The organism is Paenibacillus sp. ClWae2A (genome assembly GCF_032452295.1).
Taxonomy (GTDB): domain Bacteria; phylum Bacillota; class Bacilli; order Paenibacillales; family Paenibacillaceae; genus Paenibacillus.
The window spans coordinates 634388-1095760 of sequence record NZ_JAULSQ010000002.1; the positions used below are offsets into that span (position 1 = coordinate 634388).

The following is a 461373-nucleotide window of genomic DNA, read 5'->3' on the forward strand; positions in this document are numbered from 1 at the left end:
TCCCCATTGCCACTACACTGGCTGGTGTGAACATGAGCCTGACACCGGGAGGTGTAAGGGAATTGCACTGGCATCAACAATCCGAGTGGGCCTACATGATCTGGGGAACGGCAAGAATCACTTCAGTAGATCAGAACGGACGTAATTTTATTGCGGATGTGGGACCTGGCGATCTCTGGTTTTTCCCCAAAGGTCTGCCCCATTCCATTCAGGGACTGGAGGATGGTTGTGAATTTCTGCTTGTGTTTGATGACGGGTCCTTCTCCGATCTGAATACGTTATCCATATCCGATTGGTTTGCCCATACCCCACCAGAGGTATTGTCCGTCAATTTCGGCGTGCCCGAATCCGCTTTTCAGTCAATGCCGAAGGAACAGGTGTACATTTTCCAAGATACTGTCCCAGGTTCCATCGAGAGCCAGGAAGTTCAGTCGCCATATGGCACCGTTCCTCTCACATTCAAACACCGATTGCTGGCCCAGGAACCACTCATTACTCCCGGCGGAAGTGTCCGGATCGTAGACTCCACCAACTTCCCCATCTCAACTACCGTTGCAGCCGCACTCGTGGAGATCCGACCTGGCGCCATGCGTGAACTGCACTGGCATCCTAATGCAGATGAATGGCAATACTATCTGACAGGACAAGGAAGAATGACCGTGTTTGGAGGCAATGGCATTGCACGTACATTTGACTATCGGGCTGGAGATGTCGGATATGTTCCTGTCGCAATGGGACACTATATACAGAATACCGGTACAGACACTTTATGGTTTTTGGAGATATTCCGAAGTGATCGATTCGAGGATGTATCGCTGAATCAGTGGATGGCGTTAACTCCTCGGGATCTGGTCCGTGACAATCTAAATGCACCACCTGAGTTGCTCGATGCCCTGCGTAAAGTGAAATGGCCTGTCGTTTAATTTAGTATGCACCTCTATCATTTGTGCTGAAATGGGAAGTGACACACGTGAAGAAGTAGGACCGTCTGAACCGTCACTTTGATTATAAATATGCAAAATAAAACAAGCAGATCTACCATTTCAAGGTAATTTGCCTGTTTTATTTTTTATCAGCATTCATCCATTAACTCTTTCATAAAACTGCTCATCTATATGTTTTTTTTACCTAATCAGACATGAGCCGGTTTAATCGCTTGGATATACACACTTTCTCCTTCGAAGCTGTCGAGTTTCCCGTTCGTTGTTACTTCAAAATTAAAAAAATTTCTGATGATGGACGGTGCACTCAACATACTTGCTTCAAGTTCCCCTCTCTCCCGTTCCGGCAGAGCCGCACGGTTACACCATTCTTCAAACTTAAAACGCTTCTGGAAGGAAACCATCGTTTCCATTCGGAAGCTGGCATACTCCAGCATATGAATCCATTCCGTCTTGCGCCATGCTCGAACATGGCTTGCATCCCGGCACTTCTCCACTTCATTGTAAAACTGGTCATTCTCATCACGTTCAGGTGCCACGTTGTCAATGAATAACAACCTTCCACCGGGCTTCATAACTCGTAATGCCTCATGAACAAACGAAGAAACGTCCGGAAAATGGTGAGCAGCGATTCGGCAGGTCACAAGGTCAAAGACATCATCATCGAATGGCAGCTTCTCTGCATCCTCGGCTACAAAATCTACATTACCGTGTCCATTCCCCTTAATAAATTGTTCAGCCACCTGAAGCATTTCTTCTGTTAGATCGAGGGCTGTCACCCGCTGAACAAGTGGAGCCAAAGCATTGGCGACATGCCCTCCTCCAGTGGCGATATCCAGCACGTTCATATCCGGAGTGGCTTGAGATGAAGCCACGAGCAACGCGAGATCATCACCTTTGGCATGCCCCGCACTCGTCACGTATTTTCCTGCATTTTTCGCAAATTGCTTCTGCACCTGACTTTTGATTACATCAGACATTCCAATTCCTCCTGCATAAGTTTCATCAGACGAAACATAGTTTCAAAATATAATTATATTTATTTTACCACATATGAATGTAAAAGCTAAATAAGCATTTTACACAAATTCAGAAGCAACTTTCCACTACCTGACGACAAAGCTGAAATAAAAAAACATCCCCCAAGTGAATTTCACCCAGGAGATGTTACTTATATTTGTTACTTCACGATCGTTGGTGACTTCTTCCACAAGCCCAGAATCAGACCGGAGATCACAGAACCAATTGCAACAGCGAGCAGGAACAATAATGCGTGGTTCGCCAGTGCTGCAACAAAGATCCCGCCATGCGGAGCTGGTACATTAATGTGCCACAGTTGTGTCAATCCGCCAGCAACAGCGGAACCCAGAATACAAGAAGTCAATACACGCAATGGATCAGCCGCAGCAAATGGAATTGCACCTTCTGTAATGAAAGAGAATCCAAGTACATAGTTAGTCAGGCCTGATTTGCGTTCTTGCTCTGTAAATTTGGATTTGAAGAACGTTGTTGCAAGTGCAATCGCCAGAGGAGGCACCATACCGCCTGCCATAACCGCTGCCATCCATGCACCGTCTGTGTTACCACTTGATGTGAATACGCCGATAGCGAACGTGTAAGCCGCTTTGTTGAACGGTCCACCCATATCGATGGACATCATGCCGCCAAGCAGCAAGCCCAGCAATACTGCATTACCTGTACCCAGATTACCAAGTGCATCTACAAGCCATGTGTTCAGGGAACCAAAAATCGGATCAAAGACGTAGAAACTGATGGCACCCACGATCAGCAAACCAAATACCGGATACAACAAGATTGGTTTCAAGCCATCAATCGCTTTTGGCAATCCTTTGAACAACTTACGAAGACCAATAACAACATAACCCGCCAGGAAACCGGCAGCCAAACCACCAAGGAAACCGGCGTTTGAGTTAACCGCCATCAATCCACCGACCATACCAGGCATCAGGGCAGGGCGATCACCAATACTCATCGCGATAAATCCGGCAAGTACCGGAATCAGGAAGTGGAACGCACCTGTTCCGCCACCAATCGTTTGAAGCAACTGCACAATCGGATTTTCAGGACTAGCAATCTGCTCGAACAAGAAGGAAATCGCTAGCAGGATACCGCCACCTACAACAAACGGCAGCATATGCGAGATACCATTCATCAGATCTTTATAGATTTTGCTACCTACACTGATCTTGCCATCGCTTGCTCCCTCTTCCTGGGCATTTCCGCCTTGGCTGCGATAGATCGGTGCATCGCCGTTAACAGCTTTACGAATCAGCTCTTCGGGTTTACGAATTCCATCGCTCACCGGTCTTTGCAATACCGGTTTGCCATCGAAACGTGCCATCTCCACATTTTTGTCTGCGGCAACGATAACCCCTTTAGCACGAGCGATCTCGTCAGCAGTGAGAACATTCTGTGCTCCTTCAGAGCCGTTAGTCTCTACTCGAATATTGATGCCCATTTCCTGAGCTTTCTTTTTAAGTGCATCTTCAGCCATAAACGTATGAGCAATACCGGTTGGGCAGGCTGTAACCGCAACAACAAAATCTTCCGAATTTGCATTACCTACAATCACACCAGAAGTATTCTGTTGCTGACCAGTAGTAGAAGTGGACGCGGCATTTGCTTCTTTTTCAGCTTTTGCTTTTTCTTTGGCTGCTTCCTTCTCAGCTGCTTCTGCCTGTTTGGCATCAAACAATGCACTAACTTCCGCAGGTGTATCTGTACTCATCAATTGTGAGATGAAATCGCTATCAATCAACAACCTGGAAAGAGCTGCAAGCGTACGCAGATGGGTATTACCTGCGCCTTCTGGAGCCGCAATCATGAAGAACACATGAGCTGGCTGATCATCCAACGCTTCAAAATCAAGCCCTTTTCTACTCTTGGCAAATACAACCGTTGGTTCATTCACTGCTGTTGTTTTGGCATGTGGCATCGCAATTCCGCCACCGATACCCGTGCTGGACTCAGCTTCTCTTTTATAGATCATTTCCTTGAACAGGACGGGATCATTAATTCGTCCGCTTCGGTTCAGGCTTGCAATTAGTTCATCAATAGCCTCATCTTTGGTTGTGGCTTGCAGGTCCATGATCATCGTTTCCTGGATCATCAAGTCTGTTATTCTCATCTTGGTACACTCCCTTAAGTTCAGTCGGCCTGCATAGGCAGGCCTCACTACATTACAATTACAATGAAAACCTTTTATATGGCCGTTAGACTAGATCGCTGTAATGGTTACTTGATTGCGTAATTCATCAATCAGTTCACGTGTTGCCAGATCATCCGAGAACGCAGTCGCGCTTCCAGATGCAACCCCTGTGCGGAAAGCTTCCAGCAGATCACCGCTCTGTACATAGGTACCTACGAATCCGCCAATCATGGAGTCACCGGCACCGACCGAGTTTTTAACGATACCTTTCGGAACATTTGCATGATGAACTTCCGCTTTGGTAATGAATAGTGCACCCTCGCCTGCCATGGAGATCAACACATGTTTAGCACCAGCTTCCAGCAACTTACGCCCGTATAACACCAGTTCCTCACGTGTCTCAATCGTTACACCGAACAGTTCAGCCAGTTCATGATGATTTGGCTTCACCAGCAATGGTGCATGTTCAAGAGCTTCCATTAACGCAGGGCCAGTTGTATCAATCACAAATTCGGCACCCGTTTGCTTGCAGACTTTAATCAGACGATCATAAAAATCCGTTCCAAGTGACGGTGGTACACTTCCGGAGAGAATGACAATATCTCCTTTTTGCAATGAAGACAATTTGTGAAGCAACTGCTCTGCCTCTTCTGCACTTATCGCAGGTCCAAGACCATTAATCTCTGTCTCTTCTCCATGCTTCAGCTTGATGTTAATGCGAGTATCGTCTGCAATTGTGACAAAGTCTGTCCGGATATTATCTTCTTGCAACTTGTCATTAATGAATCGTCCTGTGAATCCACCAAGAAAACCAATGGCCGTGTTATCTGCTCCAAGTTGATTCAGTATGCGAGAGACATTAATGCCTTTGCCGCCAGGGAGCTTCAAGTCCCGATTCATTCGATTCAATCCGCCAAGCTTCAGCTCATCCACTTCCACGATATAATCAATGGACGGGTTAAGTGTTATCGTATATATCATCGTTATCCCTCAATTATTTTAGTTTTCTGTGCGATTCCAGGCCGCCAGTGTTCTGGCATCTGCTCGGTAATCAAATCGGCCTCCTCCAAATCAAACAATTTGGCAAAAGTAATTTCCCCTATTTTGCTGGAATCAGCCAGCACATAAGATTTTCCCGACAATTGATGTGCACGCCTTTTAATCAAGGCTTCCTCCGGATCCGGTGTTGTATACCCCATTTCGGGATCAACTCCGTTGCTTCCAAGAAAACATTTATCAAAACGGAAATTATCCATGTTCTGTAATGCGATACTGCCAATGACTGCTTTTGTATGAATTTTCATCATACCTCCGAGCAAATAACTGCGAATACGCTTGCTTACCAAAGCTTCAACATGTGAAAGTCCGTTGGTAACAACCGTTACGTCTTTTGCTTCAATAAAAGGAATCATGGCTAACGTTGTTGTTCCTGCATCCAGATAAATGCATTCGCCATTTTCGATCTCCTGTGCAGCCAAACGGGCAATCATTGTTTTCTGTTGAATGTTTTTGAACGTTTTTTCTTCCATTCCCGGTTCTAGCGTTTTTTCATTCACCAGTGCGGCACCGCCGTGGATGCGTTTGAGCATCTGACGACTCTCCAGATCGATCAAGTCACGCCTAATCGTTGATTCAGAAGCACCCAACACATCAACAAGCTCTTGCAATTTCACAATTCCCTGTAAATGTAAGCGCTCTATAATTGCAGCATATCGTTCTTCAGTCAGCATCTTCATTCCTCCAACTGCTTCTATAGTATCATAAACTCCTCAAAAAACAACCACTTTCATTCAAAATAATTTAAAAACCTTCAAAAATTTGCATCGTTCGACTTATTTTCTTGTCCAATTGTCCCTTTCCCTAGCCCCTAAACACGCATCTGATAATCTAGTCCCTATTTTATCGAAGGTGGTGACCTGATGACAGATCGTCCACACAAACGGCGAAAACCCTGTGCCCTACATCAGAAAAAGAAAGTCTCCTCTCCTCGCTTTGGATGGATATCCTCCAATTGGAGCGGCTATGCTCGTACAGGAAAACAGAACCAATACCGCCGAATCTCAGCAGAATGGACTGTCCCCTATGTTCTACCTAGTACACGTAACACATATTCATCCGCATGGATTGGAATTGATGGCTTCGAGAACGGCAGTCTGATTCAGACCGGAACCGGTCACGACTGGATTCAAGGCAAGCCCAGCTATTATGCCTGGTGGGAGATCCTGCCTGACGCGGAGACCATCATACCACATCCCGTTTCCCCAGGTCATCGCATTCGAGCAGTCATCGCCAAATTAACACGCAAAACCTGGTGCATAACCCTTTCTAATCTAACGCTGGGCTGGACCTTCCGCACCATTCAGTATTATTCGGGTCCGCAGTCCTCTACGGAATGGATTGTTGAAGCCCCCACTGTAGGAAGCTCCATCGCCTCCATGGCACGAATTACCCCCGTAACCTTCAACATGTGCCGCCTGAATGGACGCTCTCCTGCTTTTTGTACCTCTCAAAAAGGGATCATGATCCAAGGACGGCGTATCATCTCGATCCCTGGCGCCCCTAATCGGTGTAAGGATGGATTTACAGTACGTCGCAACACTTGAGTATTTAACGCTCAAACGGAGTACTTACTCCATGTTCTTAAAGTTGGTATTCCGTGCCCTTTGTATCTCCATTAAAAATCCTGCAGCCTCCAGCGCTTCAAGCGCGGCGTTGCAGGATTTTGCTTTTCATGGGAACTGCATGACGTTTATGACTCTACAACCATCGCATCCGGTTTGGGTTTAAGCCATTTGCCATCCTCATTAATAAAAGCCCCCTTGAAACGGCCCATCTCCAATTGTTCAATCAGCCTCTCCTCGTCCATGACCAGAATCTCAGCCAATTGCCCCGAGGTGTAATAATGAGCGGGATTGTAATCGAGCAGCACAGGAACAGACGTATCATATAGTTCTTTGATCAGATTCTCAAAGGAATGCCGACCCAGATTCTCCATGTCTCTATAAAACTGCAAATGTTGGGACACCATATTACGGAAAGATTTATTCTCCAGATGCATCCACAATGTATTGCAGGCCTGAACACTCATATGATTTTGTTCCACATCGTAAAATTGAACTTCTTCAATCTTCATGTATTTCTCTTGAAATGCAACGATCTTAATCAAAGGTACATTTCGTTTACGTGACGCTTTCTTCAGATGGGCTCTAAATTGCTCATAGTTCATTTCATTCATCTATTATCCCTGCCTTTAACATGTTCCAACCGACATTTTACAACAAATTAAAGGCAAGTGTAACCTTCATCATCTGAAAAACAAAAAAACGTCCAGCATCAGATGCCACACGTTCACAATATTATGGAGTTCGATTACTCAGCGAGAGCACCACTTTTCACCCAAGTAGCGGTAAATTCCTGTTCTTCATACGCATAAAAATTTTGCAAAATAACCTCCCGATCATCAAGGAACAGCTGATCTGCTATGGCAGTGACCAGTTTGGGCACCGCACTCTTGGTCCCTGATATTGCCGATGCGGACAGACCACAGCTGGCAAGTGCAGAGTAGTTGAATACAAACAGTCCATGCAACTGCTCCTCACCCTGCTCACTTCTACTAGTCATCGCAAACCCTGAACTCAGGTATGGATGTGCGTCCAGCAATGCATTGCGATGCTCTGGCGGAGCCTGATAACAGTCCTCCCAACGCGCGATGTATGGCTCCACGATCCTCAGTTCAGGACGGAGTGCCGGATCACTAAGCAGACCTGTACTAATAATTAAAAAATCAAACGTAAATGCTCCCTGTGCGGTATGCACAATCGCGCCTTGGTCTGTTGCTTCTACACTCAGCCAAGGCGAATTCAAATGCAGTTCGAATCCAGGCCAGGCTGCCGCACGATTAAACGTATCGTTGGTTGGCGGTTGATTGAATTTGAAGAAATGAGAGATCACTTCATATTTATCAGCAACCGGAAGAGCGTGGTATCGCTCAATCATACCGGATTGTTCCATCTGACGAATGGGATTAACACTTGGCAGTTGTTCCCGCCGTACAAATACATGGGCTTCCGCCACACCCGTGGCAAGCGCATAACTAGCATTATCAAAAGCAGAAGCACCGCCACCAAGCACTGCAACCCGTTTACCTTTTAAGCGTTCAAAATCAATCGCTTCTGACGTATGGGCATACCGATCCCGAGGTAATCTATCCGCAATCATGGATGGCACATGCCACTCTCCACCACCCTGTATTCCTGTAGCAAACACTACTTTGCGAGCAAGTATGACATCCATCTGAGTTCCTGCCTTGTTCACATGAAGTCGATGTATTCCGTTCTCTGTTGGCTCAACCAGCGTCAATTTCACCTCATTAAGTACAGGCAGATTCAGCACTTCCCGATACCAGCGCAAATAATTCATCCAGGCTCCACGCGGGATCTTGTCTACCTCTTCCCAACCTTCGGGCCCAACCTGTGCTTCCCACCATGAGCGAAAGGTTAACGAGGGGATCCCCAGATCGATGGAAGTCAGATGCTTGGGTGTACGCAAAGTTACCATACGCGCATAAGTCTCCCAGGGACCTTCAAGCCCTGATGCATTCTCGTCAATGACAACAATATTGGAGATCCGTTCCCGTAGAAGTCCAAATGCCGCCCCTAATCCACTCTGTCCCCCGCCCACAATGACAACATCATAGACATGACCATCTGCATGTTCTCTCGGGCGTACCCAGCTGGCGCCCCCAAATGACAAATAATCCAGATCATTCTTCACACGTTCATTCAAAGCTTCCAGGCTCATGATTCATCAACCCTTTCGAGATACATATATGAACTAGTCTTTCTTTGATTATTCGATGTAAGATTATTGTCAGTTATATTGAGGGAAATTGTACTTTTACCTTGTATTTCTGAGATATATTAGCGTTATTATATGAGTTATCGGGGATGATTTGAAGTTCGCGGTAGCTTTATTGTCATCAACACTAAAAATATCTAACATGCTTGTTAATCTGAACGAAACACCTAACTGGATTATTGATGCAGTTCCTGCTAAACGGATGATTTGCAGAAAATAAAAAAAAGACAGACCAAGATGTAACCTTGGTCTGTCTTCAAAAAGGGAATGCTATTGGCCGGCCTGTTCACGGCGCTGCAATTTTTCATTGGTTAATTTCTCAGGGGTCACATCATGACCCAGTGGGTCCACAACGGATACTGCCAACATGGTTGTCAGCACCTGACCTCGAATAGCCTGCAAATATTGTTTTCTAAGCTCCTGCTGCTCGCTTTGTTCTGCTATTGTCAAACCGACGCTGCTGCGTTGTTTTCGACTTAATTCATTAATGCGTCCCAAAATAGGAATCATGAAATCCACCTCACTTGTTAGTCCACTTTCCAAAAGATATTTCGAATATCTTCAAACTAACTTATTACAACTTTACGAATTTGTCCATAGGCGCAATCCGTTGAGAAGTTTTTAGGTGATCTCATGCACAGACCAAACAATACCATTCGTAGCACCACTGCCCAGGTTCAACGTAATCGTCAGCCCGTTTGCAGCATAGAACAGTCCAATCACATCTCCCGCATTCAATGCCACCTCTACCGCCAAAGTAACTGAACTGCTCCCCAAGACTGCCCGTAGTGTAAGCAATGTAACGGCTACATTCAAGATAGGCAACAAACCACTAACCAGAGTTGTAACTGTCGGTGATGTTCTCTGGACAAGAAAGGCAGGGTTAACTCCAGCACCCAGTGATAAGGCGATCGCTGCGGTCGTTGCATAATTGATCGTGGCCACAATGGAATATCTTCCTGTTACCGGGACGGTATAGTTTCCTGTGGTTGCATTGAAGTTGGCATTACCGTAATAAGGACTCGTCGTTGTCCAGTTGGTTAATTGTGCGCTCGTTGCTGTCGAAAGTGTAGCCAGGAAGGCCGAGAACCCTTGTGTTGCAAAGTTAGGCCCGGTTGGGCCCGTAGCTCCAGTCGCACCTGTGTCACCGGTTGCCCCTGTAATACCTGTCGCTCCTGTGGCTCCCGTAGCCCCGGTTGCACTCGTTACGCCGGTGGCCCCTGTAATTCCGTTAGCCCCAGTTGGGCCAGTTGGGCCTGTCGGACCTGTGATTCCGACTGTCCCTGTTGCACCTGTGGCTCCTGTACTCCCGGCTGTTCCAGTTACCCCAGTGGCACCAGTCGCACCCGTGATGCCTGCTGTTCCGGTGATTCCCGTAACTCCTGTTGAACCGGTACTTCCTGTGGCTCCTGTAAGACCAGTCGCTCCTGCAACTCCGGTTGTTCCTGTGGTGCCCGTTGCACCTGTAGTTCCAGTTGTCCCGGTTACACCGGTAAGTCCGTTAGTACCCGTAACTCCCGTTGTACCTGTAGTTCCTGTCTCACCAGATACACCTGTGGGCCCCGTCTCACCTGTGGCACCAGTTGCTCCAGTAACACCTGTGATACCCGTACTTCCCGTTGCTCCAGTCGTACCCGTGCCCCCAGCTATACCCGTTTCCCCTGTGAACCCAGTGGCTCCGGTCGCACCGGTTGGTCCCGTAACACCAGTTAAGCCAGTCGTACCGGTTGTCCCTGTAGCACCTGTAAATCCAGTTACGCCAGTACTTCCAGTAGCACCAGTCGTGCCGGTACTACCTGTCGTGCCGGTTGTGCCTGTTTCCCCGGTGAACCCGGTTATGCCAGTGGCACCAGTTGGTCCCGTTACACCTGTCGTACCTGTAACCCCTGTTAGACCTGTTTCACCAGTGGTTCCGGTCGTACCTGTTGTACCCGTAACTCCCGTTGCTCCTGTTACCCCAGTGGCTCCAGTAACACCAGTAGTTCCGCTTATACCAGTAATTCCTGTGGTACCTGTACTTCCTGTTGTTCCAGTCGCACCTGTACTGCCCGTAAATCCAGTAATACCGGTCGTACCGGTCGTACCGGTTGCGCCAGTGATTCCTGTGGTACCCGTACTCCCCGCTGCTCCTGTTACCCCAGTCAGTCCTGACACACCAGTCGTACCTGTGACTCCAGTTATGCCAGTCGTACCGGTTGTTCCTGTTTCGCCTGTTTCACCAGAAATACCTGTGGGACCGGTTGTCCCTGTAGCACCTGTAAATCCAGTTACTCCAGTAATTCCGGTAGCACCGGTACTTCCAGTAGATCCAGCCACACCTGTGTTGCCCGTAATGCCAGTAAATCCGGTCGCCCCAGTCGTTCCTGTAATCCCTGTTAGACCTGTTTGCCCAGTGGCTCCGGTCGTCCCGGTGGGTCCCGTTAGACCAGTCGTTCCAGTAACTCCTGTTTCACCAGTACTTCCTGCAGCACCGGTCGCGCCTGTGATGCCCGTGGGTCCTGTTACTCCAGTTAATCCCGTAACACCAGTTGGGCCAATATTTCCTGTTAGACCCGTTTCCCCTGTGACACCAGTTACGCCAGTCAGTCCGGTAATCCCTGTGGTACCCGTAATACCCGTAACTCCAGTTAGACCAGTCGTGCCGGTTGGTCCTGTTGCGCCGGTGACCCCGGTTACACCTGTAGCCCCTGTTTCGCCAGTTGAACCAGTAGCTCCGGTGGGCCCCGTAATGCCGGTTGTACCCGTATTTCCCGTTGCTCCTGTATTTCCAGTGGTACCAGTGATGCCAGTAATACCTGTCGATCCTGTGAATCCTGTTAGCCCCGTCTCTCCAGTTGCGCCAGTAGTTCCTGTCGTTCCAGTAATTCCCATAACACCAGTCGCGCCTGTGCCCCCTGTTAGGCCCGTTGCTCCAGTAACTCCCGTGGTTCCCGTTATACCTGTGGCTCCGGTCACACCAGTGGTACCCGTAACGCCAGTTAATCCTGTCGTACCTGTTGATCCTGTTTCGCCAGTGACTCCGGTTGTGCCGGTTACACCGGTGGGTCCCGTTAGACCAGTATCTCCTGTCGCTCCGGTGAGTCCTGTCACACCAGTCGTGCCTGTGGCACCTGTTAGACCCGTTTCTCCAGTGGCTCCTGTAGCACCTGTACTGCCTGTAAATCCAGTAATTCCTGAAGCACCAGTATTTCCAGTAGCTCCCGTCTCACCAGTTAATCCAGTTGCCCCCGTAGTGCCTGTTGTTCCAGAAGTACCCGTGCTTCCTGTAGCACCTGTAATTCCGGTGGTACCTGTTGGTCCTATTTCACCAGTGGCCCCAGTGAGTCCTGTCACACCAGTCGTACCTGTGACACCGGTAGTGCCAGTAACACCAGTTGCTCCAGTATTTCCCGTGAGGCCTGCAATTCCAGTAGATCCGGTTACACCCGTAACGCCAGTTAATCCGGACGTACCCGTTGATCCTGTTTCACCAGTATTACCTGTTATTCCAGTACTTCCTGTAGTGCCGGTTGTTCCTGTTTCGCCAGTGACCCCGGTGGGTCCCGTTAGACCAGTCGTACCTGTAACTCCTGTTAGCCCCGCCTCACCAGTACTTCCTGTCGCTCCGGTGAATCCTGTCAAACCAGTCGTGCCGGTTGGCCCTGTTGTACCAGTAATTCCCGTAGCTCCTGTAGCGCCAGTGATGCCTGCCGTGCCTGTTTCGCCAGTCGCTCCGGTCACACCAGTGATTCCAGTAGTTCCGGTTATACCCGTAATGCCAGTAACTCCCGTAGTTCCAGTAGACCCGATCCCTCCAGTGGGTCCTGTCATACCAGTCGTACCTGTAATTCCCGTTAGACCCGTTTCGCCAGTGGCACCAGTTGCACCGGTGATCCCTGTCGTGCCGGTTATGCCAGTATTTCCAGTTGGACCCGTACTTCCAGTTGCCCCTGTCGCCCCAGTAAATCCTGTAGCACCTGTAACTCCGGTGATACCTGTTTCTCCAGTAGATCCAGTCAAACCTGTCTCACCAGTTGGGCCGGTCGTACCTGTAATCCCCGTCTCCCCAGTGGCACCAGTTACTCCGGTCGCGCCAGTGGGACCAGTGACACCAGTTGCACCTGTAGTTCCCGTTACACCAGTCGGTCCTGTGACCCCTGTTATACCCGTTTCTCCAGTGACTCCGATTATACCAGTCGCACCTGTTGCTCCAGTAACACCTGTAGTTCCACTTATACCAGTAATTCCCGTGGTTCCTGTTACTCCAGTTAATCCCGTAACACCAGTTGGGCCAGTAGTTCCTGTTAGACCCATTTCCCCTGTGACTCCAGTTACACCAGTTGTGCCGGTTACGCCAGTAACTCCGGTTGGTCCCATGCTTCCTGTTGCTCCAATCGCACCCGTGATACCCGTAGTTCCCGTTGCTCCAGTGGCACCTGTGCTTCCCGTAATACCTGTTGTGCCCGTTATGCCACTAGTACCGGTTGGTCCCGTTACACCAGTGTTCCCTGTTAGACCGGTCTCCCCAGTAACACCAGTGGTTCCGGTAATGCCAGTTGGTCCAGCCGCACCTGTAATTCCCGTTTCTCCAGTTGCACCGGTCGGTCCTGTCACACCAGTCGGTCCAGTAACTCCAGTTATTCCTGTTTCACCGGTTGGACCCGTAAAACCAGTTACTCCCGTGATGCCCGTAAATCCGGTGTCACCCGTTGGTCCTGTATTTCCCGTCAGACCTGTAGCTCCGGTCGCACCCGTAATTCCCGTCGTTCCGGTTATACCAGTCACTCCCGTTAGTCCTGTGATTCCTGTTGCACCCGTAGCTCCTGTGAACCCTGTTTCTCCAGTTATACCTGTCGTTCCGGTATTTCCTGTAACTCCCGTCACACCAGTCGTGCCTGTGATCCCTGTTAGGCCCTTTTCTCCAGTGGCACCAGTTGCTCCGGTCGCACCTGTACTGCCCGTAAATCCAGTAATCCCTGAAGCACCCGTATTTCCAGTAGCTCCCGTAACGCCAGTGATACCTGTCGTCCCTATTTCGCCAGTGGCTCCCGTCACACCAGTTAATCCGGTTGCCCCAGTAGTGCCTGTTGTTCCAGAAGTACCAGTGCTTCCTGTAACCCCAGTCTCACCCGTGATACCTGTTACACCCGTCGCTCCAGTCTCACCATTTACTCCGGTTGTTCCAGCTGTTCCCGTGGTGCCTGTAGTTCCAGTTGTGCCTGTTACACCGGTCGCGCCGGTGATGCCCATGGGTCCTGTTTCTCCAGTTAAACCTGTGGTTCCGGTAATGCCAGTTGAACCAGTAGTCCCGGTGAGTCCTGTAGCACCTGTAACCCCCGTAGTTCCCGTTTCTCCAGTAAATCCAATCAAACCTGTCTCACCGGTTGTGCCAGTCGTACCTGTAATTCCTGTTTCTCCAGTAGCCCCGATTGGACCAGTCACACCAGTCGGACCTGTACCCCCTGTTAGACCTGCTTCTCCAGTGGCACCAGTTGCTCCAATCGCACCTGTACTGCCGGTAAATCCAGTATTACCTGTCGCACCGGTTACTCCAGTCGTTCCTGTTGTACCCGCAATTCCAGTAACTCCTGTGATTCCAGTTTCGCCAGTGACTCCACTTATACCAGTGGCACCAGTTGCTCCAGTCGCACCTGTACTGCCCGTAAATCCAGTAACCCCCGAAGCACCCGTATTTCCAGTGGCTCCCGTCTCACCAGTTAATCCAGTTGTCCCCGTAGTGCCCGTTGCTCCAGAAGTACCAGTACTTCCTGTAACCCCGGTCTCACCCGTGATACCTGTTAGACCCGTCGCTCCGGTCGTACCAGTAAATCCTATCGTTCCTGTGCTACCTGTTTCTCCAGTAATACCAGTTGCGCCAGTCGTGCCGGTGACACCAGTTGGACCTGTGACTCCTGTTAGACCCGTCTCACCAGTACTTCCAGTAGATCCGGTTACACCCGTAACACCAGTAACTCCCGTAGACCCGATCGCCCCAGTAAATCCTGTAGCGCCTGTAACTCCGGTGATTCCTGTCTCACCGGTTGGGCCGGGCGGTCCCGTTACACCAGTCGTACCTGTAATCCCTGTTAGACCTGCTTCTCCAGTGGCACCAGTTGCTCCAATCGCACCTGTACTGCCGGTAAATCCAGTAATACCTGTCGCACCGGTTACTCCAGTCGTTCCTGTTGTACCCGCAATTCCAGCAACTCCCGTTATTCCTGTTACACCGGTTGGACCTGTCGTTCCAGTGGACCCAATTGAACCTGTAAAACCAGTTACTCCTGTCACACCTGTGATGCCCGTAAATCCATTGGCACCAGTCGGACCTGTAATTCCCGTCGCTCCAGTCACGCCAGTGATCCCTGTGAATCCGGTAATACCGGTTATGCCAGTTGGTCCTGTTGAGCCCGTTACTCCCGTGAATCCTGTCTCACCAGTAGATCCAGTTAGTCCCATCACACCTATTCCAGTTGGACCTGTGAATCCTGTACTTCCTGTAAAGCCCGTTATACCAGTATTTCCTGTAGCACCGGTCACGCCTGTAACACCAAATCCGGTAATTCCAGTTGCTCCTGTGCTTCCTGTAGTTCCAGTTGCTCCCGCCTCACCCGTTGGACCGGTCGTACCTGTAAATCCTGTAGTTCCAGTCACACCTGTGGTGCCCATCAGTCCGATAGCTCCTGTTGCACCTGTGACTCCAGTTATTCCGGTACTTCCCGTGATTCCAGTTGCTCCAGTCCGTCCTGTTAAACCGGTTGCTCTCCATATGCGGGGATACTCGGGATACCCAGGATCTTCGGTTAACCCAGTGGCACCTGTTGCTCCAGTGAATCCTCTCATTCCCCGATAACCCCGTGGGCCGCGAAGGAAAGGAATCCTGTGGCTTTTCTTTTTTTTGCATTTACGTCTGCTTTTCTTATAAGACTTACTCTTCTTCTTTTGGATAGAGTGCTTTTTTGATTTTTTTGCTTTCCGTTTACCTGTACTAATTGAGGAAATTTTGCGTTTCCTTTTGGATATACCGCTCACAAGAGAATCCCCCCTCCTTGTACACCACGTCAAATCCCCGCATTTTACAATAGTACACTCTATGCCCGGGACTAGCTTTGTGCGCCCCCTATTCAATATACCTATGAAACCACCATTGTTAGTGATCAATCAATTACTTTTCTCTAAAAATATATTCCTATCTACTCCCCCTGCAACTCCTTAATCGTCAACGCAATTCCTTCTTCAAAAGACGTTGCAACAACTGGGCCAATCCGGTCCTCATACTTCTTTCTACTCAAGACCAGCGGTTCCTCGGTCAGATATAACATTTCTACAATTTCTTTCATAATGGGTACACCCAGTCCAATCAACGACAATCCTACTTTTCCTAACGCCAGCACAGGTTTGCTTCTTCCCGCAGCCTTCTGTGCCAATCGCACGATGTCATGACCCGAGATGATCCCCGATCCAGGAATGTTCCAATTCTGTCCATACGTCATCTCTCTGCTTGCCAGTTCCACCACCATGACGGCAGCATCCGGTAAATAGATGTACTCTCTGGGTACCTTCATATTTCCGATAAAAAAAGCCATCTTGCCTTTTGCTATCGCTTCAAGGGTTGAACCCAGATAGGAAGCCTGATTAGCCGATGGGCCATAATAATCTGGCAAGCGAACGATCATCACCTGAGCTCTGCTCCATCTCGTGCTGAATAACATCTGTTCATAGGCAAGTCGTGTCTTGCCTTTGTGGGTATGTGGCCGCTTCGGATGTTCTTCCGTTACCTCGTTCATTTGTCTTCTGCCATAGGGGTAGATTCCATCTATTACAACCACGTTAAGACCCAAGTGTTCTGCCGCCGCCATGACGGATTCGCCAAGTGGAATCAGCCTGCTCTCCATCTCGTTATACGGGACGTTCGCACAGTGAAAAATGACATCGCATTCCTGGGTAGCAGCAATAATATCATCCGGCCGAAATGCATCTCCCACTGCGATTAACAGGTGATCCGGTGATCCCAACTTTACCGCAAGTTGCTCCAGTTTTTGACGGGAGCGCCCAAATGCAATTGTAAAAATGCCTCTTCTAATCAATTCTTCCGTAATTGCTGCACCTGTGCCACCTGTAGCTCCAATAACAATAGCTCTTTTCATCGTATATCGACCTCTTTCATCCATTTAGTTATTGATCAATCACTTACTAAAAAACAATATAAACCATAATTAGTGATTGATCAATAACTAAAATTTAAAAAGGGACTTTACCTCCCTCTCTATCGTTCCTTCAACTCCGGCATATCCAGAGCATTAGATACATTACACAACATCCCGATCGCCAGAAAAATCATGGTTCTTTTCAATGGTTCAGCAATGCCTGCAACTGTGAAAGCTTCCAGAACCATACTTCGTACATCACTAATGCCTTTTTGCATGGCCTGACGAATGACTTCTTCCCGAATCGTTTGCGCCTGCATCTGAAGCAAGATTTCGCTCTTATGCGATTCCAGAATCTTATCATAGGCTTCGATGAGATCATTTTCCAACTGATCTGGCGTCGCCGTCTCCACCACAATTCGAAATGAATCAATCACCCGTGTCCATGAGACCTCAATTGCAGTTAATAATAAAGCTTCTTTTGTTTTGAAAAAACGAAATATATACGGCTGTGAGATCTGTGCCCGTTCAGCTACCTGGGCTGTAGTCGCACGATAATAGCCAATTTCCGCAAAGACGTCAATTGCTGCAGAGATAATATCATTTCGCCGGTTGACCGACGCTGCTGTATCTTTAGCCATGATAATTGGTCCTCCAATAGTTAGTGATTAATTGATCAATAGCTTGTAGTATAACGAATACTATCCCTCAATGCAAAGGGTATTGTGACCCTGTACAAAGCCAACAAACCCGCAGACGCTGGCTCAAGCCGCTGCAGGTTGTGTAGCTTGTCAATCATAGATTCTATCCACTGGAAACCGAAGAGAACATGGATTGTCTGAAACTGATTCGTACCATGCGGTACAAGAGTGTCTGTTCACTGCTGGAGAAGTTTACGCAATCGGGATTCCGAATCCAGCTTCGGACAACTATTACAATACCCATGTGTATGACTTCCGTTTCCAACCAGATAAGCCAAACAACAATATCGGCGTATCAGGAACGGAGGTCCCTGCCACCCGGAATGTTCGAAGCGCTGCAGCTCATTGGCAAATGTACATGCATTATCGTTTTGCCGATCCAGCCAGAGGCTTTGATCTTCTTGAATCTTTGCAAGCCGTTCATCTGTCTTCCAAATGCTCTGATCATTGATCATACGTGCATACAATTGTTGCACATTATGGGCAACCAGAGACCACATGACCTTATCGCTCGCTCTTGTAGCGACGGCTACCGCTCGCAGGACAGGTTCCAGATGTAGCAGCACTCTTTTCTTGAGCAAGCCACTCTCTGACCTGCGCTGAACAGGATCTTCACCCTCCAGAGAGGTTCTCTCCAGCAGAGTCTCATATCGCATGCCACCTGCACCATTCAATTCAAACCGCACATCATCGTCTGCAACGCTAAGTATAGTATCGTATAGACTGAATGCTGAAATTACGGACATCACGAATACGGAGTAACGTTTGGCAAAAAGTGTACCGACGGCCGCACTTCCTTTGCCGCCCAGTTGAAGCCCTTGCTGCATAGCCTGTTCACGCAATATCAAGTTTCGTTTCTCTTCATTCAGCAGATCCTTCACACGGAAAGGATACTTGGAATCATCGCAGTCCACTTGGATCGTCGTCACAAAAAATTGCTGTAACACTTCCGACATCTCTGAATAATCATGTCTTGGATAATGTCTCATCTATTGAATCATCTCTTCAACTTCGTTGATAATCTCGCTTCGCCCAATCGCTCCCCAGCCCTTAAACAACCAGAACGAGTCTGTCGTATAGACCTGATCTGCACCGACAGCCGGCACTCCCTTCCAGAGTGAGCTTGCATTGATGTTGTTTAAATACTCATCGGCATTCGGGTCAACCTCAAGAACTACGAAATTAGCATCGATATCCGCGATTTTCTCCATGGACAGGTCCTCACGTTGTTCGGCAGGTGTCACAGTCGTTGGCACAAATCCAAGATCATGATACAAAAGTGTGTTGGTTGGATGTCCTTTTGCCGCGTAAATTTGTAAGGTCTTCTCTCTTACACGCAGATAAGCCAACTTTTTTTGATCCAGTTGTTCGATCTTCGCTTTTAATTGCTTCGCCTGCTGCTCTACCTCGGCTATCTTTTCTTTTGCCAGATCCACTTTGTTGTACATCCCGGCAATGGTCAACAGATCCTGTGTCCAATATGTTGTATCATCAACATAATCCAGCCATTCAGTACCAAGTACAATCGTCGGAGCGATTTTCTCCAACTGATCATACGTACTCTCCGCAGTTCGACTCTCAATAACGATGACATCCGGATCAATCTGAAGGATAGCCTCCAGGTTAGGACTGTCTGCGGACCCTACCGTTGGAATGCCGGCAAGCTGATCTGCAAAGTAAGGCAAATAATCTCCTCCGTAACGAACTTCTACATTAACGCCTGCTGGTTTCTCACCAATCGTCAACATGTGATCGATGTAAGCAGCAGATAATACCACCATACGCTCTATCTTTTGCGGTATAACCGCTGTTCCTTTAAGATGCTCAATCGTTTGTGTACCACTCTCTTCCACAGGTGTATCCTGTTGCGGAGGCGTTGCTTCTGTTACTTCTGATGCCTTGCTACATGCCGTCAGAACGAGCACAAGCAGGGCCAACAGTATCATCGTTGTTGCTCTCTGTCTTACCATTTGTAGTAAATCCCCTCTACTATTTAATAATAATAATCATTATCACTATAGTAGGGAAAAGCATACAGGCTTACCATGGATTATTCCACTCTCTTCTCTTGCACAATATCACCGTAAGGTAACCCCAAGTTGCTCTGCCACATATCGCATGGCCCACATGCGTCCGGTGGGACCCAGCGTTTTGAAGAAAATATCTCCTGCATTATATACATGGCCTTCTTGAACAGCCTTTAATGCCAACCATGCACTGGATTGCTGCAATTGCCCCAGTTGGGCACGTGCCTCTTCTGTCGGGTCGACCATTACAAACACATGATCCGCGTCGTATAACTGCAAATCGCAAACTTTGCTCTCTACAGCCCACTGTTGTTCCGGAAAATCACGAGGCAAATAAAATCCCAGATCATCATACAATAGGGCCCCTGTCTGGTTGTTCAATCCATACATTCGGTAGAAATGAGAAGTCACCCGGATGAACATGGCACTCTGTTTCCCCCACCTCGATTGAATGCGTCCTCGAAGAACCCGGCTCAGTTCAGCATGTTGTTCTATCCACTGTACAGCCTGTTCGGTGCGGCCCATAATGTCCGCCATATACAGAAGCCTCTCCCCAAAATGGTTGGTGTGCTCTAGCATGGTGGTAGGCGCGATACGATTCAGGGAGTCATTTGGCTCCAAACGATCACTTGTAATGATCAGGTCCGGTTGGACTCGCCTCAAATCATCATAGTTCTGATTGAAGCTATCCAGAATAAGTCCCTGATGACTGTGTGCTTGAAGCGCAGGTATGGCAACATGACGAGCCACCCTCTGACCATAAGATAAAGCGGATACTGGCCTCAAACCGAGCGTTATCACATAATCGTCCAACCCGTAATACAAGGTGGCAATGCGATTCACTTTATTTTTCATATATAACGTTGGGGCGATTCCCTCATTTTTCTTGAAGACTCTGCTGAAATAGTGCTCGTCCTTATAACCCACTTGCTCCGCAATTTCCTTGATTTTATCTGAAGAAAATAACAGTTGCTTGGCCTTTGCCATACGTAGTTTCAGTATATATTCAATCGGGGTCATATTTAATTGTCGTTTGAATGTTCTTATAAAATGATTCACACTAAGCCCTGCCATGCGGGCCATCTGATCAATTCGAATGTCTTCCCTATACTGATGCGTCATATAATCAAGTGCCAGATCCATCGCCGCTACAGGGGGAGTTGCTTCTTTCACGTGCATCATTAATTGAATCAACAACTGATGCAAAAGATGTTTCCTGCGCGTCTTTTCCAGACTCGTAAACGAGTGTTTTCCACTCATCAGGGTATCCATCATCTCCTGAATATCACGTGTATTGGAAGGAACATTAAGTTTGCCCGTCACAGGGAGATCAAATGCCTCGGTATGCCAAGCATTCTTACGCCGGGTAAGTATAACACAGGAAAATAAAATGATCTGATATCGGACAGGTGCTTCCTTATCCGTCTGAAACTCCACATGCATTCCTGGCTTCAACAAAAACCACTCGTCTTGAGACACCGTATGTACAATGTTATCCATAGACAAAGATCCCTTGCCAGCGATGACCCTGCAAATGGCGAACCTTTTCCAGATCCGACGCTGAACAGCCCCCGGATTGCTGGAGTAATGGCAGACGTGGACAGCAGAGAAATGTAGTTGCTCCAGTCGTTTGATCCAATCATTTTCCTCCATGCTCACGTCCCCTCCCTGTCATGATCCGATTCTCTATGAACTGATTACACTCTATTTTTTAGCTCCCAATAGTAAATTCTTTATACTATCCAACTGCAACTCCAGTGAATAGGGATCTTCCATGACGAACTCATCCTCTGTTCCATCCAAGGAACCATAGGCGTAGACTTGTCCTTTCTGTACAGCTGGCAGACGTTTCCAAACCTCGCTGTTCAGGATCTCTTTGGCGTCTTCACTACCCGAACCATATAAGAAGATATGATCCCCCATATACTCAGGCAGTACTTCAAGAGAAATCGTCTCGAATCCATCCTTCATATCGAGTGCTTGTTGAGTTGGAGGCAGTTGCAGCATCTCATAGATGGTGGAACTACCATAGTTCCCGCCTTCCGCACCAAGTACATACAACGCTTTGTATCCTATTTGTATGATGGATACGGTCTCGCCTTCTTTAATCACACCATCGATCTGCTTCTTAGTCTCTTTGATATTCTCTTCATATGTCGTGATCCATTGCTCTGCTTCCTTCTCTTTACCAAAAACACCAGCAATCCGGCGCAGCTTTTCCAGTGGGCCAGAAGTTTTATCGCCTTCCCAATAAGGTAAAAAGACGGTCGTTGCAATTTTTTCGTAATCCTCAATATTTTTATCAATGGAACCGATGATCAGATCCGGCTCAAGTGACACTAACTTCTCCAGATTCATCGGGAACTCTCCTCCCAAATCCTCAATTCCCGCTATAACATCTGCAGCAATGCCAGACTTTTCAATCCATCCTTCGTTCAGCATAAATGTTCTTACACCAACCGGTACAATGCCCAGTTTCAGCAGGTACCCCATATATTGATCTGAAGCAACACGCTGCGGATTGGCCGGAATTACCACATCTCCCCTCATTGTAGAGACGGTCCGCGTCTCCGGCTGTGCAGTCGATTTCCCTGCCTCCGTTGCCTGGTTATCCGATTGTGTAGTAGCCGGATTGGTCCCTGTTTGCGTACCACTTGCAGACGGTGCCGGACTGGAACAGGCCGTGAGCAATAGCGTGAGACACAACATCATGCTTAGTGCTGTCATTTTGAATTTTCCTTGCATTATTAATTCCCCTCCAACGTTATTTTGATATTGATAATCAATATCATTATATAGATGGGAATATGGAGAATGAAGGGCATTTTCTTGCATTACACTGGGCAAATCTTGCTTGTTGTTCAATACCAATGTCTGTTTCGACTTGTTTAACCGTTGGCTTACTCCTTTTTTGTAGCGAATTGGAGAAAGCCCTTTTATTTTTTTGAAGCTCCGGCTCAGTGAATGTGCATCCGGATAGCCGACCTGTTCTGCAATCTGTTGCAGCGTAGCACTGGTATGCACCAGAAGATGTGCGGCCCTCTCCATTCGAATCTGTCCAAGATACTGGATGGGACTGATGTTTAACTTTTGTTTGAACAGCCTCGACAAGTGCCCCACACTGCATTCCATTGCTTCTGCCATTCCGTCAAGAGCTATGGGCTCATGGAGATGAGCATTCATATATTCAATAGCCTGTGTGACCGTATCCGGTTTATATGGCTGAATGGATTGTTCGTGTAAGTCTGTCAATAAAAAATATACCCATTGATGAAATAAGGTTTTGGCATGTAACTTTGCAAGCTTAGTAGACTGCTCCCACTCCTGCTTCAATTCCTCCATACACTGATACATGTGCAGCGGACGGGTTGGTACGAGTGCATATTGGTCCTGGAACGGACGTTCATGGTCCATCAGATGCTGAATTTCCATCCCACAGGGCAAGGCTAGAATGGCTTTGTACAAAATCATATAATACGCCACGCCCGAATCCGTCTCCATGTTTAAATACGCCTGCTTGCCTCCATGAATGATGTGGAATCCCTCCACGATGTATCTGTGTTGATCCATTCGTATCCGTGCACTTCCGTCGGTGATATATAGATAGGTACTCGCTGGTAGTTGATAATTCTTCAGATTCTCCCCAGGATGCAAAGCGTTTTGGCGTACATCCAGTATTTTGACAAAAACATGATTCCACAACCTGATGTGATCATTCAAATTCATATCCGCTATACTTTCCCTCCCGCCATACTACATCGACATACATTCTTGCTGCTGTTATGAACTGCCTGTTATTTTCGCTCGTTATGTACATTTCATTTTATTATAAATTAGTTGATAACAATTCTCAATAACATAAACAATCGATATTAACTTATCCATTTGGACATCCTATACAGACGACAATGCTTATGCACCGGGATAATACAGGTATAATCATCCTCTTCTTCAGAACCTGTTGCAAAATCATAAAAGGCATGATATATTAATTGAGCCATCAATGATTGACGCATCAAATATTGATACCTCAATGATCGAGAGCATCCAAATAATCATTAGGCAATGGCATTGTATACTGCAACTTTAATTATTGGTTAACATACGCCGTTGTTCATGATTCAGATTCACCCGGGAGGTCTAGTCATGACACGTATTGTTTCCAAAGAAGAACAGATCATCAATCTGCTGAACGTGCTGGGCAACAAAATTAGTCCCAAGTTCGAACGCTGTACGGGTATCAGTTCCTCTCGCTTTGAAATTCTGCATGAGCTGGATCAGGTAGATGAGATTAACCAATCCATGCTGCAGAAAATCATTAACATTGATAGTGCTGCAATTACACGCCACTTGAAACAGCTTGAGGCGGACCTGATGGTTACAAGACGTAAAAACCCCGATGATAATCGGGTAACTTTTGTTCGTCTGACGGACCACGGTCGGAAGCAGATTGAAGGCTACAAAGCAGAGAAGACCAATTTTATCAACCAGATTTTACAGGATTTCAGTGAAGACGAAGTTCAGTCACTCGCCGATTTCCTGGAACGTATGCAGAACAATTTCTAAACCCATATATAGAGGAGAGATCCATTCATGAGTACAATTCAAAGCAAATTCCAAAAAACCAATGATTTTAACGAAATTACCTACGGTCGCCGTTCTGTTAAACTTTACGATCCTGAAGTGAAAATCAGCCGTGAAGAAATGACTGAAATTCTGTCAGAAGCTTCACGTGCACCATCTTCAATCAATCTGCAGCCTTGGCGTTTTCTGGTTGTAGACACAGCTGAAGGTAAAGAAAAACTTGCTCCACTTGCAAGATTTAATCAAAATCAAGTTTTGACTTCCTCCGCAGTCATTGGTGTATTCATTGATATGAAAAACGCGGAACATATGGAAGAAATTTTTGGTAAAGCTGTAGAACTCGGTTATATGCCACAAGAAGTAAAAGATATGCAACTATCCAAAGTATTGCCTTATTATGAAAGTATGCCTGCTTCCGCTATTCGCGAAGTTAATATGATCGACGCTGGACTTGCTTCCATGCAATTAATGCTTGTAGCACGTGCTCACGGTTATGATACTAACCCAATCGGTGGTTACGAAAAAGATCAAATTGCAGAAGCATTTGGCATGGACAAAGAGCGTTATCAAGCGGTTATGCTGATCTCTATCGGTAAATCGGCTAAAGAAGGTCACCCTTCCTACCGTTTGCCAGTAGAAACAATCACAACTTGGGCATAATATCAGGGACGGTTTCCCTGTAAGTCACGATTATATTGGTCAATAAGCATACATTCTTAACATATTCCAAACAAACACTCTATGGAGGTTTTACAATATGATTATCATTCACGCTCATCTGCAAGTTAAACCAGACCAAGAGCAAGCATTCCTCGCAGCTGCGAAAGAACTGATCGCTGCAACACGTCAAGAAGAAGGTAACATCAGCTACGATTTGGCAAAAAGCACAGAACGCGAACAACAATACACGATGATCGAGTTGTGGAAAGATGAAGCTGCTACAGCTTCCCACAACACAAGCGCGCATTTCCAAGCTTTTGTTCAACAAGCAGCAGCATTCATGGCCGCTCCAATGAACGTTGAAGTATTTGCTGGAGAACAAGTTAAAGCTTAATAGCTCAATGACTCGCATGAGTAATGACATGTAAAGAAGCCGCTCTTGGTCATATGACCGAGGGCGGTTTTTATACGAACATACATACCAAAAAAACACGCCAATTAAGGCGTGTTTTTTCACTCATTGAAGAGGCATTTCACAAGTGAACATGAACTACACGATCCGAGCCGGAGTGATACTTTGCGGATTGTTGAACACATTTTTCGGGTCATACTTGGCTTTGACTCTCCGAAGTCTGGCATAGTTGGCTCCATAGTACACTGGACCGGAATTTTTGATCCCTTGGTCTGGAACGTTGATATAGGAACCCACGATGTATGGTTGCAATTTTTTGCGGGTATTACGAGCGAGTGCGATATTTTTGGCGGCATGGGATGGTTTGAGCCACGTACTGGTCCATTCCACATAGAACTTCTCTTTACGCCAGAAGAAGGCGGTTGATCTAGGTGATTTGCGACTTACTGCTCCGCCCCAGTTGAGAAAATAGAACCCGCCTGGCCCCTCTTCCAAGTTCTCCAAAAATGCGCGCATCGATTTGATGGCTTTGTCAGGGAATGGTTTCTGTCCAAAACCGGACGAGAACTGGTTACTGTACCTTTGAGTCTCAATCGGATCAGGAAGCAATAAGAACTTCACAACTTCTGTGTAAGGTAACAAACGAACAATGGAACTTGTCGGCGTGCCGACACTCGTAATCGGCTGCAATAGACGAAGAGCCTCTGTTTTTGACCCTAGGAAAAGCCCCTCCATGACAACATTGCCACCCTTTTTCGGTCCGATGGACAACTCGCTGCCCAGTCTTGTATCAACAGAGGGAGCCCACCTCTGCCATACTTTGAGCACCTTTTCGAATTGAGCCCAAGGCCAGGTGATTTTAAATACAGTCGCCTTCGCTGGAGCACGGCGCACTTTGAATTTGTAGCGGGTGTAGACTCCGAAGTTACCACCGCCTCCTCCCCGCGAGGCCCAAAAGAGATCCGAATTACGATTTTTATTAGCCCGAATCACTTTTCCTTTGGCATCCACCATCTCTACCTCAAGCAGGTTATCACTGATGAGACCGATGGTACGCTGGAGAGGCCCAATTCCCCCACCTAATGTAATTCCACCGATCCCTACAGTAGGGCTGTCACCAAAAGGAGCTATGAAACCTTGCTTGGCAAGGGTATTCGCAATTCTTCCCACTCGGTTTCCTGTTCCAACAACAACCGTTCCATTTTTCTTATCAAGCTTGATGGAATTCAGATCACTCACATCAATCACGATACCGCCATTCACCTGTGAAAGGTTCACTTCAAGCGCGTGTCTGCCGCTCCGCGGTCTGATCGGAACATTGTTCTCACGGGCCCATCGGATAGCGTTGGATACATCCTTCGTCCGTTGGGCAAAAACAAAAACTTTGGGATATCTGTCCGTATGCGGGTCCCAGTTCTTACGCGCCGCTTCATATCCTGGATCACCTTTGTAAATAACCCGTCCGGTAAGCTTTGTTGATGATTTCACACGTCCCACTCCCTGCCGAATAATTGTCCTACAGCCTCTGCTGCATCAAGCACTTTATACTGTATGACGGACATTCGCGGAAGGAATGGGCTGGTGCCTTAATTTAAAGGTTCGCGTTTCAGAAGAAGCAAAAAGGGATTTTCCTCTCAGGCCACAGAACAGCCTTGAGGAAAATCCCGTTTATCTCGAAACTAGTCGCTGCCCGAATCGGAATCAATTCTGATTAACTTGCGCGTTTCCTGTTCTTTTTCACCATACCAGACGAGCACGTCGGCAAATAAATCCATGATGCGACAAAAGTTCTGCTTATCTGCTTCTGAAATCTGATCTGCATACTTGAAAATCTCATCAAAGCAAAGTTCCCTTACAAATTCGGTATACTTCGTATATACCTCGCGTCCTTTTGCTGAAGGTTTGACGTAGATGTCTTTGCGGTTACCGCTTAAATGAAATTTTTCGAGCAGCCCTTTTTCCGTCAGATTCTTCACGTTCTTGGAAAATGTACTGCGGCTTACACCCAGGCGTGCAGCCATCTCCGACATCTTCTCTTCCTTGTCCTCGGCTTCCAGAATGTATTCCAGCGTCTGAATCTGTGAAGCCGAGAACATCATGTCTGTACCATAGCTTCGCTGCAACTTGTAAGTGTTTGAGTACGCATTACCGTATTTGATAATTTTCTCAATCAGTTCCCGATGGTTGCCCATCCAATCTAATTTCATGCGTAATCCCTTTCATATTCAGATTCTCTCTCTTACTCTACTGAAATCAGATCCGTTTTTCAATCCATGTAATTGCTTCTTCAATAACATCATCACGAGTCGGTTCATTAAAGATCTCATGCATCAGATGAGCATAAATTTTGAGTGTTTTATCCGTTGAAGCGATATCGCCGTAAAAGTCACGGGAATCCTTTTCGCTGACCAGCCCGTCATTGGCCCCATGCAGAACAAGTACGGGATCTGTAAACTGCTTGGCGTTCTCCTTGAGCCATGTTATGCCATTTCCCAAGCTGTTAAATAAATCTACTGAGATCTGCTTTTCAACCAGTGGGTCATTCGCGTAAGCGGATACAACTGCGGGATCACTACATACGCCGCTGCCCAGCTCATTCGGGAAATACGTGCCTGTAGGAAGATCCATCGGCAGTTCTCCGGCAACTTTTGTATTGTAACGAGTGAGAGCTCCGGATAGCACGATGCCTTTGACCTTGCCTGGATATTTCGTTCCAAAGGACGAGGTTGCAAAACCGCCCATACTATGCCCGATAACAAACAGCGGAAGATCGCCGCTCTCTTGCAATGCCGCCTCAACAATGAAATGAACATCTTCAATAAGATGATCAAATTCTTTATAGAACGTACGCTGTCCCTCGGATCTGGCATGACCGCGATGATCGAAGCGATACACGCTAAACCCGCGCTGATTCAGCTTCTCTGTCAAATAATCGTAGCGCCCTGCATGCTCAGCTAGTCCGTGAACAATAACTACGGCTGCCTTCGCATCACTAACTAAATTCTTACTAGAATATAGCCGAGTACCGTCAAAGGATTCGATTGTTGTTTCAATTATACTCATAATATTTCCCATCCCTCTCGCTACGCTCAAGCACCAAACAGTTGAAATCCTTTAGCACAGGGCGTTTATTAAGAATGAAGTCCTTGTAATTATATCTGATAAGAACAATATAGTTTCTTATAGAAACAATATTATCACCGTCGGCACCCCTTGTCTATATTTAATTAAAGCGTTTACATAAAAAGTATGTCATACCTTTGGTATCATCCCTGATCTGCTGTATCGAGTCGATTTACAGCTACTTGCACGCACGCAGATTAAGCTACGCATTCGTTACCTGAACAATCCATAACGAAAAAAACGCCATAATATATTTCGAAATGACGTCTTTTTCGTTATGGTACCTAGAGGATCGAACCCCTGACCTCAACACTGTCAGCGGATCGATACTCTTCTGATCGTTAACAGAAATGCGGAGAAAGTCATCTGTGTCATCAGGCAACAATTTTATGCTCTACCACCCTGTAAACAACGGCTTCGGACCCACATGCGTAGGAAAGAGGGGCAACACTTCCTCTGCCAACTCCTGAATCACCTCAGCAGGAGGCCGACTCGAAAAATGAATGCCTAGTGCAGCATGATTAACTCCCACCGCTCGCCATTCCTCCAAAAGCTGAATCAAACCTGCCCGACCTGTACGTAATATGTATCCGCCACGAAGCGGTGTTCGCGGATAATTGACATCTTCCACCAGATCAATCCATTCGTTGGTCATATGCGGCTTGAACATGCCATTAGGTATTTTTTCACGCCAGGCACTAATCTTATGGCCAAGCATCTGAGGACCGGATTCGTTTGCCGTTGCTTCGGGATACGTGAGCCAGCCGTCACTGTTCTCCGCAATCCAATCTAAAGACTGCCTGCTTGAGCCTGTCACAACGAGCGGAATGCCACCGGCTGCGGGCTTCGGGAGCAATTCAAGCCCTTTCAATTGACCAAGAGAAGATTGAATTGCGCCAGTTCTATCCTGTATAAGCTCACGAAAAAACTCCACCGTCTCCCGGAATCGCACATCACGATGCTCCCCATCAATCCCATAAGCCGGAAACTCAGCAGGTCGGTCGCCAGAAGCAATCCCTAACACAAGTCGTCCGCCCGAAAGTACATCAATGGATGCAGCTGCCTTGGCTAAATCAATCGGATGACGAAGCGTGAAGATCGCGCTTCCTGTTACCAAGGATACGTTTTTGGTCCTTGCAGCAAGATAGGCAAGATAAACAAATGGATCGAATACTTGCCCGGCATCTTGGAATCCAGGATCAAATAGCGGAACATCACGCACCCACACGGATGCAAAATGTTGTTGGTCGATGATATCCACCAGGTCTGCCTGCCCCCTCAGAACATCCATGTTACCTGAATAAAATCTAAGCGGTAGAAATAGGCCTATTGTCAATTGATCAGGGGCAAACATACGCCGGAAACCGGGATGATTATTAAATGCACCCACATTCAGTGCGGATTGTTGACCTCTCTCCATTTGTCCAATGGAGTCTGTTTTTTTATCCAATTCAAGTCTCCTCCTAAAGCAATGGTGATCCCCGCCTTTGAGTGTTGTTCCCAACCAGACAGGACGTGATATAATTGTAATCGTCCATTGACCCCATAAGTAGTGCCAAAACTAAACTATATTATAGGGTCAGTTTACAAAACAATAGGAGGTTATAGATGATAGATTTAACCTTATTGCTGAAGAGAGAGTCTGAAGAACCTTTATACACCCAGCTATATCAATATATTAAGAAGGAAATTATGAACGGAAAGTTGCCAGCCCAGACACGGCTTCCATCCATTCGTTCGCTGTCTGCACACTTACATATTAGTCGTAATACCGTTGAGCTGGCCTATCAACAGTTATTGGCAGAAGGTTATGTGCTAAGCAAACCAAGAAGTGGCCTATACGTTATGGACCTGCAATTGGATACCTTGCCCTCATCTCCTCATATTCGTAAACAAGGGTCGGAAGATCACGCACTGGCACATCCAACGATTCAGTACGATTTTCGATATGGTGATGTGGATGCTGAGCATTTTCCACTTGCTACTTGGCGTAAGTTATCCAATCTAAGCTTACAGCAGAACCATCAGGCCATATTTTCATATGGTGATCCTCTTGGAGAGCCCGGACTTCGAATGGAAATTGCCAAGTACCTGCATGGATCAAGAGGCGTGAATTGCTCACCAGATCAGATCATGATTGGTGCTGGCGTTCAATATCTACTCGCTGTGTTATCTGGATTATTAGGATCCGATAACCGCAGCATAGCGATGGAGGAGCCTGGCTATGACGGTGCTCGGACGATTTTTCAACATCATGGTCTACAACTTAGACCGATTCCGCTAGAAACCGATGGCCTTCATATTCAGCAGCTCTATGAGAGCCAGTCCCGCATCGTGTATATTACACCGTCTCACCAGTTCCCCTATGGGATGGTCATGCCTCTCCACAAGAGAATGCAATTACTGAAATGGGCAGCAGACCAAAATGGCATTATTATTGAGGACGATTACGATAGCGAGTTCAGATACGTTGGCAAACCGATACCTTCCTTGCAGAGTCTGGATAGCCATCAACGTACGGTATACCTGGGGACTTTCTCGAAATGCCTGCTCCCTTCATTACGTATTGCCTACATGGTTATGCCTAAAAACCTGCTAGAGCTTCATAATGAGCAAAACTACCGCCTGTATGATCAGACCGTTTCACGTTTTCACCAGAATACACTAGAGCTGTTTATGAGAAATGGTCATTGGGAAGCCCACATTCGCAAAATGCGCAAAGTATACCGACAAAAGCAATCCATACTGATTTCAACGATTCAGCAGCTTATGGGCTCTAACGTTACAATCATTGGTCAGGATGCAGGACTTCACATTTTACTGCGTGTACATAACGGAATGGATGAACACAAGCTGATTGCTACTGCTGAGAAGGAAGGTGTCCATGTCTACCCGGTATCCCCCTTTTGGACGCAACCAGTTCAAGCGGAGCAATCCATGGTTCAGATTGGTTTTGGTGGATTGAGTATTGAGGATATTACGGAAGGCGTATATGCCCTTCACCGGGCTTGGTTTGGGGTCTGAGAACATTCGTGTGACCACGACCACAAAACCAAACCATTTTCACATCAAAAAACCCGCTTAACACTCAAAAATCCTTGTGTTAGGCGGGTTCTTTACATATGGAAAACCTGGAGTAATCTATATTTCTTATTTTACATTCTAATCATTCATCTCATCAACAGCAGTCTTACCAGCGATTCGCCCGAAAGTAAATATGTCAGTCAAGGCATTACCACCTAAACGGTTGCCTGCATGTATACCTCCTGCAACTTCCCCAGCAGCATACAGATGTGCAATCGGCTGACCGTTTTCATCCAATACGCGAGTTTGGGTGTCGATCTTAATTCCGCCCATGGTATGATGAACCGCCGGTTTTCTAGGCGTAGCATAGAATGGAGACTTCTCGACTTTTAAGCTAAACGTATCCTTATGGAACTCCGGATCAAAGCCCGCATCCACATAAGAGTTATACTTATCAATCGTAGTTCTAAGAACCTGAGGGTCCATATTGATTTTTACTGCCAGTTCTTCTATCGTATCGGCTCTGAACAAGGTACCTGCTTCGACTTGACGGTCTATCTTTTCCTGGCTTGTGTTCGCTGCCGTTTTCTTGATCTCGTCATCCGCAATCAGGTAAAATAAACTTCCCTGCTCGATAGCTGCTTTCGTTAAGACATCTCGTCCAGAGAATTCATTAACAAATCGTTCTCCCTTTTTATTCACAATGACAAAGTTTTCAGGCGGTACTTGCAGTCCACTGAAGAGTTCGCCAGTTTCCGGATCGGCAACCGGCATCATTTGAGTAAAGCCCATGCCTGTCAGTGCTGCTCCTGCACTCTTACCAAGCGATATTCCATCACCAGTCATCGCATAGGAATTTGTTGTTTTGATATCATCGTCAATATGGCTCCAGTACGTGTTGTATTCCTTGAGCATCTGTGTATTTGCACCAAAACCACCACTAGCAAGAACAACCGCTTTAGCATGAATGGTAATTTTCTGTCCGTTAACTCCGGTTGCGATGACACCTGTTATTTTTCCATCTTCGATGATCAGTTGTTTGACCGGGCTATCCGTAATAATTTTTCCTCTATTCTCTTCTACATATTTGCTAAGTGCAATGATAAAGGCAGAGCCATAACTTTTGACTGGTTTATGACCACGGCGCCAAAGGGCACCTACTGGAGCAAACACGATGCTTTTATCATATTCAACCCCGATATCCTCAAGCCACTTTACACTTTCCAAGGCACGGTCTGTAAGTACTTTGACCAGATCGTATTGTCCATAGATCATGCTCCCATTCAGGTCTGTTCGTTTGCCCCCGAAATACGTTTGCATTCTGTGAAGAAGTGGGGAGTCGAATAAATAAGCCTTTTCTGTGCCGAACTTATCCTGATAGACTGCAAACTCTTCTTTCAGAGCATGAAAATCATCGATATATTCCGGATGGATCAAGCTCTCATCGGTACTTAATAAATTCTCAATCGTCTGTCTTTCTCCTGGATTCTCAGTGAACTGTTGTTGCCATACAGGATCTGCAGCATTGACAGGACCACCTGAACGGATCGTATTTCCCCCAACAGCAGGATATTTCTCAAGTACAATCGCACTTGCTCCTTGTTGTAAAGCTGTGGCAGCAGCACTGAGTCCTGCGCCACCTCCACCTACAACGACCACATCGCAAGTGTATTCTTCGTCATCTTTCATCTGGCTGCTAGCAGGTTTTGGACGTCTTTTCAGAATATCCGGGTTAACTCCGGCAAGCTTAACCGCTTTGGATACACCGTTAATCACAGCGTTACTCGTTTCAGAAGCACCTGAGAGAGCATCTACATTCAGCGTCTGTCCCTCAATGATTTTATTCGGAATTCTTATAAATACAACATCGGCGATGCCTTCGGTTTCACCCTTCGAATCGATATCGATGCTTTCAATTCTATTTTCACTAAAGGATACCTTCATCGGAAGATTGCCACTGTGACCTATGGCATTGATCTCATACACACCGGGTCTATAGGTAAACTCCTCTTCTTCGTTGAGCTGATTTGAAATTCTGGCAAACCGAAGGAACCGCAGGAAACATGTTTCCAGGAAATCGATCGTTCCTTCATTGTTCAGGCTACCTGATTCGTCAAATGCTTGATGTGCGCTGCCAAGCAAAAATTCATACCCTGGCATCACATTAGCTTCGACACCTGGTGCATCCAGGATTTGACGAAGATGTAGCTGTGCACGCGAGGAACCTTGTGTTCCCTGTGATGCACCAATGATCATCACGGGTTTGCCAGCCAGCGGATGGATTTCAAAGCTCAACCATTCCAGCAGGCTTTTAAGGGATGAAGGGATGGAATGGTTATATTCTGGAGTCGCAATAATGACACCATCACTTGCCATAATTTTTTCATTAAACGATTGTATAATTGCACTGTTTGTTTGGTTATCGGACTGATTAAACATCGGAACATCTGTAATATCGAGGATTTCAATAGCTGCTCTGGACTCAAAATGCTTTTGTATGAATTGAAGCAGCTTGCGATTATACGATTTCTTTGCATTTGTGCCAACGATCGCTATGATTTTCATTGTGATTAGCCCCCTACTCTTGCCAGGAAAATTTTTTCGTTTTTTTCTTCAACGTTCGTTTTGATAACAGTTCCGTAGTGATCTCCGTAAACAAAACAAACTCATTGAAGATTTCGTCAAGCTCCGCTACTTTGTCAGCGTCAATGAGATTACCACTGCTATCAAATGCACGCTGTGATTTTCCCAAAAGAAACTCGCTGCTAGGCATCATTCTCGCACCAAGCTCAGGCGAATCCAGGATTTGTCTAAGATGCGCTTGTGCCCTTGAAGAACCGAGTGCACCATGTGAAGCACCCACAATCAGAACCGGCTTGTCTTTCAAGGTTTGAGTGGTATAACTGATCCACTCCAGCGCACTTTTTAACACGGCAGGGATCGCATGATCATACTCAGGAGTAGCGATAATGACACCTTTCGCTCTAGAGATTTGATCTAATAAGTCTTGCACCTTCACAGGAATATCAACATCGGCATCCTCTAATTCATCTTTTTCAATAAAAGCAGGCAAATCCTTAATTTCAAACAAGTCAATCTGGGCTTCACTAGCAAAATGCTTCTGCATAAATTGAAGTAGCGTGCGGTTGGTTGAACCATCTGAATTTGTGCCTACGATAGCTAAATAGTTCATCATAATCCCCTCTCTGTCATTCAAGATGATGTTCGTAAATGTCAGAATCGTTCTTTCGGCATAACTCTAACATATCAAAGCTCAAATGATCTAATAGTTATTCATTGCAGTTTGATAACTAATTTGTTATAATCACCTCAAATTCAAAGTTTGTTACTTTTTTCACAAATGGTGAGGAACATGTCTAAGTTAGAATCTCAAGATATCTTGTGTTACATTGACAGCCTATTGAAATACAGTAACTATAGCAGGGCTGCCCATTCCCTTTACATATCTCAGCCCTACCTCACTAAGGTTATCAAGAAAATCGAAAGTGAGTTGGGCTGTGAGCTAATCACTCGCAACAAACTTCCGTACCGATTAACGGAGCAGGGGAAAATATATTATCAATACCTAACGTCACTCGAACATAGCTACGCCAAGCTTATGAGGGAAATCTCATATGTATCGGATATGGGCATTAAAGTGTTACGGATCGGCATTCTGCCCAGCCTCGGTGCGTACTTAACGCCCCTTTTTTTACCAGCTTTTCTGGAGCTTCATCCTGCTTATAAAATTAATCTTGTCGAGGATTTACCTGAAAAAAATGAGAAACGTCTCCAAAATAATGAGTTGGACTTCTGGATCGGGCAAAATTCAAGCAGTATCTCCCCTAACTTGAACTCGTTTAACTGGGGCAGGCACAGTTACCAGGCCATCATTCCACGTTGCTGCGAATTATATCAAGAGAATGTTGCAATCATCCCGGAGGGCACGATTGAGATTAGCACCATTTTGAATCAACAGCTTATTCTAACGTCCAAGGGTTCGGCAATCCGAAAACAGATTGATCAATTGCTCAGTGTCTACAAGATACAGCCCAATATCGTGATGGAGAGCAAAGAAATCTACACGGTACTAAAGCTGGCAAAGCATAATTTAGGTCTGACCTTTGTGCCTGAAAGTATCCATATCAAGGAGTGCCCTTCGGAATACAACATCTATCCAATCCCTGTAGAGAAGATGAGTCTGGATTATTTTATAGCCCATCATGGAGAAAAAAAGCTGAATAGCGTGGATCATGACCTCATCCATACTTTTCTCAATCACGGACAACAATGCGCGATATAGGAGGCTATCATGAAACCTTTTACGAGAACGATACCGCTCATGGGAACGAACATATCCCTCTATATCGAGGGGACAGATGCTGAAGAGCTTGCCGAGGAAGCCGTGAATATGCTCGTCCGTTATGAACAAGTGTTTAGTGCCAACAGTGAGCAATCGCAGCTTGCCATGTTAAAAAAAGAAGCCGCATCACATCCGCTTAGAGTAGACAAGGAACTGTATGATCTTATTAAGATAGGCAAAGAACACAGCCTGAACGAAGATTCTTTTTTGAATATTGCGATAGGCCCTTTAATTAAATTGTGGAAAATTGGTTTCCGCGAGGCACATGTGCCGAAGGATACAGACATTAAAGCGGTGCTGGAGCTCTTGAATCCGGAGCATATACAGCTTGACGATGAACTGCAAACGGTTCGTTTATTCAAAAAGGGCATGGAGATCGACCTTGGAGCGATTGCTAAAGGTTATTTTGCTGATCAAGTTATGGCATTTTTCAAGAAAAATGGAGCTACGTCCGCTATGGTAGATATGGGTGGCAATGTTCTGGTTCATGGTGATTCCCCCACCGGGTCCAATCACTGGAAAGTTGGAATCCAAAATCCCTTTTTACCAAGAGGGAATGCAGCAGCACTCGTTAGTATACGGGAGCAATCCGTTGTTACATCAGGAATATACGAGAGAGTTTTAGAGAAGGAAGGGCAGCAATACCATCATATATTCAGCAGTAAAACTGGCTATCCCATTGAAAGTAATATCGCTTCATTGACCATTATTGCAGAACAATCGCTGGATTGTGACATCTATACGACAGAATTGTTCGGGTTAGATGCGGTATCCATTATTCATAAAGTAAATGCAATGAAACATATTGAGGCGGCTGTCATCACGACCGATGGAAATCTGGCCTATACCGATAATCTTAGGGGAAGAATTGAGCCCGTGAACAGACCTACGACATAAGTGGATATCATCTTTCCTCCTACTCACTGATCAAACAGATAAAAAAGTGGACGGAAAAAGTTCTTCCGCCCAACTTTATTATCTGAGTGAATCAATAGCAACTGCCTTATACTTAACGTGTCTACATCAAACCCAACAAATTATAGATCATCACTGCTGCTTCTGCACGGCTAGCATTCTTCTTCGGTGCAAACTCATCATTACCTACACCGTTTATTATGCCTGCTCCATGTATTGCCTCTACCGCTTGCTTCGCATAACTTGCGATGTTTGCTTCATCCTTGAAGGCTGTAGCTTCACCACTTGTTAACGCTAGTTGCTTCATTTGGATCGCCTTGTATACCATAACCGCCATATCTTCTCGTGTAATGTTCTCATGAACTCCGAATCGTCCATCTGGTTTCCCGTTCACAATCCCCAGCTTCTGCGCGGTTGCGATATTTCCATGGTACCATTCTCCTTGCTTCACATCATTAAAACTTGTCGTTGCGCTCTCATCCGATAGCTCAAACATATTCATCAGCATGGTGATGAATTCTGCTCTTGTCACTTGACCCTTCGGATTAAACTCGCCGTCGCCTACACCCTTCACAATGCCTCTTGCTCCCAATGCTGAGATCGCATCCTTCGCCCAGTCTTGGGTCACATCCTTAAAGCTCGTTGCAACATACGCTATCGTATACTTGCTTAGATACGTTGGCTTGAACTCTACTTTTCCTGTCGCTGCATTGTATTTACCATTCGTCACCACTCTTAGCTCTCCGTTGTCCTTCACATCGTATACGACGACGTTGTTTGGATTTTCGCCAGCCTTTAGTGTATATGGCAATTCAATCACGAGATCATCTCTGCCATCAAACTCTGTAAGTTTCTTACCATCCATCGTTAGCTCGATATCGTATACGACCTCACCGTTCAGCTGAGCTTGTGCATTAGCTGGCAAGTGATTAGCTACGATTTTCTTAATCGACAATTCTAACGTTTTCCCAGCACTTGTTCCTGTTCCAAGCCGTTCGGTTGCCACGGTTACGACTGCAGAGCCTGTGTTGATCTCAATGCGATCTACCGTAGAAGATCCACTTGTTAAGCGCGCATCTACTGCTAGCTCAATCGTTAGCCCGTTCAAGCTTGCATCAGCTTCAACTCGCACCTGTAGCTTACCGCCTGTCGTTTGATCAAGCGCACGCTTCATTGTATCTGCACTTAACTTCACTTCAGAAGTACCGCTCTCATTTACAACTGGTTTAATATTTATTTGGCCGTTGTCCATGACCACTGGCTCATTTCCACCTGGAGCTGTTGGTACTGAAGGTGCAGAGATGTTACCGTCACCGCCACCATTTCCATTCCCACTGCTTGGTGCTTGTGGTGTTCCATCAACCGATGGCGTTACCTTTACCGTAGCGCTCGATGATAAACCACCATCGACTGTAGTTACTGTAATGCTTGCTGTTCCTGTTGCCACTGCTGTTACTCGACCTGTCGCACTTACAGTAGCAACAGCTGTATTGCTTGAGCTCCATGTTACTGCTTTTTTCGTTGCATTAGCTGGTGCTACCGTAGCTGTCAATTGCCCTGATTGACCTTCTACAATTGATAACGTCGTTTTGTCCAAGCTAATACCGCTAACGGGTACGGTCTTTCCGTTGAGTGCATCATACTCACTTTGTGTAATTGGAATTACCGTTCCGTGACGCGGACTAGCTGGTAAGTTGTAGTTAGAAGATAATGTCCAGACACCTGATGCAAGATTGGTTGTCTCAAATGGAACATAACCTCTTCCACCAAACTCATCTACGAATAAATACCATTTTTCCTCGGTATTCGATTTGAAGATCGTTGGACCCTCGACCCATTTGATGTTACCAACGCCTTGATTAATCATCTTGAAGGTTGGATCTAAGATCGAGTTACCCACCTCTTGGAAGATCATCTTGCCAAATGGAGCAGAAGCTCCGTTGTCTTGCTCATCCTTCGTAAAGCGATACACTTTTCCTTCATGCTCAATCATCGTTGTGTCAATGATGGAATATCCATAATCCAGATATACTTGCGGTTCCGTAAACGTATAGAAATCTCTTGTCTTGCTATACATCATTTTTTGATATGCACTGCCCGTATGGGATGCATCATCAAACATTCTTGATGCCCAGAATACGATATATTCCCCCGTTGTCTTGTCGTACATAATTTCTGGTGCCCATGTATTACCCGCTTCTTCCGGTGCAACCTCTACCATGCGTTGATCTGTCCAGTTGACTAAATCATTCGATTCCCAAACCATAATGGAACGACTGCCCCATGTCTGTGCTCTACCCCAGTTACCATTGCCGTTAATTTTCAGATCGGTAGCGATCATGTAGAACTTGTCACCTTCAGGCGAACGAATAATGAACGGATCACGTACCCCTTTCTCCCCTAAGGTAGAGGTCAACACAGGTTTACCATCATTCAATTCTCGCCAGTTCAACGGATCATTGCCGTTACTTAGTGCAAAGTAAACTTGCTCGCCTGTTGCAGTACCTTCTCCAGTGAAATATGTGAAAAAGTATCCCGCATAATTTTCATCAGCAGGCCGTTCCTTCACCTTCGCAATGAATTCCTTCGTAGTGGATGCTGCATTTAATGTAATTGTAGCTGTAAGCTTCACGTCTACATTTCCACTACCGTGTGCCGGACGTTTTACTTCTCCAGTAACTGAAACGACGTTCGGTTGAGCAGAAGCCCAAGTAATGGTTGTTCCGTATAGTCCAGATGCTAGTAGTGTTATATGACCTCTTACATCATTAATGTTATGAACGACTAGTGCTGCTTTTGCTTCATCTACAGAAGTGGCATCGCTCGGCAATGCCTTAACCATCAACGTAAAGGTTTTGTTAACTGTCTCTGTACCATCTGTAAATACTGCTGTTAACGTTACAACTTGATCGCCAGTTGCGTTCGCTGGTCTAGTTACGGCACCTGTAGTTGAGATTACATTCCCCTTATCCGAAGTCCAGCTTATTGTTGTGCCATAAGCACCTGATGTTGGCAAAGTTACATTGCTTATAATCTCATCTTTTGATGTATTCGAGGCAAGAAGATCATCAATCGTTAATTTCTCTGTCGCAGCCGATACAAGCATGCCCTCCAGTAAAGCAATCTTCTGATCTGCCTGAGCCTTAAGTGATTTAATATCCGCAACAGTCATAGCACCATCATAGATTTGGAAGTCTGCAATCAACCCGCCGAAGTATGGATCATCTGTATAGAATGACTTACCAATGTTTCCACTACTGCCTGAAGTATTTTTTATTTGTTCTAATGTCATTCCATTCGTAGAGCCTGATGCAACAGGAACTCCATCAATATAAAGCGTTAGTGTACCATCTGTACCTGAAACAACCGTCGTAACGACTTTCCATTCATTATTCTTTAAGCCCGTGGTCGAAGCTGAAGACTCATTATTCCAGGCATTCGTCGCGATACCCAACCGGGCTAGACCGTTAGCATTATAACGTGGTGTGAAATACGTATAGTGCATATTATTGTTTGGTCTTCCTAATGCATATAACCACTCCGCAGCGTTTTTACCGCTCCAGTTCACAATGGATGAAACGGTCATATCCGTTAATCCATCGAGAACTCCTTGTGGCAGCTCAACATAGGAGTTAGTTGTGCCACCAGTAAAGCTTAGTACACCCGCATCTTGTTTACTAATCCATTCTGCTTTAGACGGATTCATCCATTTTCCGTTAAACTTTCCTGTTTGGTCAACAACCGTCGCACCATCGATATCATTCATATCGTAGTGGAGAATGAGTTCTGCCCCAGACGGCTGCTCTACTGGAGGAGTAACGTCTTCATTAGCTAAAGTTGCAATCTCTTCAACAGATAATGCACGATTATAGATACGGAAATCATCCAGTTTACCATCAAATAGATTATGAGAGCTGTTTCTCGATTTACCAATATAATTCATCGTTGTTTCCAGTAACATTCTCGGCTCCACGTTAAATGTCGAGCTACGCTTAACCTCTTGACCATTCACATACAATACGGCATCAAATTCATCCATTGTAATGGCAACATGCTGCCATGTCTTCGCTGGTAATAGTCCAGCATTTCTCACTGCATATTTATAATCTGATCCTAGTTTCGTGCTGTCATTGCTAAATTTCTCTGTAAAAGGGGTTACGACAGCAAACTCCAGACTACCTGTATCCCCTTGTGTACTCAAATACATGGTGTTGCGGTTAACCTGTCTGCCTGTTTCGGAAGCAAAATCAAATATTCTTTGATTGGCCTGATTTCGGTCCATTTGAACCCATGTAGAGAAAGTAGCCTTCTCCAGATTCAAGGATTGAATCAGGTGATCTGGTAGCTTCACATATCCTGTTGATCCATTAAGCTCTAATGCACCACCCGTTTTACCGATACGATCCTCTTCATTAATCGTTGCTCCACCTACGAGTGTTGCGTGATGACCATTGCCAGAAATGTCATTCACCGTTGTACCATTCACTGTATTTGCATCGAATGAGTAATGTACAACCGGGTCTGTTGATGGTGACGGACCTTTCCATGCATACTTCTCTTGCAAAGCATCATACTCTGCACGTGAGATTGGAATTACCGTCCCGTGTCGTGGTCCTGGCGGCAGTGCATATTGATCACTACTTATTACATTGTTCATATATTGCGTGCTACTATCCAGATCTGTTGTATGACGTACATGATATGGCCATGAATCAAGGAACAGATACCATTTGTCCTTATGAATATCCTTAAAAATCGTTTGCCCTTCGTTGTTTCCATTATTTCCGATCAAGCCAAGTTTATTGTTACGTGTACCCGGAACAGCGTCGTATTGAAGGCCGTTAGCTGCTATTTTGTCCTTGTCATAATAAAAAGTGGGTGCTTTCTCCACATACACTTTGGTATTCACTTCTGATTTGGTGAATCGGTATAACATATCATTATGCTCAATGAACGTCGTATCAATGGTCGGAAGTGACTCATCAATCATGACCTTGGGCTCAGAAAAGGTGTAGAAATCTCGTGTTGTGGCGTAGTACATCACATTGTACTGACCTTCCGGTCTTCCGTTATAGTCACCATATGTCTCTGTGTTTTTCATCGATGATGCCCAAAACACGATATACTCTCCAGTTACCGGATCATAGATCGCTTCTGGCGCCCACGTATTTCCTCCCGTTTTAGGAGCCACCTTGATCATTCGCTGCTCACTCCAATTTACGAGATCCTCTGACTCCCATACCATCATGTAATGACTGCCTGTCATTTGAGCTTGATCGAAATTTGTACTTTCACCCATTTTCAAATCGGTTGCCAGCATATAGAATTTATCACCTTCTGCTGACCGAATAACGAATGGATCACGAAGTCCCTTTTCTCCCATATCGGATTGAAGAATCGACTTTCCATTATTCAGCGCTTTCCAGAACAATGGATCTTCAGCTGTAGCGAAGGATATCTCTTCACCACCCTCATACTCACCTGTAAAGTAAGCAAAGAAGTAAGCATCAGGCTTTACTGGCGCAGCTGCTTGTTTAATTGTAACGTTAAACGTAAGCTCTTTAGAAGCTGCACCATTCGTAATAGTAGCGATTAGCGTAACGGGTATATCCGTAGCTTGACGGCTAACCCAGCCTAACTGTGTAGCGTTACCAGCCGCTTCAGCCGTTCCTTTAACAACCTCCGGCCTGCTGGATGTCCATGTAATGGTGGAGCCTTGTTCACCTGTAGTGACAAGACGTAAGTTCCCTTTAACATTGTCCACATTGTAGATCTCTAATTGTTCAGCGTCTAAATCAACCTTCTGCTGATCATCGAATTGCTTCAAGATCGTAACAGGGAATATAGCTGTAGTCGATACGCCTTGATACGTTAAAGTAGCCGTAAGCTCTGCCTGAACATCACTGGATTGTGCATTTGGACGTTCTACAGTGCCACTGTCAGAAATGACCGTAGGATGACTGGAATTCCAAGTAATGCTCACGCCGTTTTTACCGCTTGTCGGTAATGTAACGTTTCTCGTTATCTTATCAGTGCTCTTATCGCCTTCACCTAAGTAACGACTGATGTTAAGTTGATTCGCTGCATCATCAACAGTGAGTTGACGTATTTTTGAGATGCGAGTTGCTCCCTCTTGTTGATATAACTCGCCTACTTCTTGCTCCGTCAACGCGCGATCATATACTCGAAAATCAGCTACGCTACCTTGAAGATACGGATCGTTTGAGAAGATTGACTTACCGATAAAACCAGAGAACGGAGTATCCGAATTAATAATCTCTGACAGCTTTAGTCCCTTCGCATTACCTGAAGCAACCTTAACTCCATCTACGAATAACGTTATCCTATTGCTAGCTTCGGACAAGGACACCGTTACATGCTTCCACTGTCCACCGATCAAGTTTGAGTTTGCGCCACCTGCAACTAATGCTTCGTTCGGCCAGCCATTTTTGGAGATACCTGTAGCGATCATATTACCTGATCCACTACCGTGACGTGGGGTTACAAAAAAATATTTGTTCGTTTCCGGCGTTAACACCGTACCCAAACCGAAAATCCAGCGATTCGTACCATCATTCGTCCAGTTCACGATGGAAGATACGGTAATCTCATTCAGACCTTGTAATAGATCCAGTCCATTGGAGCCCTTGGGAATCTCAACATAACCACTATTCGATGTAGAGCCTCCACCATTGAAGGAAATAAAGCCAACTTCACTATTGGAAATGAATTGTCCATTGTTTGGATTTCTAAATATTCCATCAAATGTAACTGCCTTGTTGGCAACATCCTTTAGTACGAGTTGACCGTCTACTTCGGCAGTCATTTTCATGTTGTAATGAAGAATAAGATCATCTTTGAGTGATTTTCCCTTAACGGTAACGGCTGATGTAGCTGTAAACTCTCCATCTTCAGTCTGTACCGTAATTGTGGCATTACCATCACTAACCGCTGTAACTTTACCCGTTGAATTGACAACCGCTACACTGGAATCACTAGATGTCCAGATAACTCTTTTATTGGTTGCATTTGAAGGTGAAATTGTAGCCACTAATGTCTCGCTGTCCCCCATGGATAAACGAAGTTCAGATTCATTAAGAGAAACCTCCTTAACGGCAACCTGCTCCACAGTAGCACCTTTAGGTAGTAAGGTAACCACGAACTCCTTCGTTGCCTGGCTTCCACCTAAAGAAATGGTTGCAGTTAGCGTCACTTGTTGCTCCATCTCTCGTAAAAACACTTCCCCGGTTGGACTTATCGCACTTTCATCACTGGAAGTCCATGATATCATTGCGCCATTCTTATCTTCAGTAGGCAGTACAAGAGATTCAGTAACTGCCGATATATCACCTAACGTTAGCTCTACTTTGCCTTGTTGTACTTGCTTTTCATTCAATGATTGTTCATATACTACAGCGATATCCTCACTATTGAGTGCTTCTCCATAAATTCTTAAATCTTGAAAGCTGCCCGCAAAAGTAGCATCCCCCAAATAATTGGAGCGACCGATGTAAGCTTGCAAATCCGTACCAAAGCTTGCTGTTGTTTTCTCTTTGGCGGTCGTGCCTATACTTACACCGTTAATGTAACCTGTAATAGAGCGTTCTGTAATAACCGTTGTATAGTGAACCCATTGACCTTTGTACTGTGACGTAGAAGTGCCTGATACCCCTACCTCAGTCGTCCAAGGCTGGTCAACATTATTGCTATTCGTAAATACGGACTTAAAATCACCACTTGAATTCGATGGATTAAACATCCAGTAATTCGTTGGCAAGTTATTGCCAGCGGCTGGCGTACCGTAGAATAATGCTGAGTAGTTCCCACTCCCCGTGTTGCTCTTGATCCATACAGATATCGTTGTATTTTCTTGATGATCAAACAAACCCGTAGGAAGCTGAACGTAGTTCGTATTACTATCTGTTCCCCCAGGTAGAGTGAGACCATCGTTGTACGTAATATTTCCTACGGCCGTTCCATGCTTTTCATTACCTGATATATCCTGTACATCCTCAAGCAATGGATAATGTGCCAACATCGTTGGTGTTATTGTGTCCGCTGAAGCTTGATTGGTAAATGGCAGAACAAGACTAAAACAGCTACTAAAGGTCAAAAGAAAAGCTAACATTATGATTGATATTCGCTTCCGCATAGCATTCTCCCCTTCGGTTAATATTCAGAAGCATACAACCCCTTCTCACCTTTAAAACTAGACCACCTCGCTCAAGGAAATAGAGAAGCGCCTCAAAAAGAATGCGCTTACATTTCTTCTCATATTACGTATTCAAGACTTTCAATTCAATGTACTATCTTGTTAATAATGTGGATTTTTTTATTGCAATTTGAAATTGATGCAGACTGCAACACTATCTCCATACTTCGAAGTAATCGTTTTCATTTGTAAATATACGCTAGGTTTAAATTAAAGGATTGAAGCCCTGATAAACATAATATATATAGTTGGGCGCTTGTAAAACGCTTCCAAATATGGTGCAGGTGAAACCATGAGCGCACCGGATCAAAAAATAAGGAGGATTGCAATCTATGCCAAAACGATTTAGAAAAATGCTCGCGTTCCTTTGCTGCTTGGTCATGGTGGCCTCACTAATGCCTACGAGCTACGCTGCCGACAATGACAACATCGAGAGCTCAGCAGAAGCGAATGAAACATCGACCGCCATTTTTGGAACTCCCGAACTCGGGTCAAACGATCCCCTCTGGGACCAAACCATGGAGCATCACATCAACAAAAGCACAGTACCCACCGACCCCAGACCCCATGCCACGGGCACAGCCAGAATCCTTTGGGATCATGATTACCTGTATGCCCGCGTAGTTGTACATGACAGTAATCTATATCAGGGAGCTGGTGGAGATCACCGATACGACAGTCTGGAGTTTTATGTTGGCACCGGAACCGGAGGCTCAAACCAATGGCGCGTCAGCGCGACGGGCGTGTTTTCAGGGCAGGCCGCTCCGGGCAGAGCTGCGTGGACCCAGATCACGGAAACCGGATATATTGTGGAGATGAGAATACCCAAAAGAACCTTGACCTTGGAGGAGGGCAAGCTTACCTTTGAGGTCTATATCAATAACTCGACAGAAAACGGTGCTGATCGCTATGAAGTCGTTTCCAGTTTTGGAGATCCGGACGCGGCTTATACCAGCTCTGATTCATTTACAGACAGCCTGCAGCTCATTTCAGCCAATGAAGTCGACACCAGATTTTCAATCACCGCCACTGCGGGACCGGGCGGCTCTATCATGTCCAACTCACCCGGCGATGTTCTCAGAGTTGATCGGGGCTCTAACAAAGACATTACGTTTACCCCTGATTACGGCAAAATTGTAGATACTGTAACGGTAGACGGCGAGACCGTGACTCTCTCTGCTGGCACGTATACCTTTTCGAATATTGAGACTAACCATACCATTCATGTGACATTCAAAAATGATCCGGACGCGGGGATACTTCCCTTTATCGTGTGGAATGACAACTTCGCCAGTGGCGAGTACACAACGGCTGTTATCATTGATTTAGGCGAGGGGAAGTCGGCGTTAGGCTCCACGCTTAATCCGGACTTGTTTGCCTTATCGGCTAGGAACACGACCCTGAACGGCGAAGCAGTGACCTTTGAAGGACCACGCAAAATCACAAGGGTGTACGCTAATGACGAGCCAAAGGTACGCGGCTATGTGGGGCAGGTTAGCAATTCACCAGATTATCAGGACGGACTGGCGAGCGGTCGTTACATCGTTGTTGAGTCTGAGTTTTATTCAGAGAGCGGCGGCAATACAACGCTGGATGGCAGCAGTAACTCGACAAAGCAGGTTTACACCGTTGTCCAAAAAGGTGAAATCGTACTGACAGAAGGAAATCCGCTTCACAATGTGGTTTTTGAACAGGAAAAGGTTGTTAATCCAATCCTCGATAAGTTCACAACTTTCACGGACAATTCGGTCAATCGCTCGCTCTACCTTCACAAGGGTGAAGACGGTAACGTGATGAAAGGATTGCCGCTGTATGTTTATACTCACGGCATGTCACGCGGTGGCACAAACGCTGCGACAGACCAAAAAGCGGCGATGAAATCAGCCAACGGCTCAGTCGCTCTAATGAAAAAGATGGAGCAAAATCCCGATAAGTACGCCAGCCATGTACTGAATATTTCCTATAATGGCGTATCTGTTCCCTCAACAGAGAATGTTAAGAAGATCATAGACGCCTTGATTTCCAGCGGCGAAGTAGACCCTAACCGTGTTTACGCGGCGGGCTTCTCCTGGGGCGGCCAGTATACAAACAACTTAGTTAACAGCTACCCTGGCTTCTTCGCTGCCGCCGCACCTATGGCCCCGGTAAGCGGTTCACCGAACGCAAAGGACAATGACGCTCACAACAACCTAGCCTATTGGATGTTTTTAAATGCTCATAATGTTGGAGGCTACCAGACTAACCTCAATAACTTCATTAATAACAATATGCCGAAAATGATCAACGCAAGGGCTTCACGCTTTGAGAGTAATGAGGCTCTTACGTGGCCCTACAATCAATTTGATCAGCCGAATCTGAGGCCTAATCCTGCCAATACACCTGTTCTGGCTGATTATATAGCGCATGAAGTGGAAGCAGCGGTTCTTTACAATCAGATCACAATGGGAACTTGGAGTATAGCGCCTACGGCGCAGTCCTCTAACTTGCCAGCTTGGAACAACGACTACACAGATGTATTTGATTGGATGTTCGCGCAGAGAAAACCGGTCGTACCCGGTACGCCGAGCAACTTCAATGCGACAGCGGGTGACGGACAGGTCACATTGAGCTGGACTTCTCCTGCTGACGATGGTGGCAGCGCGATATTGGCCTACAAGGTATGGTATGGCAATGTAACACCGATTGCATTGGATGCGGCGGAGACCAAATATACCTTCAAGAACCTGACAAACGGCCAAAATTACAGCTTCAAAATCGTTGCGGTGAACGCGAAGGGAGACGGCGCGGAGATCAGTGCAACGGCGATGCCGACGAAGACGACTCCTACCGTACCTGGTTCTGGTGGTACTACGGGCAACAACGGTAATACAAGCAACAGTGGTAATACACACAACACCAACAATACGAACACCGGGACAGACGCTGGAATGTCGAAGTCGACCTACACAGTGAATACCCCGAAGGATAAACCCGCTGTCACAGACAAAAATGGAAACACCACCCTGCCCGGCGGCGGCAAGATTTTGACCAAGGGCGGAATGGAAATCACGGTACCTGAAGGCACATCGATAGACTCATACGGTAAGGTGACCATTCCGGCGGACAAGAGCGCCCAAGTGACACTCCCAAGCAGCAACAGCACAGTGACCATTCCGGGCGGCTCGACGATCGCGAGCGACGGTACGATCACAGTAGGCGGCAAAGACGCGCATGTGAACCTGCCAAACGGTAATCAAGTGCATATCCACGGGGGATCGAAGATACGGAGTGGCGGCGCGGTTGTGGTAGGACTGAGCGGCGCAAGAGTTGGCTTAGACAACGGCATGTCGCTGAACATCCGTGAGGGTACGGAGCTGGCGTTTGATGACTCCATCCCACTAGGCTTCCTCGTGATATCAGGCAATCCTTTCAGGGATGCCAACATGGACGACTGGTTCTACAACGATATAAATTTCGCCTACACATACGATCTTTTCAACGGCACGACGTCCACAACGTTCTCACCGGGCAACGCAATGACGCGTGCAATGTTCGTGCAGGTACTGGCCAATCTTGAGAACGTAAACCTCTCCAGCTACACAAGTTCCCGCTTTAACGACGTGACGGACGGACAATGGTACACCGCGGCAGCCGAGTGGGCGGCCGAAAAAGGCATAGTCAACGGTACAAACACAGACATGTTTGATCCCAATTCACCGATGACGCGCGAGCAGATGCTGGTAATACTGTACAACTACATGAAGTACAAGGGCTATGAGCTACCTGAAAGCCACTCTAAATCCTTCACGGACGAGAGTGAGATCAGCTCTTGGGCGTTGGAGCCCGTTCAGGCGCTACAAGGCATCGGCATTGTATTAGGCAAGCCGGATAATCGTTTTGCTCCCCAAGCCACCGCCACCCGCGCCGAAGTAGCCACGATCTTTGTAAGGTTCGTCGAATATCTGGCTAACTGAAAGCGTATACAGAATTAAGGTGACACCTCCCGGTTGGACAATATCCAGCCGGAAGGGTCTCCTTGTTTTCAAATTTCAATTTTTTGATAACTCCACGGTCAGGACTTTAAACCCTCGATTTTTGACATCTAGAATATTCGTCCCCAAGCTTGTCCCCAAGTCCAAAAATTCTACTTAATTAATGCATGTTCTGATTTATTTCACCACAAAAAAACGCCATCACATATCGTGATGGCGTTCTTAAAGTATGGAGCCTAGGGGGATCGAACCCCTGACCTCATCGCTGCCAGCGATGCGCTCTCCCAGCTGAGCTAAGGCCCCAGGATATGAAATAGATAACTTGTCCAGCGCTGCTACGTTCCACAGGCGACTCCTATATCATATAAAATCCAGCTTTCGCTGTCAATCACTTTCTCAAGATCCAAAGTGATTGGAGAAGAACAACCGATTTCTCTGGTACACACGGACTGGAACTCCAGACTGCTCTTCTCCCTTTCCCCACTTCACTAATCCTCCAGATTGTCTTTGGACAACAGGGATTTCAGTTCTTTCATGAACATATTGATATCTTTGAACTGACGGTATACCGACGCAAAACGGACATACGCGACTTCATCGACTGGAAACAACTGTTCCATCAATAGCTCACCAATCTGGCGACTCTCCACTTCAGCATCAGCTGTATTACGCAGAGATTTCTCCACTTCAGATACCATCATCTCCAGCGTCTCTACGGAGACTGGACGTTTCTCACAGGCACGAATAAGCCCGCGGAGAATCTTGTCCCGGCTGAACTCTTCCCGGCTGCCATCTTTCTTAATAACAATCAGTGGAGTCTCCTCAATCATCTCAAACGTTGTAAATCTTCGGGCACACTGCTCACACTCACGGCGACGACGAATGGATTTTGCTTCGTTGGCCGGACGCGAATCAAGCACTTTGGTACCCATATAACCGCAATAAGGACACTTCAAAACAGATCACTTCCCACGTTTTACTTTTTACCACATATTCCCTGTACTGATTTTGTAATGAAAAACGCATTGCCGACACATAATACTTTTACCAACCCGCGAGGAGGTGAACAGCAATGGCACAAAGCAATGGTAACTCCAACAACCTGGTGGTAACTAAAGCTTCCGCAGCACTCGAGCAAATGAAATATGAAGTTGCTCAAGAACTCGGAATCAGCATCCCACAAGACGGATACCAAGGTAACATGACTTCTTACGAGAACGGTTCGATCGGTGGATACATCACGAAGCGTCTGGTAACAATTGCAGAACAGCAATTGGCAGGTCAATACCAATAATATCTGCATCGTAATACGCTACACAGAGGAGCATGGAGCGGCCGGTGAACAACCGGCCTGCTCTGTGCTTTTACTTATATACTTAGAACGTATTATAGATCTTTACATACTGATTATAATAGTAAATGACTCTTTGTACATAGTGACGCGTCTCACCAAACGGAATATCTTTCACTGTATCGAACGAGCCATCCCACACACCATCTCTAAGCCAACTGTTCACTTTGCCTGGGCCCGCATTATAGGCAGCGATCATAACTGCTTCATTGCCACCGAATTGATCGGACAGATTCCGCAGATACCAGGTACCTAACTGAATATTGCGTTCAGGCTCGTGCTTCAATTCCTCCAGCGAAGTGTCGGGAATTTTGGCTTGTTCCAGTATCCAGTTGGCCGTATCAGGCATCAGTTGCATGAGCCCAATGGCGCCTCGTTTGGATTCCTTGCTTGTCTTAAAATTGGTCTCCACCTTGATAATGGAAGCAATTAGAAACGGATCAACCTCATAGCTCTGAGATTGGGCACGGATCTCTTCCTTATAATGTATGGGATAGAACCATGCCATCCAGTTTGTATTCAGAAATAACACCAGTACAAAGGAAACAAACATCAACAGCAATACACGTTTCTTACGCAATATTCTCATAACAAACCCTTACGCTGTAGATATGAGTCAATTTGCTGTTCCGTCGCAGGCCATAAGCCGCTGTTATCGATGACAATGTCTGCCAGCTGTTTTTTGCGCTCAATATCCATCTGTACATCCATTCGAGCCTCAGCCTGTGCTGCAGTCATTCCATCCCGACCCATCAAGCGATCTCGTTGCACCGATCTCGGGACATATACAACCATGACTTCCTCGAAACCGTCCTCCAGACCTGATTCGTAGAGCAAAGGAATATCAGACACCACAAGTTTATGCGGATGTTGCAACGCGTATGCAGCAGCCCGTTCGCGCATCTCTTTTCGGATCGCCGGATGTGTGATGGCCTCCAATGCCTTTCGTTCCTCTGGTTGTTCGAAAACAATACTTCCGAGCTTTTTCCGATCCAGTGTTCCATCTTCGTTCAGTATGGCTTGTCCAAACCGCTTAACAGCGGCGGCCAACACGGGATGCCCGGGCATCATAACTTCCCGGGCAATAACGTCTGCATCGATGAGCAACGCTCCCTTACTGGCGAGATAGGCGGAAACACTGCTTTTGCCTGTCGCGATCCCGCCGGTTAAGCCTATATTCATCGTTTCACCTCATAACAACTTCATTATTCCCATAATCATTAACAATAGCGCTGGCAATACAGACAGTCTTCGCATCCAGCGCAGAGCTGAGAATCGTAGGCCAACCTTCATGCCGAGTGACAGAAAAGCCCCACTAAACAGTGCAATAATGAGTGCTGTCCATAGTGTAGGGAATCCCAGAAGTGCCGCTCCCAAACCTGCTCCAAACGCATCCAGAGACAGGGCAATACCCAGCCACATCGCTTCCTGGGCAGATATACTGCCCGAGTTATCCATATCCGCCTTGGAGGGACTGCGAAGGATCTGAATGACAACGCCAAGTTTACGCAGTTCCAATGTAAATACCATTCGTTCCAGTGATCCACTTGAAGCCGACTGTTCCAGATCCAGTGCAAGCACCTGATTTCTGCCCTTTGAATCCGACAGTCTCTCTTGTGCTTCTCCCACTCCAGTTACCTTTGCTTCTGTTCCCTCACCCATTCCAGTGTCTGTTTCCAGCTGTTCTTTGCCTTGCTTTCGAATTAGTTGCAACAGTGACCATGCACCAATACCAATCAATATAACGGCTCCCACGATCGAAGCGATATCCGGTGACACCACATGGGACAACAACACACCTACTTGCATCGACAAGGCAATAACCAATCCCGAACAGATCGAAATAACAGCGATAGATAACAGGGGAATCTTAGTCCTCCGTAACCCATATGTAATCCCGACTCCAAAACCATCTAAACTAAGCGCCAAAGCAAGCGCCAGCAATGAAATAAAATGATGCAGCACCCCGACTCCTCCTCTGTGCGGTACTCGTGCCAACTGAAGATGCCAGTATGGGTATACGCCCGCTTATTTCTGCCATATCAGTATATGGAGGGAGGAATCCAAGGGTGCTATGATTTCATCATTTCGTTCATTCAGTTCATGTTACAGCAGCTGACAGTTCGGACAAAAATGCGTGCCACGGCCACCAACCACCGTTTTTTCAATTAACGTACCACAAGTTGTACAAGGTTCTGATTTGCGTCCATAGATTTTCAGTTGATGCTGGAACATCCCCATCTCACCCTGTCCATTCACATAGGACTTGATGGAAGATCCACCTGCATTCACTGCATCTTGCAACGTAGCCACAATCGCTTCATGCAGCACCGTTAACTGAGCTTCGGTCAGTGTCTTGGCGATGGTCTCGGGATGGATACCTGCGCGAAATAGAGCCTCGTCCACATAAATATTCCCGATGCCAACCACATATGCCTGATTTAAAAGCACAGCCTTGATTTTGGTTGTACGCTTGCCAACCGCCTCGCGGAATGCAGTTACCGTAAAGGCTGGATCAAGCGGCTCCAGTCCCAGCTTCAGCAAAGGTTTGGACACCAGTTCCTCACCTGCATTAAACAAATGCATCGTACCGAACTGACGCACGTCCTTATAACGCAATTCCGTACCATCATTAAAATGGAAGATCACATGTGTATGTTTCTCCACATCTTCATGCTGCTCGTACACACCGTACCTTCCTTCCATCCGCAGATGGGAGACTAGCACCAGCCCGTCCAGCAAAATACGCAAAAACTTGCCGCGGCGCTCCACCCCAATGACGGTATGTCCCGCGAGTTCCATTGCAAATGCATCTATGTCGTCCGGCCGCTGAATAATCCGCGGCAAGCTAACGGTAACATGATCAATCGTTTTGCCCACAATAAGTTGATTCAATGTTCTTCTGACTGTTTCGACTTCCGGTAATTCCGGCATGATGTTCTCACCTCCCCTATATTATAACGGAAGATGGCGCTCAGCGGGACCCTTTTCTTATATCTCAAACATGGAAGGGCCTATTGTAAAATACCGGAAAAACCGCGCAACACTTGATTTATTTCGCTTCGTACCAGTTATCACCAAAGCTGACTTCTGCTTTCAGCGGAACCGACAGTTCCAATGCTTTTTCCATAACTGAAGGGACTAACTCTTTCATCAGTTCCAATTCATCCGCAGGCACTTCGAATACAAGCTCATCGTGCACCTGAAGCAACATACGGCTCTTCAACTTGCGTTCCCGCAGCGCTTCATCCATCTGTACCATGGCCAGCTTGATGATATCAGCCGCAGTTCCCTGAATCGGTGTATTCATCGCGGTACGCTCTGCGAAGGAACGCAGATTGAAGTTACTGGCGTTAATCTCTGGCAGGTAGCGACGTCGTTCCAACAGCGTTTTGACATAACCATCCTGGCGAGCTTCCTTCACAATGTCATCCATATATCGGCGGACACCCTGGAATACTTCAAAATACTGGTCAATAAACTGCGCGGCCTCTTTACGCGTAATATGCAGGTTCTGGGACAAACCATAATCACTTATTCCATAAACGATACCAAAGTTAACTGCCTTGGCGGAACGACGCATATCTCCATCCACATCCTCAGGCTTCACGCCAAATACATCCGAAGCGGTCTTTGTATGAATATCCATATCGTTGACAAAAGCTTCCTTCAAGCGCTCATCGTCCGAAATGTGGGCCAGTACACGCAGTTCAATCTGGGAATAGTCTGCTGCCAAAATGGACCATCCGGGCTCGGAAGGAACAAATACCTTCCGGATTTTGCGACCTTCCTCCATCCGAATCGGAATGTTCTGCAAGTTCGGGAATTGACTGCTAAGTCGTCCCGTTGCAGCAATGGTCTGACGATAATACGTATGCACCTTGCCATCCCGATCGGATATCTCTTTGAGTAATCCTTCCACATAAGTGGATTGCAGCTTGGCAAGCTGACGATATTGCAGAATATGCTTGACCACATCATTATAAGGAGCCAATTTCTCCAATACTTCCGCATCTGTGGAATAACCCGTTTTGGTTTTCTTCACTACCGGCAAGCCCAGTCTATCAAATAAAATCTCACCCAGTTGCTTCGGTGAATTCAGATTAAATTCCGTTCCTGACAGCTTGTAGATCTCAGCCATCAACCTGCTGATCTGTTCTTCAAACTCACTGCCCAAAGCCTGTAGATCGGCTGTATTGGCCTTAATGCCCTGTTTCTCCATGTCCGCCAATATGCGTGACAACGGCATCTCCAGTTCATGGAACAGCGAATTCATCTCATCCGTTTCCAACACCTGCTCCTGAAGTGGAATAATGGCTGCGACAGCAGCAGCTTTGCGGCATAGGAAATCACCCAAGATCTCTACTTCCGGCACCTTGTACTTGGCCCCTTTGCCCATAACCGTGTCATCCTCCACAAGTGATGGCAGACCATACTTGGTCGTGAGTCCACTAATCGTCTGGTTGGATTCCGTTGGATCAAGCAAATAAGCTGCCAGTTGTACATCAAATGACGCACCAGCGAATTCAATGCCATGCGCATGCAGGGCCAGATCTACACGATGAAGATCATACCCGCGCTTGGGCTGCTCTGAATTACCAAGCCATGCCCGCACTGGAGCCGCAGCCTCGGAATGAAGCAATTCGGGAGATATGAACGTATACGTTCCAGCAGAACCTACAGCTAGTCCAATCAATTTTGCTTGGTGCGGGTTATCCCCATGTGTCTCCACGTGGAGGACATCAATGGAATCCAGTGAACTGAAAAGCTCACTGATGTTGTCTTCTGTTGCAATGAAAGACTCCACTTCGGCAGCAGGGACCGCTTCCTGTTCAGAACCAATGCTGCCACTGAACGACAGACGTTCGAGCAAGGATTTGAATTCAAGCTTAGCTAGTGCAGGGCCAGCATGTTCTTCTTTTAATCCAGCAAATTGCATATCCTCCCACGTCTGCTCCAGCGGAACTTCCCGGTGAATCGTCGCGAGTTGTTTGCTCATCCGGGCATCTTCGGCATGGGCCTCGATCTTTTCTTTCATCTTGCCTTTCAGCTCACTTGTGCCGTTCAGCACATCCTCTACCGATCCGAACTGGTGCAGCAGCTTCAAAGCTGTTTTCTCACCAACCCCGGGAATACCCGGAATATTATCGGACGCATCGCCCATCAGACCCTTGAGATCAATAATTTGCAGCGGCGTCAGACCATAACGCTCCTTAATCTGAGCAGGATCATACAGTTCAATATCGGTTACCCCTTTGCGCGTCAGCCCGATATGTACATGTTCGGAGGCGAGCTGCAGCATATCTTTGTCACCCGATACAACGAGCATCTGTCTGCCCGCTTCATCCGCGCGTTTGGTTAACGTTCCGATGATGTCATCCGCTTCGAATCCAGCGAGCTCAAACTGAGCGATGCCAAGTCCTTTCAGCAGTTCTTTGAGCAAAGGGAATTGCTCTGACAACTCTGGTGGTGTTTTCTCCCGTCCACCCTTGTATTCCTGATACCCTTCGTGGCGGAACGTGGTTTTGCCTGCATCAAATGCAACCATGACATGTGTAGGCTTATGCTCTTCAAGCAGTCTCAGCAGCATCGTGGTGAAGCCATATACCGCATTGGTATGCAGACCTTTCGAGTTGGTCAGAGGCGGCATTGCAAAAAACGCCCTGTAAATAATGCTATTTCCATCTATGAGAATAAACTTGTCCATTCCAGCACCTCGCGTATTATATGGTCAACCTCTTCAAATTACATCTACTCTCATGATACCATACCCACCTGTCACATCAAAAAGAATAGCCTCTTTCACTTCATATTTAATCGCAAAAAAGAACCTTCTCCACAGACAGCTGTACACAGCCTACCTGAGAGAAAGTCCTTTTCCATTCATATGATTGTATTACTTAATCAGTACTGATTCCCCAATTCCAAATCAATACTCTTCTATTGATTCAGATCTGGACGTTTACCTGTCACCAGGTATACCGTGCTCTCACCAATGTTGGTTGCATGATCGCCAATCCGTTCAATGTAACGTCCAACCATCATTAATAGCATAGCCTGAGAAGCCTGATTCGGGTGCTCTGTCATTAACGTGTAGAGATCACTGATCATGTGGCTATACAGTTGATCGACCTGATCGTCCGTCTGAGCCATTTTATAGGCCAGATCTGTGTTTTCTTTCAGGAAAGATTCGATGGATTCATCGATCATGGATTTCACAATTTCTGCCATTTGCGGGATATCCACCAAAGGTTTAATCAGCTTCTGTCCATCCATCCGGAGTGTCACCTTCGCCACGTCGAGAGCAAGATCTCCCATACGCTCCAGATCACTGGAGATTTTGAATGCCACGATAATACGTCTGAGATCCTTTGCCACCGGCTGTTGTGTGATGATCAGTTTGGAGCCAAGTTCCATAATTTTGTCTTCAAGGGCATTCAGATTCGCATCATTCTTGATGATGACCTGAGCTTTCTCGGCGTTCATCGTTTGTAAACTCTCAATAGCACCATCCAATGCTGCTCCTACATGTTCACCCATTTGTTTGAGCAAGGTACGCAGCTCTTCAAGCTCCTGATCAAATTCTTTTCTGCGAATCATAGATTTCATGTCCTCCTTATCCATCATCTCCGGGTATGCCGGGATCATTCCAATTCAGCTCGCTTAACCGAACCTTCCAGATATATAATCCTCGGTCCGGGAATCTTGCGGTGTGGAGAATAACGTCTCCGTATCAGCTGCCTCCACCACTTCACCATTCAGGAAAAATACCGTGCGTCCAGATACCCGTGCCGCTTGGTGCATATTGTGGGTAACCATAACGATCGTGTACTTGTGATGCAATTCCTTCACTAACTCCTCAATCTTCAATGTGGAGATTGGGTCGAGTGCAGACGTTGCTTCATCCATCAGCAGAACGTCAGGCTGTACAGCCAGCGCCCGTGCAATACAGAGACGCTGTTGTTGTCCGCCGGACAAACTAAGTGCCGACTTTTTCAATACATCCTTCACTTCATCCCACAGTGCAGCATGGACAAGACTTTGTTCCACCAACTGGTCCAGTTCAGCCTTTTGGGTTACCCCGTGCAAGCGCGGTCCATAAGCGACGTTATCGTATATGGATTTTGGAAAAGGATTCGGTTGTTGGAACACCATGCCCACTCGTTTGCGCAGTGTCTCCACTTCAATCTCATTACTGTAAATGTCAGAGCCATTCAGCATAACCTGTCCTTCCACACGAACACCCGGAATCATGTCATTCATCCGGTTTAACGTTCGAAGCAATGTCGATTTACCACAACCTGACGGCCCGATGAACGCAGTAACGTTTTTTTCCGGCAGATCCATCGATATATTTTTAAGCGCGTGATGCGTATCATAGTATAAATTAAGATTTTCAATGTGAATGAGGTCCTTCATGGATGTTCACTTCTCCTTCGCTGCAGGGACACGAAAACTCCCTTTACGTTGAGACCGATGCTGATAATCTGTCATCGCTGCTCGGCCATCTTTAATATCCTACCCTTTCATTGTAAAAATAGTATCACTTTCATGTTAACGGAATGTAAAAAAGACATCCTTAACCTTCATGATCTGCTTGATGGATCAATCTGATTGCTGATGTCTGCCTTATTGACTACTTTATATTACTCACTATTCGAAACCATCTCATCCAGCTTCGTACGAATGTGCTCTGCAACTTCTCCAGCTTTCCCGCCTTCCATAGCGATCTCCTCTGCTATACGAGACAAATCTCTCACCGCACTGTTCAGTTGTCGGAACGTTGCTCCCCCTGCGGTGACATGTACCGAACTGTCGTCAATCTCCGCTCCGCTTGCCTTAACCAGTTCAACAGTCTGAAGGGTCAATCCACCAATATTCTCTAACAATGAAGACATGTTCCCCGCAACGTCACGGGTCTGTTTTGCGAGCGCTCGAATCTCGCCTGCAACAATCTGAAAACCTCGTCCATATTCACCGGCATGAGCTGCTTCGATGGAAGCATTCAGGGCGAGGAGACCACTTTGATCTGCCAGGGAGCGAATGGATTGTGCCATGCCTGAACCTGTTTTGATCGAATTCAGCATGTGATCCGCATGTTGACCTTGACTCTCCATATGCTGATTTACCCGGTTATAGGAAGCATCAACGTGTTTCAAACTCTCTTCACCCTGCTTGGACAATGCCATGATCTCACGGGCCTCATGAACGGTCTGATTCGCTGCATGCACCAGCTTGGTGACCGCATCGTTGATTCTGGATATCTCCTGTCTGCTCTCGGACACCGTACGTACCCGTTCTGCCGAAGAAGCCTGTTGCAATCTGCGGGAGAGCGACATTACGTCACGCATCGTCAGCACACCAAGCAGTATGCCTTGGTCCGTAACCAGCAGACAATCGTAGAAATGCTGTTCATTCCGTCCAAGTGCGATATCAATAATCGTTGAGGCTTCCATATGAATATCTGCTATAACCGGAGATGTATTCACTACTTGTATGACTGGCTTACGGTAGAACAGATCTGCGGCAAAACGGCCATTTAACATGCGATATAACGTCTCTCGCATTAACAATCCAGTAGGTTTCATCTGCTCATCACACAGTACAATACATGGGTGCTCCTGATCTTGATTCATCATCGTCGCAGCTTCTCCACAGGTCGTATGGACCCCCGCGACAGGTACCTGACGATAATAGTCTTGCAAATGGATTACTGGTTCTTCAGCAACAACCGTTACTTCACTATGCTTCATTTCGGATGTTATTAATTCTTCACTATGTAAAACAACATGAGGCTGGTCAGGTTTCACTTCGAGCAACATGGGCATAAATGCGCAATCTCCTTTACGTATTAGCTCCGTCTTGAGATAGATTATGTAGGTATAAAGTATCACCCAGATAAGTCCATGCTACTCCCTCTACGTAAAGTAAAATCCTCCTTTATGTTAAACGAACGTAAAATAAAACTCCCCGATCATTGCTAACTTGAATGATGGGGAGTTTTTCTTTTGACAACCAATTTATAACCTACACCACGAATGGAATCAATGTGAACCGATTCCGGGTCCAGCTCCAGCTTTTTACGTAATGAGCTGACGTGTACGTCCACCGTTCGTTGACCTCCAATATAATCGAAGCCCCACACAGCGTTCATCAGATCATCCCTTGTTAGTACCACACCCGGCTTTTTGGCCAAATATAGAAGTACTTCGAACTCTTTTGGACGAAGGCTGATGGATTGTCCGCCCAGTGTCACTTCATATTTCAAAGGATAGATCTCCAGCTCTCCCAGAATAATTCGTGAGCCATCTTTGTCCTCAAGCTGTGGTAAATCTTCGCCATTGGAATAACGTCTTAATACCGCATCCACTCGGGCTAATAACTCAGATACACCAAATGGTTTGGTAATATAATCATCGGCACCCGATTTCAGTCCCTGTACAACCTCGGCTTCACCGTTCTTGGCCGTCAGAATGATAACCGGTGTACTGACACCCTGTATTCTTAATTTGTTCAGAATGTCCAGACCATTCATGCCCGGAAGCATCAAATCCAGCAAAATGAGATCAAATTCCTGGGACAAGGCCCGATCATATCCTGCAGATCCATGATCCTCTGCCGTAACGTCGTAACCTTCCTGTGTCAGGTTATACGTGAGTAATCTTGATAATGTAGGTTCATCTTCAATAACTAGTAAACGCTGTGCCATGATACCCCTTCTCTCTTCATAGGTTGTCTGTTGCCACAACACTTTTTATATCATAGCACTAATTTGTTAACGCGGTGTAAAACAATACACACTTTTTACATTTTGATACCAGAAGCCTACATCTCTTCATCCTGAATGAATGGAAGGATAACCCGGAACGTTGTTCCCATGCCCAGTTCACTCTCTACAGACAGTTTGCCATGATGCAATTCCACCAGATGTTTAACGATGGAAAGTCCAAGGCCCGTGCCCCCTGAATTACGGGATCTGCCTTTATCCACGCGATAGAACCGTTCGAAGATTCGCGGCAGATCTTTTTTCGGTATGCCAATGCCTGTATCCGACACCGCAAAGACCACTTCATCATCGTTATCCATCGTTACCTGTAACTTCACTCGTCCACCATCCGGGGTATAGTTGATTCCGTTCGATAACAGGTTGATAAATATCTGCTTCATCTTGTCCTCATCCGCTTCAATGTACAGTTCCTCCGGAACATGCATTTCGAGACGAATCTGCTTTTTCTCCGCCACTTTGGACAAGGTGCCCAGCACCATTTCGAAGAAAGAGTGTACATGAACAGGTGAACATTGCAGCGGCGCACGTTTAGATTCAATTTTGGATAACTCCAGAATATCCCCAATTAATCGGTTAAGTCGATCTCCTTCATCATAGATGATTTTCAGGAATGAGCGTTCCGTCTCCTTATCCTGTACCCCTCCACTGAGCAACGTTTCGGCAAAACCTTTGACCGCAGCAACAGGTGTCTTGAGCTCATGAGATACATTTGCGACAAACTCACTGCGCATCGACTCCAATCGGCGAATCGCCGTCACGTCCTGCAACAGGAACAACATGCCTCGATACCCGCCATCATCTTCGGACATCGGTACTCCATCAAGACGGATCAGTTTTTCCTCCGGGTTAAACACACTCACTTCTTCATGCATCCGTTCTTTCAGTGCAACACTCTCTTCAATGGTACGTGTTAATTCGTAGTGTCTTTTCAATTCAGTATAAGGTTTACCCGTAACTTTTCCTGCCTGAATACCCAGCATACGCTCCGCTTCCCGATTGACCAGTGCAATGGATTGCCCTGCGTCGATCATGACAATGCCGCCCGTCATATTCGCGAGGACACTCTGTAGCAATGCTTCATTATCCCGAATCGTCTTCAGTTGGGACTGCAAGCTGTCTGCCATTCCGTTGATCGCAAGCCCCAGCTGTCCAATCTCATCTCTACGCGTTACATCAACTCTGGCATCGTATTCCAGCTTGGTGATCCGATGAGCTACTTTTGTAATATGCTCAATCGGGGAGGTTAATCCGCGTGCAACCCGATAACTGACAAATGCGACAATTAAGAACAATAGCCCAAGTGCAGCAAACATAATCATCCAACCACGTTGAAGACCCTGATCAACCGCATGCAGACTCATGGAAAGGCGAATGTAGCCATCAAATTTGCCACTCGGCATTTCAATCATGTCACTTTGATCCGAATTAACAGGTAGCGCTACATACAACATGTCCTGTCCCAATGTTTCACTGTAACGTATGGACTGCCCGTATCCATCCCCTACCGCACCCTTGATTTCTTCCCGGTTCAAGTGATTATCCATCGATGCTGGATTACTCTCGGAATCTCCAATAACCGTGCCGTCTTTATTGATGAAGGTTACCCGGGAATCCGTCAGACGATCCAGTTCCAGCGCCCGATCAGAATAATACTTTCGTGTGGCTTCAGAGGTTGGATCACTTGCATCATGGAATGGAAAAGTGGCTTTGAGCAAATTAATTTCGCGCACCATGGTTTGCTCCAATGCGGTTATATGCGTAGTCTTAAACACTCTGCCCATCGTATATCCAGCCACAATGACGGATACACCAATCAGCACCATCATAATGATGGCAAGGCGAATTCGGAACGGTCTCATCTATCTCTTCCTTTATGATCAGATTAATATTTAATGAATATGCCTATATTGAATCCAGTTCAATTCGGTCCCCACGGGTACCCGGATTGGAAATCACGAGAAACTCCACTTCTTCTTCGCTCTGATTCATCATCTGATGCGGCATTCCGGGTGCAATCTCTATTCCTTCATGGGTTTCCAGCACAAACGTCTCTCCATCAAGTTCCATACATGCTTCACCGCTGAGGATGAAAAAAAACTGACGGCTTACCGAATGATAATGTCGTATTTCAGCCGTTCCTGCGGGCATTCGTTCATGAATAATGCTCAGTGTTTCATTTTGAACAAGGTGCCAGCCATCGCAATGCCCACCCCATATATAATGCGCTGCATTCTGTTTGCTCATTTTCATATGACTTGCCCCTCCGAGTATAATTGCTCGATCTATCATATCACAGATTAGAGAGTTTCCAGTCAGACAAGGCTAATAATAAAATATCATAGTTGTATCAACAGAGATGCCGACTTTTGTAAACAGTGCTAAACCGCTTCTTTGACTTATACATCCCCCTGATATCAAAAAGGCGCACCGCTCAGCCATGCTGAAAGCGATACGCCTATCTATAATCAAGCCTATACAAACTAAACCTTCTTAACGTATTATCCGTTAACCACTTCGCCGCCATTCACATGTATCACCTGTCCGCTCACATACGAGGAATCATCTGAAGCAAGATATACATAGGCTGGAGCCAGTTCATCCGGTTGTCCCGGCCGCTTCATCGGTTGCGTTGCACCGAACTCACTTACCTTTTTCTCATCAAAAGTGGATGGAATGAGCGGTGTCCAGATCGGCCCTGGCGCAACGGCATTAACACGAATTCCCTTCTCAATCACATTCATCGATAAAGAACGTGTAAACGAAGTGATTGCTCCTTTGGTAGAGGAATAGTCAAGCAGGGTCGGGCTGCCGCGATAGGCTGTGATGGAGGTTGTATTAATAATCGTACTGCCTTTCTTCAGATGTGGCAGGGCTGCCTGCGTCACATAGAACATGCCGAAGATATTGGTACGGAATGTTCGCTCCAGTTGTTCGGGCGTAATATCCTCCAGATTCTGCTGCGGGTGCTGTTCTGCAGCGTTATTCACGACAATGTCCAGCTTGCCCAGTTCATCCACTGTCTGCTGAACCGACTTCTTCGCAAAGGCATCATCACCAATATCCCCGGCAATCAAAATGCACTTGCGTCCTTCTTGCTCGACCTGTCGCTTCGTTTCCTTGGCATCTTCGTGCTCGCTTAGGTATACAATCGCGACATCCGCGCCTTCCTTGGCATACGTTACAGCAACAGCACGTCCAATTCCGCTGTCTCCCCCTGTAATGAGTGCCACCTTATCCGTCAGTTTGCCTGCTGCCTTATATTCCGGCTTCTCAAACTCCGGTCTGGGATGCATCTCCGATTCAATTCCGGGGCGTTGATCCTGGTGCTGTGCTGGCATGGTTTTTTGATTTTGTTGTGTATTGGTTGACATCTAACATTCTCCTCTCAAAATGTGAACATGTTTGGATTACAGAAGACATGGACTCTAACTGTAACCTTCCTTGTCTTTCGTTCTCTGAAAAAGTCTCATTCTGTAGGATGGCATGAACAGTTCAGATTATTCTTCTGCGATGAACAGCAACTTTACCCTCAGTGTGCTGTCTCTAATCGTTATTTACCACTTCCTATGGATATCAAACAAACCAATTGCATCACTACTTGTTTTATAGAGAATTCGAAATTTATTCGAAATTAGACTGTTTCATGATACAAAGTGTATTCCTATGCTGCTTGGGCTGATGTACAATGTACAGTATACTGATGTGTTTTAACTCTCATTTTTACTGGTATAATCATCCTAACCTAACATGGAGACCTGACAATGGAATCGCATATTAATTCATATATAACACTCGTAGCCACTTCAGCCGTGCTGAATGTCTTTTTGTGTTTATATACCTATTTCAGAAGATCCGAGATCCCCAGTTCCAGAATATTCATTCTCTACACAGCAGCACTCTCCATATACACTTTTGGTTATGCAATTGAGCTGGCCAGCAACACGTTGGAGCAGATGAAGTTTTGGACCACCGTGGAGTATATAGGCATGCCCTTCTCCGCTTCTCTTGGTCTCATGTTGATGATAAAGTACACAGGAAAAACATTATCCAAAAAGGTAACTGCCGCATTGTTTGTAATCCCTTCCATTACACTAGGTATGGTTGCAACCAATGACTTTCATCATCTTTTTTATAAAAAAGTATGGTTGAGAGAAGATAGTCCCGTTCCTCTGATGGATATCGCAGTGGGTCAATGGTATGTTGTACACGGTGCATTTACATTCTCCTGTCTGTTATGTGCCTGTCTCATTCTGATTGGACAATGGAGACACACCAAGAAGATGTATCGTCGTCAATTACTTACTCTGATTACTTCACAGATTATTCCTATGGTCGCTGCTTTTCTGTACTTGCTTGGTTTGACTCCTGGCGGAATGGACCCCGTACCCGTACTCATGTGTATCACATCTGCCATGTATATCTGGGCCATCCTATCCTCTCGTCTCCTCACCATCGTGCCCATCGCCAAAGACAGTATTTTCGAGAGCATGCGTGAAGGTGTTATTGTACTGGATAGTTCCAATCGACTGGTCGATTACAACAGATCTCTGCGTGACATGTTGCCAGAGCTTAATACAACCATGATTGGTCAACTCTTGGATGACATCTGGCTTAATCTTGCTGGAGAGACGTTTCCCGTTGATTACAACAAGGAAGGATTGCAAACCGATCTGTACTGGCAGTTAAACGGAGAGACCGTCTGTTATCAGGTCAGGACATCTTACGTGTATAACAAGGATGCACAGACTGTGGGCAGTCTAATTATGCTAATCGATATAACGGAACAACGCTTCTTGCAAGAACAGCTGAAACAACTGGCTTATTTCGATGGTCTGACCAAAATCTATAATCGCACTCAATTTTTGCATAGAGGACGGGAGATTTTGAGTGAAGCTCATCCTAATCTAAAGCCTGTATCATTTATTTTATTTGATATTGATTACTTCAAACGTATTAACGATACCTACGGGCATGATGTTGGCGATCAGGCCATTATTCATGTTGTCTCTGTATGTAATCGATATTTAAGCCCTGAGATGTTGTTCGCCCGTTATGGAGGAGAAGAGTTTGTCATCGCTCTTCCCAATACCTCGCTTCAAGAAGCCGAGAATCTTGCAGAGCAACTGAGAGTTGCCTTGTTGAATGCCCCCCTGGATGTTAAGGGAGTGCCTATTACGCTGACCTCAAGCTTTGGTATTGCCCAGTACAATGGAGGGACGGATTCGCTGGAGTCCTTGTTGCGCGACGCTGATACTGCCTTGTACGAATCCAAGCGCAATGGTCGAAATGCAGTGCGTGCATATACTGTGAGCACAACCTGACCAATGTAGACCGTGTCTAATGGAACATGCATGATCTTATGTATAGTTGTGATCCCTATAGTTCCAATTCAAATAAACCGAGGACTGCTGATTTCATCTTGGAAATAACAAAAAATAGACAGCCTATAAGGCTGTCTATTTTTGTTTGTTTCAACGTAACACCATCTTACATATCATTCGGACTTGTCCTAATGACGTCTGCAAACGCTTAACCAACCACTACTAATACATCTTTGTAGGCTGGATTAACCGTACAGAACACACTTAGATCACCTGATTATTCACCATCAGGTATACCATGATTAGCAAGAATACAGCCAGAAGTGTACTGAACATACGGATCTTGCTTTGCTCAGGACCCACATCACGCTTATTTTTCACACCTTCTGCAGCGAGTCGCAACGGTTTACCCATAATTCCTCCAATAGCCGCAATAGCCAAGAGCAGAACAACAACGACAGCCATCCAGAGATGAGAATACTCGCCTTTTGTCATCAAGTAACCACCAGTAAGAAGTTGGATTACAAGTCCATACTGTGCGACTTTGTTCAAAGAACGAAGCGAAGCAAAGGCTCCCTCTTGTGCTGCAGCATTCAAGGTACGGATTTTACCGACCACAAATGGCAGAATCAAATAGAATCCCATCGCCAGTGCTCCAACAATATGGAGCAGATACATAATCATTGTCAAAATTTTCATCCTCCTCAACATTTTCGGTGTGCTATACATCACATCCCATTATACTGGGGAACTTATCCAAAGAAAAGAAAACCTCCGGGTTTACCGGAGGTTTTCTTTTAGCTTCTGTTCAAAAAGTTTTCAAACTTACAGGTTTACTACCGAAATGACGTTGCGAACCGAGTCAGCAGATTTATCCAATCCTGCTTTTTCTTCCGCAGTCAGGTCAAGTTCGAATATTTTCTCAATGCCGTTACCACCCAGAATGGTTGGTACACCGAGGAACAGATCATGATAGCCATATTCACCTTCAAGATAAGCGATCACTGGAATGATACGTTTCTTGTCCTTCAAAATCGCTTCAGTCATCTGAACAAGTGAAGCAGCCGGTGCGTAATATGCACTGCCGTTACCAAGCAGATTGACAATCTCACCACCGCCAACACGGGTGCGCTGAACAATGGATTCGATCCGGTCTGCCGGAATCAGGGTATCGATTGGGATGCCCCCCACGCTCGAATAACGAACGAGAGGCACCATATCGTCTCCGTGACCACCAAGAACGAATCCACGAACATCTTCAACAGATACGTTCAACTCTTGCGCAATGAAGGTACAATAACGTGCTGTATCCAGAACACCTGACTGACCAATAACACGGTTTTTAGGAAAACCAAGGGTCTGATAAGCTGCATAAGTCATCGCATCCACCGGGTTGCTTAGAATAATGACGATGGAATCAGGGCAATATTTTTTCACATTTTCACAAACGGACTTCACAATACCCGCATTCGTATTGACCAGATCGTCGCGGCTCATACCCGGTTTACGGGCGATACCAGCGGTGATGATTACAATCTCAGAACCTGCAGTATCTTCGTAGTTGGAAGTACCCACGATATGACTGTCAAATCCTTGAACAGGACTTGCTTCCATCATATCGAGTGCTTTCCCCTTCGTCGGGTTCTCCAGTTGAGGAATATCAACCAGCACAACATCCCCGAGTTCTTTTTGGGCAAGCATTAATGCGGTCGTAGCACCGGTAAAACCGGCGCCGACTACTGTGATTTTTTTGCGCTGAATAGTCAAGATTCACATCTCCCCTTACAGGTTTTTAATGATTTGATCCGCGAATTCAGAACATTTCACTTCAGTAGCGCCGTCCATCAGACGTGCAAAGTCATACGTTACTGTTTTATTGTTAATAGATGTTTCCATACCTTTGTAGATCAGGTTAGCTGCTTCTTGCCATCCCAAGTGCTCAAGCAACATTACTCCGGACAGAATAACGGAACCAGGGTTCACGACATCTTTGTCCGCGTATTTAGGTGCAGTACCGTGAGTTGCTTCGAAGATAGCATGTCCTGTTACGTAGTTGATGTTCGCTCCAGGAGCGATACCAATTCCGCCAACTTGCGCTGCAAGTGCATCGGACAGATAGTCACCGTTCAGGTTCAATGTTGCGATAACATCAAATTCGCCTGGACGAGTCAATACTTGTTGCAGAGCGATATCAGCAATCGCATCTTTTACGATGATTTTACCAGTATCTTCAGCGGCTTTTTGTGCTGCATTCGCTGCATCTGTACCTTCGTTTTCTTTGATGATGTCATATTGTGCCCAAGTGAATACTTTGTCAGCGAACTCATCTTCAGCCACTTCGTATCCCCAGTTTTTGAAGGCACCTTCGGTAAATTTCATGATATTACCTTTGTGTACCAACGTAACACTCTTACGATTATGATCAATTGCGTATTGGATTGCTGCACGTACCAAACGCTTGGAACCTTCGGAAGAAACTGGTTTGATACCGATACCGGAAGTTTCAGGGAAACGGATTTTGTTAGCACCCATCTCCTGTTGCAGGAACTGGATCACTTTTTTCACTTCTTCAGAACCTTCAGCATACTCGATTCCTGCATAGATATCTTCCGTATTCTCACGGAAAATGACCATATCTACCAACTCAGGACGTTTTACCGGAGAAGGTACACCGTCAAAATAACGAACAGGACGCAAGCAAGTGTACAGGTCAAGCTCTTGACGCAGGGCTACGTTCAGGGAACGAATACCGCCACCGATTGGCGTAGTCAATGGTCCTTTGATCGCTACGATATACTCACGAATGGCTTCCAGTGTATCATTCGGCAACCACTCACCGTATGTATCGAATGCTTTTTGTCCAGCAAACACTTCATACCATGCGATTTTTTTGTTGCCATCATAAGCTTTTTCAACAGCTGCATCCAATACACGTTTGGAAGCTTTCCAGATATCACGGCCTGTACCGTCACCTTCGATAAATGGAATAATCGGATTACTAGGTACTTGAAGTGTACCGTTATCAATTTGGATTTTTTCGCCTTCAGTTGGGTGAGCAAATTTTTCTAATTTCATAGTTAAAATTCCTCCTAGGTTTCGTATATGCAGTATTCATCATACCACTAGTCTTGTTGAGAGAAGGGTCCTGAGAGCTTAAGCCAGTAAAGCCTCTGCTTTCCAACCCTTCACCTCGTCCATATTATTATACTGTTTTTGCGGCTATTAGCGAAGTTCAATAGAAACGTATTTCTGTTCTGTAGGACCAGTGTACTCCGCACGTGGACGAATGATGCGATTGTCCGCAAGCTGTTCCAAAATATGCGCAGTCCATCCAGATACCCGGCTGATGGCAAAGATCGGAGTGAACAATTCCTGTTCGATCTCCAGTTGGGTATATACAGAAGCAGAATAGAAGTCTACGTTAGGCTTCAGTCCTTTTTGTCCTGTTACCAGTTCTTCGATCTTCACAGACATATCATACAAGCGCGTATCATTGTTCATCTCGCCAAGTTCCTTGGACATCTTCTGTAAATGTTTGGCGCGTGGATCACCGTTTTTGTACACCCGATGTCCAAAGCCCATGATCTTTTCACGATTATTCAGTTTTTCCTGAATTGCCGCTTCAAGACGATCAGGCGTACCAATCTCATTCAACATTTTCATAACGGCTTCATTAGCACCGCCATGCAGTGGTCCCTTCAGTGCGCCAATGGCGGAAGTTACACCGGAATAGATATCCGACAGCGTAGCAACCGTTACACGAGCTGCAAATGTCGAAGCGTTTAACTCGTGATCTGCATGCAGGACAAGGGCTTGATCCAATGCTTTCACTGCGGTCTCGGATGGTTCTTCACCAGTCATCATATATAAAAAGTTCTCTGCGATGGAAGCGCCTTCTTTTGGAGCCACAGGTTCTTTGCCCTGACGGATACGGGCGATGGCTGCCACAATCGTTGGCAACTGTGCTTGCAACTTAACCGCTTTGTTCTCATTCGCTTCCGTTGTCATCTCATCTGCTTGCTCGTCGTACAGTGCAAGTGCAGAGACAGCGGAACGAAGTGCTGCCATGGTACTGACGTTTTTCGGATACAGTTGGATTTGTGCAATCAACTCGCTCGGAATCGGCGCGTAATCGCTCAGGCTTTTACGAAGGGATTTCAGTTCATCCGTTGTTGGCAATTTACCAAACCACAACAAATAGGCAACTTCTTCAAAGCTGGCATGTTCAGCCAAATCGTCGATATCGTAACCACGGTATGTGAGCACACCGTCTACAATAGAACTGATCGAAGAGGTTGTTGCAACGATGCCTTCCAGACCTTTGGTAGCTGTCATATTACATCTCTCCTTTAATAAGCGAAATCAGGAACCATTCCAGAGTGACATATAAGTGCCAAAATGCACCTATTCTCTTTTTGTAAACATTTTCATTTTAAAATTAACAAATATTTCAAAATACGGTTTTCCTATCTGTCAATCAGTATTTACTTATAACATCATACTGGATTTTGTCGTTTATGTGAACATGATGAGAGTTCATTCGCACATCAAACTTCTTTATCGGACCGATAAAGCATTTTTGAAAGCATTTACAAAAACAAGATTGACATTTAATGTTTTTTAACCAATCTTGTCGTATGTAGAACTTTCTATTGCTATATTCTGTAATACTAAGGCATACTCTAGGCAAAAGAAAGAATCCCGGTAGAGCTAGTTCAAAAGTCAGCTTTTGAACTAGCTCTGGTAACATCCCGGCGTTTCAAAACCTTGTAAATGCTCTATATTAATTAAGATAGCCATCTATTTCTAATACTGCTTCATGGATCATACATAGGTCGGCTTAATTGAAATAAGGAGAGTTGATGCTTGGATAGAATAATAATGAAACGCATGCTCCGCGGCTTATGGGTTATCATTGCGACCATTCTGATCGCCGTTGCCATATACTTGCTGTTCCCGCTTCTGTACCCTTTTGCGATTGCCTGGATTATCGCCTATGCCATGAATCCATTAGTGAGTCTGCTTCAGCATCGAGCACGATTCCCCCGCTGGCTGGCTGTGACTATTTCATTGATCCTTTATTTTGGAGCCATTGCAGTGGTACTGTCTGCGGCGATTACCCGCATGGTAAAAGAAGTCATTTCACTTACGACAAGCTTTGATCTTCATGTTGATGAGATTAAGGACACGTTTGTACGCTGGACCCAAAATGACACCATTCAAAGTTTGACTGCGCAGATCAATGAATTTTACAAGGAAAATCCCAACTACCAGGAAACCATCAACAGCAATATTAGTAAAACGACCGAAACGGTAGGTACAGCATTGACCGATCTGGTCACCGGATTTTTTAATATGATCCTGAGTCTCCTGACCTCCCTGCCGAACATGGGCGCGGTATTAATCGTTGTGTTGTTGTCTACGTTCTTCATTAGCAAAAGCTGGACCCGGCATAGCATTACCGTATCGGGCTGGGTGCCCTCTTCCATTCGCAAGCCAATATCAGACATATGGACTGACCTGAAGAAGGCATTGTTTGGGTATGTAAGAGCACAATTGATCATGATCTCGATTACAGCACTATTCGTCATGATTGGACTGCTAATATTGCAAGTCAATTCAGCCTTCACCATCGCTCTGATGATTGGTCTGGTCGATCTGCTTCCTTATCTGGGTGTCGGTCTGGTCATGGTGCCTTGGGCTGCATACCTGTTTATGAATGGGGATCTGTATCTGGGCATTGGCATTAGTATTATCTATCTGATCTTACTGATCGCCCGTCAGATTATTGAACCGAAGGTACTTGCAAGTAGTGTAGGGCTCGACCCACTCGCCACGCTGGTTGGCATGTTTGTGGGTTTGAAGTTGTTCGGTGTTCTGGGCTTGATTATTGGCCCTGTCAGTCTCGTGATCCTCGATGCGTTCAATCGGGCTAACGTATTACGCGACCTCAGAACGTATATCATCAACGGCCGTGTCCGATGAGGCATTAACTCTTATGAACACACAGGAAAAATAAAAAAAGGCTTCGTTCAACAGAAATCATCTGCTGAGCGGAGCCTTTTCCATTTTGCTTAACTACTGGTGTTTCATTTCGGACGACGATAAAACGTAATTTTGCCACTTTTCATTTTTTTCTCCAGCCACCCCAGGAAGAACAGACGGTAAACCGGACGTGTTAATGGAAATACCAGTGTAAACCCGATCAGATCCGTCACAAAACCTGGAATCAAGAGCAAGAACCCACCGACAAAAATAAAAAGACCATCGACCATTTTTCTTCCAGGTACCTTGCCACGCTCCATTTCGGATTTGGCGTCCACAAGTACTTTTCGCCCTTCAAACTGCAACATTGCTATACCAATCAAGGACGTGAGAATCATGAGAAGCAATGTCTTTCCGGCTCCGATCCAGTCACTCATCAGAATAAAACCAAATAATTCAATCACCGGAATGATTAAGAGTAAAGCCCACATCCATTTTCGCATTGACGTATTACCCCTTTCCCGAAAGCCACACCTTTTCAAGCGCGCTGTATAGCTCAGAAGCTGCCTTATCCAGCCGAACTGGCTTCCAGTCCCCATTCACCCATACATGCTGGGTAGAACCTGTAACTAGCCGCTCACCGGGAAGTGATTCATCAGCTGACCAAACCCGTTCTCCAATCGCCATATGCTCATCAGGTTCTTCAGACATGCGTCTTATGTCATACTCATAGTTCAGTCGAAGACCACTAAATGCAGCAATACGGGTGAAAATGATAATCTCATCATCACATCGGGCAGGCTTGTGATACTTCACATCCAGTCCGGTTACGGGAAGCAGTAACCCCTGTTCCTCCATTTTACGATATGTATACCCCATTTGGCGAATCATCTCAGTTCGACCGATTTCAAACCAATTCAAATAGTTCGCGTGGTAGACCACGCCCATCTGGTCACTTTCTTGATAGCGTACACGAAGACGTGCCGCATACCAGCTACCGTTGATCTGTTCTCGCACGTTATCGGCCTCCTTCGCTCTACCATTCATACGTGTTACATCGTTGTAAAGTGTCAATAAGATGGAAAAAAAGCAACGGGACAATAAAGCCCCATTGCTTCTTTCCTGTTGCTTCTCCATCCAAGACGCTATTAAGCGTTGTTTGGAATTTGGCTTACTTTAATCAGGTTGGTAGAACCGGAACGACCCAAAGGTACACCTGCTGTGATCACAACCAGGTCTCCTTCTTTAACAAGTCCGGATTTTACGCCGCCTTCAATTGCGTTTTCGAACAAAGCATCCGTGGAATCAACCAGTCTTCCTTTGACAGGAGTTACACCCCAAGCCAGAGCCAAACGACGGGAAGTTCTGTCTTCCGTAGTCACAGCGATGATTGGAGATTCTGGACGATACTTGGAAATCATGCGTGCAGTGTGTCCTGATTCAGTTGAAGTGATGATCGCTTTTGCGTTCAAATCTTGAGCTGAGAGGGCAACCGATTGGCTGATTGCTTCTGTAACTGTTGTTTGTTGAGCAACACGCTGTTTCAGATACAGCTCTTGGTAAGGCAGAGCAGATTCTGCTTTTTCAGCAATACGGGACATGGTCAGAACGGATTCAACCGGGTATTTACCCGCAGCTGTCTCACCAGACAACATGATTGCGTCCGTACCATCGAAGATTGCATTCGCCACGTCACTTGCTTCCGCACGTGTTGGACGCGGGTTACGTTGCATGGAATCCAGCATTTGTGTAGCTGTGATAACCGGTTTACCTGCAACGTTACATTTTTCGATCATGCGTTTTTGTACCAATGGTACTTCTTCCGCAGGAATCTCAACACCCAGGTCTCCACGAGCAACCATCAGGCCGTCAGACACTTCAAGGATTTCATCGAGGTTATCGACACCTTGTTGGTTTTCGATTTTGGAGATGATTTGGATATGTCCAGCATTGTGTTTTTCAAGCAATTCACGAATCTCAAGTACGTCACTTGCTTTACGTACAAAAGAAGCCGCGATGAAATCGACACCTTGCTCAATACCAAATACGATATCGTTAGCGTCTTTTTCAGTGATACCCGGCAGAGAAATGGCAACGCCCGGAACGTTAACACCTTTTTTGCTTTTGATCGATCCGCCGTTAACGATACGGCATTTGATCTCGGTGCCTTGCACTTCCACCACGGTCAGTCCGATCAGACCGTCGTCGATCAGAATTGTTGATCCCGGTTCAACATCATTCGGAAGATCTGTATACGTAATGGAAAGGCGTTCTTTGGTGCCCAGAATTTCTTCTGTTGTCAAAGTGATGTACTCGTCTTGAACCAATTCAATCGGTTCAACTTCGAGTTTACCTGTCCGAATTTCCGGTCCTTTGGTGTCCAGCAAGATCGCTACTGTTTTGTTCAACTCTTCGCATGCTTGGCGAATCGCAACGATCCGTCCGCCGTGCTCATCGAAATCACCGTGGGAGAAGTTCAGACGGGCCACATTCATACCGGCCATAATCAATTTTTTGGTGTTCTCCAGAGATTCACTGGATGGACCAATGGTACATACAATTTTCGTTTTGCGCATTTTGGGTTTCCTCCGATTTTAAAGGTATTACTCTTTATCTATTTTTCTTTTTCCAACTATTAAATTTACTATACTTTTGCTCATTTGTATAGGAAATTCGTCACATTATTCAGCATTTCCCGACAAATTACTCGCTACATCGACTTCTACAAGCTCTTGAGGAGCTTCAATGGATGCTTGAGGTTCAAACGTGACCGATCCAATTTTACGGAATTTCTCATAACGATCTTGCTTCAGCTGATCCCCGCTCCAACCCTTCATCTCGTCGAGATGACGGACCAAAGCTTCACTGATGAAAGCAGCAGACGCTTCATAATCCCGATGAGCACCGCCGCGTGGCTCAGGGACGATCTCTTCAATGACTTCCATCTCCAGCAGGTCTTTGGCTGTTATTTTCATCGCTTCAGCCGCCTGATCTGCCTTGGATGCATCCTTCCAGAGAATCGAAGCAGCGCCGTTCGGAGAGATTGCAGAATAGATCGCATGTTCCAGCATCAACACACGATTACCCACAGCCATAGCGAGGGCACCGCCGCTTCCACCTTCGCCGATGACCACAACAATAACAGGAACCGAAAGCTTCGCCATTTCCATCAGGTTGCGAGCAATTGCTTCCGATTGACCTCTCTCTTCTGCAGTATTACCCGGATACGCCCCTTTAGTATCAATAAACGTAATAATAGGACGGCCAAATTTGTTCGCTTGTTTCATCAGACGAAGTCCTTTTCGGAAACCTTCTGGATGAGCGCTGCCGAAAAAGCGGGCGATATTATCCTTCGTGTCTTTCCCCCGCTGTTGTCCGATTACCGTTACGGTCTTTCCATTCAATTTGGCAAGCCCGCCAACAACCGCAAGATCGTCTCCGAACATGCGATCACCGTGCAGCTCAATGAAGTCCGTAAATATCAGCTGGATCAGATCTAACGCCGTTGGGCGTTGCTGATGCCGGGCCAGATGCATCTTCTGAGCTGCCGTTATGCCAGTGTAGATCTCTTCTTCAAGTCTATGGTAACGTTCTTCCAGGCGGGCAATCTCGTCCGTGAAGTCGATCCCTTTTTCCTGTCCAAACTGTACGAGTTCATCAATCTTTTTGCGCATCTCAACCAGAGGCGCTTCATATGGCAACTCACCCGCCATTTAGACCCCTCCTTTTTCACTATGCATATCCAGAAGCTTGCCAAGAGTGGCCCGAAGTTCTTTCCGGTGGACAACCATGTCCAACTGACCGTGTTGCATATTAAATTCAGCCGTCTGGAAATCATCAGGTAACTTCTGACGGATGGTCTGTTCAATAACGATTCTGCCGGCAAAACCAAATACAGCGCCAGGTTCGGCAATATTAATATCGCCCAAGCTAGCAAAACTTGCCGAGACTCCACCTGTCGTTGGATCTGTAATGACCGAAATGTACAGCCCGCCCTGTTCATCCAAACGGGATAAAGCTGCGCTTGTTTTGGCCATTTGCATGAGGCTGAGAATACTCTCCTGCATCCGGGCACCACCTGATGTGGAGAAAATAATCAATGGCAAGCGCTTCTCTGTTGCATGCTCAATGGCACGGGTAATTTTCTCTCCTACAACAGAACCCATGCTGCCTGTGAAGAAATCAAAGCTCATGACAGCCACAACTACAGGCAGGCCCTCAATGGTTCCTTCCCCTGTAATTACCGCTTCCTTCAGGCCCGATTTCAGACGCTGTTGTTCCAATTTGTTGCTATATCCAGGAAAGCCAAGCGGATCAACCGATATCATATCAGCGTCAAACTCAACAAATCCTTGATCATCAAGTACCATACCAATACGCTCCATAGCGTTAAGACGCATATGGTAACCGCAGGCAGGACATACTTTCAGATTTTTCTCCAATTCCTTGCTATATTGAATGGTGCCGCATTTGCTGCACTTGTTCATAAGCCCTTCAGGTATTTCACGTTTTGGGCGTTCTAGGACTTCCTGGCCTTCGCCGGGAAGTGCACGCTCGGAAGGTATGGTAGCGTACTTCCGTTTCTTCTGGAATATATCTTTGAACACAACTACACCTCTCCAGCCGTTGATTTGATGGCCGCAACCTGCAGAACGCTGCTTGTGGCAGCTTCATCCGCGTGCTACGGTAAACCGCTTACGACCCACACGCTGCCATGGGCCTTGTCCAGCATTCACAACAAAAAAATCCGCCGGTACAGGGCAAGGATCAGCGGCTTCTGTCAGCACGATTGATGTTACCTGCAATAACCGAAAGATTGTTGCGCCGATGTTTGAATCTATCTTGGTAGGGTCTCCGGGAGCAACCAGGTCGGTCCTTGTCCTAACAAAAAAAGAAGGAAGGACAGCAGCATACAATACATGCAAGTCGATTCCTCTCTCCGCTTACGCGATTAGTCCCTTATGTACCGATGGTACTTCTTCATCTGCCAAGGCACGTCGATGTCGAACGAATCAGGAATGCAGAATGGAATTCAGCACTTCCTGGACCTCTTCCAATTCCCCAGAAGGGACGCGAATCTCAAATTGCTGCTTGGATAAACTGATGGGACGGGTCTGTACCAGAAAACCTTCTTCCGAAAGCTTGGTCTTGATCTTGTCCGCAACCTTTGCTGTCGGTGCAATGTAAATCACCGTCCACATGCCTTGTCCGCCCCCTAAGCTAATGTTCAGAGCCCGTATATTGGACTAATGATAACATACCTCACTTTTTTTCTGCAAGAAAGGGTTCGGGACCTTTGGGGAGAATTTGGGATCATGAGGGACATTTGTCCCCCACGAATAACTCATATGGTTGACGAAATCTTCTTGTTGATACCTCTTCCATAAGCAGCCCCAAGCTTATCAGGGCAGCATCAGCCGCCCTTGAAGACCTTCACATGGGTCATTAGATTGACCATAACAGACATGCATGGAAATACAGGGGGTTAAAGGTCTGAGGGGTATTTTTTGGCTTTAATATTTTTGTGTGCAATCCGGGCAGAAGCCGCAGCGGCCACCCCTGCGACCAGATCATCCAAAAAGACATGAATGGCTGTTGTGTGTTCGTTCAAATCATGAATTACACCTATTTTTTCTTTATCCAGGTAACCAAAGCTGGTTAAACCGATCATACCATACACATGAGTAATGCCAAGGGCCAGAGTCTCGTCCACTCCATACAGGGATTCATCCGCTTCCATAATAGCTTGTAACGGTTGGGGCAAGAGTCGTTTCTCCGCAAGTTCGTCGAGAGCAATACCGGTATAGAGCGTATATTGCACCTCTCGTTTCTGCAGAACGGATTTCACGCTGGTTACACAGTCGTCCAAGGTCAGTTCGGGGTGGTACCCTTTTTGCAGACGGTATACAATTGCGGCAATTGCATCAATCCGTACACCCCGCCGGGCCAGCATGGCTTCTACGATTTCATATGACATATCTCGACCTCCCGCATCAATCCCCCGAGGACCGCGAGGTCCTTCGGTGTTCTCAAGTGTATGCAGCAACCTGTTAAAATGTTCATAAAATGTGCGGATGGTTTAGACAAGTCGCACCCTGGACATGTTGCAGGATTGTACATTCAGCGCTGCACTGTAATGGGTCTGCAATTCGTTTATTTACACTATTCCGTCTGGAAACCGGGCTAAAACAATTACAAAAAAACCTGTTCAGCATTTAGCCAAACAGGTTTCATACTATGGATAAGTGCTATCACTTACGGGACAGCCCCTTATTTAATTTTGACTGTGCCTTCACCCAGCATTTTCTCCATATCGGAGAACAAGGTTGGTGATGGCTTAATCCGGTAGGCATCACTCAGCGCAAGCAGCTTCTGCTGCTGCTCATAGAAGAGCACCGTCGCCACAGGTCCGGGATGCTCCTGAAGCAGCTGCTTCAGACGAGCCAGAAGCTCAGGCTTTTCCGCATGCGGGGCAATCTTCACGAACACCCGCTGCTCCACGGCCCGCGGTTCGCGGCTCTGCTCCGGGCTGCCAGCCGCTTCAGCGGCACCGCCCGGCCGGGAAGCCGCCGCCGTGGCTGCGCCCGTACCCGCCGCATCGCTGCGCGTCGCTGCCGAGCCTTGGCTCCCGCTGCTACGCATAGCGGAAACATCCCCGCCTGCGCTGCTGCGCTGCGCTTCGGCTCCTGCGCCCGCTGGTCGCCGCGGCGAAGCCGCCTGCGCCGGGCGCGAAGAGCTGCCGCTACCGGGCTTGACGCGCCGGTCACGGCTGCGCAGCTGCTGCTCCAGTGCCGCCGGTGACAACGGCACCACTTCCTCAGCCAGCAGCTTAAACCCTTCGTCCTGCTGCTGCACTTTGGCACGCACGACGAGCAGTTCACCTTTCCCGACATGCTGCTGGCTACGCCGCCATACCTCGGGAAAGAGAACGACTTCACAGCGTTCAATCTGGTCTTCCAGCTCCATGAACGCCATAGCCTTGCCCTGTTTCGTCGTAATCGACTTCACAGACACAACCATACCCGCGGCGACGGTCATCGTGTCGTCTGCCGCCTCGGTCAGCTCCATGATCCGGTCAGCCCCACTCGATTCCAGCACATCTTCATAGTCATCCAGCGGATGCCCGGAAAGATACAAGCCTAACAACTCACGCTCTAGCTCCAGTTGCTGCCCTGAGGAATAAGGAGGAATTTCCGGGTATTCAATCTCCCAGTTTGGCGTCTCAACAAAGTCGAACAATTGAATTTGCAGATCCTCACGTTCCTTGCGCCATTTCAGCGCCGCTTCAACAGTCTCATCCAGCATCGCCAGCAATTGGGCCCGATGCCCAGGTAATGTGTCAAAAGCTCCGGCCTGGATCAGCGATTCAATCACACGTTTGTTGCATACACGCAGATCCACACGACGACAAAAATCGAGCAGACTGTCGAATGGTCTCTCCTGCCTTACGATCATAATGCTTTCCATTGCCTGGGTACCGACATTTTTCACAGCGGCCAGACCAAATCGTATTGCACCCGTTAATTTTTCCTCATCCTCGCGCGAGGAAGACGCTTCTTGTCCTTCGTCATTACCATTTTCCAATGAAGAAGCCGCCACCAATCCCGCTTCCTTCCGGTTGTCGGATGCCTCAGGCATCGATGTCGCTGCCTGCCACTCATATCCGCCACTGTCCTCTTCCGGTCCAGGACCGGGGTCATCCGGCAGAGGTGCTTCACCATATTCTGCTTGTCCCGAATGCCCATCATGCTCATGAACGCGATCTTCCCTGAAGGAACTCCCGTTACCGTTCGCAGCATGTTCTTCAGCCGAGCTTCCGGGGTTACTCTCTGCATCTGCTCCCGCAATCTGCTTCGATACCTTACTCTGATCTCCGGTTCCTGCGCTGCCGGACGGCACAAATACAGGCGTAAACAGAATACCGCTCTCATTCACATCCGGCGGAAGCACCTCCATATCCATCCGCCGGCATTCCACCACGTACTCTGCCACTTTCCGATGACTGCCCATCACAGCTGTTAACATGGATGCCATAAAATGAACCGGATAATGTGCCTTCAGATAAGCCGTCTGGAACGCAAGTACACCATATGCCGCGGCATGAGCACGCGGGAAACCATAGTTGGCAAACTTGACGATCATATCATAGACCAGGTCTGCCTCTTCTTCGCTATACCCTTGTTTCAGACTACCCTGTACAAAGTGTCCTCGCTCCAGATCCAGCACTTCCCGTTTCTTCTTGGAGACCGCTCTGCGAAGCAAATCTGCCTCACCCAGCGAGAAACCCGCCATCCGAGAGGCTATCTGCATGATCTGTTCCTGATACACGATGATGCCGTACGTATCTTTCAGGATAGGCTCCAGATCCACATGGGGGTAATCCACTTCAATCTGTCCATGCTTGCCCTGAATGTATTTCGATATGAACTCCATCGGACCCGGACGGTACAAGGCAAGTACAGAGATGACATCTTCAAAACTACTTGGCTTCATCTCTTTCAGCACACGGCGTACCCCGGCAGATTCCAGTTGGAATATGCCCATCGTGTCCCCTCGCCCAAGCATCTCGTACGTTAACGCATCATCATCGGGAATAAGACGGAAGTCCGGAATTTCTCCATGTTCCCCAATCCAGCGTACACACCGCTCAATGATCGAGAGGGTACGCAGACCCAAAAAGTCCATCTTAAGCAACCCGATCGACTCCAGGTTTTCCATGGAATACTGGGTTAACGCCGTCCCTTCACTGCCCTCCTGAAGTGGCACCGCATCGGTCAGAGGGTCACGGGAGATAACCACTCCCGCTGCATGCGTCGAAGCATGACGTGGCATACCCTCGACCTTCATCGCCATATCCAGCAGTTCACGCGTCTTGGGCTTGGTTTCATACAGCGCCTTCAGCTCAGGAGTAGCTTCCATGGCCCGCTCGATGTTAATGCCGAGCTGCGCTGGAATCAGCTTTGCAGCCTTGTCCACTTCGCCGTAAGGCACATTTAGTGCCCGCCCGACATCACGTACGGCCGCCCGAGCAGCCATCGTTCCAAACGTAATAATCTGAGCGACATGGGCTTTGCCATATTTATGCGAGACATAATCAATGACCTCATCCCGCCGTTCATCGCTGAAGTCAATATCAATATCCGGCATGGAGATCCGCTCGGGATTCAGGAACCGTTCGAAGAGCAGGTTGTATTTCATCGGATCAACATCCGTGATGTGCAACGTGTACGCAACCAGACTTCCTGCCGAAGACCCCCGGCCTGGTCCAGTAACAATGCCTTGTTTATGCGCATAGGCGATAAAATCCCAGACAATCAAAAAATAATCCGAGAAACCCATGCTGTCGATCACTCCGAGTTCATACGCCAGGCGTTGTTCCAGTTCGGATCGAAGCTCCGCGTCTGTCCAACGTGTGGACTGCGCGTAACGCTCCTCCATGCCTTCTTCGCACAGCTGACGCAGATACGCCGAAGGGCTTAGTCCATCAGGAAGCGGTCTATATTCCGGCAAAATCGATTTGCCAAATTCCAGCTTCAACTCACAAGACTCCGCAATGCGGACGGTGTTCGCCAGAGCTTCCGGTACATGAGGAAACAGACGAGCCATCTCTTCTTCACTTTTCAGATAGAGCTGATTGGTTCCAATTCGGAGCCGATTCTCATCATCCACGGTCTTGCCCGTTCCGATACAGATCAGCACATCCTGAAGCTCAGCATCCTCTTCCGACAGATAATGCGCATCATTGGTTGCTACAAGCGGAATCTCCAGCTCGGCCGCCAGTTTGATCAACTGCGGATTTACCCTTTTTTGCTCGGAAAGCCCATGATCCTGAAGTTCCAGATAGAAGTCGGCACCAAAGATATTTTTGTAGCGTAACGCCGCACGTCTTGCCTCTTCTTCTCGTCCATGCAGCAGATGCTGTGGTACTTCACCACCCAGACACGCACTTAGACAGATAATTCCCTCGTGATGGGCAGCCAGACTTTCCATATCTACACGGGGTTTGTAATGAAAACCCTCGAGATGTCCAATCGAGCACAATTTCATCAGATTACGGTAACCCGTCATATTTTTGGCCAGCAAAATCAAATGATGAATCGGTTGATCCTTGCGGCTTCCCCGCTCTTTGCGGGACCCTGCTGTCATGTATGCCTCGCAACCTATAATCGGCTTGATGCCTCGCTCCATACATGCTTTATAAAAAGGAATTGCACCATACATCACGCCATGGTCAGTCAGCGCAAGTGTCGTCATTCCGAGATCTGCAGCCTTATTCACGAGATCCGGAATACGCGCAGCGCCGTCCAGCAAACTGTATTCGCTATGAACGTGCAAATGCACAAAAGAACTCATGTTTTTTTCTTCCTTTCGCCGCAGATAGTCGCAGCATCGATCTTCTGATCCGTCTGCTACCCTATCTATCTCATATATATGAATTAAATAAATAAAAAAATGGAATCACCTATTAAAATTCGTGACAACCTCTTAAAAGGAGACTTTATTATTCTATTTTATCATAACGTTCGGGGGCACGCCCATACAATAGAAGTACAAGCCGCTCCCCCTGTGACAGACCGAAGACAGGAGGTGTGCTGCTAGGTCTGAAAGGGGTGTTGCCAGTGAGCACATTTTTGTCCAAAGCCATTCTTGATTTCTTTATTGCGTTTGGAATCGTGCTGGGCGGCGCGATGATCGGAGGTATTGGAGCGGTGATCTCTCTTCAGCCTCCGACACAGACGATGCTCGATATTTCTGGAAAAATAAAGATATGGGCACTCGCAGCCGCTGTAGGCGGCACAATAGATCCCATGCGTGTCATCGAAAGCAATTTCCTGGATGGTAACCTGTCTCCGGCGGTCAAACAGATCCTGTATCTGATCTCTGCTTTTATGGGCGCACATATGGGAACGGAACTCGTGAAATGGGTGTGCGGCGGAGGCCGGAGCTAATATGAGACAGGAACAGCGTTCATGAGAGTTCCGCCATTTTCTCGTTACCGCCCGCTGATGCGAATGACCGCTGTGTTTGTTCTGGGAATGATCGCTGGATGTGTCGTCTACAACGGCGTATTTCACCTGAGTTACAATGCGTTGTGGCTGAACAATCAGGAACTGCAGCTTCAGCTGCATCAGAATGAGGAGGATATCAAAACGCTGAAAAAATACAGTAAACGCCAAACCGTTATCAAGGAAATCAAGGTCCGTGCAGAAGAATCGGATAAGGGGCCAGACGAAGCTTCTCTGAAAGTGATGTTACAGAAGCTCGGAGACGAACTCGAGGTACTTCGGGGCAGAGACGTATTCAACATCGACGAATACAGCAAAATGACGCGAATCATGCTGAATCAGAAAGTGTACTCGGTCAGGGAAAAGGAATACACCATCCAGGTCAAAACGATGCTGGTTATGGAAGGCGTACTGCAAGTTTGGGTACAGATTCGCATGCACGTTCCTGCGTAACAGCAAAAAACTGCCCTTGTCTGCATCTCTGCATGGTACAATAAGGGCAGTAAATGCTTTCCAGAAAAGGAGCTGCGTCTTTGTGTTCATTGATGTACTCAAATATGCTCTAATCGCCATCTTTGCTGTTGCCATGGTTTTTGCAGCGTTGAACAGCATTCGTTCACACAGAAGTTCGGATGCCGCTAGCGCCGGTCTGTACCGTTCGTGGACGAATATCTGGATGGGTGGCATGCTTGTCGTGCTTGCACTGATCCTGATGTTTGTCTTCACGGGCTCCACTTTATCTGTGGTTGTGGAAGCTCTATTTCTGATTATGGGTGCGTACAATGTATTTGCCGGAATACGTAACCGCAGTTATTATGCCCGGCTTCAACAACGGTCCAATAATGGATCAGGTAAAACCTCTGGACAATCTGCATAATTCGTTGAAGTGTTATTGTTGTGTCCGCAAAAAGAGAGTACTTCCCTTCATTAAGCGAAGCCAGAACCGCGCGACAGCGCAACCCGGCAGAGCTTCTCGATCAGGGAGTACTCTCTTTGTTTATGCCCAAGGCAACGTACCCTGCTAGGCATGGTCAATCGACTGCAATGTCATTACCGCTTTGCATACTACACTGCCTTCACGGCTAACCACAATGTCCATTTTGCACGTTCGACGACTGGTTTCCAGAATTAACGGTCGAACCAAGATCTGATCCTCAATCTGTACCGGTCGAACAAAATACGTCGTTACATTATCCACCACATGGTCGTTCCCTGTAACATCCCACGCAGCCCGCCGGCCAGCCTGGGTCATCACATTCAACAGAACACCTTCGGAGATCGTACCCAGATCCGTTGCCATCTGAGGAATGATGAATCCGTGAAATAACAATTCGTTCTGTTCACCGCGCTCCTCGGCAAACCCGTTCCAGATCAGATGATCAAACGTCTCTCCCAGTTGTGGCTGCTTCTGTGCATCCCGCATGGCCTGAAGCACTTCCTTGCGTGTGACGGACGCAATCAGTTTGCGGTTCCGATCCACGATTGGCAGAAAATCGATGCCTTCCCAGGTCATAATCTGGGCAGCAGAAGCAAGAGATGTCTGCAATGAGGCCGTAATCGGGCGGCGTATCACACATTTCTCAATACTTTGATCTTCTTTCAGTTCACTAACATCCTTCAGACTCACAATCCCGATGACCCGGTTCCATTCATCCACGACTGGAAAGCGATGTTCACCCGTCTCCGAAACCAACATATGAAAATCTGCGGCTGAACTGGTCACCTTCAATACCTGCAAGCGAGGTTTCTGACCAATGATATCCTCAACAAGCATAATTTTTTTCTTAATCAGCCGGTCGAAGATCGCACGGTTAATCATTGAAGCCACCGTGAATGTATCATGTCTGGATGAAATAATCGGTAGCCCAAGCTCATCAGCCATAATTCTTACTTCACGACTTGTCCCAAAACCACCCGTAATCAACACACCCGCTCCCTGTTCGAGGGCAAGTGAGTGAGCATCTTCACGGTTACCCACAATCAACAAACTCCCAGCATCAATATAACGGGCCATTGCCTGTTCTTTCATCGCCCCAATCACATACTTGTGCAGCGGTTTGGCGAGCCCTTCGTTCCCCCCCAGCACATGGCCCTCTACAATGGTCACGACATCAGCAAAGGTCAACTGTTCCGACATGCCCCGAGGTCTCTTCTCGATCCGCACCGTTCCAATTCGTTCCTTGGTCACGACCAGTCCGAAGTTCTCCGCCTCTTTCACCGCACGATACGCTGTCCCTTCACTTACACCCAGCTCCCGCGCAAGTCCACGTACTGATATTTTACTGCCAACCTTCAGTTGTTCAATATGTTGAAGTAACTGTTCATGCTTCGTTACGTTCTCTTCCTGTCCGTCCAACTGTACCACCCCCGAAGATGCATCTGTACTATACTGTATCTATTATAACACGGCTTTAGGAAAATAACCCCACCCCTGCCCCATTCTCATAGGCAAGTTCGCCATCTGAATTTAATCATCCGACTAACCTCTAATTCGGTATGTACCAAAAAAGACCGGACCCCTTGTGTCAAGGGATTCCGATCTTTCATGTTGGATCTCATTCTGTATCTTATACAGACTCGCTCCGCTCCTGCTTGTCCAGCAGTTTCATCTCCCACTGCCGCAGCTTCGCCCGGCGAACGGCTTCCAGTGCACGCTTCTTTTCTTCATCCACACCGAGAATAAAATGCAGATGTGCACCAACGATTAATAAGGAGAACAGCACCCATACGATGCCAAAAATATTAACCCAGTCCATTCCTCCAGCAAAGGAAATCCGCGGCAGTGCAATGACCAGCATCGACAACGCAATAAGCAGATAGATTACATGTTTTGCTTTTTTCAACCTCTTCACCATTCACAGCTCCTTCGTTCTTGATCGACTCTATATGTCTAGTCTATGAACGATACGGAGCTAATATGAAAGGTTCAGGTAAAAAAACAAGACAACCTTTTAGTACGTGTTTATCCTTCGTAATCAAAAGTGGACTTTTTGAACTACCTTTTTACGCTTCAGCGCCACCATACAGATGACCCAGGCTGTCAGCAATAATTTTGTTCACGTCTTCAATAATGACACTGAGGCGACGCTCCGCGTCAAACAAACGACGGATGTTCAGATTCAAACTCAGCACTTCAAACAGTTTCTCCATTTTCTCCATTTCATCCGGAGCTGGCATATCCCCGCTCATCATACGTTGTTGCAATTCCATTTGTTGATCACGAAAGTTATCCAGCATTGCTTTTGCATCCGGATCAGCTTCAATCAGCTTCATCGCGGAAGTAATCTCTTCCACCTCGCTGCTTTCTCTCAGTGCTTTGGCCAAATCATTGGCTTTGTCATAAATGTTCACTATTATTCCTCCTCAGATTGGTTTGTTCATCCGTGTTAATACACGCTTTTCTCTCCTGTCAAACAAGGGAGATCTGAAACAGGCCATCGATAACCTGCCTCGAATCAAATGCATTTAATCCATATGGGTCAATCACCAAGGGTTATATGTCCTCATATGATGAAGCACATGCCATGTTCAGATGCCGTTCAACTTCGAGATCAGACATCAAGTTGCCGCCCGGAAGGAGATCCGTGATGTCCACTAAAAAAGTAACGATTCAGGTTACCGGCTCGGGCATCCTGCAGGACGACGTCATCATGCTGGGCGAAGGGGTGCTCAAGGCGCTTAAAATCCCTTCAGGAAGGCCGCTTCAGCTGCAATTTGGCTCTTTCCGCCGCGAAGTCACTGTTATTCCGGTACCAAAGTATGACGGGCTGCGCATCAATCAGACAGTTGCCAGCAAGACCGGTCTCGTTCCACGTTCGGTCCTGAGGGTATCCTATCGTTCAGCCAGCCGTACGCTTCGCCTTGGACCCTACATCAGTGTACTGGTTAGCCAGGATTATCCCGATCAGCCCGATCGGCCCTTTGGCTCCATCACGATGTTCTGTCAAGAACTGGTGAACGCCTGCCGTAAGCGAGGCGCCTATGTATCCTTTTTCACACCGGAGGATATTGGAGCGGTAACGGGTTATATGAAAGGCTGGGTGTATGATGACGGCTGGAAAAAGACTGTTCTGCCTGTAGCAGACGTCGTCAATAACCGGCTAACGTCCCGCAAGCTTGAGAACAAACCTAGCGTACAGCATTTTATGAAAGAAGTAAAATCGCTCTACGGCACACAAACCTTCAATGAAAAGTTTCTGGACAAAAACGAAGTATTTGACGCACTCAAGTCCATTTCAACGCTTAAACGAGTTCTTCCCGAGTCTCATTTGCTCAAGACGTCCACCATGCTCAAGACGATGTGCAACCGACATCCGGTTGTATTTCTGAAGCCCGTACGCGGTTCTTTGGGCAAAGGGATCATCCGGGTCTCACGTCAGACTGACGGAAGCTTCCTCACTCTGGCGACTGGCGTCGGAGGTACCCGGAAACAAACGTATACTTCTCTGGATAAACTGTATGCCAGTATGTCTGGGAAAATGAAAACAACGCGTTATCAGATCCAACAAGGGCTGACTCTCATTGACAACAGTGGCAGACCCGTGGATTTCCGTGCGCTCGTGCAAAAGAACCGTACAGGTAAATGGAGTGTAACCTCCATCGTCGCCCGGATTGCGGGCGGAAGTCACTACGTATCCAACCTGGCACGGGGTGGAAGTCTCAGCACCGTCAAGGATGCTGTTGCCAAGACACAGTTGTCTGGATCTGCCAAAGCTTCCGCGTATGCAGGATTGCACACCGCAGCACTGGATATCGCAAAAGGGATCGAGAGTGCCATCCCTGCTCATTTTGGTGAACTTGGTATTGATCTGGCCCTGGACACCACTGGGCGCGTATGGCTGCTCGAAGTTAACTCCAAACCATCCAAAAATGATAATACACCACTGAGTGAGAGCAAGATCCGCCCTTCCGTCAAAGCCATGCTCGAATATTCTACGTACCTGGCGGGTTTTTGAAAAGTTATTCCCTATAGGAAACAAATCTGATAGAGGAGAGGTGCAGCGTAATGTTTCCAACATCTCAGACCAAGACACTGGCCATTCTGGTACGTGCAACCGAAGGCTCACCTCCCTTTACGGATGAACTTTTCTGCCGACGTCTCAGTTTGGGGAGCATGCAATACGCCCTTCAGATTATTGTGATCCCGATATCGAATGATGCAGTCCATCTCCCTCTTCAATGGGGATATACCTATCATCAAGGGAAGTGGAATTCGGTACCTGTTCCTGCAGTCGACCTCATTATGGATCGTTGTCTTCGCCCTATCCCCAGGAAAGTCAGACAACAGCTTAAGGAATGGATACCAACCAACGGCACAGATCAACACCGTTATTGGTCTGCTTCCCTTCCAGGAAAATGGGAGGTACATCGTGTGTTGTCCCGAAATCCTGAATTGCGGTCACAACTTGCTCCCACAACCCGGATCGGATCGCATATTCCTTGGGAAACATGGCTGGACCGTTGGCCCAGAGGACTATTCTTCAAACCGGTAGCCGGAACTCATGGCAAAAATACCTTTCGCCTGTCTCGAGGAGCGACCCCATCAACATGGATCGTGGAGGGTCGTAACGCAGACAATGAACCCTTTTTTCTTACATTCAATCATACACAGAACGTATCTTCCTGGCTGGCATTACATCAGGCTGAGCGTAAGATGATCGTGCAGCCCTATCTGGAGCTTAGCCATCATGGAAGAGCATTCGATATACGGGCTCTAATGCAAAAGAATGGGCAAGGTCGCTGGAAACTTACCGGATGTATGGTACGAGAAGGACCCGAAGGTTCACTCACGTCCAATCTTCACGGTGGGGGTAAAGCATACCCTGCCCATGCATATCTGCTCCAGCGATATGGAACGATTCGTACAGAAGCTCTGCTGAAGCACATCCGGCAGACTGCTACGCTTATTCCCACCCTGCTGGAGAGCCGTTTCGGCAGACTAGCCGAATTGGGGCTTGATTTCGGAGCAGATGCAGAAGGCCAACTCTGGCTAATTGAAGTCAACTCCAAACCAGGCCGCACCTCATTTGCAGAAGCGGGCGACCGACGCATGCATACCCTGACTTATACCCGGCCGCTTGCCTATGCCCGTTATCTGTTGCAACAACATGTTCTCACGGACGTCATTCGTCCAATGAAATTGCCGAATACATCCAGCAAAGCTGGCCTGAAACCCATCCCGATTCACGGCGGCTGAGGCCCGCAGCGCCCGCTTGCCATGGAGCCCAAGGATCTTTTCAGGATAGGAGGATAAATCATGAGTTTGACCTTTTGCAATCTGCATTTCACCAAGCAACCGGATAAAGTGGTTTATGTATCCAACGCTTTAATGAAGAGCCTCAACCTGTCCGGCAAAAAAACGGTGCACCTTCGCTTCGGGCGTGACCGGGTGCCTGCAACGATCAAACCAATCAAAAAAGCAGGTAAACATCTGTATCTCGCTTCAGGTATCCGTAATATGATGAACGTTCCCAAACGGGGCAGTATTTATCTCCGGAATTTGCAAAATGATGAGGTCCAGTTAGGTCCACTGATCGGCGTACTCTCTGATGGGCCTGCGACGAGCACTAATCCATTCGGTTCCCGTACTGGTTTCATCAAACAGTTACTCCGTGAAGGCAGCCGAAAATCCTATATTTATGCCTTTACTCCCCGGGATATCAATTGGCAGAATGAGACGGTATCCGGTTTTTTTCTGAATGAAAACGGAAGCTTTACCCGCAAAACGGTACCTCTGCCCGATGTGGTCTACAACCGGTTACCGAGCCGACGTTCAGATTTCTCACCAGCCATCAACCAACTGCGGGACCGATTTGTTCGTCGGAAAATTCCGTTCTTTAACTGGAGCTTCTTCAACAAATCGGATATCTATACATTGCTGGAGAATGAACCGGTAGCAGGACGTTATATTCCTGAATCAATTACCAATCCATCCATTGAACAGATGAAGGAAATGTTGGAACGCCATCAGTTCGTCTATTATAAGCCTACTGCAGGAAGTCTGGGGAACGGGATCTACCGCCTGACTTATTCGCCCAAACGTGGATATTTCGCACGTTACCGCAAAAAAGGCGGTAATGCACTCCTGCGTTTTGGGTCCTTCAACAGTCTGATGCGCATGCTTCAGGGAAGACATGGCAAACAGCTTCGCGGATATGTAGTTCAGCAGGGAATACGTTTAATTGAGATTGATGAATGTCCAATTGATTTCCGTTTTCACATGCACAAAAATGGTAACAATCAATGGGTTGTTGTCGGGATTGGAGCCAAAAAGGCAGGACGTGGCAGCGTCACAACACACATCAAAAATGGCGGCTCCCTAATGACTCCTGAGCAGGCGCTCAGTCGCAACTTCGGCGATCGTGCGGGAGAAGTTCTTCAACATGCCAAATCCGTCGCTATTACACTGGCCCAGGCGATTGAAACCCAGCACCAGCATCTGATTGGTGAGATTGGCTTTGATCTGGGCATTGATCAGGAGGAACATGTATGGATGTTCGAAGCGAACGCCAAACCCGGGCGCTCCATTTTCCGTCACCCTTCACTCCGGGTGGAGGGAAAATCGTCGGTGGAGCACATCTTGGAACACTGCCTGTATTTGAGCAAGTTCCGGAAGAAGGAAGAAATTTGATGAGCCTTCATGATGATTTCAAACCTGTCATTGCTGTTTTGACCATGCATGATAAACAGCGCATGTTCAGGGGAAATCATCAAAATTTTCAGGATATCTTACAGACAGGCGAGAGCATGGGATACGTGGTGTACATTGTGACTGTGCGGGATCTGAACGTGAGTGGTCCCACCGTGATAGGTTACACGTACAACAAGGGGAGTGGAAAGTGGGTTTCACAGCCTTTCCCCCTTCCCCATGTTCTGTACAATCGTATTCCAAACCGGGAAGACGAAGGAAAACCTTCCGTTCAGCGCAAAATTGACGAATGCATGCAAGCAGGAATCGAACTGTATAACCCATTCTTTTTCAACAAATGGGATCTGTTCGAATGGCTTAAGAAGTCCAAATCGACTCAGCAACTGATCCCTTATACTCGGCGGATGCGAAGTGCTTCTTCTCTGGGTGCCGTTCTACGGACGTATCCCTATCTGTACCTTAAACCCGAGAGCGGCAAAGCTGGCAAAGGAATCATGATGCTTAAATTCCAGGAAAAAGAACGGCTTCCCTATCGACTCAAAATACAAACCACACGTAGAAGCACGACCTATAAAGCATCTACACTTGCCAAGTTATGGGCACGAATTCGCAAAGAAACCGGACATACGCCCTATATCATGCAACAAGGCATTGAGCTGGCATCCTCTCGTAAACGCCCCTTTGATTTGCGTGTTCTTGTACAAAAGAACACCAAGGGCCAATGGAGCGTAACCGGTGTAGGAGCAAGACTTGCTGGCTCCCGCAGCATTACAACCCATGTGCCGCGCGGTGGGAGCGTAGAAGACCCCGAGAAGCTGCTGACCGAGCTTTTTGGCGAAGAAATGTCAACAAACCTGATGAAACGTGTGAAATCCACTTCATTAATGATCGCAAGACAGGTAGAACGGGGATCAGGTTACACGCTCGGAGAAATGTCCATGGATCTGGGCATTGATGACCTGGGGGAACTCTGGTTCTTCGAAGCCAATGCAAAGCCCATGAAGTTTGATGAACCACAGATCAGACGCCGGTCATTGGAACGTATATTTCACTATAGCGCTTATCTTGCCCGTCAGTCCAAACGATGATAGACAGGAATACTGCAAAAAGAAGGTGATTGTTTGTGTCCTCACCTGTTCTGGGCATTATGACGTTGTACTTAAATGAACATCGCGCTCTTGAAGAACGAAGCGTATATCGCAGAATGATTCTTGAAGGGCGCAAGCGGGGACTCGATATCTATGTATTCACACCAGCCGACGTACACCCCGGCGGCAAACAAATTGAAGCCATGGTTTTTCATGAAGGTAAAGGCTGGTCCAGGGAGTGGCGATCATTCCCGGACCTGATCTTTGATCGCTGCCGGATTCAGCGTAACCGAAGGTTCCAGCAATTGCTTGCTTTTCGTGAGAAATATGGGCATCTGCTCTTTCTGAACAGGCCACTGCGCAATAAGTGGACCATCCACCAGACCCTTTTGCAAAAAGCCAACTTTCGTGAACACCTGCCGGAAACCGCCCTATTTCAGGATATGTCCGATGTAAACCGGATGCTCAAAGTGTCTTCTCTGGTCTATCTCAAACCCATTAATGGAACAGGCGGACGTGGTATTCTGCGCATTGAACGCAGCAATAACGAGGCTAATACGGTGCTTGTTCAGGGGCGGGATCAGAAGCGTCGTATCATCACTCCACGTAAAGTTCATTTATCACGACTTGGCTCGTTGCTCCAGCACTGGAACATGAAAGACAAGTATCTTGTACAAAAGGGCATTCAACTTCAGCTTCCGAATGGACGTGTGCATGATTACCGCATGCTGGTTCAGAAGAACGGTGAAGGACAATGGGAGCTTACTGGATGTGCCGGACGCATGGGTGCAGAAAAAAGCGTAACCTCCAATCTGCATGGCGGCGGTCAGGCAATAGCGATGGACCGACTCATGAAGCAATGGATCGAAGATGACGACCTCCGGGAAGAAATTAACATGACTGCAGAGAAATTCGGCATTGATGTTGCTTCGTTTCTGGAAGATACGTATGGGGACCTATGTGAGTTGGCACTGGATTTGGCGATTGACAGAAGCGGGCGTATCTACCTTCTTGAAGTCAACCCCAAACCTGCACGTGAAGTATTCGCTCGCATCGGGGAGCGGGATATCTACTATAAAGCCATCACTCAGCCGCTGGAGTACGCCTTATGGGTATATCGCAACAGACCTTCCGGAATAGCCAGAAAGCCAGCCATTCCCGGGCCCGTTACGCAAAAATCACCCAGAGTAAAAAGAAAAAGGAAAGCCAAGTGAGTGGATTAGAAAAAGCAGGAGTATATGTTCGCCAAGTGCGAGCATCTGCTCCTGCTTCACTGTTTTTTTATTTCTGCTCTTTCGTCCATTGCAACGTGTCATTGTCAATCACAATATACCCTTTTTCCTGACCATGCACATAAGATAATGCCAATCTCATCAGGTCAGGTTCTAGTTGGCATGTGGTTACACGTGTAACCTGGTCTGTGTGATCCGCGGGCAGGCACAACGTCAGAATCCCCACTTTACCCGAGAAATCAGTCTTGCCCTGGATGACCGATGTTTCCAACTTGGAACCATATACCTCAGATACCCAGCCGGGCTGCTCCGTCAACTCGAAGGCTCCCTTCCAGATGCCTGCCGTAACCCATTGCATCGTCAGCGTTATGGAAGATGCCTCATAGCTCATATCCGCCGTCATTTCTCCGGCTTCATTCATTCTCAACACAATATCCGCTTGCGGATGCAGGTGAAAACGTTGTTCCAGAGTATGCTCTGCTTCTGCCTCCAGCCAATCCACAATTAGTAGTATAGGGATCTCCACCCCTGCCAGCATCCAACGACGATGTGTAACTGGATCTGGCAAATGCGTATATCCATCCTGTGAAGCATCAATGAAATGATAGCTATCATTACTCTCCCAACGTAGCGTTGTGGACTGAGCCTCGGGTTCACCCCATTGCTGTGTGGTGAGATAAGGTGTCTGATCCAGACCATCCACCGTGACGGTATTGTGCGCCCGCGTACTTTTGAAATACCGCCTCCATTCCCCTTCTTCATACGTGTAACGTCCGGTGTCCGTGAAGAAAAGCTGATTCTTCCACATCCACTCCACATTCAGCGCGTCCGCATGTCCGTGCGCTCCGCCCATGGCAGCCGCATCAAAAAAAAGATATTGATACTTGTCCCTCATGACATAATATCCTGTCTGCGGAAAAGCCCGACTCGACAAAGCAGGAGAAGCAGCAGCCTGTAGTCTGAGGCATCGCTCATATTTCTCCACACCCAGCAACCAGAGACACTCCGAGCTATCCGTTCCGCGAGCCATCAAATCATCATCGTCCAGAATCGCTCCAAGCAGGGTCAGTCGTTGTCGTCCATCGCCAACCCAATCCGAATCACCAATACCGGTAGACTGATGATCTGGTCGGATCAGCGCCTCAGTAAATGCAGCCATTTGGCGTAAACAGCGGGCATACCATGCCGAGAAAGGATGTCCTGAAATCTCGCCTAACCGATAAGGCGTGCCAAACATTTCGATGCTGGCATTGTGGTAATGTGTTGTCAGTTCAACCTGTATCCCTTCTTCACCCAACTGGTGCAGCAAACACAGCTCAAGACGTTCCATCGCCACTTGACGCCAGTATGCACTTCGCGGATGTTGGTGGTAGAACGTAGCAATCATGAACAAGCCTTGCATATGCATAATGGCATGATTGATTTCCGTGCTGCCGAGGTAACGGGTTAAAAACTCGGCGTGCTCGTCCAGACCTTGTCGAAACTCCGCCTGAAAGCCTACGTCTAGCAGTGGACTTGCTTCCATATATTTATATGCCGATATCCAGGACTGCACACGTAGCCCTGTCTCCAGCAGGCGCCACGGTCCGGGTTTTTGAAAGAACACGGCCTCGTCGTAAACCAGATTTACAGGCACAGGGTTTTGCTGTCTCCAGCTACGGAAGTGGTCAATAAATGCTGTTACATATAGCGGATTGCCCTTCATCAGATACGCCTTGCCCAGATCGAGCATATGCCAGTGTCGATTGATGCCCCATGTGAACTCCAGATCATTGGTCGGGTTGTGAAGCCAGTCCACAGGTGTCCCCATCGGAATCCAGCGATTCAGATCGTTGGTATAAGGAACGATAAATTCATTCAGGATGGCACGATTGGCAATCGTGAGCGAATTTCGGGCTTCTTCCGGAAAATGTTTTTCATAATATTGGGCAGCCCGTTGCAGATCCGTTGCCGAAAGGTAAAAATCGCTCATTGGGATGCCTCAAGGAAATCCTGACGGAACGGGGTAAACACATCCAGAATGACTGAGTCCTCCAGTGCCTTGACCCCATGCGGGACGTTAAAACCGGCATAAAAGCTGTCCCCTGCTTTTAAAATGTGAGTTTCTTCGCCGACCTGAACCTCAAAGCTGCCTTTGACGATATAACTGACCTGTTCATGCGCATCATGGGAGTGAACTTCTCCAATGCCCCCTTTAGCAAAGGTAACCTCCACCATCATTAATGTACCGCCCATACCCAAAATCTTGCGGGAACTCGTTTCGTTCATGATATATGCATCGGTAGGCTCATGATTAATAATCATTTTGCTTTTCCCCTTTCCTTGTGAATAAGCGACCGAAGTGATTAAACCACGGCCGCTACGAACGTTAATTAGTCTTCTGTGGACAATTTACCCTGAAGCTTGGAAGAATCAAACGATGGATCAGCAGTTATGTTGGTCAGCCCTGCCGCTTTGGTTTTCTCCAGAGCTGCATTGTATCTCGTATCCAGATCCTTAATTACATTATCGAGATCGCCACCCGTGAATACATAGATGGAGAATGCATCACTCCATTTATTTCCTTCCAGTGAACTCTCGGTCACCACACTTGGATTTGCCGGGAAGATGGCATCATAACGTTTGGGCAGGAAACCTTCAATGCCCGGAATGCTTGGTTTTTTACCAGAGCTTAGTACAGCAGGAATCAGTGAAATCCCATATCCTTTTTCGTAATACTCACTCTGAAGATCAGTGCTGTACACATACTCCATAAACTTCCATGCCGCTTCCTTGTTGGCAGAATCTGCATTGATGCCGATGTAGGAACCCCCGATGACTTGCGAAGCGCCCTTGATTGTTCCATCATTTGTTGGCACAGGAGCCGCTGCCCAATTTTCTTTTGTAGGGAACTGATCTTTATATACACCTGGTTCACCGGAGTGGTTAATGTACATTCCGATTTTGCCTTGAGCAAACTGGGCTCTGAGCGGATCGATGTCCAGACTTTCAACTCCTGGCAGCATGCTGCCATCCTGATTCATCTGACGAAGCGCCATTGCGATATCCTTGTACATCCCAAAATCAAATTGGCCTGTCTTGTAGTTGTAACCATCAATACCCACATTATTGCTTGCACCTGCAATCGTATTGGCGGCTCTCCAGAAGCCGCTGCTGCTCTTGAACGGGCTGGCAAAGCCATAGATGCCTTCACTTTTACCAACTTCGGTAATTTTTTTGGCATCCGCAACCATCTCAGCCAACGTTTTTGGCGGACTCTCGATCCCTGCCTTTTTGAAAATATCCTTGTTATACACAAGCCGCCAGACCTGCCCTGTATTGGGGAGGGAATATATTTTTCCATCAATCGTGTTTTTATTTTCAATCAAGCTGTCTTTAAACACGGCCTTCATCTCATCACTCATGTAGCCATCGATCGGGGCGAGATACCCCTTCTGATAATACGTCTGAAAATCATTAACTTGCAGCACATCGGGTGCCTGCTTGCTGGCAAAAGCAATATCGACCGCCTGTGGATAGTTGTCCCCCATTACGGTCATCTCCACTTCAATGTTGTCCTTGTTCGTCTGGTTGAACTCATCGATCTTGGATTTCATAAAATCAGCATCATGGCGGTCCGGTGTCCAATATATGATTTTGGTTTTCCCTCCGGCATTCTCCCCGCTGGTCCCCGATTCGCTATTTGCCGAAGTACCACTGTCAGCAGAACAACCTGCCAAACTTAGCGCCAGCAATGCACTTAGCGTAGTCACCGTCCACTTTTTAACCATTGATATGCCCCCTTATGCTTGTCTGGACAACCCGTTTGGTTATCCGTTAACGTAATGATAATCGCTCCGCTTTCATGGAGGTGAGGGACATTCTGACTTTGCATGGTGGGACAAATGACGATCCGTATCGGTTTCAGTTCTCATACATTTGTCGGAAGCAGGTTGGCGTCATTCCGCAATATTTCTTGAACAAACCGCTGAAATAAGGCCTGTCCTCATAACCCAGCCTCTGGCAGATCTCTTGCACCTGTACACCTGCAACCAGCAACTCTTTTGCCTTTTCCATCCTCATCTTAGTAATATATTGAATCGGCGTTATGCCCGTTTCCTTTTTGAAGGCATTGGCAAAGTAACTCGGACTTAAATGCACGGATTGGGCACAGGCATGCAGCGTCAGATTTTCTGCAAGATTCAGACTGATATATTCCTGCGCCTTGCTAATCGCCTGCTTGACATCGGTGAGTCGTTTTTTGTCCATAATCTCGCAACCCATACTGCTAAAATGTTTGATATATCCCCTCCAGCCCTCAAACGTCAAGGAACGCATCGCCTCAAGCACTGTCAGGTCGGCCTCCAGACGCAAGCGTTCCTCTGCTGTAATCTCATCACAAAAGGCACGGTAGATGGCAAAAGCCAGTCCTGACAGCAAACGAATCATCGTGAGCGGCTCGGGAAAACCTTCGGAAACCTGCCATTCTTCGAGAATTTCATCAATGATGCGGTGACAGGTGCTCTCATTACCACATTTCAGTGCGTAAAAAAGCTCTTTCTCCTTCTCCAAAGGATATACCGGAGCCACACAGGCCTGATTCTCCAGTTCAGCATACTGGAGGATGCAATTTCCTTCACTGTAAAAACGATAGGATATCGCCTGATCTGCATGTGCGTAGGACGTCCAGATTTCCTGTGGTCTGCGGGCAATCGTACCAACACCAATTGAGACTGTTTTTTTGCTGAATCGCTCCACATTTTGGCGGCATTGCTCCAGTAGCTCAGAGACGTCGATCTGGCTTGGTGTGTTAAATATGGCTGCAAGCCGGTATCGGTTTTCCCGTAAAACAACGCCCTTGGTATAGCGGTTTAAGGTTTCTCCCACAATATTTTGGACCGCAAAAGGAACGATTTCGGCATCCAGATGCATCGTGTATCCATATCGCGTATAACCATCCACCTCGATGACCATGACGAGAAGATTGGATGAATCGAGATCAATATGCAGCTCGTTCCAGCGACTTTCATTCAGGAATCCCCCGATTTCATGACGCAACAAGCCCAGTAGATAGCTGTGACGCTCATACTGGCTGCTGCTCTCCACCTTCTGCTCCAACTGTTCCAACTGTTTGCACTGTGCCTGTTCTTCCTTAATCACCTGTCTTACCTTCAACACCGCACCGAGGATTTCTTCAGGGGTAAACGGTTTGAGCAAATAATCGGATGCACCCAGTTTGATGGCCTCCTGTGCATATTGGAAATCCGAATAACCACTGATAAAAATAAATTTGGCTCGCAGTCCGGCATCCAATGCCCGCTTCATTAGCTCCAGCCCGCTCAGCTTGGGCATCCTGATATCACTAATCACGATGTCGGGTTGCTGCTCCAGCAACAAGGACCAACCGCGCTCTCCATTGCTCGCCGTGCCTACAATCCGAACCTGATGATCTTCCCACGGAATAGTTGAAGATATGCCCTTTACAACTGCCTGGATATCATCCATAACACACATCGTCAATTGGCCCATACTGCCCCTCCTCAGGTGATCGGAATCGTGATAACAACCGTTGTTCCTACATCTGTACTGCTATGAAACACAATCGTGGCCACATCCCCATAGTGCAGGCTTAATCTTCCATGGAGATTGGATAGGGCATAACCCTTGCGTCCCCCGTCAGGAACATCCTCAGCATAGATACTGGCTACATCCATACCACATCCATTGTCAGCCACCTCCAGCCGTAGTGTGTCACCCTGACGATCAATGCGGATCAGGATAACGCCCAAATCTTCTTTGTCATTGAATCCATGCAGGATGGAATTCTCGACCAAGGGCTGAAGCAATATTTTTAAAATATCAACAGCGTAACAAGAGGGGTCCCCTACCTCAATCCGATAAACGAACAGATCCTCGTAACATTTTTGCTGAAGCTGCATGTATTGTTCGACATGTTTGATCTCCTGCTCCACACTGGTGATGTCTTTCCCATCATTCAGTCCCAGACGGAATAACAAGGATAAGGAGACGATCATCTCACTTACATCCTTCTTCTCTCCACTTTCACTTTTCCAGAACATCGTATTAAGCGTATTGTAGAGGAAATGAGGATCAACCTGCGCCTGGAGCGCCTTGACTTCAAATCGCCGTTTGTCTTGCTCCGTTGTCCGTACTTCTTCAAACAGAATCTGAATCTGGTCCAACATCCGATTGAAACGATGCCCTACAGCGCTGACTTCATCGTCATACTTGCTGCGAAACCGTACATCCAGGTCATTGGACTCCACCTCAACCATCAGGCGTCGCAGTTTGTTCAGTGGCTTCAGCAGAGCGGAGGCCACCAGACTGGACAACCCGAGTGCAAGCAAAATGCAAAACAACATGATCAGGATGATCAGCCAGCGTATCTTTTGGAGGGGGGACAACAAGTCAGCCTTGGACTGTACACTTACCATGACCCAATCCTCGTTCATCGACAATGCCGAATAGTTAACAAGCATGTCCTCCCCCTGATCGTTCCTGTAGGTGAAATCCCCAGCATCTCCACGACTAAACTGTTGGGTGAAGTCAGGCTCCATAATGAAATCGTAATTTCGGGACCTGGGCCGAATGACTTCATTTCCGTTTTTGTGCAGCAAAAACAGTTGAATCTGGTTATTCATGAGATCCTGCGTCAGAATGTCCCGCATCGCCTCTTCCTTCATATTGACGACCATATATACATTCGAATAGGTATGATTATCGATCACAATGGGTTTGAGCAACAGAGATAACACATTTCCTTGGGATTGGAATAATTGACTCTGATGTGAACCAAACCACATCGTATTCCAGCCTTGCAGCTTCACGTAGCGTCCGTATTCCCTGTTGAACGAGTTATTACGACTAGGAAAGTCTTTGGTCGAGAAAAAATCACCGATGGGTGTTGTCAGATATGCGGTATCAATCAATGGCTCTACGAGCTTCAATTGAGCAAACGATGTTTGCAGCAGCGAGAGATTCTGATAATAATGAGATGTGTTATTTTTTCCCACGTCCTTCATGACCTGGGTGAACGTTTCATTGAGCATAAAAGAAAAAGAGGATACAACAATGTGCCTTAGATGTTCATCCATAACCTGCACTGATTTGTTCAGAATACTTTGTTTCAGTTCAAGTGCATTCTGCTCAATGCTTCGTGCAGCAAAGAGATAAGAGCATATCCCGGTCACACTGATGCATAAGACCACGAGAAAAATGTACAGCAGCTGTATTCTTTTTTTCAGGGACATTTTATAAAAGTCGAATATCATCGGCGCTCGCTCCTTGAACACGGCTTGGCCCGTCCGCTGTGAATTAAAATGAGTATAGCACAGTGGAATAACCCGTAAAACCGTTTCCATGATTGTGCTCACGCCTATCCTTTCACAGCTCCCAAGGTCACCTGCATGAATGATTTGTTGGCAAAAATATAAACGATGAGCAGCGGCAAAATGGATAGACAGGCTCCGGCCATCATCAGTTGAACCTCAGCAGCAGCTCCGATGCCATATCGCAGATTAGCCAGCCCAACGGGCAAAGTCTGCAAGTCCGGATTGCTCATGGTGAACACAAAAGGAAGAATATATTCATTCCAAGAACTCTGGAATACACCCAGACCTGCAACGGCGAGTCCGGGGCGCAGGAGCGGAAGAATAATTCGCCAGTAGGTGGTGAAAAAATTACAGCCATCAATCATCGCCGCTTCATCCAGTTCGCGCGGGATGCTCTTGAAGAAACCAATGAGAATAAAGTATGTGGCAGCGTGTGCGCTGATCAATATAATAATAACGCCCCACAACGTGGTATTCAGCCCCAGCTTGACCATGAGGTCAAATTGCGGACGCAGCACAACCGCGCCTATGGAAATAAACAGAGTAGATGCCATGAGCAGGGTGTACCCCTTTTTCCCTTTGAAATTCACTCGATCCACAGCGTAGGCTGACATCGAAGCTACCAGCAGCGTGCCAACTGTTGTACTGATGCTAACAAACAAGCTGTTCATCGTAAAACCCGAAAAATTGGCGGTTTTCCAAGCCTGAGCATAGTTGGAGAACTGCCAATTTTTCGGCCAGATGGTAGCTCCTCCGGTCAATTCCTGGTTCGTTTTGAAGGAACCGAGTAATACAAGTATGATGGGGAAAAGCGACAGCAGAGCGATAGCGATCAAAAACAGCCAAAGTACCGTTCGTTTAGTCCAGCGAATGAGTTGGGGAGACCCTGAGGGCGCAAGCACGTTTTGAGTCATCATCGTTTCCTCCTGATAATTTATACGTGTTCAAACAGTCTGTTTTTCAGTACCGAGAAGATGGAATGAAGCTAGAAATGGAGTAGCAGAGCGTAGGGAAAACTACGTGAGCAACGGACATTTCGGCTGAATTTCATATTCGATGCTGATGATGCTGCTAAGCATGATTCGTAATCAAAAGCGGACTTTTTGAACAACCTTTTAATAGACATCGTTGAGCTTTTTGGATATCTGGAAGTAAATAAGCGTCACAGCCCCCACGATGAGAGCCGTTGTGAAACCGACCGCACTGCCATAACCGAGCTGCTGGAGTGATTGTGTGTCAGCCGACACGGGAAACAACAGTTTGAACAAGTACAGATACATCACCTCTGTTTTGCCATACGGCCCCCCTTCGGTCAGCACCATAATACTCTCGTAACCTTTCAGCGCCGTGGTAATCGCCAGCATGATGATCATCTGCAGGACAGGACCCAGCAACGGAATCGTTACATTCCGCAGTTTCTGAAACTCACTCGCTCCATCCAGCGATGCCGCCTCATAAAGCTCTTCAGGAATGCTCTGAAGTCCCGCAATGAACAACAACATATAGTTGCCCACAGCCCCCCAGATGGCGATGATAATGGTCGTCAGCATGGCATGCTCAGCCCCCAGCCAGCTAATGGATTCGGAGATCACATGATACTTGAGCAGCAATTGGTTCAATATTCCGTTATAGGAGTTGAAAATAATAAAGAATACAATCGCCATGACCGAAGCGCTAAAAATAGTGGGAAGATAATAGATCGCCCTAAAGAGGGATCGCCCTCTCCATTTGCGATTCAGAATAATCGCCAAAGTTAACGACAGTGGAATCGTAACGACGAGTTTGCCCAGGGCATACACACCCGTGTTGCCTACAGAATCCCAGAATTGCCCGTCACGCAAAATCCGTCCAAAATTATCAAGCCCGATGAAGACAGGCGTCCCGATGCCTTGATAATCATACAACATGTAACGCAGCGCCCATAACAGAGGATAGATCCCAAATACAAGAGTTAGAAAAAGACTGGGAAAGATGAACATATAGGCATGTACTTTGGATGGTTTCACCAGAATCGGACCCCCTATAGCTTTTGAATGAAGTATAGAGGGAATATGAAGGAAAGCGGGATAGGGAAATCAACTTTCTACAGGGGAGAATGTGACTGCATGACCAAACAAAAAAACCTGTATTCAACGAATTTCCGTTGAGTCTACAGGTTCATATCATGTGGTTCGTAATCTTAAATCTCAGTATACGTATGCAGCGTAGAGGCTACTCTGCTTCCTCATACAGACGCAGCAGTTCTGTAAAATCAGAGATGAGCACATCTGAGCCTGCAAGCTCCTCATCACGACCGAACCCGGCATAGGCACAGCCAATGACCGCCTGACCGTTCATTTTACCAGCTTCCACATCAGAAGAGCGATCCCCTACCATCCATGCGTCCTGAATACGATGTTTCTCAAGCAGGATCTGCACCAGATTAATCTTGGAGGGAGTCTTGTACTGGCCTGCACTGTATACCCCTTCAAAGAAAGGCATAATCTCGTGTGCAAACGCCACACCCTTCACATAGTCCTCCAGCCCGTTACTTGCGACAAAAAGTCGCACTCCTTGTTGTTTTAATGCTTGCAGCGTTTCTTTCACCCCAGGATACAATTGAGAACTTCCTTGATCAAGCCCCTCAATCTCCAGCTGAAGCAGCAGTTCGTCTGCACGGCGATGTGCCGCTTCCGATGCCTCAGGCATAACCACTTTCCATATATCTTCGAGCAACATGCCCAAACTTCCCAGCATCCGTTCCTCGGGTGGAGTTTCTCCTTCAAAATGCCCTTCGGCACGCAATGTATCAAATAGTTGCTGGTAAGCTGGCAACAACAGGGTCTCTGTCTGGAACAGCGTACCATCCATGTCAAAAATCATCGCTTCCGGTTTGAGCAAAACCTTCTCTTCATTCATGTCCAATGTTCCTTTCGGATTGGGATATTGTATATGTAATTGGAATCGTTCCCTTCCCATGATAAACATAACGTTTGAACGTGTAAACCAACCAATGTAAAAGATCATCAACCCCAACCTTATACAACATCAACCAAACATTATATTGTAGTTCAACAAACTATATACAAAAGAAGTTTCTTTACGTATAATACTAAAAAATAGTGCTTTAGACACCTAATCTAAAGACCTACAATTATCACATTTCCGGTTTTTTCGACAACTACATATACCCCATAGAGAGGAATAACAAACATGAAAAAGCGAAAGACCTTTAAGATTTTTTATAAGATCGGATTAGGATATTTACTTGTACTGGCTGTACTGGCTGGTTGCATCCTGCTGATTCAGAACAGCACAAGTCAGCTCCAACGGGAACTGGATTTTCTGGTCGATCACGATATGAGGGTACATGCCCTCACCTATGAACTCGAAAGAAACATGGTAGATATGGAAACAGGTCAACGCGGTTACATCATCACGGGTCAGGACAATTACCTCGATCCTTACACCCAGGGAAAAGAGCAACTTATTACACTCAGAGATGAACTTGCGGCTTTAATTTCGGATAATCCGGCTCAACTTGCACTTTTGGAAGACATACATACTACTATGGAGAACTGGGTCCAGGTCGCTGGTGAACCTGTGGTCGCCCTTCGCCAAGCAAATAATACGCAGGCCATTCGAGATTTTTTCGCAGATGATCCAGGTAAAAGAGACATGGACCAGATTCGCACTGCTCTCGATACGTTTCGAACCAACGAGCATACGTTAACCGATAACCGTACAGAAGCGCTGAAGCAAAAAAACACACTACTGAACTTGGAACTGTATGGGGCACTTATCGTTGTGGCCATTATCTCGTTCATCACTGCATTGGTCCTGTCACGTGCCATTGTTAGAAACATTCGTACCGTGAAGCAGGCATTAAATGACATCGGTTCTTCCAATGGTGACCTGACACTGAGAATCGCTACACCAATGAAAGACGAAACCCGTGAACTCGCGGAGGCAGCCAATACAATGCTCACTGGTTTGCAGCAAATGATGCTGGACGTTCAGAGCAATGCCATGATTCTGAGCACAGCTTCGGATCGATTGGATAAAGGGGTTGCCGATAGCCATCTTGCAGGAAAAGAAGTTGCCACTGCCATGGAACGCGTGGCTGAAGGCGTTGATGAACAGGTTGCTCTTACGCAAACCATGGTAGCTGCGATGCAACAATCCCTCAACGGGCTTAATCGTGTCGCCTCCTCGGCAAGTGACGTGGCAGGCCGTGCAGTTCGTACCGAATCCATTGCCGTGGATGGGCAACAGCGCATTGATAATGCTGTAGGTAAAATGAGTTCAATTGAGCAATCCTTCCTCTCTGTACAGGAAGCCATTAATGAAATTTCGAAGATGTCTGATCAAGTGATCAACATTGCAGATTCAATGTCGGGTATTGCAAGACAAACCAATCTGCTTGCACTTAACGCCGGAATTGAAGCTGCCCGCGCTGGGGAAAATGGACGCGGCTTCGCTGTCGTTGCCGCGGAAATCCGTAATCTTGCAGACCAAAGTGCAACATCAGCCAAAGAGATTACAAGTATATTGGAAACCGTGGTAACAGGTGTTCAAAGTACGGTGCAGGTGGTTGATGAGAGCACTCTACATGTGAATGAAGGATTGCGGACCATTGAGGATGCAGGTAATGCTTTTTCAACCATTACTCAGCATATTCATAACCTCAGTGGTGAAATTCTGGAGGTATCTGCTGTTGTCGAAGAGTTAACTTCCGGTAGTGAGGCTGTGATGAAGTCCATCAATGGAGTATCGGCTGTTGTGGAAGATACTGCATCAGCCACGGAAGAAGTATCTGCGATGACGGAGGAACAACTTGCTTCTCTGCAGGAAATGTCTGACACGTCCAAGCAGTTGAATGAAATGTCCGATGCACTTGATCATCTGGTTAAGCGATTCAAGCTGGCGTGACCTGAATCAACATACCGATAAAATTTCTATATAGCTATATCCTGCGCACATATTAAAGGAAAGAAGCATCGCAGACAGGCACACTTGGGCCACTGCGATGCTTCTTTGTTCTATGGAGAGTTGATCCATGAAGAGCTACAACGGGTACCTCTATATCAGAAACTCTTATCTCGATTGTTCCCTGTTCCGCAACGCTTCAAGCACCAACTGTGCCTGATACCCATCGTTAAAATCATATATCTTAGCTGGTCTGCCTTGTATACGGGCAATGACATGTTTAAGAACCGGCAATTCACTGGCGGATTCAAGCACTTCTACTGGAGACAGTGGTTGCCCCACCAGACCCGTCTTCAATTCTTCCCAATTTTCCAGAGCAATTGTGCCTTTTGTGCCGTACACCACCATGGATACACGTTCTTCCCCCGCAAATTGAGAGATGCCATTTAGCTGAATTCGAGTCCCGTCTTCCAGTTCCATTGCAGCCTGTACTTCTAGTTCACAGTCTCCATTCTCAGGATATTGAACCTGAGTACTCACTACCCGGATGGCACCAAACACCTTTTGAATCATATGAATCCAGTGAATCCCCACTTCAAGAATAAATCCACCTTGTTCCCGGCTCGTAATCCATGCATTCTGTTGCCATGATCGTGGCCACTGCGGGAATTGCAAAATCAAATCTATTTTGCGAATCGCCCCTACAGTACCCTGCTCGATCATCTCTTGCAACTTCAGCACGGAAGGTTCATGCGGCATAGAGAAATGGATGGCATGAACAACGCCCGCCTGCTGCGCTGCATCCAGCATCTCTTTGGCTTCTTCTACACTATTGGCAAGCGGTTTCTCGCAGAACACATGAATTTTGCGCTCCAGCGCTTCCATGACAACCGGATAATGAAATTTCGGCGGAACTGCAATATACAACAGATCAATCTGATGTTCATTCATCAATTGCTTGTAATCCGTATACGTCCTAACTCCCCGATTAGAAGCTGCAAAAGACGCCAAACCTTCCTCATTCGCATCACACACCGCTACAATCTCAATCTTTGTATCCATCTTTGTATTCTCGATTAGATGAACCATATGTAATCCCATTTTACCCAGACCAATCAGAGCCATCTTGATGACTGCCATTCCATCCCCTCCCAATTCCTTTCCAGTATAGCAGAAAGCAAAGAATTGCGAATGCGATGCATTGATACGAAAAAAAATAAAGCTCTAGCTTTCAAGTCGCTATTAGTGGCTGAAATTCATCATTTACAGTCATTATTTTACATTATTTGTAACTTCGTTGCGATTGGGTAATTCGTTTCAGGTATATATAACCAATTATTTTTACTTTATCCAGCAACACTTAAAGCGTTACCAACTTAAGAATCAGGAATTTAGACTCACAAAAACAGGTTGACAAAAAACCACAAAAAAAGATACTCTTCCTAATAACAATGAATATTTCCTCTTACAACCTTAGACAGTAACTTGCATTCAACAAATGGAATATGCGTATGGTTCTAATAACCTATTTCATGAAGCGAGGTGTCCTGCATGAGAACAGTTGCGGACTATTTGGCAGAAACTCTGCGTAATCTAGGCGTTACTCATGTCTTTGGTATTATTGGTAAATCCATCTGTCCTGCTGTCCTGAAAATGGTGGATTACGGATTAGAGTTCATTCCAGGCCGTCATGAATCCAGCTCAGGTTTTGCCGCATCCGGTTATGCATTACAGACAGGTAAGCTCGGCGTTGCCTTTGCCACATCCGGCCCAGGCGGAACCAATCTGCTTACTGCAGCAGCCCATGCAAAGGCCAACAATCTGCCTGTACTGTTTATTACGGGTCATCAATCCATTCAGGAACTGGGGCTCCCCCAGTGTCAGGATTCCTCTTCCTATCTGGCTGATCTGGCCGAGATGTTCAGGCCTGCCACGTTATTCAGCAAACTGGTTGAGCGTGGAGATCACTTCGGCACACTACTGAATCATGCCCTCTCCCTTGCACTCGGCCCCAATAAAGGCCCTGTTCACCTTTGTCTACCTTTTGACGTACAGACTGAATTGTTATCTCAATGCCGGATTGTCATTCCCGAACCCGAACCTCTATTTAGCCTATCTAATCTGAATCGCATTCTTCCTCTCATTCAACAATCCAACCGTCCCTTAATTATTGCTGGTAAAGGTGTAAGTCGCGCCAGAGCCCATGATGAATTGCTTCAATTGGCCGAATCGTTTAACATTCCCGTCATTACTACTCCTGGCGGAAAAGGAGCGATTGCGTGGGACCATCCCCTGTACCATGGACCTTGTGGTGTTGGAGGTTTCCCGCATGCAGACGACATGCTGAACCAAAGTGACCTCTATATCGTACTCGGTTCACGTCTGAGTGACATGACCATCTGCAATCTGAAGCCTGATCATCATCCGGCACACCTCATTCAATTTGACGCTGATCCTACATTTGTAGGCAAGATTCTGAGCGCTCAAACCTTACATATCACCGGTGATTTGAAGGATAACCTGCAATATTTGCTGGGCACATTAGAAGACCTCCCTACTCCTGTGAGAAGCACGCCACCCATGGATTACACTGTCCCTTTACCAGATCTCCCCCAACTGTCTCTGGCTTCTGTGCTAGATGGAATGAGCGATCTGCTTCCGTATGATCATAAGCTGTTTGTTGATGATGGCAGCCATGGATTTCATGCGGTTCAGCGATATAAAGTCAAGAAACCAGGCAGCTTTGTTTTTGACGCTTACTTTGCCTGCATGGGGAACGCCATTGGTATGGCGATAGGTGCAAAGGCCGCTTCACCTGAAGAGACCGTTGTATGTATCACCGGGGATGGATGTTTCATGATGCTGGGGACGGAGATCAATACTGCGGTATGCAACAATTTGAATGTCATTTTCATTGTTGTTAACAACAAACAACTGGACATGGCACTCAAAGGAATGGAAAAAACAACAGGCAGAATTGATGGCACATTATATGAAGTTCCTATGGATGCAGCCAAATTTGCCGAATCTCTCGGTGCGGTTGCATTTCGAGCAGAGACCCTTGCTGAGTTCTCATCTGCGCTGAACACAGCCCAGACGTTGAATCAGGTAACTGTTATTGAGCTTCTGACCGATCGAGATGAAATTCCACCCACGGCTCACCGCACCGTAACTTTGAATTAGGAGGAGCAGATCATGAGTGAACATGTAGCTCAGGGACTAGACCGTTTCGCGAAACTATCTGGTGAGTATGGCGCAAGAGCCCTCGCACCCATCAAAGAACATTTTCCCGAATTGTCGGAATTTATTATGGGTACGGCATACGGGGATATTTTTCAGCGCACTACGATTACGGATCAATGGAAGGAAGTTGCTATCATCTCTTCGTTGATCACCCAAGGACAGTATGAACAATTAGGGGTGCATTACACAATGGCGCTGAGCGTGGGAGTGACAGTGGATCAACTCAAGGGAATATTGCTGCATCTGGCACCATGTGTGGGTGCTCCACGCATTATAAGTGCATTTAATATTTTGCTTGCCACCTTGGACGAAATACAGTAATTCACTTTTCTACATTTTTATACATGATTCGACTTTTTTATTGATCTTTTTACATTCCTACCTTTATAATATGGTTAAATTATCCTTCGAACCAGCTCGCATCTTAGAAGCTTTCAGCAGAGGTCCTATGAGGCTGTGTATTCATTAGCGGGATAGCCTTAACTCATTTAAAGGAGAGAGATCAAGCATGGGAAATTTCATTCTTAAGACTGACGTTCCGAACAAGGTGTTAAACATTGAACTGGAGGGTTCTTTCTCTCAAGAAGACGGTTTGCGTTCCATCTCGGCCTATCAGGATACGATCGCTCCTCTTAACACCAAGGAGTATGACCTGAACATCGATTGCAAAAAGTTGAATGTTACTGCGCCGGAGATTGTTCCTCTTCTGGAAGGCTGCCTTCAAATGTTCAAAAAAGATGAATATAAAAAAGTCGTGTTGACCCTCGAGAACAACGCGATTCTAAAAATGCAATTGTCCCGACTTGGTCGGTCTGTTGGCCTGGACAATCTCGAAATCATATCTACCGTTACCACTTAATAAACCAGGCGGACAAGCTGTGAATTCACCCTTCCGCTCAAGAGGAGAATGAAGATGGCCGGAATTCGTATTGTAGATATCGATATCTATCATCCAGCAACCAAGGTGCACAATGATTTTTATATTGAACATTTTGATGCAAGAGGTGTAGATATTCGTGGATTGTTACAGGCACTTGGTCGTGATACACGTTATAAAATTGACAACGATGACGAAAACTCACTAAGCATGGCCTTTGAGGCAGCCAGTAATCTACTGGAGAAAACCGGACTCACCGGTGCAGATATTGATCTGATTGCTTATGCAAGCCAAACGCCAGAATACATCTTTCCTACGAATTCCTTGATGATTCATCGCCTGATTAACGGGGCTTCTCACACGATCTGTATTGACAGTAACGCCAACTGTGCAGGCATGACTGCTGCTTTCGAACAGGTTAGCCGGCAGATGCTGGGCAATCCTCGAATTCGCCGGGCCTTAATCATCGGCTCGGATTACGTGGCTCCTCACGCCAGTCCCGATGATCCCGTGTACTTCGCCAATTTTGGTGATGCAGCAGCGGCGGTTATTGTAGAGCGGGATGAACACGCTGTCGGTTTCATTGATTCCATCTATCAGACGGATACCTGCGTGTATGGTAATTCTCTTTTTCCTGCAGAAGGCTTGGCGAAATTGGGCAAAACGGGTGTAGATGCGGGTGCCTTTCATGTGAAATTCATCCCATTTGATGATTCCATCTGTGTAGATGCTGCTTCCGAGTCCATTCGTACCTTGCTGACACGTAACGAGATTGGACCAGATGAGATCAAAGCCGCCTGCTTCTCCCAGCTATCCATTAGTAACATTCGGGCTGTATCCGAGAACGTTGGCATTGGTGATGATATTGCCGTCTATATCGGAGATGAGTTCGGCTATACCTCAACCAGCAGTCCGTTCATCGCATTTCATCGAGCGGTTACAACCGGTCAGATTCAGCGTGGTGACAAAGTGTTGTTCTGGACCGTTGGAGCCGGGTGGCAAAATGTTGCCATGGTGGTTGAGTATTAGGCCTTAATTCGCCAAAATAATAACCAGGACGATCCCTTTTCTTTCAAAATGGGTCGTCTTTTTTATTAGAAAGCAATCCAAATTTCAGCACATACACTTCTTCTAGCTCACCATTTCTTCAAAACAAAAAGCAGCCCTCACCGGACTGCCAGGTTCCTATTTCCACCTGTTCAAAAAATCTTCTTCGTATCCCGATCGTCTTTCAGAATCTCCACGGCCTCCCGGAAACGTAAGGAATGCACGATCTCCCGTTCCCGCAGAAACTTCAGACTATCCTGCAGATCCACGTCATCAGTCAGGTCGATTAACCATTGATATGTAGCTCGGGCTTTCTCTTCTGCTGCAATATCCTCGTACAGATCCGCGATTGGATCTCCCTTCGAAGCAATGTATGCTGCCGTAAAAGGTACACCTGAGGAATTCGTGTAAAATAAGGCAGAATCGCGCTGAGCATAGTTAGGCCCAAGTCCTGCTTCTTCCAGTTGCTCCACCGACGCGTCCTTTGTTAACTTGTAGATCATGGTGGCAATCATTTCCAAGTGGGCGAATTCTTCTGCACATCGTAGTTATCTATCATAGAAGAATAAAATCCACTGCCAAGCATATCTATTTTATGACCTTGCCGCCGAAGGGAGCATTATTGATGAGTATGAATATTCGTGGACCAAAAGGATCTAAAGTTCGTTTTGTGAATAGAGGTGGATGGGATGGTGAGTACGAACGAGCTGCTGAAGTTTTAGAACACGGGAAAGTTTATACGATCAAAAGAATTAATGTTTATCAATCTTCTTCTGAAGTTTTTCTTGAAGGAATCAATGAAGGATTCAACACTATATTCTTCGAGGATGTTTACGAGACTGAGGATGGAATCGATTATGGACGTATCAGAGAACTGACGAATGTTCCATTTACTGAGTATGTTAAAGATAAAATAAAGGCCGCATTAGCTTGGAGAATATTGGAGCACTGCTTTATATCGGTAGATGACTTTGGCTGTGATCCGAATGATCCAGATGCCGATGAGCCTGATGCTCCTGTAATAGTAGTCGATGTTAAAGTTCGCGGAGCGCTATATACTTTCTGGTACAACACCGATTCAAGAGAGTATAATCATTCGATTCTTGGTGAAGATGTCGTGAACAGATATCTTGCGATCACCAAAGGACATCGACCCGATCTTCCTGGTGTTTATGTCTATAATCCTACAGAAGAATAATCATAAGAAAAGAGACCGGACAATTGAACCGGTCTCTTCCTATTTATATGCTTGCTTTTATGATCTCTTCTATCTTAATCCAACTATAATCCTCGTCACCACGTTCAATTTTAACTCTCCTGTTTGGTTTGTCAATTGATGTAATGACACCCCGCAGCTCCTCGTCATCAAATGGGCTGAACACAGTTAACGTTACTGATCTGCATTCCTGGTACGATTCAAAGATAGCTTCTTCAATGAGCTGGATTCCTTGTTCATCCAACACCGGCTTTCCTCGTCTTTTTTGCAGTTCCATCTCAGCCAAATACGCCTCTCGGTGTTCGGGCAAAATCATTCTGGAACCTTCGTAAACGCCGTTCGCCGTCAATTTGCTTGCCACGTTGCACTCCTCCTTAATATTGGGTCCAGTAACTTAAATCGTTTGACTGCGCCTGTGGCGGTACCTTAGGAAGCTTAGGCTTTTCCGCTTCACGTTCCCAGCCTTCCAGGATAACAAGATTGCTGGTGTCAGACCTGTCTTCCCAATGTATGTACTCCGCTTTAATTAGAGCATCAAGAGCAGCCATAACATCCTGCTTACCCTTACCCGTCTTAACCGTAAGTTCATGAATTGTCGGTAATCGTCTGCGACCGCTACTGTAATTAAACAAGATCCTCAAGATCTTACGTTCGTAATCCGTTAACATGTTTATGCCCCCTGTGCTGTCGTCATGATCGGATGGCATGCCAGTAAACCGGATTCCTTAAATGTCCGCGGCTGCCCTGACAATAGATCATCAGCTTTGATCATCCCGGATCGTATGCTTTTGACCTGGATACGACGTTTCGTGATCTTTCCGCTTTGATCCTCATAAATGATTTCAACTAACCAACCCAAGTATTTCACTGGCATGTTCATCCCTCCAATAAGAACGTTTGTTTGTATTATATGCGAATGTACGTTCGTTATTCAACATGAAAAAAGCTCCATCCGCAGATTTACTGCAAGATGAAGCTTTTCCAAAACCCTTCAAAGTCAAAATTCGTTGCTTTGATACGCTTATAAGTATTTTTGTAAAGATAGGTAAGGTGTCATTTTCACAGCATTTCTTAACAGTTCGATAACACCCTTAGTATGTGCTATTCTCGGATTTGGAGATAGAATTGGGACTAAGTCATCAACCAGTTCTTCCAATGTAGGAATTTTCACAGATGGATCTTTCTCGGCCGCAAGATTTGCTCGAACACATAATTTTAATACATTCTTAATTGAATTATACTGATCAACGTTTAGTTCATTTGCAATCACCCAATCCCACAATCGATATTCCTCGGGATCTACAGCAATTTGCCGTAGGAGCGTAACGTATAGTTCCAATCTTTCCACTTTCTCTTCTAGTGATTCGTTTGGCATAGTATTATATTACTCCTTTTTATAAGAACAACATTACTACATTAGCAATTCTATTAGCCACTGAACTGCTAATAGATCCTTGAGCTACGCCCATAATAGCTTGTACAATGGCATTTTGAACTTGTTCTTCAACCGCATCACCTAAAGAAGCTAAGAAATCCAATTCATTAGTAATATTCCAACTTGCTTCATCCCAGGCATCTTTCAGTTTATCGCCAGGTAAGAGATCACGAATTGTATCCGAGTTATTCTTTACGAATTTGGACAATGCCTTAATTGTAGCGGCTGCAACCTTTGCCTTACCTTGAATTTCAACATTATCGTTACCAGGGGCTGCATTAATAGTTTCATTTACAATAGGATTTACTGAAGGCGTTGAAATAGTAGTTTCAATATCAGTAATGATTTTTTCTTGTGGCAAACTAGAAGCAAAGGCACCGACCGATGTTCCTACCATCATAACACTAGATAATGCGAAAGCAACTCCAACTTTCCACGCTTTGTTCAACAAAAATATCACTCCTTAATTGGGATTATGTTACATTTTTTATAATATATCAATTCACACACTCTATCAACCACATATTGTAAATAATTGTGTATATTTTGTTAAAATGGAAATGTATTCTTTTCTATATCACGCAAAAAAAAGGAACAACTGGATTACTCCTGCTGTTCCTTTTTATATTCAATCAATTGCGTTATATCGGTAAGTTCTAATGCCACCATGATTTTATTCAAGTTCTCAGGTGACCAAGCTTTGGACTTGTTTTCGGCCATATCAGATACAGTATTCCATCTGATTCCTGTCATGCTGCTTATCTGTCGAGGATTCAGCCCTCGTTCATTCATAAGTTCATTTAATCTCAACCTAATCATCGTTATCACCTCAAAAAGATCATACACCATAACACGAAACATTTCAACGATTATCGTTGACATTCAACGAATTTCGTTGTATAATTATAAATGTAAGGAGGTGAACAACAGCAATGAAAACATTGGATTGGGTCTTGCTCCTAACAGCTATAGCAAACATGACGACGGCCATCGTCAATATGCTAAGTACCACCGCTAAGAGCAAGAAAAAGAAAAAAGGAACCAAACGACGCGCACCACGCAAACGTTAAAAGTTCCCGAGTAGGCGGCTAACACAGCGCCTGCTCACCCCAATCTTATCATAAACGGCAATTAAATTTCCACTAGGAGGGCTTAGGATGTACATTGCAATCTGGACCATCGCATTAGGTGGGCTTGTCATCTCAGTCATTGCTTTAATACTGTCGGTCTTGAATTTCAGAAAATAACAGAAGGGTTGGATTGGGGATGACTTTACCTTGGAAGTATAACAACGCAGGAGACATCACATACATTTATGTGAATGGGGCAAATAAGTATTATCAAGCGGTCCGGATAGTCAAACGTCTACTGGGGCGCAAGGCTACCGCTGAGCTGCAGACAAATAAGAGCCGGACACGCTGCTTGATAAAAATATATATGTAAACAAAAAAAGGCACTGCCAGCGTTATGCCAGCAGTGCCTTTTTTTTGTTTACATATATTTCTTAGTTAGGAGAAACAAATCCACTACTATTAAAATTCTTTCGATAGTAGGTTGTTTTTCCACTAGTACTAGATAAATTCCATCCCGCTTGAATTATCTTGTCTACACCTAAATTCAAACCTGTGGATTTTTCATTAGTGACTGCAGTCTCTGAATATCCACTGAAGCTTATCTGTAATCTAGTTTCTGATTGCAATGTGCCTTTAACATAGTTTTTAACGATAGTAAAAGTTCCGCCGCTGTAAGGGGCTAAGTAGCCCGTATCTGGATATACTTTCTTAAACACTCTACCTATAGATCCGCCAAATTGGACCTCTTGTAGCTGAACAAGAATCCCAGCTTTCGCCTTTACACCAGCACCCAAATCAATAATTGCAGCATATTCAGCATCGTAGGTTTGGTTTATTCCATTAGCACGTGTCTCTGACTTTGATGATGTTTTTTCTGGAAACTCTTTACGAACCTCACTGTAACTTTTCCCAGTAGCCTCAGCATATTTCACTAGAAATTCTTCTGGCGAAAGTCTTGTAACTTCCCAATCAACTACCTGGCTATTAAGGTCCAGAATAATTGATTCAGGAGAAGTAGTTGTGTCCTGAATTACAGGATCAGCTGTGGAAACACCTGCAAGTAATGTGGATGCAGCCAAAATTGCTGAGAGTGCGAGTCCTGTTTTCTTCATCTGTAAAGCACGCCCTTTGCTGTAATTTTAGAATAGGAATAATTTCTCTAATCTCCTATCAGTTTACTACGATTTCCTTCTTTTGGGAAGACTTTTTTGGGAAATTATTGAACTTTATCTTTTTATAAGGAAATACAAACCCATATAATATCAACAAATACAAATATATAAACAAAAAAAAGACACTGCCAGCGTTATGCCAGCAGTGTCTTTTTACCGATGCTATCGGATTTAATTACATTAAAATCCAAATCCATCTTTACTTCAACTTTTTATTGTTTCTTTTATGATTGGATATTCATCGTAAGTTCGACCGTCAAGTATACGACCATGACGATGCTTCTGTACCCCGCCCCATTGTTTAAAGAAAAAGGCTGTTTCTTGTTCAACGCATTGATCTCTAATGCTGAGTGCCCACTCTTCCTCCATTGGTCTAGCCTTAGGTCCAGACTCTCCTCCAACAATTACCCAATCAATACCTTGTAAATTTAGATTATCAATTGATCCAAGTAGTGGCTCGCAGGATAGAAATTTAATAGCTGCAGGGGTTTGTCGTAAATGATCGATCCTATCTAGAACCTTATCATTCTCAACACTTACCCCCTGCCATATGTTATCAGTCCAATTAAGCTGAGGCGCTAGTTCCATTAAACGTGAAGAACGTTTAGTTAGAACTTGAAAAGTGTGCCATGAAGCTTCATTCATCGTATTGAAAACTGCTTTAATAAATTCATCTGGTACATCTTTATGAAACATGTCAGACATTGAATTCACAAAAATTTTCCTTGGTTTTTTCCACTTTAGTGGGGCTTCAATTAAATCATGATGTAAAGTCACATTAAATCCGTTTAAATATCGAGGATTCCCCATGGCTTCTAGCCTTCTGGCCATCGCAAGGGCGTAACAGTTTCTACAGCCTTCTGATACCTTAGTACACCCAGTCACTGGGTTCCAAGTAGCTTCAGTCCATTCTATATGTGAATTACTTGCCATAAAATCACTCCCTTATAACAACATTATAACACAGAACATATGTTCTGATTGAGTTAAATTAGGGAAATTGAATAATTGTACCAGATGGATAGCTGTTTTTTTTCTTTCTTGAAGACGAAACAATTCTAATTTCAGCATTTTTCTCCATCGGTATCAGTATCGGCTTCTTATAATGTGTAGTCTTAAAAGGAGTGCTGCACAGTACAAAATCTTCAATTTCATCAACACTCACAGTCATACCACTGAATTTTTCACAAATAAGCACTTTAAGGTAAGCATAATCCGGTTCAACATTAAAGAGCACTCCCTGCTTAGGATTTGTGGAATCAGAAAATGTATATCTTCCCCCAGCATCTACGGACCACATAGCATCTTTCATTTTAGATAGACCAGTCTTATGATTTGTACCATAGAACAAAAAATATTTTGTGGATTTCCTTTTACCCTTCATTTCGAATGACCTAACATATTGTGCTGCATTATTAACTAACTGCTCTTGATATAATCCGTGGATGCGCTCCCTACGTTGCTCTGGTTCACAATCCAAATCAAGTTCCTTCCAATCTTCGTTTCCAAACAGCTTGGTCATAACTGCTTCTTGACCATTACGTTTTATAAATCTATTTATAAATTCATACATGAAATTGATGAATACTTCGCATTTAGGATTATCCATCAATTTTTGAATCAATTCAAAAGACAAATTGTAGCCAAAAGGGTCAACAAACAAAAATGCGGGAGCTAATTGAGCCTTGCTTTTCTCAAGCTCCTTTAGAATATCAGTCGCTGTATCCTCGAAATTTAAATTAATTACTTGAGGTTTAATTTTTTTATGTATTTCCATTGAATCTATTTTTTCTTCGAGATGAATAGCTCGATCGGTATCTTCTTCAATAAAGATCATCACAATCTCTTGAATTGCAGGCTTATTAGAAGTCCGTTTTTCGCTTGTCTCCAAATATTGAATCGCTTCCTTTATGGCAATAATTGGAGAACCATCTTCTCCGTTATCATATTGTCCTGGCCCAGCGTAACCATCAAGAAATAAAATCCTTGAGTTGTACTGACCCATAATTGGAAACCAAGCTCTAAGATAATTCCGTAAAATGATGTGTTTTGCTTCAGTATGTGGTTCCAGTTCCCACAGTGTTGTTTTAGGCTGACTCATGTATGACCCTCCAGTTCTCAACTGTAATGCACTAGAGGTACTTCTATGCAAATAAATCCAATTCCTTCCAAACATATGTTCTAATTATAACTCAATCCCTGATGAATAGGGATTGAGTTCATTCACTGGACCTTACCCCTCTGTTTCAATCTTCTTCAGTCGCTCATCCATATCAGCCACGTCTCCGTTAATCCCTGCAATAAGCTTCAGGATATTTTTCCTTAGCCGATTAATGACTGCTGCTGTTTCTTCCCTCGTGATTTGCGCCCCTGGACGCGTCCCGTCAAAATACCCATTGGCTGTAACTTCTGCCCATGCCGCTTCTGCCCATTTACTCGGCATATTGATATCTCTTACCGTCACTGGCTTGTCCTCCTTAACAGGCGTTTGCCCATAGTAATTAATTAAGTATTGTGTCGGCTCCACAACTCCCGCTTCTGTGGCAGTGTAACCAAACTGAGGTGTGCAAGCTTTCCGCACTTCATAATGAAGGTGTGCCCCACTACTGATGCCTGTGCTGCCTTGCTTACCGATCAGTTGACCACGCTTTACTTGTTGGCCAACTTTTACGCCTGCAGCTGATAAATGGGCGTAAACGTGCAGATAACCTTTGTCGTCCTTGATGGCCACAACTATTCCATAATTTCCGAAGCCGGATCCGGACACACCCAATTTAGCATGGATGACCTCTCCAGCCACAAAAGCATAGATGGGGCCGTCTGCTGGTGTGACAACGAGATCCACACCTCTGTGAAACTTGTTAACCCCGCTCACTGGATGCTTCCGCATTCCAAATGGACTTGTGAGTCGGTACCCTTCAAATGGATTACTCATGTCTTGCTTCCTTCCGTATCGTTTCTTCAAATCCGATAGGCTGCCGTTGAATTCATTCAGATCCACATTGCCACTGATCCCCAGCACCTTACCTGAATCGCTGTATTGCCATATGGTCCAGGTCTTCCAAGATGGCTGATCATCCGGGACACGAGTGTTGCTGTAACGTGCAATCCAAAGATCATAACCGGACAAGCCAGTATCAAAATTGCTTGCAAATGAGTTGCCCGTATAGATGATCGGTTTGATCCCTGTCAGCCGCTCCAGCTCAGTCAAGAAAGCTTTGGCCACAATGTTAATCTGTGCCTTGCTGATCCCCTCAGGATTGTTCTCGTAGTCCATCACAGGCGGTAACTGCAAGGCTTTTGCCCCGCCAATCTCCTCGAGGGATTTTGCATAATGAGCTGCCTCGGCTTTTGCTACAGTTGCTGTTGTGGCCTTCAGGAAATGATACGTACCCACCAACAACCCAGCCGACAAGGCACCTTTAACGTTGGCCACAAAATTCGGATCAGTGTATGTTTGGCCTTCCGTGGCCTTGATGAACACAAATTCTCGCTTGTCCGCTTTCACCTGCAGCCAATCAATCTTGCCCTGGTAACGGGAAACATCAATGCCTTGAACATTGTTCTCCTTACGTGCTTGCACCTGTACCATCTCCTTTATCGTTGTCGTTTCCACCTTTTCCCTTCAGCACTTCGATTGCTTGCTTGATCACGTTTGGAATAGGCGCTCCCATTTTCCCGCCATTTTCAGTGATAGAAATTAGCTCATTCGCAATGTAGAAGAATGCCACCGTATCCCTGAATAAGTGGCCATCACCAAGGATGCCATCCACCAAGTGACCGACAGCCACCATCGCAAAAATAAAGACCTTCCGGGCAATACCGATAAGGCCAATTTTGCTTTTTAATCCTCCAATAGATCCGGCTGCCACAACACCCGTCAAATAATCCAAAATAACGAAGAACAGTAATACTCCCAACACTCCAGACCAACCCCCAAATAAATAAGACACTAACCAGCTCCCTAAGGCCAAAACCCATTTCCCCACGTTCTCCAAAATCATATCCCCCATCTATTTATTATGAAATCCTCTGACCACTCCACGCACAAATAAACACGATCCAAATTCGGATGTGCTGAATTCACTATATTCATTTGACTTATATCACCCCTCTCACAACGTCACACCCTTTCCCCCTTGTTTCTATCTCTCTACGCCGCTACACATTTTTTTCTTGAAGATGAGCAAACATGATTCCTTAATACGAAACTTAATTGCTCATCCCAATAATATATATTTATATGTGCCAGACATTAATTGGTTGTTACTTATAACGTCTGATAGGTAGAATCTTTTATTAAAGTCCCTAGCACCGTGACCCGTGGCAGTAGTACCATTGTAAATGTGGGTGTGGTAATTGTTTGTCATATCAAAAGAACTACCGTTAACTGCTATCACCAAGTTATATTCGTTCATAATCAAAATAGCCATTTTCGGGTCGAAATTTGGGGATGGTATGGTCACACTTATGCTTGTTCCTGAAACCACCGTAGAAACTGATCCAGTCAAAAAATTAGTGAACGAACTTAAATCGATTCCATCCAGCCCGTAATTATCCAATGAGTAACTATCTATCCCTGACATTACGTCACCTCTTTACCGCTGATGACAATAGCTATTGCGTTGGTAGGATTGCAAGATATGCGTATCACTTCCCCAGCAAGCATTATCTGATCCAAAAACGGGATGGTTACCGTGTCATTAGCTTTAATTTCGTGATTATATATTACGTTTGTAAAACCTAATGTCATTGTAAACTTGGCTGCGGCACCTGATTGATTGCACAAAGTCACCGCTTTTACCATGGCCATTGTACCAGATGGAACCGTGTAAGCATTTATCTCCGATAGCGATACCGACCCCTTAAAAAATCTCTTTGCTACTACCGCCATCTATAACGCCCCCCATAGGTTTTCTGTTGTCATAATTTCATACAGCGCCAAATCATCACCCTCGGCGCTGTACGGCACATCTGCTGAACCCTCCGAAAGTTTGATTCGTGAGATTACTTTATTCGTGACTGGCGAAGGACCAGAAGCAAGCAATCGAATTTTAACGCTGTATACCCCCGCTGGAATTGTAACCGCTGATGACTTGCGATGCCACCCTGTGTTTCTGTCTGGTATTAGCGTAAGTATTACATCGTTTGTTATTGCATTCGTCACATCTAAACGCAAGGCATCGGTAGTCATGTTTAACGTGTTGAAGATACCTTGAAACCTGTGAACTCCAGGAATGACGTTTATAGTTTCTGAAAGCAAAATGGCAAATGCTCCGTCTTGTAAGGTTGAACTAAACACAAAAAACTTTACGCCTGAACCAGAAGCAGTCCAAAGGTTACTCGTGCTGTTCGTCCAAAAGTCCATTCCGAGGTGTGCGGCTGAATTCTTTACAAGGTTGGGTGTAGTAGCTCCGATGATGGGTTTTACCGCTGCGGCGGCATACCCCTGGGCGCTTTCGTCAGCTTGGTTCAGCATTTCTTCAAGTTCTGCTCTTGTAGGTACTTTCTTCCACGCACCCCATCCGAAATAGTAGTTTCTTTGGAACACCTCTAAGTTGCCAGGCTGGAAGGTGGTCAGGGTTTGCAACACTCCCGCATGCGGCTCGACTGTCAAGTGAAACGCCTCTCCTGTTGGGGAATTAAGCAAGGTTTCTACGGTAGCATTAGCAGGGCAATAATAGTTGCCCTCTTCCATATAGGTATTAAGGTCTTCTCCCGCAGGAATGACAATCGATTTTTTAATAAACCCATCATGCAGCCCGTTAATTTCCTCTCCGATCGCATTCATATCATCAGGCTTAACTTTGTCACTTATCTTCCAATCTGTTTTTGCCATCAGTCTGTAGCCTCCTCTATTTCAAACGTCTCCAGCATCAGCGTGTCCGATATAACGGGCAAATTGACTGGCTTCGAGCTCACTCGGATATTCGGACCTTTAACCTCAATCAAAGTGACCATGGACACGTCCGCAGCAGGAATCAAAAAGTTAACCGCAACTGTTGATTCCGTGACCGCTTTTTCTGAAAAGTTGGTTATCTCATATACCCCATTGATGACTACCTTAGTGATACGGGAGTTCAAATGTGCGGCCAATTCGTTCAATATTTCTTGATCGATCATAAGACCACCTCCGGACCTAAATCAGCGAATGTCTTTTCACCGAGTTCCCAACCATCGTCCAAACCATAATTCCAAGACACATCTCTTTTGGTAGTCGTGTGCTTAACACTGATCCGATGCCGTAAGGATGTGTTTTGTTGGTATACCATGTTCGCAGGCTTCACCGTTTGGATCGTATGCTGAACCTCCTTGAACAAGTTGGCATTTTCGATATTCGTTGTGACCAATAGCAAGAACTCTGCTGGCTTTACCGTCACAACGGCCATACCCGGACCGATCAACCGATCGAACTGAGCCTGAAGCCAACGTTGTGTGAACGGCGGTTTGGTCGATTGACGGTTAATGATACGGCGGCGGCGGAAATCCAATGACTCTGTAGTGGGGTCCGCCTGGATGCGAAGCATCTTTTCTCTACGGCGTATTGCCGTCGAGCTGGCTTTCATAATGAACATGTCATTGCGCTGTCGCAAGACCCCGGCAGCAATGTTATCCAACTCCATTTCCTGCGCCATAAGCAGAGCTGTCATTTGCTTACTGTCCACATAATACGACGGTAAATACTCTTGTAATCTACTCACTCAGTATCACCGTGCCTTTCTCCGGTATCAGTTCAACTCCAAAAATGATGTTTGTTGTAGATCCGTTTAACTGTGTACCAATGACATCTACAACGCCGGAAACGGTCAGTATGCGCGATTCGAGTGGCGCAACTCGTATAATCAATGGCGCCTCAGTTTCCCATGATTGACGTAAAGCAAGGAGGTAAGCATTGATCACTTCTTCAACGTCCTGCTGTACTTGTCCGATTGTTGTATCGCCATCTAGTGTCAATGTGGTTGTAATGTTGATCGTGAACCAGGTAACCCCATCTATCGTTACGGTATGGCCGATTGGAGCTAATCCGAGCCCTTGTCCTGCAAAAGCCACCGGATCAACGAGTTCTTGCAACTGATTGATCAAAGCCGTTGAAGGTGGAACATTCCCGGTTGCCATTATCGTTGCTTTGACGGAGCCTCCCCCTTGCCAAACTGGAGTGATCCGCACTGCTCCAACCCCATCCAAGGCTCTAATCATCTGCCGGTAATCAGCAACATTACCGCCAAAAGGTTGTTCATTAATTTCAACAAAAAAGCGTTCACGTAGCTGATCGTCCGTTTCTTCGTCTTCCCCAGGTACCAGGATGTCGCTCAGGGTTGCCGACGCTAAATCGTTAATGTACTCCATTGGTAGCAACGAACCGAATGGGGCATTTCCCAAGACTCCCGCAGTTTCGGAAGTCACTTTGTACACGCCTTGTGAAACTCTTTCGGTGACTGAGTAATTCAAATCCTCAATAAAAAAGCGGCTGCCGATGGTTACATCAATACCTGCTCCATTCGAATCCAAAAACGTGCCTTTTCGAACTGCAAACGTTGCTTGCTTCCGATTAACCCCCCATTCAGCCGCTCCTTCAGTAAGGTATTCTCCCGTTGCTGTATCGACGTTGTATAAGTCGTCACCGGCAGATAAATCGATGTACATCTGAGCGAATTCAGCTGCTGCAGGTGCTAATGAATCATAAATAATACTTCCAGGGCGCTTGTCCAAATCATCAGGTACCCTATCAAGCATCCTTTGCAAGATGGCTTCATATTCGTATTCTTCTGTATCAAACACTACCGACCACCTCCGTTAGCCGCAGATCCCCTTCGTTTGTGACAACGGTGAATGTGACCGTCGCACTGTCGCCCTGCTGCTCGATATCAAAATCCTTTACCTCGCTGATTCGCTCATCGTAAATCAATGCCTCAGTGATAACCCTTGGCAGTTCCGATGCTACAAAACCCGCACTTGTCGCTAGGCCCACAACAGTATCAGATTCGGCCCCGTAGGAATCGGGATATATGACATGCTCAAATCGGATCGTCCGGATGGCTTTGATGACAAATTGCTTCATCGCATCCAGCCCATCTATAGCTCTGCCAATCTCGCCAGTAGCTGGGTCAAAAGAATAAGTCCGTGTCGGTTGGATCTCAGAACTGAAGAGATCTGGCACTTGAATATTCAAATCAGGAGTCAGCGCCATATTTCACCAACCTTTCTGCGATATAAAAAGACTGACCGCCTTGAAAGCTCATGACTAATACTTTTTCTCCCGCCTGCAGCTCATCGACGAATTTAATCACACCCGAAAAAGTGCCCTCACCTGATATTTTCCCATCCCCTGAATAATCCGAGGTTTGAAGGACCCCTTCTATCTCAAAGTCACCTTCCAATTCAACCTCACGTTCGTAGGATGTGAGACGTTCCGATACTGACAGCATTTCCGCTGGTATCGGGTTCTTGGTGTCCAACCCTATTTGGATACTCAGTCCAGGCGGCGGTGTTAATACTGTGGCTTCAAGCAATTGAACAGGACCGGCTGCTTCCATTGCGGCTACTGCAGCTTTCTTGATAATGTCCAACATGTCATCACCCCAAAATTTCCTTGCGAAGTTGTTCCGCAAACTCTTTGTCCTCATCTTCCTTACTCTTTTTCTTGCCATCTTTCTTCTTGGACTTGTCCTTATCTTTGTCAGAATCGCTTTCTTCCGGTTCAACAGTCACATCGATATCTGGCAGATCATCGGTCTTAGTCAACGTAAGAGACATCATATGTTCGTTACTGCTAAAGGAATGGTTATCCTCATCAACATAAAAAGCCCGGCTTACGCCGAGCTCTTTGGCTATTACATATACTGCAGATCCAGAGATCACAGGTGCGATACCGAGCGCATCGATGCTGAAGGTCTCGCCTATCTTGCCTTTCTCCATCATCATGGACGTTGCGCGCTGCATCAGCTGAGCCTTGTTCAGCTCGTCGGACACTTCCTCGTAATATTGGAGTGTACCGAACCGCTTTTTAGTCGTTGGGTTATCCACCTTCGCAATGTGAGTAGCACTGACTTTTTTCTTTTGGACCGTTTCCTTCTTACCCTTTTTGACCTTGGTTTCAATGGTCGTATTAGTTGTAGACGTCAATTTAACTTGGGTATAGGTATCCTCAATCGACTGCGCGAATGAATAATCCACCAGGTTAGCCCCGTCCTCGATCACCCATTTATGTGCGAGATCCACGCGCTTGGTCAGATGAAGCTTGCCCTTCTCGGAATACAAGTAGTATTTAACGCGGGTATGCTTATATGTCAGGCTTATTGCAGTCAAGATCATATCGAACAACGTCCCCTGAAGAATGCGGGTAAGCTTATGCGGCGTGTCTGCAATCTTGCCGATCGGGATGCCGAAATCACCACAAATACGCCGGACTATCTCACCCAACGTTTTCCCGGTAAATACATATTTGTCCTCAGATTTGGTAAGGTACACTAGATCGTCATAGGCTGTTAAAGCCAGGCTGCCACTCTTGGTGCGATCCTTGGTAAAAACAGTTCCTCGGAAAAGTTCCTCACCTTTCCACTTGAATAACAACTGATCCCCCACATCCACTGGCTGTTTTCGATGCATCCCACGCGTCGTGGATAAGATAGTCGCCGTAAGGGTTCGGGGGGCTTTCAACTTTTGGCCAGACCATTCCACATCCTGAACAGGCAACTCATACGTTCCATTGCTTCTAACAACAAACAGATCCATCATTTCAGCTTCAGCCCCTGCCCTGGCTTAATAGAGTATGGCGCTTTGATTTTGTTCAGTTCAGCAAGCTTCTGCCACGTTGTTCCGTTTGCTTGTGCGATCTTCCATAAGCTGTCGCCAGACTTCACCGTGTAACTAGCTGGTGTCGTCTTTGTACTTGGTCGTGCCGCCGTGCTGCTCGTGGTCACCTTCGTACTTCCATTACTGCCCTTTTTGGAGGTATCAAGCTTACGAATCGTCACGAATTTGTATTCTCTAAGAGATAAGTCATAATAAATCGTTTCGACGTCCCCGCCTTCTTCCCGGTGCACAAAGTCTTCAACCGTTGCCGCGAAATTCCAAGCGGTACCAGAGACAAGGAAACGGATTGGTTTGCTTGATGCCTTCCACTTTTCAATCATGGCTACTGCCTGTTTAGGATTTGGAATGTCCTCATATTCGCAATATGGCCCCCAAGTAGCGGGAAAGAAGCTACTGAACTCGAACGTCTTAAGAACCGGATCATTGATTATGGCAACTTCACCGATCCCTGCCACGTCAACGGTCGTCGTTTGGCTAGCGTTACCGATTGTAATATCCGGCGGATTGACTGGCAGGCGCAACCGCTCAGCGTTGTTGTTCCATGATAGCCAAATTTCACGACTCCGACTCATACGAATTGCACCCCCTGTGGTCCAAGATTATGTTCGTCTTCCAATTCCTTTTTAATGATTTTAACAACTTGTCTTGCATCCATCTCATTGTGATAGTGGTTGTCACCTGTAATATTAATACTGATTGGAGCTGCTGCAGGTGAAGCAGTTTGACTTCCTCCGGATGCCGCCATTCCACGGATCAGATCAGCTTCTTCTCGTGGCAGAACGGTTTCACCTTTGTGCAAGGTAGCAGGAAAATTATCAAAAGGAACATCCGATATCCCTTTAGCAAATTTATTTTTGGTGTAAGCTTCAAGGAGATTGGGCAATCCTGATTCGTGAGCAACTTGGGAAACCGTCTTGTTTGTGTCTCGCATTGCTTGAGTCTCCATAAGTCCGATTTCTGGTACGTTAAAACCAATAGATCCACCGCCTAACATTTCCGGCATTGGTATGTTAAGTTTGTTCAGTTGCCGGATCATCCAGTTAATTCGTTCCAGAATCCAGTTAACACCACGTGCAACAATATCTTTTGCTCCTTCAAAGGCCGATGAAACAATACTCTTAATCGTATCCCAGTTCTTCCAAGCTGCCCAGAGCAAACCAAGTGCAGTTATAACCCATCCGATGACAGGTATAAACCGCACCAACCCACCAGCTACACGACCGATCCAAGGCAAGAATGGTTTTGCCCAATTGAGCACTTTTACAAAACCTTTGCCCAACCAAAGCAAGGCACTTCCTACCCATTTCAACACACTCCATACGACCTTGAGCACCTTCCATAATCCCTTAAATACCGGACTCGCTACTTTGAATACCTGATATCCTTTCGCAGTACCGTAAACACCTAAAAATGCAGCACCGACCACTTTCAGGATGGGCAACAATGTATCCCAGTTTTCAATCACCCATTGGATGCCTTTGGACAACCCATTGGCAAGCTCGCCCGACAGTTCAGCTACACTTTCTGTAAACTTGGCTATCGATTTTTGTCCTTCGGGTGAGGATGCCCATTTGTTGAGTTCCACAAAAGCCGGAGTCACAGCGGTAATCACTGCTTGCCCGATCGTCTTGAGTGTCTTGCCGAGGGCACGACTTGCATCGTTGATAGGTGTCATCGGATTGTTTTCCCGCATCGATGTGAATTGTTTCTCCAGTTCTTTGCTGGCATCGATTGGCTCATTGATAGCACGAGCTGCGGCCAGTACAGGCTCCTTGATATCTTCATATTTGGTACCGAGTAGTTCTGTCGCATACAAGGCACGTTGGGCTTCGCTCGGAATTTTGGACAAGGCGGTAGCAAATTCAAACATTACTTTTTCACCGGATAACGTTCCCGCATCCATAGACTTGTAAAGTTCCCTGGTGCGAGCCTTGCCGAGCACTTTAGCCATAGCTGTAATTTGATTGTCCGTCAATTCATTCCTACGAATGTTGAATTCACGGAACATATCTGCAGGTTCATCGAAATTCCGGCCACCAGCTTGAACGGCCGCGACAAATGCCGAACCTACCTGACCCATGTTAAGCTGCAAGTCCTTAAACGTAGAACTGTATTCATTGATCGTATCCAGGTAATCATCGTACTGATCTCCCGCGTTTTTAAGCACGTACGCGGACACATCCCCTATCTCGCCCATGCTTCCCATTTGATTCTTATATGCCGATGCAAAAGCACGATCAACCTCAGGTATGTCTTTACCGTACAACTGCGCAAACATGGCTGATGTTCTGGCGGCTTCTTGAAGCGCCTTGCCCTGCAGATTAGTCTGCTGAGCGAAATCAACGAGAGACTGAGCAACCCCAGAACGTTCGGTGCCGATGTTTTCGCCATAATAAATTTGATCCGTCATAGATGTAACCTGAGGTTGGCTGATACCGCTGATTGCTGATGCCCGTGCGTCGGTCTCAAATGCGTTTGCACCTTGTGCAAGGATGGCGGTACCACCGACTGCTGCCCCCAAGCTAAACATACGGTTTTGGATCCCCGCTGCGGCACTCTCGATACGAGCCATAGCACGAGTAGCCAAGTCTTTCACTTTCACAACTACTGTCGCAGTAATAGCTCCCACTCGAAGGGCTAAAGCACGCACCTTATGTAACGCACGGGTAGCCACGTCACGCACCTTTGTTTGCAAAGTCACTCTCATACTGTTAAGGTTACGGGCCAATGAACGCAACCGCGTCAGTCCTCTGGTTGCAGCATCACGTAAACGAGTGCGCAGAGTTGCTGTATACGATCCGAGTGCCGTTGCAAGTGAACGAATACGGGTTAACCCCCGTGTTGCCAGATCCCTCAGTTTGGTTCCGACAACTACCGCTCTCCGATGAATCGAATCTCCTAAACGACGTATGCGTACAAGTCCCCGGGTCGCCATATCTCTCAAATGTGTCCTCAATACAGCTCTGCGCCATCTAAGATAAGCCATGGTTGCCCTGATCCGAACCAATCCGGCTGATGCTTCGTCACGCAATCGTGTACTGATTACAGCAACCAGGCGACTTATACGCGGTACTCGTGCGGCTAAATCATTAAGGGCTCTAGTAGCCCAGTCTCTGACACGAGCTGCAACCGTTACTGGCCTTCGACGAATATCTTCAGCTAAGCGTCTGAGCCGTGCTAAACCTCGACTGGCCCGATCTCGGATAGCTGTCCGAATAACCGTGGCACGCCGATTTAGATAGTTTTGCAGATCCCTGATTCGATTGAGCCCCCGCGTTGCATTATCACGTAGCCGAGTTTGAATAATCGCTCTGGTACGCGACAACGATTCAACCCGCCGTTGCACTTGGTTTATAGTATCCCTCAGTCGCTGAAAATTTCCGCCCATCTGCCTAACCCGATTGCTTATACGATCTCGGATATCAAACAACGCCGTTAACGTTGCCATTCACATCTTCCTTCCTACGCAAAAAAGGGGGCCCATCGGCCCCTTACTTACGTTTCTTATTTTCTCGTTCTTGATCAGTAAGATACTGATCGATTGAGCCATAAATAAAAGCCCGATGGTACGGGTCCATTACCCATAGATCCTGCGGCAAGATGTGAAGCTTATGCAGGGCATAGTGAGCATACACGGCATCCCGATCACCGGACTTGATTAGTTTTTTACGTCATCGATAAGCTCATCTTCGGACTCGTCAAAACCATTGATCCGATTAGATTCCTGCATCCATTCCATGTATTCACCACCAACGGACAGGACAGCCTTAGCCAAATCAACTGGATCGGTCAGGCCGTATGACTTGAGCAATTCTGCATCTCTAAAGTCAGGGTACAATGTTGATTCAATGGCAATTCGGAGGGATAACCGTTTGCCGTCAAGCTTTTCGCCAACTTTCTTACCCTTCTTAATTTCCGGCTTGGTGCATTCCGTTTCCAACTCGTCAATCCGGGTTGTCCCCAAGGCCTTCATGATAAACGGGATAACCTTTCCCTTTTCATCTTTATAACGCTGAGTGATAATGACTTCCTCTTCTTTAACCTCAGCTGCCTGCCCTTTCATGAAAAACGCCATATTCTTACTCATTGTTCAATCTCTCCACTTCAATTTAAATTTTGTTAGCCCAATGTCGGGGCAGTAAATGTATTTGGCATATCAACATCGTCAAACGTGAAACTCACCTCTTCATCCAACGCATCTGCCTCGGTGTCCAATTTGGCAATAACCACGCTGTCCAAGTTAACGCCTTTAAGCACCACGGTTTGTGCCCCGATGCTGGATGTTGGGTCATCATTCGTGATTTGGATATCAAAATACGTATCCCTACCATTTTTCATATATTCCATCATCAGCTCACGGTACCTGGATGTTGTGTAGTAAATAGTCATCGACCCCGAACCAGACCAGCCTGTCGCCTTGTGTTGTACACCACGACGACCAAGTGTCTTAATCTCAGCCTTCTGTTTCTCCACTGTGGCTTCAAGTGTCTTCACATAGAACATTTCTTCTGCAACACCGTTGATCGTGGCAAAAGCACGTCCTTCCTGCCCCGAGATGGCATCCTGTGCTTTAAGGAATCCCATAGATTACTTCACCCGCACTCTCATATAGATTTTCTCGATACTATCCACTGGTTGAATGTCCAGTTCGACGAATATAGCATCCTTGGCTTCCCCAGCCAGAACAGACACATCCGTTTGACTATTGAAATTCTGGATAGCGCCGAATCCCTGATAGCTGTTTACAATGTTGGTCAAGGCAGAACGGAACAAATTGCGACCATCTGCGGAATTGTCCGTTTTGCCAATATAGTATTGTTCGAATGTATCCTTGAAATCGTTAGCTAAGCCATCCAGCACCCGGATAACTCGGTTTTTGGAGCGCTCTGCCCCCTTGGTCAGGGTATACGTCCGGAAGGTGTTAATGTCTTGTTCCACAACGGCACGCCCCCGGCTTGCCGTGAACAGGAATTCCCCACGCAACAGTGCCTCTTCGATCTGGCTGTTGGTATACTTCACATCAACATCCACTGCATCGTCATAGGCAGCATAAGTCAGAGACTGGCTAACCGCAGCTCCGGCCGTTGCACCGGCAACCCAAGCAACAGCTTTCACCTGGTCAATCACAGTCTGATCGGACAATACAACGCCGTTTTTGACACTGATCACGCCCTCATAGTCGGCTGTAGGGTAGTTCGGTACCACCAGTTGAATCTTCTTACCTTCATTCTCTCGCTGCCGCTTAACAAAAGCGGTGTAAATAGCCTTCAGTGTCATCTCATCCGACATTAGACCCACCGTGTTGAAGTCAGTCACCTCAAGCAATTCCAGGTATCCGGTGTGATCAGCATTGGTTACTGCACCATCGGTACCTCCTGTGAGCGGAACACCTGCGGAAGCAGTGAGATCCTTGTCTGCTCCGGATGCTGCGAATGTTACCCAAGCGTTTTTGATGAGTCCATCGATGTCGGAAACAGTCTGCTTGTCCTGTTCTGCGCCAGCGACCAACGTGGAAACGTCGAATTTAGTCGTATCATCAATATTGGCTTGAATGACAATGGTGATGTCGTTACCCCTCACACCCCCATGAATACCCGTCACTCTCAAGTTACCGCTTGTAGCCGTTGCCTTAACTCCTTCGTTCAGGCGATAGAGCAATAACTTCTGCGCACGTTTCAACGTCTCGCGAACGGGCAACATCTCGGGCGCTGTGATGTCATATCCAAGCGCGTCAAAGGGATCTGCCCCAGCTTCCACGGTTACCAGTTGTTTGGACGGCCCCCAACTCAGTGGTATCGCCATGGTCACCGTACCACGCTCTCCGAGGGCGGTTGTTACAGTGCCCACAGATTCAAAATTCATATATACGCCTGGGCGTACTTTGTTTTGTCTTGTCCAAATTCCTCCGGCCATTAGAGCACCTCCCTTGATTTAAATGCATTCATCTGTCGTAGGACTTCTTCATGCGTGTACGTCTGGCCATCTTGCAACAAAGCCACAAGCACGTCCTTTTGGGCATTGCTATAACGGCTCGACTGCAAGAACTGTTCCTTGCTGAAGCGAGGTTCTGCAGGTGCGGCCTTGGCCGCCTTCGTAGTACGTTCTTCTTTCACATCACTCATGATTTCACCGCCTAATTCCTTGATTTAAAAACAAAGAGCCCATCTTCTCGTATTCCACCCGGTTGTACCGATACCGGGAAGTCCACGTAAAAGTGAGCTGTGCAACACCTTCGTCTATGATGCGAGAATCCATTTTGCGGAGTCGCATGTATTTCCCCGTGTTACGGCCATCCTCATCGATGATGGGAATAACCATACGAGATTGCCTGATTGTCTGAGCGATTTGTTCAGCTGCGTCAGCCGCTTGTTCATCCGTCTTGGCGAATACCTTACCCGCCAATGAACGATCCACTCTGTACGAACTGATGGAGCTGGGCGCGTCCGCGGTAATCGGCTGCGGGAAATAAAGAGACGGTACAGCAAAGTCCTGCGGCATGCGATCGGTGTAAACTTGAACGGGGTGTATCCGAAAGCAAGCCGCCATGATCGATCCCACATCACTATTCACCGTCTTCGTCCCCCTCGTCTATTAGCACGTCGGCCTCTTGGTAAAGCATCAAGCCATTCCTGCAGGCGACGTTCCAATGAAGATTCAAACAATCTTTCGAAGATAAGAAGAGCAGTATCCCAGTAATGTGTGCCTTCGACCCATTGGCGCCTGAGCATCATCCCTGTGTTTGCTCCTGCATCGTAATCAAATCGATCACCGTGCCAACGTCCAGGTACCCACCGTTGTTCCACACCTTCTTTAGTTGTCCAATGGCCGTCATTAACGAATTGGGCATACTCCAGATTGGTACCGACCTCAAGCCGTAACCCACCGGAAGACATTGACCAAACGTTATCACCATCGCCTCTGTCAAAGCTGTTAAGCAGCCGCCGAGTGTCTACCGTCTTCGTCCGGATGATCTCATCCTGAATCAACTCAAGAAACTCGAACCCCATTGCATCAAGCCAAAGAGCATATTCCTGTCGCAACCCACCGTTGGCTGCCTGATCTAAACCGCTAATCAATTCATTAAGCCCGCGGATCTCCGCACGGTTCCTGCTCATAGGTTAGCCCTCCTTGTTGCTGTGACTTCCCAATGATGCCCCCGGAGATCCCGGGGCACCTGCAGCGTCAACTCCACACCATTCCATACCACCTTGTCATTCACCCGAACATCAGTGTCTGGGAGAAAATGAACAAGGAAGGAATGCAGGATCTCGTTGTTCGGTTCAGCCTGATTGATTGACTGGCCTTTCTCCACGAACCAACACGACACATCTATTGCGTCCGGTACCGATCCATATTTAAGTTCAGGTGCAGCCGGCACACCAAAACGGCCAGGTCCCGCGCTTAACTGCATATGGTAAATATCGCATCGATCCGTAAGCATATCTTCATAACTCATAACAATCGCATCCTCATGTTGACGTTCCCCTGCACCGGCTGCGCTTTGAATTTACGCAACATGGCCAGGATAGACGCCTTACTGATAATCTGGCCGTTGTCCAAGGTGTATGAATAACCGCCAATGCTTTCCGACTTGATCCCCTTGGCAATCGACTCATCACCGTTAACCAGGGCATAGTATTGTCCCAACTGTATGAGGGCCAGCCGAGCTTCAGGTGGCAGAACGGGATAAAGGGTCGAATCACTGAAATCGTGACCGACCTCTTCGAACACTTCTGTTTCAGCCTGCAGGATATCCATCTGAAGCAACTGCGGAGCTCTCGCTTTGACCTTCTTGAACACCGTGTAATCAATGATTTCCTGCGGTGTGATTAGGGCCATAGACTATTCCTTCCGGACAGAGAACAACGCATTATTCGCAAGTCGTGCATACAAACTCTCCGTTACCTCTTTTTCCTCGTCCACCTTAAAGACGATACCACCCACATCAAACGTCTTCCCCCGTACAAGAGTGGCAAAATACTGTGTGTTAGTATTAGAGGTTACGGGTTCGCTTGCAGGTTTATCAGATGCTTTGTCTTCCTTCTTTCCAGTCTGACCTTCAAGATCAAGGGACGCTTGTTCGGCGGAAGTGCCCTGACTATTCTGATCCTCAGCATCTTTCACTGTGTTGTTCTTAGCTCCTGCCATGATTAATTACCTTCCTTTCAAAATTGAATTTTATATTAAGCTTTGATGTGAATGATCTTAGCTGTTGCGTCTTCTTCTTCCAACTGAACATCAATTTTAGCTGTCAGAACAATGATGAACACACGGCGTGAAATATCCTTGTCTACTTCAACTTGGAGTTTACGGTTCATACCGACAACAATATTTTTGGGATGCGTAAGAATGGCATCAGTCACATCGGTATAAGCAACAGGAGAAGTCACATTGTACGGTTGCAACATAGCGATTCCGTTGACTGGAACTCCATATGCATTAACCAGTCGACCTCCATCCAAGCTTTGATCACCACCGGATGTTTGACGATTGGCGAAACTGTCCCTCCAGTCAAGTTCAACACCAGTGTTTGTGTAGTACCTCCAATCCGCAGGGTTGCGCAGATACTGGTTAGGCACCGCTTTGATTCCTCGCTTGAAAATCTCCTTGGCAATTGCTTCCCCTTCGGCATCGACGATATGAGAAGATACTTTCTTACGCACACCATCAATCAAAGCAAGATACTCATCGCTTGAAGCGGTATCGCCGTTGATGATCAGTTCCTCCAAATCAAGCGCTGCGCGATCGGCCAGCAAGTTCATGATTGTCGTCCGGATGTTATCGCCTTCGATGTTGTTCTCAATCGTGTCGTACGAGATATTGATCTCAGCAATGACTTCCTGTGTGTTCAACTTGATCGTACCTGTGGTCGGTTTGGTGCGTTGTCCCTCTGTGAGCGCTGTTCCTTCTACGCCTGGACGCAAAATACGTTGACCGAAACCAATTTTCTCGATCTTCTGGCTGTCGGAATTCATTGGAACTGTACGAGCGCTGTTCAAGATAGTAGGTGCCGCAATCATACGGCGGTAAAAGGCATTGAATTGCTGTTCATTCATTCGTCCACCGGAAGCCAAATCGGCGAGGGTCATAGTTGCTTTTTCAATAATGGATCTGTTGGTTGTCATGGATACATCAATCTCCCTTGTTATTTAAATGTTTAGTTGTGATTAGAACAAGCCTTTGTAGGGATCATTGTCATCGTGATCAGCCTTATGAATAGACTCGCCTTGACGGGATAGGCCACGGGCTTTTTCGACCGTTTCCAGACGAGATTCAATCGGCGCTAAAGCTTCCTTAAGAACGTCCTTCAATTGATCGGCAATACCGCCTTCAGGCTCAGGTGTTGGTGTAGTCCCTTCAGGATTGTCACCTTCGCCCTTCTCCAACTTGTCCAATCGATCAGTAACCGGAGCAAGTGCACTCTTTACGATCTCCGCAATGTCTTCTTTCTTCACTTCTTCGTCCCCCTCATCGTCCTGCTCGTCATCTGCAGGCACTGTTTTGTTTTTCAAATCGGTTAGTGCAGCAATGGCATCATCGATATGCTTCATGTTGCCGTCGGAAATCTTCTTGCCTGCCTTAACAATGCTTTCAGGTGGTTTACCAATGGCTTTTGCAATATCCTCTTGGATCAACACTTCTTGGGCAATTGTAATGAAGTCTTGGAGTGCTTCGCGGATCGTTTCAGGATCGCGTTCTACTTCACTGTTCCAATCGTCCCAATTGAAGATGACACTATTGAGTGCATCCTGTGCCGCCCAAAATTCACGACGGCGACGATCACGTTCATATTTTTCAGCCACTTCGCCTTTAGCAATCTTCTCAGTGCTTCCACCCGTGAAGAATGCTTTCATGGTACGAAAAAAGCCCATAGCTTCGTCATCCGACTTGGCCACAGGCTCCTGGTCTTGCTTTTCGATTGCTTCTGCGGTCCCGGCCATCGAATATCCGGTAATTTCCCCGCTCTGGATTTGTTCCCAAATCTCATCACTTGCTTTCGTAACGAGTACCCACGACCCTTTAAGGATAGTCTCGTCACCCAATTCAAAATCTACAGGAGCAATATAGCACTCCACTACATCACCGACACCTGGATCAAAATCATGCTGCGTGTCCATAACTGCGCCCTTCGCAATTGCGAGATTGCTCATGAACCCATGAACAGCCTTTTCAATCTCAGCTGCGGTCATCATATCACCATGTGTATCTTCAGCTCCTGGCTCATACACCACACCATATACAAGCTTATTCGCGTCTTCTGCCTTTGCAATCAGCCTGACTTGCTTCTGGAAATCCGGCTTCTTAGCGGATTTAGTAAGGAAGAACCGTTTTTGGTTCGCGCCCTTATCAACATAACTTATATGCGTGATATCCACGTTGGTTAATTCTCTTGGCATTTTCTTTGTTCACCTCCTCTCAGAATTACTGTTTTTGTAGTCATTGGACAAGTATATTGAAAGCCGCCAGGCACCAACGATACATCAACGTTCTCGTGATCCCATAAACATGATGGACAATCAATGATTTTCACGTTCAGTCCTCCAATTCATCCAGAACTTGCTGCCGGATAGCTTCCTTTTCCTCCGGTGAAAGTCCTAATATTTTTTTATCAGTCACAGGAGACATCACGCACTTGCATCCAATGCGCTCCCCTGGAGGGAGCTTCGGATCGCGGGGATAATCTCCGCTATGACCATTTACATCAAATGGATCATCTACCGGCACCTCATCGCCATCCATCTTTACGTGAGCTTCCCGCGGGTTATTGTTCTTGCTCCCACTATGCCGCCAGCGCTTGGCAACGACTGACGGGCTTTGCTTGTACGCTTCCCACTGGCTCCGACTCGATGCTGCAAGTATTTCAGTCTGTGCAGTGACCCGAGCACGTTCACGATCAAACTGCGGAAGATCCTTGATCCGCTGCACGGCCTGCTGAACAGATTCGCCCTCATCGACTGCTGTGATCAGGGCTTCCTCTACTGCTTTATGTGAGTTGAGGGCCATAATCTTACCAAGATCCTCGCCCCATTCCTTAATCCATTTGGTCGTGCGTCCTGATAGGGTTTTAAAAGAAACGTCCTTATCGATGGCAAACATCATGTCGGCCACCAGATCGGTGATAGTCAGTGTCAAAAAGACAGAAGCTTCAATCCCCAACAGTTCAGCAAGCTCGTCCGCTGCAAACAGATCATTCATGACAAAATTGATGATGGTATCCAGTGTTTCGTCTTTTGCCACGAACGTATTGATCCCATCGACAAAATACTTGCGCTGACCACGTAACAGCTTAGCAACGGCCGATTCAAAGTCTTCCACGTAGTCCGGGACCTTCTGGAGTCCTGGGAAATCCGGGATATCCTCTGTGATGTCACCTTCCTCAGCTTTGACGATGGTTGCAATCGATGTCAGCAAACGGTCAATTGGTTCCACGTTGCATTCCCTCCAGTACGTCCCGCAAGTCCTTCAGCACGTTGACGATCTCAGACGATGGTGAAGCCCCCTTCTGCAAAGCAATCGGGAATGTACTGCCTGTCTGCTGTTGTCTAAGAGACAACGGTATTTTGGCTCCCTCGTCTTCGAAGGGTTCAACCGTTTTGCCAAGGATCTTGCCCACATCATCCCGAACATCATTCGGGGACACACCACCGATCTGATTATAAACAGTCAACATCTTGGCTTTGTCTTCGCTGTCCGAAATGTCCGGACCTTCGAAGAAGACTTCGACGTGCTGAAGGTTGTACGGTTCAAGCAATACGTTATTCAAAATGAAAGCCAGGCTTTCGCGTTCAGGTTGGAAAACCTGTTCCTCCGTGATTTCTCGTGCCTTATCTGCTGTAGCCCGATTAAAGTCACGGCTGCGGCCAACGAAGATATCCGGCAGCCTGAATGCGGATTGCTGTTTCATACGCGAGTTGTCGTCGTAAGTCTGAAATAAGGCATCTCCTTGAAGAATGTCGGCCAAGGATTTCATTTCAATATCAACCTTGGTCTTTTCATCCTCAGTAATCCCTTCGTCCAATCCTTCCACTTCGAGGACCAACCATTTATGCGCATGATCAACACCGTTCAGATTGCTTGCATATTCTTCGAGTTGCTTCACGCTCTCGTCTGTTAGCAATCCGTTTTTGACAAGTATGGCCATTGGCACATGGCGGCCTTGATCAAAATAGTTCAGATTCAGGATTTCCGCCTTACGACTCCCCGACATATGCGGCGACTGGCTAATCCATCGTGGTTCGCCATATGCTCCGCTGCCAATTTTGAGGTGCAGGATTTCGTTTGCTTCTTCTTCAGGCGGAATATCGTCGCCATACTGGCCTGTCTTCCAGGACATTTTACGCGGATCACCAAATGCCTTGAACCAAACCTTAGAACCATTTATCTCTTGCAGATACCTACGGAATTTCTTTTTTCGCTTGAATTGCTTGCTATTACGCCATATGGTCACTTCCACCGGATCGCCAAGCTTGGATACCTTGACATACTCCGGTTCCATGTTTTCAGCTTCAGCAGGAAGGCCAGTTCCATCACGGATAATTTCGATGTACCCGTTCCCCGTTTGTTCACGGTGCACAATTGCTTCGGCCCATACGTCCTTGAAGGGCTTATCAAAATTGAAGAACTGTAGGATATCCTTGACACGTTCCCACTCCGCTTTCATTTCAAATGTTTCATCGACCTTGGTATCATCCTCTTTGTACTGTAGACCAAACCCGAAACCAGCGATATTTTGTTTGTATGCATCAACACATTGGGGGATTACAGTACTCTCCTTACTCATCTCGATCAAATCAACCGGACGATAGAGTGGTTCAATCATATCCCCAAAGGCGTTAGTTTCATCCTTGATCGCTGTGGAGGTGCTGCTCTTGCTGACTGAAGTAGATTTAATTATTCGTGCGTTGACCTTTCGCATGCTTTCTCCCTTCTACCGACCTCGGCTCGGGCGTTCTCGCTTTGGCCGCGGTGTCGGTGCGTTCTCTCTTTCGGAACGTCGTTGCTTCGCACGTTGCATCAGGTAATCCGTATGGACACCATACCGCCGTGCATCACATGTATGGTCGTTCTGCTTAATGGGCTTGTCTTCACCGCGCTGAGCGGCTTTATTATCCCAAATGTAAGAAACCAACTCTTTGAGTGAGTTGGAGTTGTCGGCAGAAATATAAAGTTCGTTGTTCTGAAATCGATTGGAAACAGTTTGTATGCCATCCAACACGGCGTTTACAGCCGCGCGAATATGCCCTATGCCTCTGCGCTTCAGCTCAATGATGAAAGCTTTGGCGCTTGGGTCAATGAATATTGCATACTCATCACCATCAGCAAAACCTTGAAGGTCATCGGCATATTCGCTGTTCGTCTTCTCTCCCTTTAACTTGATGTCGTGGTAATACTCATCCAACTCATAATAAACATCACCCAGGACCCCGTATTTAAGGAATGTGGTCGGGTTGTTGGCCCCGTAGTCAACACAAAGGAACTTACGATCAAACTTTGTAGGAAACCACTCACGCGGTTTCTTGTGGAGCTTGTCGCTGAACTTGGAGAATATAACGCCCTCAGCCATAACCCACAGTCCAAGAATAAAACGGTCATAGAATATCCCCGTGTACATCCTCCGGTACCGATCCCGAACACGTTCGGACAGTGATAGGTTATCCTCCATCGTAAAGTGAAGATGAACGGCACGCTTAACGATCAGGTTGTCCAGCCATTCCACCTTGAACCAGTGGTACGGACCTGCAGGGTTACAGTTAAACCACATCTTTGCATCTTCAACCGAACAACGGGCAGTTGCCTGATCCACGAAGGACTTCGGCATCAGGGCTACCTCATCAAAGAACATGCCCGCCAAGGTGATACCTTGAATCAATTCTTGTGAACGTTCGTCCTTACCCCCAAAGAGGAAAAACTGGTTGCTTACAAGACCACGGGATACAGTCAGAACGTTATCTGTCTTGTTGTCATGCACCTGGTACCCACGACTGGACAACATCCTTTTAAGTGGACCAACAACGTTACGGCGCAACGCACCGATCGTCTTTCCTGCCATACCAAATTGCTCAGACCGGAACGTTTCCGTTGCCCAAACGATGTATGAAAAGGACATGGCCACTGTCTTGCCGGCACGAACCGACCCGTCGCAAATGATGGCATCCATATCATGATGAGGGCTTTCAGGCATCCACCATGTCAGGACTTGGACTTGCTTATCAGAGAAAGGCTGCCACTTGAAAGGTGAAGGTTTAAGCTTCAGTGTTGCCATCTTTAGCCCACACCTCCGCAGCTCGTCCCCTCAGAGCATCCATAAAGCCGTCATCCTCAACTTTATCCGGTTCAGTACCGCCGCGTTTGATCATCAGCTCATGTTTCAGCATCTCAATCCGGACGCGTTTCTCTTCGTCCAGGAGTCTGGCCTTCATCTCAATTGCCTTTAGCTTCTGAGTCTGCACACGGGTTAACGCTTCTTCAAGTGAAATGATGTCATCGATTACGCGGAAGGTCTTTTCTTCTACCTGAGATTCGACCAGCTCCGTTCGTGTCACAGGAATGGTCTTCGTTTTACCCGTCATTTCATCATGAACCGTCATGGCTTCCTTGATTGATTTGAGCTCGTAAAGAACACGCCGTTCCCTCTCGGTCAGACCGTCGGTCAGTCTCTTGATCCGAAGCAACATCCTACGTTCGCGGATCTCAAACTTCATTATGGCTTCATCAGCCTGTAGAATCGGGTCAGTATCAATCAGATCGATGAGATCCAGCTCGTCATCTTCCAAAGCATCAAGCCAAATGGTTTCATACTCACCTGTGGTTACGGCTTTCTTATTCCCATACGGTCCACCGTTGCCGCCTTTATTGCCGACAGCACGTTTATTCCCTGGCGGTGCTCCCCCGCGATTCCCAACAGCGTTCTTGTTACCTTTTGGGGGTCCTCTTCGTTTGGTAACGTTACTAATCGTTTCAATGGTAACGTTACTATTCAATTCAGACGCCCAACTGTCCTGAGACTTCCACTTGCGAATCTGTGTTTCCCCAACAGAAAGAGCGGCTGCGATGTCCTTTAGCTTCATCGTCCCGCCACTCTCCAGCCACATCAGTTTTGCCTTGTCCCGCTCGGGACTTCTCTCTCTGGCCATCTACATTCATCACCACCCCCAACAATTGAAATGACATTTCATACAGAGTTATTTTTCAATCGGTTCACCATCAATAAAAATCATGTCTCCTTCGATCGGTTCAGGATTACCAATGGTCATGTAAGGACCGAGTCTTTGCATGAGATCCCATATTTGAAACCTGGTATACCCATCAGAATCCACTTTCTCTACATATGGCCCTACGCCTTTGCCGCCCCGACTAAGGATGTATCGGTTTAATTCTTCTCGTTGATCCTTCAGGAGTTGTTTTCCATAAGAAGTAAGCTTGACTTTGACTTGGTCATTGAAGTTAGTTTTAAAGTCCATGCCGTCACATCCCCTATTTCACTACAGTGTACTCAGATTCGAATTCAGCCTGCTTCATATGTTTCAGCGTCCCGGCTGCGTCCTTAACAATGTAATCCCCGACAAGCACCACCAAAGGTTTCAACGGGTCAACGATCACTCGAAGCTCTACAACATTACCGGCCAGATTGATCGAAATGGGAAACTGAACAAACGCGAAGATCTCATCTGTATGTGTCGAGCTGTTTCCTTCGAACTGAATGGCCGTAGCCGGAATGATCTTTTGATAGCTTTTAACGGACATATTGCACCTCCTAATCCTGATTAACTATCACAGTCGCCGCACCGGTAAACTCATATATCCGACCATCAACCACAATCGCAAACTCTTGTTGCGGTTCGACCGTGAAAGTATCCACGCCAAGTCGCCGAGACAGTTCCTCGCTCAAGTCCTTCGTGGTAAAAGGAATAACCCCTTCTCTTTCGCCTGTAATTACCGATTGTTCGCCCACTACTTCCCATTCGTTTGAGAAGAGTTCAATATTTGTTTCCTTCCATGGTACACGACCAAAGCGGCTTTCCACATAAAGGTACGGTGCTGTCATCTTGCTGTGATCATCTGGATACTGTGCCCGAACCACCACGTCCGGCTGCCATTGTGGCAACCTCATCCCTCTACCTATCTTTGCTTGCTCAAGCGCTTGTCCAAAATTCATCGTTATCACCCTTTCGTTGAATTAAAAAGACGACCTACATGAGATCGTCCTGCTGAAGCTTGATATCCAATTCGATGAGACGTTCCAGATCCTGAACGGTCTGCATCTTTATATTTCCAGCCTGCAGGTCTTTGACCCACTGGGCAATAGATGCCTTAACGATTTTACGGTACTGTTCCTTGCTCTCAAGGATACCCTCGGCGACTTCGAGTTCATGCTGCAACAAAACTTCATCTTGTGTTCTCATGTGTAATCCCCGACTTTCCGTTATGATGGAAAACGAGATAGCGGATGTCTGCAAAATGCCGCGCGCGGCGGGCCGCTATCTCAGCCGGGGGATACCCTGGGTGATGGGGAGGACGTTACAGCGTCCTCCTTTTTATTTTGGATACGGTTTGTGCAAAGGCAGGATCTTACGCCGCATCTTCTTGTTCAACGGCATCAGGTACTTGTGTTTACCCTCAGTCCGGTACAATTCGGCATTGGCATCCAAGTTGTTCCTGATCCAATCGATGCGTTGACTGCCGGTACCGTACTTGCTGTGAATCGATTTGGGATGTGTCTTCTTGCCACGAATGATGAAATAATGTTCCCCGTCCGTCTTCCCCTCATAGATCCAGTTCGTAGCCTGATAGATCCCGCCGTGATGCTTTTGCTCAACGTCGGCATAACTAACGATCAACTCCACATTGGGAGATTGCTCCTTCAAGAACCGGATCGCTTTGGCAAGGATCTCCGATACAAATGATTGATGCTTGGTTAAGGCAACCCGTGTCAACTCACAGCATTCACGCTGCGTCAGACCATATGGAGAACCGATATTCTGAGTCGCCCCACGGCTGAATATAACCACACCGATAAATTGGCCATCTTCCCATGCTCCCACCTTCACCGACTTTCCTGCGGGCAAACTGCGGCTATAGTGGAAGTTCTCACAAGAAAACTTCGCTGCTGCATGTGTCGCCCAATCCACTTTTAAATCAATCATGTTCGAATTCCTCATTGCAGTGCGGACAAGTCACCAGCTTTGAACTCAATACCCCCAAATCGCCTTGATCCTCGGAAGTACCCGCATCGAAGTTCGGGATCTCGATCTCACCAAGCATCTGTTTCAGGTCCACATCATCGAACCCGGACAAAGAAATATCCACGCCTTCCTGTTGCAGCTCAACAAGCAACTGCGATAGGGCATCTTCATCCCAAACGCCTGATACCTTATTCAAAGCGATGTTTAACAGCTTCTCCTGCTGATCGTCCAGATCCACCACGGATACCTGCAACTCAGTGTGGCCCAGCTCGTTGACCATGATCTTATACCGTTGATGGCCGCCGACCATGTTCCCTGTGCGTTCGTTCCAGACAATCGGCTCAACATAACCGAATTCCTCTATGCTGCGGCGAAGCTTCTCATATTCCAGATCCCCGGGCTGAAGGTCAACACGGGGGTTGTAGGCTGCTGCATTAATCTGATCGATTGGCACGATTCTGATGTTCATTTCTATCACCTCAAAGTTTTTTTCACTATGACCGCAACTGGAACGGGGTATAGACCGATTGTTACTCCGACAAAACACTAGGAGGAACATCCACTATGACAAATGAAATGATTTATGAACTCTTACACACTCTACTGAGCGACACATTGCCCGATCTACTCATCGCAGTTAAGGTTTATTTCTGGTATCTCGGGCAACGAGAGATTACAAGAAGAATGAAGAAATAAAAAAGGACCAGCATCATAGCTCGTCCTCGTTGATTATATTCAGGTGTATTAAAGAACTGCCTTTACGGCTAACCATAGTGCATCGCGAAGTTCCGTGTGAACGAACACACTGGTTAATCTTCCTCCAGAGAAAACGAATTTAGGAATACCCCAGCGTTCAAAATTCCGCTCAACACTATGTTCTAGACTGAATTTACTTTGAGCCTTGGATCGAATAATAGCGATCATTTGCCCAATTGATAGCAAAGGCAATGCTTCACCAGTATTGAAGTCTTCAAGAAAGTCCCTTTCCCCCGTGTTAATGAAAGGCCCTTCATACTTCAATCCATCGTCATACTTGTACAAGACGACGTAAAGGTCGAACCTGCCCGGGTTGATTGCATACCACCATGCCCTAAGACGATCTTTCTGATCTTGCGATAACTCTTCCAACTGTTCAATCGTGATTAGCTGCTCCAAATTGGACACCATCCTTTTGGGCAATAATACCATAGAATTGTGTTGAGTTGGTTTCACCGATTGGCCGACCATCATATGCATGCGTAGGCTCATTCAGACGCTGTTCTCCGCTCTTCTAAACGCTTATCCCTGCAAACGGACGTTCTCATGCTGATACGCTTAAAACAGCTTATACTGCGTTAAGAACAGCAAACTCCCCGAAATAGAAAGAGGCCGCACGGTTATATGCCGCAGCAGCCTCTTCTTTACTATTAAAGTATCCCAAATGCTTGTATTTTCGATTAATGCCGATAAAAGCTCTCCATCGTTTATCTCGTTTATGCCAAGATACGCCCTTGAGACCAGAAGTATTATCGTCAGGAGCTCCTTCCCTATTCTGAGAATTTTGAGCTTTGGTAGCTATTCGCAGATTGCTTCTCCTGTTGTCCAGCGTGTCATGATTAATATGATCAACGCACATATCTGATGGAGGGTCTAAAATCCATCTGTGTAATTGTACTGACTTTGAGTTGCTTTTGTTTCTGGGCAAGTTTCCATGCACATAAAATCTGCCTTGTTTACTTTCGTTCAAATACCATGTGCCCGTAAAACTGTTTACTCTTGCGTAATCTTGCACAGAAACGAAAAAGGAATGAACGTCTCCATTCTTACGTGTGATAAACACCTCAATATATTCACCGTGATTAAGGAATTTATTTTTCACGAAATAATCCCTCCCTGATCCGTATACATCTTGGCATCATACAAAATTGCTTAACTCCATCCCAGTTACCATAGGGACAACCTTTGCACTTCTCCGGCTGCTTGTTAGGGCGAATGCGTATCTTCTTTCGTCTTCTGCTGATCACTTCAATTCCTCCAATAAAAAAAGCCGATCCAGTGAAGGAACGACTTTGGCTGTGATATGTACGATAATGGCTAATCGAATTACGTTTTATGGCTATAAAATGACGCTTTTGGCGATTTGTGTGACGCTTTTAAAAGATTGGCGTCCGTACCCGTCCGCAGCAAATGCGCTTCGCTCTTTGCTTTAAATGCATACGTACTATGTAACTATAGAGGAAGAACAAGACCATTTTACTGAAGCTACCAACAGCGGGTCAAGGAACAGAAAACGGGTGAGTCCCGATGAACTGGAACAAACCCATCGTTTCCTGCTGATTGCTTGCTATTTCGCATTTGAACCATATCGAGCATTACCTCGACATGATCATGTCGTTGAAACTGACGAAATGATCAGTCAATACTCTTAGCTTCCAATGTAACCAGTGCCAACAACGCTGTGGATTTAGATTGTAATAAAAAAGCACGCGCTTCTGGAAAATCCTCAGACACTAAAGGGCCGAATGTATCTTCTTCGCGAACACGATTTATTTCCTTAATTTCTGCATCAATATCAGCAATATGATTCATGATCAATTCTCTCGACATCCAAAGCACTCCTGTATTGAGAGTTAGAAAAAGGCGAGAAGAGGAACGCCCCAGTCATATGCCGCTATTGCAGCTGTGCGTTTCATTCTCGCCCGATTTCCACATTACCAATATACCAGGGAAAAATGGTCAAGTGGTGTTCATAATTCCTCAATCCACACCACGTTTTCCCCACTTTGTCGTCAGAATTGTTGTTTGATGTAATCATAGAATCCTGTGAGCTTCAAAGAGTTAGCAATCGATACGATTCCGGCTTCAATGCGGCGGTCCACGGTACTGGCTGCCACACCCTTTCTCATAAAGAGAATGGTTTCCTTTCGGGTATAACCCTTAATGAAACGAATTTCAATTGCTTCCTTCTCTTCAGGATCAATTACTTGACTATGAGCTCTACGAATAAGAGCGGTAAAAATCTCATATTGTGAGTAAACCCATTTTTGTTTATCTTGCAGAATCACGGCATTCGCAGTCTTGTCAGCATGCAGATCTGTCTGATCGATGCGACGGGCTACTTCCCCGTCAACTGCTACCTGTTCCATTTCTTTCTGATGATTCTCAAAGTCTTCCATGAACAAACACATCATTTTATATTTATCGAGGTAGAATTCCGCGCTCTGGATCTCCTCTTTTGATGCCTTTGCAAAGAGTTCTGTTTGTTCCCAAAGTCCTCCCCATGCCATCGCCATCCCCCTCATTCCCCTTTATCCTGTGATATACTAATAAGAGGAATGAGGAAATAACATCCACTACATCCCCCGCCTGGCCGCCAAGCTCGCGGGGGATATTTATTATACTGAAATAACTTCGTTGCAGAACTCGTCCCACTCCGCTTCACATTCTTCAACGGACCAGCCGTTTACCAGGTCTTGCGGATATCCGTACTCCAAAAGCAATGTCCTAAAATCTCGCTCCAATTACCATTCACCCCCGCGTTTATAGTACCTACTGTTTCCGTTATGCTGTTGTGGTGCAGTTACCGCCTTTTGCAGCTTGTCAGGCCGTTTAGGTGGATGCTCAGCCCCGATTGCTTTCAAATGATTCGCTATCTGCTCCGGTGTCCATGTTGTCTTTTCTACTTTGCGGTAATCTACCATTAGGAAATCCTCCCCGTTTGAATGCCTTCCTGCAGATCGGCCAGCAAGTTATATACAGCCCCATCATGCGTTTTCTCAATGCTTTGATCTTGAATCCATTTCAGGATACCCGCTTGAGTTACAACCTTTGGCCGTTTGCCCTTCTTGGTCAATGCCAGGGTGCGAACCCCTCCTGCTGTATGTGTAAGGTATCCCTTACGAATGAGCGTGTTAATGTGTGCATGAATAGTAGAAGATGACGATAACATAAGTGCTTCAGCAGTCTCCCTGATCGTAGGAGCATAACCGTTGTCTTCAATGAATAGTCGAATATAGTCATAGACTTCCTTTTGCCGACGGCTGAGGGTTTTCTCTAAAGTTGCTTTCGTAGTCATCCTGCTTCCTCCCAGTTCCATAAACTCAATTGGCCTTTCGCTGGCACCGGCTCCTGCAGCTGAACAACGTCGTCGAGCTGCCAGGCGAATCTTCCGTCACTGTAGTCTCCAAAATGGTATTCGTCGGGCATGTATCCACCCCATGTAAGAAACCTGCCAGTATCAGTACTCACACGTTCTATCAATCCCCCGTTCTTAAACGGATGGTTTATAGCCCATACATCATTGAGCACAGCTTTTGCAATCACTGCTCCTGTAGTCAGATCCCGCCAATCGTTAATACCATGTTTCAGCAGCGCTTCGCGGATTTGTGGGATCAGGCAAGCTTCTTTATCCACCTTTTGCCCTGCGTGAATAGCAAGCGGCCCCCGATGTTTCGTCGCCCAGCTCCGTGTCTCCAATGTCTTGACTCCCAAGGCTACCAGTGTGGCCCAAGGCTGAATAATCGTGACTGCCTTCATTGGTTTTTCGATCCTTTCTGGCCCCGAGTTAGGCTATCGATTGCTTTCCAATCAATCAAACTCACTAACACTTTCAAATTTTTGGCGATAGCACGGAAAGCGAAGTTGTCCTTAGGTGATCCGGCTTGATCAATTTCTTTACACAGGTTTTTTGCTGCCATTAAAGGGATGCCATATTCACGGATCGTTGTCCATGCATCTCTAAGCTCCTTGCGGAGTCGCCCCGCTTCACCGTGCAGATCAATCACGTTCTGATCAGAGTATTCTCCAGCATCCACCCATTCTTCGAATTCTTCTGACGACATACCTAACATATAGGTGATTGCGTCTTGATCTGGGTTACTCATGACTCCTCATCCTTTCTCGTATCATTTAACTTCCATTCATACAGTTTACCGAATCGATCCAGATCCGGGCTCCATCTATCAGCGACAACATCCTTCAGCCGATCATATATAACGCGGTAGTCGATTACCTTACCCATGTGAATCCTTTATAATGGTCCTCGATCAGATAAGCCCGGCCCTTCGGAACAAAGTTACTTGACTCAACGCGTAGTGGTCCAACGCTTGTCTCAACTGATCCTTGTTTCACCAGTTCCGTACCTGCGGCACACACCATTTTGATCCGATCGATGCGGCAGCCGGTTCGAATTAACGGTGCAAGTTTCTGATCGATTAACCGGATAACTTCAGGTGAGATGGCCATGTCTATTAACCTTCCTCAGCTTCTGCCCGGAGCGCATCCGGGTCAGGATTATCCGTATACAGTGCTTCCAACGCATGGTGTACCTCCGATACTGTCACACCGTGAATCTGTGCGACTTCCTGGACCTCAGCAGCCGCTTCGTCCTTTTCCCACTCTAATCCCAAGGTGCACAAAGCGTAGTAAATGAGTCTGTATTCCAGTGAGTCGTACTGATATAACATGGTCATCCTCCTAAAATAGTGATAATTGGACCGTCTCGCGCGGCCTGTGTGGTATCAATTGTTCTCCGTACTTTGTCATCCATTCCTCGACACTCAATCGTCTGTTCCATTTATCACGCGGTATCCACGAGGTGTTGTCTCCCTGCACCACCGCACTGTATGGCTCAAACCATTCCGGGCGTATCATGCCCAGCAAGTGGACCTGTGCACGTATAGGATTAAGCAGCAGACTGTCCAGGTATCGCATACGCTCATCGTCTCTCATGCGGACCATGCCACCGATACATACCAGCCCATTCCGTTGTAGCAAACTCACGTCTCCGCCAGGTTGCAAGATCGGTACCGGATTATAGCCGCGCCGCCTCATGTCCTGCAAATACCAAGCGGTTGCCGCAGGGTCGCCTATCTCGTCATATTGCATATAGGTGTGTCGGGACTTAGCATGCCGATCCAGATAAGCCCGATATCCTTGATACGAAATGCAGTCCTCGCTAAACGTCCCTGGGTCCCAAATAACCGTTCTGTGTCGCAGGTATGGCTCAAGCCAGCTTGGATATTTCCGCAGGAGTGTGGCGCTCAGGAGCCAGTAAGGTACGCCGCTGGCCTGTTCTGCTAGGTGCTTTCTGTTTACTCCAGCAACGTAGATTATGCGTCGCATTATTGTTTGTACCATTCAGGCAACTGCAGTACATTAATGGCCTTAGTCAGCAGATCCTTGTCGAACCATCCGAAGTGACATTCATGAACGGGGATGCCCAACTTGAAAGCCAATATGCTGTATGCCTGGCGGCGTTTTACCTTCTTGCCTTTCCAAGCGGGATCGAATAATGAATGACATTTCTTCTTGAGCTGCCGCAACTCTTTGTTGGCCAGCCGACCCAAAGGGATATCGGTTCCAGTGTGAACACCCACATAAGCATCACAGCCGGTGCATTTGTACACTCGGCCGTTACCATACTCCTTACCGTAAATGACTGCGTTGCTGGTATAGATAACGTCACTGCTGCAGTAAGAGCACGTGACGGGTATCGGATAACTGTCGATTCTCATTTCCTATTACGCCTCCGATCTGAAATCTTCTTAATGATGTCTGCCATGATTACACCAGTCCTGGTTAACTCAGCGTCTTTATGAATCAGCCCTCTTTTATTCATGATTGCGAGTTGGCCACGAGACACCAGAACTAAATTATCCGGATCCAGATTACTCCGATTCCCATCACCGAAAAGGACAGCATGACCTTCCGGGACTTCGCGTCCATAGTGTTTTTCCCAAACGATCAAGTGTTTTCTACGCCACTTATTGGGATCAGCAATCTTTATTTCCGCGTATCCATCGGCAGTGACTCTCTCAGATCCAACCTTCAGGTAATTAGAAGGTCGATGTCCTTTCTTGAATGAAGTAGGATTGCCACCAACGTTATATAGTCCCTTTGTTCCTTTAATTAATGGGACATGACCAACTTGGAATCGACAATCCAATCCACTTAATAAATAATGATTCTTTTTATACGTCTTCATTTGCTTTGCAGTGATCTGCAGATCGAACTTTTCATTGACTAGATCAGCGAGTTCCTGATTTTGTCGGCCCTCAACATTTTTTTCGATGAATTCTTTTTGTTCTCGTGTGAACAAACCTTCATCGCCAGTTGTACGTTTACGTGGGACGTTACTTTTAATCTTGTGATTAGCTTTAAAAGATTTTATCTGACCTGCTGAAACCTCAATACCAAACTCAGCTTGAAATAATTCAGCAATTTCAGAGTTATATCTACCCTGTGCGATATCATGAATAAATTTCTTCTGCTCAGGGGTGTACCACACCATCAGTTTTCACCTTTAAGCATTGCAGGAACAATAGTGTTAGCATTCATCCGATCATCAGCAAGTTTTGCAGCTTCCAGAACAAGAGATCCATTTGCAATAATTTGAGAAGCTACACTCGTAACTGCTTTGGCTCGGGTGATTTCTTCATTGAGTTTTTCACCGGTTATATCCTCATCGCTGAGGCGTTCAAGCTGGGCGAACAAGTGATTTTGCAAATCTCCCAATGTATTTTTCATGTGATTACCCCTTCCTTAGCGTGGAACCCGTTTAATTCGAACGTGCAAACCATCCAGCGGAATATGCTTGGTAGCAAGTAAAAAGTAATCAGATCCGTTATGTTCAATTCGGGTCGCTACCCACCGACGAATGTCTCCATCTACATCCAAATATTCAACGTTTGAGGTAGTCGCAAGCTCAAACCCATTTAATGCATATCGTCCGTTCGCCTGTTTACGCAAAAAGCCCTGGTCTCTCACTTCCGCGAATGCTTGGGTCAACACCCTAGCAGCGTCAGCCATAAGATCACCCGCCCGATAAAACATTCCACGTTGATATTGTTCTTCTGGATCGTTCCGGTCGTAATGATTAGACCATTCTTCCTCCATGTCTTTAATTTGTTTAAAAACATGTTGCATACGAGGAAGCAACTCCTCCAACTCTGCTTGAATCTGATATTTCTTAACGGATTCTTTCATTGATATCGCCCTTTCTTGATGAATTTGAGATCATACGTTCTGTTTGATGCATGCAACTGGTCACCCCGGCCAACGTTCGACCGGGGGTTGATGCTGTATGAAAGATGCTTAAACCGCTACGCCATCCTGCATCATTTTAGTAACGCGCTTTTTGTAGGCGTTGAACTTGGAACTGATCTGCGAACTTGGGATGTTCATTTCTTTTGAGATTTCCAACCATGTCTTGCCCTCTACCTTCCGTTGCTGAAGGAGTGCAGGGAAATCGGCAGGGGAATCAGCCAGTTTGATATCATCAAAGATCGGGCGCTGAGCAAGGATGAACTGTTCAAGTTTCTCCTTATCGATCTCAGCAGGTGCACTATCTTTGTCACTTGCAGGAGGATCTTCATTCCCGTCATGTTGAGGATCTGCTTGCGGCTCTTGATCACCTTCTGAACCATCAGAAGAACTAAAGTCCATTTCTTTCGTACCGGACTGATCATCGCCGCCATCCTTCATCCAGTCTGGAATGTCATTGTTATCGTTATCACCGTAAGGATCATTTGGATCGGTACCAGGATCATCGGCGCCTGTCGGTGGAACAGTTGGCTTGTCGTCACCTTCTCCCGTTGGCTGCTCTTGATCAATAGGCGCTTCAGCTGGTCCAAACAACTGAGCCTGATTCTCGTCCTGATCAGGTGCAGAACCCGGCTTCTCGATCTGTGTTACTACACCGGATGAATCAGTTGTTACGCGGCGCCCACTGTTCCAAGTGTTGTACATTGGGTCATTCTCTTCATCATCGAAGTCAAACGCTCCTTGCGGATCACCCAGGTAAACCATGATCTCTTTTTCTTGCATCTTCGCTAAAGCAGATAATCTTGATTCAACTGCAGCAAGAGGGATGAGCAACTTGATTGTTACATCCTTTGTACCAACACTGATTCCTTTTGCTACCTCTGCCGAAAATTTCACCATTCCATTTGTCATGTCTATGCAACTCCTTTGATATGTTTTTGATAATAAGCCCAGCACAAGGCTAAAGCGTCGGATGGATCGTACAAGCGAGTTTGAAAGTCCCCAACTTTGTACGTTCCCTTTGGATCATTTTTCTTGTAGTAAACGGGTATAGCAATTTCGTCTAAATCAAGGTCGAATAACATTTGCATTTCAACCGCAACCGTTTCTTTATCTGCATTTCCTTTGCCTGTGAACATCTTCAGTTCGGAAGGACGTATCTCAGCAATTCGAACGCGATTATGGAGTGCAGCCAATGTAACCATGGAATACGCACCAACCAAAGCGATTACGCTATTCGCATTTTTGAAATGTACGGGGCGTTCCAAAATCACGACATCAGGTTTGTGAGATCGAATCATGTCGTAGTTGTCCTGGTAAATGGCGTTCAAGACCTTGGGCATCGGTATTTTGGAATAATCCTTTAAACCGAAATCAATTGGTTTGCCCTTCGTCATCGTTGCCCATCCCGCATAGTTGGTCCCGTGATCAATGCCCATAATCTTCATCGTCTGGCACGCTTCCTTTCCTTCCTTCGTTGTTTCGCTGGCAGCATGTCACGCTTAATGACAAATACCTCAGCCAACTTACGACCGTCATCACCGCGCACGGTATAACTCAAATGTGTCTGATGGTGCGGATCAATCAGCTTTCGCACGTCGCACCTCCAGTTCCGACGATTGCATCAAACTCAACGATCCCTTCGTTGAGCTCAGTTTGATCAATCCCCGAAAATTCTGCCTGCAGCTCATCCCGATCAGGAACCTGTCCTGTATTCATGAACCGATGTCTCATGTACTCTGACACCGACCATCTGGTATAAGGACTGCCCATCAAGTGCGCACCTTGTACGGCCGCAACATGCCATCGATCTTGTCCAGCAACCAGCGTTTCCCCGAATGCTTGTTCAGCAGTACAACACCTTCAGACGTTTCCCGCTCAGACAACCAGTTTTCCAACGTTACGCCTGGTCTGGCCTTAAGCAGATCAATTTTTTGTTTCTTGGTAAGCCGTTTACCTTGCTTCATGCTCGTTCCCTCCTTACGCCCATTGGCGTTTTTCTATATCTTCAGGCTCCGGTGGCGTTGGGCCATAGTTGTGCTTCCGCTCATAGTTCACGAATTTATTGAATTGTTTCAGGAAGACCAGTTCAACGGTGCCTACTGGGCCATTCCGCTGTTTACCGATGATGATCTCGATGATGTTCTTCTTCTCGGTCTCCTGGTTATAGTAGTCATCCCGGTACAGGAACGCTACGATGTCGGCATCTTGCTCGATCGAACCCGATTCCCGCAAGTCACTCATCATGGGACGTTTATCCTGGCGTTGTTCAACCGCTCGGCTGAGCTGGGACAATGCAACAACCGGAACATCCAATTCACGAGCCAATTGCTTCAAAGTCCTTGAAATCTCGGAAACTTCTTGCTGTCGATTCTCAGAACCTTTTCCCTGACGACCTGCGATGAGCTGAAGATAGTCGATGACGATCATCCCCAGTCCTTCCTGCTTTTTAAGGCGGCGACACTTCGCACGGATCTCGTGAACAGTAATACCTGGCGAATCGTCGATACGAATATTTGTTGCACCTAGGATTCCGACTGCTTCAGCAAACTTTGTCCAATCGCCTGAAGCAAAATCGCCCATCCTCATGTTACTCGCGTCGATGTTCCCTTCGGCACACACCATCCGCTGAACAAGCTGAGCTGCTGACATTTCTAAGCTGAATATAGCTACAGGTTCGGTATTCCGAATGGCCACGTTCTGGGCAATGTTCAGAGCGAAAGCCGTTTTACCTACTGATGGTCGAGCAGCAACAATAATCAAATCACTCTTTTGCAATCCGGCTGTGATACTGTCCAAATCGGTAAAGCCTGTTTGAATACCTGTGACTGTACCGTTCTTAAAGTTGTCAAAACGAACCTCAGCAGATTCCACAACTTCGATCAACACATTTTCAATGCGCTTAAAATCCTGTTTTGGTGCTGCTCGATCAGTTAATTTGTTCTGTGCTTGTTGAACGCTGGACATTAACTGCGACAGTTCGGTTCCAGCAGCTGCTTGCTGTATCAGAAGCATATTAGTCCGGATCAGATCCCTGCGAACTGCCATATCCTGAAGCTGTTCGAAGTAATAACCGGCATTTGCGGCAGTCGGTACTCCCCCCGCCAACTTAGCAAGGTAACTCACTCCACCGATGTCATCCAGTTCACCTTTATCCTTCAGGCTTTCCGTTACTGTAACCAGATCGATCGGATTTTGCCTTTCAGCTAATCCTGCAATCGTTTTGTAAATTAGGCTATGGGCCTTATCGTAAAACGCATCTGCAGTGAGTATCTCTGCATGTTCCAAAGCTTCCACTGACTTCAGTATCAATGCACCCAGGGCAGCCTGTTCAAACTGCATACTGTAGGGAAGGTTATTTTCTATGTCGAAGCTTTGCAAGTAACTCATCCTTCCATCCCGGCGGCGGCGGGCAAGCCTTAAGAGCCGCTGCTTCTCTCTCCGCAAAATATGTTTCTGTTAAATCTCGCATCCGTTCACGTTCAATCTGTTCGCCAAGTCTTCCGCGGATCTCCGAGATGGTCGGCGGCCACTTTATAGTCTTGATATGCTGATCCAAGTTTTGAATAGCTGCTTCATACGGAAAATCTTGAAGATGCTTGTAGTGGCGATCCACATTCTCTTCACTGTCATCGAAAGTCGGGTATTCGTCGGTGATCGCCATGAACAATCGAATAACATCAGCCTTTTCCACGGGCTTCCTCCTCCCTCAGCCTTTGTTCTAAACTGTCCCTCTTTTGCTGCCTTAACGGTTGTTGTCTCCGACCACTCGGTACAGAACCTGTTGTAACTGAAGAACCTTTCCTTGCTTCGAAAGCATCGTCCAACGCTTTGGCTGCTTCAAATGTTTTGGCCCCAGACCTCAGATAATCTCCAAGGATCTTGGTAATAAGGGTGAACCTGTATCCTGAAGCAGCCAATGCCGCACGTTCCATCGCCCGTATAACCACAGCCTCGTCCATGTGGTCCTCATCGATGTAAACGATAAGTTGCTGTGCTTGGAATGGATTGCACTCGAATCCAAACACTCGCTTGTGAGCTGAGTAAAATGATTCATACTCCGGATCAGGTGGACGATCAATTTGATTTCCGTCTGCAGTAGCAGATGATGAAGCAGAAGAAGAAAGAAGAAGATCTTTTAATACAGGGTCTAAAATTTGTTCCACTTTTCGTTCTACTTGCGGAAAGTGGTTTAATTTTTGTTCCACTTTCTCACCTACCCCGTCAAAGTGGTCTAAATTCTGTTCCACTTCCTGCCCTACTTCGTCTGAGTAGCTATTGAAGTGGTTCAATTTTTGTTCCACTCCGACACCCAACAAGTCGAATTCGACGCTGTAATCTCCTTTTGATTGCCCTCTTGGTGGTTGAATGTAAGCAATCAATCCTGCATCAACGAGCTTTTTTCGATGAGCATTTAGCGTACCTTTGTTCGTAATTCCCGTTTGAACCATGAGATCCTTATTGGTCATTTTCCATGCCTTACGCCACCCAAGCTTTGCACTGCGTCGCCATAAGGCAATCATTATTGCTATCCCTTCAGGACCAAACTCTTCCGGCCCGCCAATGGCTTCAAATTGTTCCAGAAGCCCGGAAAGGGTCGGTCTGGCTGTCTCGGTCACTTGCGTCTCCCCCTCCCGTAGCAGCCGTGATTTCAGTTCCTACACCAATGTTATTTCTGTTGAACAGCGTAAACAGCGACATCGAACTTACTTTCATTGCCCGTTATCTCTTGAATAACGGTTTGAATTCCGCGACCGAAATGAGTAACTAAATCATTAATGGCTTGCGGCATATGAACCGGATCTGACGACGCTGCCGCCTGTGCCCCCAACGAGAAAGCAACGTCTCTTAAATGGGACTGGAGAACCTCCGGCCCTTCCATCGCGGCGTCTTCAAACATTTGTTGCAACTGGTTGAAGACTGCCTTTCTGCTCTGTTTAGTTGTCATATCGCACGCTCCCTATCATCACGTAAATAAATGTGCGGGTACTTCGCACGAACAACCAGCCATCCAGGATAGCCTCGTGCGAAGTAATCCCGAACCTCTTGCTTGAAAAGCGCAGGATCTGAATCCATCAGTCGCCATATCCGATCACCGATCATACTGCGTAGAAGCGGCTGATCGGTGATGGAATCTATTTGGCTCATTATTCAAATTCGACCTGTTCAGATCCACCATCGCCTTGTTGAGCAGGTGGTGGATCGTCAGTACCTGCAGGTGGGGTGATATCGATGAACGATTCATCCGAAGGTGTAATATCTTTCCTTGTGGTTTCGTCCTGCGTTACAGCAGAAGCAATCTCCACGCTGATCGGCAACCATTTCCATCCGGAACGAACGACCGTCTTTTTGCACATTTCCGTATAATCCGTGACCCAGGGGCCGTTATTCGATGCCTTGGAACGTTTCCGGTGCGCCTCAATCTCGCTGATCGGCATGTAATGGATGAAATGACCGCCGTCATTGAACTTGGCGACCATGTAAGCTCCGACTACCTTACCTGACTCAGTTGGCTTTTCATCTTTCCTCAGGAACCAAGGAACGTGTTTTAGATTCTCTTCAAGACCATATATCAACTCTATGAAGTCATTTTCATAGACTTCATGCGCGGAAATGGATTGAATATTACCAGAACGCCGGGCCAAATCGATCATGCCTTTATAACCGATAATGAACGTGGCTTCCTTGCCGTAAGGAATGATGTAGCAATGACCAATCAGTCCTGGCTCAAGTCCTAACTGAGCCGATTGCATAACTGCGGCCATCAGTGAAGGAATTGAACATTCCAAAAGCTTTGGATTTGTCCGGATTGTAGTGAGTGCGATACGACTTAAACGCTCAATGTTCATATGCTTCGGCATTGCTTCAGCAATCTGAGATTCCATTTTCTTCAGATAGGCGGCAATGGTTTGCGATGGATTAACAGCAGGAGCATTGTTCGCCCCCGCTGCCTTATTCTGCAATTTCCCTTCGAGTGATGCTCCGTTTGCTCGTGCCATAGGGCCTCCTTATTTCACCAGGAACCGTCTTGAAGACGAGGTGTTTGAGTATTTTTCATATAGATCAGGTTGCTCTTTCTTCAATCGTTTACTGTCAATCCGAGAAGTATCATTCGACTTCCAGGACAACAAAGTGTCACCGTTATGGATAGCCAGCTCATTCTCGCCCATGATTGATTTCAACTCGTTTTCATACCGTTTGACCTGTTCCGTAGCAACAGCAGCTTCTTCTTTTGCCGCCTGAAGCTGACGAACGATGCCGGCTTGCTTATCATCCAAGATGACTTCACTTGATGGCGCGGATATGGGGTAAAGCTGATTCAACAGATTTGCTGAAGCGTCACTCCCATCAATCATTGGCGGAATACCAGGCACGACATGCCGGTTCCAAAATTCATCCTCAATCTGCACAAGTGAGTCAATGATCTTGTCATTGCGTTCGACCAGCTTGTATTGGAAACGTTGACCACCGATAAGAACCGCAAAGTACCCGTAATCCACGCCAAGAACAGCCATGTAATGCTGCAGTTGGATCGCGTACTCATCAGGAACCTGATCGTCTTCCCACTCACCGAGTTTGTAGGCGCTGGCCGTTTTACACTCCAGGATGCCGAGTCCACGACCACCTTTATCCAAGATCAAGCGGTCCACGTTACCAAGCATGAATTTATGTTCAGGATGCTGATAAAGCTTGTTGCTACGCTGAACCCTTAGTCCGGTTTGGATCGTGAACTCTCTTGCTACAACGTCTTCGAGCACATTGCCCCAATAGGCTGCTTCTCCAGCTTCATCCGCTTCGATTTGACCTGTCTTATCCAGAAACACTCCAACGGGTGATTTATAACGGTTCAAGCCAGCGACAGCAGATGCATCCGAACCACCGATACCTTTCCGGCGGATCTTCAACCATTCTTCTCGGGCCATGTTCTTTGTACTGGCTGCAATATTCATTGCCATGTTCGTTCCTCCCTCATATAAAATCATGAATGCTCATACCCCTATCAGCGAGTTCTTCGTGAATCGTGGGATAATCAGAATCGTGTTCCTCAGAACATTCACTTTCCTGGGACTCAAGCAATTCAGACATGCGCATCCTCCTTGTTTGGCACGGCCACCCATGGTAAGATGACCGTGTATCCATATTTAGTTGTGAAAGATCAGTGATGACCGCGGCCTAGGCGGTCATTTTTTCGTTGTCTGGAACTGGTCCATCTTCTGCGATCGTCTTCCAATCAACAATCACCGGAGCGTTCTCAACATTAGAAATCAGTTCCCCATCTTCATCCAAAACGTGATATTCCGAATGAACATGATCCTCGTATTCCAAACTCATGTTCTTAATCTCAATGACCTCGCGGCCGTCGATCTCGGTACCGACTTCAAACACACGAGTCGGGTTGCTTACAACGGTAAGCCGATGAATAATTTGCACGGGTTGTCCTCCTTACTCATTTTCTAATTCCTCAATACGGTCATTGGCTTTGTCCAACTCTTCCTCAATCTCTTCCGCAGCATCCTTTGCATCATCGATGTCGCGAATGATTTCATAGAGTCCGTTGCCGGCAAATGAAGATAAATTTTCAAGAATTTCTGAGGTGGAACGAGTTTTATCATCAATACCATCTTCCAACTTTCTCAACGCATCAACGATATCGCTCAGTAACTCGCTAGGTTTCTTCATTGTTTGTCCTCCCTTCAAATGTTTGTGTGGCAGAGTACCACCGCGAGAGCCGCCATTTTCCCAACCAATCGACCCAGTGAGCCGTCAATCGAACCCCTCAGGCGGTTACGTGGCTAATGGCGCAAACCAGACTTTAGTCTTATCCTTTTGTAGAGGGAGCCAACAAAGTCTAAAAATGTAACCCTCGCGCTAATACTCTGTGATGCGTCAGCCGCATCTCACCGCCAACGGAACGGGAGTTGGTTATGAAACCCGTCCCGCAAGCAGTGAGACAAGGCCGACAATGGCCTGTCCATAACTTGTATCGTTAAATCTTCTCAATCTCCGCCACAGCCTGCGCCATGTATTCCGGCGGCAGCTCACGCAAACTTGAAGCAGCGTTCTGCCAGCGGTGAAAGATCATTTCCCGCTCTTGCCAAATGGATTCGAAATCCGTTCCCTGAACCGATCCATTGAAGGACATCACAGCCGCCGTATTCTCACGTAAGGCCTTGGCTGATTCTGTATAGTTAATGATGATTTGGATATATAATTGATCTTTCATACTGATTCCCCCTTGCGCTTTGACTCGGGAGACGATAAAATGAGCAGCAGAAGAGACTTTAAGCGAGTTCTCAACGTGAGTGTCCGCCCTGCCAGGCGGGCATTTTCTATTTCTACTTCCGCGAACCGGATCATCCGGTTAAGATATTCCTCTGCATTATTCATCTTCCCAGGCAACATTCTTTCAGGCTGCTTCCGAATCAGTTTCAAGTTGTGCTTCGAGTTTTTTCCAGCCTGCAATGCTTCATATGCCAACTGTTCACGAGACATTCAATCAACCTCATTTCATATATTTTTTAGCCTTTAGCTCGGCCCGATGCTCTTTCCAGATCCCGAACCAAGAGAACGAATACTCTTTGCACAGCACGGCTGCAAAGTGCGTGAGCGCCGTTATCGCTTCGACCGTCTCCATCAGCAACCGCTTCATGATGACTCGATCAGCTTCCGTGAGTTGATCACCCGTCTTACTGATCGGCACCTCCGAAGTCAAAGCAAGAACTTCCTTCATTTCCTCTACCGTTTTGAAAAGTACACTTGCTCTATGTAAATCCACGTTGTCTAACCAGGGCGTTATCGCACCGCCAGTTACTTCTTCCTGAGCAGCCAAGTACAGCCTTGGATCGTCGAATGCGACCGCTGCTTGCATAGCCATACCCTTCGGAGCTTGCCGCTTACCGCTCTCAACTTTTGCAATCGATGAACGATCAAGCAGCAACCTCTCCGAAAACTCTTCTTGCGTCATCCCATGTTCCTTGCGGTATTCATGCAAGATGTTCCCAATCGTCAATACATTCAGCTCCCTCAGTATCAATTAGAGGGATTTGGGACAAAATGACTCACAACCTCAGTTGTTATGTGACATAATCTAGGGTTAGTATTAGGTTGCAAGGTCTTCCCCAGATCCCTTCATTGCCCGCCAGCCGGTACAGCTCGGCGGGTTTCTTGTATCCTGCGAATCATTGCTTCAGCGTCCTTCTTGAGTCGCTTAAGCTCTCGTTGAGATATCAGATGTGGATTCTTACATTGAATTTCGAGTGACAACGTGTAATCAATTGCTTGATCTACCGTCATTTTCTTCAGTTCGGATCGGATGGCGACGGCAGATATGAAGCATGCTCGTGATGTGGGTTTGATCCAATGGAATCGCATATGCTTGTCCTCCGTTGGAAGCCTAATCGGCTTCGCTTTTCTGGTTTCGCAAAATATCCCAACCTACTTCGTGCATTTGCTTGATCACTTTAGCGATTTGGCTAGGTGTTTGTGCAATGAAGTCATCACAGATATGAACAGTGGTTTCTCCAAATTGGTAGGTCTCAACAACATTTCCTGCTGGCAACTCTTTAATTTGGATCGACATCGGCATATCCCTCCCAGGATTATGTTTATGCGTATCGAGTTGTGGGACAGCCATTGTAATTTTGCCTCCTTACTAGATAAATTGGTTTAATCAGCTAGCACCTTTTCTTTTTGTACACTCAGCTTGTACTCTTAGGCCAAAAAAAAGAGTGTTAATATCTTCACCCAGAATTTCAGATATTCTGAAAGCATCAGAAAGGGTTGGATTTGAATAACCATTCTCCCAGTTACTAACGCTTGCTTTAGAATATCCAAGCTGAGAAGCTAATTCTTCCTGTGTTAAGCCCTTTTTCCGCCGGGCATTCATTAAGGCTTCGTTCTTCATGTTTTCACCTCATTTGTACACTAATCTTGTACTTGTTGTCTTGATTATAAAGTACAAGAATGGTGTATGTCAACACAAAAATACAATATTGGTGTACATAATTTATTTAAATCGATAATAAAGGTACAATATACTTGTACCTTAACGTTAGGAGGTAAGCATGTGTTCCATGGAGATCGTCTGGCGTCTCAAAGAAAAAGCAAACGACTAACTCAAGAAGAGTTAGCCGTCAAAATCAATCTTACTAAGGCTGCGGTCAGTAACTATGAAAATGGTCATAGTACCCCATCCAATGAAACATTAGTTGCAATAGCTGATGCCCTTGATGTTGATACTGACTATTTATTAGGAAGAACTGAAGTTCCGAGAGAAGAGTTATTATCATCAAAGCCTGACCTTGCTGAAGAGACGACAGAGTATGTAATTAAGGAATTAGTTGAGAAATACAAAATTGATTTAACCGATTCGAACAAAAGGGATACCTTGGAGAAAATGATTAAATTGGTTTATGAGGATCTTTGATTATTTATTGATTTTATTAATTGCTCTTTAATGAAGAGATAAATTTCAACTGATTTTTCCTTTTTAAGTTCGATAACCAAGGAAGTATGTTTTTTAAATTCATCATTCATAGGTGTCACTTCCGTTCTTATTTTCTCTAAAATGCGAACATGTGTTTCTCTTTAGCATAATACTAACATGTGTTCGTATGTTTGGTAAATGCTTTCCACAGAACAAATTAAGTCAATTATTTAAGGAGTAGCGCGATGCGGTATGAACCGGATCGTTGCCGCTTAAAAGAATGGTATAAAAGGAAACGAATTTCGCAACGTGATTTGCATATTATCACTGGTATTGCTGAAAGCCAGTTAAGTCAATATGCGAACAACAATCAAACAATGACATTGGGTACAGCACATACTATTGCCAAGGCAATGAAGCTACATGGCCCCCAAGCGTTGTATACGTGGCGCAAAATCCTAGATAGTGATTAGTTCTTTTAAGCTGCAGCGGAGGAATCTTTCCTCCCGATCCGGATAAAACTTTATTAGGTAGTAAAGTTTTATGGACTCATCTTTGCTACTTTTAAGATAGATCACCCCTAACCTGTAACATCTTATGTTATAGACTTATAGTCCTGATATTATCATGGAGTAATCGCAAATACTGTCGAATAAAAATTGACCGTTCATCCCTAGTGAACGGTCAAAGTCCTTTGAATTTATACACATTTCGGCGTGTTACTTTCACACCCTCTGATTTATGATTTTTGTCGAAATATAGCGTATGATTTTCTTCACAAAATGTCCATATTTTATCGGTGTTTACAATAGCCGATTTTGAAGCTTTCTCAAAGCCAAATGGGGCAAATAAGCGTTCGTATTCAGTCAAGTTTCTTAAAGGTCTCCCTCGTCTAGTTTTTGTTCTTATCTCAATCTCATCATCTTGTACAACAATGGCCACAATCTCATCTAAGCTTACAACTATAATATTGCCCTTTGGGCTCATTATTGGTAGCAACACCATCACCTCGTGTCTATCATGTGCGGAGTGGTGTTCATATATACATAGATAAGCTAAAACACGAGAGGGGATCACGAGCATGAAAAAAGGTTTGCAAATCTTTATTTTTTTAGGCGTCTTGCTTCTTATTGCAGCGTGTAGTAATGGGGGTTCCATAACTGCTGATGACGTTATTTCGAAACTGAATGCGGCAAGTGTGGAAGCGGAAAATCCGGAGAAGGTCACTCAAGACAGCACCATTAAGTTAAATCCCGAGGACGGCGAAATAGTTAGGTTTAAAATACCTTCGATGAATGGTTCTTCCATATCTGAAGGATCTGGAGAGAATGGCCTTGTCTATAAGGATGCACCCTCAGGACACGTCTTTATTCTCAAAAACAACGATGATCTTGTTGAATTACAGAAATTTTACGAAGAAATGGGACAAACATCTGAAATGTTCCGTTCATGGACTTATGTAAAAGATAATATGCTTCTTCAGATGCCCGGTGGAGTTACTGAAGAACAGTTCAACGAATACAAAAAAGTCATAGACTCCATATAATTTAGACATCAACAATAGCTACAGTTCAAAAGGCTCAATAATAGGTAGCTTAGCAAACGTTCATATGGATGGTGGTTAATTTGAAAGATGAAGTTCGTAAAGGTGTAAACGAAGCTAAAGAAAGTGAAAGCGGAGCAAATTGGTTGTTTTTCGAAATATTTATCTTATCTATAGTTTTCGGAATTTATTATACATCTTGGTGGGTATTTGGTGGAGTTATCTTAGGTACCATGATCGGATTAATGATAAAACCCCTTCGAATCGTAATATTAGTTTTACTGTCATTGGCCTGTGGATTTGTCGGTTGGATAATTGGTCATTGGTTCGACAGTACGCCTGCAAGTGTTGTACTCGCAATTCTGTTCGCACTGGCTGCTGGTGGAGCACATCTTTGGGCGAACCAGTGGCTAGAAGACAATTCGTAGAACTAGCACTTTTCAAGCCCTTCGGGGCTTTTCTTTCACATCGAAAAACGAACACATGTACTGATTCATATTTAGCCATAATCAGCATATATAACAATTAAGGAGGCTTGGCCATGTCAGACGAACTATATGCAAAACTAACATCAAAACTTCAAGGTCGTTTTTGTATGTACCTAAGGAAGTCTAGGGCAGACATGGAAGCTGAAAACCGCGGCGAAGGTGAAACATTAGCAAGGCATGAAAGGAATTTATTTGATCTTGCTAAACGGCTAAAAATAAACATTTCTGAAGTCTTCAGAGAGATCGTTTCAGGTGAAACAATAGCACAACGTCCCGTTATCCAAAATGTTCTTCATCAAGTTGAAGAAGGGCTATGGGATGGTGTACTAGTCATGGAGATCGAACGATTGGCGCGTGGCGATACCATCGATCAGGGTATCATTGCCCAAACCTTTAAATATGCCGGTACTAAGATCATAACACCTATGAAAACATATGATCCCGATAATGAATTTGATGAAGAATACTTTGAATTTGGTTTGTTTATGTCCCGCCGCGAATATAAGACAATAAATCGCAGACAACAAACAGGGCGTAGAGATTCTATTTCAGAGGGTAAATTTATTGGTAACATTGCTCCCTATGGTTACAAACGTCTAAAGCTTTTAGCCGAAAAAGGATGGACACTGGAGCCGCATCCCGATCAGGCTCCAATCATTAAAATGATATTCGATATGTATGTTAACCAGGGAGTAGGTACCGGATTAATTGCCAAAAAGCTGAATCAGATGTCAGTTCCTACATTAAAGAATAGCCAATGGACCGTTGCGACTATTAATGGTATGATTCGCAACCCTGTCTACTATGGAGTAATTGCTTGGCGTAGACGACCTGAGAAGAAAACCAGAAAGAACGGAGTTCTGCAGCGTTCCCGCCCTCGTGTGGACAGTAGCGAGTGGCTAGTTGCTGAAGGAAAACATGAAGGTTTAGTGAGCAAAGATACTTGGGATCGCGCTCAACATATCTTAAAAAGTCGTTCGCACCCTCCCGCACCTGCAGGAGTCATTACCAATCCACTCGCTGGAATTATCCGCTGCGGGGTATGTGGCAGATTAATGGTTCGTCGTCCATATAGTAATAATGCTCGTCCAGCAGGTTTGATGTGTCCTTATCCCACTTGTGATAATGTCAGTTCCCCAGTGGCCATTGTTGAAGATAGGATCTTGGAGGGATTACGGACTTGGCTGGAGAACTATAGAGCACAGTGGACCGATCATAAACCTGAGAATGACGAAGAGGAATCGAGTTTAAGCATCAAGGAACAGATCGTAAAGGATCTCGAAAAAAAAATGCATGAATTGCACGAACAGAATAATAATCTGCACGATTTGCTAGAAAAGAAAATTTATACGGTTGAAACATACCTTGAGAGATCTCAAACACTTGCTCAAAGGATTGGAGAAACGGAGGAAAGCATTAAGGTGGCTTTAGGGGAAATGGACTTGGAGAAAAGAAGACAAACCGCCAGGGTGGATATCATCCCGAACGTAGAACATGTTTTAGATACCTATTCGCAAACAGAAGATCCAGCACAACAAAATAAATTATTGAAATCAGTCCTTGAAATGGCTGTTTATAATAAAACAATAAAAGGCCACTGGTCAAGACCGGAAGCCGTAAACATTTTCGATCTTAAATTATTCCCTAAACTCCCCCGAGTTTAGGGCTTATAATTGATAACTATAATGTACTGATTCTTCTGTGCCAATATCATTTAATAGCCCGATAATTTTATCCGGAATTGTATACCGCTGGTTCAAGTAACGCAGAGCTGCCGCCAGCTCACCATCCGCTCCTCCATATTGTTCAGCCAGCAATTTTGCCATATGAGGATCACATTTGCTAACCCGAACAGGATACTGCAACTTTTTCTCATACACCCACATGCAGAGCCCTCCTTTTTGAATCAAATCGAAATTGCTGGCGTATTCCCCGAGTCCCCGGCGTGACAATGTTGCACGGAAACCCGAGGGGATTGTTTCACACTTGCCATGGCCACGGTGTCTGTGACCACTCCCATGGATATTTGGAGAATGCATGACCAAAATTCATCAGCGGTCCGTACAATTGTTGAAATTCATGTGCAACTCTCATGCGCTCCTGACTGAATTTGTTGTACTGTTCAATACTCTGAAAATCACCCGGATGGGTGTCCAGATACAGGTTCAGCTCAACTAATACAAAGTCCAGTGCCTGGAGCTCCTCTAACAGCTCATAATACCTTGCATCACAGGCTTTGGGCATTTCAGGCTCCATCCGATTCCACCTTCCTCCCTTTCGATCTCGCTGGTGTATAAGGGCTGTATAATGCAGGCCACAACGTTCCGATTCTTAAGGCTTCCGCCGGGCTGTACTGCGGCCAGCCCATAGGCTGAAATGGAATAAATAATTGCGGAGGAACCAGATACGTTCGAATCTCTACAGGCGGACAAGGATCAAACGGCCCCACAAACGGGACGTAAGCACGAAGCTGCGGATCTTTCACAGAACAACTCTCCTTTCTCAATGTTTACATGCATCCAACATACATTTCAAACGCTTGCTTCCCGTCTCTATATCCATATGTTTCAGGTCGGTAAGTTAATCCCCTTTTAGCGGACACATCAAAAAAACCTCTGAAAGTCCACCACAAAGGGCGGTACTTTCAGAGGTCTGTTTGAGGTCTGTTTATTTTGTTGACTGATCTTCCGAATTTATGTCTTGAGGGACAGATTGCTTGTACACTCGAACCCGGGTAATTCGCAAGCGAGTGGATTCTTCCACTTCAAAAACGTACCCATTCAGCTCCTGCGTTTTTCCCTTGGCTGGATTGCCCCCAAGCTCTTTAAACAACCATCCACCGATGGTATCCACTTCTTCATCCTCAATGATGGCTCCGGTCCACTTATGAACTTCTTCAATAAGCGAACGACCATCAATGGAAAAGGAATCCCCACTGCGTTCCATATGCGGACGCTCATCCTCAAACTCGTCATACAAGTCTCCAACGATCTCTTCCAGAATTTCTTCCGCAGTCAGCAATCCAGCTGTGCCGCCATATTCATCCACAACCAGCGTCATCTGAGAATGTTTCTTCTGCATCAGACGCAGCACATGGCTGATTTCCATGGATTCAGGAACGTTTAAGATTGGACGGACGAGTGAAGCCAGATCATGTTGTTGCTCCGGTTTAGCCAAGAGCAAATCGGTGATGTGTATAAATCCAATGATTTCATCCTTGTCTTCTACGGCTACGGGATACCGGGAATGTTTGGTTGCATTAATGATCTCCAGGTTCTCTTCCAAAGACATATGCGTGTACAGACAATCCATGTCTGTACGTGGCAGCATCACTTCACGTGCCAGCATATCGGAGAAATCAAAGATGTTGTCCATCAGTTTGATCTCATCTTTATCGATGACACCACTTTTGGCACTCTGCTTCATCAGAATACGAAGTTCATCTTCCGAGTGAGCTTCTCCTTCACTGGCAGGTTCGATACCCGCCAGACGCAGCAATGCATTGGCCGATACATTCAGTACCCAGATGAACGGGAAGAAGATTTTGTAGAACAACAGCAAGGGCGCAGATAAGAACAATGCCACGCCGTCTGTTTTTTGAATTGCCAACGATTTAGGCGCAAGCTCACCCAGCACAATATGCAGAAACGTAATGATACAAAAACCGATAATGACCGACACGGTCGAAATAAGCCCTGTATCTCCTACTCCAAGTTTAAACATGAGTGGCTCAACGAGCAATTCGGAGATGGCCGGTTCTCCCAGCCACCCGAGTCCAAGCGATGTCAGCGTAATCCCGAACTGAGTTGCCGATAGATAGGAATCCAGTTTACTATTCACCTTCAGAGCGTAACCAGCCATACGATTTCCTTCACTCTGCAATTGAGTTAAGCGTGTCTGCCTTACTTTCACAAGTGAAAATTCTGCTGCGACAAATACGCCATTCAAAAATACGAGCAAAAAGACACAGACCAGATTAAATACCAGCTGCCCAAGATGAAATTCGGTATGAATATCCAAGTAGAAACTCCCCTTTTCTATCTATTTCAGGAATACACCTGGAATATCAACGTGTGATTGCCTTTCTAGATTTGAAATCCACACCTTTGTAATACATATCTGCTACCAGCAGATTTGGTCCGCAACAGGATGCAATATCGCAATGGCAATTGACCGTTTGATTCAACGGATGTTCAGCTGACCATTCATGGAACACATCATCCAGTTTACGATCACGAATGTTGCCAAATGCCGGGATATCCGCAAAATCCGTCACATACACATTTCCCGTGAACATGTTGACGTTAACGCGGTTGCGTCCGTCTGGATCGTTACGTACCGTCACATTTGGTTCGCTGTATAATCGGTTGATCAGTTCCCGATCCTGTTCTGCTGCACTGCATGCGAAGAATGGCAGGGTTCCAAATAACATCCACATATCTTTGTCACGCACATCAAGCAAACGATGAATCGCTGCTCTCATATGGTCCAGTGATAAGACCGGCAGTGACGAAGCAAAGTTCGAATTATACATCGGATGCACTTCATGACGGACACAGCCCATCTCACGAATCAATTGGTGAATACCATCCAGCTTGTCGTGCGTACGGAAGTTAATCATGGACTCGGCGGAGATAAACATGCCTGCTTCACTTAATTTGCGGGAATTTTCAATCATTTTCTCGTACATCTTCACCGCTACTTCACGTTTCACAGGTCTGCCACTATTCGCAAATCCGACTTGATGGAAATCGTCAGCATTCAGGTAATTGAATGAGATATGCATAACGTCCAGATAAGGTAAAAGTTGCTCATACCGGCTGATATCCAGCGTTAAATTCGAATTGATCTGGGAACGAATTCCACGTTCCTTGGCATATTTGAGCAGTGGGATAATCATCTCATCCACTGTTTTCTGGCTAAAGCTTGGCTCGCCCCCCGTCAGACTAATCGTCTGCAGATGCTCCACTTCATCCAATCGTTTCAGCATCAGAGGGAGCGGAAGAGCCGGCGCTTCACGCATCGTAAGCATATCTCCCACGGCACAATGCTCACACCTCATGTTGCACAGATGTGTCACGGTCATTTCTACACTGGTCAGCACATGGCGTCCATATGTACGCAGAGAGCCGATCGGATCCCACGGATCATTGGTCGGCGATAAAGGCATCGGTTGTACCGATCCTGAGTTTAGCATGGTCATTGTTCTTCACCTTATTCCTTTTATTAACCTAAAAAGTTTTATTTACATCATACCTTGTGTTTCTCTTTTTGGAGTTATCTTTTATCATAGCACAATTTTGAATGCTCCGGCATACGTAGACCCTGTCCATTACATGACAAAAAACGCTCAGGCAACTCTGGACCGAATCACAAAACGGCCCTGATATTACGACATGAGCGCTAATCATCTTCAAGTTGTTCAGCTTTCCACCTGTTCACTTTGGGGCACTGACGGTGTATCCTCCACACCCTCTACACCTGTAATCATTACAGACAGAGCTGTCAGCAAGTTAATTTCATAAGGCGAAGATAAAGTATGGCCGTCCGCATCTTTGAGAACACGGATAAGCGGACGTTGAGGAACACGTGAATGAATTGATGCAACTACCCCCACCTCTCCTGTACTGAGCTTGACTGAAAGACCTACTGGGTATATCGCTACACAATCCCTGAACTTCTCCAGCATCCATTGTTCATACAGGGTCCCTGAACCGGTATACAGCACCTCGACCGCCTGATGCGGCAGCAAGGCTTGCTTGTACACCCGATTTGTCGTCATGGCATCATACGAATCAGCAAGCGCAATCCATTTGGCATATTCATGAATTTCCTTGTCTTTCAAACCAAAGGGATATCCACTGCCATCAATTCGTTCATGGTGCTGCAATGCACAATGCGCAGATAGAAGTGGTATGCCTGGTTCATCTTTGAGAATACGGTGTCCATATGTAGTGTGCTGCTGAATGATTTTGAATTCCTCGTCACTCAATCTGGAGGGTTTATGCAGGATTTCTGGTGCAATCTGTGTTTTGCCGATATCATGCAACAAAGCGCCCAGACCAATTTCCATTAATTGCTGGCGTGTGTAACCCGAAGCGACACCAAGAACCAGCGTGTACACACATACATTCAGAGAATGGTTATACAGGTCAAAATCACTGGAGTTCATGTCCATCAGCATAATCATGGCTTCCTTCTGACTGCCGATGTCTTCCAGAATGGCATTCATCACACCACTAAGAGCTTTACCGAAATGAGGAATCCGACTTTTTGTTTTCAGTCCTGACATACTCTGAAATTGCTGTTTGATCTCTGCCAGTGCCTTTCTCCTGGTCTCTTCCTGCAACATATCAGGAACGATGATATCCTCTGTCGCAGCATCTTTAATATACACATAACCGACTCCGAGATCCTTAAGGCGTCCAATCAATCGAATGGTTAGCTCTACATCCTCACTAAGTAATACAAGGCCTTCTTCACTATAAATACGTTTCCCCAGCTTCATGCCAGGCTGCAATAAGTTTATATGTACTAAACGCACAGCCTATCCTCTCCCGCTCCGTAGATGTAATTACCACTAGCCGCCGCTTCAGCAGAAGGCAAGTACTTTTAATTTAGCTTTGATTCCAGCGGGCTCGCAGGCTGTCGTCCAGAGCCCCTGGTCGTTTTATTTCCGTTTCCAGCAAATCGCGTATGAATTCCGGAAGATGATAGAGCGTACGGGTTCCATGAGCCAGAGGAGGATACCCCACATTGAACGTAAACATGTCCAGTGTTCCAACGATATACTCACATTGTTCGTCCATAGGCTCCCCATTGATGGATATGGTCTGGATCTTCTCATAGGCTGGCGCATCTGGATTGTAATGAACTTCCATTCCGTCCATACATAACGTGCCTAGAATCTGACCACGAAAACCAAATCCCACAATGGGCTTACCTGAAAACTCGTCCAACAAGGACTGCTCAAGTGCTTCACGAATATGACTTCCTCTCAAGCATATTGTACAAGCATTTATAGGAGATGGACATAGGGAATGCAACATTCCTTTTGTAATATTACCTTGTGGAAGATCTCCGAGAAGCTGACCTGCATTTACCAGAGACAACTGGGCCCCCGTGAAATGACGAACAGCTTGTGCAAGCAATGTTGCAAACGGGGATTCCCGGTCATACGCGATGGGCAGCACCCGATCGGTTATCACTGCCGTCTGATTCAGTGTCCTTTCGGCTTCCGTACGATTCGTAGCGATTGCCAGAGCAACCTGATCATCCAGTAATATACTCTTGGCAGCCACACAACCGCTACTTACCAGTTGGAGAGGTTTTCCCACACTTGTTCGTTCCAGAACCACTTTCCCAAGCCATTGGCCAAATTTTCCAGCTGCGCCCAGCACGGTCTGACCAATGACTAATGGTTCTTCGAGAACATGATGGGTATGTCCACCGAGAATAACATCAATTCCAGTAATCTGCTCCGCCAGTCTCCGATCTGTCGATAGTCCCAGATGTGAAAGAATAACCACCACATCCACTTCATCACGTAATGCTTCCACTTGAGCTCTCAGTGAATCCACAGGGTCCAGAACATCCCACCCGAGCAGTTCGTAAAACGTGGTGAAAGGGGCGGTTGCCCCCAGCAGACCAACGCGAAATGGACCTTTCTCCACAATCAGAGAAGGTTTCATCCACACTGGCGGAAGGCCAGTATCTTGCTCCACAACATTGCCGCATACCACAGGACACAGAAGTCCAGCGTAGGACTGCGCGAGCTGATCTGGCGTAAAGGTTAGTCCTTCGTTGTTACCGATTGTAATGGCATCGTAGCCCGTCAGGTTAATAACATCAACATTAGCCGTACCCAGTGTTCCTTCTGTTTCAACGGCCATGCGGTCCATATGATCGCCGATATCCAATACAAGGAAGTTGCCACCTTGGTCACGTTCCTCATTGATCATAGCGGCGATGGTGCTCATGGAGCCGAAGTGGCTATGGATGTCATTGGTGTGTAGAATCGTTAACGTTTGCTTCTCCCTGGTGCTCATCACACCGCCTCCCCTGCTCTTCAATAAACGTTCATTCTTCTAATGGATAAGCATAACATTTTCCGCGTCGTTATGATATATTTAAAGGGTTTAGAGACCAAGAAGAGGTGAGTCATATCTATGAAATTGACAATTCAACTATTTGCAGGCATTGCAGAACGTTTAAATACATCCCTTCTGGAGTTTGAGTACATTGGAGACCTTCCAACCGCTGCTGATTTAAAAGAAAAACTGAGTCTGGCCTATCCCGAAGCAGCTTCTCAGATAAAGACATCCTTTTTGGCAGTTAACCAGCAGTACGCTCCTGCCGATACTATACTTAGCTCAGAAGATGAACTTGCGTTGATCCCTCCCGTCTCTGGAGGTGATGGTACGGATATATCCGATGAGAAGCTTCGCTCTACCGTTGCTGAGCATCGGACTGAAGATGGCTTATTTCTGATTACAGAGTCCACCTTGTCTGTGGAAGCAACAACGGCGCTAGTGATTACCCCGAATCACGGGGCAGCTCTTACTTTTGTAGGTACGACTCGTGAAATGACTGGTGAACAGCGCACCGTCCATCTTGAATATGAGGCCTATGTGCCGATGGCTCTTTCTCAGATGGCGGTCATTGGTGTGGAAATCTCCGACCGCTGGCCTGGTGTGTTATGTGCAATCAGTCACCGAATCGGCAAAGTGGATGTGGCAGAGATTAGTGTAGTCATTGCCGTTTCCTCGCCTCATCGCAACGACTGTTATGATGCAAGTCGTTACGCCATTGAGAGACTCAAACAGACCGTTCCGATCTGGAAAAAGGAAATTTGGGAAGATGGATCTGAATGGAAGGGACACCAATTAGGACCATGGAACCCTATGAAGAACTAAACAATGAGCCTTTACACCTTTTTAGACAGAGTGGGTTAATAGTAAATAAGTCGTTGTCAACCCATTTTTTTCTTGTTATTATAATCATATGTGTCGATATTAGTCGAGAAAAGGTGGTTTATACGTGAGAGTGCATGTTACTGATCTTAAACCGGGTGACCTGTTAAAAAATGATGTATACAACAGTTCGGGTCTCCACATGCTGATGAAAGGTTCCACCCTCAGTGAAGATGACCTATCCAAACTGCTGCAACATGGAATCGAGTACGCAGATGTAGAACACACAACATCCGACCTACACTCTGATGCACAAACCTTACCTTCCGATCAAACCCGTCTGTTAACTAACTTGTTTAACGATACGATCAAAGGTACTGAATCTCTATTTCAACAAGCGATGGAGAAGGGTTTTATTGATGAGACACAGGTCGATGAGATTTTGTTCACCCTAACAGAACAGTTGGAAAAACAAAAAGATGTTGTCTCCTTGTTGCTTATGCTGGACGGGGATAGCGATTATACGTACAACCATTCTTTGCAAGTCGGAATGCTCGCTTTTTATATTGCCGGCTGGATGGGTTATAACCCCGAGGAATGTCTAACGGTAGCCAAAGCAGGATATCTTCATGATATCGGCAAGTCCAAGATTCCTTCTGAAATGTTACATAAACCTGGTAAATTGACCACGGAAGAATTTGACGAAATGAAGAAACACACATTCTATGGGTACGATATCATTAAAGAATCCACGCAGGATGAAATTCTGGCAACAGTTGCACTTCAGCATCATGAGCGCGAGGATGGAAGTGGTTATCCTCATGGACTGCGAGGAGACGAGATCCACCCATATGCCCGTATAACTGCTGTAGCAGACGTTTACAGCGCCATGACGACGAATCGGGTGTACCAGACCAAACAGGAACTGATCTCTGTTCTGTGTGAACTGTACAGCCTCAGCTTCGGTCAGTTAAATGGTGAAGCAACACAGGAGCTGATCAAGCACATGCTGCCTAATTTTATCGGTAAAAGGGTTCTGCTCACCACGGGTCAGACGGGACTCATTGTCATGAATAATCCTGCGGATTATTTCCGACCACTCGTTCAGACCTCTACCTCCTTTATCGATTTAGCGAAAGAAAGAGATATTGCTATCGTTGAAATTTATGTACAGTAATTGTGTAACAAGGCTATCTGTTCATTTTACACAGCACACAATATGGATACGAAGCAACAAACAGGAAGTAGCTTGAATAACCAACTCATAGGTTGGCATATGACAAAAGGGAAGCCGTAATCGGCTTCCCTTTTGTCTATTCCGATTCGATTATGTTGGATTACACGCAGAATGCTTTTGTGATGATAACCAACAGAATGAACAGTACCAAGATTGCACCAGTGTTTGTGAACATATTGTATCCGCCTACTCCGCCTACTCCGCCTACGTTGCCCCCACAGCCATATCCTACTTCGCTCATGTGATTGCCTCCTCTTCATCAGGTATACCCTAACATATGACGTTTCCGGTGGAATGAACCGGGCGAACAGGCAACATTCGATAAATGGTTGTCTGCCTGCATCTATCTGAGTGGATCAGCCTTTTGCGACTCCCTGTTCTTTACAGGGATCTATATGTCGGAGCCCGAATGAACCTGAATGCCTTTTTCCTTGCGGTACATGATAACAAGTAATCTCCAAAATTCATAACTGCCTTTGTCGTTCATAATAAACGGTCGATAATAATCGAACGCTTGCTGTGCCCATGCGGGACAATCCATATTGGAGAGTTGCTCCTGTTGCTGAATCCATCCCCCTTGAATCTCCAGCGTTTTCTGCATGGCTTCAAACATTTTCTTCTGCTCAGTGGTCATTGGCGGAGCCTCCTGTTCCTGAGATGCAGTTCCGAATTCGGCTTGTAAATACGCACCCGGTTCCGTCACACCATCTTCGCTGGCTGTATACCCGTAAGAGGGTGCACTTGTTTTACGAATCTCATAATGTACATGCGGGCCTGTACTCTGACCCGTGCTTCCCTGATTACCGATAAGCTGGCCTCGCTTCACCCGCTGACCAACGGTTACGGCAACACGCGAAAGGTGAGCATAACAATGCAAGTAGCCACGATGATCTTGAAGGGCAACTGTAAGCCCGTAACCGCCGAATCCGGAGCCTGTAACTCCCTCGGAAGCAAAACGTACCCTACCCTCCATAAAGGCATAGACGGGGCCATTCCAGGGCTCTGTCACGAGATCAATTCCGCGGTGAAATGTCTGTCCACCATGAATAGGATGAATTCGATAGCCGAATGAACTTGTAATCCGATAGCCCTCGAAAGGTTTTACGCTCATACACTCACATCCTTTTCTATCATTAAATGCTTAAATCTATGAAATGGCTTGTGCTATTGGACTTATTTTATTCCACAAAAATACCGCTCAGAATATCATTAGGGAAACCTTATGGTCTCTCTCCAACGTATATTCCAAGCGGCGCGCTATGTTAATATGATTGCTCTATCAGTTATATATACTATGTTTTTATGTCAACCACTACACTATCCTAATTCAGAGGTCTGTATATGACCCCTAGCTGATCCAGTTCCTGTCCTGCTCTTCCATAAAATCCGGCTATATACCACCCTGCTGGTGCCTCAAGTTTAATTTGATCCGATGTCTTTTGTCCGCCTTCAATCTTATTTCCAAGATTGGTCGACAACTCCACGTAAAAGATCCGTTTATCTCCATTTCGTGTCCCCTGACCAATGGTTGCCTGGGTTAAGTACTCTCCGTCTGCCAAGTTAAGTGTGGCAATGTTTGATTGACCACCATGCGTCAGGTTCGTTCCATCCCTGTACAATGTCGAAATACCGTCTACACGGTTGCCCGAGTTAAGCACCACTGAGCTAGGTCTGGCATCGGGAATCTGATTCAGATCATTAAAGCCAGTCCCCCCGGACCCTCCGATTGTTGAACTTAGTTGGTACTGAGAAGATGTGCTGTACACGAATTCCGCTGTAATTGGATAATGATCAGATAATTGCTTCCCACTCGGGTCAACAAACGTTTGATTTTCTAACCGATAGCTCTGTGCATTAAGGGACAATGCTTTACTTCCGCGATACAAAATTTTGTCCACTATCTCATAGTTTAGTCCATTTAAATTGGTTGCATCCATAAGGGCGTCTCCATCAGCCGGAATACTCCCACCTCGAATCAAATCGATCCACGGATCTCTTAAACCATTCTCAGACATGAGCAACTCTATATTGTCAGCGGCACGGGTGTACCGTGTATTGGTATCCCCGAATACAATAACTGCGTTCCCGTCCGAGTGCTCCTTGATGTAATTGGAGAGTTGTCTGATATTATCTCGTCTGGCCTCAAGTGATTTATCATCGCTACCTGCGTCCGCATGCAAGTTGTACACGTCCACTTTCACCTGAGGTGCGATCTCATATGTAGCTGCTGTAAATCCTTTTGGAGTCAATTCATCACTTCCATTGTCAAAAACACCAGATCGCTTATCCCAGGTAATACGCTTCAAGTCACGGAATGGATATTTGGACAGACTGTTCAACCCACTACCAAAACCCGCAATTCCGCTTGTTGTCGTCAAATACGGCAGAGTGACTTGGGATATCAGCTCATTATGATAATTAAAATCCTCTTGTACATTAATGATGTCATAGTCATTTAATTTCGGGGAAATCTGAACGGTGTACTCCTTGGGGTTGGAACTGGATACCAGGTCTGGAAGACCACCTACATTGTAACTAAGTACGTTGAATGTACCAGATACCGTTCCACCTTCTGCTGCACTTGCCGTTGATAAAAATAACGGAGAGCTCGTAAAGGCAACAACAGCAGACAATACCAAGGCTGCTCCTTTTTTGACTATACTTCTTCGCATCATATACCTCCTTATATTTAAATCTATTCAAATATATGTAACATTCATTAATGGAAGAATAAATCCGTTCTATTCATTTGTATAATCCAATATTTCAGTCAGACATATCTGACACACCGATCCCACATACCACTTACTCATCGTCTTGTTTGGGCAACAAAAAAAAGATCAAGGGAATCTCTCCCTTGATCTTTCTTATATTCATAAGCGATCAACTGAACCCTACACCGCTTAACATCAGCAGCCATGTTCAGCTTTACGGCTTCGAAAGGCGCTGCATTGGATTAACCAATGGAGCCCTCCATTTCGAATTTGATCAATCTATTCATCTCAACGGCGTATTCCATTGGCAATTCCTTTGTGAATGGCTCAATGAAGCCCATGATAATCATCTGTGTTGCTTCTGCATCAGTCAGACCGCGACTCATCAGGTAGAAGAGTTGATCCTCGGACACTTTGGATACTGTAGCTTCATGCTCCAGCATGATGTTATCATTCATGATTTCATTGTAAGGAATTGTATCCGATGTGGACTCATTATCGAGAATGAGTGTATCACACTTGATGTTGGATTTCGCGCCCTCAGCTTGACGTCCAAAGGAAGCCAAACCACGGTACGTTACTTTACCACCATGTTTACTGATGGACTTCGATACGATCGTAGATGTTGTATCCGGAGCCAAGTGGATCATTTTCGCACCTGCATCCTGATGCTGGTTTTTACCAGCTACAGCGATGGAGAGTACGGAACCTTTAGCTCCACGGCCTTTCAGTACAACCGCTGGATATTTCATCGTCAGTTTGGAACCGATGTTACCATCGACCCATTCCATCGTTGCATTTTCTTCTGCAACCGCACGTTTCGTAACGAGGTTGTAGATGTTTGGTGCCCAGTTTTGAATCGTTGTGTAACGAACACGGGCATTTTTCTTACAGATGATCTCAACGACCGCACTATGCAGTGAGTTCGTGCTGTAGATTGGAGCTGTACAGCCCTCTACATAGTGAACGAAGCTGTCTTCGTCCGCAATGATGAGTGTACGCTCGAATTGTCCCATATTCTCGGAGTTGATCCGGAAGTAGGCTTGCAGAGGCACTTCACATTTAACGCCCTTAGGCACATAGATGAAGCTTCCTCCGGACCATACCGCACTATTCAATGCAGCAAATTTGTTATCTGCAGGCGGAATAACTGTAGCAAAATATTCACGCAGGATTTCCGGATGCTCTCTAAGAGCCGTATCCGTATCCATGAAGATTACACCTTGGTCTTCCAATTCCTTTTGCATGTTGTGGTATACAACCTCGGACTCATACTGAGCCGATACACCTGCAAGGAACTTTTGCTCTGCTTCAGGGATGCCCAATTTATCAAAGGTTTCCTTGATTTCAGAAGGAACCTCTTCCCATGTTTTCCCTTGTTTTTCAGAAGCACGTACATAGTACTGAATTTCATTGAAATCCAATCCGTCGAGATCTCCGCCCCATTTCGGCATAGGCATCTTTTCGAATTGTTTCAAGGATTTCAAACGGAATTCCAACATCCATTCCGGTTCATTCTTAATCTTGGAAATCTCGGTAACCACTTCTGCAGTCAGACCTTTACCGGTTTGAAAGATGGATTTGTGCTCGTCGCGAAAACCATATTTGTACTCTTCCATTTCTGGTGCTTTTTTAGCCATCTTGCTCTACCTCCCTATCGTTATTGTACTTTGTTCTCTTCGTCAATCCCTTTGCGTAATGCATTCCAGGCCAGAGTGGCACATTTGATGCGTGCAGGGAACTTGTTCACACCGGATAGGGCTTCGAGATCTTCATAATCGTCGAAATCGACTTCTTCACCTTTCATCAGTGAGGAAAAACGGTTAGCGATATCGAGTGCCTGTTCCATCGTTTTGCCTTTGACGGCCTCTGTCATCATCGATGCAGAGGACATGCTGATGGAGCAGCCTTCACCCGTATATTTGGCTTCCTGAACGATTCCGTCTTTCAGCAAAATTTGCAGTGAAATCCGGTCGCCGCACGTTGGATTGTTCAAATTCACCGTGACAGCGTCATTATCAAATGTTCCGCGGTTACGCGGGTTTTTGTAGTGGTCCATTATAACACGTCTGTACAGATCATCAAGTTGCATCGCCAAAATACTCCTTTGTCTGGATTAAGGCGCTGACAAGCCGATCTACATCTTGTTCGTTATTGTATAGATAGAAGCTGGCACGAGCTGTTGAGCTAACTTCAAGCCAGCGCATTAGCGGTTGACAGCAATGGTGTCCGGCACGAATGGCTACGCCACTCGCATCCAGCACGGTTGCCACATCATGCGGATGAACATCCCCTAGATTAAAAGTAACTACACCCACATGCCGTTTCGCTGGGCCATAGATGGTTAACCCATCGATCTCGGTCAGACGTTCTGTTGCATAAGCTGCCAGTACACTCTCATGATGTGCAATCTCATCCATACCAATCTGCTCCAGAAAATCAATGGCTGCTCCCAACCCTACCGCACCTGCGATAATCGGGGTTCCGCCCTCGAACTTCCAGGGAAGTTCTTTCCAGTTGGATTCGTACAGACCCACATCATCAATCATTTCACCGCCGAACTCAATGGGCTCCATGGACTCCAGCAGCGCCTTTTTGCCGTAGAGTGCACCGATTCCAGTTGGTCCGCACATTTTATGACCGGATAATGCATAGAAATCACAGTCCAGATCCTGAACATCCACCTTCATGTGAGGTGTGCTTTGTGCGCCATCAACAACGATGACAGCACCATTGCGGTGTGCAATTTCAGCAATTTGTTTCACAGGATGGATCAGACCCATAACATTGGATACATAAGCGATTGCTACAATTTTAGTATTGTTCGTAATCGTCTTCTCGACATCAGCCAATTCAATATGACCGTCAGGCTGAAGCGGGATGTATTTCAATGTTGCACCTGTCTCCTTGGCAACTTGCTGCCAAGGAATCAGATTACTATGATGCTCCATTTGCGTGATAACAATTTCATCGCCTTCTTTGCAATTGGCGCGGGCATATGATGAAGCCACCAGATTCAGGGCTGTCGTTGTCCCACGAGTAAAGATAATCTCCTCTGTACGACGGGCATTGATAAACTTGGCTACCTTCTCACGTGCGCCTTCGTAAGCGTCGGTTGCACGGCTTCCAAGGGTATGAACACCGCGATGTACGTTGGAGTTCTCATACTCATAATAATGTTTGACTGCTTCGATCACAGCACGAGGCTTCTGTGAAGTCGCAGCACTATCTAAATATACGAGCGGGTGTCCGTTAATTTCCTGGTGGAGGATCGGGAACTGCTCGCGAATGGACGGGTTCATTGTCCCAGCTTCTTCTCAATCAGGGACTGCAATTGGGTGCGCAGTGCTTCCAGAGGAATATCCGCCACCACCGGAGCCAGGAAGCCATAGATGATCAGGCGTTCGGCATCCGTACGGTTAATTCCGCGCGACATCAAGTAATGAATCTGCTCGGCATTGACTTGACCAACAGAAGCCGCGTGACCTGCTGTTACATCATCCTCGTCAATCAGAAGGATTGGATTGGCGTCTCCACGTGCTTTAGGGCTCAGCATCAACACTTTCTCTGTCTGCTGTCCATCAGCTTTGGTAGCGCCTTTCTCAATCTTCGTGATCCCGTTGATGATTGCAGAAGCTTCTTCACGCATAACTGCACGTGTAATCATCTGACTTGGTGTATTCTTGCCGAAGTGACGAGCTTCTGTGGTGTAGTTGATTTTCTGTGAACCGGAACCTACAGCGATGACTTTGGAATCGGAACTTGATCCATTGCCTTTCAGCACAGTCATCGTGTTGCTCGCTGTATCGCCATTGTTCATTTCGCCTACAATCCACTCGATGGAAGCATCATTCTCCAACACTGCACGACGGAATGAAACATCAGTTACATTCACACTCAGTTGATGAACCGATGCGAAACGTACTTTAGCACCCGATTTTGCGAATACTTCCACAACACCATTATGGAAAACAGGTGCGGACAATTCGCCAGATACATAGTTATCCACATAAGTTACCGAACTGTTTGCTTCTGCAACCACAAGCACGTGAGGTGCAAACGTTGCAGATGCGTCATCCGTAAGCAACACTGCTTGCAGTGGTACTTCGATTTCGACATTTTTCGGAACATACAGGAAGACCCCGCCATTCCAAAGTGCCGCATGCAATGCAGCGAGGGAATGCTCATCGGCTTTCACCGCTGTGTTCAGATATGGTTTTACCAGATCGCCATGTTCGCGAACCGCTGTAGCCAGATCCGTGAAGATAACTCCTTTTGCTGCCAGATCAGCAGACACTTTAGAGTATACTGTACCGGAATTGCGCTGGATAACCAGACTGCCTTCAGCTTGATCCTGAACCAGATCTTTGATAGAAGCAGGTACTTCTGTCAAAGAAGAAATAGCTTCACTTGCTTTATATGTTCCGTACTCGCTGACATTCCAGCGTTCGATTTTTTGTTTTTCCAGTTTAGGAAGCGCAAGCCCACTCGCAAGCTTCAAAGCTTCGAGCCGCTGTTCGGTCAACCAGCCGGGTTCATTGTTGCTTTCCGACAAGGCGCGAAGCGCTTCAGATTCAACCGGAAGAATTGTTTGTGTAGTCATTGATTAATCCTCCTCCGTTTTGTCTTTACGCTTCTTGACCTACAGTTTCGTCTGTAATTCCCAGCTCTTCTTTAACCCAGTCATATCCTTCAGCTTCCAGACGGTGTGCCAGTTCAGGTCCGCCGGATTTCACGATACGACCTTGCATCATAACGTGTACGTAGTCAGGAGTAATGTAGTTAAGCAGGCGTTGATAGTGAGTGATGATCAAGAAACCACGATCTTCGCTCTTCATTGCATTTACACCGTTTGCCACGATTTTCAGAGCATCGATGTCCAGACCGGAGTCAATTTCATCAAGTACTACGATTTTCGGATCAAGCAGCATCATTTGCAGAATTTCGTTACGTTTTTTCTCACCACCGGAGAAACCTTCATTCAGGTAACGGTGAGCGAACTCAGGATTCATGTCGAGTTCTTTCATTTTACCTTCCATTTGACGAATGAATTTGATCAGGGAGATCTCGTTACCTTCGCCGCGACGTGCGTTAATTGCACTACGCAAGAAGTCGGAGTTTGTAACACCTGCAATTTCACTTGGGTATTGCATAGCCAGGAATAGACCTGCACGTGCACGCTCATCTACTGCCATGTCCAATACATCTTCACCATCAAGTGTAATTGTACCGTCAGTTACTTCATATTTCGGATGGCCCATTAATGCAGAAGCCAGAGTTGATTTACCTGTACCGTTCGGACCCATGATAGCGTGGATTTCTCCACCTTTCATTTCCAGGTTGATGCCTTTCAGGATTTCCTTACCTTCGATCGTAGCTTTCAGACCTTCAATGACGAAATTCGTAGCCATGTGTATTGTTTCCCTCCATTGATTAAATTGATGTTTGTCGAAAACGAAAAAGCGCCTATTATATCTGAACAGGGCTTCCCCTGAATTTCTCCTGTACTCGAATCTCAAAGCAAGAACACTTTAGAATAATTCTAAACTGATTCTCAATGATAATCAAGTTATTTCCTAAGAGTGTATATTCCTTGCAGGAAACATTATTCTTTTTGATTCTATAATAAATACCAGATTGAATCAAATGAGAAAACATCTCCCGCCGAGATAGACAGTGAGAAAAATCACAGAAAATGAAGCTTTTATCGTATCTGCTACACACTAATCTAAAAAAGGACTTATCCATATTATGGACAAGCCCCTTCATTAATAATATTACAATTTGAGCATCTCGTTAATCTTCTGTACCTGTTTGTCAAAATCCGCAACGTCCACCACCGGCGTCATTTCGCGCGGCACCAGACCATTCGGAATAGAAATCCATGAACGACAACCATTATATTCAGGCAGTACGGGGATCTCCATCGGTTCTTTCAAAAGGTACACACGTAAAATCAATACATGGAGCGGATCTTTCCGTTTCCATTTCAAACGGTCTTCGGCAAAATCCGCTGTCCACATATGAAAGTCAAGAAGTCGATCCAGCATCTCCTGATCTCGTATCTCCAGATCCTGCGTTACTTCGGCATATGCAGTAATACGGATTGTCGAAGCTTCGGGCACCCATTCGGCCAGTGATTCTTCAACATAGGATTGATCCGAGGACTTAATCAGTTCTTTACGCTGATGTTCATAAGTCGGATACAGGTAAAACGCCGGACTTTTCAGCTCAAAATGTCGGGTTTCCTCTACAATCCCACCTTTGCGCATCACCATAATTTGGCGACCCGTTTCCAGTGCTTTGATTGCAGAAGCCCATTCTTTTAAAGCCGGTATCGTTGGTTCTAACATAAGCGGTTCCCTCCCCTATCGTTCTTGTCAGCAGTATAGACGCTCAGGGCATTTCTGACAACAGATCGGGGAGCAGAAAGCTTACGTAAGAGACCCAGTTGTAGTAGAAAAAATCTTGGCTATATTAACCCAGGAAAGAGCGAAGCATCCACATGTGTTTCTCAAGGTCAGCTTTAAAGCCTGTCAGCATATCGGATGTTGGTTGATCTTCAGCTGCATCTGCAACTTCGATACCTTCCTGATATTCATTCGAAAGTGTAGCGAAGTCCTCGATCAGGTTTTGCACCATTGTTTTTGCGTCTTCGCCACCTGCTGCTTCCTGGATAGAGGAAAGCTCCAGATACTCTTTCATTGTAGCCGCTGGGCTACCTTTTAGCGTAAGGATACGCTCTGCAATTTCATCCATTTGTACTGTAACTTCGTTGTAGAACTCTTCGAATTTTACATGCAACGTGAAGAAGTTAGGTCCTTTAACGTACCAGTGATAGTTATGGATTTTAACATACAATACGTTCAGGTTAGCAACCTGACGATTAAGTACTTGTTCCACCGATTTTGCTTGATCTGTTTTGTTTTTTGTAGCCATATTAATCCCATCCTTTTATTTAAAATTAGTCTGTCATGCCGTGGTAAGCAGGTTGTCCTGCAATGCATAACAGAGAGTTAATAATGTGTCACCACATGTAGCGGAGAGGCTTGCTAACGGCGTTTCTCTTAACCGTCCGGCCTATTTGTTTTTACCCTTGAACCGGAAGTTCGAATCAGGATCGACTTGACTTGTCTCAAAAAAAAGTTCAAAAACCGCGCTATTTCCGATATACTGACATATACCAAGCAAAGAAGTGGGTTTTCCTGTTTCTTCATATATATGGAGGTGGCACCTTTGTCCCAATATCGCCCGTTTACCCCCCAGGATGCAATTGAACTGGCCAAAACATTACCGGGTCCATTTGCGGCAGATGCGAATCTGGATTGTCACGAGATCGGCGACGGCAATCTGAATTTGGTTTTCCACATCACGGATCAGAACTCCGATAAAAGTATCATTATCAAACAGGCGCTTCCTTATGCGAAAGTGGTTGGAGAATCATGGCCACTGTCTCTGGTACGTGCCCGCATTGAACGTGAAATTCTTCAGGAAGAGTATCGTCTGTGTCCAGGGATGGTACCTGAAGTGTATCATTACGATGATGACCTCGCGTTAACGGTTATGGAAGATTTGAGTGATCATGTGATCATGCGCAAAGGCCTGATCGAAGGTGTTTCCTATCCTCTTTTTGCACAACATATTGGTGAATTCATGGCAAGAACGCTGTTCTTCACATCCGACTTGGGCATGGATCAGCAATTGAAGAAGGAACAACAGGGCAGATTCATTAATCCGGACCAATGCAAAATAACGGAGGATCTGATCTTTGATGAACCCTACCGGATCGCTGAGAAAAATAATTATGATGCTTCCATTGAAGATGAGGCTGAAGCCCTTCGCACAGATGGAGAGCTTCACCTTGAAGTGGCCTTGCTGCGGGAAAAATTCCTGACACATGGGCAGGCACTGCTTCATGGAGATCTGCATACAGGCAGTATTTTTGTTACACCTGAATCAACCAAAGTCATTGATCCCGAATTTGCATATTACGGCCCCATGGGATTCGATGTCGGTGCAGTCCTCGCGAATCTGCTCTTGAATTACGCATCCCTTCCAGGATGGATTCAGGATGAGACTGCTTTGCGTGAGCGTGAAACGCTTTTGCTGAATATGGTTCGTGATGTATGGAGTGAATTCGAATCTCGTTTCCGGGCCCTCTGGGTTAATGACCTGATTGATCCGATGGCTAAAGCGCCAGGGTACCAGGATCTGTATGTGCAACAATTGTTCAGAGATTCGATCGGCTTCGCAGGTGCCAAAATGGTTCGTCGTATCGTGGGACTCGCTCACGTGGCGGATATAGATACCATTCCAAATGCGACTGAACGTGAACATGCTCAGCGTAAAGCATTGTCCATTGGTAAAGCATTGATCAAGAACAATCGTCGCTTGAATACCATCGGCGAAGTGCTGGATATTGTATCTACAGCTGTTACTACTACTAAGGCTTAACATAAGGAACGGAGGAACCATCCATGACAACCCCTGAATATCAGCCTCTGTCCTCTCTCATCTGGAAAAAGGATAAGCTTGAAATGCTTGACCAGCGTCTGCTGCCCGAAACGATCCTCATGTTGAAACTGTATACACCCGAGGAAGTATGGGAATCCATCCACTCCATGAAAGTACGCGGTGCTCCAGCGATTGGTATTGCTGCTGCATTTGGTGTTGTATTAGGTGCCAAATCATACGATGGAACAACCATTCAAGGTTGGTTGGATCACGTAAAATCCATATGTGCTCATCTCGCTACTTCCCGTCCAACAGCGGTGAACCTGTTCTGGGCGCTGGATCGCATGATGCAAAGAGCAAATGTGGTCGTTGAATCCGGTCTGAGCCTGGAAGAGGGCAATGCTGCTCTTGAATTAGAAGCTCTGTTGATTCAGAAGGAAGATGAAGAAGTATGCCGCATGATCGGCGAGAATGCACTGCCATTGTTCGAAGATGGCATGGGAGTTCTCACTCACTGTAATGCAGGTGGACTAGCTACAGCGAAATATGGTACGGCAACCGCTCCAATGTATCTTGCACAGGAACGTGGCATTCACCTGAAAGTATTTGCAGACGAGACTCGTCCTGTACTTCAAGGTGCACGCCTGACTGCATTTGAGCTACAGCAGGCTGGCATTGACGTTACGCTGCTCTGTGATAACATGGCAGGCATGGTCATGTCCAAAGGTTGGATTCAAGCCGTTATCGTCGGAACAGACCGTGTTGCAGCGAACGGTGACGTAGCTAACAAGATCGGAACCTACAGCGTGGCCGTGCTTGCCAAGGCTCACAATATTCCGTTCTATGTAGCAAGCCCATTGTCAACCATCGACTTGTCTACTCCATCCGGAGACCTGATTCCCATTGAGGAACGTGCTGCGGAGGAAGTGACCGAAGGATTTGGCAAACGTACAGCACCGCAAGGTGTTAAAGTATACAATCCGGCATTTGATGTAACGCCTAACGAATATGTAACAGCTATTATCACGGAAAAAGGCGTTGTTCGCGCACCTTTCCAAGAAAATCTGGCTGCCTTGTTCGCGAAGGAAGAAGCTTAATTTAATGAGAAGCGTTCGTGTGTATAGAGGTGGGAGCTACGATGTGCCAGGCTCTGTATTACGACGTTAAATAAGGGCTTCCCATATGGGGAGCCCTTTTGTTAGTGCTTAGATCATTTTCAACAAAGCCTCTACACCCGTCATACCAACCGTAATGCCTATGGCCTCGGCTTCTGTTGTCACCGACTCCATAGGTGCATGCAACAATTGCTCCAGTGTACGCACACCAACCGCCCGAGCCGCAATAATTTTGCGATCCCCGAGCTTCTCATTAAGTAATCCCACGTCGAGTGCTCCGCACATGATATATCCTTTGGATGTGTTAATGGTCAACAACGTTGTTTTGGGCAGCTTGACTTCTACCCCAACCAATACATGTTCTCCAACTACAATAGGCTCCATCGTCACCATAATTTCCCGATCCACCTCCTCTTCCACAGGTCACGATAATTGTATGCCTCATTCTGGATTGTCGTGTGGACACCTGCCGTGTTTGAGAAAATGTAGGTACTTACAGTTCGGATACAATGTTGGTAATTCTCTTCGCAGACTTAGATAGGAGGGATATGCTTAATTCGAAAATAAAAAGCTACCTCAGAAATGAGGCAGCTCCTTCACTGATTTAACCTACACTTTACATAGAATCCATTAGTTCATCGATATCAAAGTCCAGAGAGTTGTCGCTGTAGATTACTCGATTAATTAAGAAGCTTCCAAAGATAGAGAGGGAAAGACTAATATGTGTTTTTTTCTTATCTACTATCCAATAGCATTGGTAGCTTATCTTTCCAGCAGCCAAATCTTTCTCTTCGCCTTCATATGGAGTAACACGCTTGCCGCTCCGATTAAGAATGTCTCTGTTGTTAATAGATCCCTCATATGTATCAAAGAGATCTCGCTTTAAACTGAAATATTCACTAATCAAGTCCCTTGTAGTTCCATTTGTATTGTTTGGGTCAAACACATACATTGCACGGACTAATTTGTTTTTGTAAAACAAGTAATACAAATTCGCATTCTTCCTAAATCCTTTTGTTTTATAAACTAAGTAGGTGAAATCTTTACTCTTTACTGTTTCCAATATCTTTGATTTTTCTTTCTTTTTAACCTGATTAACAGTCATGCCCCAATTTACGTTTTTGAAATCATACTTAGTAGCTGCTGTCGCTGGTGCGGGTGCATATGTAGTTGAAATGATACATATTAATAAGGCTAAAAACGATAAAACCAACTTCTTCATACGTAGACCTCGTTTCCTAAATTATGGAATCATCATACCATGCCAAAAGGAGTAGGTCTATAGGATTAGATGTCAGAGATTACAACGCAGAGAATAAACTCCATACTAAAAAGCCACCTCACCCAAGGTGAGTCAAATCAGGCCTACCTTAAAACGTATGCTCATCATTCTTTAATCGCCTTATCTCTGTTAACTCTCTTCTAATTCCCAGTACACGTCTATGAAGTGCACTTCGATCTATTGATTCAGCTACCGTCTGTTTGAACTGGACATCCAATTCACTTAATTGCTCCTGAGCTAGTTTCTTTTTATGTAGTACTTGAAGTTTTTTAGTTTCAGGCTTGATACGCTTCAATCTCTTCTGCTTCATAATCTGTTCAAATACGCTGTCCTCTTGACGCATGGTCTTCATTCCTTAATATGTGATGAACATATTGTATCATAACGAGAAGACGACTGTTACACAATAAAGTACAGATGCTTAGAGTTGAGCAAGAGCCTAAACGCAAAAAAAAGAGGGCCAATGCCCTCTTTGATGATGTACTCATTTTATAGAATGTAAAAATAGGCTTGATTCCCTGGACTCTTCACAATCACTGTGGTCACTAAATCACTGGCATCCCGTTTACGGATACTTGCGATTGAATCTAACTCCTCATTCGCAATAACTCTTGGTAGGATATACGCGGCCAGATCAGGCTTCGAAATTGTCAGTTCAGTAGCCATATCGAAAATCTGTCTCACATCTACCGTAGAATGCATATCCTTCCACTCTCTTACCTGAAGATAACCATCCAAGTATTCTCTTTCCTTGATACTAATATGTGCATTCAAGACATCTGCATACTTGACTTCAATGCTGGAAAGCACATCAGGTCTGGAGATATACAGCTGTCCAGGCTGTTCTTCCAAATAAGGAATCTCAAGAGTGCCTGCCCTCTCATCATGATCTAATGCTCTGACTTGAAGAACACTATTCAGATCAGGCTTATTAACCTTAATCTCCGAAATCACAGTCGAATCACCGTCGTACATGACCGTAAGCAAAGACCCCAACGTCGAAGTTGCTTTTATATAATTGGAGACTTCCAATGAAGCATGAAGATCAGGTATGGATACAATTAAACTAGTCTCCCGTCCATCATCGAACAACTGTGATATCGTTAACGTACTGACCAGAGACATTTGTCTATCTACCGTAATAACTGAAGGAAAGTCAGGATGAGACACTGTGATTTCTACAGTTTTTTCGTCGTCCAGACCTGTTCTAACGGCAAGATTACCGTCTGTATCCTTAGTTGTTCGTATAGCAGTAATGAACTGCGAATGAAGCTCGGGCTTAGAAACGGCAACCCATGTTTCCTTCTCTTCCGTCCTACTCTCAGCAATAGAAATGTTCGAATCCAGTTCCGCATCTATACGTTTAGCTATTGTCAGATCTACATCCAGGTCCGGACGGCTGACTGCGATTACTTGAGGTATATCATGATGCATGTGATCCTCATAACGGTGGACGTACAACTGAGATTTGAGCCAGTCCAGCCCAATATCACTGTGTACAACTAACGTTGAAGCTATATCCTTGCGACCTGCACCATAAATAAAAATTTCACTTTCAATTTCGGTTCGACCGATGGAATAGATTTGAGAAGTGATATATCTAATCTGCAAAACAGGTGGTTTGGAAGACTCACGAGTGTTGAAATAAATCGGTGTGTTACCGCTAGACTGAATAATCATTCCTACATTCGAAAGAATACCTTCTCTCCACATTTGGAGTAATGCCATCATATCAAACTCAACATAACGTTCAGTCGTATCGATGATATAACTGGACGATAAGAGCTGAATGGACTGAGGTCTGTTCGCATACGTAATCCCGTACTCACGCCACAGTGTATCAGGCTGATGCAGCTCAATGTGTGCTTCAGGTGCCAGGGTTCCTGTGTAATATAACCTCAATTTAGCTTCTTCCAGATATAACAGATCAGGTATTCTGGTATCCAGATCACCGAAATGTATAAATGATTCGAATTGCTCCATCTCGTCTCTGCCGATCATCATACGCTGTGTATCACCAAAGTTGAGCGTCTGCAAGTGAGTTTGACTTCGTGTGGTTGCATCAGCAACAGGCTTCAGGTTAACAGTCACACGCGGTGCTTCCAGTAATTCATATTTGCCGTGTGCACGGTTATGTGGTCGAACGTACAACATGCCTTCAAGATCAACTTTGGATGCCGCTTGAATGGTTGCGCTCAGATCTCCTTGCGACCTGTACATCACATATAGCGAATTGCTTAATTCCTCTGACCGTCTGACACGTACGGATACATTGGAGACGATCTCGCTAATTTTTCTTGTAGCAGCTATTAGGACCGAAGGCAGTTCTTCATCCACCTGATTGTACAGAATATACTTTGCTGTAAAACGATTTTCTGGACTTTTAATATGTATATAACTATCTAATAGAGTCTCCCCGTTATTAATTCCACTCACTTCCTGTCTCATTGTATTGAGAGCTACACCCGGTCTGCTGTGACCTTCATTTCAAAATTACCATTAGGATTCGGCTTGGCATGAATATCCGTTGCGATACGAATATAAAAATCGATGCTATCCTCAGGTTGAATCAGACCATAGGTCAGATAATCGATCGGAAGAAACGGATCGGCCTGTCTGGATAATTGGACTTCAACACCATCCGTTTCGAATTTCTTATCCATCTCCAGGTAAACATGATCCACAGCATATCCAAGCAAGTTTTTGATTCTAACTTTCTTTGTTAACGTCGTCTGTCCAGCAATGATCACCCCATAATCAAGTTGTTTTAAAATACCGCCAAAGGTATCTGACAGAAAGTCTCCCGACTCATCCATAAACATTAATCCTGAGTACGATCCGATAAACTTGGTTTCCCAGGAGTCTACGGCACCCCAATAGTCCTGAAATTCAACCTTCAATATATTCTCTACGCCAAAATTAACATTTCTCTCGTCAATATTGAGTTCAATATTGAATGGTGAAGCTGCTAGTCGCGTAAAATTGCCATCCGCCGGATAATACGTTTTACCGTTCAGCAACACGCGGTACTTAACCTTGCCCTGATCTGCATCATCCAGCACACCTGTAAGTTTGTTACCAGAAAAGGTCAGGTCGATTGTGGCTGTGGTGTTTAACAGTTGCAGTGACATATCTCTAATCTCCACTGCATGTCGTGGTGCATCAACGACCATCTTCACTTCGTCAAGCGAGTAGCTGTTTTCATAATGCTTACTACTCTCGAAGTAATAGGCGATTCGTGTTAAAGCTATTAGATCCTTTTCAGGGATGGCGTTGAGTGTGTCCAGATTCATTCCTTTTCTTTTGAATAAGGTTGTATCCTGGATATCCAGATCAAGCCACTTGTTGAAACGGTATGTCTTCCATGTGAGCCCCGAATCGAACGAAGCAGCCATTCTTAATATACCTTCCGGACTGTTCTCCGTTACTTTCGTAGCGACAACCTTTTTCACGTCTCCATATAACGCTATGTCTGTTGGTTGCACAATTAATTGTTCAAACGGTAGCGCGTCATACGTTAGCATCATGTCCCGATTACCGGCAATAACCTCTTCATCATTCGTCCACGTAACCACGTCAAAATCTCCCTCAAGTTCATCCAATGGGGAGTAGTTGGCCGTGATATTCAGTTCCGCTGAAGTTTTGGATGGATCATCCGTGTAGTATAGAACATCCACACTATCACCCAACTCGTCGTAGAGGGTAAACGGTTCGGTTTCGATTGTAATCGTTGATTCGGTTTGGTTCGGGTCATCAGTGTATTCAATGATTTTAATCTCTTTATCTTCCCATTCTTCGGCTAGGGTGAAGGGGTCAGTTTCAATTGTAACCACTGATTCTGTTGCCGTTGGATCATCAGTATAATACAGTACTTCAATATCCTTGTCTGCCCACTCCTCTTCAAGAGTAAAAGGATTGGTTTCGATGTTGAAGAATGCTTCTGTTTTTGTGATGTCATCCGTATAGTAGCATAGTTCCACTTCTCCTTGAAGTTGTGACCATGCGGATTCAGGTATGATAGAGATGTCTTTAATGCCATTATTCAAATACTGCTGTTCTGTAGGTGAGTCTAAACTGACTATACTCCAAGTATTATTATCAAATGACTTATATCCTTGATTATCTTTTACAAGTGTACTTTTGAAGATTAGTTCAATATCAACAGAAAACACTTTTGACGCTCCATTAGCTGTGTTGGAAGCAATAAGTCTATAGTCTACATCATCAGTACTAAAATAAATGTTATACGACTTACCAAAAGTAGTATTAGACCAGTCAGTTAATTCAAGTGCGAAAGATCCAATGTATTCGAATTTGAAAATATAATATCCTTTTCCACCTCCATTATAGTATGGAGGTTCGGAGGTACTCGTAAATAACAAGCCCATATTTGCTACTCTTTGATCCATATTATGACTATATATATTACTCAAATCTAATGGGAGATATTGACCAGAAGATTTAGATTTGAGTTTTACATTCCAAACCAATCCTATACCGCCATTGTTTAAAGCCTCAGTCTTAATGTAAAAAGCCATTACTTCATCTCCTTTCTAAATTCTAAATCAAACAATCATTTTACATAACTATGTGATTGATGCTTTCTTGATTGGTGTTTTTGATGTATCTATTTTTTGCTTGAAGACTTTTCCCGAACCTAATATGCTGGTGTTGCTGTTCTGAAAAGAACGTTCACTTAACTCGAAATGCATATCGATTTCATCTCTCACGTTATGCCCATAACTCAAGAAATTTGATTCTGACATAGTATCTAAAAACTTCATTTTTGGTTGTTCTAATATTTCGTACATTAACAATTCTGCAACCTGTATTAAACTACCGCCATTATTACTATTTATATTAATTCTATATATCTTAAAACTGGCTGTATTTTTGAATGAGAAGCTTCTAACCTCTCCAACTGTCCAATTCGTCTGATTTTCTTGCTCATCTAAAATCGTCCATTTTACCCCATCATTCGAACCTTCAAATGTCCATGATTTAGAATTGTTTTCAGCGGTATATCCAAGCAATGAATACTTCCCAATAACTCTAGACTGAGTAAACTCATACTGTAAAGTTATTGGAAAAGATGCTGTTGCATACCATGTCCCACCAATATCTCCGTCAAATGCTCTATAAGGAAATGATGGGTTATTCGTGTTACTTGCACTTGCGATACCAGAAGGAGCAGTATTAGATGTCATCTGTGGAATGACAGTATTGTCGCTATATTTTAAGGTTGAAACTGAATAATACTTATCTTCTGATGAAATCAAGAATTTATTAACATAGCCGACCCCAAACATTTTCAATTCATTTATTACAACTTGCGCCCCCCTATTGTTAGCTGACCAGTTTAACCTATATGTTTTGTAACTTTTAACTTTCTTGTATTCAATAATATATTCTTTATCTGTATTTGGAGTTGTCCATATTTGATTAGATTGTGTATCGAGAACAGTCCAACTAACACCATCATTAGACCCTTCAAAAGTCCAGTTTTTAGGCATTTGGGGGAAATAAGTTGCAGATAAACTTCTAACAATGTACTTTCCAATTCTAGCAGAGTTCACAAATTCATATCCAAGATGTCCAACACTACCATTCCCACTCATGAATCCATAGGTATCAGAATTATCGAATGCCATAAACGCACCATTCAGATTAAAACTACTTGCAAAAGCCTTGCCGCTTGGAGCGGTATCTGATGTCATTTTGGGTATTAAATTTTCTGTGTAATTCATCTAGTTATCCTTCCCCTCTCAAAAAAGAAGAAATAGAACACGTCATTTAGATGTGCCCTATTTCTTTACCCTAATATAATTTTTTTTGCTCTATGCTTTGACCTATCGATTTTTTGCCTGAAGAGTTTGCCTGATCCTAGTGCTGTATTCTGATTAACAACAAACTTCTTAATGGCAATAAAGTCTTCCAATTTAATCTCCAGTGCCTTGTTCATACCATGCCCTAAATAAATAGCTTCTGACACTGGCATTTCATACATCTTCATACTTCTCTCCATCATTTTTACTTGAGCGATAGCAAGATATACTGTATTACCGTTATTGCTAGAGACATTGATTCTGTATGATTTATACGCTTTGGCGTTTTTAAACTCAAACGTTCTCACCTCAGTGTAAAATACCCAGTTTGTCTGATTGACTCTTTTGTCTAAAACAATCCAATTTAATCCGTCATCGCTTCCCTCAAAAGTCCAGTCTTTAGGTTGTGCTCCATTAGAAAATCCTGATGCTGTCATAGAGTAAACATTAATAACACGAGGTTCGTTGAAGTCATATCTTAGCCACCCTGTTACTTCTCCCTGCCTTCCAACCCAATACAGTGTACTTGTGCCACTAAATGATTGCCATGGCTGGAAATCAGTTGCGGTATAATAGCTACTTGCACTTGCAACTCCAGATGGTGCATTATTAGATGTCATGACAGGGATGAGGTTTTTTGTTGGATCAGTTGTTTCGAAGCTGTAATACTTATCTTCAGATGAAATCAAGAATTTATCATAATAAACCAACTCAAACATATCAATCTCACTCAATTGAATCCTTTCGGTGTCATCTTTCGTGGTCACTATATTGAGTCTATAAAACTTATATTTAATGGTGTTCGAAAATACATACTCCTGAATCAAGCCTGATGTCCAATTTGTGATGTTTGTTCGACTATCTAAAACACTCCAATTCTGATTGTCATCACTTCCTTCGAATGTCCATTGTTTTGGTGCGCCATTAATTGTACCTGTCGCTCTTAGAGAGTATTTGGAAATTACAATTGGTAAATCAAACTCATATTTAGCCCAACCACTCTTAAATTGTGCTTGCCAATAGGTTCCTGTATTTTTATCGAATACTCTATAGGCAAGGTTTAAGTAATTATCAGCAAATGTGCTCACACTAGCTTTTCCATTTGACCCTGTGTTAGATGTCATTGACGAAGGAAGCGCACTACTATCTTTTATATACCCCATACAACCATCTCCTTCCAAAAACAAAATAGAACACACCATATAGATGTGTTCCTCATAAATTTAGCCAAGCGTAATTTTATCTACTCGGCGTTTTGACATATCAACTGTGTGTTCAAAGGTTTTGCCTGAGCCAAGCACAGTATTTCCTTTTTTTAAATTTTTCTTTGTTTTTAAAATTTGATTGAAATCATTTAAATCTCCTACACCACGATTCAAAAAATCTGTTTCGGTTTCGGACTCCATTTGAACTAGATAAGATGGTTTCATTTCAAACATTTGAAGTTCATAGATACATGGTAATGCTACACCATTGCTGAGCACAGTAATATAGAGTCTATAATAAATATAAGATTTTCTATTCGGAATAACATAATCCAATACACCACTAGCCCCTCCAACAATTGAGTGAAGAGTGTCATAGTTAACACCATCATTACTTCCTTGAAATTCATAGTTACGAGGATAATAAGTTGTGTTTGTAACATAAAGCCTGTACTTTACTATCACTTTTGGTTTTATGAATTTATATCCTATCCACTTTGGCATAGTAGTAGGTAGAGTGTTGTTCCCCCATCCATTAGTTAAACTTCCATCGAATGATTCCCATCCGATAGTAGAACTTCCATTAGGTGTGTTACTGACAAGCACCTCACCTTCTGGAGTTGTATTGCTAGTCATTTTAGGTATGGAAGTTGTTTCTTGAATTCCATCGTTTAGAATAGAATAATACTTATCACCTGATGAAAGTAAGATTTTATGTTTAATGTCATAGTGCAGATATCCTTGTGGGACTTGATAGGAGAATGCTTTTCTTTTAAATCTAGCAGTTGCAGTTGATGGTATACCAGTTCCTGTTGGGTTTCCGTAAAAAGGATAAACTGTTCCAAGAGATTTAACGTCAGTGAATGCTACTCCTTGTGTGACACCGTTCTTCCAAAACTCAATTGTTCCAGCATCCATATCTAGTAGTGCGCTTATGACATCTCCTGAACCAAAAGTGGCTCCATAAGAAGTACCCGAAGTTCCTCCCCACTTTGCCGCGCCACTAAAGTAACCTCTATGATTCACGGTATTCCATATCTGTCCACCTGTTGTAATGCTAGTTACACCTACTATTGCACCCGCACTTTGAACTAACACCTCCCAGTACCATTTGCCTGAAGACACTCCATTACCCGTTGCTATGGTAGATTGTAAATGAGTAGGTAGTGTAGCAGTTAAATCATTGTCGCTTAAAGATACACTAGTAAATGATCTCCATGATATACTCATATCTTTATCAGTGCCCCCTATCTATATGAAGTCATTATAAAAAAACAAAAAGAAGTAAAGCTTGTATGCTCTACTTCACACTTACATTTATTACTTCAAAGTACTTCTTCAGATCAATACTTCCTTTGTACATCTTGCCCGATCCTAGCGATCCATTGGCAGTCATAGTCTGAGCGAAAACTTCGTTTTTTCTATCTAATACAGATAGATCATTCATTCCGTCATTAATAAAAGTGTCTTCTGATGGTAAGGTTGCTGAAATTGTATTCCAAGTTAAAGCTTCCGTTTGGTGTTTCTTATACGCTCCATCATGATGGATGAACGATCTGATCATTGGAAGAATTTCAATCGCCATTAATGGTCTAAATCCAGTAGCAGTTGCCGCCGCAACATAAGAGGTTGGATTATATCCACTTGCTCCTACATTGCCACTTGCACCTCGCCCAGTTCTGTTAGCCGAACCAGCGGTATTAGTTGTGGAAGTCCACGAAGATCCACCACTATAATTCCACACGTTGTCGTCACCAGCAATGATCGTTCCATTCAGTCTTGAGTTTACAATGTACATATCCCACTCGTTATCTTTGTCACTAGAATTAATACCGCCAGTAGGGAGTCGAAGAAATGATAAGTCTACACTTGGCATTGAGTCTTCTTCGATCAATTGAAACATGTCAACTGCCATCGTTCGAACGTATGCTCCACCATTATTTGCATTGAATACTAGGCGACATGTTTTATAAGTATCTTTATTCGTGAACACATACTCCCGATATTCCCCTGTTGACCACGCTGGTTGATTTGTTTTGGTGTCAAGCACAGTCCAATTAGTTCCATCATTAGATCCTTCGAATCTCCAACTCTTAGCACTATCCGTACTTGCATTAGAATTCGGTCCTTTTATGCCATATTTATTAATAACTGTTGGTTGTGGGAATGTATAGCTAATCCAAGCTCCGTTCCACTTATTACTCTCCATGAGCCATCCTGCATCTGCGGTGTTTTTATCAAATGCCTTCCATGCTTCAAGGGATGCACTGTAAGTTGTGCTTGCCGCCGCTACACCTTGGGGAGTAGTATTGGATGTCATTGCTGGAATCATGCTCACATAGTATCCTTTCTTCGGGAGCGGAACTCCACTACCAGAAGCAATACCGCTTGCATTTAACGTATCCCAACTAATACTATGCTGAATGTTTCGATCTGCAATAAGTTTCAATTGACCAGCACGATTTTTGTCTACACAAATAAAATACAAGTCTCCACCTGCACCAGCAGAAGTTGTAATAAATGGCGCTGTCTCTTGACCAAAGAACGCAAAATTCCCCACCACTCCATTATTTGTAGAGTAGTAACAGCGAATCCGTTTGCCAATAGTGAGATCTATCGGATCAGTTACTTCATCAGGATGAAACATTCGTCCATCAAGGTCAATGTCTACAGCATCTATTCTGATGTTTTTGGCTTCAGGAGAATATATTTCAATTGTGTGAAGAGAATCTTCAAGCCCCGTTTTTTCGAAAACAAGAACTTGATTTATAGACGAACTACTATAAAAAGAAACATCGTAAGGAGTACCATCAATAGATATTTTTCCAATAGTGGTTGAGTCTGAATGAGTCATAGTTATCAATCTGAGCTTAGTTCCTTTAAATGTAAAGATAACTTTCTTGTTAACTGTATTATTGGAAGCACTGAATGAATTGTTGTAGGAGCCAGCTTGTCCCGTAGGGTATCTTAACCATCCATCATATATTATCTCTGAACTTGAATCGTCATATCTCTTCCACCCCTCATCTGGTGTAGTCAATTGCATTCCAATAGGTCTTACCATAAATCCATTTTCACCAATATCAACAGCATCAATATGAAAATTTCCTGTACCACTAACTTTCTTAACTATAATTTCATGAATCCCATTAGTTAAACCAAATTTTTCAAATGCGATCCTTTGAGGTTGATATTGAATAGAAGAAGATGTAGTTGATAAATTAATATATTCAACAACTCCATCGATACTAACTTCAACATTTGTATCATACGCACTACCATACTCTGCAATAAGTCTAAGCTTGTCTCCTGCAAAGGAAAATATTATATAATTCCCAACTACATTACTATACTTAACAGAACCACCTTCAAATACTCGCCCTGTACTATTCGCTACCGATTTCCAATCTGTTCCAAAAAACTGTACGGAACTATCCGTATCATACCTCCTCCACCCACTTTCGGGTGCTGATACTTCGGATCCAACAGATCTTACTAAGCGTCCATCTGAATCAATATCAATAGCATCCAGACCGAAAGCGGCGGCTCCAGCGTCAGGGACTCCGTAAAAACCGAAAATCTTTACGGTATGTGTTCCGTAAGGAAGACCGATCTTTTCATATACAAACGTCTGTGCTTGATTTGTGGCAGTTCTCGCTGTAAATGTCTCAACATTACCATCAATAGAAGCAGACACGCTCTGTGCTCTACTTGTGTTGGTGGTTGAAGAGATAATCCTCACCTTAGTCCCTACGAAAGAGAAAACCACTTCCCCTACAGAAGATCCATTTGCATTATATGAGGTTTTCCCTTCATATGTACCCGTAACGGCATGGTTTCTTTGAGTAAATCCTGTGTAGCTTATGAATGGCTCAGCATCATCATACCTTTTCCAATCTACATCTGGTGCTGTTAAAACAACTCCAGTACTTCTAGTCATATATCCGTCTTCGCCTACATCAATTGCATCAAGGATTAACGTTTTGCTGTCTACTGTTTTAATTTGAACAACATGTTTGTCTTGGGACAGGTCAATTTTTTCGAAGACCAAAGCCTTCGTTCTTGAAGTTGTTGAGTCTTCATTGATTATTCCAACATTTATTCCATCAATAATAACTTGAACTGTTGTCGTTCTACCTGAATACAAGCCACCAATAATTCTTATTTTTGTTCCATAGAAAGTAAAACTCATTGTTGATCCACTGGTCGATGTATACTTTGCACTTCCATTATAGTTTCCAGCAAGTGTTTCTGTTGACCATGTACCTATGTACACAATCATGTCATTCGTATCATCGTACCTCTTCCATCCACTTTCAGGATTATTTAATTGATCTCCTAATACTGCCATTTACTACACCTCCCTATATTCAAATACTGGACGAAATCCCCAAGTGGCATAAGAACCACCACTTGCAGAGTAGTTTATGTCACTCCACTGCGCTCTGGTATTGCTACCTCTACCAATGCGCTGATTATTGGATGCTGTTGTAGTCGAATTTCCAGCCTTGTCTCTCCATGTGCCATAATTCGGTGTTTCTTTGCACCAGCTATAGTTGCTTAAATAATGAATAACATCATCTAAACTTTTTCCTGATAATATCTTTGCTACAGGAAAATTAATGAGATACTTATCCCACTCGTTGATTGCGGGAAATGCTCCAAATCCTAAATCAGTGTTCGACTTATTTCCACTTGAGTCTGCATACAATACACCGCCACTTAAAGAGCGAATCGAACCCGATTCAAATGCAACGCCTTCTATCCAATTTTTAGAGTTGAGTTGATCCCATGTGATGGAGTTGAAAATCATTCTATCGGAAATGAGCAACCCCTTGTCTACCTTAATGAAGTAAAACGTTCCACCTACTCCTGCTGTAGTACCTAAGCCATCTAAGGGTATTTCTCCACTACTCAAAGGAGCGCCTGATCCAAAATTATACACAACAGTATTTCCTATTGTGCTCCCTCTGATTGCACCACATTTGATATAATCCCCAATCTTCATATCCTCCACACGCTCTCTCAACTGCCCTGTTGTGGCTGGAACTGCCATAAAATCACCCCTTACTCACTCTGATTCTATCTACTTTCTTAAATTTCGCTTTTTCAACCTTTTGACGTAATACCATCCCTGCTGGAGTATCCGATGCTCGTTCCATATTCAATTGATATATTCTCTTCAAGCCTAGTGAACCCGAATCGCTTTCAACAAAGGAGTTGTTGTATTTCCCGTTCTCTTTAAAATCATCTATGTAGAAATTCGAATATTCCTTCTCAGCAAAAATCTCAATTTTCACCTTGGCATACTTGGCAGGAGATTTAGGAGCAGTCACATCTACTACAACTTCCTCATACGCCCCCCACTCAAACCCATCCTCAGATGTACTCCAGTAAATCTTGTATTCTGCGCCCCCCGCAACATCTACCTTTGCAGCCACACCTTTAAATGATGCGATCTTATCCTGAATTCGAATCGCGGTGGACCCCCAAGATCCAGTAGCAGGATAGATTGAATTCCCGTCCGCATCATGACCCAGTTCTCTTAATTTCAACCTCTGATCCTCAACTATCGTATCTTTAAAAACACCTACAGATAGATCTATATCTAGTGCAATTTCTTGAATTTCCATATTCTCACCACCTATCTCATCTCAAAATCCAGCTCGACGAATGTCCCAGTTAATGATCCCCGCATGATTTGCCTTCAGAGGGGCTATGATTCGATCAATGACAAACCCATTTTTACGAATAACGAGTTGCCCAGGCAAGTCCAGGTTAGAAGAAATTTTTATTTGAAAGAATACAGATTCCTTTAGAGGCAGGGAACAAACGCATTGGAAATTAATTTGTGCATCATTCAGGTTCATTGTTTTTTTGTAACCAAAGTTAAAACATTCAATCGTATTTCTGAAAGCCCCTGAATTCCCTTGCCCTGAAAATCCAGCCATATTCGCTTCTGAGGATCCATTTTTGAATTGGATGATGTCATTGTATACAAACGTTCTCCCGGTTAAAGGGTACTCCTGCTCCTCACATTCATAAGATATGGAGTAACGATCAGCATTAATGTGGAAGACCCCATTGGCAACATTGTAATAAACTTGGGATCCTTGACCCATCAATCCGAATAACACCAACTTCTCTTTGTTGATGTCATAAAAGCGGTGTGGATGTTGTGTCTGAAGATCATACTCACTCAGATACGTTCCATCATAATAATCTGCAATCCATATATAAGCTTGAGATACAGGTGAACGAGAGTACTGTTTCTGACCTAAAATCACAGTTTTTCCTCCTCATAGATAAATAAAAAGACAGGCTATAATAGCCTGTCTGCATCATTAACTTTTCTTAAACGTACCGATAGGAGATACGTTTCTTGAACTCTTGTTTACCACTACGAGCATTCAAGGGTACTTCGCATTGAATAGACAGCGTTACATAGTTACCTGCGGCGTCTTCTTGATTTCCATTATTATTGACTCCCAAAATCTCTTTCGCTCCCGGTACTAGCGGTGTTGCATAAGGTGTTCCTGAATAATCCACCGTGGTTTTGCCCGTAGTTCCAATAGGCTTCGAAAAGTCCTTGCCTACACGAGAGCTCTCTTCATCCAAATCGTTCTCCCCAAGTGAGTCCACTTGCACATGAAACCAGTTGTTTTTAACAGCTTCAATATCGTATTTAACCGTATCACCAGTGCCCCCATCCATATCCCGCGTTGTAAAGGTGCAGTCCTCCATTTTGGACACATCTGTCGCACCGCCTTTGTTGTTCCACACATTAAAAATACGAATTTCACTTTTGGTATCTGCATCAATAACACCATAATCAAACGGTGCTACAATCTCCTTGCTATGTGTTGCGTCCATCCATGTAATAATTGGTTGTGTCATTATAATCAATCTCCTTTTTTTTATGTTCGTATGGTTAATTGAATTGTAAGATGTTGAATATCAAGTCCTGCTTTGATAATTTGAATCCGAAATAAATCCCCTGCCGAAACTTGTTTGCTACTAAACTTCGCCTTTTTGTTGTCAACATGAGCTAGTGCATTAAACTCCAATGGAGAGTCCATAATATCCACCCAGTGGATTAGATCTCTGGATTTCTCAATTCTGATCTCTGTTTCTGTTTCTCCATAGACACCACAAAAACCCTTCACATCCAGGATCTCCCCATGAAATGGGAAAGGAGCTACAACCCCTATGACTTCCTTAAAGACATAAGACTCTTTGCAGAATACAATTACACGGTCTTGGACTTCCAGTGGAATTTCGTTTAACTTCAAATGCTCCGCTACACTCATTAAGCCATCTCTATACGGATTAACTACCTGCAAATTCTGGCCAAATATATCAATTTCAATCCAGTTGTTTCCATCATAACGATATCTTTTGCCATCCTTGTAGGTTTGGACCGTCCAGCCTGTCTCAGGAAAAGGATAGGTGTCCCGCAGTTCACGAAGATCCGATACCGGACCTTTATACACGAGTCGAGTCGTTTTATAGGCATCTTTGGCTCGATTAGCAGCTTCTAACGCTTCATCTGCTGCCTGGTTGGCATGATCCGTGGCACGCCGGGCTTGCCCTGTCTGGTCTATGGATTGCTGAATGACTTCTTCTACTCGTTCCATCGCCAGCTGCGTCTCATCCAGCTTACGCTGTGATTCTTCTATAAAATCTTGCAATGTTTTGATAACATCCGGATTACGTGTAATCATTGCATAGATTCGTGAAGCAGGATACATAATGAGTCCTCTACCTTTATAGCGACATAGATGAACCCTCCCTTCTTGTGAAGGGTGAAATTGAATGGTACCCATGCCATAATGAACAAGAAACTCATTCTCTGCCAACTTTTGTTTTTTCTCGTATACATGTTGGTCAATCTCAACAAAACCACTAATAACAACCTTATCGGTAGATGAAGGGATTTCAAGTAAAGTGATCATGCTATTAATAACAGGTAACGAATCTGTCCGATCCACAAATGGATCTACTGCATCCCCCTTGCGGGCAATAATTGTGAGGGGATCATTATACTGCATATGTGTATGTAAATTTGACAATAGTTCACCTCCTTTCGTTCAATACTCAGTTTGTATATACATTGCTGCTTCCAGTCGTGATTCGGGCCGAAGTCCCCAATGATGTGGTAACTGTTGAATCGACACTGCCAATGGCTTTAGCTCCTGCAAATACAGTCGTACTCCCTGATGCAACTCTTCCCTGTCCACTGCCCGATGTTGCGGGTCGTATGTTAATATATCTTGTTGAACCATTACTCGTTGGTACAGCAGGACTTGCGGTCCATGTATCTGGAGAAGGGTCGTTCACACATGTAACTGCCCGTCCGTTCACATATACCGTTGAGTTGGATGCTGTCCCCGATGAGGTTATGACTGCATTGGTGCTTCCACTACCAGCTGATGTCCAGTAGCCTCCCCATTCTGTAGGAACCCAATTTTCAATGTCGTATGTAACATGCCCACTTTTACTTGTCTGACTTACACTTGAACCGTTATAAGCTACTCCAGTCATATAACCTCCTACTGTAACAACTTGAATTGATATCTGAACTGGATTCGTGCATCTCCACGAACACGCAAAATATTTTTCCCCACAGACAAACTTAGAAATTGATCGTTAAAATCCTTATATCTATACGTTACGGGAAGAGAGGATTCTATATGTTGTCTCTCGTTATCCACATACACTTCCTCATCATGCACCAGATTCTTGAAACGAAACACTTCAGCATGCTGAGACTGATTGTCAATCTGAAAATCACCGTTCCCTTGCTTGTGAATCCAAATTTCAGGCTTACAGACCTGATCTCCTTTATTGAACAGCACAAGAACTGGTTCAAAAGAAAAAGTGATTTCTTTCAATTCCGGTGATTTACTCAAGTCACTTGTATCAAACAAGACACGATACATAAAATGGTGCTGATCGACCACTGTGTCTTCATTCAGTCCAGGTACAATTCCATCATTAATGCACGTTTCCCAAGAACTCCATTCCATTCCATCCATTGAATTTCTCGTCTGTACGGTAATTCTGGAACTCTCCGAACTAGCTTCACTAACCCAACTCACCCGACTTAACACGCCTCCCGATTCAATAGGAATCTGAATTGGACGAGATTCATAATGACCTTTCTGATGTGTTACTGACAGCCAATTAGCCATATAAACACCTACTCAATCTTCCCAAAAGGTCGAAACCAGGCAGCTGAACCGATTTCTTTCCATTTTGCGATTCGATGGGTGGACCAGACTGCATTCTTGTCATACGTTGTTGTTCCATCAATCGTAGTCCATATTGGCTCTTGATCACCGGACTCTCCTGCCTGGATACATATGTAGTATCTGCCGTTATCTATTGAAGGCAGCACCATATCATTTTTCTGATACAGAGTGGTTGAAGCCCATTGACTCGTTGCCCGAATATCCTGAAATTCAGACCCTTCTGATATTGGGAAAACAGGTTCCCGATAACCGGAGTAACCGGACTGGATGCATTGATACACATGGCCATTATCCACCGTTGGTACGATGTAATCTCCATTTTTGTAAGGTTGCACACTCTCCCATTTGGGAGCAGCTTTCCCCGTACGTGTGTTTACCCAGCCGTAATAACTGCCATATACGCAGTTGGCATTACGTAATGTCGCATTTTGCAGGTAGTCTCCGCGAATAGGGATGTCTGTTACAAAGTCATCGGATATCTGGTCTAACTTTTGAAAGTTTTCACCCAAATCTCGAATGGTGTTCTCTATCTCATCTGTAAATGCTGGTATTTTTAATTGAAGCTTGGATGTATTTGTTGACATAATTCTCTCCTTTCCGAATTCAGTTCAGTTCAGTCCAATCCATGTTGTATGTTTAGGGTAATCGCTCCATTTGGGTCGGTTCGTATTTAGGGTGAGATGACCTTCTGAATTCACAATCACCGATTTGGAATCTATCCCTGTTTGAAAAGTCGGTTTCCACTCATAGATCCGGTCTTTCCATTCATACGTTCGCGTTGTCATTACCGGGGAGTAGGCATACGGTGAATCACACCTGAACGTCAATGTAATGTAACCTTGCCTCAGTCCATTGTGTATAAGTGTTGCTTCATCTACTACGAGTGCATAAAAAATCCTTTCAGGGTTCACTCCTTCCTCGGTAGTAAATGTTAATTCCTGATAATAGTCATGCTGCGTTAACCATCTCGCCACTTCCCTGATCTTGTCTGAGTCCCAACTCTCTTCAAATGCAAAAGAGACCGAGAATTGCAGCGGTTCAACCTCAGTTCTCATAAAATAAGGTTGATCCCTTCCCTTGATTTTCTCTTCCACAATACTCCGGGTAGGAGCAAAGCTTTCTTCCAACATACCACTGCTAAGATTGACGTTAATGATGCCAAAATCCACAGATTTTTGGCCTGCATACGAAAAATATAGTGCATCCCGAATGGTTATCGTAATCACCTCCTTTCCAGATCTACTGTTAATTCAGGTCTATACGTTGGCCGTTAACTTTAATATTGCGATTAGCTTTGATTTCAATATCACCATCGTTTTTCATATGAATGGTTGAACCAGCTTCTGTTTTGAAAATAATTTCTTTACCACTTACTTCAACTGGTCCCGATTCAGACTCCATAATCACTTTGTCATCCATGAATTTCAGACTTCTTCCTCTTCCATTGGATTGTGCCGAATATAACAGTTCGAGGGACCCGTTGGGTTTGGTTATTAGACCTTTGCCATATTGCCTTGCGTCTCCCTCACCCATACTGATAATCGGATAGGCTGTCTGTCCATCCCCTTCAAAATACAGCTTCATTTTGGTCTTGTCCGTCATTCCATAGACCATCACTGGCCAGTTGGTTACATCCGTTGTCATTTCACCGGATTGACTGGTATTACGCCAATATAACTTACGCCCATCCGATAACGCTTTATGCGTACCCGTTCCCGCCTCAACCATACTCGTCAGAAAGGTTAACTCTTTCCCTTCAATCTTGATGTAGTTGGACCATCCTTGTACTGCTGCGCGCGTCAAAGTCGAAACTTTGCCAGAAACGATTGAACTTATGAAACCATCCTCTGCCGTAACCATCGTTGCTGCGATCAGTTCTGCATCGATCGCTCCCGCACCCACAATGTCCCATTGATTCATGAATATCTTACGTTGCTCCGAATCAATCAACAGCGTGTTTTGATTATCCGTTATCTTCAGCTTTTTAAATTTGGCAGTACCATCCATGGCAATGGACGCAACAGCATCTTCAAACTCTTCTGCGCCAGCCCAGAATCCTTTCAATGGGAACATTTTCATCACACCGGCCCCATCTCGCAAGGTTAATGATGATCCTTCGATCTGGCCATCTTTGAACAAAGAGTTTTGAATCTCTGCTGAATCTGCATACAGTTTATTCATCCAGACATTACCGTAATAATCCGCATGAAAAGGAGCCCTCGCCCATACACTGGACCCGAGAGCCAAACCATTTTTATCTATTGTAAAGACCTGATCATCCACGCCAGCTTTGACAAACAGATCACCATCAAGCGAAGTGCCGAACGTTTTGTCTGCAATTCCGTTACGAAAACGTTCGATGATGAATCCTTCATCCGCTGTCATAGAAACCCGATTAACTTTGGTCGTATCATTACAGTTAGATGAACCGTACCGGTTCAGGAAAAATCCAAAACGATCCGGTTGCTCCGAGAGCAACCCGAGCTTAACGACTTCACGTCCACAACGGTCATCAATCATCAATCTGGACCCCTCAATGGTAAACACACCTGTTGTATCCCCTATCACAACTCGCTGACCCAGAATGATCTTGCCTAGCACCATTTCAGCAATCAGTCCATCTGCTGTAATGGCCGTTTCATATTTCAGCCCCCCTGATCGTGTAAGGCCCAATGCACCGTTTGTCAAACGTAGAAAACGTAATGGATCATCCGGATCAGTAATGGTAATCCCCTTGTTGTTAATATCCACTGTGTTATTAATGGACATATTAATTTCATTCGTAACCTTATTCCAGAATCGGTCAAACAGCTTACTCATATCGGATGAATCAACGACAGCTTGACCCCATTTTGTCTTATTGGTATCAACAATGATCGAGGTATTCTTGGTTTCATTTAGAAACTTCTCAATTCGGGTAGATTCATCATTTACATTTTTGATGTTGGATAACGTTAGACTGATGGAAGATGAATCATAGTTATATTGAATCTCACTGATACGGGCGGTCACACCAATACCAACTGATTCATATTTCACGTTTACATAATCCCCCAGATTGAGTTTATCCCAATTAAGCTGCTCCTCCACAATCTCCAGAAAGTTAACAATGTCTATATCCACAGATAGTTGAGGTACCTGCAGTTCCCTGAATTTTTCAAGAGCTGCCTCGTACAGATCCTTTTCATCAATGTACTTGTCTTCATTAAATTCTCGTTCAATAACAAAGTAGTTGAGCTCCTGTAATTGCTCTGAGGAAAAGTTGTTCTCTGCCGTTAATAAGGTCTGTAGCTGTGTAATTTGTTGCTTAACCGCTATAATCTTGCTATTCAGGTTTGAGATTTCGACCTCTTTCAGGGAGATTTGGTTCTTTTTCTGATCCAAACTATATCGATCCACAATGATAGCTTCATTGGAAGAGGTATCGTATTCACCAAGGCTTATGGTGTTTACCTGAATGAAGCAACTTGCTGCACCCCCGTTTAAACTTACCGTAACCGAATCAGTTCCCTTAGATCTGGTTAGCATCGTCCATTTTCCAGATACTGTATTGACCCATGTTCCATTCACTGAAATGGATACTCCAGCAGCAGGCTCAAGTCGTATCATGACAGCATATGCATAATCTGAGTTAAGTTGAAACGTTCGAGATGAGTTGCCCGAATGAGTATATTTTTCAAAAAACATTTTATCAGCAAACTGTTGGGAAAGTGTCACTTCCTCCAAAACAGCCTCGTCGTTTTGCAACTTGTTCAGATCAATCTGTAATGGAATCAGATCCTTTTCATACTGTTGGAGTTGATCCAGATACTGATTGAATTTCTCCTTGTTAGACTCAACCAAGTTATTGTAATCAAGTAAAGCATGGCACAGTCCATCAGACATCCAAAGACTTGAGGTAATGACTTCACGAGAAGAATCGCGTTCAAACGGATACAACCAGTAGCCAAAATTCTCAATATAATTCTGTCCTGTAGGATTCACTTTCTGAATTCCTAAACCATCTCTGCCACTGGCATATAATCTCGTAACCATTTCCTCAGCACTTGTCTCGCGATTCATGCTTTTTAACAATTTCCCATAACCCACGGTGAGTCCTCGATTAATTCCAGTCAGTTCTGGCTTGGTCATACTGATTAGTCGTTTTTCTGTATTAAAATGAACAATCGCGTTATATGTCTCTGCTACCGAGAATACAGCCTCAAGCGCACTGTTAGATGAAAAATCGAATGTCCTGTAACTTAATTTAAAATCGGCGTCCAGATAATCAATGTTCCAAAGCGTGTTGGCCAGCAGTTCCGTCAACACTTGTTCTGCATGATACGATTCTGCAAAATAACTATGGATACGCTTGTCTGACAATTCCCTGGCTAGAGAGTAACAACGGACGTTTAGCATGTCCGCATCACCCAGATCATCCCCTAGGCTATTCACCGTAAACCACTCTATCTTGGTACCTTGCACCATTTTTATTAAATATCGTTCTTTGATCAGATCTACATTTTTGTTTCTGTGCAAGACATGGGCAATATCCAGCTGGTACGGTATAGAGAATGATAACTCGCTAACATCATTTAAGCGAATACTCATGGAGTCATGACAAATCTCACTCAATTTGCTAATGATCTCCCGATTCGGTTTTGCTAAAAAATATTGGGGCTGTATAGGTTTTCTAAGATAATCTATAACACCTGGCAATGGCTTCACTCCTTTCTGCAAATATAAAAAGGAAGGGCTTCTGCCCTTCCCTAAATGGTTCTCCACTTTAATTTGTTATTCAACGCTTCTTCGAATTTCCCAAGCAAGTTCATTCCGGTATCGTTATCTTTAGCCATAATTTCAACTTTATCAATCTGGATCCGGTTATCCGTATTTCCGGCAACTCTATTCTCAGAAATTTTAAATGTACTGAAATCAAGACCGGTCTTGATTCGATCTGTGATCCCCCGAACAACATCTACAATCTTCAGAAGATTGGATGTATCCGATTGATTCAGAATCAACTCTTTCTCATGGGCAAGCAGGAATTTTCCTCCTGCAAACGACGGAGTCATACCACCAGTATTCGCTGAAAAGATATTTAGCTTAGCCAGTTCCGCAAAGCTGTTGTCAGGAAATTTATATTTGTCCCGGTATCCTTGGTTCTCCTCTTGTAGTTTTTTGAAATCCTTCTCCAGTTGCTGATATTTATAAGAGTCTGTATTATATAAAGCCATTTCTTTCCGGATTTTTTCAGCTTGATCCTTATTACTCAAATAATGTGTCCATGCTTTTCTTGTTTCCATCGTGCCTTGAATTTTAAATTCATTGGCTGATCCACTATTATTGTTACCCTGTGATCCTGAATCGGATGATGAATAGTCTCCTGCTTTAAATTTCCCTATGCCTTCCATCGATTGCTGAAAGTTGTACGTCATGTTCTGCATTTCTTGAGAGGTTTCAAATGCATGCTGCTTAATGCTAGCAAATAATTCGTTATACCTGTCTCCTATTTCGATTAATTTTGCACTGACGACTGCAGCATCGTTACTCATCAATCCTTGCTTCAAATCATAAAAATACTTTTGGTCCTCAAGGATGTCCTTGTAGTAACGTTCTGTTTTCTTCTTCTCATCATCCAGATTAGCTAGCGTTGTCTCATGAAGATCGCTATCTTCTTCTTTTAGCTTATCTGTGTAGTTCTTATGATCATCAAGTTGGTCCTGTAGTCCCTGCTTAACAAGCTCTCTTTCACGATCACGTTCGTACTTAGCGATTTCTTCATCTACGGTTGAGAGTTGCTCTGTCAGATCTTTTCGTTTTGCCTTAGCCTCCATGGAGTTATCCAAAGACAAAACGTTAAGTTTGTCCACAATTTTCTGACGTTCGTTCTTTTTCTTGGTCAACTCTTCCTCATAATCGACAGAAGAATTTTCACGATCCAGTGCTTTTAGCCGTGCATTAATGTGCGTTTCGAACTTCTTCTGCTCATCATCCAGATGTTTATTTCGCTCTTTATGACGTTCGTCTTCAGCTTTCCGCTGCTCATCAATTGCATCGATAGCAAAGTCGCGTTGCTGCTCAATGACTTTTTTGAAATCTTCAATAATTTTGTCTGCGGCATTTTCACGCAAGGCTTTTAATCTCTCATTTACGTCACTCATAGCTGAATTGTTGTCTATTAGCGCTATGTTTAAATCTTTCAGCGTATTGGTATATTTAACGGTCTGATCAGCGTTTAATTTGCCACCTGAAAGCAGGTGCTCTACATATTTAATCTCTGCTTCTGTGATACGGTTCTTCTCTTGTAGAACAGGAAGCTGGCTTGCAAGTTCCTTATTATATTCTGCAGATCCTTCCGTCATGGTCTTCAATTTTGCATTTGAAAGAGAAACTAGATGATCTTGTTCCGAAAGCTTGTCATTATAACTTCCGATATATGAATCTATCACTTTCTCTCTTTTAGCATAAATTTGAGATTCATCCTCTACGTTATTTGATTCCAGGTCTGCAATTTGCTTATTATACGTTTCTGAAGTTATTTTCTTATCTTTAAGCAGTTGCTTAATCTTGGCTATCTCTTGCTCTCTCAATTTAATTTGTTGACCAACATAACTAATTTGTGATTGTTCTTCTTTGCGCCATTCCTCAGAATTAATGTATAACATGGATTGTTTACTTGTAGATTTTGCGATCTTTGTCTGTACTTTATCGATTGCCAATTCGTAATATTCAGCCCAGGAATCGATTAGCTTGTACCGATTATCCATTTGTAGGTTAGAAATATCTTTTAATTCTTTCTGCTTCTCTTCTACTGCTTTATTCTTTTCATCTAACGTCGCTGGTACAATTACGGACGTATTACCTGTACTTTTTGGGGTGGATGATTCAGAGTTTATAGATGCTACTCCCGAAATAGAAGCATAGTTATTAAGAACATTGGGAACGTACTTTTTCGTCTCCGAAAAAGGAATATTATGTATTTCACCATTCTCAATCCACTTATTTACATTTCCGGGACCCGCATTATACGCAGCCAGAGCATGTTCAACATTACCTTTATACATTTTTAGAAGATCCGAAAAGTATTTGGTTCCCCCTTTAATATTCTGTTCAGGATCAAAACTATTTTTTACCCCTAATCCTTTGGCTGTAGGAGGCATTAACTGCATAAGTCCTGATGCTCCTACCGGAGACATGGCATTAGGCTTGAATCTGCTCTCTGTTTGTATAATTGCCGCAATCATATTCGGGTCGACCTTATACTGCTCAGCATACTTGTTAATATAGTTAGCATATTTTCCTGCGTAACTACCTGTTGTTTTCGCTGCAGTAAAAACGCTCTCAGATGTTGCATCTTCTGATTGCTTGGTTGTTTTTATTTTGGTAGATACTAATTTCTCCGGGTTCTGTATACCTTTCTCAATAAGGTTTTTCTTCTGTTCGAGTAAAGAGTTTTCTTCCATCAATGATTTTCGATATGCAGCTGAACTGGTTTCCATATTCTTTTGTCTGTTGTGCAGATCATCCAAGGATTTATCTACACCTTGAATTTGTTTCTGAAGTTCGGTCAGAACCTCAGTGGTTTCTGTATATGTGTTATTGGCTTGTTTGGCGGAGTTTGCAGCCTTATCAGACGACCCCGCATTTTTCTCATTACTAATACCCAATAAGTCTACTGAATCAGTTAACTTATTTATACTAGCCCTTGCATCAAAAGAACGTTCCAAAAGTTCATTAAAAGGAGCTATAAGTTTCTGAAGCTCCTTTTCGGACTGATTTAGTACTGCTTGATTTTCTATTCCCTTTCCTGTGTAATCTTCAACTTCAACGTCTGCAGCAAGTGTTAACCTTACCTGAGCTTTGGCAGCATTTAATTTTGCAAGTGTCGTGAGAGCATCAATCTCGATGCCCCAAGCTCTCAATTTACCCACGAGTGCTTGGTTATTATTGATCAATTCCTGCTGTGAAAGCACCCCTAACGTTTTAATATAATCTACTTTTGTTTTCTTCAAGCTCTCCAAGGCCGATTTCTCAATTGTATAGCCATCTTTTGTTTGTTTCACATGCTTAGCAAGTTCGGGATACTTGAGAATTAATGCATTCATCTCATCTGCAGACAGAGACTGCCCCTTGGATAGGTCATGAATAACAGAGTTCAATTTGCCAATCTCCGAGGTAACACTATTGACCTCACTGGTAAATTTACTTAAATCGGTATTTACCTTGATAGGTTCCTCTAAAGGTGCTAAATTAATCTCCGCGATTGCTTGATTAACTTTATTTAACGTATCTATAGTCATATCACCAACGTTAGGCAACTGCTGTAGAAAGGTCATTGCTTCTTCAGGTGTTTTAAATTCTTGATTCTGTAGGGCATTGAATATTTCTTTTGCATCTTCTTTGATCTCAAAAGCTGTAGCTTCACTCTGTGCTGCCATTTCAACATAGATATCGACAAACTTTCGGGTTGACGCCTTAACCTCGGTCCCTTCTGCTTCTTGTAGATCTATGTAGCTCTGATAAGCTACTTTGATTGCATCAGATTTGATATTAATATCTTTTTGGAACTCTTGGTTTAGTTGATCTAGTTTCGCTTTCTCACTTTCGAATTTATTGGCACCAAATTCTACATTGTACACCGTTTGATCGTAATCAGCTTTACTATAATTCTCTGGTCCTATTTGATTATAATATTTCAACAACTTTAGTTGTTTATTGTAGTTAACATCAATTGTCTCTACTAAATTCTCTTTATCGTTAATTTTTTCTTTATTACCAGCTAATCTTCCCTCAATGTCCCTTGACTGTTTATTATATGCCAATTCAGCCTTGAATCTTTCGTTCTCAATTTCTGTTTCTAGTTGTTCAATTTTCCCTTTGATTGCATCTGTATTCTCACTCAGAGATTTGGTCTGACCATTAAGTGACTGAGTTGTAATACCGTATCTGGTAGACAATTCACTTTCAAGTTGAACAAGCCTTGTTTTTTCTTCATAATTAAGCGATGCCTGGTTTGAGAGTTCCTCATACTCTACTGACAATGATTTCAAACCATTGAGGTCGTATACCTTCTGATTCAACGCTTCTGTTTTATCAGAAAAATCCTCGGTGGCTTGAGTCGCGTTTGAGAACTTATTCATTAACCACTCTAAACCGGTACCGATTAGCGCAAACACAAGTCCTACACCAGTGCTAGCTAGTAATGCCTTAAAAGAATTTTTTAATATAGTAAGACTCATGCTCAACGCTTTGGTACCCGCACTCGCTGCAATAGTTGCAGCAGGAATTCCCATCAAACCGAGAATAGCCTTCGCAATCTCCACTACCAAAATTCGTAAAGACGCGCTTAACAAACCTACGGCCATGCCTAAGAGACCAAATAATGCAAAGCTGCTATTTAGTTGTGCCATCCAGTTCAGTAAACCGGTAACAAGTGAAGTAATGGTGATAATGCTGTCTGATACCAATGCGTTACCCAGTGCAAGTGTGAGTGACTCCCAAGCGGTCTGCATATTTTGAATTCGTGCGCCGAGTGACCCCATATATTGCTCATTATCTTTCATTGCCGCCCCTTGTGAATGAAGGGCAGATTCCGATGCATTCACGGATGTTTGCCAGTTCTGCATCAGGGCTGTAAACATTGTTGTTTGATTCAGTGCAGTCAATTTGGTAGCCGTGTTTTGTTGCTCCGCTTTTGTTAGCTGATTCCATTTCCCTGCCAGTTCATCGAGTACCGTAATCACATCTTTATTGGCACTGGATATCCCCACCGCTTGAAGTGCTCCGGTAGACGGATCGTCCGAGGCAACTTTGGAATAGATCATGTTCAGTCCTCGTCCTACGATATCTCCACTTTCTCGAGTTATACTACTAATAGCTGTTGTATTGCCTAGCACTTGCTCCATCGAAACACCAAATAACTTGGCTGCTGCACCAGCTGATGTTAATGATAATGCCAAATCCTTACTTGACACACTGTAGATCCCACTAACCTGTTTAAGCTGATCTGCTATCCCTATACTCTTAGTAGCTTCAATGTTAAAAGCAGTCATTGCCCCAGTTAAAGTGTTAACCGATTCTTCTGGCGTCAAATTAGATATATTCTGAAGCACACTTGCAGCTTTCCCTAAACTTAGCGTTTCTGATTGGTCAAAACCGCGGTTGGCAAAGCCGATTAAATTCCCGTTCACCTCAGACATGCTACGTCCCGTAGATTGAGCAATATTGATACTACCATCCAACATTCGCTCTTCATTGAATGACTTCCCTATTGTTCGTTCTAACTGATTCATCTGACCATCAATTTGAATGATGGATTGAACTGCTTTCCTTAAGACATCCATGGGCTGAATCAATGAGGTTACATTTCTCATCCATCCCCCAGCCATCGTTGAGGCACCCTGCATAACTTCACCCAAGGTTTTGATTTCTCCACCTGCTGCAGAAGACGAGCGCGTAGTTGCTTTAAGCTGCTCATTGACTCTAGCTAAATGCTCCGCAGATGCTTTATAACCAACCGTAGACATGGATGAGTTAAGCGTTAGCATCTCATTGCTTAGTGATCTTAACCCATTGGATACCGTTCCATTCAAACTGTATTTTTGACTTGCCTGAGCGATTCTTTCTTCTGTTTCCTTAATGGAATTACGCAAGTTTGTATCCATTTTTGCATTCTGTTGTAGCGCTTGCTGATGTGCTCGATCTTTGGACTCGTTGTTTCGGCTTGTTTGCTGTTCCAAAGCTCTGCGCGTGGCCTGTTCTTCACTGAGAATGATTTCACGTTGCTGGTTCAAACGGTTTTGTTGATTAAGGATACGTTGCTGTTGACCTACACGCTCCATCACTTTATCGTAATTTCTTACTTCACCGTCATTATTGGTATTCACTGTAAGAAGTTGACCTGCATCATTTTTATATGTTTTAGAGTAACCGGTAATTTCACCTAATTGATTTTTGTTTGCTTTACTCTTGGTCACTGTATAGCCTTCTAGTTCTTGTTCCAGACGTTTAATGGATTTGCGTTGTTTCTCATAAGCTGCTGTCTCAGCATCCGTCATATGGCGCTGACGTTCTTGAATCGTCTGAATACGTTTATATTCATCCATTGAACTTTGCATCATCAATTGATTCTGAACCATGGTACGATTCAATCTGTTCATGCCCTCTGCATAAGAGTTCATTCCTTGCACAAAACTTTGATCAAAATCCACTTTGACCTCAAGTTTGCTCATTTTATTTGAAAGTTCTCGAAGGGCCTTATTAAGATCTGTAATTACTTGATTGGTATTTATATTCAAATCCAGTTCATTTTGCATTCATGCATCACTCCTCTTATAACAAAAAGGAGCAATTCAATGAATTGCCCCTATTGTGCGTATTGTTCGAACTGTTCACACAGTTGGTCGTAGACATCCGCTGTTTCTCCCTCCAACTGCAATGAACAACTTTGCAGGATTCGGTACATCGCTTGTAACATTGGCATACGTTCAGCATTTGACTCGATCATCACTTGTTCTTCCAGTAACTCCTGCAATTCTGTTTGAAGTATTAGTGAGTCTCGTGGAACCATGCTGCCGTTTCTCATGACAAAACTGCCGTCTTCATTCTTTAACATGTGTTGATCTTTCAGCTCTTCCATTTCTTCATGAAAATGCTGATAGTGTTCAACCAATAGTTTTTTAAACCGAGTCCGTATACGGCTTTCCTTGGCTTCCAGCTTGAGCTGGTGAAGGAATACAATGTGTTTTTCCAGATTTGCTTTCAAAAACACTAACATGAGTATTCTCCTTTTATAGATGTATTTCGTTAAATAATCTCATCTGTTGATTGCTGTGCACGTGTCAAGGCCAACTCAGATACCATTACTGCCATTTTCTCTTGCAATGCCTTAAACTGTTCTTCAAGCTTTCTAAGTTCCACATCCGGGAACTGTATTAGTACTTCTTCCATAATTCCGTTATCTAGCAACATGTTGGTCACCTTGATGAGTTTCTCCACATCCAGCTTTCTAGGAATCGGAAGATCTGAGAATTCTTTTAGAAGAAGTGTGTTATACAACCCAACTGTATCTTTGATAACTTGATCCGTAACATCTGTTTTCTGTCTAAGTTGATCGATTAGAGATAAATAATTGGTGTTCACATTATCAATTAGCGATTTCCGAAAAAAGGTGTGAATCTGGACTTCATACTGTTGGTCTGTTACATAAATCGTTTTGCGCTGATTGTTTTTTGCATCTAGCGTACTTAAAGCTGCCGCCGTTAATTTTTTTGTTTTTGTCGTAGTCAATATGATCACTCCTGATTCTGATTTAATGGTCCGATTAACATGAGAACTCCCTGATATTACGGCTCTGTACTTGAGCAAATTATTAATGATATCAGGCGAAACATAGAAAAAGCCGCATGATCATGAATGAAGACACGCAACATTTCAAGCATATGACGAGGTGATATAATTCTGTAAAATGCTCAAGCTACTTGGGATAATCACAGAAAAGAGCTGAACCAATGCTTGGTCCAGCCCCATCCTTGCATCTAAGTTTTAGTCTTCCAGTACGTCGATAACAACCATGGCTTTGGAATGCGTATCCTTCAGCACTTCACAAGTAAATGTAAATGGTTGCGGATCGCCCGTTGATGCCATACCAATCGAGAATCCAGGCATTACTTTCAGTTTAGGAATAGTGTACACAGCCTCTACGTCGAAGCCATCTTCATTCTTCCAATTCGTCGTACCTTCAAGAAGGTATGTTCCTGGGAACACATCCGAAGCAACCGTCATACTTTGCGTAGTATCTGGCGCTGCATAGTAATAATCAGCAATAACTTTATCTCCCTCATTGAGAGTGACTTCTGTAAATGTCACAGTAGTACCTGTAATAGGAGAGGCGGTGAGTTTGGCATCCATAGATGACCCGTTTGATGTTTTGAAGAAATGCGCCAACTTGGATGTAAGTGGGGCATGACTAAGTTTGACTTCTCCTGTCTTACTCACTTCAAGAACCTCTTTTTTATGCACAGGTTTGGTTCCTTTTACAAATTTAGATCCTGTAAGAACAGCGAGAGATTCTTTGGAGATCAACGCATCTTCCATTGTCATGGTTACATCTTTCTCGGAATCCCAGCCAATTAGCTTCGGATGCCCTTTTCCACCACGTGCATATACGGTCTGTCCAGCAAACTCCATCGACGATGTCGTCAAACTTTCCAAATAAACGACCGGTTCCCCAGTCTTAACATCTTTCAATACTACATCCAAAATTTCACGTGATCCATATCTGCTCATAAAAAAATACCTCCGATAGTTTTATATAGTTTAATTTGATTAGTAACTCTGCTTGTTAATTTAATGGAGAAATCCAATGTTTTAACTTGATACTTTTGGAATCCGCCCCATGCAATAAAGCCTGAATGTTAACTTCATAATCATCTAATAGCTTCATGCGATTAAACTGATCATTGAATTGAAAGAAATTCAGATCAAATACATTAAGAATGTTGATTCCATTGGCGTTAGAACTCAAGATGGATATCAAATCGGTAAAAGTTAAAGCGTTCTCGGACGATGAACTTTCTTTTAATTCACGCACTCTGCGTTTTCGTGCAAGCATCTTTTCTCTTAATGCACTTGCTCGCTCATTGAGTGGATTGAAATCATCATCCTGCTTAGTCACTACACAATGTTGAATTTGAATGATTTTGACGATATGTTCCAGATCCGAATAGGACAAGCTGATGTCACCAGCCATAATACATGAATCCGAATAACTGAATTGAATGGCAACGTTAAGAAAATAATGAAAGGCATTCAGATAAGTAGCAACCAAGCTTTCGTTCCTGCTGTACAATAGTAGTTCAATCAACGCACCATCATACTCTTTCAGTGAAAGCGATGGATAAATGTCCTCTATCCTAAGACTGACCAGATTTAGCTTTTCATTAAAGTTCTCATATCCTTCTTCAACGATTGCATTCAGTGACTTGGGAAAAATATTTAGACCCTGAAATACGATAGGCTTGTTAGCCAGCGTTCTTAATTTGATGTACTGTACATTCATCAAGCAAAATCCAGCATGCGATAGGCAATGCTATCCCCATAGTAGTTAGAGTTTATATCCAGAACATCCATCTTATAAAACTCCAATCGTCCCAAGCCTAAATCTAGATTCTTGGCGAAAAGTTCATCAATTTTACTGATAATATAATCCGTACGTAACAGCTCACTATTGGACTGACATAGCTGACGATGAGTGTACACATTAAAACACAGAATGCCCGCTTTATACTGATGCTGAACAGGTAGAATATTCTCAAGCGAGATAGAAACTACAGTTTTCAGTACATCTTCATTTTCACCGGGAATGCACCGGTGCGGGAAAATCCGTTTGTATATGTATTGTTTCGGATCAACTACAATGGATTGTTCTAGATAGTCCGCTGTATCATAAGCAACAGCCTTCATCAGATCCTTTGACGTCAGCAACTTGTCAATAATCTTTTCTCTCGTGCTACTTAATTGAATGAATGTGGATCGAACCATACAACACCTTCTTTTTTGAGTAATGGAGCAGCCCTGACTTGTGTCTGCTTAAAATAACTTTTGACAGAGCAACTAGGATTCATTTCCAATTAACGTCCCCCTTCTACCTAAATGGTAAGTAGACAGCAAAGGTCCCTTCATGAGAGTCTTTTCCCTTGACTATCACTAAACACTCTCTTGAACAAACGTGGAAACCCTTGGTGTGACTGGCTTAGAGGTTATTCTCTAATGAAGCGCAGACCAGAAAATAAAAAAAGCAAACCATGATCAATACGATCATGATTTGCTTCAGAAACTGCTCATTCAGACAAATGCAAGGTAAGTACGCCCCGCTTGATGATATCCAGCTTTCTTGCAGTCCTTACAATACTTCATTCGATTGGACTTGGCCAACATGCGTTTTCCACAGATGGTACAGACCTTAATATTCTCGCCTTTCCATCGTAGGTACTCTAACACGAAATCATCGAAACGCTCCAAATAAAAAGCAACGTTATCATTCTCGCAAGCAAACTGCACTTGTACATTTGTGGAATCAACTCGCTTGCTTCCTATGAGATAACCCTGTTGAATCAGTTTATACACCAGCAGCCCTTGATCCTTTTTACTAACTGCCATTTGACTATCACTGTATACTTCTCTCAAATCATTATTAACCCAATACGTACTATTTTCGTTTATAAGATTGTTGATTTTGCTATATACCAGCATTACAAATGCTAATTTTTCTAGTCTTATGCTTTTTAATGCTTTGATCTTCTGGAGTTCATCAACCGTTATCGGTATTTTATTAATTTCGATCATTGTACTTTTCTGATCTTCTTTTCTCTTTTTTATCCAGTTTATGGTCTGACTGATGACACGTGTTAGATACGTATCCCATTGAACAGTATTATAATCTGGATAGTGTTGAGCCATAAATTGGTCTAATAACATATGAACTTCATGCTCGCTCTTCCCTTGTTCAAATTTATATTTGACCAGACATGCCAACGTTTTGGTTGGCTTCTTATCCATTTTCCCATGTGCAATTGCTTGCTCGGCATGATGACGTTCATTAAGAATGATTTTCAAGACGCTGCTCCTTCACATGCATTTGGGTCATTTTAAAGGTTTTTCCCGCGTACTCAATATCGCCGTCCGGGTCTCTAACCGGATAATGGATGATGTGATCATTGCTGAGCAACAGATTGCGAATAATTTGATCCCCCGAAACATCCCATACAAATTGCTTTGATTTCTCCGTATTTCGATAACACATGTCCACAATCATATTGCACAGATCTTCTTCGTTATTACAGATCTCCAGCGCCTGCTCCTTGAAACGTGAAACAAACAACTGCCATCGGGCAGATCTTTCTTCCTTTTTCACCTTGCTTTTGCGCAGATTGGTCATATAGCTACGCAGCTCTTCGTTATGCATCTGATATAATCGTTGAATCTCTTTATAACGAGCTCGGGAGTATTTCTTGGTACTCATTAATATCGTATGATCAAACGAACTTGCGGTCTGTTTTAACTTTAACTTGTTGAACTCGTCTTCCACTTGATGGCATAACCGGTTCATCACAGATGGTGCTGTGGATACAGGCATTCTCTGTTCATACTGTGCCAGGAACTGTTCCTGATCCGGAGATAGCTCCTTTTTCGAATACAATTCATCAACAGTCATGCCAAATAACTGCAAGCACTTTTGACTCGTTTTTTCTACATAGGTGGTATATTCTTTTTTCTGTTCCGGGTCATTGTATATGAAAAAATAAGGCTTCTTGTGTGCTACCATTTTCAAGGCAGACTCGTCCTTTACCGCAGCGCGAATATCATACCAGTGCTTCGGCATTTTTTTACATTCAATCCCTTTGGCCTGGTCAATGGCATTTTGTTGATAATGCTGACCACATTGAATTCGGTACATCATTTCCTGATATTCTGCACTATGCTTCTCATAATTGGCTAATACATCAAACATTGATGTGATTTTGTTGGTTGTAAAACCGATGAGATCACCGAAACTGTCTTTGTTGGCCTGGATTAGATCCTTCTCATCCGGAACTTTTGGGGCTGAAGTTTTCTGTACACATACAATCGCATCAAGCTCCTGAATTGCCCCAAGAATCGTTTGGTTGTCTGTAGTTAGGACCTGATCACTATCCATATCTGCACCATTTAAAGAATGCGTCGTCGTATCCCATGAATTTAAGATCGTGACCGTGTTCATATAACGATACCAATGCTGTATCTCATCTGTATTTCGAAAACGAAGCACCTTGATATTGTTATGACAAGTCATCGGAGCTCTGAAGCAAGCTACGCGGTCCACATGGCGTTCATTCCAATATCTGGAGTAGAACTCTCCTGAATTCAGCAATCCTGTTAAAGGCAAGCCAAATATGCTCTGACACAATGTATAGGGATCGCCAGATATAATGCTGAAATTTCCTTTCACTCTTAGAACTCCGATCTTGGCTTCATTCATTCGCTTACGTATTAAGGTATGAATTTTGCTTCGCACAAAAGGATCATCTATAAGTCGTGGGTCTACCATCAGCCCTTTAATATAATCATCCGGACTATTTCTATAATCGTTCTCATGGATGTGAATTCCTTTGAGAAATAACAGTGCCTTGCGACAGTCTTCACCTAGCACATCTTTAATCGAGTCTACCGTGGGACGAATAAGTTCACCAATCTCGTTATCATCCAATTGGAGCGACTGAATAAACTGGTAGTTTAAATGACGCTCATCCTCCAGTTCTTTGGGTGTAACCTTCGTTACGCTGAACGTGTAGCCATAATAACTGCAACATAACAGGTAATCGTCGATACTGTTATACGAGCTCCATAGTTTGAGCATGGACGTTGTGATGATCAGGTCTACCTCTCGAATATCCACAGGATTACCCCAGGCATCATCCACCATATACTTTCCTGCAATTCGATCAGCAAATTCGTGATAATCAAATGTAAAGACCATCCCTTTACAGAAGCTATTACGGATACAGAAGCCACTCGGGATATATGCATGCCCCAATTCGGTTGCCCATCGTTCACTAAGTGCAGGAGAGATCAGACCAAATCCGTCACTCATATTCATCTGAATAGGCTCATTTTTCCTACTCTCAATGCGAGGGTATTCTGTCTCGGTATCATCAATCTGAATAATATCTGCGCCAAATTCGGTTATGCAATCCTGAACAACCAATACACGTTCGGGATGTGACACAGGCGTGCTTGTACTGCATGCCAGGGCCTTATATGCCTCCAGTTTGGCAGGAACCAGCTCTTTATTGGGATCTCTGCCGTTATTCAATCTTTTCTCCAACAGCGGATGAATATCCTCACTCACATAGATGACCGTCGAACTTTTGGCTCCACCTGTCGTAGCCAATAACCGCTTATATTTTTTGCCGTTGACAGAGAAGGCTTTCGATGAATTCAGCCGGTCATAGTCTTTATTATTTTCAATGACCACCAGCAAGTAATCATCGGCAAATTTCAATTTTTTCAGTTCTTCATGCAATTTCTTCATTGTTCTTTTATGTTCAGAATTGGTTTTCAAGGCTTTTAATCGCTCTATTTCCAGCTTGATTCTAGCCAGATCTTGTTCCCTCTCCTTGTAGCCTCGAATACGATCTATAAAACGAAACACCTGATGGTTTCCAATAGAAGCCACTTCTCCATTCACTGTCGCTTCTTGATAAGTAAGATGCAGATCATAATCCGCTTTTCTAATTCTGGAAGATGTAATTTTATAAACGTATCTCAATCGATCCTGATATGCATTGCCCATTCCCGATTCCCCCTGTTGCTTCCTGTCCTGATTAAATAAATTATAGATTAGACCCGCACGACTGGCGCAGGCAAACAAGACGATCAGGGGATGAAAAAAGAAGAATATTTGTTCTATTCTGGGGAGAAATTAAGGGGCACTCCGGGACTAAATTCATTTCGTTTCGGTATATTTCTGCGTCTCGAGCACTATGATAATTTCCTTTTTAATGATATAGTGTATTGAAGCGTTTTTTTGAGCTGACATACTTTTTAACGGGGCTGGGATGAATGAAAGAAACCTTATCCAATCAAGAGGACATCGGCTTTTTATTTAATGTCGATATACTTATTAAGAGCCGCTCAAATGCATTGGCACTGCAGTCCCTGTTGGAGTTCATAAACAAAGAAGAACAAATTGCGGACTTTCGGATTCAATCCGGCATAGAGCTAGGCAAAATTATTGAAGCGACACTCCAGTCCAAGAAGGACTCCTTCGTCACACTTCACAACGAACGCAAAAAATCACAAGCCAACGCAGCACAGAAGGCGTCCACTGCAACTCAGACACCTGCCTCACCTGATCCAGTTAAAACACAGAATCAGCAAGAAAAACCGGTTAGCGAGAAAAAGCCTGCCACCCAAACATCCAATGTTTCCGATGGAAACTCGTTTGACGCGTGGATTGACACGCTCATTAAAGAGAACAAACTCACCCGTATTGTTGTCAATAACAAGAACGGCAAACATCAGAGCATTCCTTGCCGTATTTTGAATTTTGATCGAGATACCAGTGTGGTGAGCATCTACCATGTCGATGAAAAACAGGTGTATACGTTCCGAACCAATGAAATCGATGAGTTCCTGTAACTAACTTCATCGGATTAAAACAAAAAGCAACTTGCAATAGAATGACGTGACATTCTAACGCAAGTTGCTTTTTTAGTTCAATGGTTCATGTAGGCTTGAACCCTCCGAGATTCGTTCGGACCGATCAGGAGCGATCCTTACCTCGCTGCCATACATCTAATGCCAATAACAACCATCCAGCAATGAAGGCTACCCCACCAATTGGTGTGATTGCGCCCAGAATCTTGATACCAGAAATACTAAGCACATACAAACTGCCCGAGAACACGATAATCCCGATAAACAACAGACGCGCTGCCCACTTCAGTTTTGTCGATGCTCCAAGTTGACCAGCCGTCAAGCCAATAATGAGCAAGGCCAATGCATGAATCATGTGATATTGCACACCCGTCTCATATGTAGCTATGGCCGCCGGCCCAATCGTATCCTTGAGCATGTGAGCACCAAACGCGCCGATCGCCACCGATAGCATGGTCATTACAGCTCCAAGCATCATCCATCTTCGTTGCATGTAAGTTCTCTCCCTTAATTCAACTACAATTCACTCCTATTATTGTAGCGAATCCACTCTTCCTTTACCAGTCGGGACAGAGCTTCAAAGATCATATGTCTGTTTATACTTAATAGTCCTATCCCTACCCTATTAATTGTAGGAAACAAGCGTAAATCCTTGATTTTTATCGATATTTATGGAAGAGTAAACAGGTATGTAATCGTTGTATTTTAAGTGCAAGTTCAAAAAGATTGGTTTTCAGTACCGAGTTTGAACAACCTCTAAAAGGAGAATCATTACTCATCGATTAGGTTAATAACACTCAGTACGATGATTAAGGGAGGCAAGTCAACATTATGGATAATCGCGATTCCTATAATTCAGGTTATAACAACACGGATCAGAACCCTGGCCATGCAGATCCATACAATAACAACAGTTACGACGCATACCCGCCAGATCATGAGAGGCAACCAATGGTACCACTGAAACATTCCGGACCTGGAATCGCCAGCTTTGTCATTGGGTTGGTTGCAATCTTGGGTTATATTCTGATATTCTTTATTGCCACCATGGCTGTAAACGAATCCATCGGAGTTCTCACCCCGTTGCAAACAGAAGAGATCGCCTTGCATCCAGCAGTGGTTCTGGCTTCATTAGCCATTCTGGTCTGCCTGATTCTCAATCTGGCCGGAGGCATCGTCGGAATTATCGGTCTTGTTCTCAAGAATCGAAAGAAAGTTTTTGCCATTATCGGAACCCTATTAAATGGGATCATGATTCTGGTATTCGTTGGACTTATCTTGGTAGGCATGACGCTGATGTAACGCTTTGCATCAGCGTCATGTTTCCTTATAATTAAAATGAATGGGTTTACACATAAGTATAATCTATATTTTTTGCCAAAATCATTGTTTTCAAAGGAGATTGACATGTCACGAATCAAAATTTTTGCGGATAGCACAAGTGATCTGGCTCCAGAATGGATCCAGCAGCACGATATCGGTATCATCCCCTTATATGTCGTGTTCGGTGAAGAATCACTGAAAGACGGCGCTGAGATTAAGCCTGAACAGCTATATGAACGTGTCAGCCAAGATGGGCGTCTTCCCAAAACAGCTGCACCTTCCCCCGCTGATTTCATAACGGCATTTCAACCTTACATAGATCAAGGGGATGAGATTCTATATATCAGCTTATCTTCTGAACTTTCCTCTACCTATCAAAATGCACGACTAGCGAGTTCCGAGTTCCCGGAAGGTCGAATTTCGGTTATTGACTCACAGAATCTCTCATCAGGAATTGCGCTGATGGTGATGAAAGCGGTACATGCTGCTGATAAAGGGCAAAACTTGCCTCAGATTACACACCTGATTGAGGCGATGAAATCAAATGTACGCACGGAGTTTGTCATCGATACACTGGAGTATCTGCATAAAGGCGGACGCTGTTCGGGCATGCAGAACCTGATTGGAAGCCTGTTGAAGATTCGTCCTGTCATCCGGGTAACAGATGGCAAGATGGCACCTGCCTATAAAGTGCGCGGAAAACGGGAAAAAGCTCTGGAACAAATGCTGAATAATACACTCAGCCAGAAGGATCAGATCGATCCAGACCTGCTGATTGTTGTGCACACTATGGCTGAAGAGGATGCGCTTGACTTGCAGAAGTCTTTGCAGGAACAAACGGGTGCCCGAGTTGAACTAACCACTGCTGGTTGTGTAGTATGCAGTCATTGCGGCCCGAAAACGATTGGAATCATCTACAACACTGTTTTATAGTATTACACGCAACATCGGATCGTATGACCCAATTCTTTCTTCTGTATCTGTATGTGGTTACATCCATTACTTGCACTGGCATACCGATACAACTAAAGAGGGCATTCCGAGCTTAATCGCTCAGGATGCCCTTTAATATGTTGCTAAACTTTTGAATGTCCTACATTGGTCCATTGTTCATTACGATACAGATCAATAATTTTTGGTCCGCAGATCATCCAGACTTTTAAATGCATAACCTTGCTTGCGTGCCTCATCAATAATGGAAGCTAGTGCTTCCGTGTTGTCTTTGGATACTGAATGAAGCAAAATGACAGCCCCCGGATGAAGTTGCTTCAGTACCTCTTGATGAGCATATTGTGCACCACGCTGCACATTAGTATCCCAATCTTTATAAGCAACAGACCAGAACACGTTCACATACCCTTGAGCATGACTCTCCGCAAGCGTGCGATTGTTAAAGATCCCGCGTGGTGGACGTAGAAAGGTCGCTTGTTGACCCGTCAGCCGATTAACCTCCGACTTAACCTTCTCAAGTTCCTCTCTAAGTTTTTCATTGGAGATGCGGGTCATATCCGGATGACTCCATGAATGATTACCGACAATATGACCTTCAGCCGCCATACGTTTGACCAACTCAGGCTGATCTTTCAGATAATGACCTGTCACAAAAAAAGCAGCTGGCACCTTCTTGGTACGCAAAACATCCAGTATGGCAGGTGTGAATCCATTCTCATACCCGTTATCAAACGTGAGATACAATTCCTTCTGTTTTGTATCTCCCAGGAAAATGGCATCGTTATGTTGTAAGATCGATTTAAAGCCTTCCTGATCAATGGAGGGCAGCTGACCGTTTTGACTTTTTTTGAAGCCAAAGTGATACGCTCCGGTAACCGGTGATGCTTCAGTCTGTGCCGGTACCATACTGATGGATAACAGTCCCAACAGTATATATAGAACCATTCGCTTCATTCTATCCGCTCCTGTTCCTGAAAAATTCGGTTAGTCGTTTGCACACACGAACACCTTCAGGTAATATGCCACAGGAACGGCTAATGTATGTAAATCATTAACGATCGAAACGTTTATTTTCAGGTTGTGGCGGAGATTGATGGAACAATTCAAGTAAGGTCTGAGGTTTGCCACTGGAAGCAAGCCATTCCCTCACGGTCTGTATGGCACGGGTCTGTCCATCTCCCCGATCACGCCATGTAAGCAGCTCGATAACTTTGATAATCAAGGCAGACATATTGTGATTATCCAGTTCAGACCGCTCTGCCCTCAGCTTGTGATACAAAGCCTCCTGTTCCCAATCCAGCAGAATCTCATCACCGATGGTTGGCTTCAAGAGCGTATACGCTCTGTCACAACCTTTACAACGCACCGTGCTGACCTGTTCATCTATAAATTCCGCTCGGACATCCTGCTGGCAATCCGGGCATTTGAATCCAACTTGTATGTTTTGTATGTTTTTGTTCATGACATTGTTCCTCCTGCGATGTGAGCATTTGCATCATTCGATGTAAAACACTCCTTGGATATATGCATAATTCTTATGTATGTACTACATCTTTACCCGATATTTTGTCGATTCACGCTTATTTTGAAGAAATCTGTAAGGTGCTATAATCTTGTAAATATGTTAAAATATCATACATATCATGGTAGGGAAAAGGCGGGATACTCATGTCGAAGGAAGAGCGTAATATAACCTGGCAATCATCCAGCATCAACAGACAAGACCGGGAGAAGCATAATGGACACCGTAGTCGTGCCATATGGTTTACCGGGTTATCAGGTGCAGGAAAGTCATCCCTTGCATTTGCCCTGGAGCAGTACCTCTACGACAAAGGCGTACGCTGTTATGTTCTAGACGGGGATAATGTACGTCATGGACTGAACCGTGATCTCGGTTTTACAGCAGGGGATCGTCAAGAAAATCTGCGGCGAATTGGTGAAGTATCGAAGTTGATGGTAGATGCCGGGTTGTTTGTCCTTTCGGCTTTTATCTCCCCTCATGAACAGGATCGGGAGATGGTTAGACAGTTATTTGAACCAGATGATTTCATTGAAATCTATGTGCGCTGTTCAATTCAAGAATGTGAGCGGCGTGATCCCAAGGGGCTGTACAAAAAAGCACGCAACGGTGACATCCCGCATTTCACAGGCATCTCCGCCCCCTATGATGTACCACAATCTCCTTCATTTATTATTGATACAGAGCAATCCTCCATCGAGGAAGCCGTGCAAGAGATCGTACAACATTTGGAACAGATCGGCGCTCTTCAGCTTCCGCGCCCTTCCAATACAGAACTGGTCCACTAATTCTTGCTCATTATATTAACCTGCTTACATGAAAGGCGCGCCCATCGTGGCGCGCCTCTTTGCGTGATATCATTGCTGGTTATACCATCGATAAATGAATAAATAGAAGAAGATACACATGCTCTATCATCGCGTTTGAACGTCTTCGGATGTCCACTCATTTACTGCCCCACAACATCCGCTTGCATGTTAAGAAGCTTTCTGAACGTCCCTACCGGATCAGTAGATAACTGTTGATACCCGCCCTCTTGAATCACCCGACCTTCATCGAGAACAATTACACGATCTGCCGTCCGAATCGTAGACAATCGGTGTGCAATCACGATAATGGTCACATGGCCTTTCAATCGTTCCAACGCCTCATGAATGTACTGTTCATTCTCACTGTCGAGCGCACTTGTTGCTTCATCCAGTACCAATACCGAAGGATTACGCAGCATGGCCCGAGCAAGCACCAATCGCTGACGTTCGCCCCCGGATAGACGAATACCCCGATCACCAATGATCGTATCCAGACCCTGAGGCAACTTCCGTACAAAAGCCGCAGAGGAGGAAAACTGTAAAGCCTGCCACATCTGTTCTTCACTTGCATTCGGATCAACCAGACGCAGATTCTCACGAATACTCGTATGAAACAGGAATGGGTCCTGGGAGACATATCCGATAGAACTTCGCCAGCTCAATAATCGTTCTTCTGACAGAGGAACACCGTCTATCAAAATACGACCACTCTCGGGCCTGACAAGGCCCATAATCAGATCTATCAGCGTGCTCTTGCCTGCTCCGGATTTACCTACAATTGCAGTCATCCCCCTTGCTGGAATCGAAGCTTGCACATTTCTCAATGAGTAAGCATCACTTCCCTCATAGCGATAGCAGACATCCTCACACGTGATAGATTCCTTCAGTTCCATAGGTTGAATCCCTTCAGTTCTACCATCTCCTGCCGAAGCAATCTCTTCACTAATCTCACGACTCTTCGCCGTCTGCGCTTGCAGTTCTCTTACCACCCGAAACGCAGGCAGCATGGAGCTGATGTACTCCAGATTGGACTGAATCGCCGTAAATCTTGGCCATAAGCGGGAAAAGATAAGGATAATGAGAAGCAGACTTGCGGGTGGCACCGTCATTACACGGAGAGAAAGATAGATGAATGCCGCAATAATGATTGCCGCGGACATCCGGTGAATCAGCTGTGTTCCACTGTTCAATTGGCTAAACTGAATGACATTGCGTTCAATCTGTTTACACATGCGCTCGAACCAGTTCATGTGTGAGCGCTCAAGCATGTTGCTCTTAATATCCTTAATTCCGTTAAAATGCTCGGTAATGCCGTTATAATAACTTTGCGAGAATTCAGAGGTCTGATCCCCGATCTGCTTGGCCCGCTTGACGAATTTTCTCAAGACAATAAATAATAACAATCCACAGAACAGCACAAGTGCTGTCAATTTGGCGGATAACCAAAAGGCAAGACCAATCTGTATCCCCGTAAAGATCAGGGAGGCTGCCATTTGCAGCATAATACTCGTTCCTTGGCTCACACGTGCAAGCTCAGTCGTTAATATATGGTTAAAATCGGATTTTCGTTTTTGGAGAAAAAATGACCATTGCGCCATAATAATGGCACCATAGGTTTCCATTCGCAGCGTGCGTACAAATTGCTGCTGGATTCGAGTATTGCGGATCGTCTGAAGACGCTGCATCCAGGCCTGTCCGGAGACAATCAAGACAAAGGTGAACAGTACAAGTAACAACTGGCTATTTTCAGAAAAACGATTTAACAATTCTCCAACCCAGGGAATGTTAAATCCTGTGAAGCCCATCTCAAATATGCCGATCAGACTCAGCATCGGAACAAGCATGTAGATGCCGATCCCTTCCATGAGACTGATACAGATCATCCCTAGCAGATTCCAATATAAAATGGGCCCCGTGACATGATGCAACTTTCGCATGAAATACTTTAATTCCGAGATCATACTTTACCCCTCTCCGTCACCGTATACCTTTTAATTCGCCGCCAGAACCAGAGAAACGGACGTAACGGAAAGTACAGAAAAAACAAAGAACGCGGAAGCGGCAGTTGATCCACATCCCATGTACTTGGATATAAACGTTCAATAAAGAAAAACCATTTCTGTTTCGTACTTCGAAGTTTAAACAGATACGATGGATAAGACTTCATATCAGCTGGACTTTCCAGCATGTCGTTCATGAACTTTGCGCCTTCGTTGGCTAATCGCTTGCCTGTACGGTCACTCAAGGACATCAAGGACATGTACTCTACATCCAGCGGTGTATTCAGCAGATTTGAGGCCAAGTGAAGAGCCTGTGAACCAATGGATAAACGTCCCTCTGCTTTCAGACGTCTCTCTACTTTCTTCACATCGAGTGGCATGCTTCGAATCATCTGATCAATATCCAGCAACCAGCGCAGTCTGAACCAGCCATGACGTGCTCCATGGGTTACCAAATAAGCCCAAAGATCTTCTTGTTCAAGCATACGGACAGGTGTCTGTGTGTATGAACTGAACCGGCTACGTTTCCACAGCAATTCGAAATCCGTTTCTTTCCCCGAATCCGGGTTCAAACGCCAATGGATCTCTACTTGAGTCCTTTTGACCGGATGGATGTAACAGATATGATGTTCCCGCCATTTCCAGCTGCGAACTGTGGGTGCCCGCTCCCCTTCCTTGGATATGTAACCGAGGGTAGCCAGAATGCCTTCAGCCGCTTCCACATCATCGAACGGAATCAGGATATCCAAGTCTTTGGAGGTTCGCATCGATACATCCCCATAAAGATCATGGGCCAGCGCTGGCCCCTTCAACGTAATATTGCGGATACCGTGTTCCCGGAAAGCTCCACACACTTGCTCCAATTCAGCTGTTAGATGTAACATGCGGAACGTATTGACCGTATATTGTTGTCTCAGACTCTCCATAACATCTGCAGGAATGATCACAGAGTTCAATTCTTTCATTTTCAAATAAAGGACAGAGTATAAGCGGTGATGATAGACCAGCCGCAGAAAGAGCTGCCAATCCGTTCCTTGCAAACACGACTTGAGTTCTTCAGGGGATAGAGCCGTCAGATCACCTCTAATCATGCTCAAAATCAGCTTAAGCTCCTTCGGAAACCCTGATGAATAGAGTTCACTTTCATGTATCATAGACAATCTCCCCAGATCCCTTCTCCGGACACCGTTTGCCAAACACGCCGACAACCGTATATTGGTCCATAGTATCAGCTCCGGTCACGATCAATTTACCACTTCGCAGCCAGGCATGAGCCATCATATGTCCTTGCTTATTCCGCGCGGTCCCCATGTATAACGTACTCTCTATCTTGCGTCGCTCAAGCATCTTCATCCCGGCAATCGCCATTACAAGGCAGCGGCTTTCCCATAACGTATATTTGCTGGCGAGCGAAATCGCTTTGGAAATACTCCGTATAGCGATTACATCGCTGCGGTCGAGTCCGGTCATCGGTGTTTCGACCATGGGCGTCCCCAGACCGGGTGCGATTTTGGCAAATGGCATAGTCTTCAGGATTCGCGCCCAACCCAGGAGGACATAAGCTTCCCAGACCAGTCGGCGCATCGCGCGCGGAAGGGAGAAATAACCCTTTATTTTTCGCAGCATCATTCTACACTCCGCGAGTAACGTCGATTAATCCTTCACGGGACAGATGTTCCAGGAATTGCACCACCTGCTCACGACATACATCTGGCTCAATCTCATACTCTGCAGCGAGTACCTCAACCAGTTCACCCAGCGTGCGTTCCTCTGCGATCAGATCCCAGATTCGTCCACCAGTACTCCCGAGATTATAGTATTTTCCAGAGTTAATGCTCATCATGACTTTCTCACTGCCCATATCACTGACCAGATTGCCTTCCTTCCGGGTTACCCGGTCTTCCACATTCATCGGCGTAGTCGCTGTCATTGTCCTGTATGCACTCCTTTTCGTATATGATCTATGATCCGATCCACCATCTCAAATGCTGTAAACTCAGCACCCGTTCTAGTAATTCTGCTGACTTCGATACTCGCGGATAACCGTGAAACAGTCTCGAACAGCCATTGTGCCAGACCTTGCCTGGAAACGAGTCCACCACGAAACGTATGAGAACACAGCATGTGAAGACGTTCCAATCCCGTAACTTCGTTCAGTTGAATTGGTTTCTTCAATTCTTCCGGCCTCGGATCAAGTTCAAATACCCCTGCAAGCGGAACAGACCTATCATGAAAATAATGCTGGACAGGTATCGCGTATTTCGTAATCTCCGCATGAACCGTTGCATAATCTTGTTCCTTCATGCCAAAACCCTCCAAACTGGGCTGCCACAGCTTTTGCTGTGGATATCCCGGCGATACGATCGCTCTCCCCCCCGCATCCCAGGTCAGTGCGACAACATCATCGGTGAGAAGCGGGTATCCGCGTGATGCGAGTGCAGCCGACAACGTCGATTTACCTGCCCCCGAATGTCCGACAAATGCGTAAGCCCAGCCATCAATAACAACTGCACTACCATGTAGCGGAAGAATGCCACGTTGCATCATAATCACGGCCATACACGTGCCCAGGATGAATAATCTGACCTTTTTCTCATCTGCACCCGGTATAGGGGATACGACAATGCGCTTTCCTTGCTCCATTAGAAACAGACCTGTATCTTCGATTTTGAAAAAAAGGCTGCCCTCTCGTGCCACAAAGTTATCGTTGCCTACATCCCAGCTCCCCCACAACGGGGACAGATCTGAAGACTCGATGTGCACATCCACGACATCAAAATCAGTCTCCGCATCCTTGGATGCGATCTGTAGTTCAGGCATTCGGATTTGGCTCGACCAGCGCAGACCATACGCTACATAATGCACAGGCAACAATGAACGACGCCTCCTTCGTAATAAAATGGAAAAAAACCTTATATTCATGTTGCTCAATATAAGGGCGGAGGCGAAAGCTGGATTGGTTCCATTTCCGCCCTTTAAGTATGATGACACTTCATAATTGACACTTCATAATACTTAACAACTTAAGAAGTTGTTGGATCGTACAGATCCGCATCGTGAACGGTTACCCAGTCAATTTGTCTGTAGCCCGTACCGGCCATCGTTTGATTGACTTCCAACACTTCAAGAGTTGGTGCTTGCCATTCCTTTTTTTCCATTTGCATCGTATTCACCTCCTTTTCGCCCTTCTAAGTATGATGGCGCATGTTAAAGCTTTCTAACTAACTCCGTAGAGATCAGCATCGTGAACCGTAACCCAGTCGATATGTTTGTAACCTACGCCCTCCATTGTTTGGTTGACTTCCAATACTTCCAATGCTGGTGCTTGCCATTCCTTTTTTTCCATTTGCATCGTTATTCACCTCCTATCATGAATCAAATGCATGAAGAATCCGGGCCCACAGTTCACCTGGCTATATCAAAATTTCCGAATGAACCGATAGACGATCAGGCTATGCATCATCAATCGCAGATCTGGATGAGAAGCAAGCTCCGGTCTCGGGCTCGGAAAATTGGCCAGGGCAGACTTGATGCGCTCCGTGTTTAATATGCCGGCTACCCGGCTATCAGAGCATAACTCACGTAATTCGGCCGTGAAGGCACCCCAATTGGGAATCATTCGGTGCAACCAATCCGCAGGCTGAACTCCTCGCACACGCTGATTTAATCTCACTTTATCAGGTAGCTCCGGTGAAGTAGCCCGGCGAATTAACGCGCGGTCCGTTCCTTGATTGACACACTGCTCAATCGGTACGGACAGGCAGAATCGAATGACTCTTACATCACTTGTCGGGTCACGTTCCCAAGCCCGATAACGGAGGGAACATTTTGTCGCTACAGCACCATTCTTGTTCGCAATGGCCAGGTTATTGAATTTCTCGGCACGGACCTTAAGTGCATCCGCCTGGGCACCGCCTTGCAGAACAATAATGGATTTGAGTCGTTCCAGTACACCCGTTCTTTGCGCAAAATCAGGATGGATCAATTGCACGGACGCGGCCTGGCTGGCTCCTTTGGACTGAGCCTTGAACCATTCCGGATATGCCTTTCTCCCTGTGATCTTGGCTATACGGGAGAAGGGCATGCCTGTTCGTTCACTATACTGCTGCATCTCACGGAACCAGCGGTACCAGCGGCCACTTTTCAGTAGGCTGGCGTAATAATCCAGAGCCGGTCCCCAGGAAATGGTGAAATTACCACGTGCGCCTGTGAGCAGGATGCCCGCATCTTGCTGGCTCGCTTTTTCATAGAATCCGCGAATCCAGAATGAATTTTCAAAGTATTTATAAGGCATCTCCATAATGTCGAGCCAGGTATCTACTTCACTAAGTGGACTTCTGCCTTCAAAATCAAGGTAGTTCTCCGTGATATTGCCGACGTGATTAATGGTTGAACGTATGAAAGGTCGTTCGTCTGCGAGCAACGTTTTCGACGTATAATCTGTGAAATCCGGTACGGGAACATAACTGTAGGCCTGCAGCCGTTTGCCCTGACTTCTCAGTGTTCCGGAAGCAAAACCAACCACGGCTCCCGAGTCCAGTCCTCCACTTAATGCAGCAGCCACCTGCCTGTGCGTTCGCAATCGTGATCCAACCGCCTGCCCAAAAACCTCCCGAAACGCTTCTACATACTCACCATCGGATTTAAGCCTTAGAGGTTCCACTTCATTCCAGCGATGATATTGCTTCAGCTCCAGTCTCCCATCCCGGAAGACAAGTGTATGTGCAGAAGGCAGCTGGCTTATTCCCCGATATACAGTTGAATTGATATCTGCTGAATCATGCATGTCGGGAATGGCAAGGAATTCGGACAGCCAGGTCTCATCAAGTTCTTTATGTACCCCTTCAAGCCCGAGCAACGGATTCATGAGTGTGCAGAAAGCAAATCGTGAACCATCATGTCGGTAATAAAAAGCTCTCATGCCTGTAATGTCTCTGGCTGCATACAGTTTGCGATTCCGCTCATCCCATATGGCGAATACAAAATCTCCCAGCAATCGGACAGCTACATCGTCTCCCCAGCGCTGATAGGCACGCAAGATCAGTTCACTATCCGCCAACATAGCCAGTTCAGCTCTGGATATCTGTAATTGATCTGCCAGTTGTTCCCGATTATCCAGAATGGCATCTGCCGTGATCGTCAGGCCACTTTCCTCATCATATAAAGGTAATTTCTCGCTCACCGATTCTGGTGTAATCCATTGGGCATGACAGCTGAGGAACGCCTCATTGCCTTTCCACACCCCTGTTGTATCCGCAGGGACATGCCCCAGGCTTGCATACAAGCGCCAGCTGTCTTCCCATAGCGCCTGCTGACCATCGTTGTGAACAATTCCTGCTATGGCGCTCATGACTTGCCCCCCCGTAGAATCTTGCGCTGTGAAGCCCAGGCGCTGATCTGATGACCAAATGGTACCCATGATTTGATACGCTGTATTTTGCTTTGAGCAGAAGCCAGCTGGACTTTCAAGCGTTCTCGCTCACTGTAACCCCGTTCCAGACGATGATCTGCTGCCCGTAATGCGGCTTGCAGCTGTCTGATCGTTACCAGTGCAGCTAGCGTCGGGTCTGTCTTTTCCGGTTCTTCGACAACTTGTTCATTAAGATTCCCATGCGGATCATGAACGATAGAACCTGCCGGCTGCATTTGGTATTGCGGTTGCCACTGGCAACCGGTCGCTGCTGTCAACTGATGCGTGATTCGGTCGATGACCTCTTGATCGGGATTTGCATCATAATGTACACCCGTCCATTGTTCGGCTTCTGCGAGCTGTTCACTGTATCCCATCCGGTGGAAAAGATCAGCCCCCATCACACGGCAATACAGTTCTACTTCATGCGGTTCTAATATGTTTTTCCAGTTGTTAACAGAACCCTGATGTGCCTCTTGATGCGAAGAGAGAAATGGATCACCCACGCCCATACTGTAGAACATGTCAGACTTGGCACTGTCCAGAAACTGTCCATACTGCTCCATACCCTGTTCATATCGAATTCCCAGAAACGCGCATAGTTTCTCAAGTTCTTCCTGAGGATTGGTAACCAATCGTTCATATTGCAATTCATACGCGTTGGAATGAGGTTTGGCAAAATAATCATTCAAGCGGAGCATCCCAAGTGTGAGATCAACGGATTTCATATTTAGTTTGGGGCTCTGCAGACTATGAATCAGGTCGAATCCTTCTCCTGTGTGGCGGTTTACCTTTTTGAATGATGCAGCTATGGCCAGAGGATTACGCTGGAGATGAATACGCTTGGACTGAGGGAACAGGCGATCCAGCCATTCAAGCATGTAATAGTACCGTGGAGATTTATCAACGATGAAGTCTGCTCCACTGCCTTCCAGGAATCCATTGTAGATCTCAAGAGCAAAACTTCTGCATGCCTTTTCGAAGACATCCTCGGATACCATGGCATTGTAGAACTGACGAATGATGGAGCTGCCACCATAAGCGCGTGAATCAGCCTTGGGCAAATCGACAAGATTCATCAGAAACCACATTTCCTGGGTGGCAAATATGCGACTGTGATTTTGCAGCATTACGGTGGATAAGGAACTACCACTGCGGGGAACACATAGTAAAAAAACAAGTCCGTTACCTTGAGCGTCGATCAATGGCAGCCTCTCCTCTGTTCATTAATATAAATGTTAGCCGGGATAGACCAGACTCTACCTTTGTGTTTGGCAAAACGAGTAATACGCACGCTATAGGTCAGCATTTTGCCATATTCCGTCGGAAGCTTACCCGGAAATGAAGCAAAACACATGGTTACATTCGACAACTCTCAGATACAGTATGTATTCATAGTTTTACTCTATGATACAAAATGTATCATGTCAATCTTTTATTTTCACCTTTTCATAAATTCTTACTCTTTCACTGTATTCTGATGTCAGTCTTTTCATCACTTACCCTGATCAATCTTGATCAAGATCCACAAACACGAATAAGCTTCAGACATGTTCTGTGAGGAACAATGCCTGAAGCCATAACTAATTTATGGAGATGCCTAGCATAAAAACCGATGAAAAACCACCCAGTAAACCTTACATTTGAACTTTTCCCAGCAGAGCTCCGGTGCTCCCATTTTGTTCTTCTTCCTGATCTGCCTGTGTAACATCCTGCATTCCCTTCTGTACGTTCACGGTTAACAATACAGCAATTCCCGCTACGAAAAAGAAAATGAGGGACAGAATACCCCAACGTGTGGAACCCGTGATCTGTCCGACATAACCAAACACAAATGGACCAAAGATCGAAGAGAATTTGCCTGTAATATTCACAAAGCCAAAATACTCTCCTGTTCTGCCAGCTGGCATCAGATTGCTAAACAGGGAACGAGCTGTGGATTGACTCACACCCTGCACAACACCAACCAACCCGGCGAGCAAATAGAAGTGAATGGCTTGTGTCATGAAATAACCAAGAATCACGATACATATGTATACAGATAAACTAAAGATCAATACCCGCTTCGCTCCCCAGCGCTGTGCCCAGGCTCCCAGTAACAATGTGCATGGGAAACCGATGAATTGCGTCAACATTAGCGCGAGCATCAAGTCGGATGTACCTATGCCTATACTTGTCCCATAGATCGTCGCCATCAGAATGATGGTATTAATGCCGTCATTAAAAAACCAGAAAGCCACCAGCATGCGGATTAACTGGGGAAAACGCCGCATCTGACGAAAGGTTTGTCGCAGTCTGCGCACGCCCACCGCAGCATATCCTTTCCACGTTTCGGGCAGATCCGTTGATGCAGGCCGTCTAGGAGCATGGCGAAAGATCGGTATCGAGAACAGCAACCACCACAACGAGACGGAGATAAAAGCAAGTCTTGTGCCTGCCAGTGTACTGCTCATCCCAAACCAGCCCGGTTGCTGAATCATTAGTAGGTTCACCGCAAGCAGTAAACCTCCTCCAATATAACCATAGGCATAACCTTTGGAGGATATCATGTCTCTTCGTTCCACAGGTACCAGATCCGGCAGCATTGCATCATAAAAGGTATTGCCACCTGCAAAACCAATCGTAGACATGACCAGTAAGGCAGAGGCAAGGAACCAGTCCCCTTCACCGATTGCGCTGAATCCCAATGTGGCAAGGACGCCTATAATTGCAAATACACGCAGGAAGTCGCCTTTCCGTCCTGACAAATCAGCCAGCGTGCCTAGCAACGGTGTTAACAGAGCTACGCACAACATGCCAATGGAGTGCGTATAGGCCAGGTAGGAGGCGGCGGTATCCGTATCCAGCGTTGCTGCAGCCACCGAAGCATAGAATACAGGCAGTACTGCGGCCAGTACAGTTGTCGCATAAGCCGAGTTGGCCCAATCATACATAATCCAAGCCTTGATCGCCTTTTTATTCACATAAATCCTTCCTTTTCATGCATCTCTATATTAGTGCGAGTTCAACAAGTCTAATTGGACTTTTAAACGACCTCTATTAGATGCCAGATCGATGTCTTTCTCCTATTGTAAAGGAAGGATATCACACTTGTTCACTGTTTCTGTAAAAAAAGGAGCAGTTCTGTTCTTACGACTCACCTTGCCTCCGAGGTGAACTTGCGTAATTGTATCATTTTATATCCACTCTCATCACATATCGTCCTCGCCCGTGAATATACTTAATTACCGACAGGCCAAACTGTGCCGCGTAATCAATGGGGGGTGCCTACATGTCAAATTCACACCAGCCTTACTCGTTCGTCGTGTCGAAGGAAGATTGGTCGCTTCACCGCAAAGGGTACCAGGACCAACAGCGCCATCAGCAAAAGGTGAAAGATGTCATCAAGCAGAATCTGCCTGATCTGATTACGGAAGAAAACATCATCATGTCTGATGGAAAACAAATCATCAAGGTACCAATCCGCAGTCTGGATGAGTACCGTTTTGTGTATAACTACCAGAAGCAAAAACATGTCGGTCAAGGAGACGGTGACAGTCAGGTCGGAGACGTCATCGGTCGTGATCCCTCTGCTTCGCAGAAACCCGGCAAAGGTGAAAAAGCTGGCGATCAGCCTGGTCATGATATTGTAGAAGCCGAAGTTAGTATTGAGGAATTGGAAGATATGCTATTCGCTGAGCTCGAATTACCCGATCTGAAGCAGAAAGATAAAGACCTGATTGAGACACATACGGTAGTTTTCAACGATATTCGCAAAAAAGGCATGCAGTCCAATATTGACAAGAAACGTACCATTCTGGAGAATCTGCGTCGCAATGCAACGACCGGTACGCCAGGCATCCATCACATCAGTCCGGATGACCTGCGCTACAAGACATGGGAAGACAAAATCATTCCACAATCCAATGCAGTTATCATTGCCATGATGGATACATCCGGGTCCATGGGTTCGTTTGAGAAATACTGCGCGCGCAGCTTTTTCTTCTGGATGACCCGTTTTCTACGCCGTCAGTATGAGAAAGTCGAGATTGTTTTCCTCGCCCATCATACGGAAGCCAAGGAAGTTACCGAAGAAGAATTCTTTACCCGTGGCGAGAGCGGAGGCACCATTTGCTCCTCTGTATATATGAAGGCGCTGGATATTATTGACAGCCGTTATCCACCTTCAAGTTACAACATCTACCCTTTCCACTTCTCTGACGGGGATAATCTAACCTCGGATAATGAACGCTGTGTGAAGCTGATCGGTGAGTTAATGAAGCGTAGCAACATGTTTGGATACGGCGAGGTGAATCAGTACAACCGCAGCAGCACACTGATGTCGGCTTACCGTCATATCAAGATGGATCAGTTCATGTATTATGTGATCAAAGAAAAAGGCGAAGTGTACAAAGCTTTGCGCAGCTTTTTCCAGAAAAGGGAAGGAGGCAGCGTTAGATGACAGATGAGATCCGCGACCTTGAATACGCTATTGCCGAGATTATGGAGATTGCCAATGGTTTTGGCCTGGATTATTACCCCATGCGGTACGAAATCTGCCCATCGGATATTATTTATACATTTGGAGCTTATGGCATGCCGACCAGATTCAGTCACTGGAGCTTCGGCAAAACATTTCATAAGATGAAAATGCAATACGATTTTGGACTCAGCAAAATTTATGAGCTTGTGATCAACTCCAACCCTTGTTATGCCTTCCTGCTGGACGGCAATTCCCTGATCCAGAACAAATTGATCGTAGCCCACGTATTGGCCCACTGCGATTTTTTCAAAAACAATGCCCGCTTCTCCAAATCCAACCGTAATATGGTCGAAAGCATGGCTGCTACGGCGGATCGGATCAGCAATTATGAGATGGAATATGGAACGGAAGCCGTTGAAGCATTTATCGATGCCGTGATCGCAATTCAGGAACATGTGGACCCACAACTGATTAAACCCCGCCATTTGGACAAACAACGCTATATGGAAATGAAAATGCGAGAGCAGCGCGGTGAGAAAGCACCACGGCCGGAAGGTCGCTATGATGATCTGTGGTCACTTGATGATGTGCAGACGGAAGAAGCACCCGTCGAAGGTATTCAGGTCCATCACTTTCCGCCTGAACCGGAGAAGGATGTCATGTGGTTTATTCAGGAATTCTCGGAAGTGTTGACCGACTGGCAGCGGGATATCATGAGTATGATGCGTGAGGAGATGTTATATTTCTGGCCACAGATGGAAACCAAAATCATGAATGAAGGCTGGGCATCTTACTGGCATCAACGCATTATACGAGAACTCGATCTGAATAGTGAGGATACGATCGAATTTGCCAAACTCAACTCTTCCGTGGTGCAGCCATCCAAACAAAGTCTGAATCCGTATTATTTGGGACTGAAGATTTTCGAGGATATTGAACGGCGCTGGGATAACCCCACCCGTGAAGAACAGGAACGTTGGGGCCGCAAACCAGGGCAAGGTCGTGCCAAAATGTTCGAGGTTCGTGAATTCGATTCCGATACCTCTTTTATCCGCAATTACATGACCAAACAATTAACCGAGGATCTCGACCTCTACGTATTTGAGAAAAAAGGGCCGGACTGGAAAATCACCGACAAGTCCTGGGAGAACATACGGGATCAGCTCGTATTTTCACGTGTCAACGGAGGCTCCCCTTATCTGGTTGTGCAAGATGCTGACTATCTGCGGACCGGTGAACTCGTACTCAAACATCAATATGAGGGCATCGAGCTGGATCTGAAATATATGGAACGCACCCTGCCTTATCTGTATCGCCTCTGGGGGCGTACGGTACATGTGGAGACACGTGTCGAGGATAAACCGATCTGGTTTACGTATGACGGCAAGAAGCACCACCGCAAGTTTTTGTAAGGTTTTCGATTAACATTATTGGAAACGAAAATAATAACTGCTCGTATCATGGATGAGATTAATGATTAATAAAAGATAAGGCACAAAAAAAGCGGCAAGTTCCCGATATACACGGGAACTTGCCGCTTGGCATTTCATAATTAATATTTAAAATTACGTTTCATCGCACCATGCTTTACTGAAGTGATTACATATCGCTCACCGTTGTCCAACAGCTTGTAAGACACAACGTATCGACCCACGAAACAATAGTAGGTGTTGCGGTACTCACGAGACGGCAGCATTGTTCCCATAGTAACAATCTTCTCTTCAACACGGCGAATGAGATTAATTTTGTATCACCAGTTCAATCAAGTCATCTGTTGAATACAGCTTGCCTTGTTTAATGTCTTTCTCGGAAGCTTCAATCATTTGCCGTATCTCCGGATCGGAGTCTAGCTCATCCACCGGGTTATAGACTTCATATTCCAGACCGGCAATACGAATGAATTCCTTATGATCCTTCTCATAGGATTCAATGACAGTGCCATCAGGAGCCTTAAGACTAAAGTTCATCCTTCGCAACCTCCTTTGATGATTATCGCTAAACTGCTAAATAGAACTTCCACCTGAATTATAGCATACAACCCTGTTGCATCTCAGCCATCAATCTTAGGATTACTTTGAATTATTCACTCTGATTATACCGTTGGTGTACCATTACCCTGCAAGCGCAGCGGTACAAAAAAATCATGCTCCACTTCACTTGCCGGCAGTGGACGACTGAAATAATATCCCTGAATCTCCCGGCAGTCATTCTGCATCAGAATATCCAGTTGGCCTTTCGTCTCAATGCCTTCGGCAATCACTTCCATCTTGAGATTCTGTGCCATCGATATAATGGTCGCCACAATCGCCTGATCGCTGTGACTCTCTGTAATGTCCGTCACAAATGACCGATCAATCTTAAGCTTGTGAATCGGGAAATGCTTCAGATAACTCAGTGAACTGTATCCTGTACCGAAATCATCCAGGCTGATCTTGACACCTAGTGCTGTAAGTTCATTCAGAATCGCGGTGGATACCGTTGCATCCATCATCATGCTCTCTGTTATTTCCAGTTCAAGATATCGAGCACCCAGCCCTGTTTCCAAGAGTGCATTCTTGACCTGTTCTACCAAGTTGGATTGGTGGAACTGCTGGCTGGACAAGTTAACCGATACCGGAATGAGTGGTCCGCCACTGGCATGCCAGAGTTTCATCTGCCTGCATGCTTCCCGCAGCGTCCAGTTGCCAATCTCATAGATCATGCCTGTCTCTTCTGCAAGCGGGATAAACACATTGGGTGCGAGTAGACCTTTGAGTGGATGATTCCAACGAATAAGAGCCTCCACACCAATCATACGGCTATCTTCGGTACGAATCTGTGGTTGATAGTACAGGACCATCTCATCGCGTTCCAACGCTTTACGAAGATAACCCTCCAGCTCAATGCGTTCATAAAGTTCCGAATCCAGTTGGGCGGTGTAGAATTGGAAACCATTCTTGCCGTTTTTCTTGACTTCATACATGGCGGAGTCCGCATGTTTCAGCAAAGCATCCACGCCCACTCCATGATCCGGATACATCGCAATTCCAATGCTGGCGGTCACGTAAAAGTCATTTTCCTTCAGTCGATAAGGTAACTGAATGGCCTCAACAATCTGTTTTGCAAGTTCTGACACTCGTACTTCTGTCGCTTGATCCTGGGTCACAACGAGTGTGAACTCGTCACCGCCCATCCGGGCCAGCATGACATTCTCCATAGCCAAGGGATCAGAAGCTTCTATAGCTTTCATGATCCGGCTGCTGACTTCTCTTAGAAATACATCTCCAATAGAATGTCCCAGTGAGTCATTAATCATCTTGAACCGGTCTATATCCATCACCATAACGGCAAAAGTATTCCCTTTTTCTTCTGAATCTTGAATCGTACAAGCCAGCACATCATCCAACTTGCGCCGATTGGGCAGCCCTGTCAACGGATCATGCAAAGCTTGGTGACGAATATTCTCCTGAGCCTGCTTCTCCTCCGTAATGTCTTTGATCAAAATGTGACTTCCCACATGTTTACCATCAATGACAACAGGAACTACAACAATACTAAGATCCAGAAGTTCACCCTGTACGTCTCTCATCTTGGCCATGTAGTGTGCCTGCTCCAGCCCATGATCATCCCAATCGATGGAATCGAATTCGCCGATCCACTCTATATCGATTTGCTGAGCGATCTCATCAATGGAACGATCCATGACCACTTTTTCAGGATATCCGGTGATTGTTGTTACAGCGGCGTTAATCCCTTTGATGATACCTTCCTTGTTCACTGAAATAATCGCATCCGAATGGTTATGATACAGAGCCTGATACCATTGCTCATTCTCATGAATCCGTCGATCTTTCTGTGACATTCGCTGATTGATAAATATGCCAAACAACGTCAAGCCCAAAGCAATAAATGTGCCCGATGCGATCAAGTAGGCGAGAATGCCTGGCTCAATCTGCATTCCTGAACTTGCCATCGAGCCATGTGAATGATGGAAATGTGCGGCTGACATCCCGGTGTAATGCATGCCAGAGATTCCAACACCCATAATGAGACCGCTGCCCATCTTGTAAACCCAGGTATGTCTTGATTGATCATAGCGGAAGAAAAACATGAGCCACAATGCCGCAAATGAAGCAAGTGCTGCAATCAGAATGGATAACACCACTCTGCCTGGTTCATACGTAACCGGAGTCGACATCGCTGCCATTCCCACATAATGCATCGAGCTGATCCCTGCTGTCATCAGTACTCCAGCAATCATGAGCTTGCTTATCCTGCCCGATTGTCTACCCGCAAGGTTCAAGGCCACCCCCGATGCGACAATAGCAAGTAGAACAGATAAAACAACCTTACCGGTGGAATAGGAGACTTGCGTAGGCAGAACAAAAGCCAGCATACCTACGAAATGCATGGACCAGATTCCCAGCCCCATCGAGACTGCACCGCAGGTAAGCCATACATTCCGCGCTATCCCGCTAGCCTGACTTACACGGCCTGCAAGGTCAAGGGCTGCGTATGAAGCTAACGATGCAATAATATAGGATAAAATAACAAGTTCTAAGTTGTACGTACCATGTAGGTGCTCCACTCACTCTGTCCTTTCAACCGGGAAATGCCTCATATGTATGCAAAAATGTAAAAAAGAAGCGAGTGCGCTGTCTGGATGACAGGCACTCCCTCCGCATCATTTGACTCGTGACCACAGACTTAGTTGAAGCCGTTGTCATACATTGGAACCCGTTTATTTGAATGTATATAGTCTAAACGTCCCAGCCTTTAAAATCAACACTTATTTCCAGAAATACGATGGTTGAATAGCTAACATTCTCATATTCTAATTCACAACGGAATATTCTATTTGCGAGTCAGTAACAGACTGCCAAAACCGGAAGTATCTTGATAAGAATTACCTGATGAATCACTCCAGATGGACACACTGCTTCGCTTGCCATCTCCCGCGCCATCATCATTAACTTGAAGGTCAAACCCAATCCATCTTTGCCCTTCAGCACGAACGCTGTCCAGTGGGATTGCCACTTCAACTGTGTACCCTCCACTTGTTAATCGGGTAGCTGATTTGAAACTTTCTTTCCGTGCATTTCCACCAAAAGAAGCCTCATTATCAAAATTGACCCGGTACTGGGCGTCATCCTCCTGATAGAATGTTGTCTGATCTTTGCTCGGGTCGATAAAAATCTCGATCGAATCCTGCTCATGTGCATTAGAACTTAATTTGCTTCGCAAAGGATCTTTCACATCTGCCAATACGTACAGGTATTTCTCATCCCATAACAGCTGTGCAGTCGCCGTTGCACCGGAGTTTCCGACCACCCAGACATCCGTTTTAACAGATGCAGCCTTTTTCCAGACGTTATCCTTTTTTGCATCAATGACAGGTTTGCCATAAGTGACCTTGGTTTGTTTCAAGACAGAACCGAGCTTCAGTTTGCCCCGGTTGGCTGGTTTGTCAGGCTGTTGATTGGAAATATCATTCCAAACAATGGTCGCTGTCTTTCCAGCAGCATATTCATCCGTAATCCGAAAATCCAGAGACAAGACCTGGCCTTCGGTAAGTAAAGCAGCTGACATAGGCAGTGATGCGTATACAACATACCCGGTTTTTGTCTCCTGTACGTTGTAAGTATTTTTATCTTTGCCTTTACCGCCATCCCGTTTAAATGTATATTGGCCATTTGCAGACGGCGGATTTTTCTTCTTGGCAGACAGATCAGCCTCAGAAGTTGCAACGCCTGTCCCCTTGACTTCTTCCGCGAGGAAAACCTGCACCTGATCCCCTTTGCGACGTGTGGTATCCTTCACTTCCACTCGTAAATTCACCTTTTTGGCATCCCACATCATACGAGCCTCACCCGTAACCGCAGATGTACCATCTGCCAGATGATTAATTTTGAGTCCTTTCACAGCACCCCAAAGAATATCTTCCTGTCCTTTGTGATTCGGGAAAGAAGGGCTGGCCTTCAATGCTGTCCATTCATTACGATAGATCGGAAGGGTGGTAGGGTCCACCAGTGCCCAAAATGCCGGTTTTGCTTTTAATTTACGATCAAATAACAATGGTGCATCTTTGCGTCCTTTGACTGGATGATTGTCAAGCCATGTACCATCATCCGCAAGTCCCCATACTGTAACACTGTCCATTACGCCGCGTTTTCCCAGCTCGTCAAACAGGTCGAACAGTTCACGATAACGGTAAGCTTGTTGCAGCATTAATTCATCTGTGACAGGCATCTCCAGTTCAGAATTACTCGAATAGATCGAAACGTCCAGCTCTGTAACCTGTACATTTACACCAAGAGCGATCACTTTCTCAAAAGCCTCACGAATGAGCTTTACATCCGGTCCGTACATGGATACATGCATCTGGAATCCAACCGCATCAATCGGTGTTCCTTTGGCAAGCAGCTTCTCTACAAGCTTCACCATATCATTCACCTTGTTTCCATTGCCCTCCATTCCATAGTCATTAATCACCAGTACAGCATCGGGGTCAGCCTCACGTGCATATCGGAAAGCCAGTTCAATGTAATCACTGTCATCTCCGTCTCCATCCACATCCCCAATAATATCTCTCCACTTGGAATTACTGGCCCCATTCCGCAAGCCGCCTCCGTCTGAGATGACTTCATTGACGACATCCCATGTATGAACCTTTCCTTTGTACCGAGTCACGATGGTCTGAATATGGGTTTTCATCCGCGCAAGCAACTGTTGCCGCGTGGCAGGTTTCGATGCATCATTCGGATCTGTAAAGAACCAATTCGGCACCTGACTATGCCATAACAGCGTATGACCTCTGATTTCCATGTCATTTGCTTCCGCAAACTTCACCAGGCGATCTGTCTCTGACCAGACAAACTCTCCTTCCTTGGGCTGCATCGCATCCATTTTCATAAAATTGTCCGCTGTAATACTATTAAAGTGTTTCGTCAACAACTGGGAATGCTGGTTTTCCGCGTTTAGTGCAGACTGGTTGATGGCAGCTCCCATTGCGTAATTTTGTCCCACGATATCGACCAGATTCGGAATATCCTTCTCAATTTCAATTTTCTGAGCAGCAGTAATCAGAACATCATCCACGTAAAATGAAATCGTATCTGCCTGCGTCACTTCCTCTGACGTCTTCCATGGTGTCTCCACATACATGCGGAATCCGGTGATGCCACTATTTTCTTCGGGAATCACCACATCGGCCTCGACTTTTTTCCACTGTCCTTTGTTCAAGGTAGCGGAGGCAAAGGTAGCATATTCAAGACTCGAAGCGTCCTTATTGTATTCTTTCTCGAGTGCACCGTTAAGGACCTGACTGTCCGGCCCTTCATCGTACATGGCCCAAAATGAAATATGAACTGTGCTACCCTTCTGTACATGATCCAGCACTTCAACTAAGGGTCCATGGAACGTTTCGGTACGTGAAGAGGTTCTCAGGCTGCGTGTACTGTCATGACCTACTTGCGTTACGATATCAAGCTTTTCACTTGCACGTGGACGCCATTGTCCCAACACACCATCTTCAAAATCAGCCTTGAACAGTACTTCATCATCGCCAGTCTTAACGTCCGCTGCCGAAGCACGTGTCCCTCCTGTTCCCACACTTGGGAACAAACTGAAGATCAATACAGCCGACAAGCACAAGCTCCACCATTTTCTCAAATGCATCCGATCTCCTCCTTGGTTGGTTGTCTGTGAAGAGTAACCTTTGTTCTGTCATACTCCAGCCCTTTACAAGATCGTTGTGCAGGAATGGATGGACGTTATTCAACAGAAATTGTAAGCATTTTCATTATACGATTGCCAGCAAACTTTGTTTACCCGTTAAACTATAGGACTTATTCTAAAATCTTCACAATAATATAAAACGACAAAAAGCACAGCTTGTTAGCTGTGCTCCGTGTCAACGTCTTTACATTTTTAATGGTGCTGTCGTCTGACGGATAACCAGATTGGAAGGTTCCGTCACGACAGGAGGAGAATAAGACGGATTCTCGATCATGGCAATCAGATATTCGATGGACTTAATGCCAATAGAATAGATATTCTGATTCACCGTGGTCAGTCCGGGTTTAAACACCTCAGCATAATATGTGTTGTCGAATCCGACAACCGAGATATCTTCTGGCACACTCAGTCCATGCTTTTCAATTTCATGAATTGCTCCAAAGGCAGACATGTCTGATGCACAGACAATCCCGGTTGGTTGATCCTGAAGTGCCAGCAATCGTCGGGCAGCCTTGCTTCCTCCGTCGAAGGAGTAATCGCAAACTTCCAGATATATCGTAGAATACGGAATGCCGCATTCTCGCAGCCCTTCCCGATATCCTTCCAATCGCAGATTGGCTACGGCAGGTCCGAGTGTCCCTGAGATATAAGCAATCTTGCGGTGTCCAAGCTCATACAGATGTTTGACACTCATGGAGATCCCGTTTGCGTTATCCGTAGTAATGTAACCGGCACGTTTGCCTAACATGTCCGTATCAACAAACATCGTTGGAATCTCTGCATCCACCAGTTCCTGGATACTCGCGTTTTCTCTGCCTTCACCAAATACCACCACACCATCCACATTACGACTGCGGCAATGTTTGATGAACGAGTACGCCGGATCATCGAATCGAGTAGATAACCGAACCAGATCATAACCACTGTTCTCCAGCGCAGTCTTGATCCCTTCCAGCAATTCTGACACAAAAGGGTTTGTAAAAGGAACCGTCAACAATACGCCTACCGTCCATGAACGGCGTTTGACAAGTCCACGTGCGACCACATTGGGTTGATATTTCAATAATTCGATGGCTATATTGACTTTTTTGCGTGTTTTTTCACTTACATCAGGATAATCGTTTATCACTTTGGAAACGGTTGCAACAGATACTCCCGCTTCCTTGGCCACATCATGGATAGAAGCCATCTGATCACCTCAACCTCTTTCAAATCCCCTGTCTCCGGCTGCATTTTCTATAACATCGGCAGGTTTGTCTACCCATTATAGCTTAAAACAGCCTGAAACGGTATGGAAGGTTCCTATTGCTTTTAACGTCTATTCCTGTTGTTCCAGATTCTTCAAATCCAGAGACAGTTTCTCCATTGTTGTTGCAAATACAGCGAGTTCTGCCGAGCGTGAAGCTTGGCTGCGTGCTCCGCGAGACGTATGATCCGACTCCTGCTGCACACTGCTGAGTTTTTTCATGATCTGCTCCAGATTAGACTGAATTTTACCCTGGGCATCCCGGGAACTGGCTGCAAGCTTACGCACCTCACTGGCGACCACTTCGAAGCCTCGTCCGAACTCTCCTGCATGAGCAGCTTCAATCGCTGCATTCAGACCCACAAGATGACTCTGATCCGATATCTCGCGAATGATTTCACCCATTTTACCGATCTGCTGGATCTCTCCCGTCAATTCTGTGAGCAGAACTTGAGCCTGATCCTGAGAAGCAGCTGTTTCTTTGGCTACATTCGAGATGGCTAAGGCATTTTCATTCAGTTCACTAATCATGCCTGTAAGCTCTTGGGTAATCTGCGTGATCGCCTGCAAGGTATGTTGTTGATCATCAGCAAGCTGAGATAATTTTTCTTTTTCTTTCTTCTCATATGCCTCAAGGACAAGCTGTGAATCCAGGTTAAACATTTTGCTGAGCGCCTGAATGACAAGATGCCAGGAATCAGGGATAACCTGCTGGAATATGCTCGTTGCAATATCAAGGTATACCATATAGGTACCCAGATAATAATCTTCGGACAGGCCAATACGGGAATGCACAAGCCCAATCGCAATACGTTGCTCAATGTATGCGTCGTCCACGATTCCATCCGTCATCGATAACCAGTACATCTTCTGTGTCTCTTTTAAACGTTCAATGGAAGAGAATCTTGCGATCAGATCTACCAGATCAGGATAATTCCCTACATGATTGTAGAAATGGTCCACCACTTCATTAACGACTTTTTTAAAAACAGGCCGATGTTCGGCAAGCAGTGTTAGATCTCCTGCGGTTAATCCCATGTAGTCAAGTTGCTTCTGTCTTGTTGCGGAAATACTGCTCATATCTGATTCAGTCAGCTCCTTAATAAACACTAAATTACTTTAAATTGTAAATATATGTATTGATTATAGACTAAAATACCTAAACATACATATACCATTAGAACTATTTCTCTTAAAAATTAACCTTATTTGTCAGCTTTTTAGATTAATATAACCCTCATATAACTAAAAAGGCCCTGACCCTGCTGTGAAGGAGCCTCACAGCAGGCATCAGGAGCCTGATCCGGAATGGTTCGTTGCCGATTAGCGATTAAGCAGACTGCCCACATAACGGAGCAGTTCATTGGCGCTGGCTGCGGTATATCCATGTTCTTCAATTAACCGTTTGATCACTTCATTCATTCGTTTCAATTGGGTTGCATCCGGTGTTTTGGTTGAGGTTGTAATCTTGACGATGTCTTTCAGATCGGTAAACAACTTCTTCTCAATCGCTTCACGCAGACGATCATGGCTGCTGTACTCGAATTTGCGCTCCTTACGGGAGTAAGCCGAGATTCGGATTAGAATCTCTTCCCTGAACGCTTTCTTTGCATTCTCGGAGATCCCGATCTGCTCCTCGATGGAACGCATCAAACGCTCATCCGGGTCCATTTCTTCATCTGTGAGCGGATCACGAATTTTGGACCAGTTGCAGAAGGCTTCAATGTTATCCAGGTAATTCTCGAATAGCGTTCTTGCCGACTCTTCGAATGAGTACACAAATGCTTTCTGTACTTCCTTCTTGGCCAGTTCGTCATACTCCTTGCGTGCAAGAGCAATGAAGTTCAGATAACGCTCACGCTCTTCTTTCGTAATGGAAGCATGTTGGTCTAGACCGTCCTTGATGGCCCGCAGAATGTCCAACGCGTTAATGCACTGAAGATTTTGCTTGATCAAAGCACTGGAAATCCGGTTAATGACATATCGCGGGTCAATGCCAGACATCCCTTCATCCAAATACTCATTTTGCATCTCGCGCAGATCGGCTTCTTTATAACCTTCCACTTCCTCACCGTCATACATCCGCATTTTTTTAACGAGGTCCATGCCTTGTTTCTTCGTTTCCTTCAAGCGGGTAAGTATGGAAAAAATGGCTGCAGTCCGCAATGCGTGCGGTGCAATATGAACATGCTTCATGTCACTTTGCTGAATGAGCTTGGCATAGATTTTCTCTTCCTCGGATACTTTCAAATTGTACGGAATCGGCATGACAATCATCCGGGATTGCAGTGCCTCATTCTTCTTGTTGGAGATAAATGACTTATACTCCGATTCATTCGTATGCGCCACAATCATCTCATCCGCACTGATTAAGGCGAAGCGTCCTGCTTTGAAGTTACCCTCCTGTGTGAGCGACAATAGATTCCACAGGAATTTCTCATCACATTTCAACATCTCCTGGAACTCCATCAATCCGCGGTTCGCCTTGTTCAACTCCCCATCAAAACGATAGGCACGTGGATCGGATTCGGAACCAAACTCGGTAATGGTGGAGAAGTCGATACTACCGGTCAGATCGGCAATATCCTGCGATTTTGGATCGGATGGACTGAACGTTCCTATCCCGACCCGATTATCTTCGGAAACAATGACCCGTTCCACCGGCACCTTGCTGATATCACCGCCATATTCGGTACGGAGTCTCATTTGGCAAGATGGGCAAAGGTTACCCTCAATACGGACTCCAATTTCCTTTTCCACTTCAGGACGAAGCTCCAGTGGAATCAGATGCAGCGGCTCCTCATGCATCGGGCATCCATCAATGGCGTATATGGCACCTTTCTCTGTCCGCGAGAACTGTTCAAGACCCCGCTTCAGCAACGTCACCAGCGTCGATTTACCTCCACTTACGGGACCCATAAGCAGCAAGATCCGCTTACGTACATCCAGACGGCGTGCTGCTGAGTGAAAGTATTCTTCGACCAACTTTTCAATGGATCGATCCAATCCAAAAATCTCCTGCTCAAAAAACTTGTACCGCTTATGCCCACCTACTTCTTCAACGCCAAACGATTCAATCATTTCATACACTCTGGCGTGAGCCGTCATTGCCGGAGTCGGGTCCTCTCTCAGCAGTTCAATATAATCTTCAAATGTTCCGTTCCATGTCAAACGGTCACTCTCTGCCCGATGTTCCGCAACGCGTTCAAAAATATTCATGCTTGGTACCTCCCATGGCTCCTTTAGTGTGATTGTCAACCATTCCGAATGGTATGAAGAAATCAATAGAATTGCGGCTCCTGCTTGAATACCAATCTTGCGGTCCTGTTTAGTCCCGCCACCCTCTGTCCAAACATCTTGTTTTGTTGTGAAAAGTGTATTACATACCTATGCGGCAATTCGGATAAGTTGACCTCTTTTTTTCAATCCACAGTTTCGAATTTTGGCTTTTCCCTGTTCTATCAGACATCTTGTGCCTTCAGAAAAAAAAGAACGAATATGATATAATGAGGGTTCTAAATTCAGGAAACCGGACAATGCATGGCCAGATCCCAGGCCATTTTAGGAAAGGAGCACGAACGATGGCAGTGCAATACGAAACCGAATTATATTTGCCTGTGAAGGCTTTCTTCGAGCAGCGTGGCTTCGACGTGAAGGCGGAAGTCAGACATTGTGACCTCGTCGGGGTCAGATCGGACCAAGAGGAACCACTGATTGTGGAGATGAAAAAAACATTTAACCTCTCCCTGTTGTTGCAGGGCATGCAGCGCTTGAAGCTTAGCCCATTCGTGTATTTGGCCGTTGAGCGCAATCGCAGCAAACGCGGAGCCGTGAACCAACGCTGGAGCGAACTGACTGCATTATGCAGACAGCTCGGTCTGGGGCTGCTAACGGTCACATTTTACAAAACCAAAGTTCCCCTGATTGATGTATTGTGCGAGCCCTCCGTACAACTCCCCCTCACTGGCCGCAATCAGGTGGCTCGCAAAAGCGGTGTTCGACGGAAACGCTTGCTCAAAGAATTCGACGAACGCAGCGGAGACTACAATACGGGAGGCAGCACACGCACACAGCTGGTCACGGCATATCGTGAGAAGGCTTTACGGGTCGCATCTGCTCTGCGAACGAACGGAGAAGCCTCTCCCGCCACCCTCGCCAGACAGACTGGTGTAGGTTCTGCCGCGGCGATTCTGCAAAAGAATTATTATGGCTGGTTTGAACGCCTCTCCCGCGGGAAATACATTCTGACAATTAAGGGAGTACAGGCGTTAACCGAGCATGCACACATGCTTGAGGATAATGATATGATCGAACGAAGCATAAATGAACTTGATGTCACGTATTCTGTATCTGGTGAAAATAAGGACGACCTTGCGCATATCGCTGAAACAGCGGAGCAGTACTTGAAAAATACAGGCCATATCTGATACAGAATCACTTGAAGAAAGTGATATGTAAAATGAGAATGCAAAAAAAACACCTGTAATCTCCACTGGAGACTACAGGTGTTTTGATGTGTTCTATATAGAAGATTGCTATTAGAATTTTACTGCTACTTCGGAAGCCAATTTCAGACCTGCAGTAACGATTTCTTCAGCACGATCTGCAGAAGCGTTATGTCCTTCAACGATAACCACTTCAGGGTTTTGAATGCCCCACAAGCCGAGAACTGTTTTCAGGAAGTTCAGGGACATTTCAGCAGCTGCCATTGGGCCTTCGGAATAAACGCCACCACGTGCGTTAAGCAAAGCTACTTTTTTGTCGCCAGCAAGTCCTACAGGACCTTCAGCAGTGTATTTGAATGTTTTACCAGCTTGGCTCAGGTAAGCAATGTAGTTTACCAATGGAGCTGGAACAGTGAAGTTCCACAGTGGGAATGCAAATACCACTTTGTCAGCTGCCAAGAATTGATCTTGCAATTGAGCTGCAAGTGAAGCTGCTTTTTGCTCGTCAGCTGTCAGTTCAAAACCGTTAGCTGCTTTGTAAGTACCTGTGATTGCAGTGTTACCATAGAATGGGAATTCTGTATTGTAGAGATCCAACTCAGTAACTGTGTCACCTGGGTGGGACTCTTTGTATGCGCTCAAGAATGCATCGTACAATTTAACGCTGACTGCTTGATCTGCAGGACGGTCATTTGCTTTAACAAATAAAATATTAGACATGTTGAATTTTCCCCCGTTAGATAAAATATATGAGTGCTTTTTCTGAACCGGCCACTATTGTAGCTTATATAAAGAAACCAACAACTCATTAATTCATATTATATATAAAAATGTTAGTGGATGCAATAACGTAATCACTTTGGTCATGAACCAATTTTAATTTTTACTACAAAATCTATTTTTGATCTGACTTAGCTACGAGCCGTAAATTCGGAAATAGCTTCACTGATCAGGTTCATGCCAAGCAGCAATTCATCCCGGCCCGGATGGCTAAAGTTCAACCGAATGTAACGTTGATCCTGTACACCTGTGGAGCATAACGATCCAGGAAGAAAAGATACCCCTTTTGGCAAAGCCGCCTTAAGCAGAGCGCCACTATCCAATCCTTCGGGCAACTGTACCCACAGATACATTCCGCCCTCAGGGATATTGTACTGGCACCCTTTCCAGCCCGGTCTTTTCAACAGTTCAAGCATCAGTTTGAGTCTTGTCTTATACTCCCGATTCAACATGGATAGATGATCACTCCAACGAAAAGGGGAATGGGCAAGCAACTGATACAATAACCGCTGATTCATCGGACTGGATTGACCATCTGCAATCCGTTTAACTGAGGCCATAGCCTGAATCAGCGCCGGATGTCCAGCGGCCCATCCGGTTCGAAGAGCGGGCGCTACCGTTTTGCTGAATGAACCAATGTAAAGAACATGTCCACCCTGATCTGCAGTATCCAGTGCAAAGAGTGAAGGATATCGACGATAGAATTCCGTTGGCTCAAGGCCATCGAAATGGAGCTCTCCGTAAGAATCATCTTCCACAAGCAGTACACCATAGCGCGAACACAGCTCAAGGACAGCCTCCCGCCTTTCCATACTCCACAAAGCACCGGTCGGATTCGAGAAACTGGGTGCAGCAAAAAGCAGCTTCGGTCTAACCTGCTGCATGTGTTGCTCCAAAAGGTCTGGCAATATGCCGTCCCGATCACCCATTACGGGCACAATCTTGGCTCCTTGCATCTCCAGAACCTCAAGACAGCCTGGAGATGTGGGATGTTCAACCAGTACAGAATCTCCTGGCTCAAGCAATAGACGCATCACCAGATCGATGGCCTGCTGGGTACCAGTGGTCAACAGAATCTGCTCGGGTACCGTTCGTATGCCTTTGCGTGCATTCCAGTCCTTGTTCAACCACTCTCTTAGGGGTGTGTAGCCTGCTGGCTCTCCATATTGCAAAGCGGAGGGGCCTGAACTAAAGACAGACACGGCTGCTTCTTCCAACAATTTGAAAGGAAACAACTCCTCCGCAGGCAATTCTTCTGCCAGAGAAATGAAATAATCCCTGCCAGACATCTCACGTATATCCCTCAGCGGTGATGACAAAAGCCTGTTGGTACGGGAAGCAAAGAAATATTTCATCGATCCGTTCCCCTTTCATCCCTATTCCGAAACTGTACTCGCAGTCCGCAGCCCTACAACCTATTCGTGCTCGCCATCGAATATGACCGGATACATACCGACCCGTTGTGATTATAAGAAGAACAAACCTGTTTCGTCAGGATCCCATCTTCACTTGTCTTGCATGCAAGGCATAACGTTCAATGGCCTGTGCTCTACTGCTTACTTCCAGCTTCACGTATATTTTACGCAGGTAATTATCAATGGAACGTCTGCTAACGTTGATCTCATTCGCTATTTTATCATAGGTTACACCCTGAACAATTCTTTCCATGATAAAAGTTTCGGTTTCTGTTAATTCAATGACACGTGCTTCTGTCGGAGACTCCACAGGTTGTGCCCACTCCGCACTGTTTAACCATGACAATGGAATGGACACATGGCCCTCACGTAACCCAGAGATCAGATGAATCAGCTGGCTAGGGGAAGCCTGTTTGGATAACATGCCGCTTGCACCAAGACTCATCAGATGACGAAACAGCTTCACATTGTCTTCATCCGTCAAAATGATGATGTGACTGTGAGCTGACAGATTCTTCATCTGGGCAATATATTGATCTGCCTGGCCCTCCGGAAGACGATAATCCATGAGAATCAGATCAGGCTGGTGAATATTCACCAGATCGAGCCCTTCTGTTCCGGTCGAAGTCATGCCACGTACCGTCAGATCTTGCTGCTCTTCCAAAATCAATTTTGTACCGAGCATGCTGGTGGGGTGGATATCTATGATGACCACCTGCCATACTTTTTTCATTGTTGTTCCCCCTGTTATGTATTGGACAAATAACTTCTAACTTCTGTCATGATGGTTCCATCGTCTATGCGACAGTCCGAGTATAGAAGAAGCATAGGTCGGATTATGTCGAAAAACAGAAAAACACAGGATACAGCCGATAAAAAAGCTCTATTTTCACTGTATTTTGTTATAAAAACACCATGACGTCCATCTTCCCATCCCCGGAAAGGTCAAAATATAGTATAAATTTCCTGCATTTCTATCTAAAAAAGTCGAAAAACCTGCCCAAAGTTCCTACTTATTGCATCTATAAGAAATTGTATCCTAGGACTTCCTTCCGATGCAATCTCTTTTTACTCTATTAAGTAAAGAATTTCATTTTTGCGTAATCAATAGGGGCATGATAGAATGAGGACTGGAAATTTTTTTATACCTATTAATGACCAGGAGTGATGATATGAAACCATCTGCCCCGCCCTCTGACATCCATCACACCCGGAGCGCCAAAGGCAAGGCCGGATCTTCAATCAAGCTGTTTCTGGTAATGTGGATTGTTCTCATTGCACTAGGAGTCGTTGGAACCTACTATTATAGTAACCATCTCCAGCAACAGATGATTAACCAGCTTCAGGCCCATAATCAGCAGCAGATTGCAGCGCTAAAAACCGACTACGAAAATCAGCTAACAACGATATCGAAGGAAGTAGAAGACCTGCAGGGACAAGTTCAATCCTTCAATGAATTGCTGACTTTCACCAAGGATAATGCAAGTGACAAAACGGATAACAGCAACAAACTGTATACCCAGCTGAGCGAAGTCAAAAAACAACTGGAGACACTCCAGAAAAAGATGGACCTGCTCAAATGATTACACCCGTCAAACAGGTTAATCGTTTTTTTATGCTTGCACTCGCTCCTTTTGTTGGATTGATATTATGCCTGCTGCTGCTTCGTCCTCCGCTTGAACCCGGTGGTTTGATTCCCACCGAACTGTCAGAGGACACGATTACACCCCGGACCCAAGCAATTAGCCAAGAACTTGCCGGGGCAAAAGACGCTGCTGTCCAGACTTCTTCTTCTATTAAAAGAACGACACAGCTCTATAATAAAACAACAAGTACGATGTCTACACTTGTGCAGAAGGCTTCCGCCCAGGCGGATCGTCCGGAAACGATCTACAACAAACGGATCACATCCAAGCTTGGCGTTCCATTTGAACGGGTAGACAGTGACCGACTAACGATTGAAATGTACAGAGTGAATCCTGGCAGCTATAAGGGCTATGCCATGAAGATCAAGCTAAAAGACCCTACGGCCATGCAGATGGCTCTAGACAGTGAACCTGGGCGTTCTGAGACGACCATGCAGGCTGTGAAGCGTAACGGCGCAATTGCCGGGATCAACGCAGGTGGATTTGCTGACAGTGGTGGCAAACGTTATCCACTTAGCACAACCGTCATGGACGGGAAATACGTGAACGGTTTTCAGGCCAGTTTCAAAGATCTGTTTTTTGTAGGACTTAACGATGCCGGCAAACTGGTCGGAGGCAAGTTCTTCGACAAAAACTCACTGGATCGCCTGCAACCGCAATTTGGGGCTACGTTTGTTCCTGTACTGCTGCAGAATGGGCGTAAAACAACAATTCCCGACAAGTGGAAAGTATCACCCAAACGAGCACCACGTACAGTCATTGGCAATTATAAGGATGATCAGTTATTGATCATTGTGGTTGATGGATATAATGAGGGCGGAAGTTCCGGTGCTACCCTTGAAGAGTTGCAAGGACGGTTGTACAAGCTTGGGGTCATCGACGCCTATAATCTGGATGGCGGTGGATCTTCCTCGCTTATTCTGAATAATCGGGTTGTGAATAACCCTTCAGACGGCAGCCTCAGACCGGTGCCCACACACTTTTTATTTTACAAATAATAGGGTGAAGCATTCCTTTTCTACCTATAATGGTTATAATAGAAGAAAATGAGCTTGTGCAGGAGGTGCGAAGGGTATGTCATTTTCACTGACATTCTGGATTATTGCAATTGTATTGACTCTCTTCATTACAGGCATTCTCACTTCATCCTACAACAATGACAAGACAAAAGGTTTGTAAAGGCCAAGCCTCTCTCCGGAGAGGCTTTTTCTATTGCTTCATCCTCGAAATAGCAAGAGACAAGGCTTAAAAGAATGATTCGATTCTTCTAAGCCTTGTCTCTTGCTGTACCGTTTGATATACGTATCCATCCTGTCACAAGACGCACATTCGGGATCAATAGCTAACCGCCTGGTCATTCCGCATAGCTATAACCGAATCAGACAGCATAGGCCCACTCACCGATCCACCCTCAACTAATGTCACATAAATTCGTTCATGATCGACGGGTTCTCCAGCAATAATTTTGATCAATTGTTCAGCAGCGAGTGATCCCCACTTGCGTTTGGAATAATCAATGCTTGCCAATCTCGGCTGGACGTACTTGCTCAATTCTATATTGTCGAATCCGATGACATCAATCTCCTGACCAACGCCAAGTGCACTGTCTGCAAGACGATCACACAAGCCAATAGCCATCTCATCATTGAGGCAGAATACCGCTGCGGGTCCATCATACACCTGCACAATCTGATCTGCGGCTCGTTCTCCACCACTCTTCTCAAAATCTCCCGTGATCTCAATCCATTCCACATCGGCTTCACGTTCCGCAACCTGTCTCACAGCCTTTAACCGCTGCACAGAGTCAAAAGAACCTTCCGGTCCTGTCACCACGTAGATTTTCTTATGTCCCTGTTCAATAAGATGTTCCATCGCAAGTGTCGCCCCGGCTTTATTATCCAGCAGAACCTGATTAATATTGGGATGATCCATCTCACGGTCCAATACAACGATTTTGTGCCCACGATCGGCATACTGCATTAGTTCCTCACTTGCAAACGTATGATCCAGAATGATCGCACCATCAATCATCCTCTCTGGAAGCATGCGATGGGATTGTTTACCACTGCACACGATCAGGTCATAGCCTTGAGCATTACATACGGCTTTCATGCCACTCAGCAAGTCTCCATACACATCTCCGCTAAAATCGGTCAAGAATACACCTAGAATTTTGGATTCCCTCTTCTTCAGTGTTCTTGCTGCGGCATTTGGAACATAGTTCAGTTCTTTGGCAATGGCCAAAATTTTGGAACTCGTCTCATCGGTCACTTTGTTGCTGCCATTCAGCGCATATGACACAGTAGAGATAGAAACTCCCGCCTGTTTGGCGATATCCTTGATACTGACCACATTCTTCGCTCCCCTGTTATGTTCATCAGGCCTTCCATAACAAAAGGCCTGACACATTACTCTTTCCATTCACCGGATTAAACAAGTCTGAATGATTTCTTCTGAGTATCCCGACTGTTTGCACCCACAAGAATATGGAACTCGCCTCGATCACTGCGATGGCTTAAGTCGGAATGGTGATAACGAAGCTGTTCTTCATTTAACGTAAATGTTGCTGTACCACTCTCGCCTGGCGCCAGTGCAAGCTTCACATATCCTTTCAGCTCACGCATGGGACGAACGACTTCACCCGTTACATCACGAACGTACAACTGAACGGTCTCCACACCTGCGCGCTCACCTGTGTTCGTTATACGGACTTGGATGCTCAGGGACTCTTCGGCAGTCATCTCGTTACTCGACACTTCAAGATCACCATAAGAGAAAGAAGTGTAGGAGAGACCATAACCGAACGGAAGCAAAGGTTCATTCGGGCTGTCAATGTATTTGGAGACATAACGTTCTTCCGTCTTCTCCTGGTTCAGTGGACGGCCTGTATTGAAATGGTTGTAATAGACCGGAATCTGACCTACGGACTGCGGGAAAGACATCGTCAGACGTGCAGATGGATTCACTACACCTGTCAGAACATCTGCGATCGCTGCTCCACCTTCACTACCTGGGAACCAGGCTTCAAGAACAGCATCCGATTCATCGATTACACCATGCAGATCCAATGGACGGCCGTTGAAAATAACGCTGGCAATGGGTTTTCCCGCTGCTTTGAGCTGTTTAACCAATTCCAATTGGGCTGCTGGAAGACGAATATCGGTGCGCGAGCCACCTTCTCCACTCATCTCGGAGTCTTCACCCAGAGCAAGGACAATCAGATCTGCTTTGCTTGCCACTTCCAGGGCTTCGGCAATCTGCTCAGCTGTAATCGTATGAACATTACTGCCTTGAGCGAATTGAACTTTCCCACCCGTCAAGCGTTCTTGCAGAGCTGTTCCCAACTTGACTGCATCTTCCTTAACTCCTTCACAGGACCACCAACCCAGAATGTCAGGACTCTGTGCAAAAGGACCAATAAGGGCTACATTCGCGCCAGGTTGAAGTGGAAGCACGTTGTCATCATTCTTCAACAAGACAGCCGATTTGGTTGCCAGTTCATACGATACCTGACGGTGCTCTTTGGAGAAAACAATCTCGCGTTCACGTTCCGGATCGGCTGCACGAAGTGGGTTATCGAACAATCCCAGCTTCTCTTTCAGTTGCAGAATTCGCAGAACAGCTTCATCAATGAGCTTCTCTTCCACTTCACCACTCTCAATCAGTTCAGGCAAATGATGTACATAACAAGGTGTCATCATCTCCATATCTACTCCTGCGCGAATGGCACGATATGCCGCTTCACGATCATCTTCCGCAGCGCCATGCGCAATCATCTCGCGAATGGAAGCCCAATCCGAGATCAATACACCATCAAAGCCCCACTCGTCACGCAAAATGCCGCGCATTAACTTCTCATTGCCACTTGCTGGAATACCATCAACCGTATTGAACGAAGTCATGACCATTTCCACACCCGCATCCAATGCTGCTTTGTACGCTGGCAAGTAATACTCACGCAGGTTACGCTCGGACATGTCCACCGTATTATAATCCCGACCACCCTCAGCCGCTCCATACGCCGCAAAGTGTTTAACACAGGCTGCAAGACGATCTTGCTCATCCTTCAAGCTATCGCCCTGGTATCCACGTACAAACGCAGCCGCGAACAAGCTGTTCAGATAAGGATCTTCTCCTGTCGTTTCCATCACACGGCCCCAGCGCGGGTCACGAACCAGATCCACCATAGGTGCAAAGGTAACATGCAAACCGGATACAGCTGATTCACGTGCTGCAATTTCAGCACTTTTCTCAGCCAGTTCTGTGTCCCATGAACAACCGATCGCCAGTGGAATCGGGAAAATGGTTTTGAATCCATGAACTACGTCAGCCATGAACAAAAGCGGAATGCCCAGACGACTTTTGTTCATATAAGCTTGCTGTACATCAATGATGGCCTGCGCGCCGGACAACCCCAGAATGGACCCACTGGCATCCACGGACTGCTCCGTAATACCCATCTCTTCCATCGGCCCTGTGATCTGACCTTCGACATTTGTTCCTTCATAAAAGTTGGCAGTCAACTGAAGAAGCTGAGCTGTTTTTTCTTCCAACGTCATCTGTTTTACCAGGTCTAGCAATTGCTCGTTATTCATCTGATCGTATCCTCCACTACAAGTTGTTGAAATAAAGAACCCGGCTGCGTTCGGGGAGAGACCGCGCACCGGGTTCAAAATTAATTACTGAATGATTACTAGAATTTATCGTTTAGCTCATCCAGATAAGGTTGAACCAGGGACATTTTACTGTTTACCCATTCTTTCCAGTTCGCCTCTAGATCTCCGTTTTTGAGGATCAAGTTGGCATATTCGTTCTGGTAGTCGAATGAAGCCTGACTCTTAGCTTTGGAATCGTACAGGTTGACATCCCAATCGTATGTTGCAAGCGATTTGCCTTCTGTACCGAGTTTTGCTTTTTCTTCGAACAATTTCACGGCTCTATCACGGTAATCTTTTTTGATTGCAGGGTTTACAACACTGAAGTCGTCACCGAGCAGGTACAGACCTTCGAAACGTGCTGGATATTTATCTTCCAATACCGTTCCTTCTGGCAACAAGCTAACGAGTTCGTTGTTTTCATCATATTTCCAGTCTTTTCCTTCAAAGCCCATGTTGATGAGCAACTGTCCTTCTTTTGTTGCAGAGTAATCAATCAGATCCATGATCCGTTCGAATTTCTCGTCACTGATGTCCGGATTGAAGATCAATGCAGACCAGAAGTTGGCTTGTTCCATGTTACGGTATTTCCCGTCATCGCCTACTACGATTGCTGTGTGTACCAGTTCATCACTATCTACACCCAGATTTTTTCTCATATCGGAATCCAGACCTTGTCTGTACGAAGCCAGTCCGCCCAGACTCGTTACAGCAGCTGTACCCGTTACTTTGAAGTTGTTTTGACCTTCATTGTTTTTCCATGTGTAGAACTCAGGATTGAGCAGTCCATCTTTATAGGCTTTTTGCATCAATTTAAGTCCTGTCAGCGTTTCAGGATCTGCTGGTCCCCAGTGGAATTGACCATCTTCACCTTTGTAGAACGGAGAGTCAGTCATGGCATGCACACTGTTAGGCATAATCATGTTTGTCATCGCATCTGCCGCATTGTAGGACAGAGGTACAAGTTTGTTACCCACTTTGCCTGGATCTTTTTCTTTCACTAGCGCAGCATATTCGTTCAATTCGGTTGTTGTATAAGCATCTTTCAGTTCAAAACCAACCGCTTCAGCCCAGTCTTTCCGAAGCGCAATGACACCAATTTGGTTCGTCAGTGGGTCAGCTGGTTTGTTCTCGAAATAGATTGGTCTAGGCAGGACATATGTTCCACCTGTCAATTCTTCCAACTTGTCTCCAAGACCCGTCAAATTGTAAGCTGCTGCCACGTTAGGCCAGCGTTCTTTCCAGTCATCCGGGAATTTGTAGAACAAACCTTGTTCAATGCTGTTAATGGCATCGCCATGTACGTAGTTCCATACCGCTACATCCGGCAAGTCGCCAGAGTTGATCCACAGACGAAGCTTCTCGCCCCATGAATCCCAATCGATGTAGTTGTAGTCCCATGTTACATTGAATTTGTCTGTCCAGAACTTGTGGAAATCATTATCCAGGTTCCCGTTTTTGATTTCTGTCAGGTTAGCTACAGAGATGGTCAGGTTATCTTTGTAATTTCCCTCTGCATCTTTTTCGTTACCACCTGAAGCTCCTTGGCTGGAACAAGCGGTCACCATCAGCATAACTACACTAAGCGTGATGGCAAAGAGAGCTCTTACTGACAACTTTTTGTTCGTTTTCATGTTTTACCCCCATGTTTTTTAGTAGAATTTTATTGCAAAATCCTATACGTATAATCAGGTCTTGATTGCCCCTGTTAATACCCCTTTGGCAAAGTGTTTTTGCAGCATTGGGAAGAAACACATAATTGGTACCATGGTGACAAATACAGCCGCCATCTTCATGCCCATGGAGAAGTTGCTTGCCTGGGCAGCATCCACACTGGATGCATTGGATGCATTCGTCTGAGATGTCACGATAATGTTTCTGAGTACATTCTGGAGCGGTAACTGATCCGCTTTTCGAAGGAATATCATCGCATCATACCAACTGTTCCAGTAAGCCACACCGTAGAACAACGTGATTGTAGCCATAATTGGTGTAGCCAGCGGAAGAACAACAGAGAACAAAATTCTCCACTCTCCGGCTCCATCCAGTCTCGCCGATTCCATCAGTGATTCAGGCAAGGTGTAGAAGTAGTTCATCATCAGAATCATGTTAAAAGCACTGAAGCTTCCCGCCAGGATAACGGACCACAGCGTACCTGTAAGATGAAGTGATTTCATGATCAGGTACAACGGTACGATACCACCATTAAAGATCATGGTGAACAGTACCAGGAAAAAGAGAAATTTCTTAAATGGAAATTTGTTGCGACTAAGGCCATATGCCATGCTTGTTGTCAGGAACAAGCTGAGTGGCAAGCCGATGACTAGCAATATAATTGTATTTTTGTACCCCGACAGAATCGTTCCGTCAGCGAACAACGCCTTGTAGGAATCCAGTGTCCATTCTTTAGGGAACATCAAAAATGGATTGTCAGCATATTCTTTTTGTGTTGCAAACGAGATCATGATGACATTCCAGAACGGAATCAGGATCATCAGGGCAAGCACTAGTAATACGGCAAAAATAATGTAATCGAGAAGTGTCATTTTTTCTGTACCAATTCTCGGTTTTTTGTTAGCTTTCTTGCTCATCTCATTTTTCCTCCTCTCTTATCGGAACAAACCGTCTCCGCCAAGCCACTTGGCAAATCTGTCAGCAAGAAGCAGCAAGGCCATATTCACCAGGGAACGGAACAAGCTGACCGCTGTCGAGAATGAGAAATCGGTAGATGACTGGAACGTAATCCGATAGATATATACATCGAGTACTTCCGATACATTTTTGGTAGCGGCATTTGCCAAGTTGAAGATCTGGTCAAACCCGGAAGACATCAATCCACCAACCGACAGAATAAACATGATTGTGATGGTTGGAAGGATGTTCGGTAAAGTAATTTTGAACATCTGTTGCATACGGGAAGCCCCGTCAATCTGTGCTGATTCATATTGGTCCTGGTCAATACCGGAAATGGCAGCCAGGAATATAATCGCGCCCCATCCACTTGATTTCCAAATATCAGTCAACAGCAACATGGGTACAAAGTTAGATTCGGACCCCAGGAAGTTAATCGTTGGCAATCCGAGTAATCCGAGCGCACTGTTTACCAGTCCGTCATACGCCAGTACATTGATGACTACCCCGGATACGATGATCCAGGACAAGAAGTGCGGGAACGTAAGAACGGTTTGGAACCATTTTTTCCCTCTGCGCATCCGCAATTCATTCAGCAACAACGCCAGAATAATCGGGAACGGGAACTGAATAATCAGTTTCAGAATATTGATGTACAGCGTACGCCATACCGCGTCGATAAAGGTTGGATCACGGAAAACATATTTAAAGTTCTCGAATCCGCTCCATGGACTTCCCCAGATTCCCAGGTTGGCCTTGTAATCTTTGAATGCCAGAGACAGGCCACCCATCGGCATGTAGGCAAACAGAATTAGCCAGACAAGCCCCGGAATAAGCAGGGTGTATGTCATTCGGTGCTTCCAGATTTCAGTCCAGAGCGAATTGCCCTTCACGTTTCCCTTCAGCTTTTTGCTAGGTCCTTCGGCTGCAGGTTTCACATTGCATCTCCTCACTCTACTATGGTCTTGTCGTTGTACAGAAAATCAAACATCGTTCTCAGGTGGTGCTCCCAAAATCTCCATTCATGAGCCCCCGGTGTCTCCACATACCGAAAATCAAAGGCAGTCCCCTGCATGTATTTCGCATAGTCGCGATTCATCTCTACGAAGGGGTCACTATCGCCACAGCAACTGAGGATATCCGGTAAAGGAACACCCTGTTCCAGCAACTTGGCCGACAGTGCGTAAATATCCTGATCGGCTTTTACCTGTAAACGTTCTCCAAAAACCGCTTTCATTTCCTTGATCATGGTCGCATGCATATGGGGATCATGTAACCGTGTCTGAATATCCGTTACGCCGGATAAAGACACTACTTTGCGATACTTCTCTGGATAAGTTAGTCCACATTTCAGTGCACCATATCCACCCATGGATAAACCAGCAACATACGTTTTCTCCGGATCAGGATTCAGATTGAGTAGACACTTGCATACTTCAGGTAACTCCTGAGTGATGTAGTGGAAGTAATTCAGGCCGTATTCCATATCGGTGTAATAGCTTCGATTCGCTTCCGGCATAATGATGGTACAGCCATATTGCGCTGCATACATCTCAATTGTGGTTAACCGCTGCCAGGTACTCGCATTATCGCCTGCCCCGTGCAACAGATATAGTGTACCGCCTGAAGTCTCTCCGGAGTCACTGGACACAACATGTATGCTCGTATTCATGCATAAGGTTGGCGATCCCGTTTCGATCGTTATATGTGCCATAATGTAACCCCTCTCATCATCGCCTGCTGTCTTTACTCATTCGTTTCTCTGGCGTTGGATTGCAGGCTGTTGTAGATTCCCTTGTATTACGATGGGTTATCGAAACGATTTTCTCGAATCGTTTCAAAACATGGCCAACGTTGATTCACATGGACTTCATTACAACACTTTTGATGTGGAAGCGATTTCTTCGAATCGTTTCGAATAAATCATAAGCCCGATGAGCAAATCCTGTCAATAACCTTTTTACAAATTTCGCGTTTTTTTCTCGAAAAAATGCTTTTTTAAGTCTAAATTTGCGCCGAAAGACACTATTATTACGAAAAAATGAAAATTTAGTCAGTGCTATTACAACTTTAATTGACACCAAACCAGGTTTATACTAACATGGGTTCTGATTTTGAATTCGAATTACGGAAACGTTTCACCAACCGATTTTACTCAGGTTTCACCTGATATTAGGGAGGTTAATATGTCTGAGCAACTCAAAGGTTTCATTCATACGATTACGGAGCAACAATTGAACGTTTTCTCCATTCGCATATTACAAAAAGGGCATCTGCTTGCCCATTGGGACAGGGATAAGGATCAGCGCAGAGTACAACATTCCATCAGCAAATCCTTCACGTGTATGGCCGTCGGTCTTGCCCTTGAGGAAGGTCTGTTACATCTGGATGCCACACTTGGTGATTATTTCTCTTATGATCATGTACCCACTGCACAGCGCAATCTCCCCTCGCCGCAGGAATTGAAACTGCGTGATCTTCTCCGGATGTCTTCGGCCCATGACTCTCCCCCTCTTTGGGCTGATGAAAGAGCTTCATTGACCGAAAAGGACTGGGCGAAATATTACATGTCGCTGCCTCTAGACCGGATACCCGGGAAACAATTTACATATAGCAGTGGGGATACGTTTATGATCTCAGCCATGCTACAGGCTGCTACCGGCCAAACCGTGAAAGATTACCTGACTCCACGGTTATTTGATCCACTTGGCATTTATGATGTAAAGTGGGAGACCTCTCCACTGGGGGTAACACTTGGCTGTGCTGGTCTTTGGATAAGCAATGAGGAACTGAGTCGATTTGGACAGTTACTGCTGCAGGAGGGCCTTTGGGAAGGCACACAGCTTGTACCTGGGGATTGGATCAGACAGGCTACGTCCCAGCAGATCGAAACGACTGGAGACGGAGATTGGGGAAAAGGTTACGGGTATCAGTTCTGGATGTGTTCTCATGGCGCTTACCGCGCCGATGGAGCCTATGGTCAATTGTGTATCGTAATTCCCTCAAAGGAAGCTGTCATATGTATTAACAGTCAGGAAGAAAATATGCAAGGCATCCTGAATGCCGTATGGACCGAGGTTTTACCCCTTTACATTCAGGGTTAGTCCACGTATTTTATCTTTTTTTCAATTTGCAATTATGCCATCCGAATGAGAATAAAACAAAAAAAACGCCACGGGGTCATAAACCCCATGGCGTTACTTCTTACCCGTGTTGTGGAAGCTGAGTCATTTCATCTAAACATTGTGCGCATATGTAACGCTCTTTGAACTCGTTGACTTCCTCGATGGATCCGCAGAAAATACATTTTGGACGATATCTCTCCAAGATAATATGGTCCCCTTGTACTAAGATTTCTACAGGATCTCCCTCATTCATTTGATACCTTTTACGCAAAGATTTAGGCAATACGATCCTACCTAATTGGTCAACTTTGCGAACTACTCCAGCTGGCTTCATAGCTACGGCACACCTCTCCTATCTTACTCTAAATTTCTAGGTACATTTGTACTATGTTTATAGATTCGCCAAGATTTTGTCGAATCCTGCTGTAAATAAACATTTTTTGTCCTTTTTTTTGAAAAATGTTTTTTTACCGAATTCTAGCCGTCATTTATAACCTAAATTTATCCTTCTAACCCCGGAAAATTGAGCTGGCGCAACGCTTCATATACAATAATCGCTGCCGAATTGGACAGATTTAATGATCTAACGTCACCAGTCATTGGCATTTTCATACATGTATCGGGATTCGCAGCAATTAATTCAGGTGGCAGGCCTTTAGTCTCTTTACCAAAAACGAGGAAATCTCCATCCTGAAAATTAAAATCACTGTAGCGGTTCTTCGCCTTCGTAGTTGCGTAGAAGAAACGACCTTCCGGATATTTTTCCTGAACCTCAGCGAATGAGTCGTGGTATTCAATATGAACGGCATGCCAGTAGTCCAGCCCTGCACGTTTCAATGTAGCATCATCTGTTCGAAATCCAAGTGGACGCACGAGATGCAGATGGGTCCCGGTTGCCGCACAAGTACGCGAAATATTGCCTGTGTTCGCCGGAATTTCTGGTTCAACCAGAACGATGTGTAAAGCCATATGTGTTCAATCTCCTTTTCATTTCATATTGACGACAACCCTCTAATCTTAAAGAAAAGCCCTCCACACGTCAATGTGGAAGGCTCTGGCAAGGCACAGAATTAGACACGAAGATCATGACACCGTACCTATACTAATTTATCCATTTGTCTTCTGGAAGTGGCTCATGAAGTCTGTCAGTGCCTTAACACTCTCATAAGGAGCAGCATTATAAATGGAGGCACGGAGACCACCCACACTGCGATGTCCTTTCAGACCTACAAATCCTTCTTCCTCCGATGCCTTAATGAACTTTTTCTCCAGTTCTTCAGAAGCAAGACGGAAGGTTACATTCATCAGGGAACGATCTTCTGGTTCCACACAACCACGGTAGAAATCGCCGGAAGCATCAATTGTGTTATAGAGCAATTCCGCTTTTTTCGTATTTTTTTGCTCAATACCAGCCAGTCCGCCCTGTTCTTCAATCCATTTCAATACTTCATTCACCATATATACCGAGAAGGATGGCGGCGTATTGTACAGGGAGTTATTTTCTACATGTGTGCTGTAACGAAGCATGGTTGGAATCGTTTTAGGTGATTCGCTCACCAGTTCCTCACGAGCAATCACAACCGTAATTCCGGATGGACCCAGGTTCTTCTGTGCACCCGCATAGATCATGCCAAACTGATTAAGATCGAATGGTTTACAGAAAATATCACTCGACATGTCCGCAATCAGAGGTACTGAACCCGTATCCGGGAACGACTTGAATTGCGTACCTTCGATCGTTTCGTTGGAAGTCAGATGCACATAAGCCGTACGTTCCGGCAAACTCAGATTCGAAACATCCGGCAATTTCATAAACTTCTCTGCTTCCGAAGATGCAGCAACATGCGTCTCGCCGATCAACTTCGCCTCAGACAGAGCCTTCTTGGCCCAGCTGCCAGTCATCACGTAACTTGCAGTCTGCCCTGCCCCGAGCAAATTCATTGGCAACATCGCGAACTGAGTGCTTGCACCGCCCTGCAGAAAGAGAACCTTGTATCCTTTTGGGTTGCCTAGAAGCGACAACAAGCGCTCCTGAGCTTCATTATGTACAGACTCGTACACCGCTCCACGGTGAGACATCTCCATAATCGACATGCCTGTATTACGAAAATCTACAAATTCCGCCTGTGCACGCTCCAGTACCTCAAGTGGTAACGCCGCAGGCCCTGCATTAAAGTTATACGCTCTTTTTGTCACAAAATCCCCCGCCCTTTCCATCCGTAACTCTGACATACTAACAGCATTTTGCACAATTCGATTAGAATCGCTCACGGGTATAAGATATAGACAAATTGAATCATTTTGATCTATATCTTACTTATTGAAAGTCGCTCTATGGATTTGTGCAAAATGCACTCTAAGTGAATATTATCGCTATGATATCAGTATTCTCTATCTGCTTCAAGGGCAATATGCACTGAAGTGTTGAATTCAGGCCATCAAATTCCTTTATCACCCTGCAAAGTTAAAGCACTACATTGTTTAATTCAAGGAAAAGCCTCCGAGAACGTGTCCCGGAGGCTTTAAGTTGGAGCAAGATCTGTTCCGAACCCCGACCGATTAGCAGTCGAAGTAAAGGCTGTACTCGTGCGGATGAATGCGGATCGCTACTGCTTTCGCTTCATCACGTTTGAGGTTGATGTAGTTTTCAATGAATTCTTTTGTGAATACGCCGCCTTCAGTCAAGAACTCGTTATCAGCTGCCAATGCATCAAGTGCTTCTTCGAGGGAAGCTGGCACACTGCGGATGTTTTCTTTATCTGCATCAGACAGGTCATAGATGTTTTTGTCGAGCGGACCATATCCAAGTTCAGTTGGGTTGATTTTACGTTTGATTCCATCCAGACCAGCCATCAACATTGCGGAGAATGCCAAGTATGGGTTAGCTGTGGAGTCAGGTGTACGGAACTCGATACGACAACCTTTTGGTGTCACAGCTGCAACCGGAATACGTACTGCTGCGGAACGGTTACCTTTGGAGTAAACCAGGTTTACTGGTGCTTCGTAACCAGGTACAAGACGTTTAAATGAGTTTGTACTAGGGTTAGTCAAAGCGATCAGTGCCGGAGCATGGTACAGGATACCTCCGATGTAGTGCAGAGCCATTTCACTCAGGTTAGCATATCCCGCTTTGTCATAGAACAATGGGGAATCGCCATCAAAGATGGATTGGTGAACGTGCATTCCGCTACCATTATCACCGAACAATGGTTTTGGCATGAATGTTGCTACTTTACCATATTGACGTGCAGTGTTGTGCACGATGTATTTGTATGCAAGCAGGTTATCTGCTGTTTTCTTCAGTGTATCAAAACGGAAGTTGATTTCGGCTTGACCCGCTGTCGCCACTTCATGGTGATGACGCTCGATTGACAGGCCTGCTTCTTCCAAAAGGCGACACATTTCGCTACGAATATCTTGTTGTGTATCCACTGGCGCTACTGGAACATATCCACCTTTAGTGCGTACTTTGAAGCCCAGGTTTCCGCCTTCTTCTTTGCGGTTGGTGTTCCATGAAGCTTCTTCGGAATCTACATAGTAGGAAGAGCTGTTCGTGCCGCTCTCATAACGTACATCGTCGAAGATGAAGAACTCGGATTCTGGTGCGAAGAATGCTGCTGTACCTACACCGCTCTCTTGCAAATAAGCTTCTGCTTTAACAGCGATGCTGCGTGGGTCACGCTCATAACGCTCGCCATCCGGAGTGAAGATATCACACATAACATTCAATGTAGGGTGTGCGGTGAACGGATCGACATAAGTCGCTTCAGGGTCTGGCATCATAACCATATCGGACTCTTCAATTCCGCGGAAACCTTGGATAGAAGAACCGTCAAAAGCTACTCCATTTACGAACGTGTCTGCATCAACAGCCGAAGCTGGCAACGAGATGTGATGTGCACGACCAGCTAAATCTACAAAACGAAAATCTACCCACTCGATGTTGTTCTCTTGAATTGATTTCAATACGTTTTCAACCGACATGTATTCGTCCTCCCAAATATTCCGAACATTAAACAACCCCACTAAGAAAATGTCTAAATTCGAATTTTTTTCTGTCGTCATTATAAATTCTTAAACATGACATCGTCAATACTTATGTAAGGTATTTTTTGAAGGGATGTTAGATATACTCACATTTTATAAATATCCTAAATTCATATAACAACTAGTTTTATATACATTTAACTGGTTTAATGCGGTAAAGCGACCCCTTTTTTAACCTAAATCATGGAAAAAACTTCACATCATAAATGTTTCTTATCACCATTGATTAATAAATACGTTCAAAACTGCAAAATATGCAAAAAACCGAGCACCTATCTGATTCCGTCGCAATGAACGAGACCAGATGAGATGCCCGGATGTTGATCCAGACCTTAACTATGATTTTTTAAATTATACGCCTACACGTGCCGGGAAAAACTCTGCTGGTTGTTTGGCTGTGCTGAATGATTTACCCACGATTGGTGCCAATTTCTCCAGATCCTGCAACAGGTTGGCGAATTGGTCAGGGAACAAGGACTGCACACCATCTCCTGTCATGGAGTTATCCGGATCGGTATGCATTTCAATGATCAGGCCATTGGCACCCGCAGCAACGGAAGCTTTTGTCATCGGTTCCACCAGTTCACGTCGTCCAGTACCATGGCTCGGATCGGAAATAACCGGCAAATGGCTCAGAGACTGCAGAACAGGGATCGCTGACAGATCCAACGTATTACGTGTGTAGGATTCAAATGTACGAATACCACGCTCACATAGCATAACATTTGGGTTACCACCCGCAAGAATGTATTCAGCCGCGTTCAACAATTCATCGTATGTCGCACTGAAGCCACGTTTCAATAATACCGGTTTGCCACACTCGCCCAATTTGCGGAGCAAGTCAAAGTTCTGCATGTTACGTGTACCTACTTGCAGAATATCTGCGTACTCGGCGCAAATATCCACATACTCAGGTGTCATGACTTCTGTAATGGTCAGCAGATCATGTTTCTTGCCTGCTTCCGCCATCATGATCAATCCCTCTACGCCCGTTCCCTGGAAGCTGTAAGGACCCGTACGAGGCTTGAATGCACCTCCACGTAAAACTTGCCCGCCCGCAGCTTTCACAAGCCCGGCAATCTCATCAATCTGTGCAGCGGATTCAACCGCACATGGTCCGCCCATGACAACAAGTTCTTTTCCGCCGATATCTACACCTTTGATGGAGATCACCGTATCTTCCGGATGGAAGTCGCGGCTTGCCAATTTGTAGGACTTCGAGATTTTAACGACATTCTCGACACCTTTCATTTGGCGAAGATGCTCTTGCATTTTAGGTTCAACTTTACCAATCAAACCAATGATAGTACGATCCTCTCCGCGAGAGATATGCACCTGAAGCCCTTCTTTTTCAATAACTGCAACGATATCCTGAATCTGTTCCTCCGGTGTAGCCTTGCCTGCAATAACGATCATAGTAAATTCCATCCTTCCTTGTATGAGAGCACAATAATTTCTTAACGTGCATCTGATTAAATATAAAAACTCTGTCGCGCTTAAACGCTTGTTCGCTTTTAAGCTTTTATCCGTTAAAGTGAATATACCATACTTCTCCTATTGCGTCAAGGTACACATTCCTTATCCTATATCAAAAAGAACCCTGCTCCACAGGCACCGAATTCGGTTCTGCATAACAGGATTCTTCTTATTCACATCTCGTTTTTAATTCACATACACTTAGACTTACTTTTACATTAGCTGCGCCTAAGGTGTACGTGTTTTTTCTCTAACTGGAGGCAGCAGTTTGCTCATGTTCACGGTACGTTTGATCTCCCACGTCTCCGGCTTGTCATGTTCATACTGCTCCAGGTAAAGGATGACTTCCTTCGTAATCGGTGTTGGTGTTGAAGCACCCGAAGTAACCGCCACCTTATTTACACCTTTCAGCCATTCTTGCTGAATCTCGGAAACATCGGATACACGGTAGGCCGTAACCCCCGCAATCTCCTCCGACACCTGTGCCAGACGGTTAGAGTTATTGCTCCGAGGATCACCCACCACGATAACCAGGTCCGCTTGACCTGCCTGTTCAGCGACAGCTTCCTGACGAACCTGAGTTGCGAGGCAAATCTCATTATGAATCTCAGCGCCCGGAAACTTCTCCAGCAGACGGCTCATAATGTGTTTGATATCCCACTGGCTCATCGTTGTCTGATTCGTAATAAGGATTTTGCCTGCAGGTACGTTCAGTTCTTCGATCTCTTCTTCCTTCTCGATCAGATGAACGAGATCTGGTGCAACACCTACGGCACCTTCTGGTTCAGGGTGATTCTTTTTGCCGATATAGATGATCTGATAACCTTCTGCTGTCTTCTCCCGAATGAGATCATGGGTCTTGGTGACATCAGGGCATGTTGCATCCACTGTTGTCAACCCTTTGTCCCGTGCCAACTTGCGCACTTCAGGAGATACACCGTGAGCTGTGAAAATAATCGTGCCACTCTCCACTTGGCTCAAAATATCCATCCGGTTCGGACCATCCAATGTAATAATACCTTCATCTTCAAAGGAATCCGTCACATGTTGGTTATGCACAATCATACCCAATATATAAATAGGTCGTGGTAAATCCAGATTGCGTGCCGCTTGACGCGCGAGCACCATCGCATCCACAACGCCGTAACAATATCCACGCGGCGAAATTCGCAGTACTTCCACTTGGTTGCCACCCGCTTTCTTTCTCGGCAACGTTGCCGATGTAATTGCAGTCCTGTCTATTATACCTTTATTCGATAGGCGGAGCAAAGACAACCGGCAACCAGATAATAAAGGTGGTTCCTTCTCCACGTCTGGTCACAACCTCAACCGATCCGTGGTGTTCTTCAATAATCCACTTCGCAATCGAAAGTCCCAGACCTATGCCCGGTGTAGCCCCACGGGATTCATCTGCCCGATAGAAGCGATCAAAGATGAACGGCACTTCGTCCCGATCCATCCCAATACCGGTGTCGCTGATGCGGAGTCCAACCTGACCTTTGTATAATACGGCATCCAACGTCACAGAGCCTTCAGGTGTGTATTTAAACGCATTTTCGATGAAAATAAATAGCATCTGTTGCAGATAGTCCTTGCTACCGTTCACATAAATGCCGTTAAGGACGGAAAAATCTCCTGGATTCCAGTCTGCCTGACGATCCAGAAATTGTGCTCTGCGTGCCACTTCCTGTACGAGAATCTGCAGCGGGATCGGATTCAGTTCAATTTTCTGACCCGTATCCGCTCTCGCCAGCGATAACATGTCGCTGATCAGCCTGCTCATACGTTTTCCCTCGTCCGCCATGTCTTCAATGGCTTCCAGCGACATTTGTTTGACAGTCTCCTCATCCAGATTCGGTCGGTCGGTTCCCTCCTGATCCCACAGCTTCTTCAAGAAGTCTACGTTCCCGCGAATGGTGGTCAATGGTGTACGCAGTTCATGCGATGCATCGGATACAAAGCGGCGCTGAGCAGCATTCGTCTCCTCCAAACCGCGGAATGACAATTCTGTACGTTCAAGCATATTATTAACCGTTTCGATCAGACGCCCGATCTCATCCTTAGGTCCCGCATATTGAATACGTACACTTAAGTCATCTCCCGATTGAATCTGGTTCGCGGCATCAATGACATTCACGAGCGGACGCATCGACTTCCGGGCCAGAACGAGACCTGAGGTTATAGCCAATGCCATAGCCACCAGCCAACCAAAGACCAGAATATTAAGCAACGCCTCCAGTAAGCGCTCCTGTGAACTTACATTGGCTCCTACCTGAAGAATTCCACGTACTTCATTGGTTCCCTGAAGAGAAAGGGGGAGCTGATTCACCAGAAACGGCGTACCATCCACATAGATTTTGGATATCCCTCGGTCTTTAAGTATCTCATTGGCTTTTAATACCGGAAACTGAATCCCTAATTTCTCCATATTACCGGAAATTCTGCCTGAACGACTCTGATAATCCCAGAGTTGAATATAGATTTGTGCCTCCTGAAGCTGACTCTCTGTAAATGGGTCCAGATCCAACGACTGTGAAAGAGGATTAACACCAATCTGTTCCGTAATCCGGGTACTCTTCACCTTCAATTGCTGTTCGACTTCCTGGTAGGAGTTAAAATAAACAAAGGCATAGATTACAACGCCCCAAAAGATAAGAACAGCCGCCAAAATGCCAGAATACCATGCGGTTAGTCTTAACCGGATGGACATATCAGGAGTCACCTCTCAGAATATAGCCGGCTCCCCGGATGGTCTGGATTAGACGCTTGCCACCGTATTCTTCGGTCTTCTGTCTGAGCATGGCAATGTACACTTCAAGCACGTTAGACTCACCGCTGTAATCATAACCCCAGATTTTATCCATAATCAAATCACGGGACAGTACCCGTCTTGGATTTTGCATAAACAGATTCAACAGCTCGAATTCTTTGGCAGTCAGCTCCAGACGCTGCCCATCTCGCAATACTTCACGTGAGTCATTGTCCAAAATGATATCTTCATACATTAAGCGGTTGTCCGGTGTACCCGCGCTATCTGACTTGCGGCGCAGCAATGCCCGGACACGTGCCAATAATTCTTCCAGCGCAAAAGGTTTTACAAGGTAGTCATCGGCTCCCGTGTCCAGTCCGGTCACCCGGCTCTGTACTTCATCCTTGGCCGTCAGCATTAAGACAGGCACTTTGCTGCCTGCTTCTCTCAATCTGCGACATACCTCAAATCCGTCAATCTGCGGCATCATCACATCCAGCACAACGATGTCCGGCTCCTTGTCCATCAGTTTGCTGAGGCCTTCGGCTCCGTTGGAAGCCGTCTGTACCTCATATCCTTCAAAAGCCAGCCCCCGGCGGAGCATGGATACAATTTTTTCGTCATCATCCACAATTAAAATAGTTGAGCGCATGGTCTTTCTCCTTTATCCTAACGTTTTATCCATTGTAACAGGCAGAAGCACAATCTGCATCTTCAAGTGGGCGTCTCCAATCCGTCCTGGTCCATTGTAGCCTTGCTTCATCAGGGCAAAAAAAACGGAAGGGCCTTCAAACCCTTCCGTTCTGTTAATCCTTACCCGATATTTATGGTTGCTGCTGTTGTGTATCTGTGGTTTGTGAAGTATCAAAATCATTTTTGTTGCCGATTTTGATTTTCAGATCCATTTTCTTACCGTCACGCACCACGTTTAATGTCACTTCACTGCCGATTTCCTGTTTCTTGATAAAATCAATCAGATCTTGACTTGTCGCGTAAGGGGTACCGTTGGCACCTGTGATGATGTCATATGCACGAAGATCTGCTTGGTAAGCTGGTGATTGGAAGATCGTGCTGGCTACGACAGAACCTTCAGTTATATCTGTTCCCATTTGTTTAGCAACTTCAGGCGTGAGAGCCATCAGAGATGCACCGATAAATGGTACTGGCTCTTTAGGAACTTCTTTGTTTTCTTTGAGATATTTAACGGCTTCAGAGATAACGCTCGACGGAATCGCAAAACCAATTCCCTGTGCATCTGCGCTTACTGCAACGTTCATTCCGATAACTTCCCCATTCAGGTTAAGCAACGGACCACCGGAGTTACCCGGATTAATCGAAGCATCGGTTTGCAGCAAATGGCTGTACTCACGTGTTTTTCCTGTTTCTTCATCTGGAATGCTGATCGTACGTTCTTTGGCACTCAGTACACCTGCTGTAACCGTATGTTCGAATCCTTCAGGATTACCGATAGCTACAAGCCACTCACCGACTTGAGTATTATTGGAATCACCCAGTGGAGCTACAGGGAACGCATCGTCACCACTGTTTTTCTCAATTTTTAATACAGCCAAATCCAGATCAAAGCTGCTTCCCAGCAGTTTAGCTTCATAAGGCTTGCTGTTGTTCTCCAGGGTTACCTGAATTACGTCTGCACCCTGAACTACGTGTTGATTCGTCAGGATATATCCTTCTTTGTCAAAAATAAATCCGGAACCAATGCCCAGTGGTACCAATTGATTACTGCCTTGCTGTTGTTGCTGGCTCTGGCCTTGATTGCCTTCCGTTCCGCCCCCATTACCGAAGAAGTATTGGTACAACGGATCACTTGTATTCGATCCACCCTGACCCAATCCTGTACGTGAGGACTGTTTCGCGAGTGTTTCGATTTTGACGACTGCTGGACTTGTACTCGTCACTACGGAAGAAACATCTTCTTTGCCTGTTGGCAGTAACGACGCTGTCACATTGTTGCCTCCGCCTGTGTTTGTGGACGCTTCCTGTCCCGAGCTTTGATTACCTGTGTTCGTAAGTGCAGTCTCCGGTGTGAACATGTTAGTTCTATCGGCTGTGTACATGAGAACGGTAATGACCAGCATGCCGGCAATAAAAGAGAACAACAGTGATCTTACGGAAGAACGAGGCTTGCGGTTATTATAGTTCCAGTTGCCTTTGCCGCCATTCCCTTGATCTCCACCGTTACCTGAGCCGTTTCCGCCGCCTCCTGATGATCTTTTCGCTTGTTCGGATGATTCACTATTGTAGTAAGTAGGTACGGGTCTCACCGGATCAGGTTTTGTAATCTCTACATTTCCTTCTTCACGCTGATTATTGCTTCCCATGTGATTTGCTGTATCTTCCTGATTCACGGACTGAAAAGGTCCATAAGAATAATAATAGGAGGATTCGTCCGTTCCGGAAGAATTGCGATTCTCCGTTTGTTTGGTTTCGTTTTCCTCGTCTTGACGGTTCGATCTATAATTGCGTTCGTCCATGCCTCTCTACCTCCCAATCTCTTATTCCCAAGAGATATTCTTTAACTGTCCTTATTTTGTACTTTAAACCTTAACCGTACCTTAAAAACAATTAAAAAGGAGATAAAAGCACGGAAGAATAGATTGTTTTTCCCGTCATGACGGGATTTTATCCTTTCGTTTTCACCCAACCCTGACGATGCGCATAAATTGCCAATTGTGTACGATCGTCCATCTCACATTTCATCAGCAGGTTGCTCACATGTGTTTTGACGGTTTTGATACTGATATGTAATTCTTCTCCAATGTCTTTGTTGGTCTTTCCCTCTGCAATAAGCAACAGCACTTCCTTCTCCCGCTCAGTCAGACCCGATTCACTCTCTCTCGCTGTACGTTGTCTGATTCCCCGGGTTAATGCCTGCGACACATCACCTGTCATAACAGGCATGCCTCTATAGGCCCCTTGAAGAGCATAGATAAGTTCTTCAGCAGAGACTGTCTTCAGTACATAACTTACCGCACCCGCTTCAATCGCTTGCACAACAAGATCATCCTCCAGGAAACTGGTGAGCATCACAATTTTCATCCCTGGAAATTCAGTCATGATGGCTTTTGTCGCTTCAGCGCCATTCATTACCGGCATCATCAGATCCATCAGGATCAGGTCCGGCATTTCACTATCATTTAACTTACGCAACTGATCAAGCGCATCCTGCCCGTGGCCCGCTTCTCCCATCACATGAAAAGCAGGTTCCAGCATCAGATACGTTTTCAACCCCATTCGTACCATGTCATGGTCATCCACAATCATTACGTTGACTTTCCCACTCATTCTGTCTCCCCCTCTGGTTCATTCAGAAACATTCAGAAATTTCGGGATCAATACCCGTACCGTCGTTCCTGCTCCCGGCTTCGAAATAATCTGAACTTGCCCCCCAAGCTTCTCCGCCCGTTCACGCATGGTAGATAACCCGTATGAACCCGGACGCTCCGCTTGCTGCAAAAATCCTTGACCATCATCGCTGATGCTCATACTGATCTGATGTTCACTCTCCCGTATGGACAGACTGACCACCCCCGCCTCTGCATGCTTCACGACATTGGCAACCGCCTCCTGAATAACAAGAAACAGCTGGTGCTCAATGGCATCCGAGATTCCGCCATCCAGTTCCAGCTCTTTTACACCTTTAAGACCATTCTGCCTGCAATAATCAGGAAACCAGCTATCCAGTGCCGCGGTGAGATCACGCCCTTCCAGCTCCACCGGTCGAAGTTGGGCAATAAGTCCTCGCATCTGACGTTGTGCAATATGTGACATCTGGATTAACTGGTCCAGTACTTTACTACCATGTTCCGGATTCATCTCCAGCAGACGGGGTAAGGACGAAGCCGACATATGCATGGCAAACAGCTGCTGGCTAACCGTGTCATGAAGGTCTCTTGCCATTCGTTTGCGCTCTTCAAGCACAGCCCGCTCCGAGGCTTGCTCCTTCTCAATGACTTCCTGCTCACCGAGGCGCTGAAGCAGTCTCATCTTTTTCTCAATTGAATCCATCATGACATTGAACTCCTGATAGACACGACCAAACGAAGCGTCATCCGCTTCAGGCATACGCACCGCCAGATTACCCTTGGACACTTTCAACATGTTGAGATCAAGCAGGTCGATCTTGCGCTGAAGGCGCAAAGCAGCGATGTATCCAGTGATAACGGTCGCCAGCACAACAACGGCAACATAGGTCCATGCCCGCTGACGTCCAGCCCCCATCAATACCTCTCCATACAATAGATAGAATCCGCCCAGCGTAATCAGACCGGTTAGCGCAAAATACATCATCAGTTCCCACTTATTGGCCTTGAGAATTGTTCGAATCATGCGTTAACCCACCTTATTAACTTTGACGTCTCCGATAAACACACTTACAATAATCCGTACTTTTTTGCTTGCTTCACGATAATGGGCAGTTTCAGCCTGGGCACTACTCAAGAATCCGCCGCGTTTCTGATTCAACAATGACATGTCTCCAATGAATGAATTCGTCGTTACCGTCACACCCAAATCCATATCTTCTGGGACAAATACTTTCACATCCCCAATAAATGAAGAAATGACTATCTTCGTCTCACCGTATGGAATCTGTGCTTTGGTCAAATCAATTACAGTATCTCCGATAAAAGCCGAGATGTTCATTGGTTTCAACGAGAAAACTTCCTGCCCCATGTACAGATCACCGATGAACGCCGATTTATTAATCGTATTGCCATTGCCATAATCCCCATAACCATTCCCGTATCCATCATCATAATGTTCTTCATATCCGGTATCACTTGAGTTATACGATTGATATTTCTTTTTATATTGATGCCCTTGTGATGATGAATCCGTTGATCCTGTGAAATGAGGGCCATGTGGATCGTTCCTCTGCTCCTGTTTCGGTTTGCCAAATGTTTTCTCGAATTGTTCGTCAAACGACGATGGCATCTCCAGATCCTCAGGAGACAACGGTTTATAAGGTTGCTCAGGTGCTGGAGGCGGCTGCATCTTGTCATGATGTTTCCGATCACGACGTCGTGGCCCAATCAGCACAAACAATCCTCCGCCAATCAGCATAACCGGGATCAGATAACGAATGAACTCCCCCATGGAGTAATCAATCCATCCCAGGTTACGAGCTAGAAAATAACCACCGATAGCCAGTACAATTACCGGTCCAATAAAGGCGTAACCTCCATTGCGACGAATCTCGGAGATTCCTTTGACCCCCCACCAGATTAGAATTAACGGCCAATATGTTCTGAAAATATATCCTACATCAATGTCATATCCCAATTGTCTGAACAAGATCATCGCACCAATAGCAATAAGAGGTATGCCAACCCACCAGCGGTCACGCGTAGATCGTTTCATCGCTCATGTCTCCTTCGTCTGTATTATGTATCCAGTGTAACTCAGACAAGACAATGAGAACAGCGGCGGCAGATGGAAGTCATCTCGGTCTCGAGACTGAGATAGGAGGATATTAATGTAAAAATACTCACATATGTAAAACACCCCGGAGCTGCTGCTCCAGGGTGCTGAATCATCATTTAATTAATGAATCTTCAATTATTTTTTGTATTTTGATGCTTTACCTTGACCTTGGCCAGTTTGGCCTGTGTTTTCTACACCGAACTCGGCATTGAATTTTTCATCAGGTGTTTGGAAATTATCTTGTACTTTGTTTTGAGCGGATTGCTTCACTTTAGCTGCTGCATTCTCTTCTCCAAACTCTGCATTATACTTCTCGTTCGGCGTTTGGGATCCTTGAGATTTCTTAGCCACAACGAATCACCTCTCTCTTCATATTTACGATGCATTGCTGCACCGCGGGGTTCGTCCCCAGTCAGTATTATGTGAAGAGAGCACTTCTGTTATTCATGTTCACATGTGAAATTAAATGGCTTTGTCCAGCCAAGAGTCCGGTACAGATTTGTACACATCAATCGCATCAGCCAACTCGCTGAGCATCTTTTCTGTACACTTTCCAGCGCCTTGCCTGATCACCTGTACCTCCACATCCTTTTTGCCCCATTCCTTATACACTTGCTTGGTTGTGGGGAAATACAGATCAATTTTATTGCCTTTGATCGCCGAACCGGTATCTGCAACAATCCCGTATCCATAGCCCGGAATATACAGAATGGAACCCATTGGAAACAACTTCGGATCAGCTGCAATCGTGGAGACCGTTTCTTTATCACGACGTACTTTTACACCTGAATACGTAATTCCGTATTGTGGATGTTTGGGTCCTTTTCCTGTAGATTCCACACCTGCCGTATATCCAGTTGCTGTCACTTTCTGTGTACCCAGCACCTGTTCTGAACGTGGAGCTAGCACGGGCATAGACGGATCTGCCACTTGTTTCTCTGGAAGCTCAGGCCTTGGAATGACCATCGGTTGTGGTGACCATAGTAAAGCCATATACACCATGGTGGTCAGCTGGGCCTCATCGCTATATTGATGGCTGACCTGTTCCGGAAATTTTTGATCAGACTTGCTCGAAGTTTCAATAATCGGACCTTCACTGCTAATGCTCTGACTCTCGACATGCAGTACTGCACTTTCCTCTTCAAATGTATAAGCATCCGCCTGATTCAGGCCGATCATCATTCCTGCGAACATTACACAGCCAACCAGTAAACACCGTATCGTTTTCTTTTGAATTAAGAATTGCTTTTTCATTGTATAACCTCCCCCTCACTGCAAAGGTTTTCCAAAAAGCAATTAATCTATACTTTTTACAGTAAACACTACGAAAAAACGCCTGAATAACATAGGTCAATCCCATGTTATCCAGGCGTTATTCAGAGTGCAGCGCAACTATACACTGGTTATCTGATAGATCATTTGTTCATTTATACCAAACGTGTTGTAATTTCCTCTTTCAATTGAGCGATAATCTCATCGACAGGTTTCATGCCCAAATCGCCTTCTCCACGCTTACGCACGGACACTGCTTCTGCATTACGCTCATTCTCACCGACAACAAACATATAAGGCATTTTCTCAAGCTGCGCCTCACGGATTTTATATCCAAGCTTCTCATTCCGCAGATCGGCTTCAGCAGAGATTCCCGCACGTTTCAGCTTCGCTTCCACTTCACGCGCATAATCGTCGAAGTTTCCGGATACCGGGATCACTTTTGCCTGAACCGGAGACAACCACAACGGGAAAGCTCCTGCAAAATTCTCCAGCAAAAATGCTGTGAAACGTTCCATTGTACTAATTACACCGCGGTGAATAACGACCGGACGATGTTTCTGTCCGTCATCTCCCACATATTCAAGTTCAAAGCGCTCAGGCAACAGGAAGTCCAGTTGAACTGTAGACAATGTCTCTTCTTTGCCCAGGGCTGTTTTGATCTGTACATCCAGTTTCGGACCATAGAATGCCGCTTCACCTTCAGCTTCATAGAAAGGAAGGTCAAGCTCTTCCACAACTTCACGCAGCATGCGTTGGGACATCTCCCACATCTCGTCGTTCTGGAAGTATTTCTCGGTATCCTTCGGATCACGATAGGACAGACGGAAGCGGTATTCGTTAATACCAAAATCCTTGTACACGGTTTGAATCAACTCGATAACACGAGCGAACTCTTCTTTGATCTGATCCGGGCGTGCAAAAATGTGTGAGTCATTCAGTGTCATTGCACGTACACGGTGCAGACCTGTTAATGCCCCCGACATTTCATAACGGTGCATCATACCAAGCTCCGCAATCCGGATTGGCAGATCACGGTAGCTGTGCATGCTGGACTTGTACACCATCATATGGTGAGGACAGTTCATTGGACGGAGAACGAGTTCCTCGTTATCCATAACCATTTTCGGGAACATATCTTCCTGGTAGTGCTCCCAGTGTCCAGATGTTTTGTACAATTCCACGTTACCCAGAACCGGTGTGTATACATGCTGGTATCCCAGGCTTTCTTCCAGATCCACAATATAACGCTCCAGAGTACGGCGCAGCTTCGCACCGTTAGGCAACCAGATTGGCAGGCCTTGACCGACCAGTTGGGAGAATGTGAACATTTCCAGCTCTTTACCCAGCTTGCGGTGATCCCGTTTGCGAGCTTCTTCGAGGAAGTGCAAATGCTCGTCCAGCTGTGCTTTTTTCACAAAAGCCGTACCATAGATACGTTGAAGCATTTTGTTTTTGCTATCTCCACGCCAGTAAGCACCCGCGACATTCATCAGTTTGAACACTTTGATTTTGCTAGTTGATGGTACGTGAGGGCCACGACACAAGTCGAAGAATTCACCTTGCTCATAAATTGTGATCACGCTGTCTTCAGGCAAATCACGAATCAACTCAAGCTTGTAAGGATCGCCCACTTCTTCAAACGTTTTGATCGCGTCCTCGCGGCTAACTTCCTTACGTACAATTGGCAAGTTCTCGTTCACAATACGTTCCATTTCCTTCTCGATCTTTTGCAGATCTTCAGGATTGAGCGCTTGTTCGAGGTCCATATCATAGTAGAAACCATCTTCGATGACAGGGCCAATACCGAGACGTACCTCTTGGTTACCATATAAACGTTTCACTGCTTGAGCCATCAAGTGAGCTGTACTATGACGCATCACTTCAAGTCCTTCCGGTGAATCCAGAGTTACGATCTCCACCAATGCTCCCTCATGAAGTGTTGTGGACAAGTCCACCACGATACCATCCAGCTTGCCGGCTACAGCATTTTTGCGCAATCCGCTGCTAATCGAAGCGGCTACGTCCTCAATGCTGCTGCCATCCGCGTACTCACGTACCGAACCATCCGGTAGTTTAATGTTCACTGCCATTTGTCTCATTCCTCCTGTTAATGTAACCTTCGTGTCCAGATATTTATGGACTGATTATCTATTGCTATTCCAGTCATTATGCAAAGGAACGCAAAAAACACCCGTCCCGGCAAAGGGACGAGTGATATATACTCGTGGTTCCACCCTAATTCAGCTGATTCATCCTATTCGGAAATACAGCCCTCATTGGCATGACGATAACGGGCATGACCCGGCAGATCCTTACTCGCGGATAATCCCCAATCAAGGCGATGTTCTAACTCCACTTTCAAAATTGCAGCTACAAAGGGGTAAACCATACGTGATATCCGGAGGAAATTTCAGCCTAGGTTCCTCTCTCTGCACCGATCTTGCGTGTGGTCGTTGTCTTTGTCAACGCTTTTGGTTCAATGGTTCACATGAAAAATTCATGGATCAACAGTTATTATAATTGCCGAGATCACTTGCGTCAAGACCTGTCAACAATCCTGAGCGCAGCACTTCACATTCCGGGCAATGATGACATATTTGTACTTTGTCTTCAAAGATCTGGCATATGGTCGAGATGATTGGCAGATCCGGGGTACGTGTATGAAGCATGACCTTCTCAGGCGAGATGGAAATGAGTGTACTTACAATCATATCTTCAATATCCATCTCCAGTTCCAGACCCGGCATTTCCACAACGACCTGTTCATCCTTTTGCACGGGTAACAGATTAAGTCCAGCATCCAGCACCTGAAATTCATGCATTCCCTTGTGTACAAGATGGACCAGAGGTACTTTGGCTTCTTGAAAAAAAACAAAATATTTTAACAGCCCCATAAACTCTTCATACTGCCGATCCATCCAGAACTCATCCAGCGCATACTCCACTAATTCCTGAAGTTCCTGCTTATATGGCCGTATGCGGAAGTTGATAATGCCTTCAAGATGAAAAAAGTGAACATCCTCCAGGTCCTGCCGTAGTCCACTGGCTAACGTAGTACGGCGGCGCTCCCGAAGTCCGGGCTGATCCAGATCACCATTTAATAGAAGTGGCATGCAGATTCGATTGACCTTCTCCACCTCATGCTCATCCATGACAGAACACGCCTTGGCGATCATATCCTCCACCATGCTCCGTTCTTGTGTCTCCATAATGAAGTCGGCGAGTCCAAGGGAGAGAAGATCACTGATCCGGGGAAGCCATTGCTGGAAGTCTTCGTGATTCTCATTCCCTCTGCACACCCAGGTTGCTCTTCCATCATTATGTTTGAAGGTGAGCCGGAATCCTCTTTTACTTATATGTAAACCTTTGGTTTTTTCCTTGACACAACGATAAAATTGATCCGCTTCCTCTTGCCCTGATACATCGGTCCATACGGCAAACAGTTCCACAAGAATCACTCCTTTCCTTCCTGTTCAAAGTATATGGCAAGGCCGATGGGGATATACGAAGCGGATTGATGGAAAGCGTGTCATGATTTCTCAGTATATTATGAAGAGGTTTGGAGTTAAGACAAAAATGTGTTATTATTTTAATAACAGTATGTTTCACGGAAAAGGAGGGAAGCCAAAATGAGACAACAACCTAGAATACTCCACTACACTATCATTATCATTTTGTGCGTTTTCCAAGCCTTGTGCTTCCCTATTCCGATGCAGTCCGAATCTGCCGTTGGGGTGTCTGTAGAAGCAACTTCCAATAAGGAAGTGCTGTTGCAAATACCCGAATCCCAGCAGAAACCTGTCATTCGCAAATATCCACAAGTCATGTCCAAGCTGATTGCGGTTACGCATAATAAGCCTGTCTTTCTTGTCCTCGCATTGTTATTGATGCTGCGAATCCCTACAACGGGTCTGTCCTTTAAACCGTGGTATTGTCTGTTTAAACGCAGATTATTTCTGCTACCTATTAAGTTTACCAGCATGTATGTATCCCTCACCCCTATAGCACCAAAATACGTGAACGCTCTTCACTAGCCGTTACAACGTATTTACAGGTTGCTTTTGCATGGAGACACCTCTGTATTTAAAGACGGTGTGCTTGTGCATAACTTATAACCCTTTTAGCACACGTTAGTTAAACCAATGTTTATGACAAGTACCTATTTTTGTTGTACCCACACCGACAAATTCAAATCATATGGCTGTGTCAGGAATTTCTGGCTCTGTTTACCCGCATCTTTTGATGTTCCCTTGAGCAGCAGATTAATCATTTTCGGGAAATAAGCCTGTCTTCTGTGGCCAGCCCCTAATTATTAAGGAGGCAACAATCCATGGATGTACGCGAAACAGACTTGCCGGGAATCGGCAAAAAATTTCAAATTGAAACAAGCAGCGGTGATAAAATTGTCATTATTATTCACGATGACGGTCGCCGGGAAATGTACCACTTCGAGTATGATGATCCCGATCAAAGCATCTCGATGATCACACTTGATGATTACGAAGCACGACAGATTGCTGCTATTGTTGGCGGATTAACTTACAAACCAAAGCAGCTTGAAAATATTGAAGTAACGTTTGACGACCTGATTATCGAGTGGTACAAAATCGAACCATCCTTCGGATGTATCGGCAAATCCATCGGTGAATTGGACGTACGTCAAAACTCTGGGGCAACGGTTATCGCCGTTGTAGAGAAAAATCACAAAAAACACATCAGCCCAGGTCCGGAGGTAGTTATCAGTGCAGAATCCACGGTGGTAGCCGTTGGCGAACGCAATCAGCAGAAACTGTTTAAATCCCTCCTCCTGACTGGAAGGGGGTAAATAGATGGATCATTTGATATTCGAAGTAGGTCTGGCCCTTGTGCTCATTGCGGCAGCCGGCCTTTTATCGGCAAAACTAAGATTTTCGGTCGTTCCGTTTTATATTCTGATCGGGATGGCCGTTGGGCCACATGCCATGAAAATCTGGCATCTGGACTTCCGTTTCATTGAGAGTCAGCCTTTTATTGATTTTATGGGTCGGATCGGTATCCTGTTCCTTCTCTTCTACCTTGGACTTGAATTCTCGGTAGGTCGTTTAATTAAATCGGGTCGCTCTATTGCAGTTGGCGGCTCGATCTACATCGGTATTAACTTTACGCTGGGATTAATATTCGGTTTTGTGTCCGGTTTCCCAGTTGCAGAAGCACTTATTATCGCAGGTATAACTACCATCTCTTCCAGTGCCATTGTGGCCAAGGTACTCGTCGATTTGAAACGAACGGCCAACCCGGAAACAGAGATGATATTGGGTATTATCATGTTCGAAGATGTATTCCTCGCTGTATATATCTCGATCTTGTCCGGACTTGTGCTTAGTGACTCATCCTCCATCGGAGGCGTCATCATGTCCGCACTTATTGCCCTCGGATTCATGCTTATCGTGATTATCCTTGGACGCAAAGCAACACCGCTACTAAACAAATTGCTTAAAATTCGATCGAATGAGCTATTCTCTCTCGTTGTATTCGGAGCCTTGTTCCTGGTAGCTGGTTTCTCTGAAACCATTCATGTTGCCGAAGCGATCGGTGCATTACTGGTCGGTCTTGTGCTTGCTGAAACAGAACATGCAAAACGGATTGAGCACTTGATTCTGCCGTTCCGCGACTTCTTCGGAGCAATCTTCTTCTTCAGCTTTGGATTGTCCATTGATCCGTTGTCCCTGGGTGGCGATGCCGTATGGTTGGCTCTGATTGCAGTTGTTATTACATTGTTCGGTAACTTCCTGGCAGGTATGCTGGCTGGACGCAGTGCAGGACTATCACCTAAAGCATCGGCCAATATCGGATTAACCATTGTGTCACGGGGTGAATTTTCCATCATCTTGGCGAACATGGGTAAAGCCGGGGGACTGTTGCCAATGATTCAACCGTTTGCCGCGCTGTATGTCCTAATTCTGGCCATTCTGGGTCCTTTATTAACCAAAGAGTCCAAACATGTATTCCGTTTATTGGATAAAATATTCAAGTTCAAAGATCCTCGGAAAAAGAAAGAAGAACCGAAGGTTCTGCAGAAAGAAGGATAATTCCCTATGTCTGTACAGAACAGACATACTAACGTACTTCGCGGCTCTACGCCGATCTTTCTGTGACTAACCCAGGGAGAATGGCTCGAAAGCCGTACTAAGGAGGATGACCTATGAAAGCACCTCTGATATCGGCTAATCCGGTGCCAAACACCGCCAAGACCAGGATATCGTCTACCCGCCGCTGGTTAAACCTGTTGCTCGTGATTGTGGGTGGAATTCTGGCCTCCGTGGGACTTGAATTATTCTTACACCCCAATAAGATCATTATTGGAGGCATTACTGGCATTTCCTCACTCTTCGCCCACTGGACCGAAATGAGGATTGGATTGTTCCTATTTTTATTCAATGTTCCGTTCATATTTCTGTCTTACAAGATTGTGCAGAAGAAATTTGTACTGGTTACTGTTCTGGGTCTGGTTGTCTTTTCGATCGGTGCCATTGTGCTTCATCCCATGCCGCCACTTGTAGAGCACCCGCTGGCTGCCGCCATGTTTGGCGGATTATGCCTCGGACTCGGAATTGGACTCGTCGTGCGGTATGGCGGGACACTGGATACGCTGGAAATCGGTGATCCGTCTTCCCGCCCACCTGAACGTGTATTTAGCGGAAAACGGATGCTTATCGAAAAAATAATCATGCTGCTTAACTTGTTGATACTGACAGCCGCTGGTGTTGTCTTTGGCTGGGACCAAGCGATGTATTCCGTAATCGCCTATCTTATTGCTTATGAAATGGTGTACATTGCGTTCAGGGGCTTCTCTTCCAAACGCAAAGTATGCATTTTGACCACACAAAGCTCTCAAGTTGAAAAAGCTGTACGCAAACGGCTGCGCCGTGAGCCTGGAACGCTGGAAGCCACTTCTGACTCAACACAACTCGCGATGGCGGAAGGATGGATCAGACAGATCCCGGGTGCACTTTATTATGAGGTACATGTTCTGGAGATGATCTGGTTGAAGTCTATTGTACGTCACATTGATCCCCATGCGGGCATTGTAACGAATCCGGAAAAATAATAGCTCATGTAAGTTGAACTAAAGATATTTACACTGACACTACGATGACAGAACAACCTTCCAATCGCTGTTATCCCCAGATTTTTTCTATTCCCTTTTCTCAAGGGAAAAATCCGGGGATAGCATATGCTTTCGAAGTAGCTTTCTTTCAGAAAGCTTTTAGGCGCACGCTTCGCTTTTCCAGGTATTTTCTGTCCTCTTCGTTATCGTGTAATTTTAATTCAACTTACAAAAAACGCTCTCTTCCCCTATGGATGGACAGTATTGTCCACCAAGGTCAGAGAGCGTTTTTTTCTGTTATTATAATTAATTGATATTATAGTTCAACGATGGCTTTGACTACATGTGAGTCTGGCAATAGCCATTGGTCTATTGCAGAAGGCAACTCATCAAATTCCACTCGGTGTGTGATATAACCATCCATGCTTAATTTCTTTTGACGCAAGGTGGACAGGACCTGTTCAAAATCTTCACGGGTTGCATTTCGACTACCCAGGATGCTCATCTCCCGCTTGTGGAACTCAGGATCATGAAAGGTAATATCCGCTTTCACTAGCCCAACAAAAATGAGTTGACCACTATGCGCCACATATTGGATGGCATCATTCATGGAATTCACGTTACCGGTTGCATCGAAGACAGCTGTAGCATAGTCGCCTCCCGTGACTTCAGCCACTTGTTGCACAGTATGTTCACTAGCCTGTACCAGGTCATCCGCTCCAGCCCAAGTCCGGCTAAGCTCCAGCCTGTCCAGATTACGATCAACAGCGATAACACGTGCTCCCGCCTGTTTGGCAAATGCCATCACACCTAATCCAATAGGGCCAGCTCCAATCACAACCACATGCTCACCAGGCTTGATTCCTGCTCTTCTGACGGCATGGGCTCCAATGCTTAATGGTTCTACCATTGCCGTCTCATCCAGCGTCAAACCTTCTGCTGAGAGCAGATGTGAGACAGGCATGCTGATTTTTTCTCTCATGCCTCCGTCTACGTGCACACCCATGACTTGCATGGACGCACAACAATTGGTTTTTCCACTGCGACATGCAATACAGTGCCCGCAGTGCAGATACGGAATAATACTTACCTGATCCCCAGGCTTTAATCCTGCCTCGTTCGGACCGATTTCTTCAATAACAGCCGCCAGTTCATGACCCAGAACACGAGGATAGGTAAAAAATGGCTGGTTGCCTTTGTATGCATGCAGATCCGTTCCACAGATCCCAATCCGCCGAATGGCAACCAACGCCTCTCCTTCTGCTCGTTCCGGTTGAGGCAGGTCCTGGAGCTTCAATTGATCTATTTCTTCACATACAATGGCTCTCATCGTTGTTCCCCCTTGGATGCTTCTGCTGTCGTGTTGCTTGGCTTAATATTATATTCAGGTCGTCCGCTTGACCACTTCTCGTTATGCAATGGAGCCAGAATGCGCAGCACTTCATCCAGCAGGCTCTGATCCATCGGTTCCTCTATCCAGGCTGCATTATTGAGGATATTGCGCTGGCTGGCACTGCTCACCAGTGTTGTCGGAATTCGTTCATTCGACGTGGAGAATTGCACGGCCAGCTTGGCAATGTCACTGCCTTGTTCTGCACAGAAGCGGGCAGCCTTCAGGCAGAGTTCTTTCACCCGATCATCTGCCGGATGCCAGGCAGGAGCCCCTCGGGTACTCAACAAGCCCATAGAAAGAGGCGAAGCATTGACAAGGCCAATTTCTTTTTTTTCCAACAGGGGCAATAACGATAATAATGAGGTATCATTCAATGAATAATGACAATACGAGATGATCGCATCCGCATCGATCTGTGGCAGAACCTTCTCAAACAAAGGCAAGGGTAAACCACAAATGCCCGCATGTCGTATAACTCCCTGCTCTTTCAGACGCAGCAACGTTGGAAAAGCTTCTTCGATAATAATCTCTGCTGGCACAAATTCAATATCATGCAGGAACAGAATGTCGATATAGTCTGTATGCAGTCGATCCAGGCTCTCTTGCACACTATTCAGAATTCGCTGACGTGAAAAATCAAACTCATTTTCCCCATACCGTCCGGCTTTGGTTGATAACATATATGAACTGCGCGGCAAGCTGCGGATGGCTTCACCCAACACCGTCTCCGCTTTTGTCAGCCCGTAGTAAGGCGAAACGTCTATGTAATTCATCCCCGCATCTACGGCCGCATGTACAGTGCGAATCCCTTCGTCCCGGTCAATGTCACGAAATACAGAACCGAGTGAGGATGCTCCAAAGCTCAATACAGGTACGTCCAGTTCCGTCTTGCCAAGTATTCTTCTCTTCATCGGTTTAACCCCTTCCAGCGTGTCTGACTACACAAGTTTCCTTTCATTGTAACAGTTCAATTTCAATATAAAATATCGCCAATTGCGTAACATGTACTGTTTGATGACCTCGATCAGCTATTCGGTATAGAATAAAAAAAACATCTTAACACTACCTGAAATAAAAACAGGAGCTCTAAGATGTTTCGGTTGACTTCAAAATAGTATAATTCCACCAGCAGCCGCCATTAAAATAACTGCAAATGGATGAATTTTATATCTCATTACTGCAATCAAACTTCCTGCACATAATAAAAGCATTCCAAATGAGGACAAGCTAAAAACCATTGCGGTGTCTCGTCCAACCCCAAAGTGTATGGCAGCATAAACGATTAGCCCTGTGACTATAGGTCGAAGCCCATAAAAGGAAGAGCGCAACCATACATTATGCTGCAATCGTAAAAATATAGCAGAACATGCGATAACAATCAGGAGAGAAGGAAAAATAATGCCAACTGTTGATATGATGGCGCCCGTGATTCCTAAGTGATCATATCCGATTAAAGTAGCTGTATTCGTAGCAATCGAGCCTGGAGCCATACCGGCAAGAGCAACGATCTCCTGAAAATCTTCAGGTTGTATCCACCCGCGACCTGTTACTTCCTGCTCAATGAGAGTCATGACCGCATAACCCCCGCCAAACGAAAATGCTCCTATTTTCAAAAAGACAAAAAACAAATCCCATAGCAATGCGATCATCACCTTCTAAATGTAATATTCAGGATAATTCAGGTCCGGTTCACTGATCTGTTTCTCCTTCTCTGTAGGTGCTGCAATGCCAATGACTCGTTTTATTCCTATAACAAGAATTCCAGCAAGTGGGCCTGCCAGAATAAGAACGATTGAATGGATGTGTGTAAATAGAAGCAAGGCAACACAAGCCCCAGCCATAACCAAGGTAGTTAAGTCCATAATGGAGGATTTGCCCATTTTAAAAGCAGCAACAATAATCAAAGCCACAACAGCCGCATGAACACCTTTCAGTGCAGCCTCTACCTTGGGAACATCTTTAAACATCATTCCAAAGATACTTATAAGAAATACAATACAGAAAGTAGGCAGGGTGATCGCAAATACTGCTGTTAATGCACCGAGCACTCCTGCCAGCCTGTATCCGACATAAGCCGCCGAGTTTACGGCTACCCCGCCTGGTGCAGAGCCAGCAATCGAAACCATATCACTCATCTCGGAGGAGGTAAGCCAGTTCTTCCGATCAACAATTTCACGCTCTATCGCAGAAATCATGGCGTATCCCCCTCCAAAGGTCGAAGGGCCCAATTTGAAGAAAACCGCGAATATCTGAATTAATTTATGGATATCTATTTTACGGAACTCATTCATATTCCCCACTCCATTCATCAAATCCATTGCGCGATAAAATTAACCAAAAATAACGCGGTAATAAGATAGAGTGCAAGAGGAATTTTTTTTCTGTTGCCTGCGGCAAGATTAAGAATCGTGTAAATGATGAAGCCAAGCGCCATGCCGTCTACAATACTATAGGTCAGCGGAATGAGCACAATAATTAGAAAAGAGGGAAAACCCTCAGCAAATTCCTTAAAATTGATACGTTGAACATTCGAGATCATTAATCCCCCAACAATAATCAGAATTGGAGATAAGGCACTGTCCGGAATGAGTTTGATAACCGGGATGAAAAACAGGGATATCAAAAATAGTAATCCGGTAACAATGGAAGCCAGTCCCGTTCTCCCGCCTGCCGAAATCCCTGCGGCACTTTCTACCGTAGACACGGTAGGGCTCGTGCCCAAAAAACCAGACAACACGGCCGAGACTGCATTCGCCTGTAAAGAGCGCTCAAATTTTTCAGGTTTTTCAATCATGTTCAAATGCCCATGAACCAAGCCTATATTTTCAAATACAATAACCAACGTTAGCGTAAAGGTAGCAATCCAGAACGTAATTGAACCTATTTTGTTAAATGACATACTTCCCATAACATTCAAATATGATTGTATTGAAAATGAGCCAGTCTCACTTAAATCAGTATCCACCTGAGCAAAAATAATAGCGAGTACTGTACCTGCAACAATTGTAATTAAAAAGCTGCCAGGTACCCTTCGCATAAACAAAACTAACGCTAAAATCAGTGTCGTCAGTGTAAGAAGTACATGAGGTTTGCTGAAGTCACCAAGTGCTACAAATGTTGTTGAACTGGATACAACGATGCCTCCTTTCTGCAAACCTATAAAGGTGAGAAACAGGCCAATCCCGATCGTCGTTGCCTCTTTCAATGCATCCGGTATCGACACTGAGAGCCATTTTGCCACAGGTGTAAATGCAACAAGCACAAATAACAGACCTGAGATAAAAACAGCACCCAATGCCTCTTGCCAGGAAAGTCCCATCGTATGAACAATGGTATACGTAAACAGAGCATTAATCCCCATACCCGGCACAAGAACAATCGGAGTTTTCGCCCATAACCCCATGATCAGGCAGCTGATAAATGAAGTTAGAACCGTAGCGACCACTCCTTCTTCCAGTGGAATTCCAGCATCCTGCAAGATGGATGCATTGACGGCGATGATGTAAACAATGGTGAAAAACGATACTACTCCGGCAAGAAATTCCCTTTTTAGCCATTTCACTTTTTCTTTAGGCCGTGTATGGTTCTCAATCACCTGATATTACCTTCTTTCTATTACGCTCAACTATGAAGAGGTTGATACTGAATCTTTGAACCTAACTCGTTCTTCAATAACTGGTTTGAGATGACCCGTATTACGAATATAATTAATGACAATATCACGCATGATCAAGGAAGTATCACGTACGTTGCGCCCCTTGAGAAAAGCGGTGAAACCGTCTCCACCTTTGCAGGTGAAATCATCAGAGGCAATTTTATAAATATGATCTTCCTGAAGTGATCTGCCATTTACAATCGCTCCAATCACCTGACACCCTTTTTCTGCGGAAGGGTCAACAATAATCTCAATGCCGGACTGCTCCAGCACTCCAGCCGTCATCCCTGCGCTCTGCTCCAGCACCTCCTTGAGTTCCTGTCCGGTCATTTCCATCACAAGGATGTTATTGTTAAACGGGACCGCATTAATGACATGCCCGACAGTGATTTCTCCCTGGTCAATATCCGCGCGCAATCCTCCAGGAGCAGTAAATACCGCATCTGCGGCTGTATGCAATCGTACAGCATCTGTAACGATGTTACCAAGCAACGATTCTCCGAAATAATTACGTGATAAATTGTGCTCGGCATACCCGATTTTTTCATCAATCAGCTCTTTTAAGCGATTATCCCAATACTCCACACGTTCAGCGACAACAGGATCAGGCTCGATCCGGTCCGTATAGATGGGTTCCAAATGGCCCTCATAAGATATAATTTTCTTCTCTGTTCGGTCCACCTGCAATTGCAGATAGCCCACAAAAGTCCCCAAACCACGTGTGGAACAAAGCAACGTGCCTGTCTCTGAAGCGACATAAGGCTTGACGATGGATTTATGTGCATGACCCGTGATCATCAGATCAATTCCCTTCACGTTGTTGCACATGCGCACATCTTCTTCAAAATCCTCGTCCACATCAACATCGCGATCAGTCGTTGATTGCTCGGCTGGAACACCTTCATGAGCAAGCACGATAACCAAATCGACATGTGGTCGCAGAAGATGAACATATTCTTGAAGCAGAGACTCCTGCTCACGGAACTCAAGCTCTTTTACAAGATCCACTTGAATCGTCTCATAACCTGCTCTTTTTCCGTGTATGCCAATAATCCCTATTTTCAAGCCACCCTTCTCAATAATTTCATAAGGCTTGGCAAATAAAATATTGGTTCCCTTATAGAAAATACTTCCTGACAAAAACGGAAATTGAGCTTGTGCTATCAACCTTCTTGCATTAGGCACACCATGGTCGAATTCATGGTTCCCGACACATGAAGCATCGAATCCAATGGTGTTATACAGATCAACCGGCGCTTCTCCATTCGTCAGAAAACTGATTGGTGGTCCGGTAATAATGTCGCCTGCATCCAGTACCAGAACATTAGGCTCTGTATTGCGAATTTTGTTAATATAAGCGGCCATATAAGCAGCACCGCCCATCATTGGACTGCCTTCAATCCATGTCGCTCGAACTGGTTTGTCCTGAGCGTGAAAGTCATTTGTATATACAATAGTCAATGTTTTCGGTTCAGACATTAGGAGCTCTCCCATCAAATTTAATTTTGGTCACAGTTGATCATAAAAAGAAGTGCCTTGACCTGTATTCGGGACATTAAAGTTTTCAGCCAGCGTCGCTGCCAAGTCAGAGAATGTCTCACGAACTCCAATGCTGGAGGGATTGTTGATTGCCGGGCTATATAAAAGCACAGGAACGTACTCACGTGTATGATCGGTTCCTGAATGTGTTGGATCGTTACCATGATCAGCTGTAATAATTAATAAATCATCTGCCGTAATTTCTTCCATAATGTAAGGTAAGAGCGCGTCAAATTGCTCCAGCGCCATTGCATAGCCTTCCGGGTCACGACGATGCCCGTACAGTGAGTCGAAATCGACCAAATTCGTAAACAACAGACCTGTAAACTCTTTGTTTAGTAGAGATATTGTTTTCATAATTCCATCTAGATTATTTTTGGTTGGAATCGCCTTTGTGATGCCCTCTCCACAGAAAATATCATTGATTTTACCGACCGCTATAACATCAAGCCCGGAGTCTTTCATCGCATTCATTAAAGTGGGAGCCGGAGGAGGCACAGCATAATCATGACGGTTCGCAGTACGCGTGAAACCTCCTGGCATCCCCGTATAAGGGCGGGCAATGACACGACCAACGCTGAACTCGCTCTGGAGCGTGAGCTCTCGGGCTATTTCACATGCATCGTACAACTCTTGTAGTGGAATTGTCTCCTCGTGAGCAGCAATCTGGAACACACTGTCCGCTGACGTATAAACAATCCATGCTCCTGTCTTGATCTGCTCTTCACCTAATTCATCCAGAATGTTAGTACCAGAAGCTGCTTTATTACCGATCACTTTACGCCCGGTCCGTTCCTCAAAGAGATGGATTAGCTCTGATGGAAATCCGTCTGGATATACATTAAATGGTGAAGTGATTTTCAGGCCCATGAGCTCCCAATGTCCTGTCATCGTGTCCTTTCCAACTGAAACCTCCGCCATTTTCCCGAAACAGGCCACCGGGTTTTCCACCGGCTCTATCCCGGGTAGATGAGTTATATTTCCAAGACCCATCTTTTTCATAGTTCCAAGCAAAAAACTCGGCATACGCTCTGCAATATGGCCCAATGTATGAGCACCTTGATCACCAAAATGTTTCGCATCAGGCAGTTCACCAATCCCGACACTGTCCAGTACAATTAGACATACGCGTTTATACCTCATAGGACCCTCCTGTGCCATTTTACATTTCCTTAATAATTTCGAGGACCAGCTTCAGGAACTTGGGCTTTACTTGTTCGGCTGCTTCCATTACTTCCTCATGAGAAAGCGCTTGCTCCAGAAGGCCCGCGGCTTTATTCGTAATGCACGAAATACCCAGTACCTCCATAGCCGCATGTCTCGCAACAATGACTTCGGGAATCGTAGACATGCCTACTGCATCTGCGCCAAGAATTCTGGCCATGCGTACCTCGGCAGGGGTTTCATAAGTGGGACCCAGATTGCCCATGTAAATGCCTTCTCTAAAATAAAATTGTTGCTGTTCTGCTACTTTGTGAGCGATTTGAATAAGTCTTTTGCTATAAGCTTCGCTCATATCTGGAAACCGTTCACCGAAATCCTTCTCGTTTGGTCCGATCAGCGGATTTCTTCCCATATTGTTAATGTGGTCCGTAATCAGCATCAGATCTCCCACCTCATAGTCTGCATTAACTCCTCCAGCTGCATTGGTCACAATTAACTGATTAATGTCAAGCGCTTTCAAAATGCGGACCGGAAGTGTCACATGCTGAGCTTCATATCCTTCATATAAATGAAAACGCCCTTTCATCATGACGACGCTTTTGTTATGAATTTGTCCAAACACTAATTCTCCTGCATGACCTTCTACAGTGGACATCGGGAAATGAGGAATGGATTCATAAGGAATTACTTTTGCATTTTCGATTAAATCTGCCAGTATCCCTAATCCTGAACCGAGAATTAAACCGATCTCCGGACGACAGTCTGTTTCATTCTTGATAAATCGTGCAGCTTCTTGAATTTTCCGTTTGATATCTTGCATCTCATGCACCCTCTTTATGTTTGTCTTCATGTTCACATACTCATCATAGAGCATATTTAATTCATTGTAAATATAATAAAATTCATTTTGATAAAAAATGAGAATATAATTGAATTTATTAATGTTTTTTATATGATTTTTAGAGTAATTTAACCAAAATCTTAGTTTTATTATTATTATTTTTCTCATTTTTAATAATATAAAGCTTTATTTTTCCTTTTTATTCCTTTAAACTATATAATAAGGATGATTTGATATAGGAGAGATACAAACAATAAGGTAAAATAGAGAAATCGAATAAAATAATTATTGGAGGACTTTTATGTTACAGGAATTTGTAGGTTTAATGTCTCCCAAGACAAAAAGTTTAAAAGCTCTGTATTCATTAGTCCGCAAGCATGGCCCTATACGCATTAATGAGTTGGTGGAACTAAGCGGATATAAACATTCAACCTGCTCCCGACTTGTTGAAGAATTAGTACTGGCCGGCCTAATATACGACAGTGGATCAGCAGAATCCAAAGTTGGGCGGAAGCCTGCATTTTATGTCATTACACCCGATTCTCACTATTTGGTAGGTGTTGAGATATCCAGTTTATTTATTGTCATTTTGCTTCTTGATTTAAATTTGCAGGTTTTGGACGAGGTTAAATTCAAACTGGACTTTAATTCCCTCCCTCAAGATACACTAAACCTGATCGGTGACAGTATTGAGGATATTCTGCTTCGTCACCATGTGGATCAGAAACATTTGCTCGGAATCGGTGTAGGCGCCATCGGGTCGATTGAACGGGAAAACGGTACTATCCATTTCAAAGATGATCTCTCCAATGACTGGAATCAGTTAGATATCATCAAATCCTTGGAAAAACGGTTCTCTACGGTTGTTCTGCTCGATCATGGGGCTAACTTAGCTGCTTTGGGTGAATATCGAAGCAATTACTGGAGAGAAACCGAAAATCTTGTATACACCTCTTCCGGCATTGGCATCCGAAGCGGCATTATCCTACAAGGACAAGTTGTCGGCAGCAAGCTGGATATGGATGATTCCTTTGGTCATATTACGGTAGATGTTCATGGGAGAAAATGTGCTTGCGGAGCATATGGATGTCTGGAAGCGTACAGCAGTCTGCCTGCCGTTCGGGACGAAGTGATTCGTCAGATAAAGCGTGGGAAATCTTCTTCACTCCTGGACATCCCTCTCCAAGCAGATGACATTCAATTCCATCATATATTGGATGCCTTGAAGCAGGGTGACCCCCTGTGTTCAGAGGTTGTGCGGGACGCTGCCTACTACTACGGCATTGGTATTACCAATCTTATTCAACTGCTCCGGCCGGATATTGTTATTATCGGTGGCGGGCTGGGAGGTAATATTGACTTCTATGAAATGACATTAAAAACGGTACAAGAGCGCACAAAGCAATATAAAAATCTGCAAGTCAAAATCATTAGAGCAACCACCGGCTATAATGCAGTCGCTGTAGGAGGAGGCTGTATGATATTTGATTATTTCCTGGAAGAAAAAACAGCTCACACTGAACCCAAACATGTTTTAACTTGAGATCACAAAAATCCTCCCTATAAACGGGAGGATTTTTGCGCTGGTTAATAAAAGCGAAGCTTTTTTACTGAAATCACAATTAATGTGTTATCGAATCATTCGACGCGATTAAAATTTTTATCAAATACTCTGGTGAATATGAACGTTGCAACAGCAATCATGATCATGAGTACTAGAGCCAAATTACTATATTGGGCTGATTGAGGGTTGGACGAGATGTCCACAATTTTGTTCATCATATATGGTTGACCATACAACATTGCAATCAATGCCCCACCAAGCGAACTTCCAATATTAAGAACAAGCCTCTCAACCCCAACTCCCGATCCATGCTGATGCTTCGGAAGCAATTGAGTATAGTTACTGAGATATCCTGAGAAGAACAAAGCATAGCCAATATTAAAAAGAGCCATCCCAACAAACACAAATACGACAGAAAACCCGACTAAAAAAGCAACCATGGCTAGTCCGGAAAAAATAAATAATCCGCCTAGTAGTGCAATATTACGAGAACCAATCTTACTGATAATACGCCCTGAATTGATCCCCGCAATGAATGCAGCAATATTCGTTAATGCGTAAAATACCCCGATGGTGCTAACGGACAAGCCATAAGCCTTATGAACAATAAACGGGAAGATAAAGCCGAATCCCACCTGGGTTCCATAGAATAGACCACAGACGATCAAAGACCACACAATTCCTTTTATCTTAAATAAATCAGGCTTAATGAATGAATTTTTATTTTTCCTTGTGTACATTACAAAAATGGCAGTGCATGCAAGAGAAGAAATTAATAATAAAGGATACTGCATTTTAAATGTCATATATGTGATCAACAATGTTGAGATTAAGGTGACTAACAACATACCAATGAAATCAAAGGACCCTTTTTTGCTTTCATCCTTAGGCAAATTTTTCATGAGGGTAGGTATTCCTAACAGCGTAAGGAGTGGGAATAGGAAGATATAATTCCAGTGGAAATAGTCCGTTATATAACCGCCGAAGAAATGGCCTGCTGCAGAAGCAAGCTGAAATATTGCTGTATTGTAGCCGAAATATTTGGCAGCAGTTAACTTATCAAAGTATTTAAGAGCAATAATAACTTGCAGTGCGAGTGGAATCGCAATGGTTAAAGCAAACATTATCCTTGCTGTAATCAATAAGGAGAAACTATATGGTGAAAAGAAACCGATCAGGGTTACGACAGGAAATACAAAACAAGTGAATAACATTAATTTGCGAGTACTCACAATATCGGATAAAGCCGAAAATACAATGGAGGCAATCCCCAAAAACAATTTCCCCAGCGTAACAATCAAACTTACAGTTGAGGGACTCACACCGTACTCTTGAGACAAATTGGGTGTGATTAGGTTGAATACGTTTTCATTAAACACTTGAAAAAATTCGTAGAGCAAGATCCACGGCATGCACTTGATGACTCTTCTCTTGATTTCCTCGCTCTGCAAGTTAACCATTCCTTAACCTCCCTAATGTTAACATCACTCTACTCTTCTCATAAAGCCATTTGATATTAATAAATGGGTTCCACTCCTCCTTTAAGCACTATTGCTGTTTGGATGATATTTATCATAACGAAATCATCCCCCTTTGTAAATCTATTTATTTCGTTTTTGAGAAAAACTATCAACAAAAAGATCGATATAAAAGTATATACGTAATAAAACAATCTTAAAAAGTCGTAAAATCTATATTTAACATTTAATTATTTCCAATATGAATTTAATATTAGTGAATACGTCTATATATACTTCTTTAAAGTGGATCTATCTCCGGCCTTCTATACGTCGATTCATCATTATAAAAAAAGCCCGCCAACTCTCTCCAAACGGAGTAGTTAGCGGGCATATTGCTTTTACACATTACTTTCAAGAAAAAAAAACGAAATCGAGTGGTGAGTTATTAAAGTAGTGTATTTGCTCTATTAGTTCTGCATTACGAAATCTTCATGCACGGAATTTTCTTCGTCGAACATGCGCACAATCTCGTATCGGGTGTTACGTTGTGCCGGAATATAACCGGACTCTCGAATCAAACGCAGAATGGATTCAATGTTAACTTTGTAAGTTGCACCAGCAGCAGATACCACGTTCTCTTCAATCATAGTGCTACCGAAGTCATTACAGCCAAATTCAAGCGACTTCTTACCAATCTCAGGACCCATCGTTACCCAAGAGGATTGAATGTTCTTGATATTATCCAGCACCAGTCTGCTGATGGCTACAGTCTTCAAGTACTCTTCCGGAGTCTGACGCTCCAGCTTAAGGTTGGTATTGTCTGGCTGGAAAGTCCAAGGAATGAACGCCAGGAAACCTTCGGAATCATACTTGTTCGCGATACATTCGTCCTGAGCTTCACGTACACGGAGCAAATGTAATGCACGCTCTTCCATCGATTCACCAAGGCCGATAACCATCGTTGCCGTAGTGTTCATGCCGATGCGGTGTGCAGTTTGCATAACGTCCATCCAATCCCGCCATGAACCTTTCAAGCGGCTGATCTTCCGACGTGTGCGGTCATCCAGAATTTCAGCGCCGCCGCCAGGCAAGGAATCCAGACCAGCTTCGTGAATGGCGCGGACAACCTCTTCCAATGTAAGACCATCGGAAACTTCAACCATTTTCATAATCTCAGCGGGTGAGAAAGAGTGCATCGTGATGTTCGGGAAACGCTCTTTGATGGCTTTCAACAGGTCTGTATAATAGCTGAAAGGCAAGTTTGGATTCGTTCCACCTTGCATCAAAATCTCGGTACCATTCACATCTTCCGTTTCCTGAATCTTCTGGAAAATAACTTCGTCCGGAAGCACATAACCTTCATCCGAACCAGGTCTGCGGTAGAAAGCACAAAAACGGCAGTACACATCACACACGTTTGTGTAGTTGACGTTACGCCCAATTACAAATGTTCTGTATGGTTCAGGGTGCATGCGTTTCATAATGACATTAGCAGCTGCCCCGATTTTGTCCACTTCATTGGATTCAAATAGCTCAATCGTGTCTTCCAAGTCTAAACGTTCGCCCCGAAGGGCTTTATCTAAGATACGGTCTACCGTACTCATCGTAAAAAAGCCTCCCTCATGAAGAGAAATTATATAACGATCCGTCCCAACTTGTTCAAGAGAAGCAAGTTCTGGTGGCAACATCGCATTTCTGTACTCCACATATCGTAACACAGGTTACATGTGAAAAAAAGCACCTTATGTACAGGTGCTTTAAAAATAAGTAAAAATTTTTACATATGGAATGGAATTTATTCGAGATTAAGTGATACGCATCGGCGTATTCGGTCATCCACTTTTACTAGGATTCCTGAAGTGCCTGCTCCAAATCTACAATGAGATCTTCGATATCTTCCAGACCTACGGAGAAGCGCAGCAACCCATCTGTAATGCCACGGTCACGGCGAACCTCAGCCGGCATTGCCGCATGAGACATCATGGCTGGGTAGGACAGAATACTCTCCACAGCTCCCAAGCTTACAGCAACAATAGGTAGCTTCACCCGGTTAAGAACTGCTTTTGCACGATCTCCTGAACCAACGTCAAATGAAACGACAGCTCCATATCCCGTTGACTGGCGCTCGTGTGCCTCACGGCCCGGATGATCCTCCAGTCCAGGATAAAAGACAGCGGTAATATCACTGCGCTCATTAAGCCATGCCGCCAGTTTGGCTGTGCTCCGTTCACTATGAGCCATGCGAGCCCCCAAGGTTTTCATCCCGCGCATCAGAAGCCAGGATTCTTGTGCCCCGAGTACAGTTCCAAGTCCATTTTGCAACTGTTTCAGTTGTACGCCAAGTGATTCCGTGCGAGCAACAGCTAACCCTGCAAGTACATCACTGTGACCTCCGAGAAACTTCGTAGCACTATGTACGACGATGTCCACACCAAGCTCAATTGGACGCTGATAGTACGGTGTCATAAAGGTGTTATCCAGAATCGTGATCAGGTCATGTTCCTTCGACCAGTCAGTTACAGCAGCGATATCCGTAATTCGCAGTGTAGGGTTGGACGGTGTTTCCATATAAACTGCCTTGGTGTTTGGCTTGAGTGCCGCTTTTACTTCATCTATATTGGTCATGTCTACAAAGGTTGTCTCGATCTGCATACGGCTTAATATGGAAGTAAGCAAACGATACGTACCTCCATATACGTCTTCCGTTACAATCATGTGATCCCCTGCGGAGAACATCATGAACACGCTTGAAATCGCAGCCATCCCCGAAGAATAGGCAAAACCTCGTGCGCCGCCCTCCAGCAATGTGATGTAATCTTCCAAAGCCTGACGTGTCGGATTACCCGAACGACTGTAATCATGTTGAGGCGGATTGAAGATATCAAAATGATGGAATGTTGATGCTTGGTAGATCGGTACACTGGATGCTCCAGTCGTTTTGTCAATCTCATCGCCAAAATGGAGCAATTTGGTATCAAATTTCAACTCGGAATTGGGCTTTTTGTTGGACTCACTCATGAGTGCACACCTCCTTCAACTTCCTGTTGTGCAGCTGTCAGAGCATTGCCGAGATCTGCAATCAGATCATCTGCATGTTCAATGCCTACGGAGAACCGGAGCAGACGGTCATCCACACCTACGGCTTCACGAATTTCAAGCGGAATATCTGCATGAGTCTGTACTGCCGGATAAGTCATGAGTGATTCGACTCCGCCGAGACTTTCCGCAAAAGCAATGAGTTTGATGTGACGAAGCAACGGTTCAACATAACGTGCATCCTTCACTTTGAAGGAGAAGATACCTGTGTTACCCGTGGATTGTTTGTTCTGTATCTCATACCCCGGATGATCTGATAGACCTGGATGATACACTTCAACCACCGCTGGGTGTTCAAGCAAGTATTTGGCAATGGTAAGTGCATTGTGCTCATGACGCTCCATGCGAAGAGCCAGCGTTTTCATCCCTTTCATCAACTGGTAGGAGTCGCTTGGAGACAATACGGCTCCAATGGAATTATGCAGGAACGCCATCTCTGCCGATAACGCCTCACCCTTGGTTATAATTAGTCCGGCCAGCACATCATTGTGTCCGCCCAGATATTTGGTAGCACTATGAATGATGATATCGGCACCCAGTTCAATCGGACGTTGGAAAAATGGAGTCAACAACGTGTTGTCAACAATCGTCAACAGGTTGTAACTTTTCGCCCACGAAGCAACGGCTTCCACATCGGTGATCATCATCAGCGGATTGGTTGGTGTCTCAATAAATACAGCTTTGGTATTCGACTGACGAACCTTCTCCATTGCTGCAAGATCATTCGTGTCCACATAACTTGCGGTTACACCGAAGCGGGACAGGATGCGTTCAAGCAGACGATAGGTTCCACCATACAGATCCAGCGATACAATCAGATGATCCCCTTGACCAAACATGGCAAAAATCGTTTGCAGCGCGGCCATTCCCGAGCTACAGGCAAACCCTGCATCACCGGACTCCAGCGCTGCAGCTGCTTCTTCCAACACTTTACGGGTTGGATTAGTCGTACGAATATAATCAAACCCCGTGCTTTGTCCAAGCTTCGGGTGGCGAAACGCAGTGGATTGATAGATCGGAAAGTTAATGGCCCCTGTTACCGGTTCATTGATGGACCCAATTTGTGCTAAGCGGCTTTCGATTTTCAACTTGTTGTTGTCTTCCATTGCTGCATCCTCCTGTAATCTCGATTAGATTTGCGGGCCAATATCGTAAGGTGTTTCTTGATACACATAGTAATTGAGCCAGTTAGAGAATAATAAGTTGGCATGAGCGCGCCAAGTAGCCGGTGGCACACGGGAAGGATCGTCATTCGGATAATAATGTCTAGGCAATGCGATGTCCAACCCTTTGGCTGTATCCCGGTCATACTCCCACTTTAATGAGAACGGGTCATACTCGGCATGTCCTGTGGCAAAAATCTGTTTGCCGTCTTTGGTAGCAACCAGGAAGATACCCGCTTCCTCGGATTCAGCCAAAATCTCTAAATTCTCATTCTTTTCAATATCTTCGCGTCTCACTTCCGTATGACGGGAATGTGGAACGTTGAATACTTCATCGAATCCACGCAGCAACGGAACATGTGGTTTGTTGATGGTATGTGGGAAAACGCCAAAACACTTTTCATCAAGCGGCACTTTAGGTACGTCAAAATGATGGTATAAACCTGCCTGGGAAGCCCAACATATGTGGAGGGTTGAAGTCACATTGGTTTTGGTCCATTCGAAGATCTCCTGGATTTCATTCCAATAGTTCACGTCTTCGAAATCCATCTGTTCCACCGGGGCACCCGTAATAATCATTCCATCGAAACGGCGGTGCTCAATCTCATCGAAGGTTTTATAGAACAGATCCAAATACTCCTGAGACGTATTCTTCGACGTATGGGATTTGGGATGTACAAGAACGACATCCACCTGAATAGGCGTGTTTCCTACCAGACGAAGCAATTGTGTTTCGGTCGTTTCCTTTGTGGGCATCAGGTTTAATATAGCGATACGGAGTGGACGAATATCCTGCTGGTATGCAGAAGTTTCATCCATGACGAAGATATTCTCTCCTTCAAGTACTTCTTTTGCTGGTAGCGTATCGGGTATTTTGATTGGCATGGTAAGTCTAACTCCTCCTTGTGCATAGATAGATGCAGCCACCACTGGTTTGATGTCTTCACATCAATACAGTTATAAACTGCCTTGAGCTTGTTTATAAACATTGAATTGCTCTTCCATCCAACGTTACAAACAACCTCAAGTTCCTTAGCGAAAATCACTGCTGAGAAGTCGGGGCATATGACAAAGACCTTCCTCGGATTTCGAGAAAGGTCATATGTAAATAGATATGCGCCTCTCTCATCTCTCAGTTACAACAGTGCCACTTGACACTTGGTCGCTGCAAGAATTAGCACCGTGCGGTATACCGCCGGTTGCCGGGTTTCATCGGGCCAGTCCCTCCACCTACTCTTGATAAGATTTCGCTGTATTAGATTGTAATTTAATATGGTTCACCGTCTACTTTATTACATTAATGCCCTCACGTCAAGTTGCAGTTCGCTGTCTGCTTCCCAGATCGGAACCGTTCATCATCCGTTGTCATACACTGCCTCAGGGCGCGAAATAGACACATTTTTGCGCTTGAAAGCACCTTGTACCAGCGGTATACTAAACAAGGTGTTATAAACCCTTATGTGAGAGGTGACATATTAAATGGATGGCGACCCGAGGCCTGACTGGCAGCCGAATTCCGACAAACTGCATAGAGAATTGACATCAGCATGCCGGCAGCGGGACGTGACTTCCGTTTGACTATATAGTGAACGCAGCCCTGATCTCCAGGCTCCGCTGCCGACCGGCTGATTTGTTCTTTTTGCGCCCATAATGATAATATCCGCCAAGTTGGCGGGTGCAGAAGGAGTAGATTAACGATGAAAATCCGGTTGGTAAACAACGGTGTATTTATTCCGGTGGACGACATTCAGCAGGCGCTGACTCCACCAGCGGAAGGATTTTACTGGATTGATGCAGATGTAGACGATTTGGCGGTACTTCAGCCACTGTTCTTGATGCATGATCTGGCTGTGGAAGACTGTCTGAGTGACGAAGAACAACGTCCTAAGATTGAAATTTATGAGAACCATTATTTTATTGTGATTAATAGCATCCGTTTCGATGATGAAGAGATATTTCTACGTGCGGTCAACTTGTTCCTCGGCAGACATTTCATTATTAGTGTTACAAAGCAAAAGGTCAGCGAATTGCGCACACTGAAACCAATCCTGTGGGAACAGGAAATCAGTACACCGGATCGTCTGCTGTATTTGCTGGTTGACTTGATTGTTGATAATTATTTCACCGTAGGTGACCGAATTGAAGCACGGATCGAGAAGCTTGAGGAAGATATTCTGATGCACACCAAAAAGTCACATCTGAATGAAATCATCGGGCTACGCAGTGAGATTCTGTGGCTGAAAAAAGTCCTTGGACCTCAGAAAGAGGTCATTAACACCCTGAACAAAAAAGATCTGCGTCTCATCGATGATCAACTGCAAAAGTATTTCAGTGACATCTATGAGAATGCTGTAAAAATATCGGAAACCTTTGAGACTTATCGCGACCTGATGGGCAACTTGCGAGAAGCTTACCAATCCAGTATTGCGAACCGGGCGAATGAGATCATGCGTGTGTTTACCGCCATTACCACGGTCTTCATGCCGCTGACCGTTATTACCGGTATATACGGCATGAACTTTACGAATATGCCAGAGCTTAACTGGAAATACAGCTATTTTGTTGTGATTGGCCTGATGGTTACACTGGGCCTGAGCATGTTCTTCATTTTCCGCAAGAAAGACTGGGTATGAACTCGTATGAAATAACAAAGACGAAGCGCTCCTCCGGGAGAAACGCCTCGTCTTTTTTCATTTCTGATCATTAACCAACATTCTTCTCTGTCTCTGCGTGCCGACGAAAGCGGATTCGAATCATGCGCAGTCTTTCATAGACCTGCTCCAGACTTCCTCCATCGGGCTTCTCTCCTCCATACACCTTATGTAATACTGGCTTCAGGAACGTATCTCCCAGCTCCTCATATGCACTCCATACGGCCTCTTGTTCGTTCTCTGGCATCACTGCCAGCTCCACATCAAGAAGACAATCGGTGTCATAACCTTCAAGATCCAGTGTCTCTAACAGCTCAATCAACTCACGTCGGGATAATCCGGATCGATTAACAATCTCCTCTAACGTATACCCTTCCTTCATGCCTTCAAGCACCTGCTTGCGGGTGGTGAACTTATCAAGTTCCTGCTTGTACTTCTGCTCTCTCTGTTTGTATAACCAACTCTCATACTCTTCTTCCTTCAGCGCCGTGTATACCCAGTCCAGCGGGAATGTCGTTGAACGCTCCAACCCGTTTGTAATCTCCATCCATTCCGAACCATACTCGGTTGCTTTACTCTCCCCTACGCCCGGCAGTTGCATCAGTTCATCCAGCGATTGCGGAACAAAGGCACTGATCAAACGCAGCAGACGATTCGTTGCAATAAAATACGGTGCCTTCCGGTCAGACACAGCTCTCTTCCTGCGCCATGTGCACAGGTCCGTATATAACTGCTCATTGCCGTATAACTCACTGTAACAATGGAGCCGCTGTCCACCATAACTGCGTGACTTCAGATCATCATTCTCATGAAATAACCCCTGTAACTGCGGTCGGTATCCCTCACTCATCTGTATGGCAAGCTGATGACGGTAAATATGAAGCAGCTCCTCCCAAGAAGTCCCTTCATACCAGATGCTGTCCTCACGCTCTCCTTCCTCGTAGCGACTCCATCCCAGCTGCCAACTATCTTCCTCTTCCCCAATCCATAGCTGTGCATACTCTGCATTCTGATCTGACATTCTGGACAATCTGTTCATGAAAATGACTTCCATATTCCGTTCCCTCCCTATAACAATTCAGCCAATATGGGTTAGTTATGCTACCTACAGGCAGCACAAAAAAAACACCTCTCCTGCAAAATTCATGCAAGAGAGGTGCTTCCTCATAAACCGTACTATGCTGTTGCCCATATCATACCACAATGGCAAAATTCGTCAATCCCTTATTGATCTACTTACTCAATGCCAATTTGGCAAGCGCCAGCGAACCACATAGTCCCGCATTGTCACCGAGTCCGGGTGAAACAACATACTGGTCAATCTCGGATTGAAGTGCAGGATGCTGAACGTATCCAGCCAGCAACTCCTGCAGTTTGCTACGAACCATCGGGAACAGGTGCTCCTGCTTCATTACTCCGCCACCCATGACGATTTTCTGCGGAGAGAGAATCAGAACATAATTCATCAGTGCGTGTGCCAGGTAATGTGCTTCAATCTCCCATGCTTTATGGTCTGCAGGCAGTTCATAAGCCGGCTGCTCCCAACGTTTGTTAATGGCTGGGCCTGCTGCAAGACCCTCGAGGCAGTCGCCATGGTACGGACAGAAACCCTCGTATGTATCCTCCGGATGTCTGCGTACAATGATATGCCCCATCTCTGGATGTGACAATCCATGGACCATTTTACCGCCAACCACAGCACCTGCACCAATACCTGTACCCACAGTGATATACAGACAGCTCTCAAGACCTTGTGCAGCGCCCCAGGTTGCTTCTCCAAGTGCTGCACCATTCACATCCGTATCAAATGTCATCGGTACATCAAAATGCTCCTTGAGCTTGCCAATCACGTTATACTGTCCCCAATGTGGTTTTGGTGTTGTTGTGATATAACCATATGTTGGGCTTCCTTCAATCGGATCAATCGGACCGAATGAACCTACACCCAGAGCTTCAATGCCTTTGCCTTCAAAAAATGAAATCACTTGAGCCATGGTCTCTTCCGGTGTTGTTGTTGGAAAACTTACGCGTTCCAGAACTTCTCCGTTTTCTGTGCCAATACCACATACAAATTTGGTTCCGCCTGCTTCAATTGCGCCTAAGATCGTCATGTTAGTCACACTCCCAAGTTAGTATAAAAAAGGAATTCGGATTGCCTTACTTGATGACACTATAATTACCCTGCTACTTATTCTCCAGCTTGGACAACCGTTTCATTAACGTTTGCCTCCAGCTGTCTGACAGCGCAGGAAGGGCCAGCAACGCCTGGATACCTTCGACATTTTCTTTCCCCTGATGCATAATTCGATTGGCCTCAAGAACTGTCATTGATGCAGGATCGGTGCTGATTCGTCGAAATATCGATAAAGGCCTTACCTCACCTTCTTGCAGTACCCGAAAGTAAAAGCCGGTATATCCACTCTCCTGAAAATAAACAGGCAGCTCCTTATAGTCATACCGCGCCCCCAGCTTGAAGCAAGGTTGTCTGGGCTGACTGACCTGCACTGTGGCTTCGCCCAACTCGTAGACATCACCAATCCGAACGTCCTCTTCGGCACAGCCTTCAACCGTCAGATTTTCTCCACAAGCCCCCCAGTTCAGCTTGCGATCCATCAGTTGTTCCAGCGCCGGATAACGGCTGTAATCGTATACACAAACGGCTTTGTCAGGGCCGCCATGATGCACCAGATCCGCCTGCGCGTCCCCTGTCATTCCAGTGAATGACAGGAAAACCGCGTCGGATATAGGATGTTTCACAATGCCGCTCAGCACTTCACGCTTCTGCCCAGGGAGCGGCTGCGGCAGTCCTACGTTAATGGCCAGAACAGCTGTATTACCCTCCCCTGGCTTTCGATCAGATGTGAGTGTCATTTGTGTCATACCTCCCATAATCACTTTCTTTTAACGCACAGAGCCGCCAAATACGAGTGTATTACTCAATAGCCGACCTGGAGAAGTCAGCATTTTGCCTCCGGCATACATACCCGAGGAAGCACCACCATCCAAATTCATGGCTTGCTTCGCACCAAGCTTCTGCATCACCGCTGCCCACTCCTTGATTGTTGCTCCGGAAACGGTAGCCAGCATAACCGAACCGTCTGCCATGATCGCAATACCACTTCTGGCTCCCGAAGCATTAAGAATCTTGGCATCCTTAAAACCTTCGCTCGTCGGATTTACAGCTACCTTGCCATCTTTCACCAAACGCGGGCCTGCTCCCACAGCAGTCACTACATCTTGCCAAGGGATTTCTTTACCCGCTGCGTTAGTATATCTGTAATTCATTTCTACGGTTGAACCAACGGTGAAACGATCCGAAGAGGACTTTTGGTTGCCTGTGAAGACCAATACCGAACCATTCTTAGGAATGGCTACATTGGTGTTAGGCACTTTTTTGGTCACGATGCCATTCTCCATGACTACTGCAGTACCACCTTTGAACCCAACTGTGGCACCTCGTTCAGGCGTGTACAGCATCGTAATGCTTGCATTCGCAGAAGGTGTTCGATTAATAAAGGTCGCATACCAACTGCGTGATTTGCCTTTAGTATCCGTTACTTTACCTGTCAACCTCACCTGAAGTGAATCCATGATCGCCGAGCCGTCTTCCTTAAATCCGATGGATGTTCCGTATCTTCCAATATGTATGACCTTACCATTTGCTATTAACATACCGTATGGATCTGGTGCTCCGTTATATGCTTCAAAAAATGCTCCGTTAATGGCTGCTTGAGCACCATAGGCTTTCACAATCGATGGCAATGTTGCCGTCTGGCCAACTTGTTTCTTCGCGAGTCCCACAGTAACCGGTGTTCCCTTTGGAATCGAAACGGTCTGTACGGTAAAATTACGTCCTGCTGCTTTTACTTTCTGTACTTTGGTGCTAATTGCTGCTTTGGCATCCACTGTCTGTGGCGCACTTACTGCTCCCGAAAGAATTACGGGCAAGGCGAGGACGAGGGCCATAGCCCCTGTCCACCACTTTTTACCTGTTCGTACGTTCTGCATGTTGCTCACCCTATTGCCACTCCCATCCAAGAGCCAAGGCTCTTCATCTCAAGTTGTTCAAACTTGTCCATCACCATATCCGGATCAAGACGCAATTCACAGATATCCAGCGCACAGGCAACCGGAACAGCACAATGTATCTCTGCCAGTTTGCGGGACAGATGAAGCATGTCCAGATCATTCTCAATCTTGCTACGCACCGAAGGGGTCAGTTTATCCATGTTGCTCAAAATTCCTTCAATGGAGCCGTATTCTTGTACAAGCTTCAACGCTGTTTTCTCACCAATTCCCCGTACTCCGGGATAATTGTCGCTGGCATCTCCCATCAGACCCTTCATGTCAATCACTTGACGAGGTGTCAGTTGTTTCTCAGCCATGAGCGTTTCAGGGTTGTACACCATGTAGTTGCCATGGCCTTTTTTCATAATGATGATACTTGTGCGGTCATTAATCAGTTGCAACATGTCGTGGTCACCCGTCAGTACCATAACATTCATATCAGTCTCTTCGGTATAATACTTCGCAAGCGTCCCGATGCAATCGTCGGCTTCGAATCCTTGTGCACCTATATTCGGAATACCCAGGCTATCCATCACTTCACGAATCAGGGCAAACTGGGGAATTAGGTCATCCGGAGCTTCGGCCCGGTTGCCTTTGTAGGCTGCATATTCTTCACCGCGGAACGTCTTACCGCCCATATCCCAACAACATACGACATGACTTGGCCCAAAAGTCTGAACCGCATCCCAGAAATAACGGATAAATCCGTAGACTGCGTTGGTAGGCAATCCTGCCTTTGTACGTCTGATATATCCGCTTGCAGATGTCGCATAAAAAGCACGGAACAACACCGCCATACCGTCTACCAGCAACAAAGTAGGTTCATTACGTTGATTCACTTGAATTTGTTCTCTCCTATCTAAATCTAGCATATAAAATACGAAACTAATTCTATCATTATAGCATAGTTCCGCCAACCATCGTTCAGCCAAAAAAGCCCTGAATTTTGAACAATTCAAGGCTGATATTCAGCGCGTTTATGCGTTATTCCATTCCTGCTCGTACGTTTCTTCCTTGAATCCAACCGTTACCTTTTCTCCATCCGTAACGATCGGACGTTTGATCAGACGACCATTGGAAGCCAATAAACGAATCTGTTCATCAGCGGACATGCCTGGCAGCTTGTCCTTCAATTGTTGTTCTTTGTACACTTCCCCGCTCGTATTAAAGAACTTCTTCACTTCCAATCCGCTCTTTTGGATGAGTTCTGTTAATTCAGATTCTGATGGCGGTGAGTCAAAAATAGGGATTAGCTCCAGCTCATGTCCTTGAGCTTCAAGCCATTTTACAGCTTTGCGGCATGTGCCGCATTTGGCATATTGATATACTTTTAAGTTACTCATGGTATGTGTTCCTCCTCTGCTCCGGTTTCGACTTCTCGCTTCCCTTGGTTTGCTTCGCAAATCCAAAAGTCGCTCCAAATCGATACCATCGCCATGCAACTTTACTCATTTTTGCGAATGAGTTCAAAAACACTCATTCGCTATATTTCTTTGGACCAAGACCTTCCAAACTAAGAACTCTAGTTTAAGAGGTGAGGCTTTAGAACCTTTAGGACTAATGAGCCTACAAACCTTAAGATTAGCCTACGGCATGTTGTTCGGGTGCATGAAGCACTCCTCACTTGGAATAGCCACCAGCGTTGAACCTCAAGCAGAACGGGCCGACAGGATTGCCTGTACAAAAAGCTACGACACCTACTGCACAGAGGGCGTATCTAAGGAGTCCTAAGGCCCTCTTCGCAACTTCCTACAATTCTTCTCTGGGAGCTGCCTCATCATTCAAACGCTTCTCCAACGCGGCCATATCTACTGGAAAAGGAGCCTGGAACGTCATGCGTTCCTGTAGAATTGGATGCTCGAACGTCAGCTCACAGGCATGTAATGCCTGACGTTCAATCCAGCTGTCCCGTTCCTCTCGTACAACCATCGTCTGCTCATCGATTCCGTCCACAGGGAGTGTCTTGTACATCCGATCTCCGATTAACGGGCAACCGATGGACGTCATATGTACCCTGATTTGATGGGTTCTGCCACTTTCCAGCTTGAGGCTTATCGCACTGACGCTGCCCCCTGACCAACGTGTTAAAGTCGTGTACAGCGTTCTTGCAGCGTAACCATTTGGTGTAACAATTCGGCGGTGTGGCTCTTCAGGATCGCGGTCAATCGGTCCGTCCACCGATCCTTGTTCCGGGACAGGGCTGCCGTGCACAAGCGCAATATATTTCTTATCCACTGTCCCTGCAATCATCTGTTCAGACACATGCTGATGCACATAAGGGTTCTTGGCTATTGCGAGCACACCTGACGTTTCCTGATCAAGTCGATGAATCGGTCTGAACCGGAAGCGCTCGCCCTTGGTTTTCCAGTAATGAACGACTCCATTTGCCAAAGTACCTGTGTAATGTCCATGTGTCGGATGAACGATGATGCCCGCATCCTTGTTTACAATAAGCAAGTGCTCATCTTCATACAGAACGGTAAAGGCAATAGGTTCAGGCAAAATATCATCTGATTCCTCTTGCTCCATCCGAACTTCAACGACATCACCCGCAGCTACCTTGACGCTAATGTACACGCGCTCTCCATTTAACATGACACCTTGGTCCGTCAGCTTGATTTTGGACAAAAGTTTTCGCGACACCAGCAGCCGGCGCTGAAGCACGGTCTTCAGCAGCCAGCCATCTTCTTGTTCGGTCACCGTGTAGACAATCGGCGAATAATACTGGCTCATCCTTTGCGGCGGAAGACTTTTTTGCTCCGCACATATTCAATATCCGCCACCTGTTGTCTCGCGTTGGCCGTCCGTGCAACCACGAAGAAGTAATCAGACAGTCGGTTTAGATAGCGTCGTACAGACGGATTAATATCTGTATGTTGTCCAAGTGTTACCGTGCGACGCTCTGCGCGACGACATACAGTACGGCACACATGAAGAGCAGAAGACAGCTGACTGCCACCTGGAATAATGAACCGTTCCACTTTTGGATTCTCTGCATCATACTGATCGATCCATTGTTCCAGACGTGTGACCATTTCATCTCTCACCTTATATTTGGCCTCACTAATCTTCACAAAGGCCAGATCCGACCCGCAATCAAATAGTTCCTGCTGAACTTCCAGCAGATGTTCACGCAGATCTTCAAATTCCCCTTGAGCAGAGTCAATAAGGCTGATCGCCTGGCCTACAAAACAGTTCAATTCATCAATTGTGCCATAAGCCTCAACTCGGTCATCATCCTTGATGACGCGTCCACCGATGACCGAAGTCTGTCCTTCGTCACCTGTTCGTGTATATATGCCCATCGTTATCCCTCCAGTTGGTAATATCATAATGAATACGGGAATGCCATTTTTTCAGAAACCCCTCTATCGCTTTACACGTATATAAGAATTGGTGTGCTCTGCCGAGTATACGACAAATCGAAGGAAACCAAAAGTAAAGGAGACGATTATGCAAAACTGGATAACCGATTTCATGGAACAATACGGCTACATCGGCATTGCACTCATTATTGCTCTTGAGAACGTATTTCCCCCAATTCCATCCGAAATCATCTTGCCGTTTGGCGGATTCATGACCACCTATACCAGTCTCACTCTTCCAGGTGTGATAATCGCCGCAACCATTGGCTCCGTCCTTGGTGCTGTGATGCTGTATGGTATTGGCCTACTCATTGACGTCGAACGCCTTGAGAAAATTGTGGAACGTTGGGGACATGTTCTGCGCATCAAAAAAGAGGATATTCACCGTGTCGATGCATGGTTTGACAAATATGGCATGTGGACCGTATTATTCTGCCGAATGGTTCCCCTCGTCCGTAGTCTTATCTCCATTCCCGCAGGCATGTCCAATATGAAATTTGGTTTATTCCTTCTCTTTACAACCATTGGAACATTGATCTGGAATGTCATTCTTGTCTGCGTTGGTGCTGCGCTTGGCGCATCATGGGAAAGCATTTTGCACTTTATGGACGTCTATTCCATTGTAGTGTACGTCATTCTCGCCATCATTGTCATCGGATGTATCATCTGGTGGATCAGACGTAGCAAAAAGCAGAAATAAAAAGGATATATTAATAAATATAGCCTCCTCGCCACCAATTCGTGGTTAAGGAGGCTTCTTTATGTCACCCGTTTATGTCATCTCGCTATCGTTCATCTTCATTTCGCATGCCCTGACTCTTAAGATCGATAGCCAGACCAGATACCAGCATGTACATCTTTTCAGCATGTATCTGCAGCATCCGGTTAACCGAAGCCATTCTCGCTGTAAATATTCGTTCTTCCTCGGTAGGATGCAATGTGCCATGCATTTCATTGGTAATCACAAGCAACTTCCCCTGATAAGACAATAAAGCATCAAGCAAGAGCTGTGTCTCTGAACGCTGATGATCCAGATCCTCTGTTGCCCTGAAACCGGCAGCCATCCAGGAAGTCAGACTGTCTACAATTACAATTCGCTGATCTGCCAAAAACAGATTGGATTCCCGATTAATCTGGGTGATCACCTCTGTCAGATGCTGACCGTTCCCGGCATGAATGGCACGATAATGAGCGGATGGCAATTCGGGAATAACGGGATCATGATCACCAGTGGATAAATATACACCCTCCCGGCTAATCCCGGCTGCGTACTTGAGGGCAAACCGGGTTTTACCACTACCTATGCCGCCTGTGACCGTAATCAGCAATCCGCTTCCCTCCTTCCATAGCCATTCTGAATTTTCTTTACTCTGTCAGCGCCTTCAGCACTTTTTTGGATTCTTCGACATTGGAAGATGACACTGGAATAGTGGCGAATAAATTGCTCGAAGCATATTCTACATCTTTAAACATTTTCATATCTTCAAGTGGAATGCCGTAAAGATGTGATTCTTGTTTGATATCTGAACCTTCATCTCCTTCACCCTTCTCTACCAATACTCCACCCTCAAATACACCCCGTTCAAACTTCTTGGGATCAAACGTATCATCCAGCGGAACATTGGAGCCATTACTTCCGTATTGTTTCATGTCAGCTTCTGGCAAAATGAAGATATCATGTCCTCCAGCCGCATATTCTACCATAATTTTCTGAACATCATACATCGCACTGGTGATCACTTCCACCTTGGGTTCCTCACCCAGTTTCTGTTGCAGATTGGCCTGTAACTGTTCTGAGATCACAGATGGATTTCCTTGGTTATCAATGATGAAAATGGAAAAACCATCTTTACCTCCACAACCAGCAAGCAGAAAAACGATAGAAATGATTGCAGTAAGCCCCCAAAATCTCTTCATTCCAGTTCCCCCTTTAGTCTCCTATGTCCAATATATCACAATTGTTCCACGCAAAAAAATAACCTGTCTTATTGGGGGATCACCCTTCCTTTAAACACAAAAAAGAAGACCCTCGCAGGTCTCCCTTCTAACTCAATAAAATGAAACGTTTCAATCCAGCATAAACGTTATTTTCCTTTAATCGGGTTAGCCTTCATATATTCATTAATCTTTAAATCCAGCAAACTGCTGATTTCAATTACAATATCGGATGTGAATGATTTCTCTTCGAGGAAGATCTGTTCCATCTTGCGACGAAGCATATGAATTTCATCTTCCAAGGAAATGTCATGCAAAGATGCGTTATCGGGTTTCACCGACCATCGGTCGCCATGATCGCCTTCTGCCAGATAGTGCCCACGATTCGTCGGTAAATCATATTCAACACAAAACAAAGCTAACCCCTCCTTGGAAAAATGGTTTCCAAATATATGAAAACTTATTTCAAATTTGAATTATATCACATTATTTTGTAAAAGAAAGTTATTTTTTCCCAATGATAAAAATGTCACATTTGTAAAAAGATTCTACTTTAGTATTAACCCTCTTTTTGAAGTTTGTAAACAAAGTTTCCGATTCGTTCCAAAGCTTCATTCAATTGGGTTACAGAAGTAGCATAGGAACAACGCAAGAAGCCTTCACCCTGAGGGCCAAAAACATTGCCGGGAACAGCAGCCACTTTATTCTCCGTTAACAATCGCTCAGCAAACAGGTCGGAACTCATACCTGTCTTTTGAATGCTCGGGAATGCATAAAATGCTCCCTGAGGTTCATGACAATCGAGTCCAATATCCCTGAATCCCTGCACAATTAAACGTCTACGCTGATTATACGATTCTACCATCCGATCCTTCTCACCCAAACCATTCGTCAATGCCTCAAGTGCAGCAACCTGACCCATGGCCGGTGCACACATTACTGTATACTGATGGATTTTAAGCATGGCTGCAATAAGCTCAGGATGACCACACATGTAACCGATCCGCCAACCTGTCATTGCAAAAGCCTTTGAAAATCCGCTTACGAGTATGGTCCGCTCCTTCATGTCAGGAATAGATGCAAAGCTAACATGTTTTTGCGTATACGTCAATTCAGCGTAAATTTCATCCGCGATCACAATCAGATCATGCTTTTTAATCACTTCAGCAATAGGCAGCCACTCTTCATACGTCATGATGGCTCCAGTGGGATTACTCGGATAACACAGAATAACCACTTTTGACTTCGGCGTGATGCCAGCTTCAAGTGCTTCGGCCGTTAACTTGAATTGATCTTTCGCGTAGGTTTCAACACCAACCGGTATACCGCCACCGATTGAAGCGATTGGTGAATAAGCCACGTACGAAGGTTCAGGAATGAGAATCTCGTCGCCAGGTACAATTAATGCGCGCAAAGCCAGGTCAATCGCTTCACTGCCACCCACGGTAACAATAATCTCATCTTTGGGATCGTATTTGGTATCAAACTGAGTATCCAGATATTCACTGATGGCTTCTCTCAACTTCGGCATACCTGCGTTGGATGTATAGCTGGTCATGCCTCTTTCCAGAGAGTATACACAAGCTTCACGCATATGCCAAGGTGTAACAAAATCAGGTTCACCCACACCCAATGTAATAATATCCTTGTTGTCTCCAACCAGATCAAAAAATTTACGAATTCCGGATGGAGGTATCTGTTGCACGAGGGGTGCCAGATAAGATGTCATTTTCTTGTTGTTCCCGGTTGTCTGTTCATTCACTATCATGACACATCTTCCTTTACGGCGAGATCATGAGACGGTTGTCTTCCTGATGGTCTTCAAAGATAATCCCGTCCTGCTTATATTTTTTAAGAATAAAATTCGTTTTGGTTGAAAGTACAGAGTCTATCGGAGACAGTTTCTCCGACACAAAATTAGCGACTTCACGCAGGTTGCCACCTTCCACTTCAACGAGCAGATCGTATGCACCGGACATGAGATATACGGACTTCACTTGCGGATAGAGATAAATGCGTTCAGCAATCCCTTCAAAGCCACGACCACGCTCCGGCGTGATCTGCACCTCAATCAGGGCCGTTACTTTCTCATCATCTATTTTGCTCCAGTTCACGACGGTTGCGTATTTCACGATGACGTGGTCTTGTTCTAGCTGTGCCACGGCGTTCTTGATCTTGTCTTCCGACTCCCCCAGCAGCGTCGACAGCAGTGCGGGAGTCCTTCTCGCGTCTTCCTTCAGCAGATCCAGCACTTTTAATTGCAGATCGTTCAAATCTTTCATGGTTTTCCCTCCAGCATCATCCAGGTTCCTGAAAATGAATTAATACTTATATTACATGAATTTAACGTTGATGCATAGACAAAAGACCGCCTGCCCTGAATTCAGGCAAGCGGTGGTATGGTCCTGGAACTTTAGGTGCTTCAAACCTCTTTTGCTAAGGTTACATGTAATAAGGGTTACCGTAATTCGGTTGATGCTGAGACACATTAGGAGCTTGGCTATATGAACTGTTCTGCGTATTCTTTTCCTGAATGAACTGCTGACACTTTTGTTGGGTCTGGTGGGCGGACTGAATTTGCTTGTCCACATCCTGACGAAGTGCCTTGGACGAGACAGAATACATGTTGTTTTGCTGCATCAGATTGAACAGTTCCCCTTGTAATCTTAGGGTATCGTTCGTCAGGTCTGTGAACATTCGACGTGTCATGGGGCAGGAAGCTTCCGTTGTCGCAGTCGTATATTCGCGCGAGGTTCGTCTTAAATCTGCAAGAATCGACTTCAGCAGATCCTGCTCCTGCATAAAAGCGCCATTAGATGACAAAGATTGAGAATACATGCGTTTTCCTCCTATACAGTTAGAGTTCTCTTCAATTACTGACTTGTGCCGGTGCAAGAGACTGATGTTGTTGCAGTGCATTGACAAGCGTGTTCAGATGCTGTTCATGTGAGCGAACATAGTGATTCAGTGCTTGTTGAATTTGTGGATTATGTGTGATGGAAGCTGTGGCTGCACACTGCTTAATCAGCAGTTCTTCATTGGTGATAGAGTCCGCAATGTAGTTCAATTCCTTCGGACTCAGCGCTTGCATAGTATGATTCTGCATGTTTCGATGGCCTCCTCGGCATAAAGTTTATGCGCAATTATTGTTAACCCGGTCACACAAAAGTATACAAATTTAAATTATAAAGGAGATGTTTCTAATGAATCTGGTCTATGGCACACCTTTCTGGCCCTCCACTTTCAATTCAACATTTAATTATTCTGCTCTACAAGAAGACATCTCTTGTGACTGCCTCATCATTGGTGGGGGCATGGGGGGCGCACTGACATCTAAACTACTCACGGAGCAGGGTATTAACACCGTTGTCATTGATAAGCGAAACATTGCTCATGGCAGCAGTTCTGCCAATACAGGTCTTTTACAATACACCAATGACAAAACACTAACCTCATGTATCCACACTTTTGGTGAAGCAACAGGCGTACGTTTTTATGAGCTTTGTCGTGAAGCCATGAAACAGCTTGCTCAAATTGCAGACAGTCTGGATACAGACCCTTGGTTTATCCCACGAACAAGTCTTTGTTTTGCAAGCAGTGAAGATGATGTGGCCCAATTGGAGGAAGAATATCAGACCTTGAAGCGTTATGGTTTTGAAGCTGAACTGTGGGATGCCGACAAAATAAGCCAGCATTTCCCCTTCAGTAAACCCGCTGCACTGTACACAATGGGAGATGCGGAAGTGAACCCCTATCGTTTTGTTCATGCCTTATTTGAATCCGCAAGTAAACGTGGCGCTAGAATCTATGGTCAGACGGAGATGATACACTGTGAATACGATGAAGATGGTGTAATCTGCCACACTGCCAACGGTAAAATCCGTGCCAAGAAGGTCATATTTGCTGCCGGTTACGAGACACAGGACATCAAAAAGGATCGTGGAGCCTATCTGAAAACGACCTACGCGATTGCTACCAAACCGTTGTCTGATCTTAGTGAATGGTTTGAACACAGCATGATCTGGGAGACAGCTCGCCCATATTTGTATATGCGAACAACACCGGACGGCCGAATCATCGCAGGCGGTTTGGATGAAGAAACACCTCGGGAGGATCAACGTGAAATACGGGCAAAACATCGGGGAGATACACTTCTGGAAGAGGTCCGTTCCTATTTCCCTTTAGATGATCTTGAAGTCGATTATGCCTGGGGTGCCGTGTTTGGTAATACGAATGATGGCCTCCCCCTGATCGGCACACATCCCGATTATCCGCATTCATATTTTGTAGAAGGGTATGGAGGTAACGGGACGGTATACAGCATGATTGCTGCTTCCTTAATTGTGGATGCTATTACTGGCAAACCAAACCCTGATATGGATCTGTTCTCACTCACACGTACAAGTAAACCATCTCCTGTATAACATCAAAATAAATCAATACAAACAGGGTACAGCACACGGAAAGTTCTCTTTCCCGCCGCTGTACCCTGTTTATATATTTGGAAGCCTGCTAAGCCGAGGGCTCTTGCCCTTCCGCTCGGTTCAATAATTTGCGCATGAAGATCCATCCGATTAGCGGAGAAGCACCGAGGACAATAATAAGCCAGGTTAACATGCGTAGAGACGGAGCATTTATGACCGTCACAATAAATATGGCCAATCCACATAGTCTGCCAAGCATCAGGCATAATTCTCTCAAAACGACAAGTTCAACCCTTTTCTCCACATTTTCGCCACTTGTGCCCATCATGTCGAATCCCGCTGATATCATCGGTAGTACATACAACGGCATCGCAACAGCACTCCCAATCCCCATAATTAACAACGTACCATAGGTCACTTTCCAGAGAAGAGGAAGAAGCACAACGAGCAGGATGAGGGCTCCAATGAACATGCCTTTTGATCTATACTGTGGTTTGAACCATTTCCCGGCTCCCCAATAACTTACTAGTGCCACAGCAGAAGTGATGAGTGAGAACTGCCCCAATTTGTACTCCTGTGCGGTGGCCAAGTATACAAGCAGTGCAATCAGGAAGGCAAAGACACCTTCTCGTGCGCCCTGAGCGAATAAACCCAAGCCTAAGGTCCTCCAGGGACTACCCCGCTTGGATAGCTGTATCCAAGGTTCCGACCAGCGGTATGTACCGCTCACCTTTCTTGTTTTCAGAAAAAAACTAAAAACTACCGCTATGACATAAATAACGAGTGATACCGTGAAGATGAGCCGATATCCTGTGTTGTCTGTCATGCGAGTAATAATCAGACCGGAGAACCATGGACCTATAATCCCTGTCATCGAACCAAGTAACCCGACCCAGCCATTGAATAAATCCCTGTTTTCCCGATCCGTTATTTCAAAATACACAACATTAAATGCAATCCAGAATAGCCCCAAGGAACAACCTAGTAGCATACCCAGAGGCCATATCCAGTCTACAGCTTTGGAACCAGCCCAGAGGACAATCATATAAAATATGCCGGACAGCGCAGTACCTAGTCGCAGTGCACTCATTTTATTATGTTCCTTGACCCATTTACCAGCAAGCCAGAATGTCAGTCCAATGGCCAGTTGCTGGCTGAGAGTGAACCACCCCAACATGGCATAATCCGGACGGCTTTTCCACAGAAACACATTCAAAAAGGTTCCTGACAGCGCTCCGGCTAACGCAAACAATCCATTCACGCCCAAAAGCAGAATGGATTGTCGGCCTAAAGTAATCTTCATCTGCTCCTCCTTCATCCACCTGAAGTGAACTATGTCCAGGTAGGTCTTAGGGTTAACGTGCCCCAAGCAAGAGGAAAACATGATGAATCTTCAGGATGGCTATGAAATTGGTTAGAATCTCCCAAATGTTTATTCCTGCGTACTCAGGTTCTTGATCAGACGCAGACGATCTTCCTCAGACAGGCTGTATTGGACTTGGAAACATCCCGAGCATACATAGGTCAATACTTTAAACGGTGATGCCAATAGTGACCCTTCGCCTGAAGCTGCGTTAGCAACTGGTGTGAAGTTATCCTGCGTTGTAGCTTGTGTACCTGCGAGAATCATGAATTCCCGGCAATTCGGGCACTCTGGTACTTCTTCCTGATGATCAAGTTGCTTCTGTACACCTTGTTCATACTGAATGAGATCATTACCTTCATCCGCGTATTTGGTTAACGTTCGCAACTCTGGCAATTTGAGTTCGACTTCATCCCCCCACAGATCCGAAAGATCCGTAGTCTGTTTCTCGTTCGTTACATCGTCTACATCATAGATGTCGTCCTCAGCTTCATCGTTCTCTTCATCATCGATGTTAATGTTGAGCGTTCGGTATCCTTTTAACTCATTGTGGCAATAAGGACACTCTTCTTCGGGACCGAGCTCCTCATCCCATACAATCTCCGTCTGACACCAAGGGCATACTGTTGTTTCCATATTGATCAACCTTTCTCTTTCATATAATCATGTATTCATTACATAGATGACACCGATGGCAAAAAACACGATCGATGCCGCAAACAAAATCCGTATCAATATCTTCATGACCGGTCCCCCTAGATAATGCTCGCGCCAATAACAAACGACAGCGAGACTGAAATAATCATGGATATCAATCCGACAGCTCGGTTATCCGATTCGATCTCCTTATCAATGGAGAACACGGGTGTCAGGAATTCGAACAAAAAGTAGGCAATGAGCAGAAGGATAAACCCTACGAATGACCACGTCATGGCTTCATATACCGAAGATTTCGCTTGTATGCAGAACCGCAATACGTTGCAGATCCCGAAGATCTTACCTCCTGTAGCCATCGCAACGGCCACATTGCCCTTCTTGATCTCCGTCCAGCATTTATACTTGGTCACCAGTTCGAAGCAAGCCAGAAATACAAGCAGCTCCATAATCGCTACCGAGAAAAAACCGAGTACCATCCCCAAGGGATGAGACAGCAATTGGTCAATGCTTTCTATCACGCACCGTTCCCCTCTCCCCATCTGCGACCTTCATGAATAAGGTCGCAGAATATCATTGATTCATGGACCGGCTATTCCAATTCTGCGACGGTCACACCGTTCCCGCCTTCTCCGTAATTGCCCAGCCGGTAGCTTTTAATATGTTTATGCTTACGCAGGTAATCCTGAATACCGGAACGTAAAATTCCTGTACCTTTACCGTGAATAATATAAACTTGGCCCAGGTTGGCAAGGAAAGCTTCATCAATGAACCGGTCTGTCTCCATCAGGGCTTCTTCCAGGTTTGTACCACGCAGATCCAATTCACTTTTCACATTGTCATCACGTGTGCGCTTCATACCCGTTACCGGTTTTTGCTTTGGTTTGGCTGCGGGAGCCGATTGCTGCAGTTCCAGGTCATCCAGGGATACTTTCATTTTCATAATCCCCAGTTGTACCATAGCGTCTTTGCTACCCGCCATCTCTACAACATGGCCTTTTTGATTCAAACTGTAGACAAGCACTTCATCACCAGGACCGATAGCACGAGTCTTCGGCGCTGTTGCCGTCTTCTTGACCGTTTTTCTGCGTTTCTCCGGTTCAGCCTCGTCCAGCTGTTTGCGGGCAGCAATGAGTTTGTGCTCCTTCACGGAAGCACCTTCTTCCATAGCCAACAGGCGAAGATCTGCTATAATCTTCTCCGCTTCCGCGCGAGCCTTGTCCACAATGCTGCGTGCATCTTCTTCTGCTTTTTCAATCCGGCGATCACGCTGTTGTTCCAGCTTCTCCAGTTCGGTCTGATGACGACTGCGTAATTTCTCCATATCCTGGCGCAAGCTCTCGGCCTTCTCACGCTCTTGTTCAGCCGTAAGACGGTTCTCTTCAAGAGAAGCAATCATGTGCTCAATCCGTTGATCCTCTTCCTTCACTTCGCCACGAGCGTAGTCGAGAATGTAACCCGGCAGTCCCAGTCGCTCTGCAATGGCAAATGCATTACTTCGTCCAGGTACACCCACCAGAAGGCGATAGGTTGGACTCAGTGTGTTGATGTCAAATTCCATGCTCGCATTAATGACACCTTTACGCTCATATGCGTATGCTTTCAGTTCACTGTAGTGAGTGGTTGCAACCATGCGACATCCCGTCCGGTGCATATGCTCCAGCATGGAGATCGCCAGTGCGGAACCTTCAGCCGGATCTGTCCCTGCGCCAAGTTCATCGAGTAATACCAAACTTTTTGGTGTCATGTTTTTCAGAATACGAATGATGTTGGTCATATGACTGGAGAAAGTACTCAGATTCTGCTCAATACTCTGCTCGTCCCCAATGTCTGCATAGATCGCATCAAATACACATAACTGACTGCCATCCTCAGCCGGAACAAATAAACCGGACATAGCCATCAGACTGAGCAATCCAATTGTTTTGAGCGTTACCGTTTTACCACCCGTATTCGGACCTGTCACGATAATGGATGTGTAATCATTGCCCAACTCTATGTCGATTGGAACCACGTTCTCAATCGGAATCAGTGGATGACGGCCTTTCTTGAGCTTCAGGAACCCGCGGTCATTCATGCGAGGCAATGTTGCTTTCAGTTCACGAGCCAGACGTGCTTTGGCAAAGATAAAATCAAGTGATCCCAGCAAGTCGACATCATACAACAGCCACTCTCCCTGCTCACTGACAAGTGCCGTCAATTTCTGCAAAATAATTTCTATTTCGCGTTCTTCCCGAATCCGGGTCTCGCGTAATTTGTTGTTCATTGCAACAATGGATTCCGGCTCAATGAACAATGTCGCACCCGAACCGGATTGATCGTGCACAATCCCGCCAAAGTACGAACGATATTCAGCTTTCACCGGGATAACAAAACGGTCTCCTCTGATGGTGATGAGCTGATCCTGCAGCATCTTGGATACGGTAGAGGATCGAATCATGGAATCGAGTTTTTCGCGAATCCGCGCTTCTCCGCCTCGCAGTTCACGACGAATCTGCGCCAACGTTACGCTTGCACTGTCGGCAACTTCTGCATTATCGTCAATACAGATTTTGATAGCATCCTCAAGCGTTTTTTGCTCTGACAGTTGATCACTGATATAGAACAAAGATTCGATGGGCTCATCTTCATGCAAAGTACCAATCTGACGTTTCAATCGCCGCGCCGCGAAGGTTGTATTGGATATTCCCAAAAGTTCGTGAGGGTTAAGTGTGCCTCCAATTTCAGCACGTTTGATGGAAGCCGTAATATCTACAATTCCCCCAAACGACGGTGAGCCTTTCAGGCGATCAAATGTGAAGGCTTCATCGGTTTGCTGCAGCAACCGCTTCACTTCTTCAAGTTCACTGCTTGGTTCAAGTTGCTCCGCTTTCTTTTTTCCCATGGTCGTCTGGGCAAAGCTAAGCAATGTATTTAAAATTTTGCGATATTCCAGTGTGTGTAAAATTTTCGTGTCCAAGTGTACAACTCCTTCCAAACTATATCTGTATTATAACGAAAGAAACTTTCTTACGCTATTTAACGAATCCTTCCACACATAACTTAAACCATAGCACCACAAACTACAGGTGTCAGGATTGTGCAACCTCTCCATCCCCTTGGAGTTGTCCTGCTCAGTTCAATCCGAATAAAAGGAGGTAAACGCCATGAATTTCCTGGGACATGTCGTGCGATTTATCATCGCCGCAATTGTATTAATGGTCGTCAGCTGGATCGTTCCCGGATTCGCCGTTGGTGGCTTCTGGAGCGCCCTGTTGCTTGCTCTCGTCATTGCCCTGCTCGGCTGGATCGTTGAAGGTATCTTCGGCAAAAGGGTCAACCCGTTTGGTCGCGGTATTGTCGGATTTATCGTTAGCGCACTGGTAATTTGGCTTGGTCAATATGTTGTAGATCATGTTGAGGTCAGCCTGCTCGGTGCCATTCTCGCTGCGCTGGTTATCGGGATTATCGATCTCTTCATCCCGGTATCCACCCCTTTTGATGCCGGACGAAGCTCCAAAAGTTAATCTCCACTTCTCCTTAACGTCCCCATGAATTCTCCTAAACCTCTGAAGGCCATGTGCCGGAAGGGGTTTATTTCATTCGGGCAGTACCACTCTCTGCCGTACACGTACAATTTTCAAAAAAACGACATACGCAGCGTGTACAGGCATCCACATATTGCGGTATGATGACTGGAGCAATCATTCAAATTTTATCCATATCACGCTTTAAGGAGGCACATGATGAAGAAAGGCATAACATGGCTCGCTGCCTGTATGTTAATTCTGGTCCTCACTGCATGTGGAGGGGCGAAACAGTCCGCAGAATCTGGCAGCAATGGATCCGATGCTGAAGTTACAGCCAGTGAAGAACTGATCATCAAGGCAAGCAACTATGAATTCGATCAACCTGAGTACCATCTTAAAAAAGGCGTTCCCGTTAACATTGTTTATAAAAATGAAAACGGAAATCACGGGATCCTTGTGCCTGAGCTGAATCTTCAACTGGATACCAGAAATAGCTCCAAAGTCATAACCCCGGACAAAGTTGGTGAGTTTGAAATGTCCTGTTCTGTCTTCTGTGGTTCAGGACACAGCAGCATGATCTCCAAAATTATCGTTGAAGAATAGTATTCAAGACAAGGAGCCCCCGCAGCGACGGGAGCTCCTTCTTTAGTATAACAAATTGTACCAGAGTACGTTGCCCACGAGCCAGTCCTGCTACATTCATTCCGTTAGGTCTGGTCCTGTTCAATCAATTCAATCCATTCGTTATATTCCGTCTGCAATTTCGTATATTCATCATGCAACTGACGATATTCCGTGTTCAGCTGCTCTGCCTTCTCCTGCTCCATTTCACGTTCAACCTGTAACAAACGTAATTGATTGGCCGCTAATTCGTAACGCTCCCCCATCTCAAGCAGTTCAGTTTCCATGATCTCTTTCTCTTGGGTCGCTTCTGCACGTAACTTGTCCAGCTGCTGTCGTTCTTGCTCCAGTCCCTCCAGCAACTCACTACTTGCAGCACTTTCGCTCTTCCAAACCGTCAGTTCATTCTCAAGTGCAGCCCAGCGTTCCTGCCAGGATTGCTCCTGAGCCGCCCATTCATCTGCACGGCGTTGCCACACCTGGTCGTTCTGCTCTGCTTGTTCAACGCTTGAGCGAAGTTCTTCTTCACGTCTTGTCAACTGCTCCAGACGGGATGCCAACTCGGCCTGTTTGGCTGACAGTTCTTCGTGTTTGATCTGCCACTCCAACGCTTCTTCCTCAGTCTGGGCTAGCCGGCTCTCTTGCTCAGAGTAACGCTCGGAAAGTTTAGCTGAAGAATGTCTTGCTTCTTCAAGCGCGCTCACAATCTCTTGCTTCTCCTTGCTCAATTCATCCAGCTTGGAACTGTAATTCTCTTCCCGTTGTAATGCATCACTGTAATCATTACGGATTTGTTTATAGTTATCCTGAAGTCGGTTCAGCTCTTCCCGAACAACATTCAGCTCAACTTCAAGCTGATTGCGTTTCTCTTCCAAAAGCTCTGCATCCTTCTGGTATTGCACAGCCTCTTCATGGTTGAAACGAGACTCTTCCTTCACCACGGACAATTCATCATGAAGGGATTGCACACCAGACTCCAACGTTTCATTCTGTTCAGCAACTTCAAGAATCTGGTTCTCCAGATCTCCGATCTCAGCCAATCGCTGCTCAGCAAGGTCCTTCCAGGACTGCTCACGTTCCGTAAGCGTGCCAATCTCATTCTGCAATGTACGCACCGCTGCATGAGCCTGTTCAAGCACCTTTTGCAGTCTGCGCTGTTCCTCTTCCGACTTCACTTCAGCCTCACGAAGCTTTTGCACTTCCTGTTCAAGCTGTGCATGTTGCTCCTGAAGTTTGCGTAGCTGTGCTGTGAGAGAGGTTTCTCTATCCACAGTTTCATTATATTTCTGCTTCCATTGTTCCTGTGAATCACGGGATTGCTGGGCAGCCTGTTCCGTTTCACGCAAAAGCTCCTGCAACTGGGAACGGTCCTCTTTCAACTGCTCCAGTTGTTGTTCCAGTTCCGTAATTCGGCGAGTCTGAACTTCCTGCTCCTGTTTACGAACCTCATGCTCATGACGTAACGATTCCAATTGACCACGCTCGTGCTGAAGCTGCTGTTCTTGCTCTGCAACCATGTCCTGTGCACTGATGAGCTGGGTCATTACTTCTTCTAATTGTTCTTCGACATCTAATAGTCGAGTCTCCGCCTGTTTACGTTGTTCCTCAAGTTGCTGCTTGAGCTTGCCCTGTTCTTCTTGCAACAAGGCCTCTGCCGCCGCTTCGGCTTCTTTCGCCTGGGACGCTGCTGCTTCCTTGGCTTGCTGCATTTGTTCCTCGAGGGCTGCTTCTTTCTCCATCCATTCGAGTTCTGACTGTTCGGATAATGCTTTGAACTCCGCATTTAATTGATTTATCTGATTCAGGCGCTTCTGCTCCGCTTGTTCCTGCAAGGCAGCCCGCTCCTGATTCGCTTGATCCGTCAGAGCCTGAGTCTGTTCCAGCGCTTTTTCTTCAGCCTGCTGAAGCCGAAGTTCCATCTGTTGCTGAAGTTCGTTATATTGCAGCGCTGCTTCTTCCTGAGCTTTCTTCAGGTTGTTCTCAGCCTGTTCCAACTCTAACAGAATGGCTGACTCGGCTTCTTCCTTGGCTGTCTGAACCTGCTGTGCAGCCTTGGCCTCAATTCGTTGACGTTCTGCAACGGCACGGCTTTCGGCTTCTTTTAATTGAGCTGCAGTCTTGTCCTGCAATTCCTTATATTGTGCCGCAGCTTTGGCCTGCGCCTGCTGCAATTCGGCTGCAGAACGGTTCTGAGCTTCTTTGAGCTGAGAAGCGGCCTGTGCCTGTGCATTTTTAAGCTGGTTAGCCGCTTTCTCTTCCATTTCCTTCAGCTGTTTCGTTCCCTTGGCTTCTGCTTCCTTCAGTTGTGCCGTAGCTTGAGCCTGCAATTTCTGCACTCGCTCCGTTGCTTGAGCGCGTTCTTGCTCCAGCAGCTTATTCAACTTGGCTATCTCTGAAATCTTGTCCGTTTCAGCCTTTTGCAGCGCCTGCTCTGCTTCAAGCTTCAGCTTCTGTAAATCAGCAAGAGCCTGGTCACGCCGTTCCAATTCTTGTTGATGTTCATTTTGTATGGCGTTTAACCGATTCAATTCGTTTCTCAGTTCTGTACGTTCTCCAGTGAGCATCTTCAGTTCATTACGGATTTCCTGAGTCTGAAGAGACTGTTCAGCCATATGTACAGCCGCCAGTACCGCAATGCGCGGAGTATCCAGACGGGAATTTTGCTTGGAGATTGCGCCCATACGCTCATCTACCAGGTTAGCTACTTGTTTCATATAGTCGGCACTGCTGCCAACCAGTTTATAGGAAGTCCCGTAGATCTCTACGGTGACGCGTGTACGATCAGGTGTAGTCACAGTTGTGCCCTCCTTCAAGTCTGTATGTTGATTCTAAGCTGTAATCACAAAAAAGTCACATCGATCCTCTAATGCTAAGGATTCGATGTGACTTCAAACAATTCCTGCTAATCTTTGTTCAAAAAATCTTCTTTTGTCCTATTTACGCAATTCCGCTCCGAATTGCTCTTCCAGACGAGCCACTACACGGGCATGAACTTCAGTAACTTCCTCATCGGTCAGTGTACGTTCACGATTCCGGTACACCAGTGCCATCGCCACGCTTTTCTTGTTTTCACCCAGTTTACTTCCAGTAAACACATCGAATACCTGTACGTTTTGTAACAATTCACCCGCCGATTCACGAATGGCGCGCAGCATATCTCCAGCTTCAACATCCTCATTCACAACAACCGCGATATCACGTTCCATGGCTGGGAAACGCGGAAGCTCACGATAACGAATATCTGCGTCTGCTTCGCTGTAGATCGATTCAAGTGCAATCTCTGCGATGTACACATCATTCAGATCATACTGCTGTTGCAGTTCCGGATGCAATTGACCCAATGTACCGATCAATGTGCCTTCCCCGCCATCCTTACCTTCCAGGTAAACCGATGCGGAACGTCCCGGATGGAATCCTTCAGGGCTGTTCGCTACCAAGCGAATGCGTTGTTCAAGCCCCACATAGGCAAATAGATGCTCAAGGGCACCTTTCAGATCGAAGAAGTCTACTTTCTCCGCTCCAACATTCCACTGCTGGCTTGCACGATTCCCAGTAAGCAGCAAGCCCAGTACCGGAATCTCATGCGGTTGCTTGGTCAATTGATCTTCTTCAGTGAAGAACACATTGCCCACTTCAAATACAGCCAGTGAATCCTGTTTACGGTTCATGTTATACACCGCTGCATCCAGCATTTGCGGCAAAATACTCGTACGAAGCACACTTCGGTCCTCACTCATAGGCATCGCGAGTTTCACGGCTTTACTGCCTTGTGTCAATGCCGGGAACAATGTTGCTTTATCCGGGTGTACAAAGGAGTAACTGATCATTTCCTGCCAGCCACTGCCTGAGAGCAATCCACGAATGGTGCGACGCATCGCTTGAGAGCGTGTATATGCCCCCGGAGTTGTCGGTCCTTCAATCCATGTGGTTGGAATGTTGTCGTATCCGTACAGGCGTGCAATCTCTTCAAACAAGTCCACATCGAGCGTAATATCCCCTCTGCGTGTTGGTACTTCCACATCCAGCAATCCTTGATCAGCATCACCACATGCAAAGTGCAAGCGAGCGAAGATCGTTTTTACCTCAAGCAAAGACAGATCGGTTCCCAGATAACGATTCAGTCTGTCCAGCGACAATTGAATTACACGTTTCTCCGCAGCTTCCGCTCCAGCTTCCACGATTCCCTGATGCACTTCACCCTCAGCATAACGCTGAATCAGTTCAGCCGCACGATCCAAAGCCGTAATCACCGCACCCGGGTCTACTTCCTTCTCAAAACGCATGCTTGCTTCGGAACGCAGCCCCAGTTGGCGCGACGTTTTCCGAACGGTTCCGCCATCGAACTTGGCGGACTCCAGCAACAGATTCACTGTGCCTTCCGATACCTCGGAATTCTCGCCACCCATAACCCCAGCGATCGCTACAGGTTTCACGCCATCTGTGATGAGCAACATATGCGGCTCCAGCTTGCGCTCCTGTCCATCCAGCGTAACGATCGTTTCACCTTCGTTGGCCATCCGCACTTCAATATGGCCCTTTTCCAGCTTATCCGCATCGAATGCATGTAGCGGTTGACCGTATTCCAGCATGACATAGTTCGTGATATCAACGATGTTATTGATTGGGCGAACACCTGCCGCCATGAGACGGTTTTGCATCCACAGCGGGGAAGCACCCAGCTTAATGCCGGTTACATAACGAGCTGCATAGTGAATGCATTGCTCCTGTGCCTTAATCTCTACAGAGATATGATTCGCAGCTGCATCGCGAGCTTCAACCAGTTGGTCTTTGGGACTTGGCAGCTTCACTTCACGACCCAGGATGGCACCCACTTCATAAGCCGCACCACGCATGCTTAGACAGTCGGAACGGTTCGGTGTCAGGTCCAGTTCAAGCACATGGTCGTCGAGACCAAGAACCTGGCTGATCGGCGTGCCAATCTCCGTTTGTTCCGGCAGAACGAGAATACCTTCCTGCTGATCTTTGGGCAGCAATTTGTCGTTCATGCCCAGCTCTTTGGCGGAACAGATCATGCCAAGGGAGACAACACCGCGCAGTTTGGCTTTTTTGATATCCAATCCACCAGGGAGCTTCGCTCCGACCAGGGCTACGACTACTTTTTGGCCTGCATCCACATTTTTCGCACCACACACGATCTGCAGATCTTCTTCCTGACCAGCATCAATGACACATACATTCAGTTTGTCTGCATCGGGGTGTTTCTCCTTGCTCTTCACATAACCTACAACAACTTTATTCACGCCCTTGTTGCGGTTCTCCACTACATCAATTTCGACACCCGCACGGGTGATTTTCTCCGCCAATTCCTGTGGCGTCACACCTTCAAGGGAAATATAATCAGACAGCCAATCTGTCGATACTCTCATGGACGTTCACTTCCTTCATCTATAAATTGGTGTTCCCTGTTCATTCTTCATCCGCTTGCTCTATATGGTTAATCTTTCTTGTCTTAAAGTTACAGCCGTCCGAATTGCTTCAGGAAGGTCAGATCACTGTTGTAGAAGTGACGGATATCATCGACACCATACTTCAGCATCGCGATACGCTCTACGCCCATACCAAATGCAAAACCACTGTATTTCTCCGGATCATAACCACCCATTTCCAGTACTTTCGGGTGAACCATACCGCCTCCCAAAATTTCAAGCCAGCCTGTTTGCTTACATACCCGACAGCCGCTGCCGCCACATTGTACACAGGTTACATCCACTTCCGCACTTGGCTCCGTGAACGGGAAGAAACTTGGACGCAGACGAATTTCTGTGTGGGAACCGAACATTTCGCGTACGAATTGCAGCAGGGTCCCTTTCAGATCGCTCATACGAATGTTTTCGCTGATGACCAATCCTTCAACCTGGTTGAATTGGAAAGAGTGTGTCGCATCGTCATCATCACGGCGGTATACTTTACCTGGGCAGATGACTTTGACAGGCACTTCGCCCTTCATGCTCTGCATGGTACGTACTTGAACCGGAGATGTATGGGTACGCATCAACAAGTCTTCGGTAACATAGAAAGAATCCTGCATATCGCGCGCCGGGTGATTCTTCGGCAGATTCAATGCTTCAAAGTTGTAATAATCCATTTCGACTTCAGGACCTTCCGCAACGCGGTATCCCATACCGATGAAAATATCTTCGATCTCCTGTACCACTTTGGTCAGTGGATGCAGCCCGCCTTGACGTCCACGACGTCCTGGCAGGGTCACATCAATTTTCTCGGATTGCAGACGCTTCGCCGTCTCTTCCTTCTGGAACTGATCCTGCTTGCTGTCGATGACTTCCTCAATGGCAGCCCGAACATCATTGGCTACTTGACCAATAACTGGACGTTCCTCCGCACTAAGTGCACCCATACCACGCAAAATTTCAGTTAATGCACCCTTTTTCCCCAAATACTTCACACGCAGATCACCGAGCGTCTGCGGATCATTCACACCAGACAACTGCTCCAGCGCTTCGATCTTCAATGCCTCTAAACGTTCTTTCATGTGTAATTGCCCCCTTTTTGTGGTGTTTTTGCAACAAAAAAAGGCCTTCTCTCCCCTGAAGGGACGAAAAGACCGTGGTACCACCCTTGTTAGACATCCATTGCTGCGTGGCCCTTCTGGCCTGCAACTGGTTCTGTCTCACTTTGTACGGAATAACGACCGTTAACCGTTTGCCCCTACTGTTGCCTCTGTGTCTGCACACAAACAGGTTCAGGGAACCGCTTCGGAGTGAATTTCGGCAGCCTTGTTCTACAGAAACGCTCTCAATCTACGGCGCTTCCTCCCTGTCCAGAGGCACTGCTTACTTATCTCCATCATCACGTTTGCTTTTAAGTTAAACCTCTAGAGGTTGTCAAAAAGTCCGCTTTTGATTACGAATGATGCCTGACGGCATCATCAGCGTCGAATATGGCATTCAGCCGAAATGTCCGTTGCTCACGTAGTTTTCCTACGCTCCGCTACTCCATTTCTATCTTCATCCCATCTTCTTGGTACTGAAAACCGATCTTTTTGAACACTTACCTATATCGATGTAATCATCGATGATCGTTCATAATTATATGCAAAATAGATCGAAATAGCAAGCCGTCCATGTTCTAATTTATGCTTGCACCCTTATCTTTCAATTGTTTCAGGCGCTGCTGGATTTCGCGAATCTCAGCTGCCTCGACTGCTCGCTCATTCGAATGCTCGGGCTGTGTCAGACTGTCTTTTCCAGCAGTGCTCACAGGAGACAGCAACTCCGATAGGCGCATCTCCAATCGTAACCGCTCGTCATCGGATTCCCGGGTCTCCAGCGCCACCTCCCGAAGTTTGGTGGACTGCTCCCAATCCGACACACCTCCTTCAAACAGAGTTGCTGTGCCACCAGCCTCCAGATCGCATAACCGATTCGCGAGTGACTTCGTCAGCATCCGGTCATGGGATACAAGCACCAAAGCACCTGAAGCCTGTTTTAATACATTCTCCATGACTTCCTGGGTATCAATGTCCAGATAATTCGTCGGTTCGTCCAGCACCAGCAGATTGGCTCCGCCAAAGTACAGTCTCAAAAATGCCACTCTGCACTTTTCCCCCATGCTCAAATCCCCAATGCGCTTGAACACATCATCTCTGGAAAATAGGAAACATCCCAGAATGGTCCGTGCCGCACTTTGTGTCATGGATGGAAGGGTAAGCAAGCTGTCCAGCAGCGTCAGATTTTCGGGAAGCCCTTCCAGCTCCTGTGAAAAGTAACCGATTTTCAGCTGTGGATGCCGTGTGACCTTGCCTTGCGAAGGTTCCAGTTCACCAATCATCAACTTCAGCAGTGTTGTCTTGCCGGTTCCATTAGGACCTCGTACAGCAAGCCGATCTCCGCGTTCCACAGTAATTCGAAGATTGCGTAGCAATGATTTGTCTCCCGTATATGAAAAACTCACCTCTTCCAGCGCAAGCAACTGGCGTGCAGCCAGTGGATTCATCTGTAATTCCATGTTCAACTTTGCAGCTTCACGAGGTTTATCCACCCGTTCCCGCTCCAAACGCTCCAGCTGTTTTTGTTTCGCATGGTAACGTGAAATATTTTTGTTGGCTTTGGCCTTGTAGAAGCTCTTGGTGATCTTCACCTCCACATCAGTCGCCGAATTATGCGCTTTATGGAACCATTCCTGATAATTTCGAATCGTTTCTTCCAGCGCCTTACGTTCCAATTCCTGCCTGCGGTAGATCGTTTCCTGTTCGCGTAATTCACGCTCTTTGTGGATCTTGTAGTCGGAGTATCCGCCCTTGTATTTGGTCAGGGCATCTGGACTGAACTCAATGACTCCTGTTGCTACCTGATCAATAAACGTACGATCATGTGATACAAATAACAGCGTACCTTCATATGAGGATAACCACTCTTCCAGCCAACGCATGCTTCCCTCATCCAGATGATTTGTCGGTTCATCCAGGATCAGGAATTTGGGTTTGCTGACAAGCAGCCCCGCCAAACGAGCCTTTGTTTTTTGTCCACCGCTCAAGGAATGATAGGGTCTATTCCAATGCTCCGCGGATAATCCAAGGCGAGTCAGTACTTTCTCTACCTCAGTCTCCCACATATAACCGTTCAACTGTTCATATTGCCCCATCACTTGTGTATAAGCTGCAAGCAACTCTTCATCCGCTTCAGTGCTCATGCTCAAACGTTGTTCCAGTTCTTCCAAATTCCGTTTCACTTCATAGATCTGACCGCTCTCACGCCGGACCGCATCCAGTACATTCATCCCGGCCTCAATCTCCGAGCGCTGGCGCATGAACCCCCATTCCTGCTGAGGGATATGACGTTCAATCCGTCCACCACCATGCTCCTCACCCAAAATGATACGTAACAACGTTGTCTTGCCGCATCCGTTGCGACCCAAAATGGCGAGTCGTTCGCCCTCATTAATCTCCAAATTCAATCCTGTAAACAATTCAATACCGTTCCACTCTTTTGATACTTCATGTAAGCGTACCAATGTCATCATGAGGCCTCATCCTTCCTGCATCCTTTCTGCTGAACAAAAAAAACCGCTGGCATCAGCCGGCGGTTTAGCAATTCAGGGTTGGATCAAGCATTCAAAGACAGATCTAAGGTAAGCTACGGCATGAACAAAGAAACCCCAAACACAGGGTACACGTAAACCTCAAAGGCTTACTTGCTCCATACCTGATCCCATAGCTGAATTTGGACACACGAATCCCCTCATTGCTCAGCCGCTCTGGCTGACTGCGTCATAAAACCGTCTGCAGTTAACTGGGGTTCAATTCATGTGTTTTACTTCATGGGACGTATGGTTACCTCTCATTCATGTGTAGTATCAATTTCTCCGTTATTGTACCAGATCATTGTAAAAAAGCAAAGGGTATATAAATTAAACTAAAGAATACTTACTTACTCGCCACTACGAAAACAGAACAATCTTCTGATCGCTGTTACCACGGGATTTCTTTTAAGGTAATAGAAAAAAGCCCCTGCATCGCAAGGGCTCCGGTACTGCTTCATTAAGCGGGTGATGGGAATCGAACCCACGCTATTAGCTTGGAAGGCTAAAGTTCTACCATTGAACTACACCCGCATGATTAAAGATTTAATTGTTAAGTTCCTTAGGAATTCAACAGTGATTTTACAAATAATAATATACCATGATCCTCTATAGCATGCAAGTCATATTTTCCATTTTTTTCATTACACATCCATCTTAAAAAAGCAGGAGCACCCTTGCGCCCCCGCTGTTCCCTATCCTGTAGGCTTATCCACATCTCTCAAAAACTGCTTTTCAAATTCAGCGGCTTTAATCGGTTTGCTGAAGAAATAACCCTGAGCCTCGTGACAGTGTTGATTACGAAGAAAGACCATCTGTTCTTCGTTCTCCACGCCCTCAGCTGTGACTTTCAGTTGTAAATGATGCGCCATTGAAGTGATGGTAGATACAATCGCAGCGTTATTGCTGTCCTCCATGACTTCATTAACGAATGAACGGTCAATCTTGAGCCGATCAATCGGCAGATCCTTCAGATAGTGCAACGAGCTGTACCCCGTTCCAAAATCATCAATACTGATATGCACACCAATTTCTTTGATTTTGCGCAACTGTTCGAACGACCGGTCTTTGTCAAATGTCATGCTCTCTGTAATCTCCAGTTCAAGCCATACAGGTTCTAATCCTGTCTCCTTGAGAATGCCATTGATATTGTCCAACAAATGGGAGTGCCTGAATTGTCTCATCGACAGATTCACCGAAACACACAGTTTACGATAACCGGCTTCCTGCCACTGTTTGTTCTGTGCACACGCTTCACGAAGCACCCATTCGCCAAGTGGCACAATGAGCCCACTCTCTTCTGCCAGAGGAATAAATTCCGCCGGAGATACCGAGCCTCGCTGCGGATGCTGCCAACGCACCAATGCTTCCATGCCAACGATTAGCCCACTTTGCAGATTAACCTGCGGCTGGTAGACCAGGTAGAACTGACCTCGATCCAACGCCTTGCGCAGATCATTCTCAAGCTGCAAACGCTCCTGTGCCTTCATCTGCATCGCATGGGCAAAACGATTCAGTTCCATTCCTTGTTCCTTCGCACTGTGCAAAGCCGTATCTGCATTCTGAATAATCTCCAGTGGTGACTCACCATCATGTGGGAAAATGGCCATCCCGATTCCAAGTGTAAGATGATACTCATTGCCATCAACCAAGACGGGCTTCTCAAAAAGTTGCAAAATGGATCTTGTCCGACGCAACGCTGTATCGGTTGAACTGAAATCTGTCATCGTTAATGCAAACTCATCTCTTCCCAATCCAAAGACTTCTTCTCCTGGAAGTGACGAATGTTTCAGTCGTTGGCCTACCTGACGCAAAACCCGGTTAGCTGCTTGCTGTCCGAGCGAATCATTAATGGTTTTGAACCGGTTAATATTCAGGACCAATACACCAACAAGCTGTTCCTGCACCACGGCATCATCCATCATCTTTTTCAACCGTTGTGAAAGGCGACGACGGTTTGGAAGTCCGGTTACATCATCATGATGAGCAATATAGTTCATCTTGGCTTCCGCGACCTGCTGTTGCAGGAAAGGCATGTCCACTACGGACGTATACAGCCCTTTTTGAATGAAAAAATATGCCATACAATTACTCAGCAATCCTAACAACAGATTGAAATCGTTCACCCCAGTTGCTGAAACAAAATAACATTCACCAAAAAAGAAACACAGAATGCCACATAGAATGGTTGGTAAATCACCATCTTTGGTTTTTTTCCATTGTGAAAACAAAAGAACTGCAATAATGCCATAAAGCAATCCGATCATAAAATGAACTCGAGTGAAGATACCACCAAGCACTTCCCCCTCAAGCATACTTGGCAATATGCTCCATTCCTGAATAGCCACTATGTACAAAATAACAAAGGTACCCAATGTCCCACTGAACAGTAAGAATTTGCGTGGTAATGCAATTTCTTTCTCATTAATGGTATACACGAGCAGTAAACCTAATGAACATACCAAAGATCCCATGGTTGACATCATTAAGGAGAACTCCGATTCCATCATGGCTCCATTTGGAATCTCTTCTGCAAATGAAACGATATGAACCAGTTCAAACAGACCAATCAATAAAAAGAGTGTTGTCAATAATGTCCTCCGAAGAGTTAGCTTCTGTGTCCGAAACAACCAGCTTTGATTATAGATGCCGATACAAGCGGCTGCCGCAGCGAATCCACCCAAGAGTGTCAAAACCGGGTAACCCGATATGATCAGATCAGAGCTTGAAGAAGAACGAAACCATTGACTTGCGAGGAAACACAATAAGCCGCACACAGCGACCCAACTTATTTTTCTCTGATCTTGCAGATTAACCTTCATGCCGTGTTTTCCTTCCCGGGATCACCTATCCTGAATTACATTAACCAAACTTAACAACTTACTACACGATTCGACAAAAAACATATTAACCAACGTTCAATTCACATGCATACACATGCTATCTGGTACATAATAACATTTAAATTTGTATACGTGAACTAAAAAATAGTTACTCCTAGGAATATTTATTCATAAATATAGAGAAAAACAAGGCATTAAGAACTAAAAAAACATGGATCTCCAGTTAGAGTCCATGTTTTCCTAATTTGCAACTGTATTTCAGACTAAATTACTTATCAAAATTCACTTCTGGTGTTGTTAATTTATCATAGAAATCAACAACCTTATCCTTGTCTTCCGATGAGCGAATCGCCATCGCTGAACGTGGATGCTCGTCCAACGCACCTGTAATCATGTAAGGCAGAATGTAACCCCATTCTTCTTTTTCTCTCAGTGGAACCATCAACTGTTCCAATACACCAAGTACTGGACGCAGATTGTATTTTGTTCCTTTGAGATGAGCCACAAGCAATTCGGTTGGGCAGTTACCTGCCGCACGTCCCATACCATACACAGAAGCATCAAGCAGCTCAACGCCAAGTTCCGCCGCAACCAATGTGTTAGAAAACGCAAGTTGCATATTATTATGTGTGTGAACACCAAGACGCTTGTTAGGCAAGTGAGTCTTGAACTTCTCCACCAGATACTTCACATCATTATGATCCAGACTGCCATAAGAATCTACAATATAAACCACATCTACGGAGCTTTCTTTGATCAATTCAAATGCTTCCAGCAATTCATTCTCCATAACATTGGAGAGTGCCATAATATTCAGTGTAGTTTCGTATCCACGATCATGGAATGTTTGAACCAGTGCAAGTGCCTTGTCCACATCTTTGCTGTAGCAGGCAACCCGGATCAGATCCAGCATGCTCTCACTGCGAGGCAAGATATCATTTTCGTCCACACGTCCAACGTCAACCAGTGCAGACAGTTTGGTATTGCCTTTTTGAGGAATAACTTTACGCAGGAAATCATCGTTCAGGAAACGCCATGGTCCTGCTTCCTCGGCACCTTTAAGCAACTTCGGAGAGTTCTTATATCCAATTTCCATATAATCAACGCCAGCTTCATTCAATCCAGCATACAGCTGTTGAACAAAGTCCACGCTAAAGTCCCAATTATTCACCAATCCGCCATCACGGATCGTACAATCTACAATTTTGCAATGATTTGTCTTCATTAATGTCTGCTCCTTTTCTGACCAACTTGTGTATTCCTCTCATGATACTTGAACGTGACAAGAAAAGTAAAGGGATTCCGGACTTATTTACTTCGATAAGATTTCCAGATTCGGTCAATCTCAACCATATCGGAATGATCCGGAACCTTTCCTCCATACCGCACGCTGTTATACGTATCTGGAAGTCTCGCAGACAGTTCATCTTCTTCCAACTTCACACCATTCTGAATAATGGTCTGTGCAGCCTCGAGCGGAGTGTGCGTCCCCTGTATATCCACTCCTCGATGAGCGGCTCTGTCAATCCAAGTCCGATAGTAATACCGAACACGTTCAGCATCCTGTGCAGGTGGCGCTTCTTTCTTACGAAACCAATTCTTTCGGACTTTTGCTGGCGCATCAAGCGTCTCACTGACATCGATATACTCCTTCCGTGGTTCTGCCTTTTTTTCACCTGGTTGTAACATCCCCTTGAATCGGTCTATAAGTCTGTTTATCGTTTTTTGTCCCAACCTCAGAAGCAGCCACAGGATGGCTCCTGCTACAGCACACATCACTACCCATCCGAGGATGTTCCAGAAGACTGAGGGCTCGGATGGCGGCTCCCTCCAGTCATTCGGTATATTTAGCGGCTGATTGGGGTTGTCCATTGGCAATCGTGGCTCCTCGCCGGAAATCGGACCAAACCATCCCCTGATCCATGCGAGCAAGCGGTCACGTAGCGGCCCCAGCCAGGCAGCCAGACTTGGGAAAGCACCGATCGCAACGATAACAATAAACATCCACATGAACCGCTGATGATTCGCACGTGCAAAATCTCTTAATACCAATCTTCTCTTGCCATCATTAAGTATTGCCTGATCCAGTTGCAGCATATATCGTCCAACCAGCCAAAAAGCAAAGCTGATCACTCCCGCAATATAGATCCATACAGTGTAGGTTTGTATCGGCTGCATGAATTCCAACGAATTCGAAGCAATCATAAGCACGATCGCACTGATTACACCCATAATCTGCAAGCGCCATAACAACACAGAATGAAAGACTGGCTGGAAGGTCAGACCTGCATAAGCCGAGATGACTCCACACAGTACCAATGTGATGATATCCGGCAATGGGAGAATGAGGCTCATCCCAGCAACGAGTGCGAAGAAAAATCCCACGACGAGTGCCGTTACTCCACGAATGAATGTACTTTTCTCGCTAAAACCTGGAATTTTATGCTGAATGAATTGTCCCAACCAACCTACGAGAACAACCAGGATGAATAATGTGAACGGCAAATGTTCCATTGCGTAGAATGAAGCAAGCGTAAATATCGGAAATAGATATATGCCAGCCATCAAGACGGCAAGCATCACTATGAGTCCTGTGGTCGTCGCTACCTGTCTGCTCCTCATGCACTCACCGCCTTCGTATTCCCCTTCATGTCCTCTACCGGGAGAATCGTTACACGATGCCCTTGTTCGTGCAGACGTGCAATCTCGTGCTCCATAGCGGCAGATACGTAGGATGTAATTAGCAGATAGCTGCGGATTTGCTGTGCTTCTTCATTCAGACGTACTTCGTCATTCAGGAATTGCTCCATGGGCACCATACATTTCAACTCTGTCCCAGCCATAGCTTCCAGTAACCGTTCCAGATGTGGCGTGCCATAATCCGGCTCAATCCGAAGTGTATCGCGGCCTCCACCCACATGATAACCATTATGGGCGAAACCTGCCGGCAACCCTCTACCGATGGCATCCACTGCAGCCGTGGCAGCGTAACGAAGTGCCCGTTCAATCTTTTCCGGTCGAGTAACAACACTCCACATATCTGCAGATTCCTGAATGTTGACTACAATCCAGGATTGCGGATCAGCTGTCCATCCCTGCTTGTAGACCTGTAATTCACCTGTACGTGCACTCGCTTTCCAGTGAATACGATTCATGGGGTCGCCTGCGCCATAAGGCCGAACACCCAGAATCAAGAAAGGATCTTCAACGATCCATCGTGATACTTCCACTTCTCCCTGCCATACCTGATAAATCGCAGGAAGATCCTCTGCATTCACTAATGAAGGATACACGACCATAGACATTTGCAAAGGAATCGGTTTGGTGGAACGCCACACGCCAAAAAGATCCCCACCTGTCATCGTTGCTGTATTTAACGGATAAATCCCACGCTGAGTACATGTAAAAGGATGCTTGCGCGTAATACGAGTGAACGGTTTTAACGTAAAAATACTCTTATGGTTCTGATAGATTTCGCCTTGACTAATATCCATACCTGAGCCGGAACGAAATACAAACGACACTGGCATCATCGATTCAAGTCTGAGCCACGGTACGGAGACCCGTTTCTCATTCGATATCGTCTCCACCATCTCAAGTTCATCTCCAGCGTAACAACGCAGCTTGCTGAATTGTCTGCTGTACTTGAGCTTTCGCAGTGCCGGTCGTCCAAACCACACACCATGTATAACAACGACAATGCCTCCAACAAGGACAAGCCATAATAATGCCATAAGATTAACGCCCGCTTGTAGCGAGATTCTCCGTAGGCACTTCTGTCTGATTCAGAAGTTCCTGGATGATACGCTCAGCCAAGCCCTCTTGTTGTCTGATCCGGTTACGAAATACAAGTCGGTGGGCCAGCACAGGTTCCGCGAGAACTTTAATATCATCAGGCAAAACAAAATCTCTGCCATGCAGTGCAGCCCAGGCCTGACTTGCCTTGAGTAATGCTTGAGCCCCTCGTGGACTTACGCCAAGCGAGAGCTCGGGATGTAGCCTTGTCGCTTCGGTTAACTGAATGATATATCGTAGCAAATCTTCGTTGATTTGCACTGTTTTATACGTATCCTGCGCCTTCAAAAGTTCTTCACGACTGATCACTGCCGAGAGATCATCAACAGAACGGCTGGCTACCGTACGTCTCAAAATTTCTACACTCTCTTCACTGCTTGGATAACCCATGCGAATTTTCATCATAAAACGATCCATCTGTGCTTCAGGTAGCGGAAAAGTTCCCTGGTTATCTACAGGATTCTGGGTGGCGATAACGATAAATGGCCGTTCCAACTGTCTCGTTGAACCGTCGATACTGATCTGGCGCTCTTCCATGCACTCCAGCAAGCTTGATTGCGTACGCGGTGTAGCACGGTTAATCTCATCGGCTAGTACGAGATTAGCAAACAAGGGGCCGGGTCGAAATTCAAAATCCCCTTCTTTTTGATTAAAAAAATGAATCCCTGTTAAGTCAGAGGGCAGCAAGTCCGGTGTAAACTGTATTCGTTGGAATGTGCAATCCAATGAAGAAGCTACCGATTTGGCAAGCATTGTTTTCCCGGTACCCGGTACATCCTCCAGCAGCACATGTCCTGACGCTATGATCGCTGTCATCACCAGCTCTATCGTATGCTCTTTTCCCACAATCACTTTTCCCACGTGATCCATCAATTGTTGATTCATTCGTTCCATTCCTTGGATTTCCATATGCATCTCATCCTTCCGTTATGGAGCTTATGTATTCGCATTCATTACTAACTATAACCCTTATTGGCAACATAAAACAAAGGAGTCGGCAAATGCCCGACTCCTTGACTCCCCACTTTTCTCAATATACCAAGGGTAACATAATTATAAACCGCGTGCCTTCGCCCTTTTTGCTATCCACAGAGATGGTACCTCCATGATTCTTGATGATTCGGTAACTCACCGAGAGTCCAAGCCCCGTTCCGCTCTCCTTGGTCGTGAAGAATGGATCAAACAGACGTACAAGTGTGTTATGGTCCATCCCATGACCGTTATCCGCGATGGAGATCTGCACAAACTTGCTTTCCGTGGCGGTAGATATTCGAATTAGCCCCGTATGTTCTTCGCCAACTTCCTCAATGGCATCCATTGCATTTTTCACCATATTCAAAATAACCTGCTTAATCTGTTTGACATCAATGGACACATTCAGCGGGGCATCCCCTTCATCCAGTATGATCTCGCATCCCTTCATCAAACCTTCGCTTTCGGTCAGCAAGACCACCTCTTTGAGCAAAGAGTCGACGGACATCACGGTCTTCTGTGGCGCTGACGGTTTGGAAGAATTCAAAAATTCGTAGATGATGTCGTTCGCCCGATCAATCTCCGTCAGTATGATTCGAGCGTACTCGTCTTTGCCGAGCTGCAGCAAATGGGGCCTGAGCAATTGGATGAACCCACGGATTGCAGTCAACGGATTACGAATTTCATGAGCAATAGATGCTGATATTCGCCCCAGCATCGCAAGTTTGTCATTTTGATAAGCGGTCTGTTCAATTTGTTTATAATCAGATACATCTTTGACGCTGAACAAAAAGTCGCCATCCATCTGATCACCGTATGTCACAGTAACCAGCCAATGCCTTCCATATTCATCAATCAACTCATGATAGCGCTTACGGTGAAAAATAGTTTCCCGATAGATACGTAAAATTTTCTTTTTCTTGAATCGGCTCATCTGCGGATGATGCAGCATTTGCATCAGGGTGCAGCCGCTCAACAGACTTCGTGGAAGTTCCAACAACTTTGCCATCTGAACGTTAATAAACGTCAATACACCGTGACTGTCAAACAACATTATACCGCTATCCAGATGTTCCAGTACGTTCTCGTACTTGTTGTTATCCAGATGCACAGGCGGGAATCCATCCGTTGGTTGAGGCACTGTATCCTGAAATTCACTAATCATGTCAGGTTCCTCCTTTTCACGTAAATGATAAACTTGCCATTCGGACATCATATCATCACAGAAACAGGAAGGGCCGATTTTATTTTTCATTACCGGTGCCCTTTCGTTGGGGGGCTGAGCCGAAAATATGGATGGCATGGCCGGAACTCAAGCTGGTCTATTCCCGGTAACCAACAGTCGATCCGGAAAATCATATACGTTTGTCCCATTCTGACCTTCTCCTATTCCCAAACACGAACATTTTTTGCTCCGCCTCTTTTGCAAGTCTGTTTTTATCATAGACAAGTTTATAGAAGAGAGTCAATCGGAGAAAGTGTCGAATGGAAATTATTTTAAAAAAAACCTCGAATTAGTTCCAGAACAACGCACAAAAACGAAGCCGTTTCACCCCATAGGCAAATCAGCTTCGTTTTTAATATCTTCAATTTGTGATATATCCGAGTTCATCTATAGTCCGGTCTTATTATGCTGAATTTTCAGTCTGCGCTGACTCATCACAGCTAATCGACGTTTAAGTTCGCTTTCCCATTTCTCGTCTTTTGTTTCCTTCGCGAGCCTGAGCAAATCCAGAGCCATATCAATCTGGCGCTGCACAATAACCATGGCATCCTCACTCTCACGGTTTACACAGTTTTCGAAAATCGCATCCTCATCTTCTGTAACATAATCTTGAAAGTCGATCTCGGATGCACCGTCTCCATGCGCATATTCAGCCAGAATTTCGTATTCGTTTTCCACTTTATAATGCACCTCAACCCGGTGACACACCGGGCAAAACAGCAGGGGAACATTATGAACCTGGGTGCGGTAATGCTTCAGCGTTCCCTTCGTTCCAACCATACTTGCCCCACAACAGTAACTCATTTTTGTTCACCCTCCTTATTACGTGCCGGGACTTTTTTGTTCAAATGTAATCCCGTACACTTCCAGCACTTCCGAAAAGGAATAGTTCCATCAGTGTATCACATTCATGTACAGATTATAAATGCAGAGCACCGGAATATTTACCGGGTTTCCATACCCTATTCGCCTTAGAGGCCATCAATTCCTCTTTCAGCAGATAAAAAGAAGACTTTCTTCTAATATATTATTAACACGCTTAGCTGCTTGTTCAAACACTTTTGATTAACATCGTGATAACTTCCGCCAAAAGGGTGCAAAAAGCCCTCAATCCCTAACGGGATGAGGGCTTGAACAAAAACCGTTCAAGTTAATCTGGCTTACAGGTTAGTGTCGCCTGGTTTCCAGTTCATTGCACACAATCCGCCGGATTGCAGTGCTTGCAGTACGCGAAGTGTTTCTTCAACACTACGGCCTACATCGTTGTGGTTAACCACTTGATATTTCAATTCGCCTTCTGGATCGATGATGAACAGACCGCGCAATGCTACGCCTTCTTCTTCGATCAGAACGCCGTAATCTTTAGCCACTTGCTTCGTGATGTCAGAAGCCAGCGGGAAGTTCAATTGACCCAGACCATTGCTGTCTACTGGTGTGTTGATCCATGCTTTGTGGCTGTGTACGGAGTCTACGCTCACGCCAAGGATTTCTGTATCCAAAGCTTTGAATTGCTCGGAAGCAACGCTCAAAGCTGTAATTTCAGTTGGGCACACAAATGTGAAGTCCAAAGGATAAAAGAAGAATACAAGCCATTTGCCACGATAATCGGACAGTTTAACGGAACCGAAATCTTGTCCGTCTCCCGATACTGTTTCCATTGCGAAATCCGGTGCTGGTCTACCAACCAAACGTTCTGCCATAACTAAAAATTCCTCCTTTGGGATTATGTAAGCATCCTTGCGGATTGCTCATCATCAAGAAAAACGCGAACGCTTTTCCTGTAATTAAAATGATTTGATACTTGATAACAAGTACAAGTAAAATGTTATCATCCGGACTTCCCAAAGTCAAGATTATAAACATTATTTTTTTATAATAATTATAAATAAGGATTTTTCGTGGCAAAAATCATAAAGCAACAGCCCTCTGTACATTCCATAATTGGAAACAAAGGGCTGCCATGTTTTTGGTCCTATATTACGCTTGTTTCTGAATAGCCGCCACGATCAAATCGCCCATTTCGGTCGTGCTGATCGCTGTGCTCTTGTCTACAGCAATATCACTCGTGCGGTGTCCTGCGTTCAGTACATCAGACACGGCTGCTTCAATAGCATCCGCACCTTCTGCATAACCAAAGGTTGTACGGAACATCAATGCCAAAGAGAGAATGGTTGCAATCGGATTAGCGAGGCCTTGACCTGCGATATCCGGTGCAGAACCGTGTACCGGCTCATAGAGTCCGAAGCTGCCCTCTCCCAGTGATGCAGATGCGAGCATACCGATGGAACCTGTCAACATCGCTGCTTCATCACTCAAGATATCTCCGAACATGTTTTCCGTTACGATGACATCAAAGCTGGACGGACGACGCAGCAATTGCATCGCGCAGTTGTCTACCAGCACATGTTCCAGTTCAACATCCGGATAATCCGGTGCTACCCGGTTCACGACTTCACGCCAGAGACGGGAAGTTTCCAATACGTTGGCTTTGTCAACAGAAGCCAGCTTTTTGCGACGTCCTTGCGCAATTTCGAATGCCTGACGAACGATCCGCTCCACTTCCGTTACATTATATGCACAAGTATCTACTGCCTCTTCGCCCTGTGCACTTTCACGTCTGAACTTCTCACCGAAGTAGATACCACCAGTCAACTCACGTACCACCATCAGATCTGTACCTTCAAGTACTTCAGGCTTCAGAGTTGAAGCATCCTTCAGGCAATCAAATACGACAGCCGGACGAAGGTTGGAGAACAATCCGAGTGCTTTACGAATACCCAGCAGGCCTGTTTCCGGGCGAAGCTCCTTGCTGTTGTTATCCCATTTTGGACCGCCAACCGCTCCAAGCAGGACTGCATCTGCACTTTTACATACGCTCAGTGTTTCTTCAGGAAGAGGTGTACCCTTCTCATCAATTGCGATTCCGCCAAACAGCGCATGCTCTGTCTCAAAACGATACCCGAATACTTCCTCTGTACGTTTAAGCACTTTCTCAGCCTCAGCTACGACTTCAGGGCCGATTCCGTCACCTGCAATAACTGCAATTTTTTTCACGTCTGCCATTGGGTTGTCCACTCCTTATATTTCATTCATTAATTATTCATAAAAGTAACGTCTCATATTAACTCTCTCTTTTGTATCATATTCCGAGGTCATTTGACCAAGATATACAATCTATGACTTTAATAGATTTTACCTATAAGCCAATAGAGATTGGCCTTTCCAAGTTGTTCTGACCTCCCGGCTGGGTTAAAATATAGCTGAATTCAAATCAGGTACGCAGGAGGGATAAGCAACATGCAATATTCGTATTTGGGTAAATCAGGCCTCAAGGTCAGCCGAATCTGTCTCGGTACCATGAATTTCGGGCCTGCTACAGATGAAAAAGAAGCTTTCCGCATTATGGACGCAGCACTCGATGCAGGCGTGAACTTTTTTGATACCGCTAACATCTACGGTTGGGGTGAAAACTCCGGTCTTACCGAAGAAATTATCGGACGCTGGTTCAACCAGGGTGGTGGCAGACGCGAGAAAGTGGTTCTAGCCACCAAAGTCTATGGCTCCATGCATGATGATACAGATGGCCCCAACAACGAAGCTGGCCTCTCCGCCTACAAAATCAGACGGCATCTGGAGGGTTCCCTCCGCCGCTTGCAGACCGATCATATCGAGCTGTACCAGATGCACCATGTGGACCCTGCCATATCGTGGGATGAGCTGTGGGGTTCGTTCGAGAATGCCGTTTATCAAGGTAAGATCGGTTATGTAGGATCGAGTAACTTTGCTGCATGGCAGATTGCAATCGCTCAAAGCGAAGCCAAGAATCGCCATTTCCTCGGCCTGGTTTCCGAACAACATAAATATAGTCTCAACTGTCGTTTGCCTGAATTGGAAGTACTGCCCGCAGCCAAAGAGCTGGGCCTCGGCGTCATTCCATGGAGTCCACTGGATGGTGGATTACTGGGACGTAACGCTCTGCAGAAGCTGGAAGGAACACGCAGCGGGGGCATCGCCGGACGGATCGAGCAGCAGCAAACTCAGCTTGAAGACTTTGCCGCACTCTGTCGTGATCTCGGTGAACCACAGGATACGGTGGCTTTGGCATGGGTTGCAGCCAATCCGGCAGTGACCGCCCCGATTATCGGACCGCGTACGCTGGAGCAGTTTGAGACCGCACTCAAATGTCTGGACGTGACTTTGGATGAAGCCGTGCTCAAACGTCTGGATGAGATTTTCCCGGGTCCAGGTGGACATGCACCTAATGCATACGCGTGGTAATAACTTGATAGTGTAAGCTAATGAAATAGTTAACCATAGAAAATGTACTGTGTTTTACTGCCATAATTATATAAATACAAGCAAAAGAGTCTGACCCTCCACAGGAGAGTCAGACTCTTTACGTACCTCACTGAACAGAGCAAAGCAGGCCGCCGAAAGATCTCCTATATCCATTAAGATTAAGATAGATCATCCTGGCAGTTTATAAGCGTTCCAGCTTGAAGTTCAGTTCAATGAAGGGTTCGTGCTTGCTGCACCGGAGCCTATAGGTTCACGTTTACACGGTTCGTATATGTCTTGCGTTTCTCAATCAATTGATTCAGGCCGTCAACATAGGCACGTGCACTTGCACCCAATATATCTGTGCTTACGCCACGTCCTTGTACCGAAACCTGATTCTGAGTCAGCACAACATGTACTTCACCCAATGCATCCTTACCATGTGTTACCGATTTGATGGAATAGTCAGACAACGTTACGTCTTCCCCACTCACTTGGTCAATCGCATTGTAGATTGCATCTACGGATCCGTTACCCTCTGCTTGCTTCTCAACCGTATCCCCGTCAAGCGTCGCAATGCGGACTTTGGCCGTTGGTACCGATTCATCTCCGTACGTCACAAAGATCGATTCCAGTTTATACACCTCAGGTGCATCCTGCAATTTCTCTTCAATTACGGCAAGCAAATCTTCGTCAGTCACTTCTTTTTTCTTATCAGCCAGTTCTTTGAACTGGGCGAAAGCACGATTCAACGCTTCTTCTTCCAGCTCATATCCCAGATCAATCAACCGCTCACGGAAGGCATGTCGACCGGAATGTTTACCCAATACAAGTTTGCTTTCTTTCAGACCGATGGACTCTGGAGTCATAATCTCATACGTTGTTTTCTCCTTCAACATGCCATCCTGGTGAATGCCGGATTCATGTGCGAAGGCATTCGCCCCAACAATGGCTTTGTTTCCAGGCACAACCATACCTGTCAAACGGCTAACCAAACGACTGGTCCGTGCGATCTCAGATAACTGCAGCGATGTTTTCGCCTGGAAAAATTCCTGACGTGTCTCCAGCGCCATAGCAATTTCCTCGATCGCCGTGTTTCCGGCACGTTCACCAATGCCATTGATCGTACCTTCAATCTGATCCGCTCCGTTGAGAATAGCTGCAAGTGTATTGGCTGTCGCCATACCCAAGTCATTATGACAGTGGGCACTCAGCTGTACCTTCTCAATACCGTGCACATTCTCCTTGAGATGTTTGAAAATGTTTCCGTATTCATATGGGCTCAGATAGCCGACTGTATCCGGAATATTCACCACGGCTGCACCCTCTTCAACAGCCATATTCACCATTTCTACGAGGAAATCATACTCGGTACGACCTGCATCCTCAAGTGAGAATTCGATCTTCGAAAATGTTTTCTTCGCATAACGAATCGCTGAACGAGCTGTATCCAGTACCTGCGCTTTGTCCATGCGCAATTTATGTTGGCGGTGAATAGGCGAAGTTGCCAGGAAAACGTGAATGCACGGGTCCTGTGCACCTTTAAGTGCTTCCTTAACCGCATCAATGTCTTGCTCTCTGGAACGGGACAAGCCAATTACGGTCACATTTTTGACCGCATTTGCTACTGCATTGACAGCTGCCAGGTCACCTGGAGATGCCGCCGGGAAACCCGCTTCCATCCGGTCAATGCCAAGCCGCTCGAGCTGATGGGCAATTTCCACCTTTTCACGAGTGTTCAGATTGACTCCCGGGGATTGCTCTCCATCACGCAGCGTTGTGTCAAATACATAGATTTTACGCACGCTTTCGCACCTCCTGTACTTGTTATTATATGTTTCTCTGAACCAGCAATAGCGGCTCACGCATAAGCACGGCCGCTATTCCCAGTTAAAGCTCTAAGTTTACTTGAATACCTTAAAGTGCATGTTCTTAAAGTTAATGCTTACTTCTTGATCCAGTGCATCATCTCACGCAATTGTCCGCCAACCACTTCGATTGGGTGTTCAGCTTCGTTACGACGAGTTGCTGTCAAGAATGCACGTCCGGATTGGTTCTCCAGAATGAAGTCGCGTGCGAATTTACCTTGTTGGATATCCGTCAGCACTTCTTTCATTGCTTTCTTCGTATCTTCAGTTACCACGCGAGGTCCAGTTACATAGTCACCGTACTCAGCTGTGTTACTGATGGAATCACGCATGCTTGAAAGTCCGCCTTCATACATCATGTCAACGATCAGCTTCAGTTCGTGCAGACATTCGAAGTATGCCATTTCAGGAGCGTAACCCGCTTCTGTCAATGTTTCGAATCCAGCTTTTACCAATGCACTCACGCCACCACACAGAACCGCTTGCTCACCGAACAGATCTGTTTCTGTTTCTTCACGGAAGGAAGTTTCGATAACCCCTGCGCGTGTACAACCGATACCTTTAGCATAAGCCAAACCGATTTCTTTAGCTTTACCCGTTGCATCTTGCTCGATCGCGATCAGGCCCGGTACACCAAAACCTTCCACATAAGTACGACGTACCATGTGACCAGGGGACTTAGGAGCTACCAGCAATACATCGCTGTTTTTTGGAGCAACGATTTGACCGAAATGAACGTTGAAACCGTGTGAGAAGAGCAATGCAGCGCCTTCTTTCAGGTTTGGTTCGATTTCGTTTTTGTATACAGAAGCTTGAGTTTCGTCTGGCAGCAAGATTTGAACTACATCTGCGCGGCTTGTTGCTTCAGCCGGGGACAGAACTTCAAATCCGTCATTTTTTGCAGTGTCGAAGGATTTACCTTCACGAAGTCCGATGACTACGTTCAATCCGCTATCACGAAGGTTTTGAGCTTGGGCGTGGCCCTGGCTACCATAACCGATTACCGCAATCGTTTTTCCTTTCAATACGTTAAGCTCTGCATCCTGTTCATAATAAGTAGTTACTGGCATGTTTATAAGTCCTCCTTTGTATTGTAAAGAACCCTTCATTAATGAGCGGGTGTCTCAAGGGACCGACTCGCTTGGAGTGTCAAAAGCATCTCTGGTCTGATTCGATCCGTTCAGACACCCGCCCATTAATGCGGGAATGTAGCTATATTTTCAAGCGTTACATCACTAAAATGTTAAATTACAACTGTTAAGGGACTGACACTCACATAAGATCAACTGTATATGTTAGCTAACCGTCGTCCCTCTTCATTCATTATAACTTTATACGTTGCCGCGTACCAATGCAGTTATGCCAGTACGGGACAATTCGCGAATGCCATATGGCTTGAGCAATTCAATCATAGCATCGATTTTGTCCGTATCTCCGACTACCTGCACAATCAGGCTGCCTGGACCAACATCTACAACGGATGCGCGGAATGTTTCTACCACACCCAGAATTTCAGGACGCTCGGAAGGCTCTGCTTTCACTTTAATCAGGGCAAGTTCACGGGCTACCATCGGTTTCAGGCTGAAATCAACCACTTTAATAACATCGATGATTTTGTACAATTGTTTCTCAATCTGCTCCAGCGTTTTATCGTCACCAATGGTGACAATAACCATCCGGGAGAGTCCAGGTTCTTCCGATTGACCTACTGTAATACTCTCAATGTTAAATCCGCGTCGACCGAACAACCCTGATACCCGCTGAAGGACGCCAGGCTGATCGTTTACCAGTATCGAGATCGTATGTCTTATCATTCGCCAGCATCCCCCATCAGCATTTGATCAATTGTCGCTCCTTGCGGAACCATTGGATATACATTTTCTTCCTTGCGTACTACGAATTCAACAACGACCGGTCCCGGTGTATCCAAAGCTTCCTGCCAAGCACGCTGGGCTTCTTCCTTGTTGGTTGCACGCAAACCTTTTACGCCATAAGCTTCAGCCAGTTTTACAAAATCCGGACTTCCTGCCAGATCAATATGGCTGTAACGGTTCTCATAGATAATCTCTTGCCATTGGCGAACCATTCCGAGTACCTGATTGTTAATGATCACAATTTTTACCGGTATATTGTTAATGGCACAGATCGCGAGTTCTTGGGAACACATCTGCATTCCGCCGTCACCGTTAATGGAGATAACGAGTCTGTCCGGATTGGCCATCTGAGCACCTATGGCAGAAGGGAATCCAAAGCCCATCGTTCCGAGACCACCCGAGGTTACCCATGAACGCGGTTGATTAAATTTATAATATTGTGCTGCCCACATCTGATGTTGTCCCACATCCGTAGTTACAATTGCCTCACCTTTGGTTGTATCATTCAGCATTTCGACAACCCACTGGGGTTTCAGCACTTCGTCTGAATCCGTATAGCTATAAGGCTTCTCTTGTTTCCACTGTTTGATCTGGTCTCTCCATGCATCTGCACGCTCTGCACGTCCAACTTCTTTGTTGGCTATTTCCAGTACGGTCTTCACATCACCAACGATTGGAATATCGGTTGCAATGTTTTTACCAATCTCAGCCGGATCAATATCGATATGAACGATTTTGGCATGTGGAGCAAATCCATCCAGCTTGCCTGTTACCCGATCATCGAATCGTGCGCCGATATTAATCAGCAAATCCGCTTTTTGAATAGCCTGATTGGAAGTATACGTTCCGTGCATACCTGGCATACCCGTCCATAATTCATGACCGCTTGGGAATGCGCCTAGACCAAGGAGAGTAGTCGTAATTGGAATACCTGTCTTCTCAACAAACTCGAACAGTTCTTCATGTCCTCCCGAGTATACCACACCGCCACCAGCCAGAATCATTGGACGTTCTGCTTCCTGAATGGCTTGGGCCAAACGGTCAACCTGCAGTTTGTTGGGTACTGTCCGTGGATTGTACCCTCTCAATATAACAGGTTCAGTTGTTGGTTCAAACAATGTTTTGTTCGCTGATACATCTTTCGGAATGTCGATCAGTACAGGACCTTTACGACCCGTATTGGCAATATGGAATGCCTCATGAATTACACTGGACAGATCTTTTACATCTTTCACCAGGTAACTGTGTTTAGTGATTGGCATTGTAATCCCGGTAATATCCGCTTCCTGGAAAGCATCTGAACCGATCAGGCTTGAAATAACGTTCCCCGTAATGACTACGAGTGGTACTGAATCCATATACGCTGTTGCAATACCCGTAACCAGATTCGTTGCTCCTGGTCCGGAAGTAGCGATGCAGACACCAACTTTGCCGCTTGCACGTGCATATCCGTCAGCTGCATGTATTGCACCTTGTTCGTGACGAGTGAGAACGTGTTTGAAATCCTCGAAACCATACATCGCATCGTAAATGTACAACACTGCGCCGCCCGGGTAACCAAATACGCACTCGACACCTTCAAGTAACAAACTTCTCAGCAGAATTTCGGATCCGCTAATGACCTCCGGCTTCATCCATTTTTCACGTAATTCATCTGTTGACCGCACTTCTGGAATTTGAGCTCCCATCAGTCATCCTCCTCTCGAAATTTACACCATTCTGACATTTAAAGTTACAAAAAAAACCTTCCATCCCTGCAAACAAGTTCATGCTTGCGAGGGACGAAAGGTTATCGCTTCCGTGGTACCACCCAACTTTGCCCGAAATTTCGCAATAACGGACCTTACCAGGTATAACAAAACGATAGCTCAAACGAACATAGTCGTTTCCCATACCTGTTGTCTGTAACGCAGACATACGATTTTCCCTAATACGCGAAAGGAGTGACATCCAGTGCTTTTCAGGAAAACAGCTCCGAGGTGAGCTCGTATATAAGGGATAATGGTGGTGGTTTCAGCAATTCCAGCCACTCTCTGAGCAAAAGAGCCCTTAAAACTTCGTCCTCTTCATAGCCGATGAAATATTCTCGTTAAATGTTAGGAACATTATATGATTCCTCCAACCGATAAGTCAATACCTGTTTTGCATAAAAATTCAGAATACCTTCCTTCCTCTCTCTTCAACCTTTAAGGTTGCCCTAATCCCAGCGCTTCATTCAGTCACCTTTTGTCTTGCTTCGGGCATAGGATATACGAGCAGCACGACTGGTCCTGAAAGGAGGCTCCGCATGGTGATTCGGCAACGCACATCCAAGCTGGATGATGGCGCCATCATGAAGCTGATTGACACTCAACTTGTGCCTCTCTCTCACATGAGTGAAAAAGAAATTAATAAAATCCGCAAAGAAATACCCCTGCGAATGAACAGGGGCATGACCTTTGTTGTCTCGCCGGAGCCAGACAAAGCTGCTGTGGCATTCATCCATTTTCTCATGCATGGGGAACTGCTCTATGTCGATATGATGGCCGTTAGTCCGAAAGAACAACGCAAACGATACGGGCAAACTTTGTTGCTCAAAGCAGAGAGCTTTGCGGCATCCCGGGGTTGTCGAAGGTCTAAAGTAATGGTGGATGAAGGCAATACCAAAGGACTTCAGTTTTATCAAAAAAATGGATACAGCGCGATTCGATACATCATGATAAGCCGCTGCTACGAATTGGAAAAAACATTATAGAATATCCTAGAAAATTCCTGGTGGGCGTGGACCTGGACCATAAGGGCCGAATCCAGGACCAGGTCCATATCCGCCACCAGGTCCTCCAGGTCCATATCCCGGTCCGTAGCCTGGACCATATCCAGGGCCTGGTTTTGGTCCAGGTCCATATCCGGGACCGAAGCCGGGACCACCTCCATAAGCATAAGGCAGTGTGGCAATAGCAAGCAGATCAAACAATACCAGTGGCAGAATCGCTTTTGTACGTACTTTTTTGCCATTCAGACGCTTCAGTACCAGTTTGTTGCCCGATACTTTCAACAGCTTTCCCGTAACCCGAGTGCCGTCTTTTTTGATTGCAACAATATTTTTGCCTATTAATTTCATCGCTTCATAACGCGTAACTTGTTGTTTCATACTTTCCCCTCCTCCTCGGATCGTTCAAAACAGTGTATTCGTCCATCACTGAATTCGCCTGTTTCTTTGTCCCTACCTGAAAATATGGGTATCTGCACGAGAACCAAAGTAAACGTGAAAAAGTGGCTTGGCTACGCTCATGAAAAACAAAAAAAAGGCCCACACAAGGCGGACCCTTTATCAAAACTCTGAATAGCTAACCTGATATGGGAAAGGTTGTTACCTTTTACCCGGATCATACGCTTCACCGAGTGCAGATGGAGCCGAAGAACGTCCAACCGCTGCAACGAGAACGATGATGGTAAGCAGGTAAGGCAACATAAAAATAATTTCCTGGGGAATACTTTGTGACCATTCAAACAACTGTACATAGTTTCGGATCGCTTGTGAGAATCCAAAGAAGACAGCCGCACCAAAGGCACCAATCGGATTCCACTTACCAAAGATCATAGCTGCAATGGCAATATAACCTTGGCCGGAGACCGTATTGTGTGAGAATGTACCCGTAGTCGTCAACGTGATTGCAGCTCCACCAATGGCCGCAAGCGCACCACTGATCATAACGCCAATATAGCGATAACGAAGCACTTTAACACCAACCGTATCAGCCGCACTTGGATGTTCACCTACAGAACGAAGGCGCAGACCAAATGGCGTTTTGAACATGATGTAATACGTCAAGAATACGAACAGAATGGCCAGATATGTCGTTGGATATACGTTTTTGAAGAAGGCTTCTCCAAGCAAGGGAATGTCTTTCAAGAATGGTACATCAAACTTGCTGAAGCCTTGAACCAACGGTGAATCACCAGAACCTTCAAACAACAGTTTAACCAAGTACAACGTACTTCCTGCTGCCAAAAAGTTAATGACGATACCACTGATAATCTGGTCTGCCTTAAATGTGATAGACGCAACGGCATGAATCAGCGATACCAGTACGCCCAATACAATCGCGAGCAAAACTCCCATCCAGGCCGATGTCGTTCCACCCATGCCCGCTTCTTGAGCATAATGCGCCCCGATTCCAGCTGCAAAGGCACCGAAGACCATAAAACCTTCAAGTCCAAGGTTTGTTACACCTGATTTTTCCGAAAAAATTCCGCCGAGTGATGCAAAAATCAATGCCGTAGCAAAGACAAGCGTCGTATTGATAATTTGCCCAATTGTCAACAAGTCCATCTACAACACCTTCTCTTTCTTACGCTTCGAATAGAACGGTTTAAGTATCCAGCGCACGATGCCTTGTGCCGCAATGAAGAAGATAATCGAACCGATCACAATCCGAATAATCTCAGGCGGAACATCCGCAGCAAAACTCATACCTGCAGATCCGTACGTGAGGGTACCGAACAGCACTGCACCCAATAACACTCCAAATGGATGATTCAAACCAATCAGTGCAACCGCTATTCCGTCAAAGCCTGTACCTGGTGAACCCGACATTACGGTCTGGTAATGGAACACACCAAGAACCTGGAAGGCACCACCAAGACCGGCAAGCATACCACTGATAAACATCGCTTTTACGATATTCCGGTTAACATGCATACCTGCATATTCAGCCGCATTAGGGTTGTAACCTACCGCACGGATTTCATAACCCTGTTTTGTTTTCCACATATAGATATAAAAGAGCACAGCCATCACAAGGGCAATCAACGTCCCCATGTGTACACGGGAATTGCCCATCAGTTCAGAGAGCCATGTCAAACTAATCGAAGCCGATTCGCTGATATCAACGGAACGATTCTCGCCCTTCAACAGCAAGAATTGGCGTACGATAAGGTTGGCCAGATACAGACCAATCCAGTTCAACATGATACTACTGATAACTTCATTGACCCCACGTGCCGCTTTCAGATAACCTGCTATAGCTGCCCAGAGACCACCAAACAATGCACCGGCAATCAAAGCCAGTGGGGCATGGAGGTAGATCGGCAAACCTGCAAATTTAACACCAACAAATGTTGCAGCGGTCATACCGACGAGAAATTGACCTTCTCCCCCGATGTTAAACAACCCTGCACGTGATGCAAATGCAAATGCGAGTCCAGTCATAATTAATGGTGTCATTTCCCGTACTGCTTCACCAAAGTTGTACATGTCGCCAAACACCTTGGTGAACAATGCACCATAGGCTTCAATTGGATTGTAGCCACCAATCAGCATGACAACTCCACCGAGAATAAGGCCCATAATAATAGCTACTACAGGCAAAATAAATGAGTCTCGGGTAAACCATTTCAATACGTTATTCATGCGCAGTACCTCTCTTTTGGGTGCTGCCCGCCATCATCAAGCCGAGCTCCCTATCATTGGTTTCTTCCGGCAGCACCTCGCCAACGATCTGGCCTTCATAGATGACAGCAATTCGGTCAGATACATTGATAATCTCATCAAGCTCAAATGAAATCAGCAGAACAGCCTTCCCTTGATCGCGCTGTGCAATCAGTTGCTTTTGTACGAACTCAATAGCCCCTACATCCAAACCACGTGTTGGTTGCGCAGCGATAAGCAGTTCAGGGTTTTTATCTACCTCACGGGCGATAATGGCCTTTTGCTGGTTTCCTCCGGACAAGGACCGAGCTTTGGTCTCAATGCTTGGTGTACGCACGTCAAATGCCTCAACAAGCCGCTTCGCCTGCTGTTTGATGGCATCGAAGTTAAGGAACCCTTTACGGGTGTATGGTGCTTTATAATACGATTCCAGAACGATATTTTCACTCACTGAAAAATCAAGTACAAGTCCGTGTTTATGTCGATCTTCCGGAATGTGGGCTACACCCGACTCCGAGATATGGCGCGGAGAATGATTGGACAGCTCCTTGCCCTCCAAAAGAATCGAACCACTCTCGACTTTACGAAGTCCGGTAAGGGCTTCAATCAGTTCACTTTGGCCGTTACCATCCACGCCTGCGATTCCGACAATCTCTCCTGCACGTACGTTCAGGTTAAGTTGGTTCAGAACCGAAATACCTTCTTTATTCTTGGCCGTTAATTTACTGACTTCGAGCACATTGGCTCCAGGTGTAGCCGGTTTTTTGTCCACTTTGAATGTGACATTCCGCCCCACCATTTTCTCTGCCAGCTCATTCGGATTGGTTTCCGATGTTTTAACCGAATCAATTACTTTACCCCGACGAATAATGGTTACCGTATCAGAGATTTCCATGATTTCTTTCAGTTTGTGTGTGATCAAAATAATGGACTTTCCTTCAGCCACAAGCTTCTTCATAATGATCATCAGTTCTTTGATCTCTTGAGGAGTCAATACGGCTGTAGGCTCGTCAAAAATCAAAATGTCTGCACCGCGATACAACGTTTTAACAATCTCTACACGTTGCTGCATTCCGACAGAGATATCATGAATTTTGGCATGAGGATTCACCTTAAGTCCATACTGTTCGGAAAGACGCTGAACTTCAGCGGCTGCTTTTTTATAGTTAATATTGAGACCCTTCGTTGGTTCAGATCCCAAAATAATGTTCTCTGTTACCGTGAACGGCTGTACAAGTTTAAAGTGCTGATGCACCATGCCTATGCCAAGATCGATCGCTCGGTTAGGGCTGTCGATGATGACAGGCTTGCCATTCACTTCAATGGAACCTTCATCTGGCTGATAGAGACCAAATACAATATTCATCAACGTTGACTTACCAGCGCCGTTTTCGCCCAGTAGCGCATGGATCTCGCCTTTACGAAGCTGAAGGCTGATGGCGTCGTTGGCAACAATGCCTGGGAAACGCTTCGTAATTTGTTTTAACTCAACGACGGGGGTTGCTGCACCCATGTAATCACCCTTATACCTGATATAGTGTGGTTCCGCAAACGTAAAAAAAAAACGTCTAGCGACGTACATTCAAAGAAGACAGACCGCGCTTAGCTTAGCTGAAGTTTTTCTTGCGATAATCGAATGGTTCAACTTATTAATAACATATAAATTCCATTATCTTAAGAAAAGCTCCTACCGAAGCGTTGGTGCACAGTGACCTTGTACAATTGTTATGATGACTTGATCAAATGTTCCTGTTATTGCAATCATAAGGCCGGTCAAGACCGGCCCCAATGATTATTCATTTGCGACTAAGATCAAAATTACTCCGTAGGAACTTTGATTTCGCCGTTGATGATTTTTTCTTTGTACTCTTCCACTTTTGCAAGTGTATCAGCAGATACATTGGCAGTAGAGGTATCAGCAATACCAACACCATTTTCTTTCAAAGTCAGGTTCTCGGAACCGCCAGCGAATGTACCATCAACTACTTCTTTGTTAACGCGCTTAACGGCTTCGTCAACTTTTTTGATCATGGAAGTCAAAGTGATCTCATCACCAAACTCAAGAGATTGGTCTTTGTCAACACCGATAACCCATACATCTTGACCTTGTTTCTTACGAGCACTTGCTTCGTTAAACACACCGTTACCCGTTGCGCCAGAAGCGTGGAAGATAATATCTACGCCTTCATTGTAAAGTGTTGCTGCTGCTGCTTTACCCAAGTCAGGTTTATCAAATGCACCTGTGTAGTTAGAAATGAATTGAGCATCAGGGTTAACTGCTTTAACCCCTTCTCTGAATCCTACTTCAAACTTTTTGATCAGTGGGCTTTCCATACCGCCAACAAAACCAATTTTGTTCGTTTTTGTTGTCAGACCAGCCACAACACCAACCAGGTATGACCCTTCTTCTTCAGCAAATGTTACGGATTTAACGTTAGGAGCATCAACAACACTGTCGATGATCGCGAGTTTAGCATCAGGGTTTTGCTCAGCTACAGTTTTGATTGCATCAGCCAATTGGAAACCGATACCCCAAGTCAGATCATATCCGCCTTTAACGAATTCGTTCAGGTTAGGAATGTACTCTTCATCGGATTTACTTTGCAGGTATTTAACAGCAGTACCTGTTTCTGTTTCAGTCGCTTGCAGAGCTTCCCAAGCGGATTGGTTAAAGGATTTGTCATTAACTCCACCTACGTCAGTAACCATACCGATTTTGAGATCGGATTTCGCTTCAGTGGTTGTGCCACCTGTATCTCCTCCGGCATTTGTTTCTTCTTTCGGTTTGCTACCGCAACCTGCGAGCATAACCGATACAGCCAGCAACATTACCAAAGACAAGCTGAGCATCTTTTTCATTTCTCTTTTTCCCCCTTAATGATATATCCCTCATTCCAATCCAGCCTACAATTGAACGGTTAACAGATAGCAGGAATGACTTTTATGCAGAATGTATGGTTTCTTCGACATTAAAAGCGCATTCTCACCCTTGAAGCATCCTATCATCTGTCGAAAAACCGAACATTATGACATGGAGAGAAAAATCTAGGACTAGCCTACTAGAGGTGATTATACAATCAACCAGTGTTAAAATCCAGATGTTTCATCACCAAATATCACATATTTTTGTTCTTTTTTTATTGAAAACGCTTAATAATTTAGCGTTTTAACACACTAACGTTACAACGATGTGATGTTATATAACAAAAACATATCGCGAGCTTTAGTGATGAGTGGGATTTACCTGTTTTTATTTGTATTATTTCACCGTTCGTATTTTATGTATTCCCCTGAACTGTTATTCATCAGTTGTCTGCTTTCATTATTCCCTTTCAGACTAGAGCGTATTCGCTCTACTCATTCAGAGATTCATCTTCGGATTTCTTCCAAGCCGTAAAAAAAGCCGCCATATAGGTACGGCGGCTTGTATCATACAATTTAAGCGTTGATTTTGCCTTTAGCTACAGTAGCCAAAGAGTTGAACGCATTGATGTCGTTAACGGCCAGATCAGCCAACATTTTGCGGTTCATGTCTACTCCAGCAAGTTTCAAACCATGGATCAGTTTGTTGTAAGACAAACCATTCATACGTGCTGCAGCATTGATACGAACGATCCACAGTCTGCGGAAGTTACGTTTCGTGTTGCGACGGTCACGGTATGCGTATACCAGGGATTTCATTACTTGCTCGTTAGCTGTTTTAAAAATACGGTGTTTGGAACCGAAATAACCTCTTGCCAGTTTCAAAACCTTTTTATGACGACGACGTACTACAAAACCGCCTTTTACTCTTGCCATATTAAAGAACCTCCCAAATAAATATAAATGTATCCGTGGTATGTGTACGGCCGTAGCCGATCCCCCATACGGAATGTACTAATTAGAATTAGCCTTTCAAGTTAGCCAAGCCTTGTTTCAAACGTCTAACATCCCCGGCAGCCATAACTGGGTTACCGTTCAGAACGCGCTTAGCACGTTTGGATTTGTGGGAAAGCAAGTGGTTTTTGTGAGCTTTGTAACGAAGGACCTTACCGGAACCGGTAATTTTGAAGCGTCCTTTCAAACTGCTGTGTGTTTTCATTTTAGGCATTTTGTGTTTCCTCCTCCAATGTTATCAGGCTTTAGGAGCCAAGATCATGATCATACTGCGGCCTTCCAATTTCGGTTGACGTTCAATAGTACAAAGTTCTGCAACTTCTACCTTAACGCGCTCCAAAATCCGTTGACCAATCGCGGCATGTGCAATTTCACGTCCGCGGTAACGAACAGAACATTTCACTTTGTCGCCTTCGTTCAAAAACTTAACTACGTTACGAAGCTTCGTTTGATAATCGTGCTCCTCAATATTGGAACGGAACCATACTTCTTTAATGTCAACAATTTTCTGGTTCTTACGGGCTTCTTTTTCTTTCTTTTGTTGCTCATAGCGGAATTTGCCATAGTCCATAATACGACACACCGGCGGTTTAGCCTGTGGTGCCACATTGACCAGATCCAAATTCAGGTCAATCGCCATTTGCAGTGCTTCGCGAATGGGCGTAATCCCAATTTGTTCTCCTTCAGCTCCGACAAGGCGTACTTCCTTCGCCCGAATCTCATCATTAATCATGTGATCTTTACTAATAATCGTCCACCTCCAGGTCATTTTGAATATCCAGTTACACAAAAATAAAAGGGATGCCGGTCAAGCTACCGACATCCCTGTAATCAACACAATTCTTCATGAGTATACACTTCATAAATTATTGGGATCGTTGACCAGCCAACATGTTTGTTGATCAGGTGAGAAGTCGGACTTCTACTTGTGATTCCATTGCTATTCGCTTTAAGGCACTTGAATACTATATCACACATGAAACACATTGTCAACATTCTTCACAACTTTTTTTTATGAATTACACATTCGTGATATCAGATGTCAACAAAGTATCGCAAGCATGTTCCTTACCCTTGTTTGCTTTGCACCTCATCCAACCGTACAACACGTGTATGTTGGGTGTGGCTCCACTGTTTGTTGTTCTGCGTAAAGAAAGCGTAGAACGTAATCGGGTACCAAGACAACAGGTAAATCGGGAACAAGATCAAATATAGATAAACTTTGGCAAAGGTAACCTTCTCCAGCGCCATGGACAACAGGAACGTCAGAATATTCAGACCAATAGCCACGAATCCAACCCATAACGGGAAGTATCCATAAATATTAGCAATGTGCGGACCACTGAATATAGCCATATCTACCCACATCACAGCCGTCATCAGGAAGGTAAGCAACACAACATAGACATTAGCTCCATAGATAGCAAGGTCAAATTTCACCAGGCTTCTTTCCTTAATGGACTGCCAGAGCAGCGGGAAGAAGTATCTACGTGCAACTGTAAAGTGACCTTGCATCCAGCGCAGACGTTGTCTCGCTGAAGCTTTGAATGTTAATGGCTTCTCATCAAATACTTTGGCGTCATAGTTGAAAACAGGATACACATTACGTTGCACACTACGCATCGTAAACTCCAAATCCTCAACAAGACTTGTTGCACCCCAGCCAATTTCCTTCAACAGGTTGGTTTCAAAGCACATTCCGGTTCCTCCGAGGAAATTCGCCATATTCAAGTTATGACGAGACAACTGCCACAAACGGTTGATGTACCAGTAAGATACACCGTAAGCTGCAGTTATCCAAGAATCCTCCGGATTTTTTGTATCAATGTATCCTTGGATAACGCGCGAACCATTGTTCAAATCGTCATTCATCTCAAGCAAGAAGTTACGGTCAACCAGGTTATCCGCGTCAAACATAACAACTGCGTCATACTGACGTGGCAATTTCCACAGGTATTTAAGCATCCATTCGATGGCATACCCTTTACCTCTCAGATCGGCGTTGGTACGTACACAAGCGTTTAATCCGTGCTCTCTTACAATTTGAGCCGTTCCATCCGTACAGTTGTCACAGATGACAAATACATCGTACAGATCTTTTGGATAATCAAGTTGTTTCAAGTTCTCCATCAAGGCACCAATGACTTGTTCCTCATTGTGTGCTGCGACGAGTACAGCGAATGATTTTGTCGCCGGATAATGTTTCTTTTTCTTTTTCTTAATCAGACCGAACAGCGAAAACGTGAATTGGTACACGGCTAGCAGTGCCAGAATGACCTGCATCGTGACGAATATAGCGTCCATCATCGTTCTCTGTTACCCCCTTTTTTTCAAAACCCAGTTTACTTAAGCATTTCTCTTCCTGATTCTGCATTTATTTTTTTGTAATCTGCAGAATATGACCCTGTTCTTTTGTGTACTACGTGAATATATCAGGCGATGTTTCAAAGCTTGGTTGCTATCAGTTGGCTGCTTTATCGATTCTGTATTCTTTTCAGTCATTTGTCAAAACCCCAATTCCACTTTCTGAAGCAGAAATGTGATCTTTAAACGCTGAATAGACACTTCGTGATACCACAACCTCGCATTCATGCCTGTTATATCTTATTTTCAGCCGTTTACTTGATTTTTATTTCTAAAGTCCCTGCTTTTTTCATCAGCATGTTATTCTTCGTCAGAGGCTCTATAACAAATAACGCAAACAGACCTCAAAAAGTTTGAAACAAAACTCACATTTTTTTTACCTCATTTCAGCCATGTTGAATCATTGTATCTTTTTTGGCTGACCCAAGTCAAAAAGTTAAGATGGGTATATACCCACTCTTTAACATGAATTTTACGTTCTTTACATGTGTTCTTCTTGAAAAGGACAACATTTAAAAATATGATAAACATATACCTGAAATAACCTCAAGTTCATGAAAAACGGTTATATATTAATCAGGACGAAACCGGATGCAGAAAAATCACCGGAAATACTGCCGCCATTACGGGCGGCCTGACTGGCAGGAGGCCAATATGAGCCGTTTATTCTTAAAGTTTCAAGATTATGATCGAAATGTTTTTATGTGGATCAACGGCCGGCTTCATAATCGTTTTATGAATTTTTGGCTGTATTATTTCACCCATCTGGGTGGAGCAACTTCTTCTATTGCAATATCCTTGTTAATCTGGCTGCTTGCCCCAGCTCCATGGAGCACAACAGGACTTCAGGCTTGTATCGCTCTTGCGGTCAGCCATATTCCTGTAGCCATCGCGAAAAAATTGTATCCCCGCATTCGGCCTTACCTGGCCTTGCCGGATACCATTACGTTTCGCAATCCCCTGACGGATCACTCGTTTCCTTCAGGGCACACAACTGCCATTTTTTCGGTCACGGTTCCATTTATGACCACTGATCCGATCTTATTGCTAATATTGTTGCCTGTGGCCCTTATTGTCGGATTCTCTCGAATTTACCTGGGATTACACTACCCATCCGATGTTCTGGCAGGTGCCACAATAGGTACTTTAGTCGCACTTGCAACAGTTGCATTCTGGTCTTAAAGCCGATATGTTAGACTCAGAAAAACCTAGCAGGAACAGGTGAAGCAAGCGTGGAGAAAAAAAGAGTATTACTATTATCTGAAGGCTTTGGTACGGGTCATACTCAAGCCGCCTATGCACTGTCCAGCAATTTGCGAAAGCTCTCGCCAGACGTGCAGACGAAAGTGCTTGAACTGGGAAGTTTCTTAAATCCCAAGGTGGCACCTCTTATTATAACAGCATACAAAAAAACGGTTACCAACCAACCCAAACTTGTCGGATACGTATACAGACACCAATATAAAAAATCATTGAACCGACTGACAACACTGGCGTTGCATAAACTGTTCTATACACATACACGCAGCGTTGTGCGCCAGTTACGTCCCGATGCGATCGTCTGCACCCATCCGATTCCAAGTGCTGTCATATCCAGACTGAAGCGTCTGGGTACGCAGGTTCCCCTATGCACAGTCATCACCGACTATGATGCACATGGGACTTGGATTAACCCTGAAGTAGACCTTTATCTGGTATCTTCAGATGAGGTTAAGTCCAAACTAATGCTGCGCGGCGTACCTACAGACAAAATTCGAGTCACGGGCATTCCGGTGCATCCGAGCTTTTGGGAGCATCCCGGGCGAGAAGAGATCCGAAGCAGATTCAACCTCAAGAACATGCCCACTGTACTAGTTATGGGCGGCGGTTGGGGAATGCTTAGCGACAAGCTGGTTCATCCGTTGCTGACTCGCTGGCATGAAGATATTCAGATCATTTTTTGTCTAGGTCGCAATGATAAAGCACGGATTAGCATGGAACAGAACCCCATGTATCGCAAAGAAAACATTCATATTATGGGGTACACCAACGAAGTGGACAAATTGATGGAAGTATCCGACCTGCTGATCACCAAACCTGGGGGAATGACATGCAGCGAAGGCTTGGCCAAAGGAATTCCAATGCTGTTCCACAACCCTATACCTGGTCAGGAAGAAGAAAACGTCCATTATTTTACGGCAAGAGGTTTGGGAGAACCCATCACTTCGCTCGATGTAGTGGTCAAATGGATGAACAAGCTGCTGCATCACTACCCGGATGTTGTACGTAAACGCAAACGTCATCTGTTGGAAATCGCCAAGGTTCATCCGATGCAAAGCGCTCAAAGTATTATCGATCTACTGGAGGACGTTCGTCCTTCATCCGCAGAAGAGGCCCGTTTATGAATTTATCCCAATAGGGTGCTGCTTCCCGAATACTTCGTCCAATCACGCCTCTAACCAACGGCTTCAAACAAGCCTGCAACCACATTGAAAAGGTGCCTTCGAATCCGAAGGCACCTTTTCTTTATGAAGGAAAGTACAAATTATTGAATGCCTGCTGACTTCAGGTACTCCTGCCACTGCTTGGTGTATTCTGCCTGAATTTTTTCCAATCCGGCTTGTTTAGCCTTCTCCATAAATGTGTTCAATCCAGCTTCTACGTCTGCCACCAAACCTACATTAAGCGGATATAAATATTGTTTTTCCACTTGCTCCAATGCAGCCTTCTCGGCTTGGTACGGAGTCCAGTCTTCAGCAAATCCTGTATAAATGTCAGGCTTTTTGATTTTGTCCAGATCTTCAAACATGGTCAGGACATCATCAAAGGTTTTATCATAGAGCATGAATTCCGGATTACGCCAAGCCCAGCCATTCATGCCCTCACGCGCGAAGCCGTTTGTTTGTGCATCTCCGACCATTTTGTAGTACCCATTATCAACCTCGAAGTTTTTGCCCTCGACGCCGTATTCGGTCAACCAGTTATATCGTTTGTCTGTCACAAGTTTCTCATAAAATGCCAATGCTTTTTCCGGGTTTTTACTGCTACGCGGAATCGCAAAACCATTGTGGATCGGGTGAACCGGTTGTGCAAACCCTTTTGCATTCGGGTAAGGGAAATAAGCCAGTTTCCAATCTGGATGTGTAGACTGCACCTTGATTACATCTGCATTAAATTTGTTAGGGTTTTCCCCGGACAGAACAACAGCCGCTTTTCCATTTTGCAGCAACGAGTTGGATGTATCTTTTACATTCAGTACGTTTTTCGGGAAGAATCCTTTGTCCATCCAACGTTTGTATGTTTTCAGGTCTTCCAGGTGCTGCGCAGATCCCCAGTAGGACGTCACGGTTGCTGGTGTGTCATACATAATATCCAGTCCATATGGAAGTTGACCTGCTGTATTAACCAGCTTGGATGTCAATTGACGAATACCATGGGTATGGTTGGCATTGCTATCCGCAATCGGAATCATATTGGGTTCGTTGGCTTTGATGCCCTCCAGATACGCTTCGAGCGTCTCCAATGATTCCGGTTTTGGAAGATTGTACTTCTCGCGCAAGTCCTCACGGTACGCAATTCCCTCTGTTACATACTCAATCCAAGTTGATGGAACAGTATAGATTTTGTCATTAATTTTGACTGCATTCCACATGTCATCAGGTACATGAGCCTTCAGTGCTGGCGCTGCTGTAGGCAGCATTTCATCCAGCGGCAGGAACGCGCCCTTCTTCGCATAGGACTGGTAGAATGTCCAATCTGCTGTGAAGATCAGATCGATCGGCTGTCCTGAAGACAGCAGCAGTTTATATTTTTGATCCCAGTCGGTCCATGAGGTGTAGTTGAATTTCACATTGACGTTCAGATCAGCCTCCGCCAGCTTATTGATCTCGGATTCAATGACAGGCAGATCTTTCGGAGCATCCCCAAGCATGTAAAATTGAAGCGTGACTTTCTCGCCTTTGTTCCCGGATGTTCCTCCCTGCTCGCTTCCTTGCGTCGATCCCCCCGAACCGTTGTTACATGCGGCAAGCACCCCGGCGAACAACATCAGGGCAAGTACCAGAGACAGGTGCCGAATTGTTTTGTTACGCATACGCATCCTCCCTTTTTGTGGTGAACCTTTATATGTTAGCGCAGACTCGCCATGCTTCAGACCGGAAATGATGTCAATGGCCTGACACCCACAGCGTGTTCACGTTCTAACCTTTCACTGCACCAATGGTGAGTCCTTTGACAAAATAACGTTGTACAAACGGATACAGGAACAAAATCGGTCCCGTTACAACAATAGCCATTGCCATCTTGGTTGATTCGGTAGGCACATCCTGACTGAGCGTGATCCCTGTGCCAATCGCCATCTGGTCAATGAAGGTAATCGTGTTCATCGTGTTGTAGAGATAAAATTGCAGTTGGTACATATCCGGGTTGTTAATGAAAAGGGATGAGGTAAACCAGTCATTCCAGTAACCCAGTGCCAGAAACAGACCTACGGTTGCGATACCAGGCATCGCCAGTTTCAACACAATGCTGAAATAGATGCGGAAGTCATTCGCTCCATCAATTTTGGCGGACTCAATCAATTCATCCGGCACTGCCGAGCGAATGAAGTTTTTCATCAGGATAATGAGGAATGGCGTCATCAACCCCGGGAAAATCAGTACGGTGTACGTATCTGTGAGATTGAAGTAGTTCGCCAGCATAATATACCAAGGTACAAGTCCCCCACCAAACAGGGTTGTGAAGTAGATAAAAAACGAGAATGTATTCCGATATTTAAAATCCTTACGCTGGAGCACAAATCCAGCCATCGTGATGAGGAACAGCCCTAGCGTAGTTCCCACCACCGTTGTAAAGACCGTTACCCCATAAGCCTTGAGTACCTGAGACGGGAATTTGAACACCATTTTGTAACCTTCCAGGGAAAAGTCCGTTGGAAAGAGGTGATAGCCATCCCTCACAATGGACTCGTTGCTGCTGAATGAACCGGATAAAATAAGTAGAAACGGCAACAGGCACATGATTGATAAAATGATGATGAAGCTGTAAGAAATCAATTGAAACATGAAAGTGAATTCCGAATCTCTGAGACGAGTATTCGTACGGGTGTGAGTATTCATTGGCGTGTTCATGATCGTTCTCCCTCCTGCCCTGCGGGCGTTCTAGAACAAGGCGTAATCCTCATTTACTTTGCGGATAATATAGTTGACGGTCATGATCAAAATGAATCCAAACAAGGATTGATACAGACCAGCAGCAGTTGCCATCCCAATATCAAACGTTACTTTCAGTGAACGATACACATACGTATCAATAATATCTGTAGCGTTGTACAATACCCCGTTGTTGCCGATCAGTTGATAGAACAGGTCAAACTGCCCCTTCATAATGCTGCCAAGCGAGAACAACAGCAGGATGACAAAGGTTGGCTTCAGCATCGGTACTGTAATGTACCAGATCCGCTGAAATATATTGGCCCCGTCGATTCGGGCAGCTTCATAATACTCATCACTGATACCCGTTATGGCGGCCAGATAGATGACCATGCTGTATCCAAGATTTTTCCACAGATAAAAGATGATGATCAGAAACACCCAGATCCAAGGTGTGTTATAAATGTCGACCGGGCCGGCCTCAAAACGTTTGAGCAGTGTGTTCACAAAACCCGACTCGTAGTTGAACATGTTGTAAGCGATTACACTCAACAGTACAAATGAGATGAAATACGGCAAGAACATGACGGATTGCGTAATTTTTTTGAATAACCTGCCCCGGATTTCGCTAAGCATGATTGCACAGAAGATCGCCAGACCGTTTCCTAATATAATGAAGGCGAGATTGTAACCCACGGTATTGGTTGTGAGTTTCAACAGCATTCCGGATTGCCACAGGAACTTAAAGTTCTCCAGACCGACAAATGGACTGCCAAATAATCCGCCTTCAAAATCATACCTGGTGAATGCATAATAGATGCCGACCATCGGAAAATACGAGTTAATCAGAAAAAAGATCAGCGTGGGCAACAGCATCAGAAACATGATTTTGTTTTTGTTCAATTCTTTGAGCATGGCTCGATCCCTCCCGAATTTCTTACGGTGCTGCGTAGTGGAGCTCTCTTTTTATTGTAAATGCCCTCTTCGCTCACGGATACTGAAGCTTCCCGTCAGAAAATGAACGATTCTGCGAAATGAACTATGAACAAAACGAACGAACTCTGAAATGAACAGACCTTCACACACATCCGTTCACAAATATTGATATCGTGCATAGGCTAAACCTAGTGAACAATCCAGCGAAAGTTGAACTTTATGTAGAGAAAACAGGCAATACAGCCTGTCCAGTATTGATGTAAACGCATACATAATATATAATTCAAGATACTCTTGCTCTTCTGCTCATCCAACTATGAAGCCTAACGTATGTATATGAAGTTCTATGTTGTTCACCCAAAACAGGAGGTTCGAGGGGGAAGAAGAATGCGTAAACGTTCAGCGGACAGTCAGAAGGTCTTCACACGGATTCTGATCGGCATTATTATCAGTACCGTCGCTACCTTACTTGTGGCTTCTTCTATTTTGTATGTCAACTATAATCGGATTGCGCTTCGCCAGGTGTATCGTACAGATATGAACAGTCTTACACAAACCAGCCGTGAAGTGGCCAAAATGACTGAGACTGCGAAATCATTGTCATATCAGATTTATCAGGACTACACCATTTCTTCATTACTGCTCTATTCCAAACCAAATATCTATGAGATCACATCGGCGATGGAGCAACTCGACAACTACCGTATGTCCCTTCCTTTTATCGAATCCATCTATGTATATAACTCTAAAAGTAATGAATTCTTTATCAGTTCCAACGTGCGCAATGGGCAGCAGTCCGTCTCTGAGATCGACGATCAGGGGATTACAAGCATCCTCCAACGCTTCCATGACTATAAACCTTTTGTCCCCATCCCGCGTACATATCAGGTCGGGTCTACCGAAGCAACAGAGGTTAACAGCTACACCTATCTCTGTTACGACACGATCAATGACAATGCGAGATTAAACTATGCTGTCATCGTTAATATCAAGGATGATTGGCTCAGTCCGAATATGAATGCTGCGGATCAACCAGGCAAGACCTTTATCGTGAATGAGAATGGTGATCTATTATCTGACTTTGGCGACCGTGCATTGATGAAAAATCTCTCCAGTGAAGCTTTTATGAAGCCAATTATGCAGGATACGGAGCAATCAGCTTACTTTACCGAGAAGGTCGACGGAGAAAAATCTCTCATCACCTATACCGCTCCTGATGACCTGGGTTGGCGTTATGTGAGAATAACCCCTTATGATCTGATTACCTCAGATATACGGAGTATGCGCACACATACCGTTCTGTTTTGTGTTGGACTTCTCTTCGCAGGGTTACTGCTCTCTTACCTTGTGTCCCGAAAATTATATCACCCTATTGATAAGGTGCTTGTTCGTTTACGTGTGATGGAAGCAGAGCGACGTGGCAGTCTTCATTTGTTACGGCAGGATTTTCTGCGGGGTGCTCTGCAGGGCCGTGAAACAGTAACTGGAGGTATGATGGAAGAACGGATGAAGTTCTATGGTTCCTCCATTAATGTTCAGCGTGCATCCAGACTGGTATTGCTGCGTATTGACCATTTTACCGAATTCTGCGAAACGTACCGTGACGAGACCCAGCTTGTAAAATACGCCATGATGAATATCTGCACCGAGACAGCCGATCTCCACTACAATGCGGAAGCTGTGGACATGGGCGGTGATCTGATCACACTCATCTTCAATGAAAAAGTGGAAAATCATGAACATGGGCAACCTGCCTCTAATCGAATCGAAGAGCTGCTGCGTATGATGCAGGCAGCTGTAATGACCCATTTGAAATGCTCCATCTCCTGTACGATCGGCACGGAAGAAGATTCATTGGAAGACAGTATTGCATCCTACACCAGATCAGCCGAAGCCTCACTACATCGTTTGTTCATGGGACCGGGCTGTCTGATCTATACCTCTGACATCATGGCTTATCACGCCAAGGAGTACGCATTCCCGGCAGGTAAGGAAAGACAGCTTGTCGATCATCTAATGACGGGTAAGACGCGAGAAGCAAAACAAGTCTATGCAGACATCGTCGGCGAGACAGCCGCCTATCCGTTTACCGTCTTCCAGCTAGCCTTATCCCATCTGACGATGACACTGAACCATGTACGAAATACCCTCAAGAAGAATAATCAACTCACGCTTGATTCAGTCTCGGATGGTCTAATGTTGCCTGTCAAAGACGCTGAAGACATCAGCGAAGTACATGAACACTTCTATCGGATGTTTGAAGAGCTTGGTTCCAAAGTCGAGGAGAAACGTACACTGAAGCACGAAGAGTTGATTCGTAAAATCAATGGCATTATTGAGCGGGACTATGCTGACCCCAATCTGTGTCTAACTTGCATTGCAGATGAGTTGGGCATGTCGCCAATCTATGTAAGCAGGCTCTACAAACAGCTCACCCTGAAAGGGCTCACGGACGTGATTAACGAAACCCGTATAGCCAAGGCCCAGCATCTGCTGGTAGAAACCGAGAACTCTGTTGCCGATATTGCCGAGAGGACCGGATTCACCAACAGTTCATACTTCTATCGCATGTTCAAAAAGTTCAACGGCGTTACACCGAACGATTATCGTCGCAAAGAGTTTCATTCAGAGAACTTTTGAAATCATACCAGACGTGAGTTTATGAAGCATTGCACATGGATTATTAATGCAAAAAAAGAGCGACCTATGAGAATGAATCATTCACCTCATGTGTCGCTCTTATTTAACAAGTTAAGTTAGATTTTGATTATTCCTGTTCCTGATCTTCGCCAGACTCATCAGAAGCTTCACGAACTTTATACTTGTCCAGACGTGTCTGCTGATACTCACGCAAGGCCTCTTCACCAACAATCACTTCAACCCGGTGAATGTTCATACCTTTACCCATGAATTTTTGCTCGTACTCCGTCATCACATGTTCTTCATTCAAACCATCACGATGCAGATTCAAAGAAATATTGGTCATTTGCAGGCCGAAGTCGGCAATGGCGTTGAGTGAGAAATCAAACAGCGTCTCCGAATCGGTTTTGAAATGAATCTGTCCTTTGGGATTAAGCAATTCCCTATATTTTTTCAGGAAACGCGGGTGCGTCAAACGACGACGTGCATGCTTTGCTTTTGGCCAAGGATCGCTGAAGTTCAAATAAATGCGCTCCAGTTCTTCCGGTTCAAAAACTTCCTCGATCTGTTCGATATTCGCCAGCGCTAACTTCAGGTTCGGAGGTGTCTCCACATCAGCCTGACTCCACGCATTACGAGCTTTCTCACTGGCACGACGCACCAGTTCATCATACATATCAATACCGATGAAATTAAATTCCGGATATTTATAACTCATTTGGCTGATAAATTGACCTTTACCCATACCAAATTCCACGAAGATCGGATGGTCATTGCCAAACAGTTCAGACCATTTTCCTTTATGTTGCTTGGGGTCAAGTACAACAAGATCAACTTGTTGCTCCAGATTTTCTCTTATCCCTTTTCTGCCACGTAAACGCATTTTATTCCTCCGTTTGTCCCATACTTGTCTCAGACTTATTTTGCCGAAGAACTGGCAAATTGTAAAGAGCAATGAAAAGGGAATCTTCGGATCTGCCACTTTGGGCAAATCTCAAAGATTCCCTCTTCGATTTATTTGGAATTGGGGTCCAACTACTTTAGTAGTTCATAGTCTACCTTATCTTGGTGTGAAAAATCAAATGTCTTTTCGAAAGCATCGCGAACTTTTTGTCTTGCAGCCGCTTTCACTTTCGGATTTCCATTAAAACGAACACCTGTTAAAGCAAGTGCTTCTTCTGCCGTCAATTCAACAGACACATGATTCAATTCATTGTTTTTAACTTGGGAATTCATTCATATCACCTCACGGTATAGTATGGTCCATGACGTCAACGTTGATTCAAATGCTATGATGAATAATACCCACTAGATGGTGTCTGACGCTGATTTAAATATAACATAAGGTGTAAACTATAGCAAGGAGAAAACCTTGATTTTACGGCCTATTTTTGCGTTTCGATTCCCTTTTTTTTAAGTTTTTTGATACAATGATAAAAGTTCATGAAGACACCTATAATCGCTATCCATCGTCTATGACGGAAATCGCATAGAACTTCTTCTTTTGTTCACGTATGATTACTGTAATTCGACAGCCAAAGGAGTACCCTGAAGATGAATGCACCTGCATTACAGTCCCCTCTGTTGTGGGGAGATAAACGATTCCATACATGGAATTATGAGATGCGAGATCAATTTAACAATAAGGTTTTCAAAGTGATGCTGGATGCTGGATTCACCTGTCCCAACCGTGACGGTTCCATTGCCAAAGGTGGTTGCACCTTCTGCAGTGCGCGTGGATCAGGCGATTTTGCTGGTAGCAGACGTGAAGATCTGGTCACCCAGTTCAATACGATTCGAGATAAACAGCACCTCAAATGGCCTACAGCCCATTATATTGGCTACTTCCAAGCCTATACGAACACATATGCTCCGGTTGAGGAGCTGCGCGAATATTTTGAAGAAATTCTAGAGCAACCTGGTGTTGTTGGTTTGTCCATCGCCACTCGCCCGGATTGTTTGCCAGACGACGTTGTTGATTATTTGGCTGAACTGAACGAGCGCACTTATCTGTGGGTTGAAATGGGGCTTCAAACGATCCATGATTCCACATCAACATTGATTAATCGGGCGCACGACACGAAGTGTTACGAAGAAGCGGTTGAGAAACTGCGCAAACGGAATATTCGTGTGTGCACACATATCATATATGGTCTGCCTCAAGAGACGCATGAGATGATGCTGGACACTGGACGTGCCGTCGCCAATATGGATGTACAGGGAATCAAGATTCACCTGTTACATCTCATGCGCAAAACACCAATGGTGAAGCAATACGAAGCTGGTCTTTTACGTTTTCTGGATCAGGACGAGTATATCAAGCTGATCGTAGATACACTGGAGATGCTTCCACCGGAAATGATCGTACACCGCCTTACAGGCGACGCACCGCGTGATCTGCTGATTGGACCGATGTGGTCCATGAACAAATGGGAAGTGTTAAACTCCATTGATCGTGAGCTGCGAGAGCGGGATTCCTGGCAAGGTAAGTATTGGAGGCGAGCATAGATGGGCTTTCTTTCGGTTCTCAGCTGTGCACATCAGTGGATTGCTTCCCGTCTGCAGCCAGGTGATCTGGCCATAGATGCAACGGTGGGTACAGGAGCAGACACACTATTTTTGGCACAACAAGTAGGCAGGCGTGGTCAAGTCATTGGATTCGATATTCAAAGTGAAGCCCTCACGCTGGCACAGGCCCGGATTCGAAAACAAAACGACGAAGCCAAGCTTGGCTCCATCTCCATGCTTCAACTAAGCCATGATCGAATGGCAGAAGCGGTGCCTGAGTCATGGTCTGGTGCGGTTGGTGCAGTTATGTTCAATCTGGGGTACCTGCCTTCAGAAAGTGCAGATTCCTCCATCATAACCGAGACTGACAGCACGATCGCTGCACTTGGGGCTGCACTCGCTTTATTACGCCCTCGCGGAATCATTACGGTTGTGCTCTACCCCGGTCATGATGGAGGCGCACAGGAAGCGGCAGCTGTATTGGAATGGTCATCTGCCCTGCCGGTGGAACAGGCACAGGTTGTGATGTATCGCCAATTGCAGCGAGAAACTTCTCCTTTTTTGATCGGAATCGAGAAAAAATAATTTCCTTTGTTCACCAAATACAATAAACTAGACACAATCGCAAGGCGAGCTATTAACGGCTTTTTCTTACTGCGATCTGTGTTCTACATCTACATATGCAAACGTATTCACTTGTTTGTTCATGGCGACCACATGCCCATGACTGATTAAAGCGATCCACCATTTCATATACTAGAGGAGAGATTACTGATGTCTACGCCATACCCATTACAATTCCAACCTGAATTCAAAGAACGTGTGTGGGGCGGTCGTGCGCTGGAGCAATTCGGCCTTACACCCCCTGAAGGACATATCGGAGAAGGATGGATGATTGCGGATCATCCAAACGGTACTACCAAGGTATTAAATGGAGCACTTGCTGGCAAGGGTCTGGATGAAGTTCGCGAACAACTGGGCACCGAATGGCTTGGTACCAAAGGCGTTTCCGAAAAAGGCGGACGTTTCCCCCTTCTGATTAAGTTGCTTGACTGCAACGATGACCTGTCCGTTCAGGTTCATCCAACAGACGAGTATGAGGCACTCCCTCCTGGCGAGCTTGGCAAAACAGAAATGTGGTATGTACTCGACGCAAAACCGGGCGCACACATCATCTACGGCTTGAATGAAGGCGTTGATCGGGCAACATTAAAAGAAGCATTGGAAAACGGCACGGTGATGGATACCCTTCGTCAGGTACCAGTTGAAGCTGGTGATACGTTCTTTATCCCTGCCGGAACAGTTCATGCGCTCTGTGCAGGTGTCGTTGTCGCTGAGATTCAACAAAACTCGGATACGACGTACCGGATATACGATTACAATCGTCCAGGCCTGGATGGCAAACCACGTGAGTTGCATGTTGAAGACTCATTAAATGTCACCGCCTATGAGGGCGCAGGTGCCTCAACGATGAAAACAAATAACGCTACTCCTGGTGAATGGCTCAAGCTTGCGGAATGCCCTTATTTTGTGGTGGAAAAAGGAATTGTGACTGAACGGTGGGAACTCTCCACCAATCCTGACAGCTTCACGATTCTCGTTGTCTGTGAAGGAGAAGGAACTTTGGAGTGGGCACAAGCTGAATCAGACAGCATTGAATTGAAAGCTGGACAATGTTATCTCTTGCCAGCCAATCTGGGGTCTTATACATTGAACGGGAATACCACTGTTCTTCGCTCTTATCTGCCATAAATCAAGCTTATCTGTAACCTGTGAAGGAGGAATTACACGAGATGCAGGAATATACCTTTGCCTTGGTCGCTAGTGAAGGTACCCGTATTCATGTGTACCGCTGGCTTCCCGATCCGGAATGCAATGTTAAAGGTGTAGTGCAAATTGCACACGGCATGGGCGAGACGGCAGCCCGATATGCGGAATTTGCCGGCGTTCTTACCCAAAATGGCTATGCGGTCTATGCCAATGACCATCGGGGTCATGGCAAAACCGTGGAGAATGCCAAGTTGCTCGGTAATGCTGGTATCGATGCCTTCCGCTGGATGGCGAGTGATATGATCAATCTGGGCGAAGTAGCCGCCAAGGAGAATCCTGGGGTGCCCCTGTTTCTGATGGGACATAGCATGGGCTCATTCTTGGTACAACATCTCATGTACGCTGGTCATGAGCAGTACCATGCCTTTATTTTATCCGGGACAAACGGCAGACGCGGTCTGCTCCGGTTTGGAGAGAAGCTGGCCTTCTTGCAGTGCGGCATTCAGGGCGCTACTCATCCCAGCATGCTGCTCAACGCGATAGTATTTGGTGGATTTAATCGCTCTTTCCGCCCTGCGACGACACCGTTTGATTGGTTGTCCCGGGACTCACAAGAGGTTCAGCGATTCATTGATGATCCCCTGTGCGGAGCAGTCTGCACAGCAGGCTTTTTCCGCGACTTCTTTAAATTGCTGCTTGAAGTCCATCTTCCACACAATATGGAGCGTATACCCAAACACAAACCCGTATATCTGTTCTCTGGGGAGAAGGACCCTGTTGGACTTCATGGCAAAGGCGTTCTTAATCTGGTCTCGCAGTATAAGAAGCTTCAGCTGGAGAATATTGAGTATCGCCTGTATCCCGATGGACGCCATGAAATGCTGCATGAGATCAACCGAACAGAAGTGGCTCAGCATGTTGTGAACTGGCTACAGCGGAATACCCCTGGCTCGAATACACAGCCTAGTCCGGTGAACTTTACTGAGACGGCTGACTCTATATAATAGGGTCGGAGACAACATACCAAGAGCAAAAGCAAAAGAAACCCCTGAATCGGATGTGCTCACGCTGCACTCCAGTTCAGGGGCTTTCTTGCTTTCTTGTTAAGCGATATGAATAATAGCCATAGCCATAATCAAACGTTATGGATTAACCTTCAATTAACAGGGATTCCGGGTCTTCAAGCAGTTCTTTCACGGTCACGAGGAAACGTACAGCCTCACTACCATCGATAATCCGGTGATCGTAGGACAACGCGATGTACATCATTGGACGGTTCTCCATCCGTTCTGCATCAATCGCCACTGGACGAAGCTGGATCTTATGCATCCCCAGAATACCCACTTGAGGTGTATTCAGAATTGGCGTAGACAACAAGGAACCAAATGTTCCACCATTGGTAATGGTGAACGTTCCACCTTGCAGATCAGTTAACGCCAGCGTGTTGGAACGAGCTTTGGATGCCAGGTCCGCAATGCTCTTCTCGATCTCGGCAAAGCCCAGACGATCGGCATCACGTACAACCGGTACAACCAGTCCTTCCTTCGCAGATACGGCAATGCCGATATCATAATACTTTTTGAGCACAACATCTTCGCCATCAATCTCTGCGTTAATTGTAGGGAATTTTTTCAGAGCCCCCACAACCGCTTTGGTGAAGAAGGACATGAAGCCCAGGTTAATCTCATGTTTCTCTTTGAACTTGTCCTTACGACGTTTACGTACATCCATGATGGCAGTCATATCTACTTCATTAAACGTAGTCAACATGGCTGCTGTCTGCTGAGCCTCTACCAGACGTTTGGCAATCGTAGCACGGCGACGAGACATCCGCTGACGCTCCACTGGTTTGGTATAGGTAGAACTTCCAGCTGCCGGAGCACTTTGTGCTGCTGGAGCTTTACTCGCAGGTGGAGCAGCAGGAGCAGGCGCCTGATTGTTATGGCTCTTCACATCATCCTGGTATACCCGTCCAATCGGATCTTTGCTCTGAACCTGATCCAACTCGATACCACGTTCACGTGCAAGCTTACGAGCAGACGGTGAAGCTGTCTTGGCACTATCGGATGACTCCGGTGCTGCCGCAACGGATGCTGGTGGTGGTGTTGGAGCTTCAGGTGCAGGAGTAACGGCCTTTTTCTCTTCAACTGCTGGTTCGGAAGCGGGTGCACCGCTTCCTCCTCCAGAACCAGCTGAGAGTGTACCGATCGTTTCACCGATCTCTACCGTCTCTCCTTCCTGACGAATGATCTTCTCCAGCACGCCACTTTCTTCTGCGCTGATCTCAATATTTACTTTATCCGTTTCCAGTTCAAGAAGCACATCACCCTGATTAACGGTATCCCCTTCTTTAACCATCCATCTGGATACAGTTCCCTCAGTTATTGACTCACCCATTGCAGGTACTTTAATTTCACTCACAGCTGTTACCTCCCCAGTGGAATATTATTCTTCGTCGTTTGTTTCAACGCAGATGTAATAATCTGTTGCTGTTCCATACTATGCACAAGCTGATAACCGCTGGAAGGACTTGCGTGTTCCGGGCGACCTTCGTATCTAACGGTTGTGCCTTCCGGGGCAACTTCACGAAGACGAGGCTCCATGTATGTCCAGGCACCCATGTTTTTGTTTTCTTCCTGTACCCATACCAGTTCTTTTACATTGCTGAAACGTGCGAGTATACGTTTGATCTCTTCTGCCGGGAACGGATATAACTGTTCCACTCGAATGATGTGAAGCCATGACCAATCTGCTTTATCTTTTTCAAAAGCATCTTCCAGGTCAATGGCAATCTTGCCACTGCACAAAATAATGCGCTCTACGCGATCCGGCTGTGTACCCATTCCGGCTTGCTCCAGCACAAGCTCAAACTTGCCTTCACTGAATTCGACTGCCGGTGAAGCAACACGCGGATTCCGAATGAGACTTTTCGGTGACATCATCACAAGTGGACAAGCATCTTCCGTTTCAGTCAACGAAGCTTGACGACGCAACAAGTGGAAGTACTGAGATGCACTCGACAAGTTGGCAACCGTCATGTTGTCTTCTGCACAAAGTTGCAGGAAGCGTTCAAGACGAGCACTTGTATGCTCAGGTCCCTGACCCTCATTCGCATGTGGAAGCAACATGACCAGACTGGATTTCTGAGACCATTTGGCGCGACCCGCTGATACAAACTGGTCAAAAATAACTTGTGCACAGTTGGCAAAGTCACCGAATTGAGCTTCCCAGATGACCAGTGTATCGGGTGAATATACGTTATATCCGTATTCGAATCCAACAACGGATTCTTCTGACAACGGACTGTTATAGATTGCAAAGGATGCTCTTGCCTGTGGCAAGTGATGTAATGGGCAGAACTTTGCTCCATTCTCCGAATCATGCAGTACCAGATTCCGATGAGCGAATGTAGCACGCTCGGCATCCTGTCCACTAATCCGAATTGGCTTGCCATCTGCCAGAATGGTTGCAAATGCGAGTGTCTCCGCAAGGCTCCAATCCACTTTTTCCCCTTCGTTCAGGGAAGTGCTCCGGCGTTGCAAAATCCGCTGTAACTTCGGATACACATTGAAGTTCTCAGGCCATTTCAGCAGATCAGCATTAATGCTGCGCAGATTTTCCAATGGTACCGCAGTAGGCGTAATCGTAACAGCTTCCGGCTCACTGATTTTCCGTTGATAATATTCATGTACTTCATTTTTCTTCATCTGGTCATAGGCTTCTTTTAATTTGTTCGTTACTCCATCGCGAATGCTCGTAATGGACGCATCATCGATAATCGATTCCTGTTTCAACTGATCCTGATACAAGTGGCTTACCGTTGGATGGTTTTTCACCTTGTCATAAACGATAGGTTGAGTCGTTTCGGGATCATCGGTTTCATTATGACCGTAACGACGATATCCGATCAAGTCGATCAGGAAATCCTTTTTGAAACGATTGCGATACTCTGCTGCCATACGAATGGCTGCAATACAAGCTTCCGGATTGTCCGCATTCACGTGTACAATCGGAATCTCGTATCCTTTAGCAAGGTCACTTGCATAGTACGTTGAACGGGAATCACCGCTATCTGTAGTGAAGCCCAGACGATTGTTGACGATAATATGGATGGTTCCGCCATTCTGATATCCTGGCAGAGCTTTGAAGTTAAGTGTCTCTGCAACGATCCCTTCTCCTGGGAATGCTGCATCACCGTGCATCAAAATGGTAGCTGCCTTCGTTACATCCTGCTTCGGATATCCAGGGTCACGACGGTCATCCTGAGCCGCACGTGCAAACCCTTGAACAACCGGATTGACGTATTCCAGATGGCTCGGGTTATTCGCCAGAGTAAGGCGAGCCTGTACAGTTTCACCGTCTTTTACAAAACGGTTGGCACCCATATGATATTTGACATCCCCCGTCCAACCATAGTTGATTCCAGTCGAACCTTCTGATGGAACCAGGTCTTTGTTCGGAGCATGATGAAATTCAGAGAAAATTTTGCTGTACGGTTTGCCCAAAACATGAGCCAGTACGTTTAACCGTCCACGGTGGGCCATACCCATCAGAATGTGGCTTGATCCGGCTTCTGCCATGATGCGAACAGCTTCATCCAGCATTGGTACAAGCACATCGTTACCTTCGATGGAGAAACGTTTCTGTCCTACAAATGTTTTGTGAAGATAATCTTCAAACTGCTCAACTTCAACCAAACGTTCCAGCAAAGCCTTACGTTCTTTCGGCGTAAGCGGAGCTGGTGACGTACGGGATTCCGCACGGCGATTCAACCACTCACGTTCTTGAACTTCGTGTACATGACTGAATTCATAGGCCATGGGTCCAGTGTAAATCTGACGCAAGCGTTGGATTGCATCCCATCCGGTTGCTGTCTGCCCATCTGCACCTTCCCAGATCAGGGAAGCAGGCAGAGCTTTCAGGTCTTCTTCGTTTAATTCAAAATGCTGAGGTTCCAGCAAAGATGTATCTGTATCTTCACTGATTCCAAGCGGATCTATGTCTGCAGCAAGATGACCATACGTACGGATGTTCCATACCAGCTTACCTGCTGTAACCGCTTTCTGTAATAGTTGAATGTCTACGCTTCCGGAAGCCGATTGGGCGTTGCCGGAATTCGAGGTTGTGCGTGCATCCGTGCCAGACATCGGCGGTGCACCCCATTGTTCAAATAGTTCACGATAGGCCGGTGTAACCGAACCAGGGTCTTGAGTGAATAATTCATATTGTTCCTGTACGTATCCCATATTGGGGCCATAGTAACTTTCCCAGGGCTTCTTGTTGCCTTCCACGATCGTCATCGACGTTCCCTCCGTCTTGATTTAGTCATAAGTTTTTGACGGAAATCATTGACTAAGCCGTAATTTGCGTTCGTTCAACATTTTAAGCGAAATTTTTCATGAAGTCCAATAATCGTGCTGTTGGTGGTAGTAACGTTAGTCCGACGCTCCCGTCAAGGTTTGTCTGCGTTTTCAAAATCAAAGTAAAACAATGATTGTACATACCGTCGCACAGATGTCGAATACTGTCCTGATCCGTTCGAAGGTTACACTTTCTCCTCTTCTTCAAGTGAAGTCCGTGTTCTAATATCTATTCTATAAACTTTTACGCTCAGGAGCATTTCCTATTTTTAGTTCAATTGATGCATAAATTAGATGAATCGAAATAATCGATCAATTTGAGTAGAACAACGAACGCTTAATTACAACAAAATAGGCATACGATCTCCCATTTTACCTCCTTAATTGAATTGTGGTCCATTATGTTCAAAAACAAACCGTCAAGTTAAACATTAACCATTTGACGTCACATTCAACAAATAATTGGGGTTTTCTTCAAGAGACCCTCAGCAAAAAGCTGGCCCAGACATAAATTATCCGAGCAGCTTCTTTGAATTCAACAAATTTAAGTTAACAATAAAGTTGAGGTTTCACATCAAGTTATACTTTGGCTAATCATATACTCTGCAAACGGCGTTAGGGAAAGATCTCTAACTTGCTCCAGTGTAAACCAGTCCGCGCCCAGCGAATCTTCACCATCGGGTTCTTTTTTGATGTGATCCGGCTGACTGGCTGCAGTCAAAACAACATCATACAACATCCCAATATGGTGGAGCTCTTCCGGCTCACCTTGATACACCCATTCCAGTACCGTAGACTCCGCAGAACGAATCATCACTTGTAGGTGGGTCAGGCCCGTCTCTTCTTCAATCTCACGATGAAGAGCAGTCTCTGGCTGCTCACCAAATTCCAGCCTTCCGCCTGGTAAATCCCATTGCCCCTGATATGCTCCGCGAGCCTTATGAATCAACAGGATTTTTTGCTCCCAAGTGACCAAGCCATATACGCCAATATGTGTATACCGATTCACCTAAGTACCCTTCATTTCGTCTTCATCCTCTGTAACAGCATCCAGATCTATGGCCATACGAATCATATCCACACAGCGAATACCATCCTCTATAATTTCTTCCTCATAGTGCCTCACGAAGAAGTCACGATCAACCCCGATAATGCGGAAACCGCAACGTTGGTATAACTTCAATTGATGAAAGCTGGAGTTGCCTGTCCCAATCTCGAGAATCCGGCAGCCTAATCTGCGTGCAGCTTCCATCGCTTCCTTAATCATGTGTTTGCCTACACCTTGTCCCTGCAGTTCTTCCTGTACGGCAATATTAACTATCTCGGCAGTCTCCGGACGAGTCTTGAGCAATACGAACTCTCCAACCATCTCTCCTTCATACTCAGCAATAAAACAAACACCCCGACTCAGGTACTCATCAACAATTTCTTTTGAAGGATCAGCCATCAATAAAAGTTCGTATGGTCGCTCTTCTTCCCAATCCAAAATCCGGAACGACAATTTCATGCCAATCTCCACCTTTTCATCGTACAATATTCATTCTCGTTCTGTTTGCAGAAGCCTATGTATGGCAAATCTACAAATATATCATGCTTACTTCAACAAACTAGTTTACTCAAACTATTAAACACACACTGGTTCTCCTAGGCTAGTCATCTCCCATAAAAATAGTAACCTTCATTATACCATAATATTTGGATATAAATATATAGATATGGATGATACTTTATGAGGCATTATTTTTATCCTAACCCAAGCTTAAATGCTCATGGATTAATTTCCATTCCCCATCAAGCCCAGCAACAAACACATTCGTTGCTCGCCCCTTTCCATAAGCCGGCTCTCCCTGATAAATCCCCCTCCAGTGGTAGGTATAAATACAAACTGCCTGATCTTTGCTAGTCGTAATCCACTTAACCTCTTCAGCACTGTAGACTTCTTCCTTGACTGTTTCCCAAGCGTTCTCAAAATAAGCCCGAATTTCGTCTGGAGTAGTGCATGACGTTCCTGTAAACCAATATACGGCATCTGGCGATAACCATTTGCTCACTTCATGAAACTGATGTGTATTCGTCGCTGCAATGTATCCTTCCAAGGCATGCTGGTATCCCATGATCTTCTCTCCCTTTAACGTTTATCTTATCGGACCCCACGCTGTTCAAGAACGGAATCGCTATACACCATAAATGTCTCTTGCAGCGTACGCCCGGATGACTTCTCCCAGATCACACTCCGCTCAAAAGTACCATTTTGGAAAAAACGCGGGAGACGTTCAGCGAACCAGTCCTGCATAGGCAGCTCAAACACCCGCTTCATAGGCACCCATAACAGTTCGCCTTCGGGCGGATCTTGCAATAATTGACCCTCGAATGAAGTCGCCAGATAGTTAAATACCATGTAGCGTAACCCTTGTTCGGGATCACAGAACTCATCGAGTCCCTTATACGTAATCTCATTGACAGCTAAACCCGTCTCCTCCAGAACCTCCCGCACGGCACCATCCACGATGCTCTCCGGAAAGTCTACCTTCCCCCCAGGAGCGATGTATCCCGGAAATCCTTTGCGATCCGGCCGATTCATTAGCAACACCTGATCATTCTTTTTGTCCCATACCATACACATCGTTAAGATCTCTATTCTGGTGTTCATATTCGTCCTCCTGCTAACTTGCGCTTCTCTGCTGTACACTAACATTTCTGGGAATAACCTATGTTTTCCTTCTTTATTCCCACTCTGATTTTTGGTATTTTCCACGGTCTCGCAGTATAGTCCATGATGATATATATGCATACAAAAGGCGGACACCCTGTACATCAGAAGCCCGCCTGTTTTGTGATCTTCTATGCTGCTCATTCCTCAAGCTCGGAGTTTCCAGTTCTCAGTTCAATTCCGTAATCAACACACGGCGTTCCTTCCATTCAGCCCGGCGATAAGCCTGTTGCATACCGAATTTGCGGATACTTGCCTTTGGCACCGATTTGTAAGGCAAAACGACCGTAAAGTCCTCATCAAACGGGAAAAAAGACAGGCCTACTTTTTCATTGGATAACCACTCCGCCTGAATCGGTTGTCTGGAACAGGCATCAAACGTACAACTGAGCCCTTCTGCAAAAAAATCATAACGCGCAGCAGGTGTTCCAGGTTCCTCCATACAGAGAAACAAACTGAGTTGATCACAGAAAAGCATGATCTCCACATCACTTTGCAGCCTTTGTTTCAGTGCTTCAGCATCACCAGCAAGCTGTTTCTCCCAATCCAGCTGACGTTCGTGTTCTTGCTGCAGATAATCTCGGATGTCATCATCATCCTGAGCATTGGCCCCCAGATTTTTCTGAAACAGATCCGTATACATCAAGCTACACAATAATCCGGCGTAGAGGTTTTTCTGACGAACTTCTTCAATTCCTTTATGGTAGAATACAAAACGCGGACGCAATGGAAAGTCACGAAACGAATACGGCGATTGACTGTAATCATTCCAGAACGGAGACGAATCCAGTTCAATCCAGCCACGGTCATGTTCTCTGGCAGCTAGAATTAATTCATCCCGATGCGCAGCATCGGCTAATAATTCATTTTTCCAGTGGGAAGCCATCTCTCCGGCTACTAATCCATGCTCGTGCTGTGCGGTCAAAACAAAATCATGCTCTCTCTCATATACGATCATTTGCTGTCACCCTTCCGCATGGTATACGTTGACTTTAACATAAATTGGGTTAAACTTTCCTATAAGTTGTTTTTCGCTCCATTTTGACGAAAAGCATTATGAAATGCACAATGTAAAGGTGTTGTCAGTTTCCTGAAATTTGATACACTAAAGGTTGTGTCCACAATTATATTACATACAGAAAGCGGGATCTCATGAATTTATACTCTCCTTACATCGAGTTTAACCGCAAGGAATGGGCTGAACTTAAAGAACATCAGACCACTCTTCCACTGACGGAAGCCGAATTAGAACAGTTAAAGGGATTGAATGAAGAAGTATCGATTCAAGAAGTCGAAGATATATATTTACCTCTTACCCACTTTATTGACCTATATGCAAGAGTTTCACAAGAGCTGAATCAACTGACGGCCTCCTTTATGAAAAAAGAAGCTCTCCCCACCCCCTACATCATTGGAATCGGGGGAAGTGTTGCCGTGGGCAAAAGTACAGCGGCCCGCTTGCTTCAGGCACTGCTCGCCAGAGGTAAGAATAGGCCGAAGGTTGACCTTGTCACAACCGACGGTTTCTTATATCCCAATGCCGTTCTGCAAGAGAAGGGCATCATGAACCGCAAGGGATTCCCGGAAAGCTATGATATCAAATCCCTGATTCAGTTCATGGGTGATGTGAAATCAGGCAAACCCGAAGTGAAAGCACCCGTCTACTCTCACCTCGCCTACGATGTCATTCAAGGCGAAGAGAAGCAGATCTGTCAACCGGATATTCTCATTATTGAAGGCATCAATGTACTTCAGATCAAAAAGGAAACGCCTTTGCTGGTTAGTGATTTCTTCGATTTCTCTATCTACATCGATGCGGAAGAAGAGCATATACGACACTGGTACGTTGAGCGTTTCAAGCTGCTCCGCAATACAGCGTTCCAGAACACGGATTCCTTTTTCCATCAACGATTCGCCAATATCGATGAAGAAGAAACCGTTCGTACGGCCAACCAGATCTGGCAAGATATCAATGCCAAAAACCTGCATGAAAACATTTTGCCAACCAAAGGGCGTGCCAGACTGATTCTGAAAAAGGAAGCCGATCACTCCATTGGGCAGATTCAATTGCGCAAACTGTAGACAATACTCATGCAGTACACCTTGATGTTATATCTAATTACCCTTAAAAGGAGAGAAGAACACATTGCAAACCCTGATTATACTCGGCAGTATTATGATGTTCCTGGCTGTTGCTTTGGGTGCTTTTGGCGCACACGCGCTCAAGCGCAAACTATCCGCTGACATGATCAAAATCTATGAAACCGGTGTTCAATATCACCTCATCCACGGACTTGGCATCATCCTGATCGGACTGCTGGCAGACCGTCTTGAATCCTCTTCACTCGTCCTGCTTGCCGGATGGTTGATGTTCGCCGGGATCATCCTGTTCTCTGGCAGCCTGTACGCTTTGAGTGTAACGGGTGTTCGCAAATTGGGAGCCATTACCCCACTTGGCGGAGTCGCATTTTTGGCTGGATGGGTTATGATCATGATTGCTGCATTGTAAACATGCCCCATGGATAAACGAAAAGAGTGTTCTGGCTGATATAGTATCGCTGGAGCACTCTTTTGCTGTTTAATGTGTCCAGATTCTGCGAATAGTGGACAGCCCTGCATCTGGCCGTTGTCTCTCCAGCACATACACATCCGGGTTAGACAGTTTGGTCCACTCTTCATAACCAAAGGATGGTTCATACTCACGAATAAGCAGTGATAACAAGTTCCCATGTGTAACCACGGCCCCGTTTTGTTCCGGTCTGCTCCACAACTCTTCCAGTAGTGCCAACCCCCTTGCAGCCGCGTTTCTCGAAGATTCCCCACCTTCTTCCACCCAATCCACATCATCGTATGTACGTTTCAGTACATCCATCCAGTTAGGCAGATCAAGAGAGCTAAGCACCCTCTCTTGGAGACGTTCATCCGTATGTACATGTTGCAGCGTTGCTATGCCCAGGGGCATAGCCGTCTGAACGGCCCTTTTCCATGGACTGGAGACAATATACGTTATGGAGTGATGAGCCAGGATATCTGCAAGTTTTTCAGCCTGCCTGATCCCTTCATCTGTAAGCTCTGCATGGGGCTCCTGCCCTGTCGCCTTGGCGTGACGGATAAGATAAATGGACTGCATAGCTATCACCTCCTATGGTGTAACCTACTTGGAGTTCTTCTCAAGATATTGAAGTGCAATGTACATCTTCTCCTGCTCTTCCGGTCGGCCTGATGAACTGAGGAAAGTGACCTGTTCCCCTGTTCTGTCTCCATGCTGAGCCACCAGTCCAAGCCGCTGCTTCAGATGGTTCACCGTGCCTGTACTGCCATCAATAATCTGTATATGATCGGGCAGAACCGTGCGCAGAATGGACGTATAGAATGGATAATGCGTGCAACCAAGTACCACTGTGCCATACCCATGAAGATCAAGATCTGCCAGCTTGAACCGGAAATAATCAGCGATTTTGCCCGGATCAAAATCCAGCTGTTCACACCACTGCACAAGTTCCGGCAGCGCAATGGAATCCACACTGTGGTGATCATCAACACGCGATACCAGTTCGTTATACTTGGTTTGACTCAAGGTGAGGGCCGTGGCAAATACAAGTACTCTCTTCCCACTATCACGATTCATCTCCACGGCTGGTTTCACCGCAGGCTCCATGCCAATGATCGGGATATCGTATTTGGCACGCAGATCCTTCACAGCCAGACTTGTTGCTGTATTACAAGCAATCACAATTCCTTGGACATCCTCCTGAACGATGGCTTCCGCACAATCAAAAATATGTCCTCTAACCTCATCCGCAGACTTGGCTCCATACGGGACATGCAAAGTATCCGCATAATACAGAAATTTTTCTTCAGGAAACTGTTGTAATGCCTTATGCAAAACGGTTAAACCACCGATGCCTGAATCAAAAAAAGCAATTTTTTTATTCAAGGATTTCACCTCTATAATGTATTCTTTCGGGTTCCAAGAACCTCTCAATGCTGCTCATGCTGACTGGAGGTGAGGTTTGTACTTCCGGCTCATCACACACTACAGTGCTTGACGGCTTGCGGGAACCATTCCGGTTACGGATCGTTCTTCTGATCGCTGTTGTCTCCAAATTTTCTTAAATAACCTTATAGATGTATAAATTCGGAGACAAAGGCGAACGCTATCGCTTCTTCAGAATCGATTCCGCCCCCTCCATTACTTCCGCTAAGTCAGGTACTATAGAGAAGATAAGCCATTATTCTACGCTCATTTTATACTGTCTGAGCCAGTCCTTGCCACTATGCCACGCCTCTACCGGGTTATGCTCTCCAAGCAGTTCAGTACTTGCCTGAGCCATGATCCATTCCTTAAGACCATTATCCGGACTGGATTCGAGTTGCTGTAGCAGGTGAAGCAGTCCGGCCTCACCCGTATTCAGGATGTCCTCGTAAGCCTCACGGTTACCATCAATATAATCATTGGGATTACTGCTGGTCAGAAGGACAGGATCGCTAACCATCTGCTGCAACTTGCTTTCAATGGTTGGTGATAGTGCTTGGTTTTCTGTCCGAGTCGAACATGCTGCTACCGTCAATGCTGTGTATACGGATAACAAACCCAGAATCAGTCTTCTGCGATTCACTGTACCACTCCTTTCAACAACGAGTTAACGCAACAGATACGCTTTCATGCTCAAGCCCCCGGCCAACTACAGAACAAGTTCCCATTGTTCTTCGGTAAGCTCCTGACCTGACAAAATTTGCTTTCGGACTTCCTTCACTTCAAAGCCCACAAATTGATATAATCTACGCGCGCCGATCAAAGACTCATTGGTCCACAGGATCACGGATGTGTAGTCCTTTTCTTTTGCAAAAAGAACTGCCTGTTCGATAAGCTTCCCGCCCCATCCTGCACCACGTGCTTCCGGTTCGATCAGAAACCAGCGCAGTTGAGCCGTATTTTCATTCACCTGAGTAAGTCCTATGGAACCGGAAGCTGTCTGATCTAACTCAACAATCCATAACATCTCCCTCGCGTAATTGCCTGAAAGTCCAAATGAATTCACCGCATGGGTGATAAATTCAGCAAAGCTATGATCATAATTATACTCGTTTCGATAGATTCGGATATGCGCTTCAATGACATACTGCAGATCCTTTTGTACGAAAGTGCGGATCATCAGACATCACAGCCCTTCCTCAAATCAACAGTTGTGATGCTGAAATCCACACCGAACTGAATTAATCCCAGTTTACGGGCAACTTGCTGTGAAGCGAGATTATCCCAAGATGTACTGTAGATTGGCATGCGTCCAAGCTCCTTAACATAATACTGCCAGCATTTTACCGTCTCTGCTGCATATCCATGTCCTCTATAACCGGGTGCTGTATACAGACTTGCTTCCGCCCCATGATCGGAGAGCCTTGCGGAGCAGCATACTGCTACAGCAGAATCACCAATAACATAAGCGGAAACAGGCCATTTTGCATGCAAGTGATCTGTTAATTCAGGGAAATGCTCTTCCAGCAAATAACACTGCCCCTCACCAATCAATTGAACCTTCAGATTCCATTCGTTAGATGACTCAGGAAAAGCATAAGCTGGTCCCATCCACACATGGTTAACTGGTTCAAAGGTTCCCACCTTGCGAATCAGTTTCGGAATATCCAATGGAAGCTCGCAATCCTTACCCAACTCATCCATTAGATCCGGCGGTAACTGCTCATGGTAATAAATCAGTGAACCGGCAGAAGTCAACCCGATAAAAATGGCTGGAGCCTGCCCACCACCCGGCTCGTTAATGCTTATGAGACGCTGCTGCTCGTTGATCGTATATAAAGTACTCACCTGTATTTTCAACATTTCCATAGACGACAGGTTGGATTTTGGAACCATAACTAAGAAGTTAACCTTTGCAATAATCGTTCGCCTACACTGCCTTTACCAGCTTCCTGCTGCTCCAGAAATTCGGATAATTGACGTAATTCTGCAGGACGATATCCAGCCCCGCACCCGCAATTATGATAGGTATAACCATGACGGTACAGCATCATCACTTTGGTCCATTGTTTGGTATCATTTTGCTTGGGCGCCTGGAAATCGTGTCCCATGCTAACCATAGATGTGGCACATTGCGGGCATTTATATTCAAGTTGTGCCACCACCTCAGGGCTCAGGTCATGTCTGGAAACTTGTTTAAATGATTTGCGACAAATGAAACATGCATAGATGTCTTTATATGGTCCTGACAAGGCATATCTGCACATCATCTGCACCCCCTTAATAATTTCCATTATACGGGATTTCACACGCACATACGAATGGATTTTGCATATTTGCGAAAATTCCGCCCAATCACTCATTGACCTTGCAAAGCAGCTTTTTTCCATGCCTCACCGAGTTCCGCAATCGTTGCGTACCTCTCGGACCGCTCGTCGCTCACTGCACACATCACAACCTGATACAACGCTTCTCCAGCATCCCATCTGGCATAAGAACGATCTTTCTCCCCGCCCAGCAACCCAAACGCCATTGCCCCCATGTTGAATACATTGGTAACCACATCTATGGGTGCGCCTAGCTCAAACTCTTCGGGAGACATAAAGCGGGAAGAGCCCCACATGCGACCCATGGTATTGGTAAAAGAGCCCTTCCGATACAAGTCGATATCACAGATCTTCATAAAGTTTCTGTCAAAATCATAGATCAGACTGCCATCATACAAATCAACAGCCACATAACCTCTTCGTTCCACCTCGATATGAAAATTCAGAATCTGCTCCATCGCCTGAATACGTGTCTTCACCGGAAGTTGTCTGAACCGATAATAGGGCGAACGCGGATCTTCATACTTAGCCGGAGGCGGAAATTTCCAGTGATTATGAAGATTCTCCCCCTCCACCCAATCGAATACACAGGCATACCCCTCATCCGTTGCAAAATGATCCGTTAGTCGAATCAACGTGTCATGCGCCAAATCTTCGTAAACGGAAACAGATGATTTCAGATTACGAATGGCTTCCGGGGGACTTCCCGTATGATTCGCATGAATCGTATGTGCTCCCGCATACTTTACAAACAATCTCTTTCCATCCTTCTGTACGATACCAAAAGAGAGATTCCCTGAATCCTGCTGATCGAATACGCGAAAGACCGTACCCAAGGGCTGTAACCAATCAAAAGAATGAGAATCTTTTAAGACAAAGGAAACACCATTGATCTTATGTTCAACATGATCTGTCATTGGACTCCTCCTGTGGTGATATCTTCATTCCATGTTGAATGCTCCATATAAAAGTAATTCATATGCGCCTCATCATATCCCTGACCGTAGACTTCCAATGCGTTACGCTCGATGCCATAAACTTCAAACCCATATCGCTCGTATAAACGTCGGGCTGATTCATTGGTTGTCACTACACTCAGATTAATCTGCTTGATGCCCTCCAGATGTCTTCCCCGATCCAGCACCTCGCGGAGCAAACGCGAAGCCAGCCCACTTCCCCGATATGGCGGAGCAACATAGACACCCCAGATCATGCCTTTGTGCCTGAGTTTCAGGCCGAGTTCCCTTTTGAAACCCATCATTCCCGCCAGTGTTCCTTCTGTTGTATATGCGCCTAGAATATAATCATCGGGCTCATTATGTATGCGTTCCTGCACTTCATTCATGGGGATCTGAATGGACAATTCAAACGAAGCCCCGAAGGCTTCAGGATGTGTTTTCAGTGCTTCCAGTCGCAAAGGCCAGTAGATGTCTGCTTCATCCCGCTGAATATTGCTAATAATATAGGTCTCTTGCTTTCGGCCTTCATTCATTCTTCGACCACTCCCTGCATCTCATAAGGATAATCGATCTGAAGTTTTACATTCGCTGCCGCTTCCTGCCCTGCAAGCAATCTAACAACATAAATCCCCAGGTCAATGGACGTGGCTACTCCACCAGCCGTAATTACATTTCCATCTTTTACAATCCGCTTCTGAATCACCTCATCGACATACGGCTCAAGCAAATTATATGCACGGGGATGTGTTGTTGCTTTTTTGCCGGATAAAAAACCAGCCGCACCTAGCAGCAGAGAGCCTGTGCACACCGAAACCTTCAAAGGCACAGACGCTGCCTGTTTCAGCCAACCTACGAAGGCCTCGTCATATCGAAGCTTGCGCGTTCCCATGCCCCCGGGAAAAAACACGAGATCATATTCAGACAGGTCAGGCTTCACTCGATCCACTTTCAACGTTAGACCGGACTCATCCGTGACCTGATCTGTCATGGCACAGGTTTCCCACGTCGTTCCTTTGGTTTGTTCAAAGAAATTCAACCGATTGATCACATCATAAAACCCTGCAAAATCAAGAAAAGTCAGTCCATCAAACAAAACGAATGCAATTTTCATTGGTAACCTCCGCGTTTTAATTTGGAGCATCCTGATTATGTTTCTGATTCCGATCCCGTTCCATTGCTTCCTTCACCCGGTCACGCGCTGGCAGCTTGCTATTGATATGAAAGAGCAGACCCACAATCGCAAGAAGTAAAATAATGACGATGAATTCGAATATGGCTAACCCCTCCCGTCTGCAAACTGTACAATTTCGGCTCCTGCCTAATCTCTATTTTAATCCACGGGCAATGATCCACTCCAGCCACTTCCAGGGTAGCACAGCTTTGCCTATGATGAGCACACGCGAACCTTTTCCCAAAGCATATCGAAGCCTTGGTGCACGCATCCGTGCAATTCGGCCAATCAGATCGGCTACCTCCTGTGGATCAGGCGCTGTCTCGCTCGCATGTTTGGAATAACGGAGAACCGCGTCCAGCTTATGCTTATACGGAGAGTCCTCGCTCCGGTGAATCTCACCCAAACCTTTATTCCAGATCGGTGTGCGATAAGAGCCAGGCTCAACCAATACCACCCGAACACCAAACGAAGACATCTCATGACGCAAACTTTCCGTAAATCCTTCCACAGCGAATTTGGAGGCAGCATAGGGCGCATACCCCGGAAAACCGGACAACCCACTGACGCTGGACAAATTTATAATTAACCCCTGCTTCTGTTCACGCATCACAGGCAGGACCGCACGTGTCACAGCGATTAATCCAAATAGATTCGTTTCCATCTGACGCCGCCAATCCTCCATTGACACTTCCTCAATGAACCCGCCCACCGCAAATCCTGCATTGTTCACCAGCATGTCGATTCGGCCATTGTTGTGAAGTGCGCTTCCCACAGCTTTCTGCACCGATTCAGAATCGGTCACGTCCAGTTGCACATATTGCAAACGTTCGGTTATCCCCGCCTGTTCAGCCAGTTTAACCAACTCTTCTCTTCGATTCAGGTCACGCATTGTAGCAACAACGCGATATCCCTGCTTGGCAAGGGTGATTGCGGTAAGCATACCAAAACCACTGGATGTACCCGTAATTAAGGCCACCGGAGCATTCGCTCTCTCCTTTGTCTTCTTCACTGCATCAAGACCCGTGTTAATGCGCCCCTGGCCGTCCTTTGTTAAGTGTTCCTCTGCTGTCACGGTGTGTCCTTCTTTCCTCGGTAAATTACTTACTTCCGTTCCTACCTATACCGCACGGCCCCTGCTGCTTAATCCGCCACTCCGTTATCTTTTCTCTCCACCCTGCGCAGCTTCGTAAGTCCCGGTTCAAACGTATACGGAACAAATCTAATCTCAGGTAAGTTGCATTCAAGCCGCTCTCCCAGCTTCATGAGTTGACTCCGTACATCTGTCTCGACCTGCTCCATCACTGCGCTCCCGCCAAGCCGAAGAGACACTTCCGTTGTTCCGTCTCCTTGTTGCACCACACGATAATGTTCAATATCTGGTGAAGCCGCAATGACCGAACGAGTGACGAAATCCGGAAAGACCGGTACTGCCTCACCCGTATGTATGTTTGAAAAATAAAGCGTGTCATCACAGCGGCCTTCGATCCGCTCAATGGCGGTAAACGGGGAACCACAGGCACATGGCATCGCCGCCTCGGTCAGAATATCATTCAGCCGATACCGGATAATCGGCTGTGATGTTCTGGAGAAGTCTGTGATAATGGGCACGAACCGCCGGGTGGCGGGATCAATGAACTCTTTTTCAATATGCACGATGTCTTCATTCAAATGAAGTGTGCCATAACGACAGGTCGCACCCAGGAACCCTTCTGTACACTGATAGACTTGATGAACGGTTTGTCCAAAGACCTGCTCCAACACCTTGCGATCCAGGGGGTCCAGCACCTCGGCAACCGAGATGATTTTATCCGGTACAGCCGTCAGGTGGCCTGCCAGATAGGCGTCCGCCAACAAACGCAGCATGGATGGGGGAGCCACCCATATGGTAGGTTGGTACTCTTCCAACCGTCTCACCAAGGTCTCCACACGTTCCAGCAGATCAAAGTACTGAAACTGCAATTTGCCACGCTGCACCGATTCATACAGATTACTGTTGGCCCGCAGGAAAAATGCAATCTTGGCAGGTTTCCACAGTCCACCAGGCAGCAACTTGGCCAGCACCGTACCCGTCCACGCATCCTGCTCCCGATCACTTACCAGAAATATTCCCCGGTTCCCTGACGTGCCCGAAGACAGTCCAACCGTCACCCCTTGTATGGAGGGTTTGAAATTACGTGTTTCTTCACTTTCACCTGCAAGAGCCATCGCTTCAGCCTTGGTAATGCCCACCGTGTTCAGTGTATCGAAATGTTCCATCATGATTGACTTGTCAATCAACGGAAAGCTTCTCCAGTTGGATGCGTCCACGCCACCCCACCACTTCCGGTAAAACGGAGATCGGGCACGGATCTGATGGACATGCCGAATAATCCGGCGCTCTTGCCAGCGCTCCAGTTGTTCTCGTGTTTTCCATGTTCGCAGCCCACGTGCAAGTGCATAATGAACCACTATACGAAAGGCATTACTCATCGTTTCCGCCCTCCTGCACCCCAAGCGTCCAGTACCTCTCGGCAATGACTCGGCACAATCCGAATGTGGGGAAACTGCTGATGCAGCTGAACCAGTCGGTCAAAGTTACGGTGGTATTCCTGTCGATTAGACATAATAATACCCGCGAGCGCATGAGGTCTGCGCTGTTCACGAAAAGCCCGACTTGACCACACCGCGTCCGCGCAGAGAAAATAGTCATCTTCTTCTGTACGCAGCAGGAGTCCCATCATACCTTCCGCATGACCGGATACATCCACCCCCAGCAGACTGCCATCACCAAAGATATCGTAGACCTCATCAAAAGGGAACTCTTTCCCCGCTCTCGTCCATCGCTCAGGCTGACACATAAAAGGCAATGATCTGGCCTTAAAATTCTCGGGCAACAACCCGGCAAGAAAACCTGCCTTTACAGCCGCAATTGGACCAAGTAAGCGCACAGCATCATAGGCCCTTGGCAAATAGATAAATTGTGCCTCCGGGAAATCTCGTACACCCGCGATATGATCGCCGTGAAAATGCGAGAGGATGATATACCGAATATCCGAATTTTTCAGTCCAAGCCCAGCCAAAAAATGAACGGCACTATCCTCTTCACGATAGACCACAGGTGTAATATGACGATACAGTGCGTTGGGCAGATGAGCCGTTTCCTCAAAAAAGCGGGAGCTATATCCCGTATCCAACAGGATCGGTCCATGTACGGGATGAATGATGCAGGCAAACCCTGCCGGGAAAGGCACCGGACTCAACCGACCACCACGCAGCGTCAGAAACTCTGGATGTGTACAGTAACCCGCCGCACCCAAATATAGTTCCACCGGAGTTGTCGTCAGCATGATTCAGCCCTCCACCAGTCTGCAAATTGTTGTAAACCCTGTTCAATGGACACCTGAGGGACGTACCCCAATTGCTCCCGTGCATCCGTAATATCCAACGTCTGGGGGATGGATAAGGAGCCGACTGTATACCGTGTCAACGCAGGTTCACCCAACGCAGGAATATAGCCATGAACTCGCTCCAGCAACGCTGCCGCTCCATATGCCATCCGATAAGGAATATTTCGACGATGCAGCGGCATATCCAGCATGCTAAACAGGCTGCCCACCAACTCATTAAACGCCCTTGGATCGCCATTGGAGATATTGTAGGCTCTGCCGAGTGCTGTGGCATCAACATCACGGCACAACAACAAAGCGTCTACCACATTATCCACACATGTCAGATCGATTAATGCCTGTCCACCACCGATCATCGGCACGCCTGATTTTGCGTTTGCTGCGACAATTCTGGGAAATAACGTCTGATCATACGGACCAAAGATCGCTCGCGGTCGAATCATGATCGACGGGAGCCCCTTCGCATGCCCCTCCATCACAACCTGCTCTGCGAGAAGTTTCGTGGCTGCATAATGATTGGCTGGTTTGGATGGCAACGGGTCATTCTCATGTACGTCATATCGCGGTAAGTAATTAAAATATATACTTGGAGTTGAGACATGTATGAATCGCTGTACCTCATTATGCAGGCAGCCATCTACAAGATTCTGCGTCCCTTCCACATTACTGCTATAAAAGTCACGATATCGGCCCCATGGCGAGGAGAGAGCGGCGCAGTGAAACACCACATCCTGCCCCGTACACGCTTTGTTCATTGCAGCCTCATCCCGTATATCTCCATTGAGGAATCGGACTCCTGCCAACTCAAGTTCAGCACCAATCTTTGGCTGTCGGCCCATGCCAGTGACTTCCCATCCCTCTTTGGCAAGTCGTATCGCGAGATGCCTGCCCAGACATCCCGTAGCTCCTGTAACCAATGCTCTGTTCATTGTTGTTCACCGTTCCATTCTATGTCATGAGTCAAAGCTTCAGTCAGCGAGCACTTCTGCGATCTTGCCAGACGCCATGCGGCCAGCACCACTCCGAATTGTTCCATTAAAGGTTGAAGATCCTGTCGTGCATAGACCACATCCCTGGTGCCACGCCACGCTGCTATCCATGCCCGGAACTTTCCTTTGCCGAAGATCTGCTGAACCCCGCTTCCCAGCATGGGAAGCATGAGCATGGCTTTGCTGCCCCGTGCGGGCGTGATCATTCTTCTTTCTTTGACCAACGTCTCCGGTTCAGTCAGTGCACGCACCAAGTCATCTCCGGGGTGAAACAGATGAATCCCACTCGTTGCCCTCGGATTACACTCAATTGCATATACTTGCCCATCCGGACCTTCTATAAAATCAAACCCAATCTGTCCACTAAAACCCGTTGCCTGGGCAAATTGTCTCACCCACGCAAGGGCATCTTCATGTTCCACCTGTTCAAAAAAGACACTGGCTCCCACGCTTCCTGTACGATAGCGGCTGTCGTAGGTGGCATGTGCAACCAGTTGCCCTTCATGCGCTATGCTGTATGTACATAACATCTGACCAGGAATGTAGGCCTGTGCAACCCAAGGTGAAATAGAGGATAATTCCCCTTCTTCCGCTGGGTCGTTACGGATAGGTCGACGCTTCTTTTCACTTATGTTTCCTTCCTGATCCGTCCCTGCCCTAGCCTCATCAGTCATTAGTGTTGGCATGCGAACTTTGGCAGCAAAGCGGGAATACACCGGTTTCCATACCCAATCCCCCATCGTTTCCAGAACAGACTGAGCTTCCATCCATTCCTGTCGACTGTTGATTAGACGCGTATCTGGTACGGAAAGACCGAGTGACCCTGCAAGCTGGATAAAATCATATTTGTGGTGCAGCTCATGCAGCTGCTCCAGAGTTGTAACCAGAACACGGCAATATGCACGTAGTCTGTCTGCCCCTTGAGCAACATAGAAGACTTCTTCACACATTGGAATCAACAGGTCGATCTGCCAATCCTGTGCCAACCGTTCCAGCTCTGCCAGATAAGCACCTGTGTCATGACGCGGCGATGGGACCACAGCGCACTGTTCCACTGCACGAGATAATCTGGTCAGATGCCGTACCGCACTCTCCGCAACATAGACCCGATGGCCTGCCCGATGAAGCATGCGTGCCAGATCGAGCGTTACGGGAGCCCTTCCGCCTGTAAGCAGCACACGAAGAGAAGCAGCTGTACGATGTCCGGTTTCCCCAGATCTAGTAGTCAAAAATGAGTCCTCCCAATGATAATCCGGCAGCCGTGCCAATCATCAACACCCGATCTCCCCGCTGAATACGCTGTTGTTTAATCGCTTCATGCAGACCCATCGGGATCGATGCCGCAATTGTATTGCCGTGATTTCGTGTGATGTCCATAAACCGATCTTCAGCAATCCCAAGTTTCTTGCGGATCAGTCTCATCGCCATGGCGCTCCCCTGATGGGGAATAACCAATTGGAAGTCCTCCATCTGATTTCCGGTCGCCTGCAACATATCACCAATGAATCCAGGCAAAAGTCTGGAAGCCATGCGGAAGATCGCCTGTCCATCCATATGAAATAGGTAGGGTTCAGGCTGATCTGCCTTATAATTCGAAGCATGCAGCCGTGTACCTCCACCTGCAATCTCCGAGAAGCGAGCACCTCGGCTGTAGGTTCGAAGGGAAGCATGTACAATCTGTGAGGATGACCCTTCAGGCGAACGCTCAATAATAACAGCGGCCGCTCCATCTCCGAACAGGGCCGCACTTTCTTTATCCGACCAATTTAGTCCCGCTGAGGCAATCTCTGTGGCTACAAGCAGTACTCGCTGGTAACGTCCGGCATCTACCATATAGGAGATCACATCGAGTCCGTTCAGGAAACTCAGGCAGGTTGCATCCATATCAAAAGCAGGTACGCCCGAATCTTGCTGCCCCATGGCCTGCTGGATAAATACCGCCGTACTTGGCAACGGTTGTTCCTTCGTGCCACTGGTACACACCAGACAGTCGATATCACTGAATTGTAATCCTGCGTCCGCCAGTGCAGCTTCCGCAGCCCGCGCGCCCATGAAAGAGGAGGTTTCTTCACCCGAAGCATAATGGCGTACACCTACACCTGTGGCTTTGCTAACCCAGCCCGCAGGCACGCCCAAGCGGCGATCCAGTTCTTCATCGGTGACTTCCTGTTCCGGCAGGTACTTCCCTGTTCCCGCGATCCTTACTCTTCTAAGTTGCATTTCCCCAACCTCTTTCTGTTCATCTGACTGATTTAAATGAAATTTACACCTCACCTTGAATGGCGAAACGCCATCAAAATAGAAGCTTTGAAATATATAATAGAAGGGCAGATGCCTCTGCCCTCCCTGTTGTGTTTTATTATTTATACTGTGCTGTCATTTCTTCTTATTCAGAATCTCGGCAAGAGCGGTATCCAGTGTACCGTATGTGAAAGTGAATCCTTCCCTCTCCATTCGTTCGGGAATCACCCAACGACTCTTGAGAACAAGTTCCGTCTCGGTCTGAATGAAACGTGCGCCCAGTTCAAGCATCCAGCGAGGAGAAGGCAGGCCGATCCGAACACCCATCTGCTCTCTCAGACGTGCCATGAGCTCACGATTCGTAACCGGATGTGGAGAGGACGCATTGAACACACCATTCAAGTGTGGATGCTCTTGCAGATAGATTACCATGCGGAAGAGATCCTCGATATGAATCCAGCTGAACTGCTGTGTTCCTGTGCCTTGCGATCCTCCCAGTCCAAAACGGACGAGGTTTGTCATGGGCACCATCACACCACCTTCGCCCAGCACAATCGCAATCCGCAGTGCAATCTGACGCGTAGACGGCAGACTGAATTCAAAGAAAGCCTGTTCCCATGCCTTGGCAACGTCAACCGAGAAGCCAGAGCCAATCTCGCCCTCTTTTTCCGTCATGGGACGATCTTCAGCATGTCTGTATATGGTTGCTGTACTCGAATTAATCCATAGTTCGGGAGGTTGATTACAAGCCAGGACGGCTTCGCCGAGAATGCGCGTTGTCCGGGTTCTGGATTCCAGAATGACTTTGCGATTCTCCTCCGTATAACGGCAGTTCACCGATTTACCTGCCAGGTTAATCAACATTTCTGCTTCTTCCAGTGCCTCTATGATTCCTGCACGATCCTCCCAAGCAATTTGACCGGGCTGACGCGAGATGATCAATACCTCATAACCCAGTTTCTTGAATCTTTGGGCAAAATCCTGTCCGACAAATCCCGTTCCACCAGCTAATACAACCTTCTTCACGGTATCCCCTCATTTCCCATACTGGGTAAAGATTTCGCAAGATATAGATTGGAATGTTTCTATGCATGCAAAATGCAGATATTAGATTAAACACCGCCGGTAACCATTTGGTTTAATTTATTTCACACCCAGGGCTGCGTACAAGCGATCCCGCTCTTCGATTGCCCATGCGTGTGCAGGGTTTTGTTCCAGCTGATATCGGAGTTCATCATAAAAATCATGGATCATGAATCCGTCTGGCAGATTGCCAAGCATGGCTGTAAAGTTGTACTCTGGCAGTGTTCTCTTCCCTTCACTGATCTGCTTCAGCCAATCCATCCACTTCGCAAGAGTAAGCACTTCCTCCTGCCATAATTCAGCCTGTAACCCAAGCGCATCCTGAAGTTGCTCGTACGCCAATGGATCGACGAAGGCGCGGCAAGCCTGAACAGCCAGTTCATATAACTCGGTCACTGCACGGCGTACCTCATGCTCAAGTTCGACCTCCAAGCCTCCCATGTAATCCTGAACCTGAATGCTCTGTCCATCATCGTATAATAGCGGTGTCTGGGACAACAGGCGTACAATCTCTTCCATCTCGTGCATTGAAACTCGCTTCTGCTCATAGAGAGCAGGTAATTGATATGCTGTAATGATCATTCACTCCTACATCGTTCTTCTATTAATGACCTATATTATAACATGGTTTGGCAATCATCTATCAGGATAACTTGACTATCCACTACAAGTTGTAGTAGTTTATACGTACTACGTAGTGTAGTAATACGATCGTTATGGACGCATAACGATGTTAAGGAGCGTTCACTGTGAACCAAATTCAAAAATTATCCGAAACAGAAATGGAGTTAATGGTTGTTATATGGTCATGCGCCCCACCGGTCACCTCCACAGAACTATTAGACATATTTGCTGAGAAGGGGAAAGCGTGGAAAGCGCAGACCATGTCTACCTTTCTGTCACGGTTGGTGGATAAAGGCGCACTTACCGTCACGAAACGTGGACGAACCAATGATTATGTACCTCTTCTACAGCCCGAAGATTACAAACTACAGGAAACGCAGCATGTTCTTGATGGACTCTATCAAGGTTCAGTCAAGAATTTGGTTTCGGCCATGTATGACGGTGACAAGCTTTCAGACGATGACATTTCAGAACTGAAAAAATGGCTTTCGGAAAAGTAGGTGCAGATGATGAACATCTTTTTTGAAATTCTGTGCAGCCTGACCGTGGCGGGAAGTATCGTTTCTGTTTGTATTTTGGCACTACGACTTATACCCGTATCTGTTTTTCCGACCAAGTGGCTCTACAGACTCGGTAAACTGGCTATCTTGTTTTATCTGTTCCCGGTATCTCTTGGCCTTTCATGGCTTTTGGATATGGCATTCCAAACGACATCAACTATACCGGGTACGGAGAATGCAACAGCTTCGCGCTTACTCGCAGGAACGTTTATCCCGGAACAAACCATTTCGGTAACTACAGCCTGGTTCTTGTTATTCGTATGGGGCATTGGAGTCATAGGTTTTTCTGCATGGCAGGTGTACTGTTATCGGAGATTTTCGAATGAATTATCTCGTACACGTACGCCAGTCCTCTGTCATAGTGAGGCAGCTATACAGCTACCATTAATCAAAGAGGCTTTGGGTCTCAAACGCAATATCACGCTTGCTCACAGCACTCTAGTACGAAGCCCTATACTGGTTGGCTTGTTTAAACCAACGATATATCTGCCACCCGAAAATACGGTGAACATGGACATCAGCATGGTAATTCATCATGAGTTGGTACATCTAAAACATAAAGATCTGTGGTTCAAAGCTGTGACCTTGGGGGTTAGTGCACTGCACTGGTTCAATCCCCTGATTCATATGATTCGCCGGGACATTCATACCTGGAGCGAGTTGGCCTGTGATGAAGATGTGGTGAAAGAGATGTCCCATGAAGAGCGAAGACGATATGGTGAAACGATTTTAAATGTGATGGCGGGAACCAAGAAAATGCCTGCTCAATTCTGTTCGTCCCTATCCGGTGAAGGCAAACAATTAAAAAGGAGATTGATGATTATGTTTAATGTAAAGAAACTGAAAAAGAAACATTGGATGTTAAGTATGGGAGCCCTCCTGCTTATTACAGGCGTAAGTACGTCCACTGCCGTATGGGCATCAAACCACACGGTTAAAGTAGAGGCTGAAGCTTCTGAAACTGTGCCTGTTCCTTCTACTGATGGATCTTCTGAAATCGTAGCTTCTCCCAACAAGGTCGGAATTTCCGAAGCTGTAACTGCTCCTTCTACCTCCGAAACTCCTGAAATCGTGGCTCTCCCTGAGGATGAAGTTTCCGAAGCTGTGCCAGTTCCGTCTGCTACTGTACCTTCTACTACTAAACCTTCTGAGGCTAAAGTTGTAGAAACAGCCACTGTTCCTTCTACGGATGGATCTCCTGAAATCGTAGCCGTTCCTTCTAATATCCAATCCTCCGAAATGGTAGCTCTCCCTGGGGATAAGGTTTCCGAAGCTGTGACTGTTCCTTCAGAAAAATAACCTATCGTTAAGGATCAATAACATCCTTATATGCAAACAAGACGAAGCATAGATCATAGATCTCCAGCTTCGTCCTGTTTCCGTTTTTCTGTCATGTGCATTAGATAAATGTTTTGATCGTAGCAAAATATTCACGGATCATGTTGACCGGCTTCAAATATCCCGGTGACGGGGCCGATATGCCGTATTCTGCCGCATAACCGTTCTTGGCAGCGATATACTTGGAGCGGAACATATGATAGTCACTGGTGACAATCATAATCTCGGGGTGCTCCAACCCGGATTCAAGAATGATTTTTTTGGAAAAGGCCAAATTCTCCTGTGTACTTGTGGAGCGATCTTCCATAATGACTTGGGCGGGGTTAATCCCCTGTTCAATCAGATAGTTTTTCATGGCGAGCGCTTCGGGAATCGATTCCCCGGGTCCCTGTCCACCCGATACAATGACCGGTGTCTGAGGGTGACTGCGAATGTAGTCCAGACTGGCATCCAGCCTTTGCTTCAGGGTCAATGACAATTCCGTTCCACGGATGCCTGAACCCAGAATAATGACATAGTCCGCTTCTTCCGGATCATTCGCACCAAGCTGTGTGAATACAAGTGCTTCAATAATGACAAAAGAGACGGCAACCACACCAAATCCGGTAAGGATAATGCGTTTTAGAATAACATGCTTCTGATAGTCAATCCGCCTTAGCACGATAAAAGCCACCGTGATCATGCCAAAAAACATGACTGCAAACCTTTGGCCCCAGAAGGCCAGAAATGCCACAAAACATACCAACAGGACAAGATCAATGATCAGTCCATTTTTTTGCAAGAACTTTTTTATCAAATCCGTAGACACTCCTTCTTGTACCCACTATTCCGTAAATCACTTATTATTCAAGCAGTTATTATCGTTAGTTTCGGCCATTGTTCCTGCCAGCGCTTCTTCTGTACTCTCTGATTATAATAGTCAGCATCCGTGAAGAACGGACTTTTGCGGACTATGAGTTGATACAGATCATACAAACCATGCGGAGCACAGATGTTCACCCGATCCTCTTCATCCAACTGTACTCCTATGGCAGTCACAACTTCTGGCCAATAGCGAAGAGCATCTTCAGTAGAATCATAAGGAACTGTGCCATTGCGCAGATGCATTCTCGCCTGATTTTTGACCGACCACTTCGAATTGCCCGTCTCCTCACAAAGCTGTTGTTCGAGCTGTATGTCTCGCTCCTCACGCAAGTCTTGCGCATCATAATAGACAACATCAATATCGCTGTGAAGTTCACGAAGATCATATCCATGCAGAACATCCCAGATGTAATTACGAATATATCCTGCACCTATGTAACTTTGAGGCAGATGCAGACTACGAACTCTCCGCAGGTCATGCATTAATTGCTCGTGTTTGATGATTGTCTGAATGAATGGGTCCTCATATAACATGTCTGCCTCCTGCGGTTTACCTCATTGTCCTCTTATAAAGATTAACCTTCGTTCCAATATATCATGTTTACCTGGCTGCAATAAAATGAACAACGCTTGAACATCCTCTGTACGACTTCGAATTTCTGTCCAATCACAACCAAATAACCCATAAACAGCCTCGGTTATCCGAGTGTTTACGGGCTACATTTATAACATTTGAAACGGTTAAAATTTATTTAATTGGTATCCAGATTTGTGGCGGCTGATTGGGCCCCGGGTATACTTCCAGCTCTGGCATATATGCGTGCTCATAAGGATTGGATGGAAACCATTCCGAAATAATCCGTTTCCACAGAAGCTGCATACTCTCCGGCATCGGCCCTTCTACCTCAAATACACTCCATTTGGCAGCAGGCATGGTGAAGCTTGATAATCCTTCCGGTACTTCACCATCGTAAGTTGTAGCAATCCAGTATTGCATCTGTTTCTCCTTAATTTCACTCTGATCCACAACGACACCGAGTAACCCTGGAATATTCCCATTGTTCAGTTCAAACAAACGATCCTCTGTACCGCTCGTCCACGCTTCCTGCCACATCTTCCCGATGCCTTGCAGATGTTCTCCATCTGCATATGAGAAAGTTTGCTCTACTCCGACCAACGTAAATTCGGGATGTTCAACGATTTTATATTTCATCGGTTCTGCTCCTTTTAGACTCACTTGAATCACCAGACGATTATATGATTTGACAGCGTTACTATTTTTGCGTGCTTCACTGGGTGCAATACCGTGTTGTCTCCGAAAGGCTTTGGAGAAAGATTCTGGTGTGTCATAACCGTATTTAAGTGCCAGATCAATGATTTTGTGATCACTTTGGAGTAGCTCATGTGCCGCGAGTGTCAATCTTCTGCGTTTTATGTACTCGGCTACAGTAACATCAGTTAATAAGACAAAGGTACGTTGAAAATGAAAAGGAGAGATATGGGCCTGCGCTGCAATCTGCTCCATCGTCATATTTTCGAGCAAGTGGTCTTCCATATATTGAATAGCGACCTGTAATGCGTTGATCCAGTTCATGTGTTAATCACTCCTTGATGTCTAATATAACTGAAAAACAACGCCATAACCTGTCCTGTTGTGCTCTCGTTTGTCCGATTATTTTACCCGGCGAACACTTCCGGTCACCCCATGTTGAAGCTGTACATTTGAAAAAGTAACCGTCGTCCCTTGCCCAATGGGGGATTGGGCCACAATGCCAACCTTGATCTCTTCCGGGCAGTCGAGGCCGAAATAACGAACCAGCTTCCACTTCTCTCCATCCTGAGAATAATGGAAAGCAAAGCTGTTCCCTGCCCGAGCTACACGTAAATAAGGTTTGTTAACGTCTACAGGTGCTGATACACAATCATCCGAGTTACCTCTTGTAACGACACTGAGAATGGACGGCTGTTCTTCAAAATACTCAAAGCAGACTTTAGCCCAATTCGTATCGTCCACCCTCACCATCAGGCAGCCTGAATCATACTGTTCTTTCATATCCACCTGTACTTGAGTGACAATGCTGAAATCTCCCTTGATTATCGTATGTAAAAATGGAGCTGAGGCTTTCACCGGCTCACCACCCGGATCAATGAAAAAGTCACTGATTGGCGAAACGGTTATCGTTACTTTGCCGTCTTCAATGGACCAATCTGTTGGCTCGTTCAGCCATCCCAGGTTGGCAGATAATGTTTGACCTGAACAATGTTCGAATAGATTCGTCATGTGGCACACCCTTTGTGTTGGAGTTTGAATTTTCTGATTGCTCTATTTGTATTCGGTATGCATCATGGTTAATCCTGTAGGTTTTACTCAAATATCCCACCCTCGATATCGTACACTGATATCTCCGCATGATCACTTCTTGGGATCGATGATAAAATCAAATTTCTTCATAACGGGCTCAGTCACGTGTGCACGGTTGGATAATACGTTCATCCCAGACTTGTACCTCAATATATCGTTCTGGCCCCTTATCACCTTTACGGTTCCATTCCTGAGGCCAGCCATAGGTTTGAATCACTTCTATGATTTCATCTTTTGTATAGATCTGCTTACGGTATGGTTTAGCATCGTCAAACCTCATTGTTGGAAACAAGTCCCCGTAGGTAAAACTCACAACTTCAACTGGAAGATCTCCCCACGGAATGATCACATGATCGGGTTCTGAATACCAGGACGACAGCCATTCACATGCACCGAGCGTCAGCTAATGGGGATATGATTGTACCGGCTTCCCACCTTTGGCAACAAACTGCTCATAAGCCCTTTGTTCAAGTGTTCTGCGAATTGTCATGTAATCTGTGGGTCGCCGACTGGCAAAGTTCCGTCCCTGAAGACGGATCTTCTGGGTGACTGTTTCTGCTTCATCCGCAGACAGACTCGAGAGATTTCTGAAAGGGCCAAGACTTTGTTCAAAATAATGATAGGCATTCCAGTCGTTCATACATTCTCCTCCTTTGAACAGGATAGATTTGGACTTTCAAAATCAGTTGATAGAAATCGTCACTCTTTATTATTAATAAGGTAATTTTATCCAAAATATGATAAACTGGACATACGAGATTACTTCAATGATATGAATCACAACAGGAGGTCAACCTATGTTTGGTGTTAACGTGAAAAAAATCGAAGATCAACTGGTCATCCGCTGGCAGTTCTCCAAAATTGAAATTCCCATCGCACATATCACATCGGTCACCCTGGATGATACGTACGGTGGCAGCGAACCATCCGCCATTCGGATCGGTCCAGTAAATGGCACAAGTGAGAGGATTCTGATCCGCACAGTGAATCAATCGTATATCTTATTCACTTCCAGCGTGAATTTACATACCAATATCCAAGCTATGTTACACCCGTCAAACTAGATTGTTGTTCAACTTCTCATGTTTCAGGGATGAGGCGTCCATTAACATATGTGCGTTACCAACAAATGAAGCGTTAGTATTCGCATGAATTCTTACAGCGAATACTAACGCTTCATTGATTCCAATTCAAGTCCCCCTCGAAACGACACCAACAGCAACAACAACAACAACAACACAGGATCACATCATCAAATCACAAATGTACTGCAACCCTTATAACAGACCTGATTAACCCACAACACCGGAACGTTCAATACTCTCCACGAAATAGCGCTGTACAAACAGATACAAAATAATCAGCGGTGCAATCGCCAGCAAAATGCCTGTATCCACGATCATGGCCACATAGTTCGGATCGGCCTTGATGCCCGAGTTCGAACCAAAGCCCATCAGTTGCGGAATCAACTGGTTCGCCTGAGCAGGTAAGGAAGCCACCTTCAGCGAGATCAGTGGACTTTCACTCATGAACAATGCTGAATAGAAGGTATCGTTATACTGCCATACAAACGAAAACAGAATAACCGTAATCAGCGGCGAGATCGCATTGGGCAACATGATTCGAGCAAACGTTTTGAATCCACCAGCGCCGTCAATCAATGCAGCCTCCTCGATTTCCTTTGGCATGCCCTTGAAAAACTGACGGAAGATATAGATGAACAACCCCGCCTTCAGTCCTCCCGCTGTAGCAGCCGTAATCATGGAAGGCCAATACGTATTCAGCAGATTGATGCCATTCGTTCCGGTGAACAAGTGGATGATGCCCAGAAAGTCAAAGCTGCGGAAATGCAGATACATCGGCACCATGAGCGTACTTGTCGGTACCAGAATCGTGAGAATTACCAGCACAAAGAGCACATTGCTACCCGGAAACGAAAACCGGGCGAAGCCATATCCGGCAAGTGCACAGGATATCGCTGTCAGAAGCGTTGTGATGGTAACGAACAATAACGTGTTCGCCAGCAGAGGCAGGTAATCCATCACTTGCGCCGCTAGCCGGATATTATCCAGCGTAAAATGCTGAGGAATCATATAAATCGTTGGATTGTAGATATCCTGTTTATCCTTGAACGCAACTGACACTTTGAGAAATAACGGGTACAAAATAATAAATGAAATGCCGATGACCAGTGCATATCTGAATATGGAATAGAGAAGGTCCGATGTCTTGTTTCGCACCCGCTGCATGTGGTAATTCTGCTTGGGAACTACTACCATGCGATCTGTCCCTGATGCAGCCATAATCTGAAGCCTCCCTTAATCTTAACGGTCAGTTATAATGGACCCGCCGTGACAACACCCAGCCCACTACGATCAGTACAAGGCCAATCACCAGTGTATACAGCCAAGACATCGCCGAGCTTAAGCCAAAGTTCTGGGTTTTGAATGCAGTTTGGTAGATGGCCTGTGTGACTGGACTCCCGGCAAATGAATCAATGATGGTATAGATGACATTTGTCAGAATCAATGGACTGACCATCGGAAATGTTATTTTCCAGAACGATTCATAGGCTGTCGCCCCTTCGATCTTCGCAACCTCATACATTGATCCCGGTACAGATTGCAGCGCAGCAAGGAAAATCAAAATCTGCACACCCGAACTGCTAATAATCTCATAGATCCGCATGATGGCTTCAACGATGTAATCCACATAGGCCATCGGTAATCCCACATCCGCCAGCATCCGCACAATGGATACCACGTTGAACGAAGCACCGCCATCGGCCGATGCATCCACCGCACTCGCCTCCCCCATCAGATTGATTAATCCAGCAGACTCAGCTGCTGCGACTGCACTGGAAGCCAGAATAACCGGCAGGAAAAAGATTGCACGTGCCATCGTTCTGCCTCTGAACTTCTGGTTAAGCAGTGTCGCCGTGAACAGACTGAAGAACAGAATCATCGGCACGTTAAGTACCATCGCTCCAACCGAATCGGCCAGAATTCGGTTGAATGTAGCATCAACCAGAAGCGCATCCTTGAAATTTTTAAATCCGACATAGTCCAGAACGTAACCGCCTGGAGCAACGGACAGATTACTCAGACTGAACCGAATCGATTGCAGGAGCGGTGTAGCAAAGAGGAAGATGAAGCCGACCAACCACGGCGATATAAATGCAAGTCCAAGCAAAGCTCTCCGTGACTTCAGCGATAATCGAATGGTTCTCATCGGCTCACTCCTTCCACCACATAATCCGTCCCGCCAACTGTTGTTCCATCCACGGTAACTGCATCCGCATTGTAATTCACAAGGATAGATGTACCGCCAGTATAGATGATCCGGACCACGCCATCCTGAATGCGTTCATGCTTGAGAATCTGCTCGTTCGCCAGATTTCCCAGCACTTCATTGACCTGCTTATACAAGGCAACGGCTTCATCCACCCAATATGCATACTCCGTTGCGTAGGCCGAATCATAATTCGTCAGCTTTAGCCTGGATGATGGTTCATATGTCCATTGAAAATACGGAGCTGCCCCCAGCTCCAGGCTACGCAGCAATTGTTTGCGGAGATCCTGATCCCCCGATGTGTTCATCGGAGATGCCGCATAGTTCATGTATCCATGAATGACCATCCCATAAAAAGGAACCTCTTCATCGGTAATATTGAACCGACTCGATCCTGCGGGTACATTCACAACATGTTGTGCACTACCCCAAGCGTAGCTATTTGCGGCAGATATCATCAGGTTCGGATAGGACTGTTCCAACTTGCCAAGTTGCTCCTTCACAATGTTTTTCGCCGTCTCCCGATGAATCACCCGACTATCCCGGTAATCGGAAGTCAGGACCTGCCCGAGATCACGAAGGGATAATCCGCCGAGGTCCAGTTGATTGAATTTGTCTGCAAACTCACTCACCACATAAGGAAGCTTGGCCGCTGAGAGCAAATAATAGCTGTCCCTACTCTGATCCATGCGATTAAGCGCAGGATTGTATGGATACAGTTCTGCTGTCTCCTTCGTTACAAACCGCGCCGCATCCGAGGAAGGTGCAAAACGCATATCATCGTGATAAATGTGCTGGAAAGCCACATCCGGGAACAAAGCTCCCCCCGACTGCTCCAGCTTGGCGGACAACGCCTGAAGTTCGGAACGACTACCTACTTCACTGTCCAACTTCACCCGGGTTGGCGTATGATGGCTGATGCCACCGCCGAACCATCCCTGATAACGCATTTGTACGCGGTTCACACCTTCTTGCTGTAACTTCGCCGCCATTTCGGTGGCCTGTTCGTACGTCGTCATGGCTAAAGTGGTCCGATAAGGCACGCTTAGGAACGAAGCCTTTTTGTCCACTGCACCAAGCACATCTACATAGAATGGCAACTCTGTCTGTTCTGCGAGCGGCTTCAGTACACCCTGCTCTATTAACTGCTGTTGATACAGGCGGGCCATGCCCGAGTAACTGGCATCTTCTCCATGAAGGAAATGATAGCGGACCTGAATATCTCCACGGTAAGGCGCATCGCTAAGCAGCTGAATCTCCTGCATCTTCTGCGAGGTGTACATCTCCAGTTCATCCTCACCCCGCAGGGAGAAGGTCGCATGCACGTGGTTGTAACTGTTCTGCCTGCCTCCAATATCCGCGGAGATACTGGCGATGCCGTCCCCTTTTTCAATGACTGCAAACCAGGCATTCTCCCCGTTTTTCAGACCAAACACAGGCATATACGCGGATTCACTAACCTGAGGACGACTAAGCGAATTATCATTTGGGTCTGCGCCATAGACGCGCTGCACATACTGTTCTTCTTGGCTTTTCCCGTTGTTCAGGTGGATCAGGCTGCCGGAACCGTCAGGTACGAGCATATAACCCTCGCCCTTTGTATCCGCCGCACCAAAATAAGCGAGCAAATCAATATTCCGAATGCGGTACTGCCCACTTTCCTCTACCTGGCTCAGAGGCACGGTCACAACAAGCGCCCCCTGCTCAAGTCGATATTCCACAGAAATGACAAAGCTGGGCTTATCTGATACAGCTCCGCCTTCAACTCCATTCTCCTGATTGTCAAAAGCCAGATCGTCCGCCGTGTAACCCGCCGTCTCAAAAGCACCCAGCATCTTGTTCAGCACAAGTTGCTTCGAAATCTGTCCATCCAGCCGTTCCAGAATATCCGGATTGTTCTTGGTGGGATAATATCGGGCAGATGTGTACCTTGCGACAGTAACATCTAGCTTGGAAAGCACTTTCTCCTCCAGACGCTGTTTGCTGATCAACTTCGGTAGTGCATCAATACCAAGTGATGTATCACCAAGTGTATAGTTCACCCGAATCCCTTGATCGATCTGACCCACTGTGAATTGTTTGTTGCTAATACTCGAACTGAAGTTTGGAAAGTTCTCCAGTGTACCCATCGAATCCCGGAAAGACACGTTCAACTGGGAGGACAGCACATCTTTTTCATATGCAGAAGCAAGACCATCCTCAGCCCGTTCTTTCGGATTGCTGTACCACATCTCTCCACTTTTCCCGTCTCGTACTGCAATTTCCGTTGTCTCCTCGTTATAGTACAGGGCCAACCCCTGATCCTCGGCGACCAGCTGCATACCAGGTACACCCTGCGAAGAGTCGCTAAGGAACTGCAACGGGTCCTCCGTGACGGGCATGGCCTGGGTTGTTGTCTCCAAATAAGCCGCGGCTTCTACGGCAGGAATTCCCCTGTTGTTTATATACAGCAGCCCGGCTGCAATCATGATTACAGCTGCACCACCAGCCAGCACCGTATATAATTGTTGCCTTTTGTTCACGGATGCCGCCTCCTTTAGGTCCGAAAAATCAACTCGCGGTAAATGTTATAACCGAATTCGTACAGCTGTTGCAGCATGCTGAAGACCAGTGCGCCAAGGAATACAATAATGCCCATCACAATGAGTGTCAGCACCATCGTAATGATCGTTTTAATCACCGTGTACTGGTGCACCGTCATCATGCCAATGAACAGAAGCAGTACAAACCAGAAAAACGCGATGCTATTGAACAGATAATAAAAAGCAGTCTCCTCCTGCACCATGAACCGGCTGATCACGATCATTGGGGCATAGATCAGAATAACCGGAATGAGCGAGTAACCTGTCGCCAGAACGATTTCCCTGAACTTGCCTTCCCCTTCCATCAAGGTCGTTACTGCCCAGTTGGCCGTGCACCATAGAAAGAAAGGTACCGCAACCGTGGCGATCTCGATGATGCTGTTAATCGTGCGGGGGTCGATGTAATTGACGAGGAATCCTGCGTACTGCTTTTGCAAAATCATCATGACAATGGTGAGCGCCAATGCTACAAAAGCAACAAGCAGCCGTCCCCGGTTATCCGACTTGAGATCCCAGAATGCATCAATGGGGTGAAAAATGAGATGCAGCGGAAACTTAATGAAATCCTGCTTCACGATCAACCTGCCTCCTCCGTCTCCATTTAACCGCCACCCGGGTCAGGATCAGAATGACAATCAGCGCGATTACAGCGGTCAAGAATGTACCAAAATGTTCCTTCATCATCTCTCGCCGATGCCTCTTGAACGCCACAGAATAACTCTTGCGGTCCATTCCAAGTTCGAAGTAACTTAGCGCTTCCTCGTTTTTCTTCTCCATTAATAAGGACTTGCCGATGCCAATATAAGCGATGTCATAGTTGGCATTCAGCTTCAGCACTTCTCTCCATATATTTACAGCCTCCGTGTCCTCGCCCCGATAGTGGAGTGCCACCGCTTCATTCACACGGGCACCAAAACGGGTTGGCTCATAGACGACAAGGTTGTTCTTGCCCCGATCCAGAACCAAGTGATGCTCACCCGATTGTTCAATCGCGACAGGTGTTTTGAGCGTGCCCACCTGATTTCCTTTGCCACCGTATATGTAGAGCAGATGACCTTCATCGTCATACGTGAACACCCGGTTCTGTGTCGCATCCAATACACTGTACATGCCGTCGCCCAGCACTTTCACATCAATTAGCTTGGATGGACCGGGATTGTTACGGAAGCGGATATCGCCTTTGACATCATAATAACCAAACCGTTTCAGTACATCTTCGCCGGACGGGTTAAGCCGCTTGATCGGTTCATTTGAGCCGGGATCAATATTCGTCGCATACACGAATCCTTTGGGGTCAATATCCGCATTGGAGAACTCCGTCGGGACAAACAGGACCATCTGTGCGCGCTGGGCTTTGGTTGATAACATGCGCCAGATATATTCGCCGTAGTCCCGCTTCACTTTGTTGGTACCAACGTATCCGATAAATTTCCCACTCTCGTCAAACTGCATAATGCCTTCGTAGACCCCCTGTGCCACAACGTACACTCGGCCTACATGGTCCACCGTTAGTTTCAAAGGCTGGAACTGGAATTGGGTCGATAGGATATCCGACTCGGGCTTTGTAATGGTTTGAATCAGCGTCCCCTCTCCATCCAGGACAACCACACGACCGTTGCCCGTATCGGCGACGTATATGCGTTCTTCCTCATCTACAAACAATCCACCTGGAAGGTTAAAGGTCTCCTTAGTACCCTCCATCATGAATCCATCAATGATGCCCAGCAGCTTAAAGTCTGGGTCCAATACGACAATTCGGTTGTTGCCGCTATCCAAAATGTAGATCAACCCGGAGGGAGAAACGTTCACATCACCGGGGTCTTTGAACTCACTAATGCCGAGGTCACGGCCTGATATCGTACGCTCGGGCAGATAGGCATCTGGTGAAGGAACAGCCTCTTTCCAGTAGTTGTAGTTATAACTCTCATACGGCGCCGGGGAGGCCGCCGCAGGCACGGCATTCACCAGCAGCAGAGATACTGCCGCCAGGAGAACAAGCCATCTTTTCACTGTGCGTGCCATATCGTTCCCCCTTAATCCTTCATGCCTGAACTCGCCATCGTCTCAATGATTCGGCTCTGTGAGAAAATAAATAGCGTGATCGGAACACTCATCAAAATCAGTGCTACCGCAGCACCTGCTCCTGCCCGGGATATTCCGCCCTGAATAATCTGCCCTGCTGCATAATGCAGGGTCTTGAGCTGCTCGCTGTAGATGTATCCATTGCCATCACTGCCCCATAACATCTGGAACAACAGAATAATTAATGTAAGCCACGCGGGCTTCACATTGGGCATAACAATGGACCAGAAGATCCGGTATTCACTGGCACCATCAATCTTGGCTGCTTCCAGCAGTGCATCCGGGATCTGCTCCATGAACTGTTTCATCAGATACAACCCAAGTGAATAGGCAAATGCCGGAATAATAACAGCCCAGTACGTATCAATCCATCCGAGCCATGACATGATCATATAGTTCGGAATGGCAGTCACCGCAGGTGTGAACATCAGTGATAGTACAACCACTTGGAACATGAATACTTTACCCGGAAACTTGTGTTTGGCAAGCGGGTAGGCCGCTGCGGAAGCCAGCAGCACATGGCCTACGATACCGATGCCTGTAATAAATACCGTGTTGAATATATAACGTGAGAACGGTACCCACGAGTCACTCAGCAGATTCAGCAGATCCGTAAAGTTGCTGAACGTGGGATTTTTGACAAACAGTGTTGGTGGAAAGGTGAAAATCTCATCCAATGGTTTGAAGGCATTGTTGATCGCATAGATCAGCGGCAGCACCATGAAGGCACCAAATACGAGCAGAAGGGCAAACAGGGAGAGGCTTCCCGATAGCGAGCGATTCACGCGTTTTTTGCCTGTCGCAATTGCAGCCATAGCTATTCTCCCACCCTTCGAAGCAGTTTCTGTACCAGCAAGTTGGTGCCCACCATGATCATGAACAGCACGGTGGCAATCGCCGATGCGTAGCCCATCTCAAACCGTGTTGTACCAAAGTCGATTAGATGAGTCACTACAGTCTCTGCCGCATAGTTCACGCTTGGGAACCCGGCCAATGCAATGGACACATCGGCTACAGCAAACGAGGTTGTGAGCTGAATGACTGCACCGAACATGAGCTGCGGGCGCATCGAAGGCAGGGTAATGTACCATAATTCCTGCCAGCGATTTTTGATCCCATCCACCGCTCCTGCTTCATACAACGTCCGGTCCACCGTCTGCAAACCAGCGATAAACGCCAGAAATCCGGTTCCGAGACTCAGCCACAACTGCACGAGAATGAGGATCGGCATAATGTAGGCTTCTGTCTTCAGCCATTGGATCGGCTCCAGCAGAAAGCCCCATTTGATCAACAGCCCATTGGCAATACCATAACGATCTCCCGAGAAAATCATCAGCCAGATAAAATACACATTGCCCGAGATGGAGGGCGCGTAGAAGATCAGCGTCATGAACGCTCTCCATTTCGGTGTTAACTCATTAATGATCCACGCGAAGACAAAACAGGCAATATAACTGATCGGTCCGGTGATAATGGCAAACAGCAGCGTATTCTTGATTGCAATCAGGAATACATCATCCTCCAGAAACAGACGAGTATAGTTCTGCCAGCCAATAAAACGTGGGAATTCCAGCATGTTAAAGTAGGTGAAGCTGAGTATGATCGAGATGACAACCGGAATCACGGTAAACATGAGGAACAGGAGCATATAAGGTGCAAGCAGAACATAGGAATGTTTGCTGGCCTTCATTTCCTGGAGCTTCCAGCTCCACCACGATTTCATGCCCATCCTTGACGCTTTCTCAGGAGGACTGTTTTGTCCGTCTCGGAGTGATATTTGTGGCACGATTAACCCTCCCTCTGCTTACGGAAGACCAAATTCATTACGTTTGACTCGAATCTCGTCCTGAATATATTGGGTATAATCCATAATGGATTCCCTGGCTTCCACTTGGCCAACAACGGTTTTGTAAAATGCATTGAACAGATGGCGGCCTGTAAAATAACCACCGGGTACTTCAGGAATGCCCTTCACCGTTTCAAACTGCGCCTTGAGATTGGCGTAATCCTCCGCAGGCCACGGCAGGGAATCCAGCGCCTTGATGTTGGCCGTTGGATAACGGGCAGCTGCACCCATCAGCCCTTCCATCTCCCGTCCGAATTCCGCCTGAATCGGCGTACTGGTCCACCACTTCATGAACTCCCACGCCGCATCCTGATCCTTGGCACCCTCCAGCATCATGACCGCGCTGCCTCCACCCGGTACGTCCCGATTCAAGGTTCCATCCGCCTGAACGGTTCCCGGAACAGGAACGAATCCCCATAGTCCGCGAATCTCTGGTGCAAATACGGACAACTGGTTGTACATGGTGTAATCCGTTAGTCCAATAGGCATCTGTCCTGTCCGGAAACGGTTGGCAAAATCATATTCCCGCTCCAGCTTGTAATCGGTATAGAACTCCGTCCACTGCTTGAACGTCTCGATCCCGATCCGGGAATCCAGATCCGATTCCTTGTCATCGTTCCGATAGAAGGCTCCTCCGTTCTGAAGCAGCATCGTTGCATACTGCGAGTTCGGCGGAATATTGACCCCCTGCATATTCGCCTGAGTCACGATCGGCATGCCAAATTCCATATGATTTTTGCTCAGAATCGCGAGTTGAGCCTCAACATCCTCCCAGTTCTGAGGCACTTCAAGTCCGAGTTCTTCGAGCACGTCTTTACGATAAAACAGCATGTTAAAGGTTTGCGTTTCCGGTAGGGCATATACGCCTGAATCATAGGCATACGGTACGATTGCACTTTCCCTGAACTCCTGTTCTACGGTGCGATAGTCACTGAATTGCGTCAGATCTACAGCCGAGTTCCGCATCGCAAAATTCACAGGCAGATCATTACCGATCTGCATGGCAACATCCGGCCCTTCACCGGACAAGGTTGCTGGCAGCAAGGTTCCCATGTTGACCAGCTTCAGGTTCACGTTAATGCCACTGTCTGGTGTAAAGGTCTTGTCAATCATCGCTTTCATCGTATTCGCCTGGTCACGTCCGCTACCAATCCAGACGGTTACCGTCCGCTGATCTTCCGATGTGGCTACATTGCCGATCTGGTTATAATCAATAAAGAACGAATGATAGAATATCTTCGCTTCATGACCGAGCTTCGCAAGTGGCCCCATGCCTGTGCCGGGAATATCACGGTCGATCGAAGTGACGTACAGTGCATCAATCTCAAGGGGCTGCTCTCGTGCCTGCTGCACCCATGTGCCGAGACCGCCTGTATTGGTTTTGTAAGCCGCAAGCCGTCTTGGAATGGTATCTGGCTTGTCAATCATCTCGTCCAGTTGCAGCGCCATCGTCTTGATCAGCGCTTCCTGATCGCTGGACTGTCCTGACAGAAGACGAAGCTGTGCAGCCACGTCCTTGAGACGTTTACTTTCCCCACTGAACACTTCCAGCAGATTCGGAATCTGTTTCTCCACCCGGTAATCCCGGAATTCATCAGGCTTCGTGCCTGTAATCATCAGAATGCGTCGGTACATGGAGTTTAAGTTGTACAGGCTATCCTCCACATTGCGGATAAGGGGTGCAAAATCCCCGAGGCTGTTCTCCAGCCGCAGCACATGTTTTCCTTTTTCCAATTGAAACTTGTATGCATCCTTGCCGCCCATGACGTCAATTCGATAGTCACTTTGGTAACGGAAAGGTGCTTTGGCCATCTCTGCAAAGGGAACTTCACCATCGATGGTCAGTTTGCGTGTAGAATAGATGCCTTTGACGAAATTCTGCTGTGCGGTAAAACCGATATGATACAGTCCGCTCTCCGGTACATCCACTTCCCATTCAATCCATTGCCCTGGCAGACGCCAGTTAAAGCCACCAATCGTATTAATGCGAACCTGGGAAGCGCTATAAGGAGATACAGCAGAACTTGACCTTTCGCTGGTCGGGTATAACGTAGGTGAAGATTTGGCAATCGCGGCTTCTCCTTCAATGCGAATCAGTACATCCTTCGGCTGCCCAGAGGAATCCGATTGTTGTGCCCCCGCAGTCTCTGCGTAAGGAACAGCTGTCTTCTCATTAAAAAGACGAATGGATCGAATGACCATGGGTTCACGCGATGATTTTAGCGTTAGCGTGTGTTCCCCTTTTTCCAAATAAAACTTGAATGGAGCCTGTTCGTACCCGTCGGAGTCCTGAAACGTTTCTTCCATCCAGCGAGGTTGCTCGACTTGTCTCGGGCGAAGGTCATTGCCTTGGTTATCCTGTTCAACGACATCTTTCTCATTCGCCCATACCCGGTCAAACTGCAAATAGGCGGCTTCCGCAAAAGGAAGTTCACCATCAATGTACAATGCACGCTCAATGGCCGAACTCTTGCCTTCTACGGGAAAATAGATTGCGGACAGGTTATACAGCCCGGTCTCTGACACGTTAATGGTCCAATCGACTTGTCCGGTCTCTCCGGTATGGATAGATACACCATCCATTCCCTCATAATTCGTCAGTTTGCGGACATCTTCACCTTTGGCTCTTATGTAATCTCCTGCTTCAATGGTGACGTCCACATTCGGCTGTGTAGCCTGATCCGTTCCGGATCGATACTGTTCGTATCCCTTCTTCTGTCGGGTCTGCTGCAAGACTGCATCCACTTCAATGGCAGGCAGACTACCAGGTGGAACGTCTGCACTCTTCCCATCAGCGCCGGAAGTTACATATAGAATGATGCAGGCTGCCGCCACGATGATCACTGTGGACAGTATCCATGTCTTACGTTGTAGAATTCCAGCCATCCTACGAGTCCTCCTCATCAAGGCTGATGCCAGCAATACCGATTTGGTGGTTCAGGAAAAAGGGGCTCCGTGTAACCTTGCCGACACGAGCCCCTGCCTGAATCGTTTGCTGGTGATAAGTGTTGTTATTGTTTGCCGAGTTTATCAATGGCAGCTTGTGCCTGTGCTTTGTATTTCTCGGCTGTTGCTGTCACGGAAGCATTGTTTTTGATGATATCGTTCACATAATCCCCGAAAGGGTATCCCGTGTAGGCATCATCCAGTAAAATGCGGCCCGTTCCAGCGATGTGCTCGCGAATGATCGCAATATCCTTCTCATCGGTATAACGACTCTCCAGATAATCCTGACCTGGATACTCTTCAATCTGCGGGATGTCGAAGGTCTCTTCATAGATTTGGTAGACGATCTTTGGATCTTCCACACCTTTTGGAATGAACTTCGCAGATGCCGCGTTGTTTGCATAGGTTACCTCTTTGCTACCCTGTGGCCCGTTCGGAATCGGCACAACACCAACTGCAAAGGTGAGATCGCCCAACTGCCATTCAGCAGCGGTGAACAGAGCTACATCTCCATCTTTGAACGTATTGCTTTCCTCCCAATTGGTTTTGTCGCCGGTTTTGACCTTCACGACATTTTCCACGTTATACAGGCGTTTGACGAATTCGGCAGCTTCAATCGTTTTCGGATCGGACAATCCTTCTTTGCTATTGGTATCATCCACGATCGTTCCACCATTGGCTGCGGTAAAATGACGAACGACATCAAGGGCCCAGCCAGAAAATCCGTATACGTCAGTTTTGCCGTCGTTATTGGTATCTTTGGTTGCCTGTTTGGCAAGTTCCATGAATTTGTCCCAATCCCATTTGCCTTGGTTATACAGTTCTTGAGGATCAGGCAAAGATAATTTTTTGAACAAGTCACGGTTATAGTGAAGTCCCAGACCAATGCTGGTTGGTGATTCGAAGGCATATTCATTGCCTGCAATGGCAGGATATTTTGCAATCAGATTAGCCTCTTGGTTGATGTTATTCTCAGGTGTAGTGAATTCGGAGAGGGGCAACAGTTGCCCTTTGAGGATGGCGGGTAGTGCGGATTTGTATTCCATCTGAACGATGTCAGCGAATGGTTCACCGGCCAGTGCAGATGTTGTGAATTTGTTCATGTATTCTTCGAAAGGTACGTTGACAAACTCCAGTTTCACGTTGTATTTCTTCTCGACCTCTGCAATTTTATCGAGTCTGGCCTTATCGGAGGCCGTCTCTCCCGCCGGTTTCAAGTCCCACCAGGCCGCAACCTTAATGACACGCCCACCCAGATCAGGAACATCAACCACAGCTTCTTCCGCTCCGCCCTCTTTCTCTGTCTCAGCGACTTCGGTGCTGTTACCTGAGTTCGTTGTTCCCTCTGCTTCGGTCCCCGTCTGCGCTGTCCCCCCACCACTGCAAGCGGATACAAAAAGCATCACGGCCAATAACATCAGAGGTAGAACATTCCATCTTCTCATCATGATTTTAACAACCTCCCCGAATGTGTATACCAATCATGGTTCACCCTAAATCGTTAACCCCATTATTCAACCAATCGAAAATAAACAACCACCACCATTTGTTATTTTCTTGTTTGTTTTTGACAAACAAAATTTAACACAGCAAAATGTAAGCGTCAACATTTTTGTTGTTAACATTTTCTAATTATTCTGATAAAATGCTGATAAAGCTGTAATTTATCTGTATCACAGCTTATTCAATATCCTGGATTCTAAGTACAAACTTATTAAAACATGATTATAACTTTGTTTATTTTGTTATTTTTATAAAATAACAAAATAATAATTTAACAGACAAAATTCGTCATTCTATCTGAAAATATGCTTACCGTCACGTTGAACGTTCATCCTAAAATACTGTGTATCACTAACATTTTGAATTCTCTGTCCGTTATTAGATTAAGAGAAATACATCATGTTATACTAGGATCAGATGGATATCGCTCCAAATAAGGAATACGGCAGAACTACGAGTGTAAGGATGGTATGATGAAGACAAAGGTAACAATTCAGGAGATTGCACATTTTACGGGTTTGTCGAAATTCGCGGTGTCACGAGCTTTGTCTGGAAAATCAGGAGTTAGCGATCAAACGAGGGATGTCATTCTCAAGGCCGCTGGCAAACTTGGATATTTCAAAGATAACAGCATGTTGTCTGGTGAACTGTATAACAGCCATGAAATTCAGGAAACGAAGAACACACGTTCAAGCGGAACGATCTTGATTTTGTTTCCCAATGTTCGGTACCAAAATCAAGACTCCGTATACTGGGGACCCGTCTTTAACGGGATCTCTTCCAAGCTGAACCAAAAAGGGATTAATATTCTAACCTTAACGGAACCCTCAGCAGACCAGCTATTTACCCTGCTCAACCCGGATGCCATTCGTGGAATCATTACCGTTGGCTCTATCTCGACCCCGATTCTGCTTGAAATCAAGCGTCTCAGTATTCCGGTTGTGATGGTGGATCACCTGGACCCTGTTTTTCACAGTGACAGCATATTCACCGATAACTTTGCATCCATGCGCGAGATCATGCTCTATTTGCTCCGTAAGGGCTTCAAAACTTTCCAGTTCGTTGGCAATATCGGCGATGCTCATAGCTTCTATGAACGCTGGATTGCATACACTTCTGTACTTATGGGCCTTGGGATGGAAATAAGTCAGATTCCCGAGCTGAGCAATCAGGCATTGGATGAGTTCCGCCAGACGTTCACTTCGGTGATCAATGAGGATAACCTGCCTGAAGTGTTTGTATGTGCGAATGATTTCTATGGGCTATACACCATAGAAGCCCTTGAGAGTATGGGTATTCGTGTACCCGATCAGTGTGTTGTCACGGGATTTGATAATCTATACGACAATATCCCATTACTGGCTACAGTCAACGTGAACAAGGAATTGCTCGGTGCACGTGCAGTGGATCAGATGTTATGGCGCATTGCGAATCCAGAGAGTAACGTCGAGAAAAAGTTGATTCTTGCTGACGTCATTATTCGTGAACAGTTCGGCAGGCATAGTGGGTAAAAGTATAATACATGTTGGTGAATATGTGTGGATATACATATTGAGCATATATGGAATAACGCTTATGTCCACATAGAACAGCACGCCAAACACCCCTTTAACCGTAATCGTGCGGCTATAGGGGTATTTGCATTGTTGTATGTTGCTTAATGTTTATTATTTATTGACAATAGTCCGTCACATCATCCCGTTCTACGTATCTGTACGCACATCATCCCACGCCTGATCCAGATAACAGATCAGCCAGTTCAATGCCCGGTGACGTTCATAAGCCACTCCACCATTCAGGTCAGCGGGAGGTGTTTTGTCATTCACCCGACTATCCACGCACACCCAGTTATAACGGTAGATCAGATCTGCTTCATCAAGAATCTCGCTTTTGTTACGCAGAGATGCATCGGAGAGAAAGTCGGTAAAACTATCCTTCTGTTGCAAATAACCGACATCCTTCCCTACGTTACACAACTCCGTTGGTGCACCCAGTTCCTTCACATAACCAAGCGCCCACAACATCACGTGGTACGCTTCATATCCCCAAGAGAAGGTGATGATCTCCTGCTGCTCTGCTCCGTGCTGGTCGATAAACCTCTTCTCTATAGGTGAGAAAAAGGATTCAGCCTCATACTTGTCGATCACTTCCTGAACCAGTGCTGCGGTATCCTCCGCACTTTCGCCGGCTCCCAGACACTCACCTTTAAGCGCGGCAAGACATAGGGCAACCGCACGGCGCGCGACTTCCTCTTTACTCCGAATCGTGGTGTGTTCGTCTCCGGCCCTTGCGGGCAAGTTCGCATTATACGAAATGCCTTGTTCAGTCAACCGTTGCTCTGAACGCGCTTTACGTTGAATGCCAGACTCCGACTGGGGTCTGTTACCGTCAAGGAAACTGGTGTGCGCTGTCATCGTGTAATCCTCTACCTCAGATTCTCCATTCACATCCAGCAATAGCTGGCCTTGTGCATTCAGCAGAGATCCACCTCCCCAGAAAATGACGGCATCCAGCGCATCAGCCAATCGCAATAACTCACCGAAGAATTCTTCCGAGATATCCTCTTCCGTCTCAATACCAATCACCATATTCAGTGTAGAACATTTGATCAATACCTTTTCCTGAAGCGAAGCATTGCGCCCCTCAATCTGACTCAAAAATCCAAGCATCCCCTGAATCATTGTCGTAAATTCCTCAGGATGTGTCTGGCTGGTCATGATATTAAAGCCTTTGGTTTTCTTACTGAACCATTTCTTCTGAGTCACTTGAATATGGGTCTTGTCTTCCCGGCGTTCAATCGTACCCTCTGGATAAATGGATTGAATCACTTCAAACAGCTGATCCAGGTCAAACTGAGAGCTATATATCGCACAATTCCTCATGAAGTTCACCCTCTTCTCTCTGACTAATCCTTATACGGATCGAATTCATTACCTCCGGCCATGGCGACACCAACAGGACGCAGCACATGGTTGATTTTCAGCGTATTCGCATGTGCGTTCAGCACGTCTTGTAGTTTCTTGTACACAAACGGACTTTCGTCTGTGCCCGCTCCCCGCAGCTCGACACCATAGGCACGAATCGCCTCATGCATCTGTGCTTCGCTAATCTCGCCACCCATGCGTGTGCGCAGCTTGTAATTCATTTTGCCAGCCGCCTGGGTTCGGCTCATCGTGCGCCCTGCCCCATGTACGGTGCTGCGGAATGAGTCGGTGTTCTCCTCGCTGTGGATCCCTTCCACAATTACCGAGATATCCCCCATACTGCCTCCGACAAAACCGAGTTGCCCGGGTGCAAGTGGCGTTGCACCTTTGCGGACCACAACTACCTCTTCACCCATGTGTTGTTCCTTCCAGGCAAAGTTGTGATGGTTATGTACGGCGTATTCAGCACTTGCCCCCAGAATACCGAGCACCTGTTCAATAACATAGTCGCGTCCTGCATAGGCGTATCGGCCCGCCAAAGTCATTCCATCCCAATACATATCACCCATTTCGCTGTTCAGGTCAAACAACGTAGGCGGTTGATCCATCGATTCGCCAGGCGCTTTGCCACTGAACTGACGTCCTGCAGCAAGGTTAAGGAATCCACTCGCCACTTTATGACCGAACCCGCGGCTGCCAAAATGATTCGCGATCCACACCTTTCCCGTTGCCTCTTCTACAAAAATATCCACGAAATGATTGCCACTGCCTACGGTTCCGAGTTGGTTGCGTGCAAGTGTCTTCAGCTTATGTTGTAATCCCGGTTCAATGGTATCAAACAGCTTCCAGCTCGCGTCGTCGAACAGTTCATGATCCACGGGTGTTGGATTGTTACGACCCACGCCGAAAGAAATGGTCGAATTGATATCATCCATAATCGTTACAATCTGATCCCTAATATCTTCCCACATCAGATTGGTGCGCACAGCCTTGTTGCCACAGGCAATATCATATCCGACACCTGACGGACTGATCATATTCCGATAAGCGACAACACCACCGATGGGTTGCGAGTAACCTTTGTGATGGTCGGCCATCAGAGCCACACCCAATACATCTCCATATTTCGAGCAAGTCACCGCCTGACTTACGGCGTTCTCCAGCGGCTCCCCCCAGACTTTAATGTTATCTACGATACGCATAATTGTGTTAACCTCCTATGTATTATTTTGAATATTTCATCTTAAATTTTGATCTGTTACTTTCATTAGTTTAACAAAGATCAGCGTAGCTCGAAACGTTTTCATCCTTCAGATCACCAATTATCTACACATAAAAAAAAGAGAGCTCGGCTCCCTTTTCTCACGGTCGGTAACTATTCACTTCTTACTAATCTTAAACTTGAACGCCCAAGTCGCTGTGTTACCAGAATATCGGCCTCTGTTCTCGGTCACCACCACGGAAAGTGTCTTGTTGGTTGATTTGGAGAACGAAGATAGTTTGACGTTGGTGCTTTTACTCCCGTAATCGGGAATTTTGTCCTGTTCTTCGGCGATGGCCTCTAGTTTCAACGTACCTGTGGACTTCAGATTTAAGGTGACCGATGAACCCTCTTCCAGATCTTTGCCGTTCACACTTGCTCCGATGGCCCACTCATTACCGACAGAGTTATTCTCGACAAGCTCTGCGCTCACCAGCGTCACGGTGACCTTAACCGTTTTGGCGGCAGCATAGGAGGTTGGGGAACATACGGCGAATACCAGGCTCAGAATCATGAAAACATTAGCCCATTTTTTGAACACGAGAGTGCCTCCCTCTTATTCGTTTCTTTTGTTAAGACTATGCCTTATTCGCCATGTTCCTTAAGTAATCCTTCCTCTTGTGTAAGAAATTTTCTCTTGAAGTGCGCGTGTTAAAAATGCTTCCGGTAACCCTGAACCTTCTCATCCTTGAAACCTAACTTCTCATAGAAAATATGCGCTTCCTTGCGCTGATCGCCAGACACCAGAATCATGTAACCACAACCCAAATCTTTTGCAATCCGCTCAATCTGAAGCATTAATCTCTGCCCAATGCCCTGCCTGCGCACCTGATCCGATACAATCACATTCTCCACAACCATGAACGGTTTGCATGGACCCACCAGATCCATACACTCAATCCCCATAACGGACCCAACCAGTTTGCCATTGTAAAATGCTCCAAGCACATGATAATGACCATTCTGCTGTATGTAATGAAACATCTTTTTCATCTGCTGCTCATTGGTAGGCATTCCCATTAACTCATTGTACAGCTGGCTTAGTGCCGGTAAATCTTCAAGTTCGATTCCTTTAATGGTAACCATGATAACCCTCCTGATTTTGTCCTATTTTGCGTACGTTGTCTTAAGTGAGGTCCTTTTTGAAATAATAATGACTGTGTCCAGTCGGTGCATTCTCGATCGTTGTGATCAATTGGTAGCCATGCTTCTCGTAAAATTCCGGTGCTTGATAGGAGAAGGTATTCAACTTGACAAAATCACAAGATTTCTCTCGTGCAATTCGCTCAACTTCAAACAACAACTGTGAACCATATCCCCGATGCCGTTGTTCCGAATCCACCCAAAGAATATCAACCTCCAGCCAGTTCCAGCAAAGTGTACTAAGCACACCTGCAACAATCTCACCGGTCTCATTTTTGATATTAAAATTCAGTTCTTCGTACCGATGCCTTAATTCCTCGCTCACATTGGTCGCATTGTATGCGACTAATTGCTGGCGAACATACTCTGAATCTTGCTCGGTACTTGGGGTTATATTTATTTCGGACATTCTCTTCTCCCCTTCTCGTCATTACTTCGTAGTAAATATCTGAATAGGGCCTTCCCAGTCAGGCTCTCTAACCTCTTGGTATTTATCATCGGTATAGCGCGCAATGACCTTACGCCAGAAAATCTGAGCAGGCTCATTTGTCTCCATCTCCGCTACTTTCCATGTTCCGGGAAAAAGATTGAACACATGAATGGCGGCTTGCGCGCCCACTCCCAGCTTTCTGTATTTTTTCATTACAAAAAATTCCGCCATTTGATATATCCTTGTTCCCTGTTCAGTTTCAATTTCACGAACCAGTGCAAATCCCACCAATTGTCCTTCTACCCGAAACAAAAAAGGATATCTTCCTGCTTCTGTCCAATAATGATCCAGATACACATACTCATATAACCCGTTTTCGTTAACATCTTCCGGGTCATATTCACTAAAATCATATTTGTACAATTCCATCAGATTCCGCAAAATTGATTTATGTTGGTACTCCGCTCGATGAATCAATAACATGGGATTATTTCCTTCTTTCCAGTTGATCAACATTTGACGCCGTTACTCGCACCAGCTTCCGTTTATTGCATATTTTAACATAAATTCATCCCATACAAAATAAAAAAAACGCACCTTCCATAGAGGAAGACACGTTGATGTAACTTGCATTAGTTCACATATGCTGTTTTAAAATACGTTACTCGTCCACTGTGCTATAATGTATAGTTCCTGTCCAACCAATTCTACAAAGCTTCCTTAATCACCCGTTTATAGTACCACACAGACAACAGACCAAAAATCGAATATAACAATGTATAGACTATCATGACAATGACCGTAGGTGTCGCCAGCTCCGTACCAAAGAAAAACCAACCTGATTTCACGGCAAAGTAACTATGGCTCAATCCCACGATGAGTGGAATACCGAAATTAAACAACTGCTTGATCTGAATGCCACGCAACAGATTGCCTTGCGTAAATCCGAGTTTGCGCAGAATGGTATAATTGCCCTTCTCCTCTTCACTCTCATTCATTTGTTTAAAGTACAGGATACATCCCGATGTGATTAAGAACGTCAACCCCAGGAAACCAACAATAAACATAATCAGTCCCATCGTCGTACGCTGGTTATTTCTGAACTCAATCTGGGAGAAGCTTGGTGCTTCCAACTCCAGCTCCTTATATACGGCATATGCCTCTTCAGCCTGCCCCTCGTTCACAATACGTACACCATAGTAGTCAGCCCACTCGGCTTTCTGCAGCTTGGGATCGATATCCTGCCTCAGTTGCTGATATAGCGTCTCATCTACCACCGCTACAGGCGTGCCCCCAGTATAGTACGCAGGAAGGACTCCACGTTTGGTTGTTCCGATCAGTTGTTGTGCCAGCGTATGTTTCAACCCATGCAAGACGATTGGACCTTTCTCCTGAATGGAAATTAACTGCTGAATGGCATTTCCATATCCCATGAAGACCACTTCGCCTGGTTGCAGATCAATGTTATCTACCATGTTGTCACTCACCACACTACTGAACAGGTACTGTTCCGTCATGGACTCATCCATTACTTCATGAGCATCAATTTCAATATAAATAGGCTCTCTATGATTCTCCTCATATGGAATCTGTTTGTTATTCAACTCCGCTACAAAGCGATTTTTCACATCCACCTGAGCAAAAGAGAAATCCTCCGGCAAGCTTTCCTTGGCCTGAGCCTCTGCCGAATAATACGAAATATAACTAAGTGACAGCATGCCAATAGCAAGTGCAGACACGGTTGTAATAATCGTGAGCAGCAATGCATTAGATTTCATGCGGAACATGATTGAAGATAACGATAACACCTCATGAATGGATAGGTATCCGTTTTTGCTTTTGCGAATCAGATTAAAGATAAAACTTACCGACCCCTTATAGAACAGGTATGTCCCCAGTATGACCGAGAACAGAATCAGGATCATCGTATACATCAACTGCTGCATATCCATTGCCTCACCGCTGAACAGCCGTGCAGACATGAAGTATCCATACACAATCAGTGTAATGCCCAAGACGCCAACAATCATCTGTCCGACAGACATCTTTTGCACCTGCTGCTCCGAAGTGGCCGACACCCGAAAGAGCGAGAGAATACTCTGCCTCTTGATAAAGATGTAATTCATCAGCATGATGAGTAGATACATCATTGTAAAAACAATCACCGTTTGCATCAGTGCCATCGGAGAGAAATACAATTTCGTAATCGCATCCACACCCAGAATTTTGAACAATATCATCAATACCAGCTTGGACGCAAGAAACCCAATCAACACTCCAATAGCCATGGAGCCAAAATAAAGGATACTGTTCTCCGCGCTCAAAATGCCAAAAATCCTGCCTTTCGTCAGTCCGATTAATTGAAATAATCCAATTTCTTTGCTGCGCCGCTTGATAAAGATCGTATTGGCATAGAGCAAAAAGATGCCGACAATGACAATTAACAGTACCGAAGATGCGCCTATAGCCGCCGCACCTTTCGTTGAAGCAGCCACCTCATCCATGGAAGGATCATACTGTAACGTCACAAAGGAAAAATACAATGCCACACTGAACACAAGCGCAAATACATAGAGATAATAATTCTTCAGATTTTTCCTGAGATTGCGGAAGATAATATAATTCAAGCTCATTGCTGTACACCACCCAATACGCCCTGGGTTTTGATAATATCGTTGAAGAACGATTGCCGTGACTCGTCTCCTTTATTCAACTGGGTGTAGATCTGACCATCTCGAATAAAGATTACTCTGCTGCAATAACTTGCGGCAACCGGATCATGGGTAACCATAATAATAGTCGCCTCTCGTGCGCTGTTCATATCACTTAACTTGCCGAGCAGATCCGAAGCGGACTTGGAATCCAATGCTCCTGTCGGTTCATCCGCAAAAATGATACTCGGATCGTGGACAAATGCCCGTGCTGCGGACGTTCGCTGTTTCTGCCCACCCGAAATCTCAGATGGATACTTGTCTTTCAATTCGTAGATTCCCAGTTCACGGGCAATCTGTTCAAACTTCCGGTGTGCCTCCTGTTTTGGAATGCTCGTAATCGAGAGCGGCAATAATACATTTTCCTTCACCGTAAGGGTATCCAGCAGATTATATTCCTGAAAAATAAAGCCCAGATGATGTTTGCGGAACTCAGCCAGCTGTTTCTCCTTCATTCCGGTGAATTCCTTGCCCTCAATATCAATCGTGCCCTGGCTCACCCGATCGATGGAGGAAAGCACATTAAGCAGCGTTGTTTTACCCGAACCCGAAGGCCCCATAATACCGACAAATTCTCCCTTGCTTACCCCAAGATCAATCCCCTTTAGCACTTCCTGTTTATTCAGTTTATTACCATAGACTTTATGAATTTTTTTGGCTTCCAGTATCCACATATCCCACTCACTCCTCTTAGATCTTCTGCAAAATGCTCATGTCTATATCATAGGCGGGATGTGCAGTGTTATCGTGTGATTCACCGAACAAAACCAAAAAGCATGTGACATTGTTGTCACATGCCTGCAAGATGCACCATGTCGTTTTTTCGCGGAAAAGTAAGTGTGACGATTGTGCCCTCGCCAAGAGAAGACTCTACATGAATGCTCATATGAAGGGTTTGGACCACCTGACGAACCAGATACAGCCCCATCCCGGTAGCCGCTCCATCCATTCTGCCTCGGGTAGACGTAAACCCTTTATCAAATATACGCGGCAGATCTTGAGTCTCAATCCCTCGCCCGTGATCCTGAATTATGAGTATGATGTGTCCATCCTGTTCCCGACTTTCAATGAGGATGTCCGATGAATCACTATATTTCACCGCATTACTCAACAATTGCCGGAGGATGAAACCTAACCATTTGCTGTCTGTGAGCACGCGCGATACCATTAAAGACACATCAAAGCCAATGCCTTTGGAAATGCACCACGATTTCAGCGCTCGTATCTCGCTATTCAATACCGGTTCAAGTTCCGTCTCTTCGATGAACAGATCATTATGCATGAACGGAATACGCTTCTGATGAAGCTGCTGATCCAGCAACTGATGGATTCGTAACCATTCATATGTCATTTGGCTCTGCAGCTTGTCATCCGGCAAGCGCTCGATCATCAGTTGCAACGCAGTCAGTGGGGTCTTTACCTCATGAATCCAGGACAACATCTCGTCCTTCTCCTGTTCCAGAGCGATAAAATGATGTGACGACTCCTTACGATACCGCTGTGTCTGGGAACTGACGGCCTCATGTACGATCTGCTCATATGGACTTTCGGCGATGTCGAGTTCTCCCAGATCATAGGTATGATCCCAGGTGCTCAATTTTTTATAGAAACGGGTCTCTTTCAGGTATCTCGCCCAGATAAAAACAACACATACTACCACATTCAGTCCTACGATATACATCACAGATTGGAATGGAATGGACGAGTCCAGGTAGGCCACCAATAAAATAATAAGTTGCATGCTTACCAGTAGCCATAACCAACTCGCCCTTTCTCGTATGTACTTGCCAATCATGATTCTGCCTCTTCCGTTGCCATGTAGCCCTGACCTACTTTGGTTTCAATGTAACGCTCCAAGCCGATGGGTTCAAGTTTCTTCCGTAACCGATTAACGTTAACCGTCAGCGTGTTGTCACTTACGAAATGCTCGTGATCCCACAAGCTCCGGATGAGGTCCTCACGGGTAACAATCTGATTTTTGTGCTCGACCAGCACTTTAAGGATGAACATCTCATTTTTGGTCAACAGAACAGATTCATCCCCGCAGGTCAGTGTATTTTTCACATATTCAATAGCCGCACCACGCCAGGTTCGGAGTTCAGTATGCTCTGTGTTATAGTTGTACACCCTCCGCAATGTCGCTTGAATCTTGGCAATCAATACATCGAAGTGAAACGGCTTCTGAATAAAATCGTCTGCCCCCAAATGCATGGACATGACCATATCCGCAGGATGATCCCGTGAGGATAAAAAGATAATCGGGACATTGGAGTGCGAACGAATGATCCGGCACCAATGGAACCCGTCATATTGAGGTAACTGAATATCAATAATGACCAGTTGCGGCTGAATTACGCTGTACTCCTGCAATACCTTGCCAAAGTCCTGCACACCATACACGTCATACGACCATTGGGACAAACGTTCCTTGATTTCACTGAATAACGATTCATCGTCTTCAATGAGCATAATTTTAAACAAGAGACTTCACCACGTTTCTGATCTTCTAAGGTTGAATAAGGTGATCAGACTCCGTTGTTGCAGGATCACCTTTACCGTTACGAATCGTATTTCCGATCGCTGATTCCAGTGTACAGGGAAGTTGGGCTTATATCAAAAGGTATCCATACTTCGTAAAGAAAACGATCCGAAATACGTATATCATATTAGCTCTCCATAGTGTGTATAACATGGCTTGCATCACTCTGTGCGTCCATCCTCTCGATCAACTGCATCGCTACGTCTCGTGGCGATCTTAATTGTCCTGCTTCATATACTTGATTGAACATACCTGCAAGAGCGAACTCCTCTGCACTTTTGCCTCGTGCAACAGCCTGTAACTCCGTATCGACCATCCCCGGATCAAAAGCAATAATCTCAACAGAGCTCTGTCGGCCCGTTTGCTCCAAAGATACGCATTGGGTGAACATGTTCATGCCTGCCTTCGATGTACAATACACTGCCATGGAAGGCGCGGGATAACTTGCCGAACCCGATGAGACATTGACAATTTTACGTCTGGCGGACAGGTGATTCGTTTGTTGGATAAAAGATGAACTCAATATCATTGGCGCTGCAAGACTGATGTTGAGACTCTGACTTATCTCTGCCGCACTGCATTGATCGATAGGTCTTAGAGGCTCCAGCATCGCTGCATTATTAATAAGTCCAATACAATCGGCTTCCTGAGACGGAATTTCGTCCAATAAACGTGTAACCAAATCATCAATCCCGGTAAGATCGGCTAGATCGTACTGAACATGGCTGTAACGCCCGCTCCATTCCTCGCTTGATTCCAACAGATCCGAACGCCCGCGTGAAATACCGTAAACGTAATCCCCCTTAGCCAATAATAACTTTGCAAGTTGTAAACCGATCCCTTTGGATGTGCCTGTAATGATAAAGTGCCTTCTTCCTGTTTCTGTTTCTGTTTCCATTTCGATACTCCCCCTCCTCTATTTTCAATCGATCATATCCCCATATAAGCTTACGAATCTTTCTTTCTCCACAACGTGGCCCACAGAAAAGGTACACCAAAACATGGTTCATGCTGCTCCATCGCCTTCATTGCACGGAACTCCACACATTCGAAGCCATCTTCCAGCATGTAGCGAAGCTTCTCCTCCGGGAACGCAAGACCACCGCGCATCGACTTCTCTTGATACACCTGCCAATCATTCATAACGATCTCCGGCCCACCAATATCGCCAAAACCAGGAGCAAAACAAGTCATTCCAAAGGTTCCTCCAGGCCGGAGTGCATTGTGGATCATCTCTATGTAGGGAATGCGCTGATGTGGTAACAGATGATGCAGACAACCCGAGTCGTAGACAAGATCATATTCTTGTTCTGGGGTCAGTTCGAACACGGAGCGACATTCAAAATGCACGTCCAGTTGCTCTTCTGCCGCCCTCTCTTTAGCCCAGGCAATGGCTGTCTCCGAAAGATCATAAGCATCTACCTGATAGCCTTGGCGGGTTAAATACAACGCATTTCTGCCCGGGCCGCTCCCCAGTTCCAGTGCCTTCCCGCCTGTCAGCACACCTGCGTTCACATGCGCTACCAGATTTTCATCCGGTTTGTTTGGGAAAAAGGGTATTGGTCTGTTCCGATCCTCATAGAAAGGTTCCCAAAACTGCTTGGCAGATCTGAAGTCCGCATCGAGCATATCATATAGATCCTGTACACTTTTAATCGTCTTTTCCACAACCACATTCCTCCTTAAATTCTCCATCCAAACCTTCATTTCCGACTGTTCATTCCTCATCATTTTCGTTAAATCAGCCACACTCTATTATAACATTTTTACCCAGTAGTTCTCTATTTTTCTTGCGTTTTTTCTACTCCAAAACATAAGCTTTTTCCCAACAAAAAAAACGACCGACATGAATGTCGATCGCTTACAATCGTAGCAGTTTTTAGTTGTAATTTACTTTGCCCGTTCCAAGACTGCAAAGTAATTTCCTTCATTATCAGCAAAGTTGAAGACACGTCCGGTGGGCATCTCGACAATCTCTCCAACCGTTACATGTTTACCAGACAAGTCGGCATATAACTGATCCAGATTTTCAGTGAAGAACATTAACGAAGGTGTGCCCAGATTTACACCCGCCGACATCCGTTCGACGAACTCTTTGTCATGGAGAATAATGCTCGTCTGCGAATTTGGGGTAGGCGCAATCTCAATCCATCTCATGCCCTCGTCAAGGTTTACTTCATCCACAATGTGGAATCCAGCGACTTCGGTCCAAAAAGCCAGTGACTCATCTTGATTATTGACATACAACATAACCTGGCCGACTTTGCTAAACATGGATCACTCACTCCTCTGATCATCTAATCTCTCAACATCCTGCTTATCATTCCTCAAATTCCAATAGAGTATAACATGCAGGACAGCTTTTTTTATCATCTTTCTTTGGAAGTACATGAAACTTTAACTGAAGTACATTTTTATGCTTCCACTGATTAAGCGCTGCTCTGATCGAAATTTCTTAAAAGACAGATGTATAGGTATACTACCCGTTCGGAGAATGAGCATTAGCCTTAGGTCATCAATGAGTTTCTTGAAGTTCCCTTATAGGATTTTAACAAGTGAAAGTCTATGAAACCCCGAGGTATAATAATTCATATCAACACCTTCTTTTTGAAAATTCATTCGTTCATAAAATACGAGCGCTGCTTCATTTTCTTCATGATCAAGTGTGTAAAGCATGACATCACCACTGCCGAATTCAGCTATTTTCATACATATTTTTGTAATTAGTGTACGGGCTACTCCCTGTCGAAGGTGTGATTTGCATGTAACAACACCAACGATTTCATACCGGTTAACAGTAGGCTGAAAGATGTAACCAGCATGACCTATGACAACATCTGCTTCGTCAACCATGACATAATAAGCACTGATACGTTCATCCGTCATTTTTAAAAATGAATCCCAGCGCGCAGGATACTGATCGCGTATAAACGAAGGAAATTGAAAATGATGATCCGTCATCATTTTCAGCACGGCTGGCTGATCAATCGCTTGAAAAAGGCGAATAGTCATCTTTTTACCCCCTACCCCTTAGTGTGCATGTAGACATCTTTTAAGTTACCAGATTCATAATACGGATACTCTAGTTTTTGCTGAACTTGAAGGACGATCTCCGTAGACGTTAACATTTCGACCAAGTATAGTCCCAGGTCAATGGAAGCCGTAACCCCCGCGCCAGTTACCGTATTACCATCACGCACTACACGCGCTGAAATTACTTCTGCACAATAAGGAGTCAATAAATCATAAGCAGATGAGTTCGTAGTAGCCCTTTTTCCATTCAGGAAACCTGCTGCCCCCAGCAGTAAAGCCCCGGTACAAATAGAAATTTTATAAGTGACGTTCTCTGCCGTTCGGACCCATCGCATAAAATCCTCATCAAATCGAAGCGTTCTAGTTGATAACCCACCAGGAAAAAATACTAGATCAAAAATCCCCTAGATGAGGCAATACTGCATCGGATTTCATTTTCAGCCCACGGTCATCTGAAATTTCCTCCTTATCTGCGCAGAATGTCCATGATACGTTTTCCTTTACTTTTAGAATCGCTAGCCAAGTCACAGCTTCATAAAATCCAGCTAAATCCATGCTTGTCATTCCATCAAATAAAACAAACGCCATTTTCATTGCCGCCACCAATCCTTTCGTTCCCTGAATAATAAATAAAGTGTTTGATCAAAAGATCAAACACTTTGCCCAGGCGTACGGCATATAATATATGTGCTTCCTCGTGGTTCACTCCACGTTTACGCCAGTCACACACAACAGATATTTAACAACTAGTATACATGACATCTTTCATCATTGTATATATTATGAAATTATTGCGTGGCTTTTAACTTCTTCGTAAGATAAAGTACAACATCGTCGTCCATAATCGTTTCTTCACCCGGCTGAATGTAATGATCATGTTTGTGTACACCGTGACCGTCTGGTATGTACCCGCGATGGGCATATAGAACTTGCGCTTTGCCATAATCGGAAAACACACCTACACCAATGCCTGCTACATCCGTTCGTTCCAGAATAACTTCCTCTGCTCGGTCCATCAACCGTGAACCAATACCTTGGCGCTGGTACTTCATCAGTACATTGAAATCGTTAATTTCGGGAATGCCTTGTTCCCTGAAAGACGGGTAGTTGGAATGCCACAATACATTCACGTATCCGGCAAATTCTCCATTCAACTCGGCTACCAAGGTTACGCGTTCCCCATTCTGTTGTTCAGCCAGGTAATGAAGATACTGTTCGGCAGATTTATGCCATCCCTGTGCTTGAAAAGCCTGCAAGATTACAAATGGATCATTCTCATTTAAGAACCGTATATGTATGTTCGTCATGATGCACTCCTTTCATAACAGATCTATTGGTTCTTTAAATTCCCAGTTTTTCTCTAAGCGATGTGATGTGAGCAACATGATGTTTGCCATGCCAAGCATACATGCCCAGATTATAATCCAGTCTTGTCGTTTCTTCCGATGAGGGATGATAAAATTGTTTGGCATAATCTGCATCTGTCAGCGCGTTTAACAGAAACACCCAACGACGATGGAGGGCATCCAGAATCTGAAGAGAGAATTCAACATCCAGGTCCCTTGAATCACTCAGTTCAGCCCAACGCTCTTCATAATAAGGTCGAATCGTAGGTGTATCCTCTGTCAGTGCCAACTTGAAACGAATCATACTGTTCATATGGCTGTCTGCCATGTGGTGAATGACCTGTTTGAGCATCCATCCACCTTCTCGGTACGGCAGACTTAATTGCTCTTCACTCAGTCCCTTTACCGCTTCTCGTGCGCGTTCAGGCAACTCAGCAATGTCCTGAATCCACTTCTCCCGCTGTGCCAAAGTAACTTCACCCGTGTGTACAAATGGTCCTATCGGATATCTTTCATCCATCCATTATTCCTCCTTGTTTCTATGATTCAAAATAACTTTTAGTATTATCTAAGGAGCATATTCCATGAGCCAGCAGTCTCTCATCTGTCCCTCATGCTGCTCATGTTTCTCCAACAGCTTAATCTTTTGGAAACCACATTTCTCGTAACAGGATATCGCTCTCAAGTTCCAGGATTGAGGGTCCATAACCACTTTACGGGCTTGTTTTTCATTAATTAGATAAGCCAGCATGGATTGCGTCAACTGTGTACCAATGCCTTTATTCCAGTAGTCTACCTCACCAATAAACTGATCCGTTCCATAGATGATCTCATCCGTGTATCCATAACCATACTCCGTTCGTTCTTCTTCCTCAAGCTCATAGAACTGAATGTATCCAATCGGATGTCCTCCATACTCAATGATACAACGGGTAGCATCATCATCATGATTGTAAAAATGTTCTCTTACCAGCTCCAGGTCATGCGGCTTATCACGCCCTTCATAGTATTGAAGAACTTCCGGGTCTGACAGCCACTTCACCAGATGTTGTTCATCTTCTGTTTCCAAGAAACGTACGGTGATTTCATTCGATTCATATACATTCATCATTCTGATTGCTCCTTATTGATCTCCAGATTCTCACCCGTAACCCAACTCAGATCCTTCCCTAACAAATGCTCGTTGTGAACATAATACACCATGGGATTCTCAAGCGGCTGAGTCGTTCCATCCAAGGATCTGAGCGTTAACCGCAACTTGTAGCTCCCTATCTCATCAGGTATCGCAAATCCCATCAGACTATCAGCTGATTTCATGGTTTTCCCCTGCCCCTTCAGATACTTTTCCAGAATGACTTGATCCAAATAGGAACTGCCTACAGACGAAGGCATGTACCACGCATCATCTTGTTCTTCAGTAAATGTGACCCCTTCCCATCCCGGGACAACGGGATACACCATATGCTGATCCTTGTCTTCTCTTTTACGCGTTATCTCTAACTCTATCTCAACTGCATCCGTATCAATCTGCCTGATTGTGCCTGCCATCACAACATCCTGTGCACTCACACTTGGAATTACATAGCTGTATATGAGCAGAGTCACCAAGAGAATTATCGCTATTCCCGTAATCCAAAATATTGTACTTTTACGCATCGGTCTGATCCTCCCGTCTGGTTAATCATACTTCTGGAGTAGCTCCTGACAAAAAATCCCTTTATTCTAACATTCGACATCAGCTAGGTGAATCTCCTGTTTAGATATGTGATATATCTTTACTAAAATTTGAAACGCATTTCTTCCAGCTTCCGTATTAAGGTCGAAGCCGTATGTATCCCATAAAATAAACCATCTGATCTGGAGGTTGAGCGCATGTCATTTTTCAAGAAAATGTTAGCCAGTGTAGGTGTTGGAGCAGCCAAAGTAAATACGGAATTGCATACACCAGAGGTCACACCTGGAGGAATCATTTCGGGGGTTGTGTACATTGAAGGTGGAGATGTGGAACAGAATGTAGATCGAATCTATCTTTCAATCAAAACCCATTACATACGGGAGCACGATGATCGCAAAGTAAAAGAAACAGCCGTTATATCCAAATATTTACTCACCGAAGGTTTCACATTACAGCCTGGGGCCAAATTGGAGAAAGACTTCTCATTTGACCTGCCAGAAAATCTGCCTATTACACTGCATCGTGCAGAAGTGTGGGTAGAAACGGGCCTCGACATCTCAAGCGCGGTGGACCCATCCGACCGGGATAGATTGCATGTTGTTCCTAGCAGAGACATGAACACCGTGCTCGATGCAATTGATATCCTTGGCTTCAAGCTGCGCGAAGTAACCAATGACTACGCACCAAAGCTGGGCGGCAATCTGCCATTTGTACAAGAATTTGAATTTGTACCAACAAACAAATTCCGTGGGCATCTGGATGAGTTGGAAGTGCTGTTCTATCCCATGGGCGATTCGCTCGAACTGCTATTACAGATCGACCGCCGCGCTCGTGGGCTCAGTGGAATATTCTCTGAAGCGATGGGCACGGATGAAAGTTTTGTCCGCCTGCATCTGTATGAACGACATCTGGCGCGGGGTGCGCACTCTGTCGCTCAAGGACTGGAAGAGGTTATTTCCAAACATATTTAATCTATAGTTTGTGTAAACGAAATAAACCGTCCTCTATCAGACAAAAAATCTGATGAAAGACGGTTTTTTCTTTTTATATAAGGGAATCAGAAAAATCTGGGGATAACAGCGATTGGAAAGTTGTTCTGTACTCGGAGTGTCCGTGTAATAATCCATAAGTGAATATATATATTAATACACTTCGGTACTTTTCAGACTCAACGTTTCACATACAAGTTGGGCAAAGGCATCGAAGCTGCCGCAGGATCGCAGGCTTTCCAGCTGCTCCTCCTGTCGGATCAACTCTACAAACAGATCATAGATTCCCATAGCCTGTTCGTAATCCTCTTTACATATGGATAACATAAATACAGCATGTACTTCATTGTCCTCATCCCACGGAATCGGCTTCTCGAGCAGACATACCGATACGGTCGTACGAGTTGAACTCAGCTCCATGGGGTGCGGAATCGCCATGCCTCTTCCAAGCGCCGTTGAAGCCATCTTTTCCCGCTCCTGCACAGCGGGCCAGAACTGCTCCGTCACAATTCCCTTCTCCAACAGTGCCCTGCTCATCTCAGCCATAAGTGTCATTTTATCAGGCTGATCGGACCGAAACATGAACAACGCTGGATCAAAGTAACGCAGCAGCGTCATTTCCTCCTGCTCATCACTGGTTCGCACCAGATGAGTGATCGTTGCCATGTCGCGTTCCGATGGAATCGCAGCAATGACAGCTGACGGCTTGCCTTTGGACTCACGTAACCGGATCGTGGAAATGACCAAATCTTCGGGCACACTCCCCATCTCCTCGTACTCCCGTAGCGAAACTACACGAGATACCTCCAGCTCGGCAAATAAAGAACGTAATCTGGATTCAAGAATACGGGCTGTGCCATATCCTGATCCACAGACCAGCAACACGGATTTCCGTTTGCGATGAGGAATCTGATATTTACGTTCCAATGCTGCACCAATGTGGAGAGCCAGGTAACCAATCTCGCTGTCATTGATTTCATGAGGTACGTATGTCTGTAGCTGTTTCACTGCACTGATCGTAATCTCATAGGCCAACGGATAATATTTACGTATATGTCCCAACAGTGGATTCCGCATGTTCATGCCGTGTTCCAAGCGCGTAATCATGGGCTTCAGATGGGCATAGAGATCATTCGGCAAGCGGTCATCATCCCGCAGATCATAGGTGTACCGATCATAGATATGACCCAGCATCTGCTGTACAGCAACATATAATGGGTCACTTCGTAGTCCATTCCAATCGGTAGCGGTCATTTTTTTACTAACAATATGAAGCAACAGATAATCTCGCTCTCCGACTGGACAGTGAATGGAAAATAACGACTCCAGATCCTGAATAATCTGCTGCGCAAGTTGCTGATCCTGAACATTCGCCTCCACTTTCTCGAATTGCTCCAGTTCATGCCCCTGTTTAATACGCAATACCATAACAGCAAGATGCGTAATCAGATCTTTCAGGGCCACATCTGCAATACGAACATTCTGTTTGCCTACATGGCGAATGACGATCTCGCGGATGTGTGCGGGTTCGATTGGATACAGCAAACGTTCCTGTGCAGCAGTCATGCCTTCCGGTCCCAGTTCTTCATCTCGCGCATCGGCGTACTCGGCAAGACAATAACGGAACCTTTGCTCGTCTCCGACGACCTTCACACCATGTCCTGGCTTGATCTGAAGCTGAAGCTGGTAGTTCTCCAGAATCTGACGAATGATTTTCAGATCATTGTTCATCGTTGCACGGCTTATATACAGCTGATCAGCGAGGTCTTCCATCTTGATATGCCCCGGTTCACCAAGCAGCTTGAACAATTCATAACGGATACGCTCATCAGGCGATCCAGGTACGGGCGCACCTTTTTGCCGATCATCCTTCCGTTTCTCCAACAGCTCATCATACCGCTTTGCATCATGCACACGAATGGAATATCCCCGCCCACGTTTGGATTCCAGGCTCCCGCCATGCCCCGCTAGGATATGATCCAACTTTTTCAGATCATCCCGAATGGTACGCACCGTAACTTCCAGCTTGTCTGCAAGTGCTTGGCTCGTCCAAGACTGTTCCTGTCCTTCACCATGAATGAGGTGGAACAGCTTTTTCAACCGTTTAGTTGGAAAAATCATACCGATATCCGACCTCCCTTCTGATCAGGATTGTGTATAACTAAAGCTCACTTTATATCGATACAAGTACAGTCATCAATTTACAATGAGCAAGTTCCGGCAAACGAACGACCTCTTCTCCATCGGTTAACCTCTGTTGAGGTTCCAGTGGTTGTTCCGCAAGGGATACACGCTCTGCATGTACAGCCTGATTGAAGTGCATGTTCACGTTAGCAGACTGTGACAAATACGGATTGAAGACACGTACAATGTATCCTTCACTCTGCTCTGCTTTCTTGAAGCTGCTTAACACCACGTTGGAATCGTCGCTGAACGACATCAGGCTGTAGTCGGGTTCCAGCACACGTTCCTCATCACGGAAAGCAAAGATCAGTCGTCCGTTCAAAAAGTCGCACAGCTGATAACTGCTGATCGGTGTTAAATATTCACGCGCAGCACGGGCTACATTCGCTTCGTTGAATCCAGAAGTCTGGATATGCAGACCAAAGGTAAAGGACAATTCCCCAAGTAATTGTGCGTCTGGTGTTGCTACAATTTTCTCGCCGGAGGCCCGTCCAGGACGATACAATAGATTTTCCTTACCCATGAAACCGAATGTGCGGAACAAGGTGAGGGCAATGGTATTCATTTGCTCGCCAACAATCTCATACTCACGTACACCCTCCGTCATCACAGCCATACCATGCGAACCATTGTTCAACCCGGCATAACTCTGCATCGCTTCAATGGTGATCGGTTTCTCCTGCCATTGTTCGCGCTCCCATACCTCCACTTCTGGCAATGAGGTTGGACGAGCTATTACACCAAACGGTTGGTCTGCAATGGATAGGGCGGAAGCAATTCCTGTATCAAAAAGGACACGCAGACGGTGGCTGAACACCTCATTCTGTACCTGAACCTGGAAGCGGATCAGCTTCTCTCCTTTGCGAAGAGATATCTGCACCTGCATTGGCAGTGCACCCGACGTGATGCCTGCGGCGCGCTCTTCCAGATCGTAGGGAACATCTAGCGTGAAACGCAGGGATAATGTCTGGGATACAGACGTTTGGGTGGTCGTTGCACTCATCTGGCTACCTGCCGAAGAAACAATCAGATCCCGCTCAGGTGGAGAATAATTGTAGGAATCTCCGTCATCCCCGTTATCTTCGAAGACCATTTGATCTGCATACACTTGGCCTGACCGCTTGTCTGTAATTTGCAAGGTGCCGTTTTCTAGTAGCTCAATGGTGAAATGTTCATTTTCAATCGTGTCTCCGTTACGTCGCTCAATGACAGGTGCAGCGCCCTGGCTGAAATCAAAGACAATCTGGGTGTAGCCCATTGCCGGGACCTCTTGCAGTTCCACCAGCAATTTGGCGCGATATACCCGTTCCGGCAGATGTACTTTGCGGCTTGGATTGAGATCGATGTGCTGTCCAAGCACATAATCGGTCTGGTCTACTTTTTCCACAATGGTGTAGGCCAGCTCGCGCCCCTTCGTATCCCGAATCACAAAGGATTCTTCCGGAATATAAGCTTCAATCTCAGTAACCCCGCCTCGCACATACGGTAGCGTGTTGAACAGGGTGAATGCAAATGTCTCCTCCTGCTGTATCGTTGAAGCAATCATCCGCATATGCAGATCGAGCAGATTCAGTGCGATATCATGTGCCTGTTTGTAACGGAACGCAACGTCCTGATTCGTTGTATCACTGTTACAGCCACCGATGCTGTCATGTGCCGCATTCTCAAACAACAGCTTCCAGATGTCCTCAACAATGCGATGCGGGTAATCATGCCCGAGAGAATGGCTAATCGCAAGTACAGGTTCTAACGTGTTAGCAATCAGATTCTCAATTCGATTATTCTGTTGCTTGAGATCTGCACGGGTGGAAAAAATGGACTTGTGAATCCGCATGTGCTTGGCTTCCATTAATTCACCACGAAGTACAGGCAGATCCTGACTATCCGCTTCGATCTCCGTCAGAAAACGTTCCGGTTCATTCAACACATATTCGCGTTCTGCATCCAGCGCATTGAAGCGTTCAATCAACTCCGGCAGGTTCAACCGGACAGGAGCCTGATCAAACCCATTAGGGAAATAGATATGTTTGGTGGAGGCTTTGCGTTCCAACGCACCAATCTGTTTCTCCAGATAAGGGATCAGATCTTCCTCATTTTCCGGAATGTTACCGCCGTAGTAATACCCGAATGGCATCTGTACAGCAAATACACGACTGCCGTCCGATCCTTCCCACGTAAACTCGGTATGTGGATTAGTATTATCCGAGACACCACGCCAGAACAGGAAACGTTCAATGCCAAACTCGCGATAGATCTGCGGCATCTGTGCCGATTGTCCAAATGCATCCGGGACATAGCCGACCTTCATCGCATGTCCGTACTTTTCTGCTGTTTTCATACCATAATACAGGTTTCGGACCATCGATTCACTGGAAATCACCAATTGATCCGTCTGTGTATACCAGGGTCCAGTCATCAGTCGTTTGGCTGTAACCAGTTGGCGGATCCGTTCCTCATCTTCGGGACACCAGCGGATGTAATCATCCAGCAACGAGCCCTGTGCATCCAGCAGGTAATAATGAAAACCATCGATATTCTCCAGTGCGTTCAATACTTCCTTGACGTGTTTGACGAGATATACTTTGGAACGGGAGGTCGTAAAATACCATTCCCGATCCCAGTGTGTATGTGGAATCACATGTACTTTGGTACGATTGCTCTCACTCATATCTCTATATCCCTCCAGATGCTTTTTTTAGTCAAAAACGAGTTCGATTTCTTCCCCGTTTTTCTTCACCGAAGCTTCCTGAGTCTTGGCAGGTTGTTTCTCTTCTTCATCGCGGAAGTTCACCAGCATGGTGCCTCCCGCCACGATCAGTGCGCCGACGATGCCTCCGGCAAGGTAGGCGATTGGGGTACCTACTGACACAGCTCCATATAAGCCGCCAATTGGTGGCATGATGATATGTGCTCCCAGCAATGCAGTCAGGGCAGCACCCGTTGCACAGGCAAACATGTTGACCAGAATCATTTTGGCAGGATTACGCAGTGTAAACGGAATTGCACCTTCCGTGATACCGATCACACCCATAATCACTGCACCTTTGCCCGCTTCCTGATAGGTTTTGGAAAAACGTTTCTTCATCAGCAATGTCGCCAAACCATAACCAAGTGGTGGAATACAGATGGCAATATTGATAAAAATATTCGGCAGATAGACACCGGACAGGAACAGGGCATTGCCTGCCATCCATGCCGCTTTGTTGACAGGTCCGCCGAGATCAAATCCGATCATCGCTCCCAGAATAATCGCAAGCACAACGGTATTGGTTCCGCTCTGGCTCATGTTTTGAACCCAAGCAATGAGATACTCATTCAGTGCGCCCAGCGGGCCACCCAGAATGACCGCCATCAGAAATCCGGTTAAACCAACGGTAATCAGCGGTAAAATGATTAACGGTACCGAGCCAGCGGCCGGACCTGTAATTTTAACTTTGTTTTTGACCCACAAGGTGATGTATCCGGCAAAGAAGCCTGAGATCAACGCGCCCAAAAAACCGGCGTTGGTCTGCTGTGCCAGCACCCCGCCGATCAGACCTGCGGCCAGCGCAGGTTTGTCGGCAATGGAGTACGCAATGTAACCAGACAGAACAATCGTCAATAATCCGATGCCGCTCCATCCTACATTTTGCACGAGGTATAAAATATGCAAGAATCCGCTTCCATCTTTGTACGGATCAAGATCAGTAATGCCCATTGATAATGCGATAATTTTGCAGATGGCAACGACCAGGGAACCCGCGATAATGACCGGCAGCAGATAGGAGATACCTGTCATTAGATGTGTTTTTGCTTCACCAAACCATTTTCTCATCGTACTCTCTCCTCATGTGGAAGGTGGGGTTAAGCTTGTGCGTTCACAGCCTCGACAGCTTTGGTTAATACCGCTTCTGCCTGACTTACGGCATGACCGATTTTGACACGCACAACTTTTTTGTCGCCAAACCGATCCATGTCCTTCACCGTTTGATCCGCTGCAATTAGGACAAAATTCGCTGCAGCAATATCCTCTTCCGTCAGCTTATTGACTTGTCCCATAGCTCCCTGCTGTTCCACTTTGATCTCATATCCCAGTTGCTGAGCTGCTTTCTCCAATGCTTTGGCCGCCATCGGAGTATGAGCGAGCCCTGCAATACATGACGTTACACCTACGATTTTCATTATGACACCAGTCCTTCCGTATATTGATGAAGCAACGTATATACATCTTCCGGCTGCACAGCTTCTGCGATGGCTTCTTTGAATGAATCTTCTAGCAATAAGGTGGCAAGTGAAGAGATGATTTGCAGATGGGATACGTCTACATGACCTTTAGGCACAAGGATGGCAAAAATATATTTTACCGGCTTGCCGTCATGAGATTCCCAATCAATGGGCTCCCGTAATCGAATGACCATCACTGCCGGACGTGTTACAACTTCACTCTGGGTATGGGGAATCGCAAAGTGATCCTGAAGTCCGGTGGAGTAGACACGTTCGCGTTCCCACAGATCAGCCGCAAGTTGTGCACGGTTTGTAGTGATGCTGTAACGCTCTGCCTCCGCAGATATAAAATCAAATACATCCTCTTTACTATGCAATGTCTGATCGAGATAAATCTGATTGGTTGTAATCATGATCTCTGTCTCTCCTCCTCTCTCTATCCAAAACGATAAGCGCTTACAAGATCATTGTAACGGATTCTTCCTTGACCTTGGATCTAGAAAATTTCCCCTTCGAAGCGGAAAAACATTAGCCATAGCAAAAACCCTGAGTCTAATAGACTCAGGGCCGTTGTCATTGAGTTTTAATTCATGTGCTGCAAAGGCAACGTAAGGAACATGTATCCTACTTGGACAATACTTCAGGAACGCTGTGTCCAGCGCTGCATTCCTGATCGAAGACCATAATATGCTGCGGCGAGCAAAACGAATCCGGCAACAGCCATGATCATGGATGTTATATCCCACCGAACCATAGTTCCAAAAGCAACCTTGGATTGCAATGGGGTACCAGAAGAAGCGGTGTTCATCAGATCAGGTACGTAATTCATAGTCATGATCATGCCTTGAATGACATTCCAAGCTGCAAAACCGATGATGAATAACAGGGTAACCAGAACGGATTCCGTCGCTAATCGTTTGTTCATGTTTGTCATTTTTCCTCCTCTTTCCATTTAATTAGACAAGAAGTGCTGCATCTCCTTTTTCAGAAGATCTTTGTTCGCATCTACATACTGATACAGCAAGTCGAAGCTTTCCTCGTTATCAGCTTGCATGCTTAAATTCCCAGCTTCCAATTCGATCTCCTGTAATACCTCATGAATCTGTTCCCCATGTGTTTGCAGGCTTGTTGTGATGTCGTCTTCGGACAGGCCATTCACATTATCTCGTAATTGACGGTGCGTTACACCGCTTTCGGACAACATCTGTTCTATTTTCTTCAGGATCACAGCATCTGCCTCATTGCCGATCCGCTCCATAGCTGTTATCGTCTCACCCAGATACTGCCCGCTGGCATTCTCAAGGAAACCGGTCATCCCGTTCATGGACAGCTCGGTATCCAGATCCATGATTAGAATGATATCTCGCAATACTTGCGGAAGTTCCGGCCCACTCTCTCGAATCGTCGCAAATTCAGCCCGATAAAGGTCCATGGCAACACTCCCCACCACTTCTTCACCTGACATCTCTTCAAGCTGATCGAGTGGTAACAACTCCTGCAGTTCTTCTTGTAACTTGTTCATCTTTCTCTGCCTCCTGTATCTCTCTGGCTATATATACGCCGACACGTTATTACATCATATCAGAATACGCTATATAAGTTGAACTTATGGAAGTTGGTATAGTATATTCTTTAACAAATTTACAGGGAATATCGTCAAGTTAACGTGCACTTGACCTCGGGAAAATGTTCCGCTGTTATGATCTTGGCATCACGAGTCTTGGGAGGGGTAATGATGCGCCTGGCCTTGTTCACAGACACCTATCTTCCGGAAACCAATGGTGTTGCTGGCACGCTCCACCGCTTGAGTAACCATCTGAACCGCAGAAGAATTGAACATCTGCTGTTTACTCCGAACTCCGTCATTGAAGGAAGCCATGAGACTCAAGTCAGATCGGTTGCCAACATTCCTTTTTTTCTATATCCCGAATGCCGCATTGCTCTACCCAACAGAGCAGACACGCACAAGCAGCTACAAACCTTTCAACCCGATCTGCTGCATATCGCCACGCCTTTTAATATGGGGTTGCTTGGTCTGAGGTATGCGCTGAAGCATCATCTTCCGCATGTTGTCTCCTACCATACCCACTTCGATCGTTATCTCAAATACTACCGGTTGAAAAGTATGATTCCTCTCTACTGGAAGTATATCCAGTGGTTCCACCGTGCCTGTGATGCAACCCTAACTCCATCGCAGGAAACGTTAAACACCCTGCAAACCCAAGGCATTCAGCGTCTGAAACTTTGGTCTCGCGGGATTGATTGCAACCTGTACTCCCCTGATAAACGCAGCTCGGATATCCGTGAACGATACCACATCACCGCTCCCCTTATTCTACTCTACGTTGGACGCATTGCCCCGGAAAAAGATATCGCTACGCTCACGACTACCATGCAGCAGTTGCCCCAGGAAATGCAGTCCCGTGTACACTGGATCATCGTTGGCGACGGCCCATCTCTCCCCAAAATGCGTCTGCAATCCCCACCCAATGTCACCTTTACAGGCTATGTGCATGGCGAAGAACTTGCTGTTATGTATGCTTCGGCAGATCTGTTTGTGTTTCCTTCCTCTACGGAGACATTTGGCAATGTGGTACTGGAAGCGATGGCTTCAGGACTCCCTGTGGTGGCGGCCAATGCCGGAGGTGTAAAGGATCTGATATCCCACCACCGCAACGGTGTATTATTCGAGCCAGGTCAGGCTGATGCACTGATTCGGGAGATATGTCTCTGGGGAAATCACGTGAACCAATTAAGGATGATGGGACTGGAAGGCAGAAAGCTGGCTGAGCAGCGGTCATGGGAGCATATTTTTGATACACTAATCGGGGATTATGAGGAGGCTATAGAACATCGGAACAGAAAAAGGAAAGATCGAATTATTACAGCGTAGTCTGATGAAATCAGTTTCTTCCAACAACCCATAACTACCGCCACTGCCCTATGCAAAATTTTAAACGGTTCGCCCGTTCAGGCTGCCATAGCATTTACACTCTGCTACGGTCAGCCTGAAACATGTTTCCAATATGCTTCATAACAAACCCTGCATCTTGGATCGGGTTGAGCTATTACACGGTATGTAGACACATAGAGCCGCAGTTATTGGAATTATTTAGAATATTTCGAATGATTGTATATAGAAAAAAAAATGATCTCATTGAACTGAATCATGCCTTTTATTTTGCTTACGATCTATTGGTTGAATTTACTATACGGGACTTTGATATCTACAAACCCTTTAGCGTAGGGTGCAACCTCATAAGGATAGAATCGGATGACGATCCCTTTATCATATAAAAAGAATTCAGATGTTTGATCAAGCTGAAAATCATAAATATTTTCTTCGAAAATAGAAACTCCTGCATTATACATGGCTAATAGACTGTTGGAGATTGATTGCTCTACCTTCTCCATCTGAGTATCGTCTTTGACATACTCGCTTAGCTTCAGTTCTTTCCCCGTTCTTAAATCATAGTTATATGATTTTGTCGCATCCATTCCATGTGCTCCGCCAGTGTACACATGATCTTCATATACCACAGATAACTTTTCTTTTGCATTATATTTTACACTGGCCATGGTGATGTAGAAATAATTTTTGTTTGATTTCTTTTCTTCTTTGTCCAGGCGAGCTGCTTTCACTGCGTGGAGTTTAAATGTCTTGTTCAGCTTATCCGTCACAGATTTCTTTCCACCTGTTAGATGTATGTATGGCTGTCCTTTGTAATATTGGACCTTCGTTTTCACTGTAATCGTGCTACCTGCCTCTACATGACTACTCGGAAGAATGATAGCAATTAGTACAGTGATCAACAGGTAATTTATCCATCTCAATTTTTTTCTTCCAGTTCTATATTTCAACATTATTGCTCCCCCCCTTTGGCTCAAATGATTTCGTTTCTTGCATTCTGTTCCATATTACCTGTGGAGTGCCCCTTAGGTCTGTTCCGCTCTGAACGTTGCCAATACAGATGTCTTCTGCGCCTGGATGTTGTAAATAGTGCCTGAGCGTTGCTTTGATCAGAATAGACGAGTGTAAGTCCAGTACCTCATCCAGCGGTATCCAGAATAACTCTCCTTCATCTGAGGACACAAATTGTCGATGCGTCGTCTCTCCGAAATATACAAACTGCTGCCAAATCTCACCACTATTAACTTCCAACAGAATATATCGAAGCCGAAAATGTTGGACATCCTCTTGCTTGAACCCGGTCTCTTCTTCAATCTCCCGATAGCTGGAGGTCATGGGTGTGTTCAGTTCCCCTTGTTCCAGATGCCCGCCGATGCCACCCCAAAATTCAAAATCAAATAGTCTGCTGCCCGCCTTCTTCATCATCAGCATGTCTGAGCCATTGCTCAAAAACGCTGTAGCCATCTGTCTAATCTCCATATGTTCCTCGCTTTCCAGACTGTGATTATAGGAGTCTTTATCTATTTAAACTGAACTAAAGAATATTTACACTAGCCATTCCGATGACAGAACAACCTTCCGATCGCTGTTATCCCCAGATTTTTTGATTCATTTCCTAAAGGGTAAATCCGGGGATAAAGGCGAGGTGTATGCTTCCGAAGTAGCTTTCTTTCAGAAAGCTTTTAGCTCCGCTTCTTCAGGTTATTTCTGTCCTCTACGTTTTGTGTAAATGTTATATTCAATTTATATAACCGCCTTCTACAGCAATACCTTTAGCTCACTTAGATGTTCAATCGTATGTAATGGCCCCGACGTAATGCTGTCCTGCCACGGCTGGTTGACCTTCATCCAGATGGTGCTCATGCCTACGCTTGCTGCTCCTTCAATATCGTTCACCGGATGATCGCCAATGTAGATGCATTGCTCTGGGCTTAGACCGAAATGATCGAGCGCAAGCTGAAATATGCGTGGATCGGGCTTTTTGACTCCAGCCTCTTCTGAAACAATAATATGGTCGTAATCATCTCGGATACCGAGTTGATCGATTTTCCCATACTGAATATCAGTCTGCCCATTGGTGATTAACCCGGTTTGATATTTCCCCCGCAGATGCTGAACCACTTCTCGCGCCTGTTCCATCAGAACTGAACTTCGTACATACTCTCTGCCATAGAACTCCATCAGTTCTGCATGTGGTGGATGTTCTGCCCAAGGCAGTTCATGCAACAACTCGTTGAACAGGAGGGGTTTGTCCTTATAACCATCCTGGTCGAGTTCAATAATTCGTTTGCTTATATCTTCGGTTGACTCAAGGTGACCAAAATATGTCTTGATAAAACGCTGCGTGAAGCCGTCAAAGGTCATCGTTCTGTTCAGAATTGTATTGTCCAAATCAAAAATAACCGCTTTAATATGATCCATCTTCCTTCTCCCCCAATTCCAGTACATGCGTTATCTTCTCCATACTCGTCACTTCTCTAAATCCCAAGTCGCGATAAAAAGATCCAGCAACCGGTTGATCCGTGTACAGAACCAGTCGAGCGTAATGATTTTCCGCTTTTTGAATAACCGCATCCATCAGCCTGCGCCCAACCCCATGTCTTCGAAATTCTCTCATCACATAAAGCCTGCGAATTCTTCCGGTATACGTCACTTCAGAATAAGGATCTTTGTTCAGACCGCAGATCCCAACCACCTTATCGTGCATTCTGCATTCAAAAAGCGCTTCATCTTCATGCTCGAATGTATTGATTCCTGTCTCATATTCATGGATTAATCGCTCGATATGTCTGAACCCCTCACTGGAGCTTTCGGCCAGCATCGCCACTAACTCGTCATGATTCCATACCGATATCTCCTGTATCTACATGGTGTAACCGCCTCCATCATTTTAAATCAATGGTACACATGCAAACCCAACCATACATTGAATGATGGCCGGGTTTATCTTGTAAAGCTCATTCTCATTTTTTCTTTTTGTGATAGTGATAACCCGTGCACAGACCCTTTTGTTTGGATTTGGCTGAACAGTTATGTCCACCGTTCTTATCCAGTCTGCCTGGATGAGCATAAGCGGAAGAGGATACGCCAACAAGTACGACAAGAGACAGGATTACGATAACAACCTTTTTCATAAGTCACCCTTCGATCAACACCCTATACTTTAGGGCTTAATACATGCTATCTCATTCTACATGAAAATCCACAATTTGGATATCCTTCATCTTTTTAGCCAATCCATTCTCATAAAATCTTAAACTGCTTCAATGCATGGGTGACTCCATCTTCACTTGCCCGCAGGGTGACATAATGGGCACTTTGTTTAATTCGTTTTCCGCCATTTCCCATCGCAATTCCGATTCCCGCATACACTAGCAGATCCACGTCATTCTCCCCATCGCCAAAGGCCATTGTATCCTCTCTGGATATCTTCAGGTAGTCGAGAACTTTCTCTGCGGCTATGGATTTGCTGACTTCGCTCGCTTCCAGCACATTCACTACATAAGGATGGAATCTCACGAATCGTAAAGAAGGAAATCTAGATTGGAATTTCTCCGTCTCCGCTTCATCTGCATATAAACAGATGCAATATACGTCCTGTTCCAACGTGCTGATTTTCTGCGGGGAATTCATGAGTCCAAGCGTATCTCTTAAAGCGTCAGTAACACGACCATCTGCTGTACATAACCCGTTCGTATCAAATGACTCTGTAAAATATGAAATACTGTGCCCCTGCAACTCGGCAAACTCACTGAATGCTCTAACCATCTGTGCTGAAAGTACAGACTTATGTATCACTTCATCACCTGCTTTGATCAATGCCCCATTAGCCGAAATGATCGTATCGATTCCGAGATTTCTGAATTCTTCGCATAAATTATAGGGCCTGCCTGTGACGAGTACGACTTGAACGCCTTTACGAATCAACTCCCGGATCGACTCAGCTGTACGCGGTGATAAACTCCGATCTACTTCGCTCAGCAATGTACCGTCCACATCAAAGAACACAGCTTTCATCAAATTATTCTTCCTCCTCTGTCTTCAATTAAAAAGAGCAAGTACAGAATAACCTGATGTGGTCTTCCTGCACTTGCTCTTGCGATTAACGGGTCTGAACATCTTGGGTACGTCCCATGTACCATAATTGAAATGATTTTGCCGTATCCAGGGGAATGTCATGTGCCCGATGATGCAGAACAGGTTTGGCACGATTTACCGTATGAATGGAAGCCACACCGAACCAACGCTGTAACACATTACGGGTGATCTGCACTTCGATGACTTTCTCACGTTTGGAGATGAAGAGGGTTGACGTGAGCGCACCGGTTCGAAGTTGAATGAAATTCTGATGCAGAATGTATCGGGTATGGAAAAAGTCCATCACTCTGCATGTTGCAATCCACACGAGCAGAATCGCGGAAATCATCCACCAGGCATGTTTCTGCCCAAACACCAATGGTTTGAAATACCACAATAAACCCGTAATTATGATCCACCCCCAGCTTGGTTTGAGCAGGCGCAGCCATAGTGATATTCGTGGAAGTTTTTCCATCTCCTGCGTAACCCGATAGGATGGCAGGATCTCCTCAATCAGGGTATAGGCTTGCTTCACAGGCAAGAAAGGATAGAGCGAGTTCACCTCCTGCTCGGATTCCCCCAGACTACCTGCAGTGGTCAGTTCTACTTCCGCTAATCCAAGCAGCCTTTTCATCGGTGACTGTGTAATTTTCACGGCCTGGACTCGCTCTTTCAAGATTGAAAATGACGTTTGCTCCATCATGCCCTTCGAGATATAGATCCGCTTGGCATCCGAGGTGATCTGGAAATTGCCATACTTTACGAAGGTTCTGACTATGCCCAGAGCAATAGATATGATCAATAAAACTAAAATCATCAAACCGGCAATCCACCAGGAATCAAGCCAGGTTAATAACAAACTTTCCGTTACTTCTTCATCAGGGAAGAAGTCCTTCACCCAGGAATAGAGCGTAGCCAGGACCGGAATCAGTACGAGAAAACTAAGCGAGGTAAAGGATGCTTTGAATATGTCCTTGCGGGTGGAATGATAATGAACAACCCGTTCCTGTTTTTCTTTTGCAGGTAGAGACATGACTTCATCAGTTATAAAAGGTTCGGATTGCGCTTCTCCCTCTTCCATAGCTTGAACTGCATCCAACGTATCATGTTCCTCTGTTGCTTCTACTGTTTCTGCGTCTTCTGCCAAATGACCTGCTACAATCTTCTCCAGCTGCTCCGCTTCGGAAAGTGAAACAACGTGTAACTGAAAGGTAGCATCTTCTCCCTTAATTCCGGTCTCGAATCGAATCGACGTCACCCTGAATAACCGATGAAACAGCGTTGTATGACGATTCACATTCTGGACCTTGGTATACGGTATCGTTCTTCGAGTACGGTTGAACACACCACTGTAGATGTGAAAGGCCTTAACGTCTGCTGTATAACGAGAAGTAAACCACTTCCAGATGATCGACACGATGCCGATGGAAACACCTGCATAAAAGGCGATCCTTCCATAGAAAAGCCATTGGGACTCTGAGCCCTGACGGAAAACAAACAAAAACAGGACGATGGCGAACGAATTCTTCACCAGTTTCCAAAGACTCCACAGCATCGTTAATGGATGATGTCGCTTCATATCGATCATTCATCCACCTCATTAATCCGCGCATAGGACGCAATCTGATGACGAAGTGCAAGCGCGACTTCCTCTGGCAAGGCGGGGATTTCATGTGATGAACCCATCGTGCCAACCGATACGGAATAGAGTCCATATTTTCGCATCAAAGGTCCCTGATTGGTTGTAACCGATTGCACTTTTGCCATGGGGATGATCTGATGTACCTTGGTTAGCGCCCCACGCTTCAGTTGCAGGAACTCCTCATTCACATCATAGTACCAATGCTTATATAACCATGAAGGCTGGATGAAAATATCCCACACCGCATAGACCACCGATATGGCCGTAACGCCCCACAAAATCCAACCAATCCACGTCTTCCATCCATAGATGGAGTCGAGTATTAACAGTACGGCAAGGATCAGGAAACCTATTACATTCCATAGGATGGCGCTAATTCTCCACATTTTTACTGCATGAGGAGATAACCGTTGCTCGGGTGGCTTCCACTGATTTGACATATGTTCACTCCTTTTTTCCCCGGGTACATAAACACACACATGATACACTGTACGAACAATCGTTCACGATCGATGCAAAAAGATAAAGAGATGACCCCTATGCAATACAGGTCGTCATCTCTTTTGTTCATTTCATTTTACTTTAGTGCATGTTCAAAAAGACTGGTTTTCAGTACCGAGAAGATGGGATGAAGCTAGAAATGGAGTAGCGGAGCGTAGGGAAAACTACGTGAGCAACTACAATGTTTCCGAAGGAAACAACCTTCGTAAGCATCCACTTATTTCGGCTGAATTCCATATTCGATGATGATGATGCCACTAGGCATCCTTCGTAATCAAAAGCGGGCTTTTTGAACAACCTCTATAAAATCCTGTACTTCACACAGCCAAACCATATGATCAGTTCCTTCGCCCCAGTAGTTGTTCGCCACCACATAGGGTTCACCGAATTTACGTTGCCACTTCTTCTGTGCGATTCGATAACCACTGTCCAGGCAAAATTGCTGAATTCCCAGCCGTTGCAGTTCAGTAACCAGTGCGAGAATGAGCGCCGAACCAACCCCCTGTCCTTGAACCTCGAGCAACACGTACAGGCTACCCAGTTCTCCGATCTCGTTCAGTCGGCCCTCTGTACATTCTCGAATCTCCTCACCACAAGGTCCATACGAGATTGTGCCTACAATAACATCTCCCATTTTGGCCACGAGGAAAAACACACTTGGTTCTATGTTGTCCTTTGCTTGCAATGCCTTGTGAATCATCGCTTTTTTGTGTGTTATTTCATCCTGAATATCATCCAGAAGCGAGCCTATTCCCTCCTGATCAAATGCTGCGGGAATGGTTGTCTCGAACACCTGATACGCTCCATCTGCATCTGATCGCAGCAAAGGTTCAATGGTAATTTTGTCATCCACAGGTTCTTCTCCGTTCCATATACCTTCTCAATCTGTACGTCGCTGAATCAGTCTTCTTAGTTGATTCGCATCCTCAAGGGATATGCTATATCCAGTATGCGTGTCTTCCTGGTTAACTAACAAGCCTTGCATCTTGGGATCCATTCCTAATGAAAAATCATACCGTGTTATCGAGCTGTCCGCATTTGTTATGCTCATGACGTACTGTGTACCATAATCAAGAATACCTTGCATACGCTCTGCCTTATGTATGGCCTCCATCATAATTCGAATCTCGTCAGGTCGATCAAACTCAACATCTTGGCATGGTTCCAAAGTGAGGTCTGGATTACACGTTAAGGTGATCAGCATAGGAAGCCCTTCTTCCGCGTTCGATTCATTCGGTTTGCTGCACCCTGCAATGAACGTGGCAATGACAAATACGAGCAACACTCCTACATATTTCACCATACTGCGTGCCTCCCTGACTTAGTATTATTAAATACACAAATAATGAGTAGAGAAGTAATAAATACAGCATCTAGTGATTCAACTGCACTAACTATCTATATTCATATCAAGTTACGTAACTCCGGGTCCCATGAAGACAACATAGAGATCAGTCGCTCTACGGTCTCTTCCACAAATACCTGAACTCTCTCACCCGTGATGAACTCAGGAGTAATTCCCGGTTCTTCCCCATTAAGAAAAGAAAATGTGTGATCCCGCCAGCGTACAATCTCATCGGCAGTTAAACGATCCGTCATGTCATAACCCGGTGAACTGTTGAGCACCTGCCATACCTCTTCGCTCCAACTTGAACCTTGATAGAGATTGAAATCGATCTGGTCCGTCTCCTGGTAATATAAACGCGCCAGTTCATCCTTCGATCTGCTACTGCCTGTATGTTGATCTACCTTGTTGACCCGTTCGACGAATTCAGGATGCACACTCCGGAACCAGTAATAGTCTGTCAGCACATGCATAAAGTATCCTCGCACAAACCACTTCCATCCTTCATCGGTAAGTTGATGCATATAGAATGAGTAGAGATCCTTCAGTTCACCAACGTAATCTCCAACATCTTTCGGGTTAAAATGGGTGTATTCCTTATCATCTCTGGTTGTACCTTCGCGCATATGTATGGAATCCGGGGCGATGTTCCCCAGATAGAATGAACCTCGATCAGCCTGCATTTGCAGCGAGTCTGCAATCAGATTAGCAATATTGAGATGAACCATAGGTAACGGCATAGAGTTGATCTCCTTTTATCGGGAAGTATTCTACTATACTTAGAAAAAATGATATAAACTACTGGTGCAACGTACAGATCACGCGAATAGTGAGACTCCGCTATGTTCCACCTTTTTTCATCGTAATTGCGTAATTAACCCTGTGTTCTCTCCAATTGCATCCGGTCAAACAGCTGCTCCAGATCCGTATGGTACTCCGGGTGCTCCTTCACAAGCAGACTAATGTATTCCGACCCACATTCATAGAACATCAAGCGGTTAAACGGGGCTGTGTCTCCCATATGATTGCTTTCTTGCCCAAATTTTTCCCGAATCAGATTCTCAATATAACGCGCGTAACCCTCGTTCCATTCCAACCAGCTCCAGTACTCGGCTTGTTCTTCATTTAATGAATTAAACAACGCCTTTCTAGCTGTGTGTACTTGTGTCAGGTCTTTACTCTTCAAAGCAGACAACAATGAGTTAATCCGCTCTACAACGATTTCGTCTTCATACGGAAATTCATAATCTAGTTCCCATGTCACGCGCTTCAATTGCGTCATTTTATGTTTAATCTGAAGACGGTTTACGATCCGTTCATCATATTTCTCATAAACATAACAATGAACATATTCGTGGAACAGATAGACTTTCTGCTCCAGATCTTTGAACGCTGCATCCGTTACAATCGCACACATTCGTTCGTCCATATGAGGCACTGGCATGGCTGCAAGGCACTCATCAGGAATATATAAATCGTCCGGTACCGTCTTCACCCACTCGTATTGTTGCGTTTTGGACGAATAATCATAGATATACAATAAAGCTTCATAGGCTACAACCACTGGATAATGTTCTGCAAATAAAGGATGTATGCTAACCAAGTCTTTCTGAAGTTCGTTTAACTTGTTAATTTGTTCTAGAAAAGCATCCATGTCATGAACCTCTCTTTACTGGAATGATGCGTTAATCATACTAGATCAGGAAAGATAAAACACTGAGAGAAAAATGATAATTCTGTTCGAGTGTGAGATGGTGAACGTTAGAAAGGTGGAAGTTTGTTAATCCGGTATACTGTTTCCTAAGTTCGCTCACCACTGACTATATGCCAATGCTGATGCTTCGAGTCTTGATAACTGCCCAAGTTAGTTACAATCTTCGATGAGCCTGTCTGAGCTAACAAGTCAGCAGCTACTTTTTTAATGACCTGCATCATTTCTATGAGTAGCTCATCATTATTCTCTTCCTCTTCTGAAATGAAGGACTGAATATGAATTTTGGGAATTACAACAATGTGATGCTTGTAGTATGGCCGAGTGTGATGATAAGCCATAACGTTATTTGTTTCCATGACAACTTTGACTTGCGTTTTACCACTCAGCACCTCATCACAATAGAAGTCCTGCGTCATAACATGTCCTCCTCTTACTATTAAGTTCTGATATATCCTGCCTTCTTCAACACATATTCCGTAAACGGATTGATCTCAGGGATCGGCTGATTCAGATCAAAATATCGGAGTTCCAGCCCTTCATCATCCATAATGGTTGGGCTGCCCATGATGCCTGAAGCTTCATAAACAGCCATGACGTTGTATACTTCATCACCATGTGGATATTGATAGTACATGTCCTCACCTGAAAAAACGCTAATGAGTTTATACGATTCCGCTCTCAGTCCGGCCTCTTCATACAATTCCCGCGCAGCCGCTTCCTCCAAAGACTCCCCGGGTTCCATGGATCCGCCAAGTGTCCCCCAATCCAAGCTATCTGTACGTTTTTGCAGCAGCAGGTGACCTTCCTCATTGAACACGAGTACACATGAGCCCGCCATAATTAGAGGACGCGGGCCCACCAGTTTTCTTAGCTCCATGATATATCCCATATATACTTCTCCCCCATCTTCAAAGTGCGTACGTGAAAACGTATCCTTATACTTTGGTCAAGATTCCCTGGTCCACGGATTTCTGAATAAGCTGCTGCGCATACTCCCACAATGTTTCGGAACCGTTCGCAATCTCACGGTTTCTGTTTAACACCTGATCACTTGTAATGTTATATTTCTGCCACGTATCTCCCTCATTCTGATGATTATGGATCAGAGGCTGCAACCGATCGAGAGATGAGGCAAATTGTGCTTCAGGCGTCTGCTTTGCTTCAAACTCTAACCATAAATGGAGTAGTTCTTCTGCCTGTTCCTGAGGTAATATACCAAACAGCCGGTGAGCCGCTTTGAGTTCACGATCATATTTATCCGTATTCCCCACCGTATCGTAGGCAAAAGTATCTCCCGCATCGATCTCAACCAGATCATGAACGAGAAGCATCTTAATGACTTTAAGAATATCCACATCCTTGTTGGCGTGACTCTGTAAAACCAAGGCCATCATCGCCAGATGCCAAGAATGCTCTGCATCATTTTCAAGTCTCTCACCATGCATAATTCTCGTCTTTCGTTCAATCGTTTTGAGTTTATCAATCTCAATGAGAAATTGAATCTGATCCTGAAATGATTCACTCACAACACATCCTCCTTCATATCCGATACCCATCTACGTGGATAGATCGTACCAGTAAACTCTATAGTTAAAATCCAGTGACATTCCCACACCCTGTGCCAGACGAATTGAGCCCGCATTGTCCGGTGAACAATCCCAATACGGATGTATGCCTGCACGACTGCATTCATCTACAAAAGCTTTTGCCACCATCGCACCATAATTTCTTCTTCTGTAGACTCCAACCGTTTCAATATCAACCGCATGTGTCTGATCTGCAATAAATGCCGAAAAGCAAACACTCGCGATATCATCGTTATGCACTGTAATATAGCCAAAGCCATGGTGTAAAAAATCATCTATTGTCGTCCAGAAGTGAGAGATTTTATCCATCAGAAAAGGAGAATTGTTATATCTTTTCTCTCCTAATAGTACTTCATCTATCCTGAGAATTCTGACTTCCTCGTCCTGTGAAGCACATATGTCGAGAGGTACTTGCTGACTTAGCGGATCTGGATTCAATTTGAATACATGCTGAATATCACTGGAGATATCTCTTTTACCGGAGATATGTTGAAGAACATCTTCCCAGGTTTCATCCACCACACCAATTTCAACAGCATGAATATGTAAGTTCAATAATTCAGGTTCAATACGTTCCCGCATGTACTCTTTCAATTCATTCAGAAAGGGTTCACTTCGAGAATCTCCGATCAACTGAAAACCAGATTGTCCATGTATCCAAATTAGAGCTGCTGTTATATTCTCTGCATCATCTACATAGATCCGTCCCGGGTTCAAGCCAAACGCCACCGCCTTGACTTCAATATTCAGACACGAGTCCGTGAGATGTTTTACTTTGTGGAAATCATGTTTATTAATCTCGGTAATCATAGGTTCATTCCTCCTATAACGACAGCTCAGGAATTATTACATCAAGCGTGTAATCAGACCAAGTATATATTAAGCAACTCTTGAATCCTAAGATTATGCTTTTCCAGCCAATTCATGTTTCTCTCAAACTGTTCAATCATAAACGTGAAGTTGTGTTCAATCGTTGCTCCGGCATAATGCTGACCAATATAGAAATGAAGTACTGCTATATAATAAATTTTTGTAAGCAAAGGGAGATAAACGAACTCAAGCAATGAATGCTTGCGTTCACGACCATACCCCTGAATAAAGGACCCAATCATTTCCATTGATCCTTGGGATTCCTGAACCACATGGTTAAAGCTAATTGTGAATTCCATAAACGCAGCATCCATACCCATAAAATCAAAATCCAGTACACCCGTGATTTCCTCATTCTGAGTGAGCAAATTATAAATCAACAAATCATGATGAACCAACTGTTGTGGTAACATCTCCAGGTGAAGTTCGGAACTCTCAATTTCTGTGATCATTCTCTGATAAAAGGCAACCTTCGAAACCGATAATGCAAAAGGTAGATTTTCATAAAAACTCTTAATCGATTGGCGAGTAGCTAACGGATGAATTTCGTACATTTTAGTAAATGAAACTCCCCTGTAAGCTTGCTTGCCTATTGGGAACCCTTGCATTCGTGTCGAAAACTCACCCACCAACTGCCCAAACTTCTTAGATTTGTCTACGCTAGACAATTGGGGTACAGTACCTTCTAGAAAGGTAGTAATAGCCGCAAGCGTCCCATCTTCTAATATTAAATAGTTTTGGCCATCTATTGTCCTATGAAAGCGAGGGACTTGAAACGAAGAAGGCGTACTTTCAAGGAAAGCCGTCACTTCACATTCAAGTTCAATACCATCGATCGTTTTGAGATGTCTGTTATAGATACGAACAATAAACCTCTGTCCATGTATTTCAAGAATCTTGGTCGTATTCGTCAAGCCAAATGGAACGGCTTCCAAGGTATACTCGGTATCTTCGAAATAATGAAAAATGATCTCGTCAAATCTTATATTCATAGATTTTCGTCTCTTCATCATCAAGCAGGTATCCTTTACCGATATAGGTCCAGTTATTTTTCTCATAATAATCAGTCAGATCAGTACATAAATACAGGTTGTCATATCCTTTTGTTTTCACCTCATTTAATGCATGGGTCTGAAGTTGTCTACCCAGGTTCTGGCCCCGATATTCTGGATCAACATGAAGACACGCAAACCATGGAAAGAGATCCTGCCTGCTATTCAGATCACTTCGTAACAGAGCGTACCCACCCATAATTCGGTCTCCGTCCAACATCACATAAAATCTTGGCACATCACTCTCTGTATCCACAGAACGCTCTATACAATCCCGATAGAAGTGGAAGCTTGATTCCGAACCCCATTGTTTCCAGAAATACTGCACTGCTTCTTGCAGCACGTCCGGCTTCTGCCGAAT

Annotated in this window: 444 protein-coding genes, 2 tRNA genes, 3 pseudogenes and 2 riboswitches (2 of these 451 only partly in view); of the genes and pseudogenes, 73 read left to right on the plus strand and 376 right to left on the minus strand. The window is 45.6% G+C overall.

All coding sequences use genetic code 11. The features are described 5' to 3' along the window. Nucleotides 1–923, plus strand: partial view of an oxalate decarboxylase family bicupin gene (locus QVE09_RS08900; protein ID WP_315936518.1) — the 3' portion only. It extends 241 nt beyond the left edge of the window; the window shows 923 of its 1164 coding nt (coding positions 242–1164); the start codon falls outside the window, past its left edge; its stop codon occupies nt 921–923. Between the two features lie 209 nt (nt 924–1132). On the opposite strand, the gene QVE09_RS08905 is transcribed toward QVE09_RS08900, so the two are convergent. The 4 genes from QVE09_RS08905 to QVE09_RS08920 form a co-directional block, all read right to left on the minus strand. Further along, nucleotides 1133–1921 (minus strand): class I SAM-dependent methyltransferase, encoded by a 789-nt coding sequence (locus QVE09_RS08905; protein WP_315936519.1) that lies wholly within the window; start codon nt 1919–1921, stop codon nt 1133–1135. Nucleotides 1922–2121: 200 nt separating this feature from the next. Then, complete coding sequence (locus QVE09_RS08910) at nt 2122–4089, minus strand: PTS fructose transporter subunit IIABC (RefSeq protein ID WP_315936520.1); 1968 nt, start codon at nt 4087–4089, stop codon at nt 2122–2124. A 90-nt stretch (nt 4090–4179) separates the two neighbouring features. Next, nucleotides 4180–5091, minus strand: a complete 912-nt coding sequence (gene pfkB / locus QVE09_RS08915) for a 1-phosphofructokinase (protein WP_315936521.1) — start codon at nt 5089–5091, stop codon at nt 4180–4182. A 2-nt stretch (nt 5092–5093) separates the two neighbouring features. Further along, nucleotides 5094–5840 (minus strand): DeoR/GlpR family DNA-binding transcription regulator, encoded by a 747-nt coding sequence (locus QVE09_RS08920; protein ID WP_315936522.1) that lies wholly within the window; start codon nt 5838–5840, stop codon nt 5094–5096. Between the two features lie 189 nt (nt 5841–6029). On the opposite strand from QVE09_RS08920, the gene QVE09_RS08925 reads away from it, so the two are divergent. Continuing rightward, complete coding sequence (locus QVE09_RS08925; RefSeq protein ID WP_315936523.1) at nt 6030–6713, plus strand: G1 family glutamic endopeptidase; 684 nt, start codon at nt 6030–6032, stop codon at nt 6711–6713. A gap of 146 nt (nt 6714–6859) precedes the next feature. Here QVE09_RS08925 and QVE09_RS08930 read toward each other — a convergent pair whose 3' ends face one another. From QVE09_RS08930 to QVE09_RS08975, 10 genes are all read right to left on the minus strand, one after another. After that, the gene (locus QVE09_RS08930) at nt 6860–7345 is read right to left on the minus strand and encodes a hypothetical protein (protein ID WP_315936524.1); all 486 of its coding nucleotides are present in this window, start codon (nt 7343–7345) and stop codon (nt 6860–6862) included. 134 nt (nt 7346–7479) lie between these two features. Further along, a complete protein-coding gene (locus QVE09_RS08935) occupies nt 7480–8910 on the minus strand; it encodes an NAD(P)-binding domain-containing protein (RefSeq protein WP_315936525.1) in 1431 nt (476 codons plus the stop codon). A gap of 327 nt (nt 8911–9237) precedes the next feature. Continuing rightward, complete coding sequence (locus tag QVE09_RS08940; protein WP_315936526.1) at nt 9238–9477, minus strand: DUF896 domain-containing protein; 240 nt, start codon at nt 9475–9477, stop codon at nt 9238–9240. Nucleotides 9478–9588: 111 nt separating this feature from the next. Then, nucleotides 9589–15786, minus strand: coding sequence for a beta strand repeat-containing protein (locus QVE09_RS08945; RefSeq protein ID WP_315936527.1), 6198 nt, complete (start codon nt 15784–15786; stop codon nt 9589–9591). A 350-nt stretch (nt 15787–16136) separates the two neighbouring features. Further along, nucleotides 16137–17090 carry an SDR family NAD(P)-dependent oxidoreductase gene (locus tag QVE09_RS08950; RefSeq protein WP_315936528.1) on the minus strand — a complete coding sequence of 318 codons (954 nt, stop codon included), beginning with the start codon at nt 17088–17090 and terminating at the stop codon, nt 16137–16139. Between the two features lie 119 nt (nt 17091–17209). After that, nucleotides 17210–17731 carry a TetR/AcrR family transcriptional regulator gene (locus tag QVE09_RS08955; protein WP_076318384.1) on the minus strand — a complete coding sequence of 174 codons (522 nt, stop codon included), beginning with the start codon at nt 17729–17731 and terminating at the stop codon, nt 17210–17212. A gap of 236 nt (nt 17732–17967) precedes the next feature. Beyond that, a complete protein-coding gene (locus QVE09_RS08960) occupies nt 17968–18780 on the minus strand; it encodes a hypothetical protein (RefSeq protein WP_315936529.1) in 813 nt (270 codons plus the stop codon). Next, nucleotides 18781–19761: an ABC transporter substrate-binding protein gene (locus tag QVE09_RS08965; protein WP_315936530.1), complete on the minus strand. Its 981-nt coding sequence runs from the start codon at nt 19759–19761 to the stop codon at nt 18781–18783. Nucleotides 19762–19869: 108 nt separating this feature from the next. Further along, a complete protein-coding gene (locus QVE09_RS08970; RefSeq protein ID WP_315936531.1) occupies nt 19870–21471 on the minus strand; it encodes a helix-turn-helix domain-containing protein in 1602 nt (533 codons plus the stop codon). A gap of 51 nt (nt 21472–21522) precedes the next feature. Further along, complete coding sequence (locus QVE09_RS08975; protein WP_315936532.1) at nt 21523–23544, minus strand: helix-turn-helix domain-containing protein; 2022 nt, start codon at nt 23542–23544, stop codon at nt 21523–21525. Nucleotides 23545–23964: 420 nt separating this feature from the next. Between QVE09_RS08975 and QVE09_RS08980 the strand changes: the two genes are divergently transcribed. The 3 genes from QVE09_RS08980 (at nt 23965) to QVE09_RS08990 (ending at nt 25456) form a co-directional block, all read left to right on the plus strand. Next, on the plus strand, nt 23965–24384 hold the full coding sequence (locus QVE09_RS08980; RefSeq protein ID WP_074094402.1) for a MarR family winged helix-turn-helix transcriptional regulator: 420 nt from the start codon (nt 23965–23967) through the stop codon (nt 24382–24384). A 27-nt stretch (nt 24385–24411) separates the two neighbouring features. Then, nucleotides 24412–25062, plus strand: a complete 651-nt coding sequence (locus QVE09_RS08985) for a nitroreductase family protein (RefSeq protein WP_315936533.1) — start codon at nt 24412–24414, stop codon at nt 25060–25062. 97 nt (nt 25063–25159) lie between these two features. Further along, nucleotides 25160–25456 (plus strand): putative quinol monooxygenase, encoded by a 297-nt coding sequence (locus QVE09_RS08990; protein WP_017689458.1) that lies wholly within the window; start codon nt 25160–25162, stop codon nt 25454–25456. A gap of 156 nt (nt 25457–25612) precedes the next feature. Here the strand turns inward: QVE09_RS08990 and QVE09_RS08995 are convergent, their stop codons facing one another. From QVE09_RS08995 to QVE09_RS09010, 4 genes are all read right to left on the minus strand, one after another. Next, complete coding sequence (locus QVE09_RS08995) at nt 25613–26962, minus strand: FAD-binding oxidoreductase (RefSeq protein ID WP_315936534.1); 1350 nt, start codon at nt 26960–26962, stop codon at nt 25613–25615. A gap of 191 nt (nt 26963–27153) precedes the next feature. Continuing rightward, entirely contained in the window at nt 27154–27681 is a 528-nt protein-coding gene (locus tag QVE09_RS09000; protein WP_315936535.1) for a MarR family winged helix-turn-helix transcriptional regulator, read from the minus strand. A 46-nt stretch (nt 27682–27727) separates the two neighbouring features. Then, nucleotides 27728–28537 (minus strand): alpha/beta hydrolase, encoded by an 810-nt coding sequence (locus tag QVE09_RS09005; RefSeq protein ID WP_315936536.1) that lies wholly within the window; start codon nt 28535–28537, stop codon nt 27728–27730. Nucleotides 28538–28991: 454 nt separating this feature from the next. After that, nucleotides 28992–30047, minus strand: a complete 1056-nt coding sequence (locus QVE09_RS09010) for an LLM class oxidoreductase (protein WP_315936537.1) — start codon at nt 30045–30047, stop codon at nt 28992–28994. Between the two features lie 158 nt (nt 30048–30205). Between QVE09_RS09010 and pdxR the strand changes: the two genes are divergently transcribed. Next, complete coding sequence (gene pdxR, locus QVE09_RS09015) at nt 30206–31621, plus strand: MocR-like pyridoxine biosynthesis transcription factor PdxR (protein ID WP_315936538.1); 1416 nt, start codon at nt 30206–30208, stop codon at nt 31619–31621. A gap of 138 nt (nt 31622–31759) precedes the next feature. Here pdxR and QVE09_RS09020 read toward each other — a convergent pair whose 3' ends face one another. Beyond that, nucleotides 31760–34186: a flavocytochrome c gene (locus tag QVE09_RS09020; protein WP_315936539.1), complete on the minus strand. Its 2427-nt coding sequence runs from the start codon at nt 34184–34186 to the stop codon at nt 31760–31762. A gap of 13 nt (nt 34187–34199) precedes the next feature. Continuing rightward, complete coding sequence (locus QVE09_RS09025; protein WP_315936540.1) at nt 34200–34817, minus strand: NADPH-dependent FMN reductase; 618 nt, start codon at nt 34815–34817, stop codon at nt 34200–34202. A gap of 177 nt (nt 34818–34994) precedes the next feature. Here QVE09_RS09025 and QVE09_RS09030 point away from each other — a divergent pair, with 177 nt between their 5' ends. Beyond that, nucleotides 34995–35924, plus strand: coding sequence for a LysR substrate-binding domain-containing protein (locus QVE09_RS09030; RefSeq protein WP_315936541.1), 930 nt, complete (start codon nt 34995–34997; stop codon nt 35922–35924). Nucleotides 35925–35933: 9 nt separating this feature from the next. Then, nucleotides 35934–36881, plus strand: coding sequence for an FAD:protein FMN transferase (locus QVE09_RS09035; RefSeq protein WP_315936542.1), 948 nt, complete (start codon nt 35934–35936; stop codon nt 36879–36881). Nucleotides 36882–37002: 121 nt separating this feature from the next. On the opposite strand, the gene QVE09_RS09040 is transcribed toward QVE09_RS09035, so the two are convergent. Further along, nucleotides 37003–45051 carry an immunoglobulin-like domain-containing protein gene (locus QVE09_RS09040; protein WP_315936543.1) on the minus strand — a complete coding sequence of 2683 codons (8049 nt, stop codon included), beginning with the start codon at nt 45049–45051 and terminating at the stop codon, nt 37003–37005. A 392-nt stretch (nt 45052–45443) separates the two neighbouring features. Between QVE09_RS09040 and QVE09_RS09045 the strand changes: the two genes are divergently transcribed. Beyond that, entirely contained in the window at nt 45444–49064 is a 3621-nt protein-coding gene (locus QVE09_RS09045; protein WP_315936544.1) for an S-layer homology domain-containing protein, read from the plus strand. Between the two features lie 248 nt (nt 49065–49312). Here QVE09_RS09045 and QVE09_RS09050 read toward each other — a convergent pair. Both QVE09_RS09050 and nrdR read right to left on the minus strand, forming a co-directional pair. Next, nucleotides 49313–49385 (minus strand) — tRNA-Ala (locus tag QVE09_RS09050). 185 nt (nt 49386–49570) lie between these two features. Further along, a complete protein-coding gene (gene nrdR, locus QVE09_RS09055) occupies nt 49571–50038 on the minus strand; it encodes a transcriptional regulator NrdR (RefSeq protein WP_026081166.1) in 468 nt (155 codons plus the stop codon). A 116-nt stretch (nt 50039–50154) separates the two neighbouring features. Between nrdR and QVE09_RS09060 the strand changes: the two genes are divergently transcribed. Further along, nucleotides 50155–50376 (plus strand): alpha/beta-type small acid-soluble spore protein, encoded by a 222-nt coding sequence (locus QVE09_RS09060; RefSeq protein ID WP_017689472.1) that lies wholly within the window; start codon nt 50155–50157, stop codon nt 50374–50376. 82 nt (nt 50377–50458) lie between these two features. On the opposite strand, the gene QVE09_RS09065 is transcribed toward QVE09_RS09060, so the two are convergent. The 12 genes from QVE09_RS09065 to QVE09_RS09120 form a co-directional block, all read right to left on the minus strand. Beyond that, on the minus strand, nt 50459–51022 hold the full coding sequence (locus QVE09_RS09065) for a lytic transglycosylase domain-containing protein (RefSeq protein WP_315936545.1): 564 nt from the start codon (nt 51020–51022) through the stop codon (nt 50459–50461). After that, nucleotides 51019–51615, minus strand: coding sequence for a dephospho-CoA kinase (gene coaE / locus QVE09_RS09070; protein ID WP_315936546.1), 597 nt, complete (start codon nt 51613–51615; stop codon nt 51019–51021). The genes QVE09_RS09065 and coaE overlap by 4 nt, the downstream gene beginning before the upstream one ends. A 9-nt stretch (nt 51616–51624) precedes the next feature. Beyond that, on the minus strand, nt 51625–52398 hold the full coding sequence (locus tag QVE09_RS09075) for a manganese efflux pump (protein ID WP_315936547.1): 774 nt from the start codon (nt 52396–52398) through the stop codon (nt 51625–51627). 141 nt (nt 52399–52539) lie between these two features. After that, nucleotides 52540–53367: a DNA-formamidopyrimidine glycosylase gene (mutM, locus tag QVE09_RS09080; protein WP_036669994.1), complete on the minus strand. Its 828-nt coding sequence runs from the start codon at nt 53365–53367 to the stop codon at nt 52540–52542. 118 nt (nt 53368–53485) lie between these two features. After that, complete coding sequence (gene polA, locus QVE09_RS09085) at nt 53486–56140, minus strand: DNA polymerase I (protein WP_315936548.1); 2655 nt, start codon at nt 56138–56140, stop codon at nt 53486–53488. A 233-nt stretch (nt 56141–56373) separates the two neighbouring features. Beyond that, nucleotides 56374–57033: a phosphate signaling complex protein PhoU gene (phoU, locus tag QVE09_RS09090; RefSeq protein WP_017689478.1), complete on the minus strand. Its 660-nt coding sequence runs from the start codon at nt 57031–57033 to the stop codon at nt 56374–56376. 63 nt (nt 57034–57096) lie between these two features. Beyond that, nucleotides 57097–57852 (minus strand): phosphate ABC transporter ATP-binding protein PstB, encoded by a 756-nt coding sequence (pstB, locus tag QVE09_RS09095; RefSeq protein ID WP_315936549.1) that lies wholly within the window; start codon nt 57850–57852, stop codon nt 57097–57099. Nucleotides 57853–58079: 227 nt separating this feature from the next. Beyond that, nucleotides 58080–59261, minus strand: coding sequence for a methyl-accepting chemotaxis protein (locus QVE09_RS09100; protein ID WP_315936550.1), 1182 nt, complete (start codon nt 59259–59261; stop codon nt 58080–58082). Between the two features lie 152 nt (nt 59262–59413). Continuing rightward, on the minus strand, nt 59414–60142 hold the full coding sequence (locus QVE09_RS09105; protein ID WP_091032528.1) for a response regulator transcription factor: 729 nt from the start codon (nt 60140–60142) through the stop codon (nt 59414–59416). Between the two features lie 116 nt (nt 60143–60258). Next, entirely contained in the window at nt 60259–62079 is a 1821-nt protein-coding gene (pnpS, locus tag QVE09_RS09110) for a two-component system histidine kinase PnpS (protein ID WP_315936551.1), read from the minus strand. 43 nt (nt 62080–62122) lie between these two features. Continuing rightward, nucleotides 62123–62470, minus strand: a complete 348-nt coding sequence (locus QVE09_RS09115) for a cupin domain-containing protein (RefSeq protein ID WP_315936552.1) — start codon at nt 62468–62470, stop codon at nt 62123–62125. Between the two features lie 248 nt (nt 62471–62718). After that, complete coding sequence (locus QVE09_RS09120) at nt 62719–63591, minus strand: SDR family oxidoreductase (protein ID WP_315936553.1); 873 nt, start codon at nt 63589–63591, stop codon at nt 62719–62721. Nucleotides 63592–63981: 390 nt separating this feature from the next. Here QVE09_RS09120 and QVE09_RS09125 point away from each other — a divergent pair, with 390 nt between their 5' ends. Next, nucleotides 63982–65541 carry a histidine kinase N-terminal 7TM domain-containing diguanylate cyclase gene (locus QVE09_RS09125; RefSeq protein WP_315936554.1) on the plus strand — a complete coding sequence of 520 codons (1560 nt, stop codon included), beginning with the start codon at nt 63982–63984 and terminating at the stop codon, nt 65539–65541. Nucleotides 65542–65805: 264 nt separating this feature from the next. On the opposite strand, the gene QVE09_RS09130 is transcribed toward QVE09_RS09125, so the two are convergent. The 4 genes from QVE09_RS09130 to citZ all read right to left on the minus strand — a co-directional run bounded on the left by QVE09_RS09130 (nt 65806) and on the right by citZ (nt 69876). After that, on the minus strand, nt 65806–66231 hold the full coding sequence (locus tag QVE09_RS09130; RefSeq protein ID WP_315936555.1) for a hypothetical protein: 426 nt from the start codon (nt 66229–66231) through the stop codon (nt 65806–65808). 135 nt (nt 66232–66366) lie between these two features. Beyond that, a complete protein-coding gene (gene mdh, locus QVE09_RS09135; RefSeq protein ID WP_315936556.1) occupies nt 66367–67308 on the minus strand; it encodes a malate dehydrogenase in 942 nt (313 codons plus the stop codon). A gap of 15 nt (nt 67309–67323) precedes the next feature. Continuing rightward, the gene (gene icd / locus QVE09_RS09140; protein ID WP_315936557.1) at nt 67324–68616 is read right to left on the minus strand and encodes an NADP-dependent isocitrate dehydrogenase; all 1293 of its coding nucleotides are present in this window, start codon (nt 68614–68616) and stop codon (nt 67324–67326) included. Nucleotides 68617–68763: 147 nt separating this feature from the next. Next, nucleotides 68764–69876, minus strand: coding sequence for a citrate synthase (gene citZ, locus QVE09_RS09145; protein ID WP_017689488.1), 1113 nt, complete (start codon nt 69874–69876; stop codon nt 68764–68766). Nucleotides 69877–70407: 531 nt separating this feature from the next. On the opposite strand from citZ, the gene ytvI reads away from it, so the two are divergent. Next, entirely contained in the window at nt 70408–71526 is a 1119-nt protein-coding gene (ytvI, locus tag QVE09_RS09150) for a sporulation integral membrane protein YtvI (protein WP_315936558.1), read from the plus strand. A gap of 104 nt (nt 71527–71630) precedes the next feature. On the opposite strand, the gene QVE09_RS09155 is transcribed toward ytvI, so the two are convergent. The 9 genes from QVE09_RS09155 to QVE09_RS09195 form a co-directional block, all read right to left on the minus strand. Next, on the minus strand, nt 71631–72029 hold the full coding sequence (locus tag QVE09_RS09155) for an FxsA family protein (protein WP_036609835.1): 399 nt from the start codon (nt 72027–72029) through the stop codon (nt 71631–71633). 7 nt (nt 72030–72036) lie between these two features. Beyond that, nucleotides 72037–72573 (minus strand): acyl-CoA thioesterase, encoded by a 537-nt coding sequence (locus tag QVE09_RS09160; RefSeq protein WP_397387021.1) that lies wholly within the window; start codon nt 72571–72573, stop codon nt 72037–72039. A 101-nt stretch (nt 72574–72674) separates the two neighbouring features. Next, nucleotides 72675–74102, minus strand: coding sequence for a pyruvate kinase (pyk, locus tag QVE09_RS09165; RefSeq protein WP_315936560.1), 1428 nt, complete (start codon nt 74100–74102; stop codon nt 72675–72677). A gap of 105 nt (nt 74103–74207) precedes the next feature. After that, nucleotides 74208–75239, minus strand: a complete 1032-nt coding sequence (locus QVE09_RS09170) for an acetyl-CoA carboxylase carboxyltransferase subunit alpha (RefSeq protein WP_315936561.1) — start codon at nt 75237–75239, stop codon at nt 74208–74210. After that, entirely contained in the window at nt 75240–76133 is an 894-nt protein-coding gene (accD, locus tag QVE09_RS09175; RefSeq protein ID WP_315936562.1) for an acetyl-CoA carboxylase, carboxyltransferase subunit beta, read from the minus strand. It abuts the gene before it with no gap. Between the two features lie 63 nt (nt 76134–76196). Next, nucleotides 76197–76451: a hypothetical protein gene (locus tag QVE09_RS09180; RefSeq protein ID WP_017689495.1), complete on the minus strand. Its 255-nt coding sequence runs from the start codon at nt 76449–76451 to the stop codon at nt 76197–76199. A gap of 87 nt (nt 76452–76538) precedes the next feature. Beyond that, on the minus strand, nt 76539–76727 hold the full coding sequence (locus QVE09_RS09185; protein ID WP_017689496.1) for a hypothetical protein: 189 nt from the start codon (nt 76725–76727) through the stop codon (nt 76539–76541). A gap of 284 nt (nt 76728–77011) precedes the next feature. Then, nucleotides 77012–77503 carry a phosphatidylglycerophosphatase A family protein gene (locus QVE09_RS09190; RefSeq protein WP_315936563.1) on the minus strand — a complete coding sequence of 164 codons (492 nt, stop codon included), beginning with the start codon at nt 77501–77503 and terminating at the stop codon, nt 77012–77014. A gap of 293 nt (nt 77504–77796) precedes the next feature. Next, complete coding sequence (locus QVE09_RS09195) at nt 77797–81879, minus strand: DNA polymerase III subunit alpha (protein ID WP_315936564.1); 4083 nt, start codon at nt 81877–81879, stop codon at nt 77797–77799. A gap of 266 nt (nt 81880–82145) precedes the next feature. On the opposite strand from QVE09_RS09195, the gene QVE09_RS09200 reads away from it, so the two are divergent. From QVE09_RS09200 to QVE09_RS09210, 3 genes are all read left to right on the plus strand, one after another. Next, nucleotides 82146–82475, plus strand: a complete 330-nt coding sequence (locus tag QVE09_RS09200; protein ID WP_026081169.1) for a YtrH family sporulation protein — start codon at nt 82146–82148, stop codon at nt 82473–82475. A 21-nt stretch (nt 82476–82496) separates the two neighbouring features. After that, a complete protein-coding gene (locus QVE09_RS09205) occupies nt 82497–82985 on the plus strand; it encodes a sporulation membrane protein YtrI (RefSeq protein WP_315936565.1) in 489 nt (162 codons plus the stop codon). Between the two features lie 82 nt (nt 82986–83067). Next, nucleotides 83068–83409, plus strand: coding sequence for a YtpI family protein (locus QVE09_RS09210; RefSeq protein WP_315936566.1), 342 nt, complete (start codon nt 83068–83070; stop codon nt 83407–83409). Between the two features lie 144 nt (nt 83410–83553). On the opposite strand, the gene QVE09_RS09215 is transcribed toward QVE09_RS09210, so the two are convergent. The 3 genes from QVE09_RS09215 to QVE09_RS09225 all read right to left on the minus strand — a co-directional run bounded on the left by QVE09_RS09215 (nt 83554) and on the right by QVE09_RS09225 (nt 85883). Then, entirely contained in the window at nt 83554–84888 is a 1335-nt protein-coding gene (locus tag QVE09_RS09215) for a DRTGG domain-containing protein (protein WP_315936567.1), read from the minus strand. A gap of 211 nt (nt 84889–85099) precedes the next feature. Next, complete coding sequence (locus tag QVE09_RS09220; RefSeq protein WP_085981456.1) at nt 85100–85384, minus strand: hypothetical protein; 285 nt, start codon at nt 85382–85384, stop codon at nt 85100–85102. A 151-nt stretch (nt 85385–85535) separates the two neighbouring features. After that, on the minus strand, nt 85536–85883 hold the full coding sequence (locus tag QVE09_RS09225) for a YlbF/YmcA family competence regulator (protein WP_036609862.1): 348 nt from the start codon (nt 85881–85883) through the stop codon (nt 85536–85538). A 236-nt stretch (nt 85884–86119) separates the two neighbouring features. Here QVE09_RS09225 and QVE09_RS09230 point away from each other — a divergent pair, with 236 nt between their 5' ends. From QVE09_RS09230 to QVE09_RS09250, 5 genes are read left to right on the plus strand one after another with little or no spacing between them, the layout of a single operon-like run. Beyond that, nucleotides 86120–87487, plus strand: a complete 1368-nt coding sequence (locus tag QVE09_RS09230) for a YheC/YheD family endospore coat-associated protein (protein ID WP_315936568.1) — start codon at nt 86120–86122, stop codon at nt 87485–87487. Between the two features lie 50 nt (nt 87488–87537). Beyond that, complete coding sequence (locus tag QVE09_RS09235; RefSeq protein ID WP_315936569.1) at nt 87538–88728, plus strand: YheC/YheD family endospore coat-associated protein; 1191 nt, start codon at nt 87538–87540, stop codon at nt 88726–88728. A gap of 60 nt (nt 88729–88788) precedes the next feature. Continuing rightward, complete coding sequence (locus QVE09_RS09240) at nt 88789–90162, plus strand: YheC/YheD family endospore coat-associated protein (protein WP_315936570.1); 1374 nt, start codon at nt 88789–88791, stop codon at nt 90160–90162. Further along, nucleotides 90162–91268, plus strand: a complete 1107-nt coding sequence (locus tag QVE09_RS09245) for a YheC/YheD family endospore coat-associated protein (protein ID WP_315936571.1) — start codon at nt 90162–90164, stop codon at nt 91266–91268. The genes QVE09_RS09240 and QVE09_RS09245 overlap by 1 nt, the downstream gene beginning before the upstream one ends. Before the next feature lie 35 nt (nt 91269–91303). Then, nucleotides 91304–92482 carry a YheC/YheD family endospore coat-associated protein gene (locus tag QVE09_RS09250; protein ID WP_315936572.1) on the plus strand — a complete coding sequence of 393 codons (1179 nt, stop codon included), beginning with the start codon at nt 91304–91306 and terminating at the stop codon, nt 92480–92482. Nucleotides 92483–92549: 67 nt separating this feature from the next. Here the strand turns inward: QVE09_RS09250 and QVE09_RS09255 are convergent, their stop codons facing one another. From QVE09_RS09255 to QVE09_RS09290, 8 genes are all read right to left on the minus strand, one after another. Continuing rightward, nucleotides 92550–94472 (minus strand): alginate lyase family protein, encoded by a 1923-nt coding sequence (locus tag QVE09_RS09255; protein WP_315936573.1) that lies wholly within the window; start codon nt 94470–94472, stop codon nt 92550–92552. Beyond that, on the minus strand, nt 94469–94804 hold the full coding sequence (locus QVE09_RS09260; RefSeq protein ID WP_315936574.1) for a cupin domain-containing protein: 336 nt from the start codon (nt 94802–94804) through the stop codon (nt 94469–94471). Before QVE09_RS09260 ends, QVE09_RS09255 begins: the two co-directional genes overlap by 4 nt. 68 nt (nt 94805–94872) lie before the next feature. Continuing rightward, the gene (locus tag QVE09_RS09265; protein WP_315936575.1) at nt 94873–96270 is read right to left on the minus strand and encodes an ABC transporter substrate-binding protein; all 1398 of its coding nucleotides are present in this window, start codon (nt 96268–96270) and stop codon (nt 94873–94875) included. 133 nt (nt 96271–96403) lie between these two features. Continuing rightward, nucleotides 96404–98008 carry a helix-turn-helix domain-containing protein gene (locus QVE09_RS09270; protein WP_315936576.1) on the minus strand — a complete coding sequence of 535 codons (1605 nt, stop codon included), beginning with the start codon at nt 98006–98008 and terminating at the stop codon, nt 96404–96406. Nucleotides 98009–98019: 11 nt separating this feature from the next. Next, a complete protein-coding gene (locus QVE09_RS09275) occupies nt 98020–99861 on the minus strand; it encodes a sensor histidine kinase (RefSeq protein ID WP_315936577.1) in 1842 nt (613 codons plus the stop codon). 14 nt (nt 99862–99875) lie between these two features. Further along, on the minus strand, nt 99876–100745 hold the full coding sequence (locus QVE09_RS09280; protein ID WP_315936888.1) for a carbohydrate ABC transporter permease: 870 nt from the start codon (nt 100743–100745) through the stop codon (nt 99876–99878). A gap of 201 nt (nt 100746–100946) precedes the next feature. After that, a complete protein-coding gene (locus tag QVE09_RS09285; RefSeq protein WP_315936578.1) occupies nt 100947–101837 on the minus strand; it encodes a carbohydrate ABC transporter permease in 891 nt (296 codons plus the stop codon). A gap of 205 nt (nt 101838–102042) precedes the next feature. Beyond that, nucleotides 102043–102729, minus strand: coding sequence for an HAD family hydrolase (locus tag QVE09_RS09290; protein WP_315936579.1), 687 nt, complete (start codon nt 102727–102729; stop codon nt 102043–102045). A gap of 294 nt (nt 102730–103023) precedes the next feature. On the opposite strand from QVE09_RS09290, the gene QVE09_RS09295 reads away from it, so the two are divergent. Further along, on the plus strand, nt 103024–104742 hold the full coding sequence (locus QVE09_RS09295; protein WP_315936580.1) for a methyl-accepting chemotaxis protein: 1719 nt from the start codon (nt 103024–103026) through the stop codon (nt 104740–104742). A gap of 165 nt (nt 104743–104907) precedes the next feature. Here the strand turns inward: QVE09_RS09295 and QVE09_RS09300 are convergent, their stop codons facing one another. Next, the gene (locus tag QVE09_RS09300; RefSeq protein ID WP_315936581.1) at nt 104908–105879 is read right to left on the minus strand and encodes a Gfo/Idh/MocA family protein; all 972 of its coding nucleotides are present in this window, start codon (nt 105877–105879) and stop codon (nt 104908–104910) included. 411 nt (nt 105880–106290) lie between these two features. Here QVE09_RS09300 and QVE09_RS09305 point away from each other — a divergent pair, with 411 nt between their 5' ends. The 4 genes from QVE09_RS09305 (at nt 106291) to QVE09_RS09320 (ending at nt 109888) form a co-directional block, all read left to right on the plus strand. Then, nucleotides 106291–107922, plus strand: a complete 1632-nt coding sequence (locus QVE09_RS09305; protein ID WP_315936582.1) for a thiamine pyrophosphate-binding protein — start codon at nt 106291–106293, stop codon at nt 107920–107922. A 12-nt stretch (nt 107923–107934) separates the two neighbouring features. Then, nucleotides 107935–108303, plus strand: a complete 369-nt coding sequence (locus QVE09_RS09310; RefSeq protein ID WP_017689521.1) for a carboxymuconolactone decarboxylase family protein — start codon at nt 107935–107937, stop codon at nt 108301–108303. A gap of 187 nt (nt 108304–108490) precedes the next feature. After that, nucleotides 108491–108841: a hypothetical protein gene (locus QVE09_RS09315; protein ID WP_091032592.1), complete on the plus strand. Its 351-nt coding sequence runs from the start codon at nt 108491–108493 to the stop codon at nt 108839–108841. 54 nt (nt 108842–108895) lie between these two features. Next, complete coding sequence (locus tag QVE09_RS09320) at nt 108896–109888, plus strand: 3-oxoacyl-[acyl-carrier-protein] synthase III C-terminal domain-containing protein (RefSeq protein WP_315936583.1); 993 nt, start codon at nt 108896–108898, stop codon at nt 109886–109888. A gap of 170 nt (nt 109889–110058) precedes the next feature. Here QVE09_RS09320 and QVE09_RS09325 read toward each other — a convergent pair. Continuing rightward, a pseudogene (locus tag QVE09_RS09325) lies at nt 110059–110442 on the minus strand (manganese catalase family protein); the annotation flags it as partial. Between the two features lie 89 nt (nt 110443–110531). On the opposite strand from QVE09_RS09325, the gene QVE09_RS09330 reads away from it, so the two are divergent. Further along, entirely contained in the window at nt 110532–111104 is a 573-nt protein-coding gene (locus QVE09_RS09330) for a hypothetical protein (RefSeq protein ID WP_315936584.1), read from the plus strand. 43 nt (nt 111105–111147) lie between these two features. On the opposite strand, the gene QVE09_RS09335 is transcribed toward QVE09_RS09330, so the two are convergent. The 6 genes from QVE09_RS09335 to QVE09_RS09360 form a co-directional block, all read right to left on the minus strand. Beyond that, nucleotides 111148–111483, minus strand: a complete 336-nt coding sequence (locus QVE09_RS09335; protein ID WP_315936585.1) for a YolD-like family protein — start codon at nt 111481–111483, stop codon at nt 111148–111150. A gap of 13 nt (nt 111484–111496) precedes the next feature. Next, nucleotides 111497–111790 (minus strand): hypothetical protein, encoded by a 294-nt coding sequence (locus QVE09_RS09340; RefSeq protein WP_315936586.1) that lies wholly within the window; start codon nt 111788–111790, stop codon nt 111497–111499. 2 nt (nt 111791–111792) lie between these two features. Continuing rightward, nucleotides 111793–111996 carry a hypothetical protein gene (locus QVE09_RS09345; RefSeq protein WP_211085462.1) on the minus strand — a complete coding sequence of 68 codons (204 nt, stop codon included), beginning with the start codon at nt 111994–111996 and terminating at the stop codon, nt 111793–111795. 147 nt (nt 111997–112143) lie between these two features. Beyond that, entirely contained in the window at nt 112144–112497 is a 354-nt protein-coding gene (locus QVE09_RS09350; RefSeq protein ID WP_315936587.1) for a DUF1878 family protein, read from the minus strand. A gap of 19 nt (nt 112498–112516) precedes the next feature. Beyond that, nucleotides 112517–113005, minus strand: coding sequence for a hypothetical protein (locus QVE09_RS09355; protein ID WP_315936588.1), 489 nt, complete (start codon nt 113003–113005; stop codon nt 112517–112519). Between the two features lie 155 nt (nt 113006–113160). Beyond that, a complete protein-coding gene (locus tag QVE09_RS09360; protein WP_211085465.1) occupies nt 113161–113376 on the minus strand; it encodes a helix-turn-helix domain-containing protein in 216 nt (71 codons plus the stop codon). A gap of 113 nt (nt 113377–113489) precedes the next feature. Between QVE09_RS09360 and QVE09_RS09365 the strand changes: the two genes are divergently transcribed. Beyond that, nucleotides 113490–113627 (plus strand): hypothetical protein, encoded by a 138-nt coding sequence (locus QVE09_RS09365; RefSeq protein WP_211085466.1) that lies wholly within the window; start codon nt 113490–113492, stop codon nt 113625–113627. Nucleotides 113628–114061: 434 nt separating this feature from the next. Here the strand turns inward: QVE09_RS09365 and QVE09_RS09370 are convergent, their stop codons facing one another. From QVE09_RS09370 to QVE09_RS09725, 72 genes and pseudogenes are all read right to left on the minus strand, one after another. Further along, entirely contained in the window at nt 114062–114742 is a 681-nt protein-coding gene (locus QVE09_RS09370) for a hypothetical protein (protein WP_315936589.1), read from the minus strand. Between the two features lie 264 nt (nt 114743–115006). Further along, a complete protein-coding gene (locus QVE09_RS09375) occupies nt 115007–115735 on the minus strand; it encodes a DUF5131 family protein (RefSeq protein WP_315936590.1) in 729 nt (242 codons plus the stop codon). A 58-nt stretch (nt 115736–115793) separates the two neighbouring features. Then, entirely contained in the window at nt 115794–116903 is a 1110-nt protein-coding gene (locus QVE09_RS09380) for a three-Cys-motif partner protein TcmP (RefSeq protein ID WP_315936591.1), read from the minus strand. Between the two features lie 132 nt (nt 116904–117035). After that, nucleotides 117036–118385, minus strand: a complete 1350-nt coding sequence (locus tag QVE09_RS09385; protein WP_315936592.1) for a GH25 family lysozyme — start codon at nt 118383–118385, stop codon at nt 117036–117038. Beyond that, complete coding sequence (locus QVE09_RS09390; protein WP_315936593.1) at nt 118372–118800, minus strand: phage holin family protein; 429 nt, start codon at nt 118798–118800, stop codon at nt 118372–118374. Before QVE09_RS09390 ends, QVE09_RS09385 begins: the two co-directional genes overlap by 14 nt. Before the next feature lie 587 nt (nt 118801–119387). Continuing rightward, nucleotides 119388–119696, minus strand: coding sequence for a hypothetical protein (locus QVE09_RS09395; RefSeq protein ID WP_315936594.1), 309 nt, complete (start codon nt 119694–119696; stop codon nt 119388–119390). Continuing rightward, nucleotides 119697–120641, minus strand: a complete 945-nt coding sequence (locus tag QVE09_RS09400; protein WP_315936595.1) for a pyocin knob domain-containing protein — start codon at nt 120639–120641, stop codon at nt 119697–119699. Continuing rightward, on the minus strand, nt 120641–120925 hold the full coding sequence (locus QVE09_RS09405; RefSeq protein WP_307415073.1) for a ketopantoate hydroxymethyltransferase: 285 nt from the start codon (nt 120923–120925) through the stop codon (nt 120641–120643). Before QVE09_RS09405 ends, QVE09_RS09400 begins: the two co-directional genes overlap by 1 nt. Continuing rightward, on the minus strand, nt 120922–121503 hold the full coding sequence (locus QVE09_RS09410) for a putative phage tail protein (protein ID WP_315936596.1): 582 nt from the start codon (nt 121501–121503) through the stop codon (nt 120922–120924). The genes QVE09_RS09405 and QVE09_RS09410 overlap by 4 nt, the downstream gene beginning before the upstream one ends. Beyond that, nucleotides 121496–122512, minus strand: a complete 1017-nt coding sequence (locus QVE09_RS09415) for a baseplate J/gp47 family protein (protein WP_315936597.1) — start codon at nt 122510–122512, stop codon at nt 121496–121498. The genes QVE09_RS09410 and QVE09_RS09415 overlap by 8 nt, the downstream gene beginning before the upstream one ends. Before the next feature lie 61 nt (nt 122513–122573). Continuing rightward, nucleotides 122574–122990 carry a DUF2634 domain-containing protein gene (locus QVE09_RS09420; RefSeq protein ID WP_315936598.1) on the minus strand — a complete coding sequence of 139 codons (417 nt, stop codon included), beginning with the start codon at nt 122988–122990 and terminating at the stop codon, nt 122574–122576. Continuing rightward, complete coding sequence (locus QVE09_RS09425) at nt 122974–123372, minus strand: DUF2577 family protein (protein ID WP_315936599.1); 399 nt, start codon at nt 123370–123372, stop codon at nt 122974–122976. The genes QVE09_RS09420 and QVE09_RS09425 overlap by 17 nt, the downstream gene beginning before the upstream one ends. 4 nt (nt 123373–123376) lie before the next feature. Further along, nucleotides 123377–124537 (minus strand): XkdQ/YqbQ family protein, encoded by a 1161-nt coding sequence (locus QVE09_RS09430; protein WP_315936600.1) that lies wholly within the window; start codon nt 124535–124537, stop codon nt 123377–123379. Continuing rightward, a complete protein-coding gene (locus tag QVE09_RS09435; RefSeq protein WP_315936601.1) occupies nt 124534–125187 on the minus strand; it encodes a LysM peptidoglycan-binding domain-containing protein in 654 nt (217 codons plus the stop codon). The genes QVE09_RS09430 and QVE09_RS09435 overlap by 4 nt, the downstream gene beginning before the upstream one ends. Continuing rightward, on the minus strand, nt 125184–128063 hold the full coding sequence (locus QVE09_RS09440; RefSeq protein ID WP_315936602.1) for a phage tail tape measure protein: 2880 nt from the start codon (nt 128061–128063) through the stop codon (nt 125184–125186). The genes QVE09_RS09435 and QVE09_RS09440 overlap by 4 nt, the downstream gene beginning before the upstream one ends. Before the next feature lie 210 nt (nt 128064–128273). Continuing rightward, nucleotides 128274–128702, minus strand: a complete 429-nt coding sequence (locus tag QVE09_RS09445; RefSeq protein WP_074093024.1) for a phage tail assembly chaperone — start codon at nt 128700–128702, stop codon at nt 128274–128276. Between the two features lie 32 nt (nt 128703–128734). After that, on the minus strand, nt 128735–129199 hold the full coding sequence (locus QVE09_RS09450; RefSeq protein WP_076330449.1) for a phage tail tube protein: 465 nt from the start codon (nt 129197–129199) through the stop codon (nt 128735–128737). A 3-nt stretch (nt 129200–129202) separates the two neighbouring features. After that, nucleotides 129203–130528 carry a phage tail sheath family protein gene (locus QVE09_RS09455; protein ID WP_315936603.1) on the minus strand — a complete coding sequence of 442 codons (1326 nt, stop codon included), beginning with the start codon at nt 130526–130528 and terminating at the stop codon, nt 129203–129205. Then, a complete protein-coding gene (locus QVE09_RS09460; RefSeq protein ID WP_221822356.1) occupies nt 130528–130737 on the minus strand; it encodes a hypothetical protein in 210 nt (69 codons plus the stop codon). Before QVE09_RS09460 ends, QVE09_RS09455 begins: the two co-directional genes overlap by 1 nt. 4 nt (nt 130738–130741) lie before the next feature. Then, nucleotides 130742–131185 (minus strand): phage portal protein, encoded by a 444-nt coding sequence (locus QVE09_RS09465; protein ID WP_315936604.1) that lies wholly within the window; start codon nt 131183–131185, stop codon nt 130742–130744. Then, nucleotides 131182–131730, minus strand: coding sequence for an HK97 gp10 family phage protein (locus QVE09_RS09470; protein ID WP_315936605.1), 549 nt, complete (start codon nt 131728–131730; stop codon nt 131182–131184). The genes QVE09_RS09465 and QVE09_RS09470 overlap by 4 nt, the downstream gene beginning before the upstream one ends. Next, nucleotides 131727–132071: a DUF3599 family protein gene (locus QVE09_RS09475; RefSeq protein WP_315936606.1), complete on the minus strand. Its 345-nt coding sequence runs from the start codon at nt 132069–132071 to the stop codon at nt 131727–131729. The genes QVE09_RS09470 and QVE09_RS09475 overlap by 4 nt, the downstream gene beginning before the upstream one ends. Then, nucleotides 132068–132454 (minus strand): protein YqbG, encoded by a 387-nt coding sequence (gene yqbG / locus QVE09_RS09480; RefSeq protein WP_315936607.1) that lies wholly within the window; start codon nt 132452–132454, stop codon nt 132068–132070. Before yqbG ends, QVE09_RS09475 begins: the two co-directional genes overlap by 4 nt. 3 nt (nt 132455–132457) lie before the next feature. Beyond that, nucleotides 132458–132763, minus strand: coding sequence for a hypothetical protein (locus QVE09_RS09485; protein WP_315936608.1), 306 nt, complete (start codon nt 132761–132763; stop codon nt 132458–132460). A gap of 35 nt (nt 132764–132798) precedes the next feature. Then, complete coding sequence (locus tag QVE09_RS09490; protein ID WP_315936609.1) at nt 132799–133740, minus strand: phage major capsid protein; 942 nt, start codon at nt 133738–133740, stop codon at nt 132799–132801. Between the two features lie 42 nt (nt 133741–133782). Next, nucleotides 133783–135012 carry an XkdF-like putative serine protease domain-containing protein gene (locus QVE09_RS09495; RefSeq protein WP_315936610.1) on the minus strand — a complete coding sequence of 410 codons (1230 nt, stop codon included), beginning with the start codon at nt 135010–135012 and terminating at the stop codon, nt 133783–133785. A 136-nt stretch (nt 135013–135148) separates the two neighbouring features. Then, nucleotides 135149–136045: a phage minor head protein gene (locus QVE09_RS09500; protein WP_315936611.1), complete on the minus strand. Its 897-nt coding sequence runs from the start codon at nt 136043–136045 to the stop codon at nt 135149–135151. After that, nucleotides 136032–137531: a phage portal protein gene (locus tag QVE09_RS09505; RefSeq protein WP_315936612.1), complete on the minus strand. Its 1500-nt coding sequence runs from the start codon at nt 137529–137531 to the stop codon at nt 136032–136034. The genes QVE09_RS09500 and QVE09_RS09505 overlap by 14 nt, the downstream gene beginning before the upstream one ends. 12 nt (nt 137532–137543) lie before the next feature. Next, nucleotides 137544–138878 carry a PBSX family phage terminase large subunit gene (locus tag QVE09_RS09510; protein WP_315936613.1) on the minus strand — a complete coding sequence of 445 codons (1335 nt, stop codon included), beginning with the start codon at nt 138876–138878 and terminating at the stop codon, nt 137544–137546. Continuing rightward, nucleotides 138859–139749 carry a phage terminase small subunit-related protein gene (locus tag QVE09_RS09515; protein ID WP_315936614.1) on the minus strand — a complete coding sequence of 297 codons (891 nt, stop codon included), beginning with the start codon at nt 139747–139749 and terminating at the stop codon, nt 138859–138861. The genes QVE09_RS09510 and QVE09_RS09515 overlap by 20 nt, the downstream gene beginning before the upstream one ends. A 48-nt stretch (nt 139750–139797) precedes the next feature. Continuing rightward, nucleotides 139798–140076 carry a hypothetical protein gene (locus QVE09_RS09520; protein WP_315936615.1) on the minus strand — a complete coding sequence of 93 codons (279 nt, stop codon included), beginning with the start codon at nt 140074–140076 and terminating at the stop codon, nt 139798–139800. A 13-nt stretch (nt 140077–140089) separates the two neighbouring features. Further along, nucleotides 140090–140359 carry a hypothetical protein gene (locus tag QVE09_RS09525; RefSeq protein WP_315936616.1) on the minus strand — a complete coding sequence of 90 codons (270 nt, stop codon included), beginning with the start codon at nt 140357–140359 and terminating at the stop codon, nt 140090–140092. A gap of 10 nt (nt 140360–140369) precedes the next feature. Next, the gene (locus QVE09_RS09530) at nt 140370–140567 is read right to left on the minus strand and encodes a BC1881 family protein (RefSeq protein ID WP_315936889.1); all 198 of its coding nucleotides are present in this window, start codon (nt 140565–140567) and stop codon (nt 140370–140372) included. After that, nucleotides 140565–140771: pseudogene (locus QVE09_RS09535) on the minus strand (Thoeris anti-defense Tad2 family protein); the annotation flags it as partial. The pseudogene QVE09_RS09535 and the gene QVE09_RS09530, both read right to left, overlap by 3 nt. A 34-nt stretch (nt 140772–140805) precedes the next feature. Beyond that, complete coding sequence (locus tag QVE09_RS09540; RefSeq protein ID WP_307415095.1) at nt 140806–141018, minus strand: hypothetical protein; 213 nt, start codon at nt 141016–141018, stop codon at nt 140806–140808. 132 nt (nt 141019–141150) lie between these two features. Continuing rightward, complete coding sequence (locus QVE09_RS09545) at nt 141151–141759, minus strand: Mom family adenine methylcarbamoylation protein (protein WP_145153091.1); 609 nt, start codon at nt 141757–141759, stop codon at nt 141151–141153. Continuing rightward, nucleotides 141752–142267, minus strand: a complete 516-nt coding sequence (locus tag QVE09_RS09550; RefSeq protein ID WP_315936617.1) for a ParB N-terminal domain-containing protein — start codon at nt 142265–142267, stop codon at nt 141752–141754. Before QVE09_RS09550 ends, QVE09_RS09545 begins: the two co-directional genes overlap by 8 nt. 275 nt (nt 142268–142542) lie before the next feature. Then, a complete protein-coding gene (locus QVE09_RS09555; protein ID WP_315936618.1) occupies nt 142543–143046 on the minus strand; it encodes a hypothetical protein in 504 nt (167 codons plus the stop codon). A 76-nt stretch (nt 143047–143122) separates the two neighbouring features. Beyond that, nucleotides 143123–143656, minus strand: a complete 534-nt coding sequence (locus QVE09_RS09560; protein WP_315936619.1) for an AP2 domain-containing protein — start codon at nt 143654–143656, stop codon at nt 143123–143125. Between the two features lie 533 nt (nt 143657–144189). Beyond that, nucleotides 144190–144384 (minus strand): hypothetical protein, encoded by a 195-nt coding sequence (locus QVE09_RS09565; RefSeq protein ID WP_315936620.1) that lies wholly within the window; start codon nt 144382–144384, stop codon nt 144190–144192. Between the two features lie 182 nt (nt 144385–144566). Then, nucleotides 144567–145070, minus strand: a complete 504-nt coding sequence (locus QVE09_RS09570; protein ID WP_315936621.1) for a hypothetical protein — start codon at nt 145068–145070, stop codon at nt 144567–144569. 228 nt (nt 145071–145298) lie between these two features. Continuing rightward, complete coding sequence (locus QVE09_RS09575) at nt 145299–145478, minus strand: hypothetical protein (RefSeq protein ID WP_315936622.1); 180 nt, start codon at nt 145476–145478, stop codon at nt 145299–145301. After that, on the minus strand, nt 145478–145852 hold the full coding sequence (locus tag QVE09_RS09580) for a LexA family protein (protein WP_315936623.1): 375 nt from the start codon (nt 145850–145852) through the stop codon (nt 145478–145480). The genes QVE09_RS09575 and QVE09_RS09580 overlap by 1 nt, the downstream gene beginning before the upstream one ends. Beyond that, nucleotides 145849–146313 carry an ASCH domain-containing protein gene (locus QVE09_RS09585; RefSeq protein WP_315936624.1) on the minus strand — a complete coding sequence of 155 codons (465 nt, stop codon included), beginning with the start codon at nt 146311–146313 and terminating at the stop codon, nt 145849–145851. Before QVE09_RS09585 ends, QVE09_RS09580 begins: the two co-directional genes overlap by 4 nt. Beyond that, the gene (locus QVE09_RS09590) at nt 146310–146660 is read right to left on the minus strand and encodes a hypothetical protein (RefSeq protein WP_315936625.1); all 351 of its coding nucleotides are present in this window, start codon (nt 146658–146660) and stop codon (nt 146310–146312) included. Before QVE09_RS09590 ends, QVE09_RS09585 begins: the two co-directional genes overlap by 4 nt. Before the next feature lie 124 nt (nt 146661–146784). Further along, nucleotides 146785–147021 (minus strand): hypothetical protein, encoded by a 237-nt coding sequence (locus tag QVE09_RS09595; protein ID WP_315936626.1) that lies wholly within the window; start codon nt 147019–147021, stop codon nt 146785–146787. Between the two features lie 5 nt (nt 147022–147026). Continuing rightward, nucleotides 147027–147242, minus strand: a complete 216-nt coding sequence (locus tag QVE09_RS09600; protein WP_315936627.1) for a hypothetical protein — start codon at nt 147240–147242, stop codon at nt 147027–147029. 10 nt (nt 147243–147252) lie between these two features. Continuing rightward, nucleotides 147253–147915, minus strand: a complete 663-nt coding sequence (locus QVE09_RS09605) for a hypothetical protein (protein WP_315936628.1) — start codon at nt 147913–147915, stop codon at nt 147253–147255. After that, nucleotides 147900–148292 (minus strand): zinc-finger-containing protein, encoded by a 393-nt coding sequence (locus tag QVE09_RS09610; protein WP_315936629.1) that lies wholly within the window; start codon nt 148290–148292, stop codon nt 147900–147902. Before QVE09_RS09610 ends, QVE09_RS09605 begins: the two co-directional genes overlap by 16 nt. Continuing rightward, entirely contained in the window at nt 148289–149068 is a 780-nt protein-coding gene (locus QVE09_RS09615) for an HNH endonuclease signature motif containing protein (protein ID WP_315936630.1), read from the minus strand. The genes QVE09_RS09610 and QVE09_RS09615 overlap by 4 nt, the downstream gene beginning before the upstream one ends. Further along, nucleotides 149068–149304: a hypothetical protein gene (locus QVE09_RS09620; RefSeq protein WP_315936631.1), complete on the minus strand. Its 237-nt coding sequence runs from the start codon at nt 149302–149304 to the stop codon at nt 149068–149070. The genes QVE09_RS09615 and QVE09_RS09620 overlap by 1 nt, the downstream gene beginning before the upstream one ends. A gap of 15 nt (nt 149305–149319) precedes the next feature. Then, nucleotides 149320–149763 carry a DUF5348 domain-containing protein gene (locus tag QVE09_RS09625; protein WP_315936632.1) on the minus strand — a complete coding sequence of 148 codons (444 nt, stop codon included), beginning with the start codon at nt 149761–149763 and terminating at the stop codon, nt 149320–149322. Between the two features lie 108 nt (nt 149764–149871). Then, a complete protein-coding gene (locus QVE09_RS09630; RefSeq protein WP_315936633.1) occupies nt 149872–150732 on the minus strand; it encodes a hypothetical protein in 861 nt (286 codons plus the stop codon). Between the two features lie 2 nt (nt 150733–150734). Then, nucleotides 150735–151268, minus strand: coding sequence for a crossover junction endodeoxyribonuclease RuvC (locus tag QVE09_RS09635; protein WP_315936634.1), 534 nt, complete (start codon nt 151266–151268; stop codon nt 150735–150737). Further along, nucleotides 151265–151417 carry a hypothetical protein gene (locus tag QVE09_RS09640; protein WP_315936635.1) on the minus strand — a complete coding sequence of 51 codons (153 nt, stop codon included), beginning with the start codon at nt 151415–151417 and terminating at the stop codon, nt 151265–151267. The genes QVE09_RS09635 and QVE09_RS09640 overlap by 4 nt, the downstream gene beginning before the upstream one ends. Next, entirely contained in the window at nt 151405–151554 is a 150-nt protein-coding gene (locus tag QVE09_RS09645; RefSeq protein ID WP_315936636.1) for a hypothetical protein, read from the minus strand. The genes QVE09_RS09640 and QVE09_RS09645 overlap by 13 nt, the downstream gene beginning before the upstream one ends. Nucleotides 151555–151592: 38 nt before the next feature. After that, complete coding sequence (locus QVE09_RS09650) at nt 151593–151787, minus strand: DUF6906 family protein (protein ID WP_074092991.1); 195 nt, start codon at nt 151785–151787, stop codon at nt 151593–151595. Nucleotides 151788–151800: 13 nt separating this feature from the next. Beyond that, entirely contained in the window at nt 151801–153210 is a 1410-nt protein-coding gene (dnaB, locus tag QVE09_RS09655; RefSeq protein WP_315936637.1) for a replicative DNA helicase, read from the minus strand. Beyond that, a complete protein-coding gene (locus QVE09_RS09660) occupies nt 153176–153514 on the minus strand; it encodes a replicative helicase loader/inhibitor (RefSeq protein ID WP_074092989.1) in 339 nt (112 codons plus the stop codon). The genes dnaB and QVE09_RS09660 overlap by 35 nt, the downstream gene beginning before the upstream one ends. Then, nucleotides 153501–154439, minus strand: coding sequence for a DnaD domain protein (locus tag QVE09_RS09665; RefSeq protein ID WP_315936638.1), 939 nt, complete (start codon nt 154437–154439; stop codon nt 153501–153503). The genes QVE09_RS09660 and QVE09_RS09665 overlap by 14 nt, the downstream gene beginning before the upstream one ends. Before the next feature lie 50 nt (nt 154440–154489). After that, the gene (locus tag QVE09_RS09670; protein WP_315936639.1) at nt 154490–154768 is read right to left on the minus strand and encodes a hypothetical protein; all 279 of its coding nucleotides are present in this window, start codon (nt 154766–154768) and stop codon (nt 154490–154492) included. Continuing rightward, nucleotides 154765–154968, minus strand: coding sequence for a hypothetical protein (locus QVE09_RS09675; RefSeq protein WP_315936640.1), 204 nt, complete (start codon nt 154966–154968; stop codon nt 154765–154767). Before QVE09_RS09675 ends, QVE09_RS09670 begins: the two co-directional genes overlap by 4 nt. After that, nucleotides 154968–155819: a recombination protein RecT gene (gene recT / locus QVE09_RS09680; protein ID WP_315936641.1), complete on the minus strand. Its 852-nt coding sequence runs from the start codon at nt 155817–155819 to the stop codon at nt 154968–154970. The genes QVE09_RS09675 and recT overlap by 1 nt, the downstream gene beginning before the upstream one ends. A gap of 9 nt (nt 155820–155828) precedes the next feature. After that, nucleotides 155829–156776 (minus strand): YqaJ viral recombinase family nuclease, encoded by a 948-nt coding sequence (locus QVE09_RS09685; RefSeq protein WP_315936642.1) that lies wholly within the window; start codon nt 156774–156776, stop codon nt 155829–155831. 217 nt (nt 156777–156993) lie between these two features. After that, the gene (locus QVE09_RS09690) at nt 156994–157251 is read right to left on the minus strand and encodes a hypothetical protein (RefSeq protein WP_315936643.1); all 258 of its coding nucleotides are present in this window, start codon (nt 157249–157251) and stop codon (nt 156994–156996) included. Nucleotides 157252–157263: 12 nt separating this feature from the next. Beyond that, on the minus strand, nt 157264–157500 hold the full coding sequence (locus QVE09_RS09695; protein WP_315936644.1) for a hypothetical protein: 237 nt from the start codon (nt 157498–157500) through the stop codon (nt 157264–157266). A gap of 307 nt (nt 157501–157807) precedes the next feature. After that, on the minus strand, nt 157808–158044 hold the full coding sequence (locus QVE09_RS09700) for a hypothetical protein (protein WP_145153016.1): 237 nt from the start codon (nt 158042–158044) through the stop codon (nt 157808–157810). Continuing rightward, on the minus strand, nt 158041–158313 hold the full coding sequence (locus QVE09_RS09705; protein ID WP_315936645.1) for a hypothetical protein: 273 nt from the start codon (nt 158311–158313) through the stop codon (nt 158041–158043). The genes QVE09_RS09700 and QVE09_RS09705 overlap by 4 nt, the downstream gene beginning before the upstream one ends. A 10-nt stretch (nt 158314–158323) precedes the next feature. Continuing rightward, the gene (locus QVE09_RS09710) at nt 158324–158830 is read right to left on the minus strand and encodes a helix-turn-helix transcriptional regulator (RefSeq protein ID WP_315936646.1); all 507 of its coding nucleotides are present in this window, start codon (nt 158828–158830) and stop codon (nt 158324–158326) included. A 119-nt stretch (nt 158831–158949) separates the two neighbouring features. Beyond that, entirely contained in the window at nt 158950–159192 is a 243-nt protein-coding gene (locus tag QVE09_RS09715) for a hypothetical protein (RefSeq protein ID WP_315936647.1), read from the minus strand. A 22-nt stretch (nt 159193–159214) separates the two neighbouring features. After that, complete coding sequence (locus tag QVE09_RS09720) at nt 159215–159454, minus strand: hypothetical protein (protein WP_315936648.1); 240 nt, start codon at nt 159452–159454, stop codon at nt 159215–159217. Nucleotides 159455–159490: 36 nt separating this feature from the next. Further along, nucleotides 159491–159724 carry a helix-turn-helix transcriptional regulator gene (locus tag QVE09_RS09725; RefSeq protein ID WP_315936649.1) on the minus strand — a complete coding sequence of 78 codons (234 nt, stop codon included), beginning with the start codon at nt 159722–159724 and terminating at the stop codon, nt 159491–159493. 162 nt (nt 159725–159886) lie between these two features. Here QVE09_RS09725 and QVE09_RS09730 point away from each other — a divergent pair, with 162 nt between their 5' ends. Continuing rightward, entirely contained in the window at nt 159887–160246 is a 360-nt protein-coding gene (locus QVE09_RS09730) for a helix-turn-helix domain-containing protein (protein WP_315936650.1), read from the plus strand. A 245-nt stretch (nt 160247–160491) separates the two neighbouring features. Beyond that, complete coding sequence (locus tag QVE09_RS09735; RefSeq protein WP_315936651.1) at nt 160492–160719, plus strand: helix-turn-helix domain-containing protein; 228 nt, start codon at nt 160492–160494, stop codon at nt 160717–160719. Between the two features lie 211 nt (nt 160720–160930). Here the strand turns inward: QVE09_RS09735 and QVE09_RS09740 are convergent, their stop codons facing one another. Continuing rightward, on the minus strand, nt 160931–161233 hold the full coding sequence (locus QVE09_RS09740) for a LytTR family DNA-binding domain-containing protein (RefSeq protein WP_315936652.1): 303 nt from the start codon (nt 161231–161233) through the stop codon (nt 160931–160933). Between the two features lie 94 nt (nt 161234–161327). Here QVE09_RS09740 and QVE09_RS09745 point away from each other — a divergent pair, with 94 nt between their 5' ends. The 3 genes from QVE09_RS09745 to QVE09_RS09755 all read left to right on the plus strand — a co-directional run bounded on the left by QVE09_RS09745 (nt 161328) and on the right by QVE09_RS09755 (nt 163941). Further along, nucleotides 161328–161792 (plus strand): hypothetical protein, encoded by a 465-nt coding sequence (locus QVE09_RS09745; RefSeq protein ID WP_315936653.1) that lies wholly within the window; start codon nt 161328–161330, stop codon nt 161790–161792. An 80-nt stretch (nt 161793–161872) separates the two neighbouring features. Further along, complete coding sequence (locus QVE09_RS09750; RefSeq protein ID WP_315936654.1) at nt 161873–162217, plus strand: hypothetical protein; 345 nt, start codon at nt 161873–161875, stop codon at nt 162215–162217. 113 nt (nt 162218–162330) lie between these two features. Continuing rightward, a complete protein-coding gene (locus QVE09_RS09755) occupies nt 162331–163941 on the plus strand; it encodes a recombinase family protein (protein ID WP_315936655.1) in 1611 nt (536 codons plus the stop codon). A gap of 21 nt (nt 163942–163962) precedes the next feature. Here QVE09_RS09755 and QVE09_RS09760 read toward each other — a convergent pair. From QVE09_RS09760 to QVE09_RS09790, 7 genes and pseudogenes are all read right to left on the minus strand, one after another. Beyond that, nucleotides 163963–164163, minus strand: a pseudogene (locus QVE09_RS09760) (manganese catalase family protein); the annotation flags it as partial. A 94-nt stretch (nt 164164–164257) separates the two neighbouring features. Further along, nucleotides 164258–164533, minus strand: coding sequence for a spore coat protein CotJB (locus tag QVE09_RS09765; protein WP_315936656.1), 276 nt, complete (start codon nt 164531–164533; stop codon nt 164258–164260). Beyond that, on the minus strand, nt 164523–164762 hold the full coding sequence (locus tag QVE09_RS09770; RefSeq protein ID WP_253432997.1) for a spore coat associated protein CotJA: 240 nt from the start codon (nt 164760–164762) through the stop codon (nt 164523–164525). Before QVE09_RS09770 ends, QVE09_RS09765 begins: the two co-directional genes overlap by 11 nt. Nucleotides 164763–164944: 182 nt before the next feature. Further along, a complete protein-coding gene (locus QVE09_RS09775) occupies nt 164945–166297 on the minus strand; it encodes a hemolysin family protein (protein WP_315936657.1) in 1353 nt (450 codons plus the stop codon). A gap of 46 nt (nt 166298–166343) precedes the next feature. After that, nucleotides 166344–167480, minus strand: a complete 1137-nt coding sequence (gene yfkAB, locus QVE09_RS09780; protein WP_091032604.1) for a radical SAM/CxCxxxxC motif protein YfkAB — start codon at nt 167478–167480, stop codon at nt 166344–166346. Nucleotides 167481–167699: 219 nt separating this feature from the next. Further along, nucleotides 167700–168821 carry an HD-GYP domain-containing protein gene (locus tag QVE09_RS09785; RefSeq protein ID WP_315936658.1) on the minus strand — a complete coding sequence of 374 codons (1122 nt, stop codon included), beginning with the start codon at nt 168819–168821 and terminating at the stop codon, nt 167700–167702. A 73-nt stretch (nt 168822–168894) separates the two neighbouring features. After that, the gene (locus QVE09_RS09790) at nt 168895–170325 is read right to left on the minus strand and encodes a bifunctional metallophosphatase/5'-nucleotidase (protein ID WP_315936659.1); all 1431 of its coding nucleotides are present in this window, start codon (nt 170323–170325) and stop codon (nt 168895–168897) included. A 120-nt stretch (nt 170326–170445) separates the two neighbouring features. On the opposite strand from QVE09_RS09790, the gene QVE09_RS09795 reads away from it, so the two are divergent. Beyond that, complete coding sequence (locus QVE09_RS09795; RefSeq protein ID WP_315936660.1) at nt 170446–171192, plus strand: molybdenum cofactor biosynthesis protein; 747 nt, start codon at nt 170446–170448, stop codon at nt 171190–171192. A 124-nt stretch (nt 171193–171316) separates the two neighbouring features. Then, the gene (locus QVE09_RS09800) at nt 171317–172366 is read left to right on the plus strand and encodes an HD-GYP domain-containing protein (protein WP_315936661.1); all 1050 of its coding nucleotides are present in this window, start codon (nt 171317–171319) and stop codon (nt 172364–172366) included. Nucleotides 172367–172526: 160 nt separating this feature from the next. Here QVE09_RS09800 and QVE09_RS09805 read toward each other — a convergent pair whose 3' ends face one another. The 10 genes from QVE09_RS09805 to QVE09_RS09850 all read right to left on the minus strand — a co-directional run bounded on the left by QVE09_RS09805 (nt 172527) and on the right by QVE09_RS09850 (nt 182079). Beyond that, complete coding sequence (locus QVE09_RS09805; RefSeq protein ID WP_017689533.1) at nt 172527–172667, minus strand: hypothetical protein; 141 nt, start codon at nt 172665–172667, stop codon at nt 172527–172529. A gap of 150 nt (nt 172668–172817) precedes the next feature. Next, nucleotides 172818–173537, minus strand: a complete 720-nt coding sequence (locus QVE09_RS09810; protein WP_315936662.1) for a M23 family metallopeptidase — start codon at nt 173535–173537, stop codon at nt 172818–172820. 211 nt (nt 173538–173748) lie between these two features. Further along, nucleotides 173749–175098, minus strand: coding sequence for a jacalin-like lectin (locus tag QVE09_RS09815; protein WP_315936663.1), 1350 nt, complete (start codon nt 175096–175098; stop codon nt 173749–173751). A 284-nt stretch (nt 175099–175382) separates the two neighbouring features. Further along, nucleotides 175383–176780 carry a Fe-S cluster assembly protein SufB gene (gene sufB / locus QVE09_RS09820; protein WP_036669904.1) on the minus strand — a complete coding sequence of 466 codons (1398 nt, stop codon included), beginning with the start codon at nt 176778–176780 and terminating at the stop codon, nt 175383–175385. A gap of 20 nt (nt 176781–176800) precedes the next feature. Beyond that, nucleotides 176801–177232, minus strand: a complete 432-nt coding sequence (gene sufU / locus QVE09_RS09825) for a Fe-S cluster assembly sulfur transfer protein SufU (protein WP_017689537.1) — start codon at nt 177230–177232, stop codon at nt 176801–176803. Then, nucleotides 177222–178442 (minus strand): cysteine desulfurase, encoded by a 1221-nt coding sequence (locus QVE09_RS09830; RefSeq protein WP_315936664.1) that lies wholly within the window; start codon nt 178440–178442, stop codon nt 177222–177224. Before QVE09_RS09830 ends, sufU begins: the two co-directional genes overlap by 11 nt. Further along, nucleotides 178439–179743: a Fe-S cluster assembly protein SufD gene (gene sufD, locus QVE09_RS09835; RefSeq protein ID WP_062833525.1), complete on the minus strand. Its 1305-nt coding sequence runs from the start codon at nt 179741–179743 to the stop codon at nt 178439–178441. The genes QVE09_RS09830 and sufD overlap by 4 nt, the downstream gene beginning before the upstream one ends. A 25-nt stretch (nt 179744–179768) precedes the next feature. Beyond that, a complete protein-coding gene (gene sufC / locus QVE09_RS09840) occupies nt 179769–180551 on the minus strand; it encodes a Fe-S cluster assembly ATPase SufC (RefSeq protein ID WP_062833524.1) in 783 nt (260 codons plus the stop codon). 366 nt (nt 180552–180917) lie between these two features. Then, nucleotides 180918–181493: a DUF1802 family protein gene (locus QVE09_RS09845; RefSeq protein WP_315936665.1), complete on the minus strand. Its 576-nt coding sequence runs from the start codon at nt 181491–181493 to the stop codon at nt 180918–180920. Nucleotides 181494–181617: 124 nt separating this feature from the next. Further along, nucleotides 181618–182079, minus strand: a complete 462-nt coding sequence (locus QVE09_RS09850) for a Dps family protein (protein ID WP_017689542.1) — start codon at nt 182077–182079, stop codon at nt 181618–181620. 297 nt (nt 182080–182376) lie between these two features. On the opposite strand from QVE09_RS09850, the gene mtnK reads away from it, so the two are divergent. After that, nucleotides 182377–183594: an S-methyl-5-thioribose kinase gene (mtnK, locus tag QVE09_RS09855; RefSeq protein WP_315936666.1), complete on the plus strand. Its 1218-nt coding sequence runs from the start codon at nt 182377–182379 to the stop codon at nt 183592–183594. Nucleotides 183595–183617: 23 nt separating this feature from the next. Next, entirely contained in the window at nt 183618–184691 is a 1074-nt protein-coding gene (mtnA, locus tag QVE09_RS09860; RefSeq protein ID WP_315936667.1) for an S-methyl-5-thioribose-1-phosphate isomerase, read from the plus strand. Nucleotides 184692–184799: 108 nt separating this feature from the next. Here mtnA and QVE09_RS09865 read toward each other — a convergent pair whose 3' ends face one another. The 27 genes from QVE09_RS09865 to QVE09_RS09995 form a co-directional block, all read right to left on the minus strand. Further along, nucleotides 184800–185102 carry a YunC family protein gene (locus QVE09_RS09865; RefSeq protein WP_076252362.1) on the minus strand — a complete coding sequence of 101 codons (303 nt, stop codon included), beginning with the start codon at nt 185100–185102 and terminating at the stop codon, nt 184800–184802. 223 nt (nt 185103–185325) lie between these two features. Further along, nucleotides 185326–185931, minus strand: a complete 606-nt coding sequence (locus QVE09_RS09870; protein ID WP_315936668.1) for a hypothetical protein — start codon at nt 185929–185931, stop codon at nt 185326–185328. Nucleotides 185932–186079: 148 nt separating this feature from the next. Then, nucleotides 186080–186334: a hypothetical protein gene (locus QVE09_RS09875; RefSeq protein WP_315936669.1), complete on the minus strand. Its 255-nt coding sequence runs from the start codon at nt 186332–186334 to the stop codon at nt 186080–186082. 146 nt (nt 186335–186480) lie between these two features. Beyond that, the gene (locus QVE09_RS09880) at nt 186481–188439 is read right to left on the minus strand and encodes a CBM96 family carbohydrate-binding protein (protein WP_315936670.1); all 1959 of its coding nucleotides are present in this window, start codon (nt 188437–188439) and stop codon (nt 186481–186483) included. Nucleotides 188440–188450: 11 nt separating this feature from the next. Next, nucleotides 188451–190163 (minus strand): hypothetical protein, encoded by a 1713-nt coding sequence (locus QVE09_RS09885; RefSeq protein ID WP_315936671.1) that lies wholly within the window; start codon nt 190161–190163, stop codon nt 188451–188453. 414 nt (nt 190164–190577) lie between these two features. Then, nucleotides 190578–191738, minus strand: coding sequence for a discoidin domain-containing protein (locus QVE09_RS09890; protein WP_315936672.1), 1161 nt, complete (start codon nt 191736–191738; stop codon nt 190578–190580). 65 nt (nt 191739–191803) lie between these two features. Then, entirely contained in the window at nt 191804–192979 is a 1176-nt protein-coding gene (locus tag QVE09_RS09895; RefSeq protein WP_315936673.1) for a discoidin domain-containing protein, read from the minus strand. A 60-nt stretch (nt 192980–193039) separates the two neighbouring features. Further along, complete coding sequence (locus QVE09_RS09900; protein WP_315936674.1) at nt 193040–194251, minus strand: SPRY domain-containing protein; 1212 nt, start codon at nt 194249–194251, stop codon at nt 193040–193042. Nucleotides 194252–194321: 70 nt separating this feature from the next. Beyond that, nucleotides 194322–197372 (minus strand): discoidin domain-containing protein, encoded by a 3051-nt coding sequence (locus tag QVE09_RS09905; protein WP_315936675.1) that lies wholly within the window; start codon nt 197370–197372, stop codon nt 194322–194324. A 3-nt stretch (nt 197373–197375) separates the two neighbouring features. Further along, nucleotides 197376–198077 (minus strand): hypothetical protein, encoded by a 702-nt coding sequence (locus QVE09_RS09910; protein WP_315936676.1) that lies wholly within the window; start codon nt 198075–198077, stop codon nt 197376–197378. A gap of 4 nt (nt 198078–198081) precedes the next feature. Next, nucleotides 198082–198654, minus strand: coding sequence for a hypothetical protein (locus tag QVE09_RS09915; protein ID WP_315936677.1), 573 nt, complete (start codon nt 198652–198654; stop codon nt 198082–198084). A 21-nt stretch (nt 198655–198675) separates the two neighbouring features. Further along, entirely contained in the window at nt 198676–199308 is a 633-nt protein-coding gene (locus tag QVE09_RS09920) for a hypothetical protein (RefSeq protein ID WP_315936678.1), read from the minus strand. Nucleotides 199309–199375: 67 nt separating this feature from the next. Further along, the gene (locus QVE09_RS09925; protein ID WP_315936679.1) at nt 199376–199918 is read right to left on the minus strand and encodes a hypothetical protein; all 543 of its coding nucleotides are present in this window, start codon (nt 199916–199918) and stop codon (nt 199376–199378) included. Nucleotides 199919–199938: 20 nt separating this feature from the next. Further along, nucleotides 199939–201093, minus strand: coding sequence for a hypothetical protein (locus QVE09_RS09930; RefSeq protein ID WP_315936680.1), 1155 nt, complete (start codon nt 201091–201093; stop codon nt 199939–199941). 25 nt (nt 201094–201118) lie between these two features. Beyond that, nucleotides 201119–201565 (minus strand): hypothetical protein, encoded by a 447-nt coding sequence (locus QVE09_RS09935; protein WP_315936681.1) that lies wholly within the window; start codon nt 201563–201565, stop codon nt 201119–201121. An 8-nt stretch (nt 201566–201573) separates the two neighbouring features. Continuing rightward, nucleotides 201574–202215: a phage tail domain-containing protein gene (locus QVE09_RS09940; RefSeq protein ID WP_315936682.1), complete on the minus strand. Its 642-nt coding sequence runs from the start codon at nt 202213–202215 to the stop codon at nt 201574–201576. Between the two features lie 8 nt (nt 202216–202223). Continuing rightward, nucleotides 202224–202859 (minus strand): hypothetical protein, encoded by a 636-nt coding sequence (locus QVE09_RS09945; protein ID WP_315936683.1) that lies wholly within the window; start codon nt 202857–202859, stop codon nt 202224–202226. Between the two features lie 24 nt (nt 202860–202883). Continuing rightward, nucleotides 202884–203501 carry a distal tail protein Dit gene (locus QVE09_RS09950; protein WP_315936684.1) on the minus strand — a complete coding sequence of 206 codons (618 nt, stop codon included), beginning with the start codon at nt 203499–203501 and terminating at the stop codon, nt 202884–202886. A gap of 19 nt (nt 203502–203520) precedes the next feature. Next, on the minus strand, nt 203521–206982 hold the full coding sequence (locus QVE09_RS09955; protein WP_483874294.1) for a phage tail spike protein: 3462 nt from the start codon (nt 206980–206982) through the stop codon (nt 203521–203523). Nucleotides 206983–207023: 41 nt separating this feature from the next. Continuing rightward, nucleotides 207024–213572, minus strand: coding sequence for a phage tail tape measure protein (locus QVE09_RS09960; protein ID WP_315936686.1), 6549 nt, complete (start codon nt 213570–213572; stop codon nt 207024–207026). Nucleotides 213573–213622: 50 nt separating this feature from the next. Continuing rightward, the gene (locus QVE09_RS09965) at nt 213623–214033 is read right to left on the minus strand and encodes a hypothetical protein (RefSeq protein ID WP_315936687.1); all 411 of its coding nucleotides are present in this window, start codon (nt 214031–214033) and stop codon (nt 213623–213625) included. 29 nt (nt 214034–214062) lie between these two features. Next, nucleotides 214063–214545 (minus strand): hypothetical protein, encoded by a 483-nt coding sequence (locus QVE09_RS09970; protein ID WP_315936688.1) that lies wholly within the window; start codon nt 214543–214545, stop codon nt 214063–214065. A gap of 255 nt (nt 214546–214800) precedes the next feature. Beyond that, a complete protein-coding gene (locus tag QVE09_RS09975) occupies nt 214801–215544 on the minus strand; it encodes a hypothetical protein (RefSeq protein ID WP_315936689.1) in 744 nt (247 codons plus the stop codon). 55 nt (nt 215545–215599) lie between these two features. Then, complete coding sequence (locus QVE09_RS09980) at nt 215600–216316, minus strand: hypothetical protein (protein WP_315936690.1); 717 nt, start codon at nt 216314–216316, stop codon at nt 215600–215602. Next, nucleotides 216316–216798: a hypothetical protein gene (locus QVE09_RS09985; protein ID WP_315936691.1), complete on the minus strand. Its 483-nt coding sequence runs from the start codon at nt 216796–216798 to the stop codon at nt 216316–216318. Before QVE09_RS09985 ends, QVE09_RS09980 begins: the two co-directional genes overlap by 1 nt. A gap of 303 nt (nt 216799–217101) precedes the next feature. Continuing rightward, the gene (locus tag QVE09_RS09990; protein WP_315936692.1) at nt 217102–217872 is read right to left on the minus strand and encodes a hypothetical protein; all 771 of its coding nucleotides are present in this window, start codon (nt 217870–217872) and stop codon (nt 217102–217104) included. Continuing rightward, a complete protein-coding gene (locus QVE09_RS09995; RefSeq protein ID WP_315936693.1) occupies nt 217856–220588 on the minus strand; it encodes a hypothetical protein in 2733 nt (910 codons plus the stop codon). Before QVE09_RS09995 ends, QVE09_RS09990 begins: the two co-directional genes overlap by 17 nt. A 269-nt stretch (nt 220589–220857) precedes the next feature. On the opposite strand from QVE09_RS09995, the gene QVE09_RS10000 reads away from it, so the two are divergent. Continuing rightward, the gene (locus QVE09_RS10000; RefSeq protein WP_315936694.1) at nt 220858–221436 is read left to right on the plus strand and encodes a hypothetical protein; all 579 of its coding nucleotides are present in this window, start codon (nt 220858–220860) and stop codon (nt 221434–221436) included. 124 nt (nt 221437–221560) lie between these two features. Here the strand turns inward: QVE09_RS10000 and QVE09_RS10005 are convergent, their stop codons facing one another. Beyond that, on the minus strand, nt 221561–221947 hold the full coding sequence (locus QVE09_RS10005; RefSeq protein ID WP_017689551.1) for a DUF423 domain-containing protein: 387 nt from the start codon (nt 221945–221947) through the stop codon (nt 221561–221563). 338 nt (nt 221948–222285) lie between these two features. Here QVE09_RS10005 and QVE09_RS10010 point away from each other — a divergent pair, with 338 nt between their 5' ends. Next, nucleotides 222286–222756 (plus strand): hypothetical protein, encoded by a 471-nt coding sequence (locus tag QVE09_RS10010; RefSeq protein WP_315936695.1) that lies wholly within the window; start codon nt 222286–222288, stop codon nt 222754–222756. A 105-nt stretch (nt 222757–222861) separates the two neighbouring features. After that, nucleotides 222862–223710 (plus strand): DegV family protein, encoded by an 849-nt coding sequence (locus QVE09_RS10015; protein WP_315936696.1) that lies wholly within the window; start codon nt 222862–222864, stop codon nt 223708–223710. Nucleotides 223711–223902: 192 nt separating this feature from the next. Here the strand turns inward: QVE09_RS10015 and pdaA are convergent, their stop codons facing one another. Both pdaA and QVE09_RS10025 read right to left on the minus strand, forming a co-directional pair. Beyond that, nucleotides 223903–224682 carry a delta-lactam-biosynthetic de-N-acetylase gene (pdaA, locus tag QVE09_RS10020; protein WP_315936697.1) on the minus strand — a complete coding sequence of 260 codons (780 nt, stop codon included), beginning with the start codon at nt 224680–224682 and terminating at the stop codon, nt 223903–223905. A gap of 97 nt (nt 224683–224779) precedes the next feature. After that, a complete protein-coding gene (locus QVE09_RS10025) occupies nt 224780–225190 on the minus strand; it encodes a hypothetical protein (protein WP_315936698.1) in 411 nt (136 codons plus the stop codon). Nucleotides 225191–225396: 206 nt separating this feature from the next. Between QVE09_RS10025 and cysC the strand changes: the two genes are divergently transcribed. Beyond that, entirely contained in the window at nt 225397–226035 is a 639-nt protein-coding gene (cysC, locus tag QVE09_RS10030; RefSeq protein ID WP_315936699.1) for an adenylyl-sulfate kinase, read from the plus strand. Nucleotides 226036–226196: 161 nt separating this feature from the next. Here the strand turns inward: cysC and QVE09_RS10035 are convergent, their stop codons facing one another. The 10 genes from QVE09_RS10035 to QVE09_RS10080 all read right to left on the minus strand — a co-directional run bounded on the left by QVE09_RS10035 (nt 226197) and on the right by QVE09_RS10080 (nt 236429). Next, on the minus strand, nt 226197–228014 hold the full coding sequence (locus QVE09_RS10035) for an ABC transporter ATP-binding protein (RefSeq protein ID WP_315936890.1): 1818 nt from the start codon (nt 228012–228014) through the stop codon (nt 226197–226199). Then, complete coding sequence (locus tag QVE09_RS10040; protein ID WP_315936891.1) at nt 228014–229147, minus strand: nucleotidyltransferase domain-containing protein; 1134 nt, start codon at nt 229145–229147, stop codon at nt 228014–228016. The genes QVE09_RS10035 and QVE09_RS10040 overlap by 1 nt, the downstream gene beginning before the upstream one ends. Nucleotides 229148–229199: 52 nt before the next feature. After that, the gene (locus tag QVE09_RS10045; protein ID WP_315936700.1) at nt 229200–229682 is read right to left on the minus strand and encodes a lasso peptide biosynthesis B2 protein; all 483 of its coding nucleotides are present in this window, start codon (nt 229680–229682) and stop codon (nt 229200–229202) included. 4 nt (nt 229683–229686) lie between these two features. Continuing rightward, a complete protein-coding gene (locus QVE09_RS10050; RefSeq protein ID WP_315936701.1) occupies nt 229687–229986 on the minus strand; it encodes a lasso peptide biosynthesis PqqD family chaperone in 300 nt (99 codons plus the stop codon). Next, nucleotides 229983–230930 (minus strand): aldolase, encoded by a 948-nt coding sequence (locus QVE09_RS10055; RefSeq protein ID WP_315936702.1) that lies wholly within the window; start codon nt 230928–230930, stop codon nt 229983–229985. The genes QVE09_RS10050 and QVE09_RS10055 overlap by 4 nt, the downstream gene beginning before the upstream one ends. Before the next feature lie 149 nt (nt 230931–231079). Next, nucleotides 231080–231214: a paeninodin family lasso peptide gene (locus tag QVE09_RS10060; protein WP_397387029.1), complete on the minus strand. Its 135-nt coding sequence runs from the start codon at nt 231212–231214 to the stop codon at nt 231080–231082. A 59-nt stretch (nt 231215–231273) separates the two neighbouring features. Beyond that, on the minus strand, nt 231274–231408 hold the full coding sequence (locus QVE09_RS10065; RefSeq protein WP_315936704.1) for a paeninodin family lasso peptide: 135 nt from the start codon (nt 231406–231408) through the stop codon (nt 231274–231276). A gap of 66 nt (nt 231409–231474) precedes the next feature. After that, a complete protein-coding gene (locus tag QVE09_RS10070; protein WP_315936705.1) occupies nt 231475–233406 on the minus strand; it encodes an asparagine synthase-related protein in 1932 nt (643 codons plus the stop codon). Next, nucleotides 233403–234671, minus strand: coding sequence for a sulfotransferase family protein (locus QVE09_RS10075; RefSeq protein WP_315936706.1), 1269 nt, complete (start codon nt 234669–234671; stop codon nt 233403–233405). The genes QVE09_RS10070 and QVE09_RS10075 overlap by 4 nt, the downstream gene beginning before the upstream one ends. 432 nt (nt 234672–235103) lie before the next feature. Continuing rightward, nucleotides 235104–236429, minus strand: coding sequence for an MFS transporter (locus tag QVE09_RS10080; RefSeq protein WP_315936707.1), 1326 nt, complete (start codon nt 236427–236429; stop codon nt 235104–235106). A gap of 308 nt (nt 236430–236737) precedes the next feature. On the opposite strand from QVE09_RS10080, the gene yhbH reads away from it, so the two are divergent. Together yhbH and QVE09_RS10090 are read left to right on the plus strand one after the other, a co-directional pair. Further along, entirely contained in the window at nt 236738–237907 is a 1170-nt protein-coding gene (yhbH, locus tag QVE09_RS10085; RefSeq protein WP_036609998.1) for a sporulation protein YhbH, read from the plus strand. After that, the gene (locus tag QVE09_RS10090; protein ID WP_315936708.1) at nt 237904–239340 is read left to right on the plus strand and encodes a SpoVR family protein; all 1437 of its coding nucleotides are present in this window, start codon (nt 237904–237906) and stop codon (nt 239338–239340) included. The genes yhbH and QVE09_RS10090 overlap by 4 nt, the downstream gene beginning before the upstream one ends. A gap of 327 nt (nt 239341–239667) precedes the next feature. Here QVE09_RS10090 and QVE09_RS10095 read toward each other — a convergent pair whose 3' ends face one another. The 6 genes from QVE09_RS10095 to QVE09_RS10120 form a co-directional block, all read right to left on the minus strand. Next, nucleotides 239668–239895, minus strand: coding sequence for a hypothetical protein (locus QVE09_RS10095; RefSeq protein WP_315936709.1), 228 nt, complete (start codon nt 239893–239895; stop codon nt 239668–239670). A gap of 125 nt (nt 239896–240020) precedes the next feature. Further along, entirely contained in the window at nt 240021–242495 is a 2475-nt protein-coding gene (locus QVE09_RS10100) for an EAL domain-containing protein (protein WP_315936710.1), read from the minus strand. 266 nt (nt 242496–242761) lie between these two features. Further along, nucleotides 242762–245584, minus strand: a complete 2823-nt coding sequence (locus tag QVE09_RS10105) for an endo-1,4-beta-xylanase (RefSeq protein ID WP_315936711.1) — start codon at nt 245582–245584, stop codon at nt 242762–242764. Between the two features lie 244 nt (nt 245585–245828). After that, nucleotides 245829–246833: a LacI family DNA-binding transcriptional regulator gene (locus tag QVE09_RS10110; protein ID WP_315936712.1), complete on the minus strand. Its 1005-nt coding sequence runs from the start codon at nt 246831–246833 to the stop codon at nt 245829–245831. Between the two features lie 129 nt (nt 246834–246962). After that, the gene (locus QVE09_RS10115; RefSeq protein ID WP_315936713.1) at nt 246963–247970 is read right to left on the minus strand and encodes a globin-coupled sensor protein; all 1008 of its coding nucleotides are present in this window, start codon (nt 247968–247970) and stop codon (nt 246963–246965) included. A gap of 243 nt (nt 247971–248213) precedes the next feature. Next, entirely contained in the window at nt 248214–250109 is a 1896-nt protein-coding gene (locus tag QVE09_RS10120) for a PrkA family serine protein kinase (protein WP_315936714.1), read from the minus strand. Nucleotides 250110–250471: 362 nt separating this feature from the next. Here QVE09_RS10120 and QVE09_RS10125 point away from each other — a divergent pair, with 362 nt between their 5' ends. Continuing rightward, the gene (locus tag QVE09_RS10125) at nt 250472–251317 is read left to right on the plus strand and encodes a DUF2161 domain-containing phosphodiesterase (RefSeq protein WP_315936715.1); all 846 of its coding nucleotides are present in this window, start codon (nt 250472–250474) and stop codon (nt 251315–251317) included. A 111-nt stretch (nt 251318–251428) separates the two neighbouring features. Here the strand turns inward: QVE09_RS10125 and QVE09_RS10130 are convergent, their stop codons facing one another. From QVE09_RS10130 to QVE09_RS10140, 3 genes are all read right to left on the minus strand, one after another. Further along, entirely contained in the window at nt 251429–252055 is a 627-nt protein-coding gene (locus QVE09_RS10130; RefSeq protein WP_036610012.1) for an FMN-dependent NADH-azoreductase, read from the minus strand. 191 nt (nt 252056–252246) lie between these two features. Then, the gene (locus tag QVE09_RS10135) at nt 252247–253470 is read right to left on the minus strand and encodes an aminotransferase-like domain-containing protein (RefSeq protein WP_315936716.1); all 1224 of its coding nucleotides are present in this window, start codon (nt 253468–253470) and stop codon (nt 252247–252249) included. A gap of 136 nt (nt 253471–253606) precedes the next feature. Continuing rightward, a complete protein-coding gene (locus tag QVE09_RS10140) occupies nt 253607–254263 on the minus strand; it encodes a response regulator (protein ID WP_315936717.1) in 657 nt (218 codons plus the stop codon). Nucleotides 254264–254702: 439 nt separating this feature from the next. Here QVE09_RS10140 and QVE09_RS10145 point away from each other — a divergent pair, with 439 nt between their 5' ends. Continuing rightward, nucleotides 254703–255113 carry a uroporphyrinogen-III C-methyltransferase gene (locus QVE09_RS10145; RefSeq protein ID WP_215076906.1) on the plus strand — a complete coding sequence of 137 codons (411 nt, stop codon included), beginning with the start codon at nt 254703–254705 and terminating at the stop codon, nt 255111–255113. Further along, nucleotides 255110–256174 carry a phosphodiester glycosidase family protein gene (locus tag QVE09_RS10150; protein WP_315936718.1) on the plus strand — a complete coding sequence of 355 codons (1065 nt, stop codon included), beginning with the start codon at nt 255110–255112 and terminating at the stop codon, nt 256172–256174. Before QVE09_RS10145 ends, QVE09_RS10150 begins: the two co-directional genes overlap by 4 nt. Before the next feature lie 337 nt (nt 256175–256511). On the opposite strand, the gene QVE09_RS10155 is transcribed toward QVE09_RS10150, so the two are convergent. From QVE09_RS10155 to QVE09_RS10180, 6 genes are all read right to left on the minus strand, one after another. After that, nucleotides 256512–257528: a LacI family DNA-binding transcriptional regulator gene (locus QVE09_RS10155; protein WP_315936719.1), complete on the minus strand. Its 1017-nt coding sequence runs from the start codon at nt 257526–257528 to the stop codon at nt 256512–256514. A 77-nt stretch (nt 257529–257605) separates the two neighbouring features. Next, nucleotides 257606–259771: a beta-glucosidase BglX gene (bglX, locus tag QVE09_RS10160; protein ID WP_315936720.1), complete on the minus strand. Its 2166-nt coding sequence runs from the start codon at nt 259769–259771 to the stop codon at nt 257606–257608. A gap of 98 nt (nt 259772–259869) precedes the next feature. Further along, complete coding sequence (locus tag QVE09_RS10165; RefSeq protein WP_091032705.1) at nt 259870–261465, minus strand: type 2 periplasmic-binding domain-containing protein; 1596 nt, start codon at nt 261463–261465, stop codon at nt 259870–259872. 54 nt (nt 261466–261519) lie between these two features. Then, the gene (locus tag QVE09_RS10170; protein ID WP_315936721.1) at nt 261520–262422 is read right to left on the minus strand and encodes a carbohydrate ABC transporter permease; all 903 of its coding nucleotides are present in this window, start codon (nt 262420–262422) and stop codon (nt 261520–261522) included. Between the two features lie 18 nt (nt 262423–262440). Then, on the minus strand, nt 262441–263400 hold the full coding sequence (locus tag QVE09_RS10175; RefSeq protein ID WP_215076918.1) for an ABC transporter permease: 960 nt from the start codon (nt 263398–263400) through the stop codon (nt 262441–262443). Nucleotides 263401–263411: 11 nt separating this feature from the next. Then, nucleotides 263412–264176, minus strand: coding sequence for an alpha/beta hydrolase (locus QVE09_RS10180; protein WP_315936722.1), 765 nt, complete (start codon nt 264174–264176; stop codon nt 263412–263414). Nucleotides 264177–264648: 472 nt separating this feature from the next. Here QVE09_RS10180 and QVE09_RS10185 point away from each other — a divergent pair, with 472 nt between their 5' ends. Further along, complete coding sequence (locus tag QVE09_RS10185) at nt 264649–265566, plus strand: serine hydrolase domain-containing protein (RefSeq protein ID WP_315936723.1); 918 nt, start codon at nt 264649–264651, stop codon at nt 265564–265566. A gap of 100 nt (nt 265567–265666) precedes the next feature. On the opposite strand, the gene QVE09_RS10190 is transcribed toward QVE09_RS10185, so the two are convergent. The 16 genes from QVE09_RS10190 to QVE09_RS10265 all read right to left on the minus strand — a co-directional run bounded on the left by QVE09_RS10190 (nt 265667) and on the right by QVE09_RS10265 (nt 284034). Then, nucleotides 265667–265921 carry an AbrB/MazE/SpoVT family DNA-binding domain-containing protein gene (locus QVE09_RS10190; RefSeq protein ID WP_036610032.1) on the minus strand — a complete coding sequence of 85 codons (255 nt, stop codon included), beginning with the start codon at nt 265919–265921 and terminating at the stop codon, nt 265667–265669. Between the two features lie 167 nt (nt 265922–266088). After that, nucleotides 266089–266556: a tRNA (uridine(34)/cytosine(34)/5-carboxymethylaminomethyluridine(34)-2'-O)-methyltransferase TrmL gene (gene trmL / locus QVE09_RS10195; RefSeq protein WP_017689589.1), complete on the minus strand. Its 468-nt coding sequence runs from the start codon at nt 266554–266556 to the stop codon at nt 266089–266091. Nucleotides 266557–266694: 138 nt separating this feature from the next. Next, nucleotides 266695–267783 carry a 3-phosphoserine/phosphohydroxythreonine transaminase gene (gene serC, locus QVE09_RS10200; RefSeq protein WP_315936724.1) on the minus strand — a complete coding sequence of 363 codons (1089 nt, stop codon included), beginning with the start codon at nt 267781–267783 and terminating at the stop codon, nt 266695–266697. A 363-nt stretch (nt 267784–268146) separates the two neighbouring features. Then, nucleotides 268147–269571, minus strand: a complete 1425-nt coding sequence (gene glnA, locus QVE09_RS10205) for a type I glutamate--ammonia ligase (protein ID WP_074094318.1) — start codon at nt 269569–269571, stop codon at nt 268147–268149. 414 nt (nt 269572–269985) lie between these two features. Further along, a complete protein-coding gene (gene aroF, locus QVE09_RS10210; RefSeq protein ID WP_036610039.1) occupies nt 269986–271050 on the minus strand; it encodes a 3-deoxy-7-phosphoheptulonate synthase in 1065 nt (354 codons plus the stop codon). Between the two features lie 288 nt (nt 271051–271338). Next, nucleotides 271339–272292, minus strand: a complete 954-nt coding sequence (locus tag QVE09_RS10215) for a 4-hydroxy-3-methylbut-2-enyl diphosphate reductase (RefSeq protein ID WP_315936725.1) — start codon at nt 272290–272292, stop codon at nt 271339–271341. Between the two features lie 67 nt (nt 272293–272359). Next, the gene (locus tag QVE09_RS10220; protein WP_315936726.1) at nt 272360–273820 is read right to left on the minus strand and encodes a sensor histidine kinase; all 1461 of its coding nucleotides are present in this window, start codon (nt 273818–273820) and stop codon (nt 272360–272362) included. A 1-nt stretch (nt 273821) separates the two neighbouring features. Further along, on the minus strand, nt 273822–274511 hold the full coding sequence (locus QVE09_RS10225) for a response regulator transcription factor (protein WP_036610048.1): 690 nt from the start codon (nt 274509–274511) through the stop codon (nt 273822–273824). Between the two features lie 172 nt (nt 274512–274683). Further along, nucleotides 274684–276351, minus strand: coding sequence for a S1C family serine protease (locus QVE09_RS10230; protein WP_315936727.1), 1668 nt, complete (start codon nt 276349–276351; stop codon nt 274684–274686). 148 nt (nt 276352–276499) lie between these two features. Continuing rightward, a complete protein-coding gene (locus tag QVE09_RS10235) occupies nt 276500–277162 on the minus strand; it encodes a response regulator (protein ID WP_315936728.1) in 663 nt (220 codons plus the stop codon). Nucleotides 277163–277180: 18 nt separating this feature from the next. Beyond that, a complete protein-coding gene (locus QVE09_RS10240; protein ID WP_315936729.1) occupies nt 277181–278206 on the minus strand; it encodes a HAMP domain-containing sensor histidine kinase in 1026 nt (341 codons plus the stop codon). A 3-nt stretch (nt 278207–278209) separates the two neighbouring features. Continuing rightward, complete coding sequence (liaF, locus tag QVE09_RS10245; RefSeq protein ID WP_315936730.1) at nt 278210–279238, minus strand: cell wall-active antibiotics response protein LiaF; 1029 nt, start codon at nt 279236–279238, stop codon at nt 278210–278212. A 198-nt stretch (nt 279239–279436) separates the two neighbouring features. After that, on the minus strand, nt 279437–279652 hold the full coding sequence (locus QVE09_RS10250) for a hypothetical protein (RefSeq protein WP_315936731.1): 216 nt from the start codon (nt 279650–279652) through the stop codon (nt 279437–279439). A gap of 111 nt (nt 279653–279763) precedes the next feature. Then, nucleotides 279764–280555: a 3D domain-containing protein gene (locus tag QVE09_RS10255; RefSeq protein ID WP_315936732.1), complete on the minus strand. Its 792-nt coding sequence runs from the start codon at nt 280553–280555 to the stop codon at nt 279764–279766. A 173-nt stretch (nt 280556–280728) separates the two neighbouring features. Next, nucleotides 280729–282666: a threonine--tRNA ligase gene (thrS, locus tag QVE09_RS10260; RefSeq protein WP_315936733.1), complete on the minus strand. Its 1938-nt coding sequence runs from the start codon at nt 282664–282666 to the stop codon at nt 280729–280731. Between the two features lie 414 nt (nt 282667–283080). Then, nucleotides 283081–284034, minus strand: a complete 954-nt coding sequence (locus QVE09_RS10265; protein ID WP_051447153.1) for a putative sporulation protein YtxC — start codon at nt 284032–284034, stop codon at nt 283081–283083. A gap of 171 nt (nt 284035–284205) precedes the next feature. Between QVE09_RS10265 and QVE09_RS10270 the strand changes: the two genes are divergently transcribed. From QVE09_RS10270 to QVE09_RS10285, 4 genes are all read left to right on the plus strand, one after another. Then, entirely contained in the window at nt 284206–284610 is a 405-nt protein-coding gene (locus QVE09_RS10270) for a hypothetical protein (RefSeq protein ID WP_051447154.1), read from the plus strand. A 296-nt stretch (nt 284611–284906) separates the two neighbouring features. After that, nucleotides 284907–285401, plus strand: coding sequence for a cation:proton antiporter regulatory subunit (locus tag QVE09_RS10275; protein ID WP_091032736.1), 495 nt, complete (start codon nt 284907–284909; stop codon nt 285399–285401). Nucleotides 285402–285405: 4 nt separating this feature from the next. Then, complete coding sequence (locus QVE09_RS10280; protein WP_315936734.1) at nt 285406–286644, plus strand: cation:proton antiporter; 1239 nt, start codon at nt 285406–285408, stop codon at nt 286642–286644. A gap of 113 nt (nt 286645–286757) precedes the next feature. Next, nucleotides 286758–287663, plus strand: coding sequence for a YitT family protein (locus QVE09_RS10285; RefSeq protein ID WP_315936735.1), 906 nt, complete (start codon nt 286758–286760; stop codon nt 287661–287663). 316 nt (nt 287664–287979) lie between these two features. On the opposite strand, the gene QVE09_RS10290 is transcribed toward QVE09_RS10285, so the two are convergent. The 8 genes from QVE09_RS10290 to QVE09_RS10325 all read right to left on the minus strand — a co-directional run bounded on the left by QVE09_RS10290 (nt 287980) and on the right by QVE09_RS10325 (nt 296234). Then, nucleotides 287980–288993 carry a zinc-binding alcohol dehydrogenase family protein gene (locus QVE09_RS10290; protein WP_315936736.1) on the minus strand — a complete coding sequence of 338 codons (1014 nt, stop codon included), beginning with the start codon at nt 288991–288993 and terminating at the stop codon, nt 287980–287982. After that, entirely contained in the window at nt 288990–289967 is a 978-nt protein-coding gene (locus QVE09_RS10295; RefSeq protein WP_315936737.1) for an aldo/keto reductase, read from the minus strand. The genes QVE09_RS10290 and QVE09_RS10295 overlap by 4 nt, the downstream gene beginning before the upstream one ends. A 195-nt stretch (nt 289968–290162) precedes the next feature. Beyond that, nucleotides 290163–290696, minus strand: coding sequence for a chromate transporter (locus QVE09_RS10300; RefSeq protein ID WP_315936738.1), 534 nt, complete (start codon nt 290694–290696; stop codon nt 290163–290165). Nucleotides 290697–290711: 15 nt separating this feature from the next. Further along, nucleotides 290712–291374 carry a chromate transporter gene (locus tag QVE09_RS10305; RefSeq protein WP_315936739.1) on the minus strand — a complete coding sequence of 221 codons (663 nt, stop codon included), beginning with the start codon at nt 291372–291374 and terminating at the stop codon, nt 290712–290714. Continuing rightward, nucleotides 291365–292651: an NCS2 family permease gene (locus QVE09_RS10310; RefSeq protein WP_315936740.1), complete on the minus strand. Its 1287-nt coding sequence runs from the start codon at nt 292649–292651 to the stop codon at nt 291365–291367. Before QVE09_RS10310 ends, QVE09_RS10305 begins: the two co-directional genes overlap by 10 nt. 30 nt (nt 292652–292681) lie before the next feature. Beyond that, on the minus strand, nt 292682–294190 hold the full coding sequence (locus QVE09_RS10315; protein WP_315936741.1) for a bifunctional metallophosphatase/5'-nucleotidase: 1509 nt from the start codon (nt 294188–294190) through the stop codon (nt 292682–292684). Between the two features lie 30 nt (nt 294191–294220). Beyond that, nucleotides 294221–295393 (minus strand): phosphopentomutase, encoded by a 1173-nt coding sequence (gene deoB / locus QVE09_RS10320; RefSeq protein ID WP_315936742.1) that lies wholly within the window; start codon nt 295391–295393, stop codon nt 294221–294223. Between the two features lie 19 nt (nt 295394–295412). Continuing rightward, nucleotides 295413–296234: a purine-nucleoside phosphorylase gene (locus tag QVE09_RS10325; protein WP_315936743.1), complete on the minus strand. Its 822-nt coding sequence runs from the start codon at nt 296232–296234 to the stop codon at nt 295413–295415. 322 nt (nt 296235–296556) lie between these two features. On the opposite strand from QVE09_RS10325, the gene QVE09_RS10330 reads away from it, so the two are divergent. Further along, nucleotides 296557–297798, plus strand: coding sequence for an ROK family transcriptional regulator (locus QVE09_RS10330; RefSeq protein ID WP_315936744.1), 1242 nt, complete (start codon nt 296557–296559; stop codon nt 297796–297798). A gap of 95 nt (nt 297799–297893) precedes the next feature. Here QVE09_RS10330 and QVE09_RS10335 read toward each other — a convergent pair whose 3' ends face one another. The 5 genes from QVE09_RS10335 to metA form a co-directional block, all read right to left on the minus strand. Continuing rightward, nucleotides 297894–299279: an MFS transporter gene (locus tag QVE09_RS10335; protein ID WP_315936745.1), complete on the minus strand. Its 1386-nt coding sequence runs from the start codon at nt 299277–299279 to the stop codon at nt 297894–297896. A 467-nt stretch (nt 299280–299746) separates the two neighbouring features. Further along, a complete protein-coding gene (gene mqnC / locus QVE09_RS10340; protein WP_091035048.1) occupies nt 299747–300883 on the minus strand; it encodes a cyclic dehypoxanthinyl futalosine synthase in 1137 nt (378 codons plus the stop codon). 241 nt (nt 300884–301124) lie between these two features. Continuing rightward, nucleotides 301125–302297 carry a trans-sulfuration enzyme family protein gene (locus tag QVE09_RS10345; RefSeq protein ID WP_315936746.1) on the minus strand — a complete coding sequence of 391 codons (1173 nt, stop codon included), beginning with the start codon at nt 302295–302297 and terminating at the stop codon, nt 301125–301127. Next, on the minus strand, nt 302294–303481 hold the full coding sequence (locus tag QVE09_RS10350; RefSeq protein WP_315936747.1) for a PLP-dependent transferase: 1188 nt from the start codon (nt 303479–303481) through the stop codon (nt 302294–302296). Before QVE09_RS10350 ends, QVE09_RS10345 begins: the two co-directional genes overlap by 4 nt. Before the next feature lie 24 nt (nt 303482–303505). Beyond that, on the minus strand, nt 303506–304423 hold the full coding sequence (gene metA, locus QVE09_RS10355; protein WP_315936748.1) for a homoserine O-acetyltransferase MetA: 918 nt from the start codon (nt 304421–304423) through the stop codon (nt 303506–303508). Nucleotides 304424–304660: 237 nt separating this feature from the next. Further along, nucleotides 304661–304784: riboswitch (SAM riboswitch) on the minus strand. Between the two features lie 451 nt (nt 304785–305235). Between metA and corA the strand changes: the two genes are divergently transcribed. Beyond that, on the plus strand, nt 305236–306171 hold the full coding sequence (gene corA, locus QVE09_RS10360; RefSeq protein WP_062833460.1) for a magnesium/cobalt transporter CorA: 936 nt from the start codon (nt 305236–305238) through the stop codon (nt 306169–306171). 70 nt (nt 306172–306241) lie between these two features. On the opposite strand, the gene QVE09_RS10365 is transcribed toward corA, so the two are convergent. The 8 genes from QVE09_RS10365 to QVE09_RS10400 form a co-directional block, all read right to left on the minus strand. Beyond that, nucleotides 306242–307243: an HRDC domain-containing protein gene (locus tag QVE09_RS10365; RefSeq protein ID WP_315936749.1), complete on the minus strand. Its 1002-nt coding sequence runs from the start codon at nt 307241–307243 to the stop codon at nt 306242–306244. Nucleotides 307244–307421: 178 nt separating this feature from the next. Beyond that, nucleotides 307422–308300 carry an ROK family protein gene (locus QVE09_RS10370; protein WP_315936750.1) on the minus strand — a complete coding sequence of 293 codons (879 nt, stop codon included), beginning with the start codon at nt 308298–308300 and terminating at the stop codon, nt 307422–307424. 73 nt (nt 308301–308373) lie between these two features. Continuing rightward, the gene (locus QVE09_RS10375; RefSeq protein ID WP_315936751.1) at nt 308374–309060 is read right to left on the minus strand and encodes an MOSC domain-containing protein; all 687 of its coding nucleotides are present in this window, start codon (nt 309058–309060) and stop codon (nt 308374–308376) included. 30 nt (nt 309061–309090) lie between these two features. Further along, the gene (locus QVE09_RS10380; protein WP_315936892.1) at nt 309091–310197 is read right to left on the minus strand and encodes a phosphodiester glycosidase family protein; all 1107 of its coding nucleotides are present in this window, start codon (nt 310195–310197) and stop codon (nt 309091–309093) included. A gap of 5 nt (nt 310198–310202) precedes the next feature. Continuing rightward, nucleotides 310203–311096 carry a 5'-3' exonuclease gene (locus QVE09_RS10385; RefSeq protein ID WP_315936752.1) on the minus strand — a complete coding sequence of 298 codons (894 nt, stop codon included), beginning with the start codon at nt 311094–311096 and terminating at the stop codon, nt 310203–310205. Nucleotides 311097–311234: 138 nt separating this feature from the next. Further along, the gene (locus QVE09_RS10390) at nt 311235–311600 is read right to left on the minus strand and encodes an arsenate reductase family protein (protein WP_017689621.1); all 366 of its coding nucleotides are present in this window, start codon (nt 311598–311600) and stop codon (nt 311235–311237) included. A gap of 406 nt (nt 311601–312006) precedes the next feature. After that, the gene (locus tag QVE09_RS10395) at nt 312007–312990 is read right to left on the minus strand and encodes an RluA family pseudouridine synthase (RefSeq protein ID WP_315936753.1); all 984 of its coding nucleotides are present in this window, start codon (nt 312988–312990) and stop codon (nt 312007–312009) included. After that, complete coding sequence (locus tag QVE09_RS10400) at nt 312987–313562, minus strand: cob(I)yrinic acid a,c-diamide adenosyltransferase (RefSeq protein WP_315936754.1); 576 nt, start codon at nt 313560–313562, stop codon at nt 312987–312989. The genes QVE09_RS10395 and QVE09_RS10400 overlap by 4 nt, the downstream gene beginning before the upstream one ends. Nucleotides 313563–313710: 148 nt before the next feature. On the opposite strand from QVE09_RS10400, the gene QVE09_RS10405 reads away from it, so the two are divergent. Further along, a complete protein-coding gene (locus QVE09_RS10405; protein ID WP_315936755.1) occupies nt 313711–314322 on the plus strand; it encodes a DedA family protein in 612 nt (203 codons plus the stop codon). Between the two features lie 85 nt (nt 314323–314407). Here the strand turns inward: QVE09_RS10405 and QVE09_RS10410 are convergent, their stop codons facing one another. The 7 genes from QVE09_RS10410 to QVE09_RS10440 form a co-directional block, all read right to left on the minus strand. Further along, nucleotides 314408–314950, minus strand: a complete 543-nt coding sequence (locus QVE09_RS10410; protein WP_076209196.1) for a bifunctional adenosylcobinamide kinase/adenosylcobinamide-phosphate guanylyltransferase — start codon at nt 314948–314950, stop codon at nt 314408–314410. 37 nt (nt 314951–314987) lie between these two features. Next, nucleotides 314988–315539: a hypothetical protein gene (locus tag QVE09_RS10415; protein WP_315936756.1), complete on the minus strand. Its 552-nt coding sequence runs from the start codon at nt 315537–315539 to the stop codon at nt 314988–314990. A 167-nt stretch (nt 315540–315706) separates the two neighbouring features. Continuing rightward, nucleotides 315707–315928, minus strand: coding sequence for an aspartyl-phosphate phosphatase Spo0E family protein (locus QVE09_RS10420; protein ID WP_176872852.1), 222 nt, complete (start codon nt 315926–315928; stop codon nt 315707–315709). Nucleotides 315929–316116: 188 nt separating this feature from the next. Beyond that, nucleotides 316117–317325, minus strand: a complete 1209-nt coding sequence (locus QVE09_RS10425; RefSeq protein WP_315936757.1) for an aminotransferase class I/II-fold pyridoxal phosphate-dependent enzyme — start codon at nt 317323–317325, stop codon at nt 316117–316119. Between the two features lie 13 nt (nt 317326–317338). Beyond that, nucleotides 317339–317839 (minus strand): Lrp/AsnC family transcriptional regulator, encoded by a 501-nt coding sequence (locus QVE09_RS10430; protein WP_024628343.1) that lies wholly within the window; start codon nt 317837–317839, stop codon nt 317339–317341. 160 nt (nt 317840–317999) lie between these two features. After that, on the minus strand, nt 318000–318395 hold the full coding sequence (locus QVE09_RS10435; protein ID WP_017689630.1) for a spore coat protein: 396 nt from the start codon (nt 318393–318395) through the stop codon (nt 318000–318002). Nucleotides 318396–318426: 31 nt separating this feature from the next. Continuing rightward, the gene (locus QVE09_RS10440; RefSeq protein ID WP_036610100.1) at nt 318427–318663 is read right to left on the minus strand and encodes a hypothetical protein; all 237 of its coding nucleotides are present in this window, start codon (nt 318661–318663) and stop codon (nt 318427–318429) included. A 97-nt stretch (nt 318664–318760) separates the two neighbouring features. Here QVE09_RS10440 and QVE09_RS10445 point away from each other — a divergent pair, with 97 nt between their 5' ends. Continuing rightward, nucleotides 318761–319981 (plus strand): NAD(P)/FAD-dependent oxidoreductase, encoded by a 1221-nt coding sequence (locus QVE09_RS10445; RefSeq protein ID WP_315936758.1) that lies wholly within the window; start codon nt 318761–318763, stop codon nt 319979–319981. 88 nt (nt 319982–320069) lie between these two features. Here the strand turns inward: QVE09_RS10445 and QVE09_RS10450 are convergent, their stop codons facing one another. The 4 genes from QVE09_RS10450 to QVE09_RS10465 form a co-directional block, all read right to left on the minus strand. Then, nucleotides 320070–321284 carry an MFS transporter gene (locus QVE09_RS10450; protein WP_315936759.1) on the minus strand — a complete coding sequence of 405 codons (1215 nt, stop codon included), beginning with the start codon at nt 321282–321284 and terminating at the stop codon, nt 320070–320072. A gap of 129 nt (nt 321285–321413) precedes the next feature. Beyond that, the gene (locus tag QVE09_RS10455; protein ID WP_076327048.1) at nt 321414–321980 is read right to left on the minus strand and encodes a hypothetical protein; all 567 of its coding nucleotides are present in this window, start codon (nt 321978–321980) and stop codon (nt 321414–321416) included. 119 nt (nt 321981–322099) lie between these two features. Then, nucleotides 322100–322519 carry a DUF350 domain-containing protein gene (locus QVE09_RS10460; RefSeq protein WP_036610109.1) on the minus strand — a complete coding sequence of 140 codons (420 nt, stop codon included), beginning with the start codon at nt 322517–322519 and terminating at the stop codon, nt 322100–322102. A gap of 71 nt (nt 322520–322590) precedes the next feature. Further along, complete coding sequence (locus tag QVE09_RS10465; protein ID WP_047842259.1) at nt 322591–324957, minus strand: endonuclease MutS2; 2367 nt, start codon at nt 324955–324957, stop codon at nt 322591–322593. Nucleotides 324958–325144: 187 nt separating this feature from the next. Between QVE09_RS10465 and QVE09_RS10470 the strand changes: the two genes are divergently transcribed. Both QVE09_RS10470 and QVE09_RS10475 read left to right on the plus strand, forming a co-directional pair. Then, a complete protein-coding gene (locus QVE09_RS10470; protein ID WP_017689637.1) occupies nt 325145–325504 on the plus strand; it encodes a phage holin family protein in 360 nt (119 codons plus the stop codon). A gap of 219 nt (nt 325505–325723) precedes the next feature. Beyond that, entirely contained in the window at nt 325724–326110 is a 387-nt protein-coding gene (locus QVE09_RS10475) for a cupredoxin domain-containing protein (RefSeq protein ID WP_315936760.1), read from the plus strand. A gap of 104 nt (nt 326111–326214) precedes the next feature. On the opposite strand, the gene QVE09_RS10480 is transcribed toward QVE09_RS10475, so the two are convergent. The 14 genes from QVE09_RS10480 to leuB form a co-directional block, all read right to left on the minus strand. Beyond that, entirely contained in the window at nt 326215–328923 is a 2709-nt protein-coding gene (locus QVE09_RS10480) for a hypothetical protein (RefSeq protein WP_315936761.1), read from the minus strand. A 138-nt stretch (nt 328924–329061) separates the two neighbouring features. Further along, on the minus strand, nt 329062–331515 hold the full coding sequence (pheT, locus tag QVE09_RS10485) for a phenylalanine--tRNA ligase subunit beta (protein ID WP_315936762.1): 2454 nt from the start codon (nt 331513–331515) through the stop codon (nt 329062–329064). 89 nt (nt 331516–331604) lie between these two features. Further along, nucleotides 331605–332639, minus strand: a complete 1035-nt coding sequence (pheS, locus tag QVE09_RS10490) for a phenylalanine--tRNA ligase subunit alpha (protein WP_017689641.1) — start codon at nt 332637–332639, stop codon at nt 331605–331607. A gap of 596 nt (nt 332640–333235) precedes the next feature. Further along, nucleotides 333236–335128, minus strand: a complete 1893-nt coding sequence (gene abc-f / locus QVE09_RS10495) for a ribosomal protection-like ABC-F family protein (protein ID WP_315936763.1) — start codon at nt 335126–335128, stop codon at nt 333236–333238. Between the two features lie 520 nt (nt 335129–335648). Continuing rightward, nucleotides 335649–335719, minus strand: a tRNA-Gly gene (locus QVE09_RS10500). A 161-nt stretch (nt 335720–335880) separates the two neighbouring features. Continuing rightward, complete coding sequence (locus QVE09_RS10505) at nt 335881–338007, minus strand: bifunctional diguanylate cyclase/phosphodiesterase (RefSeq protein ID WP_315936764.1); 2127 nt, start codon at nt 338005–338007, stop codon at nt 335881–335883. A gap of 289 nt (nt 338008–338296) precedes the next feature. After that, entirely contained in the window at nt 338297–339253 is a 957-nt protein-coding gene (locus QVE09_RS10510; RefSeq protein ID WP_017689644.1) for an aldolase catalytic domain-containing protein, read from the minus strand. Between the two features lie 83 nt (nt 339254–339336). Beyond that, the gene (locus tag QVE09_RS10515; protein ID WP_315936765.1) at nt 339337–340650 is read right to left on the minus strand and encodes a hypothetical protein; all 1314 of its coding nucleotides are present in this window, start codon (nt 340648–340650) and stop codon (nt 339337–339339) included. Then, complete coding sequence (locus tag QVE09_RS10520; protein WP_315936766.1) at nt 340647–341762, minus strand: DUF58 domain-containing protein; 1116 nt, start codon at nt 341760–341762, stop codon at nt 340647–340649. Before QVE09_RS10520 ends, QVE09_RS10515 begins: the two co-directional genes overlap by 4 nt. A gap of 4 nt (nt 341763–341766) precedes the next feature. Next, nucleotides 341767–342732 (minus strand): AAA family ATPase, encoded by a 966-nt coding sequence (locus QVE09_RS10525; protein WP_315936767.1) that lies wholly within the window; start codon nt 342730–342732, stop codon nt 341767–341769. A gap of 121 nt (nt 342733–342853) precedes the next feature. Continuing rightward, nucleotides 342854–343960, minus strand: a complete 1107-nt coding sequence (locus QVE09_RS10530; RefSeq protein WP_315936768.1) for an ATP-binding protein — start codon at nt 343958–343960, stop codon at nt 342854–342856. Between the two features lie 447 nt (nt 343961–344407). Then, entirely contained in the window at nt 344408–344824 is a 417-nt protein-coding gene (locus tag QVE09_RS10535) for a hypothetical protein (protein ID WP_017689649.1), read from the minus strand. A 356-nt stretch (nt 344825–345180) separates the two neighbouring features. Beyond that, nucleotides 345181–345720, minus strand: a complete 540-nt coding sequence (locus tag QVE09_RS10540) for a peroxiredoxin (RefSeq protein ID WP_036610146.1) — start codon at nt 345718–345720, stop codon at nt 345181–345183. Nucleotides 345721–345997: 277 nt separating this feature from the next. Beyond that, nucleotides 345998–347083, minus strand: coding sequence for a 3-isopropylmalate dehydrogenase (leuB, locus tag QVE09_RS10545; RefSeq protein WP_017689651.1), 1086 nt, complete (start codon nt 347081–347083; stop codon nt 345998–346000). Between the two features lie 234 nt (nt 347084–347317). Between leuB and QVE09_RS10550 the strand changes: the two genes are divergently transcribed. Continuing rightward, nucleotides 347318–348298 carry an aldo/keto reductase gene (locus tag QVE09_RS10550; RefSeq protein ID WP_315936769.1) on the plus strand — a complete coding sequence of 327 codons (981 nt, stop codon included), beginning with the start codon at nt 347318–347320 and terminating at the stop codon, nt 348296–348298. A 263-nt stretch (nt 348299–348561) separates the two neighbouring features. Here QVE09_RS10550 and QVE09_RS10555 read toward each other — a convergent pair whose 3' ends face one another. The 4 genes from QVE09_RS10555 to ilvB all read right to left on the minus strand — a co-directional run bounded on the left by QVE09_RS10555 (nt 348562) and on the right by ilvB (nt 353728). Further along, a complete protein-coding gene (locus QVE09_RS10555; RefSeq protein ID WP_124113685.1) occupies nt 348562–350103 on the minus strand; it encodes a 2-isopropylmalate synthase in 1542 nt (513 codons plus the stop codon). Nucleotides 350104–350243: 140 nt separating this feature from the next. Further along, nucleotides 350244–351236 (minus strand): ketol-acid reductoisomerase, encoded by a 993-nt coding sequence (gene ilvC, locus QVE09_RS10560; RefSeq protein ID WP_036669754.1) that lies wholly within the window; start codon nt 351234–351236, stop codon nt 350244–350246. Nucleotides 351237–351497: 261 nt separating this feature from the next. Further along, on the minus strand, nt 351498–351980 hold the full coding sequence (gene ilvN / locus QVE09_RS10565) for an acetolactate synthase small subunit (RefSeq protein ID WP_024628317.1): 483 nt from the start codon (nt 351978–351980) through the stop codon (nt 351498–351500). Continuing rightward, nucleotides 351977–353728, minus strand: a complete 1752-nt coding sequence (ilvB, locus tag QVE09_RS10570; protein ID WP_315936770.1) for a biosynthetic-type acetolactate synthase large subunit — start codon at nt 353726–353728, stop codon at nt 351977–351979. The genes ilvN and ilvB overlap by 4 nt, the downstream gene beginning before the upstream one ends. A gap of 602 nt (nt 353729–354330) precedes the next feature. On the opposite strand from ilvB, the gene QVE09_RS10575 reads away from it, so the two are divergent. Next, nucleotides 354331–354774 carry a GNAT family N-acetyltransferase gene (locus QVE09_RS10575; protein WP_237176231.1) on the plus strand — a complete coding sequence of 148 codons (444 nt, stop codon included), beginning with the start codon at nt 354331–354333 and terminating at the stop codon, nt 354772–354774. 6 nt (nt 354775–354780) lie between these two features. Here QVE09_RS10575 and QVE09_RS10580 read toward each other — a convergent pair whose 3' ends face one another. The 9 genes from QVE09_RS10580 to QVE09_RS10620 form a co-directional block, all read right to left on the minus strand. Beyond that, nucleotides 354781–355170, minus strand: coding sequence for a hypothetical protein (locus tag QVE09_RS10580; protein ID WP_315936771.1), 390 nt, complete (start codon nt 355168–355170; stop codon nt 354781–354783). A gap of 219 nt (nt 355171–355389) precedes the next feature. After that, on the minus strand, nt 355390–356352 hold the full coding sequence (locus QVE09_RS10585) for an ABC transporter permease (RefSeq protein ID WP_062833426.1): 963 nt from the start codon (nt 356350–356352) through the stop codon (nt 355390–355392). Beyond that, entirely contained in the window at nt 356353–357432 is a 1080-nt protein-coding gene (locus QVE09_RS10590; protein WP_074094292.1) for an ABC transporter permease, read from the minus strand. Then, nucleotides 357425–358963, minus strand: a complete 1539-nt coding sequence (locus QVE09_RS10595; RefSeq protein ID WP_036610171.1) for an ABC transporter ATP-binding protein — start codon at nt 358961–358963, stop codon at nt 357425–357427. The genes QVE09_RS10590 and QVE09_RS10595 overlap by 8 nt, the downstream gene beginning before the upstream one ends. Before the next feature lie 305 nt (nt 358964–359268). Beyond that, nucleotides 359269–360309, minus strand: coding sequence for a BMP family lipoprotein (locus QVE09_RS10600; protein ID WP_315936772.1), 1041 nt, complete (start codon nt 360307–360309; stop codon nt 359269–359271). Between the two features lie 579 nt (nt 360310–360888). Next, the gene (rplT, locus tag QVE09_RS10605) at nt 360889–361248 is read right to left on the minus strand and encodes a 50S ribosomal protein L20 (RefSeq protein WP_017689664.1); all 360 of its coding nucleotides are present in this window, start codon (nt 361246–361248) and stop codon (nt 360889–360891) included. Nucleotides 361249–361336: 88 nt separating this feature from the next. Beyond that, a complete protein-coding gene (rpmI, locus tag QVE09_RS10610) occupies nt 361337–361540 on the minus strand; it encodes a 50S ribosomal protein L35 (RefSeq protein WP_017689665.1) in 204 nt (67 codons plus the stop codon). Nucleotides 361541–361564: 24 nt separating this feature from the next. After that, nucleotides 361565–362059 (minus strand): translation initiation factor IF-3, encoded by a 495-nt coding sequence (gene infC / locus QVE09_RS10615; protein WP_062833422.1) that lies wholly within the window; start codon nt 362057–362059, stop codon nt 361565–361567. A gap of 335 nt (nt 362060–362394) precedes the next feature. Beyond that, a complete protein-coding gene (locus QVE09_RS10620; RefSeq protein WP_315936773.1) occupies nt 362395–363633 on the minus strand; it encodes a glycosyltransferase family 2 protein in 1239 nt (412 codons plus the stop codon). 711 nt (nt 363634–364344) lie between these two features. Here QVE09_RS10620 and QVE09_RS10625 point away from each other — a divergent pair. Continuing rightward, nucleotides 364345–364872, plus strand: a complete 528-nt coding sequence (locus QVE09_RS10625) for a phosphatase PAP2 family protein (protein WP_017689668.1) — start codon at nt 364345–364347, stop codon at nt 364870–364872. A 50-nt stretch (nt 364873–364922) separates the two neighbouring features. Beyond that, nucleotides 364923–366074, plus strand: a complete 1152-nt coding sequence (locus tag QVE09_RS10630) for an MGDG synthase family glycosyltransferase (RefSeq protein ID WP_315936774.1) — start codon at nt 364923–364925, stop codon at nt 366072–366074. A 140-nt stretch (nt 366075–366214) separates the two neighbouring features. Here QVE09_RS10630 and QVE09_RS10635 read toward each other — a convergent pair whose 3' ends face one another. From QVE09_RS10635 to QVE09_RS10645, 3 genes are all read right to left on the minus strand, one after another. Further along, complete coding sequence (locus QVE09_RS10635; protein ID WP_397387022.1) at nt 366215–367768, minus strand: ABC transporter substrate-binding protein; 1554 nt, start codon at nt 367766–367768, stop codon at nt 366215–366217. A gap of 100 nt (nt 367769–367868) precedes the next feature. Next, nucleotides 367869–368732, minus strand: a complete 864-nt coding sequence (locus QVE09_RS10640) for a carbohydrate ABC transporter permease (protein ID WP_397387030.1) — start codon at nt 368730–368732, stop codon at nt 367869–367871. A gap of 96 nt (nt 368733–368828) precedes the next feature. Continuing rightward, nucleotides 368829–369734: an ABC transporter permease gene (locus QVE09_RS10645; RefSeq protein WP_315936777.1), complete on the minus strand. Its 906-nt coding sequence runs from the start codon at nt 369732–369734 to the stop codon at nt 368829–368831. A 408-nt stretch (nt 369735–370142) separates the two neighbouring features. Between QVE09_RS10645 and QVE09_RS10650 the strand changes: the two genes are divergently transcribed. Next, nucleotides 370143–372395: an AraC family transcriptional regulator gene (locus QVE09_RS10650; protein ID WP_315936778.1), complete on the plus strand. Its 2253-nt coding sequence runs from the start codon at nt 370143–370145 to the stop codon at nt 372393–372395. Nucleotides 372396–372522: 127 nt separating this feature from the next. On the opposite strand, the gene trmB is transcribed toward QVE09_RS10650, so the two are convergent. Together trmB and QVE09_RS10660 are read right to left on the minus strand one after the other, a co-directional pair. Continuing rightward, entirely contained in the window at nt 372523–373278 is a 756-nt protein-coding gene (gene trmB / locus QVE09_RS10655; protein ID WP_315936779.1) for a tRNA (guanosine(46)-N7)-methyltransferase TrmB, read from the minus strand. 152 nt (nt 373279–373430) lie between these two features. Beyond that, nucleotides 373431–373631 (minus strand): hypothetical protein, encoded by a 201-nt coding sequence (locus QVE09_RS10660; protein WP_036610190.1) that lies wholly within the window; start codon nt 373629–373631, stop codon nt 373431–373433. A gap of 318 nt (nt 373632–373949) precedes the next feature. Here QVE09_RS10660 and mnmL point away from each other — a divergent pair, with 318 nt between their 5' ends. The 4 genes from mnmL to QVE09_RS10680 all read left to right on the plus strand — a co-directional run bounded on the left by mnmL (nt 373950) and on the right by QVE09_RS10680 (nt 377677). Continuing rightward, nucleotides 373950–374903 carry a tRNA modification radical SAM protein MnmL/YtqA gene (gene mnmL / locus QVE09_RS10665; RefSeq protein ID WP_036610193.1) on the plus strand — a complete coding sequence of 318 codons (954 nt, stop codon included), beginning with the start codon at nt 373950–373952 and terminating at the stop codon, nt 374901–374903. Then, entirely contained in the window at nt 374904–375488 is a 585-nt protein-coding gene (gene mnmM, locus QVE09_RS10670) for a tRNA 5-(aminomethyl)-2-thiouridylate-methyltransferase MnmM (RefSeq protein ID WP_315936780.1), read from the plus strand. 189 nt (nt 375489–375677) lie between these two features. Next, entirely contained in the window at nt 375678–376655 is a 978-nt protein-coding gene (locus QVE09_RS10675; protein ID WP_315936781.1) for a type I phosphomannose isomerase catalytic subunit, read from the plus strand. Nucleotides 376656–376696: 41 nt separating this feature from the next. Further along, nucleotides 376697–377677, plus strand: coding sequence for an alpha/beta fold hydrolase (locus QVE09_RS10680; protein WP_315936782.1), 981 nt, complete (start codon nt 376697–376699; stop codon nt 377675–377677). Nucleotides 377678–377822: 145 nt separating this feature from the next. Here the strand turns inward: QVE09_RS10680 and odhB are convergent, their stop codons facing one another. From odhB to QVE09_RS10715, 7 genes are all read right to left on the minus strand, one after another. After that, complete coding sequence (odhB, locus tag QVE09_RS10685) at nt 377823–379094, minus strand: 2-oxoglutarate dehydrogenase complex dihydrolipoyllysine-residue succinyltransferase (protein ID WP_315936783.1); 1272 nt, start codon at nt 379092–379094, stop codon at nt 377823–377825. Nucleotides 379095–379099: 5 nt separating this feature from the next. Next, nucleotides 379100–381973: a 2-oxoglutarate dehydrogenase E1 component gene (locus QVE09_RS10690; RefSeq protein ID WP_315936784.1), complete on the minus strand. Its 2874-nt coding sequence runs from the start codon at nt 381971–381973 to the stop codon at nt 379100–379102. A gap of 634 nt (nt 381974–382607) precedes the next feature. Further along, nucleotides 382608–383042 carry an NUDIX domain-containing protein gene (locus tag QVE09_RS10695; protein ID WP_315936785.1) on the minus strand — a complete coding sequence of 145 codons (435 nt, stop codon included), beginning with the start codon at nt 383040–383042 and terminating at the stop codon, nt 382608–382610. After that, nucleotides 383043–383540, minus strand: a complete 498-nt coding sequence (locus QVE09_RS10700) for a GNAT family N-acetyltransferase (RefSeq protein ID WP_315936786.1) — start codon at nt 383538–383540, stop codon at nt 383043–383045. A gap of 241 nt (nt 383541–383781) precedes the next feature. Continuing rightward, nucleotides 383782–384147: a YybH family protein gene (locus QVE09_RS10705; RefSeq protein ID WP_315936787.1), complete on the minus strand. Its 366-nt coding sequence runs from the start codon at nt 384145–384147 to the stop codon at nt 383782–383784. Nucleotides 384148–384173: 26 nt separating this feature from the next. Further along, a complete protein-coding gene (locus QVE09_RS10710) occupies nt 384174–384683 on the minus strand; it encodes an 8-oxo-dGTP diphosphatase (RefSeq protein WP_315936788.1) in 510 nt (169 codons plus the stop codon). Nucleotides 384684–384912: 229 nt separating this feature from the next. Continuing rightward, nucleotides 384913–385701, minus strand: coding sequence for a DUF3891 family protein (locus QVE09_RS10715; protein ID WP_315936789.1), 789 nt, complete (start codon nt 385699–385701; stop codon nt 384913–384915). Between the two features lie 194 nt (nt 385702–385895). Here QVE09_RS10715 and coaA point away from each other — a divergent pair, with 194 nt between their 5' ends. Both coaA and QVE09_RS10725 read left to right on the plus strand, forming a co-directional pair. Next, complete coding sequence (coaA, locus tag QVE09_RS10720) at nt 385896–386825, plus strand: type I pantothenate kinase (RefSeq protein ID WP_315936790.1); 930 nt, start codon at nt 385896–385898, stop codon at nt 386823–386825. Between the two features lie 64 nt (nt 386826–386889). After that, the gene (locus QVE09_RS10725) at nt 386890–387252 is read left to right on the plus strand and encodes a DUF423 domain-containing protein (protein WP_315936791.1); all 363 of its coding nucleotides are present in this window, start codon (nt 386890–386892) and stop codon (nt 387250–387252) included. Nucleotides 387253–387321: 69 nt separating this feature from the next. Here QVE09_RS10725 and QVE09_RS10730 read toward each other — a convergent pair whose 3' ends face one another. The 17 genes from QVE09_RS10730 to QVE09_RS10810 form a co-directional block, all read right to left on the minus strand. Further along, a complete protein-coding gene (locus QVE09_RS10730) occupies nt 387322–387873 on the minus strand; it encodes a histidine phosphatase family protein (RefSeq protein WP_315936792.1) in 552 nt (183 codons plus the stop codon). 24 nt (nt 387874–387897) lie between these two features. After that, entirely contained in the window at nt 387898–388680 is a 783-nt protein-coding gene (gene murI / locus QVE09_RS10735) for a glutamate racemase (protein ID WP_315936793.1), read from the minus strand. Between the two features lie 295 nt (nt 388681–388975). Then, nucleotides 388976–389362, minus strand: coding sequence for a hypothetical protein (locus QVE09_RS10740; RefSeq protein WP_315936794.1), 387 nt, complete (start codon nt 389360–389362; stop codon nt 388976–388978). Nucleotides 389363–389428: 66 nt separating this feature from the next. After that, entirely contained in the window at nt 389429–389899 is a 471-nt protein-coding gene (locus QVE09_RS10745) for a GNAT family N-acetyltransferase (protein ID WP_315936795.1), read from the minus strand. Further along, nucleotides 389899–390567, minus strand: coding sequence for a GNAT family N-acetyltransferase (locus QVE09_RS10750; protein ID WP_315936796.1), 669 nt, complete (start codon nt 390565–390567; stop codon nt 389899–389901). The genes QVE09_RS10745 and QVE09_RS10750 overlap by 1 nt, the downstream gene beginning before the upstream one ends. Before the next feature lie 50 nt (nt 390568–390617). Continuing rightward, nucleotides 390618–390989: a hypothetical protein gene (locus QVE09_RS10755; RefSeq protein WP_397387023.1), complete on the minus strand. Its 372-nt coding sequence runs from the start codon at nt 390987–390989 to the stop codon at nt 390618–390620. A gap of 89 nt (nt 390990–391078) precedes the next feature. Next, nucleotides 391079–391963, minus strand: coding sequence for a serine/threonine-protein kinase (locus QVE09_RS10760; protein ID WP_315936797.1), 885 nt, complete (start codon nt 391961–391963; stop codon nt 391079–391081). After that, the gene (locus QVE09_RS10765) at nt 391960–392538 is read right to left on the minus strand and encodes a GNAT family N-acetyltransferase (protein WP_315936798.1); all 579 of its coding nucleotides are present in this window, start codon (nt 392536–392538) and stop codon (nt 391960–391962) included. The genes QVE09_RS10760 and QVE09_RS10765 overlap by 4 nt, the downstream gene beginning before the upstream one ends. After that, nucleotides 392535–393116, minus strand: a complete 582-nt coding sequence (locus tag QVE09_RS10770; RefSeq protein ID WP_315936799.1) for a DJ-1/PfpI family protein — start codon at nt 393114–393116, stop codon at nt 392535–392537. Before QVE09_RS10770 ends, QVE09_RS10765 begins: the two co-directional genes overlap by 4 nt. Before the next feature lie 214 nt (nt 393117–393330). Next, a complete protein-coding gene (locus tag QVE09_RS10775; RefSeq protein WP_315936800.1) occupies nt 393331–394251 on the minus strand; it encodes an SDR family oxidoreductase in 921 nt (306 codons plus the stop codon). Between the two features lie 68 nt (nt 394252–394319). Beyond that, nucleotides 394320–395648, minus strand: coding sequence for a F390 synthetase-related protein (locus tag QVE09_RS10780; protein ID WP_315936801.1), 1329 nt, complete (start codon nt 395646–395648; stop codon nt 394320–394322). Next, the gene (locus QVE09_RS10785) at nt 395645–396505 is read right to left on the minus strand and encodes an MBL fold metallo-hydrolase (RefSeq protein ID WP_315936802.1); all 861 of its coding nucleotides are present in this window, start codon (nt 396503–396505) and stop codon (nt 395645–395647) included. Before QVE09_RS10785 ends, QVE09_RS10780 begins: the two co-directional genes overlap by 4 nt. After that, complete coding sequence (locus QVE09_RS10790; RefSeq protein WP_315936803.1) at nt 396499–397494, minus strand: NAD-dependent epimerase/dehydratase family protein; 996 nt, start codon at nt 397492–397494, stop codon at nt 396499–396501. Before QVE09_RS10790 ends, QVE09_RS10785 begins: the two co-directional genes overlap by 7 nt. Next, entirely contained in the window at nt 397491–398783 is a 1293-nt protein-coding gene (locus QVE09_RS10795; protein WP_315936804.1) for an ATP-grasp domain-containing protein, read from the minus strand. Before QVE09_RS10795 ends, QVE09_RS10790 begins: the two co-directional genes overlap by 4 nt. Beyond that, nucleotides 398773–399774, minus strand: a complete 1002-nt coding sequence (locus QVE09_RS10800; RefSeq protein WP_315936805.1) for a beta-ketoacyl-ACP synthase III — start codon at nt 399772–399774, stop codon at nt 398773–398775. Before QVE09_RS10800 ends, QVE09_RS10795 begins: the two co-directional genes overlap by 11 nt. A gap of 156 nt (nt 399775–399930) precedes the next feature. Further along, complete coding sequence (locus QVE09_RS10805; RefSeq protein ID WP_315936806.1) at nt 399931–400821, minus strand: TIGR01777 family oxidoreductase; 891 nt, start codon at nt 400819–400821, stop codon at nt 399931–399933. A gap of 117 nt (nt 400822–400938) precedes the next feature. Next, on the minus strand, nt 400939–401460 hold the full coding sequence (locus QVE09_RS10810) for a hypothetical protein (protein WP_315936807.1): 522 nt from the start codon (nt 401458–401460) through the stop codon (nt 400939–400941). A 167-nt stretch (nt 401461–401627) separates the two neighbouring features. On the opposite strand from QVE09_RS10810, the gene QVE09_RS10815 reads away from it, so the two are divergent. Both QVE09_RS10815 and QVE09_RS10820 read left to right on the plus strand, forming a co-directional pair. Further along, nucleotides 401628–402002: a BlaI/MecI/CopY family transcriptional regulator gene (locus QVE09_RS10815; protein WP_315936808.1), complete on the plus strand. Its 375-nt coding sequence runs from the start codon at nt 401628–401630 to the stop codon at nt 402000–402002. 6 nt (nt 402003–402008) lie between these two features. Continuing rightward, entirely contained in the window at nt 402009–403361 is a 1353-nt protein-coding gene (locus QVE09_RS10820) for a M56 family metallopeptidase (RefSeq protein WP_315936809.1), read from the plus strand. A gap of 100 nt (nt 403362–403461) precedes the next feature. Here the strand turns inward: QVE09_RS10820 and QVE09_RS10825 are convergent, their stop codons facing one another. The 6 genes from QVE09_RS10825 to QVE09_RS10850 all read right to left on the minus strand — a co-directional run bounded on the left by QVE09_RS10825 (nt 403462) and on the right by QVE09_RS10850 (nt 407266). Further along, nucleotides 403462–404196: a YdcF family protein gene (locus QVE09_RS10825; protein ID WP_315936810.1), complete on the minus strand. Its 735-nt coding sequence runs from the start codon at nt 404194–404196 to the stop codon at nt 403462–403464. Nucleotides 404197–404246: 50 nt separating this feature from the next. Next, on the minus strand, nt 404247–404798 hold the full coding sequence (locus QVE09_RS10830) for a nucleotidyltransferase family protein (RefSeq protein ID WP_315936811.1): 552 nt from the start codon (nt 404796–404798) through the stop codon (nt 404247–404249). A gap of 214 nt (nt 404799–405012) precedes the next feature. Beyond that, the gene (locus tag QVE09_RS10835; RefSeq protein ID WP_315936812.1) at nt 405013–405858 is read right to left on the minus strand and encodes an AraC family transcriptional regulator; all 846 of its coding nucleotides are present in this window, start codon (nt 405856–405858) and stop codon (nt 405013–405015) included. 78 nt (nt 405859–405936) lie between these two features. Then, nucleotides 405937–406545, minus strand: coding sequence for a DUF1349 domain-containing protein (locus QVE09_RS10840; protein ID WP_315936813.1), 609 nt, complete (start codon nt 406543–406545; stop codon nt 405937–405939). A gap of 178 nt (nt 406546–406723) precedes the next feature. After that, complete coding sequence (locus QVE09_RS10845) at nt 406724–406906, minus strand: hypothetical protein (protein WP_315936814.1); 183 nt, start codon at nt 406904–406906, stop codon at nt 406724–406726. A gap of 123 nt (nt 406907–407029) precedes the next feature. Continuing rightward, nucleotides 407030–407266, minus strand: a complete 237-nt coding sequence (locus QVE09_RS10850; protein ID WP_315936815.1) for a hypothetical protein — start codon at nt 407264–407266, stop codon at nt 407030–407032. Between the two features lie 157 nt (nt 407267–407423). Here QVE09_RS10850 and QVE09_RS10855 point away from each other — a divergent pair, with 157 nt between their 5' ends. Further along, nucleotides 407424–407690, plus strand: a complete 267-nt coding sequence (locus QVE09_RS10855; RefSeq protein WP_315936816.1) for a SunI/YnzG family protein — start codon at nt 407424–407426, stop codon at nt 407688–407690. A 228-nt stretch (nt 407691–407918) separates the two neighbouring features. On the opposite strand, the gene QVE09_RS10860 is transcribed toward QVE09_RS10855, so the two are convergent. From QVE09_RS10860 to QVE09_RS10900, 9 genes are all read right to left on the minus strand, one after another. Beyond that, on the minus strand, nt 407919–408929 hold the full coding sequence (locus tag QVE09_RS10860) for a carbohydrate ABC transporter permease (protein ID WP_315936817.1): 1011 nt from the start codon (nt 408927–408929) through the stop codon (nt 407919–407921). Between the two features lie 28 nt (nt 408930–408957). Then, nucleotides 408958–409857, minus strand: a complete 900-nt coding sequence (locus QVE09_RS10865; RefSeq protein WP_315936818.1) for a carbohydrate ABC transporter permease — start codon at nt 409855–409857, stop codon at nt 408958–408960. Then, complete coding sequence (locus QVE09_RS10870; RefSeq protein ID WP_315936819.1) at nt 409854–412439, minus strand: DUF5696 domain-containing protein; 2586 nt, start codon at nt 412437–412439, stop codon at nt 409854–409856. Before QVE09_RS10870 ends, QVE09_RS10865 begins: the two co-directional genes overlap by 4 nt. A gap of 14 nt (nt 412440–412453) precedes the next feature. Continuing rightward, entirely contained in the window at nt 412454–413074 is a 621-nt protein-coding gene (locus QVE09_RS10875) for a YIP1 family protein (protein ID WP_315936820.1), read from the minus strand. Next, nucleotides 413055–414521, minus strand: a complete 1467-nt coding sequence (locus QVE09_RS10880) for an NHL repeat-containing protein (RefSeq protein WP_315936821.1) — start codon at nt 414519–414521, stop codon at nt 413055–413057. Before QVE09_RS10880 ends, QVE09_RS10875 begins: the two co-directional genes overlap by 20 nt. 11 nt (nt 414522–414532) lie before the next feature. Next, the gene (locus QVE09_RS10885; RefSeq protein ID WP_017689719.1) at nt 414533–415396 is read right to left on the minus strand and encodes a carbohydrate ABC transporter permease; all 864 of its coding nucleotides are present in this window, start codon (nt 415394–415396) and stop codon (nt 414533–414535) included. 2 nt (nt 415397–415398) lie between these two features. Next, the gene (locus QVE09_RS10890) at nt 415399–416310 is read right to left on the minus strand and encodes a carbohydrate ABC transporter permease (protein ID WP_047842211.1); all 912 of its coding nucleotides are present in this window, start codon (nt 416308–416310) and stop codon (nt 415399–415401) included. 75 nt (nt 416311–416385) lie between these two features. Further along, on the minus strand, nt 416386–419313 hold the full coding sequence (locus QVE09_RS10895) for an extracellular solute-binding protein (RefSeq protein WP_315936822.1): 2928 nt from the start codon (nt 419311–419313) through the stop codon (nt 416386–416388). Between the two features lie 125 nt (nt 419314–419438). Next, nucleotides 419439–420818 carry an ABC transporter substrate-binding protein gene (locus QVE09_RS10900; RefSeq protein WP_315936894.1) on the minus strand — a complete coding sequence of 460 codons (1380 nt, stop codon included), beginning with the start codon at nt 420816–420818 and terminating at the stop codon, nt 419439–419441. A gap of 531 nt (nt 420819–421349) precedes the next feature. Between QVE09_RS10900 and QVE09_RS10905 the strand changes: the two genes are divergently transcribed. Continuing rightward, complete coding sequence (locus tag QVE09_RS10905) at nt 421350–422387, plus strand: LacI family DNA-binding transcriptional regulator (RefSeq protein WP_315936823.1); 1038 nt, start codon at nt 421350–421352, stop codon at nt 422385–422387. Nucleotides 422388–422579: 192 nt separating this feature from the next. On the opposite strand, the gene QVE09_RS10910 is transcribed toward QVE09_RS10905, so the two are convergent. The 20 genes from QVE09_RS10910 to QVE09_RS11005 all read right to left on the minus strand — a co-directional run bounded on the left by QVE09_RS10910 (nt 422580) and on the right by QVE09_RS11005 (nt 437919). Further along, nucleotides 422580–423758, minus strand: a complete 1179-nt coding sequence (locus QVE09_RS10910) for a DUF4272 domain-containing protein (protein ID WP_315936824.1) — start codon at nt 423756–423758, stop codon at nt 422580–422582. Nucleotides 423759–423781: 23 nt separating this feature from the next. Beyond that, nucleotides 423782–425002 (minus strand): RtcB family protein, encoded by a 1221-nt coding sequence (locus QVE09_RS10915; RefSeq protein WP_315936825.1) that lies wholly within the window; start codon nt 425000–425002, stop codon nt 423782–423784. Between the two features lie 177 nt (nt 425003–425179). Next, nucleotides 425180–425602: a hypothetical protein gene (locus tag QVE09_RS10920; protein ID WP_264930265.1), complete on the minus strand. Its 423-nt coding sequence runs from the start codon at nt 425600–425602 to the stop codon at nt 425180–425182. A 110-nt stretch (nt 425603–425712) separates the two neighbouring features. Then, nucleotides 425713–426147, minus strand: coding sequence for a GNAT family N-acetyltransferase (locus QVE09_RS10925; protein WP_017689726.1), 435 nt, complete (start codon nt 426145–426147; stop codon nt 425713–425715). Between the two features lie 40 nt (nt 426148–426187). After that, nucleotides 426188–426613 (minus strand): GNAT family N-acetyltransferase, encoded by a 426-nt coding sequence (locus tag QVE09_RS10930; protein ID WP_315936826.1) that lies wholly within the window; start codon nt 426611–426613, stop codon nt 426188–426190. Between the two features lie 21 nt (nt 426614–426634). Beyond that, nucleotides 426635–427117 carry a GNAT family N-acetyltransferase gene (locus tag QVE09_RS10935; RefSeq protein ID WP_315936827.1) on the minus strand — a complete coding sequence of 161 codons (483 nt, stop codon included), beginning with the start codon at nt 427115–427117 and terminating at the stop codon, nt 426635–426637. A 224-nt stretch (nt 427118–427341) separates the two neighbouring features. Further along, nucleotides 427342–429267 (minus strand): FtsX-like permease family protein, encoded by a 1926-nt coding sequence (locus QVE09_RS10940; RefSeq protein WP_315936828.1) that lies wholly within the window; start codon nt 429265–429267, stop codon nt 427342–427344. Next, entirely contained in the window at nt 429264–430019 is a 756-nt protein-coding gene (locus QVE09_RS10945) for an ABC transporter ATP-binding protein (protein ID WP_315936829.1), read from the minus strand. The genes QVE09_RS10940 and QVE09_RS10945 overlap by 4 nt, the downstream gene beginning before the upstream one ends. Nucleotides 430020–430135: 116 nt before the next feature. Beyond that, nucleotides 430136–431140 (minus strand): sensor histidine kinase, encoded by a 1005-nt coding sequence (locus QVE09_RS10950; RefSeq protein ID WP_315936830.1) that lies wholly within the window; start codon nt 431138–431140, stop codon nt 430136–430138. Next, nucleotides 431137–431826: a response regulator transcription factor gene (locus QVE09_RS10955; protein WP_315936831.1), complete on the minus strand. Its 690-nt coding sequence runs from the start codon at nt 431824–431826 to the stop codon at nt 431137–431139. Before QVE09_RS10955 ends, QVE09_RS10950 begins: the two co-directional genes overlap by 4 nt. A gap of 185 nt (nt 431827–432011) precedes the next feature. After that, entirely contained in the window at nt 432012–432782 is a 771-nt protein-coding gene (locus QVE09_RS10960; protein ID WP_315936832.1) for an SDR family NAD(P)-dependent oxidoreductase, read from the minus strand. A 50-nt stretch (nt 432783–432832) separates the two neighbouring features. Then, a complete protein-coding gene (locus QVE09_RS10965; RefSeq protein WP_315936833.1) occupies nt 432833–433552 on the minus strand; it encodes a class I SAM-dependent methyltransferase in 720 nt (239 codons plus the stop codon). 222 nt (nt 433553–433774) lie between these two features. Then, entirely contained in the window at nt 433775–434158 is a 384-nt protein-coding gene (locus QVE09_RS10970; protein ID WP_315936834.1) for a VOC family protein, read from the minus strand. Between the two features lie 264 nt (nt 434159–434422). Continuing rightward, nucleotides 434423–434896, minus strand: coding sequence for a GNAT family N-acetyltransferase (locus QVE09_RS10975; protein ID WP_315936835.1), 474 nt, complete (start codon nt 434894–434896; stop codon nt 434423–434425). A gap of 11 nt (nt 434897–434907) precedes the next feature. Next, nucleotides 434908–435318, minus strand: a complete 411-nt coding sequence (locus QVE09_RS10980) for a DJ-1/PfpI family protein (RefSeq protein ID WP_315936895.1) — start codon at nt 435316–435318, stop codon at nt 434908–434910. Further along, complete coding sequence (locus tag QVE09_RS10985; protein WP_315936836.1) at nt 435311–435511, minus strand: hypothetical protein; 201 nt, start codon at nt 435509–435511, stop codon at nt 435311–435313. Before QVE09_RS10985 ends, QVE09_RS10980 begins: the two co-directional genes overlap by 8 nt. 60 nt (nt 435512–435571) lie before the next feature. Further along, a riboswitch (ZMP/ZTP riboswitch) is annotated at nt 435572–435653 on the minus strand. 52 nt (nt 435654–435705) lie between these two features. Next, a complete protein-coding gene (locus QVE09_RS10990) occupies nt 435706–436224 on the minus strand; it encodes a GNAT family N-acetyltransferase (RefSeq protein WP_315936837.1) in 519 nt (172 codons plus the stop codon). Between the two features lie 34 nt (nt 436225–436258). Continuing rightward, a complete protein-coding gene (locus tag QVE09_RS10995) occupies nt 436259–436783 on the minus strand; it encodes a YfiT family bacillithiol transferase (RefSeq protein WP_315936838.1) in 525 nt (174 codons plus the stop codon). Between the two features lie 48 nt (nt 436784–436831). Next, the gene (locus QVE09_RS11000) at nt 436832–437371 is read right to left on the minus strand and encodes a GNAT family N-acetyltransferase (protein ID WP_315936896.1); all 540 of its coding nucleotides are present in this window, start codon (nt 437369–437371) and stop codon (nt 436832–436834) included. Continuing rightward, a complete protein-coding gene (locus QVE09_RS11005) occupies nt 437371–437919 on the minus strand; it encodes a hypothetical protein (protein ID WP_315936839.1) in 549 nt (182 codons plus the stop codon). Before QVE09_RS11005 ends, QVE09_RS11000 begins: the two co-directional genes overlap by 1 nt. Nucleotides 437920–438135: 216 nt before the next feature. Between QVE09_RS11005 and QVE09_RS11010 the strand changes: the two genes are divergently transcribed. Beyond that, nucleotides 438136–438909: a sporulation protein gene (locus tag QVE09_RS11010; RefSeq protein WP_315936840.1), complete on the plus strand. Its 774-nt coding sequence runs from the start codon at nt 438136–438138 to the stop codon at nt 438907–438909. Between the two features lie 171 nt (nt 438910–439080). Here the strand turns inward: QVE09_RS11010 and QVE09_RS11015 are convergent, their stop codons facing one another. The 7 genes from QVE09_RS11015 to QVE09_RS11045 all read right to left on the minus strand — a co-directional run bounded on the left by QVE09_RS11015 (nt 439081) and on the right by QVE09_RS11045 (nt 446836). Next, nucleotides 439081–441048, minus strand: a complete 1968-nt coding sequence (locus QVE09_RS11015) for a BglG family transcription antiterminator (RefSeq protein ID WP_315936841.1) — start codon at nt 441046–441048, stop codon at nt 439081–439083. 52 nt (nt 441049–441100) lie between these two features. Continuing rightward, nucleotides 441101–443779: a mannosylglycerate hydrolase gene (gene mngB / locus QVE09_RS11020; protein ID WP_315936842.1), complete on the minus strand. Its 2679-nt coding sequence runs from the start codon at nt 443777–443779 to the stop codon at nt 441101–441103. Nucleotides 443780–443806: 27 nt separating this feature from the next. Beyond that, a complete protein-coding gene (locus QVE09_RS11025) occupies nt 443807–444925 on the minus strand; it encodes a PTS fructose transporter subunit IIC (protein ID WP_036610325.1) in 1119 nt (372 codons plus the stop codon). A gap of 29 nt (nt 444926–444954) precedes the next feature. Then, nucleotides 444955–445272 (minus strand): PTS fructose transporter subunit IIB, encoded by a 318-nt coding sequence (locus tag QVE09_RS11030; RefSeq protein WP_017689749.1) that lies wholly within the window; start codon nt 445270–445272, stop codon nt 444955–444957. Then, nucleotides 445272–445727: a PTS sugar transporter subunit IIA gene (locus QVE09_RS11035; RefSeq protein WP_076209284.1), complete on the minus strand. Its 456-nt coding sequence runs from the start codon at nt 445725–445727 to the stop codon at nt 445272–445274. The genes QVE09_RS11030 and QVE09_RS11035 overlap by 1 nt, the downstream gene beginning before the upstream one ends. Before the next feature lie 227 nt (nt 445728–445954). Then, the gene (locus QVE09_RS11040; protein WP_315936843.1) at nt 445955–446239 is read right to left on the minus strand and encodes a hypothetical protein; all 285 of its coding nucleotides are present in this window, start codon (nt 446237–446239) and stop codon (nt 445955–445957) included. 27 nt (nt 446240–446266) lie between these two features. Next, nucleotides 446267–446836: a DMP19 family protein gene (locus QVE09_RS11045; RefSeq protein ID WP_315936844.1), complete on the minus strand. Its 570-nt coding sequence runs from the start codon at nt 446834–446836 to the stop codon at nt 446267–446269. 210 nt (nt 446837–447046) lie between these two features. Between QVE09_RS11045 and QVE09_RS11050 the strand changes: the two genes are divergently transcribed. After that, nucleotides 447047–448207, plus strand: coding sequence for a glycosyltransferase family 4 protein (locus tag QVE09_RS11050; RefSeq protein WP_315936845.1), 1161 nt, complete (start codon nt 447047–447049; stop codon nt 448205–448207). A 299-nt stretch (nt 448208–448506) separates the two neighbouring features. Here QVE09_RS11050 and QVE09_RS11055 read toward each other — a convergent pair whose 3' ends face one another. From QVE09_RS11055 to QVE09_RS11140, 18 genes are all read right to left on the minus strand, one after another. After that, on the minus strand, nt 448507–449178 hold the full coding sequence (locus tag QVE09_RS11055) for a DUF3298 and DUF4163 domain-containing protein (protein WP_315936846.1): 672 nt from the start codon (nt 449176–449178) through the stop codon (nt 448507–448509). Continuing rightward, complete coding sequence (locus QVE09_RS11060) at nt 449165–449689, minus strand: NUDIX domain-containing protein (protein ID WP_315936847.1); 525 nt, start codon at nt 449687–449689, stop codon at nt 449165–449167. The genes QVE09_RS11055 and QVE09_RS11060 overlap by 14 nt, the downstream gene beginning before the upstream one ends. Before the next feature lie 294 nt (nt 449690–449983). Then, the gene (locus QVE09_RS11065; protein WP_315936848.1) at nt 449984–450646 is read right to left on the minus strand and encodes an HAD family hydrolase; all 663 of its coding nucleotides are present in this window, start codon (nt 450644–450646) and stop codon (nt 449984–449986) included. Further along, nucleotides 450633–451046: a GNAT family N-acetyltransferase gene (locus tag QVE09_RS11070; RefSeq protein ID WP_315936849.1), complete on the minus strand. Its 414-nt coding sequence runs from the start codon at nt 451044–451046 to the stop codon at nt 450633–450635. The genes QVE09_RS11065 and QVE09_RS11070 overlap by 14 nt, the downstream gene beginning before the upstream one ends. 142 nt (nt 451047–451188) lie before the next feature. Continuing rightward, nucleotides 451189–451359, minus strand: coding sequence for a YHYH domain-containing protein (locus QVE09_RS11075; RefSeq protein WP_094030640.1), 171 nt, complete (start codon nt 451357–451359; stop codon nt 451189–451191). Between the two features lie 109 nt (nt 451360–451468). Then, complete coding sequence (locus QVE09_RS11080; protein WP_315936850.1) at nt 451469–452245, minus strand: Cof-type HAD-IIB family hydrolase; 777 nt, start codon at nt 452243–452245, stop codon at nt 451469–451471. Between the two features lie 82 nt (nt 452246–452327). Next, nucleotides 452328–453890, minus strand: coding sequence for a PH domain-containing protein (locus QVE09_RS11085; protein ID WP_315936851.1), 1563 nt, complete (start codon nt 453888–453890; stop codon nt 452328–452330). Beyond that, nucleotides 453887–454384: a PH domain-containing protein gene (locus QVE09_RS11090; RefSeq protein WP_315936852.1), complete on the minus strand. Its 498-nt coding sequence runs from the start codon at nt 454382–454384 to the stop codon at nt 453887–453889. The genes QVE09_RS11085 and QVE09_RS11090 overlap by 4 nt, the downstream gene beginning before the upstream one ends. A gap of 335 nt (nt 454385–454719) precedes the next feature. Next, entirely contained in the window at nt 454720–455298 is a 579-nt protein-coding gene (locus QVE09_RS11095; RefSeq protein WP_315936853.1) for a GNAT family N-acetyltransferase, read from the minus strand. Between the two features lie 27 nt (nt 455299–455325). Next, entirely contained in the window at nt 455326–455748 is a 423-nt protein-coding gene (locus QVE09_RS11100) for a YhfM domain-containing protein (protein WP_315936854.1), read from the minus strand. 101 nt (nt 455749–455849) lie between these two features. Then, on the minus strand, nt 455850–456530 hold the full coding sequence (locus QVE09_RS11105; RefSeq protein ID WP_315936855.1) for a zinc dependent phospholipase C family protein: 681 nt from the start codon (nt 456528–456530) through the stop codon (nt 455850–455852). Nucleotides 456531–456664: 134 nt separating this feature from the next. Then, nucleotides 456665–457444, minus strand: coding sequence for a hypothetical protein (locus tag QVE09_RS11110; RefSeq protein ID WP_315936856.1), 780 nt, complete (start codon nt 457442–457444; stop codon nt 456665–456667). Between the two features lie 146 nt (nt 457445–457590). Continuing rightward, a complete protein-coding gene (locus tag QVE09_RS11115; RefSeq protein ID WP_051449651.1) occupies nt 457591–457920 on the minus strand; it encodes an HIT family protein in 330 nt (109 codons plus the stop codon). 20 nt (nt 457921–457940) lie between these two features. Further along, nucleotides 457941–458393: an NUDIX hydrolase gene (locus QVE09_RS11120; RefSeq protein ID WP_315936857.1), complete on the minus strand. Its 453-nt coding sequence runs from the start codon at nt 458391–458393 to the stop codon at nt 457941–457943. A gap of 46 nt (nt 458394–458439) precedes the next feature. Next, a complete protein-coding gene (locus tag QVE09_RS11125) occupies nt 458440–459030 on the minus strand; it encodes an HD domain-containing protein (protein WP_315936858.1) in 591 nt (196 codons plus the stop codon). Nucleotides 459031–459060: 30 nt separating this feature from the next. Further along, nucleotides 459061–459900, minus strand: a complete 840-nt coding sequence (locus tag QVE09_RS11130; RefSeq protein ID WP_315936859.1) for a GNAT family N-acetyltransferase — start codon at nt 459898–459900, stop codon at nt 459061–459063. Nucleotides 459901–459953: 53 nt separating this feature from the next. Next, nucleotides 459954–460952: a phosphotransferase enzyme family protein gene (locus tag QVE09_RS11135; protein ID WP_315936860.1), complete on the minus strand. Its 999-nt coding sequence runs from the start codon at nt 460950–460952 to the stop codon at nt 459954–459956. Continuing rightward, on the minus strand, nt 460936–461373 hold the 3' portion of the coding sequence (locus QVE09_RS11140) for a GNAT family N-acetyltransferase (protein WP_315936861.1). The gene runs 15 nt beyond the window's last position; only the last 438 of its 453 coding nucleotides appear in the window; its start codon lies off the right edge, out of view; the stop codon is at nt 460936–460938. The genes QVE09_RS11135 and QVE09_RS11140 overlap by 17 nt, the downstream gene beginning before the upstream one ends.

Bases quoted from the DNA above. Each gene is read 5' to 3' on its own strand.
- QVE09_RS10535 (WP_017689649.1), bottom strand. From the start codon at position 344,824: ATGAGTTACTGTTGTGGGGCAAGTATGGTTGGAACGAAGGGAACGCTG.
- QVE09_RS10325 (WP_315936743.1), bottom strand. From the start codon at position 296,234: ATGCAAGATATCAAACGGAAAATTCAAGAAGCTGCACGATTTATCAAG.
- QVE09_RS10330 (WP_315936744.1), top strand. From the start codon at position 296,557: ATGTTACAGGAATTTGTAGGTTTAATGTCTCCCAAGACAAAAAGTTTA.
- QVE09_RS09000 (WP_315936535.1), bottom strand. From the start codon at position 27,681: ATGAAATTAGATTGGATGGGCAACCATCGGGAACTGATTGAGAAAATT.
- glnA (WP_074094318.1), bottom strand. From the start codon at position 269,571: ATGTCGGTTGAAAACGTATTGAAATCAATTCAAGAGAACAACATCGAG.
- QVE09_RS11105 (WP_315936855.1), bottom strand. From the start codon at position 456,530: ATGCCGTTACCTATGGTTCATCTCAATATTGCTAATCTGATTGCAGAC.
- QVE09_RS10015 (WP_315936696.1), top strand. From the start codon at position 222,862: ATGTCACGAATCAAAATTTTTGCGGATAGCACAAGTGATCTGGCTCCA.
- QVE09_RS10145 (WP_215076906.1), top strand. From the start codon at position 254,703: ATGAAACCATCTGCCCCGCCCTCTGACATCCATCACACCCGGAGCGCC.
- QVE09_RS11085 (WP_315936851.1), bottom strand. From the start codon at position 453,890: ATGATCGATATGAAGCGACATCATCCATTAACGATGCTGTGGAGTCTT.
- QVE09_RS10930 (WP_315936826.1), bottom strand. From the start codon at position 426,613: ATGTCCGAAATAAATATAACCCCAAGTACCGAGCAAGATTCAGAGTAT.
- QVE09_RS10010 (WP_315936695.1), top strand. From the start codon at position 222,286: ATGGATAATCGCGATTCCTATAATTCAGGTTATAACAACACGGATCAG.
- pstB (WP_315936549.1), bottom strand. From the start codon at position 57,852: ATGAAGGACCTCATTCACATTGAAAATCTTAATTTATACTATGATACG.
- QVE09_RS09790 (WP_315936659.1), bottom strand. From the start codon at position 170,325: ATGAGCACCAGGGAGAAGCAAACGTTAACGATTCTACACACCAATGAC.
- recT (WP_315936641.1), bottom strand. From the start codon at position 155,819: ATGGCACGAGCAAACGGAGCATCACTCGAAGGGAAATTGCAGAATAAG.
- QVE09_RS09960 (WP_315936686.1), bottom strand. From the start codon at position 213,572: ATGCAAAATGAACTGGATTTGAATATAAATACCAATCAAGTAATTACA.
- QVE09_RS09965 (WP_315936687.1), bottom strand. From the start codon at position 214,033: ATGTTAGTGTTTTTGAAAGCAAATCTGGAAAAACACATTGTATTCCTT.
- QVE09_RS09340 (WP_315936586.1), bottom strand. From the start codon at position 111,790: ATGTTAACGGATTACGAACGTAAGATCTTGAGGATCTTGTTTAATTAC.
- QVE09_RS10730 (WP_315936792.1), bottom strand. From the start codon at position 387,873: ATGCAGTCCATTTATCTTATCCGTCACGCCAAGGCGACAGGGCAGGAG.
- QVE09_RS10280 (WP_315936734.1), top strand. From the start codon at position 285,406: ATGGATCATTTGATATTCGAAGTAGGTCTGGCCCTTGTGCTCATTGCG.
- pheS (WP_017689641.1), bottom strand. From the start codon at position 332,639: ATGAAAGAACGTTTAGAGGCATTGAAGATCGAAGCGCTGGAGCAGTTG.
- QVE09_RS10000 (WP_315936694.1), top strand. From the start codon at position 220,858: ATGAAAGAAACCTTATCCAATCAAGAGGACATCGGCTTTTTATTTAAT.
- QVE09_RS11090 (WP_315936852.1), bottom strand. From the start codon at position 454,384: ATGTCAAATCAGTGGAAGCCACCCGAGCAACGGTTATCTCCTCATGCA.
- sufD (WP_062833525.1), bottom strand. From the start codon at position 179,743: ATGACTACACAAACAATTCTTCCGGTTGAATCTGAAGCGCTTCGCGCC.
- QVE09_RS09875 (WP_315936669.1), bottom strand. From the start codon at position 186,334: ATGCGTCAAGAGGACAGCGTATTTGAACAGATTATGAAGCAGAAGAGA.
- QVE09_RS09155 (WP_036609835.1), bottom strand. From the start codon at position 72,029: ATGCGAAAATGGATGTGGGCTTTACTCTTAATCATTCCGGTGATTGAA.
- QVE09_RS10305 (WP_315936739.1), bottom strand. From the start codon at position 291,374: ATGGATTTGATGAATGGAGTGGGGAATATGAATGAGTTCCGTAAAATA.
- QVE09_RS09650 (WP_074092991.1), bottom strand. From the start codon at position 151,787: ATGAAGCAAGGTAAACGGCTTACCAAGAAACAAAAAATTGATCTGCTT.
- QVE09_RS09060 (WP_017689472.1), top strand. From the start codon at position 50,155: ATGGCACAAAGCAATGGTAACTCCAACAACCTGGTGGTAACTAAAGCT.
- QVE09_RS09890 (WP_315936672.1), bottom strand. From the start codon at position 191,738: ATGAATTACACAGAAAATTTAATACCCAAAATGACATCAGATACCGCT.
- QVE09_RS09565 (WP_315936620.1), bottom strand. From the start codon at position 144,384: ATGTCGAGAGAATTGATCATGAATCATATTGCTGATATTGATGCAGAA.
- corA (WP_062833460.1), top strand. From the start codon at position 305,236: ATGAAAATCCGGTTGGTAAACAACGGTGTATTTATTCCGGTGGACGAC.
- QVE09_RS09320 (WP_315936583.1), top strand. From the start codon at position 108,896: ATGGCCGGAATTCGTATTGTAGATATCGATATCTATCATCCAGCAACC.
- QVE09_RS09850 (WP_017689542.1), bottom strand. From the start codon at position 182,079: ATGGCTACAAAAAACAAAACAGATCAAGCAAAATCGGTGGAACAAGTA.
- QVE09_RS10425 (WP_315936757.1), bottom strand. From the start codon at position 317,325: ATGATAGTGAATGAACAGACAACCGGGAACAACAAGAAAATGACATCT.
- QVE09_RS09440 (WP_315936602.1), bottom strand. From the start codon at position 128,063: ATGGCAACGTTAACGGCGTTGTTTGATATCCGAGATCGTATAAGCAAT.
- QVE09_RS10625 (WP_017689668.1), top strand. From the start codon at position 364,345: ATGAGCCGTTTATTCTTAAAGTTTCAAGATTATGATCGAAATGTTTTT.
- QVE09_RS10975 (WP_315936835.1), bottom strand. From the start codon at position 434,896: ATGACTATTCGCCTTTTTCAAGCGATTGATCAGCCAGCCGTGCTGAAA.
- QVE09_RS11120 (WP_315936857.1), bottom strand. From the start codon at position 458,393: ATGGGATATATCATGGAGCTAAGAAAACTGGTGGGCCCGCGTCCTCTA.
- QVE09_RS10235 (WP_315936728.1), bottom strand. From the start codon at position 277,162: ATGAGTGGGAAAGTCAACGTAATGATTGTGGATGACCATGACATGGTA.
- QVE09_RS10700 (WP_315936786.1), bottom strand. From the start codon at position 383,540: ATGAAATTGTCGTTCCGGATTTTGGATTGGGAAGAAGAGCGACCATAC.
- QVE09_RS10895 (WP_315936822.1), bottom strand. From the start codon at position 419,313: ATGGCTGGAATTCTACAACGTAAGACATGGATACTGTCCACAGTGATC.
- QVE09_RS10770 (WP_315936799.1), bottom strand. From the start codon at position 393,116: ATGAAAATTGCATTCGTTTTGTTTGATGGACTGACTTTTCTTGATTTT.
- QVE09_RS09195 (WP_315936564.1), bottom strand. From the start codon at position 81,879: ATGAGTTCTTTTGTGCATTTGCACGTTCATAGCGAATACAGTTTGCTG.
- QVE09_RS09005 (WP_315936536.1), bottom strand. From the start codon at position 28,537: ATGAGTATAATTGAAACAACAATCGAATCCTTTGACGGTACTCGGCTA.
- QVE09_RS09995 (WP_315936693.1), bottom strand. From the start codon at position 220,588: ATGGGCAATGCATATCAGGATCGATTGAGATACGTTTATAAAATTACA.
- QVE09_RS09270 (WP_315936576.1), bottom strand. From the start codon at position 98,008: ATGGGCCAATTGACGATGTGTGTTATGGATGATATCCAGGCAGTTGTA.
- QVE09_RS09615 (WP_315936630.1), bottom strand. From the start codon at position 149,068: ATGGTGTGGTACACCCCTGAGCAGAAGAAATTTATTCATGATATCGCA.
- QVE09_RS09160 (WP_397387021.1), bottom strand. From the start codon at position 72,573: ATGAATGGTAGAGCGAAGGAGGCCGATAACGTGCGAGAACAGATCAAC.
- QVE09_RS11000 (WP_315936896.1), bottom strand. From the start codon at position 437,371: ATGAATGTATATGAATCGAATGAAATCACCGTACGTTTCTTGGAAACA.
- pfkB (WP_315936521.1), bottom strand. From the start codon at position 5,091: ATGATATATACGATAACACTTAACCCGTCCATTGATTATATCGTGGAA.
- QVE09_RS09365 (WP_211085466.1), top strand. From the start codon at position 113,490: ATGAAAACATTGGATTGGGTCTTGCTCCTAACAGCTATAGCAAACATG.
- QVE09_RS09205 (WP_315936565.1), top strand. From the start codon at position 82,497: ATGAGAGTTCCGCCATTTTCTCGTTACCGCCCGCTGATGCGAATGACC.
- QVE09_RS09845 (WP_315936665.1), bottom strand. From the start codon at position 181,493: ATGTTAGAACCAACGATACCGGCTTTAAAAGAATGGGCTTCTGCAATC.
- QVE09_RS10415 (WP_315936756.1), bottom strand. From the start codon at position 315,539: ATGAAGAGATTTTGGGGGCTTACTGCAATCATTTCTATCGTTTTTCTG.
- QVE09_RS10365 (WP_315936749.1), bottom strand. From the start codon at position 307,243: ATGGAAGTCATTTTCATGAACAGATTGTCCAGAATGTCAGATCAGAAT.
- QVE09_RS10135 (WP_315936716.1), bottom strand. From the start codon at position 253,470: ATGAAATATTTCTTTGCTTCCCGTACCAACAGGCTTTTGTCATCACCG.
- QVE09_RS10335 (WP_315936745.1), bottom strand. From the start codon at position 299,279: ATGGTTAACTTGCAGAGCGAGGAAATCAAGAGAAGAGTCATCAAGTGC.
- QVE09_RS09620 (WP_315936631.1), bottom strand. From the start codon at position 149,304: ATGAAAAATACATTGGGAGATTTGCAAAATCACTTGTTCGCCCAGCTT.
- QVE09_RS10760 (WP_315936797.1), bottom strand. From the start codon at position 391,963: ATGACAGATCATGTTGAACATAAGATCAATGGTGTTTCCTTTGTCTTA.
- QVE09_RS10350 (WP_315936747.1), bottom strand. From the start codon at position 303,481: ATGGAAGACAACAACAAGTTGAAAATCGAAAGCCGCTTAGCACAAATT.
- QVE09_RS10105 (WP_315936711.1), bottom strand. From the start codon at position 245,584: ATGCATTTGAGAAAATGGTGGAGCTTGTGCTTGTCGGCTGTATTGATC.
- yfkAB (WP_091032604.1), bottom strand. From the start codon at position 167,480: ATGACCATGCTAAACTCAGGATCGGTACAACCGATGCCTTTATCGCCG.
- QVE09_RS09020 (WP_315936539.1), bottom strand. From the start codon at position 34,186: ATGAAAATCATAGCGATCGTTGGCACAAATGCAAAGAAATCGTATAAT.
- QVE09_RS09405 (WP_307415073.1), bottom strand. From the start codon at position 120,925: ATGATCGATCAAGAAATATTGAACGAATTGGCCGCACATTTGAACTCC.
- QVE09_RS10405 (WP_315936755.1), top strand. From the start codon at position 313,711: ATGCAAAACTGGATAACCGATTTCATGGAACAATACGGCTACATCGGC.
- QVE09_RS11005 (WP_315936839.1), bottom strand. From the start codon at position 437,919: ATGCGTAAAAGTACAATATTTTGGATTACGGGAATAGCGATAATTCTC.
- QVE09_RS10885 (WP_017689719.1), bottom strand. From the start codon at position 415,396: ATGGCTGCAATTGCGACAGGCAAAAAACGCGTGAATCGCTCGCTATCG.
- QVE09_RS09065 (WP_315936545.1), bottom strand. From the start codon at position 51,022: ATGAGAATATTGCGTAAGAAACGTGTATTGCTGTTGATGTTTGTTTCC.
- QVE09_RS10835 (WP_315936812.1), bottom strand. From the start codon at position 405,858: ATGAACTGGATCAACGCATTACAGGTCGCTATTCAATATATGGAAGAC.
- liaF (WP_315936730.1), bottom strand. From the start codon at position 279,238: ATGAAACGATCTACGCGTGACCGCTGGTGGGTTGGCATACCTCTTATT.
- pnpS (WP_315936551.1), bottom strand. From the start codon at position 62,079: ATGAGACCGTTCCGAATTCGCCTTGCCATCATTATGATGGTGCTGATT.
- QVE09_RS09870 (WP_315936668.1), bottom strand. From the start codon at position 185,931: ATGAAGAAGTTGGTTTTATCGTTTTTAGCCTTATTAATATGTATCATT.
- QVE09_RS09625 (WP_315936632.1), bottom strand. From the start codon at position 149,763: ATGAAAGAATCCGTTAAGAAATATCAGATTCAAGCAGAGTTGGAGGAG.
- QVE09_RS10940 (WP_315936828.1), bottom strand. From the start codon at position 429,267: ATGAGCTTGAATTATATTATCTTCCGCAATCTCAGGAAAAATCTGAAG.
- QVE09_RS09810 (WP_315936662.1), bottom strand. From the start codon at position 173,537: ATGAGCGTAAAACCTTTCGAGGGCTATCGGATTACAAGTTCATTCGGC.
- QVE09_RS09170 (WP_315936561.1), bottom strand. From the start codon at position 75,239: ATGGCGGGTGAGTTGCCATATGAAGCGCCTCTGGTTGAGATGCGCAAA.
- QVE09_RS09380 (WP_315936591.1), bottom strand. From the start codon at position 116,903: ATGAGTCAGCCTAAAACAACACTGTGGGAACTGGAACCACATACTGAA.
- QVE09_RS10045 (WP_315936700.1), bottom strand. From the start codon at position 229,682: ATGCTGCGAAAAATAAAGGGTTATTTCTCCCTTCCGCGCGCGATGCGC.
- QVE09_RS09300 (WP_315936581.1), bottom strand. From the start codon at position 105,879: ATGGCAGTCATCAAGATGGCTCTGATTGGTCTGGGTAAAATGGGATTA.
- QVE09_RS10890 (WP_047842211.1), bottom strand. From the start codon at position 416,310: ATGGGCATGAAATCGTGGTGGAGCTGGAAGCTCCAGGAAATGAAGGCC.
- phoU (WP_017689478.1), bottom strand. From the start codon at position 57,033: ATGATTCGCAGAAAAGAATTTGATCAGGAGCTTGAAGAGCTGCGTACC.
- QVE09_RS11055 (WP_315936846.1), bottom strand. From the start codon at position 449,178: ATGTTGAAATATAGAACTGGAAGAAAAAAATTGAGATGGATAAATTAC.
- QVE09_RS09745 (WP_315936653.1), top strand. From the start codon at position 161,328: ATGAAAAAAGGTTTGCAAATCTTTATTTTTTTAGGCGTCTTGCTTCTT.
- QVE09_RS10880 (WP_315936821.1), bottom strand. From the start codon at position 414,521: ATGGCACGCACAGTGAAAAGATGGCTTGTTCTCCTGGCGGCAGTATCT.
- QVE09_RS10590 (WP_074094292.1), bottom strand. From the start codon at position 357,432: ATGAATAACGTATTGAAATGGTTTACCCGAGACTCATTTATTTTGCCT.
- QVE09_RS09260 (WP_315936574.1), bottom strand. From the start codon at position 94,804: ATGATTATTAATCATGAGCCTACCGATGCATATATCATGAACGAAACG.
- QVE09_RS09330 (WP_315936584.1), top strand. From the start codon at position 110,532: ATGAGTATGAATATTCGTGGACCAAAAGGATCTAAAGTTCGTTTTGTG.
- QVE09_RS09400 (WP_315936595.1), bottom strand. From the start codon at position 120,641: ATGGCAAAAACAGATTGGAAGATAAGTGACAAAGTTAAGCCTGATGAT.
- pyk (WP_315936560.1), bottom strand. From the start codon at position 74,102: ATGCGCAAAACGAAAATTGTATGTACCATTGGTCCATCCAGTGAATCT.
- polA (WP_315936548.1), bottom strand. From the start codon at position 56,140: ATGGACAAGTTTATTCTCATAGATGGAAATAGCATTATTTACAGGGCG.
- QVE09_RS11025 (WP_036610325.1), bottom strand. From the start codon at position 444,925: ATGAGAAAATGGTTTGGTGAAGCAAAAACACATCTAATGACAGGTATC.
- QVE09_RS10620 (WP_315936773.1), bottom strand. From the start codon at position 363,633: ATGATGGACGCTATATTCGTCACGATGCAGGTCATTCTGGCACTGCTA.
- QVE09_RS09100 (WP_315936550.1), bottom strand. From the start codon at position 59,261: ATGCCCATGTTGCTCGAAGTGAAACCTGACCAGCCTCATGTTGTTTTA.
- QVE09_RS10950 (WP_315936830.1), bottom strand. From the start codon at position 431,140: ATGATTGGCAAGTACATACGAGAAAGGGCGAGTTGGTTATGGCTACTG.
- QVE09_RS11075 (WP_094030640.1), bottom strand. From the start codon at position 451,359: ATGAAAAAGGTTGTTATCGTAATCCTGTCTCTTGTCGTACTTGTTGGC.
- QVE09_RS09045 (WP_315936544.1), top strand. From the start codon at position 45,444: ATGCCAAAACGATTTAGAAAAATGCTCGCGTTCCTTTGCTGCTTGGTC.
- QVE09_RS09235 (WP_315936569.1), top strand. From the start codon at position 87,538: ATGTTTCCAACATCTCAGACCAAGACACTGGCCATTCTGGTACGTGCA.
- QVE09_RS08965 (WP_315936530.1), bottom strand. From the start codon at position 19,761: ATGGTAAGACAGAGAGCAACAACGATGATACTGTTGGCCCTGCTTGTG.
- QVE09_RS08990 (WP_017689458.1), top strand. From the start codon at position 25,160: ATGATTATCATTCACGCTCATCTGCAAGTTAAACCAGACCAAGAGCAA.
- QVE09_RS10150 (WP_315936718.1), top strand. From the start codon at position 255,110: ATGATTACACCCGTCAAACAGGTTAATCGTTTTTTTATGCTTGCACTC.
- QVE09_RS09830 (WP_315936664.1), bottom strand. From the start codon at position 178,442: ATGAACCCGTCCATTCGCGAGCAGTTCCCGATCCTCCACCAGGAAATT.
- QVE09_RS09570 (WP_315936621.1), bottom strand. From the start codon at position 145,070: ATGGCGATGGCATGGGGAGGACTTTGGGAACAAACAGAACTCTTTGCA.
- QVE09_RS10550 (WP_315936769.1), top strand. From the start codon at position 347,318: ATGCAATATTCGTATTTGGGTAAATCAGGCCTCAAGGTCAGCCGAATC.
- QVE09_RS10380 (WP_315936892.1), bottom strand. From the start codon at position 310,197: ATGCAGAACGTACGAACAGGTAAAAAGTGGTGGACAGGGGCTATGGCC.
- QVE09_RS10290 (WP_315936736.1), bottom strand. From the start codon at position 288,993: ATGAGAGCCATTGTATGTGAAGAAATAGATCAATTGAAGCTCCAGGAC.
- QVE09_RS09490 (WP_315936609.1), bottom strand. From the start codon at position 133,740: ATGACAACCAACAGATCCATTATTGAAAAAGCAACTATGACCCTCGCC.
- QVE09_RS09700 (WP_145153016.1), bottom strand. From the start codon at position 158,044: ATGAAAGATCAATTATATATCCAAATCATCATTAACTATACAGAATCA.
- QVE09_RS09585 (WP_315936624.1), bottom strand. From the start codon at position 146,313: ATGAAGGCAGTCACGATTATTCAGCCTTGGGCCACACTGGTAGCCTTG.
- QVE09_RS10510 (WP_017689644.1), bottom strand. From the start codon at position 339,253: ATGAAGACAAATCATTGCAAAATTGTAGATTGTACGATCCGTGATGGC.
- infC (WP_062833422.1), bottom strand. From the start codon at position 362,059: ATGATTAATGATGAGATTCGGGCGAAGGAAGTACGCCTTGTCGGAGCT.
- QVE09_RS09815 (WP_315936663.1), bottom strand. From the start codon at position 175,098: ATGCGAAGAAGTATAGTCAAAAAAGGAGCAGCCTTGGTATTGTCTGCT.
- coaA (WP_315936790.1), top strand. From the start codon at position 385,896: ATGAATTTATACTCTCCTTACATCGAGTTTAACCGCAAGGAATGGGCT.
- QVE09_RS08940 (WP_315936526.1), bottom strand. From the start codon at position 9,477: ATGATTCCTATTTTGGGACGCATTAATGAATTAAGTCGAAAACAACGC.
- ilvB (WP_315936770.1), bottom strand. From the start codon at position 353,728: ATGGGAGCTCAAATTCCAGAAGTGCGGTCAACAGATGAATTACGTGAA.
- trmL (WP_017689589.1), bottom strand. From the start codon at position 266,556: ATGGCTTTACACATCGTTCTGGTTGAACCAGAAATTCCGGCGAACACA.
- QVE09_RS09580 (WP_315936623.1), bottom strand. From the start codon at position 145,852: ATGACTACGAAAGCAACTTTAGAGAAAACCCTCAGCCGTCGGCAAAAG.
- QVE09_RS10905 (WP_315936823.1), top strand. From the start codon at position 421,350: ATGAAGACAAAGGTAACAATTCAGGAGATTGCACATTTTACGGGTTTG.
- QVE09_RS10125 (WP_315936715.1), top strand. From the start codon at position 250,472: ATGGCAGTGCAATACGAAACCGAATTATATTTGCCTGTGAAGGCTTTC.
- QVE09_RS10060 (WP_397387029.1), bottom strand. From the start codon at position 231,214: ATGGAAAAAAAGGAATGGCAAGCACCAACTCTTGAAGTGTTGGAAGTC.
- QVE09_RS09630 (WP_315936633.1), bottom strand. From the start codon at position 150,732: ATGACAAATGGAATGGTGAAATTTTCGGCAGAGGTAGCAAAAGGAATC.
- QVE09_RS09765 (WP_315936656.1), bottom strand. From the start codon at position 164,533: ATGGAGCCTGAAATGCCCAAAGCCTGTGATGCAAGGTATTATGAGCTG.
- QVE09_RS10540 (WP_036610146.1), bottom strand. From the start codon at position 345,720: ATGGCAGAACGTTTGGTTGGTAGACCAGCACCGGATTTCGCAATGGAA.
- QVE09_RS09445 (WP_074093024.1), bottom strand. From the start codon at position 128,702: ATGAGTAAGAATATGGCGTTTTTCATGAAAGGGCAGGCAGCTGAGGTT.
- QVE09_RS11035 (WP_076209284.1), bottom strand. From the start codon at position 445,727: ATGATTACAACCAATCAGATTTATCTCGATCAGACATTGCATAGTAAA.
- QVE09_RS09805 (WP_017689533.1), bottom strand. From the start codon at position 172,667: ATGAGCGAAGTAGGATATGGCTGTGGGGGCAACGTAGGCGGAGTAGGC.
- QVE09_RS09035 (WP_315936542.1), top strand. From the start codon at position 35,934: ATGAAACCTTTTACGAGAACGATACCGCTCATGGGAACGAACATATCC.
- QVE09_RS10440 (WP_036610100.1), bottom strand. From the start codon at position 318,663: ATGCAGAATCATACTATGCAAGCGCTGAGTCCGAAGGAATTGAACTAC.
- QVE09_RS10935 (WP_315936827.1), bottom strand. From the start codon at position 427,117: ATGTTATTGATTCATCGAGCGGAGTACCAACATAAATCAATTTTGCGG.
- QVE09_RS09715 (WP_315936647.1), bottom strand. From the start codon at position 159,192: ATGCGATTCCATTGGATCAAACCCACATCACGAGCATGCTTCATATCT.
- QVE09_RS09590 (WP_315936625.1), bottom strand. From the start codon at position 146,660: ATGAGTAACCCAGATCAAGACGCAATCACCTATATGTTAGGTATGTCG.
- QVE09_RS10755 (WP_397387023.1), bottom strand. From the start codon at position 390,989: ATGATGTGCAGATATGCCTTGTCAGGACCATATAAAGACATCTATGCA.
- QVE09_RS10945 (WP_315936829.1), bottom strand. From the start codon at position 430,019: ATGTGGATACTGGAAGCCAAAAAAATTCATAAAGTCTATGGTAATAAA.
- QVE09_RS09230 (WP_315936568.1), top strand. From the start codon at position 86,120: ATGTCCACTAAAAAAGTAACGATTCAGGTTACCGGCTCGGGCATCCTG.
- QVE09_RS10910 (WP_315936824.1), bottom strand. From the start codon at position 423,758: ATGAGGAATTGTGCGATATATAGCTCTCAGTTTGACCTGGATCAGCTG.
- QVE09_RS10220 (WP_315936726.1), bottom strand. From the start codon at position 273,820: ATGTCCATCCGGTTAAGACTAACCGCATGGTATTCTGGCATTTTGGCG.
- QVE09_RS10430 (WP_024628343.1), bottom strand. From the start codon at position 317,839: ATGAAAGATTTGAACGATCTGCAATTAAAAGTGCTGGATCTGCTGAAG.
- QVE09_RS10580 (WP_315936771.1), bottom strand. From the start codon at position 355,170: ATGAAACAACAAGTTACGCGTTATGAAGCGATGAAATTAATAGGCAAA.
- QVE09_RS10790 (WP_315936803.1), bottom strand. From the start codon at position 397,494: ATGAACAGAGCATTGGTTACAGGAGCTACGGGATGTCTGGGCAGGCAT.
- QVE09_RS09725 (WP_315936649.1), bottom strand. From the start codon at position 159,724: ATGAAGAACGAAGCCTTAATGAATGCCCGGCGGAAAAAGGGCTTAACA.
- QVE09_RS10315 (WP_315936741.1), bottom strand. From the start codon at position 294,190: ATGTCTGAACCGAAAACATTGACTATTGTATATACAAATGACTTTCAC.
- metA (WP_315936748.1), bottom strand. From the start codon at position 304,423: ATGCCAATCAAAATACCCGATACGCTACCAGCAAAAGAAGTACTTGAA.
- QVE09_RS10390 (WP_017689621.1), bottom strand. From the start codon at position 311,600: ATGAGTAACTTAAAAGTATATCAATATGCCAAATGCGGCACATGCCGC.
- QVE09_RS09735 (WP_315936651.1), top strand. From the start codon at position 160,492: ATGCGGTATGAACCGGATCGTTGCCGCTTAAAAGAATGGTATAAAAGG.
- bglX (WP_315936720.1), bottom strand. From the start codon at position 259,771: ATGAATAACGAGCAATTGCTAGACCTGGTAAAACAGATGACGTTGGAA.
- sufB (WP_036669904.1), bottom strand. From the start codon at position 176,780: ATGGCTAAAAAAGCACCAGAAATGGAAGAGTACAAATATGGTTTTCGC.
- QVE09_RS10165 (WP_091032705.1), bottom strand. From the start codon at position 261,465: ATGAAAACGAACAAAAAGTTGTCAGTAAGAGCTCTCTTTGCCATCACG.
- rpmI (WP_017689665.1), bottom strand. From the start codon at position 361,540: ATGCCTAAAATGAAAACACACAGCAGTTTGAAAGGACGCTTCAAAATT.
- QVE09_RS11040 (WP_315936843.1), bottom strand. From the start codon at position 446,239: ATGAACAAACGATTAGCGACGGAATCCGTTCTGGTTACCCTGTTATTC.
- QVE09_RS10270 (WP_051447154.1), top strand. From the start codon at position 284,206: ATGAGACAACAACCTAGAATACTCCACTACACTATCATTATCATTTTG.
- QVE09_RS09495 (WP_315936610.1), bottom strand. From the start codon at position 135,012: ATGCCAAGAGAATTAACCAACGTGGATATCACGCATATAAGTTATGTT.
- QVE09_RS10840 (WP_315936813.1), bottom strand. From the start codon at position 406,545: ATGACGAATCTATTCGAACATTGTTCAGGTCAAACATTATCTGCCAAC.
- mqnC (WP_091035048.1), bottom strand. From the start codon at position 300,883: ATGAGTACGGTAGACCGTATCTTAGATAAAGCCCTTCGGGGCGAACGT.
- QVE09_RS10800 (WP_315936805.1), bottom strand. From the start codon at position 399,774: ATGCAACTTAGAAGAGTAAGGATCGCGGGAACAGGGAAGTACCTGCCG.
- QVE09_RS09540 (WP_307415095.1), bottom strand. From the start codon at position 141,018: ATGAGAACACAAGATGAAGTTTTGTTGCAGCATGAACTCGAAGTCGCC.
- QVE09_RS10865 (WP_315936818.1), bottom strand. From the start codon at position 409,857: ATGAGAACCATTCGATTATCGCTGAAGTCACGGAGAGCTTTGCTTGGA.
- QVE09_RS09900 (WP_315936674.1), bottom strand. From the start codon at position 194,251: ATGAGTATATCATGGAGATCATTTACTAGTGTATCTTTAAGCGACAAT.
- QVE09_RS10520 (WP_315936766.1), bottom strand. From the start codon at position 341,762: ATGGCATTATTATGGCTTGTCCTTGTTGGAGGCATTGTCGTTGTTATA.
- QVE09_RS09265 (WP_315936575.1), bottom strand. From the start codon at position 96,270: ATGGTTAAAAAGTGGACGGTGACTACGCTAAGTGCATTGCTGGCGCTA.
- QVE09_RS10710 (WP_315936788.1), bottom strand. From the start codon at position 384,683: ATGAACACCAGAATAGAGATCTTAACGATGTGTATGGTATGGGACAAA.
- QVE09_RS10765 (WP_315936798.1), bottom strand. From the start codon at position 392,538: ATGAATGAAGGCCGAAAGCAAGAGACCTATATTATTAGCAATATTCAG.
- QVE09_RS09120 (WP_315936553.1), bottom strand. From the start codon at position 63,591: ATGTCAACCAATACACAACAAAATCAAAAAACCATGCCAGCACAGCAC.
- QVE09_RS10960 (WP_315936832.1), bottom strand. From the start codon at position 432,782: ATGGAAACAGAAACAGAAACAGGAAGAAGGCACTTTATCATTACAGGC.
- QVE09_RS08930 (WP_315936524.1), bottom strand. From the start codon at position 7,345: ATGAATGAAATGAACTATGAGCAATTTAGAGCCCATCTGAAGAAAGCG.
- QVE09_RS09600 (WP_315936627.1), bottom strand. From the start codon at position 147,242: ATGTTATATCAGTACGACTCACTGGAATACAGACTCATTTACTACGCT.
- QVE09_RS09685 (WP_315936642.1), bottom strand. From the start codon at position 156,776: ATGGCAATGAATATTGCAGCCAGTACAAAGAACATGGCCCGAGAAGAA.
- ilvC (WP_036669754.1), bottom strand. From the start codon at position 351,236: ATGCCAGTAACTACTTATTATGAACAGGATGCAGAGCTTAACGTATTG.
- QVE09_RS09575 (WP_315936622.1), bottom strand. From the start codon at position 145,478: ATGGTAGATTACCGCAAAGTAGAAAAGACAACATGGACACCGGAGCAG.
- QVE09_RS09245 (WP_315936571.1), top strand. From the start codon at position 90,162: ATGAGCCTTCATGATGATTTCAAACCTGTCATTGCTGTTTTGACCATG.
- ilvN (WP_024628317.1), bottom strand. From the start codon at position 351,980: ATGATAAGACATACGATCTCGATACTGGTAAACGATCAGCCTGGCGTC.
- QVE09_RS09475 (WP_315936606.1), bottom strand. From the start codon at position 132,071: ATGAGTTATGAAGATATGCTTACGGATCGATGCGATATTTACCATATG.
- QVE09_RS10850 (WP_315936815.1), bottom strand. From the start codon at position 407,266: ATGAACGACTGGAATGCCTATCATTATTTTGAACAAAGTCTTGGCCCT.
- cysC (WP_315936699.1), top strand. From the start codon at position 225,397: ATGTCGAAGGAAGAGCGTAATATAACCTGGCAATCATCCAGCATCAAC.
- QVE09_RS09025 (WP_315936540.1), bottom strand. From the start codon at position 34,817: ATGATGAACTATTTAGCTATCGTAGGCACAAATTCAGATGGTTCAACC.
- QVE09_RS09420 (WP_315936598.1), bottom strand. From the start codon at position 122,990: ATGGCGCTGACTCCTGATTTGAATATTCAAGTGCCAGATCTCTTCAGT.
- mngB (WP_315936842.1), bottom strand. From the start codon at position 443,779: ATGAGTGAGAGCAATCGTACCAAAGTACATGTGATTCCACATACACAC.
- mnmM (WP_315936780.1), top strand. From the start codon at position 374,904: ATGGGCTTTCTTTCGGTTCTCAGCTGTGCACATCAGTGGATTGCTTCC.
- QVE09_RS10680 (WP_315936782.1), top strand. From the start codon at position 376,697: ATGCAGGAATATACCTTTGCCTTGGTCGCTAGTGAAGGTACCCGTATT.
- QVE09_RS09935 (WP_315936681.1), bottom strand. From the start codon at position 201,565: ATGACTGGAGTAGCTTATAACGGTTCAAGTGTAAGTCAGACAAGTAAA.
- QVE09_RS10005 (WP_017689551.1), bottom strand. From the start codon at position 221,947: ATGCAACGAAGATGGATGATGCTTGGAGCTGTAATGACCATGCTATCG.
- citZ (WP_017689488.1), bottom strand. From the start codon at position 69,876: ATGACAGCTACCAAAGGTCTGGAAGGCATCGTTGCAACAACCTCTTCG.
- QVE09_RS10505 (WP_315936764.1), bottom strand. From the start codon at position 338,007: ATGAAGGTTAATCTGCAAGATCAGAGAAAAATAAGTTGGGTCGCTGTG.
- QVE09_RS10830 (WP_315936811.1), bottom strand. From the start codon at position 404,798: ATGTTATATGAGGACCCATTCATTCAGACAATCATCAAACACGAGCAA.
- QVE09_RS09395 (WP_315936594.1), bottom strand. From the start codon at position 119,696: ATGGCGGTAGTAGCAAAGAGATTTTTTAAGGGGTCGGTATCGCTATCG.
- sufU (WP_017689537.1), bottom strand. From the start codon at position 177,232: ATGCAACTTGATGATCTGTACAGACGTGTTATAATGGACCACTACAAA.
- abc-f (WP_315936763.1), bottom strand. From the start codon at position 335,128: ATGATGACATTGGTACGCTTACATGAAGTATCAAAAGAGTGGAACGGT.
- QVE09_RS09425 (WP_315936599.1), bottom strand. From the start codon at position 123,372: ATGTTGGACATTATCAAGAAAGCTGCAGTAGCCGCAATGGAAGCAGCC.
- coaE (WP_315936546.1), bottom strand. From the start codon at position 51,615: ATGAATATAGGCTTAACCGGCGGGATCGCGACAGGCAAAAGCAGTGTT.
- QVE09_RS09695 (WP_315936644.1), bottom strand. From the start codon at position 157,500: ATGAAGAAACCTAGCGAGTTACTGAGCGATATCGTTGATGCGTTGAGA.
- QVE09_RS09525 (WP_315936616.1), bottom strand. From the start codon at position 140,359: ATGTCCGTTAAAAGCTATCAAAAGATCATTCCGGCTACGGCCATTCAG.
- QVE09_RS09310 (WP_017689521.1), top strand. From the start codon at position 107,935: ATGAGTGAACATGTAGCTCAGGGACTAGACCGTTTCGCGAAACTATCT.
- QVE09_RS10255 (WP_315936732.1), bottom strand. From the start codon at position 280,555: ATGAAAAAGCAATTCTTAATTCAAAAGAAAACGATACGGTGTTTACTG.
- QVE09_RS09605 (WP_315936628.1), bottom strand. From the start codon at position 147,915: ATGGTACAAACAATAATGCGACGCATAATCTACGTTGCTGGAGTAAAC.
- QVE09_RS08980 (WP_074094402.1), top strand. From the start codon at position 23,965: ATGACACGTATTGTTTCCAAAGAAGAACAGATCATCAATCTGCTGAAC.
- QVE09_RS10900 (WP_315936894.1), bottom strand. From the start codon at position 420,818: ATGAGAAGATGGAATGTTCTACCTCTGATGTTATTGGCCGTGATGCTT.
- QVE09_RS09510 (WP_315936613.1), bottom strand. From the start codon at position 138,878: ATGGCAACACTGAAGCTTAAACCTTCACCTTTCAAGTGGCAGCCTTTC.
- QVE09_RS10860 (WP_315936817.1), bottom strand. From the start codon at position 408,929: ATGGCTGCATCAGGGACAGATCGCATGGTAGTAGTTCCCAAGCAGAAT.
- QVE09_RS09675 (WP_315936640.1), bottom strand. From the start codon at position 154,968: ATGAGCCAAATAGATTCCATCACCGATCAGCCGCTTCTACGCAGTATG.
- QVE09_RS08910 (WP_315936520.1), bottom strand. From the start codon at position 4,089: ATGAGAATAACAGACTTGATGATCCAGGAAACGATGATCATGGACCTG.
- QVE09_RS10395 (WP_315936753.1), bottom strand. From the start codon at position 312,990: ATGAGCCAGTATTATTCGCCGATTGTCTACACGGTGACCGAACAAGAA.
- QVE09_RS11135 (WP_315936860.1), bottom strand. From the start codon at position 460,952: ATGAATATAAGATTTGACGAGATCATTTTTCATTATTTCGAAGATACC.
- QVE09_RS10525 (WP_315936767.1), bottom strand. From the start codon at position 342,732: ATGGAAATCCAAGGAATGGAACGAATGAATCAACAATTGATGGATCAC.
- QVE09_RS10650 (WP_315936778.1), top strand. From the start codon at position 370,143: ATGCGTAAACGTTCAGCGGACAGTCAGAAGGTCTTCACACGGATTCTG.
- QVE09_RS08955 (WP_076318384.1), bottom strand. From the start codon at position 17,731: ATGGCTAAAGATACAGCAGCGTCGGTCAACCGGCGAAATGATATTATC.
- QVE09_RS11010 (WP_315936840.1), top strand. From the start codon at position 438,136: ATGTCATTTTTCAAGAAAATGTTAGCCAGTGTAGGTGTTGGAGCAGCC.
- QVE09_RS08950 (WP_315936528.1), bottom strand. From the start codon at position 17,090: ATGAAAAGAGCTATTGTTATTGGAGCTACAGGTGGCACAGGTGCAGCA.
- thrS (WP_315936733.1), bottom strand. From the start codon at position 282,666: ATGGCAGTGAACATTAAACTACCGGATGGTTCGGTACGTGAGTACGCG.
- QVE09_RS09705 (WP_315936645.1), bottom strand. From the start codon at position 158,313: ATGTCTCGTGAACAGTTGGCATATGAAGCATTGCAGGCTGGAAAAAAC.
- QVE09_RS09460 (WP_221822356.1), bottom strand. From the start codon at position 130,737: ATGAGTGATGTGAAAGAAGAACGTACTACGAAGGCGGCCAAGGCCGCA.
- QVE09_RS10115 (WP_315936713.1), bottom strand. From the start codon at position 247,970: ATGAGCAGTATTTCCGCAACAAGACAGAAGCAACTTGACTACATGGGA.
- QVE09_RS10445 (WP_315936758.1), top strand. From the start codon at position 318,761: ATGAATCTGGTCTATGGCACACCTTTCTGGCCCTCCACTTTCAATTCA.
- QVE09_RS10345 (WP_315936746.1), bottom strand. From the start codon at position 302,297: ATGAGTGAGTCCAACAAAAAGCCCAATTCCGAGTTGAAATTTGATACC.
- QVE09_RS09635 (WP_315936634.1), bottom strand. From the start codon at position 151,268: ATGAAGATTATGGGCATTGATCACGGGACCAACTATGCGGGATGGGCA.
- QVE09_RS10745 (WP_315936795.1), bottom strand. From the start codon at position 389,899: ATGATCCGCACTTTCGTACAAAAGGATCTGCAGTATGTCATTGAAGCG.
- sufC (WP_062833524.1), bottom strand. From the start codon at position 180,551: ATGGCTACGAATTTCGTCATTGAAGGTCTGAAAGCTACGATCGAAGGT.
- pdaA (WP_315936697.1), bottom strand. From the start codon at position 224,682: ATGAAGCGAATGGTTCTATATATACTGTTGGGACTGTTATCCATCAGT.
- QVE09_RS09550 (WP_315936617.1), bottom strand. From the start codon at position 142,267: ATGAACATCAGAATCGTGCCAATCGATCAGATTAATGCAGCAGCCTAC.
- QVE09_RS10370 (WP_315936750.1), bottom strand. From the start codon at position 308,300: ATGACGATCTTAGGCGCAATTGAAGCAGGCGGAACCAAATTTGTATGT.
- QVE09_RS09645 (WP_315936636.1), bottom strand. From the start codon at position 151,554: ATGAGACATCGGTTCATGAATACAGGACAGGTTCCTGATCGGGATGAG.
- QVE09_RS10645 (WP_315936777.1), bottom strand. From the start codon at position 369,734: ATGCTCAAAGAATTGAACAAAAACAAAATCATGTTTCTGATGCTGTTG.
- QVE09_RS09880 (WP_315936670.1), bottom strand. From the start codon at position 188,439: ATGAGACAGGAAGTGAGTGGAATTAATAACGGGGAGACTCTATTAGAT.
- QVE09_RS09185 (WP_017689496.1), bottom strand. From the start codon at position 76,727: ATGTGGACGGTGATTTACATTGCACCGACAGCAAAGGTTGCGGACAAG.
- mutM (WP_036669994.1), bottom strand. From the start codon at position 53,367: ATGCCGGAATTACCGGAAGTCGAAACAGTCAGAAGAACATTGAATCAA.
- QVE09_RS10450 (WP_315936759.1), bottom strand. From the start codon at position 321,284: ATGAAGATTACTTTAGGCCGACAATCCATTCTGCTTTTGGGCGTGAAT.
- QVE09_RS10810 (WP_315936807.1), bottom strand. From the start codon at position 401,460: ATGATCATTACAGCATATCAATTACCTGCTCTCTATGAGCAGAAGCGA.
- QVE09_RS10170 (WP_315936721.1), bottom strand. From the start codon at position 262,422: ATGAGCAAGAAAGCTAACAAAAAACCGAGAATTGGTACAGAAAAAATG.
- QVE09_RS08925 (WP_315936523.1), top strand. From the start codon at position 6,030: ATGACAGATCGTCCACACAAACGGCGAAAACCCTGTGCCCTACATCAG.
- QVE09_RS09915 (WP_315936677.1), bottom strand. From the start codon at position 198,654: ATGGAAATTCAAGAAATTGCACTAGATATAGATCTATCTGTAGGTGTT.
- QVE09_RS09255 (WP_315936573.1), bottom strand. From the start codon at position 94,472: ATGAGCGATTTTTACCTTTCGGCAACGGATCTGCAACGGGCTGCCCAA.
- QVE09_RS10925 (WP_017689726.1), bottom strand. From the start codon at position 426,147: ATGGTTACCATTAAAGGAATCGAACTTGAAGATTTACCGGCACTAAGC.
- QVE09_RS10855 (WP_315936816.1), top strand. From the start codon at position 407,424: ATGTTTGGTGTTAACGTGAAAAAAATCGAAGATCAACTGGTCATCCGC.
- QVE09_RS09370 (WP_315936589.1), bottom strand. From the start codon at position 114,742: ATGAAGAAAACAGGACTCGCACTCTCAGCAATTTTGGCTGCATCCACA.
- QVE09_RS10820 (WP_315936809.1), top strand. From the start codon at position 402,009: ATGATGAACATCTTTTTTGAAATTCTGTGCAGCCTGACCGTGGCGGGA.
- QVE09_RS10240 (WP_315936729.1), bottom strand. From the start codon at position 278,206: ATGATTCGAACAATTCTCAAGGCCAATAAGTGGGAACTGATGATGTAT.
- QVE09_RS10295 (WP_315936737.1), bottom strand. From the start codon at position 289,967: ATGAAGAGAAGAATACTTGGCAAGACGGAACTGGACGTACCTGTATTG.
- mtnA (WP_315936667.1), top strand. From the start codon at position 183,618: ATGACAACCCCTGAATATCAGCCTCTGTCCTCTCTCATCTGGAAAAAG.
- QVE09_RS08920 (WP_315936522.1), bottom strand. From the start codon at position 5,840: ATGCTGACTGAAGAACGATATGCTGCAATTATAGAGCGCTTACATTTA.
- QVE09_RS09360 (WP_211085465.1), bottom strand. From the start codon at position 113,376: ATGATTAGGTTGAGATTAAATGAACTTATGAATGAACGAGGGCTGAAT.
- QVE09_RS10400 (WP_315936754.1), bottom strand. From the start codon at position 313,562: ATGGGCATATATACACGAACAGGTGACGAAGGACAGACTTCGGTCATC.
- QVE09_RS09720 (WP_315936648.1), bottom strand. From the start codon at position 159,454: ATGGCTGTCCCACAACTCGATACGCATAAACATAATCCTGGGAGGGAT.
- QVE09_RS09610 (WP_315936629.1), bottom strand. From the start codon at position 148,292: ATGAGAATCGACAGTTATCCGATACCCGTCACGTGCTCTTACTGCAGC.
- QVE09_RS10635 (WP_397387022.1), bottom strand. From the start codon at position 367,768: ATGCGTATGCGTAACAAAACAATTCGGCACCTGTCTCTGGTACTTGCC.
- QVE09_RS10585 (WP_062833426.1), bottom strand. From the start codon at position 356,352: ATGGACTTGTTGACAATTGGGCAAATTATCAATACGACGCTTGTCTTT.
- QVE09_RS09985 (WP_315936691.1), bottom strand. From the start codon at position 216,798: ATGGTTCGATCCACATTCATTCAATTAAGTAGCACGAGAGAAAAGATT.
- QVE09_RS09275 (WP_315936577.1), bottom strand. From the start codon at position 99,861: ATGGAAACGGTTTTACGGGTTATTCCACTGTGCTATACTCATTTTAAT.
- QVE09_RS08960 (WP_315936529.1), bottom strand. From the start codon at position 18,780: ATGAGACATTATCCAAGACATGATTATTCAGAGATGTCGGAAGTGTTA.
- QVE09_RS09125 (WP_315936554.1), top strand. From the start codon at position 63,982: ATGGAATCGCATATTAATTCATATATAACACTCGTAGCCACTTCAGCC.
- QVE09_RS10785 (WP_315936802.1), bottom strand. From the start codon at position 396,505: ATGCTGACGACAACTCCGGTGGAACTATATTTGGGTGCGGCGGGTTAC.
- QVE09_RS09905 (WP_315936675.1), bottom strand. From the start codon at position 197,372: ATGGCAGTATTAGGAGATCAATTAAATAATCCTGAAAGTGGATGGAAG.
- QVE09_RS10040 (WP_315936891.1), bottom strand. From the start codon at position 229,147: ATGATTAGAGGTGATCTGACGGCTCTATCCCCTGAAGAACTCAAGTCG.
- QVE09_RS10140 (WP_315936717.1), bottom strand. From the start codon at position 254,263: ATGAAAAAAGTATGGCAGGTGGTCATCATAGATATCCACCCCACCAGC.
- QVE09_RS09670 (WP_315936639.1), bottom strand. From the start codon at position 154,768: ATGACAACTAAACAGAGCAGAAAGGCAGTCTTCAACCAGTTGCAACAA.
- QVE09_RS10660 (WP_036610190.1), bottom strand. From the start codon at position 373,631: ATGAATTCCCAAGTTAAAAACAATGAATTGAATCATGTGTCTGTTGAA.
- QVE09_RS11110 (WP_315936856.1), bottom strand. From the start codon at position 457,444: ATGGATGCTTTTCTAGAACAAATTAACAAGTTAAACGAACTTCAGAAA.
- QVE09_RS10285 (WP_315936735.1), top strand. From the start codon at position 286,758: ATGAAAGCACCTCTGATATCGGCTAATCCGGTGCCAAACACCGCCAAG.
- QVE09_RS10190 (WP_036610032.1), bottom strand. From the start codon at position 265,921: ATGAAGCCAGCTGGAGTAGTTCGCAAAGTTGACCAATTAGGTAGGATC.
- QVE09_RS09455 (WP_315936603.1), bottom strand. From the start codon at position 130,528: ATGGCCGGAGGAATTTGGACAAGACAAAACAAAGTACGCCCAGGCGTA.
- QVE09_RS11060 (WP_315936847.1), bottom strand. From the start codon at position 449,689: ATGGCTACAGCGTTTTTGAGCAATGGCTCAGACATGCTGATGATGAAG.
- QVE09_RS10435 (WP_017689630.1), bottom strand. From the start codon at position 318,395: ATGTATTCTCAATCTTTGTCATCTAATGGCGCTTTTATGCAGGAGCAG.
- QVE09_RS11130 (WP_315936859.1), bottom strand. From the start codon at position 459,900: ATGATTACCGAGATTAATAAACATGATTTCCACAAAGTAAAACATCTC.
- QVE09_RS09315 (WP_091032592.1), top strand. From the start codon at position 108,491: ATGGGAAATTTCATTCTTAAGACTGACGTTCCGAACAAGGTGTTAAAC.
- QVE09_RS10275 (WP_091032736.1), top strand. From the start codon at position 284,907: ATGGATGTACGCGAAACAGACTTGCCGGGAATCGGCAAAAAATTTCAA.
- icd (WP_315936557.1), bottom strand. From the start codon at position 68,616: ATGAAATTAGAAAAATTTGCTCACCCAACTGAAGGCGAAAAAATCCAA.
- QVE09_RS09345 (WP_211085462.1), bottom strand. From the start codon at position 111,996: ATGCCAGTGAAATACTTGGGTTGGTTAGTTGAAATCATTTATGAGGAT.
- QVE09_RS09505 (WP_315936612.1), bottom strand. From the start codon at position 137,531: ATGCGAAAGGTCAACGCACGAATAATTAAATCTACTTCAGTCAGCAAG.
- rplT (WP_017689664.1), bottom strand. From the start codon at position 361,248: ATGGCAAGAGTAAAAGGCGGTTTTGTAGTACGTCGTCGTCATAAAAAG.
- QVE09_RS11115 (WP_051449651.1), bottom strand. From the start codon at position 457,920: ATGACGCAGGACTTCTATTGTGATGAGGTGCTGAGTGGTAAAACGCAA.
- QVE09_RS10050 (WP_315936701.1), bottom strand. From the start codon at position 229,986: ATGACAGCGACTACGCCGATGAATGTGGAAGACCGGGTAACCCGGAAG.
- QVE09_RS09470 (WP_315936605.1), bottom strand. From the start codon at position 131,730: ATGAGCAGGAACCGTGCGGAGATCCGCGGGCTTAATGAATTGATTAGC.
- QVE09_RS10690 (WP_315936784.1), bottom strand. From the start codon at position 381,973: ATGACGATCGTGGAAGGCAACAAGAAGCCCTGGGAAAGTTACTATGGC.
- QVE09_RS10995 (WP_315936838.1), bottom strand. From the start codon at position 436,783: ATGGATGAAAGATATCCGATAGGACCATTTGTACACACGGGTGAAGTT.
- QVE09_RS10375 (WP_315936751.1), bottom strand. From the start codon at position 309,060: ATGACACTCACATCTGATCGAAAGCCAGGGGAGGGTAATACAGCTGTT.
- QVE09_RS10530 (WP_315936768.1), bottom strand. From the start codon at position 343,960: ATGATTAGTGAATTTCAGGATACAGTGCCTCAACCAACGGATGGATTC.
- QVE09_RS09940 (WP_315936682.1), bottom strand. From the start codon at position 202,215: ATGGCTAATTGGCTGTCAGTAACACATCAGAAAGGTCATTATGAATCT.
- QVE09_RS09305 (WP_315936582.1), top strand. From the start codon at position 106,291: ATGAGAACAGTTGCGGACTATTTGGCAGAAACTCTGCGTAATCTAGGC.
- QVE09_RS09865 (WP_076252362.1), bottom strand. From the start codon at position 185,102: ATGGTGACGATGGAGCCTATTGTAGTTGGAGAACATGTATTGGTTGGG.
- QVE09_RS10110 (WP_315936712.1), bottom strand. From the start codon at position 246,833: ATGGCTTCTATCCATGATGTGGCCAAGGAAGCGGGAGTATCTGTTGCA.
- QVE09_RS08985 (WP_315936533.1), top strand. From the start codon at position 24,412: ATGAGTACAATTCAAAGCAAATTCCAAAAAACCAATGATTTTAACGAA.
- QVE09_RS10130 (WP_036610012.1), bottom strand. From the start codon at position 252,055: ATGTCTAATATTTTATTTGTTAAAGCAAATGACCGTCCTGCAGATCAA.
- QVE09_RS09040 (WP_315936543.1), bottom strand. From the start codon at position 45,051: ATGCGGAAGCGAATATCAATCATAATGTTAGCTTTTCTTTTGACCTTT.
- QVE09_RS10455 (WP_076327048.1), bottom strand. From the start codon at position 321,980: ATGGAAACAACAGTATGCCCTTGGTGTCAGACGGAGATTGTATGGGAT.
- QVE09_RS09105 (WP_091032528.1), bottom strand. From the start codon at position 60,142: ATGGCACAGCGTTTACTAGTTATTGAAGATGAACCTACATTATCAAGA.
- deoB (WP_315936742.1), bottom strand. From the start codon at position 295,393: ATGAGGTATAAACGCGTATGTCTAATTGTACTGGACAGTGTCGGGATT.
- QVE09_RS08970 (WP_315936531.1), bottom strand. From the start codon at position 21,471: ATGGAGGAAAATGATTGGATCAAACGACTGGAGCAACTACATTTCTCT.
- QVE09_RS09740 (WP_315936652.1), bottom strand. From the start codon at position 161,233: ATGAGCCCAAAGGGCAATATTATAGTTGTAAGCTTAGATGAGATTGTG.
- QVE09_RS09280 (WP_315936888.1), bottom strand. From the start codon at position 100,745: ATGACTCAAAACGTGCTTGCGCCCTCAGGGTCTCCCCAACTCATTCGC.
- QVE09_RS09980 (WP_315936690.1), bottom strand. From the start codon at position 216,316: ATGAATGTACAGTACATCAAATTAAGAACGCTGGCTAACAAGCCTATC.
- mnmL (WP_036610193.1), top strand. From the start codon at position 373,950: ATGAATGCACCTGCATTACAGTCCCCTCTGTTGTGGGGAGATAAACGA.
- QVE09_RS11015 (WP_315936841.1), bottom strand. From the start codon at position 441,048: ATGATTTTTCCAACTAAACGGTTGAAAAAGCTGTTCCACCTCATTCAT.
- QVE09_RS09795 (WP_315936660.1), top strand. From the start codon at position 170,446: ATGAAATTGACAATTCAACTATTTGCAGGCATTGCAGAACGTTTAAAT.
- trmB (WP_315936779.1), bottom strand. From the start codon at position 373,278: ATGCGTTTACGTGGCAGAAAAGGGATAAGAGAAAATCTGGAGCAACAA.
- QVE09_RS10025 (WP_315936698.1), bottom strand. From the start codon at position 225,190: ATGAACAAAAACATACAAAACATACAAGTTGGATTCAAATGCCCGGAT.
- QVE09_RS10095 (WP_315936709.1), bottom strand. From the start codon at position 239,895: ATGAACTTTAGTCTTAAGGCTCCTGATGGCACTGTCATTGAATCCTAT.
- QVE09_RS09190 (WP_315936563.1), bottom strand. From the start codon at position 77,503: ATGTCATATGAAATCGTAGAAGCCATGCTGGCCCGGCGGGGTGTACGG.
- QVE09_RS10185 (WP_315936723.1), top strand. From the start codon at position 264,649: ATGTCTGAGCAACTCAAAGGTTTCATTCATACGATTACGGAGCAACAA.
- QVE09_RS10065 (WP_315936704.1), bottom strand. From the start codon at position 231,408: ATGCAAATGGAAAAAAAGGAATGGCAAGCACCAGCATTGGAAGTATTG.
- QVE09_RS10985 (WP_315936836.1), bottom strand. From the start codon at position 435,511: ATGAAAATGGCGTTTGTTTTATTTGATGGAATGACAAGCATGGATTTA.
- QVE09_RS09240 (WP_315936570.1), top strand. From the start codon at position 88,789: ATGAGTTTGACCTTTTGCAATCTGCATTTCACCAAGCAACCGGATAAA.
- QVE09_RS09755 (WP_315936655.1), top strand. From the start codon at position 162,331: ATGTCAGACGAACTATATGCAAAACTAACATCAAAACTTCAAGGTCGT.
- QVE09_RS09895 (WP_315936673.1), bottom strand. From the start codon at position 192,979: ATGGGGTATATAAAAGATAGTAGTGCGCTTCCTTCGTCAATGACATCT.
- QVE09_RS10120 (WP_315936714.1), bottom strand. From the start codon at position 250,109: ATGAATATTTTTGAACGCGTTGCGGAACATCGGGCAGAGAGTGACCGT.
- QVE09_RS09515 (WP_315936614.1), bottom strand. From the start codon at position 139,749: ATGGCCAGAGAGAGAAGTCCCGAGCGGGACAAGGCAAAACTGATGTGG.
- QVE09_RS10090 (WP_315936708.1), top strand. From the start codon at position 237,904: ATGACAGATGAGATCCGCGACCTTGAATACGCTATTGCCGAGATTATG.
- QVE09_RS10675 (WP_315936781.1), top strand. From the start codon at position 375,678: ATGTCTACGCCATACCCATTACAATTCCAACCTGAATTCAAAGAACGT.
- QVE09_RS10475 (WP_315936760.1), top strand. From the start codon at position 325,724: ATGAAGAAAGGCATAACATGGCTCGCTGCCTGTATGTTAATTCTGGTC.
- QVE09_RS09545 (WP_145153091.1), bottom strand. From the start codon at position 141,759: ATGATTGATTTAAAAGTGGATTGGGCGACACATGCAGCAGCGAAGTTT.
- QVE09_RS09975 (WP_315936689.1), bottom strand. From the start codon at position 215,544: ATGAGCAGATATGGATCACGTGAAATTTTGGATGTAGTATTGAAAGAT.
- QVE09_RS11045 (WP_315936844.1), bottom strand. From the start codon at position 446,836: ATGAACAAGTTACAAGAAGAACTGCAGGAGTTGTTACCACTCGATCAG.
- QVE09_RS10845 (WP_315936814.1), bottom strand. From the start codon at position 406,906: ATGAGGTTTGACGATGCTAAACCATACCGTAAGCAGATCTATACAAAA.
- QVE09_RS08945 (WP_315936527.1), bottom strand. From the start codon at position 15,786: ATGAGAGGATTCACTGGAGCAACAGGTGCCACTGGGTTAACCGAAGAT.
- QVE09_RS09375 (WP_315936590.1), bottom strand. From the start codon at position 115,735: ATGGCAAGTAATTCACATATAGAATGGACTGAAGCTACTTGGAACCCA.
- yhbH (WP_036609998.1), top strand. From the start codon at position 236,738: ATGTCAAATTCACACCAGCCTTACTCGTTCGTCGTGTCGAAGGAAGAT.
- QVE09_RS10970 (WP_315936834.1), bottom strand. From the start codon at position 434,158: ATGTTTAGCAAAGTCGGCCAGGTTATGTTGTATGTCAATAATCAAGAT.
- leuB (WP_017689651.1), bottom strand. From the start codon at position 347,083: ATGGCAGACGTGAAAAAAATTGCAGTTATTGCAGGTGACGGAATCGGC.
- QVE09_RS10225 (WP_036610048.1), bottom strand. From the start codon at position 274,511: ATGCGCTCAACTATTTTAATTGTGGATGATGACGAAAAAATTGTATCC.
- QVE09_RS10070 (WP_315936705.1), bottom strand. From the start codon at position 233,406: ATGAGCGCCATAGCAGGAATTGTTCACAACGATGGTCAGCAGGCGCTA.
- QVE09_RS11030 (WP_017689749.1), bottom strand. From the start codon at position 445,272: ATGAAAATCGTAGGTGTAACGTCATGTATTGCAGGGCTCGCTCATACT.
- QVE09_RS09030 (WP_315936541.1), top strand. From the start codon at position 34,995: ATGTCTAAGTTAGAATCTCAAGATATCTTGTGTTACATTGACAGCCTA.
- QVE09_RS08905 (WP_315936519.1), bottom strand. From the start codon at position 1,921: ATGTCTGATGTAATCAAAAGTCAGGTGCAGAAGCAATTTGCGAAAAAT.
- QVE09_RS10470 (WP_017689637.1), top strand. From the start codon at position 325,145: ATGAATTTCCTGGGACATGTCGTGCGATTTATCATCGCCGCAATTGTA.
- QVE09_RS11070 (WP_315936849.1), bottom strand. From the start codon at position 451,046: ATGCTGGCCGAAAGCTCCAGTGAGGGGTTCAGACATATCGAGCGATTA.
- QVE09_RS09945 (WP_315936683.1), bottom strand. From the start codon at position 202,859: ATGTCAACAAATACATCCAAGCTTCAATTAAAAATACCAGCATTTACA.
- QVE09_RS09555 (WP_315936618.1), bottom strand. From the start codon at position 143,046: ATGAGCCTACGCATGCATATGATGGTCGGCCAATCGGTGAAACCAACT.
- QVE09_RS11100 (WP_315936854.1), bottom strand. From the start codon at position 455,748: ATGGTGAAATATGTAGGAGTGTTGCTCGTATTTGTCATTGCCACGTTC.
- QVE09_RS10705 (WP_315936787.1), bottom strand. From the start codon at position 384,147: ATGGGATACCAGCATGCCTTGGAAGGATACATTGCAGCGACGAATACA.
- QVE09_RS09520 (WP_315936615.1), bottom strand. From the start codon at position 140,076: ATGGACTTTAAAACTAACTTCAATGACCAAGTCAAAGTCAAGCTTACT.
- QVE09_RS10780 (WP_315936801.1), bottom strand. From the start codon at position 395,648: ATGAGTAATGCCTTTCGTATAGTGGTTCATTATGCACTTGCACGTGGG.
- QVE09_RS10595 (WP_036610171.1), bottom strand. From the start codon at position 358,963: ATGGGTGCAGCAACCCCCGTCGTTGAGTTAAAACAAATTACGAAGCGT.
- QVE09_RS09450 (WP_076330449.1), bottom strand. From the start codon at position 129,199: ATGGGATTCCTTAAAGCACAGGATGCCATCTCGGGGCAGGAAGGACGT.
- QVE09_RS10990 (WP_315936837.1), bottom strand. From the start codon at position 436,224: ATGACGAACATACATATACGGTTCTTAAATGAGAATGATCCATTTGTA.
- QVE09_RS09115 (WP_315936552.1), bottom strand. From the start codon at position 62,470: ATGAAAATGAGCAAACAGAATGCAGCGCATTATATATGGGGTGGGCAT.
- QVE09_RS10915 (WP_315936825.1), bottom strand. From the start codon at position 425,002: ATGCGTATCGTAGATAACATTAAAGTCTGGGGGGAGCCGCTGGAGAAC.
- QVE09_RS10180 (WP_315936722.1), bottom strand. From the start codon at position 264,176: ATGGCACATATAACGATCGAAACGGGATCGCCAACCTTATGCATGAAT.
- QVE09_RS09595 (WP_315936626.1), bottom strand. From the start codon at position 147,021: ATGGCCATCTCACCTGAAGTTATCCGGTTAATCGATCAGAAACTTGCA.
- QVE09_RS09485 (WP_315936608.1), bottom strand. From the start codon at position 132,763: ATGGCAGGAGCTAAGAACAACACAGTGAAAGATGCTGAGGATCAGAAT.
- QVE09_RS09350 (WP_315936587.1), bottom strand. From the start codon at position 112,497: ATGCCAAACGAATCACTAGAAGAGAAAGTGGAAAGATTGGAACTATAC.
- QVE09_RS09295 (WP_315936580.1), top strand. From the start codon at position 103,024: ATGAAAAAGCGAAAGACCTTTAAGATTTTTTATAAGATCGGATTAGGA.
- QVE09_RS09435 (WP_315936601.1), bottom strand. From the start codon at position 125,187: ATGAGTCGGAGTCGTGAAATTTGGCTATCATGGAACAACAACGCTGAG.
- pdxR (WP_315936538.1), top strand. From the start codon at position 30,206: ATGATAGATTTAACCTTATTGCTGAAGAGAGAGTCTGAAGAACCTTTA.
- pheT (WP_315936762.1), bottom strand. From the start codon at position 331,515: ATGAGAGTATCGACAGATTGGCTGTCTGATTATATTTCCCTTGAAGGT.
- QVE09_RS10230 (WP_315936727.1), bottom strand. From the start codon at position 276,351: ATGGACGAACGCAATTATAGATCGAACCGTCAAGACGAGGAAAACGAA.
- QVE09_RS09925 (WP_315936679.1), bottom strand. From the start codon at position 199,918: ATGACACAACCAATTATTACATGGATGGACGCAACACATAGCAAGGAG.
- QVE09_RS11050 (WP_315936845.1), top strand. From the start codon at position 447,047: ATGATGCGCCTGGCCTTGTTCACAGACACCTATCTTCCGGAAACCAAT.
- yqbG (WP_315936607.1), bottom strand. From the start codon at position 132,454: ATGGCCCTAATCACACCGCAGGAAATCATTGATTACACGGTGTTCAAG.
- QVE09_RS09430 (WP_315936600.1), bottom strand. From the start codon at position 124,537: ATGATGGATCTGTTTGTTGTTAGAAGCAATGGAACGTATGAGTTGCCT.
- QVE09_RS11065 (WP_315936848.1), bottom strand. From the start codon at position 450,646: ATGGATCATATTAAAGCGGTTATTTTTGATTTGGACAATACAATTCTG.
- QVE09_RS08975 (WP_315936532.1), bottom strand. From the start codon at position 23,544: ATGAATTTGAATGATCACATCAGGTTGTGGAATCATGTTTTTGTCAAA.
- QVE09_RS10600 (WP_315936772.1), bottom strand. From the start codon at position 360,309: ATGAAAAAGATGCTCAGCTTGTCTTTGGTAATGTTGCTGGCTGTATCG.
- QVE09_RS10715 (WP_315936789.1), bottom strand. From the start codon at position 385,701: ATGATCGTATATGAGAGAGAGCATGATTTTGTTTTGACCGCACAGCAC.
- aroF (WP_036610039.1), bottom strand. From the start codon at position 271,050: ATGATCGTTATTGCAGGCAAGGCTACACCGGAGGAACAGATTCAGGAT.
- dnaB (WP_315936637.1), bottom strand. From the start codon at position 153,210: ATGAGTTACTTGCAAAGCTTCGACATAGAAAATAACCTTCCCTACAGT.
- QVE09_RS10640 (WP_397387030.1), bottom strand. From the start codon at position 368,732: ATGTTTCAATTGATTTCTTACAGCTTCATCATCATTTTATCAATCATG.
- QVE09_RS10515 (WP_315936765.1), bottom strand. From the start codon at position 340,650: ATGAGGAGCAGACAGGTAGCGACGACCACAGGACTCATAGTGATGCTT.
- QVE09_RS09290 (WP_315936579.1), bottom strand. From the start codon at position 102,729: ATGAATGAAGAGAAGGTTTTGCTCAAACCGGAAGCGATGATTTTTGAC.
- QVE09_RS08935 (WP_315936525.1), bottom strand. From the start codon at position 8,910: ATGAGCCTGGAAGCTTTGAATGAACGTGTGAAGAATGATCTGGATTAT.
- QVE09_RS09910 (WP_315936676.1), bottom strand. From the start codon at position 198,077: ATGGCAGTTCCAGCCACAACAGGGCAGTTGAGAGAGCGTGTGGAGGAT.